The sequence below is a fragment of the uncultured Erythrobacter sp. genome (assembly GCF_947499705.1).
Lineage (GTDB): Bacteria > Pseudomonadota > Alphaproteobacteria > Sphingomonadales > Sphingomonadaceae > Erythrobacter.
Genome location: NZ_CANMPJ010000001.1, coordinates 1296839 through 1755367 on the forward strand (window position 1 = coordinate 1296839; position 458529 = coordinate 1755367).

Consider the following 458529-nt stretch of genomic DNA (forward strand, 5'->3'; position numbering starts at 1 on the left):
AGCCGCAGGGCTACCCACGCGCCTGAAATCGACGCAGTGCGCGTACCACCATCAGCCTGGATTACATCGCAATCGAGCGTGATCTGGCGTTCGCCGAGCCTCTTAAGATCGACGACTGCGCGCAAAGAACGCCCGATAAGGCGCTGAATTTCCTGCGTGCGCCCGGACTGCTTGCCGCGCGCCGCTTCGCGGCTGCCGCGCGTGTGCGTCGCACGGGGGAGCATGGAATACTCGCCGGTTACCCAGCCTTCGCCTTTGCCGCGCAACCATGGTGGAATCCGTTCTTCGACGCTGGCGGTGCAGAGCACACGCGTGTCGCCAAAACTGATGAGGCAAGAGCCCTCAGCATGCTTGGTGAAACCGGTTTCAATGGTGATTGCGCGCATCTCGTCGGGCGCGCGTCCTGAAGGGCGCATGTATGATCCTGTTCTAGTTGATTCGGTCTTGGGGGCGGTGTGGCTGGGAACATTCGTTCGGGCAAGACTTGGCGAACAATCTCCAGTCGCTAGATTAGGGCAATGACCTCGCAACCGATCTCCGAAATGACAGAGCGTGCGCGCGAGATTTTCCGGCGCGTTGTTGAGGGGTATATCGATAGCGGTCAGCCGGTCGGCTCGAAGACCTTGGCGTCTGATGGCACCCTAAATCTGTCGTCTGCCTCGATCAGATCGGTTCTTGCTGAGCTGGAAGGGCTTGGTTTGCTGGCCGCACCGCACACAAGCGCAGGCCGGATGCCGACGGATGCTGGTCTTCGCATTTTCGTCGACGGGATGATGCGCGTGGCCGAGCCTACCGAGGACGAGCGCGCTCAAATCGAAGCGCGGCTCAACGAGTCGGGACCTGTCGAGCAAGCGCTCCAGCAAGCGTCTGCAATTTTGTCCGATCTTTCTGGTGCGGCCGGGATGGTGATGGTCCCGACGCGCGAACAACGACTTGCGCAGTTCAACCTCGTTGATCTGGGACAGGGCAGGGCGCTCGCTGTCTTGGTCGGTGAAGATGGCGGCGTAGAGAACCGCGTCGTTGAACTGGGCGGCACCATTTCCTCCAGCGCGCTCGATCAGGCGAGCAATTACATCACTTCGCGGCTGTCTGGTCGGACTTTGGCAGAAGCCGCGCAGGCGATGCGTACTGAAATCAGTGCCGGGCAATCGCAGCTCGATGATGCCAGCCGGGATCTGGTTGAGCGCGGGCTTGCCGTCTGGAGTGAAGATGCCGATGAGCGCCCGGTCCTGATAGTGCGCGGTGCGGCTAACCTGCTGGATGAGACTGCGTTGGACGATATCGAACGCGTTCGCTCGCTGCTCGAGGACCTTGAGGACAAGCAATCGGTTTCTGCCTTGCTCGACAGCGCGCGTGACGCCGAAGCCGCCCGAATATTTATCGGCAGCGAGAACCGGCTGTTCGGACTATCCGGCTCATCAGTGATCGCCTCACCCTATCGCGACCGCGAAGGCCGAGTTGTGGGTGTGCTGGGCGTGATTGGCCCCACGCGGTTGAATTACGCCCGGGTTGTCCCCATGGTTGATCTGACAGCCCGGTCTCTGGGCAAACTTATCGCTTGAACGACCACCCAAGCTGGAACCAAACACATGATTGATAAAGATAAACCGCAAGACGAAGCGGTTGCTGAAGAATTGAAGGGCGTACCGGAAGAGTTCCTCGAAGACGGGGAAGCGGAAGACAACAGCGAAGAGGGTGCAGATGCAGTTGCAGAAGCGCTCGAAAACCTGCGCGGTGATCTCGAAACGGCAAAGCAGGAGGTTCTCTATGCGCAGGCGGAAACCCAGAATGTCCGTCGCCGAATGGAGAAAGACGTCGCTGACGCGCGCAATTATGCCGCGACTGGCTTTGCGCGCGATATCCTGAGCGTCGCTGACAACCTTACCCGCGCCATCGAAGCCATTCCCGACAGCCTGCGTGAAGACGACAAGATGAAGGGCCTGGTGGTTGGCATCGAAGCAACTCAGCGGGAGCTTGAGAAGGTCTTCAAGCAGCACGGCATCGAACGCATCGCTGCGCAGGGACTGCCGCTAGACCCGAACCAGCATCAGGCGATGATGGAAGTCCCGACAGACGAATACGAACCGGGCACCATCGTTCAGGAGATGCAGGCAGGCTGGATGATCAAAGACCGCCTGCTGCGTCCGGCAATGGTGGGTGTGGCGAAGAAGCCGGACTGACTTTTCAGACCATGCTGTGTGAGATGGGTACCGCCGCGTAATTGAGCGCAGTTCCCATCTCACTCGTCTCAACCAGCTAGATCACCTGATCGCGGTTCTCATCACGGTGCTTCTTGAGATACCGCATGAACGGGGTCCCGCCAGTGCCCACGTCCGGGTCGTTCCCAGCAATCGAACCTGCCTGCTTATTGATGTAGCTGGCCGCATATTCCAAGTGTCTGGTTCTGAATCTGGTTGTCTGCTCAAGGCATGCATTGAAGGCATCACGTAGATCGCGATTATCGCTCTCGGCAACATAGCTACGAAGTCGCGAATGTTTGGCAATATCCTCGATAAAGCGCCTGTGCTCGACAGGGCGATAGCTATGAAGCTCGTCCAGAAACGCCTTAAGCGGATCATCCGAATGTCTGACCTGAAACAGAGCATCCATGGCCGGAACAATGCTCGATTGCGAACCGGTTTGACCTCTGAACGCTTGAGGTTTGCCAGCAAATTTTTCGACACCCTCATAGATGAGACCGCCATCTAATGCTGGGTTGTTCGCCCAACCGTGAATATAGGGCCTGACCCGGTGGAAATAGACGTACGGATCGCACCGTTCCGGCATTCTTGCGAAATGCCCGTAAATCCTTTCCCAAGCCGCGTGCATTTCGAGCAAGAGATGCTCGGCATCGCTTGGCCCGCCATTACCATTGGCGATATTGACCAACCGGGCAGCGTTATCGAGCAACACCCCGGCCTCGGCTTCGATTGCTACGTGGACGAGCACGAACCAGTTTTCGTCATCGCCGCCGGAAAAATTCTGGACCATGTAGATGTTGTCGAGCGACAGCGGAGCCGTTTTGTCGAGCCTCGCCCAATTGTCGAGTACGTATCCGGAATAGGGCAGAAGCGGGGCCTGCCCTAGTCGATCGGCCAATGTCACAATCGGACGAGCCAGGTTTGCCGGCAAGCGCTCTGGAGGTTGTTCCTCACCCCAGGCATAGGCTTGAGTGAGGAAGCTGTAGCGAACCATCGCCGTGCGGATTTGTGGTTCTGGCGCAGTACGGATCCAGACCTCAATGCTCGGATCGGGTAACTGCTCCAGCCAATGTCGCGCTCGTCCGGATGACAGCAGTCCCGATAGATTCTGGGCTGCCTTGCAAATTTCGTCGAATTGCGCTGGCAATTGGATTTCGTCGATTTCGTAATGCGAAAGGAAGCCGCGCTCGCGCGACAAGCCGTAGTCTTTGATCTCCATGTTGGTTGCTCTGTGCCAAGCGCGGGTTTGGCCGCTTGGACCGGCAGAACGTATCAAGTGAAACCAGTGCGTTCAAGATTAGCCGAAATCGGGTAGCGGACTCGCTTCAATATCCGCAATCAGCTGCGCATTCATCGCCGATTTGTTGGCGTTGAAAGCGCCTGCATTCAGCGTTTTCATGTGGGTCAAGGCGGCTTCCATTGCTGTTTCCACGCCATCCGGTGCGACCACTTGATCGAAATATCCAACTTCGCGTGCTTCGTGCGGTGAAAACAATTGAGATGTCGCTACTGCCTTGCGGCCCAGAGGACTAAGCCGCGCCGCGCCCAGGATCATCGGGTAGATGGGTAGCGCCATGCCAATCGCGCTTTCATTCATGCCGGTGACGAATTCGCCCTCGGTTCCGATGGCCTTGTCCGCTGAGAGCATCAGGAATGCGCCCATGGGGTAAGCGTGGCCTTCGCAGACGGTCACAACTGGGGCCGGGTGGCGAAGAATTGCGAGAATTGCGTCCTTGCCAGCCTGAAGCTGCGCGGTTGCCACTTCGGGTCCGGCGGCGAACCCTTTAAGATCGAAACCGGCTGAGAAAATGCCTTTCCGACCGCGAATTGCGACTGGACCGAAATCTCCGGCGCATGCAGCCAAAGCAGTGACCAGCGCATTGAGTTTTTCCTTGTTTAGCGCGTTCACCTTGCCATCGTCCAAAGTGATAATATGCGCGCAATCGCGCTTTTCGGTCGTGATCATGGTGTGCTCCCGTCAAATTCTCTTCGCCAACGCGATATCGGCTGAGCCAATGGGATCAATAGCGATTTTGAGCATGCCGCTACGGCGCGCTACGGCGTTCCGCGAAGAAAATCTTGGGGAGAGCTAAACACTAGAGCGCCAACGTCATTTGAAGATTGCATCGGGCGTAGGGTGTTTGCCACGCTTCATCTGAGTTGAGGTGCACGAATCCTTTTCGCTCGTAGAGAGCGGTCGCGGCCTCAAGCTTGTCGTTGGTTTCGAGCCAGACATTGGTCGCGCCGCGGTCGCCAGCGACGTCGATCAGGCGGTCCAGAACGGCTGCGCCGATACCTTGCCCCTGTGCCGATGGATCGGTCGCCATCTTGACGATCTCCATCCAATTCTGGCCATCGTCGGGAGCCAATGCAGCGGGCAGGATCGCGCCGGTACCAACCACCCAACCATTGGCATCCGCCACGGCGATATAGCCGCCGGGATCAAGGATCGTCTGCTGCGGCCGATCGAGCTGATGCCGGTCTTTCTCTTCCATACCGAACATCTCATCAATCCAGCGCCGGTTCAGCGCCGCGAATGCAGGCGCGTCTGCCGGACCGAATTCGCGAATGTTCCAGTCGATCTTAGCCATGTGTTGCTCCCGGAAACCGTACTAGCACATCGTAGGCAGCCTTGTCGGCAATGCCGGCCACTTTCGCACCATGGCGGAGCCAGAAGGCGTGCTTCACAATCTCGGCCTGCTGCTCGATGCCATAGGCGGTGAAGGGCTGACCGGGCTTCAAACTATAGCCATAGCGGCAGAAGGGATGGCGGTGGAGCAGCAGATACCAGTCACCGCGTGTCTGCGTCTGCCAGACATGGGTAAGCTCGTGGATAAGAAGTCCCTGACGCACCATATCGGCGGACGAGAAATCATCGCAATACGCCGCGCCGTCCGGATGAAAATGCAAATGGCCTCGCGGGGCCATCGTTATTCTACGTGGCTGAAACGGGAAGAACTTCCGACGCCGAATTTGCACCGCGCCGTAGTCAATCGCGTCGCCAAAAACGGTGCGCGCGATGTCAACTTCGCCGGGCGTCAGCGACCGCTCACCGCCAACCGGGCAAGCCGGGACGGTGAGCGTGTCGCTCGATGCCGAAGAGATGTCGTTCAGCGCTCATCCCCGGCAGCGCGGATGTCGGCTTCGAACTTGTGCCGGTCGCCGCCCGATATCTTGAGAGTGACTTCAGCTTTGCCGCCGGGCTGCAGATCGGCGGATGGTTCGAAGGCCATGACGTGCAATGCGCCAGGCTCGAATGTAATTTCCGACCCGTTGGTGACGGCTATTGGTCCGGCTTCGGCCATCGTCATCTCGAAATTGTATTCCATCATGTCGTGAACGGTTGCGCTGGCAGCGCCTTCAACTTCGGCCCCACTGATCGAAATGCCGCGGTCGCCCTCATAGGCGACGTCGAAATAGACCGCTGCAGGATTGCCCTCGACCGGTGCCAACATCATCCGAGCGTTGGTCACGGTCAGGCCCGGCACGACGCCTTCAACCTGCTCGACCGGTGCTTCTGTTTCGCCGCACGCTCCGAGTGCCATTGTCGCGGCGAGCGCGCCCGCCAACATCAATCCGCGCATTTTCGACCCCATGTTTGTTGTAACTGTCATGTTGTTGTCCCCTCCTGAGATAGACGAAAAACTAGAGCGCCCGATCTCTTGTGCCAAGCAAAACCGCACCTATATCCCGGTCATATTCGAGCCGCCGAGGCGTTTCGCCATTTTCGGGAAACGCACGAAGGCGGTGTCCAACGACCTTAGATGGATGGGGAAATAATGGGTAAAGTAATCGGTATCGACCTCGGCACCACAAACAGCTGCGTTGCTGTCATGGATGGCGGTAAGCCCAAGGTTATCGAAAACTCCGAAGGTGCGCGTACGACGCCTTCGATTGTCGCTTTCACCAAGGATAGCGAGCGTCTTATCGGTCAGCCGGCCAAGCGCCAGGCGGTCACCAATCCGGACAACACTCTTTTCGCAATTAAGCGCCTGATTGGTCGCCGGTTCGAAGATCCGCTGACCAAGAAGGACATGGAAATTGTCCCTTACGACATCGTCAAGGGCAAGAATGGCGATGCATGGGTTGAAGCAGGCGGCGAAGAATATTCGCCCAGCCAGATTTCCGCTTTCATCCTGCAGAAGATGAAAGAAACCGCCGAGAGCTATCTTGGCGAAACCGTTGAGCAGGCGGTCATCACCGTTCCTGCATACTTCAATGACGCGCAGCGCCAGGCGACCAAGGACGCAGGCCAGATCGCCGGTCTTGAAGTTCTTCGTATTATCAACGAGCCGACTGCAGCCGCGCTCGCCTACGGCATGGACAAGGACGATGGTAAGACCATCGCAGTCTACGACCTTGGCGGCGGCACCTTCGATGTTTCGATCCTAGAAATCGGCGACGGCGTCTTCGAAGTGAAGTCGACCAATGGCGATACGTTCCTGGGCGGTGAAGACTTTGACAACGCGATTGTTGAGCACCTCGCTGAAGCCTTCCAGAAGAAGGAAAACATGGATCTGAAGACCGACAAGCTCGCTCTTCAGCGCCTGAAAGAAGCAGCCGAGAAGGCCAAGATCGAGCTTTCGAGCTCGGCCACAACCGAAGTGAACCTGCCGTTCATCACGGCGCGCATGGAAGGTGGCTCATCCACTCCGTTGCACCTTGTGGAAACGATCAGCCGTTCCGATCTCGAAAAGCTGGTTGGCAATTTGATCAACCGCACGCTTGATCCATGTAAGAAGGCTCTGGCCGACGCTGGCGTTTCCAAGGACGATATCGACGAAGTGATCCTGGTCGGCGGGATGACCCGCATGCCGAAGGTTCGCGAAGTCGTTGAAAAGTTCTTCGAAGCCAAGCCGCACACCGGTGTGAACCCGGACGAAGTCGTTGCCATGGGCGCTGCTATTCAGGCCGGCGTTCTGCAGGGCGACGTCAAAGACGTGCTGCTGCTCGACGTGACCCCGCTGTCGCTGGGTATCGAGACGCTGGGCGGTGTCTTCACCCGGATGATCGATCGTAACACGACGATCCCAACCAAGAAGACCCAGACCTATTCGACCGCCGAAGACAATCAGAACGCGGTGACGATCAAGGTCTTCCAGGGCGAGCGCGAAATGGCCGCCGACAACAAGCTGCTTGGCAATTTCGACCTTGTCGGAATCCCGCCGGCACCGCGCGGAGTACCGCAGATCGAGGTCACCTTCGACATCGACGCCAACGGCATTGTCAGTGTCGCTGCCAAGGACAAGGGCACCGGCAAGGAACAGACGATCAAGATCCAGGCATCTGGCGGTCTGTCCGATGGCGACATTGATCAGATGGTTCAGGATGCCGAGAAGTTCGCTGAAGAAGACAAGAAGCGCCGGGCCGCTGCCGAAGCGCGAAACCAGGCCGACAGCCTTGTTCACGCGACCGAGAAGCAGATCGAAGAGCACGGCGACAAGATCGATGCCGACACCAAGTCAGCAGTCGAAGAAGCACTCGCTGCAGCCAAGACTGCTCTGGAAGGCGACGACGCCGACGAGATCAACGCCAAGGCACAAGCCTTGACCGAAGCGGCCATGAAAATGGGCCAGCAGATCTACGAACAGGAGCAGGCAAACGCTCCGGAAGGCGGCGACGCTGATGCAGATACTGCTTCGGAAGAGACCCCACCTGAAGAGGAAGTGGTCGACGCCGAATTCTCCGAGGTCGACGAAGACAACAAGGGCTAAACCCCTGATGCAACCCATTTCGCTGTTCGAGAGCCCCGCGCAATGCGCAAGGTTCTCGGCAGCGATTGGTTTTGGGGACTAAGGCGCAATGTCTGCAACTCAGCTCGACTATTATCAAACGCTCGAAGTGTCGCGCGATGCCGATGGCTCAGCGCTCAAAAGCGCGTACCGCAAGCTCGCGATGAAGTACCATCCGGACCGCAATCCGGGTGACTCAGAGGCAGAGGCACGGTTCAAGGCCTGCAACGAGGCCTATGAATGTCTAAAAGACCCGCAGAAGCGCGCAGCTTACGACCGCTTCGGCCACGAAGCCTTTACACAAGGCATGAATGGCGGCGGTGGTGGTGGAGGTCGCGGACCGCAAGGCGACTTTGCCGATATCGGCGACATCTTTGAAACGATCTTCGGCAGTGCATTCGGCGGTGGCGGTGCAGCGCGTCAGCCAAACCGGCGCGGCGCGGATTTGCGCTTCGATATGCAGGTCAGCCTTGAAGAGGCATTCCACGGCAAATCGAGCGAAATCGAAATCGAGGTCTCGCAAAGCTGCGACACTTGCGACGGTTCAGGCGCAACGCCGGGTACCGGTGAGCGCCAGTGCAATCTCTGCCATGGACATGGAACTGTCCGAGCCAAGCAGGGCCTGTTCGTCGTCGAACGGTCTTGCCCGACCTGCAACGGTCGGGGGGCCGTAATCGAGGATCCTTGCGAAGAGTGTCGCGGGGAAGGGCGGGTCGACCGTGCACAGGCTCTTGAAGTCGAGATTCCGCCAGGCGTCGATACCGGCACGCGCATTCGCCTTTCGGGCAAAGGTGAAGCGGGGGCGCGCGGTGCGCCTCCAGGCGATCTCTATATCTTCATCCACGTGAAGCCGCATCCTCTGTTTGAGCGTGAAGGCACCACGCTTGCCACACGTGTGCCAGTGAGTTTCACCGCAGCGGCACTCGGCGGAAAGATCGACATTCCCGACCTCGATGGCAGTACCAACACGGTCGACATTCCTGTCGGCATCCAATCGGGCAAGCAATTGCGGGTTCGCGGTGCAGGTATGCCGGTTTTGCAAGGTCGCGGTCGCGGCGATCTGGTGGTTGAGATTATGGTCGAAACGCCGACCAAGCTCAGCCGAAAGCAGAAAGAAATTCTCGAACAGTTCCGGGAAACCGAAACTGGCGACGAATGCCCTGAAAGCCGCAGCTTCTTTTCGAAGCTGAAGGACGCTTTCGGAACCTGATCAGGTCCAGCGCAAATCGCGCTCGACACTCGCACCAAGCGGTCCTAACCCTCTCTCAAACCACGGGAGAGTCAAATGAACCGTTTTGCCGCATTCGCACTCGCATTCGCCAGTCCGCTTCTGGCTGTGCCTGCCTTCGCGCAGGGCAACATGGATGATGTGGAGATCACGACGGAGGAGATCGCTCCTGGCGTCGCGGTGCTTTTCGGTCGCGGTGGCAACATCGCGGTTGGACACGGCGAAGACGCAACCGTGATGATCGATGATCAATTTGCGCCTCTGAGCACAAAGATCGAGGCCGCAGTGGCAGCGTTGGGCGCCATGCCTGTGAAATATCTAGTCAACACGCATTGGCATTTCGACCACACCGGTGGAAACGAACATTTCGGTAAAGCCGGAGCGACGATCTTTGCGCATGACAATGTTCGGGTGCGGATGATCCCGGGCAATCCCGAAGGCAACTTTCCCGTCCCACCTGCGCCGAAGGAAGCCCTTCCGGTGGTCACTTACGGCCAAGGCCTGCGGTTCCACCTGAACGGCGACACGATCAATCTGATGTTCCTTGGCGGTGGTCACACTGATGGCGATACGGTGGTGCGATGGGAAGAGAAGAACATCGTCCATATGGGCGATCTCTATTTCAACATCCCGGGTTATCCCTTCGTCGACACCAATTCGGGCGGCAACGTGTACAACCTGCTGCGCTCGCTCGATCTCGTGACCAGCGCGATCGATACGGAGACAAAGGTCATTCCAGGCCACGGCCCGATGTCGAATCAGGCTGAATTGATCGCCTACCGTACGATGATTGGCCTAGCTGTCGGGCGCGTTGAAAAACTCCAAGCAGAGGGCAAATCGCTGGAAGAAGCGATTGCGGCCAAACCGCTTGAAGATTTCGACGTTGGTGAAGGTGGATTCATCGGCCCGGACGCTTTTGTCACGGCGATCTGGAACAGCATCGACGACTGATCTGGGTCAGTAGAACCGCTCGTGTATTTCGGCGCGGATGCCTTCCAGCAATCCGTGCTGGCACCGTCCGGCTGCCAGTTCCTCGTCAATGATTGCCAGGAATGCGGCGCGCTTGGCTTCGCGCACGTCTGCCTGCGGCACTCCGCTTTCAACGGTAGAGGTCACGAAATCGACCATACGTTCAGCGCCGTGCAGGCGTCCCCAAAGGTAGTCGTTCTCCCGGTAGTCGCGGCTGAAGAATGCGCCGAAGTTGTAGAACTCGACGCCGCGTAAGGTCGCTCGTGTGCCTCCTTCGCGGATTGAGCGAGCGTCCTCGGGCGAAATACGATCAATCTTGACCTGGTTGTACTCACCCAGGCCGTCCCGCTGGAGCAGTGGGAGAGTGGCGACATCGTAGAACGGAAAGCCCAGATAGGTCAGCAGCATGCGCCGCTTCAGGTTTTTGGGCATCTCCTCCAGCGCATCGGCGAGCATTTCCTCTGCCTTGAGGTCCGTTTCCGGCAACAAGCGTTTCGCCGCCAGAAAGTCGAGCGCCGCTCCCGGGTCTCTTACGGCATCGCGCGCCAGTGTTTGAAACTCGTCACCGAGCAGGGCCACATCGTCAGCTGCGAAGTAAAGTGCAAGAATTTCGTAGATTTTCTCGCGCGCAAGATCGAGCGCCGGATCGGGAATTTCGGGATCGGTCTCCCAATCGCGTGACAGCCGTCTTGCGAGCAATTGCAGTCGCCGAATGCGAAAGCCAATATCGTGCGCGCGGAAGAAAGCGATGGCTTCATCATTCGCGCCGCCTCCCTCATCGGCAAGCGACACCAAACCCCGGTTTGCGAGTTCGCGGCGGAGGGCATTTGCAATGGCGGTTGTGTCCGAAGTCGCCAGTTCCGGCGCGCCCGCATGAGTGACTGCAGCCAACCGCTCAATAATGCCGCTGAGCTTGGTCTGTGCGTAGGCTTGAAAAGCATAACCGGCGCGTTCGGCGGCCGCTTGCTGAGCCTTGGCGCGCCAATTGCCCAACCTCTTTGGGGTAGGGCGGTTCAGGAAAAGCGTCCGACCAAAAAGGCGCTCAACGGCGCGGTCGATCTCTGGTCTGAGGCCCATCACGATCTGGCGCAACCGTTCTGCATCTCGCGATTGGAGTTCAATCCGTTCCAGATCGTCGCGGATCGGTTGCTCGCGCGGAATGGTTGAAAGCGAGCCAAAGATCGCACCGAAGAAGCCAACTGGGCGTTCAAGGTCCTCATCAAAGGATGCGGCGCGATCAGGGCGCGGATCAATATAAACGAAGCGCCGGTCGACTTCTCGCTGCGCAGGTCTTCCTGCAAGGGCATTCAGAGCCGCCCCGAAAGGCGCGTTCACCAGCACTGCACCATCGATCAAGGCAGCATGTTCAAGCGTTCCATCGCGGACATGCCCCGGCATGATACGTTGGAGAAATGCGCCGCGCGAACCCCAATGATGGCCTTCGGCTGCGGATAGGCGGTCAATCTCATTGATCTGGAGCGGTGGGAACGCGCCTGGAAAACTGGCCGTTGCGCGCGCAGCGAGGACCAGTTCTAGTGGATCACCAAGCCGCCCTTTCCCGGGTTTGCCAACCACGTCGCTGAAACAGATTGGCAGGCGATGCTCAGTTTCGTGTACCAATGGCGGTGAATTGAGCCGCAACAGTTCTGCATGTCCTCGGAAATCCGTTGCGGTCACAAACAGATCGACTGGGTGGCCATCGGGAAGCAACGGATCACCACCCGCCTCAGTTTCCATGCTGTCCAATGCCTCATAGAGCATTGCCGAAAACCGCTCACCGGAGAAGGGCGGGCTGAACCAGCGCCCGCGAACGAGTCGTGAAACCTTGTGCCGCACTTCGCTGCGCGTTTCAGGCGAGACCGTCTCGCTCACCGCGTTGCCCGGGCGGCTAAGGAACCATTCGGCAATCGGTTGCGCCCAGAACTTCGCGTAACGCCACATTGGCTGCGCGTCTGGATCGGTCAGCTCGCTAACGTCCGCATTTTCCAGCCACAGGTCTGTAAGTGGTTCGAGCGAATGCCCCGAATGGATCGCTTGGGCGAGGAATACCGCATTGATCCCGCCCGCGCTCGCACCGGTCAAAATATCAGGAAGCACTCGCAGGCGCAGACTGTGCTCCTGTTCGATGCTGGCGATCAGTTCCTGATATACACGGGCGACCCCGGTGAGCGGCTCTTCATCCTTGGCATGATAGGCCCGGCTTGCCCGCGCCAGATGCCAAATCTCTTTGGTGACACCGTGCATGTACACGGCGAGGCTGACGCCGCCGTAGCAAACCAGAGCGAGACGCAATTCCTTCTGCCGCATGATGAATCTGATGGCGGGGATATTCAGGAAAGGCAATTGCGTTCTGCAAATGTTCTGGTTATTGCGCACAGCATGGCAAAGCCGAAGAAGCGATTTGTGTGTCAGGCATGCGGAGGTATTTCGTCCCGCTGGCAAGGACAGTGCGCCGACTGCGCGGAGTGGAACACGATAGTCGAAGACGCGCCTGCCACGGTGTTTTCGCAGAAGCACGATCTCTCCACCGGCGGGCGCGGAATCGAGTTTGTCCCGCTCAATCGCCCGACTGAGCTGCCCGTACGCAAGTCGACCGGACTTGCCGAGTTTGATCGGGCGTTGGGGGGAGGGCTGGTCCCAGGCTCTGCGGTGTTGATGGGCGGCGACCCCGGTATCGGAAAATCTACCCTGCTGCTGCAAACTGCGGCGACGATCGCGCGCGGCGGTAACGATGTAGTCTATGTCAGCGGTGAAGAAGCAGCGGGACAGGTCCGGCTGCGCGCATCGCGGCTCGGGATTGCCGATGCGCCAATCCGGCTCGCTTCCGAGACTTCGGTTCGCGACATTCTGACGACACTGGGGAAGGGTGATCCGCCCGCTCTGCTGGTGATCGATTCGATCCAGACCATGCATTCAGATACGATTGAAGGTGCCCCCGGAACTGTGAGTCAGGTGCGTGGGTGCGCACTTGAACTAATCCGCTACGCAAAGGAAAAGGGTACGGCATTGTTCCTGGTTGGCCACGTCACCAAAGACGGAAACATAGCTGGCCCCCGTGTTCTTGAGCACATGGTCGATGTGGTCATGAGCTTCGAAGGCGAGCGGAGCCATCAGTACCGGATCCTCCGCGCGTTGAAAAATCGCTTCGGCGCAGTTGACGAAATCGGCGTGTTTTCAATGGAGACCGAAGGGCTTGAGGAAGTTGCCAACCCTTCGATGTTGTTCCTTTCAGGCCGCGATCAGCCGCTCGCTGGCAGCGCAGTGTTTCCTGCTCTGGAGGGCACTCGTCCAGTTCTGGTCGAGATTCAGGCTCTGATTGTGCGCCTGCAGTCCGGCGCCACCCCACGTCGCGCGGTTGTCGGATGGGACAATGGACGACTCGCCATGCTGCTCGCAGTTCTAGAATCGCGTTGCGGGCTCAATTTCAGCTCAGCGGAGGTATATCTCAACATCGCTGGCGGTTACCGGCTGAGTGACCCCGCAGCCGATTTGGCGGTCGCGGCGGCGTTGATATCGGCATTGGCCGATCGTCCGCTACCAGACAAATCGGTGTTCTATGGTGAAGTCTCTTTGTCGGGGGAAATCCGGCCCGTAGCACATTCTGACCTTCGAATTCGCGAGTCGGCAAAGCTGGGATTCGTTAGCGGCTACGGCCCGTCCGATGCCAAGACCGGCTCATCGAAGCTCGATTATCGCGGTTTAGGACAACTCGCGAACCTCGTTGACCAGGTGATGGGCAGCGAATAATCGAACAACCCATGACAGGGTTCGACATCATCGTCCTCATCATCGTTGGCGTTGCCGCCATTGGCGGCTTTATGCGCGGGCTTGTGCAGGAGGTTCTTTCCCTCGCTGCTTGGATCCTTGCGGCCTTTGCAATCTATTATCTGCATTCGCCGCTGACCGATGCACTGCGCGAATTGTACGACGCCGATCCGGCGACATCGATCCTAGCCTTCGCATTGCTGCTGCTCATCCCCTACGCTGCGATGAAAGTGATCGCGTCCAATGTTGGGGAAGCGTCGCGCAACTCGATCCTCGGCCCGATTGACCGGGTCCTTGGATTTGGCTTTGGTGCGGTCAAGGGTGCGCTGATCGTGATCTTTGCTTTCTCGGTCCTGGTTCTAGGTTTCGATACGGTGTGGGGATACAAGGGGCGCCCGACCTGGATCACGACAGCGCGCACATATCCTGCTGCTGACGCATTCTCGCGCCAATTGGTCTCGCTCATCTCGGAGCGTCGCGCCCAGTTGCGCGGGGAGGCCGAAGCCGCCGAAGCGCGCGAAGCTGCGAACGAATGAGCACTGGCGAAGCGCGCAATTCCCCAAAACTGTATTCACCGCGCATGCTGGCTCTATCCGCAGAGCTGGCAAATTTCCCTTTCAATCCAGCGTCGCAATTGGTCGCCGAAGCGCGTTCAAGAACATGCGGGAGCACGATCAAGCTGGGTATCGATTACAATGTCACGAGCGGTGTTTCCAAGATTGGGATGCAGGTTGCCGCATGCGCTGTCGGACAAAGCTCTGCAGCGGTTCTTGCTCGCGCGATTTCCGGGAAAGACAAGCAAACGCTGACGGAGACGGTTGAACAGATCGAGGGATGGCTCGGGGGAGACTGCGCCGCTCCAGACTGGCCGGACTTCGACGTCTTGTCTGGTGCAAGATCGCATCCGGGACGCCACGGCGCTCTGCTGCTGCCGTGGAATGCTGCGCTAGAGGCGCTTTCCTCGCGCAACCCGGCGGGCTAGTAGGCGTTTTCCGACTAAGAGAGACTGCGTTTCCGCAGAAAGGGAACAGGGGCATATGGCCGAAGCACAAGCGCTCGCCGAGAGAGAACCGACCGATAAAGAGATCCGTTTGGTTATCGGCGCGAGCAGCGCCGGGACTATCTTCGAATGGTACGATTTCTTCATCTACGGAACGCTCGCCTACATTCTGAAGGACGCGTTTTACGACGTCGATAACGAGACCCTGGGACTGCTGCTGGTTTGGTCGACCTTTGCGGTTGGCTTTGCATTCAGGCCAATCGGCGCGATTCTGTTTGGTTTCCTTGGTGATCAGCTTGGGCGTAAATACACCTTCCTTGTCACAGTCACTCTGATGGGCATCGCGACCGCAGGCGTGGGCTTCATCCCCACGGTCGAAACGATAGGTATTGCAGCGCCCATAATCGTCATCTTGCTTAGAGTTATTCAGGGCCTCGCGCTTGGCGGGGAATATGGCGGCGCTGCGATTTACGTCGCAGAGCATGCCCCGCCTGAGAAGCGCGGCTTCTACACCAGCTTCATTCAGGCGAGCGTGGCGGGCGGCTTCGTGCTCTCGATCATCGTTGTGCTTTCTTGCCGGTTCCTGATCCCAGAGGACGATTTCGTCGCATGGGGCTGGCGCATTCCGTTTCTGCTTTCGATCCTGCTTCTGGTCATCTCACTGTGGATGCGGTTGATGTTATCGGAAAGTCCGGTCTTTCAGGCGATGAAAGAAGCCGGCGAGACGGCCAAGAATCCGTTCATTGAGAGCTTCACCTATCCCGGGAATAAGAAGCGCATCTTCGTAGCGCTGTTCGGTGTCACCGGCATCCTCACGACGATCTGGTACACCGCGTTTTTCTCCGGAATGAGCTTCTTGCGCGGTCCGATGCATGTCGACGATCTCACGGTCGAGTGGATTCTGCTGATAGCCGGATTGATAGCCATGAGCTTTTACCTTGTCGTCGGCAAATGGTCGGACAAGGTGGGGCGGAAAAAGCCGATCATCATCGGTGCGGTCGCGACGCTTTTCCTGCTGTTCCCGGCATTCTGGGGGTTGGGGACGCTGGCCAATCCGGGGCTAGAGAGAGCGGCTGCCGCGACGCCGATCACTGTCAGCGGACCGCAATGCGTCACCGATCCGTTTGCCGAGCTGTTCGACCGTGAGCAAACCGATTGCGGCAAGATCCTTGAAACACTCACGGCGTCTGGTGTGAACTACACTCTGGTGCCGGGCGAACAGCTTTCGCTGGCCGCCGGTGGAGAGCCGATCGCAATCAATCCGGAGTGGTTTGACAGTGGGTCGGAGCGCCGTGAAGGCATTCACTCAGCCCTCGGCGCATTTGGCTTCGATTTTTCCAAGCAGCAGCCTTCCATCGGCAACATCATTGGGATCATTGCAATTCTGCTCGGTCTCGGGTTCCTCTCGGCGCTGACATATGGATCGGTTGCGGCGCTCTTGTCCGAGATGTTCCCACCCAAGATCCGTTATTCCTCGATGTCGATCCCGTACCACATCGGGGCCGGCTATCTCGGTGGGTTCCTGCCGCTCATTGCAGGTGTGATTGTCGCGAGCACCGGCAACATCTATTCGGGGCTCTGGTACACTTGGGTGGTCGTCGCGTTCGGCATTGCGGTTGCATGGTGGGGTCTGCCCGATGGTCCGCCTCGGGACTTCTCAGATGAAGTCGCCAGCTGAGCCGGCGCCAACTCACCGGCTAAGAGTCGACACCGAAGCGCTGGCGCACAACTGGCTCGCGCTTGATGGACTGTCGCGATCGGCAAGGGCTGGTGCGGCTGTCAAAGCGGATTGCTACGGCCTTGGAGTAGATACGTGCTTGCCGGTTTTACGTGATGCCGGATGCCATCAGTTCTTCGTGGCGCACTGGTCGGAAGTAGATGCGGTCGCGCGGTATGTGCCCACGGATCAAATCGCGGTGCTGCACGGGCCGATGAGGGGCGGCGAAGTGGACTATGCGCGAGCCTGTGGTGCTGTCCCGGTTATCAATTCTCTCCGGCAAGCTGAATTGTGGTCGGACGCTGGCGGCGGACTCTGCCATCTGATGGTGGATACGGGGATGAACCGGCTCGGAGTGTCGGCCGCGGAGCTATCCGATGCTCGAGTGCAGGTGCTCGAGGTCGACATGCTGATGTCGCATTTGGCCTGCGCAGACGAAGACAGTGCAATGAATGCGCAGCAGCTTTCCGAATTCCGTGAGGCGATCGACCGTGTTGAGCATCGCAGGCTCAGCCTGGCCAACAGCGCCGGGATTGCGCTTGGTAGCGACTACGCGTTCGACGTGACGCGGCCCGGCCTGTCTTTGTATGGAGGTGTTCCGCGCCCAGAGCTGCACCAGCACATCCGGCAGGTCGCGTTCCTTGAGGCAGCGATCATCCAGTGCCGCGAGCTAAATCCCGGAGACAGGGTTGGCTACAACGCGACATTCACAGCGACGCAGCCAATGCGGATCGGGATTGTCACTCTGGGTTACGCAGACGGCTTCTTGCGGAGTTGGGCGGGCGTTGGCGCGTTAGTCCATGGCAGCAAACTACTGCCGCTGTTGGGCCGAGTCTCCATGGACATGGTTGCGGTCGATCTCGCAGCTGCACCCAGTTTGGGCGAGGGCGATTGGGTGCAAGTGCCCTACGATCTGCCTGTTGCTGCGCAGCAAAGCACTCTAAGTCAATACGAATTGCTAACAGTTCTCGGCAATAGACTGCGCCCGTGATTCAGCGATATTGCACTGCACATTGTGCAGGTGCTAAGCTAGAATTCAAATATGGGATCGAGAGTTCATGGCGAGAAAAACGAAAGCATCGCAACCCGAAAATGCGGGTGATGCAATCATCATCAAGAAGTACGCCAACCGGCGGCTCTATAACACCAGTTCTTCCAGTTATATCACTCTGGACGACCTGGCGGCGATGGTTCGCGACAATGTCGAATTTCTCGTCTTGGATGCCAAGTCCGGCGAAGACATCACTCACTCGATCCTGACACAGATCATCATGGACGAAGAAGCTGCCAGCGGCCAGCAGATGCTACCGGTCAGCTTTCTCCGCCAACTGATCGGCATGTACGGCAATTCGATGCAGGCCATGATGCCGTCCTATCTCGAAGCCAGCATGGCTAATTTTCGCGATAATCAGTCGAAGATCCGGGAAGCCTTTGAAAAGGGAATTTCCGGCAGCCCTCTGGCCGCGATTCATGAAACGAACATGGCCATGATGCGCGCTGCAGCCGACGTTTTCATTCCGGGTTCGTCAAACAAGGCTGCAGCGAAACGCCCAAGCGCTGCGAAAGAAACGAGCGATACTTCCTCGTCCGAGATTGCTGCTCTGCGAGAGCAGATGGCGGCAATGCAAAAGAAGCTCGACGATCTGGGTAACTGATACTCACGGCATTGCTATTGATCTAAACATCAGCGCGCGGCACTAACGCGCGCATGATCAAGCACTTTGCCTTCGTCGCAGCGATGTTCGCTGCACCACTCGCCGCCCGAGATGACCCAGCTGACAGCGTTTCCGAAGAGCGCCTGCGTGCTGACATGGACAAGATTGTCAGCTTTGGCACACGCCACACGCTGTCATCGCAGACCGATCCGGAGCGCGGTATTGGCGCGGCCGTCAATTGGGCGCTCGACGAATTCCGCCGGATCGGTTCGCGTTGCGGGGACTGTCTCGAAGTCGTTTCTCCTGGTGAAGTCATCACCGCACGCCGCATCCCCGAGCCTACTTTGGTGCGCAATGCGGTCGCGATTCAGCGTGGCACCGAGCGTCCCAGTGAAGTGATCATCGTTCAGGGGCATTACGACAGTCGCGTCACCGATCCGCTGAACTTCACCGATGATGCACCCGGCGCGAATGACGACGGTTCTGGCAGTGTAATGATCCTTGAAGCGTCGCGCATTCTTTCTCAGCGGCAATACCCATCGACCATCATCTACGCTCTCTTGACCGGAGAAGAGCAGGGCCTGCATGGCGCGCGCATCCTTGCCGATTGGGTCGAAGAGCAGGGCATGACAGTCAAAGCGGTGCTCAACAACGATATGATCGGCAATTCATGCGGGTCAGACGGGTACTGCGACGCCAAACATGTTCGAGTTTTTTCGGAAGGTCTTCGGGCGGACTCAACCGCCGAACTCCGTGCCCGCCAACGCCGGTTTGGTGGCGAGAATGACAGCCCCGGTCGCAATCTCTCGCGTTGGATTGACAGTCTCGCAGCCAGGTCGCCCGACGGCATGCAAGTGCGCCAGATCTGGCGTACCGACCGCATGGGGCGTGGCGGCGATCAGATCCCGTTCCTCGACAAGGGTTATCCCGCAGTCCGTATCACCGTGGCGGTCGAGGACTACGAGCATCAGCATCAGGATCTGCGCGCCGAAGACGGCATCACCTATGGCGATACCGTCGACGAGATCGATTTCGCCTATTTGACACGCGCTTCGAAGCTCAACGTTCGTGCACTCGACGCTTTGGCTAGTGTGCCGATGCCGCCGAAGGTTTCTGCTGACGCCGCGGTGAAAACCTACACCGAGTTGTCGTGGGCACCTGTGGACGGGGCCAACCACTATCTCATTTATATGCGTCCGACCGACGAAAGCCATTGGCCTGACCAATCCGTCGTTCTGGTATCTGGCAACCTGCAAAAGCCCGAAGCAAACTCGGAAACCTATCGCGTGCGCGGCCAAACCGTCTTCGAGGAAATCGTATCGTCGCTCGATGGAGACGTCTTTCGGTCACGTATGGAGCGCGTGCGGGGTGATGATTGGATCTTCGGTGTTGCGTCCTGCAATTCTGCGTGGGTTTGCTCCCCCGTTTCAAGCGCCGTCCCAGGCGGCGCGTTCGAGCCGGTGCCGCAGCCCGAGGGTGACAGCGACTAGCATCGCGTCCATAGGCCGCGCGTAATGGCAAAAAGACCAATCAAGCGCCCGGAAGGCATGCCTTCGCGCGAGCAGGTAATCCAATTCATTCAGTCCAGCGAGATCCCGGCAGGCAAGCGCGAAATCGCGAAAGCCTTCGGGCTCAAAGGTCAGGAAAAGATCGCCCTTAAACGCCTTCTCAAAGACATGGCCGAAGAAGGGCTGATCGACGGCAAGAAGACCGCCTATCACCGGATGGGCGGCGTGCCTAAGGTTACGGTCCTACGCGTGGTCGATATCGAGGATGGCGAGCCTGTCGCGGTGCCCGATAGCTGGTCGCCCGATGCGCCCGAGAAGCCACCACGCCTGACGCTCAAGGAGATGAAGGGACGCGGCGGCAAACGCGCGCCTGCGCTCAAGCCCGGGGACCGAGTGCTTGCGCGGACCGAAGAACGCGACAGTGGCTGGATCGCGCACCCCATGAAGAAGCTGCCCGCGCGTACGGACGGTCTTCTGGGTGTCGTGGAGATTGATGGCAGCGGCCAGGCCTGGCTCGCCCCTGTCGACAAGCGTATCCGCAATTCGGCGAAAATCAGCGATTTGGGTATGGCTGACGCGGGACAGCTTGTCCTTGCCGAGCGCATCGGGCGGAGCGAACGCTCAGGCGTGAAAGTGATCGAAATCTACGGCGATCCGCTTGCGCCCAAGAGTTTCAGTCTGATCGAGATCGCCAAGCACGGCATCCCGCATGTCTTTCCCGAAGACGTGATTGAGGACGCACGGCAAGCGGCCGAGCTTACGCCATCGGAAGAGAAGCGCGAGGATCTGCGGCATTTGCCCATCGTCGCAATCGACCCTGCTGATGCTCGCGACCATGATGATGCGATCTGGGCAGAGCCGGATGGGAAGGGCGGCTTCGACGCGCTGGTCGCGATCGCGGATGTCTCATTCTACGTTCGCCCAGGTTCAGCGCTCGACCGCGAGGCACGGAAGCGCGGCAACTCGGTCTATTTTCCCGACCGCGTTGTGCCGATGCTGCCCGAAGTGCTTTCCGCCGACGTCTGCTCCCTGCGTGAGAATGAAGACCGTGCCGCGATGGCGTGTCATCTCACCATCGACGCCGCCGGCAACGTCAGTGCGTTCCGCTTCACCAGAGCGATCGTCCGCATTCATCACAACATTGCTTACGAAGATGCGCAGTCCGCAGTCGATAGGGGTGACGCGCCCGAATATCTGCAAAACCTCTGGGCGGCATGGCGCTTGCTCGAGGCAGCGCGTCACAAGCGTGATCCGCTAGAACTGGAATTGCCCGAACGCCGCGTGGTTCTGAACGATCAAGGCCAGATCGCGGAAATTGCAGTGCGTGAACGCCTTGATGCGCACCGTGTGGTCGAAGATTTCATGATCGCAGCCAATGTAGCGGCGGCGAAGGCGCTTGAAGCGAAGACTGCGCCCGTGGTTTACCGCGTTCACGAGCCACCCGCGCGCGAGAAGCTGATCGCGCTGCGCGATTACATGGCCACGATGGGCAAGAAACTTGCTCTGGGTCAGGTTGTCACACCGAGCTTGTTCAACCGCATGCTCAAGGATGTGACGGAAGAAGCCGAAAAAGCACAGGTCATGGAGGCGGTTCTGCGCAGTCAGACACAGGCCTATTATGGTCCGGCCAATGCGGGACACTTTGGGCTGGCGCTTGGCTCCTATGCGCATTTCACATCGCCAATTCGTCGTTACGCTGACTTGCTGGTGCACCGCGCGTTGGTCGACGCCTACGCGTTAGAGCAACCCAAACCCTCTGGATCGATCCCGGTTTCGTCGGGCCTTTCGGACCGCGACCGAAGCAGCCTCCAGCAGATAACTGATGCAATCAGCCAGACCGAGCGACGCGCTATGCTGGCGGAGCGTGACACAATCGACCGCTATGTCGCGGCGTGGCTTTCGGGCCGGGTTGGAGAGACCTTTGAGACCCGGATCACGGGTGTTCAGGGGTTTGGGTTCTTCGCGACCATAGTTGGCCTCGGCGGTGATGGGCTTGTGCCCGTGTCCACGCTTGGGGCCGAGCATTTTCGTCACGACGAAGCTTCGCAGTCGCTCATTGGCGAGCAGAGCGGGACGACATACTCTCCGGGTGACCGGCTCAAACTGCAACTGGCAGAAGCGAACGCCCTGACTGGTGCACTGAAATTCGTTCCTGTCGATGCCGATGGCAACGCAATCGAGCCACGCGGCCAGCGCCTTTCACCGCGCCGGGGCGGACCGCGGAAGTCGGGCAAATTCAAGGCAGGCAAACGAGGGCGACCCGGCAATATCCGGCACCAGGGGCGAAAACGCTGATCAGACAGTGTGGTCGCTGCTCTTTTCGTCGTAGTCGGTTGGGATGACATAGAGCGGGCAGGGTAGTGTTCCCGCAGCTGACGAGAAGTGCGTGACCAGAGGGCCGGGATTGTTGCCCTTCGCCGCTCCCAGGACGAGCGCGGCAACTTCTGAGTGATTCTCAAGAAATTCGGTTACAATCTTCTGTCCATTGCCGATTTTTACGGAGATAGTCGGCATTATCCCGCTTTCAGCGAGTAGATTCCCTGCAATGCCATGGGCCAGCATTTCCGCACGGTCGCGCGCTTCCTGTTCGATTGTCGCCTGCACGCCGCCAAACGCGCTTACGTTTTGTTGAGCAACCAGGGCGAGGATGTGAACAGCCCCGTCGACCGACACTGCCCGCCGCGCTGCAAAGCGCAGGGCAGAGCGGGCTTCTTCGCTTTCGTCGATGACCACCAGAAAAGTTCGCATGGCACTGTTTCGTTATGAATAGGTATCCTGTCAAATCGTCCGGCCAACAAGGCCTTGCCCGCTCGACGGGAATTCGCCACATGAAATGGTGAATGCGGTGAAGGGAGTCTCAACGCGCAATGCCTATCGAACTCAAGATGCCCGCGCTTTCTCCGACAATGGAAGAAGGCACGCTGGCGAAGTGGCTGGTTAAGGTCGGTGATGAGATCCGATCCGGCGATATCATGGCCGAGATCGAGACTGACAAAGCAACAATGGAGTTCGAAGCGGTAGACGAAGGGACACTTGCCGCCGTTCTGGTCGAGGAAGGCACCGAGAACGTTGCGGTTGGCGCGGTCATCGCAATGCTCGCTGAAGACGGCGAAGACGTTGGTGATGTAAGTGCTCCGAGCGCGGAGAGTGCACCTGCGCCGACGCCAGCAACTTCCACTGCGGCAGAGAATGGTCCGGCTGCATCGCCGACAGCACGCAAGCTCGCCGAGGCGAACGGTGTCGATCTTTCACAGATTGACGGTTCGGGCCCCAAGGGGAAGATCACCAAAGGCGATGTTGAGGCCGCTATTGGAGGGGGTGGCGCTGCCTCTGTCGCTGGCGCATCACCAGCACCTGCTCCCGCGCCTGCACCCGTACCGAGTGCTCCGGGAGATCGTATTGTCGCCTCACCGCTGGCCAAGCGCATCGCCGAACAAAAGGGTGTCGATCTATCTGCTGTCACCGGCAGCGGTCCCAATGGCCGCATTGTCAAAGCCGATGTCGAGAATTTCGAACCCGGTTCCGCAGCCGCTCCTGCCCCGAGTCCCGCAGCAAGCGCGCCCGCTCCGGCGACGCAGCCTGCTACCGAGTACGATGCACCGTACGAAACACAAAAGCTCAACAATGTGCGCAAGGTCATTGCGCGCCGACTGACCGAGGCGAAGCAAACCGTTCCGCATATCTACCTCACGGTCGACGTGCGGCTCGACCCATTGCTCAAGTTGCGCAAGGAACTGAATTCCTCGCTCGAAGCCGACGGCGTGAAGCTTTCGGTGAATGACCTGATTATCAAGGCCTTGGCGCGGTCACTTCAGCGTGAACCGCAGTGCAATGTCAGCTTCCAGGGCGATGTCATGCATCAGTATTCGCGCCAGGATGTATCCGTTGCGGTTGCCGCACCCTCGGGCCTTATCACTCCGGTCATCCGCGACGCTGGGCGTAAGGGTCTTGCTGAAATCTCGACCGAGATGAAGGAACTCGCGGGCAAGGCACGCGACGGCAAGCTACAGCCGCACGAATATCAAGGCGGCACAGTATCACTTTCCAATCTTGGAATGTTCGGGACCAAGCAGTTCGATGCGGTCATCAATCCACCCCAAGGCATGATTCTGGCGGTTGGCGCGGGTGAACAGCGCCCTCATGTGGTCGATGGAGCGCTTCAAGTCGCGACAGTGATGAGCGTGACAGGAAGCTTCGATCACCGAGCTATTGACGGCGTGGATGGAGCGAAGCTGCTCGATCAGTTCCGGAACTTGATAGAGAACCCGATGGGTCTTGTCGTATGATCGCCTCGGCGCTGCTTTTAGTTGCGGCACCGGTCACATATGAACTCGAAGCCGGTGAGAAGTTGGTGATGGTCGGGCAAGATGGCACTGACTTGGACGCGTGTGGTGCGATGGGTCAGGTCCGCGGTTTGAAAAGAGGCGGCGACAATTTCCTCAGCGTGCGGATTGCACCCGCAAGCGAGGCGAGAGAACGCGATCAGTTGGGCAATGGCAACCGGGTGTTTCTGTGTGACCAATCAGGCGATTGGTACGGCGTCGTCTACCAACGCGCTGGCGACAGCTTGCAGGACTGCGGAACGGATTCACCATCGACGTATGTCGGTGCCTATCGCGGGCCTTGCAGATATGGCTGGGTGCACAAATATTTTGTCGAAATTTTAGCAGGTTAAGAGCGCTAGCTCAGCAGGGATATTTGCAATGGCTGACACTTCTTATGATGTAATCGTACTCGGTTCCGGTCCAGGCGGCTATGTCGCCTCAATCCGCTGTGCTCAGCTGGGATTGAAGACCGCGATCGTGGAGCGTGAGAATCTGGGAGGCATCTGCCTCAACTGGGGTTGCATCCCGACCAAGGCGATGCTTCGTTCGGCCGAGATCTACCATTACATGCAGAATGCCAAGGATTATGGGCTTGTTGCCAAAGGGATAGAGGCTGATCTTGAGGCGATTGTTAAGCGCAGCCGCGGCGTGGCCAAACAGTTGAGCCAGGGCATCAGCCACCTGATGAAAAAGAACAAGATCACAGTGCATATGGGAGAGGGCACCATGACCGGTGCGACCTCGATGACAGTGAAGGGCGACAAGGGCGAGGAAAAGCTCTCGGCCAAACATGTGATCGTAGCCACTGGAGCGAGGGCACGTGATCTGCCGTTTGCTCTTGCCGATGGCAAGCGTGTTTGGACCTACCGTCACGCTATGGTTCCGCCTGAGATGCCATCAAAGCTTTTGGTCATTGGTTCCGGGGCGATCGGGATCGAGTTCGCAAGCTTTTACAACGATATGGGCGTCGATGTAACGGTCGTAGAGATGCTGGATCGCATCGTGCCAGTGGAAGATCACGACGTATCAGCATTCCTTGAGAAGTCGCTGAAAAAGCAGGGTATCAACATCATGACCGGCGCCGGGGTCGATGACCTCAAGGTTGGCGCGAAGGGCGTGACCGCCAAGATCAAGGACAAGTCCGGGAAGGTCGCTACCACTGAGTTCAGCCACGTCATCGTCGCGATCGGCATCCTGCCCAACACCGAGAATATCGGGATCGACAATCTCGCCGATCTGGATCGTGGTTTCATTCAGATCGATCCGTTTGGACGGACGAAGACCAAGGGTTTGTGGGCCATTGGTGACTGTGTCCCTGGCCCTTGGCTTGCGCACAAAGCCAGCCATGAGGGCGTGAGCTGCGCCGAAGCTATAGCGCAAGAGCTTGGGAACAAAGACGTTCACCCTCATCCACTGGATCGCGGTGCGATCCCGGGCTGCACCTATTGTCATCCGCAGGTGGCTTCGGTTGGCATGACCGAGGCTGCAGCGAAAGAAGCAGGTCTCGACATCAAGGTCGGCAACTTCCCCTTCATCGGCAACGGCAAGGCGATAGCGCTCGGCGAGGCCGAGGGAATGATCAAGACGGTGTTCGACGCCAAGACCGGAGAGCTGCTGGGCGCGCATATGGTGGGTGCCGAAGTTACCGAGTTGATCCAGGGTTACACCGTGGGCAAGGTGCTGGAGACAACTGAGGCTGAATTGATGCAGACCGTGTTCCCGCATCCCACTCTGTCTGAGATGATGCACGAGAGCGTGCTCGACGCTTATGGCCGTGCGATCCACTTCTGATCGACTAACAAGGCCACGGATCCGGGCCTTTCCTTGATCGTTGGCTCGCGGATCGCGACGCATGGGAGTGGTCAGGACTTGGCCCTTTCAAGACTGTCCGCACGGATTGAGACACGGTAGGGGATGGCCTCGAACCCGCCGACCTTAATCGGTTTCTACTGAGGGTATCTGGGATGGTGACGTCACCCCTTTTTGTGACGTCAAAGTGATTCGCGTTTGTCAAAAATTCCGACGTTTGCCGATGGTCGAGAAATTAATTCCCGGAAATTCTTACGGAAAAAATCTCTCGGGCGGTTTTGGGGCGTTTACTTCGTCTTAACGCTCGTGATCAGCAGGCTGCGGACAATCCCGCATTTCAGCCCCCAATTTTTCGCCCTCAACGACGTCACTAGACTTCTTAAAATCTTAACCAACCGCATGAACCGGGCTCACATTGGCATGCGCGTAGAAGGTGCTCACTGAAAAGGCGCTTGGTGCGTCGAAACCGAAGTTAGGTGAGTTCATGTTGAAGAGTTTCGCAAACGGTACAGCTGGCATTGCCATCGCTGCGTCGCTCGTGGGAACTGCTCATGCGCAGGATATCTCGGTGGATCTTACGGCTGTCGCCGAAGAGCCCGAGATTGTCCTGGTTACGGCTAGCGCGCACGAAGACGCGCAGTCTGATGAGGAAGAGACCGTTACACCTGTATACGCGTATGCTGATGCGGAAGCTCCCGCGCTGGCAAATGCCGCGATGTACTATCCGACGGATCTGCTTGCATCAGATGCTGCGCTGGCTGCCGCGTCGGTTTCGATCAGTCCTGCCATGCAGGAAGCCATCTACGCCGTCGACTTCTTGAACGACACTCCAGTCGGTCCGACTGTCGCGCTGACCCCAGCTTCAACCGGTGTGGTCACCCCGCAGGGTGTCGATCCTCTCTACGGCCACATCAATCCATTCTACGGAAACATCCGGCCGTTCTACGGGGACATTGATGCCTTCTGGGGTAACATCAATCCGTTCTATGGCCACATCAATCCATTCTACGGGGACATCGATGCCTTCTGGGGCAACATCAATCCGTTCTATGGCCACATCAATCCATTCTATGGCGACATCGACGCTTTTTGGGGCAACATCCGCCCGTTTGATAGCGCTCAGCTTGAAGCGCTCGGCAAGTATGGCGAGCAATCCGCCGCTCAGATCAGCACGATTGAAAACAACTGGTCGAACCTGAAGTTCGGCATCAGCCTGCTTGGCACGGTGAGCATCACCTATGACGGCACACCCGACAAGATTCGCAACTCGCTTGAGACGCTGATTTCGGATGCCGAAGCCCAGTTTGGCGCGGCCTACACGGCAAAGACCGGCAAGAGCTTCCGCGATGGTTTCGTCGCCGAGGTGCTTGACCGCCATGGCCTGGACCTGACTAACAGCTCCAGCGCCAAGGAAACGCTCGCGAAGGACGAAGCCGAACGCGCTGCATTCTATCTCGATTGGCACGATAGCTTGATGCAGTATTCGGGTATCGATCAGGTCGATCACTGGATGGCCGCGATTAACTGGACGCCTTCTGTCACCGAAATTCAGGGTGAGGGTGCCGATACGATCATCGGGATCGTCGATGGCAGCTTCTCAGCTGATGCAGACCTGGGCAACAATGTTCTTTGGGCAGGCGGCCACACTTCGGAAGTTGGCGGCCACGGCGTAGGCGTTGCCAGCCTGATCGCAGGTGCGCATGACGGTGAAGGCATCATGGGCATTGCCCCTGAAGTTAACATCGCTGCTTACAACCCGTTCGGCGCCGATGGTACGTCATCGTGGGATGATGTTCGCGAAGGCATTGTTACGCTGATGTACCGCTACCTCGGCACCCGGAACGAGACCGGTTATGTCAGCATCGTCAACCTTTCGCTCGGCGAAAGCGGTTGGACGGCGTCGCAAGGTCTTGCTGATACGCTTGCGGACAACCGGATTTCTCCCTGGTTCGATGAGACAGTTTACGTTGTTGCCGCCGGTAATGACGGTGTCACCCAAACGGCGGACATCAACTGGGACTTCAACAACAACGCAGACCCATCGATCATCTTCGTCGGTTCGATCAATCCGCTCGGCGAAATCTCGGAATTCTCCAACCGTCCCGGCGATGCTTGCTTGCTGACCAATGGCGTCTGCCAAGCGGGCAATGAGCTTTACAATCGCTTCATCGTCGCACCGGGTGAATTGATCCTGGTTTCTGACGGGCAGGGCGGCGTTGTTCGCCGTTCGGGTACGTCGTTCGCGGCTCCTCTGGTATCGGGTGCGATCTCGCTGCTGCATGATCGCTGGCCTTGGCTGGTGCGTCACTCGGAAGAGACGACTGAGATCGTCTTCCGTTCGGCGCGCGATCTTGGCGCTCCCGGTGTGGATGCAGTCTACGGCCACGGCCTGCTGGACGTAACGGCGTCACAGTCGCCGCTCGACTTCAATTCGATGATGTTCAACTCGTATCAGAAGTCCAAGACGACGTCGGACAACCTCCCTGGCTATATGAAGAAGTCCGTTTCGGCGACTGAGCTTCTGGGTGGCATCCCGAGCTGGTGGGAGACCGAGGACGTCTTCTTCACCATGTTCGAAGAGATTGGTGACACCTATCGCGATTTCGCTGTCCCGGTATCGGCATTCCAATACGGACAGTCGACCAACGCACTGGGCCGTACGGAGCGTCTGCAAGACTTTGTCAGTCAGCGTTTCTTCAACTGGATCAATAGCGGTGGCACTGACAGTGATGGAGACGGCACAGCTGGCTTCTCTGAAGTTCGTTCAAATGGTTCTGAGCTGAATGGCGAATGGGCACTGCGTTACGACGCAATCATGCCGACCGTCACTCCGGAAGGCACCTGGCGGCCGACGCACAGCGCGGCAACGCTGACCAATCCGAATGGCAAGATGTCGTTCACGCTTGGTCACGGCGAAGGCGCGATGGCGCTTGGCGGATACCGTTTCGGTATCATGAGCGACCACGATCCATTCACCGGCGGTGTTAACCCGGTTCTGGGCTTCGCTTCGGGTGAAGTGTTCGCTGCGGCGAGCTATCAAATCGCGCCGGGCATGAACGTTAAAGTCGGCTACTCCGAAAACCGCGAAGAGTGGGACGAAGTCGGCGGCGTGACTGCTGAGCAGTTGATGACGCGCCGCGAGCTTGGTGATCGGCCAGCTAGCGCATTCACTCTCGATCTTGAACAGAAGGTTAGCGACCGCGTTTCGGTAGGTGTGAACTACACCAATCTGCGCGAAGTGAACGCTCTTCTCGGTACGCAGACTTCGGCCTCGGCCCTGCTTGGCAACGGATCGCGCACTGAAGCTATGACAGTGTCAGCCAGCTTCGATGCCGGTAACGGTCTGAGCTTCGATCTATCGGCAACCGGTGCGCGCACTGAGACCGCCGAAGGTCAGGTCTTCGCCAACTCTGGCGATATCCTGAGCACTGCCGGGCAGTTCACCGCAACGAAGCGCGGACTGTTCTCGGACAGAGACAGCCTTCGCTTGTCGGTCGCTCAGCCGCTGCAGGTCGAGCAAGGTTCGCTGTCGGTCACCTCGGATGTGATTGTTGATCGTGAGACTGGAGAGATCGGCCAGTTAACCCAAACATTCGGCATTGAGACCCGGCGCCGCGTCACTGGTGAGGCAGTTTATGCCATGCCGTTAACCAGATCTTCCGAGTTCGGTGTCTTTGGTAGATATGTCAGTGCCGGTGAAGTCAACGACGACCAAAGCTACGTCGTAGGCGGGAACTTCAGCCTCCGGTTCTGAACAAGTTGAACGCGTGGCGGATCGTTAGCCGGTCCGCCAAACGCACAAACGGGGGACTTGGACGTGTTGAAAGGAGCGACAAAGCTGGCCAGCTTGATGGCCGCAACACTTTCCTTGAGCCTGGCGTCCCCGGTTCTGGCCGATGGCCATCCCAAGTCTGCAGAGTTTGAAGAGACCATCAGTGAGGCGAAATCGCTGATGATGGCCGACTCCGCCGCAGCGCTAAACTTGGCGCGCGATGCTAAGGCACTCGTTACCGAAGACAGCAAAGCTGCCGCCAAAGACAGACTGACAGCACAATGGCTGGAAGGTGAGGCGCTCATGCGGCTCAACCGAGCTGACGAAGCTGGCAGCATCATCGAAGCCGCACTGAAAACGGCCGAAGAACGCTTCCCGGATGACAAGCTCCACGCCGACCTTTTGCGTTCGATGGCTTCCTTCAAAGCCGGCGCAGGAATGTATGGCGAAGCGCTAGACTACTATCTGTCTGCGCATAATCGTTACAAGGCTTTGGGCGAAGATCGCAGCCGCGCGATCGTGCTGCAGAATATTGGCTCGCTCTATTCCGATGCGCGCGACTATGAGCGCGTTCTGCGGTATTACCGCCAGGCGAACGATGCCTTTCCTGAAGACAGCGCGCTCGCGCTTTCGGCTCACAACAACACGGCGAATGCACTGAAGGAGTTGGATCGGCTTGAAGAGGCCGAGGATGAGTTTCGCAAGGCGTTGGCAGTGGCCGGCACGATGTCGAGCCCCATGCTCGAAGCCCGCATCCTGACCAATATTGCGTCGACGCAGTATCTTGAAGGTGAGTATTCAGCTGCAGAGGACACTGTCGTTCGGGGCCTTCAGATCGCTTACGATGGCGCACCTGAATGGCGTCCATTCCTATATGGCGTGCGAGCCCAGATTGAGCAGGCGCGCGGCAATCTTGGCCCGGCAGAAATGTACATCTCGCAGACCTTCGCCAATGAAGACCTCAGCCAGACGTCACCATTCTTCCGTGATTTCCACGACACGGCTTACAAAATCTACTCCGCACGCGGAGAGCACAAGCTGGCCGCTGATCACTTGGCCGCATTTCATCGCATTGACGGGCAGGCGCGCGATCTGTCTGCGACCGCCAACAACGCGCTTCTGGGCGCTAGGTTTGACGCGGCAAACCGCGAACTTCGCATTTCCAAGCTATCTGCAGAAAAGGCCGCCAACGAGGCGCGCCTGAGCAGCGCTCAGAACCAGGTCATTCTGCTGACGACCGGCATTGCGCTGGTTGTGGCGGCGTTCTTGATCGCTCTCTTGATCCTACGCACGGTAAGCCGCAGCCGGGCAGCCATTAAGAATGCCAACGAAAAGCTGACCTACGTGACGCAGCATGATGGCTTGACCGGTCTCTATTCGCGCGATCACTTCCGCACATTGCTCGAGCAGACCGCGAAGGTTTGCAGCGAGACTGGCAAGCAAGCGGTTCTGATGTTCATCGACCTGGACCGCTTCAAGCAAGTGAATGACCTCTATGGTCATGCCATCGGCGATCAACTGCTTGCCCGAGTGGCCGAGCGTTTTCGTATCGCTGCTGGCGAGAATGCCGAAATCGGCCGTTTGGGCGGTGACGAATTTGGACTGTTGCTCCCGCCAGAAACCGATGTTCAAGACGCCGCTGCAATTGCGGATGACATCATCGAGCGGGTCAGTGAGTTCTATCAGATCGAAGGCTACGAAATCTCGATTGGTGCCTCGATCGGTCTCACTCTGGTTTGCGGCGAAACCTCGACCAGCGTTCACATGACCAATGCCGACCTCGCGCTCTATGAAGCGAAACACCGGGGACGCGGCGTTTGTGTCACTTACGAACAATCGATGCGGAACAAGCTGGAGGATCGCTCCAGTCTTGAGAATGATCTTTCGGCGGCGCTTGAAAATGGTCAGATATCGATCTGCTATCAACCCATTGTGACCGGGGCCGACCGGGCGGTAATGGGCTATGAAGCCCTGATGCGCTGGAACCATCCGGAACGCGGCGTGGTACCGCCAAGCGTCTTTATTCCGATCGCTGAAGAAGCGTTGTTGATCGACACGCTCGGTGCGTGGATGCTGCGTTCAGCATGCAACGAAGCTGCACGCTGGCCTGAGCACATCAAGCTGACGGTCAACATTTCGACCCTCCAGCTTTCGAATTCGGCATTCCTGTCGACCGTGATGCAGTCGCTTTCTGCCAGCGGCCTCGCGCCGGAACGGTTGATCCTTGAACTGACGGAATCGCTGATCCTTGAAATGGATACTGAGCTCGAATCTTTGCTCAACAGTCTCAAGGCACTCGGTGTTTCCTTTGCCCTCGATGACTTTGGCCGCGGATATTCGTCGCTCAACTACATCGAGAAGATGCATTTCTCGATGATCAAGATCGACCGCGAATTCGTGCAAGCTGCCGCTGCTGGCTCTCGCCGGAGTCAGGCTGTCGTGACCGCAATCGTGTCACTCGCCCAATCGCTCGACATTGATGTGACTGCCGAAGGGATCGAACACGAATCTCAGGTTGAAGCAATGCGCTCGCTTGGCTGCTCGTGTTTCCAAGGATACCACTTCGGACACCCGAGCGCTCTGGTCGAGCAAAGCATCGAGTCGGAAAAACAAGCTGCGGCTTGATTGATGGCTTTGACCATTTCCTAAAGAAATCTGGTGGCGGACAGGGTGGGATTCGAACCCACGAAGGGCTTGCACCCTTGCCGGTTTTCAAGACCGGTGCATTCAACCGCTCTGCCACCTGTCCGCTCGCGGCGCGCGTTAGCGTGCTCGGCGATGCTTGTCACCAGAGTTCATCAGTGTAGACGCCAGAATATGGCTCAAGGAACGCATGATTTCGCTCACGATCCGCGAAACGACGCTATTTTGATCAATGTAAATGGCGACCTTGTGCCGAGGTCAGAGGCAACTGTTTCGGTCTTCGACAGCGGTTTCATGCTCGGCGATGGCGTGTGGGAGGGGCTGCGCGTCCACCGGGGAAAAGTCGCGTTTCTGGACGCTCATCTCGACCGATTGTTTGAGGGCGCAAAGGCCATCGCAATGGATATAGGGCTGACACGCGATGAGCTCATTGCAAGCATTAAAGCAACTATCGACGGAAACGATATGCGCGAACAGGAAGGTGTGCACATTCGGCTGATGGTTACGCGGGGCGTACGATCAACTCCGTATCAGGACCCGCGCGTCGTGATCTCGCCAGCCACGATTGTGATCATACCGGAATACAAAACGCCATTGCCGTCAACGATCGAAACGGGGATCAAGCTGTTTACCGTCCATGTCCGGCGCGGCGACCCGGCTGTTCAGGACCAGAAGCTCAATTCCCACTCCAAGCTGAATTGCATCACCGCCTGCATTCAGGCGACCCAAGCAGGTGCCGACGAAGCACTCATGCTGGATCCTCACGGATTCGTGGCGACCTGCAATTCGACCCACTTCTTTGTCGTCCGCAAAGGCGAAGTCTGGACCTCAAGCGGTGACTATTGCCTTGGCGGAATAACCCGCTCGAACGTAATCCAGGTGTGCCGCGAGCAAGGCATCCCCGTATTTGAGAAGAACTTTTCACTGACCGATGTTTACGGCGCGGACGAAGCCTTTGTGACCGGAACATTCGCCGGCGTCGTTCCGGTTACCGAGATTGATGGGCGAGTTTTGACCGAGGGTAGGGGGCCAATGGTGGAGCGCTTGCAGGGGCTTTACAAAGAACTGATGGATCGGGACGTCGCTGCATGAGTGAGCCGACTCGGATCGCAATGTGGTCGGGACCGCGCAATATTTCGACCGCGATGATGCGCAGCTTTGGTTCGCGGGCGGATTGCACAGTCAGCGATGAGCCCTTCTACGGCGCCTTTCTTAAGGCGAGCGGCGAACCCCATCCGATGGCAGCCGAGACGATTTCGGCGATGGATTGCAATTGGGAAAGCGTGCTCGAAACCCAATCCGGAACGATCCCGCACGGCAAGCCGGTTTGGTATCAGAAACACATGCCGCATCACATGATTGGCAGCGTGACGATCAGGGATATGCCGCACCATCACCACGCATTCCTTATCCGTGCACCTGAGCGGGTGGTTGCCAGTTATCGCGCGAAGAATGAGCTGCGCCGGGCAGAAATGCTCGGGTTCGCGCAACTACGTGAGTATTTTGACATCGCCGCCGACAAAGCCGGGACTGCGCCGCCAGTAATCGATTCCGATTCGATCCTTGCCAATCCGGAAGGTGCACTGAGAACGCTTTGCAAGCGGCTTGGTATCAAGTGGGATGCTGCCATGCTGACTTGGGAAAAAGGCCCTCACAAGGAGGACGGCGTTTGGGGCGAGCATTGGTATGACAAGGTCAACGCATCCACCGGTTTCGGCAAGGCTCCTGGACCGTTGCCCGAGCTTGATGGCGAATACCGCAAGGTGGCTGATCAATGCCGCGCGGACTACGAATATCTTGCTGCGCGCGCGATCAAGGCAGCCTGACGGCAAATCGCAATGATCTGTCGACTATCGATGACTTGATAATTGGCAATTCATACTGCGTGTGAGATTGATCCTCGAATGATCTCCAAAAAAGCCCTCACGCTCGCCGCTGCTCTGTTCGCCTTTTCGCTGGGCAGCGGGACCTCGGTTCCAGCGCACGCACAACAATATGCAGCCCGAGACGGTATCGCGTTTGATGCCTACCTCGAATTACTGAAGGCGCGCGCGCGTGCAGAAGGCGTCAGTGAGGCGACAATTCAGCGCATGACGTCGGGACTAACGCCCAATGATCGCGTGATCAGACTTGATCGCGGACAACCCGGTCGGCCCACGCGGCGCGGCTACCCAGACCTTGCACCTTACATCGCCAAGCACGTCAACTCGACACGGATTGCTGGCGGGAAGAGTGTCTACCGCAATTCGCGTACACAGCTGCTCTCGGCAGAGCGTACTTATGGAGTGCCATCGGAGATCATTGTCGCAATCTTCGGTCACGAGACAAGCTATGGCCGTATTCGTGGCAACTTCGATCTTTCGCGGAGTCTAGCGACACTTGCGTGGGAAGGGCGACGGCGCGAGTTGTTTGCGGGCGAGTTCATAGCGCTGCTCAAAGTCGCCGATCGAGGGTATTCGCGCCAGCAACTCGTAGGTAGCTATGCTGGCGCGTTCGGCAATCCGCAGTTCCTGCCTTCAGTTTATCTGCGGCTGGCAACCGATGGCGATGGTGATGGCCGCGCGAATATCTTCAGCAACCGGGCCGACACTTTCGCGTCGATTGCGAACTACTTCAAAGACGCCGGATGGCGCACCGGGCAGCCATGGGGCGTGCGTGCTTATGTACCGAGCGGCTTCAACGTTGATGCCTACAAGACCAAGCTTGTCTCGCCTGTCTGTTCGCGCGTTCACGAACGTCACAGCCAGTGGAAAACAGTGCGCGAATGGCGTGCGCTGGGTGTCCAACCTCAGCGTCCATTGGCGGAGGATACCTTGGTCTCGCTGTTCCAGCCCGATGGCCCCGGCAAGCCAGCCTGGTTGCTGACTGGCAATTACCGCGTGATTCTCGAATACAATTGCTCGAACTATTACGCGATGAGCGTTGGTTTGCTGGCCGATGAAATCGTGAACTAAGCGGCTCCTACGCCTCGCCTTTGCTGAAGGCGGAAGCTATGCCGAGCGAGTGATTGCTTCGTTCAGACTTTGGGTCTTCAGTCTCGCTCTTGTCGCCAACGTGAGTGCGTCTCCCGTTTCGGCGCTCGACAATGGTTCGAAACCTCCTGAAATCGTTGCTGATGCGCCAATTGTTCTGTTGGTGGACATCTCCAGCGGCCAGGTGCTGTTTGAACGAAACGCCGACCGCCGCTTCGTCCCGGCCTCGATAACAAAGGCGATGACAACCTTTGTTGCCTTTGAGCTCATGCAGGACGGCAGCCTCTCGCCCCGGCAAACCATGACAATCCGCCCCGAGACCTGGCGCGAATGGAACGGCAAGGGCTCGACGATGTGGCTGAGCGCGGAAAATCCGGTGCAAGTCGAAGATTTGCTAATCGGAATTGCCAATGTGTCCGCGAATGATGCCTCCATTGTACTCGCAGAGGGCGCAGCAGGTTCAGTTCCCGAATGGACGGCCTTGATGAACGAGAAGGCGCGCGAACTCGGGATGTCTCAAAGTCATTTCGCAACGCCGAATGGCTGGCCGGACGAAGGTTATACTTTCACCACCGCACGCGATCTTGTGAAGCTCGCCGAGGCACTGGTTTCTCGCCATCCCAAGAAGTTCGCGCGCTATGTTGGGCGGAAGGAATTCGATTGGAATGGCATCACACAGACGAACTATGATCCGCTGCTTGGCCGGGTGGATGGAGCCGACGGGATCAAGACCGGCTACACCAATGAAGCAGGCTTCGGTTTCCTCGGCACAGCGCGGCGCGGCGGTCAGCGTCTCGTCATCGTGGTTGCAGGTGCTGGCCGATTGGGAACAAGAGCGCGGCTGTCGCGAGAATTGATGGAGTGGGGCTTCGCAGCGTTCGATCGGGAGAAGCTCTTCGAAAGCGGTGCGACAGTGGGAACCGCACGCGTTCAGGGCGGCGCGTCTCGCAATATCGGCCTCACGGCTGACAAATCGGTGTATGTGAATGTGCCTAAAGGAAGATCTGCGGAAATGGATATGTCGATCCGCTATGACGGACCGTTGCGTGCGCCTATCTTGGCGGGGCAGAGGATCGCAATTCTTGAGGTGAAAGTGCCTGGAATGGAGGATGCCAGAATACCACTTGTTGCCGCCAATGATGTGGCCCGCGCCGGGTTCTTCGCACGCATCTGGAATGGGATCATGGGATGGTTCCCATGAAGGGGCGCTTCATCGCATTCGAAGGCGGCGAGGGCGCGGGCAAGTCCACGCAAGTGAGGCTACTTGCGGATGTTCTGCGCACGCGCGGCGTTGAAGTCGACGTTACCCGCGAGCCCGGAGGGACGCCCGGTGCCGAGGCAATCCGCTCGCTGCTGCTCGATCCTCCGGGCAAGGGTTGGGGCGCAAAGGCCGAAGCGTTGCTGTTTGCAGCAGCACGCGCCGACCATGTGGCAGAGCGAATCCGGCCTGCAATCGCCGCAGGCACCTGGGTGATTTGCGACCGCTTTGTCGACTCGAGCCGAGCCTATCAGGGCGGGGCAGGGGGGCTCGGTGATGAAGCGATCACCGCATTGCACGCGTTTGGCAGTGACAATCTGCGCCCGGATTTGACGATCTTGTTGGAAGCTGATGAGGACAAGGTTTCTCGCCGTTTGGCAGAGCGTGATGGCGAAGCCAGCGATGCAATCGGGGGCAGAGGTCCCGAGTATCATCGCGAGGTCGCAGCCTCATTCCGCCGATTGGCCGAAGCTGACCCCGAGGTCTTTGCGATCATCGACGGCAATGGCGATCCCAACGAGGTGCATTCACGTGTGCTGAAAGCGATTGCGTCGCTCATCCCGGAGAGCACGTGATGGAATGGCCCAATCACACAGGCCCGTGGCGCGAATGGCGCGAGGCGATGGCTGGCGAACGGATGCATCATGGTTGGATGCTGGCGGGGAAAAGCGGCCTTGGAAAACGCGCGTTCGCTTTGGCGTCGGCGCGTGAACTTGTCGCCGAAGATGGTGTGCATCAACCCGAGGGAGACCACCCGGATATCTTGGTGCTGACCCATCTTCCGAAAGACGAAAAGGAAGAGAAGAAGCGCGACGAGGGAAAACCTTACCAGACCAAGCGCAATATCTCGGTCGCGCAGATTCGCGGCATGCAGAGGCGGCTGAATACGCGGCCCACTCTAGGATCGCGCAGGGCGATCATTGTTGACCCGGCGGATGACATGGAAACGAGTGCGTCCAACGCGCTCCTCAAAAGCCTGGAAGAGCCGCCACAAGGCACGTTCTTCCTGCTGGTTACTCATCGTCCATCCCGTCTTCTGCCAACTATCCGTTCGCGGTGTCGGGTGCTGCGCTTCCCGCTTCTCGAAGATGCCCAATTGAGCGCCATGTTGAGCGACTCAGAAGTGGTGCACGACGCTGGTGCTCGTGAATCTGCATTGCATGCCGCGGGCGGGTCATTTGGTGCAGCTTTAGGGTTCATCGAGCAGGATCTGGGCCCGGTTTCCAAGCTGATCGGCCGCATGCTCGATAGCGGCGATGCCAATTTATCGGCCCGCGCTGAGCTCGCGAAGCTGATCGGTGCACGTGCCGATCGCCAGCGTTTGCAGGCGGTGCTCGAACTTGCTCAATCAATGGTTGCAGATGCCGCCAGACAGACAGATAGACCTTCGCACCGAGAGCGATTGATCGACGCGCATCAGGATTTGGTGAAGCTCGCCGGACAAGCGCCCAGCTACAATTTCGACACCGGTTTGCTGACGCTTGAAATCGGCACCTTGCTTGTGAATGCGAGCGCAGCTAGCGAACCGGCCCATGGCTGAGCCTTACTATATTACCACCGCGATCAGTTACCCGAACGGGCCGCCGCATATTGGCCATGCCTACGAGGCAATCGCTGCCGACGTGATTGCACGGTTCCAGCGGCTGCAAGGCCGCGACGTGCGGTTCCAGACCGGGACCGATGAGCACGGGCTTAAGATGGCGCGCAAGGCCGAGGAGCAGGGAAAGAGCGCGCGCGAGCTTGCCGACGAAATGTCGCGCTATTTCCGCGATATGTGTGATGCTTTGAATGTCAGCTATGACCGTTTCATACGCACAGTCGAGCCGGAGCATCACGCTGCCAGTCAAGCCATCTGGCAGCGGATGGAAGCGGCGGGCGATCTCTATCTCGACCGCTACGAAGGCTGGTACTCGGTCCGCGACGAAGCCTATTACGACGAAAGCGAACTGGTCGATGGGGAAGGGGAGGCAAAACTCTCCCCGCAAGGCACACCGGTTGAATGGACTGTCGAGGAAAGCTGGTTCTTCCGCCTGTCTAAGTATCAAGACCGGTTGCAGGAACTGCTGAAGACTCCAGGCTTTCTTGAGCCAGCAAGTCGCCGCAACGAGATGATCGCCTTCGTCGAGCAAGGCCTGCGCGATCTTTCGGTTAGCCGAACCAGTTTTGATTGGGGCGTGAAAGTACCCGGTAGCGACAACCACGTGATGTATGTCTGGGTCGATGCGTTGACCAACTATCTCACCGGGCTTGGTTTTCCCGATGAAGCCGACGATATGCAGAAATTCTGGCCCGCCGATCTGCACTTGATCGGCAAGGACATCGTGCGGTTCCACACGATCTACTGGCCTGCCTTCCTGATGAGCGCCGAATTGCCGCTGCCAAAGCAGGTGTTCGGCCATGGCTTCTTGCTCGCCCGTAGCGGTGAGAAAATGAGCAAAAGCGCCGGCGATGTGGTCGATCCACTTCAACTGGCCGAAACGTTCGGTGTTGATGCGCTGCGCTATTTCCTCCTGCGCGAAGTCGCGTTCGGCAAGGACGGCAGCTATTCGGCCGAGGCGATTGTCGAGCGAGCGAATGCAGAACTGGCAAACAGCTTCGGCAATCTGGCACAGCGGACTCTGTCGATGATCGCCAAGAATATGGATGGCGTGATCGAGTACTTCGAGCAAGCAGAGGCGGATTCCGCGTTGCTTGATACAGTCTTTGACGCTTGCGCAGTCGATCTGCCGCGAGAATTCCAGAACCTGTCGTTCTCGACCGGCATCGAGGCGTGGATCAAGGCGGTTTATGCCTGCAATCAGTATGTGGACGAGCAAGCGCCCTGGGCGCTGAAAAAGACCGATCCGGACCGCATGAAAGTCGTTCTTCAAACGCTCTTCCGGGCTATCCGGGACCTGGCGATTGCGATCGGGCCAGTGGTTCCGGACAAAGCGGCGGCGATGCTTGATCAATTGGGCGTCTCCGCCGAAGAGCGGCTTTACGAGAACCTCTGCGACAATTCCTGGTATAATCGTCTTGTCGCGAGCGGTTTCAAAGTCGGTAAGCCGACCCCAATCTTCCCAAGGCTTGAAATGCCCGAAGAAGAAAGCGTCGCGTGATGCTGGTCGATAGCCACTGTCACCTAGAATACAAAGGCTTGGTCGAAGATCAGCAGGGCGTGCTTACCCGCGCTCGTGAGGCGGGGGTGGGGGCGTTCCTCAACATCTCTACCAAGCAGAGCGAGTGGGAGCAGGTCGTCGGCACTGCAATCCGCGAGATCGACGTCTTCGCCAGCGTGGGCATTCACCCACATGAGGCCGATGGCCATGAAGACCTTGGGCGTGGCGTTCTGCTGGCAGCTACCGAAAACCCGCGTGTCATCGGGATTGGTGAGACGGGCCTCGACTATTATTACGAACACTCAGACCGAGCCACACAAGCGAAATTGTTTCGCATGCATATTGACGTGGCTCGCGAGACCGGTCTGCCGGTGATCATTCACACCCGTGATGCCGAAGACGACACATACCAAATCCTCTCGGAGGAGATGGAGAAGGGGGCGTTTCCTGCGCTGATCCATTGCTTCACGGCATCGGCAGAGTTTGGAAAAAAGGTGCTCGACTTGGGTCTCACCATTTCGATTTCAGGCATCGTTACGTTCAAGAACGCCAAAGACTTACAGGCGGTCGCGAAGGACGTTCCTGAAGATCGTTTGCTCGTCGAAACGGACAGCCCGTTCCTGGCACCTGTGCCGCATCGCGGACGTAAGTGCGAGCCGGCCTTTGTTGCAGACACTGCGCGGTTTGTTTCGGAACTGCGCGAAGTCGAACCGGCGCTGCTGGCGGAGCAGACGACAGCCAATTTCAGTCAATTGTTCAGCAAGGCGATGCTGTGAAGTTGATCATGCTCGGTTCCGGAACGTCGACGGGCGTTCCTCGAGTGGGTGGAGAAGATGGGACGGGCGATTGGGGGGATTGCGACCCCAATGAACCGCGGAACCGCCGAACTCGGGTGTCCATTCTGGTCGAAAGCGACGCCGGGGCGCGATTGCTTGTCGACACCTCATCAGATTGCCGGGCGCAGTTGCTTGCGAACCGAATTCCGTCGGTAGATGCTGTGTTCTGGACGCATGATCACGCTGATCATTGTCACGGGATCGATGATCTAAGAGTGATGCGCTATGGCCGTGGTGGCCCAATCCCTGGCTATGCGGCGACCGAGACAGTTCGGCGGCTAAGGCAGCGATTTGGCTATGTGTTTGCCGGACAGGATGGTTATCCGACGATTGTGAACCTCGATACGCTCGACCGCTTGAAGATTGTCTCCGGCTTTGGTGTCGAGTGGTGTCAGATGGAACACGGCACCGGTGAGACAACGGGTTTCCGCTTCGAATGTGATGGTAAGTCGATTGCCTATGCGACAGACTTTAGTGCGATTTCAGATGAGATGGTCGAACTGTTTGAAGATGTCGACATTCTGGTGAGCGACTGCCTTCGTCGTGATCCACATCCAACGCACGCGCATTTGGCTATGGCGATCGATTTGTCAGAGCGTTGCGGTGCAGAGCGACTGGTCCTGAGTCATCTTGATAAGAGTATGGATTACCAATCGCTGGTTGATGAAGTTCCTGAGCATGTTGTCGTGGGATATGATGGCTTGCAGATGGTGGCTTGAGGGCGGTCGGTCCACAAAGTACCAAATTTGATTTAACATAATATATATTATCATTCTCAAGGAACGCTATGAGCGCCAGCGCCCCTCCAGCTCAAATTGACCGCCTCGTCTCAATTATGGCGCGTTTGCGCGAACCGGACGGTGGCTGCGAATGGGATCTGGCGCAAAACTTTGAGACCATCGCGCCATACACAATAGAAGAAGCCTACGAAGTTGCAGATGCCATCGAACGATCAGACATGGCCGAGCTCAAGGACGAACTTGGCGATTTGCTTCTCCAGGTCGTGTTCCACGCACGGATGGCCCAGGAAGCCGGTGATTTCAGCTTCGAAGACGTCGCACGGTCGATCAGCGACAAGATGGAGGCCCGCCATCCACACATCTTCGGATCAGAACACGGCACAATGGGCGAAACCCGCTGGGAAAACCTGAAAGAGGCTGAGCGCGCCGAAAAAGGAGCCTTAAGCGCGATGGATGGCGTTGCGCTGGCATTGCCAGCACTCATGCGCGCGCAAAAGCTCCAGAAACGCGCGGCACGGACTGGGTTCGATTGGCCCGATCCAAGTGGTTCAGAGGCAAAGATCAGTGAAGAGATTGAGGAGCTTAAATCGGCAACTTCCGAAGCGCACAAGGCCGAAGAAGCCGGAGATCTTTTGTTCGCTGTGGTCAATTTCATCCGTGCACATGGCATAACGGCAGAAGATGCGTTGCGCGCAGCCAATGGAAAGTTTGAACGCCGCTTTCGGGCGATGGAACAACTCGCGGGCGGGGACTTTCCTGCGCTGTCGCTGGATGCTCAGGAACAACTTTGGCAGCGAGTAAAAGGTCAGGAATAATTCAAGAAAACAGCACTATAGCGTTTGGTATTGACCAAATTCCTTTGGATTGAGGCGCACCGTTAAACGCCGCAAGGGCCCCTGCTCCCCTTCCCCGGCATCATCATCTTCCAGAATATCGCCATGCGCATGCAGCCAAGCAATCCTGCGACCGTCGCTCACCGGCAGAGTCACTGTCAATTCCTTCGCCTTGGCAGTCAGCATTTCTGCAATACGCGCCGCGAAGTCATCAATTCCTAGACCGGTTGCGGCAGACAACAACACGGCATCCTGTCCGGCCGACGCTTCCCGCAGCTCCGCCATACGGTCTTCGCCGATCAAGTCGGCCTTGTTCCAGACCTCGAGAATTGGAATGTCGCTCTCGCCATTTTCCAGGTCCACGACACCGAGATCGGCGAGCACCTCGATAACCTGCTTCTTCTGCGCAGCGTGCGCAGGGTTTGCCATGTCGCGGACGTGGCAGATGATGTCGGCTCCGGTGACTTCTTCAAGGGTCGCTCGAAACGCCGCAACGAGCTGTGTGGGGAGATCGGAAATGAAGCCCACCGTGTCGGACAGGATCGCCTTCTCCACACCTGGCAGACTTATCGCCCGCATGGTCGGATCAAGCGTTGCGAAGAGCAGGTCCTCGGCCATCACCTCCGCACCGGTCAGTCGGTTGAACAAGGTCGATTTGCCTGCGTTGGTGTAGCCAACCAGCGCAATCACAGGCCAGGGTGCCCTTCCCCGTCGTTCACGATGGAGCGCGCGGGTCTTGCGCACCTGCTCCAATTCACGCCGCAGACGCGCCATCCGCTGCCGGATCATCCTGCGGTCGGCTTCGATCTGGGTTTCACCAGGGCCGCCAAGGAAGCCAAAACCGCCGCGCTGACGTTCCAGGTGCGTCCAACTGCGCACCAGACGGCTTTGTTGGTAATCGAGGTGCGCAAGTTCTACCTGCAGCCGTCCCTCGGCAGTTGCAGCACGCTCGCCGAAGATCTCGAGGATGAGACCGGTCCGGTCGATCACCTTCCGCTTCAGCGTTTCTTCGAGGTTGCGTTGCTGGATCGGGCTAAGCGCACCGTCGACGATCAACAGTTCTGCTTCGTATTGTTCGCACCAAGTGGCGATATTCTGAACTTGACCGGATCCAAACAGCGTGTTTGGCTGCATTTGCCGGATTGGAAGAACCGCAGAGTGTGCGATGACCACACCGATCGCGAGTGCAAGACCTTCGGCTTCCTCAAGCCTTTCGGTCGCGTCGAGATCGTAGCTGAAGCTCCTGATATCCGGGCATAGAACAAGGGCCCGCGCACCGCGGGTTACCTCGTCCATCAGATCATCATCAAAGCTCAGTCTGCCGGTCCTTCGCCATCATCCTCATCGTCGCTCAGGTCTACAGGAGTGGCCGGTTGGATGGTCGAAACGGCGTGCTTGTACGCCAATTGCACGGCGCCATCGCGTTCGAGCAGCATGCAGAAAAGGTCAAAGGCAGCAATCCGGCCTTGCAGCATCACGCCATTCACGAGGAACATCGTGACCTGGACATGCGCGTCGCTTACGCGGCCTAGGAACACGTCCTGCAACAGACGCTGCTTCTTGCTGCCAGCCCGGTTCTGGAATTGGCTCGCGTCGACCGGTTGGCCCGGCATGATTGTGGAGATCGCATGCTTATAGACAAGCTGTGACTGGCCGTCGCGGCGCAGCAGGATCGAGAAATTATCGAACCAGGTAACAATACCCTGCAGTTTCACCCCTTTGACGAGGAACATCGTCACTGGCGTCTTGTTCTTGCGCAGCAGATTGAGAAAAGCGTCTTGCAGGCTTCCCTGAGGGTTGCCTTTGCTGCCGCCACCACCGCCTGAGGTGTCATCATTAGGGGCGCTATTGGCGGGGCGCGGCGAGAGGGTCCGCCCATTGGACATGTGATATGCTCCTGTTTTTGGCGGTCGCCATTACGATCCGCATTTCTGGCGTATGCGACAGCCCACCCATCGCAAGTCCATTGCTGCATAATGACGCTTGCGACTCAATCGGGCAATGGCTGAGTTTTCCTCAACATTTGTGAGGTTTGTGCATGAGATCCAGAAAAGTGTCAGTCTTTGCGAGCTGTCTCACGCCGTTCCGCCATTCCAAGCAGCTTCAGTTTGCGGTGCAGTGCCGATCTTTCCATGCCGATAAATGTGGCGGTCTTGGAGATGTTGCCGGAAAAACGGCGTATCTGAATTGTGAGATATTCGCGTTCAAAGCTTTCGCGCGCTTCACGCAAAGGCACCCCCATCATTGCCGAGAGCCCCTGCCCCGAAGCCGCTAGCCGTCCGCCAGTGATCTCGCCCGGGAGCATATCAGTCTCAACCGTCTCCAACCGCTCGCGCGGCGTCATGATGATCGTGCGCTCCACCACGTTGCGCAGCTGGCGGACATTGCCGGGCCAATCGTAAGACTGCAGCGCGGCCATCGCTTCTTCCGAGATATCAGGTGGTGCAATGCCCTGATCGGTCGAATAGCGCGTGAAGAAGTGCTCGGCGAGCGAAGGGATATCGTCGCGCCGGTCAGCAAGAGAGGGAATCGAAACCGGTACAACATTGAGCCGGTAAAAAAGGTCTTCGCGAAAACGCTTTTCTTCCATCTCTTCGGCCAGGTCTCGCGAGGAGGAAGACACCACACGAACATCGACACCGATCTGCCGGGTGCCACCGACACGGACAAAGCTCTGCTCTGTCAGCACGCGAAGGATCCGTGCCTGTGTGTGGAGCGGCATATCCGCGACCTCGTCCAGATAGAGCGTCCCGCCATCGGCCATTTCAAGCAGTCCCGGCCGGACTTGCTTTCCGTCGGCTTCTTCGCCGAACAATTCCTGTTCAAATCGCTCAGGCGTGATGCGGGCAGAATTGACGGTTACGAAAGCGGCATCTGCGCGTGTGCTCCATGCGTGAAGCAACCGGGCCGCGACTTCTTTCCCAGCGCCTGGAGGCCCCGAGATCAGGACCCGACTGCCAGTGTTGGCCACGCGTTTCAGGGTCGCGCGTACGGCGTTGATTGCAGAGGAATTTCCGGTGAATTCGGTGCTTCCCCAATTGCCTTCGCGTAGTCGGGTGTTTTCGCGCCTAAGCCGTTCCGTCTCGGTCGCCCGTTCGACCAAAAGCAGAAGGCGCTCCGCTTCGAACGGTTTCTCGATGAAGTCCATCGCCCCGCGCCCAACGGCAGCAACGGCGGTATCGATATTTCCGTGCCCTGAGAAGATGATTACCGGGAGGTCGGGCTCGCGCACCTTGATTTCGTCAAGCAGCTCCAAGCCATCCATATCGCTGCCATGCAACCACACGTCGAGAAGGACGAGGCTCGGTCGTCGCTCGTCAATCGCCGCAAGTGCTCCAGTGCTGTCGGCTGCAGTCCGGCACTCGTAACCTTCATCACCAAGCACGCCAGAGACCAATTCGCGAATGTCGCGTTCATCATCGACTATGAGGATTTCAAGCGCCATGCGTGGCTCCTTCAGGGGACTTCAATGGGGGTGTCATGCTGATTCGCTTTCGGTGAGTTGGGGATCTCTAGCGAAGCGCAGAATTACTTTGGTGCCGCCGCTTTCACTGGCGGCAAAGCTCATGTCGCCACCGTGCTCGTCGACGATCTTGTTGACGATTGCGAGCCCCAGACCAGTGCCTTTGTCGCGGGTCGTCACATAGGGTTCGATCAAGCGTTCGCGATCCATTTGAAGGCCGATGCCGTTGTCTTCGATCGAGATGGTCATGAATTCGTCGTCAGGCTCCATTGTCACTCCGACGGCTCCAGCATACTCGCCTATCGCTTCCGAGGCGCGGGCCTCAACAGCTTCGACTGCGTTCTTGAGGACGTTGGTCATCGCCTGACCCAGCTGATGCCGGTCGCAATGAAGCATCCGGTTCTCAAGCGCGGTACTGGTCACATTGAACTCGATTCCGGAATGCGCAACTTCCTGCAGAAAGACTGACTGTCGGACCAGATCAACCGCATCTTCTGAGCGGAAGACAGGCTTGGGCAATCGCGCAAACGATGAGAACTCATCGACCATTTTTCGCAGATCGCCGACTTGCCGCACAATGGTGCTTGTCAGCTCATCGAACAGCTCGCCTTCTTCGGTTTCGATTTGTTTGCGGTAGCGACGCTTTAGCCGCTCTGTCGCAAGTTGAATCGGCGTGAGGGGGTTCTTGATTTCGTGCGCGATCCGGCGCGCGACATCCGACCAGGCTGCTTGGCGTTGATCGAGCAATTGGCGAGTGATGTCCTCAAACGTGATGACATGGCCGCTGCTTCCAGGCGCGACCTTCACCGCCAGCGTCAGCAATTCGGAGCCTTTCGCATGACTTACAATGGCGCTCTCCTGCTTCTCCGAGACCATTTGGCAAATCTCTGGAGACAGTTCATCGAGCGAATGGCCAACCAGATTGGTCGTGTCGCCATCGGCCAACAGGGCTAACGCAGACCCATTCATCAGGGTTACTCGGCTGTCTTCATCAACGGAGATGACCCCCGCGCTTACCGATTCCAGAATGGCCTCGGTGAATGCGCGTCGATCATCCAGTTGACGGTTGGCTGTGACCAGGTCGTCAGTCTGCTTCTCAAGCTGCGCGGTCATACGGTTGAAGGCACGATTGAGTAGACCGATTTCATCAGCTCCGGTCCGTCCTTCGACACGTAATGCGAAGTTCCCCTGCCCCACTTTCCGGGCAGCGCCGACGAGATCGGTCAACGGTTCAACCTGCCGATCCGCAAATCGAAGCGCGAACCAGATGGCGAGCCCGACGAGCAGAAGGCTGACCAGAACTAGCGCGATGTTGAATCGCAGCTGCAGTGTTCTGGCATCGTTTGTGAGCGAATCGTAAGCGCTCGCAATCGCCTGCGCGCGTGACCATGAATTGAACATGCTCGCTTCGGTGTTGCGCGCATTGTAAAGGTAGATGCCCGTCTCGGCGTCGACGGCAGCAACCGCAGAAATCCTCTCGGGGCTACCCTGAACGACAACTATTTCGCCCTCGTCGAGCTTCGGGATCGCGGTTGTGCTGAATTCGAGAGGACGATTGTCTTCCATCAGGTTCAGGACCGCCGCCGTCCGCAGGGATCCGTCATCGAGGCGTTGAATGATCAGGCTCTCGGAAATTTCGCGCGCCTGCGCTTGATAGAGGTAAAGGTCTGGAAAGTCGGGATCGACGATGGGCACCCGCAGAAGAATGTCACGCATGTCGGTCGCCATGGCGATCGTTTCGTCTTGCACATCGCGTTGATTGGAATCGTAATAACTCTGAGCGAGCTCGTTTGCGTTTTCCATCAAGCCGCGCGAGTCGTCCGAAAACCAGAAATCGACCCCGGTCTGGAACAGGAAGGCTGCAAATCCTGCGACCATGAGCGTCGGGATCGCTGCGACCAGAGAAAAGAAGAAAACCAGGCGAACGTGAAGTCGCGCGGTACTGCCCGAAGCACGTCGCAGAGCGAGCCTGCGCCCGATCAGCACCAGCAACGCCATGGCTGGCACCAACGTCGCCATTAGCAACAACGACACCTGCAAGGTCGGCAGCAATTCCTCGCCGGCAGGATCGCGCGAATAGGCAAAGTACGTCGCCGCGACGGCTGCGATGAGCGCAATTGCGGACAACAGCTCCAACCAGACGAAAATATTGGCGCGGCGCGATGCGACGATGAACTGACGCCACCATCGCGGGGAATGACGCGGCGATTGCCGTTGAGAATTGGCCACAGCCTCTGTCATCGTTGCTATATTACAACAATTGTGTTGCAGAGATGCAAGTCGAAACTGCGAGCGAGTGCGTCAGACCGGTCTTGCGAAGCGATCAGGTTCGATATCGAGTTCGCCGATGCGTTTGCGCAGCGTGTTCCGATTGATCCCCAGAAGCTGAGCCGCTCGCAATTGGTTGCCGCCTGTCTCGCCCAGAGCATGTTCGATCAGGGGTTTTTCGAAAGCGGCCAAGGCACTGTGATAGACCGAACCGGGTGCGGGTCTCTCGCTCGATAACCACTGGTCAAGAGAGGCACTGAACCCTCCCTGCTCTGCACCGTCTGCAATCATAGGCTGTTCTTCGCCGATGATGTCGACCAGACTTGAAGCATCGATGGTGTCTTCGCGCGCCATGAGCGCCAAACGATAGATCACGTTGCGGAGTTCGCGGACGTTGCCGCGCCAATTGCGCGCCTCTAGTCGCTCGATTGCACCCGCAGTCAGCATGCGGCGAGGCAACCCGTCCTCTGCGGCCTGTATCAGGAAGTGTTGGGACAGAACCTCGATATCTTCGCGACGTTCGCGAAGCGGCGGCAGTTCAATCGGAACGACGTTGAGCCGGTAGTACAGGTCCTCGCGGAAGAGATCGGCTGCTATCATCGGTTCTAAATCGCGATTGGTTGCAGCGACGATGCGGACATCCACCGCGATTTCCTGACGACCTCCGACCCTGCGGATGCGCCCGGACTGGAGTGCCCGCAAAAGCCGCGTTTGCGCTTCAGCAGGCATGTCGCCAATCTCATCAAGAAACAGCGTGCCGCCATTTGCCTGCTCAAACTTGCCGATGGCCTGCGCGATAGCCCCTGTGAACGCACCTTTTTCGTGTCCGAAAAGTTCGCTTTCTATCAGGTCGGCGGGGATCGCGGCCGTGTTGACAGCCACGAATGGCCCGGTCCTGCGGCTTCCGAGTTGGTGGATTGCTTCGGCGACGAGTTCCTTGCCAGTTCCGCTTTCCCCGGTGATCAACACGGTGAGGTCGTTGCGGAGCACGCGGGTGATCATCCGGTAAACGCCCTGCATCGCCGGACTACGCCCCACCAACGGCATGCCGTCGCCTTCCGCTTCGGCAGGTGCTTCGACGGCCTCCACCTTACCGCCGCACGACTGACGCACGGCTTGCACCAGCTCGTCGAGATCAAACGGTTTGGGAAAGTATTCGAAAGCGTCACTGTCGCTGGCGCGTACTGCGGTATCGAGCGTATTCTGGGCAGAGAGCACGATCACCGGCATTTCGGGCGCGGTTGTGCGTACCGCGTCCAAAGTCGACAGGCCGTCGCCGTCTTCGAGAATGACATCGGTCAGCATCACATCAAAGCGGCGGGCCAACAGCCGGGTGTCGCGCTCGGCCACGCTGCTGCAGTGCTCGATCATGAAGCCTTCGTCTTCAAGCGCGGCCGTAATCACAGTTGCGATGGCGCTGTCGTCTTCGACCAGCAGGACGGTGCTGCTCATCGGCTTTTGTCCTTCGTAGCTAGCGGCAGATGGACGCGAAAATGCGTCAGGTCTTTGCGGCTATCGCGTTCGTGGCTGACGCTGCCATTCATGTCGCGGACCAGCTTTCTGACCAGAGCCAATCCTAGCCCCTGCCCTGATTTCTTCGATGAAACGAAAGGCTCAAACACATGATCGCGCATTGATGGATCGACGCCTTCGCCATTGTCGCTGACAGTGATCTCGATTGGCAACCTGACCATTCGTCCCAGACGTATCGCGCTGAATGCGAGGCCACTCACAAACCGGGTTTGCACGGTAATCCGAGGCTTCGGACCTGAGCCTGCCGCGTCACGGGCATTGGAAATGAGGTTGATCAACACTTGTTCCAGCGCATCCCTGTTGGCCAGCACCGGCGGCAGAGAGGGATCGAACTCTTCGACGATTTCGACTCCTTCTGCCCCGGCAGCGCGCACGGTCGCAATCGCTGAGCGGATAGCTTCGTGCGGATTGCACGGAGCAACTGGATCGGACAGCTTGCTACCAAGCTGCTGCATGCGGTCGATCAAGCGAGCGATCCGGTCGACCTCGTCAGTGATCATCCGCGCGAGCTTTTTGTCTTTCAGAGGCAGCTTGCGCGCCACCAATTGACCTGCGCCGCGAATGGCCGAAAGCGGGTTCTTGATCTCGTGTGCGAGGATCGACGGGGCACCTAGAGCGGCTGAAGCCTCGTCTTCATCGACGTTCTCTTCGTGACCGATTTCCGAGAACGTCACGACGCGCCAACCGGGATAGCCCGACAGAGGTGAAACGGTCAGGTTGATGCGTTTCTCAACGCCCTGCGCCGTTATGACCTGCTCTCTCGCGACGAACGCCGCATCGGTTTCGGCCAAGCGCTGCTCAACGCGGCTGCCGAGCGCACCCGTCACTTCGATCAGTGATTTTCCGATGAAGCGCTTTGCGCTGGTTCCGAAAAGGTTTTCGGAGGCATGGTTGGCTTCGACCACCCGGAGATCGCCGTCGATGAGCACCATCGCGAAAATGAGACCACTTATCTGAGCCGCGGCATCAGGTCGATTGATCTCGTTTAGATCGTCTTCCACGAGTTCAATGCCGTGCTCCTGTGCCGCCCCACCCTGTTCCATTCTTACGCCGCCCGGCGGTGCAGGAACGGCTCATAGAATCGCTCGATTTCACCAAGAACTTCATCGGGATCGTCAATGAAGTTCGCCTTGTTTCGGAACTCGGCGGAACCATGCATTCCTTTGGTATACCAACCTAGATGCTTGCGCGCGATCTTGGTGCCGACATCGCGGCCGTAGTGATCGAGCATGCGGTGGTAGTGCTCAACCAGCACGGCGTATTGCTCGTCGAAGCTCGGCGTCGGGATATTCTCGCCAGTCCGCCACCAATGCATAATTTGGCCGAGCAACCACGGCTTGCCGTATGCGCCGCGCCCGATCATCAAACCGTCTGCGCCGGACTGTTCAAGCGCCTTGCTCGCATCGTCAATCGAACAGATATCGCCATTGACGATGACGGGGATCGAAACAGCTTCCTTCACCTTGCGGATGAAGGACCAGTCCGCACTCCCCTTGTACATTTGATTGCGCGTTCGACCGTGGACTGTGATCATCTTCACACCAAGATCTTCGGCAATTCGTGCCATTTCCGGGGCGTTGAGACTGGCATGATCCCATCCCATCCGCATCTTCACAGTCACGGGAACGTCAACGGCTTTGACGGTCGCTTCCATCAGCTTGGTCGCAAGCGGCACTTCCCGCATCAGCGCGCTGCCAGCGAGCTGGCCAACGACCTTTCGTACCGGGCAACCGAAATTGATGTCGATGATGGCGGCCCCATTGCCTTCCTGCAGTTTGGCCGCTTCGCCCATGCTGCCCGGGTCGCAGCCAACGAGTTGCATGGAGACCGGTTCTTCGGTTTTGTCCCATTCGGCCTTCTGGACTGACTGACGTGTTTCGCGGATTGCCGCCTCGCTAGCGATCATCTCGGTTACGTTAAGACCCGAGCCGTAGCGCCGCACCAGAGTGCGGAATGGCATATCGGTAACGCCCGTCATCGGCGCGAGCAGCACGGGTTCGTCGATCGTCACTGGACCGATTTGGATCGGCTTCAGGGCCGGAGGGGTTGGGAGTGTCGTCATGTCTGGGGATGCCTAAATATTGGGCAGCGCATAGTGGATTGCGCAAAATCCGTCCAGACCCTAAGCGCGAGCGCCTATGGCCCATTCGCCTCCCCTCCCCGACTTCGCCGCAATCATCGTTGCTGCCGGAAAAGGTCTGCGGGTTGGAGGCCACACGCCCAAACAGTTCCGAAGCTACAAGGGCAAACCTGTGTTGAGGCACTCGGTTGAGACATTGCTAAGCATTGGAGCTTCTCCTGTAGTTGTTGTCATCGGCGAAGATGGCCAATCGGCTGCCGAGGATGCCCTTGGGCGGTTGCCAGAAATTCAGTTCGTGACCGGCGGGGCAACTAGGCAGGATTCAGTCCGGAGTGGCTTGGAAGCGCTCGAAGAGTCAGCGCCGCGACGTGTCCTGATCCACGATGCCGCACGCCCTGATCTCCCGCGCGAGGTGATCGAGCGACTGCTCGCGGCGCTTACCGATCATCCCGGTGCGATCCCAACCCTCCCGGTTGTCGACAGTCTCGCAGTCTCGGGCGAAAGCGGTACGATGACGGGCGCGGCCGACCGTGAAAGCTTGCGAAGGGTTCAGACCCCGCAAGTCTTTAGATACGGCGATATCCTGACTGCCCACCGCGCGTGGCAAGGCGAGACCGATGCGGGCGACGATGCGCAGGTGCTGGCGGCCAGCAATCATTCAGTTGCGCTGGTCGATGGCGATGAGCGACTGAAGAAGATCACCTTCGCGGAGGATTTCTTGGAAACAGCAACATTGCCAGCATTTCGCATCGGACAGGGTTACGATGTCCACCGTCTCGTGGAAGGCGAAGAGTTATGGCTGTGCGGAGTGAAGCTGGAACATGACAAGGGATTGGCCGGGCACTCGGACGCAGATGTAGCGCTGCACGCCATCACCGACGCGGTGCTTGGTGCAATCGGCAATGGGGATATTGGCACGCATTTTCCGCCCAGCGATCCGCAATGGTCGGGCGCGCGTTCCGGTCAGTTTCTGGAACACGCAGCCAAGCTTGCTGGCGAAGCGGGATATGCGATCAGCAATGTCGACCTAACCATTATTTGCGAGGCACCGAAAATCGGCCCTCACCGTCCGGCGATGCGTGCAGAGGTCGCTCGGTTGACTGGCCTAGACCAGGCGGCCGTTAGCATCAAAGCAACCACGACGGAGAAACTCGGCTTTACCGGACGCGGCGAAGGTATAGCTGCGCAAGCTATCGTCGGGTTATCCAGCTCGAACTCAGTCAACAGCTAGACCAACAGGATCAACGCATGAAGGCTTTCAAAACACTCACCTCTGCCGCGCTCCTATTCGGAATTGCAGCGGCAACACCGGCAGCCGCCCAAGAACCGGAACTAGACCCTCAGGCGGTTTCTGCAGCAACGCGTTACGGTCTTCCGATTGCTTATGACGGCTTCCGCAGCGCCTGCAGAGATTTGCTTCCCGCCGACGGCTTCTTTGCGCGCAACGAAGAGCGCCTGGCAATTAAATTTGCAGAAGGGGCGGAGGGCTCGTGGCCAGAGGCAAAGGCGGCGCTAATGCAAATCGCTTCGAAGGAGGCAGACGGCGCAGATGCGATCCTCAGCGGTATGCCCGATGAAGCACTTAAGCCGTTTGTGGACAGCCTTTTCCAGAACATGCTGGCCCAAGAGATAAAGCCTGAAAACTGCGGCGACATCGAACGTGGTCTGGAACTTCTCGATCCGATGCCGGTCGAGAATATCGCCGAATTGCTTGGCTTTATCATTGAGCTCGACAATCGCGCCGAACGCAAGAAGCGTGCTGCAGCACTCGAACAGCAGAGCGGGAACCAATCGGAATGACCGATACGCTCCTCCCTGGAGATGTCTTTGAACTCGCAGCGCGCGTTATCAATGAGAACGCCGCATCCGGCCGCAAGGTTGCAGTGGCAGAAAGCTGCACCGGCGGCCTAGTCGCTGCAGCACTCACCGAGATTGCCGGTTCCTCCAGCGTGCTCGATCGCGGTTTTGTGACCTATTCCAACGAGTCCAAAATGGAAGCGCTCGACGTCCCGCAGGACATAATCGAAACCTTTGGCGCAGTTTCGATTGCGTGCGTTTGGGCGATGGCTCAAGGTGCGTTGAACAAGTCTGACGCCGATGTTGCTGTCGCGATCAGCGGCATCGCAGGTCCGGGCGGCGGAACTCAGCTAAAGCCTGTGGGGACCGTCGTTTTCGCTCGCTGCATCCGGAACGCTGAAGGTGAGCCCGAGGGTGAGCTCAAGCAATTCGGCGAAGGAACCCGCGCCGAGATCCGGCATCAGGCGACGATTTGCGCGCTTGAGCTGTTGCTGCCGTAAAGCTCCGCAGCGCGGCGCTCGAACGCTTCGACCATGCGGCGGAATGCTCGGTCGAAATACTGGCCGGCGATCCGTTCAAACATGCGGTTCTTGAACGTGAAGTCGACGACGAAATCAATTTCGCATGTGTTCTGGTCGATCTCTCGAAATGTCCAAATGTTGTCGAGATCGGTCAGCGGTCCGTCAACATAGTGCACGTCGATTTCGCGTGGGCGGTCCTTTTTTACGCGCGATGTGAAGCTTTCACGCAGGCTCTTGAACCCCACCACCATGTCGGCAACCATTTCGGTCTCGCTGTCAGAGCGCACGCGTGTTGCAATAACCCAGGGCAGAAACTCGCCATAGCGCGCCACGTCGGCGACCAGATCGAACATCTGCTCGGCGCTGTAAGGCAGCCTGCGGGTCTCGCGAATTCCGGGCACTACTTTGCGGCCTTGGCCAACTTTTCCTCCCGCGCGGCCTTCATGACAGCGAAGTCATCGCCAGCATGATAGCTGGAGCGCGTCAGCGGGCTTGAGGCGACTTGGAGGAAACCCTTGGCCCGAGCAATTGAGCCGAATGCGTCGAATCCCTTGGGCGTCACGAATTCCTCAACCTTCGCGTGCTTCGGCGTTGGCTGAAGATATTGCCCCATCGTGATGAAATCGACCTCGGCGCTGCGCATGTCATCCATCACCTGGTGAACTTCGAGCCGCTGTTCTCCGAGACCCAGCATGATGCCAGATTTAGTGAAGATCAGCGGATTGTGCGCCTTTACCTCTTCAAGCAGCCTTAGCGACGCGTAATAGCGCGCACCGGGCCGGATCGTCGGATACAGGCGCGGTACCGTTTCGAGATTGTGATTGTAGACGTCTGGGCCTGCCTCGCAGATCGCTTCGACAGCAGCGCGCATCTTGCCCCGGAAATCCGGCGTCAAAATTTCGATCGTTGTGTTGGGCGTGTTGCGGCGCAAAGCCTCGATTACTTTCACGAACTGCCCTGCCCCACCGTCGGGCAAATCGTCGCGGTCGACGCTTGTGATGACGATGTGCTCAAGGCCCATCTTCGCCGCTGCAATCGCGGTGTTCTCGGGCTCCATCGGATCGACGGCGCGCGGCATTCCGGTCTTCACATTGCAGAACGCACAGGCGCGCGTGCAAACATCGCCCAGGATCATGACCGTGGCGTGCTTCTTGGTCCAGCATTCGCCGATGTTCGGACACGCCGCCTCTTCGCACACCGTGTTGAGGTTGAGTTCACGCATCAACCGCCGCGTTTCATGATAGCCTTCGCTCACCGGAGCGCGGACACGAATCCAATCGGGCTTGCGCTGGCGCGGTGGCCGTTCATTCTCGGGCGCAGGCTGCGGCGTATTGGCGAGATCGTTCATGCGAGATCATCTAGGCTTCCGTAGCGCCCGCCGCAAGCCGAGCGCCCTATCGAATACGTCTGTGGAGGAACAAAAAGACCGCACAGTCTTTTGCTTTTCATGCAACAGCCGGATGGCTAACGGGGCACTTCATGTTCGATACCGCAATTCAGACGTTCACCTCCCCGGTGGTGCTGTTCTTTGTGCTTGGGCTGCTCGCCGCGTTTGCGCGGTCAGATCTCGCGATCCCGGAAGCCATTGCGAAAGCGATGTCGCTGTATCTGATGGCGGCAATCGGGATCAAAGGCGGCGTCGCCGTTGCGAAGTCCGGGATAGACGGAACTGTGATGTCCGCACTCGGGACGGGAATTGCAGCCGGGTTCCTCCTCCCTTTCTTCGCCTATGTTGTGCTCAAGACCTTCGGCAAGCTGGACCGGATCAATTCCGGTGCGGTGGCGGCGCATTATGGTTCGATCAGCGTGGTGACCTTCGTAACCGCCGTTGAAATCCTCACAGGTCAAGCACGCGAGCCCGGCGGCTATATGGTTGCTGTGATGGCTGCGATGGAAGCGCCTGCTATCCTCAGCGGTCTGCTGCTCGCGCGCGGACTGGGGAGCAAGGACGATGGTGCGCAGAGCACCGGGGAAATGTTCCACGAAGTCTTCACCAATTCTTCGATCGTCTTGTTGCTAGGCGCGTTTGCGATTGGAATGCTCGCCGGTGAAGCAGGTTTTTCCGAAGTTAGCCCGTTTTTCGAGGCGGGGTTCAAGGGCGTGTTGTGCCTCTTTCTCCTGGATATGGGACTGATTGCCGCCCGCAGGATGATGGATGCGCGAACGATGACCTGGCGACTGACGGCGATTGGGATATTCCTACCGGTCGTGAATGGAGCCGTCGGAACGGTTCTGGGGGTGGGTATCGGGCTCGATGCAGGCTCTGCCGCTACGCTGGGTGTATTATGTGCCAGCGCGAGTTACATCGCGGTGCCGGCAGCAATGCGGCTCGCCTTGCCAGAGGCGGATCCGGGTATCTATCTGACGATGTCACTCAGCATAACTTTCCCCTTTAACGTGCTTATAAATATCGGCATTATCAGCGCCTTCGCTGCCTATCTGACTGGTGGCACTGGAGTGGGACCATGATCGAAACAGTTGTCCGCAAGAGGATTGAGGTACTCGCCGACAAAGCTCTGCAAAGACGCGTGACCGATGCGATCGATGCAGCCGGTATCACCGGTTGGACAATCGTGCCCGTAACGGAGGGAAAAGGTCGAGACGGTAAATGGCGCGAAGAACGCGTAATGGGCACCGACAAGGTGTTCGTATTGACGATAGCTGCGGAAGACAGGGCTCAAGCGCTTGCCGAAGCGATTGCTCCCATGCTTACAAAATACGGGTTCATCTTCTCGATGTGGGACGTCGAGGTGATCCGAGGAGAGCGCTTCTGATCGTGGCGCCCTTCTGAATTGAGGGAGTGAAACGTGCCGGAATTCGCAGAATTGCTGCAAGGCTATCGCCGCTTTCGCAAGGAGACCTATCCGCGGCAGCGCGAGCGGTTTGAGGAAACTGCGGTCGAGGGACAGCATCCGAAACTGATGATCATCGGCTGTTCGGACAGTCGCGTTGATCCAGCGCAAATATTCGATGTAGATCCGGGCGATATTTTCGTAGTTCGAAATGTAGCCGCACTCGTACCGCCTTTTGAAACATCCCCGGGCCTTCACGGCGTTTCCGCAGCCGTCGAGTTTGCGGTGCAAATGCTCGAAGTCCGGCAAATTGTGGTGATGGGCCATGGTCGGTGCGGAGGCTGCAAAGCGGCGCTCACTCAGGATTACGATTCCAAGCAACCGGGCGAAGGTGGCTTTGTGGCAAATTGGATCAACCTGCTGAGCGAGGCGCGCAAGCCGGTGGCAGAGAAGCACGGCACTACTGGACGCAAGGCCGAGTTGGCGATGGAGTTCGCGGCCATTCGGCAAAGCCTCGCCAACCTACGGACTTTCCCTTGGCTTACCGACAAAGAGCGAGCGGGCTCTCTAAAGCTGCGCGGCGCGCATTTCTCGATCATGGAGGGCGTGCTCTACTCGCTCGACGAGGATACCGGCGAGTTTCTGCCGGAGGATTAATCGCTTGCCCTGCTCCGGCCTCGCGACCATCTAACGCCCCATGTCAGATACCGAACTCAAGAACATCGCCCTATTGATCGACGCCGACAACACCACGCCGGAAGGGATCGATCCCGTCCTGACCGTGATGGCCGAGTTGGGCCAGGTAAACATCCGCCGCGCCTACGGAAACTTCGCCAAGGACAACCTAAAGAAATGGGGCGATCTGACGAACAAGTTTGGCATCAGGCCGCAGCAGCAATTCGACGTGTCGAAGGGCAAGAACGCGACAGATATGGCGATGACGATTGATGCCATCGATTTGCTTTACCAAGGCAAAGTGGACGGATTTGGCGTCATGACGTCAGACAGTGATTTCACTCCGCTGGTCACGCGTCTGCGGCAGGACGGAATTGTGGTCTACGGTTTCGGAGAGGCGAAGACGCCGCAAGCGTTCAAATCAGTCTGCACGCGCTTCATCGACATCAAGCAACTGATCGCCAATTACGCAGCCGACAAAGCGGGCGATCGCAAGTCCGAAAAGCAGAATACGAGCAGCGCTGGTGCAGTTGACGAAGACTTGGTCGAACTGATCACCGCCGCGTATTCCGAGGCGAAGCGTGACGAGCAAGGATACGCGAAACTGCAGCAGGTCGGGCAAATCGCGGGCAATCGTTCCAGTTTCGATGTCCGGAACTATGGTTTCAAAAGCCTGTCAGATCTTTTCGGCACACTCGACAACTTCTCCGTCGATCGTCGCTCTGACAACCAAGTTTACGTCAAACGCCTTCGATGACGACCTAAGAAAAGGGCGCCGGAAATGATCCGACGCCCTCTTTCGTTCAAGATACCCGGAAACTTAGTTGCCGGTGGTGCTGGCCGAAGCAGTGCTTGCACTCGAAGCGCTGCCCTGCTGCATTTCCGAGAACGTGGTCCACAAGCGCGCGATTGGCCCGCGTTGACCACCAATTTGGGCAAACGTTGCCTTGGCAGCATTGTGATCCCCGAGCGCGACCTGAGCGATTCCGAGCCGCGTCATGACGCGTTCTTTCTCGACACCGGCAAGACCCAAGGCTTTCTCAAAGAACTGAGCAGCCTTGGCATAATCGCCGTAACTCAAAAACGCGTCACCTGCAGCCACGACGGTGCGCAGTCCGGCACCAGCAGCGCTGGCATCACGGTCTAGCGCAGGCAACTCTGCGCGGTCGCTTTGAATGCGGCCATTGGCAGTTTGCAGCGCTTCGGAGAGGTACAGATTGTCCTGACTGACTACACCAGCAGCCAATCCCTCTTCAATCACGTCCTTCACTTCTTTCGGAAGTCGGCGTGGGTCGGCCGATTCAACGTAGTAGTCGTAGTCAGATTGATCCTGCAGCGCACCGACTTTGCGTCCGAGACGGAACAGATCCAATAGTTCCTGACCTTCAAATTCGTTGAGGTTGCGCGTGAGGTTGATCGCGTCGCGCCAGTTCGCATCCGAAGGGTAATCCGCAATCCAACCCAAGGTCATGTCGTAAACTTCGGGAACAACCTTGTTGTTGTAGGCAACCGTCAAACCGCGGCGATACCACGCTTCATCAACGCGCTGCCCAGCATTCTTCTGTGACTCGATTGCCGCTTTGAGAACGCCAAGCCCTTCCTTGAACCGGTTTTCAGAGAAATAGCTTTCTGCGAGCGCAACCTGCATCGCTGGACCGTTGACCGATTCAGACGTGAAGTTGCGATTGATCGCTTCCTGCAAATAGCCACGCGCTTTGGCGAAGTCGCCCTGACCATTGGCGAGTTGGTACGCGATGAAATTGAAACGCCCGACATTTTCGAGCGGAACTTTGCCGCCAGCGAGCATGAGCTCCATGCCCTGCAGTTGCAGCGCCTGATCGTTCAGCTTGGCGCCTGCATTAAAGATCAGGCCACCAGCCGCATTCTTCTCGTCAGGAGAAATCGACAATGGGATCAAAGCCACCAATTGCGGCTTAATCGGAGCCAGGTCAGCGGCTTCGTCATTCACCGTCGTGTTCAGCGGCTGATACGCGGCAACGAACTCCTCAGAGTATTGCGCCTTGGCTTCTTGTTCTTTCTTCTTTTTCTTCTGCGCATGGGCTGGTTCAGCCACAAAAGCGCCGGTGGTGACAACTGCACCGGTCGCAAGTGCGATAGCCAGTGCCATGCCGGATGCGCGCTTGCGCAAGGTTAAACCTCTCATCGAATACCTCCTGAAATCGGGTTGAGCGTCGCGGGGTGTTGCTTCGCTTGATATCTCTGTGCCTGCGCAAATGAACGCACTGCGACAGATTTGCAATTCCATCTAGCCGAACTGGGCTGAATGGCCTTTGAATGGAACTCAGATGGGTCGTTAATTCTCAATTTTGGACGGTTCCTGTCAGCTTCCCGAGGTTGTTCGGGTGAGATGTGGAAAAAACGTCCGAAAGCACCGCTTTGTTCCGCCTTCGAGTGGCGAAAAGCTCACCGAGCGCCTATTTCAAGTGCATATTCAAAAGCGCAAAAGCGCAACCAGAATTGGCACTGAATTTTGAGCGACGACAGCGAAAATCCGATACCCCTGACACCGATGGGCGACTTTGAACGGGTCGACATCGTCGATGAGATGAAAACGAGCTATCTCGATTACGCCATGAGCGTGATCGTGGCTCGCGCCCTGCCCGATGTTCGTGATGGTCTGAAGCCCGTTCACCGCCGCATTCTTTACGCCAGTCAGGAAGGCGGCTTCGTTGCCGGGCGCCCCTATCGCAAAAGCGCCAAGATCGTTGGCGACGTGATGGGTAACTATCACCCGCACGGCGATTCCGCGATTTACGATGCACTGGCTCGTATGACGCAAGACTGGTCGATGCGCGTCCCATTGATCGATGGTCAGGGCAATTTCGGCTCGATGGATCCCGATCCGCCCGCCTCGATGCGGTATACCGAAGCGCGCCTTGCCCGTGTTGCGAACACGCTGCTCGACGATCTCGACAAAGACACCGTCAATTTCGTCGATAACTACGATGGCAGCACGCAGGAGCCTTCGGTTCTCCCTGCCCGTTTCCCCAACCTGCTTGTCAATGGTGCAGGCGGGATCGCCGTAGGCATGGCGACAAATGTCCCGCCGCACAATCTTGGCGAGGTGATCGACGGCTGTCTGGCATTTATTGAAAACCCGGCGATCACCACCGAGGAACTGATCGAATACATTCCCGGCCCTGACTTTCCGACTGCGCCGCTGATCCTTGGTTCGAGCGGTGCGAAGGCCGCCTACACCACCGGGCGTGGGTCGGTCCTCATGCGGTGCCGCCATGAAATAGAGACGCGGCGCGGTGACCGCGAGAGCATCATCTTTACATCAATTCCCTATCAGGTCGGTAAGTCAGGCCTGGTCGAAAAGATTGCTGAAGCCGCCAAGGACAAGCGGATCGAAGGCATTGCCGACATTCGCGACGAGAGTTCGCGTGAGGGTGTGCGGGTTGTGATCGACCTCAAGCGCGATGCTTCGTCAGACGTCGTGCTGAACCAATTGTGGCGCTACACGCCTGCGCAATCCTCGTTCCCGGCCAACATGCTGGCGATCCGCAACGGTCGACCCGAAACTCTGATGCTGCGGGACATCATCCAGAGCTTCATCAGCTTCCGTGAGGAAGTGATCACGCGCCGGACCAAGTTCGAGCTCAACAAAGCGCGCGAACGCGCGCACCTTTTGCTCGGCCTCGTGGTTGCTGTCTCGAACCTGGACGAAGTGGTCGCGATCATTCGCGGCGCTGCCAACCCAGCCGAGGCGCGCGCCAAGCTGCTCGTAAAAGAATGGCCGATTGGCGACATTGCGCAATATATCCGCCTCGTCGAAGCGCTTGAGCCCAATGCCGAGCAGGATGGCGGCACGTATCGTCTGTCCGAACGGCAGGTGAAGGCGATACTCGATCTGCGTCTGCACCGTCTGACCGCGCTAGGCCGCGATGAAATCGGCGATGAGCTCAAAGTGCTGGCGACGCAGATTGAAGAGCTGCTTTCCATTCTTGGCGATCGCGCGAAGCTCTATGGTGTCATGCGCGAAGAGCTTGAAGAAGTTCGCGCAACCTATGCGACCCCGCGCGTTTCCGAGATTGCCCCTGCTTGGGATGGGCTTGAGGACGAAGACCTGATCGAACGCGACGACATGGTCGTGACGGTCACAGTCGACGGCTACATCAAACGCACCCCACTTTCGACCTTCCGAGCCCAGAATCGTGGCGGCAAAGGGCGCGCTGGCATGTCCACGAAGGATGAGGACGCCATTGCTGAATTGTTCGTCACCTCGACGCACAATCCGGTCCTATTCTTCTCGACAGCGGGTAAAGTTTACCGGCTAAAGGTCTGGAAACTGCCAGAAGGCGGACCTGCAACACGCGGGCGTCCGATCGTCAATATGCTGCCTGCACTCGACGACGGTGAGACGATTCGGACGGTCCTTCCTCTCCCCGAGGATGAGGATGAATGGGGCGCGCTGTCAGTCGTGTTTGCGACGGCGAAGGGCAATGTCCGGCGCAATAGCATGGACGCTTTCACCAACATCCCGTCCAACGGCAAGTTTGCCATGAAATTCGATGCAGATAGCGAAGACAAGCTCATCGGTGTCGCGGTTCTCAGCTCCACTGACGATGTGCTGCTGGCCTCACGCCAGGGCAAGGCAATCCGCTTTGCCGCCGAAGCTGTGCGTGAATTCACGTCGCGCACCTCAACCGGTGTGCGCGGCATGAAACTGGCGGATGGCGACGAGGTCGTTTCGCTTTCGGTGCTGGGCGCAACCGGAACGACGCCAGAAGAGCGCGAGCAATATCTCAAATTTGCACCCTGGAAGGCGGACCGCGAAGGCGATCCAGACCTCTCGGCAGAGCGTTTCGATGCGCTTAAGGAGAATGAAGAATTCATCCTGACAGTCTGCTCAAACGGATACGGCAAGGTGTCCTCTGCCTTCGAATACCGACGCATTGGTCGCGGTGGTCAGGGCTTGATCAACATTGACAATATCGCCCGCAACGGTCCGGTTGTCGCGAGCTTCCCAGTCCAATCAGGGGAGCAGCTCATGTTGGTCACCGATCAGGCAAAGCTGATCCGGATTGGCTTGGAAAGTCTTCGTGTCCTGGGCCGCAACACTGCTGGCGTGAAGCTGTTCGACGTTTCCAAGGGTGAGACAGTGGTCAGCGCGGTCAAGATCGACGAAACCGAAGAGCCGGAAAACGAAATCGAGGAAGCGGTCGTAGAAGAAATGGTCGACCGCAAAGGCGGCGATGATGAAACAAGCCCGGACACTCCACCGCATTCGGACAAAGACATCGACGACACACCGGATACCTAGGCTTACAGCGTAGGTAGGACTTGCTTGCCCCACCCCTAGCGCTATCCCAGCAGGATAGTCTTGGGAGGGGCGACATGATCATCGAACCATCGGGAGCATCCTGCGGCGCTACGGTACGCGGGTTAGATCTGTGCCGAGATATTTCCCCGTCGCTCGCGGAGGAAATACGGAAGGCTTGGCTCAAACATCGAGTATTGGCCTTTGCAGATCAGAGCATGGACGATGATGCCCTTGAGCGCTTTACGCTCGCGATGGGTGGTTTCGGTGAAGATCCGTTCTTCGATCCGATCCCTGAGCGCGAGCACATTGCCGCAATCTTGCGCGAACCTGACGAAACGGCACCGCTTTTCGCCGAGAATTGGCATAGCGACTGGAGTTTTCTAGCGCGGCCGCCGTCAGGTACATGCCTCTTGGCGATTGAAATTCCGCCAGTCGGAGGCGACACACTTTTCGCCGATCAGATTGCTGCATTTGCTGCTTTGCCAGAGGAGCGCAAGTCGCACCTTCGAACTCTGACCGCCATCCATAGCGCGCAGCTCGCCTATGCGCCGGACGGCACTTATGGCGAAAAGGATTCTGGACGTTCAATGGCCATCCGTCCTGATGAGAGCGCCAGGGAAACCTACTCTCATCCTCTGATCCAGCGACACCCGGAAACCGGCGAAGAGGCGATTTATTCAACTCTTGGCTACATCATTGGCATCGAAGGAATGGAGCAGGTCGAGGCAATCCAGTTGTTGACCCAGTTGGCGCAGTGGCAGGCGCGGGATGAATTCGTTTACCGGCACAGATGGGAGCCGGATATGCTCGTCATGTGGGACAATCGCAGTGTCCTCCACAAGGCGACGGGCGGCTACGAAGGGCATCGCCGCGAGTTGCACCGCACGACCATCGCCGCGGCTGCCTAACGCGCCGCTGTCTCTCCCCGCAATGTCTGCACAATCCCGGTCGCGATCATGAGTTGGCCTGCGTAGTAGAGCGGCCAGACGAGGAGATCGGGCAATGGAGCGATGGCGAGCGGCCCCATGCGGCTGAAGATCAGCCAATCACTGATCACGAACAGCACCGCGCCCAGCCCAACCCTGTAGCGCGGGAAGCGGCTCATCCATGCCGCGGCTGCCATGGCTCCAAGGCCAACTGAATAAAGCGCGATGTCGACACGGTTCGTCAGAAGGTATGCAACCGCAGGCGTGCCGATCAGCAGTGCTAATGCCAAGAGTTTCTGACTTGGCGTGGTGTTTTCGCGCCGATTGCGAAAATAGAGCCCTATCGCCACGAGGTGCGATGCCAAGAACAGCCCTCCTCCCGCGGTGAAGTCCAGCTCAATCGCCATGTCTGCTGCAGCGGACAGAGCCAGCACGATCACCAAAATAGCGCCGTCTAAACCTGTAGTTCGACGTAGCGCGTAGACTGCCAGCAGGCCGACGGCCGTTCCCTTCAGCAGGATCAACCAAAGCTCACCAATGGGGTTGTTCCACAGGAAGTAATAGGCGGTGGCCGCCACAACACTGGCGAGCAACCACGGGCGGTGCTCAATCAACGCTCGTTTTGCCACAATCCCTCCCCTGACCGGACCATTTGCTTCGCCTCACGCAATCGACTGTTGGCGACTACGAGTATACGCCCGCGCGTTAAACCCCTGTCACCACAGTTTTGAGCCGATTGCATTCAGTTGAAGCGAGGAACCACAGCGCCTAGATGCTGCTTCCTATGACGCATGATGTACACATAATCGGCGGCGGGCTCGCCGGGAGCGAAGCCGCCTGGCAGCTGGCTCAGCGCGGCATAAAGGTGCGTCTTTCGGAGATGCGCGGTTCGGGCGAGATGACCCCGGCACACCAGACCGATGGCTTGGCCGAGCTGGTCTGCTCGAACAGCTTCCGTTCTGACGATGACACCAAGAACGCCGTCGGCCTGCTCCACCATGAAATGCGCGCACTGGACAGCATTGTCATGCGCGCCGGCGAAGTAGCGCGGGTCCCCGCTGGTAGCGCCATGGCTGTGGATCGCGACGTGTTCTCAGCCGAGGTTGAGAAGGCGCTGTCGCAGCACCCAAACATCACTGTAGCTCGCGAGCGTGTCGATAAGCTCCCCGAAGCAGGCCTCACCATTGTCGCCACTGGGCCGCTGACGGCGCAATCGCTGGCCGAAAGCATCGTCGGTGCCACGGGCGAAGAGCGGCTCGCATTCTTCGATGCCATTGCGCCCATCGTTCACCGAGACAGCATCGATATGTCGAAATGCTGGATCCAGTCGCGCTGGAACAAGCGCACCGAAGCCTCGAATGAGGACGGCGATTACATCAACTGCCCGATGACAAAGGAGCAGTATCTCGCCTTTCATCAGGGTTTGATCGATGGTGAGAAAGGCGAATTCAAGGACTGGGAGAAGGACACGCCCTACTTCGATGGCTGCATGCCAATCGAGGTGATGGCCGAGCGCGGCGTTGAAACGCTTCGCTACGGACCGATGAAAGGCGTCGGTCTCGACAACCCCTACGACACGAATGAGGAACACCCCCAGGGTCGTTGGCCCTATGCCGTGGTGCAGCTGCGTCAGGACAACAAACTGGGGACTCTGTGGAACATGGTCGGTTTCCAGACCAAGCTCAAATACGGCGCCCAGATCGCGCTCTTCCGAACTATTCCCGGCCTCGAGAATGCGGAGTTCGCCCGGCTTGGCGGGCTGCACCGCAATACATTTCTGAATTCTCCGCAGGTGCTCGACCGGCAGCTCCGCTTGAAGGCCGCACCGCATATCCGCTTTGCGGGACAGGTCACCGGATGCGAGGGCTATGTGGAAAGCGCCGCGATCGGCCTCGTCGCCGGGATGATGGCAGCAACCGAGCTGGCTGGACGCGACTGGGCTCCCCTACCCGCCTCCACAGCCATGGGCGCGTTGCTCAGTCACATCACCGGTGATGCCGATGCTGCGACGTTCCAACCGATGAACGTCAATTTTGGGCTGTTTCCGCCACTGCATGACATCAAAAAGAAGCAGCGCAAGGAAGCCTATACCAACCGGGCCAAGGCAGACCTGCAAGCCTGGCTTACTGCATCAGGTCAACTGGTTGCGGCCTGACTAGCAACGACAAGCAGGTTTTTTCGGCCTCCGCTTTGGAGCCGTGGTCGCGAACTCTGCAGGAGTTAGTTTCCCATTGCCGTTGGCGTCGGCGCTTTCGAAGCGATTGGCCGTGGTGACTGCCCATTCCTCGAATGTCAGCAGGTTGTTGCCATCGACATCGAGTTTGCGAAATGCATCCGAACGCGTCGAGAGCATTTCATTGCGGGTGATGATGCGGTCCCGGTCGCGGTCGTAGCGGAAGAAGCGCTTTTCCTCGCGGGTGAGCTCCGATGCTTCAGGCGGCGCCGGACCGGTCAAATCTCCCGGATCGACCTCTGGTAGTTCCGCAGGCGCTTCGGCTATTTCTTCCGGTTCAGGCGGCGGCGGAGCGTTGTTTTCCACCTGCGCCCGGCCTTGCCACCAGAATACGCCTACCCCCGCCAAGAAAAGCCCGACAAATACACCTAGAATTGTCTGACGCATTGCGTGCCCCTGCTTTGAATTCGTTAGGGGAATACACCTATTTAGCGCCCAAGGATAGCGGCTCTCATCGCGGTTAGGGCGGCTCGGCGCCCTTGCATCAATGGAGTTCCGCCGCGTTTAAGAGAACGAAGTGCCAGGGCCTGAAGGACAGACAGCCCGCGAAGCTCACCGGGCAAGCGGACAGTATCGGCGGACACTCTCAATGCCGCCTCTGTAAGGCGCGCCCGTTCGGCAGGATCGCTGACTCCCGATGCTGCATCGGCAAGCGACCAGCGTGATGCTGCAGCTGATACGCTTTCGACAATGTCCGTATACGAGCCATCAATGAGGCTAAGGAAAGGTGCGCCGCGACCGACTGCGAAGCTCTGAATCTCCTCCTCGCCCAATTGTTCGGCGACAACGAGGGCTTCCCATCCATCCACCAGTTTAGCGAGTGCGGGCTCCCTTCCCCTCCAATGCTCACCGATTGCTTCAAGCACAGCGTCGCCGCTCGGGCGCTTTTCTGGGTCCGAACCCAACATATCCCGCCACCAGGCCAGTCGCATCTGGCCCAGCATCGGCTCGGTCGTCGCGGCGACAATTCGTGCAAGGCGTTGATCTAAAGCAAAATACGTTCGCAGCCGGTCCCTCAGTGGCACGGGCGTGTAAGCTAGCGCCAGTTCAAGCTCAGCTGGCAGGGTTTCGGAAGTTTCTAGGTCCACGCTCGGCGCGTAGCCGGTTTTCGTCAGGATTTGTCAACCCGGATGTCCGATTGCGGGACATACGGTCCGATTCAGGCACCGACATCTGGCGTTTACTTTGGGTTAACCATGCGCCTTCGCATTCCGCTTACCAGACTGCGGTATGTGCAATCCATGCAATTGTTTTTTCGCAAATTTTTGCGCCCGAAGCCTAATAAGGACTCGAAGAGCATGGGTACGATGACCTTCTTCCGCAGACTTGCTGCGGACCCGACGGCCAATACGATCGTGATTTCTGCGGTGGCATTGGTCCCGCTGATCGGCATGGTTGGCGGCGCTGTTGACGCCAGTCGATACTACATGACAACAACGCGCCTGCAGGCCGCTTGCGACGCTGGCGCGCTAGCCGCACGCCGCGCAATGGACGATGGCGACTTCAGTGATGAAGACAAAGCTGTCGGCAACGCGTTCTTCGACCAGAACTATTACGATGGTCAGTTCGGTCTTGAGGGCAAGGCGCGCACCTACACGGCGGATAACGAAGGCGTTGTCACCGGAACGGCAACCGGAAAACTGCCGACAAGCCTGATGCATATCTTTGGGTACGATGAGTTCGACGTGCAGGTGACATGCTCGGCCGATATCAACATCGCCAACACCGACATCATGTTTGTAATGGACGTAACCGGTTCAATGAACTGTCCTGCAGACTCAGCGGTCAGTTGTACGAATGGCAACAACAACAATAGCGAGTACACGAACGGCGGATCGAACGGATCGCGGATTCAAGCATTGCGGGATGCTGTGCTCGATTTTTACGATGTGATCGAAGGATCGACTTCGCCGCAGGCACAGGTTCGCTATGGTTTCCTTCCCTACTCGCACGGCGTAAATGTCGGCGGGGACATCACCTCGTGGATGGCGGACACTGCGAGCTATGAATCGCGTACTTGGGTCGAAACGACTACCGAGGTCCCAGGCAACGGGGTGGAAATCGGAGACTGGATCCTCGATCGTCAATCCTACGAATACATGCCGCGCGACCCAAACAACCTTGGTGGCGGCATTTGGATTTCTCACTATCAGTGGCGCAACTACTGGTACAATGACAGTTACGCAGATTCCTCCGCGCGAGACAAATGTCTCCGGATGGAGGATGAGGAATACCTCGTCGGAAACGAGCTATGGCGCATTACACGGGCGCAATACTGGCTGAAGGTCTGGAATGGCTACGGCGCCTCCACACCTTGGCGTGCGGCCTGCGTAGGCAATATCGATAAGTTCCGCCAAGCTGACGAGGACGACGTTGAAGAAGGTGAAACCATCACCGTGGCCTCCTGGTCGTATCGTGAACGCGACTTTGACGTTTCGAACTTCTATTCTGGCGGCAACGTCATCACCGACACCGGTGCTGGCGGATCGAACGTCTCGCATACCTGGAGCGGTTGTATCGAAGAAGCCGATACAGTCGCCGAAGCGAACTTTGACCCCGTGCCCAACGGAGCCTTCGATCTCGACATCAATCTGGTTCCGTCGACAGATGATGAGCGCTGGAAACCAGCTCTGCCTGGCGCGGTCTACTATCGTCATGAAAACAACGACGCCGATGATGGCGTCTGGGACACTGGCTCGTGGCTCAGTGGCACGGTAGAAAGCACAGAAGATATGGACAACGTCGCCGCTGTCGGTGCCGATGTTTGTCCGGTGGCTGCTCGCAAGCTTGACGCAGGTATGACGAGAGGTGAGGTACAGTCCTACGTCAGCTCGCTGCGGGCTCAAGGTGCGACGTATCATGACTTCGGCATGATCTGGGGCGCCCGCTACATCTCGCCGAACGGCATTTTCGCCGGGCAAAATGCGACTGCTCCGAATGGCGATAGCATTGCCCGCCACATCGTCTTCATGACGGATGGCACGCAAGCGACCGAGCGCTGGATTTATGGCCTGTACGGAATCGAATTCTGGGATCGCCGGATTACGACTGATGGCAGTGAAGACCAGATGGCTGCTCGCCACGCCGCACGGTTCCAGGCTGCCTGTCGGGCCGCGCAGAACATGAATATTTCGGTTTGGGTGGTCGCATTCGGTACCGAATTGACCGACAATCTTACCGACTGTGCCACTGCTGGCCGGGCCTTTGAAGCGGACAATGCCGAGGAATTGGCGACGACCTTCAAGGATATCGCCGAACAGATCGCCGACCTGAGGTTGACGTCATGATCGGGCTGCGTTGGACCCAGCGCCTACGCCGTGATGAGAGCGGTGCGACCCTGACCGAATTCGGTCTGGTCGCGCCGATCCTCATACTCATGCTGATGGGTATTTTCGACATGGCGCACTCGCAATACACCGCTGCGCAAATCAATGGTGCGATGCAGAAGGCTGGGCGGGATCTCACTCTCGAATCCGCCGGCAGTCAGCAGGGAACCATCGACCAACGTGTGATCGATCAGGTCAAGACGGTGGTGCCAAACAACGCCACAGTCACCTTGGAAAAGCTGTCTCACTTCGACTTCAGCGATGTTGGTGAGGCGGAGGACTTTACGGACAACAACGGCGACTTGATCTGCAATGACGGCGAGCCTTTCGAGGATTCGAATGGCAATGGTCAGTGGGATGCTAACCGCGGCTCGTCCGGTGTCGGGGGCGCGCGCGATGCCGTTCTTTATAAAGCGACAGTGGAATGGCCTCGCCTATTTCCGGTGGCCGGCCTGATAGGCATGAGCGACAACATGACGCTCACGTCATCAACCGTGCTGCGAAACCAGCCTTACGACCAACAAAACCGCGTAATCGAAGTCGGGAATTGCCCATGATCACCGCATTTCAGAAGAAGTTCGCTCCGCTTGCGCGCAAGGCCCGGCGCCTGCGCGCTCTGCCGCGCGCAAAATCGGGTGTTGCGATGGTGGAATTCGCTTTCACCGCGCCGATCGTGCTGTCGCTTGGCATGCTCGGTTCGGAAACGGCCTACTATGCGACCACCCACATGCAGGTGAGCCAGATCGCCATGCAGGTGGCCGATAACGCTTCGCGCGTCGGCGAGCAGGATGTGCTCGTGGCCCGCCGTGTGTTCGAAGACGACATCAACGAGGTGCTTGTCGGTGCGGAGAAACTTGGTGAGCGGATCGACATCTTCGAGAACGGACGGGTAATCCTGTCCAGTCTCCAGCAGAATGCCGAAGGTGGACAGTGGATCCAGTGGCAGCGTTGCCGTGGTGCGAAGAACTATCCCTCTAGCTACGGCACCGAAGGCACTGGGGAATTCGGCACGAGCTTTCTGGGTATGGGCGAAGATGGTCGGCGCATTACGGCTAGCCCCGGCACAGCCGTGATGTTTGTCGAAATCGCCTATGACTATGAGGCTCTGACGCCGTTCGATTATCTCGATGGCGAAACGCTGACCTACACGGCCGCGTTCAATGTTCGCGATAGCCGCGATCTCACACAGCTCTATCCCTCGCAATCGGGGCAAAACACCGCAAGCTGCGCAAATTTCTCGGCAGATCGTCCATGATTTGAGGGCCGCATTGCGCGGCCCTCGATATCATTTTCAGACGTAGCAGACCTTTTTAGCCGCTTCGACGATGCGATCGACGTCGATCAATGCGAGCTGTTCAAGGTTTGCGGCGTAAGGCAGCGGAACATCCTCATTGCAGACCCGCAGAACGGGCGCATCGAGATCATCGAAGCCCTCTTCCATGCACAGCGCCTGTACCTCGCTAGCGATCGAGCATGTAGGCCAGCCCTCTTCGGCAATAACCAGACGATTGGTTTTGGCGAGGCTGGTCAGGATCGCTTCGCGGTCGAGTGGGCGAAGCGTACGCAAGTCGATGACTTCCGCGTCGATGCCCTCCCCGCTCAAGGTCTCAGCCGCTTCAAGCGCCATACCAACACCGATCGAATAGCTCACGATGGTCACATCAGAACCTTCTCGCATGATCCGCGCCTTACCGATCGGCAGAACGTGATCGTCGAGGTCGGGCACATCGAAGCTGCGGCCATAGACCAGTTCGTTTTCCAGGAAGACGACGGGGTCCTCACAACGAATTGCAGCTTTCATCAAGCCTTTGGCATCAGCGCTGTCATACGGCGCGATCACGATCAGGCCGGGGACGCTGGCGTACCAAGGTCCGTAATTCTGGCTGTGCTGCGCTCCGACGCGCGATGCCGCGCCATTGGGGCCGCGGAAGACAATCGGGCAGCGCATCTGGCCACCGCTCATGTAATTGGTCTTCGCCGCCGAATTGATGATGTGATCAATCGCCTGCATCGCAAAGTTGAAGGTCATGAATTCAACGATAGGGCGCAAACCGCCCATCGCTGCACCGGTGCCAACGCCGGCAAAGCCGTATTCCGTGATCGGTGTGTCGATCACTCGCTTCGGGCCGAATTCGTCGAGTAGCCCTTGGGTGACCTTATACGCCCCTTGATACTCGGCGACTTCCTCGCCCATCACGAACACGCGAGGATCGGCACGCATTTCCTCCGCCATCGCATCACGGAGCGCTTCGCGGACCGAAACCGGCGTGAAACTGGTGCCTTCCGGAATTTCGGGGTCTTGAACTGGTGCCGATAATGCCGGCTTCTCAGGTGCCGGGGCGGGTGCTGGCGTTGGCGCTGGCTCAGGTGTTGCAGTAGCAGCGGGAGCCGGGCTTTCGTCGCCCTCCCCCTCAAGCATTGCGATCACCGTCCCGACGGCAACATTCTCAGTGCCTTCGTCGATCAAAATCTTGCCAACGGTGCCTTCGTCGATGGCTTCGAACTCCATCGTCGCCTTGTCAGTTTCAATCTCGGCCAGGATATCACCTGGTGCGATTTCGTCGCCTTCCTTGACCAGCCATTTGGCGAGCGTGCCTTCTTCCATTGTGGGAGACAGCGCCGGCATTTTTAGTTCGATACCCATGGCTCAATACTCCTCCACCAGAACATCTGTGTAGAGTTCACTCGGACCCGGCTCGGGCGAGCTTTCGGCGAAGTCGGCCGCTTCGGCAACGCGTGCGCGGATCGCCTTGTCAATCGCCTTCAGGTCTTCTTCGGTCTTTCCGCTTTCAACCAATGCCTTCTTCAAGCCTTCAATTGGGTCATGGTGATCGCGTTGATCCTGAACCTCTTCGCGAGTCCGGTACTTGGCCGGGTCAGACATCGAGTGTCCGCGATAGCGATAGGTGTTGAGTTCCATCAGGACGGGTCCCTTGCCTTCGCGAACATGCCTGAACGCCACTTCGGCAGCGGCACGTACTTCGAGCACATCCATGCCGTTCACTTCCATACCTGGAATACGGAATGCGGTGCCACGGCGATAAAACCGCGTTTCCGCCGATGACCGCTTGGACGCGGTGCCCATGGCGTACTGGTTGTCCTCGACAACGAATACGATCGGCAGATTCCACAGCGCAGCCATGTTGAAGGTCTCGTAGACCTGCCCTTGGTTCGCAGCTCCGTCACCGAAATAGGCGAGACACAGCCCGCCATCGTCATTGTATTGGTGCGCAAGCGCGAGTCCGCCACCGAGGGCGACCTGCGCGCCAACAATGCCGTGTCCGCCATAGAATTTGTGCTCGGTGCTGAACATATGCATCGAGCCGCCCTTCCCCTTCGAGATACCAGCTTCGCGGCCCGTCAGTTCCGCCATGATGACCTTGGGGTCGATGCCATAGGCCAGCATGTGACCGTGGTCCCGGTAACCGGTGATCACGCTATCCTTGTCGCCATCCAGCGCAGACTGAAGTCCAATCGCAACGGCTTCCTGACCAATATAAAGGTGGCAAAACCCACCAATCAGGCCGAGGCCGTAAAGCTGACCGGCCTTTTCCTCGAACCTGCGGATCAGAAGCATCTGCTCGTAGAATTCGAGCATCTGTTCTGGCGATGCATTGAAGCGTTTCTGCGCCTCAAACTCTTCCTGCAGGGAATGCAGGATAAAGTCGGGATCGTCCGACGGAGCCGCGGTTGTTTGGGAGGCTGGCGCCTTCTTGGCGCGGGATTTGGCAGGCGCGTTGGTCGCCGTTTTCGCCTTACTGGGCTGTTTGGCCAAGGCTGATGTCCTTTGTTCTCATCACAGTGTGAATGCGCGTATTGGGGGAGGAGTGCGCGCTCAAATCCTATAGGCGCGTGAATTGCGATTACGCAACGTAAAGCGTTCTGTCAGAATTCGTATGCGAGTTGGAAGGGAGCGCGGTGCGCTTATTCTTCTTCGATCGTAACTACGAGCTCGTCGGCGTGAACAACGTTTTGTTCGCGAAGCAGCTCACCAATCAAATCTGGATCGGCGGCTTCGGGATCGAGCAATTCAACACGATTCTTCAGCGCGTCACGCTTCTCGGTCAGGGCGCTGATTTGAGCCTGCCTCTGCTCGAGCAGCTGGGAATTCTCGCTCCACGCAAGCAGGCCAGTGGGCCCGGCAATTGCCAAGCCAGTGAGCACCAACAGCAAAAGCAGTGCGCCGCCCTGCTTCAACTGGTCGGTGGGCAACCGCAATTGCTGACGCGTAGTGATCCGATTTCCCCTCATTATTCGGACAGAATCATAGTTAACCCGGCGGTTCAAGAGATATTCGTCAGTCAGGCCAAGAAAGTGCCCGAATCGCGGGAAATTCGCCAGATTTCTGTGCAATTCAATAAGACCTTGGCAAGCCAAGCACATGTTCAGCAAGGTATGACAAGATCAAATTCGTCGAGATCGGCGCGACCGTGTAGAGTCGCGCTTCGCGGAATTTCCGCTCCACGTCATATTCCTCGGCAAAGCCAAATCCGCCAAATGTCTGGACACACATGTCAGCGGCTGCCCAACTCGCTTCCGACGCGAGCAATTTCGCCATGTTCGCCTCCTCACCGGGATTGCCGCCTTCATCGTAAACCTGCGCTGCGTGGTGGACCATCAACTCCGCAGCGCGCATCTGTGCGTAACAGCGAGCAATCGGGAACTGGATACCCTGGTTCTGGCCGATCGGCCGAGCAAACACGTTGCGGTCGCTGGCATAGGTCTTGGCCTGATCAATGAACCATTTGGCATCGCCGATACACTCCGAGGCGATGAGGATACGTTCGGCATTCATGCCGGAAAGAATGTAGCGAAAGCCCTTCCCTTCTTCGCCGACAAGTGCGCTCGCCGGGATGCGCATATCGTCGAAGAACACCTCGCAGGATGAATGGTTCATCATTGTGCGGATCGGCTTGATCTCCATGCCCTTGCCGGTGACGGTTTGCATGTCGACGAGGAACATCGACAGGCCCTCTGTCTTCTTTTCTACTTGCTCTTTGGGAGTGGTCCTGGCGAGCAGGAGCATCAGATCCGAATGCTCGGCCCGGCTGGTCCAGATCTTCTGCCCATTGATCACATATTCATCGCCATCGCGAACCGCGCGGGTCTTCAAGCTCAGCGTGTCGGTTCCGCTGGTCGGTTCGGAAACGCCAAAGGCCTGCAGGCGCAAATCGCCGCTCGCGATCCTGGGAAGGTACTCGAACTTCTGCGCATCGCTGCCATACCGCAGCAGCGTATTCATGATGTACATTTGCGCGTGCGCCGCGCCGCCATTGCAGCCGCTCGCTTGAATTTCCTCCATGATCACGCACGCCGCATCGAGGCTCAGCCCGCTCCCGCCATATTCAGCCGGGATCAGAGCGGCGAGGAACCCTGCCTTGGTAAGCGCATCGACAAACTCGCCGGGATATTCGCGCGCAGCATCCTTTGTGCGCCAGTACTCGCCGGGGAAATCATCACACAGGCTGCGCACAGCGCGGCGAATCTCGGCAAGTTCTTCGGTCTCTTGAGGCATGTTCGATGGGTCCCTTGTTTGAGGCGTGATTGCCGCCGCGTGGCACCCAAGTCCACCTGCCTGTTTGGATAAGCGCCAGAAACAGGGGGGTGTCTTTCTCGGAACAATCGGAGGGGTTCACCCATTGGGTAACAAAAGGAGCTTTCTAAGAAACATTTATGCTTGAGACACTGCTAAACCAAATCAACTCCATGGCCGAGAGCCTCGTCGCCTCGCTTCCCGCGATGGTCATTGCCCTCATTATTATCGGCATCACGTGGGCGGTCGCCAAAGGTGCATCGCGGATCAGCGCGCGGATCATCGGCAAGACCGAACTCCGCCCTTCACTACGCAACCTCGTCGATACGCTTGTTCGCCTCGGCGTATGGCTCGGCGGCGCGATGATTGCCGCGATTGTCGTCTTTCCGGATTTCAGCCCGACCAGCCTGATAGCCGGACTTGGTATCGGAGCGGTCGCTATCGGTTTCGCATTTCAGGACTTCTTCGAGAATTTCCTCGCCGGCGTGATGATCATGCTGCGCGACAAGATGCAGATCGGCGACGTGATCAAATCGGGCGACATTCACGGCAAGGTTGAGTTTATCAGCCTGCGCGAATCTCACATCCGAGCCTTTTCGGGCGAGCTTCACGTTCTGCCGAACTCCATGCTGTTCAAGGACCCGGTCGAAGTCGTCACCGACCTCGAAGAGCGTCGTTTCGAAGTCGTGATCGGGGTATCTTACGATACCGACCTCGACGATGCGGATGCTGTTATTCGCAAAGCAGTCGGCAGCGTCGATCTCGTGAGCAAGGACAAGGACATTCAGGTCCTTGCCGACACGTTCAACTCCAGTTCGGTCGATTTTGTCGTGCGTTGGTGGGCAGCTTCGTCTGGTCCCGATGCAGTGATGAACCGCGATCAGGTTGTGCGCGCCATTAAGCGCGGATTGGATGAAGCGGGCATCGAAATCCCCTTCCCCTACATCACCCACACGTTCAAAGAGAGCGTACCGATGGCAGAGGGCATCCGAGAAGCGGCTTAACGGCTTTGCTCCTCTCCCTTGGCCAGTTCGAGGGAGAGGCCTTCTATGCAAATTCTAAAACACGACCCCGCACGCTTCGAAAACCTGCCGGATTATCCGTTCGCTGAAAACTGGATCGAGGTCGATCTAGGCGACGGGCATCGCGGACAAATGCACTATCTTGATGAGGGAGCCAAAGACGCCCCGCCGGTCTTACTGTTCCACGGCGAGCCGAGTTGGAACTTCCTCTATCGCAAAATGATAGCAGTGCTCGTCGAAGCGGGCTTCCGCTGCCTCGCGCCCGATCTGATTGGTTTCGGAAAGAGCGACAAGCCGGATGATATCGCGTTCTACACCTATGATCGGCACGTCAGCTGGCTGAAACAATGGCGAGAGTCTGTTGTCCCTCAACCCGCTGCGCTTTTCTGTCAGGACTGGGGCGGATTGCTCGGTCTGCGGATGGTTGGCGAGGAGCCAGAGAAGTTCTCTTGCGTTGTTGCCAGCAACACCTTCCTGCCGGTCGGCGGGACGCCGTCGCCGGCGTTTCTGGCTTGGCGTGAATTTGCCAAATCATCGCCCGAATTCCAGATCGGCGAGTTGTTGCAGCGTGCTACCGCTACAGAGCGCAGCGAGGCCGAAATTGCGGCCTATGACGCTCCGTTCCCCGATGAACCCAGCAAGGCTGGCGCACGGGCCTTCCCGCAGCTCGTGCCCGTCGAAGATGGCATGGACGGGATCGCTCAGAACAAGGCGGCTTGGGTGGGGCTCGCCGCATTCGACAAACCGTTTCTGACACTGTTCGGAGAAGATGATCCGGTCACCGGAGGCCTCGCCCAGCCATTGATTGATCGTATCGCCGGAGCGGAAGGCATGCCGCACGACATGCTCTCGACTTGCGGGCATTTCTGTCAGGAAGATCGTCCGGTCGAACTCGCGCAAGGTGTGGTCAATACCGCCAAGAAGGCGGGTTTTCTCGGTTGAACGATAACGGCGGCTACCTCAGCCGATCTCAGGAATTCGCATTGGCGGTGACGGTCGCGGTCGTCACCGCTAATGCCTATTACATCCATCCCATCATTGGCGAAGTCGCGCGTGATTTCGGAGTTGGCGAAGCGCAGATCGGCATTGTGCCAGCGCTAAACCAGCTCGCACTGGCGCTCGGCATCTTTTTGCTCCTGCCGCTCGGCGACCGTTACTCAAACAAGACATTGTGCCTGATCTTCGTCACCTCACAGGCGATCTTCATGCTAGGAATGGCTCTCGCTAAGAGCTTCGCGCTGTTCACGCTGGCGTCGACCCTGCTTGGCTTCGTCACCATCGCGCCCTACCTCATTCCCGCATTCGCATCGAAGCGTGTTGCACCTGAGCGATTAGGACAAGTCACGGCATCGCTGACTGCTGGGGTGATCTTCGGAATTCTCGTCGCACGCGTTGGTGCGGGCGTCTTGGCTGAGGAGTTCGGCTGGCGCATCGTGTATTGGTGTGCCTTCGCACTGATGGCGGGTGTCACCCTGTTATTGCCCATCACCATGCGCAGCGAAGCCCGCCAGCCAAAGAGACCGAGCGGCAGCTACACAGCTCTGTTGAAATCGGTCCTCACGCTGGCAGCACAGAACCGCGATATGCTGATCTCAGCGCTGATCCAGGGTCTGAACTTTGCGACCTTCACCGCAACTTGGCTCGCCTTGGCCTTGCATTTGACCGGCCCTGAGCTCGGTTACGGCGTCGACACAGTTGGTTACCTTGCCGGGATCGGTGCGATCAGCATCCTTTCCACGCCGCGCCTGGGGCGATTGGCAGACAAGATCGGTGCGCGCACAGCCAGGATTTCGGCGGCGGCCATACAATTGTTCGGAATTTCACTCCTTTACCCATGCGGGTTCAACGTTTGGATGCTGCTGGTTCCGATGGTGCTGGTCAATCTTGTGGGACCAACGATCGATGTCACTGGCAGAATGACTTTCCTCGCGCTCGAGCCTGAGATCCGCACCCGGTTAACTACCACCTATATCGTCTTCATGTTTCTCGGCGGCGCGCTCGGTAGTGTCCTCGGCACGGGCATTTACGATTGGGCAGGATGGGCCGGCACTTGCACTTTGCTGATCGCGATGTCTGGAACGGTGCTTGTTCTGTCGTTGTTCGCACAGCGCCGCTGGAGCGGCAGTTCAAGCGTCAACCGAGCCTGACGTCAGGGAAATCCACGTTTACCCTTTGTTAGCTATGTGCCCTTAGAAATGTCTCTCGAAGGCGCTACGGTCGCACCGAATGATGGTTCTTAACGAAGCGGTCACTCCGGTTAATCCGAAAGTCTTCGATCGTATCACCAGCCTCATCCCCAAGAGGTTGTGTAGAAGGCGCTACGGCTCTTCCGACCGGCCCCCATTGTGGGCGCTGCTACGGATATGCCGAGCGCCTTTTTACGTTGGCGCCTTATGAAAATGGCTGGATGGTGTCCCCGACAGGATTTGAACCTGTGGCCTTCGGATTAGGAATCCGACGCTCTATCCAACTGAGCTACGGGGACCCGAGATGCTCAATAGCATCAGCAAGTCACCGATCAATCCAGTCAGTTCAAATCTTCGGGCGGTGCGATTGGGAATGGCAGCGGCGCAACCGGTACACCTTCATCGACGAGTGCCTTGGCCTCTTCGAGACTAGCCTTGCCATGGATCGGTGCCTCGTCGCGCTCGCCATAGTGCATTTCACGAGACTGGTCGGCGAAACTGTCACCAACATAGGTGCTGTTTTCAAGCGCCTTGGATTGCGCCTTTGCCAGTGCTTTCATGGCCTCCTGCACTTCGGCAGGCATTGGCGTGTTGGTTACGGGCTTTGTTTCGCTCTCGGCAGCTGGAGCAGCGACCACGCGTCCAGTATTGCCCTTGACCGGGACAGCCGGAGCCATGGGCGCTTTGCCAACTTCAGGCGAACCGCATTCTGGGCACGACACCAGGCCGCGCTCGCGTTGCTCTTCGTAGTCGGTCGATGAGCCGAACCAGCCTTCAAAACGGTGGCCTTCGCTGCAGTGAAGATCGAAAACAATCATTGCCCGGCCTAATTGGGGATTTCCCGCTTGTTGGCAAGGCTGGGCAGCTGCGCGCGGACCTCTTCGATCCGGGAGAGATCGATGTCGCAGAAGCCCAGTCCGGGTTCGTCACCGCCCATGTCGAGCAGCACTTCGCCCCACGGATCGACCACAAGGCTGTGACCGTAGGTTTCGCGCCCATCTTCGTGCTTGCCGACCTGCGCGGCGGCTATGACGAAAGCGCTCGCCTCGATTGCGCGGGCGCGGAGCATGACGTGCCAGTGGGCTTTGCCGGTTGGCACCGTGAACGCGGCGGGGACGGCGATGGCGTCACATTTGCGCTGGCCGAGCTCCTCGAACAAAGCTGGGAAACGCAAATCATAGCAGATGGTCATGCCGAGCTTACCTACCGGCGTGTCTCTGACGCTGACCACATGCTGACCGGCTTCATAAGCATTGCTTTCGCGCCAAGTCTCGCCGTTCGCCAGATCGACGTCGAACATATGCATTTTATCATAGACGGCACAGCGCACCTGCCCCTCAAGACGCCGATCAAAATACATGGATCGATTGGCCCATTTGCCGGAAGGAGCCCGGACAGGCTGAGATCCCAAGGCTATGTCGATGCCGAACTCGCCTGCGTAGTTGAACATCCGCTCGGTGATTTCGCCGGGACCACTGCTTTCGATCCAATCCATTGCCCGCTTGCGATCCTTGTCGATCAGGATCGACATTTCCGGAGTAAACAGGACTTTTGCGCCCGCGTTCGATGCTTCTTGTGCGGCGTCCTCGATGGCGAACATATTCGCCTCGGGATCAATGCCCGAAGTCATTTGCAGGACAGCAATTTTCGGCAAAGGAGCGCCCTACCCTGCCAGCAGGCCGTCAAGCTCGCCGGCTGCTTCAAGCGCGGCGAGATCATCAGAGCCACCTACATGGATTTCGCCAATGAAGATCTGCGGCACCGTGCGGGCCTGCGGAGCACGCGAAAGCATCTCATCTCGTTTCGGCCCGCCCATCGTAATGTCGTATTCGTTGAATTCGGCACCTTTCGCTTTCAGCAAATGCTTCGCGCGAACACAGAATGGGCAGGCGAATTTGGTGTAGATGTCGATCGTTGGCGTAGTCATGTTATCAGTCCCGAAAGGTGATCCAGGGCCGATCTGCGCATCGCAGTCCGGGCCCCTTGAAAGGAAAATCTCCTGTCCCAAATAGGGTGTGTCGCAGCGTTCCGCCAGTCCTGGGGAATGCACATGCGGCAAAACCGCAGGCGCTGCATAAGGCAGGTCTGCACACGATGTTCAAATTGCTCAAACAAGAGGATTTGCCAATTATGTCACGTCTAGATTTTACCCCTTACCGCCGCAGTACCGTAGGCTTTGATCGCCTGTTCGACTTGCTTGAGAGTCAGGCTCGCAGCAATTCGGGCGACAATTATCCGCCCTTCAACATCGCGCGCAGTGGCGAAGACAATTATCGCATCACTCTGGCAGTCGCCGGCTTCCGTCCGGAAGATATCGACATCACCGCACAGCAGAACCTTCTTACCGTCCAAGGCAAGAAGCGCGACGAAGTCGAAGATGGCTCGGAACTGCTCCATATCGGAATTGCCAATCGCGGTTTTGAGCGCCGATTCGAACTGGCGGACTACGTTCGGGTCGAAAATGCCGATCTCGCCGATGGTCTTTTGGTGATCGATCTGGTGCGCGAAGTGCCCGAAGCGATGAAGCCGAAGAAGATCGCGGTGAACGGTGCACCAACCCTGACAGCTGTGCCCGATACCAGCGCTGACAAAGCTTCAGACGCGGCCTAACTGCCACATTTTCAATCTGTTGAGAAAAGTGGGGACGGATCGCATTGATCCGTCCCCGCGACCATGTAGCCGCCTCGACCGACGCTGATCGTCCGGGTCGCAGAAGACGATCAATACCGGTGCGAGCTCGAAACAGCGCGGCGCAGGTTGATCTACGCCAGCTTTATACGCTGCTATCACATGGGCGGGTTTATACCCTGCCCCCCTTTAGAAAACCTGTAGACCCGTGCCGCGTAGGGCGAGTTCGCCATTATGCGCAAGATTAATTTCAGGTGTTTGTAAAAACACGACAGCTTTTACACTGAATGAGCTTTGATTGCAAAAAATGCACTAGCGAGTCGGTCGTGAAGGTCAACGAACAAACGACGAGCGGTCATTCGGGCGCTTCAAACGACCTCAAACAAGCCTGGAATGTTCCAACGCGGCTGCGATAAAGCCAGCAAACAAGGGGTGTGGATCGAACGGCTTGGACTTCAACTCAGGGTGAAATTGCACCCCGACAAACCAAGGGTGATCGGGCCGCTCGACAATTTCCGGCAACAACCCATCGGGTGACATTCCCGAAAACACTAGGCCCTGTTTTTCAAGCGGATCAATGTAGGCGCTGTTGACCTCGTAGCGATGCCTGTGCCGTTCCGAAATAACCTCGGCTCCGTCATAGATGCGGGAAGTGTGGCTGTTGGCAGAGAGTTTGGCATCATAGGCGCCCAAGCGCATTGTACCGCCCAGATCACCTCCGGCCTCCCGCTGTTCGATGCCGTCTTCGCTCATCCATTCAGTGATGATCCCGACTACAGGTTCCTGCGTTTCACCGAATTCTGTCGAGGAAGCCGCATCCAGACCCGCCGTTCGCGCGCCTTCGATGCAGGCCATCTGCATTCCGAGACAGATCCCGAAGAACGGAACGCTGCGTTCTCGCGCGAAACGAACGCTGGCAATCTTCCCCTCGCTTCCGCGTTCACCGAAGCCACCAGGGACCAAAATACCGTGCAAAGGTTCGAGTTCAGAGACGATCTCGTCCTCGGAGCCTTCAAACAGTTCGGCGTCGATCCACTTGATGTTGACCTTCACCCGGTTGGCAAGGCCGCCATGGACAAGCGCTTCGTTGAGGCTCTTGTAAGCATCCGGAAGGCCGACATATTTGCCAACCACACCGATTGTGACCTCGCCTTCGGGATTGAAGTATCGGTCGGTCACGTCGTCCCACGCCGAAAGATCGGGTGGCGACGCATCGGTGATCCCGAACCCGCGCAGAACCTCTGCGTCGAGGCCTTCCTGATGGTATTGCAGTGGCACCGAATAGATCGACGGTGCGTCCAGCGCTGGGATCACCGATTCCTTACGAACATTGCAGAAATTGGCGATTTTCTGGCGCTCGCCATCGGGAATTGGATGCTCGGCGCGGCACAGAAGTACGTCAGGCTTGATGCCAAGGCTGGCGAGCTCTCGTACGGAGTGCTGTGTCGGCTTGGTCTTCAACTCGCCGGCGGCGGCGATGTAAGGGACCAGTGTCACGTGAACGCTCAGAGTCTGCTGCGGAGGAAGCTCGTTCCGCAGCTGCCGGATCGCCTCCATGAATGGCAGCGATTCGATATCGCCCACAGTCCCGCCAATTTCGCACAGGATGAAGTCATGATCGTCCTGATCCGCGAGAGCGAACTGTTTGATCGCGTCGGTCACATGCGGGATGACCTGAACTGTCGCGCCTAAATAGTCACCGCGACGCTCTCGCGCGATGATGTCGCGATAGACCCGGCCAGAGGTGATGTTGTCGCTCTGGCGTGCAGACACGCCGGTAAAGCGTTCGTAGTGGCCGAGATCGAGATCGGTCTCGGCACCATCATCGGTCACGTAGACTTCGCCGTGCTGATACGGGCTCATCGTGCCCGGATCGACATTGAGATAGGGGTCGAATTTGCGGATGCGCACCTTGTACCCGCGCGCCTGCAACAGGGCAGCAAGACTTGCTGCCATGAGACCTTTGCCGAGCGAGGAGACCACGCCGCCGGTGATAAAAATGTACCGCGCCATGGGAGGCGAGCCTTAAGCTCTGTTTTGGATTCGGGGCAAGCAAATAGGTGTTAAGCTGCTTGCCAATCCACAGGCTCGTTCGAATGAACGAGCGTTGCGCTTACTCGGCGAGCGGATCTTCGTCGCCAGTTGCTTCAGGCGCACCGGCAGGATCGGCCAAGGGATCTTCGCCTGTGGCCGGAACCGGATCAGCCAGCAGATCGCCGGACGCAGCAGGAGTGGTGCTGCGATCAAGCGTCGAAGAAATGTCGTCTGCGTTGGTCGTGTCGACCGCCACAGCAGCGAGCGCAATCGACAGCGTCACGAATGCGACAGCAAGCCACTTCGTCGAACGGGTAAGGAAATCTGCTGCACCGCGAGCACCCAAGGCACCGCCGGGACTACCGCCGATGCCGAGCCCCCCACCTTCAGAGCGCTGCATAAGCACCACGCCGACTAGAGCGGCGGCGACGATTGCCTGAATGACGGTAAGAAAAATGAAGAGCGACATGAATTGGGTTCTCAAACTGTGTTGGGTGCCATGTAGGCGCGAGGCCTTACGGGATCAACTGTCCTCGGTCTCAGCTGCAGCGAGCGCGATGCCCATGAAGCTGTCGGCAGTAAGGCTGGCTCCGCCAACAAGCGCCCCGCCCACCTCTGGTGTGGCGAAGATTTCTGCAGCATTCTCAGGCTTTACCGATCCGCCATAGAGGATGCGAATTTCGCTGCCTTGGTCTTCGCCATACAGCTCTACCAGCAATTCACGGATTTCGCCGTGCATCGCTGCGATATCGGCTCCAGTTGCGGTCTTTCCGGTACCAATGGCCCAGATCGGTTCATAGGCGATTGTCAGCTTTTCAGATGCGTCGCCCAATTCCTCGCCAGCTTTGGGCAGCGAAGATTTGAGCTGCTTTTTGACGAACTCAATCGCTTTACCAGCGTCGCGCGTCTTTTCGCTTTCGCCGCAGCACAGGATCACCCGCAGGCCCGATCCCAGCGCCGTCTCTGCCTTGGCGCGAACGACGGAATCTTTCTCACCGTGCGCCTGTCGGCGCTCGCTATGTCCAAGAATGACGAATTTTGCCCCGGCATCGGCCAGCATCGCTGCCGAGATATCCCCAGTGTGCGCGCCTTCCGATTCGTGGTGGCAATCCTGAGCCCCGACACCGATCTGTTCGGCTTCGCGGTGGATCGGGTGGATCAAAGTGTATGGCGGCGCGATTGCCACCTCCACTTTCATGTGACGTTGCGCCGCGCGGTCGATCGCGCGCGCTTCGGACAGCATGGCTCTGGTACCATGCATTTTCCAATTTCCGACAATGTAGGGCCGCTGGGCCATGCCAATTTCCTGCGAGGTAACGAATCTCGACCCGATGTAGGGTCAGGGGGCGGCGTCCGCTAGCCGAGGAAGCGCTTACAGTCAAAAGGCTTGGCTACCTGTTGCCGGGAGGTCGCAGGGCCGATAAAGCGCAATCACATTCCAAGGTTGGCTTTGCCACATATTGCGCAGGATTACGCACACCAATGATTTCGGGATTTCGCAAGTTCTTCCAGTCGAAAATCGGCTTGGCCATCACGTTTCTTTTTATCGGTCTGATCGCACTTGCGTTTGCAGCGAGTGATATCACCGGCAGCACGTTTGGCGGTGTCTCTGGTGGTGATCGCGTCGCCTTGGTCGGCGATGATCGCATCACCACGTCGGAGCTGACCAGCACAGCCAATTCGGCGTTGCAGCAAGTGCGCGGCGAGAACCCGACCATCACGATGCCTGCCTTCATCGAACAAGGCGGCTTCGAAGAAGTTCTGAACCAGCTGATCGATCGCTACGCCATCGGCGCTTACGCCGAAAAGTACGGCCTGCGCGCAGGCGAGAATCTGGTGAACAGCGAAATACTTCAAATCGCCGCGTTCCGCGGGATCGATGGGGAATTTGATCAGCGGACTTACCAGGCAGCGCTTAGCCGACAGGGTATTTCCGATGCCATCCTTCGCCGCGATCTTTCAGACGGCCTCCTCGCCCAGCAATTGCTGATTCCTGCCTTCGCCGTGCCGCAGATGCCGGGCAAGGTGGCTCAGCAATATGCGGCGCTAGTACTGGAACGCCGCAAAGGCGAGATTGCCTTGATCCCAAGCGAAGCTTTTGCTCCGGAAGGTGAGCCGACTGACGCACAACTTGAGGCGTTTTACTCGGAAAACCGCGATCGCTACGTGCTGCCGGAACGTCGGACGATCCGGTTCGCGACTTTTGGTGCAGACACGCTTGATGCAAGCGTCACGCCCACTCCCGCCGAGATCAAAGCCCGCTACGACGCCGAACCCACGCGCTTCGCTGCGCAAGAAACGCGCGATGTTTCGTCCTTCTTCGTGCCGACTGAAGATGCTGCAAACGCTATCGTGGCACGCATTCGGGGCGGTCAATCGCTTGAAGCCGCTGCGCAAGAGGCAGGGTTCAGCGTCACGAGTGTGGAAAACAACACGAAAGCCCAGCTCGCGTCATCAGCAAGTCTCGCCGTTGCGGAGTCGGTATTCAACACGGCACGAGGCCAAGTCGCCGATCCCGCACGCAGCGCGCTTGGCTTCTACATCGCCCGTGTGGATAACATCACGCGCACACCGGCTCGCACTCTTGAGCAAGCCACTGAAGAACTGAGCGAGCAAATCGAGGGCGAAAAGCGCGCTGCCGCCCTCGCCGATCTGAGCGCCCGGATCGAGGAAGAGGTCGATGGCGGCACCGCCTTGGCCGAGGTCGCGGATGCCTACAATCTCGAACTGACCACTACCGCACCATTGCTTGCTGATGGCCGAGTGTTCGGGGAACAGGGTGGACAGGCACCGCCTGTTTTGGCCGCGACAATCGCGACAGCTTTCCAGATGGAAGAAAGCGAACCTCAGCTAGCGGAACTGGTGCCCGGGACGCAGTTCATTGTGTTCGAAGTCGGGCAGATTACCGAATCTGCCGCTCCGCCGCTTGCTGAAATTCGCGATGAATTGGTCGTCGGATGGCGCTTCTTCGAAGGCAGCAAACTCGCCCGGGAGAGTGCAGACCGTGTGCTTGATGCAGTACGCGGCGACACCACGCTTAGTGCAGCCCTCGATGGCGAGGACAAACCGTTTCCCGGAATCGAGCGGATCGATCTCGAACGCCGTCAGCTCATGGCGCAGCAGAACCGCAACATTCCTGCACCGCTCGTGTTACTGTTCAGCATGGCCGAAGGCTCCACCAAGCTGCTGGAAGCACCGAACGATATTGGCTGGTACATTGTCGATCTCGACGAAATCTCCGCCGAGCCGCTTGCGGATGACAGCCCCATACTGGCTCAAACCCGCCAGCAGCTCGCACCGGCATTGATCAACGAATACACCGCCCAGCTGACCGCCGCGATCCGCGCAGAGATCGAGGTTGAAGAGAATGCCGCCGCAATCGAAGCGGTTCGCAAGCAGCTGTCCGGCGAGATCTGAACAGGAAAGCTCAACCCCGCGTATGACGGAGGCAAACCAAACCAGCGCGCTTCCGGATAATGCGGCAGGCGCAGCCGCTGCTCTGGCAGCGGGGCAGCCAGCATTGGTGTGGCGCAAAGCCATCGCCGATTGCGACACGCCGGTTGGTGCAGCGCGCCGATTGATCGAACCGGGCCGCGGCGACTTTTTGCTGGAATCGGTCGAGGGCGGAGAAGTTCGCGGACGCTACAGCCTGCTCGGCCTTGATCCCGACCTCGTGTTTCGTGGAAGCGAAGGGTCGGCAGAGATCAATCGCGAGTGGCAGCATGACGTCACCGCATTTCAACCATGCGAAGGCGACGCGCTCGCCGAACTGCGCTCCCTGGCTGCCGCCTGCCGGATCGATGTGCCCGATGCCTTGCCCCCTGCCCTGGCCTGTCTGGTCGGATACTTCGGCTATGAGACGATTGGTCTGGTCGAAACTCTACCTCGAGCAGAGCCGAGCGAGCTTGCACTGCCGGACCTTCTGTTCGTGCGCCCGACTATCATCCTCGTCTTCGATGGATTGAGTGATGAGCTGTTCTGCATCGCACCGATCTGGAACGCCGATGACCCCGCAGCGGCTATCGAACGCGCAGGAGAGCGCATCGATGAGACCTTGCGCACATTGTCGCAAAGACGTCCTGCTGAACCGAGACTTGCAGGCCAGGTGGCAGAGCCGGAACTCACGCCCGTTCTCGATGGAAACGATTACAAATCTTTGGTCGCCCGCGCGAAGGACTACATTCTTGCTGGCGACATTTTTCAGGTCGTTTTGGCGCAGCGTTTCACATGCCCGTTCGAACTGCCCCCGCTCGCGCTTTACCGTGCGTTGCGACGCGTGAACCCATCTCCGTTCCTCTATTTTCTAGATCTACCTGGCTTTGCCATCGTTGGCTCCAGTCCGGAAATCCTTGTCCGGGTGCGCGACGGCGAAGTGACAATCCGGCCAATCGCAGGGACGCGCCCACGCGGCTCCACATCGGCCGAAGACAGTGACAACGAAGCAAGCCTGCTCGCGGACCCGAAAGAACGCGCGGAGCATTTGATGCTGCTGGATCTTGGCCGCAACGATGTCGGGCGTGTCGCGGCACGTGGAAGCGTCGAAGTGACTGACAGCTTCACAATCGAACGGTACAGCCACGTGATGCATATCGTCAGCAATGTCGTGGGAGAACTAGCAAGCGGTCGCGACGCGCTCGACGCCCTGTTTGCAGGCTTCCCAGCTGGCACCGTTTCGGGCGCACCCAAGATCAGAGCCTGCGAGATCATAGCGGAATTGGAGCCTGAAACGCGCGGTGCCTATGCAGGCGGTGTCGGCTATTTCGCGCCAGATGGATCGGTCGATTCGTGCATCGTTTTGCGCACAGCCGTGGTGAAGGATGGAACGATGCATGTTCAGGCCGGCGCTGGCATTGTCGCTGATAGTGACCCCGATTACGAGTTGGCCGAATGCAAAGCCAAAGCGGGCGCCTTGATCGCAGCTGCTCGTGAGGCTGTCAGAGTCGCAAGCGAACCGGGATATGGACAATGAAGCGCGTCATCTTAACCGCCGCAGCGTTCACAGCGCTCGCTGCATGCAACGAGCAACCGGCAGGTGAGCCAATCGTCCGCGCCGAATTGGGCGAAGGGACTGCGAACGGAGAAGTTGTTCAAGCTCCGGACGCGGAAGCGACGTCTCAGGAGCCTGAAGTGGCGTCAGCTTGCCGCTCGGTTTCCTTCGAGAATGTGCCGCTCACGCATTGTGTCGCCGATCCCGCGGAGCACCGAGTTACAACGCGTCTTGGCCAATCTGGCAGCGGCCCGTTCCGATCTCTTTCCGCGTTTGCAGAGACGGTCGACGATCAGACGATCGCTTTCGCCATGAACGCGGGGATGTACGGCGATGATGGCGAACCGATTGGCTACTATGTTGAAAACGGCGACCGGCAAGAGGAGCTGAACCGCTCCGAAGGGCCTGGTAATTTCCACATGAAGCCCAACGGCGTATTCTTTGGCACCGGCGGAACCTGGCGCGTGTTGAGTGCGGACCGGTTCTATTCGACCGTACGCGATCGCCCTCGCTTTGGCACGCAGTCTGGCCCGATGTTGGTGATCGACGGCGAGCTTCATCCTGATATTCAGGACAACGGCCCTTCGCGCGCGATCCGCAACGGCGTTGGCGTGAGCGATGATGGCAAGGCGCATTTCGTGATTTCGAACGGAGCGCTATCGTTCGGGCAACTTGCCAGATTTTACCGTGACGAGCTGAAAGTGAAGAATGCCTTGTTCCTCGACGGCAACGTCTCTTCGCTGTGGGATCCTGCAACCGATCGTCTCGACCGAGGCGTGATCGGCCCGATGATCGTCGTGACCAAGCGGGAGGGTGCGGGCGGATGATCCTTGTCATCGACAATTACGACAGCTTCACCTTCAACCTCGTCCACTACCTGATGGAGCTAGGGGCCGAAGTGCGCGTGGAGCGCAACGATGCTCTGACCGCTTCCGATGCAATCGCGACGAACGCTTCAGGCTTCCTGATCTCGCCAGGGCCATGCACACCTGACGACGCGGGCATTAGCCTTGAATTGGTTGCAGCGTGTGCCGACGCAGAGAAACCGCTTCTGGGTGTGTGTCTGGGTCACCAGTCGATTGGCCAACATTTCGGCGCACGCGTCGTGAGAGGGGGCCTGATGCACGGCAAGACATCTCCGGTTTCGCATGACAGTACAGGCATGTTTGCGGGCCTGCCGTCACCCTTCACCGCGACCCGCTATCACAGCCTTGAAGTTGTCGATGCTCCCGAAAGCCTGATTGCAAACGCCCATGCCGAAACCCCAGGCGGCGATCATGCCAGCGTGATGGGGTATCGACACGAGAGCCTGCCGATCCACGGCGTGCAGTTCCACCCCGAAAGCATCGCCACCGAGCATGGCCATGCACTGCTCGCCAACTTCCTGAATATCTGCGGCATCGATGCGCAGTTGCCCGAAAGACTAACCGCATGAGCACCCTCCCCGACGTCACCACGCCGCTCAGCGAGACCGAAGCTGAAACCGCTTTCGGTTCGTTGCTGGACGGCAAGACCAGCGAGGATGAGATCGAGCGGTTTCTGGTCGCTCTCTCGGCGCGCGGTGAAACTTCGGATGAAATCGCAGGAGCAGCGCGGGCACTGCGTGCAAGGCTGATCCCTATCGAAGCACCGGAAGATGCGATCGACGTCTGCGGCACTGGAGGCGACGGACATCACACGCTGAATGTTTCGACTGCCGTCAGCCTCGTCGTCGCTGCCTGCGGAGTGCCCGTCGCCAAGCACGGCAACCGCGCAGCCTCATCCAAATCAGGCGCCGCAGACACTCTCGAGGCTCTCGGTCTCGACATGGATGCCGCCGGGCGCACAGCCGAGAAAACTCTGGCCGAGCTGGGCATCTGCTTTCTGTTCGCAAAGAACCATCACCCGGCGATGGGACGGATCCAGCCCATCAGATTGAAGATCGGCAAGCGTACGATCTTCAATCTGATGGGGCCGCTCTCCAACCCGGCCAAGGTCAAAAGCCAGCTGATCGGGATCGCGCGCCCGGCCTATGTCCCAATCTACGCGGGTGCCATGGCGAAACTTGGTACCGGACGATCGCTCATCGTGTCCGGCGATGAAGGGCTGGATGAACTCAGCCTCGCAGGCGGGAACGAAGTTGCAGTCGTGACGGGGAGCAGTTTCGAGATGCACCGGATGCATCCGTTCGATGCCGACATTGGCATTGCCCCCATCGAAGCCATTCGCGGCGATGATGCACGGCACAATGCGGCGGCGCTCAAGGCGCTGCTGATGGGCGCGCCAGGGCCCTATCGCGACGCGGTTCTTTTTAACGCTGCGGGAGCGCTAGCGGTTGCACGCAAGGGCACAGAATGGCCCGAGCGCGCAGCTATGGCTGCCGAAGCGATTGATTCCGGCAAAGCGATGAAGCTGCTCGAAAACTGGATCGAGTTGGCGGTCTGAACCGATGAACAAGCTTGAAGAGATATGCGCGAACAAGCGGCAGGAAGTGGCCGCACGCAAAGCCGCCACTACCCGTTCTGCGCTCACAGACATGGCGCGCGAACAATCCGAACCACGAGGCTTTGAAAGTGCGCTACGCATAGCAAGCAGAGACGGCTTTGGGTTGATCGCCGAAATCAAAAAGGCGAGCCCATCCAAGGGACTGATCCGCGAAGACTTCCGCCCGGCTGATCATGCGCGTGACTATGAGGCCGGCGGAGCGGCATGCCTTTCGGTGCTGACAGATGCACCCTATTTTCAGGGGCATGAGGATTATCTGATCGAGGCCCGCGCAGCGTGCGGTCTGCCTGTCCTGCGCAAAGACTTCATGGTCGATCCTTGGCAGTGTCTCGAGGCGCGCTCGATTGGTGCCGATGCGATCCTGATCATTGTTGCCGCGCTTGAGGACACCGCCATGCAAGAGATCGAAGCCGCTGCTCGCGAGCACGCAATGGATGTGCTTGTCGAAGTCCATGACGAAGCAGAGCTGGAACGCACGGTCACCCATCTCAATTCGCGACTGATCGGCGTCAACAACCGCGATCTGAAGACATTCACCACCTCGCTTGCGACCACGGAGCGTCTTGTTCCCCTCGCACCGCAGGATGCGCTGATTGTGGGAGAAAGCGGAATTGCGACCCATGCCGATTGCGAGAGGCTTAACACAGCAGGCGTCCGGACCTTCCTCGTTGGCGAAAGCCTGATGCGCGCTAGCGATATTACGCTTGCAACTCGCGAACTGCTCGGAGCACAATCCGACCCGCAATGAGTGGACTCACACATCTCGGCGAAGACGGCGCGGCGCGAATGGTCGATGTCGGCGGAAAGGCCGAAAGCCACCGTGTGGCCATAGCTTCAGGCCGGATCACGATGTCTGAAGAGTGCCTGACCGCGATCAAAGCAGGCGACGCCCCCAAAGGAGACGTGCTTGGAACTGCGCGCATCGCTGGAATTATGGCGGCCAAGCGAACTGGCGAATTGATCCCCCTCTGCCACCCGCTTGGGCTGGAAGCGGTGACGCTGGATTTTGCATTCGAGGATGACGGAATTCGCATAACAGCAACCGCATCTCTGACAGGCAAAACCGGCGTAGAGATGGAGGCCATGGTTGCCGTCTCTACCGCGCTGCTGACGATTTACGACATGGCAAAGGCCATCGACAAAGGCATGGTCATTGGCGACGTGCGATTGATCGAGAAACGTGGCGGAAAGTCCGGTGTGTGGAAAGCGCCCGCGGGATGACCGGTCTGCTTCCCTTGGAGGACGCGCAGAACAGGCTTTTCGAACTTGCACCGCGCATGCCAGCTTCGACTGTTGCCGTAGAGCAAGCAGTTGGTGGCTACCTCGCAAAGGACCTTATCGCTAGCCGAACCCAACCTCCCGCCAACCTCTCAGCAATGGATGGTTACGCACTTTGCGGAGCCGGCCCATGGAAAATTGTAGGCGAATCGCGCGCGGGTTGCAGTTTCGAAGGAGCGCTTTGTACGGGTCAGGCGGTCAAGATATCGACTGGCGCGAGAGTGCCCGAAGCTGGTGATAGCATTCTCCTGAAAGAAGATGCGCGCCTCGGCAGTGATACGTTGGCGATAAGCGATCAGGCGTCGCCCCGCCACATCCGGCCCCATGGATTCGATTTCAAGCTCGGCGATGTCGTCTTGGAAGCGGGCACCCGAATTGGTCCGGGGCAGTTGGCACTAGCCATTTCGGCAGGAAAGGCGGAACTGCAGGTCGCGCGCGCACCGAAGGTCGCGATCCTCGATAGCGGAGACGAATTGGGCGCAGACCCCTGCAATCTTGCGCCCCATCAGATTCCGGCAAGCAACGGCGCGATGATCGCGGCCATGCTGCATCAGGAAGGCTGTGAGACGCTGCGCCTTGGGCCCGTGCCGGATGACCACGATGCCTTGGCAAATGCGCTTTCGCAGGCGGAAAGCGCAGACATTGTCATTAGCTCGGGCGGTGCCTCGGTCGGTGACCATGACCTCATCCAAGAGGCGCTTGGCCGCTGGGGCGCGGAACTCACATTCTGGAAGGTGGCAATAAAGCCCGGCAAACCACTGATGGTGGCGAAGCGAGGGTCTCAGGTTGTGCTCGGCTTGCCCGGAAACCCAGTGTCGAGCTTCGTGACCTGTTTCCTGTTCGCTCTTCCCCTTGTTCGTGCAGCGATGGGAGCCCCTGCACCCTTCCCGCGCGCACAAACCCTAGTCGCTGCAGAAGGCTTCCCCACTGTCGGCAGACGCCGTGAATTCCTGCGCGGTGTCAGCGACGGCGTACAGGTCCGTCTTGCAGCATCGCAGGACTCGAGTGCGCTGCGTGCGTTGGCAGCGGCAAATTGCTTGATAGATCGGCCCGAGGGATCACCTGCGGTGCGTGCCGGGGAGGCGGTAATGGCTTACAACCTCCAGAATGGCTGAATTGCGGGCTTTGCGACGGCTTCTCCGGTTGACTCACTGAATCAAGTTGCCTACTTGTTCTTTATTCGTTCACCATATCGGCGGGCGGAACAGTGCAGACAACGCACCCTGCCAATAGTGGAATGGTGCCTCTTCAAGCACGCCAAATTGAACCTGCGCCTTTTGCGGGTGCCAGCGCGACCGTGCTGGTGTTCGATGATCGGCCCAAGGGAGGTTTTCCATGCTGACAGCCAAGCAGCACGAATTGATCCGATTTATCCAGCAACGTCTGGAAGAGACCGGGATCTCGCCCAGTTTCGAAGAAATGAAAGAAGCGCTCGATCTCAAGAGCAAATCAGGCGTTCACCGCCTGATTTCTGCGCTTGAAGAACGCGGCTTCATCCGCCGTCTGCCCAACCGTGCGCGAGCTCTCGAGGTCATCAAGATGCCCGAGGATGCGACCCCGACGCCTCGCGCCACGCTGGCTGCAAATGATCCGGTCGGCTCTGCGTCCGCGGTTATGCGGTCTGCTCCTGAACCGGCCAATGATGTGATCGAGATACCTCTTCACGGGCGGATTGCTGCTGGTGCTCCGATTGAAGCGCTTGAAGGGCAGAACTCCTTGCCTGTTCCGGCTGCCTTGCTCGGTCCCGGAGAGCACTACGCACTCGAGGTCTCAGGTGACTCCATGGTTGAGGCTGGCATCTTTGACGGCGACTTCGCACTCGTCCGCCGCACCGACACCGCCCGTGACGGCGAGATCGTCGTGGCGCTGGTTCGCGGCGAAGAGGCGACGCTCAAATATCTTCATAAGGATGGTGGCAATGTTCGGCTCGATCCGGCCAACGCCGCTTATGATCCGCAGGTCTATGGCTCGAATGAAGTTCAGGTTCAGGGCAAGCTGGCCGGCCTTCTGCGGCGCTACCACTGATTACGTGTGCGGGGAGTCGCTAGTCCGACTTCCCGCGCCACCAACCATGCTCACCCTGCCCGGCTGCGACTTCGATGATGGTCTCGTCGGTCAGGTTTAGCGCCAGACCGCCAGTACGATGGAGCAAACGGCGGTCGGCTTTCAGCCACAGCGGTTTGCAGGAATACGGCAGATAGCGGTCAGCAACGACGATGTCGGCACGTTCACAAGCGGCAGCCAAAGCTCGCTCCTCGACAAGATCACGGTTCCGGGCGAGCAGTAAAGTCCAGTTTCGGCCGCCGCGCTCAATGTCGACGAAGCAGAATTCGTTGGAGCATTCCGATCCAGCCCATCGCGCGATTGGAACGGGTTCACTGGTGACGCTTGCGAGTTCAAGCAGATTGTCCCGCGCATAATCTGAGCGTGTGTCTCGCAGTGAAAGCAACTGCTTTCCTCCGTTGCTATCCTCGATGGTGATTCCGACGTGGCGCCCTTCCCGCCCGATAAGAACATCAGGGATCGGTGTTGCGAGGAGCATCGCTGTTGCGACGAGCGCCGGAACGAAGCCAAGCATACGCGCTCGCCCGTTCCAAAGCGCCAGCCACAATCCCCCCGCTACGAACAGCGCAATCGTCAGCTTGCTCATCTGCGGCATCAGTTTGACCGCGCCCGGCTGAGCCGAAGTGAAATGCGCAATACCCAGCATCATGTCGAGTGATCGGCCGACAAGCCACCAAACCGGTCCACCCAGTCCCACCAGATCAAGGAAAAGAGCCACTGCGATGAGCGGCATGGAGATGAAAGTGACCAGCGGTATCGCGAAGACATTGGCGAATGCGCCGTAGACGCCGGCTCTGTGAAAGTGGAACAGGACCACCGGCATCAACGCGATTTCAATCACCAGCCCGGTCACAAACAGCATCAATACCCGCCGGCCAGTCTTAGCAAACCAGCTTTCCTCCCTCGCCGCGAGAAACGCCTTCACCGGAGCACTCGAATGCAAGGCGACAATCGCCAAGACGGCAGAAAAGCTCATCTGGAAGCTCGGCCCGACAATGCTTTCCGGCCATAGCAACAGGACAAACATCGCCGCTGCGGCGACCATTCGGAGAGACAGCGCATCGCGCCCCATCGCCAGTGCGATCAATACAAGCATAGCGGCCGCGCAGCTACGCACCGTCGGTACTTCAGCACCCGTCAGAAGCGTGTACCCAACCCCAGCCAGGGCGCCGACGGCAGCGGCAGCGATTGGTAGTCGGATGCGCAATGCAATGGGTGGGAACAACGCGAGCAGCTTGAGCGCCACGAGATACGCTGCCGCGATGACGGCGCTAACATGCAATCCGCTGATCGAAAGCAGGTGGGTCAGCCCCGCGTCCCGCATTGCATCTTCGTCCGCTTCAGCGATTCCGCCTCGGTCTCCGCTCGCGAATGCTGCCGCGATTGTGCCTGCTGATCCATCGACTCGCTCCCGCACATGAGCGGATAGAGAGCGTTGGATTGCCGGAATTCCGGACGCTTGCGGTGCAGCCTGAACAATCGAAACATCGCCGATCACGCTGCCGGTGGCCGCAAGTCCTTTGAACCACGCGGCTCGCGCAAAATCATAGGCTCCGGGCAACATTGGGCTCGCGGGCGGCATCAATCGCACTCTGGCGCGGACAATTGCGCCCTCGGCCAGCACTTGGCTCGTTTGCTCCAGCGGGACATTCAGCCGGATCTTGCGGCTTTCCCCGGTTGAAGCGTCGCGAACGGCGAGGGTTAGCCGGGTGCGATCCCGTGAGGGCTGGTCCTCACGGTCAAGAACATAGCCCTGAACACGCTCGACCACCGGCCGTTCGATTGGTTCTGCGCCCACCATCTCGGACCTCAGCCAGATCACAGCAATACCGGCTGCGAAGAGCAGGCTGCAAGCAATGGCGGCCTGTCGCAGGTGAACACGTCGATCATCCCCGCGCCAGAAGGCAACGGCGGCCAACGCCAGTACTATCGCAACGGTTATCGCGGCACCCCACTGCAGCGGGTTCTTCAGGGCGAACCATGTAAGTATCCCACTCGCAAACATGACCGCCAGCCACGGAGCACGGTCAAATCCGGCACCGACCAAGAACTGTTCAACACGGTGGGCCAGGCCGAGCGGACCATCGCCATCGACCCTCAGTTGCGGCACGCCCCATTGCCAAGAGCCGCTTGCAGAATTACGGGCGGCACCATCATTAGAGGCGGCGCCGTTTCCGGCCCCTTCCCCCATCGGTATGATCGGCGCATCGCGCATCGGCGTCCCCCTGGCTTCAGCACATGCGGCCAGAACCAAAGTGAAAAGGAATTAGCAGCTTATGGCAAGCGAAAGCCGCCCAAATTCATCCGGCGAGGCCCACTCGGTGGTTACGCGCTTTGCCCCCTCGCCAACCGGCTTCCTGCATATCGGTGGCGCGCGAACCGCCTTGTTCAACTGGCTCTATGCGAGGCATCACGGCGGAAAGGCGCTGCTTCGGATCGAGGACACCGACAAGAAGCGCTCAACCCAGGAAGCCATCGACGCCATTCTTGACGGGCTCGACTGGCTGGGTCTGGACTATGATGAGGAACCGACATTCCAGTCGCAACGGGCGGAACGTCATGCCGAGGTCGCGCACAAGATGCTTGAAGCGGGCCATGCGTATAAGTGCTTCGCCACACCCGAAGAACTCGAGGCGATGCGGGCGGAGCAGCGCGCGAACAAGCAACCGATGCGCTATGATGGCCGCTGGCGCGATCGCGATGCATCGGAAGCTCCAGCGGGTGCCCCTTATGTTGTCCGGCTGAAAACACCGACAGAGGGCGAAGCCACAATCCAGGATGAGGTCCAGGGCAGCGTGTCGGTCAAGAACGAAGAGATCGACGACTACATCATCCTGCGTGCTGATGGGTCACCGACCTATATGCTGGCAGTTGTGGTCGACGATCATGACATGGGCGTCACCCACGTCATCCGCGGCGACGATCACCTCAACAATGCCTTCCGCCAGTTGCCAATCTACCGCGCAATGGACGGGATCGAAGGTGGCTGGCCAGATCCTGTCTACGCGCACATCCCCCTGATCCATGGTTCGGACGGCGCGAAGCTCTCCAAACGACACGGCGCATTAGGTGTTGAAGCCTACCGAGACGAGATGGGCATTCTCTCCGATGCCTTGTTCAACTACCTGTTGAGGCTCGGCTGGGCCCACGGCGATCGCGAAGAGGTTGCCCGCGAAGAGGCGATCGAACTGTTCGATCTGGCGGGCGTCGGCAAAAGCCCATCACGTTTCGACCTCAAAAAGCTCGAAAACCTCAATGGCCACTACATCCGTGCTGCTGACGATCGGGTGCTGGCGGATCTGATGCTGCCAAGACTTCCGGATGGAGCCAATGCGGACATGCTGGTTCAGGCCATACCAGTGCTCAAAACACGAGCTAAGAATCTCGATGAACTGGTTGACGGTGCAGGATTTTTATTCGCTTCACGCCCGCTTTCAATGACTGAGAAGGCAGCCAAGTTGCTTGACGAAGACGGGCGCAAGCGTTTGAGGTTCGTTTCGGAACAATTAGCGCAGGAAAATAGCTGGACAATCGAAGCTCTCGAAGCCAGTACGAAGGCGCTCGCCGAAGACATGGGATTGGGTTTGGGCAAGCTCGCGCAGCCGATGCGCGCCGCACTCACCGGGACGACAACATCGCCTGGTATTTTCGATGTTCTGGTCCTTTTGGGACGGGAAGAAGCCCTTGCACGGCTCGACGCGCAGGTCGCAGAGAGCTGAGACGGGCAGGATTTGGACAGGAGACACCTAGTGGCAGACAAGCACGCCAAACTCGAGCTGGGCGGAGAAACGCATGAGTTTCCCGTACTCGAAGGCAGCACCGGCCCCGATGTCGTCGACATTCGCAAACTTTACGGCTCCACGGGAGCTTTCACCTTCGACCCCGGCTACAAGTCGACGGCCAGTTGCGAAAGCGCGCTGACCTATATCGACGGCAACGAAGGTGTATTGCTGCACCGCGGTTACCCGATTGGACAACTGGCAGAACATTCGAGCTTTATGGAGGTTTCCTACCTCCTGCTGAACGGCGAATTGCCAAGCGCCGACGAGCTCGACAATTTCAGCTACACCATCACCCGCCACACGATGCTGCACGATCAGTTGCGGCAGTTCGTCCAGGGCTTCCGCCGCGATGCGCACCCGATGGCGATTATGTGCGGCGTGGTTGGCGCCTTGTCCGCGTTCTATCACGACAGCACAGACATTGCCGATCCAGAGCACCGGAAGATCAGTTCGCATCGTCTGATCGCGAAAATGCCGACGATCGCGGCCATGGCGTACAAGTATGCCGTCGGTCAGCCGTTCATGCAGCCCAAGAATGATCTGAGCTACACCGGCAATTTCCTGCGCATGACGTTCGGTGTTCCGGCCGAGGAATATGAAGTTCATCCTGCCATCGAGAAAGCGATGGATCGGATCTTCATTTTGCACGCCGACCACGAACAAAACGCTTCGACGTCAACCGTGCGGCTCGCCGGTTCATCGGGCGCGAACCCGTTCGCCTGTATCGCCGCCGGCATCGCCTGTCTGTGGGGTCCTGCACATGGGGGTGCGAACGAAGCTGCGCTCAACATGCTTCAGGAAATCGGTTCGCCGGACAAGATCCCGCACTATATCGAGCGGGCCAAGGACAAGAACGATCCGTTCCGCCTTATGGGTTTCGGCCACCGGGTCTATAAGAACTACGATCCACGCGCGACCGTGATGCAGCAGACTTTGCGTGAAGTGTTTGAAGCGCTGAACGTCACTGACCCGGTCTTTGAGACCGCCCTGCAGCTTGAAGAGCTCGCGCTAAACGACGATTATTTCAAGGAAAAGAAGCTGTTCCCGAATGTGGACTTCTATTCCGGCATCATCCTGTCGTCGATCGGTTTCCCGACCACAATGTTCACTGCCTTGTTCGCCCTCGCCCGCACCGTGGGCTGGGTCGCGCAGTGGAACGAGATGATCTCCGATCCGGGTCAGGTCATCGGTCGTCCGCGTCAGCTTTACACAGGCCCAACGCAGCGTGACTACGTACCGGTCGGCCAACGCTAAGCCACGGTCTTACGGCACAGATTTATGGGGCGGTCCTTCACCAAGCTGTTGCTTCAGGTGATCGGGGCCGCCCTTTTCATTTCTGGAATCATGTGGGCGTTGCAAGGCGCAGGTATTCTGATGTGGCCTGCCAGCAGCTTCATGCTCGCTCAGAGGGAATGGGCCCTCTACGGCGCGATCGCCGCCTGTTTGGGGGCATTGCTATTCTGGGCATCGACGCGGATTGCTCAGCGGAAATAGGTGCGTTCAATCGACCTGACGCAGTGACAGGATAAACTCGGCGCCTTTGTCGCGGTCCGTGTTGAGAGACAATTCTCCGCTCATGGCACGCGCCAGTCGGCGTGAGATATAGAGCCCAAGGCCCGACCCACCATCATTGTCGCGCCCAAGGCGCTCGAACTTGTCGAACACCTTGCTGGCTTGCTCAGGGTCGACGCCTGGGCCCTGATCGATGACCTTCAAATCGACTGTCTGATCCAGCCTCGGCTCAACCAGCACCTCCACTGTGCTGCCGACGGGTGAATAGGCAATTGCGTTGCCAATCAGGTTGATCAGGATCTGGAGCACTCGGCGGAATTCTCCAATCACCTCCGCGGATGCATCCTTAGGCGGCAGCAAGATCGAGATGTTGCGGTCTTGCGAACGGACACCCAATATCCCCGCTGCACGCCGCGCGACATCGCTCAGATCGACCTTTTCCTCTGCCGTTTTGAAGTCAGGAGCCTCGACAACTTCCAAATCGCCAAGATCATCGAGCATCGCGGAGAGATGCTTGCCCGCGGAGGCGATGTTGCCAGCATACTCGCTGTATTCGGCGCGCAGCGGCCCTGCGAGACGCGATTGGATGGTTTCGGCATTGGCGATGATGCGAGCGATCGGCTGACGCAAGACCGGTGTGAGTGCGCTGCCGACTACCCGCGCATTGGCTTGCTCCGCTTCTGCATCCGCAAGATCCGCATCCGAATGCAGCATTGGTTCGTCTGCGACCAGCAACAGCTCAAATCCGCGCGGTGCGCCATTAACCGGTCCAGATGGCAGCAAGCGAACGCGCCAGCCCCGATCTGAACCGGGGATTTTGCAGTTCGCCCCGTCCAGCAATCGCCAATGAAGCGGCTGATGATGCGCTACGCCCACAAGCTCAACGTAGTTGGACCACGGCTTTCCCGGTTCTTGGGCAATCGCTGCTTCAAGTTCGGTGGCGTCGGCGCTCGATGTACTGAGGACCTGGACCCGCTGCTGGGAATCGAGACGCGCCGAGATTTCTGCGCTCGCCCGGTCGATCGCATCCAACCGTTCCGCCAACTCGTTCACGTTGCCCTGTGGCAGCGGGCTGCGCTGCCAATTGTCGACCATGATCTCACAGCCGCCGCCATCCTCTTCTCCCAGTGGATGGACACGGACAAAACCGGTGATGAGCGCCTCGCCATCGAACGCCGCAAATTCTCGCGCTACCCTCAAGCCGAGCTTTCGCGCCTGTTGAACCAGAGCGAGCATTTCAGGGACCGCCAGCGTGCCGGGTACCGTGCCGCCGCATCGCTCATGCAGGTCGACAATAGGCTCATCAGCTGTCAGCAGCCGGTCGCTGTCATCGGTAAGGCCTCTTGCGGCGAGCAAAGTCTGGGTCTGATCAGTGGACATGATTAGCCTGCAGCACTCGCATTGGACCGGCTCAGCATTGCTTGGGCGTCATGCGCCGCAATATCACCTATTCCAACAGGGAGGCCCTCTTCCGGTTCGATCAGCAGAAACTGTTGCTCGATTGCGTTTGCATCCAGACCCGCGGCCCGCAGAGACAAAGCAAGCCGGGCTGCCTGCCGCTCGTGACACGCGAGAACGGCGAGTTCTCTCGGCTGCTTGGTCTGCATCCCAAGCGACGTGACAAACAGCGCAAAACCCGCATGTTCAAGGTTGAGTGCAGCAGCCGAGCCGCCGCGCATCGCGGAAATCAATCGGGACAGCAGACCCACTCGGGTCGCTCCCTCATCATAGGAATGCTTGAGTTCTTGCGAAGCTGTTGCGCGTTGAAGAAGTTCAAGCCGCTCGCAGTGTTTGTCCCAGCTCCTGATCACCGCACCGAACAGTTCCGCCGGCAACTCGGCGAGCGGCAATTGCATGCGTCTTTGGTTTTGGACGAACCGCGATTGCGCGACCATCGCGCTCATGGCCAACTCGCCGACAGCTGGCTTCTCAGATGCGATCAATTCCTGAAGGAGCGGCGACAGAACCGGATCGACCATGGAGCGCTGTTCAAGCCGCTCAATCAGATGCCCTTCCATGGCAATGGCGTAGCAGTGGCTTAGGACCGCGCTGTCACCACTCAATTGGTCGGCGAACCGATCTACCTCTTCATCACGGAATGGATCGGCGCTGTCGAAGGACGCAAAGGCTAGCTGCCGAGCCAGATCGAACAGCATCCCGCGCAGCCTCGCAACAATTGCATCACTGACAAGTGAATGCCCTTCGCCGGCCAAGAGATGCGAGAGGACTGGCGTAACGCCGCTCAGGGCACGGTCACTGCGCGCAAGCTCGTCTTTGAGGACAGCTTCGATCGACGCAGCGCGCAAGGCTCCATCGGAACCTTCCTGGGAGGCCGGAGCCCTATCGTTTGCCAAATCGCGCATCGTGCCGCCGTACAGGGCCATAGTTAAAGCCGCGTTAGCTCAGTTTCTTCGCAAACGCAGCAGTTTGTGCGCGAGCGCGACAAGGCCAAGAGTGGCTAAGGTATCTTCAGGATATCCGAGCGCCGCAAAGCCCGCCAGAAGAGTGAGTTGTGTGGCATGGTCAGACCAGAACGCGCGCACTTGCGGACTGCCGTCCGCGCTGGCCAGAACGATCAGGCCGAAAGCGAACACCGGCAGAACAATGAGTTCCGTCTGACCAACCGCGGGGGACAGAGCACCGAGCGTCGCAGCTATGGCCCCAACGATAGTCGCAGTCTTGATTGTCAAAATGGCCCCGACTTTTCGGTCATGGCCGAAAAGCCGTGATCGAAGCTCTAGCAAGGCACTAGCGCAAGCCCCTGAGAACGCGCCCAAAGCTGATAAGGCAAGCCCCGCTACCCCGTACCCATTCCACGATAGGAGTATTCCTGTCAGAAAAAATAGCGCGCTTAAGGCCGCCGACAGGACAACAGCGCTTTTGACCCCAGCAAGTTCAAGCTGGCGCCCCACTAATACTGCCAGCGCTCCGGCTGGCCCATTCCATACCAGGGGTGGTGCGCTGGCTGTGATTATCTGCCGGTGCTTCTGCTCCACAGCTTCGGCTGACTCCGCGAGGAAAAGACGCCCATCTTCGAACGCTGGCTCGGGAATAGTCACCGCGCTTGAACCCGATTGCAGCGCGATCCGCAGCAGCAATGAGACCGCATCGCTGTCGCTAGGCATATCGCCTAGCTGCTGTGCCCGGTCGGCCCGCATCACCAGCATTCCTGCCCAGCGCCGTTCCGCATCGATACGTTCAAAATCCTCCGAGATGGATTCACGCGGGACAGACTCGTTTGGCTCGCGGCTGAACACCGTCTTGGGTAGCTTCTCGATGGATGGAAACAATTCGGCCGATGTGGCGCGATCTATGACCAAGCCGTCCATCAGGACGACCAACTCGTCCTCGGCCCGCAGCAGTGCCAAAAGCTGCGGGATGCCGCGCACCGCGTGAAACTCATTGCCGCGTGCTTCGCATTCTTGCTGCAAGCCAAGTATCTCGGGACCGGGTATGTCGCAAAGGCAGATGATCCGCTCACAGCCAAGATCCCTGACCAAATCCATCTGCCAGCCCAGCGCGGACCGCCCCGCCAAAGGCATCAGTGCGCGGATCTCGCCACTTTCCGTTCGTTTGAGCGCGGCCAGCAAAGCAGTTCGCAACGCGGTTCCTCCGTATTGCCGGGGAACCTAGTGTCAGCGCGTTGCTGGGTACAAGCTGCTGAGCCTGTATCTACCTCTCAATAACCGGATTTCGCCGCGCTTTTGCGGTCAGAAGGGACGCTTGCCCGAAAAGCCATCGAGCACATGCTCGATATTGCGTATTGCCGCTGGTTCGCCCGGAGCGGAATCCAGAGCGTTCTCGGCTGCGATCAAAAGATCTTCCGCGTGAAAGCTGGCAGCGAGGCCTTTGAGCCGCATCGCTGCGACGTTCCAATTGCCATCGCAGCGTGACCGCTTCAGCAGATCGAGCTGCTTCGCAGCGCTTTCCACAAAGGCGACGCGCAGCTCGCGCATCAGCGCAGCATCGTCGCCTGCAGCGGCAGCTAAAGTCGCGTCGAGTGCACCTGCTTCATAGACCATGCGTTCAGTTGTAGACACATCGGGGTTAAAGCGGGGTTTATCCTTTTCTCCGCTGTGGTATTTATTGTGTCATGACCGGAGGAAATCATATTCGCGCCATTGGCGACGAAACCGCCCAGGAAACGCACACCGACACGGCAGCCGAGGCCGACGTCTCGCCCGGAACGGAGCGGCCTGCTAGCAGCGATGCATCTCTTGCCGATGCTGTAGTTGGTTATGAAGAAGAGGAGCTAAATCTCGAAGAGTACGAGGAAACTCCAGCATCCGACAAAGCGTGGCTCGCACCCGCCATTGCGATCGGGGTCATTGTTCTTTGGACGGTCTTCTATGGCTGGGCGATGCAGGACCAACTGCTCGCCGCAAGCACCGCAGCACCCAGCGAATGGGCTCGCTGGATCATCGATTGGTCGGTGCCTGTCCTGCTTGTTGGGGTCGGCTACCTGTTGTTTCTGCGCAACTCTCGCGCCGAAGCGACCCGTTTTGCATCGACTGCGGCGCTGCTCAGCCAGGAAAGTGCGGAGTTAGAGAATCGGCTAACGATTGTTAACCGCGAGCTCAGTCTGGCCCGCGAATTTCTGGCGTCGCAGTCGCTTGAATTGGAGTCACTCGGCCGCATCGCGAGCGAGCGGATTTCTACTCACGCGGGTGAATTGCAGAAGCTGATCAAGGACAACGGCGCGCAAGTCGACAAGATCGGCACCACCAGCGAGACAGCGCTCGGCAACATGACAAAGCTGCGCGACGACCTGCCTGTGGTCGCGAACTCGGCACGCGATGTGTCAAACCAGATCGGCAATGCCGGACGAACCGCACAGGATCAGGTCGACAAATTGGTCGCTGGGTTCGAGCGCTTGAACGAGTTTGGCAGCGCCAGTGAGACGCAGGTTACTTCCCTGGGGCATCGCGTAGGCAACGTTCTGAGCGAGTTTGAGGGGCAGCTGGCCCGTATCGAGCAACTGGTTTCCGGGCGCTTCAAAGAGCTGTCGGAAAACGCGGATGAATACCGCTCGACAATCAATGATGCGGAAACCGAAGCACTCTCGGCCATGAATGAGCGCATCATCCTGCTCCAGAGCGAGACAAAGGCGATTTCCGCCAAGTTGCGCGAAGCCGAAGGTGAAGCCATGGAGCAGGTGCAGGCCCGCAAGACCAAGGTCCACGAAGGTGTGCTGGAAATGCTGCAGGGTCTGGACCGAGTGGACCGGGATGCCGTCGCAGCGACCAAAGAGCGCATTGCCCAAACCAATGAGCAGATCGATCACTTCGACGCCAAGCTTGCCCAGCGCGATATCAAATTCCAGGAAGAAATTGCCCGGCGTCAGGACGAGTTCGAAACGCGTGAAGCGCAATCGACCGAGGTGCTTGCTCAGCGCCTTGCCGAACTCGACGAGTCATTGGCCGAGCGCCGCGAAGCGCAGACCGCTGAAACGGAGAAACTTGTCTCTCACAGCAAAGCGATGGGCGAGCAGCTCGGCGAGCTCAATGAATTGATCGACCGGATCGCGGCAGCGAGCGAAACCACGCGGACCAGCCTTGGCGAAGGGCTTGGTTCTCTTGAAGAACAGCTTGCTTCCAAGCGCGAGGCACTAGCCCAGACCGAAACACAATTGGGGGATCTGACCGAAGCCAGCATCCGGCTGTTGGAGATCATCCAATCGGGCGCGAAGCAAAGCCGTGAGGACCTCCCGGAAGCCATCAAGACAGCGTCAACTGAGCTGGAAGGTGTCGAGGGCCGGGCGATCGAGCTTAAGGGCATGATGCTCCAGACAAGCGAGCACGGCGGCGAATTGAGCGAATACCTGATCAAAACCCGCGATGAGATCGATAGCACCGATACGTCGCTCCAAACCCTGCAGACGCAGCTTAGCGAGCAAGCGGAAGACACTCTGGCCAAGTTGCAAGGGCTCCGCGGTGGATTCGAGCGGCTGACTGGCGATAGCGAACGGTTTGCCAACGAAACGCAGGGTCAACTGCGCGAGGCCCTCTCAACGCTCGAGGCTGCGACAGAATCGGCCTTCCAAGCGCTCGACACGGGCGCGCGCGAGAAGGTCTCCGCGCTGGCCGGCTCCATTGGTGAAGAGGCCGTTGAGTCGCTTGAGCGCTCACTGCGGAACGAAACCGCCGAGACCATCGGTGCACTCGAACAAGCAGCCGCCCACGCTTCAGGCGTCGGACGGGAAGCTACAATCCAGCTGCGTGATCAACTTTCGATGGTGAATGAGTTGACGGGCAACCTAGAGCAACGCGTCGCCCGCGCCCGTGAACTCGCCGAAGAGCAGGTCAACAATGACTTCGCACGGCGGATGGCGCTGATCACAGACAGCCTAAACTCCAATGCGATCGACATCACAAATGCGCTCGCGACCGAAGTCAGCGACACCGCCTGGGATGCCTATCTCAAGGGGGATCGCGGTATCTTCACCCGCCGCGCAGTTCGCTTGATCGATAGCGGAGAATCGCGCGAAATTGCGGACCTCTATCAGAGCGACGAGAGCTTCAAGGCGAACGTCAGCCGCTACATCCACGACTTCGAAGCTATGCTGCGCTCGATGCTGTCCACCCGCGATGGCAATGCGCTCAGCGTGACCGTGCTCGGATCGGATATGGGCAAGCTCTATGTCGTGCTCGCGCAATCGATCGAGCGCTTCCGCAAGTAAGGCTCAGTCTCTGGGACCAATCTGCGGGTCAGGTTCGGGCAGGATGTCGATGTCGTCGACACCAACCCAACCATACTCGTAGTTGAGCACAAACAGCGTGGTCAGAACGGTCGCGATCAGTGTGGCGCGGATCATCAGCTTGCCTGGCTTGAAGCTTACAGGTGCGCTTTCCGCCTGCCCCGGCACTTTCTCGATCCCTGCTTCCTCCGCCGTGCGCACGCCGAATGGCAGCATCACAAACGCAGTCATCACCCAAATCAGAAAGTAGATCGCAATTATCGACGTGATCTGCATCAGTTTGCCGCTCCCGGCATGACCACGCGAACCTGAGGGCTCTTGCCCGCCCAGCGCCGAGCGGCGCGCCGTGCTGCTAGCCGTGCCGCTTCATGCACCGCTGCAGGATCGCGCGCGTCCTTGCCCTTGAGTTTGCCAATCGCCTTGAGGATGTCACCCTGCGTTTCCTCAATGAATTCGGGCATGTCTTCGTCCAGTGGCAAGCCCAGCGCTTCAATAAACGGCTGCTCTCCGCGTGCCAAAACCACGACCATCACGCCCTCGTGGGCAATACGTCGGCGCATGGCGATCGCTTCACCATCGGCGGGTGAGATTATGTCACCATCCAGGATCAGACGGCCACTGTGTATCTGCGCAATTCGCCCCGGATCACCGGGCGCGAGCCGCACGATATCGCCATTCCCCTGCACCACTGCATGGGGGATCTGGCATTCCTTACCAAGCCGCCCCTGCTCCAGCATGTGGCGCATTTCGCCATGGACCGGCACAAGCACTTCCGGCTTCAGCCAGCTATACAGCGCTTCTAGCTCAGGCCGTCCTGGATGCCCGGACACGTGGATCATGCTCTGGCGGTCGGTCACCATAGTAATGCCGCGCGCTGCAAGTGCATTCTGGACTTTGCCGATCGAGATTTCATTGCCCGGTATCTGGCGCGAGGAAAACAGCACCACATCGCCGCGCGTGAGCTCCAACGGGTGGTTCTCGTCCGCGATCCGTGACAGCGCCGCTCGGGGTTCGCCCTGCCCTCCTGTTGCAAGGATCAAAACTTCGCCGCGCGGCAGGCCCATTGCTGTGTCGAAATCCACTGGCTTCGGGAAGTCGGCGAGATATCCGTTGTCCTGCGCCACCTCGATAATGCGGTCGAGCGAGCGCCCCGCCACGCATAGCTGCCGGCCGGTTTCGCGTGCGACCTCGCCAAGCGTCTGAAGGCGCGCGACATTGCTGGCGAAGGTCGTGACGAGCACGCGCTTGCCAGAGTGTTTGGCGACCTCATCCATCAGCCCGCGATGCACGGCTCCCTCCGAGCCGGAAGGACTTGGATTGAACACATTGGTGGAATCGCACACCAGCGCGAGCACTCCGTCATCGCCAATCGCGCGCAATTCCTCTTCGGTGGTCGGTTCGCCAATAATCGGCTCTTCGTCGAGCTTCCAATCACCCGTGTGGAACACCTTGCCATACGGCGTTTCGATCAGCAGCGCGTTGCCCTCGGCAATCGAGTGCGCCAGCGGGAGATACGTGACCGTGAATGGCCCGATATCGATCTTGCCGTGATCTTCCTCGATGATGTTGATTTCAACCTCGCCGAGCAGCCCCGCTTCTTCCAGTTTGCGCGCGACCAAGTCAGCGGTGAACGGCGTCGCATAGAGTGGCACGCCGAGCTCACCTGCAAAGTATGGCACCGCGCCAATATGGTCCTCGTGTGCGTGGGTCAGCACGATACCGAGCAAGTCTTTGGTGCGTTCTTCGATGAATTCGAGGTCGGCAAAGACGAGGTCAACGCCGGGATATTCATTCCCGGAGAAAGTCATGCCGAGATCGACCATCAACCATTTGCCGTCGCAGCCATAGAGATTGACGTTCATGCCAATCTCCCCTGAACCGCCCAGCGCAAGGAAAAGCAGCTCGTTTTCAGGAGTGTAGTTCTTTTTCACATGTTCTCGATTGTGAGAGGAAAGGCTATCAACCCGCTGCTTGTGCAGCGAGAATACCAAGCCCTTTGATTGTCAGATCAGCATCGACATGGTCAAAAATGTCTGTCGCGTCATCGAACAATATGGCGAGCCCGCCGGTGGCTACAACCTTTGCGGGCCGACCAATTTCGGACTTCATCCGTTCGACGACCCCTTCCATCATTGCAACATAGCCCCAGAACACCCCGATCAGCATCTGGTCTTCGGTGTTTCGACCGATCACGCTTATGCTTTCGGGAGCGCGGATCGCGATGCGTGGCAGTTTTGCGGTTTTGCCCACCAGCGCATCAAGCGAGAGGTTAATGCCAGGCGCGATCGAGCCGCCTTTGTAAGTGCCGTTGAAATCGATCGCCTCGAACTTGGTCGCCGTGCCGAAGTCGATGACGATCAGGTCGCCGCCATATTTGTGATGTGCGGCGAGGATATTGAGCGCGCGGTCAGCGCCCAGCGAGCTGGGCTGATCGACATCGATCTCGAACTGCCAGGCCGCCTTGCCCTGTCCAGCAAACAGCGGGGTAATCCCGAAATACTTCTGCGACAGGACCGTCAGATTGTGATCAGCGCGCGGCACGACCGATGCGAAGATGAGTTGCTTGATATCCTCACGCTCGACCCCTTCGATCTTGAGCAATTGGAGCAGCCACACCGCATATTCATCACCTGTTCGGCGCGGGTCGGTCGCAATCCGCCAGCGTGCGCGGATGGTGTAGCCGCCCTCCCCGTCCGGTTCGAACAGCGCGAACACGACATTGGTGTTTCCGACATCAGCAGCAAGCAGCATGGGTTTTCCTAACCAAGAACAACATCACCGGCTTGAACCGAGCGCACCGAGCCGTCTGGCATTTGCAGCAGCAAAGCGCCAGTGGGTGCCAGGCCTTCGAACGTGCCTTCGACTATGGCTCCACCCTCATCATGCACGGCAAGTTGAGTTCCCTTGGGATGCGCATGGCCAAGCCAACGCGCGCGCATGGCAGGCTCGCCAAGGGTGCGCCATTTGCCGATTTCCTGGGCGACGTGATGGATCAGACGCGAGGCGAAACTATCTCGGGAGGGTGGTTCCTCTGACACATCAGCAACCGAAACAGTTGCGCGATCAGGCAAGTCTGGAGCGATGACAAGGTTCACACCGATGCCGACGACAACCTGAAACTCGAACAGTTCCATTAGAATGCCTGAGATTTTCGCTCCGCCCAGCAGCACATCGTTGGGCCATTTGAGCATCAGGTCGCTGGCGTTCGGGATGAATTCGGCAAGCGTCTCTCGTACCGCGAGGCTGATCGGCAAATTGAGCCAAGTGCCGGGATACTCACCGGATTGCAGGGTGACGATGGTCGAGCCCATGATGTTGCCGGCGCCGCCATGCCATTCGCGCCCTTGCCGCCCTCTTCCGGCTGTCTGGCGGTCGGCGATCAGCCAGTGCCCTTCTTCGAGTTTCTGGTGCGCCTGCAGCGCGGCCATTAGGTCGGCGTTGGTTGAACCTGTCTGCGCGATATACCTGATCATGCCACCCAGATTACACCGCCATAAACAAAGCGCCAGCTGCCTTGTCGGCGAGGTCGGTGAGCGACGGCGTCAGGAAGTATCCGAGCGGGGAGATGATCGTGACGGTCAGGATCAGAAGCACCCAATGCGCGACGCCGCTTTTGCCGGTGACGACGCCTGCTGGTTCGTCGAAGAACATCACCTTGACGAACTTGATGTAGTAGAACGCGCCGATCACACTGGCACCGATGGCAATGGCTGCGAAGGCGATCAGGCCCGCTTCAACCGTTGCCTGGAACACCACGAACTTGCTGTAGAAGCCAAGCAGCGGCGGGATGCCGGCAAGGCTGAACATCAGCAGCAACAGGCTCCAGGCGATTACTGGCCGGGTAACCGCAAGTCCCTTGATATCGGCGAAGGTCTCGTAGAGATCGCCGCTCTCGCTGCGCAGCATTAGCAGGGCGACAAAGCTGCCGAGGCTCATGGCGACATAGATGAACAGGTACACCAGCATCGCACTCGCGCCCGCTTCATTGGCGACGGCAAGGCCCAGCAGGATGAAGCCGACATTGTTGATCGAGGAATAGGCGAGCAGGCGTTTGAGATTTTCCTGCCCAATCGCGCCGAGTGCACCGAATACGATCGAAGCGAGCGCGGTGAACATCACGATCTGCTGCCACGCGAGAACCTGCTCGCCGAACACGTCGAACACGACACGTGCGGTTAGCGCGACGGCGGCCACTTTGGGAGCGGTCGAAAAGAATGCGGTCACGGGCGTGGGAGCGCCTTCGTAGACGTCCGGCGTCCACATATGGAACGGCACGGCAGCGATCTTGAACGCGAGGCCCGCCATCACGAAGATCAGACCGAACAATGCACCGGTTGCCAACTCACCGGTTAGCCCCTCACGAACAACGCCAAAATCGGTGCCGCCGGTAAAGCCGTAAAGCAGGCTCATCCCGTACAGCAGGATACCGGATGCGAGCGCACCGAGGACGAAATATTTCAGACCGGCTTCGGCCGAACGCGTGTCGCGCCGCAGGATTGATGCGAGGACATACGCCGCCAGACTGTTGAGTTCGAGCCCGAGATACAGCGCCATGAAGTCGTTTGCCGATACCATGATGCTCATGCCGACGATCGCGAACAAGACGAGCACCGGGTATTCTGCGCGCATCCCGCGCTCCACCCCGGCAGCCTCGCTGTCGAAAAATTGCGGTGCGACCAAAAGGCACGCGATCCCGGCGAGATAGATCAGAGCCTTGGCGAACAGAGCGAAGCTATCGACCTTGAGCAGCCCGCCAAATGCGAGCGTATCAGGACCGTCAACGCCGGTGTGCAATGCTGGAATCAGCGAAAGACCGGCGACGAACAGCACGGCCGCAGCGGCGGCTGTCAGGCCGCGTGCCGCCTTGTCTCCGGCCCAAGCGGCGATCAACAGGAAGACCAGAGCCGCAACGGTCAGTTGCAGTTCGGGCGCAATCAATACGAAACTGGCGACGAAATCCATTAGTGCTCGCCTCCTTCCGAATATTCTCGTTCGGCGGGCAAATCGTCTCCATGGTGGTCAGTGTGTTCGACGGCGTTGGCGATCTCTGCGCGAGGCGTGCCAACTTCAAGCTGGCTATCGCTCTGAGGAGCCGCCGAAGCGATCCGTGCATCGAGCGCCGCGATGTCGGAGCGCATTGGAGCCAGGAAACTCTCCGGATAAACGCCCATCCAGAGCACTACCGCAGCGATTGGCGCCATCATGGCCCACTCACGCGGGGAAATGTCGGCCATCGCCGCAGCATCCTCGTTCTTCTGACCGCCGAACGCGACACGGCGGTACAGATACAGCATGTAGGCCGCTCCTAGGATAATCCCGGTGGTGGAGATCAAAGCTACAAGGGTCGAGGTCTGATAGATGCCCGCCAGCGACAGGAACTCACCCACGAACCCGCTCGTCCCCGGCAAGCCGATGCTCGCCATGGTGAACAGCAGGAAGAACAGCGCGTAGTAAGGCATGTTGATGCTAAGCCCGCCATAGCGGTCGATCTCGCGCGTATGCAGGCGATCATAGATTACACCGACACACAGGAAGAGCGCGCCTGAAACCAGACCGTGCGAGAGCATGACGATCATCGCGCCCTCAAGACCCTGCACGTTGAAAGCGAACAGGCCCACGGTGACAATCGCCATGTGAGCGACGCTGGAATAGGCGATCAGCTTTTTCATATCGTGCTGAACCAGCGCGACGAGCGAGGTGTAGACCACCGCAATCATCGACAGGATGAAGACGAACCAGGCGAACTGCGCGCTCGCCTCGGGGAACATCGGCAGGCTGAAACGGATGAAACCGTAGCCGCCCAGTTTCAGCAGCACGCCAGCCAAGATCACGGACCCTGCAGTTGGTGCCTGAACGTGCGCATCGGGCAGCCAGGTGTGGAACGGCCACATCGGCACCTTCACCGCAAAACTCGCGAAGAACGCCAACCACAGCCAAGTCTGCGCGCCCGGCGGGAAGTTGTACTGCATAAGCGTCGGAATGTCGGACGTGCCCGCTTCGGCGACCATCCAGAACATTGCGATCAGCATAAGTACCGAGCCGAACAGCGTGTAGAGGAAGAACTTATAGCTCGCGTAGATACGATTATCCCCGCCCCACACACCGATGATCAGGTACATCGGGATCAGGCTAGCTTCGAAGAAGATGTAGAACAGAAAGATATCCTGCGCCGCGAAGATGCCGATCATCAGCACCTCCATCAGCAGGAACGCGCCCATATATTCGCCAACCCGCTTGGTGATCGAAGTCCAGCTGGCGAGAATGCAGATCGGCATAAGGAACACGCTCAGCATGATCAGCATCAGCGCGATCCCGTCGATGCCAAGAGCGTAGCTGAAGCCTGCGAATAGCTCGGCCCGCTCGGTGAATTGCCACTGTGCGCCGCCGATCTCGTAATTTGCCCAAAGCATGCAACCGAGCACGAAAGTGATCAGCGTCGCACCTAATGCAATTGGCCGCGCAGCGTTGCCTGCGAAGAGACATGCGAGCGCACCGACAAACGGCACGAGCATCATGATAGTGAGGATGGGGAAGCCTTCCATGTCCGCGCGTCCCCTAGAGCAACACGTAAGTGATGGCAGCGATCAGGCCGAGAAGCATGATCAGCGCGTATGTGTAGAGATAGCCCGACTGGATCGTCTTCGCGGCAATAGAGCCACGCTCAACTACCCATGCGACACCATTCGGTCCGAACCGGTCGATCGTGCCGATATCACCTAGTTTCCAGAATTGGCGTCCAATCCAGAATGCGGGCTTCACGAAGATCGCATCGTAGAGTTCATCGAAATACCATTTGTTGAAGACAAAGCGGTGCAGCCGCGGGAACGTGGCCACGAACTTCGCAGGAATGTCAGGCTTCGCGATGTAGGCAACATATGCGCCAGCTAGGCCCAAAAGCATCACCACGGTCGCCGTCAGTTTCACCCACAGTGGCACTGCGTGCAGCGCGTGGACAAGGTTCTCGTTGAAATAGATCGACGCGCCCCAGAAACCATTCGGATCGACCATTTCGCTCGAGCCATCGATGAAGGGGTATTTGAAGAAATAGCCGGCGAAAACCGCTCCAACCGTAAGCAATACGAGCGGAACAAGCATGGTCAGCGGGCTTTCATGCGGTTGATACCCGCCTGTCGTGTCATCGCCCGCTTCTTCAGGTGTTTTGTGAACGCTGTGCTGAATATGCTCGCTCTCAATCCAGCGCGGCTTGCCCCAGAATGTGAGGAACATCAGGCGCCAGCTGTAGAAGCTGGTCAGGAGAGCGGCAGTTGCACCGGCCCAGAAAGCCATCTGCGAAATGCCGGTACCGCGTGCCCATGCCGCTTCGAGGATCGCGTCTTTCGAGTAGAAGCCTGCAAATCCGAACACGCCCAAGATGCCGACACCAGTGATCGCCAGTGTGCCCGCCATCATCGCCCAGAATGTGATCGGGATCTTCTTACGAAGGCCGCCATAATAGCGCATGTCCTGTTCGTGATGCATGGAATGGATCACCGAGCCAGCGCCAAGGAACAGCAGTGCCTTGAAGAAAGCGTGCGTGAAAAGGTGGAACATCGCGACGCCATAGGCACCGACACCCGCCGCGAAGAACATGTAGCCGAGCTGCGAGCAGGTCGAATAAGCGATCACTCGCTTGATGTCCCACTGCGTCGTTCCGATGGTCGCGGCGAAGAAGCAGGTCGCGGCCCCAATGACGGTGACGATCGCGAGCGCGGTCGGCGCGGTCTCGAACATAGGTGAGAGGCGGCAGAGCATGAATACACCCGCCGTCACCATGGTCGCGGCATGGATCAGCGCGCTGACCGGTGTCGGGCCTTCCATCGCGTCTGGCAGCCAGGTGTGCAGGAACAGCTGCGCCGACTTGCCCATCGCTCCGATGAACAACAGGATGCACAGAATATCCATCGTGTAGAGGCGCATGCCGAGGAAGCCGATGCTCGCGCCCGACATGGCAGGAGCCGCATCGAGTATTTCGGTGATCGAGGTCGTCTGGAACACCAGATAAGTGCCGAAAATGCCGAGCATGAAGCCAAGGTCACCAACGCGGTTCACGACGAAAGCCTTGATCGCGGCAGCGCCCGCTGTCGGTTTCTTGAACCAGAAACCGATCAGCAAATAGGACGCCAGCCCCACGCCTTCCCAGCCAAAGAACATCTGGACGAGGTTGTCGGCAGTCACGAGCATCAGCATCGCGAAGGTGAAGAGCGACAGATACGCAAAGAAGCGTGGCTGATCCGGGTCTTCCTCCATGTACCCCCACGAATAGAGGTGCACTAGGGCCGAGACGCTGTTGATCACGACCAGCATGACAGCGGTTAGCGCATCGACGCGCAGCGCCCAATCAAAGGTCAGCGAGCCAGACTTCACCCATTGCAGCACGGGCACCACTTCGTCCGCCGAAGTGCCGCTCAGGAAGCCGAGAAAGATCGGCCAGCTCAGGATAGCGGAGACAAACAACGCGCCAGTCGTGATCGACTTGGCCGCGACATTGCCGATCATCCGGTTGCCCAGCCCCGCGACGATAGCCGCGATCAGTGGCAGGAAGACGATGATGAGGATCGAATTCATCGGGCCAGTTATCCCTTCATCCGATTGACGTCATCGACAGCAATCGTGCCGCGACCGCGATAGTAAATCACAAGAATGGCCAGCCCGATTGCCGCTTCGGCTGCAGCAACCGTCAGCACCAGCATTGCGAAGACCTGACCAATCAAGTTGTCCATGAACGCGCTGAACGCGACCAGATTGATGTTCACCGCGAGCAGGATCAGCTCAACCGACATCAGAATGACGATCACGTTCTTGCGGTTGATGAAGATGCCCAGCACGCCCAGCACGAACAGGATCGCGCCGACGACGAGGTAGTGTTCCACGCCGATCATAGCTCAACCCCCTGCCCGATGTCCGGGTTCTTCATAACGGTTGCTTCCTCGGGGCGACGCGCGATCTGCTTGCCGATGTCCTGACGTCCCCGCGCGCCCGGCTTGGGTTCGCGGTGGGTCAGCACAATCGCACCAATCATCGCCACCAGCAGGATGATCCCGGCGACTTCGAACAGGAAGATATACGGGCCGTAGAGCAACCGTCCGATGGCCTCGATGTTGCTCTCACCCGGTCCCTGAACAGCCACGGTTTCTGCCGAACCAAGCTCCAAGCCGCCCGCGCTGTAGGCTCCGATGCCAAGCACCAGCTCGGCAAGCAATATCGCCGCCACAGCCAGTCCCAGAGGGAAATTCTTCACAAACCCCGCGCGCATTGCTGCAAAGTCGATATCGAGCATCATCACGACGAACAGGAACAGCACGGCGACCGCCCCCACATAGACGATCACCAACAGCATCGCGATGAACTCCGCGCCGACGAGCACCATCAGGCCCGCCGCGTTGAAGAATGCGAGAATCAGCCACAGGACCGAATGCACCGGGTTGCGCGACATGATGACCATGACCGCGCTCGCGATGACCAGCCCTGCGAACAGGTAGAAGGCTATGGCTTGAATCATGATCCCTGTTTTTCCGTCCCCGGAGTCCGTCGCGCTGCGCCCTTAACGGTACGGTGCATCGGCTTCAAGATTGGCCGCGATGGCCCGTTCCCATTTGTCACCATTCGCGAGCAATTTGGCTTTGTCATAGAGCAATTCCTCGCGGGTTTCGGTGGCGTACTCAAAATTCGGGCCTTCAACCACGGCATCGACCGGGCAGGCTTCCTGACAGAAGCCGCAATAGATGCACTTGGTCATGTCGATGTCGTAGCGGGTGGTGCGGCGGCTGCCGTCTTCGCGCGGCTCACTCTCGATCGTGATCGCCTGCGCCGGGCAGACCGCTTCGCACAATTTGCACGCGATGCAACGCTCTTCGCCATTGGGGTAGCGGCGCAAAGCATGTTCACCGCGAAAGCGCGGGCTGAGAGCGTTCTTTTCGAACGGATAGTTGATCGTCACCTTGGGCTTGAAGAAATACTTCAAGGTTTTGGCGTGCGCCTTGAGGAATTCCCACAGGGTGAACGATTTGAGGAGCTGGGTTGCGGTGGTCATTTCGGCTGCTCGCTCGGTCCTTTGTCAAAGTACTCTACGGCGACCGCTCCTACTGCGACGTTGCAAAGCCCCGTGTAGGTTTCCCCGGTCGGAGTTGAAAGAGTCGAATTAATTGGTGGTTCGCCTTCGGGAACTGGCTGACCATCCGTCGTCAAGATGTACGCTTCGCTCGAACCGCCATCGGTCACAAAACCGATAACTCCAGGTTCTATCTCCAGCCAACGGACAAATTTGTTGCCCCCCATCAGGTCGCCGAAATCCTTGGTCCTCAGCGTCCCGGTCGAATCGTTCAATATCCAGAGTTGGCGGACTGCCATTCCAGGCTCAATCTTTTCGACCGAGCTGTCAAAGAGATTGCAGAACACAAGCTGAGGCGTGACGGACTTCTGAGCGACAACCCGTTCCGCCAAAAACACCGTCAGCAAGGCGCACAGCGAAAGCGCGAAAGGATACTTCAAAGCTCTCATCCGAAATGCCCCGTCGCCATCAGGTAGCCGCTAATTAGCGCTACAAACAGCAGGCTCATCGGTAGGAACACTTTCCAGCCCAACCGCATTAGCTGGTCATAGCGATACCGCGGCACGGTCGCCCAGATCCAGCTGAACAGAAAGAAGAAGAAGAACGTCTTGAGCAGGAACCACACGATCCCCGGCACATAATAGAGCGGCGCCCACTCAACAGGAGGCAGCCATCCGCCCATGAACAGCAGCGTGCACAGCGAGCACATCAGCAGGATGTTGGCATATTCACCGAGCCAGAACAGCGCGAAGGCCATGCTCGAATATTCGGTCTGATACCCGGCGACGAGCTCTGATTCCGCCTCGGTCAGGTCGAACGGCGCGCGCGCGGTTTCGGCCAGTGCGCTGATGAAGAACATGACGAAAACCGGGAACAGTAGCGGATTCACAAAGAACCCATTGATGACACCCAAGCCGTGCCCTTTCTGGGCCATGACGATTCCGGACATGTTGTATGTCTGGGTGTAAAGCGCGACGCAGACGAGGATGAAACCGATCGAAACCTCGTATGAGATCATCTGAGCGGCAGCGCGCATCGCGGAGAAAAACGGGTACTTTGAGTTCGACGCCCACCCGCTCATCACCACACCGTAAACACCAAGCGAGCTGATCGCGAGAATGTAGAGTAGGCCGAGATTGATGTCGGCCAGCAAAACACCTTCGTCAAACGGGATCACCGCCCAAGCCGCCAGCGCCACGGTGAATGTGATAATCGGCGCGAGCAGGAAAATGCCCTTGTTCGCCGCGCTGGGGATGATGGTTTCCTGCAGGAACACCTTCAGTCCGTCGGCAAAGCTTTGCAGCAGTCCGAATGGCCCGACAACGTTGGGCCCACGCCGCAGCATGATTGCGCCGAGAACCTTGCGGTCGACATAGATCACCATGGCGACAGCAAACATGACGAGCAGCGAGATCACGACGATCCCGGTCAGCGTCGCAACGGTCCACGCCCATTCATAGGGCATGCCAAGGGATTGGAAGAATTCGGTCATTTCACGCCTTCGATTTCGTGGGCGGAGATAAGGTTGCGCTGCCCTGTTAGGTCGCCCTTCATCCGAAGCGAAAAACCGTATTCTCGAATCAAGTACGAAGCCATTTCAAGAGTGCCGACAAAAACCGCATTCTTTTTGTGATGCATTTCCGAGCCCCGTTTGGGATCACCCAGCTCTAAAAGATTGCTGGCATCTGGGGCTGGCGTGTAGATTTCTACGCGACCGTCCTCAAGGTTTCGGTGCCTTTTCAATTGAAGAGTCACTCCGCCGCCTCCTTGATCTCGTCCGCGTGGAGCAGCTCGGCCGAGCATTGCTGCATCACAGCGCTTGCACGGGCGATCGGGTTGGTAAGGTAGAAATCGGCGATCGGATAGGCGTTGATGGAGCCTTCCGCCTTGGCCGAGCTGTCAGCCTTGGGCAGCGCGCCGTAGTCTGCGAGGCCTTCTTCGCCCAGCGCCGGAACAGCCGCAATCATCGCGCTTTGCAATTCGCCGAAGCTGTCGAACCCGACGTTCACGCCCAGAGCATCGGCCAGCGCGCGCAGGATCGTCCAGTCCTCGCGCGCATCACCCGGCGCGAACACGGCCTTTTCAGCGAACTGCACGCGGCCTTCGGTGTTGACGTAGGTTCCGTCTTTCTCGGCATAGCTCGCCGCCGGCAGGATGATATCCGCCATATGTGCGCCCTTGTCGCCGTGGTGGCCGATATAGACCTTCAGGCTGTCGGCGAACGGTTCGTAATCCATCTCGTCCGCGCCGAGGCTCAGCACCACTTTGGGAGTCGCCGCCGCGAGGTCAGCCATGCCGCCCTCAACCGTGAAATCAAGCATCAGCGAGCCCATCCGCGCCGCGCTCATATGCAGCACGTTGAAGCCGTTCCAATCGCTTTTCACGAGGCCGAATTTGTCGACCAGCTTGAGCGCCGCGCCGAGCGCACCCTTCGCCAAAGCCGCTCCGCCCAGGATCACCGCCGGGCGCTCCGCCGCCTTCATCGCATCGCCCAAAGCCTTGGGCACGCGGTTCAGAACCTTCAGGTCTTCGCCAAGGAATTCAGCCGGATAGGTCGTTTCCCATTCAGGTCCGACCACGAACACCTTCGCCCCGCCCTTCACCGCCTTGCGAATGCGCGCATTCACGAGCGCCGCTTCCCAGCGGACATGGCTGCCGACGATCAGGATCGCATCAGCGGTTTCGATACCGGCCAGCGTCGAGTTGAAATTGACCGCCGCGATGTTCGACACATCGTAGGTCATGCCGGTCTGGCGCGCTTCCACGAGGTCGCTGCCGCATGCTTTCAGCAAGGCCTTGGCGGCAAACATCGTTTCGCAGTCGACCATGTCCCCGGCGACCGCAGCAATGCTTGCTGTGTTGCCGTCAAGCTGCGCGGCAATAGCGCCGAAGGCTTCGTCCCATGACGCCGCCTGCAGCTTGCCGCCTTTGCGCATAAACACCTTGTCGAGGCGGCGCTTGGTCAGACCATCGACCTGATAGCGGCCCTTGTCCGAAAGCCATTCCTCATTGACGTCATCATTGATGCGCGGGAGTGCGCGCATGACTTCGCGCCCCTTGGAATGCAGCGAGATGTTGGTGCCAACCGCGTCGGATACGTCGATGCTCAGAGTGCGCTTCAATTCCCACGGACGCGCTTCGAACGCATAAGGCCGTGACGTCAGAGCGCCGACTGGGCACAGATCGATCACATTGGCGCTGAGTTCGTGCGCCGCAGCCTGTTCCAGATAGGTCGTGATCTGCATGTCCTCGCCGCGATAGAGCGCGCCGATTTCGTCCACGCCCGCGATCTCTTCTGAGAAGCGCACGCAGCGCGTGCAGTGGATGCAGCGGGTCATGATCGTCTTGATCAGCGGACCCATGTATTTCTCGGTCACCGCGCGCTTGTTCTCGCGCTCGTAGCGCGAACCGCCACGGCCATAGGCCACGGCCTGATCCTGCAAATCGCACTCGCCGCCCTGGTCGCAAATCGGGCAATCGAGCGGGTGGTTGATGAGCAGAAACTCCATCACCCCTTCGCGTGCCTTCTTGACCATCGGCGTGTCGGTGCGAATTTCCTGACCGTCGCCAGCGGGCAGTGCGCAAGAGGCCTGCGGCTTCGGCGGCCCAGGCTTCACTTCGACCAGACACATGCGGCAATTGCCGGCGATGGAGAGGCGCTCGTGATAGCAGAAACGCGGGATTTCCTTGCCCGCCTGCTCGCACGCCTGCAGCACAGTCGCGCCCGCCGGGACTTCGATCTCTTCGCCGTCTACGGTGACTTTAGGCATCGGTCTTGGCCTCTGAATCTCGGATTGCCTGAGCTTGCGCAGAACGGCGAAGGGCCGCCTCTGCAACGTACGACCGGAGCATGGCCGAGGTCAGGTTGACGTTCACTCCATCGTCGAGACACGGGGAGAGCAACTGGGCGACTTTCGCCAGTTCTGCGCTCTCCTCGTCGGACCCCACACGCGTCGCAAGCACCCTGTCGATCGCCTCGGGGGCGCCCGCGAGGGCGCATTCGGTCGCCCTGATGAACACGAAGTCGTAACGTTGCTCGTAAGAGCCATGGGCAACGTCGGCATTGGGGTCATAGATCGCGATCGGGTTCTCATCGCGATCATCGCGTTCATAGAGATGCTCTGCCATCGCGCCTCGGATTAGGGTATGGTCAAAGCGAAGCTCGATTGAGAATTTCGTCGCATACCGCAGGCAAGCAGGGCGCTGAAGTTCCTCGAGCATTCGGTTGCTCTCGCTCGATTGCGGCAATAGCCCAAAAACGGACCGCGCCTCGTCGGTGTTCCGACGCACGAGGCATTCGGCATAAGCCCACATGATGTAGTCGGCATTGTTGTCGACTCGGTCGACGCGATCTGCTGCGCTACCCCCATAGGGGAGAGCCGCCGCGAACAGGGCCGGAAACAGGAAGGCAGCGCGCAACCTCACTCCGCCGCCTCCGCAAACTGCGCATTATGCTCGTGGATGCGCTTTTCCAGCTCAGGGCGGAAATGGCGGATCAGGCCCTGGATCGGCCATGCCGCCGCATCGCCTAGCGCACAGATTGTGTGGCCTTCGACCTGCTTGGTCACTTCGTGCAGCATGTCGATTTCCTCGATCGCCGCATCACCCGTGCGCAGGCGCTCCATCACGCGCCACATCCACCCGGTGCCCTCGCGGCACGGCGTGCACTGACCGCATGATTCGTGCTTGTAGAAATAGCTTAGGCGAGAAATTGCGCGGACGATATCGGTGGACTTGTCCATCACGATCACTGCAGCTGTGCCGAGGCCGGAGCCGAGCTCCTTCAGCCCGTCGAAATCCATCGGCGCATCCATGATTTGCTTGGCAGGAACCAGCGGGACCGACGAACCGCCGGGGATCACCGCCAGCAAGTTATCCCACCCACCGCGAATGCCGCCGCAATGCTTCTCGATCAGTTCGCGGAACGGGATGCTCATCGCTTCCTCGACCACGCAAGGCTGTTCGACATGGCCGCTGATCTGGAACAGCTTAGTCCCGGCGTTGTTCTCACGACCGAAGCTGCTGAACCAAGCAGCGCCGCGCCGCAGGATCGTGGGCACGACCGCGATGCTCTCGACATTGTTGACGGTGGTCGGGCAGCCATAGAGCCCCGCGCCCGCCGGGAATGGTGGCTTTAGGCGTGGTTGGCCCTTTTTGCCCTCAAGGCTTTCAATCATCGCGGTTTCTTCGCCGCAGATGTAGGCGCCCGCGCCGCGGTGCATGAAGACGTCGAAATCGTAGCCCGAGCCGCTGGCGTTCTTGCCGATCAGTCCAGCGTCATAGGCCTCGTCGATGGCCGCCTGCAGCGTCTCGGCTTCGCGGATATATTCCCCGCGAATGTAAATATAGGCCGCGCGCGCGCGCATCGCGAAACCGGCCACCAATGCGCCCTCGATCAGCTTGTGCGGATCGTGGCGGATGATCTCGCGGTCTTTGCACGAACCGGGTTCGGATTCGTCAGCATTGATGACGAGGAAGCTTGGACGACCGTCTTTGCTTTCCTTCGGCATGAACGACCATTTCAGACCGGTCGGGAATCCTGCCCCACCCCGACCGCGCAGGCCCGATGCCTTCATCTCTTCGATGATTGCTTCATTGCCCCGCTCGATCAGCGCCTTGGTGCCATCCCAATCGCCGCGCGCCTGAGCAGCCTTCAGGCCCCAATCCTGGAAGCCATAGACGTTGGTGAAGATGCGGTCCTTGTCAGCCAGCATCGTCTTGATCCTTCTTAATCATCTTCAACTGACGCAAGGTCAGCACCTGGAAGATCAAACCCATTCCCATCAATGCGATGCCAATCGAGCGCTCACCGGTCGCAGCGAGGTATCCGCCGACGAGAAAGCTGACGAGGCCTGCGATCATCAAGGCAAGGATGCCGCCGTTCATCCTGTCGCTCCCGAAAAAGCGAGAAACGCGACGATGCATAGGACCGCGATCGGCAACACGATCTTGACCAAGAGCATGTCTTTCAAAATGCCGCTTGGGCTCCACCATTTCTCTTCGCCAGCCATCACCATTCACCCCGGTAATCGTGATTGGCATCGACCATTTCCTTGAGCGACGTCACGCCATCCTTCGGCTCGGAGGTGCGGCGTCCCGGCTCCTGTGTGCCGGCCTTGGGCGTCTCGCCAGCTGCGAGTGCATCGAGCACCGCGTCGAGCCGTTCTGGCGTCAGGTCTTCGTAATTGTCGTCGTTGATCTGGACCATCGGCGCGGTGGCGCAATTGCCCATGCATTCGACCTCGGTGAGGGTCCAGAGGCCGTCCTCGGAGACCTTGCCGAAATCCATCCCGCGCTTTTTGCAGGCGGAAATGATATCGTCCGATCCGCGCAGCATGCACGGCGTCGTGCCGCAGACCTGCACGTGGTACTTTCCGACCGGCTTCATGTTGTACATAAAATAGAAGGTCGCGACTTCGAGCACGCGGATCACCGGCACGTCGATATAGGCGGCGACATATTCGATCACCGGTAGCGGCAGCCAGCCCTGCGTTTCGGTCTCTTCACCGACCTGACGCTGCGCCAGATCGAGCAGCGGCATCACGGCCGATTTCTGCCGCCCTTCCGGGTACTTGGCGATGTGATAATCCGCCTTCGCCTTGTTAGCCTTTGTCCATTCGAACGAGTCCCAACGCGCACGCAGCTCGGGCGTATCGGGTGCGGGTGTGCGATCAGCCATCGAGCTGCTCCTCGTCCTGGTCCGCCGTGATAGCGCGATTGCCGATATAGAGAATGCCGACCCACAGAATGAGGATAAAGCCAAGACCAGAGCCAAAAAGCAGCCAGAAATTGTCGAGCGCGTTCTCAAACACGCCTGCATTTCCCATCGCCACAAGGCCGAAGAAAATCGCTGGCCCACCAGCAATGGCGAGTACAACGAGGCCAAGCACTACAAGCAATGAAGTATTGATCTTCACCGGTCGCACTCCCCAAACACCACGTCGATCGCGCCCAGAATGGCGGTCGCGTCTGGGAGCATGTGCCCCTTACTCATCATGTCCATCGCTTGCAGGTGCGAAAACGCCGTGGGGCGGATCTTGCAGCGGTATGGCTTGTTGGTGCCGTCGCTGACGAGATAGACGCCGAACTCACCCTTGGGGCTTTCTGTCGCCACGTAGACTTCGCCTTCGGGCACATGGAAGCCCTCGGTGTAGAGCTTGAAGTGGTGGATCAGGCTTTCCATCGATTGCTTCATCTCGCCGCGCTTGGGCGGGGAGACTTTGCCGTCGGTGCTGGCGACGGGGCCTTCGGGCATGTCACGCAGGCACTGGCGGATGATCTTCGCGCTCTCGCGCACTTCCTTCACCCGCACCATGAAACGATCGTAGCAATCAGAGTTGGTGCCGACCGGAATGTCGAATTCCATGCGGTCGTAGACATCATAGGGCTGCGATTTGCGCAGGTCCCACGGAATGCCCGCCGCACGGATCATCGGACCGCTGAAACCCCACGCAATCGCATCATCGCGGCTGACCACGGCTATATCGACATTGCGCTGTTTGAAGATGCGGTTGTCGATCACGAGGCTCATCGCGTCGTCGAACAGTTGGAAGAAACGGTTGTCGAGCCAGTCGCAGATATCGACGAGCAGCTTCTCAGGCACGTCCTGATGCACGCCGCCCGGACGGAACCATGCCGAGTGCATCCGCGCGCCGCTCGCTCGCTCGAAGAAGTTCATGCAATCTTCGCGCAGATCCATGATCCACAGGTTTGGCGTAAATGCCCCAACATCAAGCACATGCGCGCCCATGTTGAGCATGTGGTTGCAGATGCGGGTCAGCTCGGCGAACAGCACGCGCAGATACTGCGCACGCTCTGGCACTTCGAGATTGAGCAACTTCTCGATCGCGAGAACGTAGGAATGCTCCTGGCAAAGCGGCGAGCAGTAATCGAGCCGGTCGAAATACGGCAGCGCCTGCAAATAGGTCTTCTGCTCGATCAGCTTTTCGGTGCCGCGGTGTAGCAGGCCGACATGGGGATCGATCCGTTCGATCACTTCGCCGTCCAGCTCCATGATCATGCGCAGCACGCCGTGCGCCGCAGGGTGCTGGGGTCCGAAATTGATCGTGTAGTTGGTGATGACGTCGCCGTCAGTGGTTGGCGACTCTTCGACTTGTATGCCGCTCATGATTTCTTCTCCGGAGCTGCGTCTCCGTCTGCCTTCTCATCGCCGGGCAGCACGTAATCCGAGCCCTCCCATGGCGAAAGGAAGTCGAAGGTGCGCATATCCTGCGCCAATTCGACCGGTTCGTAGACTACGCGCTTTTCCTCTTCGGAGTACCGAAGCTCAGTATAGCCCGTCATCGGGAAATCCTTGCGGAAAGGATGCCCTTCAAAACCGTAATCAGTGAGGATGCGGCGCAGATCCTTGTTGCCCGCAAAGGTGACACCGTACATGTCGAACACTTCGCGTTCGAGCCAACCGGCATTGGGCCAAAGCGTCGTGACAGTCGGCACTGGTGTTGCTTCGTCGGTCGAGCACTTCACCATCACGCGGTGGTTCTTGGTCAGGCTGAGCAGCATGTAGACGACTTCGAAACGTTCGTGGCGATCCGGATAGTCAGCTCCGGCAATTTCCATCAATTGCTGGTATTCATGAGCTTCACGCAGGATGCTCAGCACCATCGCAATCGCTTCACGTTTGACGGTGAAGATCACTTCGCCATGGCGCTCTTCGGCACCAAGAAGCCACACACTGATGCTCTCGCTCAGCGCGTCGATTACGCCTTCGTTGGAGGCGAATTTAGGGGCGGAATGGAGGACGGTCATATGCGATCCTCAACGCTCAATCGTGCCGACGCGGCGGATCTTCCGCTGCAATTGCATCACGCCGTAAAGCAGGGCTTCGGCTGTGGGTGGGCATCCGGGTACATAGATGTCGACCGGAACAATCCGATCGCAGCCGCGCACGACGCTATAGGAATAGTGATAATAGCCGCCGCCATTCGCGCACGAACCCATGCTGATGACGTATTTCGGGTCCGACATCTGGTCATAAACCTTGCGCAGAGCCGGAGCCATCTTGTTGCACAAAGTACCCGCGACGATCATCAGGTCCGACTGGCGCGGGGACGCGCGCGGGGCCGCGCCGAACCGCTCCATATCATAGCGCGGCATGTTAACGTGGATCATCTCAACCGCGCAGCAGGCGAGGCCGAACGTCATCCACCACAGTGATCCGGTGCGCGCCCATTGGAACACATCCTCAGTCGAAGTGACCAGGAAACCCTTGTCATTCACTTCGGTCTGGAGCGCGTTGAAATAGTCCGCATTAGGCTGCTTGACCTCACCGCCCTGCGCAGTGGGCATGGTCGCAGCCGCCTCGGCCGCGTTCAAAGGCGCGGTCGGCGGTGTGATGATCGTATTGTTCGAAGGAGTGCTCATTCCCAGTCCAGAGCTCCCTTCTTCCATTCATATGTCAGGCCGACTGCGAGGATGAAGAGGAAGGTCATCATCCCGATCCAACCAACCCATTGCGTCTCACCCAGGCTTACCGCCCACGGGAACAGGAATGCGGCCTCAAGATCGAAGATAATGAAGCTGATCGCGACGAGATAGAATCGCACATCGAACTGACTGCGGGCATCTTCGAAGGCCGGAAAACCGCACTCATATTCGGACAGCTTTTCGGCATCCGGATTGTGCGCGCCTGTCAGCCGGGAAACACCCATCGGCAGGAACACGAACAGGACCGACAGGCCGAGTGCGATGAAGATAAATAACAGTATCGGCAGATACTGGCTGAGGTCGATCACGGCAATTTCCAAGCGAATTAATCCCAGGCGCGGCACTAGGCCCCTCGTCCGCCCCGCGCAAGACCGCGAATCGGGCAAAACTGCGTAGTCCTGTTGCGAAAAATCGAACGGAGCGCCAGCCCTGTGGGGCGCTATTTCATCTTTATCCCACGTGCTGCGCGAGATCGCTAACACTTCTGCGCTCTGCCCCCGCTCTCTCAAACGGGACAAACCGATCACCTGACATTTTATCGATTATTCATAAGTTTACCTTACTCCGATCTCGATTTGCAATAACGCGAGAGTTCAATGTTCGGAAGAAAAGGTCTCAAGCCAGAGCCAAAACCAGTCTCGACGCTGGCCGATTTCAATGAGGCTAAGGGCTTCGTCGCCACGCCGGAACACGCGCACGCGGCGGGGGAATTGTTCTTCGAGCTTTGTTACAACCAACTGGCACAGAATGGCGATGCCGTTGGTGTCGAGAATTTCATTGGGCTGCTTGCATCTGCCGGTGGAGTCACATGCATTGCGACGTCACTGATCGAGTGGGACTTCGTGAGGATGCAGCCGAACACCGGCGACCTGATCTTGGAGCAGCAAGTCGCCGGGAACAGCTATTATTGCGGCGAACTTCCAACCCGCTATCTCTATGAAAGCGAGCTTTCGCTGCTCAATATCGCGTTGCAATATGCCATGAAGCATGGCGCACCCATCCAGCATGACTTTCTTCACGAGCCCATCGGCCGTGCGATGGAAAGTGTGGGCACACCGCATTTCGGCATCCCGAGGCTTACGGCGGAGCACACACCCGACGCCTCACCATTGGATTTGGCAAAAATAGCCTGGCCCCAAGCAGAGCACACTTTTGACAGCGCAAACCTCGCCCTCGAATACCGTCCAGCGGCGATGGGCTACGCGATTGGCAAAGCCATTGATACCGCGGCGGGAACGCTTGATCCCTTGCTCCTGGCCCAGATCGCGGTCGAGCACGCTGTGCCGATGTCGATGGTCGACCCCGCGCAGTTCTGGGATGATCTGCAAACACTAAAAGCGAACGCTGCCTAAGCTCAAAACTACGCTGGGTTGAGCCTTACTTCATCATGTTTGCAGCGGCTTTCTCCGTTGCCTTGCCATATGGCGGCTTGAACCCACCGAGTTTGGCGATGTCGATTTTTGGCTGATGATAGACCGCGCGGGCGTGGCTGAACTCGCGGAATCCCTCGACCGCGTGGTAGCTGCCAATGCCGGATGGACCGACGCCGCCAAACGGAAGGTCTTCCATTGAGACATGGAAGATCACATCGTTCGTGGTGACACCGCCGGAAATGGTGCGGGTCAGCACACGCTCCTGCTCCTCCTTGTCCTCGCCAAAGTAATAGAGGCCAAGCGGGCGATCATGCTCGTTGACGTAGTCTACCGCCTGATCGACAGCCTTGTAGGTCTTCACCGGCAGCACCGGACCGAAGATTTCCTCCTGCATTGCCGTCATTTCTTCGGTGACATTCTTGAGGATGGTGAGCGGCATCTTGCGCTGGTTCGCATTGCCGAAATCTTCGTTTCCGGGATTGACCTCGACCACTTCCGCGCCCTTCTCACGGGCATCTTCGACAAGGCCCTGAAGCCGCTCGAAATGGCGGTCCGACACGATCGAGGCGTAATCGTCGTTCTCAAGCAGCGTCGGGTAGAGCGCTGATACGCCGTTAGAGACACCGGCGACCGCTTCGTCCTGCTTGTCCTCAGGCACATACATGTAGTCGGGGCTGAGGCAGATTTGCCCGGCATTCATCATCTTGCCCAGCGCGATCCGCTCCCCCGCCTTTTCGAAATCGGCGCTGCGTCCCATGATAACCGGCGATTTTCCGCCGAGTTCAAGCGTGACTGGTACAAGGTTTTCGGCGGCCGACTGCATCACGCGGCGCCCTGTGGCGGTCGATCCGGTGAAAACGAGGTGATCGAATGGTAGCGATGAGAACGCAGCTGCAACCTCAGGACCGCCTGTGACCACAGCAACTTCGTCTGGCGTGAAATATTCCTCCACCAGCTCGGCCATCAACTGACTTGTGCGTTCGGTGAACTCGCTCGGCTTGATCATCGCGCGGTTGCCCGCCGCGAGAACCTGCATAAGCGGCGCGAAGGCGAGATTGACCGGGAAATTCCACGGGCTGAGAATGCCAATCACACCCTTCGGTTCGTAACGCACTTCCGCCTTGGCACCGAGCAATCCAAGCGGAAACTGGACCGGGCGCTTCTCAGTCTTGGCCCATTTGTCCATGTTCTTCAGGGCATGCTTACCTGCACCAACCGTTCCGGCGATGTCTGTAATCATGCTCTGCTCCATGGCGCGGTTGCCGAAGTCGGAACTCATCGCCTTGCACAGGTTCTCACCATGCTCCTTAAGCAGCGCCATCGCGCGCTTGATCCGGTCCTTGCGCATAGACATCGATTCCGGTCTGGAAGCGGTGAAAGCATCGCGCTGCCGTCGCAGGATTGCTTCGAGTTCTTCGCGCCGATCGTCGGCCATAATTCTCTCCCAGTTGTGACCCGTTTTGATTTGCTATTGGTTCTTGCGCAAAGCCGGGGCGCTGACAAGTTAATACGAATTCGCTGCCTGGGCTCGATTGCGTTTGCCGCAATGCAGCATTACATCGCAATTCGAACACGTTCTCCCCCGACACAAAGGAACCCGACATGGCCCATTTCTCAGCCGCAGACCCGATCGTGATCCTCTCCTACGCCCGCACGCCAATGGGCGGCATGCAAGGCGCTCTGTCCGAAGTTTCGGCGACCGATCTCGGCGCGACTGCGGTGAAAGCGGCTGTAGAGCGCTCGGGCATCAGCGGTGAGAATATCGACCGCGCCTATATGGGCTGCGTCCTGCCAGCGGGCCTCGGGCAGGCCCCTGCCCGTCAAGCCGCGATCAAAGCCGGACTGCCAAAATCGGTCGAAGCAACGACCGTCAACAAAGTCTGCGGTAGCGGAATGCAAACCGTCATCATGGGCGCAGAGGCGCTCGCCAGCGGCACGGTAGACGTAGTCGTCGCGGGCGGCATGGAGAGCATGACCAACGCGCCTTACCTGCTCAAGAAGCACCGCTCGGGCGCACGCATCGGGCACGACACGACTTATGACCACATGTTCCTCGACGGGTTGGAAGACGCTTATGAAGAAGGCCGCGCGATGGGCACCTTCGCACAGGACACCGCCGACGAATACCAGCTGACCCGTGAGAATATGGACGAGTATTCAATCGAGTCCCTCCGCCGCGCCAATGCCGCCATCGAAAGCGGCGCGTTTGCCGATGAAGTGGTTTCAGTCACTTACGCGACCCGCAAGGGCGAAGTGACGGTCGATACCGACGAACAACCCGGCAAAGGCCGCCCCGACAAGATCCCGCAGCTACGCGCTGCCTTCGCCAAGGACGGCACAATTACCGCCGCGACATCGAGCTCAATCTCGGACGGCGCGGCAGCAGTCGTGCTGACCCGCGAAAGCATCGCCAAGGATCAAGGTACGGAGCCCGTTGCCAAAGTAGTCGCCATGGCCGCGCATGCTCGCGAACCAAAAGATTTCACCGTCGCTCCAGTCGGCGCGATCCAGAAGGTTCTCGAAAAGGCTGAATGGTCGATCGACGATGTCGACCTGTGGGAAGTCAACGAAGCTTTCGCTTGCGTCGCTATGTTCGCGATGCGCGACATCGGCATTCCCCATGACAAGGTGAACGTGAATGGCGGCGCGACAGCGCTCGGTCACCCAATCGGCGCAAGCGGCACACGGATTATCGTGACGCTCCTCAATGCGCTCAAATCGCAAGGCAAGACCAAGGGTGTCGCAAGCCTTTGCATCGGCGGCGGTGAGGCTACCGCTGTGGCGGTCGAACTGGTCTGATCCAAACGCGAGCTCCTGCCATCGCGGGAGCTCGCAGTTACTCAGGTGTCGTCCACACCCCAGAGCCGTTCCACAGCAATCCAACCGCTGCGCCCACCAATATCCACTTCGCAGAAGTTGGTGCGGCAGGCGCCCAAAGTGCCGACCACACCCGGTTCCGCACGCCAGCGCAGTGCAGAACTTGCGCTTGCTTCATCGCGGATATCGACCAGTCCTTCACCGATGACCAAGGCGGTGCGTTCTGGATTAAGCTGGCTTTGCGCCACCCAGCCCTGTGATCCGTCAGGATCCTGGATCAGGCGCCAGCCCTCACGCAGTCGGACCACCTTCACCGGCAACCCCTTGCGCTTGTAAACCCAGTCGATCTTGTATTCCTGACTTGGCCCGACGCGCATGTTTACCTCGTCGAACCGCATCGATGCCCAATACGGCACTTCGCGATCCTGAGCATGCGCTGCAGGCGTGCCGAAAACAGCCGCCGTGGCGGCCAGCAAGCACAAACCGGCCATGGAAAAGAAGCGCAGTGAAGTCATGAACATGGCGATAACCATAGTCTTAGGGCGCTTTCAACCCGTCGGAGCACTTGGCGTCTCAATGTGGGATTCGCGGCCTTGACCGCGTGCCCCCTGTGCCATTAGCGCCAAGCCATGGCTGAACTTCACGCTGCACCGCACTTCCCATCTGGCAAACCCAAAATTGTGGTGACACGCCATCTGATGCCGAGCGTCGAGGCGCGGATGAGCGAACTCTATGATGCCGCGTTGAACACAGATGACGAACCGATGAGCCGCGATGCCCTGATCGCAGCGATGCAGGATTGCGACGTTCTGGTCCCGACAGTCACCGACCGGGTCGATGCCGAAATGATCGCCGCCGCCGGAGATCGTTTGGGGCTGATCGCGAATTTCGGTGCGGGGACCGAGCATATCGACCTCGCCGCAGCCGCCGCGCGAAAGATCCTCGTCACCAACACGCCGGGCGTCTTCACCGACGACACCGCCGATATCGCCATGGCGGGTATCATCGGCGTCCCTCGCCGTATTCGCGAAGGCACCGGATTGGTCCGCAGCGGAAACTGGACGGGTTGGGCACCATCAGGGCTGCTGGGACGCAAACTTGGCGGCAAAGTGCTCGGCATCGTCGGCATGGGCCGCATTGGCCAGGCCGTGGCGCACCGCGCGCGGGCGTTCGGACTGGAAACCGCCTATTACAATCGGAAGCAATTGCCGGAAGCGGTGGAAAGCATGTTCGGCGCGCGCTTTGTGGGAGACATCGACCAGCTTGTTTCCGAAGCGGACATCCTCACCCTGCATTGCCCACTTACGGAGGAAACGCGCGGGCTGCTGGACGCGCGGCGGATCGGACTGATGAAGCCCGAAGCCAGCATCATCAACACCGCCCGCGGCGAACTGATCGACCAGGAAGCGCTGATCGCAGCGCTCGAAGAAGGACGGCTCGCGGGCGCAGGGCTGGACGTCTATCCGGATGAACCCAATGTCGATCGGCGCCTGATCAAACACCCCAATGTCATGACGCTGCCCCATATCGGCAGCGCGACCGTGGAAGGGCGCGAGGCGTCGGGTGAGAAAGTGATCGCCAATATCCGTTTCTGGGCGGACGGCCATCGTCCCCCTGATCAGGTGTTGACTGCGCTGATCAAATAACGGGGCTAGGCCCCCTCTCCCCTAACAATTCAGGCGTGGATGGCGGGTGGCGGAGCGCTTGCCGCAGAACCGCAATGGCTCTTACACCCCGCGCAAAAGATCGGGGGAATGCCACGTGACCAAATTGGGTTGGAAGTCAGGATTAGCGCTCAGCCTTGGGCTGCTCGGCGCATCGCCCCTATTGGCTCAGGCACCCACCCTGCCCCCAAGCGACACCGGCGATACTGGTTGGATCATTGCCGCGTCGGCTCTTGTTCTATTGATGACGCTTCCGGGCCTCGCGCTATTCTATGGCGGATTGGTTCGCGTGAAGAGCTTTCTGTCGGTCGTCCTGCAGTGCGCCAGCATCGCCGCCTTGGCTTCGCTCGTCTGGGTAGGGATCGGCTACACGCTGGCCTTCGGTCAGGTCACCAATGGCTGGATCGGCGGCGGCGATTTTCTAATGCTGAGCAATCTTGGCACGGTCCGCCCGGGTACTGCCGTCCCTGAAAGCACATTCGCGCTGTTTCAGATGACGTTTGCGGTGATCACGCCAGCTCTGATGGTAGGCGCATGGGTAGAACGCGCGCGCTTTCCATGGGTCCTGGGCTTTTGCGGGTTGTGGCTCCTGATCGTCTATGCCCCGGTTGCCCATTGGGTTTGGGGTGGCGGATGGCTCGCAACCCGGTTCGGAACGCTCGATTTCGCCGGAGGACTCGTGGTTCACACGACCGCCGCCGTGTCGGCGATAGTGGTGGTGCTGTTGCTTGGCCCGCGCAAAGGCTTCCCCGAAAAGCCGATGCTCCCGCATGCTCCCGCGCTTACCATGGTGGGCGCCGCACTTCTTTGGGTCGGATGGTTCGGCTTCAATGGTGGCTCAGCGCTCGGCGCGAACGACAACGCCTCGAGCGCAATCCTCTCGACTCATATCGCCGCCAGTGCTGCGGCGCTGACTTGGTTGCTCGCAGAACGCATTGCAGTCGGAAAGCCCACGAGTATCGGCTGGGCAACAGGCGCTATCGCCGGCCTCGCTACAATCACCCCTGCGGCTGTGTTCGTTTCACCTGGCGCGGCGATGCTGTTTGGAGCGCTGGCAGCGCTCGTTTGCTACGGCGCAATTCAGCAGATCAAGCTGCGCTGGAAGGTCGACGATTCGCTAGATGTCTTCGCCGTCCACGGCGTCGGCGGTATCCTTGGCACCCTGCTGCTCGCGGTCTTCATCTCGAAAGAACTCGGCGGCACTGGCTATTTCGGCGGGGCGACCATGGCGAGCCAGCTGGGCGCGCAGGCCATCGGCATCAGTGCAGTGATGGTCTGGAGCGCAGTGGGCAGCGCGATCATTGCCCTGATGGTCTCGGTCGTGTTCCCGATGAGGGTCAGCGAGGATGACGAACTCGAAGGGCTCGACATTTCCGCACATGGCGAGCGCGCATGGGACTTCGATTGATGCTATAGCGCTCTAATGACGAGCGAAATTGACGCATCCTCCAAGGCTAGCGATCTGTGCACAAGCTGCGGCCTGTGCTGCAATGGCGCATTGTTTGATTACGGCCCCTTGTCCGGCGAGGAGCTTGCACCTGCTCGCGAGGCCGGGATGGCAGTGGTTGAGGCCGAAGGAAAGGCGGGCTTCATGCTCCCCTGTCCTCAACTCGACTGCGCGGTCTGTCAGATATACGAGGTGCGCCCACGAACTTGCCGGGACTATCGCTGCGAGGTTCTGAAAGCGGTGCAAGCCGGCGAGATGGATTTCGCCGACGGTCTGGATCGGATTAAGGAAGGCCGCGCTGCTTTTGATCAGGTTAGTGCCCAATTGTCCCCGGGCATGACCGTGTCCGATGCTCGAAAGCTGCGGCGCGAAGCAGCAGCGGCAGAAGCGGCCCGGGAACTTAACGCCTCTCCGATGCTGATGATGGCGCTCAGCCTGCTCGATCTGGTGCTAGACCAGCATTTCCGCCGCCCCGATCAACGGCAGGTGATGGAGATGGAGTGACCGTGAGCTAAGTCGGAAGCTGCTCGGCCAGAATGGCCACAATCCGCTCGATCGCCCTCTTATCCGATCCCATCGCGAAATGCCGGAACGGCACTTCGATTTCGACATCGCGTTCGGTCTCCGAGCCTCGTGCGCATTCAGGTGCGATCACTCCGTCATTGGCCGACCAGACGGCGACAGTTTGAACCGCCGGTTTAATGCTCGGATCACCGGGCACCCTTGGGGCATCGACAGTGTGATCGTTAAGCGTGTTGTAGAGGCGCCAGGCGTTGTTCGCTTTGCGGTCACCTGAAAACGGTGTTCCCATTGTCACGACCGTTGAGACTTCTTGAGGATAGCGCTGAGCCAGCACGCGGGCGTAGATGCCACCAAGGCTCCACCCGAGCAGAACGACTTTCTTTCCGTACTTTGCGTAGGCCTCGTGCAACTCCGCTTCCGCCCGCGCGAAAGCTTCAGGAGTGACCCCGGTTACAAAGCCCAAATTGGAGGCGAGAGCCACATAGCCAGCCTTGTCGAGCGTCCGCCGCAACAGCGAAGTAGATTTGTCGCTCGACAAGATGCCCGGAAACACCATCACTGGCTCGCCATTGCCCTGTGTTCGAGTGAGAGCACTTACCCGGCGAAGAGGGCTCGCCGCGATCTGGACGGTGTGCAGTATTTCGCGCACCCAAAGCGATAGCGAAGGTGGTTTCGCCAATGTCAAAGATTGTCCAGTTGCGGCATGCCCAGGACATGGAAACCGCCGTCCACATGGATAATCTCTCCGGTGGTGCAGGCGCCAGCGTCACTGCACAAATACACTGCCGTACCACCCACCGCTTCCAAAGTGGCGTTGCTGCGTAGCGGGGCGTTGGTGTCGGTGTGCCTGTAGGTCCGGCGAACGCCGCCAATGGCGCTGGCGGCCAGCGTTTTCATTGGGCCGGGACTGATGGCGTTGACGCGAATTCCCTCGGGTCCAAGATCATTGGCGAGATAGCGTACCCCGGATTCCAGCGCCGCCTTGGCTATGCCCATGACATTGTAATTCGGGGTGACCCGGCTTGAGCCCAGATAGCTCAGCGTCAACAATGTACCGCCATGCTCGACCATCATAGGATGGGCGCGCCGCGCCACTTCGATCAGGCTGTAGGCGGAAATATCCATCGAGTTTTTGAAGTTCGCACGCGAGGTGTTGAGGACGCGCCCTGTCAGTTCCGATTTGTCGGAATAGGCAATCGCGTGGACCAGGAAATCGAGCCTGCCCCACCGATCCTGCAGCGCTTCAAACGCCGCGTCCAGCGAAGCGTCGTCGGTGACGTCCACGTCGACCATGAAGTCTGAGCAAACGCTTTGGGCAAGCGGCTCCAACCGTTTGCCAAAGGCATCACCCTGATAGGTGAAGGCCAGCTCCGCTCCGGCTTCGGCGCAGGCTTTGGCGATCCCCCAGGCGATCGACCGATCGTTGGCGACGCCCATCACAAGGCCGCGTTTTCCTGCAAGGACGCCCATTTTCTCCCACCCTTACCTAGCGGCGATGAAACCTCATCCGCGAAATTTCGACATCAGCATGGAGCCGTTGGTGCCGCCAAAACCAAAGGAGTTGGTCATCACCGTATCGAGCCCTGCATTTTCGACGAGGCTGGTGGCGATCTCTTCCGGTTTCAGCGCCGGATCGAGCGTCTCGACGTTGATCGAAGGAATGATGAAGTCATGCTCTAGCGCGAGCAGGCAGTAGACCGCCTCCTGCGCGCCCGTTGCGCCTTGGCTGTGCCCGGTCATTGATTTGGTGGAGCTGACCGGCGGGGTTGAGCCGTCACCGAACACCCGGCGCACCGCTTCAATCTCGCCTACGTCACCGACCGGCGTCGAAGTGCCGTGGGCATTGATATAACTGACCTTGCGATCCTCGCCGAGCGTCTTCACGGCTCCGCGCATCGCGCGCTCACCACCCTCGCCCGAAGGCGCAACCATGTCGGCACCGTCGGATGTGGCGCAGAACCCGGTGACTTCGGCGTAGATCTTCGCGCCGCGCGCCTGAGCGTGATCGAGACTTTCGAGCACCACGATGGCACCGCCGCCGCCGATCACAAATCCATCACGGTCCGCGTCGAAAGCGCGCGAAGCCCGTTCAGGCGTGTCGTTATACTTGCTAGACATGGCGCCCATGGCATCAAACAGGCACGAGAGCGTCCAATCCAGCTCTTCTCCGCCGCCGCCAAACATTACATCCTGCTGACCCAACGCAATCTGCTGCGCCGCCATGCCGATGCAATGCAGAGATGTGGAGCAGGCCGAGGTGATTGAGAAGTTCATCCCCTTGATCTGATAGGCCGTCGCAAGGTTGGCACTGATGGTGGAAGACATAGTTTTCGGAACCGCAAATGGCCCGATACGCTTGGTTGCGCCGGTTTTCAGCACTGTCTGATGCGCCGCGAGCATGGCCGAAGTTGACGGACCGCCCGATCCGGCAATCACCCCGGTCATCGGGTTGATGACATCCTTTTCCTCAAGTCCAGCATCCGCAATCGCCTGTCCCATCGCTATGTGCGCATAGGCCGCCCCCGGCCCCATGAAACGCAGCGTGCGCTTGTCCACATGCTCTTTGACATCAAGGTCCACCGCGCCCGCGATCTGCGAGCGAAAGCCATGCTCGGCCATGTCCTCATTGAAGGTGATGCCGGATTTGCCGGCCTTTAGTGAGGCAAGAACCTCGGCTGAATTGTTCCCAATCGAGGAAACGATCCCCAACCCTGTAATGACGACGCGACGCATGTTCCCCTTTTCCCGCATCTGACCCAATTAGGCCTCAGATAGAGCGACTTTCATGTCTTTGACTTGATAGATGACCTCACCGTCGGCCTCGACGCGGCCATCAGCCACGCCCATGGTCAAACGCCGGGTTTGTACGGCCTTGGTGAAATCCACGTAATAGGTGAGCATCTTGCGGTCCGGCCGCACCATGCCGGTCAGCTTCACTTCCCCAACGCCCAGAGCATAGCCGCGACCTTTCCAGTCACGCCAACCAAGGTTGAAACCGGTCAGCTGCCACAACCCATCCAGGCCAAGGCATCCAGGCATGATCGGATTGCCGGGAAAATGACAGTCGAAGAACCAGAGCTCAGGTTTGATGTCGAATTCTGCCACCACATGACCCTTGCCATGCTCGCCGCCATCGCCGGAAATGTCCGTGATCCGGTCCATCATCAGCATCGGCGGTTCTGGCAATTGCGCATTGCCCGGGCCGAACAATTCGCCCCGTGCGCATTTCAGCAGATCGTCACGATCAAAGCTGGTTGGGAAATCTGTCATCCCGGTTGATACTCCCCGTTTTCTGGTCTTTTTACCGCGGCAGCGCCTAGCACTGCGCATTGATGAGGAAAAGGGCGCGCGAACCGTTGTTCATCAGAAGTAACGGCGCCCACTGCGCTGACTGCTCTGATCCCGCTGCGCATAGCCGCTGCACACCGCCTGCTCTCTGTCGTCGAAAGCACGATCCGCGGCGCAACCAAACGCCCTCTCAAGGCCAGCGAGAAGCTCAGGAGCCTCCGTTGCTACAAACCTTTATCTCGCCCGGTTCCGTGCGCGCGTCTCCCCTCGCAAACCGCGCAAAATATCCCTTGATGTCCGGCCGCTCGATAAACTCGACCAGCTCGTATCCGATTGCATCGAATTCACAGAACAACAGTTTGGGCGGAATGCCATGCCGGTTCACAGGGCGATCGACATCAACGACAATGATCTGCCCTGTCTCGGTAAGTGCCGGCCACATCCTCCACAGGAAGGCGTAGGGCTCGGTTACCTCGTGATACATGTGGACGAGAAAGATGCGGTCGAAACTGTCGACCGGCAGCTGCGGGTCATCAGGCTCACCCAGTTTGATCGAGATGTTCTCAAGCCGTTCGCGGTCGATCCGCTGGCCTAGCCGCTGCAGTGCTTCCCGGTCGATATCCTGCGCGAGCACGCGGCCATCTTCCCCGACGCGCTCGGCCAGCCTGACCGTGTAGTAGCCTTCGCCCGCGCCGATATCGGCCACGGTGGTCCCGCTATCGATATTGGCGAGGTCCATGACGATCTGCGCTTCGTTGCGCTCGTCACGGGCGTCTTCATTTGAAAACTGGTTGGAGATGACGTCGGCAACCGGGCGGTCTGGCAGCGGAAATTCCAGCGCGCTTTCGGGGCGGTCGGTGGCTTCCTCAATCGCTTCGCACCCGCCTAGTGCGAGGGCAAACACTCCAAGAGACGCCAGTGCCCGCATTATTCCACGTCCTCCACCTCGACCTTTTCGCCTGTCACTTGCTGAGCAAGCGCGGCGGAGATGAAATCATCGATCTCACCGTCGAGCACCTTATCAGGTGAACTCGAAGTAACGCCGGTGCGCAAGTCTTTGACCATCTGATAGGGCTGCAGGACGTAGGATCGGATCTGGTGGCCCCAGCCAATGTCGCTCTTTTCCTGGTACTCACCTGAAGCCGCTGCTTCGCGTTCAGCCATTTCGCGTTCGAACAGGCGCGCCTTCAGCATGTTCATCGCGGTCGCGCGGTTCTTGTGCTGGCTGCGGTCGTTCTGGCTCGCGACCACAATGCCGGTTGGCTGGTGGGTGATGCGGACTGCGGAATCGGTCGTGTTGACGTGCTGACCGCCCGCTCCAGACGCGCGGTAAGTGTCGATCTTGAGGTCGGAGGGGTCGATTTCAATGTCGATATCATCGTCAATCACTGGATAGACCCAAACCGAGCTGAAGCTGGTATGGCGCTTGGCGGCGCTGTCATACGGGCTGATCCGCACAAGCCGGTGTACACCGCTTTCGGTCTTGGAATAACCGTAGGCACCATCGCCTTTCAGGAGCAGTGTGGCCGACTTGATCCCCGCCTGATCGCCCGCTTGATACTCAACCGTCTCGACCTTGAAACCGCGTCGCTCGGCCCAGCGGCCATACATGCGGAACAGCATCTCGGCCCAGTCCTGGGATTCGGTACCTCCAGCGCCTGCGTGGATCTCCAGATAGGTGTCGTTGCCGTCGGCCTCGCCCGATAGCAGCGCCTGCACCTTGTCGGCATCGGCGCGCTTGGCGAGCTTTTCGAGACTGGCGAGGCCATCGTTGACGATGCTCTCTTCACCTTCGGCCTCGCCCATTTCGATGAACTCCACCGCATCGGACATCTCTGCAGAGATTTCCTTCACGGTGTTGATCGCCGTTTCGAGCGTCTTTTGCTCGCGGCTGACGGCCTGCGCTTCCTTGGGGTTGTCCCACAGCGTCGGATCCTGCACGCGCGCATCTAGCTCATCGAGGCGCCGCAGTGCACGCTCCCAATCGAGTGATTGCCTGACCAGATCGAGCGCTGCTTCGATCCGGTCGATATGACCTTGGGCCTCGGCCCGCATAATTCTTCCTTCACACCGGTATGGTCGCCCCGCTTAGCGCGGAGGGCATGATTGTAAAGCGCGCGGAGGCGACTGCCCCCGACAGTCGGACTGCTTGGTCAGCTATTTGGAAAGCTTGCGCACGGCCGCAAGGGTTCGCTTCACATGGTCGCGGTAGTCGCTGTTGGAATAGACCATCGCAATCCGGCCATCCGGTGCGATGACATAAGACGTGCGGCTAGCGAGTTCGGAATTGGGCAGAGCGACGAAGTAGTCTGCGATCAGCTTTCTGGATGCGACACCTACGGGGAAGGCGTCGCGGCATTCTTCGCGGCTGAAACGCTTCAGCGTGTCGATGTCATCGTTCGACAGGCCGATTACGCTCGCCCCTGCGGCGCGGAATTGCGGCATCGCTTCGGCGAATGCATTTGCTTCGAGCGTGCACCCTTGTGTGAACGCCTTTGGATAGAAATAGAGTACGACCGGCCCTTGCCGCAGGGCATTGCGCAGGGAGAAACCCATCTCCTTGCCAGCGATGGCCGCCGACGTGGTAAAACCCGGTGCCTTGGTGCCTTCAGCCAGTTGAGCCTTGGCTGGAGCGGTCAAACCGATCGCCATCAGCGCGATGGCCATGAGTGTGCGGAGTAGCTTGGTCATGCGAATTGAACCTCCGAATGGCCGAACAGGTTCCAACCGATCCGATCAGTAAATGCCGCCCTGCTCTTCGACAAAGTCGCTGGGCTGGCCATCGCTGCTTTCAACCTGACGGCTCGATCCCTGATTGCGGCTGGCGCGGATCAGTTCGAGGATTTCATCACGCTTGGCGGCGATCTCATCCTGACGGGTCGACCGGTCAGGCTCGGTGTCCGGCTTGAATGCCTCCCAGATCACGTCACCCTTGGCATTGCCAGAAGGCCAACCGTTGAAGACACGCTTGCCGGTGCGACGATCCACCCGCACCATGCGTACGCCCGCAGGAGCAATAGCTGGCAGATCGACCCACTTGTCGCGTGATTTCCGGATCAGGCTCTTGATGATCGGTGCGACGATAGTGCCGCCGAAAGCATAGCCGCCCATATTGCGCGGCGTGTCGAACCCGACATAGGCGCCAGCCATCAGGTTCTGTGTTCCACCGATGAACCAGACATCTTTCGGCCCGGATGTCGTACCGGTCTTGCCGAACAGTGGCAGCCCAAGATCATTCAGAACGGTTGCGGTTCCGCGTGTCACCACGCCTTCGAGCATATGCATGGTCTGGAACGCCGTGCGGGCATCCATCGCCTGCTCGCCCTTGAGGCCAGGACGGGGCATCGCGCTGCCATCCCATTCTGGCATGTTGCAGTTGTTGCAGCCGCGCGTGTCGGCACGCCAAATCACCTGACCCCGGCGGTCCTGCACGTAGTCGATCACCGTTGGCTTGTTCAGACGGCCATGATTGGCGAGCGCCGAGTACGCCGCGACCATTTTCATCACCGTCGTTTCTTCTGATCCCAGAGCCGTCGCCGCGTAGGGATCAGCATCTTCGCTGATGTTCATGCGCTCGATCGTGTCGACGACATTTTCCATGCCGGCCTGCATGCCGATCTGCACAGTCATGATGTTCTGAGACTGCTCGAGCCCGTAACGCATCGGGAACTGGCCCGCGCGTCCGCCGCGAATGCACTTTTCGCCTAGCTGACGGCCCTGATAGTAGCAGAACCGCGTGTTATCGATCTCGGTCGACGGCGTCATGCCGTTGTCCAGACCGGTGGCGTAAACGAACGGTTTGATGGTCGATCCCGGCTGCCGCATTGCCTGCGTCGCGCGGTTGAAGTCGGAAAGGCGGTAATCAAAACCGCCTTGCATCGCGAGCACGCGCCCAGTCTGCGGATTCTGGACGACCAGGCCCCCTTGTGCAGACGGCGGCGTGCGCACTCGCCATCCGTTGCCGCTCGGGCTGACAGCGACAAGATCGCCAGCCTTCAGCGCATTTGGAAGACCGGAGAGCGGAGCCTCATCGCCGTTCGAAAAGCCAATGGTGGCCGACGAGCCACTCCGCTGCGTAACGACACCGACGCGCCAGTCTTCGTAATTGATGCCAATCGGCGAACTCGCCAGCTGGCTCGCCCAATTGCCTTCACTCAAATCAATCGTCGCAATTGGTCCGGACCACCCACGCCGTCCGTGATAGCGCAAGAGCCCTTCGCGCAAAGCTTCGCGGGCCGCTTCCTGCATTTCGGGATCGAGCGAGGTTCGCACCCACAGTCCGCCGGAATAGACACTGTTGGGGCTAACTTCGGCAGTTTCGCCAAATTGGTCGATCAGTTCCCTGCGCACTTCCTCAAGGAAATAGCCCGCATCTACGCTGCGCTGTGTTCGCTGCGTCACCAGTCCAAGCGGCATGGCCGCGGCAGTGCTTCGTTCGGCGGATGAGATGAAACCGTTATCTTCCATCTGTGCGAGGACGAAATCGCGGCGCTCCATCGCAGCATCTTCTTGGCCGCTGCGCCCATAACGCTCAGGAGCTTTTGGCAGGATCGCTAGGAACGCCATTTCATGCAATTCCAGATCGGCGACATCCTTGTCGAAATAGGCCCGCGCTGCCGCCTGCACGCCGAAAGAGCGGCGGCCCAGCGGGATCTCGTTCAGGTACAGCTCAAGGATCTCTTCCTTGCTCAGCACTTCTTCGATCCGGCTGGCGAGGATCATTTCCTTGAGCTTGCGGGTGACCGAATATTCGTCCCCTAACAAGCTGATCTTGGCGACCTGCTGTGTAATAGTCGAACCGCCAACCGCGCGCTCGCCGGAGCCGTATTTGCTAACGTAATCGAACACCGCATTCGCCGTACCGGTCACGTCCACACCGCCATGGCTGAAGAAAGTCTTGTCTTCTGCAGAAAGATAAGCGTTGACCAGTTGATCCGGGAAATCGGCATATTGTAGCTGCACCCGGCGTTCGCGGGCATAGGAGTGGACGATCTCACCATCGATGCCGCGCACCACGGTCGGCAAAGGTGTTTCGTAGTCGACCAGACTGTCCGCCTCGGGCAAATCGCTGGCGAGCCAGACCCAGGCCGCGATCCAGATCGCCGCAAGCAGAACGATCCCGAGCGCGCCGAGCTTGAAAAGCCAGCTCGACCGCCATTTTGCGGCGATCCAACCGAGCGCTCCGCTAAAGTCGCGGTTCAATCGGTAGCGGACATATTGCAGGGTAGATGTGGCGTTGGCTTCAGTCATTTGCGCGGCGGTTTACAATGCTCTTTGTGAGGTGGCTAGGCGCTTTGAGGCGGTTTCCGGCGAAATTATGGCGATTCCGCCGTTTCAGCCCGCCGCGCGAAGTAGACGCGAATGGCATTGGCAAGCACTTCTGCGTATTCCGCCCTGCCTTGCTCCGTAGTCAGTCGTGCGCGATCCTGGCTGTTTGTCACGAACCCACTTTCGAACAGCACGCCGGGCACATCCGGCGCGCGCAAAACCGCCAGAGCCGCCGAGCGCTGCGACTGTGAGTGGAACGCTAGCCGCGCTTGCCCTTCCCGCAGGATCAGGGATGAAAACTCGGTCGCGTCTTCCTGTGTGCGCTGCTGCGAAAGCTCCACTAGAATCGCGCTTACGGCTTCGCTCTGACCTTCGATCCCAAGCCCATTGACCACGTCAGCATTGTTCTCTCGCGCTGCAAAGCGCGCAGCGGCCTCGCTCGATGCCTCGGTGGACAAAGTATAGATGCTGGCGCCGCTTACATCGCTGCGCTCACCGCCCGAATCGGCGTGGATCGAAAGAAACAGATCTGCGGCGAGCTGACGCGCGATTTCGGGGCGATCGGATAATGGGACAAGTCGATCATCGTCACGAGTGAGCGCGACCCTGATCCCGCCCTGCTCCAGCAATTTGTCTCGCAGGGCTACCGCAATTGCCAATACGATGTCTTTTTCCTGCACCCGCTCGCCGCTGGCTGTCTCGCCGACAGATCCCGGGTCGCGGCCACCATGCCCTGCATCAATGACCACAAGCGGCCTGTCCGGATCGTCAGGTCCCAGAACGCCAGGAAGCTCAACTTTGCCGCCCTCTTCGCCCAATGCGAAGCTGAGAACGTATTCGCGCCCCCACTGCGGCAGCGGAATCGAAACGCCCAGCGCAATTGCGCCGCCTACCAGCAATGCCGGTATGCCGAAAATTAACAACAGGAGCGTACGGATGCTCATCGTGCCAGCGGGCCTACGATGTTGCCCGATAAGAGCGCAATAGAGTTGCGGCACGTAACCCACGGTGCTAGCGATGTTTCTAGCAGTTCGTTTGATCGCGCAAATGTTGCGCCCGATTGAACGGCTCTTTCACACGGCCTTCCGGCGACCCCCGCACAAGGCCACTTAACAGGTTGATGCAGTGACGAGACGCTTTGCCTCGCAGACAGTTTCACAGCGCCCATTCGGTGCAGGTGAATATGCGAGCCGATGCGCGGACATGATCCGCAACTCGATCACAGCAGACACGAATATCGCAGGCTCCTCGGTAACACGGCGAGATGCGAAGACAGCAATTGGCGCGCGTGCTTCGCGCGTTATTTCATCACACATGACACGTCCCCTTTGCGAGCTTCTGGCCCTTTGTGAGCCATTGATCGCGCGGTTGGACGTCTGGAGACAATTTAATGGCAACGCGCATGCTAATCGATGCGCGCCACTCGGAAGAGACCCGGGTGGCGGTACTCAAAGGCAACCGGATTGAGGAATTCGATTTCGAATCTGCCGAACACAAGCAGATCAAAGGCAATATCTATCTAGCAAAAGTTACCCGGGTCGAACCGTCGCTGCAGGCGGCGTTCGTCGACTTTGGCGGCAATCGCCACGGCTTCCTAGCCTTCAGCGAAATCCACCCTGACTACTACCAGATCCCGCAGGACGACCGCGAAAAGCTACTCGCCGAAGAGGCCGAAGCCGCTGAGGAAGAAGCTCGCCTGCGCGCAGAGGAAGAAGAAGAGGGCATCACACCCGGCGACGAATACGACGCCGAAGATGAAAGCGCCGAGGCGCTGGCAGAAGACCTCGCCGAAGACGGGCTCGAGGAAATCGACACCTCGGACAAGGACAAGGTTGCAACCATCGAAGACGGCGCATCGGATGACGATAGCGACGACGAAGATGATGAGGACGAAGACGAATCGGAGGAAGGCGAAGAAACCTCAGACGATTCCGACGACGACGGCGACAAGAAACCGCGCCGCGGGCGCGGTCGTCGTGGACGCGGTCGTCGTCAGGGTGGCGGCAAAGGTGGCAAGGGCCGCAGCCGCGCCAAGGAAGTCGACGAAGTTCGCGCCAAGCGTATGGCGCTGCGTCGTCGCTACAAAATCCAAGACGTCATCCAGCGTCGTCAGGTTGTGCTGGTTCAGGTCGTCAAGGAAGAGCGCGGCAACAAGGGCGCGGCGCTGACCACCTATCTCAGCCTTGCCGGTCGTTACACCGTGCTTATGCCGAACAGCTCGCATGGCGGCGGTATCAGCCGCAAGATCAGCTCGGCGAGCGATCGCAAGCGCTTGAAGCAGGTTGTTTCCGACCTGTCGCTGCCGAAGTCGATGGGTCTGATCGTCCGCACTGCGGGCCTCAGCCGGACCAAACCGGAGATCAAGCGTGACTTCGATTATCTTGCCCGGCTGTGGGACGATATTCGCCAGAATACACTGTCCTCAACCGCGCCTTCACTGGTGCACTCGGACAGCGATCTGATCAAACGCGCGATCCGCGACATCTACAATCGCGAGATCGAAGAAGTCATTGTCGAAGGCGAGGACGGCTATAAGCTAGCCAAGGGCTTCATGAAGATGCTGATGCCCAGTCATGCCCGGCGGGTGAAAGCCTATTCCGATCCCGTGCCGCTGTTCCAGCGCTATGGCGCGGAAGATCAGCTGCGCGCGATGTACGATCCGATGGTTCAGCTCAAATCGGGCGGCTATCTGATCATCAACCCGACCGAAGCGCTGGTTTCGATCGACATCAACTCGGGCCGCTCCACCAAGGAGCATGGTATCGAGCAAACCGCCCTCCACACCAACCTGGAAGCAGCGCGGGAGATTGCTCGCCAGTTGCGTTTGCGGGACATGGCGGGTCTCGTCGTGATCGACTTCATCGACATGGAATACAATTCCAACGTCCGCAAAGTCGAAAAGGCGATGAAGGAAGCGCTAAAGAGCGACCGCGCCCGCATTCAGGTCGGCCGCATTTCGGGCTTTGGCCTGATGGAAATGAGCCGCCAGCGCCTGCGTACCGGCGTGCTTGAAGCGACCACGCGCGAATGCCCGCACTGCGATGGCTCTGGTTTGGTCCGCACGGCGTCGTCGGCCGGTCTTTCCGCTCTGCGTCTGATCGAAGACGAAGCCGCCAAGGGCCGCGGCACGATCATCCGTCTCGCTGCCAGCACCGAAGCCGCGATCTACCTGCTCAACGAAAAGCGGCATGATCTGGTCGAGATCGAACAGCGCTACGGCGTCGCAGTCGAAGTGGCGCCCGAAGGTGAAGACGAAGGCGCCAAGATGGCCGTCGCGAGCGCGGGGCCGCGTCCTACAGAACGTCCAAAGTTCGAGCCGATTGTCGACGAAGACGATGATGATGACGAGGAGCTTCCCGAAGAAGATTTCGGCGATGACGAGGATGATGGCGGCCGCAAGAAGAAGCGTCGTCGGCGTCGTGGAGGCCGAGGCCGGAACAAGAAGCGTCAGGATGATGGCGCAGAGGAAAGTTCCGACGAGGCTTCGGACAGCGAATCCGAAAACACGTCGAGCGATGACAGCGATGACGATGCGCCGAAGAAGAAGCGCCGCCGGCGTGGAGGTCGCGGACGTCGCCGCAAGCAGACCGAAGGTGATGAAGCTGCGGTAAGCGAAGAAGGCACCGAAGCTGAAGCCCAGGAAGCTCCAGCGGAAGAGACCGCCGAAGCGCCTGTCGAAGAGCCCGCTCCTGCTGAAGCGGAAGCGCCCGCTGAGGAAGAAGCTCCCAAGCCGAAGCGCAAGCGTGCTCCTCGCAAGAAGAAGGTCGAAGAGCCGGAAGCTACTGAAGCTGCCGAAGCTGCGGCCTCTGCCGAAGAGGCGGCGACCGAAGAAGCACCGGCTGAAAAGCCGAAGCGCAAGCGTGCTCCGCGCAAAAAGAAGGTCGAGGCAGCCGAAGCTCCAGCAGAAGCACCAGAGGCCGAACCTGCGGCAGAACCGAAATCGGCAAATGACGATGCACCGGAGTCGGAAGAAGCCGCAGCAGAAGAGAAGCCGGCAGCCGACGGCAAACCGCGCCGTGGCTGGTGGCAGCGCACCTTCGGCGAATAATTAGAATGCTACGGGCTGGAGTGTCGCTGAGACCTCCGGCCCGTTACATGCCCGGTTTTCGCGCCACACCCCACTCGTTCCATCCAGCGAATTTGGGCGCTTTAGGCAGATAGCCCTGCCCTAGCGGCTCAACTTCAAATCCTGCCCCGCGAAATGCCGAACCAATGGGGCGCGTTAAATGGCACCCGCCTGCGATCGGCTTCCAGTATGGCTCGATCCGATCCTGCCAGCGCGCGATATTGGCGTCTGGTGCGCGGCCATGTTCGAGAAACAGCGCCTGCCCACCAGGCCTTAGGATGCGGCGCATTTCCGATAGGACCTTTGCCGGGTCCTCCACCGAGCACAGCGTGAAGGTGCAGACAACGGTATCGAAGAAGCGATCAGGGAAAGGAATCTCCTCTCCCACTCCTTCGCGAATATCGGCGGGCCAACCCTTGGCCTTTGCAGCGGCCTTTGTTCCTTCCAGCAGACCTTCATGCGGATCGATCCCGGCATAGCTGGTAATCGCCGAAGCATCGTAGAATTGCTGGTTGATACCGCCGCCGCAGCCGAGCTCGAACACATCGCCTTTGGCCAATGGGATAAGCTGCGAACGGCGTTTCAGCACCTGTCCCTGGCTGCAAGCGCAGGTTACGAGACGCGGCATCAGATGCGCGTCATACCATTGTTTCAGACCCATGAGCGGCCTCTCCCCGACCCGAACCCGGAGGGAGACTAGCCGCCCGCACTGCGATTGCTACGAATTTTTGAAATGGCGCTGCGTATTATGATGTTTTGACGAGCGAATGTTGCAACGCTGTCGCAATATTCGCCATATCCTGTGCCAGTTCGGCAGCGGGTTCATCGGAAGAAAGGCCAGCCCAGCGGCTCATCTGCGGCATGCTAAGGCCGACCCGGAGCGTCCCGCCCCACCCTTCTTCGATGCGCACGCATTTGACCGGCTGACCGAGCCGGATGCCGTCCAATGCCAGTGCTCTGTGAACTCTCTGAGCATCGTCAAATGTCCGCATCCCGGGAAGCGAACTCACGTCAAGCGTGGCCAAAGTGCGCATCTCGATCAGGCAGTCATCAATACAGGCCCCTTCGCCCGGCATCATTCGCTCTATGCAAAGCGGCGCGACTAGATGCTCCGTCAGCGCAGCTTCGAAAGCCAGAATCATTGCTTCGACACGCGGCAACGGGATGGCCTGGAAGCGCTCAAGTTCGAACACCGCCGCCTCCAGTCGCAGCGCGAGTGAACGGTTCGCACTGTCGGGCAAGCGCTCGCTGCCAGCCCACATCGCCGGAAATTCGGGGCGTCGGAAAATCGTTGCAAATCCGCTTGGCAAACTGTCGGCACGTTCGACCATTTCAGCGGGCAGCAAAGCCCAGCCATTGAATGGCGGCGCGCCCATGAACTTCGACCCAGTCATCAAGACGATGCAACCACGCGTGAGATATCCTTGAATCGCATCGCTGGTGATCCGCGCCTGACAGGCATCGACCACGAAGGTCGCCTCTTCTCCAAACTCAGCGATTAACGCGCCAAGATCCTCACTATCCGGTAGAACCAGACCGGTCTTTGACCCGTGCACACAATGAACCAGACTGTGCTGGCCAGCCTTGCGAGCCAATTCGATCTCAACCGCCATTGCTTCGGCGATCTCGCTACTGGTGCAGGCAAGCCCCAAAGCGCAGCGTACCGGAACGTCGACCAGACTAATCGGTCCCATACCTTCAACGTCTTGCGCGGGCATCACACCCGCTTGCACAGCTGTTTCCTGAGCGAAGTAGCGTCCATGGGCGGAGTGGATGCAACCGCTGCCGATCTCGTCCGCCCCGAGCAGTATGTTATGAACCCCGTTCTCTGCACGTCCACGAACCGCAGCCAGAGCGATGTATTCCAGATCGGTGCCGGACGGCGCAAAAGCGACAGCGGTATCGTCCCTGAGACCGTATGCCGCGAGCAATCGCGACTTCAGCCCTTCCAGCAGTTCGGAATAGGATTGCGCTTCACCCGCTCCTTCCACAGCCAGCAGATGTGCAAAAGCCTCCGATGAGATGTCACTAACTGTGGACGATGAATAGACCAGCAGATCGCGCGGGTGCGGAGCGGATAGGTATTTGTTGAGCCCGGTCGCGGGATCCAACGCAATCCGCGCATCACCGCCGGCAGCCAGCGCTTCGATCAGGCCCCGCACCCTTGCATCCTCGACGTCAATGCCGAGCGGACGATTGAGATGCGGGATTGAGATAGCGAGCCGTCCTGTCTTGAATAGATTGTTGCGGAAAGTCGGATTGCCGCGCCCCTAAACGAACTGTCTGTGCATTAAAATACATATTGCTGTCTGGCGCGCGCCTGCGCCTGCGCGTACATCGCGCGCATTCTCGAAACCTCCGCTTAACCGGTGCTCAATGATTCAAACTTCCACGCCGATGCGCATTCCCGATGCGGCGAAATCACGCCTCAACATCCTGTTCATCGCAAAAAACGCGCTGTGGGAGGGGGAAATTCACCCGGAGGACGGCAATCACGCACTCTATCACCGCGAGATGCGAGAGGTGCTTGAGGGGCTTGGACTGAAGCTTACTCTGGCCGAAACGCACGACATCCTGTTCGATCCGCCTGAGGGCATCGACTTTGTCTTTCCGCTGCTCAATCGTGCCGGGTTCTTCAACTCGGAGATGCTGGTGCCGCTGCTGTGCGAGCGCGCGGGCATTCCCTATCTCGGGGCAAATCCAATCCTGCGCGGGCTTTCGGATGACAAGCACCTCGCCAAGCGCGCTGCCGTCGACGCAGGCGTCCCTACTGCTCCGTGGGCGGTGTATCGCAAGGGCGCGCCGATCACCGAGGACAAATGCCCGAATGCGGATCGCTATGTGATCAAACCAAACAATTCCTCGGCAAGTTGGGGGGTTGAAGATGCATATGACTGGCAAGGCGTGAAGGCTGCCGTTCGGCGCATCCACGACGACGAAGCCAATGGCGGGCAAGACGCAATTGTAGAGCCGTTCCTGACTGGCAGCGATGTCGAAGTCCCGGTGGTGACAATCGACGGCGAGCCACAGGTCATGCCGATGCTGATATTCCGTCAGGCAGACCCATCGCATCTACGCACCTATTACGAGAAACGCGATCTGGTTGACCGCAGACAGAAATACTCACTCGACGCGTTCGAGAACGACACACTGGTTGCCCGCATCGACGAACTCACTCGCAAGGTTTGGGAAGAATATCGCCCGTTCGACTACGGTCGGTTCGAATTCCGCGTGAACGAGGAGACCGGCGATGTGCAGTTCCTCGAGCTGAACTTGAACTGCAATCTGTGGTCGCAGAAGGTCTTTGGGCGCTCCGCGGTCATGGCTGGCTGGACGCAGGCAGAGCTAATCGAAACGCTATTGGCCGAAGGGCTGCGGCGGCATGGGCTGCTTGGCTGAACCGGGAGGAGACGAAGCTGATGTTCAAAAAGCTGTTCGGTGCAGGAAAGCCGGAGCCGCTTCAAACCAGGCTCGACCCCCGATTTACCGATGGTTCGTTGTCAGAGTTTTTCATCAAAGTCAGTGCAGCTAAAATCGACGGCGTTATGGGCGATTGGGGTGACCTAAAGCCAGCGGGCACTGTCATTGCAGTCACAGCGTTTGGTGATCTGTTCGTTACGGATGCCGACGGCAATGTAGCAATGCTCGACACGATTGAGGGAAAACTCAATCCGGTTGCCGAAAGCCCCGAGCAATTGCTCGCACTGCTTGAAGACGAGCAGAAACAAGATGAGCTATTGCTGGCTGGCTTCGTGCTTGGCGCGAGATCGGATGGGAAAACGCTTGGCGAAGGTGAATGCTACGATTTCACTCCGCCACCCATTCTGGGCGGACCGATGACGCCGGAAAACTTTGAAGTCACTGATTTCGTCGTGAAAATGTCGATTGCCGGACAGATTTTTGTACAGGTCAAAGACTTGCCACCCGGCACCAAGATTGGCGAAATCAAGATCACAGACTGATTAGGCTGCCACCTCTTCACCTCTGAAATCAAACACTTTCCCGCTCTGCTCCGGACCTAAGCTCGATAGCACGCCCAGCAAGTTGTCCGCGGCGTCACCCGGCTCAGTCAACTGTCCATCGGGCAAATTCGACTGGAATGGCTCCGACAGCGCGCTGTCCACCGTCCCCGGATGCAAGCCAACGATCACGCCGTGCTTATGCGTCCGCCCGATCTCTAGCGCGAAGTTCTTGAGCAGCATATTCAGCGCTGCCTTTGACGCACGGTAGGAATGCCATCCCCCTAGGCCGTTGTCCGATATCGAGCCAACCCGCGCGCTGAGCGCTGCGAAGACGAACCGCTCATTGCGCGGCATCAGGGGCAACATATGCTTGGCGATGATCGCTGGGCCGATTGTGTTGAGCGCCAGAACCTGAGCCATCGCAGTGGGATCGAGGCGCTTGAACGTACGCTCTGGTCCCGTTCCATCCGGCAGGGTCAGCACGCCTGTAGCAACGATCACCCATTCCGGCGGTGCGTCTCGCATCGATGATGCCGCATCTTTGATCGATGCTTCATCGGTCAGATCGAATGCGAAAGGTGAGATTGCAGGACCAAAGGGCTCAACACCGCCGCGCGACCCTGCGTAGACCGTCTCGCACCCGCGCTCCGCCAAAGCATCGCACAATGCCTTGCCGATCCCGCCGCTACTGCCAAACACCGCCGCTCGGCTCGGCCATTTTCCTACATCCGTCATGAAGACTAAAGCGCGCAAATGGCGCATGGTTCCGAACGAGTGTTGGCAAAATGTCAACTTCGCATTTCAGCCGTAAGCTGCTGGGTGAACTGCAAAAATGGGGCAAGGTCGGGGGTGACACAGTGTCAATTGTGTCAACTTCACTCAATTAGATTCGCGCTACCGTCACCGGTGACTTGCCACTGGCACAACGGCGATGCCCAACTACTCAACACCACGCGGCTTGCCTCGTATGGCCAAGCCGTTAGATAGGTCTCAAACGAATACGGGATCATTCATCGATGGCGACTTTCACACTTCCTGCAAATTCCAAGATCCGTAATGACGGCAAGGTGCATAAGGCATCGGGCGGACGGGTGAAGAAGTTTAAGGTGTATCGCTACGATCCCGACAGCGGCAAAAATCCGAGCTACGACAAGTTTGAAATCGACCTAGACGAATGCGGGCCGATGGTTCTGGACGCTTTGTTCAAGATCAAGAACGAAGTCGACCCGACGCTGACGTTCCGCCGGTCCTGCCGCGAAGGAATTTGCGGTTCGTGCGCGATGAACATGAACGGCAAGAACGGTCTGGCCTGCACGACCTCGATCGAGGATCTCAAGGGCGAGATTCGCATTACGCCATTGCCGCATATGGAAGTGATCAAGGACTTGGTCCCTGATTTCACACACTTCTACGCCCAATACGCGTCGATCCGCCCTTGGCTGCAAACCGTTTCGACCACGCCATCGGGCAAGGAACGACTGCAATCTCCCGAGCAACGCGAGCAGCTTGACGGTCTGTATGAGTGCATCCTGTGCGCTTGCTGCTCGACTTCCTGCCCAAGTTATTGGTGGAATTCGGACAAGTTCCTCGGCCCGGCAATTCTGCTGCAGGCATACCGCTGGCTGGCCGACAGCCGCGATGAGATGACCGGTGAGCGGCTCGACGATCTCGAGGATCCGTTCCGCCTGTATCGCTGCCACACGATCATGAACTGCGCGAATGTCTGCCCGAAAGGTCTTTCTCCCGCCAAGGCGATTGCAGAAACCAAGAAGATGATGGCCGAACGCGCTATCTGATGGCGCTTAAGGACGACGTGTTCGACCACTTGCCGGACCCGGAGAATCCGGGCTGGCATCACTGGAATTTGAAAGACGACACGCTGTTTAACGGCGCGGTGATGGGCAAGCTCATCACGCGGCGTGAAGGTGACAAGTGCCGTCTGCGGATGTTCCCAGAACGACGACACGAGAACCTTCAGGGTATCATCCATGGTGCGGTTTCGCTTGGCCTGATCGACATCTCGATGTTCACCACCATGCATGTTGTCGGCACTGGCAATGCAGGTCCTTCGGTGACACTGGAGCTTTCGACGCAGTTTATCGGCGGTGGCGATCCCAAGCGTCCACTCGACGCGGTGACTGAGATCATGCGCGAGACTGGCAAGCTTGTGTTTGTGCGCGGCGAGGTCGTGCAGGATGATGATCGGGTCGCCGCCTATAGCGGGATCATTCGCAAGTTTGTCGCCCGCAAGGACGGTTGAATGACCGGGCTGCTGGCGCGCTACGAGCATTTGATCGATTGCGGACAGCTCCGCTCTGATCCTGACCAACGCAAAGCGGCTGCTCGGCTTGACGCCCTGCAAAAGGAACTCGAAGCGGATCGTCCCGGCGGTTTGTTGGCGCAGCTGTTCGCCAAGGGGCCTTCGCGGGCGCAAGGTGTCTACATGTGGGGCGGCGTCGGGCGCGGGAAATCGATGCTGATGGACCTGTTTCACGAGACGCTTGGCATACCCGAAAAACGCCGCGTCCATTTTCATGCCTTCATGCAAGAAGTCCACGCAATGATGCGCGCCTGGCGAAAAGCCGATCCGGGCGACCCGATCCCGAATGTTGCGCGCGATATCGCGCAGGATGTCCGTTGCCTGGCATTCGATGAAATGGTGGTGACCAATTCCGCCGACGCGATGATCATGAGCCGACTCTTCACGCAGCTCATCCGCGAACAGAATGTCACAATCGTAACAACCTCGAACCGCCCTCCCCGCGATCTTTACAAAGACGGGCTCAATCGCGAGCACTTCCTGCCGTTCATCGATCTGATCCAGACCGAGCTGGAAGTGGTCGGATTGAATGGTCCCACCGATTACCGGCTCGACCGGATTGGCGACCTTGCAACATGGCACACACCGCTCGGCGATGCCGCGACCGAGAAAGTGCGTGAGGCATTCTTCCGGCTGACCGACTTTGCACCTGAAGACGCCGCAAACGTGCCAAGCGAAGAGCTGTCCGTCGGAGGCAACCGCACGCTCCACGTGCCCAAGTCATTGAAAGGTGTCGGTGTCTTCAGCTTCAAGCGGCTGTGCGGAGAGCCGCGCGGTGCGCCCGACTACCTCGCAATAGCGCAGCATTTTCACACAGTGATTATCGTCGGCATTCCGGAGATGAGCCCGGAAAAGCGGAATGAAGCCGCGCGGTTCGTGACATTGATCGACGCACTGTATGAAAACCGGGTGAAGCTGTTTGCCACCGCGGCAGCTCATCCCGATGAACTGTACCAATCCGGAGATGGCAGCTTCGAATTCGAACGCACAACGAGCCGACTGAACGAAATGCAGAGCGACGACTATATGGCGCTAGGCCACGGTCAGGCGGATTAGGCCGCAGCGATCCGTTCTGCGACACGGGCCTGCGCAGCGACAAGGCGGCTCATGACTTTGAGATCCTGCTCGCGGAGTTGCAAGGCAGTGTCGGCCCACAACTCGGTGATGCGGTTAAGCTCCTCGACGTGGAGGTTCCACACCTGCTTGATCGCGCGCCGTGAGCCAACAAGCCCTGCATGTCGCCGGTCGGAACGCTTGATGAAATCGCGCACGGCATTCACGCCGTCGCCCGGTTCGGCAAGCGCATGCACGAGGCCCATCGCGTACATTTGCTCAGCCGTAAATGTCTCATTCGAAACAATAATCCGATCAGCCATTGCGCTTCCAAGCTTACGCGAAAGAAGCGCATGAGCGCCCATCCCAGGGAACAGCCCGAACATGACTTCGGGAAGGCCAAATGTCGCCTGCCGCTCGGCCACGATGTAATCGAAGGACAGCAGTGCCTCAAACCCACCGCCCAGCGCAGCTCCTTGGACGAGGCCGACAGTAAGCATCGGAATGTCAAGCGTACGGATGTTGCGGTCCAGGATTGCGCAGCAGCGATGTCCGTAATTTACCAGACCAACCCGGTCGCCTTCGCGGATCAGCCGCTGAAACAGGGCCAGATCCCCGCCATAGCAGAATACATCTGGAGACCGGCTGCCAAGCACCAGATAACGCAACGGAATGCGGCCAGGCCCGAACCCGCTGGAAATCAAAGACTGCCAGCTTTCGAAATCGTCCAGCATGGCGGGAGTGAAGCTTGGACGCCCGTCCGGACTCATAAAAGTCCAGAGGGTCGCGGAACGATCATCGTAAAGTACGTCTAGTTCTTGGAGAGATAAAAGCTCTTGGGGAATTGCGATGTGTAGCGCACTTTCCGCCACCAACTCATCATCGCTGGTCAAGGGGATTGCCTTGCTAGCTGAGCTATCCATTAATCTATTCTCCGATGCGACCCGAAGTCATCCGAGAAATATTGCCCCCGAATGATCAAACAGCCTTTTTGGCTCCGTTATGGAGGAAACTAGGCGACAGGGGCGCGGAATAGCAAATGTTAAATTTCCGTTATCATCCGACCTGAGTCTCATTTCGGGCCAACAGTGACGCCGTGACGTCACCCTCATGTTATCCGGTCAAGCGGACACGCCGAGACGTTCGAGAGACTTTTCAAGCATTATCAACTGCCAAAGCACTCGCGAGTGATCAAAACGACCAGTTATGTGATCATCCGCCATCTTGGAAAGAGCGCTCGGTTCGAAGAAACCCGTTTTTACAAGTTCATCGCTCTGCGAGATTTCACGCACTTGCTTTGAGAGCGGTCCGCGCATCCATTGGCCGATTGGTGTGACGAATCCCTGCTTCGGTCGATATAGGATGTCGCGGGGCAGATATCGCTCCATGCACTTCTTCAGCAGGTATTTGCCGGTACTGCCATGGACCCGCATGTTTTCGGGGAGAGTCGCCGCAAATTCGACAAGGCGATGGTCAAGCAACGGCTCGCGCGCTTCCAAGCTCACCGCCATACTGGTGCGATCGACCTTCGTCAGAATGTCGCCGGGCAGCCAGAATTTCAGGTCGGCATATTGCGCCCGGTCGAGCCCGCTGCGCGCAGGCGCACTGCGCATCAACCGGATCAGTTCATCTTCCGAACGGTGACCGCCCAAGTTCTTTGAGAAGGAATCGGAATAGAGCGCTGCACGCGCTTCAGGGGTCGTTACAGACAGGCCTCTCGCATACCCTTCCTCACCGCTTTCCGAGAGGGCTAGCAAGGTCGCCTTTGCCCGGAGCGGGCGCGGCGCCCAATCAGCCTTTGGCCAGAGCCTGCCAAGCGTGCCGAACAGAGAGCCGCGCAAACCGGAAGGAAGCAATGAACGCACCCGTTCTTCATTGTGGTGGAACACCTGCCGGCGATACCCGGCAAAGGCTTCGTCGGCACCATCGCCGGACAGTGCAACAGTTACCTTTTCCCGTGCGAGTTGACACACCCGCCATGTCGGTAGCGCCGAAGCATCGGCAAAGGGCTCATCGAACATGGCTGCGAGTTGGTTGATCGCGTGAAAATCATCCTGACCGACCGTGCGGGCTTGATGCGATGTGCCAAACTTTTCCGCGACTTGTTTGGCGTAGCTGGTTTCATCGAGCGCCTCGACATCGAAACCAATCGAGCACGTCTGCACCGGATTTGCGCTGGCTTCGCTCATCAATGCGACAACGCTGGACGAATCGACACCGCCGGAGAGAAACGCGCCGAGCGGCACGTCGGCGACCATTCGCGATTGCACTGCGTCGCGCATCAAATGGACGAGCTCGGCAGAAAGGTCCGCTTCGCCGCCCTTTGCGCGGTTGGAGAAATCGATGTCCCACCAACTTTTGGGACCGCCGGGCGCCTTGCCCTGCTCCAGCAGCATGAAATGGCCCGCCGGGAGCTTCTCGACCCCGCTCAGGATCGAATGCGTATCCGGCACATAGCCCCATGTAAGATACGCATCGAGCGCCTCCGGATTGACCCGGCGGCGCAGCAGCGGATGCGCGAGAAGCCCTTTGAGCTCGGATGCGAAGGCCAGGCTACCATCGGACAGTCGAGCCATGAAGAGCGGCTTCACCCCAAAGCGATCGCGAGCGAGCAGAAGCTGGCGTTTATCGAGATCGTATAGCGCGAAAGCGAACATGCCATGCAAGCGATCCAGGCAATTCACGCCCCAGCGCTGCCACGCGGCCAGAATAACCTCGGTGTCGCCCCCGGTCTTGAAACGCGCGCCAGCCTTTTCAAGCTCAGCACGCAGCTCGCGGAAGTTGTATATCTCACCATTGAAGACGATCACTGCCCGGCCATCGGCGGAGTGCATTGGCTGCGGTGATCCTTCGAGATCGATGACCGACAGGCGCCTGTGCCCCAGCCCGATGCCAAGGTCGGTCCACACCCCGGCCCCGTCCGGCCCGCGGTGCACCATCGCATCGCACATGCGTTCTACCCGGTTCGGATCAACCGGTTTGGGCGTTTCAGCATGAAAGAGTCCGGCAATCCCGCACATGGTGTCGGGCCGCTAGCCGATTGCAGCCGGGGCGACAATCGCGGCAGTGATCCCCGTTGCGATGGCTAGAGCGATGATTGCGGCAAGGATGGCGACCGGACTTGCGTTGCTCTTCGCTGTCGATAAGGCCAGTGGGAGGGTGTCGACCTGCTCGACTGCCCAGCCATATTCATCGGGTTCGCGCTCGAAGAAGCGCCACGCACCGGCGAGTACAAGCGCAACCACGATTGCGAAGAATATCCATCCGTAGAAGATGTGATCAAACCCAGCGGCGAACTCGACGCCCTGGCTTTGTGCGATGAAGATAGTGCCCCACGCCCGGATGCCATTGGCGATGATCGGGATGACGATGGCCGCCATCATGAAGATCGCGCGGCGTGTCCAGCTATCGAAACGGGTGAAACATACGAGCACTGCCAGCGTGACCATGGCGATCAGGAACTTCACGCCCGAACACGCTTCCGCGACGATGAACAGGCCGACGGGTGTGTTGATGTAGATCCCATCAATCTCCGCCGGGATCCCGCTCCAATGCGTGAGCGCGATGGCAATGTCGGCAGTGACCATCTGCAAGGGCGGGACGATCTCGTCACCGAACGGCACAAGCAAAGCGGCGAAGCACAGCGGCAAGGCCAAAAAGTAAGAGACTCGCAGGCCGAGGATTGCCACAACCGCGCCCTGCACCGCTCCCACTGCGCCTGCATGAGCGATCAGATTGATGTCGGTGATCCGTCCGATTAGCCAAAGGCCAAGCCCTGCTGCGACCAATCCGACGCCGGGCAACCATGGCTTTGGCGTGAGTTTGGCCAGCGCATCGAGCTTCATCGCCACCAGCCATCCGATGATGAAGGGGATCAGCAGAATGTGATTGTAGGTGTCGATGTTCCACCATTGATGGATCATCTCGCCCCATTCTCGCGCGGCCAGCACCACAAGCGCGAAAATTGAGGCCATGAGCGTCAACAAGGGCACACGCCAAGCTTCGGGCAGACGGTCGATAAGGCTGGTCTGCCTCAGTTGGTCGAGCGTCGATTCAGGCTGCATCGCGCGTTTCGTTGGGGGTGGCTGTCACCAATTGATCAAGCGGCGAAAGCATCGCGTCCCAGGCGTGATTGGTCAGCACGAATTCCCGGGCCGTCTCACCCATTCGCTCTGCGGAATTGCGATCCGTCCAAATCGCATCGAACCGCGCTAGCATGGCTTGAGCATCGGCGGTGCTGACCATCCAGTGCTCGTCATCGACAGCTGTTATGCCGGTCGCGGCTTCAGGCGTAAGCAGGACCGGACGGGCCATAGCCATCGCTTCGAGCACTTTGTTCTGAACGCCTCGAGCGATCAGCAGCGGTGCGAGCACACAATCTGCTCCAACAATGAACGGTCGGACGTCGGGAACTTCGCCCCAGATTGTAACGCCTTCCGTGTCTTTATGCGCTTTCAAGGCCGCTGTCGGATTGCGCCCCACGACGTGGAAATGCGCATCGGCGTAGCGCTCCCTCAGCGCAGGAAGCAGGTGCTCAATTGCCCACAACACCGCTTGCTCGTTTGGACGATAGTCCATCTGGCCGGTGAAGGTGAAATGCGGCCCCTCAGTTCCCGCAAGAACCGGATGCGGGACCACGGCATCGGGATCGAAAAAGGCAGCATCGATTCCGTTTCCGATCACCTGAACGTCGGCCATCGATGGTACTTGTAGCCGCTTCCGGAACAACGCTGCTTCGGCGTCGCTAATCAGGATCGTCGCATCGGCTCTCCGTGCGAGCCGTTCTTCCTCTTTCGCCAGCAAGCGCCCTTCCCGGCTATTGAGCCAGACGCGTTCTCCCCCTTCGGCGTAGTTCTCAAACTTGGCGCTATCGACGTCGCAAAGGTCGATTACCACGCACCCGGCGAAGTCTTCTGGGACATATTGCCCCATCTGGCCCGAGAAAATCACGATGGCGTCGATATTCTGGCGGACGAGCGTGTCACGGACCCATTTTTCAAGCCGAGCGCTATGGAAGGCTGTCAAACTGACAGGCTTGCCCGCGAGCACGGCCTCCACACCTGCAAGCACCAGGGGCTTGTTGCGATTGACGATACAATGGGTCGCAGCGATCTGAGATAATTCACTTTCGCCCGCCCGATCTTCATCGCTTTCAGCGAAGCACCCAACATGCACGCGGCCAATCTGAGCCAGCTTCTTCAGCAGATGATGCGCGCGAATCTTATCACCGCGGTTCGGCGGGAATGGGACGCGATGCGCAAAGAAAAGGATATCGCCCATCAGGCCAAACCGCGCGCAATCCATGGCCCGACCAAATTCGCGACGGGCAATGGCAGCTTCTTCCAGCGTTCGATCTTGGATTGATAGGCTTCACTGGTCGGATCGACGTCGCGCGCTTCGGCGCCTGGCGCGGTCCACTCACCATACGTAAGAGGCTCGGGATCGAAGCCCCAGTTCTTCTTGAAATTGTAAGGACCGCTTCCGGTCTTGGAACGCCCAAAGTCGAACCGTTCCATCCCCTTGCGCCGGGCATGGAGCATCAGTTCGTAATACATCAGCTCGTTGGCACGGGCACCGCGCGCAGCACAACTGCCTCCGCCCCAAAAGGGCATGACGGCGCCGTTGTGGTAGAAGGACAGCACGCTCGCGATCGGCTTGCCATCCTTGAACACGGTCAGGATGTCGCTGCTGTCCGGAAACGCATCGAGCATCGCCGCGAAAAGCTTCTTCGGGAATACCGGCGTGCCGAGATTGCGCACGCTCTCGCTGTAGACCGCGTAATGATCGGCGAGGTCTTGCGTTGACCGCCCTACCCGCACCGGCAACTCAAACTTCAACCCCTTGCGAACTTCTGCGCGAGCCTTGCGCGGGATTGCGAGCAGTTCAGCCTCGTCATCTGCGGCGAGTTCGCGTTCGAAGCCACAATGCTTTTCGTCCCATCGCTTCCAGTCAACCGGGATCGGTCCACCGCGCAGGTCCACGCTTGGGAAGCTGTTGCGGATGGCGAACTCTTCAGCGCCACGTCCAAGCAAATCTGCAGCTCTGTCGTTCACTGCACAAATCCCGCCGCCGACACCGAAGCCGCTGGAAACCAACGCTGGTGGAAATAGCAGGGACCGCGACTGAGTCAGCGGAAGCCAGCCCGTGATCACACCCAACTGCTCGCAAACTAGACCAGTCGCGCGTTGCCCTGTCCCCGCCTCGACACCCAGCAACCACGCTGGGCGATGGAACAGGCTCGCGCGCTGCTCGGCGACGAATCCCTCGATGCGCCGCACCTGCGCTGCATCACGCAGATCGACTTGCGAAACCTTCTGTGTCGTATCGACAGGCGCGTTCACGCGGCGATCTCCTCCGAAGAGGAGTCTTCGCCAAGTTCGATAGCCTTTGCTGCTTCGCGATGCGCAACCATGTCCATCCGGCCCCAGCGGAATTCGTGAACGAGATCGCGGAGCTTGCCTGCCATCTGTTCCAAGCCAGCGTAGTGCCGCAGCTTCGACCGCATTGGAGCATTGGGGACACGCGGTTGGTCGGGATCGACCTCCCACGGATGGAAATAGAACACCGCCGGACGCTCATCGCGGCGGTTCACTTGCCGGATCGCCCAGCGGGAGAACGCGTACGGAAGCACGCGGAAGAACCCGCCGCCACCTGCGGCAACACGGCGACCGCCTAGCATGGCTGTCGTGACCGGAAGCTCCACCAGATCGGACCAAGGAATGGGCCGGAATGAAAAGCGCGGAGCTTCCGGCCAACCATAGTGATCATGGGCTATCGGGGCGACGCTGGAGGAATAGACATAGCCCTGCTCCGCCAGTTCCATGAATGCCCACGGCGTGCGCTGATCGATAGAGAAACTCGGCGCGCGGTAGCCGGTTACCTTTTGGCCTGAGCAATCCTCGATGATCTCGCGTGCCTTGCGAATGTCCTCGGCAAAGGTCGCGCGGTCGAACGTGAAGACCCGAGCATGGTCATAGCCATGGCTGGCCAGTTCATGCCCCGCTTCGGCTATGCGCCGGATCATGGCGGGATGGCGCTTAGCAACCCAACCCAAGGTGAAAAACGTCGCGTGCACGTCGGCTTCGGCAAACAGATCGAGTATCCGATCGACGTTGCGTTCGACGCGCGTCTTGATCCCGTCCCAGTCGTCGCGCTCGATTACGTTCTCGAACGCGCCAACCTGAAACCAGTCTTCGACATCGACCGACAGGCCGTTGATGATCGCCGGGCTATCGCCGTCAGTCATTGTCAGGCGGCCTCGCGGGACGTGTCTTCCTCAAGCCATTCGATCAGCATCGTCAGCACATGACGGAAGCTCTGCTCCTGTTCTTCGAGACGCTGTTCGATGCGAACGAGAGCCTCGTTGACGTCGGCTTCGGATGCGCCCGCTGGCACGGCCTCAGGCGTATGGCCCTTGGGCGCTCCAGCAGCCTGAAGTTCGCTGATCGCTGCCTCCAACTCTGCAGTGCGTTCGTCACGCTGCGCAAGCAGTGCTGCGACTTCGCTCGCCGGGACGCTGTCGATATCGCTCTGAGTCGCTGGGCTTGCCGCTTCGGGTTCAAGGCTGAGCGGGCTCGCCTGCTTGTGCGCGCCGCGCGATTGGTCAGCACTCATCTCTTCGATGACCGCTTGCAGCATAGCAACGGTGAGCACGTCCTGCTCTTCGATTGCACCAAGCAGCAGCACCCGGTTCATCACCTGGTTCACCCGGCGAGGAATGCCATCAGTGGCCTCATAGAGCGCGGGAAGCAGACCCTCATCCAGTTCCGGACGTCCGCTCCACCCGACATGGGCGAGGCGGTGCCGGATGTAGTCTTCGACTTCATCGGCATCGAGCGCTTCAAGGTGGTGCGAAGCAATGATCCGCTGACGCAACTGGTCCAGATCAGGATGATTGGCGAGCGTGCGGCGGAACTCGGGCTGGCCTAGCAAAAGGCTTTGCAGCAGCGGGTGCGAACCGAGTTGAAAATTCGACAGCATCCGCAGCTCTTCAAGCGCGGTGAAGTCGAGGTTCTGACACTCGTCGACAACCAACAGGCAGCGGCGACCGGCGCGCGCTTCGTCCTGCAGAAAGCGTTCGATTGCCCCCAACGCGCCCGCTTTGTCGTGCCCTTCCACGATCAACCCAAAGCTCTGGGCGACCACGTGGATCAACTCTTCGCCGTCCAGGGCGGTTGTGACCACCTGGCCGACGGTCAGAGCATCTGGATCGACCTGCTCCATCAGATGCGCAACCAGCGTCGACTTACCCGCACCGACCTCGCCGGTGATGACGATGAAGCCCTCACCCTGATTCAGGCCGTATCCGAGATACGACATCGCCTTTTTGTGGCTTGCGCTCTCGAAATAGAATTGCGGGTCCGGCGTTAGCTGGAAAGGGCGTCCGCTGAAGCCGTAAAATTGATCGTACATGTCCTGTTGGGCTCCGTGGGTCAGAAATCGTAGCGCAGGCCGAGCAGCGCGGTGGCGAAAGCAAAGTCTTCTGCGCTGAACTCACTGTCGAAATAGTCGACGGCGAGTGCCGCGCGGGCGGATAGCTTGCTGGTGATCGAACGGTTGTAGGCTGCCGAAGCACCGACAGCCGTTACATCACCGTTGTCGCCGCCACTCTTGAACCAGTTGACGTAGGCGTTGGTGGCGAACGAAGCGCTGCGACCGATTGGGCGAGTCAGCGCTGCGTTGATGTAGTAGCTTTCGTCAGTGATCCCGTCGGCTGCGGCGAGCACCGTTCCGGCGGCGGCGATGAACTCGCGCTCATCATAGCCGGCACCGATTGCAGCGGTGGCCTGGCCAATCTGGCGTTGGTAGCTGGCATTGACACCGCGACCGCGGAACGCTGCCGAGCGGACGGAACCAATTGTACCAATCGAGGTCGAACCATCTTCGCCGGTGACAAGACCGCCGAAATCACCCGTTACCGGGTTCCGGACCGCATCGAAGTCGCTCGACAGGCCCGACAGCGAGTTATTGAGCACACCGCCAAAGCCGGTCAGGCCGTCATAGACCGAGATATTGAGCGCGCTGCGTTCGTTCGGGACGTAGGAAAAGCTGCCGTAATAGGTGGTAGAATCGTAGCGACGTCCGACCGTTGCGGCTAGGGACGTGCGCGAACTTGGGTTCCACACCACCCCGACATCCCAGATCAGGCCGTCGACATCGAAGGCGATCTGACGCGGAACCGAATCGTCGGTGACAAAACGGCCACTGTTGTCGAGGACAGGGTTGCCATCGACATCACGCAGCGCATCGCGGCTGGAAATCTCGACGTCTTCGTAACCTACTCCGCCGACCACCGCGAAGTTGTCGCTGAGCGGAACGGTGACATCACCGCGCACGTAAAGGTCACGCACGCGTTGATCTAGGTTGGAAATGTCTTCCTGGAACGCACCGGCTGTTACGCCGATGCCAACTGGCAGACCATCACCCGGGCGCGTGCCCGCGCGGATCTGACCGGTGTAGGTCACACTGTCATCGAACACATCGACGGGGTTGCCCTCGGTATCGATTATTGCGTTGTCGGTTTCGAACCGGTTGTACCCGACACGGGCAACGCCCGTAATGTCGACGGCACCTGCGCGTGTGGCGATGCTCGGTCCGGCATAGACGCTGTAAATCTGGCTTTCCGCATCTTCGGCCACCAGCGGATTGGTAGAAACTCCGCCGCCGCTATCAACCCGGGTACGCGCCGCAAGCGCGCCCGCCTCAAGCGTGAGCGCTTGCGGCACGATTGAGACATAGCCGCGGGCAACGCCGCTGATCGTGTCGCTATCGACCTGATCATCGCCGTAGCTGATGTTGCGTTCGTAGCGCAGCGAGACCGAGGCACCGCTGTTGCGCCCTTGCGCGTTCAGATCGACACCTGCGGCAACCTGAGTGAAGGTCACAACGTCATTGCCAGGCGAAAGCTCGGCGCTCAGCACCTGGCTCACTTCGATGTAAGGTTGCACGGCGACGGCAGGACCATCGCGCTCACCCTGATTTTGGGCAGCGGCAGGCGCCGCGACAACGACTGTCGCAAGGCCAACCAGCAAAGCTGCTTTAAGGACACGCATGATCATCACTCCCTCTCGCCATAGTCGCCAAACTGGCGACCTGACGGACTAAACCGTGTGGCGTTGAGCAGCAGCTTGATGTCGGGGCATGCCGACAAGAGCTGCTGCGCGTCTTCGAGCGCTGCACGGCTGGTTTCATCGGCACGCACGACCAGCAAAGCCTGCCCGACATGGGCGGCAAGCTCGGCTGCCGGTGAGGCAGCGAGCGCTGGTGGCGTGTCGAAGATTACGAAACGATTGGGCGCGCCGCGCGTGAGGCGATCGAGCACCTCTCCCGTGCGAGCGCTGGCAAGGTATTCTGCGTCTCGTGCGCTGCTGGAACCAGCAGGCAGGACGAACAGGCCGTCGATATCGGTTCCGATTGCGAGGCGCTCTGGATGCGCATTGTCATCGACGAGCGTATCCATCAGGCCCTTACCAGCATCGATCCCGAGGCGGCGAGCAACCGATGGGTTCAATACGTCTGCGTCTACCAAGACGACCTCGACATCGCGCTCTGCGGCGAGCGCAATTGCCAAGTTGATGGCGCAATAAGTTTTGCCTTCGCCAGGAAGTGGCGAGCAGACCAGGATGCGGCGAGCGGCTGCGTCCGAAGAAGCGCGCGCATCGGCAAGCAATTCGCGTTTAACGATGCGGAATTCTTCGAGCAGGCCAGTGACCTGATCTTCAGGCACAATCAGGCCTTCTTCGCGCAGGATTTCGCGATCGACCTTCTGATGTGGTCCACTGAGAACGACCTTGCGTTCCTGTGGCTTCACCGCGGGCTGAGGCGCAGCAGTTTGAGCTGGCTCTGGCATGACCGGTTCTGTGGGAACGGCATGCCGTTGTGAAACCTCGGTAGCATCGCGCACGGCGCGCGGCACGCGTGGTTCGACGTCGGGCAAGTTCGTTGGAACCGCTGCTGGTCCCATATTGTCGAGCCCGAACATCTGGTCGGCACGCTCGAACAGAGATGTCCGCTTCGAACCCTTCCGGTTGATTTTGCTTTGCTCGGTCATGTCCCTCTCCTCACGCAACCGTTCCGACAGAGACAATTTCGATGGTCAGCAGAATGCCGAACACAGCGACCAATCCGGCGCAGGCTCCCGCAAACTGTTTGAACCTGCGTCGTTCAATCACCCGTGCGGCGTCCGAGATAGTGAGTGAGATCGAGCCGATGACCGGCAGATCAAACCCGCGCTCCAGCTTTTGCGGCGTGGCAAAGGTCGAGCGCAGTTGGCTCATTGCATAAGCAACACCAGCTCCGATCCCGAGACCGACAAGCAACACGCCGAACAACAGCAGCGGCCGGTTTGGTGCAGCCGGGCTTTGAGGGACCACCGGCGGATCGATCAGATCGAACTTGAACTGGCTGGTTTCGTCTTCGACATTGCCGCGCGTGCGGATCGCTTCGCGGTCCTGCAGCAGCTTTTCGTAGTTCTGACGAAGTACGTCGTAATCGCGGCTGATACGATTGGCTTCGGCAGCAATTTCCGGTTCCGACGCCTGGCTGGCCATCAACGAAGCGGTCTGGGACTGGATCGCGGCGCGGCGTGCCTGAAGTGATTCAACCCCAGCCTGTCGGTCGGCCTTGATCGCCAGCAGCGAGGTGTAGGCAGGATTGGGCTGGCCATTGATACTTTCAGGACCGGCGGCAGCCACCTGACGCGTAAGAATTTCGACCTGCTTGGTCGTCGCAACGACGTCGGGATGCCCGTCCTTCAGTCCGCGTGAACGCAACTCAGCCAGTTGCGATTGCGCCTGAGCCAAAGCAGCACGAGGACCGACCGCATTCTGACCGCTGGACGCAATCGTACGCGGCGTGCCGGACAATTGCCCATCGATTGCAGCCAAAGCGCTTTGCGCCGCAGCGAGATCGGCATCGATATCACGCAGTTCAGTGCGAGCTTGCTGGATCTTGGTCGAAAGAGTCTGCGAACCACCGATCAGCTCGGGATACTGCGCTTCGAATGCGAGGCGGCGCTCTTCGGCGGCCTCAAGCTCTTGTTTGCGTTCTTCGAGTTGCTCGTCGAGTTCCGAGATTGCGCGCGTAACGCCTACCTTATTGCCGGCAATGTGCTCTTCGCGGAAGATATCGAGCATCTTCTGCACGACGTTGCGCGCAAGGACAGCGTTCTGTGCGTCGCTTAGGTCACCCTTGCCCACTTCGGCTGTGATTTCGAAGAGGTTGTCCTCTTCGCTCTTCACGGTGACTTTCTCGCTAAGCGCAGCAACGGCGGCGTTCATTTCGCCGCTGGTGTTGATGTTCTCGCCAAGCTTGGTCGATTTGATCACGCGTTCGAGATTGACGTTGCTCGCAAGCGTCTGACGGACGCGCTGGATCTCTTCCTTGCCGTCTCCAGCAATTCCGAGCTGTTCCGACAGCACATCATCAACATCGACATAGATACGCGCTTTGGATTCGTAGGAGTTGGGGATCATCGCGATCACCAGCCACCCTAGCAGGCACACGCCCCACGCGACCGCAATCGCGAGCCAGCGGCGGTGCCAGACCGAATAAAGCGCTGTGCGCAGTTCTTCGAAGATTTCGCTCATTTGTCAGGGCGGCCCTTAAAAACGGCTCTCAGGAATGGAGATTGTGTCGCCAGGCTTCAGCGCGACATTCGCGGTCGCGTCTCCCTTGTTGAGGAGATCTTTGAGGCGCAGGCGGTAGATCTTGTTCTCTTTGGCCTTGCCGTCGAAACGGGTCAGCGTCGCGCGGTTACCAGCGGCAAATTCGCCCAAACCGCCAACGGCGATCATCGCATCAAGCACTGTCATGTTGGCGCGGTAAGCAAGCGCGGCCGGCTCAGCGCCAGCGCCAGTTATCCGGATCTGCTGCGGCAGAGCGCCGTTAAACTCATTGACGATGACCGAGACGATCGGCTGCTCGATATACTCGCTCAGCTTCTCTTTGATGTCGTCCTGCAGCTCCGTAGGCGTCTTGCCAACGGCAACCATATCCCGGACCAGTGGGATCGTGATCCGGCCGTCAGGGCGGACCTGAATCTTTTCGGCGCTGAGTTCGGGATTACGCCAGACATGAATGGTGACTTCGTCCAGCGGGCCTAGAATGTAATCCTCGCTCGGCGCTTCAGCTTGAGTGCTGTTGAACGTTGCCGGGGGAAGCTGCGTGCTGGGGCCACCGCTACAGGCAGCTAGAAAAGCCGTTGCGAGAGCGGTTCCCGCGATAGGGGTTAATGACAGCGAGTTGAGCATCTATGCAAATCCTTGGTCTGACCAAGCGGAGCACAATGCTTAAGCGCAGGAGCGACCTGCAGCACCGGATCCGCGAATGACCCGATCTTTCTCGCTGATAATGGTGAACATAATGTTAGGAATAACCGGCGAAATCAGGCGCTATCCCGTTTCGGGACAGCGGTTTTGCGCAGGTTAACGAGACACTAAACCAGCATCTCTGCTGCTGGGCCATGGCCAAGGAATGCCGAGGGGCTGGAGGTCGCGCCGTAAGCGCCTGCGCAAAACACCGCGACGATGTCTCCAACGCCGGCACGCGGCATTATGGCCTGATCGGCGAGCCGATCGAGCGGAGTGCAAAGACACCCGACAATGTTAACCACATCGTCCGCTTCCGCGCCGAACTTCGAAGCAATCGCCACCGGGTAATTGCGGCGAACAACAGTGCCGAAATTGCCAGAAGCAGCGAGTTGGTGATGCAAGCCCCCGTCAGTCACGAGGTAAGTTGTACCGTGGCTCTCCTTACGGTCGATCACGCGGCAGAGATAAACCCCTGCTTCGCCTACGAGATAGCGCCCGAGCTCGAGGCACAACTCGGTATTGGTCAGCGCTTCTGGAAGGTCGGCGACGTATCCGTGAAGCGCCTGTCCGATAGCTTTGAGATCTAGCGGCTCGTCACCAGGGAAATAGGGAATTCCAAATCCGCCGCCCATATTGAGCTTGGGCAGCATGGTCCCGATCGAATCGGACAATTCCGCCGCCAGTTTCAGCACGTTACCTTGGGTTTCAATGATCGCATCTGCGCTCAAGGCCTGGCTGCCGGTGAAGATATGCAGTCCGCGCCATTCAGCACCTTCAGCAATGACCTGCTTGGCAAGAGAAGGCACCTTATCCGCGTCCACACCGAACTGCTTGGCTCCCCCGCCCATCTTCATGCCCGAGCCCTTTAGCTCAAAGGATGGATTGACCCGGATGGCGATGCGCGGCGCTTTGCCAATACGCTGCCCGATCGCGAGGGAACGCTCTGCCTCGCCCGCGGATTCGCAATTGAGCGTCACACCCCCGGCAATAGCCAATTCAAGTTCGTCATCGCGCTTGCCAGGCCCCGCAAAGCTAACTCGGGCCGGATCGATACCGGCAGCTTGTGTCATTGTGAACTCGCCGGAAGAGGCGATGTCGAAACCGTCGACAAGCGGCTCCATATGGGAGATCACATCAGGATGCGGGTTGGCTTTGATTGCGAAGTTCAGCCCAATCCGATCTGGCAAAGCCGCGCGCAGATCAGCGACACGAGCGCCAAGCAGATCGCGGGAATAGACGAAGAGAGGCGTACGGCCTGCCTCGGCCACAAGCTCGCTGGCACGCCGCCCACCGATAGCGAGTTCGCCGCCAATTGCCTCATATCCGGCTGGAATTGGACCGACAGGCTTTGTCTTCATTGACTCAATTCCCTGTAGAGTGCCGTGCGATCGATCTTGCCATTCGGATTCAGCGGCATGGCATCGCGCCAATGGATCACCCGAGGTTGCATGAAATTCGGCAATTCAGCCTTGAGCAGTTTCGCAAGTTCTGCACGCTCATTCTCGTTCTTAGTCCCACGAACCACCAGGTGCACCGAGTGACCCAGTCGTTCATCGGGAATGCCCAGCGCTACCGCTTCCTGAACTAGATCAGTCGCGATGGCGGCCTCTTCGACCTCCTGCGGGCTAATCCGGTTGCCAGCGCTCTTTATCATCGCGTCGCGCCTTCCGACGAAATACAGCAAGCCGTCTTCGTCTCGTTTGACCCGATCTCCAGACCATACAGCGGTGCCGCCATAGGTCGAATGAGGCGGAGCGGGTTTGAAACGTTCTGCAGTCCGCTCCTCGTCCTGCCAATATCCTTGGGCGACAAGGGGACCGCAATGCACCAACTCGCCCTCCTCGCCGGCTTCCGCCAGATCTCCGTCGTCGTTGATGACGAGAATCTCTGCGAAGGGGATAGCCTTACCCATTGAAGTTGGATGACTATCCACAAGGTTGGGATCAAGAAAAGTTGAACGAAATGCTTCGGTCAACCCGTACATCGGGTACAGGTCAGCTTGTGAGAATATGCCGCGAAGATCGCGTACCAGATCAATCGTAAGCGCACCGCCGCTATTGGTCAGGCGCCGCAGAGGAGAGCTCGCCTCCACCGACCAATCGAGTTCCGTAAGCTGGACCCAAAGTGGAGGGACCGCCGCAAGCGTTGTGACACCATGCTCGGCGCAGGCCTTCGCTACGTCCTTCGGAAAGAGAAAATCCAGTGGAACGACACTTCCGCCGGCATACCAGGTGGAGATCAGCTGATTCTGTCCGTAGTCAAAGGAAAGCGGCAAGACCGCCAAGGTAACGTCGTCAGACGCGAGCTTTAGGTAGTGGGCAACGCTGACAGCACCGAGCCAGAGGTTTGCATGACTGAGCATCACCCCTTTGGGCCGACCGGTCGAACCGCTAGTGTAGAGTATTGCCGTAAGCTCGTCGGGATCAGCTTTCGATGGCCCATGTGCCAAGCCCGCCTCTTTTGCCGCATCGAGCGCCGCCTGCTCTTCCAACAGGACACATTCGCCGGTCAAATCATCGACTTCAAGCGACCGAAGGCGCGAGGCAGTTCCGATCAGCATAACAGCGCCGCTATCGGCGAGAATATGCGTCGCTTGCGCGCGTTTCAGAAGCGGGTTGATTGGCACATGCACCAATCCGGCTCGTGCAGCTGCCAGCGGCATCAGGCAGGTCAATTCGCCCTTCGCGGCCCAGGTCGCAACCCGCGCACCCTTCTCCAGATTCTCGCGCGACAGCCAAGCGGCAAGTCGATCAACACGCAGTCTTAACTCATCGTGGTTAAACACCTCGCTGCGAAGCACCAATGCAGGCGCATCGCCATACCCGTTTTCACTCGCCAATTCGGCAAGGTGATCAAGCGGTCTAGGCGTTGAATCGATTGGGCTTTGCATGCGTATCCTAGGGAGCACTATTCGGTGATCGAAGCGCGGTATCACGATAGCGTTAACGTCTTGCAAGAGCTGTTTGCAGATCGCACGCCTGCGCCCTCACCATTCGATCGCGCCGAATGGTACGCATTGCTGGCACAAACGGGCCTTACACCTCTGATCGCTATCGCCACCGATTCCGACAGCAATGCGGCACTGGCGCTAACCGAGAATGAGGGACGGATCACGCCGCTGCGCAATTGGTACAGCTTCACCTGGCGGCAACTTGCGCCCGAAGGTCCGCAAGGCGACCGGTTGCTTGCCGAAATCGCGAGGCAGCTCAAATCACGGGGGCACCGCGTCACGCTGGAACCCGTGCCGAGCGAAGACGGGTCCGCTGAACGCTTGGCGTGTGCCTTCCGAACGGCTGGCTGGAGGGTCGAACTATCGCGCTGCGACCTGAACCATGTCCTGGATGTTCGGGGCCGGACTTTCGCGGAATACTGGGCATCGCGCCCGGGCCGCCTGCGCTCAACGCTCAAGCGCAAGGCGAAGAAGGTCGAAATCCACCTTCTGAATGAGTTTGATCCCGCAGCTTGGGAACACTACGAACGCATCTATGCGTCGAGCTGGAAGCCAGACGAAGACCATCCCCAAATGCTCCGCGAATTTGCGCAGCACGAATCCAGCGCTGGTCGATTGCGGTTTGGCTTGGCGTTGGCAGACGAAGGACCCATCGCTGCTCAATTCTGGACGGTCGACAATGGCATCGCCTACATCCACAAGCTCGCCCATCTTGAAAGCCATCAAAAACTGTCAGCCGGGACGACACTGACAGCTGCCTTGTTCGAGCATGTGATAGACCGCGACAAAGTCTGGCTGGTCGATTTCGGGACCGGAGACCAACCCTACAAGGCCGACTGGATGGACAGCGTCCGCCCCCGCTACCGGATCGACTGTCTTGATATGAAACAACCGCGCGCATGGATCGACCTGACAAAGCTCGCCTACCAGCGTCTGCGGTCGGACGATGCCATCCCCGAACTTGCACCCGCGCCGGGTGCTGGCTAAGGCCGCGCACCACGAAAGGGCGCGCCACCGTAAGGAGCCGTAGCCGCCCCAACAGGGATTGAAGCTTGATGAGCACCACTCCGGCAAGCAGCGAAGCAACCGATAAGTCGGGCCTTGGAATGAGCCGAGCGGAAATCGATCGCCGGCTCAAATCGGTCATTGCGGACGTGCTCGGCATCGATCCCGAGCAAGCCGACGCGTTTACGCCTGACACTGGTCTGTTCGGCCATCTTCCAGAATTGGATTCGATGGCTGTCGCTGGATTGCTGACTGAAATGGAAGATCGGCTCGACATCGTGATCGATGACGACGACGTCGATGGTGAAATGCTTGAAACCTACGGCGGGCTACTGTCCTTCGCCGAAGCCAAGATCATCGAAGGCTGAGCGTTGATCACCGGGACAGCTCGGTTGTGATTGGAACGTGGCAAGCGCCGCTACCAGACGGCAAATCTAGCGAGGAATTGCTGGTCTCTTTCGATGAGCAGCGCGCGGTGCGTGTGCTGGTTCTCCCGGCATGGTTCGATGAAGCCAACAAATTGCGGCGGTTGACGGTCGAAGTGATGCGGCGACTGGACGGCGCGGGCGTGGATAGTTTCCTGCCCGATCTTCCGGGCTGCAACGAAAGTCTCGTGCTTCTAAGTGAACAGACAATCGAAAGTTGGCGAGAGGCTGCATTGGCTGCAGCGGACGCCTTTGACGCCACTCATGTCCTTAGCTTGCGATCGGGTGCGCTGATCGCTCCAGCTGCATTGTCGGGCTGGCGCTACGCGCCTCAATCAGGACCCAAGCTCCTTCGCGGCATGATCAGAGCGCGAACCATTTCTGCCCGAGAACAAGGGCTTGAAGAGACCACTGACCAACTGATGCAAATGGGAAGAACCGTCGGTCTTACTCTAGGTGGATGGGATATCGGACCTGCCATGTTTCGTGAGTTGGAGGCAGCGGACGCCGACGACTCGGACACACAAGTCGAGATCGCTCAATCGACCGTCGGCGGTCCCGGCCTATGGCTTCGCGCCGAGCCTGACGAAAACGCGGCGCAGGCCGATGCCCTCGCCGCGATCATTGCGCTTGCCGTGGGTGAGAAGACATGACCCGCCTGAGCCTCGATTTCGGGTGCGGAAGGCTGAAACTTGCCGGCACCCTTGATACCGCTCCCGGCACCACCGGACTTTTGCTGGTGAGCGGCGGCAATGAAGTGCGTTCGGGCGCGTTCTCGGGCCAATCACTGCTCGCGGCCAAAATCGCACGGACAGGCTTTTCCGTCTTTCGTTTCGACCGGCGCGGTATCGGCGACAGCGAAGGCGAAAATCGCGGCTTTCGCAGCAGCGAAGGCGACATCACAGCGGCGCTCAAGGCGTTTCGCGCGATTGCCCCGCAGGTTGAGCGGGTGATCGGCTTTGGGAACTGCGATGCAGCCTCGGCGCTGATGTTGTCGAGTGGTGCCGGTTGCGATGGCTTGGTGCTGTCCAACCCATGGACCATTGAAGAAAGCGAAGACGGCGGAGAGGATGCATCCCCTCCCCCGGCGGCAATCCGTGCTCGCTACGCAGAAAAATTGAAAAATCCCAAAGAGATCGGTCGGTTGCTGCGCGGCGGCGTTGACCTTCGCAAACTTGCACGGGGACTGACCAAGTCTATTCGCTCTGACCCCGCCCCTTCGACCTTGGCCGATGAGATGCGCACCGGTCTGGACCAATTCTCTGGCCCTGCCAGAATTCTCCTCGCGACCGGTGATCGAACCGCACAAGTTTTTGAGCAGAGCTGGGACAAGTCCGACGCTCGGATAGCGCGCTGCGAAGGCGCTGGACATGCCTATGTCGAACCGGCGCATCGCGAATGGCTGGAAGCGCAGATCCTCTCCGCGTTGCGCAGCTAACGCACAAGCAAGCTGGTCAATTCCACATGTGTGGACCAGCGGAACTGGCCAATAGGCCGGAGCTTCGCGAGCTTGAAACCCGCTTCAACCAAAGTGGCCGCATCACGGGCCCAGCTTGAAGGATTGCAACTGACGTAGACAACCTTGCTCAAGGTGCTCGCCGCTATCTCGGCAATCTGCGCCTTCGCACCCGCACGTGGCGGATCGAGTAGAATGGCATCGAACCGGCTGAGCTCGCTTGTCTGGAGCGGATTTCGGAAGAGGTCGCGGTGAAGCGGATGGACAGCCCCCTCCGCACGCACTGATCCAGCTTTGCAGGCAAGATGCGCCGCCTGATCCGCCTCGGCAGCAAGCACCTTGCGGCCATCGCGTAAGGCGAATGCGAACGTTCCGAGGCCTGAGAAGAGATCCGCCACCAATCGCGACCCGTCCAACCAAGCCCGAGCATCCGCAATCATCAGCGCCTCGGCGTCAGCTGTCGCTTGCAGGAAAGAGCCAGATGGCATCGGCACCGGTACGCCTGACAAGGTCATCGTGACAGGCTCGGGCTCCCACTGCGTTTCCCCGCCATAACCCTGATCGATGGTCAGGCGTGCAAGCCCATGATCCTTCGCAAAATCGATCGCTGCTTCGGTCGCGGCCAAGCCTTCCAATGGAAAATTGCTCAATCCAATATCAACTCCCTGATTGGCGAGTGCCAGTTGAGCATCAACTGCATTCTTTGGGCCATGAGTCGCGATAAACCCGCGCAGTGGCTCCACCAATGCCGTAAGTTCAGGCGCAATGACCGCACACTCCGCCAGATCAACGATCCGATGTGCGCCGCCCTCCCGAAAACCGAGCACAGCCCCCTGTTGCGTTCGCAGGCCATGCAGCGTTGCCCGGCGACGCGCGGCAGGAGGAGACAGATGCGTCGGCAGCACTTCGCCGATGTCCAAGCCTTGACCCTGAGCCGCGTTTACGACTCGGTCTCGGACAAAGCTCTCGAGAGTGGCTTCGTCGGCATGCTGAAGCTGACAGCCGCCGCAAGTGCCGAAGTGGCGGCAAGCAGGCGCTACATGGTGCGGTCCACGTGCGGTGATCGCCTTGCCATCGACCAAGTCGCCAGGAAGCGAGCCACGCACATGCAGGCCATCGGTGGTGACGCCATCGCCTTTTGCTGCAAGGCGGATGATTTGCTGCATTTCACTCATAGACATTCTGCAAATGCGCGGGAGACCGATTGTGCCAGCTCGTCGGGAGTGAATGCCGCACCATACTGCCTTGCCGCCTCGCCATGGAGCCATACGGCCTCGCAAGCGGCAGTGAATGGATCGCGGCCCTTCGCCATGCGGCTCACGGCGATGCCAGCGAGCACATCGCCACTGCCTGCGACCGATAACCAGCTCGAAGCCGGCGGAGCCAATGCGAGCCTGCCGTCGGGCGCGGCGACGACCGTGTCCGGGCCCTTCGCGCAGATCACCATTCCCGAGGTCTTGGCCAGCGCGATCGCTCGCGCTCGGCGTCCCTCGGCAATGACCGAGAAGCTTCGGCAAAGCGTTCCAAGTTCGCCATCGTGAGGCGTGGCGAGGATCGGGATGTCTCGACCGAGATCAATCGGGGCGAGCAATTGCAATGCGTCGGCATCAAGCACAAGCGCGGGCGCAAGCTGCATCGCGGAGTTGACTGCATCCTTGGCGGCATCAGTTCGCCCAAGTCCAGGCCCGATCAACACGGCATTAATGCGTTCGTCGACGAGCGTTTGGGAGAGCGGTGCGCTTTCAGTGACCAATCCGGCTCCAGCATTGGGATAGTCCTGCTCGCCTAAGAGCTTCACGTAGCCCGCCCCGGCCCGCTGCGCCGCTTGAGCAGCCAAAACCGCCGCCCCGGGCATTTCGCCGCCAATGATAGCCGCAAGTCCGCGCCTATATTTGTGGCTCTCCAGACCAGGCGACGAAAGTCGCGGCCTGCCGATCAGTTCCGCCGCGCCTTCGACAGGTGCCACTCCGATTTGGACAAGCCGCTTGAAGCCCATCATTGCGCGCCCAGGCATTGAGAAATGCGCGTATTTCCAGGCCCCGAGTGCAAGGGTGAGATCGTACTGCGGCAGCCGATCATTGAGCAGCGCGCCGCTATCATTCTCAATTCCAGATGGCAGGTCGATCGCGACTTTGAGCGCATGCCTTTCAGCCAAATCTAGCAACAAGACTGCATGTTCCGGCGACAATGCACGGGTCAGGCCAGAGCCGAACAGGCAATCGACAAACACCTCTGCAGCTGATCCAGTTCCGGAAGTGAGAACTTCCGCGTTCCAAGCCTTCCTTGCAGCCTTTGCGGCATCGGTCTTCGGCTCCAACGGCGCGATGACCTGAACCGAGTTTCCGAATTCACGCAAACGCCGGGCGATCACATAGCCATCACCGCCATTGTTGCCTGGCCCGCAAAGCACCGTGACCGAGCGACCTGAAGCGACGCGCCTGATCCACTCAGCCGCACCGCCCGCGGCGATCTCCATGAGTTCCTCAACACTGGTCCCGGCATCGAAGATCGCCTGCTCGGCGGCTTGCATTTGGGCGACTGTAAAGATTCGAGTGTGAGTCACTCGCCATAACCGTCGGGCAGCGGCAGCTTGTAGCGGTCACCACCGACGGAAAACTCCCAAAAGGCATGAGAAATTGCTCTTATTGTTTCGGCTGGGTCTGCACCATCTGTGGTCACGATTTGATGCTCGCCATCGAAAGCAAATCTGCGAAAGCTTCCGTCTGGGTGGTGAATCAAAAATTCGCTATCGAGTTCATCTCCCAACCATTCGAGCGTGCAGACCTCCGAATACTCAGCACCCGGCCCGATGGCGCAGTCGATCATTTCACCTTCGGGAGCCGGACTTTCGGTCGTGCAAGCCGCTAGCAGTAGCGCCGAAGCGACAGCGCTAAATGTCCGCAAAAACATGCGTTTCGCTCTTTGCACCAGGATGAGTGAGCGCGCCCTTGCTGGCTGGACCCACCGTTTGCGAATAGCGCCACAAAGCACCCGACTGATAATCGTTAGTGCGCGGCTGCCACGCCTTGTGACGCTCTGCCAACACGGCTTGATCGACAAGGAGATCGATTGTCCCTGCCTCGGCATCAATGGAGATGGTGTCGCCATCCTCGACCAGCGCAATCGGCCCGCCATCGGCGGCTTCCGGCCCGACATGGCCGATGCAGAAGCCACGCGTCGCGCCTGAAAAGCGTCCGTCGGTGATAAGCGCAACTTTCTCACCCATGCCCTGCCCATAGAGTGCAGCGGTGGTGGAAAGCATTTCACGCATTCCGGGGCCGCCCTTAGGCCCCTCGTAGCGGATGATGATCACACTGCCTTCGTCAATATCGCGGCGCTCGACGGCGGCGAAGGCGTCTTCCTCGCAGTCAAATACGCGGGCGGTGCCAGTAAACTGCAGCCGTTCCATCCCCGCGACCTTCACGATGGCTCCATCGGGCGCGAGCGAGCCTTTCAGGCCGACAACACCGCCAGTGGGCGTGATCGGTTTGGCCACATCGTAGAACACCTTCTGATCGGGGTTCCACGTGATCTCTTCGAGGTTTTCGCCCAGTGTTTTTCCCGTCACTGTCATCGGGTTGGGATCGAGGAAACCGCCATCAAGCAGCGTCTTCATGCCCATATAGACGCCGCCGGCCTCGTGCATGTCCTTGGCGACGTACTTCCCGCCCGGTTTCAGGTCTGCGATGTAGGGTGTGGATTTGAAAATTTCGGCAACATCGAACAGATCGAAATCGATCCCGCATTCACTCGCCATGGCCGGTAGGTGAAGCGCGGCGTTAGTCGAACCGCCAGTTGCAGCGACAACCCGTGCGGCGTTCTCAAATGCTGCCTTGGTGCAGATATCGCGCGGACGCAGATTGATCTCGAGCAGCTTCATCACCTGCTCGCCAGCAGCGCGGGCGATCTCTTCGCGCGATTTGTACGGAGCAGGTGACATGTTGCTGTTTGGCAGCGACAATCCGATAGCCTCGCCGACGCACGCCATGGTGTTCGCAGTAAACTGACCTCCACACGCGCCGTGCCCCGGACAAGCCACCTTTTCGAGCGCGATCAGCTCTTGCAGCGGGCAATTGCCTGCCGCGTGCTGACCAACTTTCTCGAACACGTCGACGACCGTTACGTCTTCGCCTTTGTAGGTGCCCGGCAGGATCGACCCGCCATAGACGAAGATGCTCGGCACATTCAGCCGCAGCATCGACATCATCATGCCGGGCAGGCTCTTGTCGCACCCCGCAAAGCCGACCAGCGCATCATAGCAATGCCCGCGCACCGAAAGCTCAACCGAGTCCGCAATCACTTCGCGACTGATGAGCGAGCTTTTCATGCCCTGATGGCCCATCGCGATGCCATCGGTAACAGTGATGGTGTTGAAACGGCGCGGCGTCCCTCCCCCCGCAATCACGCCTTCGCGGCAGATATTGGCTTGGGGATCGAGCGTCGTGTTGCACGGAGCGGAATCGTTTCCGGCGCTGGCAACTGCGACGAAAGGACGCGCAATCTCCTCCTCGGTCATGCCCATCGCGTAGTAATAGGAACGATGCGGCGCACGCTCTGGACCGACCGAAACGTGGCGGCTGGGCAGCTTGGACTTATCGAACGACATTTTGTTTCCCGTCAAAAGGCAATTTCGACAGGACCAGTGCCTCTAGTCGAGCGCCAGCGCAACCCTTCCCGCGACATCGGATATCATCGCGGCCCAGCGCGACTGCTCTGCCCGCGTTGTGATCAGATCCTGTCGGACCTCGATCGCACAATAGTACCGTCCGTGCGCTTCGGCATGGCGGTTCATCGTGGCGTTGAGTTCGGTGCCAGAATACGGCTCGTTATCGCCGACATTCAGTCCAAGCTCGCTGAACAGGCGGATTGCGTGGCGCGCTGCGCGGTCATCCTCGTTGTAGAGCAAGGCGACCTGCCACGGACGGTCTTCATCGCTGGTCTCCAGCTTCGGCGTGAAGCTATGGAGCGAGATGATCAGTTCGGGTGCCGCTTCGTCGAGCCATTTCGCCAAGGCGCTGTGATAAGGCCTGTAATAGCTATCGAGCCTGCCTTGAACATCGGCACCGATATTGCCGGGGATCAGGTGCCCATCACTCTCGGTCGGAACGACATTTGGGTGATCTTCTTCGCGATGCAGGTCCACCACCAAGCGACTGACCGTCGCCAGATGCGCTGGCACGTCATGGCGACGCGCCATCCGCGCTGCGACGCCATTGACGCCAATATCGACCGCTATGTGCTGATCCAGGAGATTTCGCGGGATGCCGAGTGGAACATCGGGCGGCACAAAGTTCGACGCATGATCAGCGACACACACCAAACCGCCACGCTTGACCGTGCCGATTTGGCGATATGGGATACCATCGATCATCGAAGCTTTCCTGACATTTGCCACCATTCCGGTCGCGCCTTGGCGATCCGGCGCGCCGCGTCATCGCGCGCTTCGGTGCTGGGATAGAGTGCAAAACATGTGGCCCCTGATCCCGACATTTCAACCTTCCACGCGGTGTCGCGGCCCAATTCACCAAGTACATCAGCGATTTGCGGACATATCTTAATAGCGGGTTCACGCAGGTCATTGCGGCCCTGTTCGGCGATTTCGCACGCTGATCCTTGCGAGAGTGCGCCGCGATCCTTGCCATCCCATGCTTTGAACACCGGGCCGGTAGCCAGCGGTACGCGTGGATTGATGAGCAGTACGGGCGTCGCGGCCAATCCGGTGTCGGTTGGCTCAAGTTCGGTCCCGGTCCCGCGTCCGATCGCGGTTTCCCTCCGCACGCAAGATGGCACGTCGGCTCCGAGCCTCGTCGCGCGTTCAAGCCAATCGTCAGGCAAACCATACTGGCGCTCCACCAGCCGGAATACGGCACCCGCATCGGCCGATCCGCCGCCAAGACCCGCCGCAACGGGCAGGTTCTTTTCGAGCGTGATGTCGAGACCTTGAGACCGAGGCAGTGCGCCGAGCGCTCTGGCAACCAAATTGTCGAGAGGATCATCGATCCCGCCCGCAAACTCACCGAGCGTGGTCACCCGGTCTTCTTCGGCAATTCGCGCGGTCAGTGTGTCCCCCGCATCCACAAAGGCGAACAGCGTCTCAAGCTCGTGGTAGCCATCCTCCCGCCGCCTGCGGACATGCAGCGCGAGGTTAATCTTGGCGTAGGCGGTTTCGATCAACACAAAGAGATAAACATGGCTGGGTCAGTCATCCTGAACTCTTGTCCATGGAAGCCCCCGCCCTTTTCGCTCCGCCGTCCAACCTGGAGGAAGATCGGAAAGCTCGTGCAGTTCCGGATGAGCAGACAACACCGATGACATTGACACGAGAAGTGCCTCATCCATGTCCAATGGCTTTCCGTCGAGAAAGGCCCAGGAGTGGTCTTCTTCGTAGTGGGAAACCAAAAGCACTTCTGCCCCCGCAAGAATTGACTTGCAGGTGAAGCATGCCGTGTCAGGAGATTGGTCGAATTCCCAGCCCATCGAACCTCACATATTCGGATAGTTAGGCCCGCCGCCACCCTCTGGCGTGACCCAGTTGATGTTCTGGTTCGGGTCCTTGATGTCGCAAGTCTTGCAGTGGACGCAGTTTTGCGAGTTGATCTGGAACTTGGGCTCCTTGCCGTCTTCCAGGATCCACTCGTAGACGCCCGCTGGGCAATAGCGTGACGACGGCCCGCCAAAGACCTCGAATTCGCTCTCGCGCTGCAACTCGCGGTCTTCGACTTGCAAGTGGACCGGCTGGTCCTCTGCATGGTTGGTGAAGCTGTAGGCTACGTTGGTGAGGCGGTCGAAGCTGATTTCGCCATCAGGCTTGGGATAGTCGATCTTCGGATAAAGATCGGCACGGCCCGTCAGCGTGTAATCGGGGTGATGCTTCATGTTGATCGGGAGGCCAATCTTGAGCGTGCGCATCCACATGTCCACGCCCGCCAGCGCAGTGCCGATGTCGCCGCCATACTTCGCGACCGCCGGCTGTGCGTTCTTCACTACCTTCAGCTCATCTGCGATCCAGCTTGAGCGAACGGCGCTGTCATAGTCCATCAGCTCGGTCTTCTCTTGACCGGCCGCCACCGCCGCAGCGATGCTTTCTGCGGCCAGCATACCGCTCTTCATGGCTGTATGGCTGCCTTTGATCCGGGGCACGTTGACGAATCCAGCCGCGCAGCCGATCAGTGCGCCGCCGGGGAATGCGAGCTTCGGCACAGCCTGCCAGCCGCCTTCATTAATCGCCCGCGCGCCATAAGCCACCCGGGTGCCGCCTTCGAGATATTCGCGGATCGCCGGATGCTGCTTCCAGCGCTGGAATTCCTGATAGGGCGAGACCCATGGGTTTTTGTAATCGAGCGCCGTCACGAAACCGAGCGCGACCTGTCCGTTCGCCTGATGGTAGAGGAAGCCCCCGCCCCAGCTGTCGCTTTCGCTCAAAGGCCAACCCTGCGTATGGATCACCCGGCCCGGCACGTGTTTCTTGGGATCGATATCCCACAATTCCTTGATGCCGAGGCCATAGACCTGCGGCTGACAGTTCGCTTCGAGATCGAACTTCGCCTTCATCTGCTTGGTCAGCGAGCCGCGCGCACCTTCGGCAAACAGAGTGTACTTCGCCTCGATCTCCATGCCCGGCTGATAGTCGGGCTTGTGCGAGCCATCCTCGGCGATGCCCATGTCCTGTGTGATCACGCCGCGGACGTTGCCGTCATCGTCGAACATCACTTCGTTGGCGGGGAAGCCGGGGAACACCATCACGCCCAGCTCTTCGGCCTGCTCACCCAGCCACCGGCACATATTGCCGAGCGAGCCGGTGTAACAACCGTGATTGCTCATCAGCGGCGGCATGAACAGGTGCGGCAGCGAAGTCTTGCCGCCCTTTGACAGCACCCAGTGCCAGTTATCGGTTACCGGCGTCTCTGCCATCGGGCAGTCTTTGTCGCGCCAGTCAGGAATCAACTCATCAAGCGCCTTGGGATCGACCACCGCGCCCGAGAGGATATGCGCGCCGATTTCGGAGCCCTTCTCAAGCACCACGACTTCGAGTTCTTCGTTGATCTGTTTCAGCCGGATCGCTGCGGACAAGCCAGCTGGCCCGCCTCCAACGATCACAACATCACACGGCATCGATTCCCGTTCACTCATGCGCTTTTCCGGTTCCCATAGTTTTCGACCCGGCAGGGCCGCGTATTTCGTCTCAACTGCACTTGCTAACTGCGATTCGGACAGTCAAGGTTTGCATTCAATAGCATGACGGACTCTGCCCCCACCCTTGCACAGGAATTTGAGAGCGCGCTCGACTGGTGGAGTGCGGCTGGGGTCGATTCCGATTTCACCGATGACGCTACGGCTTGGTTGCTTGAAAAGCTGGAACAGGAGGGCAGTTCCGGGCAGTCAAAGGCAACTGCCGGTGTGGCCGCATCGGAAGGAATATCAGATTCCAAGTCAGCCGAACCAGCCCGCGCTCAACCGGCGCGCCTCAATCTGCTTGGCGATTCGCCGCCGGAGACGCTCAGCGAATTCCGCGAATTCTGGCTCACGGCGCCGGGACTTGATCCGATTGGACCTCGGGGTCGCGTTTCACCTCGGGGAGATGCCAACGCAAAACTGATGGTGCTGGCGGTCGAACCAGAGGAAGGCGACCGGGACAGGCTGTTCACCGGACCGCAAGGTCAATTGCTAGCACGTATGCTTAACGCGATGGGTCTGACGGAGGATGAGGTCTATTTCGCATCCGCGCTGCCAAGGCCCACTCCCATGGCCGATACCGCAAGCATCGCAGCCGCCGGAATGGATGCAATTACCGCGCATCACATCAAACTTGCGGCTCCGAAAAGCGTTCTTGCCCTCGGCGGCAACATTCTGCCGCTAATTGGCCACGAATTGCCGAAAGACCCATCATCTTTACGTGAAATCAACTTAGTTAATCCACCTACGCCGCTTCTGGTTAGTGAGGGGCTGGATAGCCTCATGACGATGCCCCGGCTGAAAGCCCGGTTCTGGCGGAGATGGATTGAATGGTCGGCCAAGCGATAATGAATACCTGCGTTCGGCCCGCTTTGGTCGCCTTAACTCTAGCAACTGCTCTTACCGTTCCCACGATAGCTTCGGCGCAAAGTCAGAGCATGGCTGCGCATTACGATCGGCAAGCGAACCAGAGCAATTCTTTGCCGAGCGTGTTGTCGAACCAGGAGCGCGACTTTTATCGGCACGTGTTCCGCTCGATCGACCGTCAGCAATGGCAAGAGGTCGAAAAGCTCCTCAAAGACCGTCAGGGCGGCATCCTGCATCAGATGGCGCTCGCCGAGTACTACACCCACGCCAAGAGTCCCAAAGTCAGCGCCGACGCGATCGGCACGTGGTTCAGCATGGGTGTCGAACTGCCGCAATCGCAGCAGCTTGGCCGCATGGGCGCAAAGCGCGGTCTGCAATGGACTCCGAGTTTTCCGAGCGCGCAGGGCTTCCGCCGCCAGCCCGCCGCATCGAAGCGTATCCGGCCTCGCCCGGTCAACGATGGTACACTTTCGGCAAGCGCCAAATCCGCGATCCTTGACGCGATCAAGAACGACAATCCGATGGGTGCCTACGAGAAGCTCGCGGAAGTCGATGGTCAGCTGAGCTCCGCTGCGCGCGCCGAATGGCGCCAACGCGTTGCTTGGAGTTTCTACATCGAGAATGACGATGAGAACGCATTGGCGCTTGCCGAAAAAGTTTCTGAAGGCAGCGGTGCCTGGGTTGCTGAAGGCGATTGGGTCGCCGGACTGTCTGCATGGCGCCTTGGCTATTGCGCGCTTTCTGCCGAAGCATTTGCGCGCGCCGCGCAAAACTCGACCAATGTCGAGCTGACGACTGCCGCGCATTATTGGGCGCACCGGTCCCTTGTCCGTTGCCGCGAACCGGGACAGGCGCAGCAGCACTTGCAAGCCGCATCGCAGCACAGTGAGACACTTTACGGAATGCTTGCGGCAGACCAACTGGGCATTGAGCTTCCAGCAGGAGCCGAGCCTTCTCCGTTCACCGACAACGATTGGCGTTCGATCAACGACCGCTCCAATGTTCGCGTTGCGACCGCGCTGGTTGAAATAGGCCGTCCCGGTCTCGCTGATGAAGTGCTTCGCCACGAGGCGCGGATTGGCCGGTCGCAGGATTACGCTTCGATCGCGCGCCTCGCTCGCGAGCTTGGCCTGCCATCGACCCAGCTCTTCCTCGCGCACAATGCGCCCTATGGCATGCGGAGCGAAAGCTCCCTGCGGTATCCGGTCGCGCGCTGGCAGCCAAAGACTGGCTGGAGCGTCGATCCGGCCCTCGCCTTTGCGCATGCCTTGCAGGAATCTAACTTCCGCGCTGGAGCGGTCAGCCCAGCCAATGCGCGCGGTCTGATGCAGATCATGCCGGGCACAGCGCGCGATCATAACCGCAGCCTCAATCTCGGCGCGAGTTATGCCGACCTCAACGACCCAGAGGTCAATCTCGCATACGGCCAGCAGCACCTTGAGATGCTTCGCGACAGCTATGCGACGCAGGGCCTGCTGCCGAAGATCATGGCGGCTTACAACGCCGGTCTCACGCCGGTCAGCCGCTGGAACAGCGAGATCAACGATCAGGGCGACGCTCTGCTCTGGATGGAATCGATCCCCTATTGGGAAACGCGCGGTTATGTCGCCATCGTGATGCGCAATTACTGGATGTATGAGCGCGCCGCGGGCGTCGATTCGCCAAGCCGCCGCGCGCTTGCACAAGGGCAGTGGCCAGTCTTCCCCGATATGGCTAGAGCCCGGTCAGCGAGGCGCTAACGGCAGGGAGAGGTAAGGTGGCGATTGATGAGGCGAAGACCTTTACCCCGATCAACATTGCCGTTCTGACCGTCTCAGACACACGCACCGAGGCTGACGACACCTCCGGCGATATCCTCGCTGCCCGCGTGACGAGTGCCGGTCATGCCTTGGCCTCGCGGAAGATCATCAAAGACGATGCCGAACTGCTGGCCCAGCAATTCGACGCCTGGATCGACAATCCCGAGATTGACGCGATTGTCAGTACGGGAGGTACCGGTCTGACCGGGCGCGATGTTACACCCGAAGCCCTGTCTCGCATCGAAGGCGGCCGCGACGTCCCCGGTTTTGGCGAGTTGTTCCGCTGGCTCAGCTACAAGACCATCGGCACCAGCACCGTGCAATCGCGCGCCTGCGCCGTCGTTGCACGCGGCACCTATATCTTCGCCCTCCCCGGTTCGAATGGCGCAGTGAAGGATGGATGGGATGGAATTTTGGCCGAGCAACTCGACAACCGAAACCGTCCCTGTAACTTCGTGGAGTTAATGCCACGCTTGAGAGAGAAATAGACCTTCTCAAGCCACGTCTTGTTCTTTATATGTTCTCATTATGGGAACACCTAAACCCAACCATCCGGAGTTCGAAGCCGGACGCGGAGCCGCCTCGGCGAATGCCCCGACCCGCTTTGGTCTCGCAAACCGTGAAACCGATGGCGACTGGCGCGATCATGTCGAGGCACTCGACGGTCCGCCGATCAAACTGCGCACCACGGTCACCGAAGAACATCCCAAAACGATCATCAGCTTCAACAAGTCTCCCGACATTCCTTTCGACCGGTCAATCAATACCTATCGCGGGTGCGAGCATGGCTGCGTCTATTGCTTCGCTCGTCCTACCCATGCTTATCACGACCTCTCTCCCGGCCTTGATTTCGAGACAAAGCTGTTCGCCAAACCGGGCGCCGCCGAACTGCTGCGCGCAACTTTGGCCAAGCGCAAATACCGCCCTCGCCCGATTGCGCTCGGCACCAACACCGATCCTTACCAACCGATCGAGCGCGACTACCGGATCACGCGCGATATCCTGAAAGTGTGCCTCGAAGCGCGCCATCCGGTGACGATCACCACCAAGTCTGACCGCGTGATACGCGACGCCGATCTGCTGGAGGAAATGGCGCGGGAGAAATTGGTAGCGGTGGCCATATCGGTCACAACGCTCGACCCGGTGCTCTCAGGCAAACTCGAACCGCGCTGCGCCGCGCCCGCCAAGCGTCTTGCGGCGCTTGGGAAACTGGTCGAAATCGGCGTGCCAACCCATTGCTCAGTCTCGCCGATTATCCCTGCAATCACAGACGAATTCATGGAAAGCATCGTCGCGCGGGCAGGCGAACTCGGTGTGATGAACGCAGGCTGGATACCGCTACGCCTTCCCCACGAAGTCGCGCCGCTCTTCCGCGAATGGCTCGACGTCCACTACCCCGAACGCGCAGGCAAGGTGATGAGCATTGTGCGCTCTATCAGAGGCGGGCGAGACAACGATCCCGACTTCTTCACCCGCATGAAGCCAAGCGGCGTATGGGCGGACTTATTCAGAGCGCGGTTCCGGGTGGCGTGCCGGAAAGCGGGAATTGGCAAAGCCAAGTTCGAGCTGGATTGCTCGCGCTTCAGACGACCAGAAGTGGGTGGTCAGATGCGATTGCTGTGATGCCTGGATAGCCGAACCGCTTTTCCACAGGACCAACCATCATTCGGTCCCGGAAAGCGTCGCAAGCTACTTCTCGCAGAATGCCTTTAGTCCGTCTCCGAACAACAACTTCCACCCACCCTCGGCGCTGCTTGCTGAACTCTCTGTGACGTTGCCCAAAAGCGCATCCGAGACAACCAAGGCTCCGCCCTCATCGCGTTCTTCGACTGCCAGTTTCAGCATGGAGGTGGTCGGACCACCCCAGTCGGGTGCCATATAGCCGACGAGATAGAGCACTTTTCCGGGCGTGACCATCTGCACTCGGTACCACTCAAGCGAGCTGCCATCGGCCCCTGTTTCGATCAACTGACCGCCCGTTTCCGCGCTCAAGGAGACCTTCGATCCTTCACCCAACGCCCGAAAGTCACTCATCCACCAATCGTCGATCTGGTCGATCATCAGTGACCAGATGTCGGAAGCGCTGCGTTTGATCGGCACTTCAAACTGATATTTCATGATCGTTACGTCGGTAAGGTCGCTCATGGTTCGGTTCCTTGTTCAGCGATTTGCTTGAGTTTGTCTGCTGATGCTTTCACCCCATCGATATGTCTGACGACCCAGCTGCTGCAGACGGCCTTGATCGGTTCCGGGTTGAGATAGTTCCACCGCGCGCGGCCTTCCCGACGCACGTGGATGATGTTGCCTTCAGTCAGTATTTCGATGTGTTTGAGGACGCCGGTGCGGCCTATGTCGTCAAACAAGTCGACCAGCTCGCCCGTCTGCTTCGGCCCGGTTGCCAAAGCCTCAACGATCATGCGTCGTCGCCCATCGCTGAGCGCCTTCCAGACCTGGTCATCTTGATGAAATTGATATGTCACTATTTAGTGACATATGAGGGAGAAGTGCGCTTGTCAATTACGACCCCGTCTCGAGATAATTGAGTCTTAATGCTGTCGGATTGGCCCACTGTGCCAAACGCAAGGGGCAAGGTGATCACCTTTCTCCATCCGCATTGAGCCAAGCGGAGTATTGCCGGACGTGTTCAGAGCACGATCCCAAGTGGCGTGCCAGAAGGCAGGGATCGAGAAGGTACAGTTCGAGCTGGATTGCTCGCGCTTCAGACCACCGGAAGTTGGTGGTCAGATGCGGTTGTTATGAGCGCCGTCGTCACCCAGGACCTGATCCGGCGATCCAACTTTTTGGCAAAGAAGATGTCTGCTGCATCCTTGCTCCACGGTCGAGATGATATGGCGCTCTCTTGCCCTGCCTCCAGATCTTACTCTCACTCTTTCGGTCCGTTATAGGCGCGCAATCAAATCGCAAGAATCTTCAAATCGACTTTCAGAGCGAAAAATGACCTACAAGTTTGACCGCTACCTGCTTTTTGGGGTGCTATTTGGCATGATGGTCACTCTACCTGGCATGTCGATAGTGGAATTGGTGACCACTGGAACTATCGATCTAGAAGCAGTTGGAAGAGGTAGACGCCAAATCCCAACCTGGGCTTCCTACTTGGTCGGTTGGATATGTTTCTTATTTTTCTTACCTTCACTTATTCTTGCTTTGAAATATGTCGCCAAAGGTGAAATATTCAGTCTGCAAGACGGGTTTCTGGAAATCGATGGAGTCTCAATCGCGCCTGACCAGATCAAATCTTGGCGGGAAAACTGGCGTGGCTTCTGTGTGAAAACTGACGATGGCATGCTGTGTTGCCACCCTCGACTAAGCAAGAATGGTAAGAAGGCTCTCGACGAGTTCTTAAGTCAAGTTGACATCGCTTAAGACGACTTCACCAGCACAGTATTGCTGAGCTCTCAGCCGACTCACCCGAAACCCCCGCCAACCTCACCCGGCGCAAACCGCATCAGCCGGCTGTCCACCAGCGCCGCCGTGCGGTTCACTACCGCCAGCTGGTAATCCGGATCTTTGATCATTTCGAAGAACGCACCCGAATTCGGGTATTGCGCGACGAAGCCGTCGTGCCAGACCTTGTCGTCCGGCTCCGGACCGGTGACCATCGTCTGGAATGCACCGCGCCAAACGATCTCACCGCCGACGCGTTTGAAGATCGGGCCTGATGTCTTGCCGTATTCCTCATAGGCACGCCGACCGCTCCAGCCATTGCCGTGATGCTCGTGTCCCTCGGGATATTCAGCCAAATCCCGGTAACGCAGCAGATTGAGCATGTGGATCGGCTCATCGCGCGGCAGATCCTTGAACGCCTGAAAGTTGGCCGGCGACGGGTCAATGTAAGAGCGAGCCATCGTCAGGCCTCCAGCTTGTAGTCGGCGAAGCGGTCGCGCAGGTCTTTCTTGCTGATCTTGCCGGTTGCGGTGTGCGGGATGTCATCGACGAATTCGACCGCGTCGGGCAGCCACCATTTCGCGATGAGGGGTTTGAGATGCTCGACGATATCCTCGCCGGTGCAATCCGCGCCTTCTTTCTTGACCACGAACAGCACCGGGCGTTCGTCCCATTTCGGGTGATACATCCCCACGCACGCTGCTTCGGCGACGGCAGGATGGCCTACAGCGGCGTTTTCAAGCTCGACCGAACTAATCCACTCACCGCCCGATTTGATCACATCCTTGGTGCGGTCAGTGAGTTGCAGCGTACCGTCCGGGTGGATGATCCCGACATCGCCGGTGTCGAACCAGCCTTCGGGGCTGGCTGCGTCTTCCTCCGCCTTGAAGTAACGCTTGATAATCCACGGACCGCGAATTTGCAGTGCGCCGCTAGACTTACCATCACGTGGCAGTTCGGTCGTGTTGTCGTCGAGATCGACGGTCCGCAGTTCGACGCCGAACACCGGACGCCCCTGCATCGCGGTAACATCGACCTTTTCCTCGAACGAAAGCTCGTCCCAGTTCCAGGTCGGGCCGCCGACCGTGCCGATGGGCGACGTTTCGGTCATGCCCCAGGCGTGCTGCACGCGGGTGCCGTTCTTCATCAGCCGCTCGATCATGAAGCGCGGGCAGGCCGATCCGCCAATGGTCGCGGCTTTCAGAGGCGGCAGGTCGAGTTTGTTTGCGTCGCAATACTGGAAATGCGCGAGCCATACGGTCGGCACACCGGCGCTGTCAGTCACCTTTTCGCGCAGCATCATTTCATGCAGCACGGCCGGGTCGTTGACCGCCGAGAACACGAATTTGATCCCTGCCATCGCACCCGCATAGGGCAGGCCCCAGCTGGCAGCGTGGAACATTGGCACGACGGGCAGCATCACCGAGGAACTGGAGAAGTTGAACGCCGCCGGTTGCAAGCCCGAAATCGCGTGCAGCATCGTTGAGCGGTGCTCGTATTGCACACCCTTGGGATTGCCCGTGGTCCCGCTGGTATAGCAGATCATGCACGGGTCCGTTTCGGCGCCGGTGACCCACTCAAACTCGCCATCCTGCGCGCCGATCCAGTCTTCGAATGTCGGGCTGTGTTCGCCGGAATCGTAGCAGATGTAATGCTCCACCGTTGGCCAGCGGTCTTTCATCTTGTCCACGATGGGCTGGAAGGCGGCATCGTAAAGCAGCACGCGGTCTTCGGCGTGGGTGACGATATATTCGAGCTGATCTTCGAACAGGCGCGGGTTCACTGTGTGGAGTACCCCGCCCATCCCCGCGACACCATACCAGCTGACCAGATGGCGCGAGTGGTTCATCGCCAGACTGGCAACACGATCACCCTTGTTGATGCCAAGCGCCTGCAGCGCCTGCGCCATCTTCAGCGCATCTCGGCGAATGCCAGACCAATCGGTGCGAGTCTCGCTGCCGTCGGCCCAATGGGTCACGATCTCACGGCTGCCCGCCTCGCGCGCCGCATGATCGATCACACTGGTGATCCGCATGGTCCAGTCTTGCATTGCTCCGAGCATTTTTGGTTCTCTCCCAATTTGATTTTGCCAGCATTCATGCCGACGGTTTAAGGGCTTGGCAATTGCAGAAAGAACGAGCGGGACCGGGATGTTTCAGGAACTCAAGACACTGATCGTCGAACATGTCGGGCTCGCGAAGGATGCGCTGCATGTCTATGTGGCGCTTATCGTGTTTCTGGTCGTGTGCCGTCTGGTCCGCTGGCCTGCATCAAGCTGGAAACCGTGGCTGGTGGTGCTGGCCGTGGCGGTGCTCGGCGAAGTGCTGGATCTGCGGCACACCTTGTCGATGGGCTACACGGTCCGGCTCGATTATCATTGGACCGATCTGTGGAATACGATGCTGGTCCCGACCGTGCTGGTCTTGGTTGCGCGCTATACGAATGTATTCGAACGCAGGCCGACCGCAGAGGCAGGCGATCCGAGCTAAGCGACCAGCTTCAAATTGGCTCTGGAACGCAGCGGCGCCAGTTCGACATTCTCGATACCCTCGATCGCTGCTAGCCGCTCGGCAAGCTGGCCATCGAGCACAAAGTTCTGACCAAGCCGCATCGAAGCCTCTCCGCCATCGCTTAGCGCAAGCCGCAAGATCACTTCTCCCGGCGCTTCCGAACCAGTCGCCAATTCGAGCTTGAGATCGTTGAACGCTTCGCGACTGAGAATGTCTGCCCGTAGCAGCATCGGCATCCGTCCGCTGATAGATTCCAGCGGCTTCGCGCCGCGCACGGTCAATCGCGGGGGTTCGCCGGGATTGGGCGAATCCAGTTCCACACTGAGCAGCAGGCAAGCGCCCTCTGCAGCCCATCGTTCGAATTCCGGCACCAGCGATTCCTCGAAACACGCCGCCGAAAATTGCCCTGAACTGTCAGAGAAATCCGCCCGGATAAACTCTGCGCCGCGCTTGGTGCGCCCCTTATTCACGCCTTCGACCATCGCAGCGACGGCTGCCGTACTGCGGCCTCCGACTGGCGCTCCCGCTTCCATCAGGCTCTGATAGGTCCGCGCGCCCTGCGCCGAGGCGACGTCGCGATATTGCTGCACCGGATGGGCCGAGAAATAGAACCCGAAATTCTCGCGCTCTTTCGCCATCCGATCCGCACGCGACCATTCCTCAGTCGGTGTGAGACGCAGTTCCTCCGGCGCGGCATTCTCACCGCCGAACAAGCCGCCCTGCCCGCTGGAGCGCTCGCGGATCGCTGCATCGGCTACAGCGAGCAGCATGTCGGCGTTCTCAAAGATCAGCGCCCGGTTTGGTTCGAGCCCATCGAGCGCGCCTGCGCAGGCCAACCCCTCAAGCTGACGCCGGTTCATGGACCCTTGCGGCAGTCGTTCGAAGAAGTCCTTGAGACTTTCGAACGGGCCATGGGCCTCGCGCTCGGCCACGATGGATTCCATTGCCTTTTCGCCGACATTGCGGATGCCAGCGAGTGCGTAGCGGACTCCATATCCATCATCGGTCTGTTGGACGGTGAACCGCGCTTCCGAGGTGTTGATGTCCGGCGCGAGCACTTCGACCCCGCCCTCAACCGGATAGCGCCGCGCATCGTCGACGAAGATGTTGAGCTTCTCCGATTGGTGCAGGTCGAAACACATCGATGCCGCATAAAATTCTTCGGGGTAATGCGCCTTCAGCCATGCGGTCTGGTACGCGAGCAATGCATAGGCGGCGGCGTGCGATTTGTTGAAACCGTAGCCTGCGAACTTGTCGATCAAGTCGAACAATTCGTTGGCCTGTTTCGCCTCGATATCGGAGACTTCCTTGCACCCCGCAACGAATACGCTGCGCTGCTTGTCCATCTCCGCCTGGACCTTTTTGCCCATCGCGCGGCGCAGCAGGTCGGCATCGCCGAGCGAGTATCCGGCAAGGATCTGCGCGGCCTGCATCACCTGCTCCTGATAGACGAAGATGCCGTAGGTCTCGGCGAGGATGCCTTCGAGCTTGGGATGCGGGTATTCGATTGCGACTTCGCCCGCCTTGCGCTGTCCGAACAGCGGAATGTTGTCCATCGGGCCGGGACGGTAGAGGGAGACGAGCGCGATAATGTCGCCGAAATTGCTGGGCTTCACCGCTTTCAGCGTGCGCCGCATCCCTTCAGATTCAAGCTGGAACACGCCGACCGTGTTACCATCCTGCATAAGGTCGTAGACGGCAGTGTCATCCAGGGGCAGCTCGCCAAGATCGATGGCGATCCCGCGCAGTTCCAGCAGATCGACTGCCTTGCGCAGCACCGACAGCGTTTTCAGCCCGAGAAAGTCGAACTTGACCAGGCCGGAGCTTTCGACGTGCTTCATGTCGAACTGCGTCACCGGCATGTCCGAGCGCGGATCGCGATACAGTGGCACCAATTGCGCCAATGGCCTGTCGCCGATCACCACACCGGCGGCATGGGTCGATGAATTACGCGGCAAGCCCTCCAGCTGCATCGCCAGATCGACGAGCCGCTTCACCTCGTTATCGTTGGTGTATTCACGCTTGAAATCCGCTGCACCATTAAGCGCGCGCGGCAGAGTCCACGGGTCGGTCGGGTGGTTGGGCACCATCTTGCACAGCCGGTCCACCTGACCATAGCTCATCTGAAGGATCCGACCGCAGTCGCGGAGCACCGCGCGGGCCTTCAGCTTACCGAATGTGATGATCTGCGCGACGTGGTCCTCGCCGTATTTCTGCTGCACATAGCGGATCACTTCGCCGCGCCGGGTTTCGCAGAAATCGATATCGAAGTCGGGCATCGACACACGTTCCGGGTTGAGGAAACGTTCGAACAGCAGGCCCAGCTTGATCGGATCGAGGTCGGTGATCGTCAGCGCCCAGGCGACAATCGATCCGGCCCCTGAACCGCGCCCCGGACCCACAGGAATGCCCTGATCCTTGGCCCATTTGATGAAATCGGCAACGATCAGGAAGTAGCCGGGGAAACCCATATTGACGATGATGCCGATCTCGTAATCGAGCCGGTCGTAATAGGTCTTGCGCTCTTCCTCGCTCATCTCGCCATAAGGCTCGAGCCGCGCCTCCAGACCGGCTTTCGACTCGTCAGCGAGCATCTTGGCCTCACCTTCGAGATCGCCCGCAAGGCTCGGCAGGATCGGATCGCGATAAGGCGGCGCGTAGGCGCATCTTTGAGCAATCACGAGGGTGTTTGCGGTCGCCTCAGGGATGTCGTCGAACAGCTCTTCCATCATCGGAGATGATTTGACGAAGCTCTCCGCATTCGAGCGCGGGCGGTCTTCATTCTCGACATAGGTCGAGTTGGCGATGCACAGCATGGCGTCGTGCGCCTTGTGCATATGAGGGTCAGCGAAGCTCGCCGGATTGCTCGCGACCAGCGGTAGGTCGCGCGCATACGCCAGGTCGATCAGTGCATCTTCCGCGCGCTCGCATGCGGCATCGCCGCCCCGTGCAAGTTCGATGTAGAGTCGGTCGGGAAACAGCGATTGCAGCCGGTCCAGCAGAGCCTCAGCTGCCGGCGTCTGGCCTTCGGCAAGCAACCGGGTCAGCGCGCCCTCGCCTGCACCGGTCAAGGCGATCAATCCGCCAGTTCGGCCTTCCAGATCGTCCAATCGCACATGCGGTTCAAACTCCAGCGGCCGGTCCAAATGCGCTTTCGAAACAAGGTGGCAGAGGTTGTCGTAGCCATCTTCGTCCTGTGCGTAGAGCGGCAGGTAATCGACCTGTTTGCCTTCTTCGTCGCGCGCCACACCGAGCAAGGTGCCGATGATCGGCTGAATGCCTTCGCTCTTGCACGCCCCCGCAAACATCACCGCGCCGTACAGGCCGTTGCGGTCACAAATCGCGATAGCCGGGAAACCGCGCTCCTTGGCGAGCTTCGCAATCGCCTTCGGGTCGGCCATGCTTTCCAGCATCGAATAGGACGAAAGAACGCGCAGTGGGACAAACGGAGCAAATCGCATCGCACCAATATGCTTTGGCCGCGCATGTTTTCCAACAGCTCGGTCTGCGACGCTGGGGAAAACGAGATTTGACGCCGCTGACATTTAGCGACCATCTTTGCGCGATATATGAGAACTATCGAGGGGGATCCGATATGACCGACAACAATGAACTCCAGCAGCGGGCTGAGGGCCTGATGAACCGCGCCAAGGCAATCACGCTGAAACCGGCAGAGACTTGGCCGGTCATCGCCAAGGAAACCGACGAGCCTATGCAGGTCTTCCTGCGCTATGTTGTGCCTCTGGCTGCGATTGGTCCGGTCGCGTCATTCATCGGCGGTCAGGTTTTCGGCTATGGGTTGTTCGGCATCAGCTGGAAGCCATCTCTGATGGGCGGTCTATCGCAGGCCATCACAAGCTACGTTCTCACGCTTGCCAGCATCTGGCTGATCGCGTGGGTTGCCAATTTTCTGAGTCCCAAGTTTGAGGGCAAGGATGACTACGCCAGCGCATTCCGTCTCGCAGCCTATTCGATGACGGCGGCATGGATCGTCGGCATTGTCGGGCTCATCCCGGCGCTCGGCATTCTCGGCCTCGCAGCGTTGTACAGCCTGTATCTGTTCTACAAGGGCGCTCCAGTCATGATGGAGGTTCCCGCGAAGAACGCGATTGTTTACACCGTGATCACTGTGATCGTGGCCGTACTGGCAAACTTCGTGATCGGCATGATCGCTGCGGCACTCACTGGGCCTGGACCGATGGCAGGCATCGGATCAGGCGACGGCACGATTGATGGCACGACGATCGACCTTGGCGAGTACGGCTCGATTGAGGTGGATGAAGACGGCGACACAACAACCGCCACGATCAATGTCGATGGCGAGGAAATGACCATCGAAGTGCCTAACGAGGACTGATCGGAGATCCGGCGCATGGCCGACATGATCGAGGTTGAAAACGTCAACACGCCGGGCCGTAAGTCGCGGGTGAACGCGGCGAAATATGCCGACATGCTGCAAGCGTTCGAGAAGGCCCTGCCAAGTGCGTCACCCGGTCTAACGCAGGATCAGACCCGCGAGGCAGTCAAACCGCATCTAAGCGAGGACCTGTTTCCAGGCGGAAATACCTGCGGATGGTGGGCAAAGACGGTGCAGCTCGACCTTGAGGCCAAAGGCAAGCTGCTACGCGAAGCCACCAAGCCGCTACGCTGGCATTGGAAGTGACTTTGGCGAGATAGCTACCGGGTCAGAGCAGCTTTTCGATATCCTTGGCGATCCGCTCTGGCGTGTCCTGGGGAGCGTAGCGCTTCACGACATTGCCTTCGCGATCGATCAGGAACTTCGTGAAGTTCCATTTGACCGATGTCGAGCCCATCAGGCCCTTCGCCTCACCCTTCATCCAGTCATAAAGCGGTGACGCGTCGGGGCCGTTCACATCTACCTTCTCCATCAGCGGGAAGGTGACGCCGAAATTGACCTTGCAGAATTCCTGAATTTCGTCCGCGTTGCCCGGCTCCTGCGCGCCGAATTGATTGCAGGGAAAGCCAAGGACTTCGAAATCTTTCTCCTTGAACTGCTGAAACAGCTTCTCCAGCCCGTCATATTGCGGGGTGAACCCGCATTTGCTGGCGGTATTCACCACGAGCAAGACCTTGCCCTTCTTCTCGGCAAGATCGAGCTCTTCGCCGCGATTTGTGGTGACGGTGAAATCGGCAATGGTGGTCATTCGGCGTCCTTCGACTCGGTCGCGCCCTTGGGGCGATAGATCAGATCGAAACTCGTTTGCCACGAAAGACCCTGATCGGTCGAGCCTTCGCCGAATTGCCTTACGCTGCCGTCATCCTGCACCGAATAAGTCATACGAACCATGACGTCTTCACCATTCGCTCCCGCGCCCGGCCAGAAACCGGTCAGCACCATTTTGTCATCGACTGTCCCGCCAGCGAATTCGACCCGCTTGCCATCGGCACCGACCCACAATTGCTCCCAGCGGCCATTTGCTGGATTGACGAACGACATGCTGGTCCCGTCGCGCCCCGAAAGCGGCTTCCAATGCTCACGGATCACACAGCCAGTCGAGACGCGCTCGATGGTGCTGTTCGCCGCTTTCTTATCCGAGCCGTTGGGGAATACCTCCCACTCACCGACCCAAAAATCGAACGCACCATGCGCTTCGGTCGCGCAAGCAGAAGGCGGTGGATATGGAGGTGCAGGTGGCGGTTGATCGGGCTGAGCGCTGACAGCTTGCAGCAGCAGAAACGCGGGTGTGAATGTGAGCATGGTTCCCTCCCCCAATTTGAGAGACGGTTTACCCTAGATACTCAATGGCGAAACGGGTTGATCTGCCAAACGCAGACTGCCCTCGGCAAAGTCGCTACTCAAGCACCCCGTCATGCAAACGCACCACGCGGTCCATCCGGCTCGCAAGTCTCTCGTTGTGCGTCGCGACCAATGCTGCGCTGCCCTCACCGCGCACCAGTTCAAGAAACTGCCCGAGCACGGCGTCGGAAGTGTGTTCGTCCAGATTCCCGGTTGGCTCATCTGCCAGAACCAGCGTCGGACGGTTGGCCAGCGCCCGCGCTACGGCAACACGCTGTTGTTCACCGCCGGAAAGTTGGCTCGGTCGGTGTGTGAGACGATGGCCCAAGCCGAGGCTCGAAAGCAGGCCCTGCGCCCGTTCCAGCGCCGCATCTCGCGGCGTTCCCGCAATCATCTGCGGCATCACCACATTCTCTGTCGCATCGAAATCTGGCAGCAGATGGTGGAACTGATAGACGAAACCGAGATGCTCGCGCCGCAACCGTGTGCGTTGGTCCGCCGGAAGCGACGCCGCCGCTTCTCCCGCAATTGCGATCGAACCATCGAAGCCGCCTTCGAGCAAGCCGACGGCCTGCAGCATTGTCGATTTGCCCGAACCGGAAGGCCCCAACAGAGCAACGATTTCGCCCGGTTGAATATCGAGATCGACACCGCGCAAGACTTCGATCGTCTCACCGCCTTGCTCAAAGCTGCGTGTCAGCCCGCGCAGCGCTACGATGGGAGCAGTCTCACTCATAGCGCAGCACCTGCACCGGATCGGTGCTCGCCGCTTTCAGTGCGGGGTAGAGCGTCGCGAGGAAGCTCAGGCCGAGCGCGAGCGCGGCGATGCCAATGATCTCCCATGGATCGACGCGAGCCGGGAGCGATGTGAGGAAGCGAACCTCAGGATCCCAGATCTGCACACCAGTCGCCCAAGCAATCCCGTCAACAATCGGATTGCGAAAATAGAGCACGATGAAGCCGAAGACCAAGCCGCTGATGGTGCCAATCGCACCCACTGTTGTCCCGGTCGTAACGAATATCTTCACCAGGCTTTTCCGCGTCGCACCCATTGTTCGCATGATCGCAATGTCGCGGGTTTTTGCACGCACCAGCATGACCAAGCTCGAAAGAATATTAAAAGTCGCGACCAGCACCATGAAACTGAGCACAAAGAACATCGCGACGCGTTCGACTTCAAGCGCTTCAAACAAGGTCGAATTGATGGTCTTCCAATCCGCGATTTGCGCGCGCCCGACCAGCGTATCTTCTACGGGGGCAAGTATCTCGCCCACATTGTCCGGGTCATCGACCTTAATCTCAATCAGCCCAACAGTGTCGCCCAGCAGCAGCAAAGTCTGGGCGTCCTCCATCGGCATGATCACGAATGTCTCGTCGAAATCGTAGAGCCCAATCTCGAAGATCGCTGCGACTTCATAAGCGACCTGTCGGATGGATGTCCCAAATGGTGTCGTGCGGCCTTGCGGGTTGATGATCGTGATCGTGTCGCCCACCCGCGCACCGATATTCGCAGCCAACCTCGCTCCAATGGCGACTTTGCGTTCGCCAGCTTGCAAGCGTGACAGATCACCGAACAGCAATTTGTCCTGAAGCTCACCGATATCCTGCTGTGTGTTCCCGCGCACAAAGATCGCTACAACGCGGCCATTGAAGCTCGTCAGCAGCGGTTGCTCGATCAAAGGCGATGCTTCCTGCACACCCTCAGTGCCTTGCACTTGCTCCAGCACGCTTTCCCAATTGTCGAGCTTGCCGCCATAGGCCTGGATCACCGCGTGACCGTTCAGTCCGGCGAACTTGTCCAGCATCTCACCGCGAAAGCCGTTCATCACGCTCATCACGACCACCAGCATCGCGACGCTCAGCATCACCACACCAACCGAGATGCCGGCGACCAGCGCGATAAACGCCTCGCCTTTGCCCGGCCAAAGGTAGCGCTTGGCGATCATTCTTTCGAAGGGAGTGAGCATGATGGTGACGGTGTGCTTGGCTACCTGAGACTGAACCTCGGCTGTAGGCGGACGGTTTCTCCCCCGCAATCCGAAGCTTGTGCCGGGCTGTGCGTAACGTGTTGCAACCGAGCGGAGAAAAAGGCGACAGGTGGCGGGCTTCCGCACTTGTAATTGATCCGTAACACGGTCATTGAGCGCGCACCGATCAGACAGCGCAGCGGGTCAACACGGCGATGGCTAAAACAGCTTCATTTTCACCGCCAGAGAACCTGACTCATCCGTTTCTCGACATCGATGGTGACAAACTGCGCGAGGAATGCGGCGTGTTCGGTGCGATCAACGCGGCCGACGCCTCTGCCGCCACCGCGCTCGGGTTGCATGCACTTCAGCACCGCGGACAGGAAGCCGTGGGCATCACCAGCTTCGATGGCAGCGAGTTCTTCTCACGACGTGGCCTCGGCCATGTGGCGGAAAACTTCTCCTCATCAGAAGCGATTGCCGAATTGCCCGGATCGATGGCGGCGGGCCATGTCCGCTATTCCACGACCGGCGGCGCCGGACTTCGCAACGTCCAACCGCTTTACGCCGAGCTAGCGAGCGGCGGATTCGCGGTCGCGCATAACGGCAATATTTCCAACGCGCAGATGCTGCGTTCCGACTTGGTCGGCAAGGGATCGATCTTTCAGTCGACATCCGACACCGAGGTGATCATCCACTTGGTCGCGACTTCGCGCTATCCGACCATCGCCGATCGCCTTGTCGATGCGCTGCGGCTTGTTGAAGGCGCCTATGCACTTATCGTGATGACGCCCGAAGGCATGATCGCGTGCCGCGACCCGCTTGGTATTCGTCCATTGGTGATGGGCAAATTGGGTGATGCGGTCCTGTTCGCCAGCGAAAGCGTAGCCTTCGACGTCGTCGGAGCCGAGTTGATCCGCGAAGTCGAGCCGGGCGAAATGCTGCAGGTCGATTTCTCCGGCGAAATCAAAAGCGTCCACCCATTTGGCCAAGCCAAACCGCGCCCCTGCATCTTCGAACATGTCTATTTCAGCAGGCCGGACAGCTTCTTCGCTGGGCAAAGCGTCTATGAAGCCCGCAAGGCCATTGGCGCAGAACTTGCGACCGAATCGCCCTGCGATGCCGACTTGATCGTACCAGTGCCCGACAGCGGTGTACCGGCTGCCATCGGTTACGCCCAGCAGTCTGGCCTGCCATTCGAACTCGGGATCATCCGGTCGCACTATGTCGGGCGCACGTTTATCCAGCCATCCGACAGCGCGCGCCATTCGGGCGTCAAGCGCAAGCACAACGCCAATCGCGGTCTCGTCGCGGGCAAACGGATTGTGCTCATCGACGATTCCATTGTGCGCGGCACCACCAGCTCGAAAATTGTCGAGATGATGCGCGAGGCAGGCGCGAGTGAGGTGCATTTCCGCGTGGCCAGCCCGCCGACAGCACATAGTTGTTTCTACGGCGTCGACACGCCTGAGCGTTCCAAGCTGCTCGCGGCGCAAATGGATCTCGAGCCGATGCGTGAATACATCAAGGCCGATAGCCTCGCTTTCATTTCGATCGACGGCCTTTACCGCGCGGTCGGTGCAAAGGGACGCAACAACAGCTGCCCGCAATTCTGCGATGCCTGCTTTACCGGCGACTATCCGACCTCGCTCACCGATCTGGCATTGAGCGAGCAGAAAGCCGCCCAGCTTCCCTTTGCCGACCCCAAGGCAGCCTGAGAAACCAACATGACCGATACGAAACCGCTCGAAGGGCGCACCGCGCTTGTCACCGGCGCAAGCCGCGGCATTGGCGCCGCCACTGCAAAGGCTCTCGCCGAAGCAGGAGCTCATGTCATCCTTGTCGCCCGCAAGGTGAAGGCGCTGGAAGTGATCGAGGACGCCATCCACGCGGCTGGCGGAACCTCGACCATCGCGCCGCTTGACCTGACAGAGGCTGACGCAGTTTCACGGCTTGCGGGAGCGATTGCCGGACGCTGGGAAACGCTCGATATTCTCTGTATTTCAGCGGCCTATTTGCCGGAATTGACACCGATTTCACAGGTCGATCCCAAGCAGTTCAACAAGGCCCTGCTGACCAATGTGGTGGCAACGCAAGCGCTGCTCGCAGGCTTTGACCCGCTGCTGCGGCGCGCAGAAGCCGGTCGTCTCATCGGTCTCACCAGCAGCGTCGGTGCCAGCCCTCGCGCGTTTTGGGGTGCTTACGGCTCGACCAAGGCTGCATTCGACAATCTGCTCGAAACCTACGGCGCCGAAGTCGAGAAGCTTAGTCCGTTGCGCGTAGCGATCATCGATCCGGGCGCGACCCGCACCGAAATGCGCGAGCGCGCCTATCCTGGCGAAGACCCGCAATCAGTCAAAGCCCCTGAAAAGGTGGCAGAACGTATCGTGCAGCTTCTGACGGACGATTTCGAAACCGGTCACCGCGAACGGATAGACTGAGCCGCACAAGCGACCAAAAAACGTCCCTACTCCACAATTAACCTTGTTCCTCAATCAGAGGGAAACCTCGCGCGATCAATCGTGCGGGCAACCAAACGGCCAAGAGACCAAAAGCTGATTGGACAAGGATTCCTACAATGCCGACGAAAAAGGACGTTTATCAAGTCGCGTCGCAGGAAGATCGCTGTGGACCGCGCACCAAGCTATCGATCCCCGCTACCTTGCGGGCATCAGGCGGGCGCGCATTCCAAAGCGTCGTACACGACCTGTCGATCTCCGGATTTTCCGCAGCATCGATCAACCGTATGCACGAAGGCCAGGTTTGCTGGCTATCGCTGCCCGGTCTTGAATCGCTTCAGGCCGAAGTGGTTTGGTGGGACAATTGCATTGTCGGGTGCGCGTTCAGCGAATTGCTGAGCCCGATCGTGCATGACAACATCCTGCAACGCTATAACAACAATGGCGTGATCCGCACGGCGATCTGACGCTGATGGCTAGGGACAACCCACGCACCAAGCTCTCGATCCCGGCAACGCTTCGGGCATCGGGCGGTGGTGACGTCAAAAGCGTGGTGCATGAACTTTCGATCTCGGGCTTCTCTGCCGCATCTACCAAGCGCATGCTCGAAGGACAGGTGTGCTGGCTATCGCTCCCCGATCTCGAACCGTGCGAGGCCGAGGTTGTGTGGTGGGAAAATTGCATCGTAGGATGCGAGTTCAGCGATTTGCTGAGCCCGATCGTGCATGACAACATCCTGCAGCGCTACAGCCACCTTGGCGTGGTTCGCACGGCAATCTAACGGTCAGGGCAGCGGGGTTCAGGCCCCGCCCCAGCCTTTTTATCGAACCTCGGGTTCCTTGAATTCTGTATTCTCTGCAATCTTGTTGACGACTGCACGCATTTGTCCGCGTGCCGTACCGCTGGTGGCTGTCGGCCAATTGCTGACCACGGCGACCACCAGCTGTTTCTCTGGTACCAAAGTGATCGACTGACCGAAGATTCCCTGAGCGCCGTAATTGCCGCCCGGATATGTCCACCACTGATAGCCATAACCAAAGCCGCCATCGCCGAAATCGACAAGCGAGTCGCCCGCTTCCGCGAACCACCCGTCAGGCACGATGCCCTCGCCGCCTTCCAGCGCAAACTGCCCCATCCGGGCGTAGTCCGAGAGGCGCAGTGAGAGGCAGCAGCCGCCGATATTGCCGCCGCGCGGATCGACCATCCAGAACATGTCGCCAGCGAAACCGGCAGGCTCGACGATCTTCTCCTGCGAATACTCCGCAAGCGATTGGCCAACCGCGTTCTCGACCAGCAATCCGATCAGGTTCGTCTCGCCGGTTTTGTAGACCCACTTCTCGCCCGGCTCCGCCTCACGCTTCAGCGTCTTCATCTGCGCAACAATGGCGTCGGGCCCATATTCGAGAACGAAGCGGTTCATCGCCGCGACGTCGCTGTTGGGGTCGGTATAATCTTCGTTCCAGGCTACACCGCTGGTCATGGTAGCGATGTGGCGAACGGAGACGCCGTCATAGGCCGAGCCGGTAAGCTCCGGGATATACTTGGTCACGGGGTCATCGAGGCTTTCGATAAACCCGTCGGCCACCGCCGCACCCAGCAGCGTTGAAGTAAAGCTCTTCGCGACGGAGAAACTGGTCCAGCGATCCTCGGCGCCCAGCCCCAGACCATATTCTTCAAACCGGATCTGTCCGCCTTGCAAGACCATGATCCCTGCTGCGTTGGTGTCTTTCAGGACCTTTCGCAAATCACTGACCAGATCAGGTGACAGCGGCGCCCCCGGTTGCAAGATACGCTGACGTGTTGCCGCAGGGACCTCATGGCCCGCGAACCAGCTTTCCATATCGCGGAACCGCGCCGAGCGGGTGGCATCGTCCCAGAACAACACTTGCAGCTCGGACTGATCAACAGCAGGTGGCGGGTTCAATTGAACCGGCGCCAGCGGCGCGTCAGCCACCGCTGCAGCGCTATCGACACCGCTGTATCCGGCCGAACATCCCGCAAGAGCCAGCGCGCCAAGCGCTCCCAACGTCAATTGTGCAAGTCTCATGCGGATTTGTCCTCTCAGTCTATTGTTTGACCAGCGTAACCTGGTGAACATCGATATTGCCTACGCGAAAGCCGGCCTCGCAATAGGCGAGGTAGTAACGCCAAAGTCGAACGAAGCGGTCGTCGAAGCCTTCCGGCAAGCGCTTGTGGGCAACGGCATCTTCGAACCGCTCACGCCAAATCCTGAGGGTTTCGGCATAGTCCGGGCCAAAACGCAACTCATCCTGCCAACCAAGACCACGCGCTTCTGCCAGTTGGCGAAACTCTGATGACTTGATCAGCAGCCCGCCGGGAAAGATGTACGCCTGAATGAAATCGGCTGTGCCCGTGTAGGTCTCAAACAGATCATCTTCGATTGAGATGTATTGTAGCGCGGCGCGGCCACCTGATTTCAGGTTGCGCGCGACGCAGTCCATGAATTCCGGCCAGTATTCGCGGCCCAAAGCCTCGACCATCTCGACGCTGACGATGGCATCGAACTGACCTGCGGCATCGCGGTAGTCCTGCTTGCGAAATTCGATCGAGCTGTCACGGCGCTGGCGGGCATAGGCGAGCTGCTCTTCAGACAGACTGATCGCGGCAACCTTCGCGCCCTGCTGTGCAAGGTGCTCGGCCATCGAGCCCCAACCGCAACCGATCTCAAGCACCGTTTTCGGCTCACCGATCCGCTCGGCCATCGCTTCAAGCTTTCGCTGTTGTGCAACTTCCAACCCATCTTCCCCGCATCCGAGCGCGCTGGAATAGGTCATGCTGGGATCGAGCCAGGCGGCGTAGAAATCGTTGCCGAGATCGTAGTGCGCCGCAATGTTGCGCTGCGATCCAGCCTTGTCATTACGATTGAACCGGTGCGCGAGCGCCGCAGCCCACCTGAACGGTCCAGAACTGCGCGCCGTGCCGCCGAGGGTTCTGACATTGTCGGACATCACTGCGAACGTCGCGGTCATGTCGTTGGTGTCCCACTCGCCTGCCTCGTACGCCTGATACCAGCCAATCGTACCATTGGTGGCCAGTCGCAGCAGCGCGCGCCAATCCTTTAGCCACACCTCTGCTTCAAATCCGGGAGCACGCCCGCCCAGCATCCGCGTTGTTCCGTCAGGCAAGTGGCCGATCAGAGAACCGCGCTCCAGTCCCGCATCGATACGGTCGAGTATGTTGGTGAAGCCAGGCGCGATCAGCTTGGCGAAAAATCCCGGCTCGGGGGCAAACCGCTCCCCGCCGCTGAGCAATTGCTCGCCTCTCACCCCTTGCGCCGTCATGGCGCTGCTTTAAGCGGCGCGGCGCGCATCGGGCAACCCGCCTGCGCCGCTGTTACCCTTCTTTCATCGACTTATAGGCTGAAAGCGCGCGCTCGCGGGCCTCCCTATGGCCGATGATCTTGGCCGGATAGCTCTGGGGCAGGCGGCCATATTCCTCCGGATCGTGGATATAGGGTTCGTCGAGATCCGCGAGTTCGGGGACGTATTTGCGGATATAGTCGGCACAGTCGAACTTTTCGCTCTGGCTGAGCGGCGCCATGATCCGCACGAACATATTGGAATCGACACCCGTCCCGGCGGTCCATTGCCAATTGGTCGAATTGGACGCGTAATCGGCATCGACCAAAGTGTCCCAGAACCATTGTTCGCCGTGACGCCAATCGATCAGCAGGTGCTTGATCAGGAAACTGGCGGTGATCATTCGCACGCGGTTGTGCATCCATCCGGTCTCGTAGAGTTGTCGCATCCCGGCATCGACCACAGGATAACCGGTCTTGCCCTGCTGCCACGCCTTCAGATCGCGCGCGGCCCGTTCGTCCGTTTCAGGGTCGCGCCATTTGAGCTGATCGAAGTCTTCGCGGTAGTTCTCGCGCGCATAGAGCGGGAACTGCGCAATTGCGGTCTGGGCATAGTCACGCCAGATCAATTCGCTTTCGTAGATCCTCCAACCATCGGACCGCTTTTGCTTGAAATGGTGCCAGATCTGCACCGGGCTGATCTCACCAAAATGCAAGTGCGGCGAGAGGCGCGATACTTTATCGACCGAGGGGAAGTTGCGCTTGTCCTCGTAGTCATCGACGTGGTCTTCCCACCATTCAAGCTGACTGTGCGCGGCTTGTTCACCAACCTCCCAAAATGCGTCGATCCCGCCCGACCAATCGGGCTTGGTCGGCAGCAGGTTCCAATTGTCCAGGTCATCGCTCGCGGGCCAAGTGTCCGGGGATGAGAGAGTTTCGGGCTCTGGCACCAAATCGCGCGGTGGGACCTGCGTGCGGACCGCGCGGCTGAACGGGGTATAGATCTTGTACTGTCCGCCCGATCCGGTGGTGACCGAACCAATCGGCAGCAGATAATTGCCGTCGTGAAGCTGAAGGTCGAATTTCTCCTCAAGCCTTCCCTGAGCGCGCCGCCACCATGGTTCGTAGTGGCGATTGGCGTGGATGGTAGTGGCACCGGTCTCTTCGGCGATGTTGGTCAATTCCTCGACCGCATCGCCGCGCCGCAGGATGATCTTGGCGTGTCTCTTGGCAAAGCTGTTCCGAAGGTTCTCAAGCGAGTGGTGCAGCCACCAGCGCGACGCGCCGCCATAGGCGTGGGTCTTGGCGCATTCATCGTCGAGCACATAGACTGCGATCACAGGGCCGAGTTTAGCGGCCTCGTAAAGGGCCGGATTATCGGCCACGCGCAGGTCACGCCTGAGCCATACGATTTGGGTCTTACTCATGGAATGAGAAGCGCGCTATTCCGACGGAAGTTCCGCGCAATCGACATTGGGCAATGCGACGGAGAAGCGGTCCCGCGCGAGCGGGTCATAAAAACGAGCGTCATGTAGTATGATCGAGCCGTCCTCAGCCCGGGTTGCGAAGGGCGCGCGGGACCAGAACAGGAAGGCATCGAGTGGGGAATTGGTCGATCGTTCTGCTTCAAGATTTGGTAAAACACATAGTTCGGTAGTCAGCGGCGTTTCTTCGAAAAGCGTGCCCAACGTATACACACCTCCGTTCCAACGACCTTTGGATGGGCTGCTCAGAACTTCCCGCTGCCAAAAGGCGAGCGGAACTGGACTCACTATAACGTCCTGGTCTTTGAACAGAGCATAAGGGTGAGATGCACTGGCATAGATCAGTGTGGAAAGCGCCCCGTTTAGCGCAATGTATCCGAGACTAAGGACTGCACCTACTAGGGCTGGGCGTCTCCAACTTCCCGCACGCTTTTCCGCTCGCATCGACCACCAAACACTGACCGCGAGTAATGCCCACAACCAAACGTCGATGATGAACAGGGTGTCACCATAGAACCATTGCGACGAGAACGGCTCAAGTAACCGAACTCCATAGACGTTAAGCCAATCGAGCGCCGGGTGGCTCAGACATCCGATGAAACCGAGAATGTAGAGCCACTTGAAGTCAACCGGAAGCCGTCCCTCTGGCCGCTTCCCGCGCTTCGTCTGCCATCGGTCAAACCACCATAACAGGCCCGCCAGAATCAGCGGCAGAAGCACCCATGCTGGCGGTCCGTGCGTAATTCCGCGCCGGAAACCGAGATGCTCGGTGCCCTCAAGCCAGAAAAAGCACGCTGCATCCACATCGGGCAGGTTTGCCCCGATGATCAGCGCGGGCATCGCAAGCCCGGTCTTCTTTTTGAGCCCGGTCTGCCCGATGAGCGCGCCGACAAGGCTGTGCGTGAGATTATCCATTAGTCATCAACTCTGTCTGGATCATAGCCTGATAGCTCGGAATCGCGGATCGGCGTGCCTGCAGTCGTCCCGACCAGGTAGCCGCCAAATGCTAGGAATACGGGCGCGAGCCAGTCCGCGAACAGCACCGCCGCCATCAGGATCAGCCCAAGCCCGAATACAAGCCGCGCCAGAGCAAATCCGACGACGACCTTGCGCTTGGCAGCGAGCGGCGCGTCCGCAGGTTCGAAGGTGCGCGCCACATGCCCCTTGGACAGGAACCCGGCGACAATGCCGATCGCTATTCCGAGCAAAGCCATTTGAACCCAGTTCTGCAATGGCAGCAGATAGACCGCCACCATCGCCGCGAACGGAAACAGGACCAGCGATATGGACCGCGTTCGAACCGAATATCTCACGTTGGATCACTGCGCGTCAGCATGAGAGCGAGCCATTCCCGACGCTTTGCGCTTTGTCGAGTGGAAAACCTCGTGGAATTTCAAGGTCGCCGCGCCTATCTCTACTCCCGACACAAACGAAAGAGACCGACGCAATGAGCGAAACGCCCTTTATCCGGCCCGACATGAAGGCCTTTCTCGATGCACTGGCAGCGATGGACGGGCCCAAGATTGCGGACATGACGTTGGAGGAAGCGCGCGCTGGTTATGGCGCACTGCATGCAATGGCGGACCGCCCGGCGCGCGAACTGGCGGTAATCCGCGATCTGAGCTGCCCCGGACCGGCGGGAGAGATTCCGCTGCGGCTTTACGATACACGCGAAAGTCGCGACCCTTCGCCAATCATCACCTTCTACCACGGTGGCGGTTTCGTGATCGGTGACCTCGACACCCACCACGCGCTTTGCACAGAGATCGCCGCACTGATAGATCTGCCCGTGGTGGCCGTAGATTACCGTTGCGCACCCGAAGCGCCCTTTCCCGCTGCCATCGAAGACTGCGAAGCGGCAACACGCTGGATTGCTTCGTCTCCAACCGAGCTAGGTCGCGAGGCGACTGGAATCATAACAATCGGCGACAGCGCAGGCGGGAATGCCACTATCGTTGTTGGACAGCAGCTCGCGGAACGGTCCGCCGATGTCCCAGTCGTATTACAGGTCCCCATCTTCCCACTCGCGAGCGATGCGATGGGGTCTGCCAGTCTCGAAGAATTCGCCGAGGGGTATGTCCTGACCAAGGCCGCGGTCGAGTTCTTCGACGCCGCGTACGCTCCGGATCGCACCGATCCGCGCGCCATGCCGATCCTCGGGGCTCATTCCAGTTCGCCGCCGACAATATTGGTCACAGCCAGTCTCGACCCGATCAGGGATTCAGGCCGCGACTATGCCAAGGCACTCGCCGATGCCGGGCGCAGCTTTACCTTCATCGAAGTGGAAGGCGTCACCCACAGCTTCACCAACCTGCGCGGCGCCGTCCCAAGCACGCAGGGCGACCTGGAGCGGATTGTCGCGGCGATGAAATTCACTTTGGGAGCCGATTGAAGTGAGCGACCTTCCCTATCGCCCTTGTGCCGGCTTCATGCTGGTGAATGCCGAGCGCCACGTCTTCGTCGGCGAGCGGATCAATCCGAGCGCGCACGGTTTCTGGCAAATGCCTCAGGGCGGGATCGACCCGGGCGAAGATGAGCGCACGGCTGCGCTACGCGAGCTTGAAGAGGAAACGGGCATTGCCCCCAACCTCGTCGACGTGATCGCGCCTGCGTCAAAGCCTATGCGCTATGACCTGCCGCCGGAGCTGCTCGGCAAGGTATGGAAGGGCAAATATCGCGGGCAAGTGCAGCACTGGTTCCTAGGGCGCTTCCGTGGAAGCGATGCCGACATCAATCTCGAAGCACACGATCCTGCGGAATTTCATGCCTATCGCTGGGTGGAACTGGATCAGCTCCCCGACCTAATCGTGCCGTTCAAGCGCCACGTATACGCCGCGCTCGTGGAGGAATTTCGCGATCTGATCTGAGCGTCAGAAGCGGAAGTCGATATGCGGCCGATCGTCTTTCGCTTGTGCCGCCTTGAAGGATGACAGCGCCTCGATCCGGTCGAACCATGCGGCGATATTGGGGAAGCCCTCAAATGTGCCTTTGGTGCGCGCAGCATACATCGGGTAGACCAGTGTGATGTCCGCTGTTGTCAGCGTTTCACCGCCAAAAAACGGTTTTTCGCCGAGGTCTTTTTCCATCAGGTCGACCAGCGCGCTCAGCCGAGGATTGATGAAGAGCTTGCGGACCTGCCCGAACACCGCCTTAAGCAGTGCGCTGATGGGCCATGGCGAACGGCTTTCGAGCAAGCCCAGGACCATCGCGACACTTTGAATCGACATCAGCGAACCGGGGCTGGCGTGATACCAAAACAGATGCCGCGCACGATCTGCGCTGCCCGGCTTGGGGTTCAGCGTGCTTTCGGGATAGGAATCGAGGATGTAGTCGATGATTGCATTGCTTTCCGCCAGCACCAAATCGCCCTCGATAACGACCGGCGCGGTGCCCAGCGGAGACAAAGCCTTGTAATCATCGGGGGCTAGGTTTGTGTCCGGATCGCGATTGTAGCTCTTGAGCTCATAGGGCGCGCCCAGCTCTTCAAGCAGCCACAAAACGCGGAAACTCTGCGAATACTCGAGATGGTGCAGCGTTAGCATCGTGGTCCCCTGCCAACAGAATCAAGCCGAAGCGGCCTGCCGCAGGCTTAGTTACTGGCCGGGGCCGTTTCGTCGGTTTCGGCTGCAAGGCGAGCTGGCGGGCCTGCGGCAATCGTGGTCTGAAGCGCGAGCGTCTCTGGACAGCTGCTGCCGCAAAGGCTCTCAAGCCGTGCCAGATTGCGTTTCGCTTTTTCCAGCGCGCCTTTCTCAACCAGAGCCGCGCCCTCGCCCGAGATCGCAGCGAAATTGCCCGGATCGCGGTTCAGCGCTTCGCGGTAGTAACGGATCGCTTTGCCCTGCAGTCCGTCCTGTCGCGCCGCTTCGGCTAGCTCGAGGAAAATCGGCGTGTAGCCCGGGTCAATTGCCAGCGCGGCTTCATAGGCATCGATCGCGCCCTGCGTATCACCTGCCTTCAGAGCTGCCTGACCCTGAATCACCAGAGCCTCTGCACGCGGATCGGGCGCCTTGTCCTGAGCGCTCGTCACACTGGCCGTGGTGGCAAGAAACAGTGACAGAGCAGCAGCAGCGGGCGCGAAACGCATGAAGACCTCCTTTAGATCAGCAAGCCTGGTTAATTGGGGCTTAGCCATAAGCGATATCGCTATCACGATGAACGCAGGATGGCGATAAAAAAGCCGTCCGTGCCGTCGTGGAACGGATCGAGGCGGATTCCTTGGCCGCGTGGCCGCCCCAGAGGCAGGTCGGGCTGTTCGGCTTGCCAACCGTCATGACGATCAAGAAATGCAGCAAGTCGGTCCGCTCCTTCCTGATCAAGCAACGAACAGGTGATGAAAGCGATCCGCCCTCCGGGCTTCACCAGCTTTGCAGCAATATCGAGAATGTGATCCTGCAGCGCGGCGAACTTCTCCAAGCGTTTGGGCGTCAATCGCCATTTCGCCTCGGGCTTGCGCCGCCACGTTCCAGTCCCTGAACACGGCGCATCGACCAGCACCAGATCGGCACTGCCCAAGAGATCATCGAGCGCTTCCAACTCGCGGTTGGGATTGAGTTCGCGTTGCTGGATCAGCCCGGCTCCAGCGCGTTCAGCACGCGGACGCTGCCTCGACAAGCGACCGCGATCCGTGTCCGCCGCGATCAATTGCCCTTTGTTCTGCATCGCAGCGGCGAGCGCGAGTGTCTTTCCCCCTGCCCCGGCGCATAGATCGATCACGGTCTCGCCCGGTTGTGCAGTTGCAGCGAGGCAAGCGATCTGGCTGCCGTGATCCTGCACCTCGATCTTGCCGTCGCGGAACGCTTCCCATTGCTCGACCTGTGTACCCGAAGGCAGTCGCAAGGCGTGCGGGGCAGCGAGCGGTTCGCCTGCTTCTGGCAGCTCCAACCCGTTACGGTCGGCCTTGAGAGAATTGACGCGGATGTCGAGCGAGCCTCTGCCCAGCATCGCCTCTGCAACATCACCTTTCACGCCCGATTTCGCGAGCCCTTCAACCAGCCATTGCGGTGCCAGTCCGGATTTCGCGGGTTCTTCGTGTTCACCAATCGGTTTGGGCGCGTGGGTGGAGCCGTCGAACATAGCCGCCAGCGCCTCGTCCTCAGTCGCCAAAGCCAACATCGCGGTTCGCCCGGTCTGCGGCACCGGCCCGCAATGGCGGATCGCCTGATAGGCCAGTTCTCGGACAGCGCGCCGATCTTTCGATCCAGCATAACGTCGCTCGCGGAAATAGGTCGCGATCAAGCGATCGGCCGGAGCGCCCTCACGCTCGGCGGCAGCGATGATCTGATCGAGCAGCTCAATTGCGGCCTGCACCCGCGCTGCGGGGGTCACGGAATGCGTCGCGCAGGGCGTAGGTTGAGCTCGTACCGAGGCTCTTCACAACGCCATGCGAAGGCCTTCGATTTCCCCCACCGGCTATCCGGTCTTTCGATCCTGTCGGCTGCCATTGCCTTACCTGCCTCTTCGCATCTTTCCTGAGACTCCATGAGGCGGAGTGTAACATCCATGCTTTCCTGCGCCGCCGACGGATCCCACATCATCACAATCAGCAGAAACGGTATAGGACCGTCCATCATCTCAAGACTCCTCAGCGCGTCGGGTAATTCGGTGCCTCACGTGTGATCGCAACATCGTGAACATGGCTTTCTGAAAGGCCAGCATTGGTTATGCGGACGAACTGTGCACGTTCTTTCAGATCAGCGATTGTAGGGGAACCGGTGTAACCCATCGCCGCCTTCACGCCCCCGACAAGCTGGTGGACCACATCCGAAGCCGGTCCCTTGAACGGCACCTGCCCCTCGATCCCTTCCGGAACCAGTTTCATGGCCGAGACGTCCTGCTGGAAATAGCGGTCGGCGCTGCCGCGCGCCATGGCTCCAACACTTCCCATTCCGCGATAGGCTTTGTAGCTGCGCCCTTGGTAGAGGAACACTTCGCCGGGGCTTTCGGCCGTGCCCGCCAACATTGATCCCACCATCACGCATGATGCGCCCGCTGCCAGCGCTTTAGCAACGTCGCCGCTGGTGCGCAGGCCGCCATCGGCAATCACCGGGACACCGGACTTGGCGGCTTCAGTAGCGCTCTCCATTACGGCAGTCAGCTGAGGAACGCCGACACCCGCCACCACGCGTGTGGTGCAGATTGAGCCCGGTCCGATGCCCACTTTAACCGCATCTGCTCCGGCATCGATCAAGGCGCGGGTCGCTTCGGCGGTCGCGACATTGCCGGCGATAACCTGCACCGAGTTGGATAGCTTCTTCGCACGCTCCACGGATCGCGCCACGTCGGTGTTATGGCCGTGTGCGGTGTCGATGATCACGACATCCACTTCGGCATCGACGAGCGCTTCGGTGCGAGCAAAACCCTTGTCGCCAACTGTCGTCGCCGCTGCGACACGTAGGCGACCCGCTTCATCCTTGGTCGCCTGCGGATAGGTGACCGCCTTTTCGATATCCTTGACTGTGATCAGCCCGATACACTTGTAGTCGTCATCGACGACCAGCAGCTTCTCGATCCGCCGCTGGTGTAGCATCCGCCGCGCTTCCTCTTGGCCCGTGCCAAGCGGCACGGTGGCCAGATTTTCGGTCGTCATCAGCTCGCGGACAGGCTGAGCCGGGTTTTCGGCAAAACGAACATCGCGATTGGTGAGAATGCCCAGCAACTTGCCCGCTTCGTCGGTGACAGGAATACCGCTGATCTTGTGCTGCGCCATCAGCTCTTCGGCATCGCCGAGCACAGCATCGGGGCCGATTGTGATCGGGTTGACCACCATGCCGCTTTCGTAGCGTTTGACCGCGCGCACAGCCGCGCATTGCTCATCAACTTCCAGATTGCGGTGCAGCACACCGATCCCGCCCATCTGCGCCATGACGATTGCCATGTCCGCCTCGGTCACGGTGTCCATCGCAGCGGAAAGTATTGGAATGTTCAGTCCGATCGAGCGCGTCAGCCGAGTTGAAGTGTCTGCCATCGAAGGCAGCACATTGCTTTCGGCGGGACGCAGCAATACGTCATCGAAGGTAAGGCCTAGAGGGATATCCATGTGCACGGGCGGCTTTCATTAGCAGGAGCGAATCGTGCACGCCCATGTAGGGCGGCTTGTCCCAGTGCGCTAGGGGAGGAATCCGAGCTATCCGCCGGTGGCTGGATAAGTCGCCGTATTGGCCACTCGCCGGACCAATTCTTCATGCAGCAGCAGATCGTCGATCGCACCGCCCAATTCCACCTTGTCGATGCTGTCGGTCGGGCCGTGATAGTCGTTTGATAGGTATGGACCGAGCACGATTTCCGAGCTGAATGCGGTGGAGAGCATGACGCTCGGTACGCCTTCTTGCAGCAACGCCCAACCGTCCTGTCGCTGGACGAAGCTTTCGGCGAATTCCCGGTCGCCGAGTTCGCGCGCTCCCTCGCTGATGACTTCGCGGATGATGGTGTCGAGCGGTGTCCGCCCTTCTCCTACGAAGCCGACAGCGCTTCCAGCTGGAGCCACTGCGACAGTATCGAAATTGAACGCCGCGACCACACTGTCGAGTGGAATTGCCGGTTCTGCAACGAAAGCCTTCGCACCGAGCAATCCAGCCTCTTCGGCGCTGGTCGCGAGCACGTAAATATCGCGGTCATAGGGTCCACTTGCGGCGAGGCGGCGCGCTAGTTCGAGCATCACAGCGACACCGCTGGCATTGTCGACCGCGCCATTGCAGATTGCAGCCGGGTCCGCTTCGGTTCCGCATTCTCCAAGGTGGTCCCAATGCGCGAGCAGCATGACCGCGCCGGATTGCGGCACCTGACCGCGCAGCATGCCGATGACATTGTAACTGGTAAACTCGCGCCGGATCGACGTTGCCTCGATACTGGCGGTCACATCCAGCGGTTGCGGGATGAAGCCTTCGTCTTCGGATTGCTGAAGCAGGTCCTCCCAAACCTCAGGCCGCAGCGTCTCTGAGAGTGTCTCTCTGGTTGTGAAAGCGCTGAGGTCCTGCGTCTCTTCGGATGCCAGCAGCATGCGCTCACTTCCGCGCGCGCTGCGGGTGCTGGCAATCGCCTCCGCATCTTCTACCACCGTGATGATCGCAACCGGGTTCTTCTCGAACAGGATGCGTCGGCGTTCTGGGCTGACCCCGGGTTCGCCGAGCATGACAATGACCCGGCCAGTTACGTCCTCTTCCGCGACTTCTTCCGCCAGCGTGCCGACGAAGACCATCTCGGCTTCTTCGATCAGAGCGCGGCGACCGGACGTATACGCTACAGAGAATTCCTCGGCGATCTCAACGATGTTCGATCCGCGCCGGAACGCCAAGCGGCTGCTGGCAGGCTGCGTCGCGATCAATTGCACCGGCGCGCGCCATGCGCTGCCCGGATCATTCGTGCCTGAATTGAAACCGGCGCGCCGAAGTTCCTCAGTTATGAAAGCCAGCGTTCGTTCTTCGCCCAGGGTACCCGGGCGGCGGCCGCCAAATTCATCGCTCGCGAGCACTCCAATATCGCGCATCAGGCTTGCTTCGATCACAGCCCGTTCTTCGGCAGGGATCGTAGCCAACGGAGCGCGCGCACAGCCAGCAAGCGCCAACAGCGCCGCGAGAATCAGCCCCGTTTGCGCCCCCAGTCTGGTCATTCGGCGGTCCAGCCTCCGTCGATGCTCCAGTTCGCTCCGGTCACGTTGCCTGCTTCTTCGCGGCAAAGAAACACGGCGAGCGCACCGATTTCATTCGGTTGGACAAATTTCTTGGTGGGCTGTTTGGCGAGCAGCACATCGTTGATGACCTCGTCGCGGCTCAAGCCCCGTGCAGCCATAGTGTCCGGAATTTGCCCTTCGATCAGAGGCGTCCAGACATAGCCGGGCGAAATGCAATTGGCCGTCACCCCGGTCTGCGCCAATTCAAGCGCGATCGTCTTGGTAAAGCCGTCTACCGCATGCTTGCTCGCATTGTAGGCGCTCTTGAAAGGGGAAGCAGTTTTCGAATGCGCCGATGCGGTGTTGATGATCCGGCCCCAGCCCGCGTCCTTCATACCCGGCACGGCAAGCCGCGTTGTGTGGAACGTGGCTGTCAGGTTGAGCGCAAGGATCGCGTCCCATTTGTCAGTCGGGAAGTCCTCGACCGGCGACACATGCTGCATGCCGGCATTGTTCACGAGGATGTCGACTGCGCCGATCTCGTCCATCATGGTTTCGATAGCGTCTGGATCGAGCAGGTTTGCGCCGTTGTAAGCCGCGCCCAAATCGGCTTCGAGTTTCGCGATCTCCTCGCGATCGCCTAGGCCATTGAGCACGACGTGCGCTCCCTCGGCGGCCAGCGCGCGAGCGATTGCGAGGCCGATCCCGGATGTCGATCCGGTCACCAATGCACGCTTTCCCTTGAGGAACATCGACAACTCCTGCACTTAAGTACTCAACACAAAGCTTTTGCCGCACGTTTCGCCGCTGTCCAGCAAATTGCGAACCAGTCGCGGTATTAAGCTCGGGTCATGGGAGGAACATAGCTTTGCGGCTCAATCGGTTCGATACGTCGAAGATCAAGGTTCGCGGTGGCGGTGGCAGAGGCCGCGCAGCAGGCGGCGTGGGTTGCGGTACAATTATCATCGCCATCATTGCTGCGGTGGTCTTCGGTGTCGATCCGATGCAGACCATCGGTGCAATCCAGGGCGGGCAACAGACAAGCGCTCCGCAGGCCCAACAGGGAGCACAATCTGAGGAAGCGCTTTGCACCACAGGACCGTTCGCGACAGAGGCATGCAATGCGCTGACCAGCCTCAATGAAACCTGGGCTCCGGTGTTCGCCAGCGCCAATGCCCGGTTCGAACAACCAACTCTCATTCTATACCCGTCGGGCCCGGTCAGCACACAAGGCTGCGGCAACGCGTCATCGGCAGCAGGTCCATTCTACTGCCCTGCCGATATGGGCATCTATCTCGACACCGCGTTCTACGACACGATGGCCCGCCAAATGGGCGCCGGCGGCGACTTCGCACGCTATTACGTGATCGCGCACGAATACGGGCACCACATCCAGAACCTACTCGGAACAGCCAGTCAGGTTCGCAGCATTCAGCAGCGCAATCCTTCGCAGTCGAACCAATTGCAGGTGCGCATGGAGTTGCAGGCTGATTGCTATGCCGGAGTCTGGGCAGGCAAGAACCGAAACCTGATCGAACCTGGTGATATGCAAGAGGGATTACGCGCAGCCAGCGCGATTGGAGATGACACTTTGCAACGCCGTGCAGGTCAGCGTATCAACCCCGAAAATTTCACCCACGGAACCAGCGAACAGCGCATGCAGGCACTGCGTCGCGGATTGGAGAGCGCCAATGGCTCAGCATGCGACGTATATTTCGATTTCAGCTAAAGGCGTTTTTCTGAGTACAGCGCTCGCGCTGTGCAGCACTGCGCCCCTGTTGGCGCAAGTGCAGCAGGATGAACCCGATGTCGAGGATGTCGCGCGCACGCCGCTCAATGATCTCAACATCGATTCGAAAGACATCCCGGCGGCTCTGCTTGTCGCTGCTGAGGATCCATACGCCAGGGATAGTCTGACTAGCTGCAACGCCATCGTCGCTCAAATCGCCGAGTTGGATGAAGCGCTTGGCCCGGACTACGACATCGCCGGCGAATCCGACAACAGCGTCAGCGAAGGTAAGGTTGCGCAAGGAGTGGTCGGATCTCTCATTCCGTTTCGCGGCATCGTGCGCGAAGTATCGGGCGCAGCGGGCGACCAGCGCAAAATGCGCGCCGCAATTGCCGCTGGCATGGTGAAGCGCGGTTTCCTTAAGGGCATCGGACTTGAGCGCGGCTGCAATTATCCCGCCCGCCCTCGCCCTGTGCCAGCAAGCTAATAGGCCACGAAAAAGGCCGGAGCAGTCCACCAACCGCCCCGGCCTCTTCATTTGCGAAGTCCCGCTCTATGCGGGGACCGAACCCACCTCCGGTTCTTCGCTGCCAGTTAAATCGACAGGCCCCTCGCCCATGGTCACTTTCGACCATTCGATGTTGCGCGTTCCGTACATCACGCCAGCCAGCGCGAAGAACAGCATCAACGAACCGATCACCAGCGACCATGCTTCAAGATTGAGCAGGACGTAGAGAACGGCATAGAGGCCCGCCAGCAGCGCCGCGATGAAGCCAGCCCGCCGCCAACCGCCCAGCACCGCTGCGCTGTAGCTGGTTAGCAGCCCAATGATCGCTGCACTTGCGACTATATAGGCCCACGCAAATCCGATCATCTCTGAAAACGCGAGCAGCATCACAAAGAACAGGATCAACCCTGCTCCGGTCAGCAAATACTCCGCCGAAGCCACACGCGCGCCTGCAACGATGTCGAACATCAGGAAGGCGAGGAATGTGAAGCCGATGAACAGGAACCCGTATTTCAGCGAGCGCTCAACCCGCTTGTAAAGGTCGACCGGCTCCATCAGCGCAATCGTGGCAATCTGATCACCTGAGCCGCTGGCTTCATCGATATAGCGTGGCTCTACCGGGTCTCCGTATGCAACTGGCAATGCCGGGGCAGACGTGCTCACCAAAGACTGCCCAAGCGCAAGGTTGGAGATTGACCAGCTCGCCGAGAATCCCTCGGCGGTTGCTTCACGGTCGCTTTCACCGGGCAGGAAATCGCCGGAAAAGCTCGGATGCGGCCAAGTCGATTTTACGTTGAAGTTCGATTCTTCTCCTCTTGGCACCATGCTGAACGCGCTACTGCCTCGAAGGCCATAGCCGAAGTCCAGCAGGATCTGCTCGCCATCAGACCAGTCGAGAAACGCGTGAACCCCCGTGCCAGACTGGCTGTTTCCCAATCCAGGCCGCAAGTCCAAACGTTCCCCACCGAGCAGAAGCGTCGCGTCGGTCTGGAGCCCGCGCGGGTCGGAGATCGCCAGCTGAAGAACCGCTTCGTCCAAAAGCAACTGGTCGGTCTCAATCCCTAGGCGGTCGAGGTCTTCCGGCATGTTGAACAGAGCCGATCCGGTAATCGCGGCATCGTAAACCACCGATTGATGGATAATCCCGCGCGAGCGAACTTCCGGGTCGATCTCGGTTTCGAGATTTTGCTCGCTCGGCGAAATGTAGAGCAATTGGCGACTTTCGGTTCGGCGTGTCACGGTCTTCCCGTCGACCACTTCGTTGGTGGTGCGCGTGACCATGTAGGGCACGACCAACATTGGTCCTGCCACCACCTGCGCCCCGGCCCATCCAGCGGTGATCGAATTTTGCGCGACGCGGGCCTGATGCTGGCGATCGCTCACCAACCAATAGACCATCGCGAGGGGAATGATCAGCAGCGCACCGATCATTCCGACGAGTAAGAGTTTTATTCCTGGGCTTCGCTCACCAGCCATTGTTCATCCTCCTGAATGTGAGACGAACCGTTCTCTGGGGGCGATGAAATGAATTCTATCTGAATTGTCCATACAGAAACGGCGGACACTCTAATCGTGCCCGCCGTCAAATCCTGGTGCCTATCGGAGGCTGGAGATCAGGTGTCGATATTGTCTTCCCAGTTTTCGATCTGCTCATCGAGCGTTTCGAGCAGGTCGCGGCGCATCTTGCCTTGAATCTCGCGGTTCTTGGCGATTGCGCTGCGTGCTTCTTTCAAACCTTCGAGCGCATGCGCCATCACACGCGCCTGGCACAGATAGACCTTGCGGACCTGCCCCTCGTGTTCCTCGACCGTGGCAACTTCGTCGTTGTCACCGCGGCATTCCATTTTGACGACCGTCTTGCCAACGGACTGCATGTCGGTTTCGACCTCGACCAATGCTTCCTGGATCAGAACCGGTACGTTCTCCAACTCCTTCTGGGCTTCGGCCAGACTCACATGAACTTCGGCGAGGATTTCATCCATCTCTGCTTGGCTCATCTTGCGACCGGAGTTTACGATCCGAATGTTCTGAGTCCGGTTGGTCATCTTCCGGTCTTCTTCGACGTCGACATCGCTCACAACAAACACATTGCTGCTGGTTTCGACTTTGACCTTTTCACTCGCGCCGGGATCAATCGTGATAATCTTGACGTCTTTCTCAACCTTCGGTGCTTCTGGCGGTGACGGCGGCGCAGGAGGTTTGGGCGCAGCCGGGGCAACCGCGCTGACCAGTGGCGCAGCAGGCGCTACGGGAGGTTCGGGTGCCTGACTCTCGGCGTAGCTGATCGAGGCGGTCAGCGGCAGAGCGAGCACTCCGAAGCCAAGAAGGGCGCGGCCGGCAATGCGGCGGCGGGGGGTTTGGTCGGACATGGTCAGGCTCCTTAAACGGTGAATAATCGATTTGTCGCCCAGCACCGGGCACGCCATCGGGGCGGCGAGCGCTACGTTCGGGCCGGCGGCAAAACTGGCAATGAGGTTGGCGTAGACGGCGCGGTCTTCGGCCGGTTTGGAAGCGACCACTCGGGCATCGCAGGCGGCTTCTTGGTCGCGGCGGAGTGCCAGCCAACCATAGCGGCCCAGCGGGTTCCACCAATGCAGCGCGAAGAGTGGCTGCACTGCGACATTGATCAGCAGATCGCGGCCTTCGTGATGCGCCATTTCATGCGCCAGAGCGAGGTCACGCGCTGTGCGGTCAGGCTGCGCCATGAAACCTTCCGGCATAGCGATCACAGGATCGAGCACACCGAAAGCTAGCGGGGCTTTCGTTCCAGGTGTTTCCACCAAGCGGATCTTACCCGCCTTGCCCACTTCACGCGCATCGGAGAGCAACTCACTCCGCAATTTGAAATAGGCGGAGAAACGCAGATACATAAAAATGGCGGCGCCGATAAGCCAGGCAACAAAACCGAGCTCTAGCCAAGGTGCGGCATCGAGCAAGGTCTGCGGGGTAATAGACATGGCATTATCGGTCGCCGCCTCCGTCGAGCCCGCAACAGCCTCTTGTGTCGCAACTGGAGTGGCAGGGCCGAGGATCAGGAAAGTCGAGGTGGTTTCTTGTGTTGGCGCGCTCTGGGCTGGCGCGAGCCAGTTGGGTAACTCGAGTGGCGGAAGGATCAGCCGCAGAGCCGGGATTGCCCACAGAGCATAGGCGGTCTGCGGACCAAGCCAGCGCGCGATTGGGCGGCGGATGAAGAGGACCAGCGCGATCAGTGCAGCGGTCCAAAGCAGCGTGTCGAAGAGCCAATCGGTCATTGCTTCAGCTCCTTCAACAAGGCTTCAATCTCTGTGAGGTCGTCCTCGCTCAGCGCTTCTGTCTCTGCGAGATGCGCGACCAGCGAAGCGGCCTTTCCGCCAAACAGTCGGTCAACGAGGCGGCGCGATTCACCGCCGACATAGTCAGAGCGGGCGATCACAGGACTGTAGAGAAACCGGCGACCATCGGGCCGCGTGGCAATGGCTTGTTTCTGGACAAGGCGCGAAAGCAGCGTCTTGACCGTAGCCAAACTCCAACCGCGATCTTCGCAAATTTCGTCGCACACCTCAGTGGCTGAGATAGTTCCGCGATCCCACAGCACTTCCATTACGGCGTGCTCGGCCTCGCTGATGCGTTCAGGCTTTACCTCTTCGGAATCGGACACCGGCTTCCTCCTCACCTGCTCACGATTACATCTGTAAGCACATCGACTACGGCTGTAAACATGAAGCCCACATGAATGATTGTTCAGGCAGCTTGTCCCTCGATAAATGCCCGATATGATGCGACGAATGACATTCAGAGCCTTCGTTCTTACCGCCCTCGCCTGTTTCATCGTAAGTCCCGCCATAGCGCAGGACGACGTTCTTCCGCTGACAGAGCCGGTGGAGCTCGACTCCGCAAATCCAGAAACCAGTGACTTGGGTGAACTGAGCTATCGCGGCGGGGTCGTGATCGAACCGGGCGAGTACGAGCTCGGCGGTATCTCCGGGCTCGAATGGCATGAGGACCGGCTCTATGCCGTTCTGGATGACGGGCGCTGGCTGACCATCACCCCGGACGAAATTCAGGGCCAACTGGTCGATGTCCTGACCGTTTCCGGCGGGCCATTGCTCGATCTCAAAGGCAAGAAGCTGAAACGCAAATCAGAGGCCGACGCAGAAGCGATCGCGCGCGCTCCGGATGGGTCGTGGTTGGTCGCGTTCGAGCGAGATCATCGTATTTGGCAGTACGGGTCAATCGACGGCCAAGCCTCAAGCGGTTCTTTTCAAGTCGATTTGACGAAACTTCCTCTGACAGAGAATGGCGGCATCGAAACGCTGGCCACCTATGAAGGCGGTGCTCTCATCTGCGCAGAGCAGGCCGATGCCGCGACGCAGAATTGCCTGCGGACCGATACAAGCGGCGCGGCGCAATTCACATTGACGCCACCACCAGCAGTGGCCGAGCATGGCGGCGTGCCGACCGACGCCACCTGTCTGGCAGATGGCACCTGCTATGTCCTGTTCCGCAGTTATCGCTCCGACTACGGCAACCGCGCCGGCGTGCTTGAACTGTCGTTGTCGGGCGAAACTCGGGTGCTCGCCGAAATAGCTCCGCCGCTCACGATCGACAATTTCGAAGGGATCGCGGTGCGCCAGCATCGGGGCAAAACCTTTCTCTACCTCGCTTCGGACAACAACTTCTCCAGCAATCAGCGCAACCTGCTGATGAAATTCGAAGTGCGCGGCGCGACTCCAGCGCCACTCGCTACTGCTCCAACCGGACCTATCGAGGAACCTGAACCTGTCACGGAATACGACACTGTAGACGTTGTGCTCGAAACCACATTGGGTGAGATCACCGTCAGGCTCGAAACCGAGCGCGCACCGATCACGGCTGCGAACTTCCTGCGCTACATCGAGGAGGACCGCTTCGATGGCACCGTCTTCTACCGCGCGATGCACATCGAATGGGGCCCGCAACCAAACGGGTTGATCCAAGGCGGAACGCAGTGGGACCCGAAACGCGTGCTCCCGGGCATCCAGCACGAGCCGACCAGTGAGACGGGCCTCAGCCATACACGCGGCGCGCTCTCCATGGCGATGGGCGAACCGGGCAGCGCCAATGGCGACTTTTCAATCATGGTGCAGGACCAGACCGGTCTGGACGCCAAACCGAACTCAGACGATCCGATATGGAAGAATGGCTATGCCGTCTTTGGATACGTGATTGAAGGAATGGCTGTGGTCGAGGCGATCCATGCTCAGCCGACCGATCCCGACGCGGGCGAAGGGTGGATGAAAGGCCAGATGCTGGCGGAGCCTGTGACGATCACAGAAGCGCGGCGGGCTGAGGCCGCTTCGGAATAAGTGCTATTCTCCGTTCGCCGGACGTCCAACCGGCTCAGTAGCCGTCTGCGGCATCCGGGCTTCAAGCTCGCTTAGCCATTCCGCCACGCCGTCCCCGATCACCATCTGCGGCAGGGAGGCAAGCAGACGTCGCTCGCTTTCCCATTTGGCAACTGACCGACCGGCAGCGCGCGCGGCATCGCCAAGGCTTTGAGGCTGGCGCAGCGCGCGATTGATCATTGCATCGCCGTAGAACGTCCAGTCGTTCTCAGCCTCGCACCCGAACGACGTGCGATTGCTCGCAGCGGCAGTCATGATCGCGGTGTCCGGACTGGCAACCTCCGGGATAAACACGCCTGAATAGCAGGCACTCAGGATCAGGATGCGCCGCTCGATCCCGAGTTCCTCCAGCACCGACTTGAAACGCTGCGGGCTGAGGATGCCATAGCCGGTGTCGCCGTAGTGATAAGCCAGACCCAGATCGAGGCCGTGGCTGGTTGAGTACATCACCAGAACGTCTTCTTCCGGGTCCATCACTTCAGCGATCTTAGCGAGGCTAACGATAAGCGCGTCGATTGATCCCTGTGGCAGATCGTTGCGCGTCCCGTCCGGCCCAGCGAGCGTAAGCGTGCGCCCTGCCCCGTCATAGCGCCGCGCGAGCACCCGACCGGCCTCTCGGACTTCGCGGGCAAACACCGGGTCGCTGTCGAGCGCGATAGTCAGCACATAGGCATCGACCGTGCCAGGACGCTGCGGCTGCAGCTGGGCGAGTTCGGCATCGAGCCGCTGCCGCTGATCGAGAATTTCCGCCGCACTTCGGCCTCGGTGCATTTGCGGTCCCAGCGCAAAGCTGGCGCGCGCTTCCTCGCGATTCTCGCCAGTGGCCAAGTTGGGAAACGGCAAAGTGTGCGGCGGCGGTTGGTTTGGATTGACCGAAGGCACCGCATCCTCAGCCGGGATTGGAGACGCAAGACAGGCCGCCATGCCGAGACAGATAAGTGCACGCTTGATCATCAGGGCAGGCTGCCTTTGATCGACACTTCGGTCAAGCAATCTGGTTGTGCAAGCAGCCCCAAATGCGCGGCCTCGGTCGAAAATAGCGCAACCACTGTAGCGGGCGTCCCAAGTAAGGCGGGATAAATCCACTCCACAAATAGCCTAGGAAAACGTTCGTCCTGAGCCTGTCGAAGGACGTGCTTCTAGGTGTCCGCGCTCCGAGACAGGAACTGAACCCGGTCCCAATCCCCGGCAATAGGCGCTTCCTTCTTGGCTCGGCTCCAGCCCTTGATCTGTCGTTCTGCGGCGAGCGCTTCATGCCTGGTCGGGAAGTCCTGCGACCATACGAGCTCGACTGGTTGCCTGCGAGCGGTGTAGTCGCTGCCTTTGCCTGACTGGTGCTGACCGATGCGGAATTCAAGTTGGTCGGTGTGGCCGCAATAGTATGAGCCATCCACGCATTTGAGCAGGTAAGTGTAGAACGCCATTGTCTAGCTCGGGCGGTTTTGCACGTCCTTCGACAGGCTCAGGACGAACGGGCTACTACATTCTAGAACGTTTCACGTCTGCGCGTGCATCCAATGGTTTTGGATTCACGTTTTTACTGCACGCCAAATTCCAAATGTCATCGATTGCAATAACCACTGGGCTCCCTTCGGACTGTCCCGAAGACGACTCAGAGGTATAGACGGTCATTCCTTCCGAGCTCACTAGAAGCTTGAATGCTGATCCATCACTCGCCTTCATCCTGAAACAGACTTCACCGATTGTGTAGTCGGTAAGCTCTACACAAGGTAGCTTTCCGATCTTGATGCCGTGGGCACTCAATAAACCCGCGCTTTAGGCTCGATATACTCCGCGTCGTCGGTCAGCGTGTACTCATGCACCGGACGGTAATCCAAGCGGATGTTTGAACCGCGTCCGCCCCAGCCTTCGAACCATGCGACGGTGTGCTTCATCCACTCTTTGTCGTTGCGATCCGGGAAATCTTCGTGTGCGTGCGCGCCTCGGCTTTCCTTGCGGTTCGCGGCCGATGCCATGGTGACGTTTGCCTGAGCCATCAGGTTGTCGAGTTCCAGCGTCTCGATCAGGTCGCTGTTCCAGATCAGCGATTTATCGGTGACGTGGATGTCTTCCATCCGCTTGTTCTGATCGGCGAGCTTTTGAACACCTTCATCCATCAGCGCGGTGTCGCGGAACACGGCGGCGTGCTGCTGCATCGCCTTTTGCATGTCCGAACGGATTGCTGCGGTGGGTGAGCCGCCTTCGGCATAACGGAAGTGATCGACGCGGGTGAGCGCAAAGTCAGCACTGTCGCCCGGAAGCTCTGGCTGGCTTGCACCTGCTTTGAGATTTTCCTTGAGATGCAGGCCGGTTGCGCGGCCAAACACAACGAGGTCGATCAGCGAGTTGGAGCCGAGACGGTTTGCCCCGTGGACCGACACACAGGCCGCTTCGCCAACAGCATAGAGGCCCGGCACAACCGTGTCCGGATTGCCGTCCGCGCCCAAAGTCACGACTTCGCCGTGATAATTACAGGGGATGCCGCCCATATTGTAATGCACCGTTGGCGTCACCGGCAGCGCTTCGCGGGTCAGATCGACGCCGGCGAAAATCTTGCCGCTTTCGGTGATACCCGGCAACCGCTCAGCCAGAACCTTGGGATCGATATGGTCGAGGTGCAGGTGGATGTGATCGCCATCAGGACCAACACCGCGCCCTTCACGCATTTCAAGCGCCATTGAGCGGCTGACGACGTCGCGCGATGCGAGATCCTTCGCCGATGGAGCATAGCGCTCCATAAAGCGTTCGCCTTCGGAATTGGTGAGGTATCCGCCCTCACCCCTCGCGCCTTCGGTAATGAGCACGCCCGCGCCGTAAATGCCGGTCGGGTGGAACTGGACGAACTCCATGTCCTGCAAAGGCAGGCCAGCGCGCAGCACCATGCCGCCGCCATCACCGGTGCAAGTGTGCGCCGATGTCGCGGTGTAGTAGCAGCGGCCATAACCACCGGTGGCGAGCACTACCGACTGCGCGCGGAAGCGGTGAATCGTGCCATCATCCAGGCACATCGCCATCACGCCGACGCACTTCTTCACGCCGTCCACGTCAGCCATGATCAGGTCGAGCGCGAAATATTCGATGAAGAAGTCGGCATCGTATTTCAGGCTCTGCTGGTACAGCGCGTGGAGCATCGCATGACCGGTCCGGTCAGCCGCTGCGCAAGTGCGCTGCACGGGCGGACCAGCGCCCATATTCTGCATGTGGCCGCCAAACGGACGCTGATAGATCGTGCCGTCTTCGTTCCGCGAGAACGGAACGCCAGCGTGCTCCAGCTCGTAAACCGCAGCCGGCGCTTCGCGCGCAAGATATTCGATCGCGTCTTGATCGCCCAGCCAGTCCGAACCCTTCACGGTGTCGTACATGTGCCAGGTCCAGTGATCGGGCGTGTTATTGCCAAGGCTCGCCGCGATGCCACCCTGCGCCGCAACCGTGTGCGAGCGGGTTGGGAAGACCTTGGAGATGTTCGCGGTGCGCAGGCCAGCTTCCGCTGCGCCCATTGTCGCGCGCAAGCCAGAGCCGCCAGCGCCGACCACAATCACATCGTAGGTGTGATCGATAATCTTGTACGCGCCCTTGAGATCCGGACCCTTATCGTTGTCCGCTGCAGTGGCCATTATGCTGAAACTCCGAGTGCGAGGCGGGCGACGTTGAAGATCGAGAACGCGCCTCCGCCGATAACTGCAATATTGAGCGCGGTCAGAGCCGCGAATTTCGATCCGCTTTCGTGGACATAATCCTCGATCAGCACCTGCAGACCCATGCGGGCATGCGCAAACAGGCTGATGATAAGCAAGATCATCGCGGTCGCCGGGATCGGTTGTGCGATCCAAGCGCTGACGGTGGAATAGCTGAGATCGCTGAGCATAACGAAGCTGATCAGCAGCCAGCTCATCAGCACCAGATTACCGATGGCTGTGAAGCGCTGCACCAGCCAGTGATGCGCGCCTTCCTGCGCCGAGCCGAGCCCGCGCACTTTCCCGATGGAAGTACCGTTACCCATTACGCCAGCGCTCCCTTGGGAAAGAGGATCAACATCCAGAACCCGCACGTGAGCAGCACGGCGATGATTGGCGAGGCAATCGACCACATCTTATTGGTGTCGAGCTCATAGCCCGCACCGATATCCAGAACGAAGTGGCGCAGCCCGCTCATCATGTGTGTGAAGAACGCCCAGCTCAGGCCGACCAGGACGACATAGCCCAGCGGCGATGTCATCAGATCGACGAACGTGGTGTAAGCTTCAGGACCACTCGCGAGCGCTCCGAGCCACCAGACCAATATGCCCAGCCCAACCAGTGCCATCCCATCACCGGTTGCCCGGTGAAGAATGGAAATGAACATGTGCGGCCCCCAGCGCCATATCTGGAGGTGCGGTGAAAGCGGTCTCTGGCTCATGGATATCCCGTCCAAACGTGTAAGTGCCTGCTTCACTTAGCGGACCGCGCGTGTGAGGCAAGCCGTGAGCGCTCGACTCCAGTTGCAAAGTTTTGGATAGGGTCTTGCATGAGCTACATTCTTGTCACGGGATCGAGCCGAGGGATTGGAGCGTCAGCGGCTGAAGCGCTGACCGAACGAGGCGTCCAAGTCCTCGGTCATTCAACCAAACCTACATCACTCGATATGATCGCAGCCGACTTCGCCAATCCGCTGTCGGTGCAGATGCTATGGGAAGAAGCGCTCGAGCGTAGCGATGGACAAATCGATGCGGTCGTCAGCAATGCGGGCGTGTTCGAAGCCAATAGGCTCGACCGCTCCGACATCGAATGGCTGGATGCTTGGGAAGACACGATGCGGATCAACCTGACGGCGGCCGCGCAACTCAGCCGGTTTGCGGTGCGGCACTGGCAGTCGCGTGGCGTCGGAGGACGCTTGATCCATGTTGCCAGCCGCGCAGCCTATCGCGGTGATTCTCCGGCGCACTGGCACTACGCCGCAGCCAAGGGCGGCATGGTGGCGATGCACAAGACAATCGCGCGTGCTTATGCCAGCGAAGGAATTCTCTCTTACGCCGTCACGCCCGGTTTTACCGATACTGCGATGGCGGGGGATTACCTCGAAAGCCGGGGCGGAGCCGGATTGCTTGCGGATATCCCGCTCGGAAAAGTGGCGCAGCCTGAAGAAATCGCCCGCATTATTGCGTTCTGTGCACTAGATGCTCCGCCTAGTATGACCGGCGCGGTGATCGACGCAAATGGAGCGAGCTTTGTTCGTTAGAATTCTGATTTTGGCCGCCGGGCTGACGCTGGCTTCTTGTGCAACCAGCGAGGCGCAAACTGCAAAAGTCCCGAAAACTGTAACGCCCGCTCAGTGGGCCGAGGGCTGCGAGCCTTGGGACGAGTGGGACAAGCCCGCCCCTCCGTTCCAAATTCACGGCAATACGTATTACGTCGGCACATGCGGAATATCCTCGATCCTGATTGTCGGAAAAGAGCAGCATTTCTTGCTCGATACAGGGACCGAAGCTGGATCTGAGGTTGTGCTTGGTAACATTCGCAAACTGGGCGTCGAACCATTCGAGATATTCGCCGTTGGATACAGCCACGAACATTTCGACCATGTCGGTGGAATGGCCAATGTGATCGAAGCAACCGGCGCAAATCTGGTCTCGTCACCGGCTGCCGAGACGGTCTTCAATACAGGCAAAGACAATCCGATCGACCCGCAATCTGGCATGCATGAGCCAATGGCACCCGTCGCTGTCGAGATGTTGATCGATAACGGCGAAACGATCATCGTCGACGACACCGTTTTCACGGCCATTTTCACCCCAGGCCACACGCCGGGCGCGCTTAGCTGGCACTGGGAGAGCTGCGTTGGAGAAGATTGCAAGTCAATCGTCTACGCCGACAGCCTCTCCCCCGTCAGCCGCGACGACTACAAGTTCTCCGACCATCCCGACTACATCGCCGACTATCGCGCAGGTCTTGAGAGGCTTCGCAAACTCGCATGCGATATCCTGCTAACTCCCCATCCTTCGGCCAGCCAGATGTTGAAACGCGCGACCAGCGGTACCTTCGAAGGCGGCATGACCTGCGAGCAATACGCCGATGCGGTGGAGAAACGCCTCGATGCGCGTCTCGCCCAGGAAGCCGCCGGAGAATGAGTGACAGTTGGAAGCTTACGACCCACGCAGCCAAGCAGGTCGTGCAGGCCGCTCTCTTGGTGCATGACGAAATCGAGGAATGGGACCCAAATCTCGTGATTGCTGGCCGGGAATTGTCCGAGGATCGTCCGGAAGACTGGGTACTGGAAGCGTGGTATCCCGAAAGGCCCGGCGCAAATCAGATCAGCGCCCTATCCAGCCTGTTTGCGGGCAATGCGCCCAGCTTCAAGCGCGAGAAGTTGCCCTCCTCCGATTGGGTTGAACTCAGCCAGCAAGGCGCCGAACCGATCCGCGCGGGACCATTCTATGTTCGCACGCCCGGACATGATCCTGATCCCGGCGCGCACAATTTTCTCATTCCCACCGCCCTCGCTTTCGGCACAGGCCAACACCAGACAACCGCCGGGTGTCTTGAGATGCTGGCGCGACTTAAGCGCGGGGGCATCCGGGCGCGCGACGTTGCCGATATTGGAACGGGGACAGGCTTGCTTGGTTTTGCAGCGCTGTCGCTGTGGCCCCGCGCTCGCATCACCGCATCCGATATCGATCCGGTCTGTGCGCCGGTGGTTGAGGAAAATGCCCGGCTGAATGGGATCCCGTTGGGCGCGAAGCCAGGTGCCATGACGATCGTCATCGCCGATGGCATGAACGATCCTCTGTTGCAGGTTCGCGGCCCCTACGACTTGCTCATCGCCAACATTCTGGCTGGTCCGCTGGTCGATCTCGCGCCCGACTTCGCGGCCTCAGTGCAACCCAGAGGCAGCATAGTGCTTTCCGGTCTGTTGGCGGGCGAGCAGGAGGAAAAAGTACGCCGAGCCTATCGCCGTGCCGGTTTCCGCCTCGTGGAGCGATTGCAACGCGGCGATTGGGCGATTCTGTGGCTGAAGCGGCGGTCCGGTGGCCGGTAAGGCTTTCCGAATCGCGCGGTGGATTGGGCTGGCACTGCTCGGACTGATCGCCGCCTTTCTGCTGTCGGCCTGGATCGGCTCATCGATACCCCGCAACAGCGAATGGGTGGAACCCGATGACGGGGTCACGATCTTGGTCGGACACAACGGGATCCATACAGAAATCATCATGCCGATCGCCACCGAAGCGGTAGATTGGCGCTCGCATTTTCCCCTCGGTGACATCGACAATCCGAACCGCGATTACACCCATGTCGGCGTGAGTTGGGGCGAGCGCAGTTTCTTCCTCGAAACCCCGACGTGGTCAGACTTGAATGTGTTCACGGCCATCGGTGCGCTGTTCGGCGGCGACGGGCTGATCCACGCAGCGTATTATGTCCGCCCTGCCCCAGCCGACGACTTTCGCGAGCTTCGCATCCGCCCAGAAGAGTACCGAGTGTTGATCGATCAGATCACTCGCGACCTCAGCCCAAGCGAAAGCCGTCAAACCTATGGCGGATATTCCAGCCATGACGTGTTCTACGACGCGCTCGGCACCTATCACCTTGGCAACACCTGCAATCAGTGGACCAGCGACCGGCTCGCCGCAGCGGGGATCGAAACCGGTCTTTGGACGCCGCTGCCCGGAGGCGTGATGAAATGGGTGCCGCGCCCCGGCGAGCGTTAAGCGCCGGTGAGTTCGATGCGCTTGCGCTCCAAGAACATCCGCTCCGCGCTCTGCGGTCCCAAACCAAGCGCCGTATCCAGCGCCTGCGCAGCACCCTCGCGGTCCCCCGTCTGGATCAGCAATTCTGCCTTCGCCGCGTAATACGGCCGCGCTGACTTCAGCCGATCGACGGGAAGTTCCTCGAGCGCGGTCAAACCAGCCTCCGCTCCCTCGATCTTGGCAACCACCATCGCCCGATTGAGCCAAACCATCGCGCTTGGACGAAGCGCCAACAACGCATCGTACAGAGCCAGCATCGCATACCAATCAGTCACGCCGTCAAATGCGCGACGCGCATGGGTCAGCTGGATCGCAGCCATGATCTGATATGGGCCTGACTGCGCATGAACCGCAGCATCGTCGAGCCAGATTCGTGCCCGCTCAATTGCGGCGCGATCCCACAAACTCGTGTCCTGTTTCGATAGCGGCACCATCGCGCCGATTGCGTCCACCCGCGCCGCTTCGCGCGAACGTGCCAGCCACACCAGCGCGGCGAGACCCAGAGCCTCGGGCTCCTGAGGCAGCAGGTCAGCGACCATTTGCGCCAGCCGGGCGATCTCCTCCGACAGCTCGGCATCAACCTCACCGCCTGCATCCTGATACGCCACCGTGTAAGCCAGTTCGAGCGTCAGGAGTACGGCATCCAGCCGTTCTCCCCACGCCTTGCGCGGAGGAAGTTCAAACGCGATCCCCGCATCGCGGATCTTCGCCTTGGCGCGGGTAATCCGCTGGAACATTGTCGCCTCGCCGGTGACGAAGACCTGTGCAATTGCGCTTACCGGCAGGCCGCAAATCACTTTCATCGCCAGCGCGGCGCGCGCTTCCAGCGCAAGCGCAGGATGACAGCAGATAAAGATCAGCCGCAGCCGTTCATCGGGAATCGCTTCGGGAAGTTGAATGATATCTGCCACATCGTTCACCAAACTGGCGCCGTCCGCCGCGCGTTCCTCTGCCTGACGTCGCCGGATCGCATCCACGGCCTTGCGTTTGGCCACTGTCAGCAGCCACGCCGGAGGATTATCGGGCGGAGTATCAAGCGTGAGGCAAGCCTCAGCAGCCTCGGCGAAGGCATCCTCCGCCGCATCAAGATCGCGCAAATGCGCGGCCAGGGCAGCAACCACCCTTGGCCGCGCATGGGCGATATCAGCAGCGAGGTTGCTCACTCTTCATCCGGCCAGATCGGGCGGATCTCGATCGCACCATTGCCGGGAACAGGGATCATGCGCGCCCATTCGATTGCACCGTCAAGATTGTCCGCTTCGACAACGTAATAGCCGCCAAGCTCCTCATGCGTTTCTGCAAATGGACCGTCGTGCAGCGTGCCCTCACCAGCTTTGTATTTGATCGTTGTGGCTGTTGAAGCTTCACGCAATCGGTTGCCGGACCATTCGGTGCCGCTCTCAGTGAGCTTTTCGATCAGCTTCATGTGGCCAGCAAGCGTTGCTTCCATAACCTTGGCAGCGTCTTCGCCGGTGTAGGCATCTTCACTTTCATTGATCAGCAGCATGTATTGCATGTCGTTTCTCCGTCATCAGCCGCACCACTTTGGCGAAGCTCCGACCTTGAGACGAATGGCGCAAGCCGGATTCGACAGACCTCGCAAAATTTCGTGTAATTATTTCTCGAGAGTTCCTTCAAGCAGGTTCAGCGTGTTGCGGGTGAACGCCCACATATTGGCGATCCGATCATCGCTTGAGGTCTCGACAATTGCCGTTCGCTCAAATCCATCCGGCCCGACAACCGCCGCAACGCTCTGCCCTGCGGGAGCGCCAGAGGGATGGCTCGATCCGCCCACGGAACCGCTTTCGGCAATCCCCCATTCGGCCCCGAAATTGTCGCGGATCGCGCGCGCCTGAAGCACTGCGTAGTCCTCAGTGGCCCCGCGCATTCCTTTGTAGGCTCCTCGTGGAAGAGCAAACAATACATCGCGAGCCCTGAACGAGTAAACAATCCCGCCGCCGACATAGAATTCGAGCGCGCCCGGAACGGTCAGCAAGCTCGCCGCGATCATTCCTCCGGTTGCGCCATCGGCGACCGCGATCTTCTCATCCCGCCCGCGCAGCAACGCTGCGATGCGCGACGCCTGTGGGTGCAGCTCATCCAGCATCGTTGGTCTTCTTGCCGATCCGAGTCCACGGATAGAGGAACTGACGGGCGTAACCCCGCGGCACGTCCTCGGGAATGCCATAATTTTTGGGCCAGCGATCTTTTGGCAGATGGAATGTGCCGAACAGCTTGTCGATCCACGGGAAATGGATGGCGAAGTTCACATCGAATGCTTCATCTTCGAGCCCATGATGCCAGTGGTGAAAGCGCGGTGTCGCGATCCAATGGCCAAGACGGTTCAGATTGCCACCGACGTTGGCGTGGAGCAGCGACGACCAGACATATACGAAGCCAAGATAGGCCTGCATTACCGACGGGCTGAAGCCGAGCGTGAACAGCGGTAACGAGGTGGTCGCGCGCAAAAGGATGATCTCGATGAAGTGCATCCGCGATCCCGCAAGCCAGTCCATCGACTTCGCACTGTGATGCACCGCGTGGAAGCCCCACAGGAACGGCACCTGATGGAACAGCCGGTGATACCAATATTGCGCCACATCCGAGGCGACCAGGACGATCACGAATTGAACTAGCCACGGGAGGCTCGCGACTCCTGCACGGAACGCATCCCAGCTGCTCGTATTCTCATTGATCATCGTCGACGGCGCGAGCGCCAGAAAGCCCAGCAATTGTACGAACATCGAACTGATCAGGAAGTAGAACAGGTCCTCGCGCCACTCTGCCCTGAACAGCCGCTGTTCTCGCTTGTGCGGCTTCAACCTTTCCAGCGGCGCGAACATGAAACCGGTGGCGAGCAGGTTCACCACAAAGAAGTCCAGACCGAAGAAGATTCCCCAAGATTGAGTCTCTTCCGGCTGCACATTGGAACCGCCCATCAGCGCGGCGGTCAGGCCGATCATCAATGCGAAAAAGCCAAGCGCTTTACGAGAGCGCAGCAGCAGGCTGAGCAAGGACAGCGCGTAGCTGGCCAGCAGAATAACGTGGATCGCCGCGCGAAAACCGCTCCAATCCTTTACGAGCGCGAGCTCCGGTGTCGCAAACCAATCCGGAAAGCGCAGCGCAACCACCATCAGCAGACCACTGATCGCGAGCAGCAAGGCGAAGAACCCTGAAAACCAACCGCTGCCGAAGCGCCGCACTTCGCGCCGCGCTTCGAGGTCGCGCATCAGTTGTTTGAAGAAGCCCGGCACTCGGGTATTCATTTCGTCTTCGAGTTTCATTTTACCCCGCCGCCGCGACAATGTCGGCCCAGCCTGCCTCATCGATCACTTCGATCCCAAGCGCTTCGGCTTTCTTCAGCTTCGAACCCGCACCCGGCCCGGCAACCAGCAAATCGGTTTTCGCGCTTACCGACCCTGAGGCTTTCGCGCCAAGCCGCTCGGCCTGAGCCTTCGCCTCATCGCGGCTCATGGTTTCGAGCTTGCCGGTGAACACCACCGTCTTGCCTGCAACCGGCGAGTCCAGTGTTTCAACTTCGTAGTGTGGCGGTCGGACCTGACTCATCAAATCCTGCCACACGGTAACATTGTGCGCTTCGTGGAAGAAGTCTGCCAACGAGTGGGCAGCAGTCGCGCCAAACCCATCGGTAACGCCGAAAATATCCTTGGCCGCCTGATCGACACGGGCTTTGAACGGAGAGGCTTTCTCGTCTTCACCTTGCGGATTTTCGGCGCGGTAAGTGAAGAACTTCTCCGCCGCGACGCGCAGCTCGCTGATATCGCCCAGCGCTTTCATGAGATCGCGCGATGTGGTTTCACCGACGTGCCGAATACCCAGCCCGAACAGCAGCCGCGCAGCATCCGGCGCGCGCTTTTCCTCCACAGCCACCAACAAGTTGTCCACAGACTTGTCCTGCCAGCCCTCGAGCGCAAGAATGTCCTCGCGGCGCTCCCTGAGCCGGAAGATGTCGGCCGGACTTTCAAGCCACCCGAGCGCGAAAAACTGTTCGATCGTCTTGGTGCCGAAGCCCTCGATATCGAGCGCTTTGCGGCTGACGAAATGTTCAAGGCGCTGAATGCGCTGCGCCGGGCAGATCAGTCCGCCTGTGCATCGCACATCGACTTCATCGTCTTCGGCGACCGCTTCGCTTTCGCACTCAGGACAATTGGCGGGAAAGAGGTAAGGCTCGCGCTCAATATCGCCGGTCAGGTTCTCGACCACCTGCGGGATCACATCGCCTGCGCGCTGGACCACGATGCGATCGCCTGGTCGTACGCCGAGACGCTCAATTTCGTCGCGATTGTGGAGCGTGACGTTGGTGACCGTCACGCCTCCGACCAGTACCGGAGCAAGCCTCCCGACAGGTGTCAGCTTGCCAGTGCGGCCCACCTGAATATCGATCGCCTCCAGCGTCGTCTCGGCCCGTTCCGCCGGGAATTTGTGCGCCAGCGCCCAACGCGGAGCCTTGCCGACTGAGCCAAGCCGTTGCTGCCAATCGAGCCGATCGACCTTGTAGACAACTCCGTCGATCTCGTAGCCAAGGTCCGGGCGCTGCCGACCGATCTCGTCATAGTGCGCAATCATCGCATCGACGCTGTCGGTGACGGTCAGGAAAGGGGAGACCGGGAAACCCCACGCCTCGATCAGCCGCATCATGTCGTGCTGGCTGGCATTCGGCACATCGCTCGCGGCGCCCCAACCATAGGCCCAGAATTTGAGCGGACGCTTGGCGGTGACACTCGCATCCTTTTGCCGCAGCGAACCCGCAGCCGCATTGCGAGGGTTTGCGAACTGGCGAACTCTTGCCGGATCGAAGTCCTCGCCCTTCTCTGCGGCATCCGTCTTTGCTGCATCCAAAAGTGCAACATTGAGCGCAGTAAAGTCCTGTTTAGACATGTAAACCTCACCGCGTACCTCGAACACGTCTGGCACGTTCGGATCGTCGATTTGCTGCGGAATATCAGCAATAAACGCAACATTCGGCGTTACGTCTTCGCCCACTTGACCATCCCCGCGCGTTGCTGCTCGAACCAGCTTGCCCTGCTCGTATCGGAGCGAACACGACAGCCCGTCGATCTTGTCCTCGGCGGTAATTGCGACCGTCTCGTTTTCGTCTAGGGACAAAAACCGTCGCACGCGCTGAGTCCACTCTTCGACCTCTTCGCGGTTGAAGCCATTGTCGAGGCTCATCATGCGAACTTCGTGCGCGACCTTGCTCAGTGGCGAGGCGGCGATTTCGTGACCGACCTTTTTGGAAGGGCTGTCATCGCGAACCAGACGCGGAAACGCCTCCTCCAGCTCGCGATTTCGGCGCACCAAAGCGTCGTATTCCTGGTCCGTAATCTCCGGCGCGTCATTCGCGTGATACAGCTTGTCATGCTTCGCAATCTCGCGCGCCAACCGCATCAGTTCATTGGCGGCGTCGGCTTCGGTAAGTTTTTCTGTGTCGCTCATCGAGAATCGCTGAAATCCATCGCTAGTCCTGTGGCAATCTCTTACATCAGCCGTCGCAGCAAAACAGGGACCCATATGAAAACGCCCGCAAAAGTTGGAATCGGTTGCCTCGTAATAGTCGTGGCGATCGTAGGCTTCGGGGCATGGAGCTTTTTCAACCGCGAGCCCCGCGCGATCATAGTCGCTAAAGCGGGCGATGGCGGAGAGCGAGTCATGCTCGGCGATGTCCCGGCAAATTTCTATCCTGGTGCGGGTGAAGGCCAGCGACCGGCCTTGCTCATGCTCGGTGGTTCTGAAGGCGGATTGAAGGACTACCGCAACGAGCTCGCCCGGCAGCTCGCCGCCGAAGGCTACAGCGTCCTTTACCCCGGCTATTTCGAAACGCGCGAGGACAACCGCCCGTTCAACATGGTGCCGATTGAGACTTTTGATAACGCTCTGGCCTGGTTGGCTTCGCGAGCGGATATAGACGCCGAGCGGATTGGCGTGCTCGGGCATTCCAAAGGTGCCGAAGGCGCGCTGGTGGTGGCAAGTCGTCATCCGGAGATCGCGGCGGTCGTCGCAGCGATGCCGAGCGATGTCGTGTGGGAAGGGTTCGACCTGTTCTCGCTCAGTACCCCGGTCGAGTCATCCTGGGCCGCCAACGGCGAACCGCTGCCTTACGTCGCTTACATTACGCCGGCCTGGTATGAATGGATAAGCGGCGGGCAAGGGACCCTCGCGAAAATGTACAAAACCAGTTGGGACGCACGCGGAGAATATCCGGATGCAGAAATCCCGGTCGAGCAGATCGATGCGCCTATCTTCATGGTCTGCGGCGAACAGGACACCATCTGGCACGGGTGCGACATGGCGCGCTCAATCGAAGCGCGTGCGCCGAATGCCCAGTTGTTGGGGTATGACAATGCCGGTCATTGGGCGTTCGGCGTGCCGACAGGATTGACGGAGAAGGATCGGGATTCGCTCGGAAAGATAGGCGGAACTGCCGAAGGCGACTTGGCCGCGCGTAAGGATCAATGGCCCAAAATGCTGGCGTTCCTGACGGAAGCGCTCAATCCGGAGCCAGAACAGTGACAATCATTGTGCGGGCTATCTTGAAACCAAGGCTTTCATAGAGTCCAATCGCCGCTGCGTTGCCTGCGTAGGAATGCAAGAACGGCGTGTCGCCGCGCGCGCGCTGGGCCTGCATGACATGCGCAATGAGCCGCCGCGCCATGCCCTGCCCGCGATATTCCGGCCATGTGCACACGCCGCTTACCTCGGCATATCCCGGCGCGGGCCGCATGCGTTCTCCGGCCATGGCCGCGAGCTTATCGCCATCGCGAATGCCGAAGAACTGACCGTATTTATGCGTGAGCTCGCCCCATGGCCCGGGTTCGGTTGCGAGCGCTAAGTCGGTCATTTCGGACACGTCGGCATCAGTGAGTGGGATGATTGAGGGATCGACATTCGTTGCATTTCCTTCACCGTCGGCGACCATTTGGACCAACGGCGCAGTTCGAACGACTCTTGTACCCCTGGGAGCAGGCCATTCCTCAGGTTCCACTAACCAGATTTCATGAGGAGAGGTCCGTACGATTTCGGCGAGGTCCGCTTGCGCAGCATCGCTTTGGTCGCGGGCCGCGCCAAAAGGTCCATAGCGTGGATCAATGCGGACTGCTGAGTTGTTGGCGAGTCCAAGATCAGACTGCTCGCCGTTTAGCATGGACCAGACCGGACGGGAGAGCGCGTTGTTCATCGTTCTTAAGCCCCCGCCTCTGAAGAGGATGGGGCTTCCTTCTCAATCATCTCTGCAAACCAACAAAAAAGAAACCTACTCGGTGGACGCACTTCATCTTGGAATCCGGTGCCTATCCGTATCGATCACGGTCCAGACTCCTTCGATTTCCTCGACTACATAAAGCTGACCTCTGTGCCAGTCGTCTAGTTTAACACTACACTGCTTTGAAGAGCGGCAATCGACTTGCGAAACAACTAGATGCCAAGCCCGTTCGCCACGTTGGTCGAACCAGTGAGTAAAGTGAGTGAACATCGGGGTTTCCGATTTCCCTCTCTCACTCCTGCAGGTCTGGACCGGCACAGAACGGACAACAGTGTCGGCAAACAGGTCATTTAGTCGTTCAAAGTCAATTGGTTCTGATGAACGCAAACACACAGAGAAATGCTCGATCCTGTCTTCTTCCCGGGCGACCGGATCGGCGTACGCCTCGATCAATATCGGCAGGTCTGAATGAACTCGCATTGCCGCAGCTACTGCAGCGGTCGTTCTCGGCATGCGATCAAGGTTAGAGGACAGCCAGACGCTCCCGCCGACGAGGATGACGATGATTGCGAGCGAAGCTGCAACATCGAAACGCATCAAACCCCCTCCAGCAACCGATCCGCCTGCGCTCTAGCTTCGCTGGTAATCTCCGCGCCCGAGAGCATCCGTGCGATCTCTTCCTGCCGCCCGGCCTCATCGAGCAGCGCCACGCTGGTTTTCGTCACTGTCCCGCTCGATGCCTTGGCGATCAGATAGTGCTGCGAGCCGCGCGCAGCGACCTGCGGGGAGTGCGTCACAGCCAGCAATTGTCCCTCTGCGCTTGCTAGCCGTGCCAGACGTTCGCCAATCGCCGACGCTACCGCCCCGCCGACACCGCGGTCGATCTCGTCGAAGATGATCGTCGCAGCCCCGCCCTTCTCCGCCAGTGCAACCTTCAGCGCGAGGATAAAGCGAGAAAGTTCGCCGCCTGATGCGATCTTGGCCAGCGGTGCGAAGTCGGCTCCGGGATTGGTCGCGATCAGGAATTCGGCACTGTCCATGCCGTTTGCGCCCCACTTTTCCTCAGTTAGCGTGCCGATGGAAGTTAGGAACCGAGCGGCATCGAGCTTCAGCGGAGCAAGCTCGGCAGCGACTGCTTTATCGAGCTTCTTCGCCGCCTTGATGCGCTGACCATGTGCTTTCTCAGCCGCCTTTACATAGGCTTCGCGGCCTTCACGGGCCGCCGCTTCCAGCGCATCCAGTTCGGCCTCACCGCCTTCGATCGCATCCAGCTTCGCGCGCATGTCGCGCATCAATTCGGGCAGTGCATCGACTTCGCAGCGGTGTTTCCGGGCGAGTGCGCGCAGTTCGAACAGCCGGGTCTCGGCCTCATCAAGCGCCTGCGGATCATGGACGAGCGCCCCGGCCGCCGCTTCGAGTTTCTCTTCCGCCTCGCCCGCTTCGATCACTGCGCGGTCAAGCGCCGCGAGTGCTTCGGTCAACAGTGGATGCTCCTCAGCAATCCGATCGAGCCGCCGTGCGGCTACACGCAGGCTTGCCAGTGGCGAGTCCGAACCTTCCCAGATATGCCGAAGTTCTTCGAGATCGCCGGCCAGCCGCTCGCCCTTCTGCATGCTGGCCCGAGTGTCAGCGAGCCGCGCTTCCTCGCCTGCCTGCGGTTCAAGCGCGGTGAGTTCGGCCAGATAGGCAATCAGCAGATCCTGATCCGCCTTCGCTTGTTCAACCTCGGCCCTCGCCTCAGCAAGCCGCGCCTCGGCCTTGGCCCAGCTCGCCCACCGACGCTCCAGCCCGGCAAGGTCCGTTCCGGCATAGCGATCCAGCAGCGCGCGGTGCCCGCGCGGATTGACCAACCCGCGATCATCGTGCTGCCCGTGCAGTTCGACCAATGCCGGTGCAAGCTCACGCAGCAACGCGACGCCAACAGGTTGGTCATTCACAAATGCCTTGGAGCCGCCATCGGCCTTAACCTGGCGCCTGATGATCAGCGGCTCGCCAGGCTCGATTTCGATGTCGGCGTCATCCAGCACGTCAACGATGCTCGAAGGCATGGATGCAAACTCGAAACTCGCAGTCACGCTCGCCTTTGGCTCGCCAGCGCGCACCAGAGCGGTTTCCGCCCGGTCGCCCAGCACCAAACCGAGCGCATCGAGCAGGATCGACTTCCCCGCCCCGGTCTCGCCCGTAAGCACGCCCAAACCCCGCGAAAAATCGAGGTCGAGCGCTTCGATAAGGACAATATTTCGGATCGAAAGCCGGGTCAGCATGACGCCGAAGCTTTAACCGAGTTGTGCGGACCCGTCACCCAATGTGGCGCGCAATCCCCAATCCACTTGGCCCCAATCCACTTGGCCCCGATCAGCTCGGCTGCACGCCCGTCGCGTGATCCTCGACCAGTTCGAACGCCTTCTCATACCACTCGGTGCCGGGATAGTTTGCACCCAGCACAGCGGCATACTTCACCGCTTCGTCCGGGATGCCGAGCGCGAGGCTGCTTTCGGTCAGGCGATAGAGCGCTTCGGGAGTGTGGCTGGTGGTCTGGTATTGCTCCACCACGTTGCGGAACCGCAATTGCGACGCGAGCCATTGGCCCGAGCGCTGGTAGAACCGCCCGATCTCCATTTCCTTGCCCGCTAGGTGATCGGCCACAAGGTCCAGCTTCAGCCGCGCATCGGCCGCATATTCGCTCTGCGGGAAGCGCCGGTTCACTTCGCGCAAAGCCGATTGCGCCTGCTCAGTGATCTTCTGATCGCGGTTCACATCGCTGATCTGCTCATAATAGCTGAGCGCGATCAGATAATACGCATACGGCGCATCCTTGTTACCCGGGTGGATCGAGAGGAAGCGCTGCGCGTTCTGGATCGACTTGTTGTAATCGCGCGCGATGTAATAGCTGAACGCGCTCATCAGCTGCGCCCGCCGCGCCCATGGCGAATAAGGGTGCTGACGCTCCACTTCGTCAAACAGAGCCGCCGCCAGCAAGGTGTTGCCGCGATCGAGCCGCCGCTGCGCCTCGGCATAGAGCGATTCCACATCGCGGGCGACATAGGCCACGTCTTCATTGGCAGAGCCGCCGCCGCAGGCGGTGAGAGTGGCAACGCTCGCGCCCAGAATGGCGGCGCGAGTCAGCGATTTGCGGAAAGTCGTGTTCATGGCTCGCCGTATAACCAGCGCGTCGCTGAACGCCAAGTGAAGTTGGGAGAGTTCCTCCCGGACAATTTTCCTGCGTGTTCGTTTGGCCTCAAGCGCCGGCGTTCGCATCCGCTCACTTGGCTATCCTCGCTCATGCGACCTCCGGTCGCGTCGCTGCGGGCGGGCGGTCGCCCTTGCGAGCCCTGCGGGCTCGAATTTCCTACTCGCGAGATTTGTGGTTCAAACTGATCGGTTGCGAAGCAACCGCAAGCCCGACCGGGCGCCCGCAGCGCCGAAGGCGCGAGGATATCGCGCGCCGGATGGCGTGCGGAAAACAAGGACTCCCCATGACCCGTAGATCGGACAACCGCACCACCCGCTCCCTCGTCCCCGCGAGCGAGATCCCCGACTTCACCCCCGTCCCCATCAAGCCGCGCTCCGATGGATGGACGCCCGAACGCCAGCAGGAGTTCATCGAAGCCCTCGCCGACACCGGCAGCGTCGAGGCGGCGTGCAAGCACGTCAACATGAGCACGGTCGGCGCCTACCGCATCCGCCGCCTGCCCGAAGGCAAGAGCTTCCGCGACGCCTGGGACGCCGCGCTCGATCTCGGCGTGCAGCGGCTCGAAGACGTCGCGATGGACCGCGCGCTCAACGGGGTGGACGAACCGGTCTATTCCTATGGCGAGCTTGTCGGCGTGCGCAAGAAGGTCAACGACCGGCTGCTGATGTTCATGCTCCGCAACCGCGCACCCGATCGCTTCGGCAATTCCGTCACGAAAGGCGGCGGCGACCTGAAAGGGCTCAACGCGGTCGGCAAGATGGAAAAGCGCCGCCTCAAGAAGAAGTGGCGCGCGCAATGGGAGAAAGAGCAGAGACAGGTCTCCCCCGCCGAGGTCCGCGCGAGCATCGACCGCAAGATCGAGGGCATCCGCCAAGAGGTCGCCATCGAGCGCCAGCGCGAATGGGAGCAGCTCTCTGAAGAGACCCGCGCCGCGTGGGAGCGGTTTGCGCAGCTACGCGACCGCGACTTGGACGCGCTGATGGTGGATGAGGATATGCGCAGACGGTTGGAGCGGAAGCCAAGGGTCCTGCAAAACGCGACCCCGCCGCCGAAGAAAGAGCCGCCGGAGCCGGAGGAGCGGAGGACAGTGCACTCTATCAAAGACGACAATTGGGATTAGTTGAGTCTTCGCCCTCCCGCTTGCGGGAGGGCAGCGAGACTTAGTGAGCGAAGCGAACTTAGTCGCAGCGGGGTGGGCCTGACCGGCCCAGCGCTCCGCGCGCCCAACCCCTCCCGTGAACGGGAAGGGAGTGATGGTTGTGAGGCCAGGGATTCGTTCGCAGGATCAATTTTGATGCGTTTTTGACAGCCAACTCACAAGTAAAGCGATCTCAAGGTCTTGAAATATGCAAATGTCCAACCCAACTTACTTTAGCTAACTTTGGCATTGATCGCGGCAGGCGGGTTTACCGCAGTGTCGATGACTCATTGCCACGGCGAGGCCAAGGCGAAAGTCGAAGCCACGTTCGTGCGGCACGGACCGTTAGGAACCGCTGCAGGGTTAAGCGCCGACCCGTCGGACGAACTTAAGCTAGCTGTAGCTGTTACATTCCAGGGTAACTGTCGGGCAGCTAGTCGCATTAATTTCGATGGCGGGCGGAGGACGGTCAAGCGCTTTCGCGCCTTGCCACGCGCCCGAAAAAGGGTAGCAATACGCAAGGAGGAAAGTCGTGAGACAGACATGCAAAAACGTGCCAACTTTTCGGCACGGACTAACGGGTTGGTTCGCGCACTTGGGCGGACTCTTGTTAGGCTAACTTTGGCATTGATCGCGGCAGGCGGGTTTACCGCAGTGTCGATGACTCATTGCCACGGCGAGGCCAAGGCGAAAGTCGAAGCCACGTTCGTGCGGCACGGACCGTTAGGAACCGCTGCAGGGTTAAGCGCTCCGTCAGACGGGTTCGGCTTACCGACAGGACCCACTAGACGTGAAATCAAATCTTGCCAAAAAGACACGCAGCTTCGACGTACTGGAGCGAGCATGGCGGACTATCCAGCGAAATGGAAAACACTCAAAATCCGACGAAATTCGTCACGATATTGAGCAATTCTCCGACGATGCATCACGTCAACTGAGATCAATTCAATACCGGTTAGCCCGAAAGCAGTTCGAATTTGGACAGGCAAAGGGTGTGCCGCTCCCGAAATTGGACGCGCTGGGGAACGAAACTGGCAAGTATCGTCCATTGGTTGTTGCACCGCTTGAAGCGCGAATTGTGCAACGAGCGATACTAGATGTTGTTTCTCAACAGCCGTCTTTACAGCGTTACATAAGAACACCTTACAGCTTTGGCGGTTTGAAAAAATCTGAGCTCAAGGAAGCTGACTCTAAGGCACCCTTATCCGCAGTTCCGGCGGCAATCGAATGCGTTCTTAAGGAGATACAGGCTGGCGCGACTTGGGTCGCCGCAGCGGATATATCCTCCTTCTTCACAAGGGTGTCGAAATCATCGGTTATCGAGATCATTGAAAGAGAATTGCCTCAACAAGGTGAGTTTATTGAGCTGCTCAAAGCTGCGGTGTCTGTGGAACTACGAAACCTTGAACAGCTGAGGAGCTTGAAGGACGAGTTTCCCATTGAAGATATCGGCGTTGCCCAAGGCAATTCATTGTCTCCCCTGCTCGGAAACATCGCGCTTGCAGAATTTGATATCGCAATGAACAGCAGTGACTGCCGATGCATAAGATACATCGATGACTTCATCATACTCGCACCCACCAAGAAGGCGACGAACGCAAAGCTCAAGCAAGCGAAACAGCTGCTCGGAGCACTCGAAATGGATCTGTCACCAGAGAAGTCAGCAAAGGATGCAATGCCGATTGAAGACGGATTTGAGTTTCTTGGCATCGAGATATCGCCCGGACTCATTAAACCTGCTGGCAAGGCCAGACAGAAGTTCGTTCGCAAAGTGATTGATGAGCTTGGTAAGAGCAGCAAGGCGTTATTTGGCCTGAAGCAAGGAAATGCTGTGCCCAAAGCAAATTCGGTGACCCAAACGCTGAAGCGCGTCGATGGAATAATCGACGGTTGGGGAAAGCACTATTGGTTTTGCAATGACGCTCAAACCTTCAGAGACCTTGACACGAAAATTCATAAGGAGGTTGCCGCCTACTTGGGTGCGTACGGTGCCATCCGCAGCGAACTGCCCGAAGGCCAGCGTCATCTACCTTTGGGATTCACGGACTTGTCAGAGCGGCCCAAAACTTCATTCGAATACCCTTCGCAGAATTCAAAGAACGGATAGCTGTTCTGCCACGCGCCGACCCGCTGTCCGGAGTTACAGCCTCTCGCATCTAAGCTTGCGGTCGCTTCACCTTCTCCGTCGATACGGCATAAAGCTCTTGATCAACACCAATCATTGGGCTCTACTAAAGCAAGAAGGGCAAGGGGACAGGAGGCATGGCAACATTAAGAAGTATTACACTACCGATGTATGGTGGCTTGGCTCTCGGTTCTCTTGTAGCACTTGCTTTGGTCGTCGAGAGCTTACGCTCAGGCGACGAACTACTGCGAATATACCTTTTGGTCGGTGCGGCAATCGGTTGGCTAGTTGGCATTCTCGCAGTTCCACTTAACGATGACGAGCAAAACCGATTTGGGCAATTCGCTAAGATAATCGCGGGTTTCCTAACCGGATATCTTTTTAGCAAAATTGACCCAGTGGTAATCTGGTTTGTGACCCCACCGGATGGTGGGCAATTCCCAATATTTGATCCGACAATCCAAAAGCGCGCGCTCTTCAGCTTCGCCGGATTTCTCGTATCATTGATTATGATCTTCAACGCGAGATCGTACTGGAGTCTCAAAGCAAGTTCGGCGACACCTAAACCAGCACCTCGAAAGCCAGGTGCGGTCTCCTAGATGCTCTCGTTGCCAGTGGACACGGCAGCTTTCGCCACCCGCCGTTCCGCGATTGCTGGCGCAATCGCTCCATGCGCCGCGTGACGTCGAACGGGTTGGCCTGCGGCCACCCGCCGGCCGGAATTACAGCCTCTCGCATCTAAGCCTGCGGTTGCTTCGCAATCCTCGGCTTTATCTGCGGGGCTTCATTCTTCCCCCATCCGCAGCGCAGCAATAAACGCTTCCTGCGGAATACTCACATTCCCATATTCCCGCATCTTCGCCTTGCCCTTCTTCTGCTTTTCCAGCAGCTTCTTCTTGCGCGAGATGTCGCCGCCGTAGCATTTGGCGGTCACGTCCTTGCGCATGGCTGCGATGGTTTCGCGGGCGATAATCTTGCCGCCGATGGCGGCCTGGACGGGGATTTTGAACAGGTGACGCGGGATCAGGTCTTTTAGCCGTTCGCACATGCCGCGGCCGCGCTCTTCAGCGACGCCCCGGTGCACGATCAGCGACAGCGCGTCGACCGGCTCGGCATTGACCAAGATGTTCATCTTCACAAGGTCGCCTTCGCGCAGGCCGATCTGTTCGTAGTCGAAGCTGGCATAGCCGCGTGAGATCGACTTCAGCCGGTCGTAGAAGTCGAACACCACTTCGTTTAGCGGCAATTCGTAGGTCACCTGCGCTCGGCCGCCCACGTAAGTGAGGTCGGTCTGGACGCCGCGCCGGTCCTGGCACAATTTCAGGATCGAGCCGAGATATTCGTCGGGAGTGTAGATCACCGCCTTGATCCACGGCTCCTCGATCATCTCGATGCGGTTCACATCCGGCCAGTCGGCGGGGTTGTGCAGCATCATTTCGCGCGCGTCCTCGTTCTTGGTCTTGCCGAGTTGCAGGCGGTAGACGACGCTGGGCGCGGTGGTGATCAGGTCGAGATCGTATTCGCGGCTGAGACGTTCCTGGATGATCTCGAGGTGGAGCAGGCCGAGGAAGCCGGCGCGGAAGCCGAAGCCGAGTGCGGCGGAGCTTTCCATTTCGAAGCTGAAGCTGGCATCGTTGAGGCGCAGTTTGCCGATGCTTTCGCGCAGTTTCTCAAAGTCCGCCGCGTCAACCGGGAACAGCCCGCAGAACACCACGGGCTGCACTTCCTTGTAGCCGGGGAGCGCTTCGGTGGCGCCGCCTTTGACGGTGGTGATCGTGTCGCCGACGCGGGCCTGTTCGACTTCCTTGATCTGCGCGGTGATGAAGCCGATTTCGCCGGGGCCGAGTTCGGCCAGATCGGTGCGCTTGGGGGTAAAGCAGCCGACGCGGTCGACCAGGTGCTCGGTGCCGCCCTGCATGAACTTGATGTTCTGGCCCTTGCTGAGCACGCCCTCGATCACACGGACGAGGATGACGACGCCGAGATACGGGTCGTACCAGCTGTCGACGAGCGAGGCCTTGAGCGGGACGTCGCGTTCGCCTTTGGGCGGGGGGATTTTGGCGACGACGGCTTCGAGCACGTCTTCGATCCCGATGCCGGTTTTGGCTGACGTCATGACGGCTTCGGATGCGTCGAGGCCGATGACTTCCTCGATTTCTTCCTGCACGCGTTCCGGTTCGGCGGCGGGGAGGTCGACCTTGTTGATGACGGGGACGATTTCGTGGTCGTGCTCGATCGACTGGTAGACGTTCGCAAGGGTCTGCGCCTCAACCCCCTGCGCGGCGTCGACGACCAGCAGCGCGCCTTCGCATGCGGCGAGGCTGCGGGAGACTTCGTAGGCGAAATCGACGTGGCCGGGCGTGTCCATCAGGTTGAGCTGATAGGTCACGCCGTCCTTGGCGGTGTAGTTGAGGCGGACGGTCTGCGCCTTGATCGTGATGCCGCGCTCTTTCTCAATGTCCATGTTATCAAGGACTTGCTCGGACATCTCACGCGCGGTCAGGCCGCCGGTGAACTGGATCAGCCGATCGGCAAGCGTGGACTTGCCGTGGTCAATGTGAGCGATGATGCTGAAATTGCGGATTTTGGAAAGGTCAGTCATTTGACCCGCGATTTAGCGATGCGTTGCAGCAATGTCATTCGCGAAAATCGCAACACCCACATCGCATCGATTCCGCGAGTAGGAAAGTCCGAAATCAGGCTGCTTCGGAGTTGACCGTGTTTGCGTAGCCGAACTGCGGGATGCTACCGCCCTGCCCCAGCATGCCGCCCGGCATCGCCTTGTAATCACCCTGTGAAAGCGCGGCGAGCGGAGCGCCAGCCGAAGCCAGCGCGTAGGGTGAAACGCGGTTGCGGGTGCAGAGACCTCCCGATCCATCGTCGATCAATTGCTGTTCGAATTCGAGGCCTTGCGTGTCGCCATTTGTACGGATCACGGTCGCTACAGCAAGCTGCCCTCCTCCGAGATCAACGACGAACTGCGTACCTTTCGGTACATCGGCGAGGCCCTGTATAAGAGCGCCGGTTTTGGACAGGTTGCGCAGCGTGACCTCATACGAGTGATCATCATGGATCACCTGGATCTTGCGGAACACGGTCCGGCGGCGGGCGCGCTTGGTGCGATCACCGCTTGGCTCGATTTTCCAGGCATCGCCAATCAGTTCCGTCTCGACGACGTCGCGCTTCATGGGCTCAGCAAAGAGCGGCCCCTGGACGAAGCGAACATGGCACTCCTCAAGGGAGGACAGCAACGCGCTACTCTCGATCCCGTTAGCGATCGTGTCCATTTCGAGCGCGCCAGCCAAGGCAACAATAGCCTTGATCAGGCCGAGTTCGTCGCCTTCCCGTCGCTCGGCTTCCTCGATCAGGTTTTCATCGATCTTGATCGAGTCAAAAGGTGCGCGGCGCAGGTAAGCGAGTGAAGAATAGCCGCTGCCGAACTCATCGAGAGTCAAGCGAACACCCAGCTTGAACAATTGAGCGAGCGTGCGGTCGACCGAGTTCGTGTCGCCAAAGAACACCGCCTCGCTGATTTCCAACTCGAGCCGGTTGGCTGCCATATCCGCATTCTGTAGGGCGGCAGCGACCTGGTCGACGAAGTCGCTGGAACCGAACAGTGGCACCGGTACATTAACCGCGACCCGCACACTTTCAGGCCAATCGGAGGCTTGACGGCACGCTTCCGCAATCGCCCAATTTCCGACTTCGATAACCTGGCTAGCGCCGTCGAGGATCGAAGCAAACTCCTGTTCATCAATCTCGCCGCGCTGCGAATGCATCCAGCAAATATGCGCTTCGAGTGCGCAAACCCCTTTGGTTTTGGCATCGACCATGGGCTGATACTTGAGGAACAGTTGATCCTCGCGCACGGCCTCGCCCAGGTCTTCTTCGAGCCTACGGCGGAAAATCGCTTCGTTCTCCAGTTCGCCCGAAAAGAAGCGGTACTGCCCGCGCCCGCCATTCTTTGCTGCATAAAGCGCGAGGTCCGCCGAACGCACGACTTCGTCACGGGTCACACCGTCATGGGGAGCAATCGCAATCCCAACCGACGCTCCGATTACGCAGCGCCCGTCGTCGAGCGAATATGGTTGTTTGAGCATGTCGATGATCTTCATCGCGATCTCACCGAGCTCGCCGCGATCGTCGAGGTCGGGGATCATCACCTGAAACTCATCACCGCCCAAACGGCCGATCTCACACTCGCGCTCAATCGAACGCTGCAGCCTGTCCGATACCTGTTTGAGAAGCTCATCGCCAGCCGCATGTCCAAGCGTGTCGTTGACCTGTTTGAACCGGTCCAGATCGAGCATCATGATCGCGCAGTTGCGCTTGGCCTGCTTGAAGGCCGTCAGTGTGCCGTCGATCATCTGCGCCATGCGATGGCGGTTCGAGAGGCCTGTCAAAGAGTCGAATTTCGCCAGCCGCGCCGTTTCTTCTTCGCGGTGATATTCATCGGTAATGTCAGCGCCCGTGCCTCGAAAGCCGGCAAACTTCTTGCCGTTGAAAGCCGGCTGTCCTGCGAGCCGCAGCACTGCGCCTTCAGGGCGCTTTGCCGCGCGCACTGCAAAGCCTGAGAACGCCTTGCGAGCGCCGAGCATGAGCGAGAGCGACTTGGTGCGGCCTTCGCCTTCAATCGGAGCAAACGTTGTCGAAAGCAGTTGTCCGATTAATTCGTCCAGAGGCACGTCGAGCCGTTCGGCAATCGCGGCGCTCAGATAGGTTAGGTTTCCGTCGGCGTCGCTCGCCCAGAACCAACCAAGACCGGACTGTTCGAGTTGATCGAGCATGGCGATTTTTTCACCATCGCTCATCGCCGAAGCAGCACTGCTACCTCGACCTTGCAGCAATCCGCTGCCATTTCTCGAAGACAAGAGAGCCTTGAGCGGCACCTTTGCCAATCCTCCACACGACGCCAAAACGATCAGGTTCGGCGGTTTTTCGAACCTGACCGATATGTAAACCCGGTTGGTTATTTTTTGCCTAATGCGGCATGCAAACAGCCGTTAAATGGCGCTTTGCCGTTCTACCCGTTTGAAAAGGCCATCTTCTCTGGATTGCCGCGAAGAACCGCGAAAGTGCCATCCGCCCGGCGTTTGAGAGGCATGGTGAACTCGACACCAGAGCGGTTTTCCCGCGACCAACGGACTTGAGCGGTCACACTCTTGCCCGCTGCGAATTCGATTTCGATCGTACTGCCCGGCGGAATATTCCAAAGCCCTTCGACCATGGAACCGCCTTCGGAAATGTTGCGCACCGTAGCGTTCAACCGGTTGCCAGCATAGACCACCATCACCCGGCGCAGGAGCACCTGACGAGGCGAACGAGCAGCCTTCGGACCGCTGGCTTCGGCAGCGAGGTCTCCCGCAACAACCGCGCTTGCGTCCTCTGCGGCCATCGGTTTGAAATAAATGTAGCCTTGGACGTGGCTGCAACCAAGCAGTCGGATCAGCTCGAGCTCATCGAGTGTTTCCACGCCTTCAGCGGTCGTATCCATGTTGAGCGCTTCGGCCAGACTGGTGATCGAGGAGATGATCGCTCCATTGCGGCTGCCATCTTCGGTCGCACCCCGAACGAAGCTCTGGTCGATCTTGATCTTGTCGAACGGCGCCTTTTTCAAATAGCCGAGCGAGGAATAGCCTGTACCGAAATCATCGAGCGCCAGGCGCACGCCAACGCGTTTCAGCGCCTTGAACATCGCATCTGTGCCCTGGCTGTCATTCAGGAACACACTTTCGGTGATTTCGAGCTCTAGTCGCTCAGGGCTGACACCAGCATGCGCGAGTGCATTTGCAACGATGGTGGGCAGTTCGGGGTTTGAGAACTGCAAAGGCGATACGTTGACCGCGCAGCGGATCGATTCCGGCCACGTCGCTAGGTCGGCGCATGCGGTGCGCAGTGCCCATTGACCCATTTGGTCGATCAGGCCTGCATCCTCGGCGATAGGGACGAATTTGCCTGGTGAAATCCACCCGCGCTTGTGGTGTTTCCAGCGCATCAGCGCTTCGAAGCCGACGATCTTCTCGGTCGCGGCGTAGACGACGGGTTGATAGTAGAGATGCAGGTCCCCGCGAACGATCGCTTCGCGCAGGTCCTGCTCCAGTTCCGCGCGCTCTTCTGCGGCGGAATGCAGGTCTTCCGCGTAGAACCGATGGCAACCGCGCCCGGCATCCTTGGCCGCGTAGAGTGCGAGGTCGACATTGCGGATCAGATCATCGGTTGTCGAACCGTGTTCCGGAGCGATCGCGACCCCTAATGAAGCGCCAATTACAACGCTTTGACCATCGATCGAGTATGGCTGCGAAAGCGAGGCGATAATTTCGTTGGCGAGGTTCGCGAGTTGCTCGCGCTTGACGTGGCCGGGCACAAGCACCTCGAACTCGTCACCGCCCAGTCGGCCACAGCGCCCCTGCCCGTTGACGGCAACTTCCAGTCGTTGGGCCACTTGCTTGAGCAAGGCGTCGCCCGCCGGATGGCCCAACGTATCGTTGACGTGTTTGAATCGGTCGAGATCCAGCAGTAGAACTGAACACACGCGATCACGATCACGCGGTGCCGCTAGGATCTGTTCCAGCGCCTGGCCCATCTGCACGCGGTTGGCGAGACCTGTAAGCGAGTCGAAGTGTGCAAGGCGAGAAACCTGCTGTTCGCTGCGGCGTTTTTCGGTCAGGTCGGAACCGTGTCCGCGAAAGCCGCAGAAGTTCTTGAAAGAGTCGTAGACCGGTCGCCCGGTTAGTGACCACCAGCGCTCTTGCTCACCAGACGCCGCGCGCAATTCCACATCGTGAAAAGCGGATCGAGCGGACAGGTGGAATGCAAGCGTCCGCTCGGCGTCGGCGGTGCCTTGATTGGGATCGACAATCTCGCTTAGCGGGTTGCCCAGCATTTCTTCTGGCGTGCGGCCCAACACTTCGGCTGCTGAGGGTGAGATGTAGCTGATCTGACCACGGCGATCGGTCTCCCAAAACCATCCCTGCCCAGTCTCTTCAAAGCTCCGCAGGATGTCTTCAGCGCGAGCCGCCACACGCTCGCGGGCTTCGGTTTGGATGCGCTTCTTCTCTGCGGCCTTCCATTCAATCCTAGCCACCAACATAAGGGTCAACGCAGCGCCTATTACGGCTGAGACAGTCAGCGGGCTGGGTAGGACCAAGGAGAACGCGGCCCAAACCGAGATCTTCGCGGTAAAGAGCGAAACAATTCGCATGCCGAACAAGGCGGCAGATGCGGCGTTGATGCAGATGATGGTGGCAACGGCCCACTGCCAGGCAAGTCCAGCCTGAACCCAGGCAGCAATCAAGTAACCTGCGCAGGCCATCGGCAGGATGATCCCGATGACCACCAAAATCTGTCGCACTATATCCGGCGTGCCAGCACGGCGTTCGATCTGGGCAAGCGTGGAACCAAGCGCCAGAATTACGACCGACGCGAGACCTGCGACACGCGCCAAGCCTAACGGAACAGTCTGCGAAACACCTGCCGCAAGGCCATACGCAACAAGGAGAAACAGCGCCATGGCACGCGGCTGACGCGGCAGGTAGAATTGGTACTCGGGGCGCAATCCGCCATCGGGCGGTGGCGCTATCGGCGCGGGGGAGTTCTCCAGGCGATTGGCGGCGCGGCGGTCATTGCTGGCGCGAGCATCAGACTTCGGGTCTGATTTGGCGGATTGACGAACAGGAACAACCGTCCGCTGTTCCGTTTCACCGGAACCGGAGTTCTCTTTTACCAATTTCCTGACTGCTCGACCGCTCATGGATGAGCAATGGCCTATCTCCGCCTGCAAAACGGTTAATCGCGTGGCTTAACAAATACCGAAGATGCGGGCGCATTGCGCCTTGACGCGGCGGTCAACTTGAAAACTGCCGACCTGACCGGCATGTGGAACCCAACCGAGTTTGAAAGCTTGGATAGAAAAAGGGGATGTTATGGCTGACGGCACCGTAAAGCTCGAGAACGAAGCGGCACAATCTACCAACGCACTGGGTCCATTAATCGGCGTGGCGCGTGAGGATTTCGTGAGCGCCGTTGCGCTGCTGTTGCGCGAGACGGCAAGTGACCCGAGCCGTGCGTTCCGCCACGCGCAATCTTTTGGCGAAGACATGGTCAAGATCATGACCGGCAAGAGCGAACTTGCGCCTGATCCCAAAGACAAACGTTTTCAGGATCCGGCCTGGCAATTCAACCCGTTTTTCCGCGCCGGTGCGCAGTATTATCTCGCCGTGCAGAAGGGTATGCGCAGCTGGCTCGAAGAGCTTGAACTGGACGAACTGGAACGCAATCGTGCGAACTTCATCGCCAATATCATCCTCGATGGCCTAGCCCCGACGAACACACTAGCGGGCAATCCGATTGCGCAGAAGCAGATCATTAATTCGGGTGGTCTTTCGCTGATCAAGGGCCTGCAAAACGCCTACAACGATCTGGTCCATAACAAGGGCATGGTTAGCCAGGTCGACAAGCGTCCGTTCAAGCTGGGCGAGAACATTGCGACGTCGAAAGGTTCCGTGGTCCACCGCACAGAAATGTACGAGTTGGTCCAGTACGCTCCGACGACCGATGATGTTTACGAAATCCCCCAACTGACGGTCCCGCCGCAGATCAACAAGATGTATATCAACGACCTCTCTCCGGAGAAGTCGATCATCAAATGGCAGGTCGACAACGGGCTGCAAACCTTCGTGATTTCCTGGCGCAATCCGTCGAAGGATCAGGGCCATTGGGACATGGCCGACTACATCGCATCGTGCGAGGATGCTCTCGAGGTTGTCTCTGAGATTACCGGCTCGAAAAAGGTTAATGTTTCAGCCGGTTGTTCGGGTGGGCAGACGGCGTCTGTGCTTGCATCGAAGCTCGCAGCGACAAACAATGACGTCCTGGGCACACTCACTTTGATGGTCTGCGTTCTGCACCCCAAACAGACCGATATCGAAGCCGCGTCTCTCGTCAGTGAAAACGGGACGCAGCTTGCACGTCAAAGGGCAGCCAAGGCCGGCGTGATCAAGGCCGACGATCTGGCGCGCGGCTTCGCATGGCTTCGCCCCAATGATCTGATCTGGAACTATGTGATCAACAATTACCTGCTCGGCATGGATCCGCCCGCGTTCGATGTGCTGTACTGGAATGCCGATGCGACCAACCTTTCGGCCAGTCTCATGGGTGACTTCCTGACACTGTTCGAAACGCTTGCCTTCACCAAACAGGGCGAAGTCGAGATGGCTGACCATATGGTCGATCTAAGCAAGATCACCTCGGACCTCTTCATCCTCGGCGGTGTCACCGACCACATCACGCCGTGGAAGGCGACTTATCGTTCGACCCAGCTATTTGGGTCGAAGGACGTCACCTATGTGCTCAGTCAATCCGGTCATATGCAGGCAATCCTGAACCCTCCGGGAAATCCCAAAGCCAAGTATTTCGTTCAGAAGAAGAAGGGTAAGCTCCCGGCAACCGCCGATGAGTGGCTGCAAGGCACCGAAGAGGTCAAAGGTAGCTGGTGGCCATACTGGATGGAGTGGATCCAAAAGCGTTCGGGCAACAAGCAGCCCGCGCCTGCCGAGCTGGGAAGCAAGGCGCATTCCCCAACAGACCCCGCCCCCGGACTCTACGTCGTTGAAGAAGTCTGATAGAGGCGCGCCACAACAATTGAACAAAAAGCTTATGGGAGGCAGCCCCGTTAGGGATCAACGAGGCTGCCTCCCACCCGCGCTTTGAGGGATCGTAGGCGCGTCGAAAGGACGGGAAATACATGGCGGATGCTATGAAAGACGCGGTCGTCACCATGGAAGAGGTGGGCGGCCGGACGCTACGGGTTGCTACATGGAGGCTCGATCAGCCCTCCGATCATTTGCCGGTTTTGTTCTTCAACGGCATTGGCGCGAATATCGAAGCCGTTGCTCCGTTGGCCGAGGCGCTTTCAGAGCGCCCCTTCATCATGTTCGACATGCCCGGTGTGGGCGAATCGCCCGAGCCGACCGTGCCTTACAACCCCTTCACGATGAGCTGGACCGCAGCACTGCTTCTCGACCGATTCGGCGTCGGCACTGTCGATGTCATGGGGATCAGCTGGGGCGGCGGCATGGCACAGCATTTCGCCATGCAACATGCAAACCGCACTCGCCGCGTAACGTTGATTGCGACCAGCGCAGGCATGCTGATGATGCCGGGCAGCCCCAAAGCGCTGACAAAGATGGCCAATCCGCGTCGCTACATCGATCCCGAATTCATGCAGAAGAATTTTGAAACGCTCTATGGCGAAGGGCTCGGCAAGAGTTCGGGCAAAGGCGGACATATGTCACGCCTGAAACCGCCGACGACGCGCGGTTACATGTACCAATTGCTGTGTATGCTCGGCTGGACGAGCGCACCCGCCCTACCCTTCCTGCTCAAGCAAAAGACGCTTATCATGATGGGCGATGACGATGCGATTGTGCCGCTAACCAACGGCAAATTCCTGTCGATGCTGATCCCCAACAACGAACTTGTCGTGATGGAAGGCGGCGGACACCTGTTCCTACTCAGCCACAAAGACGAAAGCGTCGCTGCGATCCGCAAACATCTTGATGCGCCGGAGACCGCGGACGAAGTTGGGGCCAAAGCCGCCTAGAGACATTCGAGCATTCCGCCCAGATGAGGCGGAAGCTCAGGGAGAGACGCGATAGCGACAGCCATTCCACCGGCGAAATCCGTGCCCCCGCGAGCCCATCACGGCAGTGGAGGCGCACTGAGCAAGACCGGGTTCGCTTGGGCTGTCTTCGAATGGGCGCGCAATCCCTATTACATTCTGATCGTTATCTACATTTTCGCGCCGTATTTCGCGCGCGACATTATCGGGGCAGACCTGCTGGCGAGCGGCGACTTGGCCGCGCTGGGGCCGGACGAAGCGCAGAAAACCGCCAATGCTCAGGGGCAAGCGACGATTGCTTCGGTCACAAAATGGGCGGGATTGATCGCGGCGCTCACTGCTCCATTCCTTGGCGCAGCTCTGGATCGTGGTGGGCGTTTGAAGCCACTCCTAGCTGTATTTCTGGGCGCGATCACAGCTTGTTCTGCCCTGCTTTGGTTCGCGCAGCCGGGCGGCGCTGGCCTGCCCGTGTGGGCGATCATGACGCTGCTCGTAATCGCCTATGTCTGCTACACCTATTCCGAGGTCACCCACAATGCGATGCTGTCTGTCGCAGGTGAACCGCAGCGGCTTTCGATGATTTCAGGCGTTGGCTTGGGCCTCGGCAATCTGGCTGCAGTTTTGATCTTTGTCGCGATTGCGGTTCTGTTCATCCTGCCGGGCGCGATCCAGTGGCCCTTTGCGAAGCCGCAATTCGGCTTCGACCTTGCCAGCTTTGATCATGCCCGGATAGCCGGCCCAATATGCGCGGTCTGGTTGGCTGCCTTTTCGATCCCTTTCTTCATGAACGCCAAAGACCCCGGTGTGCCGGGCGCAAGCTGGCGAACGGCTATTGTGGAAGGGTTTCAAGCGGTTCTGAAGACCGTGCGCGAAGCAACCAAATATCCCGACCTGATGAAATTCCTGATCGCACGCATGTTTTATCAGGATGGCATGGCGGCCTTGCTGGCATTGGCGGCCGTTTACGTCGCACTGTTCCTCGAATGGGGCTTCCTCAATATGCTCTGCTTTGCAATCTTCGCATCGGCGTGGGCCTTCCTAGGCGGCATTTTCGGCGGTTGGCTCGATGGCAAGGTCGGCGTGAAGAACGCTCTGATCATCGAGATCTTGGGCATGGTGATGGCCTTCACGCTTCAGCTATCCATCACCCAGGAAAGCCTGCTTTTTGGAGCGATTGAGAATTATCAGGTGTGGGATGGACTGGTCTTTCAGTCACTGTCCGACCTGTCCTACCTCGCTTTGGTCAGTTTCGTTGCTGTCACCGCGACAGCGAGTATCTCGTCAAGCCGAGCAATGCTTGTGACGCTTGCACCGCCGGGCCGCAGCGGTGAATTCTTCGGTCTCTATGCAATCGCCGGGACGATCACCGTTTGGATGGGTCCGCTGCTGGTCGAGATATTCACCACAGCCTTCAACGATCAACGGATCGGCATGGCGTCGATCTGCCTGCTGTTTTCCGCCGGTCTGGCGGTGCTGTTGTTCGTGAGGATGCCGCAGCGGGCCTAAGGCTCGATTCGGCACCAGTACTACTGGACACGGCACGGCACTTAGGACACCTTCTCTTTCAATTGAGGAGAGAGAACCATGCCAGCATTCGACCTGATCATTCGGGGCGGGACCATCGTCGATGGAACGGGTGCAGAGAGCTTTACCGGCGACGTTGCGATCAAGGACGGCATCATCGCTGCGGTTGGCGATATCGCAGGCGATGCGAGTGAAGAGATCGATGCGACCGACAAGGTGGTCGCGCCCGGCTTTGTCGACATTCACACGCATTACGATGGTCAGGCGACATGGGATCAGGAAATGGCCCCCTCAAGCTGGCACGGCGTCACGACAGTTGTGATGGGCAATTGCGGCGTTGGCTTTGCGCCCGCCAAACCCGACCGCCACGAATGGCTGATCAGCCTGATGGAAGGCGTTGAGGACATTCCCGGCACTGCACTCGCCGAAGGAATCACGTGGGATTGGGAAACATTCCCGGAATATCTCGACTCTCTGGAGAAGCTGCCCCGCACAGTCGATGTCGCGACCCATGTGCCGCACGGAGCGGTGCGCGCCTATGTGCTGGGCGACCGTGAACAACCGGGCGCCGTGCCGACCGAAGACGATATCAAGGCCATGTCCGACATCGTAGAGGAAGGCGTGCGCGCAGGCGCTCTCGGCTTTTCGACCTCTCGCACCGTGCTACACAAATCGGTCGATGGCGAACTCGTCCCCGGAACCACCGCCACGCCCGAAGAACTGGTGGCCATCGGCAAGGCCATGGGCCGCGCCAAGGATGCAGGCGGTTACGCGGTGTTCGAAATGGCCAGCGACCTCCAGCGCGACTGGAACGAGTTTGAATGGATGGGCAAGCTCAGCCGCGAGGCCGGCATTCCGGTGACTTTCGCCGCGCTGGAGAGCATCGCCAAGGAAATGCCGCTCAAAGAGCAGATCGAAACGATGCGCGCCGAGAACGACAATGGCGCGAATATCGTCGCCCAGATTGCTCTGCGCGGAAACGGCATCATTATGGCGTGGCAAGGCACCGTGAACCCCTTTGCCTTCCGCCCCAGCTGGCAGGAAATCAAGGACCTGCCGTGGGAGCAGCAGAAGGCGAAGCTGCTCGATCCCGCGTTCAAAAAGCAATTGCTGTCCGAAGCCAACGACTATTCCGAAGCGCCGATGGACATAATCGGCGTGGTGATGGTCATCACCCAAGGCTGGGCGCTGCAATATGAAATGGACCCGGAATTCGATTACGAGCCGGATGAAACCGCCAGCGTAAATGCGCGGGCCAATGCAGCGGGCGTCGATCCGCAGGAATACGCTTACGATATGCTGTGCCGCGAGGATGCGACCGGCTTTATCTACCTTCCGATCCTGAACTACGCGGACGGCAATCTCGATTTCCTCCATCCGCTCCAGCACGCTGACGACACGGTGAATTCTCTCTCTGATGGCGGCGCGCATTGCGGAACGATCTGCGATGCGGCTTCCCCAACATTCATGCTCGAACATTGGGTGAAGAACCGCAAGCGCGGGGACCGCATCACGCTAGAAAACGCGATCAAGCGCCAATGCCGCGATACCGCCATGCTCTACGGATTGGAGGATCGCGGCGTGATCGCCCCCGGCTATCTCGCCGATCTCAACGTGATCGACATGGAGCGCCTGAAGCTAGGTCGCCCATGGCTCGCTTTCGACCTGCCCGCTGGAGGCAAACGCCTGCTGCAAAAGGCCGATGGCTATGCCTGCACGATCAAGAACGGCGTTGTCACCTTTGAAGAAGGCAAATGGACCGGCGAGACCCCTGGTGGACTGATCCGTGGCCCGCAACGCGCCGAGCTTGCAGAAGCGGCTGAGTAGTGAGTCCGTTCGAGCCCAAACCCGGCGACTGGGCCGTCATAACCGGCGCAGGTCGAGGGATCGGTCGTTGGCTTGCTCAGCACTTTGCAGCCAAGGGCATGCGCATCTGCGCGCTCGATATTGACGCTTACGAAGCGGAGGAAACCGCGCGGCTGTGCGGGGCGGACTCGCGGGCGCATGGGTGCGACGTATCCGATGCGAAGGAGACCCAGCGCGTCGCCGAGAAGCTGATCGCGCAGGGTGTGGAGCCTTCACTGCTATGGATAAACGCCGGGGTCGGCAGCGCTGATACCGTAAGCGGCGCGAAGGCCCGGACGCTCGACTGGCTGATGGGTGTCAACGTGATGGGGCCGGTCCACACCGCGCAGGCATGGCTGCCCATGCTCAAGTCCCGCGAAGGATCGCGCCATGTCGGCATTACCGCCAGCTCGGCCTCGGTCGTGCCGGTCAGCGGCCCTTTCACGCTCTACGCCACCACTAAGCAGATGACCGCCGCCATCGGTGAAGCGCTGACAGCGGAACTGGCCGAGGACATTATCGGCGTCACGATCCTGTGTCCCGGCATCCTCAACACCCAGATCTGGAATGCGGCACAGGCGCGGCCCGACCGCTTTGGCGGCGCACGGCAGGCTCCTGATGAGCTAGGCGAACACTGGCGAGCCCAGCCCGGCCCCGAAGTGTTGGAGCAAGGCCTGGATGCAGCGCTGGCCAAAGGTGGCGGCTGGTGCATCGTCCCGACCGAGCAAAGCACGTCCGAGGCGATGGATGCGCGCCACAAAGCGCAGCGCGGCGGGCTTTACGACTACGCCGTGCCGAATGACTAAGCCCTAAGGCTCGATCACAATCCCCTTGGCCGGATTAACGCTGCCGCTTACCATTGTGAGATAGGTCTCGCGTGCGGCGTCGAGGCCTTGCAACTTCACGATCTCGACCGTTCCTTCAACCGCATCAAGGAAGCCATGCCACGTCTTGGCAATCATCCGACCGCCCTCGACAGGGCCGTGTTCCTTGAAAAACGCCACGAAGTGATCAGGCGCAAAGAATAAGGTCGGCTTTGGTCCGGGCAGCCCGCGCTCCGCGCGCATTCCGCCCTCACCGCGCTCTTCGATATGGGTCGCGCCCACGAGGCACGAGTATTTGAGGGTGTCGGCAAAGTGCTCATGCAGCTTCGCGAGCAGGCTGGCATTGCCGGCGAAATCAACTGTCACGGTCGGCGCGATCGGCACCATACCGACTTCTTCATATGTCAGCACTTGATCGTAAAGGCCTGTACTCTCGACAAAATCGACATTCCCTGACGATGTCAGTCCGATCCGCTTGATGCTCGGCGAGTTCTGTTTGGCCACGCTGGCTAGGCCCATCGCCGTCTTTGACGAAGCGCTGGTCAGGATCACCTGTTCGGCATCAAACCAGCTTTCCGAGCGCATAAAATAGTCGATGATGAAGCCGGTCTTGAACAGCGGACCATAGATCATCCGCTCGGCTTCGCGGCCCGGATCGTGTTCCGGATCAGCTGCGAGGCGAGAATACTGATTGTAGACCGGACTCATAGGCTGGCGATAATCGGTCCTGTCAGAGAAGCTCGCCTCCGAAATGTTCCCGGGCCGAACATCAAGCTGGGTGCCCATCGGCAGGTAGCCATAGACCCGCTCGCCAACGGCAATGTCAGAATGGTTGCTGTCGACTACTTTGGCATGACCCCACATCGGGACGATTCCGAGCCCCTCGGGGTCGTCGGCTTTCGGCGGGAAAAAGTTCCAGTACCCGAACCCGTCGCCGACCACTGCATAGGTAATGTTGTTTGCGGTAACCGAAAAGCTCTCAACCTTCAGGCGGACCGCGCCATCGGCGAGCTCACCGCTATCAGCTTCTACAACCGTTGCGTTGGTGAGTTCATCTTTGCGGACATGGACTTGCGAAAGGCTCATAGGGGTATCTCCTCTTTGCCAGCAGCTCTAACCGATCAAGGCTCGCTTTCCCACTGTGTTGCGACAATCGACGGTCGGTTCTCGGTGACCGCCAGCCACGCCGCAAGGTGATCGCACTGCGCGATGCCGACTTCGCCTTGCGGTGTCAGTTGAAGACCGCGCAGGACAGGATAGAGGAACACATCGGCCAGTGTGAAACCGGCGGTGGTCCAGGCTCCGTCTTTCTGGATTTCCGCTTCGAGGAAACCCAGCGCCCGGCTGATATTAGGCAGCGCGCGTTCGATCTTTTCCTGTTCGAGTGGAAAGCCCGCAACGCGGTGCATGATCCACGGCATGACGAGGCCGTTCTCAAACAGCGGGAACAGGTAATTGTTGGCGATGGCGATCCATTTGTCGGAAATGGCGCGCGCGGCAGGACCGGCAGGCTGGAGCGCGCCGTCATTGTGCGCATTGTCGAGATACTGCGCGATCGCGACGCTTTCGATCAGCTCCAGTCCATCGACCTCAACCACCGGCACCTTGCCGAAAGGATGGCGGTTCTCCGGCGACTGCGCAGGGGTGGGAATCGTTTCGTGGGAAAGCCCCGCTTCCTCGCAGGTAATCTGGATGATCCGGGTGTAAGTCGAAATGACCGTTCCGAAGATGCGGACCTGGCCCATCACTTAGACCCGAACATGGCCCCGTCCGGTGCCGACGCGGCAATCTTGTCGAACAAGCCATTTCGGAGGCGCAGAATTCCCACTTCGGGCTCACCAAGCACTAGACGTGTGTAGCCAAATGCCTTTTCCGGCTTGATGTCATTCCAAGGAATAATAACCGGGCGCGATAGCGGCGAGAGAAATCGTGAGGCTGACAGACGCATTCCGCGTTCACAAACGTCGATGGTCAATCCGAAGCCATATTGGACGCCCCCCGGTGGGAAACGGCCCATGCTGCCGGAAACGCTTCCAAATCTCTCGATTGCAGGCTCGTTCGGGTTATCGGCATAAGCCTCGCGCAAGCCGAGCCAGCCACTCATCACGCCGAGCAAACAGGTTATTACTAACCATAGGAGCGAGCCGAAGATCGCAAAACCAATGACAATGGAAACGATGGAAACGACGGAGATATCGCCCCCCATCGCGGGTTAAACCCGCATCGGCATCAGTACATACAACGCGGGGCTCTTATCGTCCTGCCGGATCAGCGTCGGTGCGCCAGCATCGGCGAGGTGCAATTCGACTGTGTCGTTGTCGATCTGATCAAGGATATCCTTGAGGTAGTTGGCGTTGAATCCAATCTCGAACCCGTCCGAGCTATATTCAGCTGCCAGTTCCTCGGTCGCGGTGCCGTTGTCGGGCGATGTGACCGACAGAGTGACCTTGTCCGCATCAAGGCCCATCTTCACTGCGCGCGTTTTCTCAGTGGCGATTGTTGCCACACGATCAACGCCTTGGAAGAAGCTCTTCGGATCGACTTTCAACAGTTTGTCGTTCCCGGTCGGGATCACACGACTGTAATCAGGGAAGGTTCCATCGATCAACTTGCTGGTCAGCACCACCCCGCCCTCACCGCCGAGCGTGAAGCGGATCTTGCTGGCTGACAGGTCGATCTGGACATTGCCGTCCATCGCCTCGTCGAGCAGCTTACGAAGCTCAGCGACTGCTTTGCGCGGCACGATGACGTCGGGCATGCCCTCAGCACCGTCTGGGCGAGCGAGCGTGAACCGCGCAAGTCGGTGACCGTCAGTTGCAGCGGCCTTCAGCACCGGTTCGTCTTCGTCGGTCACATGCAGGAAAATGCCATTGAGGTAGTAGCGGGTTTCCTCGGTCGAGATCGCAAACCGTGTGCGGTCGATCATCTCAGCCAATGTCTTGGCTGGCAGTTCGAATGAAGTCGGCAGATCGCCTTCGACGATCACCGGAAAATCATCACGCGGCAACGTAGGCAGCTTGAAACGGCTGCGCCCGGCCTTGATCTCCATCCGGTTCTCGGCGGTCTCCAAGCTCACTTGGCTGCCATCGGGCAATTTGCGGGCGATATCGAACAGCAAGTGTGCGGATACTGTGATCGCGCCCGCATCCTCGACCGAAGCCGCTGCCATCGTCTCGACCACCTGCAGATCAAGGTCGGTCGCCATCACCTTCACGCTGCCGCCATCGCTGGCGTCGATCAGCACGTTGGACAGGATCGGGATGGTGTTGCGGCGTTCGACCACCGACTGGACGTGAGAAAGACACCGCAGGAGCGTCGCGCGTTCGATGGTAGCCTTCATGTGCCTAGCCTATCACTTCTCGAATTGGTGCGAAGAAGGGCCGGAATCGCCCCTCTAGCGCCGGGAATTACGCGAAAACCTTAGCGCGGTGGAAAATACGGGCAAGTTCGGGTTCGCGCGAGTGCGCATTCCCTTGGGGATAAGGGCGCTTACAAGCAGCCTTTACTATCCCACCATCGCCATGCCGCCATTCACATGCAGCGTTTCGCCGGTGATGTAGCCTGCTTCGCGGCTCGCGAGATAGGCGCAGGCGGCGCCGATATCGCTGCCCTCGCCCATCTTGCTCATCGGGATGCGCGAATTGATGGCGTCCTGCTGCTTCTCGTCCAGCGCCGATGTCATGGCGGTGCGGATAAAGCCCGGCGCAACGCAATTGGCGGTTATCCCGCGCGAGGCGACTTCCTGCGCAAAGCTTTTGGTCATGCCGGTCAGGCCAGCCTTGGCAGCAGCATAGTTCATTTGGCCGGGATTCCCCGTCGCACCGACGACGCTGGTGATGTTGATGATCCGGCCAAACCGACCCTTCATCATCGGGCGAGCGCTGGCCCGCATCAGCCGGAAGGCGGCTTCGAGGTTGATCGAAATTACCTGATCCCACTCATCATCCTTCATCCGCATCGCGAGGTTGTCACGCGTGATCCCCGCGTTGTTGACCAGAATGTCGATTCCGCCGAGCGTATCGAGTGTCGCGGGGATCAGTTCCTCGACCTGCGTGGTGTCGGAAAGGTTGCAGGTGATCTCGACATGGTCGCCGCCGACTTCGCTCATCAATTGCTCGCGAAAGACCCGCAGCTTGTCGCCGTTTGAACCGGACAGCGCCACACGCGCACCCTGACTCGCCAGAGCAGTCGCGATCGCCGAACCGATACCGCCGCTCGCGCCGGTTACCAGCGCATTCATTCCCTCGAGTGAAAACATATCGGGCTCCTCACCACTCCAGATAATAGATCAGAGCCGCCTCTCCCTTCGCCCCCGTGCTCTCATACAGACCACGCGCGGGCAGATTATCGGGTTCGGTCCCCAGCCAGATCTCGTCAAATCCTTCGGCATCGGCGCGGTCGAACACCATTTGCATGAGCTGCCGTGCAATACCTTGTCTGCGCCAATCGTCGCCTGTGCCGATCTCGTCAAGGTATAGCTCGGTCGGCTTGTCGGGATGGAGGTGTACGACACACATCACCATGCCGACGACAAGGCCTTCATTCAGCGCCAGACACATCCAGTTTTGTGGAACCGCTAGGTAGGCTTTCAGATTCCTAGGATCGATGGCGTGGTCGAACACCCCATCTGCCACACGGTCCAGCAGATGCGCGTTTTCTGCGTCGACCCAGACGGTGTCGAACTCACGGAGCAAAGCTGACCCGCCGTTCTTCACGAATTCGGCCGCTCCGCATGCTCCCCTCGACCAGTTCGTAGCCCATCAGCGCAAAGACGCGGTCACCCATAAAGATCGGGCGAGCATTGCCGTACCAATCGACGCAGGAGGCAACGCAATTGTCATCGACAGCGTTTTCAGTTTGCGCGACAAGCTCACCAGCCGGTGAAAGCGAACGATTGTCACGCCGCAGGAAAGCGATCGATGAACCAGAGCCAAGGAATTCCGAACCCGTCTGTTCGATTTGGCGGCTGACTGGCAGGCCCAGAGTGCCGCTCAATCCGTCCGAACCACGGTCAGGGCGGTAGAAGAACGCCTGACTGCGTGTTTCGCCCTCATTGGCGGCAGGAAGCAGGTACGTATCCTCAACCTTCGCACGCCTGCCCAAGGCGAGCGATGAGAAGCCAAGCGCGCCGCCCTTAGATGGGCCGATGGCAACCCCATCATTCCCAAGCCTGTCGAAGCGGGTGATGCCGTGGGATAGGGGTATTTCCTGCACTGCGCGGCCATTGAGCGGGACGGCATAAACCATCGGGCTTTCGCCTTCGCGGCCATAGCTTCCCGCCGCGTAGAGCAGGTAGTCGCCGACATAACGGTTGTGTAGCCGCCAGCCATCAGGTTTGGGCAAGGACCGGTAGCCTGACTTCGGCAGCGCCCGCGCACCGTTGTCAAAGTCGTCTAGCCCGATACTTGCCATCGCAACTTCGCCGCCACTGAACTCGCTCGCCCACATACCGTCACCATTGCCGAGGTCGCGCAGAAGGACGCGTAGTACGCCGTCACCCGCATCCTCGGCGAAGGAGAACTGGTCGATCGGCGAACCGGCAACTTGCACCGCGCCGGGCTGCGAACCATCAAGCGGGATGCGATAGAGTTGGCCCGGCACGCGCCTGAAATTCTCTCGATCCCAGAAGGTCTGCGTGCCTCCGGTCCAGACATAGACCGCGCTGCGCGACACATAGAAGCTACGGCTCCATGTGCCTGCGATGGCGCGGGCGCTGCATTCAAGCTCCGGCGTCGAAAGATCGCACCGCGTGACGACGTGCAGCATGTTGAGATCGAATTCGCCATCGCGGTAGGGCTCTGCGATCAGGAAATCCTGCGGCTCTACCAGTGGTTTGGTATCAGCGTCTTCGCCATAGCCACGCAGCGCGGGAAGATTCTCGTAAAGATTGTCCCACCGCGCATAGACGGGCGCGTAGAGGATCAACTCATTGCCGATCAGGCGCGAGGCATAGTTGCTTGACGAATAGTAGTCCCCCGAACGCAGATAGTGCGTGTCGCGATAGGTCAGCTCGCCATCGTCGGAGAGGTCGAAGCGATTAAGCTCGGTTCCGAATTCGCTGTAGGAATAGCCGATCACTATGACCTGATTGCCGCTGACCAGCATCTCGTCATACCAAGTGCCGCCCGGATTGGACTTGCCCGGAGGGAAGGCGTTGGCCGAGCTGATTGGCCTCAGATCATCGTCGCCGTGGTTGATCGTGAACAATCGCCCGCGCCGCAGGACGATCAGATAGTCACCGGCGTTCTTGACGATCCCGCCTTCATCGACGCCCGCTTCCTGAGTGTTGGTGATGCTTTCGGGTTCGGCGGCATCGGCAGAGGCATCGGCGGCGGCTTCAACCCCAGCTGATTCGTAAACGGCGGCTTGCCGACGCTCTCGCTGCCGCTTCGACAATTTCTTGGCAAACGCTTCTAGCTCAGCCTTCGAAGCGAAGCCCCCAAGGCCTGCTGGTGCGTCATTGGAAGCAGAGCCCTCCGCCGGTGCGCATGCTGCAAAGCTGATAGAGGCCGCTGCGACGAAAGCCCCAAGAATTCTAAACCGCATCACCCTCTCCCCGTGCAATTCGAGGAGACACTATCGCATAGCAGGCGATTAACGCACGCTGGCTGCGCGATTAATCGATAGGTTCAGAGTGACTTGGCGAAGGCTTCCAGCTCTTCCATCGTGATCAGGCTGGCTGTCTCGGCTTCGCCTGCGATCTTACGGATCATAGGAGTAAGCACTTTACCGCCGAGCTCCACGAAGCTCCTGACACCATCGGCATGCATCGCGCCCACACTCTCACGCCAACGCACACGGCCTGTCACTTGCTGAACGAGCAATTCGCGTTCTTCATTGGCATCAGTGACTTCGCCTGCGGTGACATTCGCGTAAAGCGGCAATGCAAGCGTATCCGGTGATGTTTCTGCGAGCGCCTCGGCCATGCAGTCGGCAGCTGGCTGCATCAGTGAACAATGAAACGGCGCAGACACGGGCAGCAGAATGCCGCGCTTGATGCCGTGATCCTTTACCAGGCCAATCGCGCGTTCGATCGCCCCTTTGTGGCCAGAGATCACGACCTGCCCCGGATCGTTGTCATTTGCGACTTCGCACACCTCACCCTCAGCAGCGGCTTTGGCCAAAGCGGTCGCTTTCTCGATATCGGCACCAAGCAAGGCAGCCATTGCGCCAACGCCAACCGGCACCGCCGATTGCATCGCCTGCCCGCGCAGCTTCAGAAGCCGTGCGGTCGTTGCGAGATCAAACGCGCCAACTGCACACAGGGCGGTATACTCGCCGAGTGAGTGACCAGCGACACAATCGCCTGCATCAGCCAGCGAAACACCGAAGTCGGTCTCAAGCACGCGTAATGTCGCAATAGCATTGGCCATGATGGCAGGCTGTGCGTTTTCGGTCAGGGTCAGCTGATCTTCCGGTCCATCGCGCATGATCGAAGATAGCTTCTGGGAAAGAGCCTCGTCGACTTCCTCGAAGACGGCACGCGCCGCTGCGCTGGCTTCGGCGAGCTCAACGCCCATACCGACTTTCTGGCTGCCCTGTCCTGGAAAAACGAATGCGCGCATCTTGATCCTCCTCTTGGAGCAGCGCCGTTAGGAAGCGCTTGGCGGACTGGCAAGCCCGAACGGTACAACCCTGTTGGCAGCATTATGGCCTATCTCGGCGCGGCCGAGATAGGGAATCCCTCCCCGGGCGCACCAATATTGCGCGATCTCTTCCTCGGTCTGGCCGAATTCCACGTAGTTTTCCGGCACATCAGTTATCGCACCAAGCCGCAAGCCAGCAAGGCGCGGTAGGCTGTTCACAAGGTTGAAGAATATCCGGTCTATCGAATATAGGTGTTCACTCACTTCTTCGACCATCACAATGTGACCCGAAAGATCGGGCATGATTGGTGTGTTGGCGATCATCGCAAGCGTAATCAGGTTGAAAGCCGCAGCGGGCGTGGTGCCATCGAGACTTGGTTCGACCCCACTGACGTCACCTCCGAACCAACGAAGAACTCGGCGAACAGCCTCGCGCCCGCGCTCCGATCTTGCGCTAACGGGCATGGAACCGTGCACGCTCTGTCCAATCCCTGCTCGATACAGTGCCGCTAGAAGATACCCGCAATCGGAGAAGCCAACATATGTCTTGGCCCGCGCCGAGTGGTTCATCTGCGCAACGGCAGCTTCGGCAATCCGGTTGGAACCATACCCGCCCTTGGCAAACCATACCGCGTCGAATGCCGGATCATTGGCGCAATCCAGCAATGCCTCAAGCCGCCGCAGATCGTCGCCTGCAAAATGCCCTGCGCGCTCAAAGCATTGGTCGTGAAAGGTGACCTGGTGCTGCGGAAATTCGTCGGCAACCAAGGCCTCAAGCGCTGCCGCATGTTCGCGTGTGATCGGGGTGGCCGGTGCGCAGATAACAATATTTGTCATTGGCAATGATCTAAGTCGCTTGTCAGGTTAGGTGCAAGCCAATAACCATGATTCCCATGGCGGATGGGATCGATGGGCCGGACCTTACGGGTCGGCCATTCTTTTTTTGCGGGATCGGCGGATCGGGCATGCTCCCGCTGGCGCAGATCGTTCACGGTATCGGCCACGAGGTTGCGGGATCGGACCGCAGCCGCGATCAAGGGCGAACTCCTGAAAAGTTTCAATGGCTTGAAGGTAGCGGCTTCAACCTGTTCCCGCAGGATGGCAGCGGGTTGAACTCTACCGACCAAATCCTGGTGGCATCCGCCGCAGTCGAAGACACCGTGCCCGAAGTGATCCGTGCCAAGGAATTGGGCTGCGAACGCATGAGCCGGGCCGAGCTGAATTCGGCTTTGTTCAATCAGGCGGGATACTCAATCGCGATTGGCGGCACCTCCGGCAAATCGACCGTTACTGGCATGATTGCCTGGATACTAGCGGAGGCGAAATTCGACCCCACCGTCATGAACGGCGCGGTGATGAAGAATTTCGCCAGCGACGAAAACCCCTTCGCCAGTGCGCGGGTCGGAAGGCCTCAGATATTCGTAAGCGAGGTGGACGAAAGCGACGGGACTATCGCGCTCTATCGTTCGACCATTGGCGTGCTTCTCAACGTCAGCCTCGACCACAAAAGTATGGAAGAACTGCGGGTTCTGTTTGGCGATTACCTTGCGGCATCCGGCTGCGCGGTGGTCAATTTCGACAATGACGAAGCGCGGTTCCTCGCCGAACGCGCATCGCAATTGGTGAGTTACGGAGTTCGCAACACTGACGCCGACATCACCGTGGAACCTGACTCCATCGATCAAAGCGCGTTTGGTATTCGCGCGGCGGTGCTCGACAATCGCAGCCGCGAAGTCTTCCCGCTAATCCTGCCAATGCCCGGTATGCACAATCTCTCGAATGCACTGGCAGCCATCGCTGCCGTGAGCGCGGCCGGGATCGACGTGCGCAACGCCGCCTATGCTCTGCGCTCGTTCGAGGGGCTTGCCCGGCGCTTCGACGTTGTCGGCTCAACCGAGGGCGGCATCACCGTCATCGACGATTTCGGGCACAACCCGGAGAAATGCGCCGCTACCCTGCGCACGCTCAAAGCCACGCACGGACGCGTCATCGTCTTCTTCCAACCGCATGGCTATGGACCGCTTCGCCAGATGGGCGACGAACTCGCGGAGACTTTCGCAAAGGATTTGGATTCCGACGACATCACGATCATGTGCGATCCAGTCTACTTCGGCGGCACGGTAGATCGCAGCGAAGGAACCGAGCGGATTATCGATCTGATCAATGCTGCTGGCGGGAATGCGGAACACATTGCAGAGCGCGAAGATTGCGGAGACCGGATCGTCGAAATCGCTCAGCCGGGAGACCGCATCGTCATCATGGGCGCGCGCGATGACACACTGACGACCTTTGCCAAGGGCGTCTTCGAGCGGCTCGAATGAATGTCTATCGCCGAGCGGTATTGCACGGCTGGCGAATGCTGGCCGCGTTGATTCTATCCATCACGATCGTACTCGCTGTCGACCAATTCTACGGCCATTCGACCTTAGCCTTTGCCGCCGCGATCATTGGTCTGGTGATCGTCAATGCGCCGATGCTGCGCTTCAACTGCCCAACCTGCGGCAAAAACCTGTTCTTTCGCGGCGTGTTTGTGGTGCCATGGCCGAACAAGACCTGCGGCAAGTGCGGAACCCACCTCGACCAAGACGGTCCAGACCAGCTTCACCAAAATCGCTGATGGCGGGACGCGCATGCTCGGTCTAACTCCTTGAAAGAGGAGAGACCGAGCATGCCGCTACGCCCGCAATCGAACACCCGCGATTTTTCAATCGATACGCTGCTGCGGAACTGTGCAACCCAGCACGCAAGCCGCGAGGCTACGGTCGATGGCGCACAGCGGCTGACCTATGCGGAGCTCGACGAACGGGTCGAGCGAATGGCGCACTGGCTGTTCGCCAAGGGGATTGGCCCCGGCGACCGCGTGGCGATCCTGCTGACCGATGGCGCGCCGTATCTTACGATCCTACTGGCCAGCGGGCGGATCGGAGCGATTGCGGTGCTGCTGAATTGGCGGCTTGCTCCGAGTGAGATCGCATGGATCATCGGCAATGCCGAACCGACGATGACCTTCGTCAATCCGAGGTTTGTGGCGCTACTCGAAGAATCCGAGGCTGGCGACGTGATCGAAGTGGATGAATCGCACGCGCCCGATGGTACCTTCGAGAGCATTGTCGCGAACAACCAACCGGTCCAAACTTTGCCCGATCTCGCCGCCGAGCGCCCTCTTTACATGATGTATACCAGCGGCACGACGGGTAAGCCTAAAGGCTGTTTGCAGGCGGGGAGCGCAGTGGCGTCTTCAGCGATGGGGTTCTCGGTGCGGCGCGGGTTCACCCCCGAGGAACGGCTGCTCTCGATCAATCCGCTGTTTCACGTCGTCGGCATGCAGCAGGTCGCGGCGATGCTCGCCTGCGGCGGGTGCAGCGTCTTTGCCGGACGCGATGACGATAGCGCGGCCGTGCTCGATCTGGTCCACCGCGAAGCCAGCACCACGACCAGCGCCTTTCCTACGATCTGCTTCCCATGGGTCGCCATGGAGCCAGTCCGAGACGGAACGATGCCGCTCACCAACTACACCGGCGGAGCAGGCATGGGACGCCCGCAGATGTACGAATTCATCGAGCAGGACTGGGACGCTCGCGTGGTCGGCGGGTACGGGCAAACAGAAGTGTGCGGCTTTGCGACCTTCATCGACTATCCGGACATGCTCGAACACCCACGCTCGATTGGCTGGGCGATGCCACATGTCGAAATGACCATACTCGATCCGGATGGCAACCAATTGCCGCCCGGCGAAGAAGGCGAAATCTGTCTGCGCGGCCCCTCGGTGATGCTCGGCTACTGGCGCAATGAAGAAGCCACCGAAGCGGCGCTAGGCCATGGCTGGCTGCGCACCGGTGACCTTGGGACAATGGATGAGAACGGCCTCGGCTACCTGCTTGGCCGAGCGAAGGAGCTGATCAAAACCGGCGGCGAGAATGTCTACCCGGCGGAAGTCGACGCCGTCTTCGCCGAAATGCCCGAAGTCGCCGATGCCGGATGCGCGGGCGTGCCGGACAAGCAATGGGGCGAAGCGGTGAAAGCCTTCGTGGTGCTGAAACCCGGCGAGACCCTCAGCCGAGAAGAGATCACCGCGCGCTTCAAGGGCAAAATCGCCGGATACAAACGCCCGCGCTACATCGAATTCGTCGACGCCCTGCCCCGCGATCCGATTGGGAAGCTTCTTCGGAGGGAGTTGTCGACGCGACCAGTGAGCGAGGATCAGGCGGCTTAGTTCGCCGCTTCCAAAGCCTTGCGCCCCTCTTCCTCCCGCGCAAACGCCCGTTTGTAGGCGTCGCGTTCCGTCAGCCGTTCGCGGTACGCTTTCAGACTGTCCGGCACACGGTCGTCCAATCCGACATTTTGCGAAAGGATCAGAGCGTAGCCGACGCAAATATCGGCCACAGTAAAGCGGTCGGCGCACAGATATTCGCGCCCATCGAGCCGTTGCTCGACTTTCACGAGACGTTTTTCGAACCACTTGGCATAGGCCTCGCCAGCTTCGGCCCAGCCCTTGTCCTTCTCGAAGATCGCGAACCGCATATAGACCGTCTGAGGAAAGGTGATCGTTGCATCAGCGTGGTAGGTGTAATCGCAGTATTCCGCGTAATCCGGCTCGCCCGGCGCAATGGCAAGATCGGTGTAGCCCTCCCTGGTCGCAAGGTAGTGCGCAATCGCACAACTTTCGGTCAGCTTCGCATCACCATCGACGAGCATCGGAACGGTGCCGAGCGGATTGATCTCTTTGTACTCGGGTGCAAGGTAGCGCGGCGGAAATGGCAGGACTTTGAGATCGACCTCAACCCCCGCTTCCTCCGCGGCCCAGGTTGCACGCAGCCCGCGAGACCGGGCGCAGGTATAAAGAGTTGGCCGCGTCACGATCAGTGCGCTCCTTCCCAACCGATCACTTTGTGCAACACAAATGCGATCACCGCGCCTAGTGCCAATCCGATTACTCCGGAAATGGCCGCGTAGGTTAGCCAGCCCGCGATGCCCGAGAATGCTCCGCTAACTCCGGCAACCCATCCTTCCGCGCCGTGGGTGAAATCGTAGAGTAAGTGAAACCCAACCTCGTGCGTGCCGTGTACGATGATGCCCCCACCGACCCACAGCATGGCTACTGTTCCTATGACCGAAAGCGCGACCAGAAGTTTTGGCACTGAGTTCACGAGGAACCGGCCAAGCGCTCGAGCTGCGTCGCTGTCTTGTGTGGTGAGATGCAGTCCCACATCGTCCATTTTCACGATCAGTGCGACGACGCCATAGACAACAACTGTGACCACGAAGCCTACCAGGCCCAGCGCCAGACCGCGTTCCCACCACGTCGGCAGGTCAAGCTCGTTGAGGGTGATGGCCATGATCTCTGCCGACAGGATCAAGTCGGTGCGGACGGCCCCCGCGATGCGCTGTTTCTCGAATTCCAGCGGATCTTCGATCTCATCTTCGAGAGTCTTGCCGTGCTTCGCGCCGCCCAGCTTTTCCATCACCTTTTCCGCGCCCTCGTAACACAGGAAGGCGCCGCCGAGCATCAGAATCCAGATAATCAGCCACGGCAGGAATTCGGAGAGTAGAATTGCACCGGGCAACAATATGATCAGCTTGTTGAACAAGCTGCCTTTGGTGATAGCCCAGATGATCGGCAGTTCACGCGCAGGGCTTAAGCCTGTGACATAACTCGGCGTGACCGCCGCATCATCGATGACCACGCCAGCAGTCTTGGAACCCGCCCTGCCCGCAGCCACCGCAATATCGTCGGCCGAGGCCGCCGCAGTTCGGGCGATTACCGCCACATCATCCAGCAATGCTGCCAATCCTGAAGGCAATGCGATTCCCCTATTTGCCGACTGTGCTTTGTGCCGCGTGCCCGCACTGAGCGCCGCTGACAAGCCTTGCATTTGCCCGCAAAACCAGTATGTGCGCGCCTTCGCCTCGTTAGAGGTGGAGCAAGAAAGCCGGAGGGGCCCCGTCATCCGGACGGATCAGCCAGCGATCGGCAGCAATTGAAAGGAACGCGAGATGGCTCATTACGAGCATATCTTCCTCGCGCGTCAGGACCTCTCGCAGGCCCAGGTAGACGCGCTGGCGGCCACGGCGACCGAAATCGTCGAAGCGAACGAAGGCAAGGTCACCAAGACCGAAACCTGGGGCCTCAAATCCCTCGCTTACAAGATTGAGCGCAACCGCAAAGCACACTTCGTAATGCTCAACATCGACGGGCCCGGCTCGGTCGTCGCTGAGCTTGAGCGCCAGACGCGCATCAACGAAGACGTGATCCGCTACATGACCATCCGTGTCGAAGAGCACGAAGAAGGTCCAAGCGTAATGATGCGCAAGAACGAACGCGACCGTAAGCGTCGCTCTGACCGTGAGGACCGCGACTGATGGCACGCCCGTTTTTCCGCCGCCGCAAGTCTTGCCCGTTCTCCGGCAATGACGCCCCCAAGATCGATTACAAAGACGTACGTCTGCTTCAGGGCTTCATGTCCGAGCGTGGCAAGATCGTGCCTTCGCGCATCACCGCCGTTTCTGCCAAGAAGCAGCGTGAGCTCGCCAAGGCGATCAAGCGCGCCCGTCACATCGGCCTGCTGCCGTACATCGTGAAGTAAGGGAGAAAGAACATGGATATCATTCTCCTCGAACGCGTCGAGAAACTCGGCACCATCGGCGACATCGTCACCGTGAAAGATGGCTACGCCCGCAACTTCCTGCTTCCGCAGAAGAAGGCCCTGCGCGCGAATGACGCCAACAAAAAGGTGTTCGAAGCCAATCGTGAGCGTCTTGAAAAAGAAAACGCCGAGAAGCGTACCGGTGCAGAAGCAACTGGCGAAAAGGTTGCTGGTGCAGAGGTCATTCTGATCCGCGCTGCATCGAACACCGGCCAGCTTTACGGCTCGGTCAACGTTCGCGACATGGTCGCCGGTCTGGTCGAACAAGGCCACGACGTCGACAAGAAGCAGGTCATCATGGGCGCGCCGATCAAGACGATCGGCATGCACGATGTGACCGTAGCGCTGCACCCAGAGGTGCACGTGACCGTCAAAGCCAACGTGGCGCGTTCGGACGACGAAGCTGAATTGCAGTCGCAAGGCGTAGACGTTCTGGCGCAGATGTTCGAAGACGAGCAGAAACAAATCGAGGAACAGGCCGACGCCAACCGCATCGACCCTAACCTTGAGCCGGGTGAAATCCCCGCTGAATTGCTCGACGAAGGCGCTGCTCCGGCAGAAGAAGCTGCTTCGGACGACGCTTCGGCAGAGGAAGAAGCCAGCGAATAACTCGCACAGGGTTCTATCACACCAAACACAAAAGGGCGCGGCTGTGATGGCCGCGCCCTTTTTGTAAGGGACGCCGCATTCTTCGGAAACGCGAGTGTCTTTGAAACATTCGACTTCAATCGCTAGGTGAAATGCATGACCTCAATCCCCGACATCATCGAACAATTGCAACAGCACTATAGCGACGCGGTAACCGCCTTGCGCGACGACGTGATCGCCTTTGGCCGGAACGGTACGGTTCCTCCCAAGCGCAAACGCGAGGATGGCAGCTATGCCTACCCGCAGCTGACGTTGCATTATTCGGGTGTCGGAGAGCCGCTGGACCGCAGCCGCGCATTCGGGCGTCTTGAGATTCCAGGCACCTACACAACCACGATCACCCGGCCCGATCTGTTTGCGTCGTACCTCGCCGAACAGCTCGAACTGATCTCTGCCGAGTATGAGATTGATGTCACCGTTGGCCGGTCGCGGCAGGAAATCCCTTTTCCCTATGTGCTCGATGGCGAAGCCGGTGCAGCAATGGTCGGGATCGCCCCGACTGACATTGCTCAGCATTTCCCCTCAACCGACCTCGCCCTGATCGGAGACGAACTCGCAGACGGGATCGAGTTCGACGAGCATCAGGATATGCCGCTGTCGCTCTTCGACGGGCTGCGGACTGACTACTCATTGGCTCGTTTGGCACACTACACCGGAACCAAGGTCGAAGACTTTCAGGACTTCATCCTGTTCACCAACTATCACCGCTATGTCGATGAATTCGTGAACTGGGGTGCACAGCAGATCTGTGATGGCGGATATACCGGGCTGACCGGAGCGGGTGGCCTCAATATCAGCGAATGCGTCGACAATGCGCAGGAACAGCTCAGCGACACAGCTTGGCGCAAGCACCAAATGCCCGCTTACCACCTGATCCGCGAAGACGGCCGCGGGATTACCCTCGTCAACATCGGCGTCGGACCATCCAACGCCAAGACGATCTGCGACCACCTCGCCGTACTGCGCCCGCATGCATGGATGATGATCGGTCACTGCGGCGGTGTACGCTCCAGCCAGAAGATCGGCGATTTCGTGCTCGCGCACGCCTATCTGCGCGATGATCACGTGCTCGACGCCGTCCTCCCGCCTGAGATTCCGATCCCACCCATTGCGGAGGTCCAACAAGCGCTGGCTGTGGCGGCGGAAGAAGTGTCGGGCGTCCAGGGAGCAAACATCAAACAGCGCATGCGCACCGGTACGGTCGTGACCACCGACGACCGCAACTGGGAGCTGCACTATTCCAGCTCGGCCAAGCGTTTCTCGCAAAGCCGCGCGATCGCAGTCGAAATGGAAAGTGCCACCATCGCCGCACAGGGATACCGCTTCCGCGTTCCCTACGGCACGTTGCTATGCGTGTCGGACAAGCCGCTGCATGGCGAGATAAAATTGCCCGGTCAGGCAAACCAGTTCTACGAACAGGCGATCGCCGCGCACCTCCAGATTGGCTTGGAAGCCTGCACAAGACTACGGGACGAAGGCGACCGCCTGCACTCACGCAAACTGCGCGCGTTCAACGAGCCGCCGTTTAGATAAGGTCTAGCAACCTCAGGCGACCGCAGTCGCCTCCAGCTCGATCATGATGTCGGGATCGTACAGCCTTGAGACACCGAGCAGAGTCGCCGCAATCTGCGCACCAGCTTCACCGTGGATCGGCATGATCTGATCCGCTCCTGCCATGAAGGCATCTACATCGGTGGTGTAGAAGTTAAGCCGAACAAGATTGGCCGGCGTCATGCCCGCTGCCTTAAGCGCGTCTACTACATTGGCCCAAGCCGCCTTATACTGCGCGACAATATCGCCGGGATGCATAGGGGATCCATCGGCTGCTGAAGCCGTCTGGCCAGACAGATACAACGTGCGTGAACCGCCGGTTACTTCCACTGCATGGTGGAGACCGAAACCCTGTAGCCACGGCGTTGGATTATGCGTTTTCACATCCATCATACACTCCTCTTCGCGGTGCGAGGCGACCGCATGATTTCTAACGTCAGCGCCCGCTCTCACTGAACGCCGTCAGCTCATTGCGCAGCTTGCCTAACTCCTGACCGAACACCAGAATCTGCGCCTGCGCGTTGGCGTAACTGACGCCGTAGATCGCGTTGATGTAACCCTGCAGCACCACCGTGCCATCCTCGACGCGGTAGACTTTTCCATTGGGGTTCAGGTCATTGTAGCGGTTGAGCAGCTGGTCGAGCTCCCCGAGGCTGCGTTGATCGTTGCGGGTGAACACAGCGATCATCAGCAGGCCCGCGCATCCAGTTTCGGCTGCGCAGGCGCGGGGCGACAGAGTGAAATTGACCCCGCCGTCTGCGCTTACACGGTAGATTTTCTCGCCGTTCGGTCCGCCTTCAATATCCCAGCTCGTGCCTACATCGAGCAGCAGCCGCGAAATGGTGGAATCGTTGAACTGAGTGACAACCTGCTGCTGACTCTGCGCCTGAGCGGGCGCAGCGAGCAAACTCACCGCACACAGTAGTCCAAGCAAACCCCCGATAATCTTCATTCTTCCGTCCTTGATATGCGCTGCTCCACCCTTGCAGCTTCTTATCTCTTTCTGTCCGAAAACCGCTTAACGAGTTGGATCGGCCACGTCACGTTGCGCGGAGCTATTGTTCAGTCGTTACCGGAATGAAGCCATTGGCCAAGGCCATCTCTTCGAACAATCCATCACACAGCCGCTTCTCAGCTTCACAAAGCAGGCCCATCGACATTTCCGAAGTCTCGGGACCGGTCGATTCGACCCACCTCTTAAGAACGCTCGGATGGGTGGGGTCACCAAGAGGTGAGAACGACCAAACCGCGAGGTTGGTTTTGTCAGCAATGATCGTCCACCCCCGCTCTAGTTTGGTCTCCACGTCGCTCCGATTCACTAGACTCGCTTTGGCTTCGGCGAAGCTTGAAAATTCGATACCGTCTGAAATCGTATCGGGAAGCTCTGGTGGCTGATAGTTGGGGCAGCCACGAGCGACAATGCGCCAGACAAGCTCCATTTGCAGAGGCGAACTGGTCTGCGCGATTGATGCCGCCGTCTGATTTTCAAGAACCGATTGCTGAGTGCGAGCGATGACGAAGCTATCAGCATCGGGCGCCTTGTGCAGGATCATGTATCCGCAGTGACGATCAACCTTGGTAAAGCGCGCCGTCATATCGAGCGCAACGTAGATGCCCGGCTTGGGCGTGTTCGACGCATCCTTTGTCCAGGTGATTTTGGTGATCTCGCGTGAGACCGTGCGTCCCCAGTTTTGTCTTGCAGTGCGTTCCTGCTCCTCAAATCTATCCAATGGGAGCATTCCCTGTAGCCCCGAGCCCATCATTGAATGCGCTACGCCATAGTCTTGAGCATCGAGCAGTCGGAAATATCGTTCGAACGCTTCCTTTGCCTGATCCTCTAGTTCTTCACTCGGAATCCAGCCTGCTGTCGATCCAGCCGTGATATTTACCTCGCGAGAGGCATCCTGCGCGTACGAAGAGGCCGAAGAAAGAAGGGCCAGAAACCCAACACAAATTCCGATGAGCTTTCGCATCACCCCTTCCCCTTCGTCTTGGTCGCTCCCGGTTTGGCATTGCCTTCGATAAACTGGATGATTTGGCCAGCCACGTCTTTTCCGGTCGCGTTCTCGATGCCTTCGAGCCCCGGTGAGGAATTGACCTCCATGATGACCGGTCCGTGATTGCTGCGTAGCAGATCGACGCCGCAGACATTGAGGCCCATGGCTTTCGCCGCGCGCACTGCGGTCGAACGCTCCTCGGGCGTGATCTTGATCAGCTCGGCAGTGCCGCCGCGGTGGAGGTTGGAACGAAATTCGCCCTCTGCACCCTGGCGCTTCATTGCGGCAACCACCTTACCGCCCACTACGAGGCAGCGAATGTCGGACCCGCCTGCTTCCTTGATGAATTCCTGCACCATGATGTTTACATTGGCGCCGCGAAACGCCTCAATGATCGACGCTCCACCTTTCAACGTCTCTGCGAGCACCACGCCGATCCCCTGCGTTCCTTCGAGCAGTTTGATGACCACCGGCGGTCCGTTCACCGCCTTGATGATCTCCTCGGCCTGTTTCGGATCGTTGGCATAAGCAGTCAGCGGCAGGCCGAGACCGTACTTTGCCATGATCTGGGTTGAGCGCAGTTTGTCCCGGCTCCGGCCGATCGCGACACTCTCATTCAGCGACCAGACCCCGCCCATTTCGAACTGCCGCAGAACGGCGAGCCCGTAATTGGTGATCGACGCCCCGATCCGCGGAATGACCGCTTCGTAACCACTCAGCGTTTCGCCCCTATACATCACTGTCGGTCGGTGGCTGGCGATGTTCACGGTGCAGCGGGTGGTGTTGAGAATATCGAGTGTGTGCCCGCGTTCCTCCGCCGCTTCGACGAGGCGCTTGTGCGAATACAGGTTCGGATTGCGCGCCAGCATTGCGATTTTCATTTCGAGATCCTCATGATTTGTGGCTCTTCGCCGACTTTATGCCGGGCGTTTGAAGCCACGAATGTCCGCTATCGACGAGAAAACGGCGGCGTAGCGAGGACCGACCGATCAGCATGGGAAACTTCATCTCCGAACGATCTGCGAGGCTGATTTCGGCGCGGAATTGGGTTTGCCCTATCAGCAGCGGTGTCTTGATGACATAGCGTCGCTGGGTGTCGCCATTCGAGCTGGTGATGCCGCGTATGTCGACATGAACGGCTTCACAGACATGCCGTTCCCCATCCCAATCGACCGCAAAGCGCACAAAGCTCTGGCCATCGCGCCCAATCTCTTCAATCACTTCGCCGTGCAGCGAGGATGTGCGCGCACCGCTGTCGATCTTGGCGGGGATGCCCGACAGTCCAAGGTCAGGCAGGTCGACCAACTCGCGCCACCCAACACTCGGCAAATTGGCGGCGGCGCGAGCCGATTGGCTCATTCAGCACCAACCGGCTGCAGAATTGCTAGCCCGTCCCCACCTTCGCCAACTTCCAGACGGCGCAGCACCTCACCGCTTTGATAATCGACTTCAGCAACCGTATTGCTGGCTGTTTCAGCCACATAGATCCGTTCGCCATTGTCAGACCAAAGGATAGTGACCTGAAAACTCTGCTCTGCTTCGTCCGGACTGGAAACCGCAATGCTGCGAACGACTTTGGCCGTTTCCAGATCGATCACGGTAAGGCCGCCATCGCGAAGATCGGACGTGATGGCGACATCGCCCTGAGGGCGAACCAGAAGACGCAGCGGGAAGCGGCCTGTCTCAACCGTCTCGCGCACTTCCATCGTCGTTGGGTCAAGCGCGAATGCCTGATCGGAACCTCGGGCGGACACCCACAATGTCTTGCCGTCTGGAGTTAGAGAGATACCCTCCGGCTCCTCCCCGACCGTCACCGATAGTGGTTCTGCATCCCCTGTCAGATCGACGCGGGTGACTGTCTTCGATGATAGGTCAGTAGTCCACGCGGCGCTTTCGTCAGGGGCTACTGCGAGCATATGGCTGCCCTCTTTGCCGGTCTTGAACTCATCCTTGCGACCGATTGGCTCCTCGACATTCGACAAGCGAAAGATCGATTGGCGTCCCTCCGCCGTCACATAGAGATTGCCGCTCGGCATCCAGACAATGCCATGCGGCGCGGCGCGTTCGCCAAGCTCCACCGAGACGATTTTTTCGAGCCCGGCGGTTTGCAGTATATCGACTGTCGTGCTGCCATAGCAGGCGACTGCCAGCAGACTTCCATCCGGTGAAAGCGCCAGTTCGTGCGGCGTGTCGCATGTGGGGACGCGCTGGATCTCCGTACCAGTCTGGAGATCCACGACAGATAGATCGTTCCCGCGCTTATTGGTCACGTAGAGAGTTGACCGGGGCGGATTGGCGTCCGGATCTGGGAGTAGATCGTCCATGTCCTCTGCCGAGCATCCTGCGGATGCCATGAGCATGACGGGAGCCAATCCCAGCCCGATCCGACGTACAGCCATATTACCAGCCTGCTTCCTGGCCTTCGTTCTGCTCTTCAAGCCAGTCCATAAGCGGGGCGAAGTATTCGACCATCGCTTTGCCTGACATCTGCCGCTCACCGGTGAAGGCTTCGAGAGCATCGGGCCATGGCTTCGAGGCACCCATTTCGAGCATTGCGTTAAGGTTCGTACCGACTTCCTCGTTGCCGTAGATCGAGCAGCGGTGCAGCGGCCCTTCCCATCCGGCGGTATCGCACGCGGCCTTGAAGAACTGGAACTGCAGGATCCGCGCAAGGAAGTAGCGGGTGTAAGGAACATTGCCCGGAATGTGGTACTTCGCGCCCGCATCGAAGTTCTCTTCGCTGCGCTCGACCGGTGGGACGATGCCCTGATACTCTGTGCGCAGGTCTGTCCATGCGGCGTTGGCATTGGCCATATCGGTCGAGCCATCGAACAGGCTCCAGCGATAGCGATCGACCAGCAAGCCGAATGGCAGGAATGCAACCTTGTCCATCGCCTGACGCAGCAGCAGACCGATATCCTTGTCGGCGTTCGGCACCTGCTCCGGCTTAAGCATGTCGATCTGCACAAGGTATTCCGGCGTGATCGACAGCGCGATCATGTCGCCGATGGCTTCGTGAAAACCATCATTCGCACCGGTCAGGTGCAGCAGGTCCTGCTGGTTGTAGGCGCGCTGATAGTAATTGTGGCCAAGCTCGTGGTGGATGGTGATGAAATCATCCGCGTTCGGCTTGATGCACATCTTGATGCGCAGGTCGTCGATATTGTCGATGTTCCACGCGCTAGCATGGCACACCACTTCGCGGTCGCGCGGCTTCACGAACTGGCTGCGCTCCCAAAACGTTTCGGGCAGCGGCTCAAAGCCGAGCGAGGAGAAAAACTGCTCGCCGACCTTGGTCATTCCGATTGCGTCGAGTTCCTTCTCCGCGATCAGCTCGGTCAGGTCATAGCCGATATCGCCTGCGCCTTCCGGAGCGACCAACGGGTAGATATTGCCCCATTCCTGCGCCCACATATTGCCGAGCAGATCGGCGCGGATCGTGCCGGTGGCGGGCTGCACGTCGTCGCCATGCTTTTCATTGAGCTTGCGACGGACATAGGTGTGCAGCGCGACATAAAGCGGCTTCACTTCCTGCCACATACGCTCCGTTTCAGCGGCAAATGCATCAGGGTCCATATCATAGTTGGAGCGCCACATTGCACCGAGATCGTTGAAGCCAAGTTCCTTCGCGCCGTCATTCGCGATACCGACCATCTTGGCATAGTCGCCGCGCATCGGAGCGCCGACATTGTTGTGCCAGCTCTCCCACATTTCAGCGAGTTCGGCTGGTGTACGTTCGATGTTGCCCATTTCGGCTTCGATATCGGAGCCGTTGATTTCCTCACCATTGAGCGTACCCCGCCCCTGACCGTAATCGGAGCCAAGCTTGGTGGCGATTTCGGAAAGCTCGGCGGCTGCTCCGTCACGCGATGGCGCCGGCATCACAATCCCGTTGCGCAGCATATCGAGCTTGCGCGCGGTCTCCGCATCCAGCCCTTCGATCCGGGCGTATTTCGCAGCTTCGTTCGCGTAGTTCACCGTCTTGAGCGTGAATTCTGCGCCGAACTGCGCAGCTAGCGAGTTGCTGTCATGGTTGAGGTTGGTCTGGTTCAGCCATGAAACATGGCTGTAAGTCTTCGAAAATGAATTGAGATCGGCTTCGACCTCCTCGACCCAGGCTTTTGCATCTTCTGCCGTGAGCGCTTCGGCTTCGGTGGAACCATGGGCGCCATGTCCATCAGCGAAAGCGGGCGTTGGCGCGGCCGCGAGCGAAATGGCAAGCGCAGACAGCGCGGTTGTGGCGAATTTCATAGGAGCGATCCTCGATTATCGAACAGTGAATTTTGCGACAAATTAGATGTGTAGCGGATTGAACCTGCAACCGCGCTGAATCAAGCGTGCGGCCCGGAAATTCTACGAACGACAAGCGCGATGATCACGCCGAGAAAGCTCGCAACCCACGCGACAATCTTGATCGGTTGCATGAAGGCCGCCGTCCCGGCCATCCAGTTACTGCCCTGATCTTGGACCAGTTGAACGAATTGCAGACCGGTCTCGACATAGTCCGTGACGCAGAAGATCACGGCAGCGATCGCAATTTGATGTCCGATCAGAACAACCGCGAAATTGCCGATCCGGGCGAAACTACGTCCTGCACGCCAAGCACCCAGACTGTAGATGCCAATGAAGACCAGGTCGCCAGCCATCGCGATCATTGCAAGCCAGCGTAGACCCGCTTGCTTCCACGCCGCCTGGATCGTGTCTACTTGAGCAGCAGTTGCAGCAGCCTGATGGTCGACAATTCCGTAAGGTGTGTCGGCGTCCAAGGTTGCACCGAGCGCGATGACGATAGCAAAGGCCAGCAGACCCCAAAGCCAGATGCGAAGATCGACCTTTTCTGCCGTCATGGCACGCTCAGAAATTCGACGATGGCAGCACCCAGTTCCGGCTTGGTCGCGCTGTCGAGATGCGCGCCCGGAATCTCTTGATAGGTAGCATTGGGCAGCGTCTCGGCGAGGTCGGTGGCTGAGCCGTTGTCCTGATCATCCACACCGCATGCCACCAGTGTTGGCATGGTAACGTTCGCCAATGAAGCCAGATCGAGGTCACCCATCGCATCAAGCAGCAACCGTGCAGCCGTGCGATTCACGCCCTGCGATTTGAGGAATTGCCGTGAGTAATAGGCCGGATCGTCGCGCGTGATGGTGTCGAACTCGTCGATCACGCGCTTGAAGAATGCAGCGCGCTTTTGCCATTCGCTGAGCCCCGATACGCCCATCCCAGCAACCACCAGCTTGCGCGGTGTCAGCACCTGTGTCGCCACCGCATGGAGCGAAGTGCGCGCGCCAAGCGAGAAGCCGACCAAATCGAACTCTCCTTCACCCAGCCCGAGATAATCGACCAGAGCCGCCGTATCGCGAACCAAGACTCCTGCTGGATAAGATGCGGGATCAGTTGGCGAGGCGCTCCGCCCATGCACCCGAAAATCGAGCATCACCGCCTCAAACCCCGCTTCCGCGAGGCGCTCTGCATGGCCCCATTTGATCCAGTTCATATCGGCGTTGGAGAAGAGGCCGTGAAGCAGGATAACAGGCGGGCCCTCGCCCATGCGATGCAGAGCAAGTTCCGTGCCGTCGAAGCTCGTGAAGGTCTCGGTCTTCATTCCGGACCGCTCAACACTTGCACCCATTCCTCTTGGTTATCCGGCTGCGTCTCCAAGTGCGGCACACCTTTAGGCAGTACAACCCAATCTTGCCTGCTCTTGATCCAGATATGCGCGACCGGCGCGAGTTCGGATGCATTGTCGAGCGACCCGCCCTTAACCGTTACCAAGCCAGGCCGATTGGCACCTGCATGATAGAGTCGCGTCCCGCATTGAAGGCAGAAATGGCAGTCGGTGTGCGATCCGCTGTCGGTCGGACGGCGCCACATGCCCAGTTCGCCTTCAATCGCGAGGCTCGCAGCGAAAACGGGAACGGAAATGCCGAAGGCGCTGGCCGACTGTTTCTGACACTCGCGGCAATGGCAGGCGTAGCAGGTCAGCGTATCCGCCTCGATACGATACCGCACTGCGCCGCATTGGCATCCCCCGGTGAAACTCACTGTTTCACCATCCCTTTTTGCTCCATCCGCCACTTGGCCATTGCGACCCGGTCCTGTCCGAAGAAGGGTTCGCCTTCGAACACCAGTGTCGGCACGCCCCAATGGCCTGCCGCTTCGAGCGCCGCTTGATTTTCAGCGATCTCAGCATCGAGTGCATCGGCATCGGTTTCGACCTCCGCCTCTAATTCGGCGATATCCAACCCTGCGCGGTCTGCTGCCCCGGCGAGGTGATCGCCTTCGTTCCAGCCATCTACCTCGCCCGAGAAGATGATTTTCGAGGCCTCATCGGCGAACGCCAGACCTTTGCCGCGCCGAGTGGCTGCCTGCCCCATCCTGCCAATGCGATAGATGTGCGGCTGATCCTTGGCGATTTCTCGCGTCGTCAGGTCCTGCACCACTGGATCAGGTCGCGGCCAGCGAAACGGGATGCCCAGCATCTGCGCGGAGCGAAACGAATCCATCAGGATGTAGCGCGGAGCCGCAGGATTGCCTGTGAACAGAATATCGGGATCGCGAATGGCAATTGGCCAGACTGTGCGCAGTGCAATGTCGAGGTCGTATTCCTCGGCCATCGCGCGATATCGGCCCACAGCCAAATATGAATAAGGCGAACGAAAACTGAAATACAAATCGGCTTTGAGCGTCATTTTGTGGGCCTTGCTATCTGAAGAAACACTGCGTGCCGGCGTAGAGCATCGAGACCTGCTCGCTTTCGAGGAACCCGCCGATCTTGTCACCCAGGGAGAATTCGCCGTCGAGCGTGCTTTCCTCGATCAGGTCGAACCCATCCGCTGCCTCAGCTTCCGCCTGAGGTGCGCCCAGTTGAAGATCGCCAACCAACGAAATCTCTGCCTGGGCCGGTGGGTCACCATCCAATGGCAAGCGCCAGAACCATCCGACCATTGATCCTTCCATGAAACTGACCGTCAGACCCGCACCATAGTCGGTAAACTCGATGGCGCCCGCTCCGCACTCACGGTTGATCCCGCTGCCGGTTGGTTCTCCCAGAACGCTCTCCAGTGCGGTTTCGACCTCAATCTTGCCCGCAGCAAAGTAGAACGCCTCCGGCCCTGCGCTCAGCCCCTCTCCGTTCAGCGCCACAGCACCCGCCTCAGCTTCGGCGGATGGCGGCCGCAAGGTCTGTTGCTCGGTCGGTGTAGGAACGTTGCCGCTATCGCAGGCCGCGAGGCCGAGCATCGCCGCCAATATCAAACCCAAACGCATGCTGCTGCCCCTGTCATGCTCAATAACGAAATTCATTCTTGTCTAAGCCATGGCGTGCGCAAGCTCCAGAAAATGATGTCCACATTGAGCTTGGACACCGCGTAGTCTTCAAACTCGGCGCGAGTGAACTTCTTGCCAGTCTGCGGGTTGGTGTAAGTCAGCGTCGGTCCTTGAACCGCCATTGCAACGACCGGCAGTTCATCGCCTACACTCTCAAAGAACGGATAGGCGTTCTTCTCTTGCGCCCTTCGATAGGGAATGATGTCAGGCCCGCCCATGCCAACACCTTCGGCCTGTCCGAATTCGAACAGGCGGCTCATATATTCGCGGTCATTGTCCCATTCGCATGGCCAGAAGTTGACGTACTGAACCACAAGCGAGCGCTCGAAGGCCGCCTTCGCCGCTCGCAGATTGCCCATCTCGGCATCGAAGTAGGTATCGCAGGTGAACCCGTCTGGAGCGCCTTCTCCGGTTTGAACCTCGATTGCGGTCTCAGGCAAGTTCATGCCGTAAATGCGGCCGTCGAAGCGCTCACCAAGAGCCGCCAGCAGTGCCTGAAACCGCGCGCGCAGTTCAGGGTTCCATTGCGCCGCGACCCAACCGGAGCCCTTCGCTGCGCCTTCGCCCGCATTGTCTTCCTGTCGGACCAGACCGCCGCCATATTTCGGCTCTTCGAGGATGTAGTCGGGCAGGTAACGGCTCTCTGGCAGGAAAAACCGATCCTGGACTTGAACGAACAGCTTCTTGCCGAGCTTATCGGCCAGCGCCAGTTCGCGCTCGATCTTCTCGAATTGATACTCGCCCTCGCGCGGCTCGACCCTGCGCCAGTTGTAGATGACTTGTGCCCCGTCGATGTCTTCGCGCGAAAGCAGGTCTTCGTGCTTGGCAAGCTCTGCCCCGCCAATGAAGATGAATTGCTGGAGGCCGTCTTCGACAACCTGCTGCGAGCGCTCGGATTCTGGTATTGGCTCAGGGGCCTGTGCGCATGCCGCGGCGCTTTGAAGAAACAGGCCCGACAAAAGCAACCGGATCGATCCTGTCAGCAGCTTTGGCGGCATACATTATCCCTTTTTCAAATGCCTCCGCCCCAGAAGCTCTGCGATCTGCACCGCGTTGAGCGCTGCACCTTTTCGAAGATTGTCCGAAACGCACCACAATGTCAGCCCGTTTTCGACAGTCGGATCTTCACGCACGCGGCTGATGTATGTCGCGCCGTCGCCAGCACTCTCGACCGGGGTCACGTAGCCACCGTCTTCGCGCTTATCGACCAGCATGATGCCTGGCGCCTCGCGCAGAATTTCCATCGCCTGATCAGCGGATAGCTCACTCTCGAACTCGATATTCACCGCTTCGGCGTGTCCGACGAATACCGGCACCCGCACACATGTGGCGTTGAGCTTGATCTTGGGGTCGAGGATCTTCTTGGTCTCGACCATCATCTTCCATTCTTCCTTGGTCGAACCATCATCCAGGAAGACATCGATATGCGGGATCACGTTGAAGGCGATCTGCTTAGTGAACTTGGCCGGTTCTACGCTGTCGCCAACGAAAATCGCGCGGCTCTGTTCGAACAGCTCATCCATGCCGGCTTTGCCTGCGCCAGAGACCGACTGGTAGGTCGAGACCACAACACGTTTGATCGTCGCAGCATCGTGCAGCGGCTTAAGAGCCACTACGAGCTGTGCCGTCGAGCAGTTCGGGTTCGCGATGATGTTGCGCGCGGTGTAGCCGTCGATTGCATCCGGGTTCACCTCCGGTACGATCAAAGGAACGTCCGGCTCCATCCGGTAAAGCGATGAATTGTCGATCACCACGCAGCCTGCTGCTGCTGCCTTTGGCGCGTATTCCTTGGCCGGGCCGGAACCCGCCGAAAAGAGCGCAATGTCCCAGCCGGCCCAGTCGAAATGTTCGATATTCTGGCATTTGAGCATTTTGCCGGTGTCGCCGAATTCAACTTCGGTTCCTTGTGATCGGCTGCTCGCAACCGCTGCGATCTCGTCGCACGGGAACTCACGCTCGGCCAGAACCTGCATCATTTCGCGTCCGACATTGCCGGTCGCTCCGACAATCGCCACCCGGTAACCCACTTCACATTCTCCAACTCGAATTCAATTGCGCGCTTCGCTTACGGCACTAGCGTGGCTTGGCAAGCGGAAAGGCTGTTGGAATGGATACGCAGGATTGGCGGGCGAAAGCCAAGTATTTCGACTTTCAGGGGAACCAGATTGCCTATTGGACCGGCGAGAATACGAATGCGAAACCGCTATTGCTGGTTCATGGCTTTCCGACCTGCGCGTGGGACTGGGTGCCGGTGTGGGATACGTTGGGCGCGCAGTACCATTTGATCGCCTGCGATATGTTGGGATTTGGACTTTCGGACAAACCCCGCTCAGGATACTCGATCCATCGTCAGACCGATGTGCAAGAAGCCATGTTGGAGTATCTTGGCGTCACCAAATTCGATGCTCTTGTGCATGATTATGGCGTATCGGTCGGACAAGAACTGCTCGCGCGCCAGCAAGAGGGCCCAAGCGCATCCGACCTTGGCCAGATGGTGTTCCTAAACGGCGGCATCTTTCCCGACCAGCACCGCCCCGTTCTGATGCAAAAGGTCGGCGTTTCGCCCTTTGGCTTTCTCCTTGGGTTAGTGAACAATCGCAATCTTTTCGGCAAAAGTTTCTCACAAGTCTTCGGCCCTCAGACCAAACCCAGCGAGCGTGAGCTCGATCAGTTCTGGGAGTTCATCGCACATAATGGCGGCCACCGGATCATGCACAAGCTGCTTCACTACATCGCGGATCGCCGTAAACATGAGGCCCGCTGGGAAGCCGCTCTGGTCCGCACACAGGACAAGATCGGCCTGATCAACGGTGCGCTCGATCCGGTGTCAGGCAAGCACGCCTATGACAAATGGCGCGAGGTTGTGCCTACTGCACGGCATCACCTGATCGAAACCGTCGGTCATTACCCACAGGTCGAAGCGCCTGATGAGGTCGCGGCAAAGGCATTGGAGTGGCTTGCCAGCTAGCTCACTCCGGCGGTGTCACCCCATTCGCCTCCAGGAAGCGGAAGATCGTGTTCCACATATGCGGTGAGATGTTCTCGCCCGCTACGCGGTGCGTGTAGCCGGGGTAGAGCATCATTTCGAACGGCACATTGCCTTCCTGCAGAACGCTGATCAGCTCTGATGAGTTCTCGAACACCACATTGTCGTCCGCCATGCCGTGGATCAGCAACAATGGATCACTGATCTTGGTCGCATCGGGAATCGCGCTGGCTGCGTCATAAGCGTCCTGAACTTTGCGCGGGTCGCCCATGAAACGTTCGGTGTAGTGCGTGTCGTAGAGCTCCCACTTGGTCACCGGAGCGCCGGAAATCCCCGCCGCGTAAAGACCGGGATCGGCCTGCATCTGCTTCAGCGTCATATAGCCGCCATAGGACCAGCCATAGAGCGCGATCTTGTCCGGATCGACGAAATCGAGCGTCTTGAGGAACTCCGCGCCTTTCTTCTGATCTCGCACTTCTACCCCGCCCATGGCGCGGTAAAGTGGCTGCTCGAAATCGACGCCGCGATTGGCCGTCCCGCGATTGTCGAGCGCGAAGTAGATGTAGCCCTTGTCGACAATCGCCTGAGCCAGCGCACCATCCCATCCGCCATCAACGATCTGCGGACCGGGGCCGGAATAATGATAGTAGAACACCGGATACTTTTTGCCTGGTTCAATCTGCGGCTTGAGCATCATGTAATGTAGCTCGGTGCCGTCCTCGGCTTCGATCGTCCCATATTCGGGCGACACATGGCTGAGCAGGTACGGCGTGTAAGGGTGATCCTCGTCGAGCGCGTTCTCCTCGACCCAGGTGACCCGCTGGCCATTGCGCGCCGCGAGATAGCTTTGCGTCGGCTGATCGGGCTTGGAACGGCTGACGAGTAGCAGCTTGCCTGCGCCGTCCATCACTGCGCTGTTGGTGTAATCATCATCTGTGAGTTGGGCCGGCTCTGCAGAGCCATCGAGCATCCCACGATAAATCTGCTGGGTCAGGACGTCCTTGGTCGCGCGGTAGTAGAACTCACCTTCCGCCTCGTTCACGCCGACCAGCTCGGTCGTTGGAGAGGTGCCACTGGTGAGTGGAGTCCAACTCCACTCCATAATTTTGGAATCTGCCGGGACGTGCACCCCTCTCAATGGGCCCAGATCGTACTTGTAGAAATGGCCATAGCCATCGCGTTCCGACCACCACAGTAAGCTTCCATCTTTGAGGAACCTGTAATTGTCGGATAGATTGATCCAGTAGTCTTCACGTGCGGCGTTCTCGGTGAACCACACAAGGCTCTCACCTGTCGCCGGGTCGACGCGAAGCATATCCATAACAGTCTGCTCGCGATTCTGTCGCTGGACATAGATCGCACTGCCGTCTGGCGCCCAATCGACCCGAGCGATGTAGATATCGGTATCCAGACCGAGGTCGATCTGAACCTTGTTCGCGCCATCGGGGTCCATCACAATCAGTTCGACAATCGCGTTGTCACTGCCCGCGACCGGATAGCGCTGATCGAACACCTTAGTCCCGGTTGCACCGATCGCCGCACGGGTGACGATGCCGACCGGACTTTCATCGGTGCGCTGAACTACTAAGCGGCTGTCGTCGGGCGACCACCAATAACCGGTCAGCCTGCCCATTTCTTCCTGCGCAACGAACTCGGCCTCGCCCCAGCGGATTGTGTCCGCTTCCTTGGGAGTGATCGGAGCTGCTTCCGCCCCCACTTCGCCGACCCACAATTGCCAATCTCGAACAAAGGAAACATAGCGGCCCTTGCTCGACAGTTTGGGATTGAGCTCGCTTTCCTCAGTGTCGGTGAGGCGCGTGACCGCACCGTCCAACTTCGCGAGGTAGAGGTCACCATCCAGCGGCACGAGCACTCCGGTGCCATCGCTCAGCCACTGGTAGCTGATGATGCCTTTGAGGTTGCCGACACGCGCACGCTCGCGCTGCATCTTCTCGTCTTCGGAGAGCTCGCGTCCGCTGCCGAGTGCCTCGCTGTCGACCAGCATGCTCCAGCTCTGAGTCTCGATGTCGAAACCCCAGAGGTCGTACCGCTCGCGATCATCGTCGCGGTTGCGCAGCAGGGTCAGGTACCGGCCATCGGGCGACAGCTTGGCCTGGCGCGGCGCCGGGCCGTTCAGGGATGGCGAGGCAAAGACGCGCTCGAAGGTGAGTTCTGGTTCGCTGGTCACGGTGTGATCGTCCGCAAATGTTGGGCTGGATAGAAGAACCGCAGCGGCGGCAAACATGGCTAAGCGCATTTCAATGACGGCCCCTGAATTGTGGTCAGGACGCTCCTCGCAATGACGAGGGAGAATGGCAAGAGGCCAACGAAAAAGGGCGGCCCCGGAGGACCGCCCTTTCGAATTCGCTGACAAGAGCGCTTAGCTCTTTGGCGCGTTGTCCCGACGCTCGGCGATACGCGCACGCTTACCGGTGCGGCCACGCAGATAGTACAGCTTCGCGCGGCGCACGACACCGCGGCGAACCACGGTGATGCTGTCGACGATCGGCGCGTAAAGCGGGAACACACGTTCCACGCCTTCACCAAAGCTGATTTTGCGGACGGTGAAGTTGGAGCCCATGCCGCGGTTCGAACGCGCGATTACGACGCCTTCGAAGTTCTGGACACGCTCGCGGTTGCCTTCCTTCACCTTCACGCCGACGCGAACGGTGTCGCCCGCGCGGAATTCTGGAATCTCTTTTTCAACCTTGCCGATTTCTTCGGCTTCGATTTGCTGGATCAGGTTCACTGGTCCGTTTCCTTCGTTTCTCGCCGCGCGCCAGAGGCAGACTGGACCGGAGCGCCACTATAGCGTTCCCATAGATCCGGCCTGCGTAACCGAGTGTCGGTCTCCGCCTGAGCTTTTCGCCAAGCGGCTACCTTCGCATGATCCCCCGATCGCAGCACTTCAGGGATCGTGCGCCCTTCCCATTCTTGAGGTCGGGTATACTGCGGGTACTCGAGCAAGCCGTCTTCGAACGACTCTTCGTGCCCCGACAAGGCCGCGCCCATTACGCCGGGAAGCAGCCGAATGCAAGCATCAAGTATAGCCAGAGCCGCCGGTTCGCCGCCTGAAAGGACGATATCTGCGAGGCTTACCTGCTCAATCTCGGGCCGCGCTTCGAACAGGCGCTCGTCGAAGCCCTCGAACCGGCCGCAGATGAGGGTAACGCCGGGACCGGATGCGATTGCGCGGATACGCTCCTGAGTAATCGGCTTCCCGCGCGGGGTCATTGCTAACACTGGCACAACACCCGCTCGTCCTGAGCTTGTCGAAGGACTGTTTTGCTTTTCTGCACCCTCTGGTGAAGTGAAGGGCGATGCTTCGGAGTCGAAGACGGCGCGCGGCGCCACCGGCTCAGCATGAGCGGGGTGGACCGAGTCCAAAGCCGCCGCCAGCACATCGCACTTGAGCACCATCCCCGCCCCGCCCCCTGCGGGCGTGTCGTCAACCGTGCGATGCCTGTCAGTCGCAAACTCGCGCGGGTTTACGGTCGCACAAGACCAGTCCCCCCGCTCAAGCGCCTTGCCCGCCAGCGAAGCGCCCAGCGGCCCGGGAAACATCTCCGGGTAGAGCGTGAGGATGGTGGCGGCGAAGGTCATAGCTTAACTCAAAATTCCCGCTCGTCCTGAGCTTGTCGAAGGATCGTTCTTCCCCGAAGCACCGCCGAAAGAAGTGATGTGCAATCCTTCGACAAGCTCAGGATGAGCGGTTTTGTATTTGCGGCGAAGGTCATTGTGCGGACGTAACAAAACGGAGGTAAAGCCATTCAACCAATGCAAACGACCAATAACCAAACGTGGTGCCCCAACCAAAAATGACGAGTAACAATAGGCCAATCCCATCGACGATGCCATTTTCAAAAGTCGCATCATAAACAAATGGGATAAGAAGCGCTAAAGGCACAGCACCAACTGAACTAATGAGCATCCCTCGAAAAACACCATAAGCTTTCGTTCTTCCACGAAGAAGATAAGGTGCGCTCATCAAAGTGAAGCCGAACGGCGATAGAAAGATTGCCCACCAGACCCAGTTCGGAAGGTCTACCAATTCACACCATCCTTTGCTCGCGTATCAACACTAAGCTCAAACACATCAGGCCGCGAGTAGTGGCCATCGGTGTCGAGGCTTGCCAGGTTCTGCCCGATCTCGCTCAAATCTAACGCGGCGCGGAGAATTTCTTCATCCTCACCCGCTTGCGCGACCACCCGCGCATCCGGTGCTACGATCATTGAGCCTCCGCGGTTGAGCACATCGCTCTCGATGGCGTCAAATAGCTCCTTGGCCTCAGCCGAGCCGCCGACATTCTCCAGTCCCTCGAACAAGTCCGCCTTTGTCTGCACCAGCCCCGCCGCAAGCACAAAGCACCGCCCCTCCATCGCGTAATGCCGCGAGGCCAAAGCATATTCCTCGCGCACTGTCGGCCATGCCGCCACATGCACGCTCTCGCCGAGATTGTGCATCGCCGCGCGGGCAAGCGGCATCCAGTGTTCCCAGCAAATCAGGTTGCCTGCTCGGCCCCATTCGGCCTGATGCACGCCGAGGGTCGAGCCATCGCCGCGCATCCAGATCAGGCGCTCACCATGTGTCGGCACCAGCTTGCGGTGATCAAGCGGCGCTTCGCCCGGACGGAACAGCAACTGGTTGTTGTAAAGGCTCTGCCGCACCCGCTCATGCGCGCCGAGCGAGATGCATGCGCCGCTCTCGTCGCACAGCTCCTGCAAAGGCAGCAGCCGCTCGTCGCCGGGGACAATCGCATTATCGAGCATGATCTGGTGGCACGCTTTCGTGCCCGGATGGTCCCACAAGGCTGCTCCGGGCGACTCGTCGAGCCACAGCGGATAACCACCCAAGAAGGTCTCGCCAAAGGCAACAAACTGCGCACCGCCCTCAATAGCTTCGCGGGCAAGCCGAATGGCTTTTTCGATACCTCCGCTGAAGTCGAGCGGGATTGGAGCGGCTTGGCAGATTGCGACGTTGAGCTGGGTCATGCGCGCCGCTTAGGAGGCTTCGTTACCCCCCGCAACCTCCACAACCACCGCCACCGCACCCCCCGCCGCCGCAACCGCCATCGTTGCTGCCGGAGCCACCATTCCCACCGCTCTGCAGCTGTGTCATGGCGTGTACCGGCTCCCACGGTGTTCCGACCAGCACTCCGGTGCCAAATAGCGCGACAGCAAAGCCAACTTCACTTGCTGCAGGGGCGCGGCGCAAACGGCTCGACCGCTCTTCCAGCACCTTCAGCGCTTCGTTGCCCGCCCGTGTTCGCGGATTGAACTTGTAGAACCGCACGAGGGCGAAGACGGCAGTGGCCAGCAGCAACGCAACGAGGAAACCGGTTGGTTCGCCCAACGCAGAACCGGCCTGCACACGGTAGAGCCCCAGAACCACCAGCGCGATGTAAGGCAGGATCGAGAGAACCCGCAGTTCGAACCGCTGTCCCTGGTCGAGCAATAGCCCGCGCTCAGTCAACTGCGCTTCAACCCTGCGCGCATAGTTGTGGAGCGTGCTCTTGAAGTGCGAGAATCTGAGCGCGCCAATCTCTGCCAGAACCGCGCGACCAGCCTCTCCAACCTCAAAGTTCTTGCGCACAACCCGCAGCTTGCCGCGCTTCTCTTCCTCGAACGCGCCTTGTGCAAAGAGATCGGTCAGGATCGCGGTTGTGTGCCTAACCTTTCCGCCGGAGAGGAAGGCGGTTTCCTCCATTCCCTTCGGCTCGTCTGGGCGACCATCCCTGCGAAGCACTGCCGGCATCCAGATGCTGGCAAAGATGCTGGTGATCAGCATCACGAGATAGAACGCGACAAAATCGAATCCCGTGTAAGATGAGAATATCTGCACTATGCCATCCCTCCGAGCAGCCACCCGACAATAAACGCAGCCACCGTAATCGCCAAAGCGGTGAGCGCGGCCTGTCCCCGGGTGAGGATCATCGTGTCTTCAGGATTGACCCGAATTCCTTTCGGATCGGTCAAAAAGCGTCTGTTCGCGTCAGGCCAGATTTCGGTTGGCGGTGCCTCTCCGAACGCTTCCTCATAGGCTTTGAGGGTGGCAGCATACTGATCATAGTAGCGCTCCCGTTCGATTTGCCCGCCAGCGGTTGGGCCGTGATGCAAGTCTGACCCCAAAACTCTTGGGCAGAACACTTGCCAGTAATCACGGCTATAAGTGAGGTGCAGATGCCACGCCTGATCGACCGCATCAGACGGCGTGACTTCACTGCCAGCGGTGATCGCAAGGTAGCAGAAGCGCTTGTATTCGAGGATGATGCGCTGAGAGTGGTCGGCGCTCCAGCGGTTTTCGCGCGCGAGACGGTCTGCGAAAGTCAGGCTGGCATCGAGCGGACCGATTTCATGCTGCTGAAGCCGTTGCCAGAGGTCGTTCTGTAGAGCGCTCACGCACTATTGGTCGGCGAAATCGCCTGCGATCGCAAGTTTCTCGGTATCCCAGCTCAGCACCGCCGCCTTGGTCATCGGCACCATAAAGGTCTTCATGCCCTTCGCGGGTACAGGGTCTTTCGCGATCTCGAGAATGTCGGTCGCGCCGAAGTTTTCAACCGCAATCACTCGCCCGACAGTGGTTCCGGCATCGGTCTCCACCCGCAAGCCGATCAGGTCGGCGTGGTAGTACTCACCTTCTTCGAGCGCCGGGAGAGTGTCCTTCGAGACGGTGAGCAGCGTCCCGCGCAGCTTTTCTGCCGCGTTGCGATCGCTGCTTTCGGCAAACCGAGCGACCGCGCCGCCCTTGTTGTCGGAGCGGATCTTTTTGAGCGTCAGAGCGCCATCATTGAAGCTCTTGTGCTGGGAGAGCGCGTCCACGCCCTCCCCGAACAATTTGAGGCGAACCTCGCCTGAGACACCGTGCGCGCCGGAAATGGCTGCGAGTTCGATTTGATCCGCGCTCACTCAAATTCCCCGCTCGGGCTGAGCTTGTCGAAGCCCTGCACTTCTTCCTTTGCGCTAGAGCAAAAGAAAAGCAGTCCTTCGACGGGCTCAGGACGAACGGAGAGAGGCATAAAAGCGATTAGCCCTCAGACTTTTCTTCGCCAGCTTCTTCAGCAGGTGCTTCTTCGGCCGGAGCCTCTTCAGCAGCAGCTTCTTCCGCCGGTGCTTCCTCAGCGGCGGCTTCTTCAGCAGGCGCTTCTTCAGCGGCTGGCTCTTCCGCTGGGGCTTCCTCGGCAGGTGCTTCAGCAGCGGCCTTCGCCTCTTCTTCAGCAGCCTTCTTGGCTTCTTCTTCAGCTTCCTTGGCGGCTGCGGCCTTCTCGGCCTTCTCTTCGGCGCGCTCGGTTGCCTTCTCGCCCGGCTTGGCCTTGTTCGGGTTGTTGCGTGCTTCACGCTCCATGATGCCAGCAGCGTCGAGGAAACGCAGGACGCGATCACTTGGCTGGGCGCCAACGCCGAGCCAATAGCGCGCGCGATCTTCGTTCAGCTTGACGCGGCCTTCATCATCCTTGGCGAGCAGTGGGTTGTAGACACCGATCTGCTCGAGATACTTGCCGTCACGTGGTGCGCGGCTGTCCGCTGCGACGATGCGGTAATACGGACGCTTCTTTGCGCCGCCGCGCGAAAGACGAAGTGCAATTGCCATGAGTTAATACCTTTCGAATGTAATTGTATGAAAAACCATTATTCTTGAATTCACTTTTTCGACTTTGGGCCGCCCAGTCCGGGAAGTCCGGGAGGCATGCCGCCCGGTCCTCCGGGTCCGCCAAGTCCCGGCAGTCCGCCAGCACCGGGGCCGCCCAATCCGGGCATCCCGCCACCGGCTCCCCCGCCGCCAAACATCGATGCGAGGCCTTTCAGGCCGCCCATCTTCTTGATCTGCTTCATCGCGCGGCTCATTTCCTGATGCATCTTCAGCAGCTTGTTGACCCGCTGAACATCGGTGCCGCTGCCCGCGGCCACGCGCTTTTTGCGTTTTGCGTTCATCAGAGCGGGGTTCTTGCGCTCTTTCTCGGTCATCGAGCCGATGATCGCGTCCATATGGAGCAAGACCTTGTCGTCCATATCGGCCGCAGCCATCGCTGCCTTGGCCTTTTTCATGCCAGGCATCATGCCTGCGAGCATCCCGAGGCCGCCCATATTCTGCATCTGCTTGAGCTGCATGCGCAGGTCGTTGAGGTCGAATTTGCCCTTCTCGAAATTGGCGGCGAGTTGTTCGGCTTCTTCTTCCTTGATCGTCGCCGCGGCCTTTTCGACCAGACTGACGACATCGCCCATGCCAAGGATACGGTCTGCGACTGAGCCTGGGCGGAAAGTCTCGATCGCGTCGAGCTTCTCGCCCGTGCCAGCAAACTTGATCGGCTTGCCGGTGACAGCGCGCATCGAGAGCGCGGCACCGCCGCGTGCATCGCCGTCCATACGGGTCAACACCACGCCTGTGAGCGGGACTTCGCCGGAGAAGGACTGCGCAACGTTCACGGCATCCTGACCGGTCAGCGAGTCGACGACCAGCAGCACTTCAGTCGGTTCGGAGACGCTGGAAACAGCCTTCATCTCGGCCATCAGCGCTTCGTCGACATGCAGGCGGCCTGCGGTATCGAGCAGCAGCACGTCGAAGTTCTGAAGTCGCGCCGATTCCATCGCGCGCCGAGCGATATCGACTGGCTGCTGGCCTTCGACGATTGGAAGCGTCGTAATATCGACTTGCTCGCCGAGCACAGCGAGTTGCTCCTGCGCCGCGGGACGATTGACGTCGAGCGAGGCCATCATGGCCTTCTTGCCGTGCCTTTCGCGGATCAACTTACCGAGTTTGGCGGTCGTGGTCGTCTTACCCGAACCCTGCAGGCCGACCATCATGATCACAACTGGCGGCTTGGCTTCGAGGATCAGGCCCTCGACGTCATGCCCGCCTAGGGTTTCGATCAGTTCATCATGGACGATCTTGACGACTTGCTGACCCGGCGTGACCGATTTGAGCACGTCCTGGCCAACGGCTTTTTCCGTAACCGAGTCGATGAAACGACGCGCAACCGGCAGTGCGACATCGGCTTCGAGCAACGCAATCCGCACTTCGCGCATCGCATCGCGAACGTCTTGTTCCTTTAACGCCCCGCGTCCTTTGAGCTTGTCAAAGACGCCGCCAAGGCGGTCGGACAAATTGTCAAACATCGTCTTCAACTCCTCTCAAACGTCGCAACGCCTGATAAACGCGAAAAACGCCGGCGGACGAAACCTCGTCGGCCAGCGTGCGAAATTCTTCGATAGAACTTCGACTTATGTCGTTTGACTGGTGGAGCCTAGCGGGATCGAACCGCTGACCTCAACACTGCCAGTGTTGCGCTCTCCCAGCTGAGCTAAGGCCCCGTGCCAGTCAATGTGCGGGCTCGAGTTGCCTCGAACCTCGCGGGAAGCGCCCATTATAAGGCACTATCCCGCATTGCAACGTTTTTTTGTTTCGCCTCAAGCGCCGGCGCTCACGTACGTTCGCTTGGCTACGCGGCAGTAGCCGCCGCGCGCCTGCAGGTGACCTCCGGTCAGCTGCGTCTTCGACTTCGCTTCCGCCCTTTGACTACCGTGACCAGGTGCCCAACGGTTTCGAAGAAGCCGCAAGGGCGACTGCCCGCCCGCAGCGACGCGACCTTCAGGTCGCGTGAGCGAGGATTTCGCACGCCGGATGGCGTGCGGAACATCAAGAGTCGTCGTCGTTGTCGTCGTCGCCCTTGCCCTTGGTGACGCCGAGATCGTCGTCACCGCCAAGGTCCACATCGTTGTCCGGAGAGTTCTCGGTTTCGTCGATGTTCTCGATGTCCTTCAGTTCATCGTCATCATCACCCGACAGATCGCTATCGGCTTCACCGTCTTTCTTCTTCTTGTCAGCTTCATCGAACGGAATGGGCTGCTTGGTCTTAAGCACCGGTTCCGGGCTCCACTCTTCACCGCATTCGATGCAAGTCACCGGGTCATCTTTGCCGAGGTCGTAGAAGCGTTCTCCGCATTTGGGGCAGGTACGCTTAGTTCCCCATTCTGGCTTAGCCATCAGTAAATCCTTCGTCTTGCCCACCGAATGGGCGGGCACTGTAAAGTCGTGAGTTATTGGGACCGGCCTCGATCATATTCAAGGCCCGGAATCAAGATCGCGGCGCGCCTTGCCAGACGCGAAGGGCGCTGTCAAAGACCGCCGCGCTATGGCGAGCCACACCTTCACCACTTCGAACCCACTTCGCGGACGTATTAGAGTCCCCGGAGACAAATCAATCAGCCACCGGGCGCTGATGTTTTCCAGCCTCGCCGTCGGTGAAAGCACCATTGAAGGCTTGTTGGAAGGCGAAGACGTACTCGCCACCGCCGCAGCGATGCGCCAGCTCGGGGCGCAGATCGAACGTAGCAATGATGGTGTCTGGACCGTCCATGGCGCGGGGCTTGGCAGCTTGCTTGAGCCGCATCAGGCGCTGGATATGGGCAATAGCGGCACTTCGACGCGCCTTCTGATGGGGCTACTCGCCAGCCACGGTTTCACTGCGACATTCGTTGGGGATGCCAGTCTTTCCGGCCGGCCAATGAACCGCGTGATCGAGCCGCTTTCGCAAATGGGCGCGAGTTTCGAAGCATCGAGTGGTGGTACCCTTCCCCTGATGCTGCGCGGTGCGTTTGCCCCCGTGCCGATCCGTTACCGGCTTCCGGTGGCCAGTGCGCAGGTGAAGAGCGCCGTGCTTCTCGCTGGCCTCAACACGCCGGGCATCACTACTGTGATCGAGCCTGTTGCGACGCGCGATCATACGGAGCGAATGCTTGCCGGTTTCGGCGCGACGCTTGAGATTGGCGAGGACAACGGCGAAAGGGTCATTTCGATCCATGGCGAATCCGACCTGAAATCGCAGCATGTGGTGGTTCCCGGCGATCCATCCTCCGCAGCATTCTTCATGGTCGCCGCGCTGATTGTGCCCGGCAGCGATCTGGTGATCGAGAACGTCGGGCTAAACGCAACGCGTGCGGGACTGGTCGAAGCGCTTAGGCAAATGGGCGGATCAATCGAAGAACTGAACCCGCGCGAAGTTGGAGGCGAGCCTGTCGCTGACCTCAGGGTCAAGCACTCGGTCCTGAAAGGCGCAGAGATCGACCCTGCCTTTGCCCCGAGCATGATCGATGAGTTTCCCGTGCTTTTCGTTGCGGCTGCGGTTGCCGAAGGCGCCACGGTCACAACTGGCCTCGAAGAATTGCGCGTAAAGGAAAGTGACCGCCTTGCGACAATGGCAGCGGCACTGACCCTTGCCGGAGCTGATGTCGAAGAGAGTGATGACGGCCTGACCATCAACGGGACAGGTGGCGACTTACTCAAGGGAACTCCATCAGGTGCCAGCGTCGAGACCAAGCTCGATCACCGCATCGCGATGGCTATGGCGATTGCGGGTCTCGCGAGCCAAGACGGCGTGAGCATTGACGATACATCACCCATCGCAACCAGCTTTCCTACATTCACATCGTTGCTTGACCAGGCCTCATCGTGATGGAGACGCCGCTCGACGTTTACAGCTTCATCGGCTTCCTCGGCACCGCATGCATCATCGGTGCTTATGCGTATCTCACATGGCAGGACGAGCCAAACCCCTACATCCTGCACGGCACCAACCTTGCCGGAGCGGCACTTCTAACCGTGTCACTGTTGGTCCACACAAACTGGCCCAGCCTGGTTCTGGAGGGTTTCTGGGCACTTATCGCCATTGCAGGCCTGGCCAAGGCCCTGCGAAAGCAGGCGGAAAGAGCCGAAGTCGAGCCGTGATCCGCCGCCGCATCTTTGCAGCGATTTTGCTTTACGGCTTCGCGGTCGGCTCGGCGTTGTTCTGGAACCGCGGCGAGTTCGATTGGCTGACTTTCGGCGTAAATATTGTTGCGGCATCCCTCGGTTTGATCGTTTTGCACTTCCGCTGGCGCATCAAAGAGCGCCGAGCGTTCACGCCGAAAAGGGCAAAAGATGTCTTTTCTTGACCCGCGTTAGATGACAGGCATTTTCTTGCGATGTGGCTTTTTGAGACGGTGGAACTGCGCAATCTCTTTCGACTGTCAGGGAGGTCAACGCGGCGCGAATTTCTTACCTTCCTCGTTATTGGGTTGGCGATGGCAGTTTTCGGCATTGCCGATCTTGATGGCCCCTTTGGCTTGCCGATCACTCTCATGGCACTGACCCTTGTCGTCGCCGCTGCGGTCAGGCGCATCAATGACCATGGCGGGACCAAATGGGTCCTGCTAGCGATCTTTGTGCCTTACCTCGGCATTGGAATCGTCACCTACTTTCTGTTCATTCCAGGCGATCCTTTCGCAAACAACTCAGGAGCAAATCCCCGTGAACGGAACCAGTCATAAGCGAGTCGGCGCATGATTATCGCCGTCGATGGCCCCACTGCTTCAGGCAAAGGGACAATCGCAAAGCAACTCGCCGCGCACTTTGGCCTGCCCTGCCTCGACACGGGCCTGCTGTACCGCGCAGTCGGCTGGCAGGTTTCCGCCAATGATGGCGATCACGACAGCGAGGCAGACGCCGTCGCAGCCTGCGCTTTTCCCGATGAATTGCTCGAAAATCCGGAACTGCGCAGCGAGGAAGCGGGTGGGCGGGCGAGCCGTGTTTCGGTCCATCCGGGCGTGCGCAAGGCGTTGTTCGAGCGCCAGCGCGCGTTTGCCGAGCAGCCGGGCGGCGCAGTGCTCGATGGTCGCGATATTGGCACCGTCATCGCGCCAGATGCAGACGTAAAGCTGTTCATTACCGCCAGTGTGCAGGAACGCGCGCGGCGGCGCTGGCTCGAAATGACCGGGCGCGAAATCGAGATCCCTCTCGCTGAAATCGAAAAGGATATCGTCGCCCGCGACGCCCGCGACATCAATCGCAAGGATGCACCGCTCAAGGCTGCACCCGATGCGATGGTGATCGACACCACGGCGTTCGACAAGGATCAGGCATTCGAAGCCGTGCTGGAAGCCGTTCGCGATCACTTGGCCCAGAACCCCTAAATTCCTTGCTTTCCGCTGCGTCTTGCCTTAGGCGCGCCGCCGTTCTCGCAATCATTTTCGGTTGAAGGAACCTTCGCAGTGGCATTCGGCCTTGTGGAGACGTCGGCCTCTTGCCCCGCCAGCCTGCGCAATGGTGCGCCGGAAGCGGTGAAAGACCCCGGAAAAACCGGTGGCCGGTAGCTAACAAACTTGAGGAATACCTCACCTATGGCGACTTCGCCCAACCCTACGCGCGACGATTTCGAAGCGCTTCTCAATGAACAACTTGGTGGTGCCGGTGACGGCGGCTTTGAAGGCCGCGTCGTAAAAGGCACTGTGACCGCGATCGAAGCCGGTATGGCTGTGATCGACGTGGGCCTCAAATCCGAAGGCCGCGTGAACCTCAAAGAATTTACCCGCGGCGAAGACGACCACGGTCTGGCAGTCGGCAGCGAAGTCGAAGTTTATGTCGACCGCGTCGAAAACGCCGACGGTGAAGCAATGCTCAGCCGCGACCGCGCCCGCCGCGAAGCCGCTTGGGACAAGCTCGAAAACGAATTTGGCGAAGGCAAGCGCGTCGAAGGACGCATCTTCGGCCGGGTCAAAGGCGGCTTCACAGTCGACCTCGACGGCGCCGTGGCCTTCCTGCCCGGTTCGCAGGTCGATATCCGTCCGGTCCGCGACGTCACTCCGTTGATGGAAGTGCCGCAGCCGTTCCAGATCCTCAAGATGGATCGCCGCCGCGGCAATATCGTTGTCTCGCGCCGCGCCGTGCTTGAAGAAACCCGCGCAGAACAGCGCAGCGAACTGATCGACAAGCTGGCTGAAGGTCAGGTGATCGACGGCGTGGTCAAGAACATCACCGATTACGGTGCGTTCGTGGACCTCGGCGGCATCGACGGCCTGCTGCACGTCACCGATATGAGCTACAAGCGGGTCAACCACCCGAGCGAGATCATCGAGATCGGCCAGACTGTGACCGTACAGATCGTCCGCATCAACTCGGAAACACAGCGCATCAGCCTCGGCATGAAGCAGCTGGAAAGCGATCCATGGGATGGCGTGGCTGCGAAGTACCCAGTTGGCGCGAAGCTTTCGGGCACCGTCACCAACATCACCGAATACGGCGCATTCGTCGAACTGGAAGCTGGCATCGAAGGCCTCGTCCACGTTTCGGAAATGAGCTGGACCAAGAAGAACGTCCACCCGGGCAAGATCGTTTCGACCTCGCAGGAAGTCGATGTCCTGGTGCTCGAAGTCGACAGCGAAAAGCGCCGCATTTCGCTCGGCCTCAAGCAGGCTCAGCGCAACCCTTGGGACGAGTTTGCCGAGAAGTTCCCAGTCGGCGCCGAAGTCACTGGCGAAGTCAAGAATGCGACCGAATTCGGTCTGTTCATCGGCCTCGATGGCGATGTCGACGGCATGGTTCACATGTCGGATATCGCATGGGGCATCTCGGGCGAAGATGCATTGGCGCTCCACCGCAAGGGTGAAGAGGTCAAGGCTGTCGTTCTCGACGTTGATGTCGAGAAAGAACGCATCAGCCTCGGCATGAAGCAGCTCGAAAAGGGCGCTCCTACCGAAGCAGGCGCAGCAGCCGCTGGCTCGCTCCGCAAGAACCAGACTGTCACCGTCACTGTTCTCGAAGTTCGCGATGGCGGCCTCGAAGTGCAGGTTGGCGACGATGGCGCGACCGGCTTCATCAAGCGTTCGGATCTCGGCCGCGACCGCGACGAACAGCGTCCGGATCGCTTCCAGGTCGGCAGCAAGGTCGACGCGATGGTCATCGGCTTCGACCGCTCGAAAAAGCCGAACTTCTCGATCAAGGCGCGTCAGATCGCCGAAGAGAAGGAAGCGGTTCAGCAGTTCGGTTCTTCCGACAGCGGCGCATCGCTCGGCGACATCCTGGGCGAAGCGCTCAAGAAGAGCGACGATTGATTTTGTTGAGAGGCGTGGATCATCCGATCCACGCCTTTCGGCCTAACCGGCCGACGCGCGGTCGCGCTTTGACTACCGTGACCAGGAACCAAACGGCTGCGTAGCAGCCGCAAGGCCGACCGGCCGCCCGCAGCGATGCGATCTTTGATCGCATGAGCGAGGACACCGCGCGCCGGATGGCGCGCGAAACACAAAGACTCCGGGCCTTTTCTATTGTGCCCTGTAAGAGTAAGCTGACCCTCATGCTTACAGTTCACCAGTTCCCCTGCCTGTCTGACAATTACGGATTCCTGCTCCACAATTCGGTGACGGGTGAAACCGCTGCGATCGATACGCCTGATGCGAAGGAGTATCTGCGTCAGGCCGAGCTCAAGGGTTGGAAAATCACGCATATCTGGAACACGCATTGGCACCCGGACCATGCGGGCGGGAATGCCGAAATTGTTGAAGCGACCGGCGCGCGGGTGCTCGCGCCGAAGGAAGTCGAGAAGCTCTCCAAGATCGACCGGGTCGTTGGCCATCGTGACAGCGTCAATCTGGGCGAACATCAGGCACAGATCGTCGACGTCTCAGGCCACACCAACGGCCACATCGCCTATCACATCGTCGAGGAAGGCATCGCATTTGTCGGCGATGCCGTCTTCGCGCTCGGCTGCGGGCGGATGTTCGAAGGCCAGCCCAAGCAGTTCTGGAACAGCCTGGACAGGATACGACGAATGTCGACCGAGACCACGCTTTACTGCGCGCATGAATACACCGAAGCGAATGCGAAGTTCGCGGTGCATGCGGACCCGGACAATGCGGCGCTTCAAGCCTACGTAAGCGAGATCAAGGACAAGCGTTCGCGCGGTGAACCGACTGTCCCGACTGTGCTCAAACGCGAGTTGGAGACCAACCCGTTCCTGCGCGCAGACGATCCGGCAATGATGGCGAAATGGGGCGGCAGCGAACCACACGAAACCTTTGCCGCACTCCGAGCCGCGAAAGACAATTTCTAAGCCGCCAATGCAGGCTCTCAACGTTCAGCATCTGTCCGATGACTTGTCGGGCACGCAGCTTGTGGACCTGCCCGAGCCGTCCTGTACGGCTGGGGAAGTTCTCGTCCGCGTGCGTGCCGCCTCGCTGAACTATCCCGACCTGCTGATGACGCAGGGCAAGTACCAATTCAAACCCGAAACCCCCTTCATCAGCGGTCTCGAAATGGCCGGCGAAGTGATCGACGCTGATCCCGGCAGCGGTTTTGCCACCGGTGACTGCGTGATGGGCGGCAACAAGACGGGTGCCTTTGCCGAAGTGGCAAGCATCCCTGCCCGCAGCCTCTCACGCGTTCCAGAAGGTGTGAGCTTCGCCAGCGCCGCAGCTATGGGCGCGGCTTATTCGACAGCCTACACGGGGCTTGTGGAGCAGTGCGGGCTGTCAGCGGGACAATGGGTGCTGGTCCACGGTGCCAGCGGCGGCGTTGGTCTTGCAGCAGTTGACCTTGCCAAAGCGCTGGGTGCGAAAGTGATCGCGGCAACAGGGGTCGATTCCAAGCGCGAGCGGATCGCGAAACTTTACCAACCCGACGCAGTTATCTTGAGCGAAGGGCGCTTTCGCGAGCAAGTCTCTGAGCTCACTGGCGGAGCACTCTGCAATATCGTTTTCGATCCCGTTGGCGGGGATGTGTTCGACGAATCGACGCGCTGTGTGAGCTTTGCTGGAAAGCTCGTTGTCGTTGGCTTCACAAGCGGTCGGATTGCAGAGATCGCCATCAATATTCCGCTGATCAAAGGATTCTCGGTCGTTGGCCTGCGCGCGGGCGAATATGCGCGGCGTTTCCCCGTGCGCGGTGCAGCGATCAACGCAGAGATCGCGAAGCTCGCCGAAGGCGGACGTATAACACCTGCGATCGACCGTTTATTGCCGCTTTCGCGCTGGCGCGACGGCTTTGAGGCGATGGCAAACCGCGAACTAGTCGGCAAAGTCGTGTTTGAGCCGGGGGCATAGCGACGACGCATACGAAAAAGGCGGCCCGACTGGACCGCCCTTTCATTCGCTGAGCTGCGAAAGCCTCAAAGCGAGGCAATCACCTCATCTGCGAGTGTTTTGTCCGCAGCCTTGTCGTGCCGCTCTGCAATCAGTTTGCGCGATGCGGCGGCGGCAACTTCAGCCGCGACCGTACGCACTTCCTCGACAGCATCGCGCTCGGCAGCAGCGATCTTGTCTTCGGCCATACGCTGACGACGTGCGACCATATCCTTGCTGTCTGTCTTCGCCTTGGCGAGAATCGCATCGGCTTCGCGCTGCGCACCGTCCACCATCGCTTCGGCATCTTTCTCAGCGCCGGCGATCTTGGTGGCGTATTCGTCACGAAGCTTTTCGGCTTCGGCGCGGAGCGATTTTGCTTCGTCGAGCTGCTGCTTGATCTCGGCAATCTTGGCGTCGAGTCCACCCGTGATCAGACCGGGCACTTTCTTCCACAGAAACACGCCCAGCAGCACCATCATGGCCAGGGCGACCCACTGATACGAGTCTGCACCAAGAGCACTTGGTTCAGCCTTGTAGCCCGCTTCGGCGGCCCCAGCGAGGAAGGTAAGGACATTAGCCATTAGCGAGTGCCTCCTTCACAGCTGCGTTTGCAGCCGCTTCGTCAACTTCAGTGCCGGCGAGACGCGCGACGATATCGCGGGTTGCGTCGGCAGCGACGTTTTCGATCTCTGCCATTGCGCTGGTCCGCGCCGCAGCAATTTGCGCCTCGGCATCAGCCAGTTGGGCATCGAGCTTGGTCTGCGCCTTGGCAAGGGTCGCTTCGGTACTCGAAGCGGCCTTGGCCTTGGCCTCAGCGATAACGCCCTGTGCCGCAGCGCGGTTGGCGTTCTCGCGTTCGCGCCAGGCCTCTTCCTGCTCGTCGGCAGCGTCACGGGCGGCCTGAGCCGCCGCGAGATCGTCAGCGATCTGCTTGTCACGCAGTTCCACGGTCCCCATCACCTTCGGCACCATCCCGCGTCCGATGAGGAAGAAGGTGATGCCGAAGAACACCAGCAACCAGAAGACCTGGCTGGAGTATGTTTCGGCTAATTGGGCTATCTGAGGCATGAGCGCTTTGGCCTTTTGGGTCCGAGGCTAGCTGTTACTGGAGTGAATGTGGGAGCCGACACCGAAGCGGCGGCTCCCTTACATTCAAATTCGTTTAGGCAACGAAGATCAGGATCATCGCAACGACGAACGCCAGCAGGCCGAGAAGCTCGGCAGCGGCGAAGCCGATGAACAGGCGACCCTGCTGACCGTCAGCCGCACCAGGATTGCGCAGTGCGCTTTCGAGGAACGAACCGAACACGTTGCCCACACCGGTTGCGGCAAGGCCGGCACCGATTGCTGCAAGGCCTGCACCGATGAGCTTGGCTGCTTCAGGTTCCATTTTGAAAAACTCCTTTGAATTCAAATCTGTTGGATTGGTAAGATACGAAACTTAGTGAAGATGCTCGGCGTCGTTGATGTACAGCGACGTAAGCAGTGCAAAGACGTAGGCCTGGATGCCTGCGACTAGAATTTCGAGCGCGCTGATGGCGATCATCAGAGCGAAACTTGGGATACCGATCAGGCCACCGAAAATCGGCCCTGCATTGACCGCGTCGATCACGAAGCTCGACAGCACTTTAAGCAAGACGTGTCCCGCCATCATGGCAACGAACAGACGCAGCGCGAGGCTGAACGGGCGTACCATGAACGAAATCAGCTCGATCACCGGGATCAGCCACATCAGCCAGATCGGTGTGCCGTGTGGCACGAACAGGCTGAAGAATTTCAGGCCATGCTTCCAGAAGCCAACGATCAGCACGATCGAAAAGCTCATCACGGCGAGCACGCCGGTGACGGTGAAGTGGCTGGTGAATGTGAAAGGATGCACGCCGGGGATCAGACCCAGCGGGACGAGGCCCAGCAGGTTGGCGAACAGGATGAACATAAACAGGCTGAAGATGTAGGGCACATATTTGCGCCCCTCTTTGCCAACGTTTGCTTCGAGCATATCGTCGATAAAGCCGGTGAAGCTCTCAACGGCCATCTGCCAGCGACCCGGCACCAGTTCGCGCTTCATTCCGCCAAACACGAACGCCCACAGCAGAATGACCGTGATGGCCATCCACAATGCGGAATTGGTGAATGCGATGTTGAAGCCAGCGATTTCCCAGTTTGCCGAGCCAAAAAGAGGCTCGATCTGGAACTGCTTCATCGGATCGACTTTGCCTTGTTCGGCTGCCACGACCGTCTATATCCCTGATATCTTACAAAAAACGCGCCCTGATACTCGACCTATTCCTGGTCATCAGAGCGTGTGTTTGCCGCGCGAATAATGTTCCTGAAGGCGGCAGCTATTCCAAGGAACAGACCAACCAACAGACCCCAGGGCGTGGTCCCGACCAGCGCATCGAATGCGTAGCCGATCACACTACCGCCGAGAATCCCGCCGATCAGAACCGCCAGTACCGCGTTGCCGCTGCGATAGTTCGCATCGACACCCTGTACCTTTGGCCGGTTGCGCTCATCTTCGCGCTCGCGTGCAGCTTTCAGCCGCTCCTCGAGCGCGTCGATCCGCGCATCCTCGGCGATGGTTTCCCGTGCGGGCTTCTCTTCGCTCATGCCGGTCTCCGTAAGGTGGATTGCAAGCACGCGCAATGATGTGCCCGCCGAGGGCGCGGTCCCCTTAGAAGGGGGGTGATTCCAAGTCAATGGTAGGAGCGTGCAGTTTACGCGGAGAGTGTTTTGTTTTCCGCACCTGCATCCGGGGCTTTCTTGTTTGCGCCCTCAAGCGCCAGGCGCGGGCCATCCGGCCCGCTTGGCTACGCGGCACAAGCCGCGACGGGCAGTCGCCCTTGCGACGCCTGCGGCGTCGAACCAGTGCCACCTCGCTCTCGTTGTCATGAAGAACGGTCGCGCTAGCGACCGCAAGCGCGACTGCGCGCCCGCAGCGACGCGACCTTCAGGTCGCATGAGCGAGGAGATCGCATCGCGGATGCGATGCGGACAACAAGGACTCCGGCGTTTGAGGGCGCAAACAAAACTTCCCTACGGACAACGCGGATCGCGCACAGGCGCAGTGCCGTCGCGTGTCATCCATGTGCCGTCGGGTGCGCGATATTTTTCACCGGCTACAGTCCGCGCGATCGCCTGACAGCCCGCGGTCAGCGCATAAGCCTCCAGCGTAGCGTTGTTCTCTTGCGCCTTGCGCGAATAGACTGCGCGGCGTTTGATGTTGATGTCGTCTACCAAGCGCTGCAGCGTGGGCGTCGCTTGGCCGACAATGCCGAGATAGCCATCGGGCTGCTCGCCAATGGAGCCATTGGCGCGGGCAGCAGCATATGCTGGGTCACGCTGCGCCGTTGCGGGCACGGCAATTGCACCAAGTGTCGCGGCACCTGCTACGGCAACAAGCATGATTTGGCGCATCGTATTCATTTGCATTCCCCTTCGCGCGACTGGCGAGTGTGCGGATCAGAAGATATCCGCATTCTCGTCAATCGTGTTGGCCGCATCGTCAGCGAGCCGGTAAATCACTTCCTGCCGGATATTGATGTTGAGCTCGATCACTATCGGCTCTTCTGGCGCGCTTACATTGATGCAGCCTGTCAGCAGCATCGCCATTCCCGCACCCAATAATCCGGTTTTCTGCACCCTGCCCCCCGCGCGTTTTCCACGATTGCTTGTGGCAGCGCGCACGGAGTGGGTCAATTTCAGCTCTCTCATTGCATTTCCTCGCTTTCGGGAGGTTGAACGGGTGATTCATTTGGGCGCGTGGCTGCGCCCGCGTCGTCTTGGGTCGAGGGGGCGGGTTGCGGGGGGTTTGGTCCAGGATTGATGGGTACGAAACGGCCCGCTTCGTTGTTGAACAGGCCCCTATCGACGGGATTGCCGAGATATTCAGGGTCGAAGAACGACCGAACTACCGTCGACAGCTCGTAGAAATTCTCCGACCGCACATTCACCTTGAACCGGATCGGTAGACTTGCGAGCCGCCGCGTCACGAAATTCTGCGTCGTCCCCTCGCCCTGGCTAACGCCGTCGAACTGGAAATTTGTGACGATCTCTCCAGCGAGATCGCCATTCAAGCCAATGCTCATTTGAGAATAATCGAGCGAGCGCAGAGCCTGAAACGCATAATTGCCCATCGCACCGAGGTCTTCATAAGTCAGGTCGCCGATATAGGCGACATTGCCTCCGGGCTGACGCGAGATCAGCAGTCCGCCTTCGATCCGTCCATTGCCGATCGTGTCGAAGACGACGGGTACCGTGCCGTCGAAGGTCCCGGTCGCCCCGAGATTGGTCAGCTCCATCTGGCTTACAAAGGTCGCCGCATCGAGGCCGACGATCTCGAACACATAGCGCGCACCGCCAGATTCGCCGTAGTCGAGCGTCACCGGGCGCAGAATCAATTCGCCGCCCATAAATGGCCAGCGCGCGTCCTCGACATTGAGCACCTGCCCATCGCGAAGGCCATAGACCACGCGCCCGCTGAGCACTTCGATACCGGGATTGACCGAGCCGACTTCAAGCACCTGCCCGGGTTCCGTGGTGATCGCCAACAAGTCGGAGAACCGCATGGTGCCGCGCACCGAACTGACCGGTCCAAAGGCCGCCGCGAAATCGAATCGCTCGGTGGAGAATGCGCCGGTGCTGGTGAGATCATCGGCAGTCCAACGGATCAAACCGTCGCCAGCGATAGTCCCATCCGCGTCGGCAATCACACCGCTGGCGAGATAGCTCAGTTGGTCCGGCTGCAGGATACTGTCGAACACCACGCCTGGCACATTGAGCACCGCTTGCCCTGCCCCGCTTCCGAGGTCGTGCTGAATATCCGTCGTCACGATCAGGCGGTCTGTCTCAGGCTCGCGCATCCGGGCGTTTGCGGTGATCGAATTGCCATTCAGAGCGAGTGTCGCATCCCGCGCGAAAAGTGGTTCGAAACGGGGAAGAGCGTCCGCCTCGGTCCGTTCGGTCAATCGGAACGCTCCATCGCCGAGCAGAAAGACGCCGTCCTCGTATCTCCAACTGCCCGCGATTTGATCGAGATCGAGCGGCACAACATCGAGCTTTGCGGTGCCATCAGCGAATGTTCCACCGATGAGATCATCGAATGCACCCTGGAACTCCGCTGCAGTCAGCCGGACAGCATTGTCTTGCTCACCGATCACCGCTGATAGGCCGGCGAGCGCGAACTCGCCCGGATAGCTTAACCGGGTGTTCGCGGTGGTGATCATCAGCGGCGATCCGGCGATGTCTCCTTCGATGGCAAGCTCACCTGTTTGTGCACCGATCCGCAAAGTCTCATCGTAAGCAACGATCGGCTGACCAGCTTGCGGGCATACATTCACCGCCTGACCGTCGAGCGCTAAATCGAAATAGGACAATTGGGCAAACCGCACAGGCGTGCATTGTTGTCCGACAGCGATCTGCCCATTCGAAGACACCGCGCCCTTTAGAGGAACCGCAAGAGAATTGATCGTGCCACCGGGTATCGCACCGCTGGCAGTGACAAATCCATCGAAAGCAATGCTTCCATCGGCCTGACTGCGCACCAGCAATTGCGGAACGGCCAATCGGTCTGCGCCTGCGCTGTACTCTTCCATCTCGAGCCGAAGAGCCAAGGCGTCGCCGCCAACCTGCTCCATACGCCCGGTAATACGCGGCAGCCCCTCGCCGCCAGTCGCGAGGTTGGCCGATAAACGCCCGCCCGTGGTCCAGCTCAGCCTCGACACCGCCACCAGTGTTTCGCCAGAATTGGCTCGAAGCCGCGCTTCGGGAACGATAAGTGTCATTCCGTCTTCCGACTGGCGGATGGTCAGATCGGCGGCGATTCTCCCGCCATCGGCCGACCGCGCGAGGTTCGACTGAAGCTTGTCGAGCAGGGACGCCGCGAATGTTCCCTCTGCGGCAGTAATTGCATCAGAAAGTGCCGAGTTGTTCTCCAATGGAAGTGAAGCGCCCTCGCCTTCGAACCGCGCGCTCCAATCGCTGCGAAGCGGTTCTCCTGCCGAGCGGAGGATGCCGTCGGCAGTCAGTTGGGCAAGAGCGCCGTAGGGTGAGGCGAGTCCCTCCGCCGTTAAGTCATGCCGAAACGTCAGCTCACCGCCGCGCCAAGTAAGATCTGCAGTTCCGCTCAGCGTTTCACTCGAAAAATCGAAACCGCTCAGGCCAGAGGCTGCAAGGTCGAAATTGCCATCAAGCGCAGTGAACCCGGTATCGAGCGCGAGATCGGCAGCAACGTCTGCTCTGGACAATCGGGCCCCGCTACAACTGACGTCGCGGACACGGACAGGGCCGGAAAATCTGGGCACCCCGCCCGGCGTTGTCAGATCACCGTAGAGCGTGGCTGTGCGGGTCGAGCATTCATCCGTACCAATTCCGGGAGCCGTCGCGGCAAGCTTTCCGGCAAAGCCGTCGCTTAGCAGCCCTTCGCCATCGAGCTTCAGACCAACAACGCCGAAATCGGTCTCAATCCGTCCGCGCGCATCGACCAGTCTTACGTCGAATTCGGGCAGTCCGGCGGGTTCTTCGGTCTCCGCGAACAGCAGCGGATCAAGCGCGCCGAAGCTCACTTGCCCATCGCGGTAGCTACCAAACAGGCGGGCACCGGTGACTTCGATCCGTCCGATCCCGGCGCTAACGAAACCATATTCGATGTTGGCGACCACGCGCTCGGCGGTCAGATCCGGAGCAGCCGGATCGCCGATCACAAGGTTTTCGATCACTTGCTGCTGCGCGCCGATCGAAACGATATCGTAGGTAGCTTCGACTCCGGTTTGCGCCAGTTGGTCGTCGATCAGATTGCCGGCAATCCGCTCGCGGCTCAGCCAGCCGCCAATCACCGCCGTCAGCACCAGAATCAGCAGCGCAAGCGCGATCCGCCAAATCCCGCGTCTCAGCGAGAATTGCCTCGTTTGACCCGCATCGGGCATGTCAGTCGATCGATCCTGCTCGGCTGCTGCCATAGTTCCCCCCACTTGCGCGTATCGTCCTGTAAAGGCAATGAACGCCGGTAAGGAAATGCGTTTGTAGGGGATCGCGTGGCAGAGCCGGACGACACATTCGACTTTGGCTCGGGCGATCGCTCAAGCGAGCCTGCAAAGTCGGATTCGAGCAAAGCGGCAGGGATTGGCCACCGCGCGCGCCTTCGAAGACGACTGCTGAAAGGCGGTGCCGAAGCTCTCGCCGACTACGAAGTGCTCGAATACCTGCTGTTCGCCGCGATCAAGCAGGGCGATACCAAGCCGATTGCCAAACAACTGATCAAACAGTTCGGTTCACTTGCAGGTGTGCTGAACGCCGATCCTGCCGCACTTCAAAGGGTCAAAGGCGTCGGTGAAACCAGCGCGGCGGCTCTCAAGAGCGTTTCAGTCGCGGCGCGGCGCATGGCCCGCAGCGAAGTGATGAAGAAGCCCGTTCTGGGGTCTTGGCAATCACTGCTCGACTATCTCGCAATCGATATGGCGCATCTGACGGTCGAACGCGTGCGCGTGCTGTATCTCGACACCAAGAATCAACTTATCGACGACCATCATGTGGGCGACGGCTCAATCGACGAAGCCAGCATCCATCCGCGCGAGGTAATCCGCCGGGCACTGGACCTTGGCGCAAGTGCGCTAATCCTGGTCCACAACCATCCCAGCGGCAGTCCTGAGCCGAGCCGAGCCGATATCCAGATTACTCAGCGGATCGCCGAGGCTGGCCGTTTGCTGGGCGTGACTGTGCATGACCACGTCATCGTTGGACGCGAAGGCCACGTTAGCCTGCGCGCCAAGGGATTGATCTAAAGCTATACTCTCTCGGTAATGAGACGGACGCCAGAATGACGCGCGAAGAAGTTCCACGCCCAGTTGATCACCACCGTAACGCGGTTGCGCGTGCCGGTCAGGAAGCCAACATGGACGAGGCCCCACAGCCACCAGGCCACTGAACCCGACAGTTTGAACCGCCCGAAATCCGCAACCGCAGATTTGCGCCCGATCGTCGCGAGGCTGCCTTGATGTTTGTACACAAACGGACCGGGGCATTCCTTGTCGAGCAGCTCCGCCTCCACGACACGCGAGACATAGGCACCCGCCTGTTTCGCAGCCGGAGCGAGGCCCGGAACGGGATTGCCTTCCCATGCCGTGCTGCCAGCCGTGTCACCAATCGCGAACACGTTTTGAAGGCCCTTCACCCGCATTTGATCATCAACGAGGATGCGGCCTGAACGGTCAGCCTCAGCGTCCAGCCACCGGGCCGCTGGAGAAGCAGTCACGCCTGCCGCCCAAAGCACCGTTTCGGTCTCGATCAGCGTGTCCTCGCCGATCCGCACATACTCCTCGGCGATCTCGGTAACACGGCTACCTGTCCGGATTTCGACGCCGAGATTTTTGAGTGACGTCATGGCTTCATCCGAAAGCTCTTCGGGAAACGCCGGGAGAATGCGGTCGCCCGATTGCACCAAAATCACCCTCGCGCTGGCAGGGTCCACGGTGCGGAATTCGCGTTCGACATTGAGCTTCGCCAGTTCAGCAATTGCGCCAGCCAGCTCCACTCCGGTTGGCCCAGCCCCAACGATGACGAACGTCAAAAGCCGATTGATGCGTTCCTCATTGTCGCATGCCTCAGCCTGCTCGAACGCATTCAGTATGGAACCGCGCACGGCCACACCGTCTTCGATGGTTTTGAGACCGGGAGCGAATTCGCCCCATTCATCGCGGCCGAAATAGCTGTGGGTGGCTCCAGTCGCGAGCACGAGTTTGTCATAGTGAAGCAATTGATCGTCGCTGTGAGTGACGGTCTTCGCCGCGCTGTCGATAGCCTTCACTTCGCCTTTAAGCACCCGGACATTCCCATCGGGCCGGAACAGGCTACGGATCGGCGTTGCAATATCAGCCGGGTTCAACGTTGCGGTGGCGATTTGATAAAGCAGCGGCTGGAACAGGTGGTAATTGCGCTTGTCGATCAGGGTAATGCGCACAGGGAGGCGCTTCAATCGCTCGACCGCAGCGAGCCCGCCAAACCCGGCTCCAACAACCACAACATGCGGCCAACGGTCAGGAATTTCGGAATAATCGCGGTCAAACAGGATGTTCTTCTCCATCCACAGCGCGATCATCCGGTCGACTGAGAGCACCCCCGCCCCGCGCGCCTCGTAAAGCGCAAGGAACAAAAACGGGTACAACGTCACATTGGGATGAGCGCCCGCGATCATGAAGAAACCAATGAGAAAGAACAGCAGATACGAGACCACGCTTGCGGCAAAACCGAGGAAGAACAGCACCGCACAGACGACTGCGAGCCAGTCGGGAAAACCAGAGAAAATTGTTGTCGGAAGCCACGTCGCCAGTGCAATCGACGGTTCGAACACCTCGGCATAGGCGAGCAACGACACGCCCAGCCAAACGCGAGTGGTCGCCATCACTACGGGAGCCAGGTTTTCTCGCGCCCATTCCCAAACGATGATTGTAGGCCGAGCCAACGGGAGCGCGCTTTGCTTCATTCCCGCCGCCAGCACCCGGTCGAGCGAGAACGCACCCGATCCGTGAACAATGTACCAGATCAACATCGCTGAAATCAGCAGGTTGCTAGTCGTCGGGACATAGACTGCCTGGCTTATGATAGTCAGCGCCGCCATGGCGAGTGCAGCTGGGCGCGTGAAGAAGCCTAAGATCAACAAGACCGCGCCAACCAGCTCGATGGTCAGGCCCGTGGTCGCCGCGGTCGTAGGATCCATCCAGCTTACCGGATATTCGTTGGCGGCCAGATAGACCGCCGTTTCCCAGTCGAACGCCTTTACCATCCCAGAGCGCAAGAACGACAGCGCGATGAATATCCGAGTGACCAGGTCGGTAAACGGCCAGAACAGCTCGGTGCTGCCGGAATACCACTTCGCCCAGCGCCGCAGTGTCACCCTGACAAAGGGTGACAAACGTTCCTCTTGCAGCGGTGCATCCACCGTGTCCGCAGCGCTCGGCATCGAATTGTCCTCCTGCCCTACAATTCGCGGCTTAGCCGGTTCAGTTACAAGAAGACAATCGAATGCGTGGTTTAGGCCCGCTGGCAGAACCGCGAACGTCTTACCGTGTCGACTTCGCTCGCCGAAAGCTGCGGTGGATTATAGTTGATGCTGGCGGTCGGCGTGCTCATCAAATTTGAGGTGCCGTTGACATGTCGCAGACCAAGGACATGTCCAACCTCGTGCGCCAGCGTCCACGGTGAGCCCAAGGCTGACACAACGCAGGCCCCGCGATCGCGCGGATGTGATGCGCAACCGGCCAGTCTTCTCCCGGTCTCGGTTTCGACTTCATTGACCCAGAAACACAGAATATGGTTTTCCGGTACGCCCTGAAACGTGCCGATCCCAAACATCGCATCCTGTTGCTGTGTCATCGCCTGATTCATCGTGCAGGCCCCGACATCGACATTGCTCAGGCTTACGCATTGCCTGTCCGTGTTGGTGTGTGGCGGCATACTTTGACCGCTCGCAAAGGCTATACAGATGCCATACTGCCCATATGTCGCCTGCGCATTTCTCATCGCCGTGGCTTCAGATACGCGGGGTATTCCAAGACTGCGCAGATGCAGGCGGACAACGTGATCGCATTGATTTCCCAGCTCGTCACGAATTGGCATAGGTCGCTCCTCTCCCTGAATAGCGACCCTCAAGGATTGCCGATCTGTCCCGACCGGTTCGTTGCAAGCAGTGTGCCCGTTCGGCGCGCGATCACAATGTAGAAACGCGCCAATTTTCTCGCTTGTGGAAGGGCGATGCCAGCGTGAGTTGACACTCCCGGCGGCGAACCGTAGCCGCGCCTTTTCCAACACACGGAGACGCCCCAAAATGGTCCCGCGCTACGCACGCCCCGCCATGACCGCCATCTGGGAACCGGAGACGAAATTTCGCATCTGGTTTGAGATTGAAGCGCACGCTACCCAAAAGCTGGGTGAAATGGGCGTGGTGCCGCCTTCGGCTGGCAAGGCGCTGTGGGACTGGTGGGCAACCAATCCGAAAATCGACGTCGAAGCGATTGACGCCATCGAGGCGGTGACCAAGCATGACGTCATTGCATTTCTGACATGGGTCGCCGAGCAGGTCGGCGACGAGGCGCGCTTCATGCATCAGGGCATGACGTCATCGGACGTGCTCGACACCACGCTGTCGGTGCAGCTGGCGCAGGCTTCGGACCTACTGCTGGAAGATCTCGACGCGCTGCTTGCTGCGATCAAGACGCGCGCTGAGGAACACAAATACACGCCGACGATTGGCCGCAGTCATGGCATCCACGCCGAACCAGTGACTTTCGGGCTGAAGCTCGCGCAGGCCTACGCCGAGTTCGACCGTTGCCGTGATCGCCTGATCGCCGCACGCAAGGAGATCGCGACATGCGCTGTATCAGGCGCCGTCGGAACCTTTGCTAACATTGATCCCGAAGTTGAAGCCTATGTCGCGGAGAAACTGGGTCTGACCCCTGAGCCGGTCTCGACGCAGGTTATCCCGCGCGATCGCCACGCCATGTACTTCGCGACACTCGCAGTCATCGCAGGGTCGATTGAGCGGCTTGCGGTCGAAGTCCGCCATTTGCAGCGCACCGAAGTCCTTGAAGCCGAAGAATACTTCTCCCCAGGCCAGAAGGGTTCGTCGGCGATGCCGCACAAGCGTAACCCGATCCTGACCGAAAACCTGACCGGCCAAGCGCGCATGATCCGTTCCTACGCACTGCCGGCATTGGAGAACGTGGCGCTGTGGCATGAGCGCGATATTTCGCACTCCTCGGTCGAACGTTTCATCGGGCCGGATGCGACGATCACGCTCGACTTCTCGCTCGCGCGGCTGACCGGCGTGATTGAGAAACTGCTGATCTATCCTGAGCGCATGCAGGCCAATCTCGATGCAATGGGCGGGTTGGTTCACTCGCAGCGCGTGCTGCTTGCGCTCACCCAGGCAGGCGTGAGCCGCGAGGATGCCTACCGTCTGGTTCAGCGTAACGCGATGAAGGTGTGGGAATCGAATGGCGCGCAATCGTTGCTCGAATTGCTCAAGGCTGACGAGGAAGTCACCGCCGCGCTGAGTGACACCGAACTCGAAGAGAAATTCGACCTCGCCTACCACTTCAAGCATGTCGATACGGTCTTTGCCAGAGTCTTTGGCTAAGTCTTCGGCTGACCGCCAAAACCGCGCAATTGCTAGACTCACCGCGCAAAGTGCTTAAGTCTTTGGATCACGCGAGGGAATAAGAGGGGAACGGATCCCATGCAGATCGTGCGCACCATAATATGGGTTTTGATCCTTTTCGGGATCCTCGCCTTTTCGTTCTTCAACTGGGATACGGTCGAGGTCACGCTGTGGGACAATATGGTCCTTGAGACCAAGATCCCCGCCCTTGTGATCATCGCCTTCCTGCTCGGTTTGGTCCCGATGTGGCTATACCACCGCAGCGTCAAATGGAGCCTCAGCCGCCGCGTTCGCAGCCTGGAAAACGCAGCCAAGTCGAATGCGCTGGCGCAGCGGCACGATCCGGCTGTTGGCAAGCCTGTGGACAAACCTGCGGAAAAGACCGGTGAAAGCTCTGGAAGCGCTGGGGATACTCTTACTCCTGCAGCTGGTGACGCAGGCGGCGAATGAGCAATCCGATCTATCTCGCGCTCGACATTCCCCAGATTGAGCCTGCCAAGGCGCTGCTGGAAAAGGTCAAAGCGCATATCGGCGGCGTGAAGCTCGGTCTGGAGTTCTTCTGCGCCCATGGCGGGCACGGCGTCCACGAGATCGCACATATGGGCCTGCCGATCTTCCTCGACCTGAAATTTCACGACATTCCGAACACAGTCGCCGCCGCGATGCAGGCGATCCACGTCTACGAACCCACCATCGTCACAGTCCACGCCAGTGGAGGACGGGCGATGATGGAAGACGCCAAGGCTGCAGCGGCGGAAGGCTGCAAGGTTGTTGGCGTCACCACCCTGACCAGCCTCGACGCGGGAGACCTTACCAAGACGGGCGTGTATGGCAGCCCCGAAACGCAGGTGATGCGTCTGGCGGAACTGGCCCATGAAGCCGGACTCGATGGAATTGTGTGTTCCGGCAAAGAAGTCGGCCAGGTGCGTAAGCAATGGAAGGACGGCTATTTCGTCGTCCCCGGCTTGCGCCCGAACGGCAACGGCACCGGCGACCAGAAACGTGTCGTGACGCCCCGTTCAGCCCGCGACAGCGGCGCAAGTGTGCTCGTGATCGGACGGCCAATCAGCCGCGCCAACGATCCGGTCGCGGCAGCGCGGGCAATCGAAGCAACACTTTAGGGCGAAACCTTGCCTGATATTGCCACCCCCAACCTTCCATCCCGCAACTTCGATGCGACCGCAGCGTTCTATGCGCAATTAGGTTTTGAATGCGCGTACAAAGACGGCGGCTGGATGATCCTGCATCGCGGGCCTGCGGGCAGCCGGTTGGTGCTCGAATTCTTTCCCTATCCGGATCTCGACCCATACAGCAGCTCGTTCAGCGCCTGCCTTCGCCTTGATGATCTGCCTGCGATGATGGCTCAAATCGAAGCCAGCGACGTTCCGCAACGCCATAAGGACATGCCGCGATTTTCTGCGCCGAAAATGGAAGCAAGCGGGCTTACCATTGCCTACATGGTCGATATTGACGGAACCCTGATCCGCCTGATCCAGAACGATTGAGCATGACAACACAGATCAAGATTTGCGGGCTTTCGACGCCCGAGACCATCACCGCCGCTGTAGACGCAGGCGCGACGCATGTGGGCCTCGTCCATTTCGACAAGAGCCCTCGCCACGTGTCGCTGCGCAAAGCGATGGAACTGCGCAAGCTGGTTCCGTCTTCGGTCAAGGCAGTGGTTCTGTTGGTGAACGCCGACGTCAAAACGACCGGCGAAGTCATCGAAACCGTGAAGCCTGACGTGATCCAGTTTCACGGCAAGGAAACGCCCGAATGGATCGAACTGGTCCGCACCAAAACCGGCGTCGAAACGTGGCGCGCTCTGGGTGTGAAAGACCGCGACACCCTTTTCAAATCGCGCCGGTTCGAAGGCGCGGTTGACCGGCTGTTGTTCGATGCACCCGCAAAGGCGCTGCCGGGCGGCAACGGCGAGACATTCCGCTGGGATCTGCTCTCCGATTTCGAACACCGCATCCCATGGGGCCTAGCGGGTGGTCTGGAGCCCGGAAATGTGGCCGAAGCCATTCGCGCAACCGGCACCGAACTGGTTGACGCTTCATCAGGCCTGGAATCCTCTCCCGGCGTCAAGGACGTGGACAAGATCGCGGCCTTCTGCGAAGCCGCGCTCGAAGCTTAACCCCCACAAAGTTGCAGCAATGAACTCATCCAATTCCTTCCGTAACCAGCCCGACGAACGCGGGCATTTTGGCGAGTTCGGCGGACGTTATGTCGCCGAAACGCTGATGCCGCTCATCCTCGATCTGGAGCGAGAATATCGTGCGGCGCAGGCCGACCCTGCGTTTCAGGCCGAATTCGACGACCTGATGAAACACTACGTCGGACGCCCCTCCCCGCTCTATTTCGCCGAGCGGCTGACCGAAGCGCTTGGCGGCGCGCAAGTGTGGTTCAAACGCGACGAACTCAACCACACCGGCGCGCACAAGATTAACAATTGCATCGGGCAGATCCTGCTCGCCAAGCGGATGGGCAAGACCCGCATCATCGCCGAGACCGGCGCGGGCCAGCACGGCGTTGCCACCGCGACCGTATGCGCGCGCTTTGGCCTGCCCTGCGTGATCTATATGGGCGCCGAAGATGTGAAGCGGCAGTCGCCCAACGTCTTCCGCATGAAGCTCCTGGGCGCAGAGGTCATCCCCGTCACCAGCGGCGGCGCGACGCTCAAAGACGCGATGAACGAAGGGCTGCGCGATTGGGTCGCGAACGTCCACGACACGTTCTACATCATCGGCACCGCAGCCGGTCCGCACCCTTACCCGGAGATGGTGCGCAATTTCCAAAGCGTGATCGGCACGGAAGCGCGCGCGCAAATGCTCGACCGCGTGGGTCGCCTGCCCGACCTGCTGGTCGCCTGCATCGGCGGCGGATCGAACGCTTTGGGCCTGTTCCACCCGTTCCTCGACGATGCCGAGGTAAAAATGCTCGGCGTTGAAGCCGCTGGGCTCGGCCTTGATGGCGACGAACACGCCGCGAGCCTCCTCGGCGGAGCGCCGGGCGTGCTCCACGGCAACAAGACCTACCTACTGCAGGACGAGGACGGCCAGATCACCGAAGGCCACTCGATCAGCGCGGGACTCGACTATCCCGGCATCGGCCCAGAACATGCGTGGCTGAAGGAAAGCGGCCGCGTCGAATACACCGCCGTGACGGACAATGAGGCGCTGGACGGCTTCCAGCTGCTATGCCGCACCGAGGGGATTATCCCTGCACTAGAGCCGTCACACGCGATTGCGGCGGTGGCCGAACGCGCCAAAGCGATGAGCGAGGATCAGATCATACTGATGAATCTGTGCGGTCGCGGCGACAAGGACATCTTCACCGTAGCTGAGAAGCTGGGAGTGGAGATTTGAGGCTTCCATTCTTAGGCGCTTTGATGGCAGGATTGTCACTGAGTGTAGTAGCAAACGGAATAGCGCACCTAGTCGCTCCACACATTCTCGTACCTTTCTTTTTCGACGAGCTGGTAACGGCAAATGTCGGCTACTTCATTTGGCGCTGCGCCTATTGGACCGTATTCCTCACAGTCGCGTTCTGGCAGCCTTGGAGGCGCAAATGACCCGACTCTCCAATCACCGTCATGCTGAACTTGTTTGGCTGAAGCCGTCTTCGACTCCAGCAACCATCGCCCAGACCGAGCCTGTGATGCAGAGTTTGGGATGGACCCTGAAACAAGTGCAAGGTGACAATGAAGCTAAGGCGGGAGTAGATTGGTGACAAAGGCTCGTGCCAGGCTCCGCAAGACGCGGCGTCGCGAGCCAAAGGACGGCGACTCCAGAGTCCCAAAGTGGGGACGATGGCTAGTCGAGCTTGTCGTTCTGTTCCTTATATTGGCAGCTTTGCGTGGCTTCATTAGCGAGGACAGTTTCAGCGCGAGAACGCTTGTGTGGGCAGGCGTGGTCGCTATTGCACTAACCGCTTTCAATGAATGGCAACGACGACGCCGAAATTCCAAGAAGAACTCAACAAACTGATGACCCGCCTCCAATCCGCCTTTTCCAAACCTCACCCCGCATTCGTCGCCTTCATCACCGCTGGCGATGGCGACACGGCGGCCAATCTCGATGCGCTTGTTGCGGGCGGTGCCGATGTGATCGAACTGGGCATGCCCTTCACCGATCCAATGGCCGATGGCCCTGCGATCCAGGCAGCGAATCTGCGCAGCCTTGGTGCGGGCACGACCACGGAAGATGTATTCGCAATTGCGTCTGGCTTTCGCGAACGTCACCCGGACGTGCCGCTCATCCTCATGGGATACGCAAACCCGATGATCCGGCGCGGTGCTGGCTGGTTCGGCATCCGGTGCTTCAAGGCAGGTGTGGACGGCGTGATCTGCGTCGACATGCCGCCCGAAGAGAACGAAGATCTCAATTTCGAGTTGGAGTCGCACCGAGTGAGCTGGATCCCCCTCGCCACACCGACGACCGACGCTGCGAGACTGCCTGCAGTGCTCGAAAACGCCAGCGGGTTTCTCTACTACGTCTCGGTTGCCGGAATTACGGGACTGCAACAGGCCGCGCAAAGCTCGATCGAAACGGCCGTGAAGGCTCTGAAAGAACAGACGGATTTGCCGGTCGCAGTGGGCTTCGGCGTCCGCACACCCGAGCAAGCCGCCGAAATCGCAAAGGTTGCAGACGGCGTGGTTGTCGGCTCGGCGCTGGTCGATCTGGTCGGTGAATTTGGCAAGGATGCTCCCGCCAAGCTACAGGAGCTGACTTCCGCGATGGTCGGCGCAATGAAGGCCGCCACTGAAGGGACAAACGCATGAACTGGTTCACCCGCGTCCGCAATTCGCTTGGCTTTGGCGAAGAGAAGAAGAGCACCGAGAAGGATCTCTGGATCAAATGCAAATCCTGTCAGGAGATGCTGTTTGTTGCGGAGTTCGAAGAGAACCTGAACGTCTGCCCGCGCTGCGAGCATCATGGCCGGATCGGTGCGGATCGGCGGCTCGAGATCCTGCTCGATCCCGGTTTTGATCTGCTGCCGCAACCTCAGGTCACCGAAGACCCGCTGAAGTTCAAGGACAGCAAGAAATACACCGAGCGGTTGAAGGCTGCGCGTGCCAGCAACCCGCATGAAGATGCGTTTGTGGTTGGTTCGGGCACGATCAACAGCCACCCGGCGGTTGTTGGCGTGCAGGACTTTGGTTTCATGGGCGGATCGATGGGCATGGCGGTCGGCATGGCGTTCTGCGCCGGGGCTGAGCGCGCGCTGACCCGCAAGGCGGCCTATGTTGTCGTCACCGCTGCAGGCGGCGCGCGGATGCAGGAAGGCATTCTCAGCCTGATGCAGATGCCGCGCGCTACCGTGATGACACGGCGACTGAAGGCGGCTGGTCTGCCTTACATCGTAGTGCTGACCGACCCAACCACGGGCGGAGTCACAGCGAGTTATGCCATGCTGGGTGACATACACATTGCTGAACCGAATGCTCTGATCGGATTCGCGGGACAGCGCGTGATTCAAGACACTATTCGCGAGCAGCTGCCAGAAGGCTTCCAGCGCGCCGAGTACCTTCACAAGCACGGCATGGTCGACATGGTCGTGCCGCGTAAAGAGCTTAAGGCGACGCTGGCGAACGTGCTGGACTACCTGACGCCGCAGGCAGCGGCGTGATGACGTAACTCCCCTCCCGCCTGCGGGAGGGGCCGGGGGTGGGCGCGACATGCAGCAACCGTTTTTCCATACTCACCCACCCCTAACCCCTCCCGCAGGCGGGAGGGGAACCTAATGGACTTCGGCAAATCCGACCACCCGGGCGTTCAGGCGCAGCTTGACCGGCTGAGCGCGCTCAGCGTGCCGCAAGGGCGGCTCGGGCTGGAGACGATCCGCGCGCTGATGGAGCGGCTGGGAAACCCGCACCGCAAGCTGCCACCCGTGTTTCATGTGGCCGGGACCAACGGCAAAGGCTCGGTCTGCGCGTTCCTGCGCGCGATGCTGGAGGCCGATGGCAAAAGGGTACATGTCACCACCAGCCCGCATCTGGTGCGCTATAATGAGCGGATACGGATAGCAGGGAATTTGATCTCGGACGAGGCGCTGGCCGCGCTGTTGGACGAGGTTTTGGGCGCCGGCGACGACCTCGCACCCAGCTTCTTCGAAGTCACAATCGCCGCAGCTTTCCTGGCATTCTCGCGCACTCCAGCCGACGCCTGCGTGGTCGAAGTCGGTCTGGGCGGACGCTTCGACGCGACCAATGTACTGGAGCCTGAAGCGGTGGCAGCGTGCGGCATTGCAGCACTGGGGCTGGACCATGAGAAGTTCCTCCTCGCGCCGGAGGAAGGCGTGCCGACCGAGCCGATGGCACGGATTGCGTTCGAGAAAGCGGGGATCGCGAAGAGGGGCGTGCCGCTGGTGACGTCGGGTGACCTCTATCCAAAGGAGTCGCAGAACGCGATCAAGGACGTGTCTCGAGCGAAGGGCGCTCTCCTCCAAGAAGAATTCCTCAACTTCTATGTGTCGGAGGGCGAGGCAGACTATCTTCCGAATTGGGACGACACCGTTCAACTCCTACCGGCGCTTTCGGGCGAACATCAGCTGCCAAACTTGGGCGTGGCGATCACCATGTTGTTGGCACAAGACAAGCTGACCATTGAGCACGAGGCGATCATCGAAGGAGCGAAAAAAGCCACTTGGCCCGCGCGCATGCAGCTGCTGTCGGAGGGGCCGCTGACAGCACTCGCTCAAGAGCAAAAGGTCTGGCTCGATGGCGGCCACAATCCGAGCGCGGGCAAAGCAATCGCCGAGCACTTCGACGAGCCAATCCACCTCATCCTCGGCATGCTTGCCAACAAGAACCCGCGCGCGTTGCTCGATCCATTGGGCGATAAGGTGCGAAGCCTGACAGTTGTTCCGGTTCCAGATCACGACAGCCACCCGCCCGAAGCTTTCGGATCAGACGTCCGGGCCGCATCGAACCTGGAAGAAGCCTTGCTCAACTTGCCAAGCGACGGACGCCCCATCCTCATCGCAGGCTCGCTGTATCTCGCGGGCGAAGCGCTCAGGCTAAACGACGAGACCCCCGACTGATCAGCCGGACGCTGACTCTTCGGTTCCCGCCGTCCCTAGCGCCTGATCCACCAGTCCCGCTCGCATCATCCACGCGAACAGAACGATCCCCGGCACCGCCAGCACCGTGGTGAGCAGGTAGAAATTCACATACCCAGCCCATTCGATCAGGCCGCCAGCCGTCGTACCTGTCAGAAGGCGTCCAACAATGCTCGCCGCCGCGCTGATCATTGCATAGTGTGCGGCGGTGAAGCGCAGGTCGCACAGCGCCGAGAAGTAGGCGACGACCACCACACCACCATATCCGCTGGCGAAGTTTTCGAACCCGATGGCGGCGGCGAGGCCGAGATTGGTCTTCCCCGCTACCGCCAGAGCCGCGAAGCTCACATTGGAAACCGCCATCAACACAAGTGCGATCAGTACCGAACGTTTCAAGCCTAGCCGCGCATAGATGATCCCGCCCACGAATATGCCAATCAGATAGGCCCAGAACCCAACGCCGACATCGTAGATCGCGATTTCGTCATTGCTGAAGCCGAGGTCGTCGAACAGCAGGCGGAAAGTCAGGTTCGCCAGCGTGTCGCCGATTTTGTGGACGAGGATGAAGGCGAGGACGAGCCATGCGCCGTGTCGTTGGAAGAACTCCTTGAACGGTCCGGCGATGGACTGCCAGACCTCGCTTACGCCTTTGCGCGCGATGGTGATCTGCCGCCGTACAGGCTCGCCCATGATCAGCGCAGTCAGCATCGCCGGGAGCGCCAGCAAGGCGCATGACAGATACGCCGCGCTCCAGCCGTATCGCACGGCGACCACCAGCGCGATGGCCCCTGCCCCCGCCGATCCGACCCGCCAGCCATACTGGTTCATGCCCGACCCGGTGCCGAGCTGATACGGCTTCAACGTCTCGATCCGGTAGGCATCGATCACGATATCGAATGTCGCTCCGGCCACTCCGACCAGCACGGCGGCGATGATAGTTGCGGGCAGATTCTCGGACGGGTCGACCAACGCCAAGTTCACCACCGATGCCATGACCAACACCCCGGCAAGGATCATCCACGAGACCCGCTGTCCCAGCCGCCACAGTACCGGGATGCGGACGCCGTCGACGATCCACGCCCAGAAGACCTTGAAATTGTAGACTAGGAACGCCAGCGTGAAGGCCGTGACAGTGGCTTTGTCGATCCCGTCCTGTGCCAGACGCGTCGTCAGCGTCGCGCCGATCATTGCGTAGGGAAAGCCGGACGAAACGCCGACGAAGAAGGCGGCAAGCGACTCTTTCTCGAAATAGGGCCTCGCCGCGCTCCACCAATCGCGCTGCGCAGTGGCTCCTGTTTCGGCCAAGGAAGCCTACTCCGCCGGCTGCGCGGCCACTTCCGGTGTGACGATGCCTGCCGCTCGGCCCGCGCGCGCTTGGCGATACCATTCGGCGAGGCACAGGACAACCGCGACCAGACCGATCAGCGTGGTCAGCACGAACACGTCGAAATAGCCCTGATCCTCGATCATCTCGCCCAGCGCACCGCGCCCAAGCGTTCCGACCAGCAGTGTGAGCGAGGACAGCAACGCATATTGCACCGCGCTGTACTGCTTGGAGACGATGGATGAGAGCCACGCGATGTAGGCGGCCCCGGCGATACCGATGGCGAGGTTCTCGAACATGATCGTGAAGGTCAGCTTGGCCAGCGAAGCGCTGCCAATCGCGGGCACCTGCATGATCAGCCACGTAAAGCCGACCGCATCGCTCACCGCCTGCATATTCGCCCCACCCACTGCCAGATCGGCATAGAGCAGGTTGGTGAGCGCTGCGAGCAGCGCGCCGATGGTCAGCGTCAGCATACGCCCGATCACGGTTAGCATATAACCGCCCAAGGCAAGCCCGGCGATGATCGCACCGACGCCGAAGAACTTGGAAGCAAAGGCGACCTCGTCATTCGTATATTCAAGCTCGCCGAGATAGAATGGATAGGCGAACGTGCCCCAGATCGCATCGCAAATGCGGTAGGTCAGAACCAGCGCGAGGATCAGCACAAGCGACCAACCCATCCGGCCAACGAACTCGACCAGAGGCAGCACCAACGCGCGATAGAGGTGATCCATCGCGAATCCTCCACCAGCCGATGGCGCAGCGTCTTCGGTCAGCAGGTTCTTGCCATCGCGCTTTTGCGAGGAAAGCCAGCCTGCGATCAGAGCAGGCACAACCACCGTCGCAACGATGATCCACGGCCCCCAATTGAGCGTGAACTCTGTCGGATTGGGCCGGTCTTCCGGCGCGCTGGCCAGCGAAAGATACATGAAGGTCAGCAGCACACCGATCGATCCGGCCCACAGCAAACCGACGACACCTAGCGCGCGTGCGCGGATCTCAGGGCGCAGTTCCCCGGCCTTACGCAGGGCGAGCAACTGTTCATCGTCGGCCGCATTGTCTTCGACCGAATGCGTGTCGCTATCTGGCGCGAACAGCCCCAGCGCGCCGATAATCAGCAGCATCGCGCCGAACAGCATGTAGGTCTGCGGCCAGCCGATCCGTGCGGCGAGTATCAGGCCGAAAGCGCCGCCCGCCAGCGCGGCCAACCGGTATCCCATCTGATAGACGGTGGAGAGGATATCGAGCGTCGCCTTTTCATCGGCGTTATCGATCCGCCAGGCGTTGATTGCGATGTCCTGCGTCGCGCTGGCGAAGGCTCCGATCCCTGCGAGCAATGAGAACCATCCGAGCTGCGTTTTCGGCTCCAGAATGCTCAAGGTCACCAGGATCGCGCCGAGCAGCAATTGCGCCGGAACCATCCATTGTTTGCGCCTGCCCAGCCTGCGGAAGCCCGCGATGTTGACCTTGTCGATCAGCGGCGACCACATGAACTGGAACGCGTAAGCCAGCCCGATCAGCGAAAAAACGCCCATCGTTTCCAGATCGACTTCAGCTTCGGAAAGCCACGCGTACAGCGTGCCGAGAAACAGCGAAAACGGCAGCCCGCTGGCAAAGCCGAACAGCGCCATATAGCCGGTTTTCTTCTGGCCCATCGCGCGAAAGACCTCGGCCCAACCCGGCTTTTTCGCTTCTGCTGCGGCCATACCCTAGCGTCCTTCCGATCCCGTACGTGTTGTGTCACACTAAGCACGAGAGAGAGGAAATAGGAACGCTCCGATGAACAGCGTGACAACGCCATCAACATCTTTGCGCCCAACGGGCGGCCAACTCGCCCTCGCAGAGGCGATCCGCACGGGCGATACCCGCCGCACGGACCGTATAGGGACCGTGCCGGCCAGGCGCTACACCGACCCGGCGCATTTCACGCGAGAGAAGGTCGCGCTGTTCGACCGGTTGCCACAAGTGCTTGCGCCAAGCGCGTTACTGCCGGAGCCGGGCATGGCGGTGCCGCATGATGCAACTGGCCGTCCGCTGCTGATCACACGCGATGCCGAAGGCACGGCGCACGTATTCCTGAATGTCTGCCAGCATCGCGGCACGCGGCTGGTGGAAGGCAATGAGGTGCAGTGCGCCAAGCGGCTCGTCTGTCCCTATCACGCATGGACCTACAAGCTCGATGGGGCGCTTCTCGCCCTGCCTCGGCCTGAAACCTTCCCCGGCCTCGACAAGAGCGAATACGGATTGGTCGAACTGCCCAGCTGCGAGGCGGGCGGATTGATCTGGTTCTCACCGGCGGAGAAAGCGGACTTCGCCGATGCGCAGCTTTTGGGTGAAGACTTCAGCGCCTTCGGCATGGACCAATCCTACCTGTTCCGCCGCAAGACCCACACGGTCAAAGGCAATTGGAAGCTGATCATGGATGCCTTCCTTGAGAGCTATCACGTTACCCGGTTGCACTCCGAAACGATCGGGCCGTTCTTCAAGGATGGCGTGACGGCTGGCGACGAGGTCGGCCCGCATCTGCGATCTGCAGTTGGACGGCTGGAGGAGATGGAAAGCATCGACCTCACTGACATGGCGGCAATGCGCAAGGTCGTCACCTTCGCCTACCAATTGCTGACCGGAACAGTGATCGTGCCCAGCCCCGATTACATCAATGTCATGGTGCTGATGCCGCAGGCGCACAACTTAACGCTCGTCGAAGACTTCATGCTGATCCCAGAAGAGCCAGCGACCGACAAGGCGCGCGACCACTGGGAGCGCAGCTGGAAATTGCTCGATGGCGGGGTGTTTGCGAGCGAGGATTTCCGAGCTGCAGAACTCGGCCAGCAGGGTCTGGAATCGGGCGCAATCGAGCATCTCACGCTCGGCACGCTTGAAAGCGGGGTAGATCGTTTCGACGAGATTGTTCAGCACGCCCTGCGCGAGGTGAATTGATATGTGCGGCGCGAGGGCCTAGGCGCTCGCTCCATGCCGACCAACCCCTCCAAATCCGCTGATCGCCCTGAAGGCGACCGTATCGCAAAGCTGCTCGCACGCGCCGGCGTGGCCAGCCGCCGCGAGATCGAACGGATGATCGCCGACAAGCGCATCACGCTACACGGCAAACCTGTCGAGACACCTGCAACGTTCCTAACCAGCCTGCGCGGCGTCAGCGTGGATGGCAAACCGGTCGCGGGGCCGGAGCCCACACAGCTTTACGCCTTTCATAAGCCAACCGGTCTGATCACGGCCGAGCGCGATCCCAAAGGACGCGCGACCATCTATTCCGCTCTTGTGAACGCCCTTCCGAAAGACACGCCGCGGCTGATGCCCATTGGGCGGCTCGACATGAACACCGAAGGGCTGTTGCTGCTCACCAATGATGGCGGATTGAAGCGGTTGATGGAGCTGCCATCGTCCGGCGTCCCGCGCACCTATCGCGCCCGCGCGTTTGGCGACGTCACGCAGGCGCAGCTTGAGGCCCTCGCCGATGGCGTTGAAATCGAAGGCGTGCGCTACGGCTCGATCGACGCGAACCTTGAGCGCGGATCGGGACGCAACAACTGGATCGAGATTGTCATCACCGAAGGCAAGAACCGCGAAGTTCGCCGCGTGCTCGAATATCTCGGTCTCGAAGTAAACCGCCTTATCCGCACCGCCTATGGAGCATTTTCACTCGGCGATCTGCCGCGCGGACAGGCCGCCCGGATCCGAAAGGGCGATCTCGATCGCTTTGTCAGCACGCTGAAGAGAAGCAACCGGTCATGAGAGTGATCGCGGGGGAATGGCGTCGGCGAAACCTCGCCGCGCCCAAGGGTGATGCGACCCGGCCGACTGCTGATCGCACGCGCGAAACGTTGTTCAATATGCTTACCAGCCGTCTCGGCAGTTTCGAGGATTTGCGCGTCGCAGACTTGTTCGCAGGTTCGGGCGCGCTCGGGATTGAAGCCCTGTCGCGCGGTGCCGCGCATTGTCTGTTTGTCGAGCAGGACCGCGCAGCGCTGGATGCGATCCGCAGCAACATCGCCGCGTTCGATGCCCGCTCTCGCACGGCTGTGGAGGCAGGCTCCGTCATGCAATTGCGCGCCGCGCGCGAACCCTACGATCTTCTGTTGCTCGATCCGCCGTATCAGACCGGCGCAGGTGCGGTAGCGCTTGATCGGCTGCTGCGGCTTGGATGGATCGGCCCGGCAACCTGGATGGCGGTTGAAACCGCAGCCGATGAAGCCATTGATGTCGATGGCCTGGACATCGATGCCGAGCGCCGGATCGGCAAAGGCAAGCTTACGCTGTTGCGTTTGCAGCCTGACATTGCCGATCCGAACACCCTACCCGCGTGACCACCAGCGCAGGCAAAGTTGGCAGTCTTGCGACCCGTTACGGGCTCTTAGTTTAGCGGTTCTTCCGGTGCAGAACCGCCGGTTCCGGCGCTCGCCTCGATGCCCGACCACGCACTGTCGCGCTCCGGCCCGGTCATCGCGGTGATTGCCAGCTTGTCTTCGTCGGTAAGTCGCCAAAACAGATTCTGGCGCTCGGGAGAGAGAGTCCAGTAATACATCTTGGTTTCGTTCGGCCACGTTTCGTAGGCGGCCTGCATATCCGGCGCCCAGGCATCGTATACGGCCTGTTGTTCATCGGTGAGCGCTATGCCCTCATCCACCATTTCGTCTTGAGCAGCGATTGAAGCCGGCACAGTAACCGCAGTGGCGGCGAGGCTGGCTCCGATGAGGTACATTGTAGTCTTACGCATGGGAATCTCCTTTTGCATGGTCCCAAGCGCCAACGAACGCGACCAAAACTCGTGGTCATTCGAACAGGCTACCCCTCCGTTCGAACGACTATCCTTATGACGAGCCACAATGATTCCGCCCAGTGCCCGCGCGGACCTGCGCCTTGATCATCGCACGCCCCGGCGAGAGGTGTGGCGAAAGCGCGGCGAGGTGATTTTCGCAGGAATTTGTGGGCTTCGCAGTGGGCACAGCCACATATCAATCCTTGCGGGTCCGTGCTTCGTTCTCTACTTGTTCGCATCAGAACAATGAGCGAGTCCCTCCCCCTTCCCCGCGATTCCGGTCCGCCTGGCGATACGCCGCCGCCCTATGCTGCGCGCCTGAACGCGCCCCAGCGCGAAGCTGTGCTAACGACCGAGGGACCCGTGCTAATGCTTGCGGGCGCAGGCACAGGGAAGACGGCGGCGCTTACGTCGCGGCTGGCGCATCTGGTTGCCACGCGGCGCGCATGGCCCAGCCAGATCCTGTGCGTCACCTTCACCAACAAGGCCGCCCGCGAAATGCGCGAGCGTGTTGCCGGGCATTTGGGCGAAGCGGTCGAGGGGATGCCGTGGCTCGGCACATTCCATTCGATCTGCGCGAAGATGCTGCGTCGCCATGCCGAACTGGTCGGACTGGAAAACAACTACACGATCATCGACACTGACGATCAGCTGCGATTGCTCAAGCAGTTGATCAATGACAACGATCTAGACGAGAAGCGCTGGCCTGCACGCCAGCTCGCCGGGCTGATCGACCGGTGGAAGAACCGGGGCCTCAACCCCGACGATCTCGATGCGGTGGAGAACGAAAGTTACGGCAACGGGCGCGGTCAGGCGATGTACCGGCTGTATCAGGATCGTCTGAAGGCGCTCAACGCCTGCGATTTCGGCGACCTGATGCTGCATGTGCTGAACATCTTCCGAAAGCATCACGATGTGCTCGCCGACTACCAGCAGCGCTTCAAATACATCCTGGTTGATGAGTATCAGGACACCAACGCTGTTCAGTATCTCTGGCTGCGACTGCTCGCGCAGGAGCACAAGAACATCTGCGTGGTCGGTGACGATGACCAGTCGATCTATTCATGGCGCGGGGCCGAGGTCGCCAACATCCTGCGCTTCGAAAAGGACTTCCCGGGCGCGCACGTCGTCAAGCTGGAGCAGAATTATCGGTCGACCCCGCACATTCTTGGTGCGGCATCGGGGCTGATCCGGGCGAACTCCGAACGGCATGAGAAGACACTGTGGACCGAGGCCAATGGCGGCGACAAAGTTCGCGTGATCGGCGTTTGGGACGCGCCCGAGGAAGCGCGGCGGGTCGGCGAAGAGATCGAACGGCTCGAAGGCGAAGGCGCGCCGCTCGACAAGGTCGCGATCCTTGTGCGGGCGCAATATCAGACGCGAGAGTTCGAAGACCGGTTCATTCAGATCGGAGTGAACTACCGGATCATCGGCGGTTTCCGCTTCTATGAACGCGCCGAAATCCGCGATGCCCTCGCCTATCTGCGGGTAATCGCACAGCCGCAGGACGATCTCGCATTCGAGCGGATATACAATCAGCCTAAACGTGGTCTGGGCGCGAAGACGCTGGAGAAAATGCATCAGCATTCGCGGCGAACCGGCCTGCCACTGGCGGCGGCTTCGCTGGAACTTGCCGATAGCGACGAACTGCCCAAGCGCGCTGCGAACACGATTGGCGAATTGATGCGCCAGTTCCTAGCGTGGCGCGAGGCGGCGGAGACCATGACCCCGTCGGACTTGCTGCGGCTGGTCCTCGACGAGACCGGCTATAACGACATGCTGGCGAATGATCGTTCCGCCGAAAGCGCTGGCCGAGCCGAAAACCTTTCCGAACTCGCGCGGGCGATGGAGGAATACGAGACGCTCGGGGACTTCCTCCAACATGTGGCGCTGGTAATGGACAATGATCGCGGCGACGATGAGGACACCGTCACAATCATGACGATCCACGCGGCCAAGGGCCTCGAATTCGATCACGTCTTCTGCGTGGGTTGGGAAGAAGGCGTGTTCCCGAGCCAGCGCGCGATCGACGAAGGGGGGCTGGCGAGCCTCGAGGAAGAACGGCGCCTCGCCTATGTCGCAATTACCCGCGCTCGGCGGCGCTGCATCATCCTGCACGCCGCCAACCGCCGCATTTACGGCCAGTGGACCAGCTCGATCCCCTCGCGCTTCATTGAGGAATTGCCCGAGGAACATATCGAGCAGGAAAGCACTATGACCGGCGGTGCTTCTTTATGGCGCGCAAACTGGAGCGAGAACGAAGACCCCTTCGCCCATGTCGCCCGCGACCGCCCCGACCGCGCCCAAGCCCGAGGCCCCGGATGGCGGCGCGCGGTATCCTCAGGCTACGAGACCAAGCAGCAACGCCTAGCCGAACCTGGCCGCTCTGCCGCCAGCTTCGCCGCCAAACCCCGCAGCGACATCGTGATCGGCGCGATGGTCCACCACGACAAATTCGGCACCGGCTGTGTGGTCGATCAGGAAGGCAACAAGCTGGAGATCGAGTTCGAAGAGCACGGGACGAAGCGGGTGATCGACAGCTTTGTTAAGGTGGTGGGGTGAGCATGGTTGAGAGCTGCATGCTCTTTGGCTAGCCGCGGGCCGTTTCCTTCGAAAACCTCAGGATGAACGAGGTTGGCGAAGCTCTTCAAAGAGAATTTCCTACTCGCGATGCTCTGGCTACTATCTGGCCGCTCTTTGATATCATCCCTTTGCTCAATGCCTTTGCCTGCAAGCTGCGCCCACGAGTACGTTTGCAGTTGGAGAAGTGTCAACTTCGCCGAAACCACTAGTTCAGCATACTTATCAGGTGGTTATAGTTCGCGAACTCGCCTGACGCCATGTCAACTCTGTCAACTTTGTTCGCAGCTGCAACACAGCCTGTTCCCAAACCCTCTTCCGCCGCGAGCAGAAATGGGACAAGCTCCATCAAGGCCCAGGGAGAGAACCAGTTATGCATTTCAAATCCGCCGGCGCGGTCGCGCTCGCCATCGGCGCACTGCTCTTGCCAACAGCTGCCATGGCCCAGGACGCTGAAACTCCTCCCCCAGTCCAACTCGGCAATGGAGAGAAGAACTGGATCATCGTCGATGGCATCGAACGTTCAAACGCCTCGACCTACACCGAAGTGCGGGCCACCAACGATGCTCAAGCCCTTCGGCGTGGGGACGGCGTCACCCTCACAATTCCCGAGGTGCACATCGAAGGCGATGGCTGGCTGGTCATGCACCCCTTTGTCGGCGGCAAGCCAAGCGGCACCTATGTCGCCGGGTACACTTTCGTTGAGAGCGGCACCAACACTGACGTAGCGATCACGCTCAACCCGGCCCCGGCGTCAGGCGACATGTATGTCGTGATGCTGCACAAGGACGCAAACGAGGACCGCGTGTTCGATTTTGTGTTTGTGGCCGAGAACGTGGTCGAAGACGAAGCGGTGTTCGAAGGCACCACCATGATCGCCCATATCGTCGCTGTTCCCTGACGGGAAGACCGTCAGGCGTCAGCCCTTGAAACCGACGTCCAGAAATCCCGGCTTCGGGCCGTTCCACTCGCCAGCAGGAACCGGCTCATCATCTTCATCACGGCGGCGCGAGCGCGGCTTGCGTTCCGGCTTGTCATCGGAACGCGGCTCGCGGGCTTTGCGCGGTTTCTTGGGGCGTTCTTCGCGGGGCTCATCCGCATCGTCGGCCTTCTTGCGACGTGACCTCTTGGGCTTTTCATCGCGCGGCTCATCATCCGCTGCCGCGCAGTCTTCGCCGCCTTGCTTCGCGCCGGCTTCCGCAAGTTCGACGCGAACATCATCCTTGCCGAACACCTTGATCGCGCTGCCGGTCAGCTTCTCGACATTGCCGATTGCCTCAGCGTCTTCATCGGCGACGAAAGTGAAAGCCCGGCCAAGTGCTCCGGCCCGGCCTGTACGGCCTATACGGTGCACGTAGTCATCCGGGTGCCACGGCGTGTCGAAATTGAAAACGTGGGAAACGCCTTTGATATCAAGCCCGCGCGCGGCGACATCGGATGCGACAAGGATGTTCACATCGCCTGCTTTGAACCGGTCCAGCTCTTTCAAGCGGCTCGATTGGTCCATGTCGCCATGGATCTCGCTGCTGGCAAATCCGCGCTTTTGCAGATGCTTGTTGAGATCGCGCACCGTTGTCTTGCGGTTGGCAAATATGATCGCGGTCTCGACCTGATCGTTGGAAAGCAACCACTCGAGCGTCTCGCGTTTCTGACGGCTCTTCACCGGTACTTTGAAAGCGGTGATGTTCTCATTGGTCGAGGCGGCGCGGCTGACTTCGATCCGTTTCGGGTTCGACAGGAAAGTCTTGGCGAGCTTGGCGATCGGCGGCGGCATGGTCGCCGAAAACAGCATCGTCTGGCGGGTTTCGGGCAGCTTGGAGCAGATAAATTCGATATCCGGGATGAAGCCCATGTCGAGCATCCGGTCCGCTTCGTCGATCACCAGCAATTCGCAGCCGTTCAGCAGTATCTTGCCGCGCTCGAACAGGTCCATCAACCGGCCTGGCGTCGCGATCAGAACATCGACCCCTTCGTTCAGCGCCTTGATCTGATCACCCATCTGCACGCCGCCAATAAGCAGTGCCATTTTGAGATCGTGGTTCTTGCCGTACTTCTCAAAGTTCTCAGCAACCTGCGCAGCGAGTTCGCGGGTCGGCTCAAGGATCAGCGAGCGCGGCATCAGTGCGCGGCGGCGGCCGGACGCCATCACGTCGATCATCGGCAAAACAAAGCTGGCGGTCTTGCCCGTCCCGGTCTGCGCGATGCCGATGAGATCCTTCATCATCAGCACGGCAGGAATGGCCTCTGCCTGGATCGGGGTTGGCTCAGAATAGCCGGCGTCGTCGACGGCTTTGAGCAATTCGGGTGATAGGCCGAGATCGGCGAAAGTCATGCGGTTCAATATGTCCGGGTAGCGGGCACTGTGTGCGTGCCGTGTTTCAACGCTGTCAGGCCGCGCCTGAAGCTGGCGTGCGCCTAGTCTGAAAGCGCCTCAAAAGTCAAGAATTCCGGCGGTTGGCGCCGGGCGACAAAGTCAGTCTTTGACCGCGACCAATTGCCGCATACGCGCGACTTCGCATTTGGCACCGGTGCGAGACTGCAATTTGTCCCGCTTGATGCAAAGGTTCCCGTCCTTGTTCCGCTCTACGTAAAAGCCGGAGTAGAAATCCCGCGCGCGGCATGCCTTTTCAAGATTGACGGTGATGATCCGCCGGTCACGCAGGAACAGAAGCAGGCGGTTGCCACTCCCGGTTTGCACACCTGCAATGGATGAAACCGGCAGGCATTTGTCCGTCTTGCGCTCTTCGTAACGGGCGTTGAGCTCGCGTTGCGGTAGGCGAGAGAGAAGCTGATTGGCGTTCTGGCCGCGGGCCGGTGAAATCCGAACTGTCACTCGACGTTCGATGCGTACCTGACGGACGACCTGACTGTCACGCAGCGCGTTTAGAGGATTAGTGACCGCCGCTGCCGACGTGTTGGCACTTGTCCGAAGCACTGTCTTCGCACGAGCATCGCGTTTGCCCTTCTCATCCGAGGCAACCTGCGCAGCTTCGCCACCAGCCAATGCAACGGGCACAGCCGCGCTCTGCCCGAATAGAGGCAGGATAAGCGCCAAAGGCGCCGCGATGGCGTGAAAGCTCGGCATGATTGCCCGAAAGACCCTCCTAGGTATCGAAATTGCCGTTCGCGAGCGTCTGTGTCGGCAATCGTTGCGTAACGACTAGCCGAGGCGATTGAACGGTGGCTTAACCTTGGCCACATGTGAGGGCAAAGAACTGGCTCATTCAGGGCAAAGTGTGGCATAGCGGCAACAATGACGATCACGACAACACGCACCGATGAATTTCTGCGAGGCGCTGCGGAACTCCTGGGCCCCAAAGGCCTGAGCACTGATCCCGAGATGCTCGATCCCTGGCTAACCGACTGGCGCGGACGCTACACGGGCCGAGCGATTGGGTTGGCCTCGCCGGCTTCGACGGAAGAGGTCGCGAACCTTGTAAAATTGTGCGGCGAGTACCGTATCCCAATTGTCCCACAAGGCGGAAACAGCGGAATGGTCGGCGGTGCAACACCCGATGAGACCGGTTCAGCCCTAATCCTGTCGCTCCGCCGAATGAACCGCATACGCTCACTCGATCGCCAAGCTGGGCAAGCGGTGTGCGAGGCGGGAGTGATCCTGCAGACGTTCCACGAGGGCGCAGAGGCAGCGGACATGCGCTTCCCCTTGACCCTGGGAGGCAAAGGATCTGCGACCATAGGCGGCCTGGTCTCAACCAATGCCGGAGGCACGCAGGTGCTGCGCCACGGAACCATGCGCGCCCAGGTGCTGGGGATCGAGGCGGTACTGGCGAACGGTGAGGTATTCGACGGCCTGACCGCTCTCAAGAAAGACAATCGTGGGTTCGACCTGAAGCAATTGTTGATCGGATCAGAAGGGACGCTCGGGATTGTCACAGCAGCGACCCTCCGTATTCTCCCCGCGGCGACCGCGCGTGCGACCGCTTGGGTCGGGCTGTCGGGCATCAAGGAAGCGCGAACGCTGCTCAAGCATGTCGGCCAGAGAATGGGCGGCACTCTGGAAGGATTCGAGGTGGTGCCCGACCATTGCCTTGAAAACGTCATTGACCATCTGCCCGATGCGAGACAGCCATTGGCAGAAAACCATAGCTGGAACGCACTGATAGAATGTGTGTCGGACAGCGACGATCCTGCCGCGCTTCAAGGGCAAATGGAAGCGGTGCTTGCAGATGCGATGGAAGCGGGCTTGCTCGAAGACGCGGTACTTGCCGCCAATGACAAACAATCAGAAGATTTCTGGCTGCTGCGCGATTCCATTTCTGCGGCCGAACGCGCGCTCGGTCCAGCGATGCAGCACGACATATCCGTTCCCGTCGAACAGATGCCGGAATTCATCCTCGCAGCGATCCCAGCCATCGAGAATGAGTATCCTGGAACACGCGGTGTCGCTTTCGGCCATCTCGGCGATGGCAATGTCCATTTTCATATCATTGCACCCGCAGGAGCCATCCCGGGCAAGTGGGAAGATAGTGAGGGCAAACGTATCAGCGCGCGGGTCTATGATCTGGTGACCGACTGGGGCGGTTCGATCAGCGCTGAGCATGGCATCGGCCAGATGAAAGTGAGCGAGCTTGGAAGGCTCGGCGATCCAGTCGCCCTGTCGATGATGCGTGCCGTCAAACAGGCGCTGGACCCGGATGGACTGCTAAATCCTGGAAAACTGTTGCCGTCCGGCGCTTGAACTTGCGCCCGACGCCGCGACCGCCTAAAGCGCGGCGCGTTCGGTCAGCGGTGGGGTCGCAATCCATCCACGCCGTACCGAAAACCTATTCAGACTCTTTTGTTCGGAGAATATCCATGGCCAGCGCGCCGCAGCCGCAACTTCCGCTGTTTTACAAAGACCTTCTGCCGCTTAACAGCCGCGATCACGGCGACTGGAAAGTCGGCTCGTTCGATAGCGCATCGTTCGTTGCAGAGACTCACGCCATCCCGCTCACCGTCGACGAGTTCGTCGATGCACAGCGTAATTACCCTATCGTGTTCACTGCTGGTGAGAATCCGCTGCCAATCGCACTTTTCGGTCTCAATGAAGGCGTCAACACCTTCATCGGTGATGATGGCAAGATGGTCGCCGATGTATATGTGCCGGCCTATGTCCGCCGCTATCCCTTCATCCTCGCCAAGCTCCAGCAGGATTCGGAAGACATGTCGCTGTGCTTCGATCCGAGCGCGGGCGTGGTGAAGAAACAGAAGGATGGTCAGGAACTGTTCGGCGAAGACGGTCAACCTTCGGAATACACCAACAACGTCCTCGATTTCTGCAAGAAGTTCGAGGAATCGGGCCAGCGCACTCGTGCCTTCCTCGAAGAGCTTAAGAAGCTCGACATCCTGATGGACGGCGAGATCGCGATTACCCGCAACGACTATCCGGATAAGCCGTTTGTCTACCGCGGCTTCCAGATGGTTGATGAAAAGAAGCTGCGCGAACTCCCCTCGGAAACGGTTGAGTCGCTGAACAAGAACGGCATGAATATGCTGATCCATGCTCACCTTTTCTCGATGAACCTGATGCGCCGCGTTTTTGAACGCCAGTCCGCACAGGGCAAGGTTCCACTGCCGGATCAGGCAAACGGCGCCGCAAACTAAGCGAACATATTCTCGCATTTGTGAGCAATTTACGGGCGGGACTGCTCTTGAAGCGGTCCCGCCCGAATACTATATTTTGGGTGTCAGGCGGTACCCCCCTCATAACCGCCTGCACTCTGCGCCTTCGGGTGCAGACCTCCCTGAACCTTGGCCACCTCGCGCATTTTGCGCGGGGTGGTTTTTTCATGCCGGTCAGAAAGTTAAGCGCGCAATTTCAAGTAAACTATTCGGCAGCTTGAGCGAATTCGCTTCCTCTGCCCAAGCGCGCAGTTTCAGCGCCCAGCTCTCGGACCAGAGCAGCCAGCATTCTTGCAACACGCGGCAAGTTAGCACTCGGTTCTGCCAACCGATCATCAAGATAAGTTGCGCGGCAAACTTCAACTTGGATCGCGTGAATGCCTCTGCTCGGCGATGCGTGCCGATCAAGCACGTAACCACCCGAATATGGGCGATTGTGAGCGCAGGGACACGCTTCGGTTTCAAGATGGCGAAAAGCGCGGGCAATCAGGTTGCCGTGGCAGGATGCACCGAAGCGGTCCCCCAAAACGACTTGAGGCGCGCGCTCCTGCCCGCTCTGCGCCCGCAAAGGCGGCATCGAATGCAGATCGATCAACAACGCCGCACCCCATTCGCTGCGGATCCGCTCAAGCTCACGCCCCAGAAACGCGTGATAGGGGCGGTGTATGTTGTCGATCCTGGCATCAAGCTCTTCCTGCGAAAGCCGATTGCGCCATATCTCGCCGAATCCAGGCAGACGCCTAGGCACCAGCCCGAGTCCGCTGCGGGCGCGTCTGTTCGTGGCGGAATGGCGAGGCATATGCCGCTTTGCATCGGCGACCATGTCCCAATCCACGTCATCTTTTGACCGGTTGAGATCCAGCATTGCACGCGGCGCGTGAGCTACCAGAAGGCCCGTTCCCGTCTGTTTGGCGACTGCGACGCCTAGCTGGTCAACATGCCGATCTTCCAATCGCAGCTGACTCAGCTCCGGATCCCGCATGTTGGCCAACGCTTCACCTGGATAAATTCGCCCGGCATGCGGCACAGCGATCAACACTGGAAGTGGCATCGAGCGCGGCGAAACGTGGGTGAAAGCCGGGCCATGCTCGGGGCCGAATACAGAGCCACCCTTGGCGGATATGAGCCCCGCGCGCTCGGCGATATCGCTGCTCGCCCGATCTTCACCGGACCATTTTCGCAAGGGGTCTGAATTGGGGGGAGAATCCATCTCGGAAATTGCTGCCCGCATATCGTCATCGAGTCAAAGCCCAATCGAGCCCTTCATAATTCACTGGGGCGCGTCTCAAAGCAGGGCACCCTATTCGCTGGGAAAGATTTCTTAAGTGCCCGGTGCTATGCGCACATTCATGACAACAAGCTCCAATCCGCGAATCCTCCTGGCCGAGGATGAGGACGCAATGCGCACCTATCTCGACCGTGCGCTCACCAATGCCGGTTACGAAGTCGCCACCGTAGATCGCGGTACGGAGGCGATTCCACTGCTCGAATCGGAACATTTCGATCTGCTGCTTTCGGACATTGTGATGCCGGAGATGGACGGGATTGAACTCGCTCAGCGCTGCGCCGAAATCAGCCCGCGCACCAAGGTGATGTTCATCACCGGATTTGCCGCAGTTTCCTTGCGCGCAAGCCGTGAGCAACCGAATGCAAAGGTGCTCTCCAAGCCGTTCCACTTGCGCGATCTGGTGCTGGAAGTAGAGCGTGTATTCGAGGACCAGCGCGAGGCTTCGCTTTAGAAGAACCGCGATTCGGCAGCGCGTGCGCGAATCGCTTGCACCTTTTGCCAACCCGCGTTAATGCGCCGCTCCGCTCTCAACCGGGCGGCAAAATCGATGGTGCGGGCGTATAGCTCAGTGGTAGAGCACTGTATTGACATTGCAGGGGTCGGAAGTTCAACTCTTCCTACGCCCACCATCGGATCAAGTAACGATAGCCCGCCCTTATCCGGCGGGTTTTTCTTTGCGTTGATACGCTTCGGAACAGCCAATCAAGAATCCCTCGCAGCGCCGCTTGCACGGGGGATTTCCTCTGCTAAAGCCCCTCTCGGGATCTAAATCAGTACATCCTGTCGACATGTGTAATCCAGGAAGGATGAGGCGCTAGCCATGCAGAAAATCAAAGTTGCGAACCCAGTTGTCGAACTCGACGGCGACGAGATGACGAAAATCATCTGGCAATGGATTCGTGAGCGATTGATCCTGCCGTATCTCGATGTCGACCTGAAATATTATGACCTCTCAATCGAGAAGCGTGACGAGACTGACGATCAGATTACCATCGACGCTGCTAATGCGATCAAGGAACACGGCGTTGGCGTGAAGTGCGCCACCATCACACCTGATGAAGCGCGCGTTGAAGAGTTCGATCTCAAAAAGATGTGGCGCTCCCCTAACGGCACGATCCGCAATATCCTGGGCGGTGTGGTGTTCCGCGAACCGATCGTGATCGACAATGTCCCACGTCTGGTCCCCGGCTGGACTGACCCCATCGTGGTCGGCCGTCACGCATTTGGCGATCAATACCGCGCTACCGACACCCTGATCCCGGGCGCAGGCAAGCTGCGGCTCGTATTCGAAGGCGAAGATGGCGAGAAGATTGACCTCGATGTCTACGAATTCCAATCGTCGGGCGTCGCTATGGCGATGTACAACCTCGACGACAGCATCCGCGATTTCGCCCGCGCATGCATGAATTATGGTCTCGACCGCAAATGGCCGGTCTACCTCTCGACCAAGAACACCATCATGAAGAAGTATGATGGCCGTTTCAAAGACCTGTTCGAAGAAGTGTTCGAAGCTGAATTCAAGGCGAAGTTCGACGAAGCCGGTATCACCTACGAACACCGCCTGATCGACGACATGGTTGCATCGGCGCTCAAGTGGAGCGGCAAGTTCGTTTGGGCCTGTAAGAACTATGACGGTGATGTTCAGTCAGACACTGTCGCTCAGGGCTTCGGCTCGCTCGGCCTGATGACATCGGTTCTGATGACACCGGACGGCAAGACCGTCGAAGCCGAAGCCGCGCACGGCACTGTCACACGCCACTATCGCCAGCACCAGCAGGGCAAAGCGACCTCAACCAACCCGATTGCATCGATTTTCGCCTGGACACGCGGCCTGATGTATCGCGGCAAGTTCGATAACACCCCCGATGTGGTAAAGTTCGCCGAGACGCTCGAGCGGGTATGCATCGAGACGGTCGAAAACGGTCAGATGACCAAGGATTTGGCACTGCTTATCGGACCGGGGCAGAACTGGCAGACGACTGAGCAATTCTTCGAATCGATAGTCACCAACCTTGAAAAAGAGATGGCGAACTGGAGCTGATCAAGCTGGCACAGCATTGCTGTGTCGTTCGAGATTCAGAACTGGAAAATTTGATCTCCTTCATCGGGTTGCTGCGCGTGACAGCACCCCGGTGCTAGGATAGGTAGAGCGTCGGTGGCAGGCGAACTCTCTTTCTCTCCGATCATGTCGGACGCGCTGGTCATTCTCGGCGCCGCAGGGATTGTGATCCCGGTCTTCGCGCGCTTCCGGATCACACCGATTATCGGGTTTATTCTAATTGGCATCGCTGTTGGCCCTTACGGGCTCGGCACGCTGGTCGAAGAAATCCCCTGGCTCAGGCACATAACGATATCCGATCCCGAAGCGCTTGCGCCCTTTGCGGATTTCGGGATTATCCTGCTGCTGTTCGCGATCGGGCTTGAACTATCGTTTAACCGTCTGTGGCAATTGCGAAAATTCGTCTTCGGCCTTGGCTCGCTTGAATTGCTGATAATCGGCAGTTCCGGGGCCACATTCCTTTTCTACGTCAGCGGGATGGACCTAACCGGCGCGCTCGCGCTCGGCTTTGCCCTCGCCTTCTCATCAACCGCGATCGTGCTGCCGATATCAGGCACCCGTACCCCAGTGGGTCGCGCCGCGCTTTCAATGCTGCTGTTCGAGGACATCATGATCGTCCCGATCATCTTTATCCTCGGCGCGCTGTCGCCTTATGCGCAAGCGGAGGGCTGGACCGGCCTGACTGACACGTTGTGGCAAGGTGGCCTGGTCGTCTTGGTGCTGCTCGTACTAGGGCGCTTCGCCCTGCCCAGCCTGTTTTCGCAAGCCGCCCGCACCAAAAGTCCGGAACTGTTCCTCGCGGCCTCACTGTTGGTCGTGATCGGAGCAAGCCTCGCAACCGCAGCGACTGGGCTTTCGCCCATCGTGGGGGCTTTGATCGCTGGCCTGTTGATCGCCGAAACGGAGTATCACGGCGAGGTCGAGACTATCATGGAGCCGTTCAAGGGCCTTGCGCTCGGCGTCTTCCTGATCACGATCGGGATGAGCATCGACCTGATGACGATCTGGGCCAATCTAGGTCAAATCACGCTCGCAGTGGTCGGTGTGTTGGTGTTCAAAGCCATCGTCACCGGAACGCTGCTGCGTCTGATGGGCGCGCGCCGTAGTACCGCCGCAGAAACCGGCGTGCTGATGGCCAGCCCGAGCGAGACCACCTTGATCGTGCTTGCCGCAGCCACCAGCGCTTTGGTGGTCGACGTCGAGACGGCGCAATTTTGGCAGATCGTCACTGCAATCGGACTGACTGTCACTCCGCTATTGGCCAAACTCGGACGAGTAATCGCGCGGCGGATCGAAGACACACCGGAGCTTCCGGAAGAGGATGAACACGAGGCACGGACGATCATCATCGGCGGCGGCCGCGTTGGGCGCCTGATCGCCGACATGATGACCGCGCATGATCAGGCGTATGTGATTCTCGATTCCGATCCGGACTTGATCATTGCTGCCAAGCGCGATGGCTACCGCGCAACGTTTGGAGACGCTGCACGCGGCGATGCACTTTCTCGTCTTGGGATCGAGCTTGCACCCGCAGTGGTTCTAACCATGGACGAACCTGTTTTGGCTCAGCGGCTCGTTTCAAAGCTGCGCACCAACTATCCCGACTTGCTGATCGTCTCGCGTGCTCGCGACACAGATCACGCCGCGGCACTCTATCGCGCCGGAGCCAGCCACGCCGTCCCGGAAACACTCGAAAGCTCGCTCCAACTGTCAGAGGCAGTGCTCGTCGATATCGGCGTTGCGATGGGTCCGGTGATCGCATCGATTCACGAGAAACGCGACGAATACCGCGAGCGGTTGGAGCGTGATGGCGGCCTGACGAAGAAGCCGCAATTGCGGACGTCTTCGACCGAAGCCTAGACGCATAGGCTAGCCTGCAAGAGCAGCCTTCACCGCAGCCAGAGCTTCCTCGGCCTTGCTGCCGTCCGGACCGCCGCCTTGTGCCATATCGGGCCGACCGCCTCCGCCCTTCCCGCCAAGCACTTCGACGCCCTTGCGGACGAAGTCGACCGCGCTGAATTGCTCGGTGAGATCATCCGTCACAGCTGCCGCGATCGCCGCTTTGCCATCGTTGACAGCAATAATTGTCGCTACGCCCGACCCGAGGTTCTGCTTCGCTTCGTCAAGCAAAGGGCGAAGCTCTTTCGGATTGAGCCCTTCGAGAACCTGGCCGGAAAACTTCACACCGCCAATTTCCTCGTCGCTGCTGGCTGCACTGGATCCCGAGCCACCGCCCAGGGCCAACGCCTTTTTGGCCTCGGCTAGCTCTTTCTCAAGCCGCTTTCGCTCATCAAGCAATGCAGTGAGGCGCGCAGGCACTTCCTCCGGCGTCGCGCGGATTGCTCCTGCTGCCGCCTTAAGCGCTTCCTCGCGCTCGACGAGCCATTGCCGCGCGGCTTCTCCGGTTAGCGCTTCGATCCGGCGAACACCCGAAGAGACCGCGCTTTCCGAAATGATCCGGAACAGGCCGATATCGCCCGTCGCGTTCACATGGGTGCCACCGCATAGCTCGACCGAATAATTGCGGCCGCCTTCGCCTGTCCGGCCCATCGACAGGACACGGACTTCATCGCCATACTTTTCGCCGAACAGCGCCAAGGCGCCGGCGTCAACCGCGTCGTCGGGGCTCATCAGGCGCGTTGCGACCGGTTCATTGGCCCGGATTTCAGCGTTCACTTCGGCTTCGATCGCCACGATGTCGTTGATCGAAAGAGGTTTTGGCTGCGAGAAATCAAAGCGCAGTCGGTCTTCGGCAACCAATGATCCCTTTTGCGTCACGTGACCTCCCAGGCGATTGCGTAAGGCCGCGTGGACCAGGTGTGTCGCCGAGTGGTTGGCACGGATCTGCGTACGCCGGTCGGTATCAACGTCCAGTTGGACGTTGTCGCCGACTGCAATTTCACCAGAGTCAATCTTTGCATGGTGGGCGTGCAAGCGCCCGAGAGGCTTGCTCGTATCGGTTACCTGAGCGGAGAATCCAGCTGGCGTGGAAATGGTTCCGGTGTCGCCGGTCTGACCGCCGCTCTCGCCGTAGAAAGGCGTCTGGTTGGTGAGGATGACCACGTCGTCACCCGCACCTGCTCGCTCAACTTCCGCACCGTCTTTTACAATTGCAACAACAGTGCCCTCGCCGGATGTCGCAGCGTAGCCAGTGAACTCGCTGGCGCCTTCGCGTTCGGCAATGTCAAACCAAACCTCGCCCGAAGCAGCCTCGCCAGACCCCTTCCAGGCTGCTCGCGCCGCCTCTTTTTGCCGCGTCATCGCCGCATCGAAACCAGCGCGATCAACTGCAATCCCGCGAGCACGCAGAGCGTCTTCAGTCAGGTCGTATGGGAACCCATAGGTGTCATAGAGTTTGAACGCGGTTTCGCCGTCGAGTTCACCGCCCTCACCCATGTCGCCTGTCGCTTCGTCGAGCAACTTTAGACCCTTGTCGAGCGTCCTGCGAAACTGGGTTTCCTCACGCAGCAGAACCTCTTCGATCAACGCCTGTCCGCGCACGAGTTCCGGATAGGCCTGACCCATTTCAGTCACGAGACTGGGCACGAGGCGATGCATCAACGGCTCGCTTGCGCCGAGCAGATGCGCGTGCCGCATGGCGCGGCGCATGATCCGACGTAGGACGTAACCACGACCTTCATTCGAAGGCAGCACACCGTCAGCCATCAGGAAACTGGTCGAGCGCAGGTGATCGGCGATCACTCGGTGGCTCGCGGAATGATCACCGTCTGCCGCGACACTGGTGAGGTGCTCGGAAGCACCAATCAGCGCCTTGAACGTGTCGGTATCGTAATTGTTGTGAACGCCCTGAAGGACGGCGGCGATGCGCTCGAGACCCATGCCGGTGTCGATCGAGGGTTTGGGCAGATTGCTGCGCGTTCCATCGGCGCTTTGGTCAAACTGCATGAAGACCAAATTCCAGATCTCAACGAAGCGGTCGCCATCTTCATTGGGACTTCCGGGAGGGCCACCATCTATGTGGTCGCCGTGATCGTAGAATATCTCAGAGCAAGGGCCGCAAGGGCCCGTATCGCCCATCGACCAGAAGTTGTCATTGGTGGAGATTCGTATGATGCGATCTTCTGGAAGGCCCGAAATCTTTCGCCAAAGATCGAATGCCTCATCGTCGGTGTGGAAGACGGTCGCAGTCAAACGGTCAGGTGACAGCCCCCATTCGCGGGTCAGCAGCGTCCATGCGTGATGGATTGCCTCTTCCTTGAAATAGTCGCCAAACGAAAAATTGCCGAGCATCTCAAAGAAGGTGTGGTGCCGAGCCGTGTAGCCAACATTGTCGAGATCGTTGTGCTTGCCCCCTGCGCGCACGCATTTCTGCGACGAGGTTGCGCGCGGTGCAGGCGGTGTCTCGAGACCCGTAAAGGCATTCTTGAACGGCACCATGCCCGCATTCACGAACATCAGCGTAGGGTCGTTGTAGGGGACGAGCGGTGCGCTTTGCACAGGCTCATGTCCGGCACCCCCGAAATAGTCGAGGAAGGATCGGCGAAGATCATTGGTAGACGTCATGTTCTGGCAGTTAGGCAATGGAGCGCATGGCGACAAGTCACCGCGTGACCGCTCTGGCTACATAGTTGCGCAAACGCCAGACGCAGAAAAACCGGCGGCGCCTAAGGGGGCAAAGGCACACGCCGGTTTTCCGGTTTCTCGGGCGCGGGATCGATGCCCGCCTGGCCCGCTTGAGGATTAACTGTCGGTATCCGCGTCCGGGCCCGTCATCATCTCCTCGGCAACCTCATCGGTGCGGCCGCGAATAGCGGCTTCCAACTGGTCGCAAACTTCAGGATTTTCCTTAAGGTAATTCTTCGCATTCTCACGGCCCTGGCCAATCCGGATGCTGTCATAAGAGAACCAGCTCCCCGATTTCTCGACCAACCCGGCCTTGACGCCAAGATCGAGTATTTCGCCGCGCTTGGAAATGCCTTCGCCATACATGATGTCGAATTCGACCTGCTTGAACGGCGGTGCAACCTTGTTCTTGACCACTTTGACACGGGTCGAGTTGCCAACCACTTCGTCGCGGTCCTTGATCTGGCCGGTCCGGCGAATGTCGAGCCGCACAGAAGCGTAGAACTTGAGTGCGTTGCCACCCGTGGTTGTCTCAGGGTTGCCGTACATCACACCGATCTTCATCCGAAGCTGGTTGATGAAGATGACCATGCATTTCGAACGGTTGATCGACCCGGTCAGTTTGCGCAGCGATTGGGACATGAGCCGCGCTTGAAGGCCGACATGAGCATCGCCCATCTCGCCTTCGATTTCGGCGCGGGGGACAAGCGCCGCCACCGAGTCGACCACCAACACGTCGATTGCATTCGAGCGAACCAAGGTGTCAGTAATTTCGAGCGCCTGCTCGCCCGTATCGGGCTGCGAGACGACCAGTTCATCAATGTCTACGCCCAGCTTGCGAGCATAGACTGGATCAAGTGCGTGCTCGGCGTCGACAAACGCTGCCGTACCGCCCGCTTTTTGGGCTTCGGCAATCACATGCAAAGCCAAAGTGGTCTTGCCTGAGCTTTCCGGCCCGTAGACTTCGATAACCCGCCCTTTGGGCAAGCCACCAATGCCGAGTGCGATATCAAGACCCAGCGAACCGGAAGAAATCGATTCAACCTGCATCGCTTCCTTGGAGCCCAGCTTCATCGCCGAACCTTTGCCGAATGCACGATCAATCTGTGCAAGCGCGGCGTCGAGCGCCTTTTGACGGTCCACGTCTTTTTCCTTCTCTACGAGCTTAAGATTAGTAGCCATCGCATGACCTCCTTCGCTTGCCTAGAGCCGGTTACCGAGTTTTAACCGCCCCATTGGGGAGACTGTGTTGTCGCCCCCTGTTGGAGATCATGTATCGCATTTGTTCTCATAGAACAAGTAGGGAACGAAATTTATTTTGGGGTGTATCCCCTTGCCATACGTAACCTGATCGTGTATATAATGATGCATGACAACGAAGCCTCTGACTACCGCCGCTTTTTTCCGCATGTTCCCCGATGACGAAACGTGCCTGAAACACCTGTTTGACGTTCGCTTTGGCGATGGTTTCGAGTGTCCTAAGTGCGAGCGGGCCTCCAAGTGGTTCCGTATCAAGGCCGAGCGCGCCTATTCGTGCCAGTGGTGCGGCCACCACCTGCACCCGACCGTAGGCACTCCGTTTGAAAAGACCCGCACCCCGTTGCAGCTATGGTTCTACGCAATCCACCTGTTCACCACCACGCGGCACGGTGTCAGCGCGAAGGAATTGGAGCGCCAGTTAGGCGTTACCTACAAGACTGCTTGGCGCATGGCTAAGCTGATCCGCGAGCACATGGCAGATGTTGACGGTGACCGGCCCATTGGCGGGCCTTTCAAGACGGTCGAAATTGACGAGACATTTGTTGGGGGTCACCGCGAGAACGGACAAGGCGGCAAAGGCAAAGCGGTTGTGTTCGGTATGCTAGAAAGAGGCGGCGATGTGGTCACAGAGGTTGTTGCGGATCGCAAGAGCGGCACGCTGCTCCCTCACGTCATAAAGCACGTCCAGCCTCACACAGAGGTCCATACCGACGAATTGCGCTCATACGGCGGTCTCGGCACGCTCAAGGGCTACTGGCACAAGCAGGTCAATCACTCGGAAGGCGAATACGTTTCGGATACCGGAACAACCGTCAACGCGATTGAGAATTTCTGGCGTCACCTCAAATGCTCAATCACTGGCACTCACGTAAGCGTACGCCCCAAATATCTCGGCCTCTACGCCAAGGAATTTGAGTATCGGTTCAATCGTCGCAATCGTCCTGAGACGATGCTTCCGGAGCTTCTTTCGACTTTCCGGCCATTGCCTCAATCGTGCGATTGAAGGCGTCTAGGTCGCCAATCTCGCCTTCACGTTCGGCGATAAATTGGTCTAGCTTGCCCTGCTCGATAGCTTCCTTAAGTTTCATCATGTCGGCAAACCGAGACGAATGCTCATTGCGATTTCAGATACCTTAAACAGCCGCGCAAGGGCAGAAACACTAGTGGTTCCAGAGTCCATAGCATCAGAGATCAACCCCATCGGCATAAGCAGGTCAGCCGCGAATTGATTGGCCTGTGTCTCCTGCCAATTTGTCATGCCTTCGGCACGAAGCCGGTAGTTGTCCTGGTGAGTTGCCCCAATGCTGTCTTTATGAAGCACAAAGTGACCAAGTTCATGCGCCGCCGTGAACCTTTGGCGGACGCTAGGCTCGCTTTTGTCAACGTAACACTCGAACTGATCGCCGTTGACGCGCTTTAACATGCCGGAAACACCGTCCTGCAAGTCCACCGAAAATATCGGCAACCCAACCTCTTGCGCGCAAGCCGCGACATCAACTGACGGCTCCTGCATGTGCGGAGCGAAAAGCGTCAGATACTCAGAGGGTATCGTCGTCATTGTGCTGCCCCTTTCTCGTCAAACGGCGGCTCGTCTTCCTCCTCGTCACGCACAAGCTCGTCTAGCTTGCGAGTAATTGCATCGAGTTTTTGAGACTTTACAGCCTCATCGATGCGGGACTTAACCAATGCCTTAAATTCGTCACTCTCAATATAGCTATCCCAGCGCTTGTTCGCAATTTGTTTCGCTTGCGCCCTCGCAGTCCTTACAAGGGCACCAACACCCCAAATAGCCAAAATGGCGATCAAAACACCGAGAACGGTTAGAGTGTACGTCGAGATATCTACGACCGTTCCAATGGCATCCATAGCCGTCTGTGACGCTTCAATCGCGCGATCAATATGCTCTTGCTCTACCTCACTTGGCTCAGGTGCTAAGCTAGGGACAGTCGTTGGTGTCGGTTGAACAATTGGAGACTCGGCCATGAAATTTGGCTATTGCCTTTAATTTCACGAGTCAATTCAGAGGCCTAAAGTGACGCAAATCTGTGACGCTATTCGAGACCGCCAAGTTATCTCCTTTCTTTACAAAGGTAGGACTAGGACCGTGGAGCCTCATCTTGTTGGCTACGACAATGACGGCGACCTAACCCTAAGCGCTTGGCAGCTTTCTGGCGGTAGTGGTCAAGGCTTCCGCGATTTTCATGTAAGTAAACTATCCGGGCTGACCATAAGTCCACAAACCTTCGCAGGGCCGCGACCGGGCTATAATCCAAACGATAAGACCCTAAGCCGGATTGTCTGCCGCCTTTAGTGCAATCGCACACTTGCGGCCACCGAGCGGGACCGCTGTTCAGCGCACAATCTGACATATGATGGTGCAACATTGCGCTACCTACCTATGCGAAGGGGATACACCCCTTTATTTTCGCGAGCAGTTCAATCGCGTTCCGTGTCGCGCAGACGCCAGACAAATTTGCGCTCTGAATTGGCCGGGATCGTTACCTCGACGATCTCGTAGCCGTTCTTCACTTGAACTTTGTTGCGCGGGAAACGGATGTTCCAGTCACCTGACCACCCCAGCTCCAGCCGCATCTTAACCGGATGGGGATTGGCGTTGGTCAAATTCGCCTGCATCTTTGTCCACTTGCCGCCTTCAAGCCGGTCTTCGTCATCCTCTCCAAGCCGCGCGCACTTGGCAAAAACCTGAGCACTGTTTCCGATTTCAAGCTCGACATCCTGTCCGCGTGCGTAGTCGCGCAGCTCAGTGGTTGCAGCCAGCTGTGTACCGAATGACGTTGGCTCGAACAGGTTCAGCGCGCCTTGCGGGAGGGCAATGCCCAGCCCTTTCTTCTCTTCGTTCTTGGTGACCAAGAGCATCTCTGCCGATTCCGGCTCGCCGAGCTCACCGATCCAAGTCCATGGATCACAGCCGGCGGTGTAGAGGAAGCGCGCCTTGACCTCTTCCTTATTGATGAACGCGACCTGTTTAAGCCCCTTCGCGGAGACATCGACACGGTCGGGGACCCGGAATAGCTTAAGGTCGCCGAGGTTCTCTTCCTCTGCGGTCACGACGCTAACTGAGACTGGAGCCTCTTGCAGCGCTTCACGGCGCATACGGGAACCCGTTACCATGATCGCACCATCAGCCATCGCCATCATGGCCTTTGGAGTCGATCGACCCGGCGGCGGCGGGGGAGGAGGAATCGCCGATCCTGCCGCGGTGCTCCCAAACGGATAGCATGTCAGGCGCAATGGTCGCGCGACCGGGGGATCGGACAATTCCTGGTAGTCGCTGTCGACATTGAGGGTCCCGGCGATGATCTGAAGCTTGGCATTGTTGAAGCTCTGATCATTGTCATTGAGGAGAGTCAGCCAGCTGAGCAGGCTCAACTGGAATTCGTCGCCGTCCTTCTTCTCTCCCATGGTCGCGACATAATTCGCCTGCCAGTCAAATCCCCATGCAAGATAGGTGAGCGTGACTTCGTAGGTGCCGCCGCCCGGTGTGGCAGTGTCTATCGAGAATATCGGCTTGGCCGAAAGCCCATCGGACACGCCATCGAAGGTCAGCTTTTCGGGCAGGCCGGCACAGCGCACCGCTTCGAAACCTTGCGATGATTGCAACACGAGACCGCCATCGGCCCGTGTCCGCACGACTGCCTGCTCTGACTGCACGTCTCCCGTGGCGGGATTCGTACGGGTGATCGTGACGCGGTTACCCAGAGCGCCGTTGACAAGGGCGGCAGGCGACAACAGCTCGGCGTTGCGGTTCTTCTCGATTGTTCCACCCGGAAGGCCGGTGACGATCGCGCTTACGCCCACCATACCTTCGGCGACGCCTTCAAAACGGATCGTCGATTCGCCCTCTGGCAAGGTGACCGTGCGGACTTCGCTGATCATCGCAAAGCCCTTTGGCCAATTGCGATTCATCTCATCGCCAACGTCGCGATCCGGGTCGCGGTAGATCGTAACGGACATATCCTGCGGCGCGGATGCGTCGACAACGCTCCGGGCCTCCAGCGGCTGCCCCACAAGGGACGCCAAGGATAGGGAGAGGATTGCGGCCAACCGCATTGGCTTACCCCGCCCGCTTACCAGCGGGTTTCGTAAGTGACGCGCAACACGGTCTCACCTTCAGCAGGCACAGGCACCACATATTTGCGCCGCTGGTAATTCAGCTGCTCACCCTCGATGGTCTCGCTGACAATCCGGTAGTCATAACCCCACCAGTAGCGGCCAAGGCCATTTTGCGTCACTTCGACGTCAACCGGTTCATCTTTGGCGTTGGTGATCTTGTAGCGCATGGTGGTGCGATAATAGACGTTGTTCTTGAGCCGTTCGGCTTCGCCCCGACTGAGCAGTTCATCGTTCTCGTCATAGACCCGGAATCGCGCGCTTTTGACCCATTCACTTTGCGTGATGCGCTCGCGCTTCTCGACCTCCGCTTGAACGAAAATGTCGAAGGCCTGCCCGGTCGTAAGCGACAATTCACTGCCCATTGGGGTGTGCCCAATGCCATTCTCACCGATAAACTGCGGCGTACCCTGACTGTCGCGTTGGTAGAAACGGACGGTGCCCGCTGGGAGCGCGTCACCGAGGCCCTGATCGCGCGAAGATGAGAAGCTGATCGCGCTCGCGACGTTCACTGGATCGGTATCGTTCTGCGCCCAGCCGATGGTGCGCGAATAAACCTTGCGCGCAGGCACAGCCTGCACGTCAAGGAAACTGACCTGCTTGGTCTGCGCGTTGGCAATCGTTGTGCGCCCGCTAATCGGGTAGAGGTAGAAATCACCAAGCCGCTCGCGATCCGCGCTCTCAGTCCCGGCGCGGGTCATGCCGCGGCTGCCAAAACCGCGGCCACGCGAACCGTTGGGATTACCGGCAACCAGCAACGTGTTGGCCCGGTGGAAAGTGGTGCCGCTGTTGTTGGTCAGCGTCACCCAGCCCTGCATATCGATTGTATCTTCGCGCTCGTTGTAGAGCGCTACATAATCTGCGCTCCACCCGAGCCCGCCTGAGAGGTAGCGCAATGAAACCGGACGCGATCCTGCGCGGCTGCTGTCGAGGTTGACCGAGAGAGTCGGACGCGCTCGCAGATTGGGCGGCACGCGGTCGAAGATCACGCGGACCGGCAGGCCGTCATCGCGCAACACCTCGATCCGATTGCCGATCTGTACGACGACACCGCCAGCGGTAGAAAGGACCTTGGCCCGTTCGCGAGTCTCGATCCCGGTTGCCGGATTGGTGCGCAGCAGAGTGACGGTCTGGCCGATTGCCTTTTCCATCATCTTGGTCGGTGTCAGCAGGTCGAAATCGAAATTCTGCTCTACAATGGTGGTATTAGGCGCAAAAAAGCTGAGCGTTTGCGGGCGGATCTGTGCGGAAACGTCGGGAAATTCGACCCGGCTCCTGCCCTGCGCGATGTCGAGTTGCCGGACATCCTGCACCAGCGCGAGATTGCTATTGTAGATGGTGACCGACACTTCGCCCTGCGCGGTTTCGTCGGGATCGGGGACCGATTGAGATGATGCGGTACTCGTCATCAACGCAGCGCCGCCAAGCGCTGCAATCTTGATCACGCCGGCAAGTTTCCGTTGATGCATTTTCAGCCCCTATCAATAACCCACGGCAACTATGATGGAAGTTGGCGGTTTATCCAAGGTGAATGGTAATTCGTCCCGATATTCAAGAATGTTGGGCGTCCGAGCCGCGCACTACTGCGCTGATTCTATAGCCTCAGCTGCTCGCAAAACACTGGCGACCTTTTCACCGATCGCAGCGACGCTGAAAGGTTTGGCGATGAAGTGCATGTCCGGAATGTCGATGTCTTTGCGCAGGTGCTCTTCAGCATAGCCAGACATGAAAAGGATCGGGATTTCCGGGCGCAATTGACGGATCGCGCGAACCATCGCGGGGCCGTCCATTCCCGGCATCACCACATCGCTGACAACGAGGTCGAATTCTCCGCCTGTCGTGATGGCTTCGAGCCCTTCTTCTCCACCCGGACATGCGGTGATCTCGTATCCGGCTCTCGCAAGTGCCCGTTCGGCCACGGCGCGGACCATATCCTCATCTTCGACCAGCAGGATCTTGCCGCCTGCCGACCACTCGGAAGATTCGACGGGCTTGGGCGCTTCGCGCTTGCGAGGCGCTTCGCCATGGTGAACCGGGAAGTAGATTGTGAAGCGCGCGCCGACCTGCTTGCCGCTCTTGTCAGTCACATTGTCCGCAAAGATGAAGCCGCCTGATTGCTTTACGATCCCGTAGGCTGTCGACAGGCCGAGGCCTGTGCCTTTGCCCTGCTCCTTGGTCGTGAAGAAAGGCTCGAACAGCTTCGGTAGAACGTGGGCTGGTATGCCGCCGCCCGTGTCCTGAACAATCAGCACCGTATAATCTGCCGAAGGAAGTATCTCCGAGCCGAGCTGGATGACCTCTTTCGCCTGAAGGCTGCGGGTAAGCAGCGAGATCCGCCCCGCCCCGCCGCGTGCATTTGACTGAATCGCATCGCGCGCATTCACAGCGAGGTTCATGATGACTTGTTCGAGTTGCTGCGGATCGGCACGCACCGCGCCCAGATCGCGGTCATGCTGGACAAAGTAGCTGATCTTCTCACCTAGCAGCCGTTTGATCAGCGGATTGACCTCACTCACTACGTCGGGAAGCTGGAGAATCTCAGGTCGCAATGTCTGCTGGCGCGAAAAGGCGAGCAATTGCCGTGTCAGCGCTGCTGCCCGGTTCGAGTTGGCTCGGATTTGCTGGATGTCGTCATAGTCGCTGTCGCCGGGCGTATGGCGCAGCAGCATCAGATCGCAGGTCCCGATGATCGCGGTCAGCACATTGTTGAAGTCATGCGCAACGCCGCCCGCAAGCTGTCCAACCGCCTGCATCTTGGTCGCCTGGGCGACTTGGCGCTTGAGTTGGTTCTCCTCGCTTGAATCGGCGAGGCTGAGCAGCACCGCCGCTTCGCCTAGCCCGCGTACGCCCGCAAGGCCGAGCGAAACCGGTTCCTCGGGCTGCGACCCGAGGCGCACTGCCATATTGCCGCTGGTCGCCGGGCCGCGCCCGTGACGCCGCACTGCGTCTGACAGCGCAGCCTTGTCTTCATGCACCACAAGGTCGGTCGGGAATGCAGGCAAGCCCCGCCCTTCACGCTCGACCGAGCGGAGGAAGGCATCGTTTCCAAACAGGAACCGCCCGTCGCGGTCCGTCATCGCGAGCCCGAGCGGCAATTGCGCGAGCAAGGCGTCGAGCTGAGCCACACCAGCCTGCGAGGAACCGTCCCAGCCGCTGCCAATGCCCACACCGCTGTCGACCAGCAACATAAGCGACGTGCTCTCATCAGGCCCGATGATCGCATTCTCGGCACCCTCACGCAGGGGTACGTCGATCAAGGTTTGGGGCGTCCCTCCCCGGCCTTCGCGGGCGAAATAGATCCGGTCCCGCTCATCAGACCTGAGCACGGATACGAAGTCCTGACCGGCGAGTGTTGCGGACGCATCTCCTGAAGCACGTTCGGCAAATCCGGCGCTGACCTGCCGCACTACTCCGTCAGCCGTGGTTATCGCGGTTTCGATACCGGCACGGCTCAGCATCTGGCCAAACGGACCCGATAGGTCGAGGTCTTCGAGAGCTTCGGACGCCTCGACGATGATCCGACCGAATCGCCAGATCAAATGATCTTCGCCGCGGCCCGCCCTCTCGACCGCGACGCTCCAGCGCAGTGAGCCATTGTTGGCAGCAAATTCATCAAGTGTGCCCGCACCATCCCGCCAGGCTTCGCGCGCGAGCCGCGTCATCGCTTCCAGTTCTGGCCTGTCGAGCGGCAAGGAGGGCGGCGCACTGCCTACTCCGAACGCTTCGATAAACGCGGAATTGGCGCACACCAGTCGGTTGGCCCGGTCAGTGATCGCGACTGCCGAGCCGTCTTGCTCGATTGCGGCCACAGTTACAGACCAGTCGGTGGCAATCTCCGTTTCGGATGAGGAAGGCGAGCGCATTTGTTCAATGACGAATGCGCCCGTCAGGAGCACCGCCAATCCCACCGCGTATGCGGCGGCAAGCACCAGGTTCGATGTCGCGAAAAACACAACTGCGGCGCTCACGACAAGCACCGCGAGCAGCAACCCGATCATCAAGCGGTTATCGTAGGCCGAATTCGTTTCGAGTTCGCTGTCCAAGAGCGTGCCGCTTCCCTCAGTCCGCACCGTCCATCGGCGCGCAATTTGATCTTCAGAAGGCCTTAATTCGCATTGAGGCGCTGGTCGAGACGAGCTTCCATCTGCGCAAGGCGTTTTGCCCGCTTGCGTGCGACCAGCACCCGCCATGTCGCGCTCGCCACAAGATAGCCGACCGCCGCAGAAACAATTGCGAGAACCAGAAATCCGAACGCGGTAACGCCGGCGAGCTCAAACAGATCGACCAGCCATGTCAGGCTGCCGCTCTGGAGTTCCTCATTGGCCATCCCCCCAACCGCCGCATCGAAATTGAGCGTCAGCTGCCCAACCTTGTTGGCCACAACTACCCAGAACGGGAATGTGAACGGATTGGTGATGAACGTAACCAGCGCAGCGAGCGGCACGTTTGCGCGCGCCGGGAGCGCCAGAAACGCTGCCAGGAATATCTGACCAATAGGGATAATGAAGCCCGCAAACAGGCCCAAGGCGACCCCACGAGGTACAGAGCGCCGCGTAAACCGCCACAATTCAGGGGAAAGGAAGCGGTGCGCGATCGGAGCAAGATATTTGTTGCGCGCGAGTTCATCACGCGAAGGCATGTATTTGCGGATCGTATCTGCCGCCCAAGTATTGCTGCGCTTTGAACTCATGACTGAATAGCTGCCCTGCTCCGCGACTCGCGAGAACGCAAGCCTCGCTCGGTGAAGGGCAGTTGGGACGTCATGATCGACATATGGGTACTCGATCCGATCTGACCAGTCGGTGAATCGCGATCTCCGATTTCAAACTGGCTTAACCGCGTTCGCGCATCAACCGGGCCTTGTCGCGCTTCCAGTCGCGGTCTTTGATTGTCGCCCGCTTGTCGTGCGCCTGCTTGCCTTTGGCGAGCGCCAATTCGACCTTGGCCCGACCTTGCCCGTTGAAGTAAATCGACAGCGGGACCAGCGTCATACCTTTGCGCTCGACAGCGCCGAACAGGCGGCCGATCTCGCGGCTGCTCAGAAGTAGTTTTCTAGGGCGGCGTGGTTCGTGATTCTGCCGGTTTCCATGGCTGTATTCGGGGACGTTGGAGTTGATCAGCCAGACCTCTCCGTCCTTAACTTCGGCATAGCTCTCAGCAATGCTCGCATGTCCAGCGCGCAAGGCTTTCACTTCGGTGCCTTGCAAAGCCAGACCCGCTTCGAACTTATCTTCGATATGATAGTCGAAACGCGCGCGGCGGTTCTCCGCCACGGTTCTTTGCTTGTCGAAGACTGGTGGTTTCGGCCGTGCCATGATGCTGGCCAGATAGGCGCTTCATTGACGTTCGCAAAGCCCTCGGTTTCAGGAGGTCTTCTGAGATCGGAGCCATTCGCTATCCGCGCAGCAGCGACTCGCCTCTATGGCGCACTGAATTGGCGGGGCAGAATTTCATGTTGATCCAATACGCGAAATAGCGATGATAGCTGAGTCAGGGGTTATGTGAATGTTGGGGTCGTATCCAAATGCGTAAATTGATTGCCGCTGCACTTGCTGCAGTGACGTGCTTGCTCGTGCCAATCGCAGTATCCGCTCAGGAGCCATTGCCTATCGAAGAGTATGGCAAGCTGCCCGATGTCGAAGACGTGGCGATTTCACCTTCGGGCGATCGTATTGCGGTGTTGATGACCATTGGCGGCAAGCGCCTGATTGCCGGGATTGAAGACAAGGACACCGTGATTGGGCGGTTCGGGGTCGATGACCTGAAGATTCGCTACCTCGAGTGGGTCGGGGAAGACCGCCTGATGATGGTTTTCAGCCGGACACAGGATCTCGGCTACGGCTTCACCACCGACAAAGCCGAATTGTACATGGCTAGCATTCTCCCGATGGAAACGAACGTCGAGGCCGGAACCGTATTCGAAAAGCAGCGCGACTTAGTGAGCGCGATCATGGGCGATTACGGCGTTCGCCAGATTGACGGACGCTGGTACGGCTTTTTCGGTGCACTGAGGCTAAAACGGGGCGTCACCCAGAGCTACACTTTCGATCACGGGCGACCGTTCTTGTACCGCATTGATTTGGAGGACTTTTCCGTCAGGAAAGTCGCCAATGCAGCGCGCACCGAGCACGACAATGACTGGGTAATCAATGCTCGCGGTGAAGTTGCTGCAACCTTCGAGATTAGCGACCAAAGCGGCAAATGGACGCTGAAAGGGCCTCGTGGAGATCGGATTGCCCAAGGACAAAACACCACCGGGCGGATCGGGCTCGTAGGCCTTGGCAAAGATGGTACGACCGTAATCCTGTCCGAAAGCGGTCCCGAAAGCACGCGTTGGTTCGAAGTTCCCCTTGCCGGCGGAGAACAAAAGCCATTCCTGCCGGGCGTCGGCTTCGACCGGCTCTATTTCGATGATGTAACCGGGCATTTCGTTGGATATCTTAAGAAAGGTCCTGAGCCTGAACCTGTGTTTTTCGACGAGAACAAGAAGAAGTCGGCAAGCATGGTGCGCAAGGCGTTCGGCGATCTTCAGGTCCGGATGCTCGATTGGACGCAAGACCTCGACAAGGTGCTTGTCCGCACAAGCGGCAATCTTGACAGTGGAACAATCTTCCGCGTCGATGTCGGCAACCGCCGCGCTGAACCAGTCGCTTATGAACGCAACGCGATCGCGCCAGCCTATGTCGGGAAGATTTCGACCTTCGAATACACTGCCAGCGACGGGCTCGAGATGGACGGCATTCTGACACTACCGCCTGGCAAAGAGCCCAAGAACCTGCCGCTGGTTATGCTGCCGCATGGCGGTCCGCACAGCCATGACACGCCGTCATTTGACTGGTGGGCGCAGGCGTTCGCGTCGCGCGGCTATGCCGTGTTCCAGCCCAACTTTCGCGGTTCGACCAACCGGTCGGGCTCGTTCCGCCGTGCAGGTTACGGCGAATGGGGCCGGAAGATGCAGACCGACAAGTCGGACGGCCTCGCTGCACTGGCAGAAACGGGCATGATCGATGCCGACCGAGCCTGCATCGTCGGAGCGAGCTATGGCGGATATGCAGCACTTGCCGGCGTGACGATTCAACAAGGTATCTATCGCTGCGCTGTTGCCGTCGCACCGGTGAGCGACATCAAGGATATGTACCAGCAGGATTACCGTGCGACCGGCGGAGATCGTACAACCAAGAAATCGCTGCTCGAACAGCTCGGACCGCGCGATCGCTGGGACGCAGTTTCGCCGGTTCGTCTAGCCGAACGGGCTGACGCACCGATCATGCTGATCCACGGAAAAGACGATGTTGTGGTACCGTACAGCCACTCGACCAAAATGGCTGACAAGCTGAAAGACCATAAGAAGCCCTATGAGATGATCACGCTGGAAGGCGAAGATCACTGGCTCTCGCTCTCAGAGACCCGCAAGCAGATGCTCAATGAGGCGGTTCGATTTGTCGAACAACACAACCCCGCGAATTAGCGGCTCAAACCAACGCGGCTTCTAGCAGCATCTCTTCCCACCATGCATTGCGCCGACAATCCATGATCAAGTGCGCGCGCCACTGATCTGAGCGATTGTGGATTTCGTGTGGCAGGTCGAAATTCAAGTACCAGCATTCGCCAGCAGCCATTGTGACTTGGTCACCATTGTGGATGGACTCGACTCCTGGTCCGGTAGTGATCGGCACATGGACCCGGAAGACGCCATCTTCAAAACTGCGCCCGACATCGCGATGCGGCCGAATGGAGGCACCAGGAGCAAGCGTATGAACCCGCATCAACTCCATCGGTGATTTGATCGCGTTGAACACCGACAGGAAAGCGGGACAGGCTTTCAAACGCTCATTCGGAAAGAACTCGGGTGTCCGGTCCATTTCAGGCACGAACTCAGGCTCGATTAGCTCAACTTTGTAGAGCGTGTCCGGTTCAAGATACGGATTGTAGACGTCACCGTAGGCGTCTTGCGGGAGGCTCCGATAATCCGCCGCGAGCAATTCCGGATCGAATTGCAGCGGCAGCTTCTTTCGGACAATCGTCATAATCAGGCTTCGAGAATTCCAGCATGGACCAAGGCCGCATCAACCGATGCGCGAGAGGCTTCACTGGCATTGGTCAGCGGCAGCCGCACATCCGGCTCGACCCAGCCATGCACCTTAGACAGAGCGTATTTTACCGGCGCAGGGCTAGCGTCACTGAACATAGCATAGTGCAGCGGAAACAGGCGGTCGTTGAGTTCGCGCGCTTTTTGGAGTTCGTTGGCTGCAATCGCTGCCTGAAACTCTGCGCATAAAGCGGGCGCGACATTGGCCGTCACCGAAATCGCCCCTCGCCCGCCCGCTGCCGAGTGCGGGAGCCACAACTCGTCATTGCCCGAAAGCTGGCAGAATTCGCGGCCAATCCCCATCCGGTGATCGGCGACGCGCGACAGGTCGCCGCTGGCATCCTTGATCGCAACAATCTGCTCCGGGTACTTTTTGACCAGCGCCACCACGGTCTCGTCTTCTATATCGGTGACCGTCCGGCTCGGGACGTTGTATAGCACGATGGGCAGGTCGCTCTGCTCGGCAAGGTAGCTGAAATGCGCGATCAACCCATCCTGGCTTGGACGGTTGTAATATGGGGCAACGCACAACCCTGCCGCGGCTCCAGCCTTTTTTGCGAACGACATGTGCAGCAGCGCGTTCTTTGTGTCGTTGCTACCGCAGCCCGCTATGACCGGAACTCGTCCGGCGGCCTGCTCGATGCACACCTCGATGACCCGGTGGTGCTCGGCATTGGAGAGGGTGGATGCCTCTCCCGTTGTCCCGCAAGGAACCAGAGCCGAGCTGCCCTGCTCGATTTGATGATCGACCAGTTTGCGAAACGCGGCTTCGTCAAACGATCCGTCGCGAAAAGGAGTCACCAGAGCGGGAATTGATCCGCTAAACATTGCTTTATCCCTGATTGAGCCATCATTCAGACTAGCGCGCCGCGCATTCCTGCGGCAAACCAGCGTTCAGCGCCTGATAAGGAGCCGATTGCCATAATGTCCAGCATGGCCACTAATTTGACTTCCGAAAACATTTTCGCCCGCCCCATGGTTCTCGCTGCAGTTGCTGCAGCCTGCGTCACGGCTTTGGCGACGCCATCTTCTGCTCAGCTAAGCGGAGGTTCCGGCGGCAATACGATGGTTGCGCAGCAACCACGCGCCATCGGCTCGGCTATCAGCATGTGGGAGTATTTGCAGGAAACGCGGAACCTTGGATTCGCGGAGTACGCAAATTTTGCGTTGGCTCATCCCGAATTCCCGCGAACAGACATCATTCGTCTGCGGGCTGAGGGAGCGCTTGAGAACGAAGCCCCCTCCTCCGCGGCATTGATCCAGTATTTCAGCGCTCAACCTCCACTGACGAACACAGCGCGCGCGCGCTATGCTCTTTCATTGGCGTCCGAGCAGCGTTCAGAGGCATTTGATGTAGCTCTCCAGGCATGGCGCGGCGGCGAAATGAGCGGCCCTGCCGAGGCCTATCTATCTGGCCTGTACGGATCACGCTTCACAGCTGAGGATCATGCAGCGCGCATGGATGCGCTGTTATGGCAAGGCGAGCGAGAGGCGGCTGCCCGTCTCATGATGAAGGTCGATGGCGAAACGCGGCAGATCGCGATGGCGCGGCTATCGCTTCTCAACGGCACAATGCCGCGCGATGCGGGGCTGGCCATTCCCAACGCGGCAAATCGCGATGCGGGCTTTACGTTTAACCTCGTCAATCATCTTCGCTCCAAGCGCCGGACCGGCGAAGCGATCAGCCTGCTGGCCAACCGCCCACTTTTCAGCGCGCCTGCATTCGATGCGGAAGAGCTGGTGGGTGACATGCTCGATGTCGCTGAAGCGGCAAGCGTTTCCGACACGGTGCGTATTGCCAGCAAGATCGACGACCTGTTCGCGCCGGGCACTGACATTTCCAAAGGGTCCTTCAGGCTCCGCGACCGCTACACCGACTTGATGTGGAAGGGTGGCACCAACGCTTTGTGGCGCATGGGTGACGGCCGGAGCGCAGCCCCGCTATTCGCACGCTATGGCATGGCGGCACGCACGCCGCTGACGAAGTCGAAAGGCTTCTACTGGGCTGGCCGCGCTGCGCGTCAAGCCGGTATGGCAGACGAAGCCACGCGTTATTTCGAAATGGCGGCGGAATGGCCGCATTACTATTATGGTCAGCTTTCGATCAGCGCGCTTGGCCGCTCCATGCCGCAATTCGCGCCATTGCCGGCATTGGATATCGCCGCCGAGACACGCGCCGAATTCAACCGCCAACCTCTTACGCAAGCGATCCGCGCAATTGCTGCCAATCGCCGCGATTGGCGGACTGAGCGACGCTTCTTCCAGGCAATCGGCGAAGCAGCCACTACACCCGAAGAACTGGTGCTGGTCTCAGAACTCGCTCGCGACACCGGCCTGAATGAGATGGCTGTCGTTGTCGGCATGGAAGCGGGCGAAAACGGGATGAAGGGCTTCGAACGGGTCGGCTTTCCTACCGTGCGGACCCCGGTCGTGAATGACTGGACGATGGTCCACGCGATTACGCGCCAGGAAAGCGAGTTCGACCGCACGCGGAAGAGCCACGCGAATGCGATCGGCATGATGCAACTCCTTCCAAGCACTGCTCGTGAAGAGGCCGGAATTCTTGGCGTCCGCTATCTCAGCGCGAGCCTTACCGCCGACCCGCAATACAATATCAGGCTGGGTGATGCGCACTTTGCCCGGCGTATGGACCTTTATGGCGGCGCCTATCCGCTGGCCATTGCCTCTTACAATGCTGGTCCGGGACGGGTTCGCCAATGGCTCCGCCTGAATGGCGATCCACGCAGAGGCGACATCGATTGGGTCACTTGGATCGAGAAGATCCCGGCCAATTTTGAAACGCGCTATTATGTGATGCGCGTGATCGGAAATGCAGTCAGCTATTCGCATATGTATCCGGAGCAAGCGGGTCTGCCGCGGACGGTCGACACTTTCCTTCCCTGACGCGGAGCATGTCACAGCGACAGGGACCGCCGATCACGCCAAAGGGAATGGCTGCCCTTAAGGCGCGCTATGACCATTTGCTTGGCAAAGAGCGCCCTGAGATTGTCGAGATCGTCAGCTGGGCAGCAGGCAATGGCGACCGCAGCGAGAATGGCGACTATCTCTATGGCCGCAAGCGCATGCGAGAGATCGACCGCGAGCTAGGATACCTTTCACGAAGAATGAAAGCGCTGCGCGTCGTCGATCCGGCGAACCAGCCAGACCGCAACCGCGTATTCTTCGGCGCAACGGTCGAGCTCGCTGACGAGGACGATCAACGCCAGATCATCACCCTCGTCGGAGATGACGAGCAGGACGCGGGCGTTGGCCGTATCGGGTGGAGTTCACCAATGGCGAAGGCGCTTCGCGGCGCAGCGCTTGGAGACCTTCGAGTGGTGCGACTTCCTGGCGGTGCGAAGGAATGGGAAGTCATCGCAATCGACTACAACTAGTCGGCGTTCGGCATCCTCTTGAAATACCGCGGCGGCACTTCTTCGACGAGCCAGACATTGTTGCTGGATAAAGCGAATTCGACCCCATCCGCCGTCATCCGTTTGGCGTCGACTTCCAGGATCACCGGTTTCCCGCGCCTCTGACCAACCTTGGTCGCCGTTTCGAGATCAGGGGATAGATGGACGTGATGGCGGTTCTGTTTCGTCAATCCATCGCGCTCTATCGACGGCATGAATTTCTCGACCGTCCCGTGGAACAGCGTTTCGGGCGGAGTAGCGGTTTCCCAACTGCCCTCCACAGCAACGGAGTGCCCCTGGCGCGCCCGGATGCGCGTTCCATCGTCCGACAATTCAAAACGCTGCTTGTCGTTTTCAGCCACAACGCGTTCGAGCATGACGGCATCAGTGGACAATCCCTTCGCACTAAGCGCCTTCAATATGGCCTCAACGCTTGCCCAACCTGCTTCGTCCAGCTCCAGTCCAGCAACATCGGGTCGATGCCGGAGCCAATAGGATAGTGATTTCGATCTCTTCTTCAGTTCGTTTGACATGCGCGCGCCTGTTGCAAAACGACGTGCACTCCGCAATCACATCGCCATGCGGACCGCACTTCTCTTTTCTATTGTGGCATTTGCGCTTGCCCTGCCGCTCGCGGCCAAGGACAGCCTCGGCGTGTATTCAAGTTGGGCAGCGTTCCGCGATGGCGCGCAGCCGCGTTGCTACGCAATTGCCAAACCGCGCGGCAACCGGCCTGGGAGTTTCGCGAGTGTAGCCACCTGGCCCAAACAGGGACTGCGCAACCAGGTGCATTTGCGCTTGTCGCGAGTCGTCGGAGACAAAGGTGCAACCGTCAGGATCGGTGAACGCTCGTTCGTGCTCGCAACCCTTGGACGGGACGCGTGGGCGCAGGACAGCCGCATGGACGCAGCAATCGTTGCTGCCTCTCGATCCGCTACAAGGATGACGGTGACCGCGCGCGATTCAAGCGGACGCCGCTTCACAGACCGGTATAACCTCGCCGGAGCAGCCACGGCGATTGATGCGGCTGTCGTCGGCTGCGCCCAGCTGAGCTGACTGGCCAAACCGGGCCCGCGCACCTATATGCGCGCCAATCATGGCAGATACCGACCTCATGTCGATCCCCGGCCAGGTGGATCCCGTCCCCGTCGCGCGTGACATAACGCCGCGCGCTGATGGTCGTATCGATCTGATCGGCCTGCCAAAATCGCGCATTCGCGAACTGTTCGCCGAAGCGGGGCTGGATCAGAAGCAGGCGAAGCTGCGCTCCAAGCAGGTCTATCACTGGCTCTATCACCGCGGCGTGACCGAGTTCGATGACATGACCGATATCGCGAAGACGATGCGCCCATGGCTCACCGAACGCTTCGTGATCGGCCGGCCTGACATCGTCGAAGCGCAGCACAGTTCGGACGGCACCCGCAAATGGCTGCTCAAGACGTCGGATGGCCATGATTTTGAAATGGTCTTCATCCCTGACGCCGATCGCGGGACATTGTGCGTGTCCAGTCAGGTCGGTTGCACACTCAATTGCACGTTCTGCGCAACTGGCACGATGCGGCTGGTGCGCAACCTAACGCCCGGAGAAATCGTCGGCCAGGTCATGCTCGCACGTGACGCTCTGGGTGAATGGCCTAAAGGTGTGATGGACGGGCTCGATGATGCGGAGGATGCTGGTCATTACACTGCCGACGGACGCCTGCTCACCAACATCGTGATGATGGGCATGGGCGAGCCGCTGTACAATTTCGACAATGTCCGGGACGCTCTCAGTCTTGTGATGGATGGCGACGGGCTTGCGCTATCGAAACGGCGCATAACGCTATCAACCAGCGGCGTGATACCGATGATGGAGCGCTGCGGGGAAGAGATTGGCGTAAATCTGGCGGTGTCGCTGCATGCTGTGACCAAGCCGGTTCGCGACGAGATTGTTCCACTCAACAAAAAGTACGGGATCGAGGAGCTGCTTCAGGCCTGCGCCGATTATCCCGGAGCCTCGAACGCGCGGCGCATCACGTTTGAATACGTGATGCTGAAGGACAAAAACGACAGCGAAGACGATGCCCGCGAACTTGTCCGTTTGCTCAAGCAGTTCAACCTGCCCGCCAAGGTGAACCTGATTCCTTTCAACCCCTGGCCCGGTGCAGAATATGAATGCTCCGATCCGGCCAAGATCAGACGGTTTTCTGACATTGTGTTTGAGGGCGGCATCAGTGCCCCGGTCCGCACCCCGCGCGGGCGCGATATCGATGCCGCCTGCGGCCAGTTGAAGACGGCGGCGCAAAAGAAAAGTCGGGCACAAAGAGACCGTGAAGCCGCGCAATCAGGTTGAGATATAGCACGCGTTCTGGATGCAATTTTCGTAACAATTTCTATGAATTGCTTCAGCCAGAAAATCCTGAACCTGTGATTAACACATTGTTGTTATTGAACAATTTGTAACCTCCTTTCCTGCTGAGGCGTACTAGCCAGTGTTACGCACGGAACGATCCGTGCCACCGAGAAAAGGAACACTGGAAATGAAAACCGCACTACTTGCTCTGAGCGCAGCCGCCTTCGCACTAATCGCAACGCCTGCAACCGCCGCCGGCTCTGCCGCCCCAACCGCCAGCCATTCGATTACGCAATCGGTACCCGTCGTCGGCGCCAATCATTCCGTTGTCGAGAACGCCGAGCTTCGCGGCAAACGTCGCGGCTTTGCCCGGCACAAACGCTTCAGCAAGCACCATCACAAACGCACGTTCCGCAGCAAGCGGTTCAAGCATCGCGACAGCCGTTTTGTCCACCATGACAAGTTCCACAATACTCATCACCCTCACTACAAAGTCGACCGGAAATTTCATGATCGCAAGTTTCACGACCGACGGTTTCGGACGAAGAAGTTCAAGCATAAGAGCTTTCACCGTTTCCGGCATTGATGCCTAGAGACGCGTGACCGGTGCCTGGAGCTTTGCCTCCAGGCATCTTTGTCTTAGGGAAGTGCCCCTGCACCAATGGGGGCCTGACCATTGTCTATCGATCCTGCGACATATGAATTCTACCAACAACAGGCGCCGCATTACTCCTTGAGTTCCGCTTGTGGCCCAAGTCGCCATTTGGACCCGTTCCTCGACCGCCTTGAAGAAGCCGCATCCGTGCTTGATCTGGGATGTGGCACGGGCCGCGATTCCGCTCGCATTGCCGAACGAGGTTTCGCGGTGGACGCCACCGATGGCATTCCTGCAATGGTCGCCAAGGCAAACGAACGGCATAATGTCGGCGCGCGATTGATGCGGTTCGATGAATTGCACGCCGTAGCGGAGTATGATGCAGTGTGGGCGCATGCCTCCTTGTTGCATTGCCCGCGATCGGAGTTGCCCGGCATCCTTGCCCGCGTCCACCGGGCGCTACGTCCACGCGGGTGGCACTATGCCAGCTACAAGCTCGGCGACGGCGAAGGTCGCGACCTTCTCGGGCGGTTGCACAATTTCCCTACGGCAGCTTGGTTGATCCAGACCTATCGATCAGCCGATTTCGCAATTGAGAATAAAGTGATGTTCGCTGGCAATGGCAGCGATGGTACGATGCGGGATTGGCTAGCGATTACAGTGAGAAAAGCATGAAACGAACCGTCGAGGCGATCTGCACTGGCACGGCTAGGCCCTTCAACGGAGCGGAAACCAGCGCGATTGCCAAGCGGCCGCGCGAAGGTGTCGTTCAGATCCTCGAAGACGGGTTTGCCCCGGATGAGCAAGCGGATCGCCGCGTTCATGGCGGGCCAGACAAGGCTGTTCACCTTTACCCACTAGATCATCACGCGTTCTGGCGCAGCGAACTGTCCGATGAGGCGGCTCTAAGGCTGCTCGATGAGCCGGGAGCATTCGGATCGAACCTTGCTGTCAGCAATCTCTCCGAGGAAGACGTGCACATCGGTGATCGCTTCCGTCTCGGCGCAGCACTGCTTGAGATAAATCAGCCGCGCCAACCCTGCTGGAAGGTCGATCACCGCTTCGGCGTTAAGGGTATGACGGCAACGATCGTGAAAACCGGACGCTGCGGTTGGTACTTTCGCGTGCTTGAGATCGGTAACTGTCAGGCAGGCGACGTTTTCGAGCGAGTCGAGCTAGGCCATCAGTCTTGGACCGTGGCGCGCACTTTTGCTGCCATGATTGCCGGCAAAGCGAGTCGCGAAGACTATGCGCAGTTAGCAGAACTGGAGCTTCTGGCAGACGGAATGCGGGCGCGTGCAGCCAAGAAAACCGGCTGATCGAACGTTTCATCGCACGATCCGTTCGCTCTATCGCCCACACTCCAATCCCAACAAGGCGTTCATCTAGCGCTTATCTTATCTGAACGAATGTGCCCTCACCCCCGCAAGGGAAGCCGCCAGAGGGAAACGTCATGAAACAGCTTACTTTGATTGCCGCCGCAGGTTCACTCGCCGCCATTTCGGCCCCAGCTCAGGCTGCGGACCTGCCTGAAACCAGCCTTCCGTCGCTGACCGAGAACACTCTTCAAATCACGGATTTCGACGCGCCCTTTCGTCTGGGAGGCGATGATTGGGACGATGATGACGATTATCGCGATCGGCGCCGCTATCGCGGGGATCGCTATGGCCGTTACGACCGCCACGGACGCTATCGCGAGCCTCGGAAAATCCGCCGCGGTGACCGCGTATGGCGCGGACGCGATGGGCGCTATTATTGCAAGCGTGGCAACGGCACTACCGGCCTGATCATCGGTGCCGCAGGTGGTGCATTGCTCGGCCGGGCTATCGATACGCGCGGCGACCGCACTGTCGGTACGCTGCTGGGCGGCGCGCTGGGTGCAGTCCTTGGCCGCGAGATCGATCGCGGATCCGCTCGCTGCCGCTAGAACACCATCGTTTTTGCAGAGAGACGCCGCCGGACATGAGGTTCGGCGGCGTCTTTTTCTCATTCGTCAGTTGAAAGCAGTCACAGCGGCGCGGTTGGTGATCATTTGGCAGATGCCGCCAATCCAGATCCCGCCATCCTCGTGCTGCTCGCAATGGATCAATCCGTCACCGCCAATCTTCTGCCCCTGCCCTGCGCGATAGGCACCTTCGGCCAATCCAGTGCGGAAAAAATGCATTGCAACCCCAGCATTGAAGCTGCCCGTGACAGGGTCTTCCACGAACCGTCCGGCGGCGTCAGCGAAGAATGCGCGCAGTTCCCAATCTCGTCTCCCACCGCTCATATGTGGTCCGGCAAGACCGATATCGGTTCCCAGCGCTGCTTTGCTTGCTGGTTCCGCCGCAAGCACATCTTCAGCGCTCCGCAACCGCAGGAGTTGCCATTTCGGTCCGTTTGAAACGTGGACTGCCTCCACAAGGGCGGCCTCCTCAACGCCTGTCAGCTGCATCGCTTCTTCACGTTCCTTAGCGGAAAGCGGTTCGTAACGCAGCAGCTCGGGCGCCTTGAACGCCAACTGTCCGTCATTGTCGCGGATCTCAACCAGGCCGATCCCGCATTCCTGCACGATCACGCCGTCAGCCGCAGGCTCATGGCCCGCCTGCAACCACGAGAAGCACGATCCCAGCGTCGGGTGACCAGCGAATGGCAATTCACCTCCTGGATAAAAGATTCGAGCCCGGTAATCCGCAGCGGGATCAGTGGGAGGAAGGATAAATGTCGTCTCGGAAAAGCCCAGCCACTGCGTCAGCGCCAGCATCTGCTCAGCCGAAAGATCATCGGCTCCATGTACGACCGCGAGCGGATTGCCGCTCAGGGGGCCATCGCAAAAGACGTCAATCAGATCACATGTCATGGGCATCGGGACGGTTTCCTTTCCGGTCGCCTTTCAATTGATCACGCAAACTAGGCAAGTGCTCAGATTTCTGCTCCAGAGAAAATATGAACCAGCCGCAAGTTTTGGTTACCGGAGGTGCCACCCGGATTGGGGCCGAGATCGTGCGAGGATTCGCGAAGGCCGGATGGCATGTGGTGATCCACTACAACTCATCCGCAGCCCCGGCAGAAGCGCTCGCAAACACCCTGCCCTCCGCAGAAATTATAGAATGCGATGTCTCGGCTGCGGGCGCGGCTGCGGCGATGATCAAGGAACTGGCAGTGCGCCTGACCGATTGGCGATGCCTTATCAATTCAGCGTCGGTTTTTCACTACGACAATGCAACCAAACTCGATCTCGCGACGAACGAGCAAGCAATGCAGGTCAACGCGGTCAGTCCAGCGATCATGTCGCAGGCGTTCTTCGCCCATGCGCGCAGCGCGGCTTTGCGCTGTGTGATCAATGTGACCGATATGAAGCTGGAAAACCCGAACCCCGATTTCTTCAGCTACACAATGTCGAAACACGCGCTCGCCGCCACGATCCCGATGCTGGCCCAAGGCGCTGCCGGTGAAGACGACAGAGTATACGGCATCGCTCCCGGGGCGATCCTGGCCAGCCACGATCAGCAGGAAGATGAGACCGAAGTCTCGCACAGGCTGAACCTGCTGGAGCGCAAGACCGGCGCGGACGAGATCGTCGATGCTGCTCTCTTCCTCGCCAAAGGAAGCCTGAAGAGCGGCTCGACGCTCTTCATCGATAGCGGCCAACACCTACTGTCGCAGGATCGTGATGTGATCTATCTGGCGCGTGAAGGCGCAGAGCAATGAAGAAACGCCATGCGCTCTCAACACGGCTCTGGCACTGGATCAACGCGGCGGCATTGATCGTGCTGTTCATGTCCGGCCTCAACATCTCCAACGCCCATCGATACCTTTATTGGGGTGACTATGGGTACGATCCTGCAGACGCATGGACCGCCGTGACGCGCTTTCCCGGATGGGCGACACTTCCGGGATATTACGATCTCGCCGCAGCGCGCGATTGGCACAGCCTCGGGGCATGGGTCTTCGGTGTTGGGCTTCTGGCGATGTGGATCGCCATGCTGGTTAATCGGCATTTCAAACGTGACCTCATGACGTCACCGCGTGATTGGTCACCGGCTTCTCTGGCGAGCTCGATAAAGGATCATCTGAAGCGCGATTTCTCCACAGGCGGGAAAAAGTACAATCCGCTCCAGCGAATATCGTACGGCATCGTGCTTGGTGTGTTTCTGCCGATGATGATCTTTACCGGGCTGGCGATCAGTCCCGGAATTGAACCGGCTGCACCGTGGCTCGTGGACATGCTCGGCGGGCGACAAAGCGCGCGTTCACTGCACTTTCTGTTTGCCTGGGCGCTGTTTGGTTTCTTTGCGGTGCATATCGTTATGGTGTTGCTGTCGAACCCCATTCGCCAAATCTGGGCCATGATCGCAGGCGGGCGCGAGGAGCGAACCCATGACTGACATCAAACGTCGTACGCTGCTTGCAGGGGTCGCCGCTCTTGGCGCAGGCGCCTGCACGAAGATCGGCGAGTCTGAGACTGGAGCGAGCCTCTTCGACACGGCGGAGGATTGGCATCGGATGGCGCACCGTGCGCTTGCCGGACGACAGCGGCTCGCACCAGAATACGCGCCGGAAGACCGCTCGCCCGACGTCAAAGGCAATGGCAGCGTCACGGTGAACACACCCGAATACCGGCAAGCGCTGGGTGATGGTTTTGCCAACTGGCGGCTCACGGTGACAGGTCTCGTCGAATCCCCGCTTTCGCTGTCACTGGAGGAGCTACGGGCTCTACCCCAGCGCACACAGATCACTCGCCATGATTGTGTCGAGGGTTGGAGCGCGATTGCCGAGTGGAAGGGTCCGCAACTCGGGGCGCTTCTCGACCGCGCGAAGATCAAGCCGGAAGCCAATTTCATCGTCTTCCGCTGTGCCGACACGCTGTATGGCGAGGCCTACTACGAGAGCGTCGATCTGGTCGACGCCTATCACGAGCAGACGATCATCGCGCACGAGCTTAATGGCGAACCTCTACCAGAAAAGAACGGTGCACCTTTGCGCATGCGCATTGAGCGGCAGCTGGGCTACAAGCACGCGAAATACCTAACCGCGATCGAAGCGGTCGCCAGCTTTGACGATATCGGCAAAGGAAAAGGCGGCTTCTGGGAGGACGAGTACGATTATCAGTGGTATGCTGGCATCTGACTTCTAGGCTGGCGGATACTTCCGGTTCATCGCATCCCAGCAAATGCCGACAATCTCTTCGAGCACAGTCAAATCGATATCTGCGAGCTTGTTCACATAGACGCAGCTCGCCCCGGTCTTGTGCTTGCCCATCTTTTCGAGCAGCGCATCAACTTTCTTACCGGTTGCTTCGTCGCAATAGCGCCCCATCAGATAGAGCGAGTGTTTGGCTTTGCGCGGACTGAATCCCGACCGTGTGCTGTCGCCCTCGCGCCCACTCTCGTATTTGTAGTGGTAGCTGCCATAGCCGATGATCGTTGGCCCCCACATGCGAGGCACTTCGCCAGTCACCTTTCGGAACAGAGCATCTAGAACTTTCGCATCCTCCCGCTTCGATTCGGGTTCGACGGCTGCGATGAATTCCTCCACCGATGCGTCAGTCTGCTGTGTTTTCGCCTCTGCCATGTCCTTGAGTTTAGCCAATCATTGACAGGGGGCAAGCCCGCGTCATTGTGCGTCTCGGGGTCTGAAAAAAGCACAGGAATTTCATGAGCAAAACTCTACTTGATCGATTCTTGACCCGCGGCGTCAAGCACGGCCGCCTTGGCGTTGTGTTTGCAGATGGCAGCGCAAAGACCTTTGGCGAGCCTGCAGAGGGCTTTCCCGAGATCGTTCTTCGCTTCGCTGACGATGCAGTAGCCCGCGATATCATCACGGACCCACGACTCGGCGCAGCCGAAGCGTTCATGGATGGTCGTCTCATCATTGAAGAAGGCGACGTGATGGGTCTCGTCACCCTGCTCCGCGCCAACAATTCATGGGACAAGGGCGGCGATATCGGACCGCCGAAACTTCTGCGGCGTATCGTCAATCGCGCGACCTGGGCAGCGGAGAAGGTCAACAACCGCATCAGTTCCAAAAACAACGTCGCGCACCACTACGACATCGGCAACGATTTCTACGCGCTGATGCTCGATGAAGAGCACTGGCAATATAGCTGTGCCTATTGGCCCGAAGGCGTTGAAACGCTTGGCGAAGCGCAGACAGCCAAGCTCGCTCACATCGCCGCAAAGCTTGCAATCAATCCAGGCCAGAAGGTGCTCGATATCGGCTGCGGCTGGGGCGGCATGTCGATCTTCCTCGCCAAGCATTACGACGTTGAAGTCACTGGAATCACACTCTCCGAAGAGCAGATCGAGCTCGCGAAGCAGCGGGTGAAGGACGCAGGCGTTGCAGACCGCGTGAGCATCGAACTGGTCGACTACCGCGACTTCGCCGCCGCCGGACGCAAGTTCGACCGCATCGTATCGGTCGGTATGTTCGAGCATGTCGGTCAGCCGCAATTCGACGACTTCTTTCAGGCATGCGCCAACCTGCTGACCGACGACGGTACGATGCTGCTGCACACGATCGGCCGAATGGGATCGCCAGGATCGACCGACGCGTTCACGCGCAAGTACATATTCCCCGGCGGCTACATTCCGGCGCTGTCAGAGACTGTTGCAGCTTCTGAGAAATTTCGCTTGATCGCCACCGATGTCGAGACGCTGCGGCTCCACTACGGCAAGACCCTGCGCTGCTGGTACGCCAACTGCATGGCAAACAAAGATGCCATGGTCGCGATGTATGATGAGCGGTTCTTCCGAATGTGGACGTTCTATCTGGCCGGCGCTGCAACCGTCTTTGAATATGGCAGCATGTGCAATTACCAGATCCAGTATGCCCGCAACCGCCACGCGCTCCCCATTACGCGCGGCTATATTGAGGCTGAGGAAAAGCGGCTGCTCAAGGCTGCTGGCTAGCTTCGGCGGCCTTGGTTTCGGCGCTGGGACGGTAGACCGGCCCGAAACCAAGCAAAGCCGCACCGGCGAGCGGCAAAGCAATCACCCACCACCGGATGCCCGATATGCTGCTCGGGCTGGCAATCGTGACCGCTGCGGTTGCGCCGAGGCCGATGCAGATCATCAGAACGCCGAACACGGCCCTGACCTTCGGGACGGTACGCCCGCCTCTGATCGGGCCAAAGCTGCGCTCGTGGCGCGCGAAGATGACGATCATTGGTAAAAGGGCCAGGATGTAGATGCCCAGCCATAGCGGACGGGTTGCCCACCACTCTGCGGTGCCCGGGACCGAGTCCAAACCAGCCCCGCCTAAAGCGAGCCAGGCGATCGTCATCACCAGTACGAACGCCGTCAGGTGCCAGAGATAAACGGTCATGATCATGCCGTTCATCAGCACCGTGGCGGTCCAGATGCCGGTATTGTCCAGCACCTTGCGGCCCATCGGTTCGAGCGTAAGCACCAGCCCGACTTGCGCGACGCCCAGTGCGAACAACGCTAATGTCGGCGGCAGCGAATTGGAGAAGCCGCCCGGCGCGGACACCATCGAGACCGGGTAGAATCCATAAACGGTGATTGCGATCAAGATGCCCAGGCCGAAAACGAACGTCGCGAATGCCAGCAGACGCTTGTCGAACCGACCCTCTCGCCACGCAAAACCGAGCTGGTGGATCGCTAGAAACACCCACAGGAAGTTGGTGAAATTGATGTAGGGTACGCCAGCAGAGAAGGTCAGCCAGTCGGTCAGCACCGCCAGCGGAATGTAGATCGCAAAGCTGAGCCAGCCGAATCGCTCCCACGCCTTACGAGTCAAAGGGGTGCACGCGGTCACCAACAGGTACACAGCGAGAAACCACACGGGGATCAGCGCTGCCTCGGTTGCCATGCGGATCTGCTCGCGATCAAGACCAACCTGCGTCATGATCACGGCCAGCCCTGCCCAAAGCAGCAGAACCGGGAATGTTGGTGTAATCAGTCGCTGCACCCTGCTCGCAAGCCAATCGCGATACACGCCGGTCTGTCCCGGCTCAGCCTTTCGCAAGGTCGCGCCCCAACTCACTCCGTTGGAATAGCCTCCGACCAGGAAGAAGACGGGCATCACCTGAAAGCCCCAAGTCAACCAATGGGTCCAGCTGGCAACAGTCAACAGATCGCCGCGCTGCAACGCGCCTGCTTCGTCAACGTAGAGACCTGCCATCAGCCAGTGACCAAAGACGACAGCGAGAATCGACACTGCGCGCAGGAAATCGACCCAGCGATTGCGCTCTGGCGGGGCCATCTCGGCCAACTCGCGCGCCTTACTCCACATGGTAAGCATTCGATCCCTCCTGCCCGCTAATGCCCTGAAATGTTGGTGCTGCAGGCGAACATGGCAAGCAATTACGCCGAATTGCTGTCGAAATCGTTGCTGTTGCACACCGCTCCTGCTAGCCGCGCCGCGACTGTAAGGAAGCACCCAATGTCCGATATCAAAAAAGTCGTTCTCGCCTATTCCGGCGGCCTCGATACCTCCGTGATCGCGAAATGGCTCAGTGTTGAGCGCGGGCTGGAAGTCGTGACGTTCACCGCCGATCTTGGACAAGGCGAAGAGATCGAACCGGCGCGCGACAAGGCCCGGGCGATGGGCATTCCCGACGAGCACATCTTCATCGAAGACCTGCGAGAGGAATTCGTGCGCGACTATGTCTTCCCGATGATGCGGGCGAACGCTCGATACGAAGGCGACTATCTGCTCGGCACTTCTATTGCGCGCCCGCTGATCTCCAAGCGTCTAGTCGAGATTGCGCATGAAACCGGCGCTGACGCGATCGCTCATGGTGCCACCGGCAAAGGCAACGATCAGGTTCGCTTCGAACTCTCGGCCTATGCGCTCGATCCGACCATCGAGGTCATCGCCCCATGGCGCGAATGGGATCTGACGAGCCGCACTGCGCTGATCGCGTGGGCGGAGAAGCACCAGATCAAGGTTCCGACCGATAAGCGCGGCGAAAGCCCGTTCTCGACCGACGCCAACCTCTTGCACACATCGTCCGAAGGCAAAGTGCTTGAGGATCCGTGGGAAGAAACACCCGACTACGTCTATTCGCGCACCGACCATCCGGAGAGTGCTCCCGATACGCCAGAATACATCACCATCGACTTTGAACGCGGTGACGGTGTGGCGCTGAATGGCGAAACAATGAGCCCGGCGACACTCCTCACAGCCCTAAACGACCTCGGTCGCACGCACGGTATCGGCAGGCTCGATCTGGTCGAGAACCGCTTTGTCGGCATGAAGTCGCGCGGCATGTACGAAACACCCGGCGGTGAGATTTATGCCTGCGCGCATCGCGGGATCGAACAGATCACGCTCGATCGCGGCGCAGCGCATCTCAAGGATGAGCTGATGCCGAAATACGCGGAGCTGATCTATAACGGCTTCTGGTTCAGCCCCGAGCGCGAGATGTTGCAAGCGGCGATCGATCACAGCCAGGCCAAAGTGACCGGGACGGTTCGGCTGAAGCTCTACAAGGGCCTCGCCAGCGTGGTCGGGCGCAAGTCTGCGCTTTCACTCTACTCAGAGGCGCATGTGACTTTCGAAGACGATGCCGGTGCCTATGACCAGCACGATGCGGAAGGCTTCATCAAGCTCAACGCGCTGCGGCTCAAGCTTCTCGCTCAAAGAGATCGGAAGCGGGAACGATAAAGCGGGCTTCGAGTCTTATTGCCGTAGCATTTGCGTCCCATTGGCGTGGTGCGCAGCTCGCAGGCATCCTCAAACAGCCTCGCTGGCACCGCAAAAGCGGCATGTCGCCAAGCGATTTTCAACCTCAATATATCAAATGCGATGAACGGTTGAGTTGTCCACCGTCGTCCACAAGTGATCTGGGCAAAAGTGGATAAGTCGGCGTTGCAGACCTTGCGCGACTCGGTCTGCCGACGCAATCTCCACTTGTCTTCGGAACACGAAGGATTGAAAAAACAAAGCCGCAAGGTTCTGATTTTTCGGTGTTTTAAGTTTCAAGGATGCGATGGCGATTGTCCACGCGCACTTCGAGAGAAGGCATGACGAAGGTTTCGACTGGAAGCAAGTCAGCTCGTTTGAGAGGAACGCGAAGCGTAGCCATCGGAAAGACCACGGATCTGGTCAGCAATTGTAGGATGAAGGAGCTTCGGCTCAAGAAACCTGCGCTAAGGTTGCAGACCGCAAATGGTTCATGGTCTCAGCTCCGCCCAAGGGGCAGACCGTACGGAAAGGGCTTCGGCCTGGACTCAGCGGACTGTTCGCAAGTGAAGCTGGATGCCGGCGCGAGCGCCGGTGACAAACCCTGAAGCGCTTGCGTGGATGGATGAGACATCGGGTGCCAAGTGCGCACTGGAACAGCGAGATGGAAGGTTCGCCGGAAATCGCGCAGGGAAAGAGCGACCACGCGCTGGTGAGAGTGGGGTCGGCAGCAATGCCGGCCCCATTTGCTTTTAGCGAAGCTGAGCGTCCGTCGACAACTCACTTCCCCCAAGTCGACTCTGTAGAAGGCGCGCGCTCGGCTCGTCCCGTTTCGGGGGCGGATGGCGATGAACCGCTCCATTGGTCGGATGCTGAGAGGACCGCAAATTTGCGTTCTCGCCCCTTCAAGGCCTATATCGCTCCGCGATGAGAGGGGCAGATTCAACATGGCGCGCCATCCAAGGCGCGGGCGCACTGGTTGCGGTTGCAGCCATTATGCCCCTATCCGCGTCACAAGCTCGCCCGGACTCCCACGTTGTCGGTGACGTCGCCAGCGCCGTGCAAACAGCACCCGGCGATAGCGGTGCCACGTCTAGTTTTTCTGCGCAGTTCGAACCCTATTCTGGTCCACCGCGCCCAATCGAAGCGGCGCCCGGCGCGGTCGACCTGTCCGCATTCGATCCTCCGATTGAGAAGCCACCGGAACAGCAGGCAAATTTTGTGCGCTCGCTCGGCTCCGGTGTTGCCTCCTATTATGGGCGGCGCTTCCATGGACGCCGCACGGCCAATGGCGAGCGATTCAACATGCGCGCGATGACAGCCGCGCACCGTACCCTGCCCTTCGGCACCAAAGTCCGCGTCACCAACCCCCGCAATGGCCGCTCGGTCATAGTCCGAGTCAACGATCGCGGGCCCTTTATCCGAGGCCGCAGCATTGATCTGTCCCGCGCCGCTGCGGAGAAGATCGGGATGATCAGCCGCGGCCACGCGCGCGTCAAAATGGAAGTTGTCCGCTAGGCGACAGCCTGGCTCACCCTACTCCTCAACGCCCAACTGCCCCCGGATCGCGCCCGCTGGAAACGCTGCCGTGTGCACGTTGACGTAGTAGTCCGCCCGGTTCTTCGCCAAATCCTTTAGCAGCTCCGGATCGACCGCGACGCACACGTCCTCGCCATCCTCGCCGAGCAGCTCCAGCGTCACCACCGGCGGGCCGTTCTCGCCAGCCTTTGCCTTGTGAATATGCGCGGCGGCGAAATCGTCCAGCCCGTCCACTTCGAGCATGTAGCACATCTGCCCGGCCTTCATGTCCAACTCTGCCGAGAAGTCTCCGCTGGCATTGTCGCCAGCGCCTTCGTGGCCGACCTCCTGATTGCCGAACATCGATGTGCCGATAAAGGCGAGATCATCGCCCTGCGCCGTCGCAGCGCCCGCCGCCAACAGCGCTCCGCCTGCCAGCGCCAGCGCACCCATCCTGAATATGGTCATAAGTCCCTCTCCCATTTCCATGGGCCTCAGGACCGCCAGGGAGTTCGCGCATCACCGGCGGACCGGGCCCTAGAGCGCATAGACTAGTACCATCTGCCGAGTCGGAAAAGCCCCCTGCCCGGCGGCGCGAAATCGCGGGCGAAGTTGACACAATTGACACCGTGCTACCCACCGCATTCACGCATTTATCGCGATAAATCAGACACCTGATGCGAAAATGCGAAGTTGACACTTCTCCAACTCGAAACGGCAGCCTTCCTCACGCACAAGGAGCACTGTTCGCACACCGCGTCGCTGACAATGACGCACCATCACCTACCGATTTGAGCACCTGTAGGACAGCGCGCCCTCCAACTCGATTAGTCGATCTTGGTGTAATTCATCGTGATGGTCTCGGTCGGCAAAGGGTCTTTGGAGGCAGTGGTCGAGGGGCGCTGCTGCACCACATGGGTCAGCTCGATCACCGCCGTGTGCCCCCGGGCATCGCGCAGAGTGACCGCCGCAAGCCTTTGACCGACCCTGAACGTCCCGCGCGGCACATCGACCACCAGCGGTTTGGGCACCGACCCGCGGCGCGAAAGGTCGAGATGCGGCACATCGATCACCGGCCCTTTCGAGCGACCCTTGAACTGCGCCATACGGCCCGCGCCCGTGTTCAGCGTGCGACCGGGATCGCCGGCCGTCGGGTTGCTCCATTCGGGCGTATGCGTGGGTGTGCGTGGCATAAGTTCCTCCTCCTCCTGCTGCGGACCCTACTATGCGCACACGAGTCGGGCGAAATGCGCGCTCGGTGCGGTTTCAGAAACCCGCAAAAACCCCAGCGCAGCGCATCACTCCGCCGCATTGTCTCCCGCCCCGTCCTGCGCATCGAGCACCGTGTTCATGCACGCCTCCCCGATGGGCAGCATTGTGTCCGGATTGATCAGGTCGAGCGGCCCCAATCCCTGCTCCTCGATCCGCGCCGCCGAGCATTCGCAAAACGGCTCCGCCAATTCTTCCGCGCCGCCTTCCTGCAGGAATGTCGTCTGGCACTCGGCAGCAAAGCCCTCCAGCATGGGCGAGGAACTGGCCGGAGCCGAAGAGGGCAGCGGATCGACCGGTGTGATCGGATCGCTTGTATCGCATGCGGTGAGCAGAAGAGCAGCGGACAGCGCGGTCGGCAGCGCGATCGGTGTTTGACTGGGTTTCATGGCGTAGGCCCTCCCGGTGGTGGTCGACATGGATAGTGGTCGGCATGGACAGGGACGTCGCCCTGGCCGTCTCGGACGGTGCGCTAGAGGACGCGCTGGATTGCCTCGTAAGTGAGGGTCCACTCTTGCTGCATTACATCATTGCCGCCCGTCCGTGCGCGCGCTGGTCGCTGCTGGACGACATGCGCGAGTTCGACCGCGACAGTCTGCCCCTTGGTGTCTTGCAGCTTGAGCTTGGGGATACGCTGCCCCTGCTTAAAGGTCCCGCGCGGCGCGACCACAGCCAGCGTCTTGTCCGGCCGCGCTGAGGCTGCGGTGCCGTGAGTGGTGTAACTGGTGACGCGCACATTCTGCAGGTTGATCTTCATAGTGGTCCTCCCTGTGGGGGACCGTACACCGAATGGGCGCGTCGCGGGAATGGGTGCGACCACCCAATTTTCGCGCGTCCCCAGCCCCAAAAGTCATATGGCTCGCCGGGGGCCAGCTCACTTGTAGAGCAACGGGAAGAAGCGTGACACCGGATCAAGTGTGCTTTGCACAGCTGCGCTTCCCAGTGAGACGGGGACGCTAAAGCCCCAACTCCCACGCACAGCTTTTGATGACCTTCTCCAAGCCCGCCTCGTCATAACTGCCATAGCGCCCGGTGACGCCGCGCTCGACGGCTGTGTCAACGAGGCAATTGCACATGTCCGGTTGCTTGCTCGGCGGCACGCCGTAGGGGCCGATCTCTTGGATGCAAGTCTCAACCCGGCTGTTGCGCGAGCTGGCTTCGGTGTTCAGCGTGTTGAGTTCGTCACTCGTGCGCGAGGCATCCCACAGGACAAGGGGCACGCCCACCAGCATCATGCCAATCCCCAGCCCCTTGGGCACCTGCGTTCCCATATCCGTCCTCCATTTCGGGGGAGCGGTATGGCGGGGATTGGTTGAGGTTTGGTTTGTTGGGTGTGTGTTTTGGGTACGAGGCGAGAAGGCTCACCTGCAGTTCGCGCCCACCCCCAGCCCCTCCCGCAAGCGGGAGGGGAGCGAGACTTACTGAGCCGATGGCGAAGTTAGTCGCAGCGGGGTGGGCTTAAGTTCAGACCTAAAGCCTCAGCCCTGAGGATCAACGATCCCAGCTAAGCGATAGACTACCATCGCTGCGGCTACGGTTAGTGCAATAGAGTAAAAGAACAGCGACGTTCCCAAGAATCCAAGGAAGACGTTTGCACCAAGAAATAGGCCAGTTTCAGCGACAGCCCCCCCAAACAGGAATTCATCTGTCTCAAAAACAAAAGTGGCCTCACGGACATAGCTCAAAATCAGCGCAAGTACTTGGACAAATATGAAGTGAAAAAAGGTCGCATTCATCTCGTCGAGGTAGGGAATACCCCCATCATTCTCAGTCGCCTTCAATGCGCGCTTAATACGAGAACTGATAATCGAAAAGAGGATTGCGTAAGTTCCGAGACTGAACCCAAGAAGACTAGGAAGTATCTCGCGGCAGTAGCTGATCCAATCAATATGCCATAAGCGAAAATTGCCGATTGCCAAAAATAGCGCCACCCAAAAGAACGGTGAACGGAGGATCGCTTTTCGCCCGCCGTAATTGGAAAGGTAGCGTCTCAGAACCTTCCAAAGAGTGCGCCATTGTTCATCGCCGTCATCAACCATCACTCACCAGCAATATCTCGCATTGCCTGTGCTTCGGTCTGCTCATCGGTATCATATCGCATTTGCCGAAGCTCTGGATGTTCATTGGTTGAACGTTTCTCTTTTCCTTCGGCGGTTCTTCCCTCCACATCTATCTTCCCATTGGCGAGCGCAGGCTGACTGACCCTCCGAATCTCATCACTCACGTTTACGCTGCCGCCTCTTTCAGCGGTGTATGCGACTTCGAATTGACGACTGCCAGTTGCAGCGAGATGCTGTTGTATGCGCTCTTCAAAATCTCCATCGAAGATATCTGCGTTTGGTCGTTCTATCTTGATGCTAACCTTCGTGATCTTCTCCAATGCGAAGATTCGGTCCAGAGACTGGCGACTTTGAACCATAGTCACCTTAACGTCGCCAAACTCTCGCTGGATCTCCGACCGCTGTAGCAAGCGTTCGAACATGCGAGTGGCATCTCTTATCGAGAGAGTATCGCCTTTCGAATACGTTTGAAGAAACAGCTTGTGCGATTTCAGCTTGAAGACGAAATGAAAGGACTTTGGATTCGGATACAGGTTTTCCGGAATGGAAATCTCGGCAACTTTCTCGCCCGCTGCTTCTTGAAGATTCTCTAGATCAAACCACTCTGAGTCAGTATCAACCTTCGTAAAGGTCGTTAGAATTCCCTCGACGAATCCAGCTTCCAGAGTGTCGGTGTTCAAAAGTGAAATGACCCCGTATCGATCACCTCGAAGTTTGGTGCCAGCCTTCAATTGATAAGCACGCTGAATTAGACTTGCATAAACATATTCAGAATTCGGGTGCGCTCTAATGTTGATAACCCCACTACGCATTAGTGCTTTCTGACCCACGAAGTCCTCCCATTGAATTGAATACTTCGCCCAAGATAGGAACTATTAATACCCGATTCAATTCACCAAAATCATCTATTTGGTCCAGATCACTACTCCGCCGCCTCCCGCGCAGCGCTGCCCTTCTCCAACATCGGCTTCAGATATGCCCCCGTAAACGACCGCGGCTCCTCCGCCACCTCTTCCGGGGTGCCTTGCGCGACCACTTCACCGCCGCGCACACCTCCGTCCGGGCCGAGGTCGAGGATATGATCGGCCGTCTTGATCACGTCGAGATTGTGCTCGATCACCACCACCGAATTGCCTTGCTCCACCAGCCGGTGAAGCACTTCGAGCAGTTTGCGCACGTCCTCGAAATGCAGGCCGGTCGTCGGCTCGTCGAGGATGTAGAGCGTCTGCCCGGTTGAGCGTTTGGCCAGTTCCTTCGCCAGCTTCACCCGCTGCGCCTCGCCGCCCGACAGCGTCGTAGCCTGCTGGCCAACCTTGACGTAGCCGAGCCCCACTTCGTTCAGCATCCGCATCTTGTCGCGGATCGGGGGGACGGCCTTGAAGAACTCCTCCGCATCCTCGATCGTCATGTCGAGCACGTCGGCGATCGACAGCCCCTTGAACTTCACCTCCAGCGTTTCGCGGTTGTAGCGTTTGCCGCCGCATTCCTCACACGTGACGTAGACGTCGGGGAGGAAGTGCATCTCGATCTTGATCAGGCCGTCGCCGGTGCATTGCTCGCAGCGCCCGCCTTTGACGTTGAAGGAGAAGCGGCCGGGTTTGTAGCCCCGCGCCTGGCTTTCGGGCAGGCCCGCAAACCAGTCGCGGATCTGGGTGAAGGCGCCGGTGTAGGTCGCGGGGTTGGAGCGCGGGGTGCGGCCGATGGGCGACTGGTCGATCTCGATCACCTTGTCGCAATATTCGAGGCCGGTGATCGCCTCGTGCTTGCCCGCGATGATGCGCGCGCCGTTGAGCACGCGGGCGGCGGAGGCGTAGAGCGTGTCGATGGTGAAGGACGACTTGCCCGAGCCGGAGACGCCGGTGATGCAGGTGAAGGTGCCGAGCGGGATGGAGGCGGTGACGTCCTTGAGGTTGTTCGCCTGCGCGCCTTTGACAGTGAGCTGGTGGCCGTTGCCTGTGCGGCGGGTTTGCGGGACCGCGATTTCGCGCCGCCCTGTGAGGTAATCGGCGGTGAGACTCTTGCGGGACTTCATGATCTGCTTGAGCGTGCCCTGCGCGACCACTTCGCCGCCGCGCACGCCTGCGCCGGGGCCGAGATCGACGATATGGTCGGCCTGGCGGATCGCGTCCTCGTCATGCTCGACCACGATCACGGTGTTGCCGAGATCGCGCAGCCGCTTGAGCGTTTCCAGCAGCCGGTCATTGTCGCGCTGGTGCAGACCGATGCTGGGCTCGTCGAGCACGTAGAGCACGCCGCTCAGCCCTGAGCCGATCTGCGAGGCAAGGCGGATACGCTGGCTCTCTCCACCCGAAAGTGTTCCTGAAGTCCGGTCGAGATTGAGGTAGTCCAGCCCGACATTGTCGAGGAAGCCCAACCGCTCGTTGATCTCCTTGAGAATGGCGCGCGCGATCTGCGATTGCTGATCGGTCAGCTTGTCGTCGAGCGCGAGGAACCAGTCCTTCGCATCCGACACGCTCATGACGGTCGGCGCGGCTATATCGGTGCCCGCGACCTTCACCGCGAGTGACTTCTCATTGAGCCGCTTGCCGCCGCAGGTCTCGCATGGCTGCGCGGTCTGGAACTTCGACAGCTCCTCCTGCATCCAACTGCTCTCGGTCTGCATCATCCGGCGGTTGAGGTTGCCAATGACACCCTCGAACGGCTTGTTCACCGTGTATTGCTTGCGCCCATCCTTGAACGTCAGCGCGACCGGCATACCGCCCGTGCCGTGGAGGATGATGAGCTTCTGATCCGGTTCCAGCTCGTTCCAAGGCGTGGTGATCGTGAAGTCGTACGCTTTGGCGAGGCTGCTCAGCACCTGCATGTAGTAGGGCGACGGCGGGTTGGACTTAGCCCACGGAGCAATCGCCCCTTGCTTGAGCGTCAAAGCCTCGTTCGGCACCACCAGCTGCTCGTCGAACAGTTGTTTTTCACCGATCCCGTCGCAGGTCGGACACGCGCCCTGCGGCGAGTTGAACGAGAACAGGCGCGGCTCGATCTCCTCAATGGTGAAGCCGCTAACCGGGCAAGCGAACTTTTCGGAGAACACGATGCGGTTGGCGGGGATACCCGCGCCCTTCATCGCGCCGCCTGAAGCCTCTTCTTCCTCGCGTCCCGGGACCACACCATCGGCCAGGTCGATATATGCCAAGCCCTCTGCTAGCTTCAGCGCGGTCTCGAACGAGTCCGCCAGCCGCGTCTCCAGCCCTTCCTTCACCGCGAGGCGATCCACCACCACTTCAATGTCGTGCTTGAACTTCTTGTCGAGCGCTGGCGCTTCCTCGATGGGGTAAAGCTCCCCATCGATCCGTACGCGGGTGAAGCCTGCCTTCTGCCATTCGGCCAGCTCCTTGCGGTACTCGCCCTTGCGCCCGCGCACGACCGGCGCGAGCAGATAAAGGCGCGTGCCCTCAGGCAGTTCCATCACGCGGTCGACCATGTTGGAAACGGTTTGCGCTTCAATCGGCTTACCGGTTGCAGGCGAGTACGGCACCCCCACCCTCGCCCATAACAGCCGCATATAATCGTAAATCTCAGTCACCGTCGCCACCGTCGAGCGCGGATTGCGGCTCGTGGTCTTCTGCTCGATCGAGATCGCGGGTGAGAGCCCGTCAATATGCTCCACATCGGGCTTCTGCATCATCTCAAGGAACTGCCGCGCATAGGCGCTCAGGCTCTCAACATAACGCCGCTGCCCCTCGGCATAGATCGTGTCGAACGCAAGGCTCGACTTCCCGCTCCCGGACAGCCCGGTCACCACGATCAACGCATCGCGCGGTAGGTCGATATCGACACCCTTGAGATTATGCTCGCGGGCACCGCGGACGGAGATTTTGGTCAGGCTCATAGGTGATGTTTGTTCCGGAAATGTTCGCGTTGGTCAAGGGGTGGATTAGGTGTGGTCCACGGGGTCGAGATGAGTGGGTGCGAGATTGCCCCTAGGCGCTGCGGTTTCAACGGTCGGCAGTTCGGTTGGTTTCAACGGAGATCAGTTTTTTGCAGGGGCGTGATGGCGATCACAGTTCCCGTCGCTCAAGCGGCTTAAGAGGGCCTCGAAACCAGAAGGGGAATGTATGCGCAACCTGTATCGGACCACTATCGTCGCATTGGCGGCCACTGCGCTCTCGGGCTGTGCCGCTCTCAATTCAACTGCTTGGAAATTCAACGGGCCAAACACTCCCAAAAAGTCCCGCATCATCACGGTCGATGATGGCCAAAGGCACCTTGTGATGGTCGAAGACAAGGACGGCTACATCCGCGCTTGTGCCGAACCCGATCGCGACACGTTTAGTGCGCAAAGTGGTTCATTCGCAGCGTTGATCAACTTTGGCGGCGTCACAAATGAGGGACAAGCCGCAGGCGTCACAAGCGAGGCAGTGGCGACAATCGAGCGCACACAAACGGTGAACTTGCTGCGCGACTCTTTCTATCGAACCTGCGAGCGATGGCTTTCGGGAGCGATCGACAAGGAGCATTTCCTGACGCTGGCGGCGCGCGATCACCGATCGATGGTTGCTGTGCTGGCGGTTGAACAGCTCACCGGAGTAGTAAAAGCCCCAGCGACGATCATCAGCGGACCGGCCGTCAACGCCTCGATCGCGCGATCCGAAGAACTGGTCGAGCTGCTCAAGAGCTACAAGGCTGAGCGCGAAGAAGCTGAAAAGGCATTGAAGACTGCCGAAACCGAGTTTGCTGCAATCAACCAGCCGTTTCCCAAGCCTTCACCAACTCCAACCCCGGCGCCGACGCCTACTCCGGCACCGAGTCCGACACCATCGCCAACACCAAGCCCTTCTCCTGCGCCCAGTCCAACTCCCACACCAAGCCCTGCGCCAACTCCGGCACCCAAACCGCTTTGCGAACATGATGCTGCACCGGAAAGCGCGAAGGACGAATTCGCAAAATGCGGTCCGGCAAAGGCCAAGGTGGACGCCGCCAAGAGCAAATTCGATGCGGCGGTGAAGCGTGAAAACAGCGTTCTCGACCAACTCGAAAACCTCGCTTCAGGCCTCGGGGCTGCGAGTGGCGGAGGCAAGAACAAGCAAGGCGGATTCGATTCCCAAACCCACGGATTGAGCGATGTGCAGATGGCACTTATTGGTCCGACGATTGAGAGAATTGCGCTTCGAGCTGGCATCGATGAAGCGTTGATGTTCTGCATTTCTTACCTCAGCTCGAACAGATTCCTCGAGCAAGACACCACACGTAGAATGTGCAACAAAGTGGTGAGCTCGCGAGCCGCGCAAGACGAGAAGATTTCGGCCAAGCTTGCCAACGCCGACGAGGTGGAGAGACAATCGATCATCGATGGGGCGAATGAACCCCTCGCCCAAGCGCAAGCAGACGTCCGCTACGCTGAATACCAAATCTTCCTGATGAAGCTGAAGTTTGCAGTCGAGACCACGCCTGCGGAGAGATGGGAGGAACTGTGGTTACAGTTCACGAAGTCTACTGGAGCAATGGTGCCTGAATGCACCTCTCAAGTTCTCTGCCGCGCGTACCTGGCGTTGGACGATACAGACCCGTTGTACTTCGACTTCGTGACAAACAAGCAGATCACTTTGGCCGCTCTCGCAATCTGGCAAGATGCCCTGAAATCATCAAAAATGCAGGAGTAGAATAGCATGTCAACAAAAGCATATGCAGCACGAAATGCCAGAGAGGCACGTCAACTGATCAATGCAATGAGGGCTGCCGGGCACACCAACATTGCGCTGGTTGGACCAAGCACATCGGTGGACGCGCGTTCATTGCCGAATGCTCGCTGGCTGGTTGTGGGAAGCAATTCGGACATTCGCGTTGTCCCATGAATGCTTTGGTCCAGTTCTGAGAGAACAGGCCAAAACTACTTCGGTGATCGGGCGTCGCACTCTCCAGCGCTGTGACGCCCTCAAGCCGTGCAAATTAGACGTTCTCGACCCGCCAATGCCGAGCCCCAACCAAACGTGGAAGCCCGGAAAGCGGATGGCTAAGCAATACCACGCAAAGAGAATCCTTCAAAATCTTGATTGAGCAAATCACTGTTCCATATACAATTTTCGAGTTTCTCACCCCACCTACAGAAAATCTAAAGTCCCGCTTTGACCCGCGATCCTTCACATGGGACACCTCTTTGCAGGTCTTCCGCCTCGTCCTTTGGGTCGCACCATGGCCTTAGCGGGCTGTCAAAGAGAGGCACTCCGTGGGTGCCCTGCACCATGGGCAGTCCCATGGAGTGCCGCTTCTCTTCCCGAGCTATCGGGTTTGCGGCTTATGTGTCTCGCGTCACCAGTGCGCGCGAACCCTTTTCGCCGAGCCATTCGGTGGCGATGCCCCATCCGTTTGCGATGTTCTCTGGCGATAGTGCTTCGTCCGGTGCGCCATCGGCGACCAGACGTCCTTCTCGCAGCACAAGCACGCGATCCGCGTGGTTCATCGCCAGCGCCAGATCGTGCAGCACGATCACCACGCCCTGCCCAGCCTCGGCGCAGGTCTTGAAATGGGTGATCAGAGCCAGTTGATGCGCTAGATCAAGCGCAGCCAGCGGCTCATCGGCGAGGACCCAATGCGGGCTTCCGGCCAGCACGCGGGCCAGCAAGGCTCGAGCGCGTTCGCCGCCTGACAGCTTGCTTGCAGGACGGCGGCGCAAATCTTCGAGGTTCAGCGCGCTTATTGCGGCTTCGACTTCTGTCTCGCCCCGGTCACGATGCGGCAATCGGCCGAGTGCGACAAGGCTCTCTACCGAGACATCCCAAGCGACATCGGCGCTCTGGGGAAGGTAGCCGATCGCCTTGGCGCGCTCGCGTGCTTGTATCTCCAGCAAACTGTCATCGCCCAGTGACACTCTGCCCGATGCGGGTTCGAGTAATCCAGCGAGGCCCATCAGCAGGCTCGACTTGCCCGCGCCATTGGGGCCGCAAATCGCGGTGATCTCACCCGGGCGGAGGCTGGCTGTGACCTGTTGCAAGACCAGCCGGCCACCACGCCTCAGGGAGAGGTTCTCAGACGACAGGTTCATATCCGTCCGCTCCTCATGCGCAGCAGCAGCCAGAGGAAGAACGGCGCGCCGATCAGGCTTAGCGCGATGCCGAGGCGCAGCTCGGTCACGAATGGGAGGATGCGCACGGCGCTGTCGGCGATGAGCACCAGACAAGCCCCGGCGAGCGCACTTGGCAGGATCAGGCTCGACGGCAAGCGGTCGGTCAACGGGCGGACCAGATGCGGGACTATGAGCCCGACAAAACCGATTATTCCGGCGACAGCCACGCCTGCTCCGACGGTCAGGCCGATACCGATGACTAGCAGGAGCAGCAGGCGTTTGGGATCGATACCCATCGAGCGCGCAGCGTCCTCTCCCAAGGTCAATGCGTCGAGCGAGCGGGCGGCGAGGATCAGCACACCTATCCCGAACACGACCAGCGGCGCGGCGATCCAGACTTCGCGCCATGATCGATCGGTCAGCGCGCCATTGAGCCAGAGCACGATTTCGGACAGCGCGAACGGGTTTGGCGCGAGGGTGATGGCAAGCGCGGTGAGAGCACCGGCGAGACTTGCGATCATCAGTCCTGCCAAGGTGAAGAGCGCTATGCCTCCCCCTGCCCCGCCCGCTGCATCGGACGAGGTGCGTCCGGCGATCAGCGCGAGTAGCGTCATGGCGAGCGCCGCTCCGATCAACGCGAAGGCGGGGAGACTCCACTGGGCGATGGCAGGCGGGAGCAGCGCTCCGAACCAGAAACTCGCGACTGCGCCAAGTGCGGCCATCGGCGCGATACCGAAAAGGCCGGGATCGGCGAGCGGATTGCGCAAGTAACCTTGCATAGCGGCTCCTGCTGCTCCGAGCCCTGCGCCGATTACGACAGCCAGCACGGCGCGGGGTGCACGAAGCTCGGCCAGGATCATCCAGCCATTCGCGGTCACGTCCGGCACGACCCAAACGCGCCCGGCAAGCAGCGACAGCGGCAACAGCACGATCAATAACGCGGCAAAGACGAGGGTGGCCCGGTTCACAGGTTTGCCGCCCGTTTGCGAGTGCGCTCGAACTCTTCTCGGATCTCGAGCAGGCGCTGCCTCGCTTTGGGGATGGTGGGCCCTCCGCAATACAGCAGGCTTGTGTCGAATTCGGCGACCAGCATCCCGCGCTGACGTTCAAGCAATGGATGTGTCTGACCCGGCCGGTCTCCTGCGACCAGAAGGATATCAGGAGGGTTGGCGAGCAACCGCTCAAGCGAGACGAAATCGGCCTGCTCCAACCCGCGCTCGGAGGTGTTGTTGGCAAGGCCCGCCCAGCGCAAATGCTCGGCGACGAGCGTTGTCTCGCCTGGAACGATCTGACCGGGCTGCCAAATCAGAGCCGACCATTCGGCCTTGCTTCCGGTTGGCGCCGTGGCATCTATCTTATCAATCAACGCGTCTCCGGCTCGCGAATTACCAACCAGTTCGGCCATTCGCTGAACCTGCTCGATGCTCTGCTGGGCTGTGTTCGGGCTGCCAAAGGTTTCGACGCGCAGGCCCAGCTGTTCCAATGTGGCACGCGTATTTGGAGCGATAAAAGTGCTGGCGAGCACGATATCCGGATCGAGCGCGAGCACCTCTTCAGCCGTTCCGCCCGTAACACCGAACCGAAGCGCCGTGTCGACATCCATCGAGCTCGCAGAGGGATCGCGGCTGTAGTGGGACAGAGCCAAGATCTGCTCGGGCGCAGCAACTTCGACCAAGATAGCATCGAGGCACGGATTGAGGCTTACAAATGTCGGACCATCTTCGCTGATGCCAGTCGGTACCCGCTCCGGCGCGCAGGATGCCATCAACAGGGCCGCGCAATACGCAGCGAACCGGCGCACACTCTGCCTGATGAAAGGGTGATGATCGAGCGCCATAGTCCGGTGGCCAGCGATAGGCGCGCGGACACCGGCTCGCAAGCCACCTGAAAAGACGCCGTTAACGGGTTAGTCAAAGGTGTTTGCTTTCGGGACGGCGCCGGTTTCGCGCTCGAAACTCCCGCCCTCTCACGATACGCGCCAAGCGCGCCATGAGACGAGCTCAGATCCTCAAACAAAACGCGCCTGATGTGATCAGGTTGCCCGACCGTTCCAAGCGGTCCGAGACGCCGCGCGCTCCAAATGCAAACAAAGCAGAACGCAAGATCGAACCGCGCTTGTCGCTGCGCAAGCGGATTGCTGTGCTGGCCGCCGCGATCGCAGTGCCTGCCATGGCCGCTCCCGGTGATTTTGGAGCAGAGCCCGCCGCAGCGCCGATTTCCGACGTTCAGCTTTCGCACGAAGGGGCAATGCCCTTTGAAAAGCCCGGCATGAGCTTCCCCGGCTCGGCATTCTATTACCTCGCCGATCCGCCCGCCGAAACGTTGATCGCGCTCCCGACAACCGATCCTCTCGATACCGCCGCCGACGTGGCCGGGCTTGAAGTAGGCGAAGCCATCGACACTGGCCCAGCTGCAAGCGGTTTCTTCGTCTCCGGCAGCGGTGTTTCGAAAGCCCGTGCTCAGGAATGCCTGGCGCAGGCAGTCTGGTACGAAGCGGCAAGCGAAAGCAGCGCCGGACAGCGCGCGGTTGCACAAGTCGTGCTCAACCGCGTTTCGCATCCGAACTGGCCATCAAGCGTGTGCGGCGTGGTTTACCAAGGTTCAAACCGTTCAACCGGGTGCCAATTCAGCTTCACCTGCGATGGCAGCATGCGGCGCAAGGCCAGCGGCGCTAGCTGGGCGCGCGCGCAGCAGGTCGCCGCTTCGGCACTGGCGGGCGACGTTTACGCCCCGGTCGGTCACGCCACGCATTACCACACGCTCTGGGTCAATCCGTATTGGGCCGGGTCGTTGGACCACGTCGGGACGATCGGCGCGCACCGGTTCTACCGCAATCGCGGCAACGCCGGACGCAAGGGTGCGTTTACGGGCAATTATGCTGGGGCCGAGCCGAGCGTTCGCGGACGCACTTCACCCGTACCGGTTCCAACAGAAACGGTTGCGACCAGCGCCGCCCCACTGCCCGCTGCGGCAAGCGTTCCTGCCACCACGCGGTCTCGGAACGTTTCCGCGCGTCAGCCGCAAGAAACCGGTGCTCAACCCGCTGCAATTGCTGCGTCACCAGTGGCCGATCCTGCGCTGAGCGGTGCGGGTCAAGTCAAAGACACCTATGCCAATGCAGGCAAATGGAAGACCGACCCCAGCACGCTGGATCTGGACATAGGCCCGAGCGCCGGCAGCAACCAATAGCGACGGCGCAAAGCAACATTGCGAGCAAGGGTTAACGCCTTCGAAACCCTGTCCGGACACCGGACCTTAGCGACCCCCAGCGTACTCCAATCCAATCAAACGAGACGCCGCCATTGATGCGTGCAGTCCGATACAAAATTGGAAGTCGCACCCATGACCATTCATTTTGCTGCCGAACCATGCATGATCGGCACCCCGGTTTCTCGCGCTTTGTCCGCGCTTCGCATTCCGGAACCAGCAAATGACAACGGCGATGCTCATTCGGTCATGTTGCCGGACGACCAGATGCTTCGCGCGGCGCTGCGCCACTTCGCCGAACACGGCCTGGGAGCTGCTCGGGCTGCTCGGGGACGAGCCGAAGCAGCATTCTTCGCTGGTGACCGCCAAACCTACGAATGGTGGCTTGGAATTACTCGCACGCTCGATCGTCGACTCGCTGCACAAGCCGAGCAGTCGAAGTCAGCGCTTCAATTGCCTCTTTTGGCGGCAAACGAGTCCACATCCGAGAACGCGTGAAGCCCAAGAGAGTCTGCGGGAATTTTTAGTAAGCAGACCGTTAACTTTGGCTTGACCACTTTGCTCTAAGCCGGGTGTCATGTTGGGAACCGCGGGGCCACTTGAAAGGATGCGTGCATTCTGCGCGCAGCGTTTGAGACGCGACCGTTCGGACAAGCTTTCAGCGCGTGTCCGGCGGGTTCTCGTCAAATCTCTCTACACCCAGCCATCCAGCCTAGCGATTGGCGCAGTCACGACCGTTGCTGCTGGCTGTGCTGCGGCGTGGGTAGAGCAACTTCCCGAACTCTACATCGCCTGCGCCGTACTGACCGTGATTGCCACCGCGCGCGTCACTGCAGCGCTGGGGCTGTCTCCGGATTCCAACAGCACCAGCACCAACATGCTCGAACTCATCTACGAGGTCGGAGCATTCAGCTATGCTTTTGTGCTCGGTCTGATGGGAGCCATGACGATATGGCTTGGCGCCAGTGCCGAAGTCACCGTGCTTATGGTTGCCAACGCGCTCTGCTATGGTGTTGGCGTTGCGGCGCGCAATGCGGGCCGTCCTAGTATCGCCATTGGCCAGCTAACGCTGGTTTGTATTCCGATTATCTTCGCTTGTTTGTCTACCGGAAGCGTGGCGCTGATTGCTTTGGCGATCACCATCATGCTGCTGATCCCGGCGATGATGTCGATCGCACTCAACATCTTCAAAACCCTGCGCGAATCCATTGCGGCGGCAGAGACCAGCGCCCAGCTCGCCGACAAAATGCAGCATCTGGCGCGCACCGACGTTGTAACCGGCCTCGCCAACCGGGCCGGTCTCAATCACGCGATGGTCGAAACCATGATGGCGGTTGACGACGACAGTCGCCGCGCGTTGGTGTGGATCGATCTCGACCGGTTCAAGGAAGTCAACGATCTGCTCGGCCATCCGGTCGGCGACCGAGTTCTTAGCGAAGTGGCCAAGCGTCTTAAGGATGTCTGTCCCGAAGGTTCGACAGTTTCGCGCTTCGGCGGTGACGAATTCGTTCTATTCTGCCCGATTGAAAGCCGCAAGCAGGCGGAACTGATCGCCAGCGAAATCCATGCCGAGATCATGCGGCCGGTTCGGATTGAAGCCGACCGGCTGGAAGTCCGCGCTTCCCTGGGTGTCGCGCTGTTGCCGGAAGACGGCAAGGATGCCGATACGCTGATGCAGAGCGCTGACCTCGCGCTTTATCATGCCAAGGTCGGCGGACGCGCTCAGACTCGGTTCTTCGACAAGACCATGACCCGCGATCTGGTGCGTCGCCGCGAAATCGAAGATGAGCTTCGTGCAGCATTGCAGCGCGATGAGCTGTCGATTTTCTATCAACCGATCGTCGATCTCGAGACGGGCAAAATCCGCTGTTTCGAAGCGCTTATTCGCTGGTTCCACCCGGAAAAAGGCGAACTGCGCCCCGACGAATTCATCCCGGTAGCAGAAGAAACCGGCGTGATCGTCACCCTCGGCAACTGGATCACCGCACAGGCAGCCCGGACCGCGGCGAAGTGGCCCGAAGACGTCAGCGTCGCCGTGAACCTTTCCCCGCTTCAGATCCGCGCGCCCGGTGCAGCCTTGGGTATCCGCAACGCCTTGCGTGAGGCTGGCCTCGATCCGTCACGGCTCGAACTCGAAGTGACCGAAAGCCTGTTCATCGAAGACAACCACGCCACCGCCAATTTCATCCAGGAATTGTCGGCAATCGGCGTGAAATTTGCCCTCGATGATTTCGGGACCGGCTATTCCTCGCTGGGCTACATCAACACCTTCCCGCTTTCGAAGATTAAGGTCGACCGCAGTTTCGTCTCCGGCGCGCATGTCGGGCGCAAGAGCGAGGCGATCATTCGCGCCGTGGCCGAAATGGGCTCAACGCTGGGAATGGAGATCGTTGCCGAAGGGCTTGAGACGATCGAACAAGTGCAGACCGTGCGCGAGGCAGGCTGTACACTGGGGCAAGGATTCTATTTCAGCCGGGCAGTGCCGGATTACCTCGCCTCGATGCTGCTCGCGCAAGAGCGCGACGGCGATCTTCGCCAGATCACCGGCTGACTTCAAAAATCCCCTGACAGATAGGTGTTTTGCGTAAGTGGATGGCTGCGCAAATGCATAGTTAATGCAATTGCGAACTAGTTGCATAAATTGTTGTCATCTACCGCCTTTTGGCAGTTGCAATAGCCTATCCACCCGCCTAACTCCCAATCATACAAGACTGCAGTCGTTGCTTGGGACGAGCACGCTCAGTTGGCTTAGAAATCTCTCTCTTCGTCCCGCCGGATCAGGGAAGGAAGTCCAAAGAATGGCCCGCAAGAAGATCGCGCTTATCGGCTCAGGCATGATTGGCGGCACACTCGCCCACCTCGCTGCGAAAAAGGAAATGGGCGACATCGTCCTGTTCGACATCGCCGAGGGTATGCCGCAGGGCAAAGCGCTCGACCTGTCGCAATGCGGCCCGATCGAAGGTTTCGACGCCAAAGTGACCGGTTCGAATGACTACGCTGACATCGCTGGCGCGGATGTGATCATCGTGACAGCAGGCGTTCCGCGTAAGCCCGGCATGAGCCGCGACGATCTGCTCGGCATCAACCTGAAGGTGATGAAGGCCGTCGGCGAAGGCATCAAGAACAACGCGCCCGACGCATTCGTGATCTGCATCACCAACCCGCTCGACGCGATGGTCTGGGCCCTGCGTGAGTTCTCCGGCTTGCCCCACAACAAAGTGGTCGGCATGGCAGGCGTGCTCGACAGCGCGCGCTTCGCGACCTTCCTCGCATGGGAATTCGATTGCTCGGTCAAGGACGTGAATGCCTTCGTGCTTGGCGGCCACGGAGATACGATGGTTCCGGTCCTCAGCTACTCGACGATAAACGGCATTCCGGTGAAGGATATGGCGAAGATCAAGGGTGTGCCTGAAAGCCGTCTCGACGAAATCGTCCAACGCACCCGCGCAGGCGGCGGAGAAATCGTCAAGCTGCTCGGCAATGGCTCAGCCTATTACGCCCCAGCCACCAGCGCGATCAGCATGGCCGAGGCATATCTGGGCGATCAGAAGCGTATCCTCCCAAGCGCAAGCTATGTCGAAGGCAAATACGGCCTCGACGGACTTTACGTTGGCGTCCCCACCGTGATTGGCGCGGGCGGCACCGAGGATGTGATCGAGATCGAACTGTCCGACGAAGAGAAAGCAAACCTCGGCGTCAGCGTCGATGCGGTTAAGGAGCTGCTTGAAGCGTGCAAGGGGCTGGATAGCTCGCTGGCGTGACCTTTCGACTCCTCCCAGTTCTCCTGCTTATCGTAGCCTGTTCTAGCCACGGACCGAGTTCGTGGACTGAAGCCGAGAAAGAGGCCGTCGACACTTGCGTCAACGCTGCAATTGATATCGTTGGAGGTGAGGAGAACTGGGGCGACGTCGATCAGTCGGTCTTCGAGCGGCTCGGCGATGGAAAGTTTGAGTTCAAGTATCCCGCTTGGGACGACGAAAGCGATTTCGCTTGGGTCTGCGAAGGAAATATAGCCGAGAGACGCATTTCAGGCATCAGGTCTGGAGAGCCGAATTCAGTTGAAAGAATAGGCGCCAACAGGAGCTTTTGAATGCCCATCCTGATCAACATAGACACCAAGACCATCACCTGCGGGTAATGCGCACGTTGCTCGCCTCGATTGTGGGTCTGACCCTCGCCGTTCCAGCCGCGGCGCAGGATACCCCCTACCCGTCGCTCGAAATACTCGAGGCATTCCGCGATGGCTGCGGAACGATCGAGGATCAGTCAGCCGCGTCTGCTTCGATGACCGCTGCAGGCTGGCAAGTGGTCGATCTGGCAGCGGCTCCCGCGCCGCTAACGGAGTTCACCACCTTCGCGCGTGAAGCGGGCGGTCGTGCCGTCAAAGCGCAGGGTGGAACGATGAGTGAGATGGAAGTCTTCGAGAAGACTGTCGCCGGCGAGCGCCTCTTCTCGATCCTGTCCGAAGTTCGGATCGATGGTGCGCGCGTATCTGCCTGCAGACTGTTCGACTTTGGCGAAACGCGAAAGATCGACGTTGCGACCGCTCAGCAATGGCTGGGCCGCGAACCAGACAAAGTGATCGATCAGGAGGAAGTCTCCGTGGCCGATTGGGAGCCCGGCACCCTGCCCGGCCATGACAGTTTTCAGCTGTTCTTCGTCCCAACCGACAGCCCAATCAAACAGATTTTCAAGTTCGATGGCGTTGCGCTGAAGTCAGACACGCTGACGGTGGCAGAATGACGCGCGCGACCCGAATTGCCCAAACCCACCTTTTCGTGGTTTGATTATCAGATTTACCAAGACGGAGTTTTGAATGTCCATCCTCGTCAACAAAGACACCAAAGTCATCACCCAGGGAATGACCGGCAACACCGGCACGTTCCATACGCAGCAGGCGCTCGATTACGGATCGCAAATGGTGGCCGGTGTGACCCCGGGCAAAGGCGGCACCGAGCATATCGGGTTGCCGCAGTTCAACACCGTGCGCGAGGCCAAGGAAGCGACCGGCGCGACTGCTTCGTGCATCTACGTACCACCGCCTTTCGCCGCTGATGCGATCTGCGAGGCTATTGATGCCGAGATGGAACTGATCATCTGCATCACCGAAGGCATCCCAGTGCTCGATATGGTCAAGGCGAAAGCCGCGCTGACCGGCAGCAAATCGCGCCTGATCGGCCCGAACTGCCCCGGCGTGCTGACACCCGAAGAGTGCAAAATCGGCATCATGCCGGGCAGCATCTTCAAGAAGGGCAGCGTCGGTGTCGTCTCGCGCTCGGGCACGCTCACCTACGAAGCCGTTCACCAGACCACGCAGGTTGGTCTTGGCCAGACCACGGCGGTCGGGATTGGCGGAGACCCGGTCAACGGGACCAACTTCATCGACGTCCTCGACCTGTTCCTCGACGATCCAGACACCAAGAGCATGATCATGATCGGCGAGATCGGCGGCAGCGCCGAAGAAGAAGCGGCCGAGTTCCTCAAGCAGGAAGCCGCCAAGGGCCGTTCAAAGCCAACCGTCGGCTTTATCGCTGGCCGCACGGCGCCTCCGGGCCGCCGCATGGGCCATGCCGGTGCGATTGTTTCAGGCGGCAAAGGCGGCGCGGACGACAAGATTGCAGCCATGGAAGATGCGGGCATCCGCGTCTCCCCTTCCCCCAGCGAGCTCGGCACCACGCTCGACGCAATGCTGAAGGAAATGGCGTAACCCCGCCTCATATCCCTCCCCTCGGAGAACCCACATGGGTCAAGAACCGAACGAATTCATGCCGCAGATGACCGACCAGGAAGGTCCCCAGCCGGGACCGTCCTGGGGCAACCCCAAATGGCTGTCGGAAGTCGCTGACAGCGACGCGGACCTAACTACCGCGCTCGACCCGACGCAAATGCGTCTCGCGGTTGAGAAGGCAGCGAAGAAGGCTGGCAAGTCTACCGATCCAATGGCGATCGAGCTGGCCGCCAGCCTGTCGATTGCGGCTATGACTCTCGTTCGTCTCTACCGTGTGCGCGGGCACATGGCGGCGGATCTAGATCCTCTGGGTCTTTCGGCGAAGCGCAAAGCCCCAGAGGACCTTTCGCTCGAATTCCACGGCCTTGCTGGCAAGGAAGACGCAGAAGTGTTCGTGGGCGGCGTGCTTGGCTTGCATTGGACTACCGTGGGCGAGCTGCACCAGCGCTTGCTCGAGGTCTATTGCGGCAAGGTCGGCCTGGAATACATGCACATCGCCGACACCGAAGAGCGGCGGTTCCTGCAGGACAAATTCGAAAGCCCCGGCGACACGATTCAGTTTACGCCCGAGGGCAAGAAGGCCATTTTGGCCGCTGTTTTGCGCGGGGAACTCTACGAAGAATTCCTCGGCAAGAAATATGTCGGGACCAAGCGTTTCGGTCTTGATGGCGGGGAATCGATGATCCCGGCACTCGAAGCGGTGATCAAGCATGGCGGCAGCGACGGTGTGCGCGAGATCATCTACGGTATGGCGCACCGCGGGCGGTTGAACGTCCTCGCGAACGTGATGGCGAAGCCGTATAAGGTGATCTTCCATGAGTTCTCCGGTGGATCGGCAAACCCCGAAGATGTCGGCGGCTCAGGCGATGTGAAATACCACCTCGGCACCAGCACCGATCGCAGCTTCGACGATATCGAAGTGCACATGTCGCTCGTGCCCAACCCGTCGCACCTCGAAACGGTGGACCCGGTTGTACTCGGCAAGAGCCGAGCGCAGCAGGCGATCCGCGATGATCTCGACGACAAGCAGCAGGTACTGCCGGTTTTGATCCACGGCGATGCGGCCTTTGCAGGCCAGGGCGTCGTTTGGGAAAGTCTCAGCCTGTCAGGCGTCAACGGTTATGACACAGGCGGCTGCCTGCACTTCATCATCAACAACCAGATCGGCTTCACGACCAGCCCGCGTTTTGCGCGCAACTCGCCCTACCCCAGCGATGTAGCGAAGGGCGTGATGGCCCCGATCCTGCACGTCAATGGCGACGATCCCGAGGCCGTGACCTTCGCTTGCAAGCTCGCAGTCGAATACCGGCAAAGGTTCAGCCGCGACGTCGTGATCGACATGTGGTGCTACCGCCGCTTCGGCCATAACGAAGGCGACGAACCGAAGTTTACGCAGCCGCTGATGTATGAAGCCATCAGCAAGCACCCCAAGGTGTCGAAGCACTACGAGCAGCGCCTGATTTCAGAAGGCGTGATCGAAGAAGGTCACCGCGATAGCGTTGCGGCCGAATTTACCGACCTGCTCGAGGAAGAGTTTCAGGCAGCGAAAAGCTACAGCCCGAACGAAGCCGACTGGTTCGGTGGACGCTGGGCAGGTCTGAACAAGCCGGTCGATCCCGAAACTGCGCGGCGCAACGTGCACACAGCCATCGAACCGAAGATGTTCGACAGCCTGGGCCGCGCGCTGACCGAGGTTCCGGACGATCTGACGATCCACCGGACGCTGGGCCGCGTGCTCAAGGCCAAGCAGGAGATGTTCGACAAAGGCGAAGGGTTCGACTGGGCAACCGGTGAAGCGCTCGCATTCGGCAGCCTCGTGATGGAAGGCTATGGAGTGCGCCTCTCCGGTCAGGATTCCGGTCGCGGCACGTTCTCGCAGCGCCATGCCGTCTGGGTCGATCAGAAGGATGAGCGCAAATACATCCCGCTCACCACGCTGCCGCACGGCAAGTTCGAGGTCTATGACAGCACCCTGTCCGAATACGGTGTGCTCGGTTTCGAATACGGGTTCGCGATGGCCGATCCGAAGACGCTGGTTTTGTGGGAAGCGCAGTTTGGCGATTTCGCCAATGGCGCGCAGATCATGATCGATCAGTATATCGCGGCAGGCGAAGCCAAATGGCTGCGCGCCAACGGCCTCGTGATGCTGCTGCCCCACGGATATGAAGGCCAAGGTCCAGAGCACTCCTCCGCACGGCTTGAACGGTTCCTGCAATTGTGCGCGAACGACAATATCCAGGTCTGCAACATCACCACGCCGGCGAACTACTTCCACGTCCTGCGGCGGCAGATGCTGCGTTCGTTCCGCAAGCCAATGGTGATCATGTCGCCCAAGTCGTTGCTGCGGCATCCGATGGCGAAGAGCACCCGCGAGGAATTCCTCGGCGAAAACCACTTTATGCGGATCAAGTCCGACCTGACCCACATCGACGACACCAAGATCAAACGCCTTGTTCTGTGCTCGGGCAAGGTCGCCTACGATTTGATCGAAGCGCGCGACAAGGCTGGTCTGAAGGATGTGTCGATCGTGCGGATCGAGCAGCTTTATCCCTTCCCGGGCGAGCCGCTGGCGGTGCGTCTCAAGCGCATGACCAACCTCAAAGACGTCGTCTGGTGTCAGGAAGAGCCCAAGAACAACGGATCTTGGTTCTTTGTGGAATCGCACATTGAGCAGTCTCTGACCGACGCCGGACACGCAGGCATGCGGCCAAGCTATGCTGGCCGAGACGCCTCCGCTTCGCCCGCAACCGGCCTCGCCAAGCGCCACATCGAACAGCAGGAAAAGCTGGTCGCCGAAGCGCTTGGTATCTCCAAGTAATTTGAAAAGCACTCAGTAAGAGCCTGAAGGAAAACAATTATGGCCACTGAAATCACAGTCCCGGCTCTTGGCGAGTCAGTCACAGAAGGCAGCATCGGCGAATGGCTCAAGCAGCCAGGCGAAGCTGTCGCAGCCGATGAGCCGATTTGCAGCCTCGAAACCGACAAAGTCGCGGTCGACGTCCCCTCACCGATTGCGGGCGTCATGTCCGAACATCGTGCGGAAGTCGGCGACACCGTCGAAGTAGGCGCGGTAATTGCAATTGTTGAGGAAGGCGCGGCAGCCAGTGCTGCTCCGGCAGCCAAGGCTGATACCCCTGCCCCCGCTGCGACCAAGGAAGCGCCGAGCGAAGACCTGCAGGCTGCTGCGCAAACGCTCTCCCCAGCCGTGCGCCGCGCGGTGCTCGAACACGGGGTCGATCCATCGACCATCAAAGGCACAGGCAAAGATGGTCGGCTGACGAAGGAAGACGTTCTGGCCGCAGCGAAAGCCAAGGGCGACCCGGCCCCGGCAAGCACTCCGGCCCCCGCCCCTGCACCGGCGGCGTCAACTTCGTCCGGTGGTCGGACAGAAGAGCGCGTCAAGATGACCCGCATGCGCCAGACCATCGCCCGCCGCCTGAAAGGCGCGCAGGAAGAAGCCGCGCTGCTTACCACCTTCAACGATTGCGACATGAGCGCGGTCATCGAAGCGCGGACAAAGTACAAAGACCTTTTCGCCAAGAAGCACGACATCCGCCTCGGCTTTATGGGCTTCTTCGCCAAGGCTGCCTGCCTCGCGCTGAAAGACGTCCCGAGCGTCAACGCCTACATTCAGGGCGATGAGATCGTATATCACGACTATGTCGATATCTCGGTCGCGGTGTCTGCGCCCAACGGCCTCGTCGTACCCGTGATCCGCGATTGTCAGGACAAGGGCTTCGCTCAGATCGAGACAGATATCGCCGACTTTGGCGGGCGCGCCAAGGAAGGCACGCTGACCATGGCCGACATGACCGGCGGCACTTTCACAATTTCGAATGGCGGCGTGTTTGGATCGCTGATGTCGACCCCGATCATCAACCCGCCGCAAAGCGCCGTACTCGGCCTCCACCGCATCGAAGACCGCCCGGTCGCGGTGAATGGCGAAGTCGTAATCCGCCCGATGATGTATCTCGCGCTGAGCTACGACCACCGCCTGATCGACGGCCGCGAAGCGGTGACCGCGCTTAAGATCATCAAGGAAGCGATCGAAGATCCGACCCGGATGCTGATTGACCTATAGAGGAACGAACCGATGGGTATCGCATATTGCTTGATCCGGACGTCACCAGAGAACATCGAGGTTTTGCGCGATAGACCCAAAGCAGTCGCGGAGTTCGTCTATCAAGATCCGGATGTATACGAAGAGCCAAAGTCGAGCTTTCTATCAAAGCTCTTTGGGAACAAAGCTCAGACCGACGACGGTCCCGTACCAAAGCGGTTGGAAGGCGATGAAGAGGACATCGATAAGTCTTGGCACATTGTTCACTACCTCCTGTGTGGGGATGCAGGCCGGGGCGACGGGCCATTGGCGATAATCGGTGACGATTTGAATCCGCTTGCGGACATAAATCTTGGCTTGGGCAAACCAAACATCATTTCCGCCGATTGGGTGAAGGAGTTCGCAGAGCTTGCATCCCATATGACGGACGAGAGTTTCCTTGAACGCTATGTGCCAGAGGAAATGCCTCTAAACGAACTCTACATGGGCGATGTGGTTGCGCGTGGAGATGTCGGTGACATTCGTGAGTATGCGCTGGAAAACTTTCAGTTCCTTCGCGACTTTGCCAGTGAGGCCGCCGAAAACGGCCAAGCGATCATCACTTACTACACTTGAACGGAATATCTAATGTCCGACCAATCCTACGACTATGACGTCCTTGTTATCGGTGCCGGACCCGGCGGTTATGTCGCGGCCATCCGCGCAGCGCAGTTAGGCCTGAAGACCGCTTGCGTCGAAAGCCGGGAGACCCTCGGCGGGACTTGCCTCAATGTCGGGTGCATCCCGTCCAAGGCGCTGCTGCACGCGTCGGAGCTGTTCGAAGAGGCCGAAGGAGGCCACTTTGCAACATGGGGCATCGACGCCAAGGCGAGCTTCGACCTGTCCAAGATGATGGGCGAAAAGACCAAGGCGGTCGGCGAGCTGACCGGCGGGATCGAGTTCCTGTTCAAGAAGAACAAGGTCACCTGGCTCAAGGGCCACGCGGCATTTGAAGACGCTCACACGGTCAAGGTCGGCGATGCAACGCACACTGCAAAAGACATCGTCATCGCCACCGGCTCCAGCGTCACTCCCCTGCCCGGCGTCGAAGTCGACAATGCGGCCAAGCGGATCGTGGACAGCACCGGCGCGCTTGAACTGGAAGAAGTGCCAGAGCATCTCGTCGTGATCGGCGGCGGCGTGATCGGGCTGGAGCTTGGCAGTGTCTGGCGTCGTCTCGGTGCAAAGGTCACCGTGGTCGAATTTCTCGACCAGCTGCTGCCTGGAATGGATGCCGACGTCCGCAAGGAAGCGGGCAAGATCTTCAAAAAACAGGGCATGGACCTGAAGCTGGGTCACAAGGTCACCGGCGCATCCGTCAAGGGTAAGAAGGTCACGCTGACCGTTGAAAAATCAGCGGGCGGCGACGAGCAGACAATAGAAGCAAGCCATGTGCTGGTATCTATCGGCCGACGCCCCAACACCGATGGTCTCGCGCTCGACAAGGTTGGTTTGCAGGTCAACAATCGCGGCCAGATCGAGATCGACCATGAGTTCCGTACCAAGGTCGAAAGCATATGGGCCATCGGCGATGTCGTCCCTGGCCCGATGCTGGCGCACAAGGCCGAAGATGAAGGGATTGCCTGCGCAGAAAACATCGCTGGCGAAACCGGAATCGTGAACCACGATGTCATCCCCGGTGTGGTTTACACCATGCCTGAATTCGCGGACGTCGGATTGACCGAAGCCGAAGCGAAGGAAGCAGGTCATACGGTAAAGGTCGGAAAGTTCCCGATGATGGCAAACAGCCGTGCCAAGGCCAATCGCGACACAGATGGCTTTGTGAAAGTCGTCGCGGATGCAGAAACCGACCGCGTGCTCGGTGTCCACATCGTCGCAAGTCTGGCCGGGACAATGATCGCACAGGCCGCACAAGCCATGGAATTCGGAGCGACCTCCGAAGATATCGCCTACACCTGCCATGCCCACCCGACCCACGCCGAAGCCCTCAAGGAAGCGGCGATGGCCGTGCAAGGCAAGCCGATCCATATGTGACGACAATGTGAGTCCCCATGCAGACGGGGACCTCTCTCGACTTGCATGAGACCCCCGCTTACTCGGGTGATCACTGGAGCGTCGGGAGGAGATCATCATGGCCCGTTCAGTTGCTATTATCGGAGCGGGCCAGATAGGGTTTGCCGCAGCAGCGGCGTTTCTTTCCGATAGCTGGGACGTTCGAGTTTGCGCACGTTCACGCCCCGATTGGCTGCAAGCCGAAACATTCTTTCAGCGTTATCTCCTAGGCGAGGATCCTGCTCCGGACGCCGACCTTGTGTTGGACACGATCGCCTTCGATGCGGAGGACATCGCTCGATATAGTCCAGATGCCGTGAGCCACCTGATCGCTGTCTCTTCGGCCAGCGTCTATTGCGATGCGCAGGGCCGCTCGCTTGATGAGGCTGCGACGAACGGCTTTCCGGAGTTCGATGGTCCACTATCGGAAACGCAAAATACAGTCGCACCCGGTCCCGAAACCTATTCAACGCGCAAGGTCCGGATGGAAAAAAAGGCGCGCGAGTTGTTCGGCGATTGCGCGACAATTCTGCGCCCTTGCGCAATCCATGGACCGCATAGCCGCCACCCGCGCGAATGGTGGTTTGTCAAAAGGATACTCGATGGACGGCAGAGTATCCCTCTGGCGCATAATGGGAACAGCATGTTCCATACGACTTCAGCTGATACGATAGCCTCGTTCGCAGTCCACGTGGCCAACAACAAACTCGCGGGCGTGTTCAACGTCTGTGACGATTTCCCACCCACAGTTCTGCAGATTGGCGAAACCATCGCCCGGATACTGGAACGCGAAATCGAGTTCTTGCGGCTTGAAGGATCGCAGGGATTGATTGGCCGAACCCCTTGGTCAGTGCCACTGCCGTTTCTTGTTTCGGGCGAGCGGGCCGGTAGCACCGGCTTTGCCGACGCATTGCCATACGACGCCGAATCGGATGACGCGGTCCGATGGCTCGCCGACACTCCTCCAACCGACTGGCGCACCGCCTTCCCTCAGCTCGCCGCCTATCCGTGGGACCTGTTCGACTACGAAGCCGAAGATCGCTTTTTCGCCTCGCTGTGATCTCCCTAGCATTGCGGCTTGCAGCGCCGGGCGCATCCTGTATGTGTGTTATTCGAACAATACACCTAGGTGGAGACCCCGCATGAAATTCACTCGCCGCGCAGCACTTCTACTATCACCTGCTCTCGCCGCGTTCGCCGCCCTGCCCGCGACCGCGCAAGACGCAGAACGCATGGTCGAAGTGGTCGAGGAAGAAGTCGAAGCGGGAGCCTTCATGGGTGCGGTGCTTGTCGCGAAAGACGGGACTGTTCTGGTCGATCAGGCGTGGGGATCGGCCAACCTTGAATTGAGCGTCGACAACTCATCGCTCACCAAGTTTCGCATCGGGTCGGTCACCAAGCAGTTTACCGCCGCTTCGATCTTGCTGTTGCAGGAACAAGGCAAATTGACACTCGACGATCCGATCTCGCAACACATGGAGGGCACTCCGGAGGCATGGAGCGGGATTACACTGCGGCACCTTCTGCATCACACGGCGGGACTGCCAAATGTCACTTCGCTGGATGGGTTTGGCAGGCTCAAATATCTGCCGACCACCCAAGATGAGTTGATCGCAACCTTCTCCGAACTCCCGCTTGAATTTGAGCCGGGCAGCGACTGGAAATACTCCAACTCGGGCTATGTCCTGCTTTCACGAGTGGTCGAAACCGCCAGCGGCAAAAGCTATTCGGACTTTCTCAGCGCAAACCTGCTCGACCCGCTCGGCATGAAAGAGACCGGGCTCGATCGTAGTTCCACGATCCTGCCCAAGCGCGCCTCAGGCTATTCGCCGTCGAGCGAAGGCGTCGTCAACGCCGACTATGTCGACATGGGTATCCCGACCGGCGCGGGCGCGATGTACTCGACCACGGGGGACCTCCTCAAATGGCAGCGCGGGCTGTTTGGAGGGCAAGTCCTGTCGGCTGAGAGCCTTGCCGAATACACCACCCCCTCCCCGCTCGAAGCGATCGGCGATGATAAATACGCGCTCGGTGTGATCGTTGAGGATGACGAAGACGGCAAAGCCTATTGGCATGGCGGCGGGATCGAAGGTTTCAATGCGTGGCTTGGCTATGATCCGGACAACAAGGCGACCGTGGTCGTGCTAGCGAACCTCAATGGCGGAACGGCATCAAAGCTCGGCGGTCAATTGATGCAGCTTGCCAGAGGCGCGGAGATCACCTTGCCCGACGAACGCGTCGCAACCGAATTGGCTCCGGCAGACTTCGCCCAATACGAAGGCGTCTATGCCGTCGCTCCCACGTTCAAGATCACGGTCTTTCAAGACGACGGCAAGTTGATGGCACAAGCGACGGGTCAGGACGCGTTCCAGATCTTCGCCGAGGGACCCGATCGGTTCTTCCTGAAGGTCGTCGACGCGCAGGTTCGTTTTGAACGCGGGGAAGACGGCACAGTCAAATCCCTCACTCTGTTTCAGGGCGGTCAGGAATTGCCTGCTCCCAAGGAGTAGTGCGCGAAATTTGACCGCCGGATTGCCCCGCCCCGTGACCTCGCATAGGACACGGGGATTGAGGGGAGCGCTGGCGCATGGCTTACAAGCAATTGACCGATAAACCCGGCGCGCTGGAGACCGCCGCCGCAATCCGCGCGGGCGAGATAAGCGTGGTCGAAGCGGTCGATGCGGCGATTGTTCGGATCGAGCATCTCGACGCTGATATCGACGCGCTGGCCGTGCCGGACTTCGAACGCGCCTTCGATGCGGCTAAAGCGCTGGATGCAGCTGGTCCTCGCGATGATCAGCCGCTGTTCGGCGTGCCGATGACGATCAAGGAAAGCTTCGACATCGAGGGGCTGCAATCGTGCTGGGGGCATGAGCGGCTGACCGATTACATCGCCCCGCGCGATGCCGATCTGGTGCGGCGGTTGAAAGCTGCCGGTGCGATCATTGTCGGCAAGACCAATGTTCCGATCGATCTGAGCGACTGGCAAAGCTTTAACGCGGTGTATGGTCGCACCCGCAACCCGCACAATCTGGAACGCTCACCCGGCGGTTCCTCCGGCGGAAGTTCTGCTGCGGTCGCCAGCGGGATGGTGGCCTGTGACTATGGAACCGACATCGGCGGATCAGTGCGCGTGCCAGCGCATTTCTGCGGCGTCTGGGGGCACAAGACCAGCTGGGGCCTCGTAAGCAAGCAAGGCCACGACCATCCGCAAATGGCGCGGCGCAAGGGCTTCGTCACAGCGCATGATGGAGCTCTGTCGATTGCGGGGCCGCTGGCGCGGAATGCGGCCGATCTGGCTGTCCTAACCGAGATTGGCGCGACCATTCCGCTGCCTCGCAATCCAAAACCTCTGGCCGAATGCCGCCTGCTGGCCATTACCGAGCATCCAGATAGCGTACTGGACGTCGGTGTTTCCGAGCCGACAATCGCTGCACTCGCTGCTTTGGAAGCGGCAGGTGTTGCCCTCGAATACGACACCGATCTGATGCCCAATCTCGCGCGGCAGCAGGCCGATTATCTGCGGATGCTCAACACGGCGATGGCTCGCGGAGCGCCTGCACCCGATGGCAAGCGCGCCACTGCGACAGACTGGTTCGATCTGCTCGATGCGCAGGCCGTCAGCGAGTTTGAATGGGCGCGGCTGTTTGAACGATACGACTTCATTCTCGCCCCGCCCGCGCCCGTTCTCGCAGTCCCGCATCTCGATGACGCGGTTTTCAACTCGACTTTGCGTATCAACGGCGAAGACGTGCCTGCTGGCGGCGGCCTTGCGTGGTCCGGCCTCGCAACCTTCCCCAATCTGCCATCGACTGTGCTCCCGATTGGCGATGGGACGACCGAGGGCGTCACTCTGCCCTGCGGCATGCAGGTCATCGGACCGCGCTGGGCTGACCTCGATTGCATCCATGCCGCAGAAGAGATCGGGAAAATCTTGCACGGCTGATCAGCGTGTCCCATGGGCGGGCCATGGCAGCAAAACCGCTCATGCAGCACCTCGCAAAGTGGCACATCTGGCTTGGCTGGCTGGTTGGCGTGCCAATCGTGATGTGGACTGCGACCGGCCTGTTCATGGTCGCCAAGCCTATTCAGGAGGTGCGCGGTGAGCATTTGCGTGTCGTTTCGGAAGCGCAGCCGCTGATTTTGCCCGACAGCGATATCGCCAGTGCTGACGCGCAGCTGAAAGAGATGCGCGTAAAAATGCAGGATGGCCGCGCCGTGGCGATCCTGACGACGCTCGATGGCGTAACCAGCCGTGTGGATATGGCCAGCGGCGAACCCATCGCGCCCATCGATGCAGAGCGCGCACGCGCAATTGCAGCGGCACGGATCGTCGGCGGCGAGAACGTCCGCGCTGTGACATTCTTCGAGGCCAGAGATGTGCCCTTTGAATTCCGCCGCCCGATGGCCGTGTGGCAGGTCGCGCTGGACGATGGCACGCATGTCTATATCGGGCGCGACACCGGCGAAATCGAAGCGGTGCGCACCTCCTGGTGGCGCTGGTTCGATTTCATGTGGGGGCTGCACATCATGGACCTGAGTGAGCGTGAGGACACGAGCCATCCGATCCTGATTGCCTTTGCTGCCCTGTCGCTCACCGGCGCGCTGTTCGGCTGCATCCTGATGTTCCGCCGCCGCAAGACGCGGGCCGCAACAGAGACCACCGTCTGATGAACGAGGAAATCCTCACCCCGATTCTCGATGTCCTCGACATCGCTGGGATAGCCATCTTCGCGCTATCCGGCGCTGTGATCGCTGCGCGCGAGCAGCAAACTTTCGTGACGATGGGTTTCTTCGCGCTCGTCACGGGAGTCGGAGGCGGAACAGTGCGCGATCTCCTGATCGGTGCTCCGGTGTTCTGGATCACCGATGCGTGGGTTGCGGCGGTGTGCTTGGGCTGCGCCTTGATTGCGTGGTTCACGCCCGTCCGGCTTTGGCAGGGTAAGCTGTTCGACCTCGCTGACGGCGTTGGTCTGGCGGCTTATGCCGTGCTCGGCAGCGCGAAGGCGATGGCGTACGGAGTGCCGCCTGTTCCTGCGGTGTTGATGGGTATCATCACCGGCTGCGTCGGCGGGATCATCCGCGACGTAGTGGCCGGACGCCCGTCGATCATCATGCAGCCTGAGCTTTATGTGACTGCCGCAGCTCTGAGCTCCGCTTTCACGGTAATCGGGATGTTGCTCGCGCCTGTGCTGATGCTGCCGAATTTCGCCATCTGGATCGGTGCCTTCACAGCAGGCTTCGCCTTGCGTGCGGCCGCGATCCAGTGGGAGCTTGGTCTGCCGAGCTATCGCGGCCCTAAAAAGGAAGACGGGGCCGATCCCGTTTCCGGAACCGACCCCGCATCTCCCTCAACTCGCGATTAGTTCGGCAGGTCCGCGTCGACCTGTGCGAGTGTTTCAGGATATTCCTCACCTGGCACAGGTCCGCCGGGATAGGCGGGCGCACGCTCGGCGGAGAGCGCTACAAGCGGTTCCGCCGGACGTTCTTCAAAGCGCTCGGTCTCCGTGTTTGCGTCGGGACGCGGCTCAGGCTGCGCTGACACAGATCCGCGCGCGGCCAGATAGGTGCGATCATCGAGCTGTCCCTCGGCTCGGTCTGCACCTTCGAAGCGTTCGCTGGTGAAGTCACGGTCACCAGCGTCGCCGCTAGCTGCAAAGCCGCTGTAGTCGATGTCGGCGATCCGCCCGTCATTGCCAATCCTGCAAGCAAAGCCTGATCCGTTGAACAGAGCGCCGGTCACAAGCCAGCCTTCGCCGTTGCGATCTACGCTGTCGACGCTGTCGACACGAACGTCCCGCTCGATGCGATCGACACACTGCGAAACGGCATTCTCGAGGCCCGAAGCCCCGGTGCTACGCCGCGTGTTGCGGCGATCATCGCGGCGGTCATCACGCCGCTCATAATCACGATCACGATCGACGATGACAACATCGCGCTCACGGCGGCGATTGTTGTTGGCTGCGCTGGCCACGGCTGCAATCCCGCCCAGGATCAGTACCCCGGCAAGAATGTCGCCTCCGCGAACGCCTCGGCGATGCCGGCGCCAGCCTCTGCCTCGGCGCCATCCGCGACGCCATTCGGAGATGTCGGTATCGCCGTTATAGGTGCTGTTGTTGAACTGCACGAAGGCCGCGCTGCCTTCGGTCGGCTGAATGATCAGACCCGATGGCATGTCGGCGGCGAATGCTGGCGTGGTTGCCATGGAAGCGGCAGCGACCAGCCCCATGGCCGCTCCGAAACGAGATTGAAGAGCCATATGCTCCCTCCTGTTTGGTACGAGCGGCCACCAATCGCTCAAGTGTGTGTACACGCTTAGGCGGCCCAGGCTTACACTTGCCTGAACCGCCTAATGTGTTGGGAGTTTGGAAGACCCTTGGAGGCTGCGCGGCTTAGCGCTCAGGAGGAAAACCCCCAAGGGTCAGCTGGTGCAGGCTTTCTACCTGTGGTCGCGCGCCTTGTTCGAAAAACCGGTTTCCACTTTTTCGAGTCACGCTCAGGATTCAGAGCCCGCGAAGGTTGCGAAATTCGACCTGCGGACGGCCCCGGCCATCGAACCAGCAGGTGAAGCGACCGCGATCGAAGTCACGCCCACGGTATCCGCGGTTGCCCTCAACCTGGATCCGGCCCTTGACGCGGAAACCGTAGCGGGTCCGGTCAACATCGCGGATCTGCGTCACGTCGGCGTAGCGATAGCCTCCGAAGCGGCGCGCTTGACGCTCTGCCACGCGAACACAGCGTTCGACGGCGCGGCGGCTGTTAGTGCGGCCATTGTGGTATCCATGTCGGTTGCCGCGATAGCGATCGCCCCGGTAGCGGTCACCGCGATAACGGTCGCGTTTGTCGCCATCGAAGGCTCCGGCAAGAGCGGCAATGCCGCCGATAATCACAGCCCCGGCGATCACATCGCCAGCGTCGATGCGGTCCTTGCCGCGATAATTGTCTGCCATTGCGGGGGTGGCGGTCGCCAGGGCCATCGCGCCAGCCGCGACAGTCCCGAGCGTCCCTTTGGCGAGAGTCTTTTTCAGCTTCGTCATTGGTATCATCCTCGGGTTTCCAGTGGGCGGAACCATTTCCGTTCACTGTGAAGCCCTTTTAGATGAATGATTCTGAGTTGATTCTGAGCGGAACATGCAGTCAATGTTCAGATAGAAGGCTTTCTAGATGAACAGATGTATCACGCCACGTTGCGTAACGCTCGTGAACATCTCCCGATCTTGGGTTGAAATGGACCTAGGAGATAGCAGGGGAGGAAAATGAATCGCACCATCATCCAGTCGAGGCAATGGCGCCAAGAACGCCGCCTCGCCAGAGCCGAGGAAACCCGGCAGTTGGGCAAGGTCCGTTTCGGCTGGTCCCGGTTCCTGCGCGATAGGTGCGAGTCGGCATCCGCGCAGGAAGGACGCTTTAGCGCAACGCGGTTGCATGTCTTCAGCCCAGTCCACCTCGACATGGCTGATCGGTCCAAGCTTTGATCGCACAATCCGATGTTCCAGGGTCCGCACAATTGGATCGATCTTGGAATAGACGCCGCTGAATTCCCATTCCATCACGCTGGAGACCGGCCGGTTGGTCCCCGTTCGCTCTGCATTGGCGATCGCTCCACAGAGAAAAAGCGCCTTGTACCCAGCGGCCAGCGCGCGATCGTATCGCGCGTCAAGCCGTTCCTGTCCGGATTGGGCGGCGGCGGGTGAAGTGAGAGCGTGCACCGCGGTCGAAGCGGCGGCAAGAATGGGTTTGTGCAAGGCGCCTGAGACTAGCTTGAGCCGCAACGCTGGCAAGCACGCAGTTGCTGTTTTGATCGCTTACCTGCGCATGTTCACGCCACTTAGATCAACAAGGGGCCGCCAGTGCGGCGAGTAGTGACAGGCAAACTTGCCGCGATTGAAACCACCCAAACGAGCCATGCCGCGTGGGCCTTTGAGGCTGATCCGACCTTCAAAGCGAACACCCCAGCGCGTGCGTTTAACTTCATTGATTTCCAGCACCTTTGCATAGCGAAAGCCCGCACTTCGCCCGCGACTTTCAACCGCCAAGATACAGCGCTCAGCCGCGGGCATGTCTTTGTAACGCGCACTATCCGGGCCGCGCGGGTCACTGGCCAAGGCGGGGGTATCGGTTGCGAGGGCAATCGCGCCGACCGCGACAGTCCCGAGCGTGCCTTTGGCGAGAGTCTTTTTCAGCTTCGTCATGTGGTCTCATCCTCGGGTTTGACCGGAGCGGGATTGCCCGGCGTTGAGACCCTTATGGATGATTCGCTGTGCGCTGAGCCTGAAGCGGTCTAGCAGCCCTTGTTCAGGTTAAAGGCTATTTATATGAACAACAGAACGTGTGGTTGATTTACTTGGCAAAGGTCCAATTTGCGACCGCGCCATCGCCAAATTCGCGCGCAGGTATGTTGATCTGGCGAAACGCTACTCGGAACGAGTTGGCATCGCGGCAATAATCTTTAGCCAGGAGACCTTGTGGACCGTTAATGACATGACGAAACGAGATGGTGGGCCGATCCTTGATGCAGAATTTCTCATCTCCACCCTCACCACCCCATCTTGTCCCGCTGCCTATGATGACCGCACCGCCCAGCATGCGGGTCTGAAACGCATCGCGTGTTTGACCATAGATATAGGTTTCGAAGTTGATACCGATATAGCCATCTGGAGTTTGACCCAAATAGAGGGACTCTGCTTGCCAATATTGGGTCAGATCCCGAATGCGGCAGGCGTCCGGTTCAAGCGTGGTCCAACCTTGCGAGGTGCGGCCTCCCTTACCTGCGAAAAAAGTCTTCATCGCCAACGCGAAATAGACCGTCTCATCGGTCTTGTTGCACAAGTTCGCGAGCACGGCAGGCTTGAAAAAGCGCTCATCCATGGAGGGCCGAGTTGCGAATGCATCGAACACGGTAGCTGCCATATCGACCGCTTCCTTTCGGCCGCCGTCTTCATATTCCACCACAAGGGCGTTTGCATGCCTCCGGACAATTGTTGCGCGCTTCAACCCATCATGTTTGCGCACCAGCAATTTATCGCCCGGAATGATCGTATCGCGCGCAACGCGGTCGCGCGGCAATACCAATTCATCGCCATCAAGAAATGTGACCTCGTATCGGCCGTCCCTATAGGCGCGCTCGACCTTGCCCGGATACCATTTGCCATCTGACCATTGGGCAAGGACTCGCTCTTCCAATTCCAACGGTCGGGATTGAGCCGACAGCGGCGCGGCCATGAAGGAGATACCGACTGACAATAGAAGTGCGGATTTGCTTGCCAATTTGAACATCGTGATTTCCCCCGTCCGCCGCGTACCAGCCCACCCGGCAGCTTTGACCGTCCCCTAACTACGCCGAGCACGCTAGCCCGAAATTGAACAGTCTCGTTAGGCGTCGTTCATTTTCAAGGCTCGTTAGCTGAATGAAAGGCTATTTGTCGTTCAACACCGACAAGACATCGCGCGTGAAGGCCGCAATGTCGAACCTTGTCCCGACCATATCCTCCCCGCGTCGCACGATCACCACATTGCGGCTCGGCACGACGACGACATACTGCCCGCGGTTGCCGCGCGCAGCGAAGGCATCGTCGGGAATGCCTTCGAATGCGTTGCCTTCCGGTCGGCGGAAGGTCCACCAGCCCGCGCCATAGCCCCATTGCGTGCCCTCGGGCTGAGGTCCGGATGGGTCAGAGACATATTCGCGCCAACCTTCCGCGAGCAGACGTTCGCCGTTCCATACGCCATCATTGAGATAGAGCTGGCCGAGGTTCGCGAGGTCACGCGCGGTCGACCAGACCTGAGAGGACAGCACGTAGTTCCCACGAATATCGGTCTCCGCGACTGTGTGATCCATCCCGAGCTTCGCAAAGAACTCCTGCGGCGGGTAGTGAATCAGCCACTCTTCGATCCCCTTTACGGCCATCAGAGTGTCATTGTTGGCGTAGCGATAGACCGTCCCCGGCTTGTGAACGATCGGCCAATTGGTCGCGCGCTCATCCACCGTGGTCCCGCCCCAATAGAGCGGATCGGTGCGATTGCCCGGTGTGTCGGAATAGCGCCCCGTCGCCATCCGCAGCCCATGGTCGATAGTGATCGTGTTGCGCATGTCCGAGCGCCCACCGCTGCGCCAATAGTTGATCCCGACCGGATCCTGCACATCGTGCTCGCCCGACATAACCGCCGCACCGACCAGCGTGGCGGCGATACTCTTGGCAACCGACCAGGTGCGCTGGGGGGTATGGGCATCGTAACCTTCGGCATATCGCTCAACGACCGCACCTTCATGCACCACCAAAACAGCCGAAGTCCGTGTGCCCTCGCCATATGTGCCATCAAATGCCGGAGAGACCGTTCCGTTCAATTGGCGTGAGAGGTCACCGCCAGCTTTATCGTTTCCGATATTGGAAATGACTGCTTTTTCAACCGCTCCCTCCATCGGCGCTCCCGGATTGCTCATATCCTCCGGTGAACCGGGTGGCAGGACCGAACAGCCGGTATCGACCCCGTAATTGACCGCCACCGTGTGCGGCATGTCTTCGGCCCATGCCACCGCGACATGAGCGATCTGACCGCTGGGACGGCGGACGATTTCGTATTGGAGATCGCGGATGATCGGATCGAGCTTCGGATAGATTCCCGTCAGCTCCATCGCATGCACGCTTTCAGGAGTGCGGGTCGTCCCGTTGCGTTCGGCAATCGAGATTGCGCTACACAGCATCAAGGCCTTGTACCCGGCAGCGAGCGCGCGGTCGTATCGCGCGTCAAGGCGTTCCTGGGCGGACTGGGCGGTTGCGGGGGAAGCGATGAAGAGCGCGGCAGCGGCGCCAGCAATGAATGTTCGGATCATGCCGCGCAGGATTGGCGCGGAGTCTCTCGCGAGTCAAAATCAATCAGCGCTCCGGCTGCATCGAAGACGTCATGCTCCATACCGAGCCGCGCAAAATCGTCCTCGAAGTCGCTCAGCGCGAGGATGCCGGAGCATGCTCTCGCACCGACTTCCGGGGTCTGACCATCGCGGTAACGGCGGATCATCGCCAAAGCGGCCAGAACCGGCACATATGGCCCGCGATTGGCATCGGCTTTGAGCACCCAGCGCCTTGAAACGGATTTGCCATCGGCACCGATGCCGCGCGCTTGGATCGACATCGCCCCGCGATCCGAACCGAACGGCAGGAACCATTGGGCCATGGTAAGCATCGGCTTTGCGATCGGTCTAAGGCTCTTCACCCAGCCCCATCGCACTGGCAGGGAAAACGCCGCCAATCCCACATGCAGAAGCGACAGTTCCAACCCGGCAAAGAATTCGGCTCCTTCTTTGGGCGCATAGCGTTCGACCAACAGGTCCTGTTCGGGAGTGTCGCAAACGCTCGCCCAGCGAGGACCGATACCGGGAATGTCTTCGCGGTGAGTCATCCCCCAGCCCGGCACGTCCTGCCAGTGCCCCTCACGGAATACGCGAACAGGTTTGCCGACATAGGACAAGATCGCCTCAACCACCGAAAGGCCGCGCGGCGCGCGGTTGCCGGGGTAGATCCCGATCCGCAGGTGGTCGATCTGCTGCCAACCATCGGTGAGTTCGTCGATTACTGCGTGGCTAAGCGCAGGGATCGAACTGGCACCAGTGGTCAGCGCGACTTCAGCCCCCTTCGCAAATTCGTCGAAACGTGAGAACTCGCGCACAAAATCTCGTCCATCGGCAAGGTCAACATAGTCCACGTTCGCTGCGAGGGCAGATTCGACAACCCGCATATGCGACGCCTGAAACGGCCCCGCCGCATCAATCAGCAGATCGAACTCGGAAAGGTCCAGCGCGGTCATCTGGTCACGGTCCAGAGTGATACAACGCGCCTTTCCTGGCAGCCCCGCTGCTACCTCCTCCAACCGGCCGAGATTGCGCGCGGCCAAAGTGAGCGCGATGCCCTGCTCGCGGCTCGCCAGTTCCGCGAGACGCGAGCCAAACACGCCGCTGGCACCGAGGATCAAGACTTGGAATGGTTTGCGCTCAGGCATCTTCAAACAGCCCTTCCTGATAGACAAGTTCGCCCAGCCACGGGTGGCGTACATTGAGCGAGAACACGAATTGCCCCTCGCCCTGATCGATATGGCGGACCACAGTCTCACCCGGTTCCATCCAACGCGGCAGCTTCATCCGGTGCCCCAACGCTTCGACGAAGTAGTGATCGCTGCGGAATTCGAGGCCACCATCCACAGCCGAGACCTTTAGCGCCATGCCGATGCCGCGCCCGATATGCTCTTCGATCCCGGTGGGACCTGCGAAACGCTTGGCGCTGTGGATCACCTGAGGAAAGCCGGACTTTCGGCCATAGACGCGGGTCCAGCATTGCCCGCCGCCTGCGCAGTCTTCCGAAACCGACACAGCTGCGGGCACTCCGCAATCACTACCCAGCGGCAATGGGCCACCGATCAGGCGGCAAAGCTGCGCAAGGATGCGTCCTGCACGCGAGAACCGCGCCTGCTTGATCACACCGGGATAGATAACGACCCGCGCGCCCTCGACCCGCTTGGAGAATCGCCGCTGCACGGCCTCGGGCAAGCTTTCCCAAGCGTGCTTTCCGATCAGGCGACGAAACCGAGTATCGTAAGCCTTCCCAATTGCGGCATGTCGGCCCCCTGGCAGCGGTATTTCCTGCAGTGCGATACTGGCTAGTTCCGGTTTCATCTTTGCCCCCTTTCCTGGGGTGCTTATCCCACTTCAAATCGGCTCAATTGGCTCCCTTGCCGGGACGCCAGTTGATCAGGCGCGTGACGCCCGACCCCATCTTGATCAGCGCCGTGAGTGCGGGCTTCGGCACTTTCAGCATTTCGTCGTGCCAGCGCGACATGGTGGTGACAAAGTCGAGCATTGCGGCGAGCTTCTCTTTCGCTTCGGGGCTCACTTCCGCGTCAGTTTTGGCCTCTTGATTGCACAGTCGCAGAGCTTCCTCCGCCGGGTCGATCTCGCGAGCCTTGCGACCCTGCGCGATCCGCACCGCCATCTCCCAAATGTCGGCTTCCGCATCGAAATGATCGCGGCGGTCGCCCATCATCGGCACACGGTGGATAAGCCGCCAGCCAAGCAGTTCCTTGATTGAGTTGGAGACGTTGGAACGCGCCATACCTAGCTTCTCCGCAATCTCCTCCGCGGTCAGTGGCCGGTCAGAAATGAACAACAGCGCGTGAATCTGCGCCACTGAACGGTTCACACCCCACTGCCCTCCAAGATCGCCCCAATGCAGGACGAACTTCGCGATGGAAGGCGGGAGTTTCGAATCAACACTAATTTCTGTCATGACAGAAATATCAGACTGTTCCGCAGAAAAGTCAAGCGCGCAAAGCAAAGGGGCCAGCGGATCGCTCCGCCGGCCCCTTATGAGATATCGTGTAGAAGCGCGGCTTACGCGTCTTCGTATTCGTCCTGCTCGCTCAGATCCGGACCGCTGTCCTGACCCTTGGCGTCTTCGTCACGATCAACGAGCTCGATGATCGCCATCTGCGCGCTGTCGCTTTCGCGGTAGCCCGCCTTGATGATGCGGGTGTAGCCGCCATCACGATCTGAATAACGCTCAGCCAGAACGTCGAACAGCTTCTTGAGCTGCGTTTCGTCGAGCAAGCGCGCCTGTGCGAGGCGACGGTTCGAAAGACCACCACGCTTTGCGAGCGTGATCAGCTTTTCGATGTAAGGACGCAGTTCCTTCGCTTTGGGCAGCGTGGTCATGATCTGCTCGTGCTTGATCAGCGCGGCCGACATATTGCGGAACAGGGCCTTACGGTGGCCCGACTTACGGCTCAGCTTACGCTGTGAAATTCCGTGACGCATTGTATTTTCCTTCAGTTCGATGAGGGCCCGTATGAGGTAGCCCAAAGCTGGCGGCGCTTAAGGTGCGCCGCCGGAACCTGTTTAGCCAAGCAGTTCTTGTTCGAGCTTCTTGGCCATTTCCTCGATGTTCTCAGGCGGCCAGCCAGGAATGTCCATGCCGAGGCGCAGACCCATGCTGGAGAGCACTTCCTTGATCTCGTTGAGCGATTTGCGGCCGAAGTTCGGCGTGCGCAGCATCTCGGCTTCGGTTTTCTGAACCAGATCGCCGATATAGATGATGTTGTCGTTCTTGAGGCAGTTGGCAGAACGAACCGACAGTTCCAGCTCGTCGACCTTCTTGAGAAGGTAACGGTTGAGCTGGTTGGCGTCGTCTTCCTGCGGCTGAGCAGCGTGGCCGATCATGGCCGACTGCGGCTGCGGAATGCCGTCTTCGAAGTGAACGAACAGTGTCAGCTGATCCTGCAGAATGCGTGCGGCATAGGCCACGGCATCTTCTGGAGTGACAGTGCCATCGGTTTCGACGGTCAGAGAAAGCTTGTCGTAGTCCAGTTCTTGGCCAACACGTGCGTTCTCGACCTTGTAGCTCACCTGACGGACAGGCGAATACAGCGAGTCGACCGGGATCAGGCCGATCGGCGCGTCGGCCGGACGGTTCTGAACGGCGGGCGAGTAGCCTTTGCCTACGTCAGCGGTCAGCTCCATGTTGAGCGTCGCGCCTTCATCGAGGTGGCACAGGACGAGGTCCTTGTTCATCACTTCGATGTCGCCAGTTACGGCAATGTCGCCAGCCTTCACTTCAGCAGGGCCGGTCATGGAAAGCTGCAGGCGCTTGGCACCCTCACCTTCCATCTTGAGCGCGATCTGCTTCACATTCAGGACGATGTCGGTCACGTCTTCGCGCACGCCCGCGAGCGAGGAGAATTCGTGGAGCACATTCTCGATCTTGATCGAGGTGATAGCTGCGCCCTGAAGCGAGCTGAGCAGCACCCGGCGCAATGCGTTGCCGAGGGTCAGACCAAAGCCACGCTCGAGCGGCTCAGCAACGAAAGTCGCCTTGCGGGTCTTGTCGCCGCCTTCCTTGATTTCGAGAGTGTTGGGTTTCTTGAGTTCCTGCCAGTTCTTCGTGTTGACGGACATGGATTTCCCCTAATTCGCTCTTCAGCGGTTCAAAATGTCAGCGGACCGGTGCGCCTGCGATGCGCGTCCGGTCCGTTCAAGTCTCGGCGGCCAGAACGGCCGCCGGGCAGGTTCGGATCAGACGCGGCGACGTTTCGATGGACGGACCCCGTTATGCGGGATCGGCGTCACATCGCGGATCGACGTGATGTTGAAGCCGACAGCGGCGAGACCGCGCAATGCGCTCTCACGGCCCGAACCCGGGCCTTTCACTTCGACTTCCAAAGTGCGGACACCATGTTCAGCGGCCTTCTTGCCGGCATCGTCCGCTGCAACCTGTGCTGCATACGGTGTCGACTTACGGCTTCCTTTGAAGCCCATCATGCCGGCGCTGGACCAGCTGATCGCATTGCCCTGTGCATCGGTGATGGTGATCATGGTGTTGTTGAAGCTGGCGTTGATATGCGCAACGCCGCTGCTGATGTTCTTTCTGTCGCGGCGCCTTACTTTGCCGCCCGGTTCGCGTGCCATTGTCTCGTATTCCTTTTAACTGAGGACGAAGGAAAAAGCGTTCGAGGTTACCCTCTCGCTTACTTCTTCTTCCCTGCGATCGGCTTGGCCTTACCCTTGCGGGTGCGGGCGTTGGTGTGCGTGCGCTGACCGCGAACGGGCAGACCGTTACGGTGACGCAGACCGCGATAGGTACGCAGATCCATCAGGCGCTTGATGTTCATCGCAGTGTTGCGACGAAGGTCACCTTCGACCTGGTGATCGCTGTCGATGGTTTCACGAATGCGCAGGACTTCCTCATCGGTGAGGTCCTGAACACGTGCACTGTGCGGAATGCCAAGCTTGTCGGCGATTTGGACAGCCGTCGTGCGGCCAATCCCGTGAATGTAGGTAAGCGCGATGATTACACGCTTGTTTGTGGGGATGTTTACCCCGGCAATACGAGCCACTTAATTCTCCATGCTCCACAGGGGTTTGCGGGTTTGAAACCGGAGCCCCTATCTCAACGCTCAAACACTGACGCGCTCTATGCCGCGCTGTCCCTCGAACTAGCGAGGTATCAAGACGGCAAAAAGTCCGGTTGGCACGCGCAATTGCGTTGCCTGCCGGACTGGGTTCGAACGTGTCGAATGAGCGGCGCGCTTACGGTGATTCGAGCAATCCGTCAACAGCAAGCAGCGCATAATCGACCGAGCCGCCAATATGGGCCGCTCAGACGTTGTTTCAAGGGCCGGAATACACCCAAATGCCGACAGCGTCAAAACCGGCCAACATGCCTACCCGCAGTTCCAGTAATCTCGCTGAGGTGCACAGGATTTGGAAGTCGTCCCTCCATATTGGTTCTTGTAGACTACGCAGCGGTTGACCTCAGGGCATTGTTTGAAAATTGGCCTGCGCAGCTTGGCGCGATTTTCGCGTGTTTCCTGATACGATTGGCGCAGCCGTGGGCCAACCTGCTCGAGCAGTTCCGCAGCCTTCGTGTTGCCGGCATCAACTGCACGGTTCATCCAATAAAAGAACGCATCCTCGTGTTTGGAGTTGTCTTTGCCGCGGAGGAGATAGCTCGCATGCAGCACCATCATTTCGGTGTTTCCCGCTTCGGCGGCTATCCGTGAGTAGCGGCGGCCCAGCCCGATATTCCGTTTGATACCGAACACGTCGGTCATCTGGTCACCAGTGTATGCCTCTGCCAGAGTGACTACGGCATCCATGCTGCCATGTTCGGCCGCTTTTTGCAGCCAACGCTCATGCTCTTTCCATTTGCGGCTCTTGCCGTCCTGCTGGAAAAATTCGACACCCAGCCAGTACATCGATTTGTTTGAACCACGGTCAGCAGCCTGCAAGAACAGCTCACGCGCACGCACCGGATCCTTGGCAATGCCAAGTCCCCCATCGCGGTACAGACCGCCATATTCGTAAGTCGCATCGGGGATGCCAATCTCATGCGCGTACTTGATCCAATACAGCGCGAGATCATTGCGCGGCGTACCGAATTCCCCCTTCACCAAGGCAAAGGCCATCGGAACATAGACATCATATGGCAGTATTTTTTTGAGATATTCGTTGGCGTCGGAGACGATTGCTCGTTCAGCTTCGTTGGTGGGCCGCAATGTCGATAGCCCGATCAACAGCGCGCGATTTGGGACCGGATCACATTCTTCAACGCCATTCTGGACTACGTTCTCGTACCATTCCAACTCATCGTCTTTGACGGTGTTACCCGCCTCGTATTCCTGGACAATAATGGCGGCTGCCAATCGGCACACCATTTCGGGGACCGACACTTCATCAGCTACAGAATTGGTTGGCAGCGCCAGCCCAGTCAACGCAGCCATCAATACCAAAGTGGATCTTACGAGCTTCACAGTGCCCCTCCCCTGTTCGTTTGGGAAAGCCCATAACTCGCTGCGTTCTCTGAAACTTGGTAAGATACGACAGTAATTGACTTTTTAGGCGCGCGCCGCGCTGGACAGGATCAACCGTCGGCCAGATCGCCGAACGCTTCGTCAACGTTCGGCCCATCCGATTCGCCATCGTTCTCGACAGCCACTTCCTCTTTCTCCGGAGCCTCTTCAACTGCGGCAACGTCCACCCGCCCCAGCATCTTAGCGAGGCCGTTCAATTGCTGGCTCATCACGCCGTCAACCGCCTTGGAAATCTCCGGAACCTTGTAGCGCATCGAACCGCCAACATTGTATTCCCACACGATCCGCGTGCCTTCATCGATTTCAGACAGGACTACAGTGAGGATACCGGTTACCGGTTCGCTTTGCAGCGGTCCAAGAGCACCTTGCATCCGCAGTGCCTTTTCCGGGAAGGCGTGGATCACGCGCATGTGTTCCACGCTGCCCTCGAGCGAGATCTTGTCGGGATCGGGGTCTTCAGGAATTCGTTCACAGAAGCATCCTCCTGCCTGAGGACGCAGAGACAGGTTTTCGGAATCGCCTGACCAGGTGTGCGCCGCGTTCCACCAGCGCGCCGGGCTGATCAAAGCAAGCCAGGTTTCCTTGAGATTTGTTTCGACCACTGCCTCGTCGCGAGTGATAAAGCCGCGATCATCTGAGTCGGTAACTTCGGCGGCTAGCGGCGTCGCGGCCAGCGCGAGCGCCAGAGCAGCAACGCGAGTCATAAAGTGCGGCACGATCCAATTCTCCCTTTGCTCGTGCAATAAGGGAATGGCTTCGGCGGCGAAAGCCCCGGCGGGGCTCAACCCAGAATTGCGTCGATTGCCCCGGCCACTTCGTCGATGGCTGCCATGCCATCGACCCGCGTGACAATATTGCGGGCTTCATAGCCGGGCAGGATCGGCGCTGTCTTGGCACGGTATTCCTGCATCCGCTTGCGGACAGTTTCTTCATTGTCGTCGGGACGACGCTTGAATTCGGTGTTTCCGCAATTGTCGCACACGCCTTCTTTCGAAGTCGGGTTTGCAGTGTCGTGATAAAGCGCACCGCAATTTGCGCACGAAAAGCGCCCGGTGATGCGTTCGACCAATGCGTCTTCGTCCACCCCGAGCTCAATCACATGATCAAGCGAGCGCCCATGCTTGGCGAGGATTTCATCGAGGGAGTCGGCCTGTGCAGCGGTGCGCGGATAGCCATCGAAGATTGCGCCCGTCTCCGCGCCCATCGCCTCTAGCTCGGCATCGATCAGATCAGAGACAATCTCGTCCGAAACGAGCTCTCCGCGATCCATCACAGCTTTGGCCTTGATGCCAACAGGCGTCTGAGCCTTCACGGCCGCACGCAGCATATCTCCGGTGGAGAGCTGCTTCATGCCATGCCGTTCCACCAGGCCAGCACTTTGCGTACCCTTGCCTGCCCCGGGAGGGCCAAGAAGAATGATGTTCACCAGCAATCCCCCAATGTCGCGCGAACGGATGCCGCGTCTTGAATAGTCATCGACACGGCGCTTGTGCGTTAACGCATCCGGCCTTTCAACTTAGCCTTCTTGATTAGATCGCCGTACTGGTGCGCCAGCAGATGCGACTGCACCTGGCTAAGCGTATCGACCGTCACATTGACGACGATCAGCAGGCTAGTTCCGCCGAGGAACAATGGAATGCCCGTTTGAGCGATCATGTATTCCGGAACCACACAGACAAATGTCAGGTAGATCGCACCGACTACGGTGATGCGCGAGAGGACATATTCGAGATATTCGGCGGTGCGCTTGCCCGGACGGATGCCGGGAATGAACCCGCCATTCTTCTTGAGGTTGTCCGCAGTCTCTTCCGGATTGAAGACAACTGCGGTGTAGAAGAAGCAGAAGAAGATGATCCCAATCGCATAAAGCAGCATGTAGATTGGCTGACCGTGGGCGAGATACTGGTTCAGCGTAACGATCACGCTGCCAAAACCGCTTTCGGTATCAACCGAATTACCGGCGAACTGAGAAATTGTCAGCGGCAGCAGCAACAGCGAGCTGGCGAAGATCGGCGGGATCACACCAGCGGTGTTGAGCTTCAGCGGAAGGTGTGAACGGTCTGCCTGCATCATGCCCTGCTGGGTCGCACGCTTCGGATACTGGATCAGCAGTCGGCGCTGAGCACGCTCTACGAAAGAGATCAGCAAGATCAGGCCTATGACCATGAAAACGAAGAAGATGATGATGCTCGGCGCGATCGAACCGGTACGGCCCCCTTCGAACAGGTTGGTCGCAAATGTCGGGAACTGCGCGACAATACCCGCCATAATGATCAGCGAGACGCCGTTGCCGATGCCGCGCGATGTGATCTGCTCACCCAGCCACAGCAGGAACATGGTGCCACCGACGAGGCTGATAACAGCGCCGACCTTGAACATGTAGCCGGGGTTCACGACCGCCTGAATACCGTTTTGGTTGGCGAAGCTCTCTAGGCCCGAAGCAAGGAACCAACCCTGGATTGCGCACAGGAACACCGTTCCGTAACGCGTATATTGGTTGAGCTTCTGCCGCCCGGTCGCGCCCTCTTTCTTGAGCGCAGCCAGCGTCGGGTGGAGGGCTGCAGCCATCTGCACCACAATCGAGGCGGTAATATACGGCATCACACCAAGCGCGATGAGGCTCATGCGCTCCAGGCTGCCGCCGGAAAATGTGTTGAACAGGTCGAGGATACCGCCCCGGCCCAGATCAGCCAGATTCTGGAGCGCCGCTGGGTTGACACCCGGCAGCGGAATGAAGCTGAGGAAACGGAAAACAACGAGCGCACCAAGAGTGAACCAGATGCGCTGGCGCAGCTCGGTGGCCTTGGCAAAATTGCCAAGGTTCATGTTGCTGGCGATGTTATCGGCGCGTGATGCCATGTCGTATCGTCGATCCTAGTCAATTGCCGTTCGAAGCGGCTCAGAGACGATAAGTAGGGAGCGGACGGCCCGTTGTCGAACCCCCCGCATCCCATTTTGTCGCATTATTTGGCTTTGGCCGCCTTGGCTGCCTTGACCTCGGCGTTGATCGGCGCGGTCACTTCGACACTGCCGCCGGCTTTTTCAACCGCTGCAATCGCGCCCATGGTGGCACCGGCAACGACGAACTTGGCCTTGGCCTTGATCTCACCCTTACCGAGCAGACGGACACCGTCCTTGCCGCCGCGGACCAGGCCGCATTCGCGCAAGGCTTCTTCGGTGATGTCCTTCTTGCCGTCGAGCTTCTTGGCGTCGATCCATTTTTGGACCATGCCAATGTTCACTTCGGCGAAGTCCTTGCCAAACGGGTTGTTGAAGCCGCGCTTTGGCAGACGCATGTGAAGTGGCATCTGACCACCGGCGAAGCCATTGATGGCAACGCCCGAACGGCTCTTCTGGCCCTTCTGACCGCGTGCAGCGGTCTTGCCCTTGCCCGAACCGATACCACGGCCGACGCGCATGCGCCCCTTGCGGGCACCTGCATTGTCACGGATGTCATTGAGTTTCATAGTTGTGCACTCGCTTTCGCTTTTCTTCGCGCTTTAGAAAAGGAAACCCCGCATTTCGCGGGGTCACCTGAATTGGTTTAGTCGACCACTTGAACCAGATGCGGGATCTTGGCGACCGCGCCGCGAACTTCAGGAGTATCCTGCCGCTCGACGACCTTGTGCATCTTGTTGAGCCCAAGACCGATCAGGATCTTGCACTGGCTTTCGGGACGACGGATCGGCGAACCAATCTGCTTGATCTTGATGGTAGCCATTGTGCTTACTCCACAACCGCAGCAGCATCAGCCGCTGCTTCGGCTTCGCTCGCACCGCCGCGACCCAGCAGGTCGGCGACTTTCTTGCCGCGACGCTGAGCAACCGACTTCGGCGAAGTCTGGTCCTGCAGCGCCTCGAAAGTGGCGCGGATCATGTTGTACGGGTTGGACGTGCCGACCGACTTGGTCACAACGTCGGCAACGCCGAGGCTTTCGAAGACGGCACGCATTGGACCACCGGCGATGATGCCGGTACCCGGAGGCGCCGTGCGGATGGTCACCTTGCCGGCACCGAAACGGCCATTGCCATCATGGTGCAGCGTGCGGCCTTCCTTCAGCGCGACGCGGATCATCTTCTTGCGTGCAGCAGCGGTTGCCTTGGTAATAGCTTCCGGCACTTCGCGTGCCTTGCCGTGACCAAAGCCGACGCGGCCCTGACCGTCACCGACAACGACGAGCGCAGCAAAGCCAAAACGCTTACCACCCTTCACCGTCTTGGAGACGCGGTTGATGTGCACCAGCTTTTCGATGATGCCGTCATCTTCTTCTTCACGGCGTCCGCGACCGCGACCACCGTCTCGGCCACCACGACCACGGCCACCGCCGCGATTGTCGCCACCACGGCCACGACCGCCGCGGCCTTGCTTCGGCTGTTCAGCCGGAGCAGCAGGTGCAGCCTCAGCTGGTGCAGCTTCGGTAGCCGGAGGGGCTTCCGCTGGAGCTTCTTCAGCTGGAGCGGCTTCGGGAGCCGCTGCTTCGGCAGCAGGTGCTGCTTCAGGCGCTGCGGTTTCCGGAGTCGCTTCCGGTGCTGCGGTTTCTTCTGGTTTCTTTTCGTCAGCCATCATCAGAACTCCAGCCCGCCTTCGCGAGCGGCATCGGCCAGCGCCTTGACGCGGCCATGAAACAGGAACCCGCCGCGATCGAACACGACAGTGGTGACGCCAGCCTTCTTGGCAGCAGCGGCAATGTCCTTGCCGACCTGCTGGGCAGCATCGACATTGGCACCACTGGCCTTCGCACCAAGCGTCGAAGCAGCGGCCACAGTGCGGCCCTGCGCGTCGTCAATGATCTGCGCATAGATGTGGCGGCCGGTGCGGTGCACCGACAGACGCGGCTTATCGCCCGAGCGTGCGCGAAGCGCAGTACGGACGCGGCGGCGGCGGCGTTCAAACAGGGAAAGCTTAGCCATCTTACTTCTTCTTCCCTTCCTTGCGGAAGACATACTCGCCGCGATACTTGATACCCTTGCCCTTATACGGCTCAGGCTTACGGAATTCGCGGATCTCGGCGGCAAACTGGCCAACGGCCTGCTTGTCGATGCCGGAAATCTCGACCGTGGTTTGATCGGGCGTTTTCACTTCAAGGCCTTCTGGCACCTGGAGATCGACATCGTGGCTGAAACCAAGCTCAAGCTTCAGGGTCTTGCCCTGTGCCTTTGCACGGTAACCAACGCCTGAAATCTCAAGGGTCTTCGAAAAACCCTCTGTCACACCTTCAACCAGGTTCGACACCAGCGTGCGCTGCATACCCCAATAGGAACGCGCCTGCTTGCTGTCGTTGGCCGGGTTGACCTGAATCTCGTCGCCCTCAACCTTGTAGGAAATGAGATCGGAGAGACCCAGAGTGAGAGTGCCTTTCGGCCCTTTCACGCTCAGCGTGCCATTTTCGATATTGGCAGTGACGCCCGCAGGGATCGCCACGGCTTTCTTACCAATACGGCTCATTAGAATACCTCCGCCAGCACTTCGCCGCCGACCTTGTTCTCGCGCGCTTCGTTGTCCGAAAGCACGCCGCGCGGGGTCGAGACGATGGTGATGCCAAGGCCATTGCGCACAGTCGGAAGTTCTTTCGAACCCGAATAAACGCGGCGGCCCGGCTTGGAGACACGAGCAACATGCTTGATCGCAGGCTCGCCTTCGAAATACTTCAGTTCGATACGCAACGCTTTGTGCTTGCCGCTCTCGTCTTCGCTGTAACCACGGATGTAGCCTTCACGCTGAAGCACTTCGAGAACGTTCGCACGCAGCTTGGAAGCCGGCGAAAGGACGGAGTCCTTCTTCGCCTGCTGGCCGTTGCGGATACGGGTGAGCATATCACCCAGTGGATCGGTCATAGCCATTCGTCAGATCCTCACCAGCTCGACTTCGTCAGACCAGGGATCATGCCCCGGTTGCCGAGTTGACGCAGTTCGATACGGTTGATGCCGAACTTGCGGTAATAGCCGCGTGGGCGGCCGGTGGTTGCGCAGCGGTTACGCACCCGGGTCGGGTTCGCATTACGCGGAAGTTCAGCCATCTTGAGACGAGCGACGAGGCGCTCGGTTTCGTCAAGCGACTTGTCATTCGCGATCGCCTTCAGCTTCTCGTACTTCGCAGCATACTGCTTGACGAGCTTCTTGCGCTTTTCGTTCTTATTGATGGAACTCAGTTTCGCCATGGACTTAAGCTCTCTTGCTTTCTGTTTCTCTTAAGAGGACGGCTTACGCCGCCTCTTTCTGTTCTTCGTTAGCTTCGCCCTGGAATGGGAAGCCGAAGAGACGCAGCAATTCGCGCGCTTCTTCATCGGTTTTCGCGGTGGTGGTCACGATGATGTCCATGCCCCGCACCTTATCGATCTTGTCGTAGCTGATCTCCGGGAACACGATCTGCTCCTTGAGCCCCATCGCGTAGTTACCGCGACCATCGAACGACTTGGCATTCAGGCCGCGAAAGTCGCGAATACGCGGCATCGCGATCGTCACCAGACGATCAACAAATTCGTACATGCGTTCACGGCGCAAGGTGACCTTGCAACCGATCGGCATGCCTTCGCGCAGCTTGAACTGAGCGATCGACTTCTTGGCCTTGGTGATGACCGGCTTCTGACCAGCGATCAGAGCCATTTCCTCAGCAGCAGTCTGGACCTTCTTCTTGTCCTGACTGGCTTCGCCAACACCCATGTTGAGCGTGACTTTCGCGAGCTTCGGCACTTCAAGACGGTTCTTGTAGCCGAACTTTTCGGTCATCGCCTTGACGATTTCGTCTTCGAACTTCGTCTTCAGGCGTGGAGTGTAATCAGCCATCGATGGTCTCCCCACTCTTCACGGCAACACGCACCTTTTTACCGTCCTTTTCTTCGAAACGGACGCGGGTGGGCTTGCCATCCTTGGGATCGGCCAGCGCAACTTTCGCAATGTGCATCGGAGCCGGATACCGGTCGATGCCGCCTTGCGGGTTCTGCTGGCTCGGCTTGCGGTGACGGGCGATCACGTTGATGCCTTCGACAACGACCTTGCCATCTTTTGGCATGACCTGCTGGACAGTGCCGGTGCGGCCCTTGTCCTTGCCCGAAAGCACGACGACGCTGTCGCCCTTCTTGATCTTAGCGGATGCCATTTCAAAGCACCTCCGGCGCGAGGCTGATGATCTTCATGAAGCCACGGCCGCGAAGTTCACGAACCACTGGGCCAAAGATACGAGTGCCGATCGGCTCTTCGCTCTTGTTCACGAGAACAGCAGCGTTGCTGTCAAAACGGATCACGCTGCCATCGGGACGACGGACGTCCTTCTTGGTGCGAACGATCACGGCGCGGTGTACGTCGCCTTTTTTGACCTTCGCGCGTGGCTGCGCTTCCTTTACGGAAACCACGATCACGTCGCCAACGGAGGCAAACCGGCGCTTCGAGCCGCCCAGCACTTTAATGCACTGGACGCGCTTTGCGCCGCTATTGTCCGCGACGTCGAGATTGGACTGCATCTGGATCATTGATCCGGTTCCTTCTCTTGGCTTGCCGAGACACCCGAATTTGACCGGGGCCCGGCAGTTCCTACGTCAATTACTGACCTGCCGCCTCGACATCGAGATCGGCTTCGATCGCCTGCGTACCACCGGATACAACCTGGTCCTTCACGGCCCAGGTCTTGGTCTTGGAGATCGGTTTGGTCTCCTCGATCCGGACGATATCGCCTACGGAATATTCGTTCTTCTCATCGTGCGCGTGATATTTCTTCGAACGGCGGATGATCTTCCCGTAGAGCGGGTGCTTCACCTTGCGTTCGACCTTCACGGTCACGGTCTTGTCGGTCTTGTCGGAGGTGACAGTCCCGATCAGGATACGTTTCGGCATTGTCTACTCCTTACGCCTTAGCTTCAGCGGCCGACTTGGCGGCACGCTCGTTCTGCAGCGTTTTGATCTGCGCAATGGTGCGACGCACGCGGCGGATTTCCGCGGGCTTTTCGAGCTGGTTGGTCGCAGCCTGAAAGCGCAGGTTGTACTGCTCACGCTTGAGCTCGGTTAGCTCAGCGGACAGCTGGTCATCGGTCTTCGTACGAAGATCTTCGATATCGGCCATCAGTTGCCTCCCAGGTGGCTGGTGTCGCCCAGACGAGCAACAACCTTGGTCTTGATTGGAAGCTTCATCGCAGCGCGCTCGAAAGCCATCGCGGCGATGGGGCCGGGAACACCGTCGAGTTCGAACAGGATGCGGCCCGGCTTTACGCGAGCTGCCCAGTATTCGACCGAGCCCTTGCCCTTACCCTGACGAACTTCGGCAGGCTTCTTAGACACAGGCACGTCGGGGAAGACGCGGATCCACAGACGACCCTGACGCTTCATTGCACGAGTGATCGCACGGCGAGCCGCTTCGATCTGGCGCGCAGTCAGGCGCTCGGGTTCAAGAGCCTTGAGACCATAAGAGCCAAAGTTCAGCGTGGTGCCGCCCTTTGCATCGCCTTTGATCTTGCCCTTGAAGGCCTTGCGATATTTGGTTTTCTTCGGTTGTAGCATTGTCTCTAACCTATCTCAGCGGTCCTGCCTCAGCGGGCGGGACGCACTCCCGAAGTTTGCGATTCCATCATCAGGCGGTCCTGTGCGGTCGGATCGTGACCCAGGATTTCGCCTTTGAAGACCCACACCTTGATGCCGATGATGCCGTAAGCGGTCAGCGCTTCGGTTTCAGCGTAGTCGATGTTGGCACGCAGCGTGTGCAGCGGCACACGGCCTTCGCGGTACTGCTCGACACGGGCGATTTCAGCGCCGCCAAGACGGCCGCCGCAAACGATCTTGATGCCTTCAGCACCAAGACGCATGGCGGACTGCATGGCGCGCTTCATCGCACGGCGGAAAGCCACACGGCGAACCAGCTGATCGGCGATACCCTGAGCGACGAGCTTCGCGTCGATTTCCGGCTTGCGGATTTCAACGATGTTCAGCTTCACTTCGCTTTCGGTCATGGTCGACAGCTTGGTGCGCAGCTTTTCAATGTCTGCACCCTTCTTGCCGATGATCACGCCGGGGCGAGCCGCGTAGATCGAGATACGGCACAGCTTGGCTGGACGCTCAATCACCACCTTCGAGATCGCTGCCTGCGGCAGGTTCTTGACGATGTATTTGCGGATCTCGATGTCTTCCTTGAGCAGCGCAGCATAATCACGCCCTTCGGCGTACCACCGGCTGTCCCAGGTGCGGTTGATCTGCAGGCGCAGACCGATCGGATTGCTCTTCTGGCCCATCTTACGCCTCTTCCTCGTCGTGTTCGCGAACCACGATGCGCAGCTTGCTGAACGGCTTCAGGATGCGGGTCGACTTACCACGGCCACGTGTGTGGAACCGCTTCATGGTGATCGACTTACCGACCGAAGCCTCGGCAACGACAAGCGCGTCGACGTCGAGATCATGGTTGTTTTCCGCGTTGGCGATCGCAGATGCGAGCACCTTGCTGGCGTCTTTCGCCATCGCCTTCTTGGAGAAGGAGAGGATGTTCAAAGCCTCTTCGGCCTTCTTGCCGCGGATCAGCTGAGCCACGAGGTTCAGTTTCTGAGCCGAGCCGCGAATCTGCGTGCCGACTGCCAGAGCCTCGTTATCCGCTACGCGGCGGGGGGACTTTGCCTTACCCATTAGCGCTTACCCTTCTTGTCGGCAGCGTGACCGGGGAAGCTGCGTGTAGGCGCAAATTCACCGAGCTTGTGACCGACCATTTCTTCCGAAACCGAGACGGGAATGAATTTCTGTCCGTTATAAACGTTGAAGGTCAGCCCAACGAACTGCGGCAGAATAGTAGAGCGACGCGACCAGGTCTTGATCGGCTTATTGCCACCCGATTCCTGTGCGTCCTCTGCCTTCTTGAGCAGGCTGAGCTCGACAAACGGACCTTTCCAGACGGAACGTGCCATCGTGTCTTACCTCTTCTTCTTCGCGTGACGCGAACGGATGATCATTTTGTCCGTCTGCTTGTTCTTGCGGGTACGGGCGCCCTTGGTCGGCTTGCCCCATGGAGTAACCGGATGACGACCACCGCTGGTGCGGCCTTCACCACCACCGTGCGGGTGATCGACAGGGTTCTTGGCGACACCACGCGTCAGTGGGCGGCGGCCCTTCCAGCGGGTGCGACCGGCCTTGCCGAAATTCTGGTTCTGGTTGTCAGGGTTCGAAACCGCGCCAACCGTACCCATGCAATCGGAGCGCAGGTAACGCTGCTCGCCCGAGTTGAGACGCACAATGACCATACCGCGGTCACGACCGACGATCTGGACGTAAGTGCCTGCCGAACGAGCGATCTGCCCGCCCTTGCCCGGCTTCATCTCGACATTGTGACAGATTGTACCAACCGGCATCTGACCCATCAGCATGGCATTGCCAGGCTTGGTATCGGTCTTTTCAGCCGCCAGCACCGTGTCACCAACAGCGAGACGCTGCGGGCAGATGATGTAAGCAAGCTCGCCATCTTCGTACTTCAGCAGCGCAATGAAGGCGGTGCGGTTCGGATCGTATTCGATCCGCTCAACCGTCGCGGGAACATCCCACTTGCGACGCTTGAAGTCGATGTAGCGATACTTTTGCTTGTGACCGCCAGCAATGCCGCGCGATGTCACGTGGCCCTTGTTGTTGCGGCCGCCCGTCTTGCGCTTGCCTTCCGTCAACGACTTCACCGGACCGCCTTTATGCAGGCCCGATTTGTCGACGAGGATGAGGCCGCGGCGCGCGGGGCTCGTCGGTTTGTAGTTCTTGAGTGCCATGATCCGCCTCAGATACCGCTTGTGATGTCGATCATCTCGCCATCAGCGAGGGTTACGACAGCTTTCTTGAAGTCGGAGCGCTTGTAGGGCTTGCCTCGCCAGCGCTTCGTCTTGCCTTTGGTGACGATGGTGTTCACCGATGCGACTTTCTTGTCGTAGATCGCCTCAACGGCTTCCTTGATCTGCGGCTTGGTCGCGTCGTTGGACACCTTGAAGACCACCGCATTGTGCTCGGAAGCCAGCGTCGACTTCTCGGTGATGTGCGGAGCCAAAATCACGTCATAGTGACGCGCGTCTACTTCTTGCTTTTTAGCCATTGAAGCGCGCCTCCAGTTTCTCGACCGCATCCTTGGTCAGGACCAGCGTGTCGTGGTTGAGAATGTCGTAAACGTTGGCGCCGGCAGCCGGGAGCACGTTCACGCCGACGAGGTTTCCGGCAGCTTTCTTGAAGCTGTCGTTCACGCTTTCGCCGTCAATGAAGAGCACCTTGCCGTTGTAGCCAGCCTTGTCGAACTGACCCTTAAGAGCCTTCGTCTTCGCGTCTTTCACGTCAAGACTGTCGACAACAACCAGACCTTCAGCGGCCTTGCTCGAAAGCGCCATCTTCAGGCCGAGTGCACGAACTTTCTTGTTGAGAGACTGGTTGAAGTCACGCTTGCGCGCGCCGTGTGCCTTACCGCCACCGATAAAGATCGGAGCAGAACGAGCACCGTGACGTGCGCCGCCCGAACCCTTCTGAGCGCCAAACTTCTTACCGGTGCGAGCCACATCCGAACGCTCACGCGTTGGACGTGCGGTGGCACGGCGATTTTCCAGCTGCCAGGTCACAACCCGGTGCAGGATGTCGGCACGCGGGGTCACACCAAAGACAGCATCGTTCAGTTCGATGTCGCCGGATGCTTTCCCGTCGATTTTCTGGACCTTCACCTTCATGGATCAGCCCTCCTTGTTTTCGTCGCTGGCCGGAGCGTCAGCTGCGGGAGCCTCTGCCTCTGGCGCAGGAGTGTCTGCTGCAGGCGTTTCAGCTGCTGCTTCCACTGCGGTTTCTTCGACCGGAGTCTCAACCGGCGCAGCTTCTTCAGCTTGCGGGGCGGCGGTTTCGAGGATCGCGGCGGGGAATGGAAGATCGTCGGCAGCGGCGAGCTTCACAGCATCGCGAACCAGCAACCAGCCATTCTTCGAACCGGGGACCGATCCCTTGATGAAGAGCAAACCGCGTGTCGCGTCCGTACGGACAACTTCGAGGTTCTGCTGCGTACGCTGGCGATCACCCATGTGACCAGCCATCTTCTTGCCCTTGAACACACGCCCCGGATCCTGACGGTTACCCGTCGAACCGTGCGAACGGTGTGAGATCGAAACACCGTGGGTGGCGCGCAAACCGCCGAAGCCCCAACGCTTCATAGCGCCGGCAAAGCCTTTACCCTGGGTGTGACCGGTGATGTCGACCTTTTGACCGGCGACGAAGTGATCGGCGCTGATTTGCGCTCCGACAGGGGGGAGACCCTCTTCGCTTTCGACCCGGAATTCCGCGACGCGCTTCTTCAGCGCGACCTCGGCTTTGGCAAAATGCTCGCGTTGCGGCTTTGCCACGTTTTTCTGTTTCGCTTCGCCCGCGCCAAGCTGAACGGCGAAATAGCCGTCACGCTCTGCGGTGCGGTGGGAGACAACCTGACAGTCTTCCAATGCGAGAACGGTAACCGGCACGTGCCGTCCGTCCTCATGGAAGAGGCGGGTCATCCCAACCTTCTTTGCGATCACGCCAGTGCGCATCGTCATAACTCCTAACAGAGGCACCCCGGCCCATCCGAGGTGCTTGCGGACCCACCTTTCGAGGGATGGACCCATTCAACCCAAATTTCATGCATCGCCCCGTCCGGGCTGACTGCTCGTGCAGCCACATGGCCACTTGAGCTAGACGGGGGACGCAGCCCGGGGCTAGATGTTTCCGAAGAAACGCCCGGCGGTATCCCTATGTCTTGCCGATCCGCTTGGATCAGCGGGGTCATAAAGAACCCCGAAATTCTCGGCTCGCTTAAGGTCCTAGCCGAAGGACCGGATCAAATGGCTTAGGCCAGTTTGATCTCAACATTTACGCCAGCAGCCAGATCGAGCTTCATCAGCGCGTCGACCGTCTGGGCGTTTGGCTGAACAATGTCCAGCAATCGCTTGTAAGTGCGCACCTCGAACTGCTCTCGCGACTTCTTGTCGATGTGCGGGCCGCGGTTCACGGTGAACTTCTCAATACGCGTCGGCATGGGAATGGGGCCACGAATAAGAGCACCCGTACGACGCGCGGTGTCTGCAATCTCACCAGTTGCCTGATCAAGAACGCGATGGTCGAACGCCTTAAGGCGAATACGGATATTCTGTGCTTCCATTACCTACACCGATGCGAAAGAGCCAAGGAACGTTTTACCGCTCCCAAAAATAAAAGGCCCACCCTGTTTCCCCGGTTTCCCGGACGGGAGGCCCCATGAATTTCGTTGCAACTGAGACGAATCTCCGAAGCGATGGCGCGCGTATACGTTCGACTTGGGATTCTGGCAACCCCATACACTCACGAAATTACGCGTTTTGTCTGGAGCCGGCTTGACCACCCTCTCCCCCGCCCTTCGCACCCCCATGGTACATCCTCAGGGGTGCGAAGGGCGGAGGAGAGGGTGGCAAGGCAGCGAGGCTTGAATGGATATTCAAGCCGCACCGAACAAAATCACGCCTTACATAAATTGGGGCCCGGCTCTCATGTGAGAACCGGGCCCCGAATTTCGTTTCATCCCGAAGGATGAAAACCGCTTAGACAGTGATCTTCGAAACCACGCCCGAGCCGACGGTGCGGCCGCCTTCGCGGATCGCAAAGCGCAGACCTTCGTCCATAGCGATCGGAGCGATCAGCTTGACGTTGATCGTCACGTTGTCGCCAGGCATCACCATTTCGGTGCCTTCGGGAAGGATCACTTCGCCGGTGACGTCTGTGGTGCGGAAGTAGAACTGCGGACGGTAGTTCGCGAAGAATGGCGTGTGACGGCCGCCTTCGTCCTTCGACAGGACGTAGACCTCTGCGCTGAATTCCGTGTGCGGGCTAACCGAACCTGGCTTGCACAGCACCTGACCACGCTCAACATCTTCACGGCCAACGCCGCGGATCAGTGCGCCGATGTTGTCGCCAGCTTCGCCCGAGTCGAGCAGCTTGCGGAACATTTCAACGCCGGTCACAGTTGTCTTCGCAGTGTCCTTGATGCCGACGATTTCAACTTCGTCGCCAACGTTAACAACGCCGGTTTCAACACGGCCGGTAACAACCGTACCGCGACCCGAGATCGAGAACACGTCTTCGATCGGCATCAGGAAGTCCTTGTCGACCGGACGATCCGGCTGCGGGATGTGCTCATCGACAGCATCCATCAGAGCCTTGATCGAGTTCGCGCCGATTTCTTCGTCGCGACCTTCGAGTGCGGCCAGAGCCGAACCCTTGACGATTGGAATATCGTCGCCGTCAAAACCGTATTCGGTCAGCAGTTCACGAACTTCCAGTTCGACGAGCTCGAGGATTTCCTCATCGTCGACCTGATCAACCTTGTTCATGTACACCACCAGAGCCGGAACACCGACCTGACGTGCGAGCAGGATGTGCTCACGAGTCTGAGGCATAGGGCCGTCAGCAGCGTTCACAACCAGGATCGCGCCGTCCATCTGGGCAGCACCGGTGATCATGTTCTTCACGTAGTCAGCGTGACCTGGGCAATCGACGTGCGCGTAGTGGCGCGCAGCAGTTTCATACTCAACGTGTGCGGTCGAGATGGTGATCCCGCGCTCACGCTCTTCAGGAGCCTTGTCGATGTTCGCAAAGTCAACAGCTTCGCCGCCCGATGCCTCAGCCATCACCTTGGTGATCGCTGCGGTCAGCGTGGTCTTGCCGTGGTCAACGTGACCGATGGTGCCGACGTTTACGTGCGGCTTGTTCCGCTCAAATTTTTCCTTCGCCATTTCTCTAATATACCTTCTGTCTGAGATGATCGTATTGCGGGAGAAAAGGCGGCCCCGCTGAATCAGGCGCCGCCCCTAGCCTTGCTTGCCTAGTTAAGCAAGCTTCTCCTTAACCTCTTGCGCCACTGTCGAAGGCACTTCGTCGTAGTGGCTGAACTGCATCGTGTATTGCGCACGGCCTTGCGAGAAGGAGCGCAGTTCATTCACGTAACCGAACATATTCGCCAGCGGAACCATCGCTTCGACTGCCATGGCATTGCCACGCGAATCTTGACCCTGGACCTGACCACGACGCTTGTTGAGATCGCCAATAACGTCGCCGAGGTAATCCTCAGGAGTAACGACTTCAACCTTCATCACTGGCTCGAGCAGCTTGATGCCGGCCTTCTCAGCCGCTTCACGCATCGCACCGCGACCTGTGATCTCGAACGCAACAGTGCTCGAGTCAACGTCGTGGTACTTGCCGTCGATCAGACGGATGGTGAAGTCGATGATCGGGAAGCCGACAAGGTACCCGCTTTCAGCCTGCTCGCGCATGCCTTTTTCAACCGACGGGATGTATTCACGCGGAATGTTACCGCCCTTGATCTCATCTTCGAACACGACGCCTTGACCGCGCTCGCCAGGCGAAACGACGACCTTGGCTTCACCGAACTGACCCGAACCACCCGACTGCTTCTTGTGGGTGTAGGTCACTTCGACTTCGCGGCCGAGCGATTCACGATATGCCACCTGCGGCGCACCGACATTCGCTTCGACCTTGAACTCGCGCTTCATGCGATCAACGAGGATGTCGAGGTGAAGTTCACCCATGCCCTTGATGATCGTCTGGCCGCTTTCGTGGTCGGTCGTAACGCGGAAGCTTGGATCCTCGGCAGCCAGACGATTGAGCGCAACGCCCATCTTTTCCTGGTCGGCCTTGGTCTTTGGTTCCACCGAAAGCTCGATAACCGGATCGGGGAATTCCATCCGCTCAAGCACGATCGGATGCGCCGGATCGCACAGCGTGTCACCGGTCGTCGTTTCCTTCAGACCCGCAATCGCGACGATATCGCCAGCAAATGCCTCATCGATATCTTCGCGGTTGTTGGAGTGCATCAGCAACATGCGGCCGATCTTTTCCTTCTTGTCCTTGACCGAGTTCAGAACTCCGCCCTTGGCCAATTGACCCGAATAAATGCGGGTGAAGGTGAGCGAGCCGACGAACGGATCGTTCATGATCTTGAACGCGAGCGCGCTGAACGGTGCATCGTCGCTTGATGGACGCTCGTCTTCCTCGTCGCTGTCAGGCTTGACGCCCTTAATCGCAGGAACATCGAGCGGCGACGGCATGTAGTCGACCACTGCGTCGAGCAGCGGCTGAACGCCCTTGTTCTTGAACGCCGAGCCACACAGCACAGGCACAAAATCGCGCGCCATGGTGCCCTTGCGGATCAAACGCTTGAGCGTTGCGACGTCAGGAACTTCACCTTCGAGATACTGTTCCATCACGTCATCGTCTTGCTCGACAACGGTCTCGATCAGTTGTTCGCGATATTCCGCTGCCTTGTCGGCAAGGTCAGCCGGAATTTCGACATGCTTGTACGAAGCGCCGAGGCCTTCCGATTCCCAGACGATTGCCCGGTTGCCTACGAGGTCGACAACGCCCTGAAGATCACTCTCGGCACCGATCGGAATGTACAGCACCAGCGGCGTCGCGCCGAGGCGGTCAACGATCGACTGAACGCAGTAATAGAAGTCAGCACCAGTACGGTCGAGCTTGTTGATGAAGCACATGCGGGGAACGCCGTACTTGTCGGCCTGGCGCCATACGGTTTCGGATTGCGGCTCAACTCCGGCCACGCCGTCGAACACGGCAACCGCGCCGTCGAGCACGCGCAGCGAACGTTCGACTTCAATGGTGAAGTCAACGTGGCCCGGCGTGTCGATGATGTTGATGCGGTGCTTTTCCGAGTTCGCGCGCAGATCGTCGGGCGAGGACATCGGGTCCATCGTCGGATCTTCGGCGGTCCAGAAAGTCGTCGTCGCAGCAGACGTGATCGTGATCCCGCGCTCCTGCTCCTGCTCCATCCAGTCCATGGTGGCCGCACCATCGTGCACCTCACCAATCTTGTAGGACTTTCCGGTGTAGTACAGAATACGCTCGGTCGTCGTAGTCTTGCCGGCATCGATGTGAGCCATGATGCCGATATTGCGATAGCGCTCCAGCGGATACTCGCGGGCCATATGCAAATTCCTTAACGTGTAGTGGGAGCCGCCGTTCGCGGCTGCGCTCCCATATAGTTACGATTGTGACAGGCGAAAGACGGACGCCCGCGCCTGTCCACAATCAACAAGTTACCAGCGGCGTTTCATATCGCCCCGCTGTTACCAGCGGTAGTGCGAGAACGCGCGGTTCGCATCCGCCATGCGGTGCGTATCTTCGCGCTTCTTCACCGCGTTGCCGCGATTGTTGGCCGCATCCATGAGCTCACCCGAGAGGCGTGCCGACATGGTGGTTTCCGGACGGCCGCGCGCCGCGCCGATCATCCAGCGGATCGCAAGTGCCTGAGCACGCTCGGGGCGCACTTCGACCGGCACCTGGTACGTTGCACCACCGACACGGCGGCTACGCACTTCGACCTGCGGCTTCACATTGTTGAGCGCTTCGTGGAACAGCTGCACCGGATCGGTCTTGGCCTTGGTCTCGACCGTATCGAGGGCACTGTACACGATACCTTCTGCAACGGCCTTCTTACCGTCCAGCATCAGGTTGTTCATGAATTTCGACAGCACCTGATCACCGAACTTGGGATCAGGCAGGATTTCCCGCTTAGGCGGCTGACGACGACGTGACATTCTTCTACTCCTTCGGAGTGCTTCGGTGCCGGCCCACTCCCCCACCCGACCACCCAATGACTTTACCCTGTTTGGGTGGTCGGGTGGGGGAGTGGGCTGGTGCCGCAAGGGTCGGACGGATGTCCGACCCGCACCAAACAAAAACTAAAACCGTGCCGCCAGCTTAGCGCCAGTGGCACGCACCCATCATTTAGGCCGCTTAGCGCCGTACTTCGAACGCGATTGCTTGCGGTCCTTGACCCCTTGCGTATCGAGCACGCCGCGCAGGACGTGGTAGCGAACGCCGGGAAGGTCGCGAACACGGCCGCCGCGGATCAGCACAACGGAGTGCTCCTGCAGGTTGTGGCCCTCGCCCGGAATGTAGGAGATGACTTCGCGCTGGTTCGTCAGGCGCACCTTGGCGACCTTACGCAGAGCGGAGTTCGGCTTCTTTGGCGTCGTGGTATAGACGCGGGTGCAAACGCCGCGCTTCTGCGGGTTCTGCTCCATCGCAGGGACCTTTGACTTGGCCTTCTGCGGAACGCGGCCCTTGCGGACCAGCTGGTTAATCGTCGGCATATGAGTCTTTCTCTTCACCGTTATTATCGACCCTTCCGGGCGGGAAACCGGTTCCCACTTTCCCTGAAGGGATCGACGTGAAGGTGGAACCCAGACCGTTTTGTGAGGAGTGAGGGGTTCGCCGCTTCGCCAACGTGATCTCCTGCGAAAGCAGGAGTCCAGTCCCGGAGGACTAAGGCATTCTGGGCTCCTGTTTTCACAGGAGCTCACCAAGCAAGCGAGCCTGAAACACTCCACCCAAATCGGCCCTTCGGCCACCGGGTTACTTTGACGGATGCCTCGCTAAGCGAACCTTCGTGAGAAGGATCGCCCCAATAGAAAAGGCCTTACTCATGTGAGCAAGACCTGCGGGACAGGACCGGCAATGTTCAGCTCTATTGTCTGAGGGAGCAGCACGCTGGACGCGAACCCTACCCTCGAATGGCGCGGCACTTAGGGGGAAACCACGGAGGGGTCAAGCCGGAAGAGAGTCTTCGGCACCCTCAATCTCGGGGTCAGTGAATCTCGACAGTCTTTGGATGACTAGGTGATACGATTCCGCCCCTGGCTGCCCGTTAACTCCGAAGAAGTCGCAAAAAACTCTATCAAGGGTGGCATCGCTGTTCATTGTCTTCCTTCTAGAAACAGTTCCACCTTCAAACGCGCCTTTCGCCTTGTTGAAGAATGCGGCTCCATGATGATCGGTAGGTGCCTCGCGCATTCCTCCTCCAATTCGAAAACTCCAAGGCCGGCCAGTTTCTTCCTGACCGCTCCCCAGGTCGATCGCTATCAATTCGCAAAGGTAAGTCATGAATACTGGGCCAGGTCCAATAAGGGCCAACGAGGTTTGGAGGCGATCAAAAAACTTGAATACGCCACGTGGAGAAATTGCATAGTGCTTCAGCAACAACGCAATCCAATCTGATTCTCGTACAGAAATCCGGTCGTTCTCGACCAATGCCGAATTCGCGTACCAAATCTCCCGGTTATCGCCTTTTGTGACCCTATCGAGCAAGGATCGACACAACGATGAAAGATCAGGAAACGGTAGGGTGAGTTTACGGTCGATAAACCGGTCGAGATATGCATTACCGTTGAACTTCGATCCGTATTCGTGAGAGATAGAGTTTGCTAGCTGATCGGAGTTCATTCCGAGCAGAAAACAAACACCGGGGACATTGAAGAGGTGCTTGATCTGCTCCAACATTTTCAACGCATAGTCAGGACGACATCGATCCAATTCGTCGATAATGACATAGATCGGTCCTGGACGACCAGCCTCAATGGTAGCTGCGGACAACTCCGCTAGCGCCTTTCTGAGTTGGTTCACGGCGGATTTTGCCGCCTCATGCTCCAATATTTGCTTTTCAAGATAAGCTCTATGCTCACTTTCGCGTTCCATCGCAGACGCGAAATCATCCTCCGAAAGTCCATCCTTTATGGCGTCCTCAACATCATTCTCATCGAGTATGTCCTCGCCGATCACTCCTTCAATTGCTGAGACCGCACCGCCAGAAAGAGCAACTTTAGCCGCTTGAACACCGACTCCTTTGGCAGCAATGAGCGCGACTTGCCCAGCCTTTGACGCAACCTTTTTCCAGTTGGTCGCGACTTTTTCCTCACCAAAAGAATTCTCAACTGCACGCTTCAAAGTTGTGGCAATGGAGATTAGCGGCTGACCAACAAAGTCATCTGACCAAGCATCAACATATGCAACCGCATGCTCAGCGGACAATTGCCTTGCCAGACGCGTCAAAAAGAAGGTTTTACCAATGCCATACTCGGCATCTACCGCAATCACTTGCGAATTCTCTTGGTCCGAAAGACTGCCAGAAGACTTTCTACTTCTGACATACTCTATCAAGTCGTATGCGTCTTGCTCACGATCAAAGAGATCATCTTCCCAAATTGTTGCAATGTCGGACAATTTCGGCCACCACTAAGTAATATTCGATCTACACATCAACAATGATGTTAGACTCATTTTTTCGGTTTCATACCCCGAATATCTGTATTCTTCCCTTGGCAATAGCCATGGCATGCACCCCTACCCCACCATCCGCTCCAGCACCCGCCCCACGCCGATCACGCCCTGCTTGGTCAGGCTGTAGAGCGTCACCCGCGCGTCGTGGCGGGAGGGTTCGCGTTTCACCAGCCCCGCTTCCTCCAGCCGAGCAAGGTGGCACGGGGGTGTGCCTTCGCCCAAAGCTCGTCATCGCGAGGCGGCCCGGAGGGCCAACGCGGCGATCCATGGACCATCGCTGCGCCTAGATGAGAGGGTGGACCATGGATTGCTTCGCCTACGGCTCGCAATGACGAATGGGTAAGTTGCGGACCAAGCCAGAAACCATTTTCCTACTCAGAGGGAATGTGCATTTTGGGGACGGTCATGGATGACCCTTCCGAACAGCGCGACCAAACTTCTCCCCTCCCGCTTGCGGGAGGGGTCGGGGGTGGGCCTCCGACGCCGGACGATACGCGCCCACCCCTAACCCCTCCCGCAAGCGGGAGGGGAACGCTCACCAACCACCGCGCCATCGCCCGCCAAGCCACCTCCGCGGTGGCACTTCGTGCCGTCTCCGCTTTCGCTCCGACTCCGCCTACTCACTATGACTAAGAATCTGCGCAAAACGCCGCGTCAGGCAACATCGGCGGTTGCGTGGGTAGATGAGCCTCCCGCGCCTGACGATCCGTTGCTCGACTTTGCGCCGGTTCCGCATGCGCGGCCGCGGCGCAACTCGATCACGCCCGATCTCCAGCGCAAGTTCATCGCGCATCTCGCCGCTACCGGGATCGTCACCGCTGCCGCGCGGCATATCGGCAAGAGCATGGAGGCGCTTTACAAGCTGCGCCAGCGGCCCGGTGCGGAGGGCTTTCGTAGCGCGTGGGACGCAGCGATTGATCGCGGGGTCTCGCGGCTGGAGGCCACTGCCCTCACCCGTGCGATCGAAGGCGAGGAGCGCATGGTCGTCTCCTCCGGCAAGGTGCTCGGCACCGAGACCCGCCACAACGAAGCGCTGGTCATGTTCTTCCTGCGCAACCGCCTGCCCGATCGCTACAACCCGACGAAGGATATCGGCCCCGGCCATCCGCTCTACGAACGCATCCGCCGCGAGGTCGAGGAAGAGCGGCTCCGCATCGCCAACCACCCCGACACGATCCGCCGCGTGCGCGAGAGCATCGACCGCAAGGTTGAGGGGATCAGGCGGCAGGTCGAATGGGAGAAGAAGCTGGCGGATCAGAAGGACGGAGAATGAGCGCGAGAGAATTCAACAAATCACAGCCGCTCGGCCCCGGGCGCTCCACCTACGGCGTGGCCGCCCCACCGGGTGACGGCGAGGCAATCCGGCACGCCCGAGAATGGCTCGCCCATGTGGAAGCGGGAAGGATCGGAAAGCGCATTCCCACCGACCCGGAAATCATAGCAAGACGCGAGCGGAATGAGCGGATTGTGCTGGGGAAATGAGATTGTTTCCTTACGCCCTCAGGCGCCGGGCGCGGGCGGTGTCCTCGCTTCGCTCGTTCAGCTTCGCTTCCCGGCCCGCTTGGCTACGCCGCATAAGCGGCGGCGCGCAGTCGCGCTTGCGACGCCTGCTGCGTCGAACCAGTCCTACTTAGCTGGCTTGGCCGCGGAGGACGGGCCGAAGGCCCGCAAGCCCGACCGGGCGCCCGCAGGCCCGATAGGGCCGAGGAAATCGCACCCCGGACGGGGTGCGGAACACAAAAAACGCGCGAAACAAAAAACCCTCAGCTCCCCTCATACTCCGCCGGGGGCACGGGCTCCTCGCCGAGCTCGCGCAGGCGCTCGTACACCTTCACCTTCGCCGGGTAGAGCGGGCTATCGGGGAGCGTCGCGCCGGGGACCTTGAACGCCTCGACCAGCCCTTCGCGCGCCTTGGGATCGGTCAGGTCCGCGCCGAGCGTGATCAGGTGCCACACAACGTCCCAATCGGTGCCGTACGCGGCGAATACGACCAGCGGCTGCTGATTGGCGATCGCGCTCATATCCGCCCCCTTGCTTTGCATCAGCGTAATCGCATCGAGATTGGCGCCGTTGATGAAGCGCACGATCACCGGGTCGCCATCGGGACGCAGCTGGTTGGGATTGCCGCCCGCGTCGAGGATCATGGGCAGCAGGTCGGGCTGCCGGGCGTAGGTGTTGACCGCGAGCGTGACTGCGGTGTCGCCTTCGTCATCCTCGATATTGGGATTGGCCCCGCTGGCTATCAGTGCGCGGGCGGCGGCCTGCTTGCCCGTGCCGACCGCGAAGGCAAGCGGGGTAACCCCCACTGCGCCGCGCGCGTTCACGTTTGCGCCGCCCGCCAAAGCGGAATTTACCGCAGCAGGATCGTCGGCGACGATGGCTTCTTCGAGCACGGCATCCTGTCCACTAAACTGCATCACGCTCTTCCTGTTTCCATTCCACTGCACCCAAAGCGCGACCACGACCGTCAACATTACGGCGGCGATCAGCGCTCCGACTACGAACCGCATGACCTCAGAAACCCTTGCAAGGTCTCCCGGTCTTCTTCGTGTTGCTTTTCCATCGGTCCCAATACCTGTGACATCTTGTGCTGGACAAGTTTTCCGAAGCGCGCCTCATCGCCACTTGCGCCTGTTGAGCCAGCCACGCTCGACATCACACCCCAGCGACCTGGAACCGTATCGTGCGACATCGATCTGACCGGCGGGAAAAGCCTATCGTAGCCCGGTGTTTCTTCTGCACCGGCAATCATATCGTCAACCGATTGCAGGAACCGCGCGCGATCGGCCTGAAACACTTCGTTGGCGGCGTGCTGGGCTGCAGCAACTTCGGGCCGGTTCCGAGTTCTTTGACCAGCCAGTATTCGGTGAGCGGGGTTGCTGTACTTCATCTCCATAGGATTCATTGAGCCCGACATTTCACCGGCAAGGTGCGTCCGCAGGAACTGCGCGTTGCGCACCTCACGATCGGCATCTGTGGTGTTGTTCATGAATGTCAGAAAGTCGTTTTCTGCGCTGAACGAGCGGGTGCGGTTTTGGAGCGACTGAAAGTTTGCTTGCCCTGTACGCGCCAGCGATGCTTCGTGGAGACCCGCGCTGTTGAACACATAAACGTTGGAGTTAGGCGAAAGCAGACCGGCTTCCTGCGCGAGGCCTCCTCCTTTCGAGTACCCTGAGATATCGAAGTTCTGGCCCGACGCGTTAAGCTTGGTCGCAAGTCTGCGGGTCGACGCATACTGATCAGTATCGAAGCCCTGACCATTCTCAATATTGGTCTTCCAGTCGACAAGTGAATCCGGCTGCGTGTCGCGAGAAACCATGATCAACCGCCCGTCAGTCTGTGAACGGTAGATTGCCGCACGGTGACCGGTCGTATCGTTGCGCAAATCGTTGGGAGTTATCGCATTCGGACTGCCCGGCGGGATGCCAAGTTCGCGATTGAGTGCATCGGCATCCAACGGCAGGCGTTCGAGACAGGGCGCGCTCGCATTGTTCGTATTGGCATCGCCCAACACATTGAGGTCGTTTGCCGCCCGGGCGCTGGGTAAGGCTTCTCCATAGCGATCAAATCGATCGGCCACTGCTTTCATGCCCGGCGCGCGTTGCGCACAGGTACGCCCCTGATGCCCGCCACGGCTGACGGCCCCGGATTCGTACCCGTCCGACAGGTCCCGCGCTCCGTTCGCGAGCGCGATGTCATCCTGACGGCCCTGCGCGCAAGGATCGTTGCAGGGTTGAACCGGGCTCGTGCCGCCCCCCATGCCGACCATCAATCATCCCTCCGATCGAACGAAGAAAACGGAACAAAACCGTTGCTGTCCAGCAGTGCTTTCATCTGCATGTCCGAGATGTCCCCAGCAATCGATCCGTTCAGCGGTTCGCCCAGCAATTTACAGCCAAGAGCGTAGGCGTGCCGCAATGCCATTTCCATCCTGTCGCCCTCCGGATCGAAATAGGGCTGCCAAAAACTGCGCATCCGGCCTTTATCGGCGAGCGCATCGCGAAACGCCGAATTCCCCGATTTCTCCTGAAGAAACTCGAACAGGAAGGTGTAGAAATCGCTTTCCTGATAGCTCGCATACAGATCGTCGGAGACCGTGATCACTGCATGGACCTTTCCGAGGATGCTCCTGAGAAACTGACGATACGCACGCATTGGTGCGGTCGCCAGCTTACTCTGTCTGCCGAAGATCACAAGAGATGCCGCAAGCTCGGAATGCGGGCCACACGTTCCGCATTGCGCTCATGCAGCGAGCGCAGCACAGAGCATCCTTCAACCGGTTTTTGTTCAAAGGTTAGACGAACACTCGCGCCATGAAATGGCGGCAGGTTGCAGCAAAAGTCATCTTCCGGTTTTTAGTTTACCAGTAAATGTGATAGCGCGCTGCAATACGCGCAGAGAACTGCCGAATTCGGGTGATCGCATTCTAATTGGAGTTGGAGCCAGAGGCTCAGTTCCAAACAAGACTGGGGGCCCGCTTTGATCATCATCAGTGATCAGACCATGGATGCTTTCGCGGATAAAGCGATTGAGCAGACATTCAACGATGTTGCCGGCGAACTTGAAGCGAAGGGCGCGGATCAAGAAACTGCCAAACTTTGTGCGAACCGCGCTGTCGATTTAGGGATCGAGTACGACATTCAAGATGTACCTTCGCTGGTCGGCATAGGTGAGCTACTCGGTCGCTACGATGCCAAGTTTTATGAAGCGCCATCGATCGATGCGGCGCTATTGAATAGCAAAGTGAGCACCCAACAGCGTGTGGGGCGCATCCTCAATTCTTCGGTGTTGATGAAACGCATAGTCGACAACATTCCCGCTGGCGTCGATCGTCGCCTGCGCGCCCGTTCGTCTGGCTCGATCTGACGTGGAACCCCCGTCTCCGCCTCCGCCTCCGCCTCCACAGGGCGAGAAGCGCGACCGTGACGATTCCGATCCCCAAAAGGATTTCGACACGTCAAATCTCCGAGAAACAAAAGGCCTAAAGCTTCGAGACACCGATAGCCGAAAAGAGCGCAGGCAACGCGAGGAAAGAAGGCAGAAATTTACCTCAGAGTATTGCCCGCTCGCCAAGGTTGCGACAAAAAATTCGTTGAGTGAGATCGAAGGCGGTTACGCTCAACGATCTGATAAGAAACAGCTTTTTCTACATATGATGAAGGCACATGAACGAAGGAACAAGTTTACTGCCCGCGTCAAACAAAAAGAAGACGACAGAAAGCAAAAAGAATTAGATCAAAAATTCGACAAGCATAACGATGGATTATCTCAAGATAGAGGTAAATTAACCGAGACCTATGGAGAAGAAGCAGCCGCGATCTACATGGCAAATAAATACAAGAATACACAATTGTTCACTGGGTTTGCATCCGGGCCCGGATTCGATCAAGTCTGGATCGAAAGAGCCGATAACCAGCAGATCATCAAGATCTTCATAGTGGAAGCGAAGGGGAAAAATGCCACTTTGAGCAAGAAGAAAACAGAAACCAAAGGGTATCAAATGGACTGTGAATGGGTGGCAAAGACAGTGCTTGAGCTCGAAGCCAATAACAATCGAAGGCCCGGTGGCGATGATAATACAGCGGATAGTTTGGTGCCTATTTCTCAAAAAGACAACAATATCAGCTATGAAGATTACAAACTGACAGAAGAAGGAACCAAAAGCGCATTCTATAGATCGAAAAGTGATAGAACTATCGTGATCGATCATATGAAAAAGGCACTTCTGAGCGACCCGCCACCATCACTTGTCGGATTGGTCATAGGCATTGATGGTGATAATATAGTCGGAGAGCACGCTTTGCCTCTAGGCGGTACCTATCCAAAACGAAATAATGATGGCGAATATTGTTACAATAGTAGCGGTGAGCCCTATGGGATAGTCAACAATGAATGAGGAATTTGAATTCTGGGTAGCTCAGGAACGGCTCCTGCCTGTTACCGCATTCGAAGACGACACCGAGAAACGCATAGGCGCGGTCGTTGGCTCACTTAACGCTCTGGGAACCCACGTGGGCGTGTGCGCCATGTCCATCGGCGCTTTCGCGGAAGCTTTTGAAAGGCTTGGTGAAACAATGGGGGTGGGAGACAGTTTGGCACAGAGTGCGATTGCGGATTCCCCACATGGGATACTTCCAGATGACGACCTAAGCTGGAGCATGGGATTCTTCTCGGCCGAAACCGTCGAACTTGTTCAGAATGTAATCAACGGCGAGCGCGATCAGCTCATCGCGCTGGGCAAATCATCGCTGGACATCGAAGCCGTGCGCAATCTCTTCATGGATGCCTGCGAAGAGGCAAGCGCATCCGGTCAGGCGATCGTAATCATTCACAAGGGTGAGTAAGTTCACGCACGTTCGCTGGCCAGCGCACCATACCAATACACATCGCATAGGCCGGCATGTGTCGTCTCGTGTTCGCGGAAGTGGCCCTCACGGACAAAGCCGAGGGTTTCCAGGAGCTTCACCGACGCGGCATTGCGGGTGTCGACCTCGGCTGTGAGCTTGCGAGCGCCTTCATCAAACAGGAACTCCACCAGCGCAGCGGCACACTCGCGCGCCACACCTTCGCGTTGGCGATGCTTGCAGGTGATGTAGCCGATTTCCTCGACGCCTTCCTCATGCGCGGGGACTGCGACAAACCGCCCGGCTACATCGCCGTCTTTATCCTCTGCGATCCAGGTGCGCCCATTCCAATCGCGCTGGCTCAACCAGCCCCACAGCTCCTCCTCGTTCGCGAAGGCCGGGCGGGTAAGATACCGGCACTGCGAAGGATCGGAGAGGGTCGGAAACAACGCCGCTGCATCTGTCGGCAGCAACTTGCGCATGGTGAACCGGTCGGTGGTAATCGACATGATCTTACGCACCGGTGAGATGCGCGACCAGCGCCTTCACTTTCTTGCTGCGCCATTGCGGCAGCGGTGCTACCAGCCAATAGGCGCGGCGGCTGTCTTCAGGGTCGCCTTGCTTCACAAGCGCGCCGCTTCCGACTGCGCCTGAAACCAACGGTAGCGGCAGCACCGTGCGCCCCATGCCCGCCAGCGCAGAAGACAAAGCCTGCCCAGCGCTGCCAGCCTTGATGCACGCCTTGGTGCCATCGGGCAGAGCCGCGCCGGGCCAATCGATCCACGCATCGCGCGCATCGGGAGCCGCCACGGTCACTCGCTCAGCCGGAGCGAGTTGAACCCCCTCAAGTTCACCCGGGCCATCAACCAGCCGGATCGCGAGATCGAGGTTTGCCTCGGTGAAATCCGCATTCTCATCGGCGATGATCGAATAGAGCACACCGGGGGTCCCCGCCTGAAACTCGGCAAGGCGCGGCGCGAGCCATTCGGCGTAGAATTCGCGCGGAGCGGCGATCGTGTAGCGGTCGGACGCCTGCCCGGCCTGCATCGCCTGCACGCTTTCCTCGAACCGCAGGAACCCTTCGCGCAAAGCGTCCAGCCCGGCCTCCCCTTCAGGTGTCAGCTCCAGCCCTTTGCTGGTGCGACGGAACAGCACCACGCCGAGGTGATCTTCCAGCGCGCGGATCTGTTGGCCGACTGCAGCAGGCGTCACCGCAAGCTCATCCGCTGCACGGGTGAAGGAGAGATGCCGAGCCGCCGCGTCATAGACGCGCAGCGCATTGAGGGGGAGATGCGTGCGTTTCACAACAGCGCGCTTATCCCTGCGCGCGCGATGCTGCAAGCACCCGCGCGCCAAGCTCTTCTACTGGAATGCAAACGTAGGTTTAGGAGCGCCCGTCAGCTGTTTCCGGAGCCGCGAGCGGGAAGAACGGGATGCGCACTTCGATCGGCGAACCGTCGGACCGCAGGAACGTGTAAAACCCTTCCATCGAACCATGCGGCGTCGTCAGCGGACAGCCGGAGACGTAATCATGGCTTTCGCCCGGCGCGAGATGCGGCTGTTCGCCGACCACACCTTCGCCGTCGACATGGTTCACCATGCCGCGTGCGTCGGTGATCCGCCAATGCCGGGTGCGCAGCTGCAGCGCCTCATGCGAGCCGTTCTCGATCCGGATGTGATACACCCAGAACCACTTGCCAGCCTCGGGATGCGATTGCTCCGGCAGGAAATTGACGGCAACCCGGACGGTGACCCCGTCGGTAACAGCAGCGTGTTGAAACAGCTCTTTCATACGATTCTCAACGTAGCAATTCTGGGCTTCGTCACAAGAGGCCCAACGGTCTTAATCCACCCTGTATCCCGAAGAACACAGATTCACGCACCGCCAGAACTTGTAGGCAATTCGATCTTGCGAAAGATCGAAGATCCCTCTGGCGCCGCAATCGGCTTCAATTCGCCGTTTTCGTCGACCTGATCTGCAGGATTGTGTTCGGCAAGAAACTGATCGAGCGCATCATACCATTTCTGCTCATTCGCAGCGGTCGAAAAGCTGTGTCCCTCCCCTTCGATGACCAGCGTCGTTAGCTGCGAAGGTGCCTTTTTCGCCGCCTTGGTCATCTGTTCGAATTGCTTGAAGGGAACGTTGTCATCCAACGTGCCGTGCGCCAGCAGCACCGGTCGATTGAGATTCTTCGCCAGCCGATAGGGTGAGACATCTTTGAGATTGAGATCCTCATCTCCTTCGATCTTGGCAGTCCAACGCTTTCCGGCCTTTCGCGTCAGCACGCGGCGATCATATTTGAGCATCCGGGTCCAGTCGGTCACACCTGCCCAGCTTGCCGCACACCGGTAACGGTCGGGGTTGCGCAGAACTCCCCAAAGCGCCGCGTATCCGCCGTAGGACCCGCCGACCAGACAAACCCGTGCCGGGTCGGCTATGCCTTCAGCAACCGCCCAGTCCATCGCGTCGTCGAGATCGTCCTGCATGCCCCGACCAACTTGTCCGACACCAAGATCGTAGAAGTCAGTGCCATAGCCGCCGGATCCGCGAAAATTGGGTTGCAGCACGGCATAACCGCGATTGGCCAACAACTGGACCTCGTCATTGTAGCTCAATTGGTCGCGAATGCCGAAAGGCCCACCATGCGGAAGAATGATCAGCGGCAGCTTGGTTGGCTCGCGTCCCTTGGGCAGAGTTAGGTAAGCCCGAATGTCAGTGCCGTCGCGCGCCGTGTAACTGATCGCCTTGGGCTTTGCGAGCTTGCGAAAATCGATCTTCGGTCGGTATTGGGCCAGTTCTTTGAGTGATTTGGCATCTTCGTCGTAGAAATAGAGCACGCCGGGATCGGCTTCATTGCCAGCCCAAACCAGCATCTGCTTGCCGTTCTCGGATCGCGATACGATCCACAGATCACGATCACCTAGAGCAGTTTGCAGTTTCTCGTACGCTTGTTTGTATTCGTCATCAAACCAGACGATCTGAGACCGGTCGTCGGTGTAGAACGCGGCCAGAGGCTTACCATCTTCGATCCAGACATCTTCGATGTCCCAGTTCGGATGTTCGTAGAAGGTTTCGACAACTTCGCGCGTGGCATAATCGAACACCCGCAGACCAACCCGGCCTTCGTCGTTTTCGTCGAGAACATAGCCGCGGTTAGAACCGCTGATGATCTGGATCGCATCGAAATAGCTTTCCTGATCCCCGGGCTTGATCCTCGCGACCCGCTTGAAGTCGTCTCCATCATTCTCGCGATAGAAAATAAGCAGGCGCCGACCGCGCCATCCCATGCCCAACCTCACGACGCCGTTATCATCTGCAATCCACGTCGAAACATCGTATTTCGGCTCGAGGACCTTGGTTACCTCCCCGCCCTTTTTCAGCTCGTAGCGAAACACGCTTGGCTGCCACATGCGGCCATCGCCGCGATGCGCAATCAGCGCATGTTCCCCATCTTCGGAAACGTGCAGAACATTGCCGCCATTGAATCCCCGCTGATCTTCAACGAGAAAATCAAATGTCCCCTCTTTGGGGTAAGCGATAAGCAAGCGGGTGACGCGAACATAATAGTTCCCGCGGATGGCAATGGCGGACGTCTTGATGAGCATCTTGTCGTCGCTGACCCATCGCGTCCAATCGACTAGCGTCCCGCGAGCAAACCTGATTCCGTCGATCGGCTCACCCGTTTGCGGAGAAGCTACCTGCATACGAACGCCGTCATTGGTCCGTTCGAAATACGACATGGTCTGTCCGTCGGGGGACAACTGAGAATTCCAAAGCGCATTGCGCCCGGCAAAGTACTGGGTCGGAATGAGCGGCGGAACATCACTCGCGGACACAGCTTCCGCGCTTTCAGACGACGATGGTTCCTGCGCAAAGGCGACAGAGCTGGCCAAAGCCAAGGCCAACACGAAAATGGTTCGAAAAAACATAGGCCCCCATTGCGTCCGTCTGCATCGAATCGCAGAGGCAAACCTATGAATACGGCAGGCAAACGCAAGCCTAACCGGCGGCGAGCAATTCCTCGATCTGGCCAAGGCGTTCCTTGCCGAAGAACATCTCGAATGTGTCCGGCGCTGCGCCGTGTGATCCGACATACATGGTCGGAATGCCGAACGCGCCGCGTTCTACCGCTTGGTCGGTGTTGGCGACGAGGCCCTGTTTGATCTCGTCGGTCTGGCTCCGCTTGAACAGGTCGGCCGCGTCAAAGCCTGCATTTCCAACTGCCGCACCCAGTTCGCCCGGATCGTTGATATCGATTCCATCTTCCCAGATGGCGGGCAGCAGCGCTTCAACGAATTGCACCCCGCGCCCGTCTTGATCTGCCGCAAGCAGCATCCGCTGAAGCGTGATCGAGTTGAACGGAAATTGCGGGTGGAGCTTGTATTTGGACAGCTGGTGCTTCTCGATAAAGCGGCGCATCTCGAGCATCGAATATTCGACCTTGCCCTTCACATCCGCGTCACGGATCATCGGTGGAGCATTGCCGGTGAGCTTGTGCATACCGCCGAGGAATACCGGAATGACGTCAAGCTCTGCTCCAGTCCGTTTGATGATCTCACGCAGCGGCCACCACACCAGATAGGCGTTGGGGCTGACAAAATCGAAGATGAGTTCAACGCGATTGGCCATGTGGTTTCTCCCTTATGGTGGTGGGTCGCATGGAGACTATTGTGAGGCAAGGCCAATCGCCAGAGCACCCTGCAAGGGTACAAATCGACCAGATAGCCCAACTCTGTGCAGGGCTGCACACAGACCTATTCCGAAACGAGCTGCGCTCCAAAATCAGGAGGCCCACCCGGCCCCGGATCCACACCCAGTACCCAGTGAAGCATGGCAGTTTTGAACGCCTCTTTCTGCGCTTCTGGCAGTTTGCCCGCGCCGTGCCCCATCCCCGGCACTTCCCAATAGGTATAGGACGAGTTGCCGCTTTCCTTGAGAAGCTCGACCAGCTTGCGTGCGCTTTGAACCGGAGTGGAATCGAAGTCCTTTTCACCATGGACGATGAGTATCGGAACCTGATTGTCCTTAAGCACTTGCGAGTGGCGCGCGAAGAGGCGCGTGGGCCACACTTTCCAACTGTTATCCTTTCCTGACCAGGTCTTGGTCCAGGTCGGGTTGTCGACCATCTGCTGAAACTGTTCGTTGAGCGACGCCAGACAGTCTTCGCGTTTCTCTTTCAAGCGGTCCTCGGGGCAAATCCAGAAATCCTGAAAGTGTTCCGCCATCGTGTAACCACCGCCCATCGCACCTAGTACTGCGCGTGTGACGTTTGGGTAATAGGCAGTCAGCTGCACCGCGATGTCACCACCATCCGACCAACCCCAAATCATCACTTCGCCGTTCCACCAGTCTGCACCGGTCTTGCGAAGGTGTTGCAACACGCGCAAATGGTCGATGACCCTCTGGTCCATCGTGTAATGTTTGAGAAATTCCTCGCTGCACTCGGACGGATAGCCGGCATCATGAGCAACGCCGGGTTTTTCCACCATGACCCGTGCATATTTGATCGGGCGATCGTTGCCGGGCCGATAGCTATAACGGATGGTCGGACGCAGTTGGCCAATGCAACTTGATCCGTCGACCATGATCAATAGCGGGACCTTCTCATCCGTTTCGGGACGGTCGAGAAAGTAGACCAGTTCACGTTCGTCGATGGTCTTTATCGCTACGCGTTGTTCATAAATGTAATTGGTCTGAGCACTCACCTCGCCGCGCTCGACGTCTTGAGCAACAGCAGCGGAAATATTCAGGGATGCGGCCAACAGGTTCAGGAAAATGGCTCCCGACAGCCTCTGGAATCTCTTCATCATCTCAAATTACCCCATCCACGATTCACGGCGAAGAATGAGGTCCAACTTGCCAAGTTGCAAGCTGGTTGAATGATGGCGAAAGCCACCGCTGATCGTCCTTTTGGGACTTAATGCGGAGCCAGCCCCAGCTCGATCCCGGTGCGGTCTTCCAGTGCGAACTTGTCGAACAGGTCAGCGCTCGCCGAATTCAACCCGACAACCCGCGTATGCCGCCCGTTGCGACGCATGCGGTCAATGACCTTTTCCAGCGCACCAATTGCCGAAATGTCCCAGAAATGCGCCTTCGACACGTCGATCACCACATTGTGTGCAGCGTCTTCGTACTGGCTTTCCGGGCCGAGCATTTCCATGAACTTGTCGACGCTGGCGAAGAAGATTTCACCTGTCACTACATAGACCGCGCTGTGCGGACGGCGCACGCGCTCGACCGTGAACAAGTTGCGGACCTTGTTGGCGAAGAAGATGCCCGAAAGCAGCACGCCTACAAGCACGCCCAGCGCCAGATCATGCGTCCAGACAACCACCACGACGGTCGCGATCATAACCAGCGAGCTAGTGGGTGGATGGCGGCGCAGGTTCGGGATCGAGTTCCAGCTGAACGTCCCGATCGATACCATGATCATCACTGCGACCAATGCCGGCATCGGGACCTGCCCAACGTATGAGCCAAGCACAGTAAGCAAGAACAACAGGAACGCGCCTGCGGTAAATGTCGAAAGACGACCACGGCCGCCCGAGGCCACGTTGATAACTGACTGACCAATCATCGCGCAGCCGCCCATTCCTCCGAAGAACGCAGCCGCAATGTTGGCAACGCCCTGGCCCGCGCTCTCGCGTTGTTTGTTGCTGTCCGTGTGGGTCATGTCATCGACGATCTGCGCCGTCAGCAGGCTTTCCAGCAGGCCGACAGCCGCCATCGTCAGCGAGTATGGCGCAATGATTTTCAGCGTTTCCCAGGTCAGCGGCACGTCGGGGATCGCGAAGAATGGCGGTCCATCGGGAAGTTTACCCTCGCCCGCGACGTTATTGACCGGCAGGCCCCAGAACACCGCCGCCGCTGTCAGCAGGACGATGGCCACCAGCGGGCTTGGCACAGCCTTGCTGATGCGCGGAAAGCCGTAAATGATCGCCAGACCCGCCGCGACCATGGCGTAGGTCCACCAGGTCACTCCGTCATTTCCGGGCAGCAATTGCGGGATTTGCGCCATGAAGATCAGGATCGCGAGTGCGTTGACGAAGCCTGTAATAACCGAGCGGCTGACGAATTGCATCAGCAGGTCGAGCCTGAGCAGCGCAGCGATGCCCTGGAAAATGCCCATCAGGATTGTCGCAGCGAAGAGGTAATCGACCCCCCATTCGTCGACCAGCGGGATCACCACCACGGCAACCGCAGCGGTCGCCGCCGAGATCATGCCGGGCCGCCCGCCGGTCAGCGCGATTACCATCGCGATCACAACCGAGGCATAAAGGCCAACGCTCGGATCTACGCCCGCGATCAGGGCGAAACCAATCGCTTCCGGAATCAGCGCCAGAGCGACGACGATACCGGCAAGGATGTCAGCGCGCGGCTGAGCCAGCCAGTCACGGCGGAATGTTGCCGCGAAGGAGCGGTCTACAGTCATGGGAATTTCCAGAATTCGAGTAGATCGAGAGCTGTGCCCCGATGCGTTCGGTGCTGTTCTATGCGCTTATGCTGCATTGCACAATGGTGAAGTCAGTTTCGCCCCTGCCTTTCGCCCCATCATGGTTAATTTCGCGTTTCCTCAAAATCTGGGAGGTTTGTTAGGCGCTGTCAGCCAAAAGGAACACGCCCCCGCTGTCCGGCGGAAGGCAGGTGACCCGATCACGTGTCGTTTCAAGCGATCCCGCAAGGGACCAATGTGCATCAGGCCGGTGCGGAATGTGTGAGGCACATCCGCCCGGCCTTTTGGGTTTCAGGACAGGAGCCTAATTCACGCACCCTCATTCGATTGCAGCCGCAATTGTGCATTCTCTTTTTCAAGTTCTGCTACACGAGTCTCGAGATTTGAGACTGCCTCCTTCACTTCTGCTGCGTCGAACTTTTTAGTGATATGTTGAGGACAATTCCAATCGTAGGCCTCTAACGTCAGGACCACAGCGCGCTCAGCAACTCCACCATAATCAGGCAATTGCAGCGCGGCCGCCAATTCAGGCTCACTTGTCAGGTCATGATAGGAGGCGCGAGCGAACATCTTCATGCGGCGGCGGCGCTTGTAGTCCATCAAGAACAGCGCCACCCGATTGTCTGCGGAAAGGTTACCAAGCGAGATATATTGCCGGTTCCCGCGAAAATCGAGAAAGCCAATTCTGCGTTCATCGAGCAATTTGAGGAACCCCGTCGGGCCGCCGCGATGCTGGACATAGGGCCAACCAGTCTCCGAAACGCTCGCCATATAGAAAGAGTTTCGTTCAGCTATGAACGCAGCCGCGTTGTCATCGAAGTGATCAAACGCGCGGTCGCCCTCAAAATTCTCGAACAATCCCGCCGCATCGTTTTCAGCTTGCGCTGCGCGAACTGAAGGCGTCAGGGCGATATCCATAAATCCGTAAGGCATGATGTAACCTTTCCGTCGATCGACCCCGCTTCAATTCATAAAGTCGCTGCTACCAACGCCCTATCCATATCTTCTTTCAGGTCGGCGATATCTTCTAGTCCGACATTGATCCGCAGCAGCCCCTCGGTCACGCCCATATCCATGCGGGCGTCCTCGCTCAGACTGGCATGCGTGGTCGAGGCCGGGTGGCACATTAGGCTGCGCGCGTCGCCGATATTGTTCGAGATATCGATCAGTTCTAGCGCATCGAGGATAGCAAAGGCCCGTTCGCGGGTTCCAACGTCGAAGGCGAAGATCGGTCCCGTCATGTCCATTTGAGCGAGCGCGAGATCATGGCGGGGATGGCTGGGCAGGCCGGGATGCAGCATTTGACCGCCCGCCTTCTCCAGACGCGGTTCGAGGAATTGACCCAGCGCTACGGCTTGCTCGCTCTGACGCTTGGCTCGCAGATCGAGCGTTTCAAGTCCCTTGTGCACCACCCACGCGTTGAATGGGGAGAGGTTCGGCCCTGTGTTGCGCTGGAACGGCAGAAGCGTCTCGTTGATCCATTCTTCGCTGCCGCAAATGGCACCGGCGAGCACCCTGCCCTGACCGTCCATCAACTTGGTTGCGCTATAAGCGACCACGTCCGCGCCGAATTCCATCGGGCGCTGGAGCGCAGGGCTGGCGAAAGCATTGTCGACCACCGTTGTGATTCCATGCGCCTTCGCTAGGTCGCAGACGAATTGCAGGTCTACGATATCGAGCGTCGGATTGGCCGGAGTCTCGAAAAAGAATACCTTGGTGTTGGGCTGGATTGCCGCCTCCCATGCAGCATCCTCGGCGCTGTCGATCACCGTCGTTTCGATCCCGAACCTGGGCAAGAGACTGTCGACCAGCCAGCGACAAGAACCGAAAGCCGCGCGCGCGGCAACACAGTGATCGCCAACAGAAAGCTGACACAAAAGCGCAGCGGTCATTGCCGCCATTCCGCTGGCCTGCGCGCGGCAAGCCTCGGCCCCTTCCAACAGCGCGATCCGCTCCTCAAGCATCGCGACGGTCGGGTTTTGTAGGCGCGAATAGGTCATGCCATCCGCATCACCAGCGAAACGATCCGCAACGGTCTGCGCATCGTCGTAAGCGTAGCCCGAAGTGAGGAACAAGGCCTCGCTGGTCTCGCCATGCTCGCTGCGCCAGGTCCCGCCGCGCACGGCGCGGGTGGCAGGTCGCCAATTGCGCGTTGCCGCGCGGTCCATTCCGGTGGTCTTCTTCATGGCAGGGACGATTAGGGGCGCGTGCGGAGCCTTACAACCCGCTTGCGTCCAGACCGTCGCTTGCGGTGCGTTCATGCCCGACCACGCCAAGCATCAACGTCCCTTCAAGCAGCGTCATCAGATAACGAGCGCCGCCTGCAGGGTCTGGATCGCCTTCGGGCATTTGCGTTTCGAGCCAGGCAAGTTGCTTGGTCATCATCGCATCGGCAGCTTCACGATAGCCCGCAATCCCGCGCGCTGATCCGGCGACAATCTCCCACCACAGCACCATGAAGGGCTGCATCATCGGGTGTCGGCCCTGCTCCAGAATGCGCTCGAAACATTCATTGCGAGTCTTGGGACGATCAGCTCCCATCGCCGCATCGAGCGCTGTGGAGTAGATGCCGGCAATATGTTCGAGCAAGTCGGCGACCAGCTGCTCCTTGTTCCCGAAATGATAGATCAGCATCCGGTCGCTGGTCCCCGCTGCCTTCGCAAGAGGCCGCAGACTCGCCCCGCCCAGCCCATTGTTGAGCACATGCGCAGCAAGTTTGGGCAGCAGCGTTTCGCGGGAAAGTGGTGGGTTCGCCATTTTGCGCTTGTAGCGATTGCTACATTCGGTTACCAGTCTTTGTAGCACTCGCTACATAACGACTCGGAGATTGACCGATGGACACGCTGCAAATCACCTTTTGGGCCATAATCATCTTTGGGGCGGCGGCGTGGGCCTACATCGTCTTCGCCAAACCAGCACATGGCAATTCCACTCTTGCCGCGATGCTTTCCGGCGGCTTCGGTGCCTACACGGCAGTGCAGATCTGGCAGGAAGGCGTGGTGATGTTCTTCACCAACCACTCCGTCAATCTGACCGGAATTCAAGTGTGGTGGGATTTGGTGATGTGCGTAATGATCGCGCTGTTCTTCATCGCCCCGCGCGCCCGCAAGGTCGGAATGAACGTCCCGCTGTGGGCGCTGTTGTGCGGATGCACGGCCAGCATTGGCTTGCTCGCGATGATTGCGCGCCTGTTCTGGTTGGAAAATCAAACTGAAACACCCTCTGTCGCGAACCCCGCCAAAGCGTAAATACTCTTGTCCGCTGCCAAGCGCTTACCTAAGCGCTTGGCAACCATGTCAGCGGTCGCCACACCCTCTGTCTCCGAACAAGAACTAGCGGGGCCACCTGAATTGCCGCGCGATCCGTGGCTGTGGTGCTTGCTGATACCAGCCATATTTGCGGCACTGGCAAGCATCCGCCTGACCATACCGAGTGCGCCGTATTTCGACGAAGTGCACTATCTGCCCGCCGCGCGCGAGATGCTGGCGATCCTCGAAGGGCGCGGCGAATACCTCAATCGCGAGCATCCGCTGCTCGGCAAACAGCTGATTGCGCTGGGCATATACCTGTTCGGCGATACCCCGCTTGGCTGGAGGATCGTACCACTGATCGCAGGGACAATCGCGGTCTGCGCGAGCATGCGCGCGCTGTGGCAGGCAAGCCAGGATCACTTCGCCACGATTGCTTTCGGTGTTCTGCTGGCGACGGGGTTCCACCTGTTCGTTCACGCCCGGATCGCGATGCTCGACATCTTTATGGCGATGTTTCTGAGCCTTGCTGCGTGGTTCTTCGCCGCCGCCATCCGCAAGCCCGAAACCGGGCGCTGGCGACTGGCCATTGCAGGTGTCGCGCTCGGCTGCGCCTTGGGATCGAAGTGGAACGCGGTGCCACTCGCAATGGTGCCCGGCATCACGTTCTTCGCCGCGCGCCTGTCAGCCGGGCGGCGGCGGTTGCTGACCAGCCGCCGCGGCGTTCCGGTGCCGGGCATTTCACTGCTCGAAGCGTTCGTATGGCTCGGGATCGTGCCGTTGTTGATCTATGCCCTGACATTCGCGCCGGGTTACTGGCTCAGCGACTATCTGCGCCCCTCCCCGCTCGCCGAAAAGGGGATTATCGGGCTGCACCGCGAGATGCTGGACATGCAAGCGTCTGTCGTCAGCCCGCATTCCTATCAGAGCACATGGCAGCAATGGGTGCTGAACAAGCGCGGCATTTGGTATCTCTACGAATTCACCGACAGTGCGCAGCGCGGGGTGCTGCTGATTGGCAACCCGCTTACGATGCTGCTGGGCCTCCCGGCTCTGTTCTGGTGTCTCATCTGGGGCCTGTATCGCAGCGACTGGGCGAAGGTCGCGACGGTCGTGGGCTTTGGCGTGAGTCTTGGCCTGTGGCTGATCGCGAACAAGCCAGTACAGTTCTACTACCACTACATGATGCCGAGCTGCTTCCTGCTTGCAGCACTGGCGTTGGTCCTCGGCGATATCCACCGCAGCGCGCAATATCGCTGGGTGAGCTATGTCGTGCTGGCGGGAAGTGCGGCGTTCTTCGCGCTGTTCTTCAAGATCCTGACGGCGGGCGAATTGGAAGGGCCAATGAGCTTCGCCAAATGGGCGTGGCTGGAGGGCTGGAGATGAGGATGAGGAGGCTGGTGGCTTCGCTTCTATTGCTGGCAACTCCAGCAAACGCCGATGATCGGTTCAACTGCCCTAAGCCGAAAGGTGATCTCAGGCCCGACCGCGATGCAATCGCGAACGCTTGGCCATCGCACATCGACAGAATTCTGCCCGAACTTGTGGAGGTCGATTTCCGTTGCAGGGTCGATGGCAATGGCAGTTTTGTCGACTGCATATTCGTGACCCGGCAAGCGCTGAAAGAAAATCAAGAACGCATCGTACAACGAGCTGCGTCAAGAATTATGCGCGCCACGAAAACGGACGTTCCCAACCAACCGTGTGTCGCCAACAAAATTGCGTTTAAGCAGGGCGATACGGCTCGTGACTCAATACCGTCCCCAGACGAAACGGCTGCTCAGAGCGAAGTTCCAAACTGAGCCGATAAGTATGCCGCACAAGGCTGAGAGCATCCAGAATACGCCGCTTGATTCGAGGAACGTCGCGACGGCAACATTCGCGAAGCCGCCGACGGCACAGGTTAGGCAGAACCCTGCCCAGCCTCGCAGAACTTCGCCCCAGCCAGTCAGGCGCTTGTCGCGGTAAGTCAGCCAATTGTTGAGCCAGAAATTGAAGCTCATCGCTGTCAGAACAGCGACCAATTGCGCGCGCCAAAACGCATCGAGCAGATGCGGAAACAGCGCGAACAAGACCGCGTAATGCACGATCACACCCAGCCCACCGACGGTCCCGAACAGCGCAAACCGCGTCGGGATCACTCGGCCCAATGTCTTGTCGTAAAGCCCGGCGAGAAAATCGAACAGGATTGCGCGGTCAAGCTTGCTTTCGCCTTCGCGGCGTTTGGCAAAGTTGAGCGGAAATTCCTTCACTTTGATGGGCTCGTCGGAGGTCGCGAGCAGATCGAGCAGTATTTTGAACCCAATCCCCGACAAACGCGGCACCAATTCCCGCGCGGTTGCGGTAGGCAGCATGAAATAACCGCTCATCGGGTCGGTCAACTCGACGCCGGTCAGCCTGCGCGCCATCGCATTGGCCATACCGGATAGTTTTTCGCGTTCCGGCTCAGCCCAATCGGCAGTGCTGGCCCCTTCGGCGAAGCGCGAGGCGACACAGATATCGGCCTCACCTGCCTTGAGGCTAGCGAGCATTTTGGGGAGCAACGCCGGGTCATGTTGGTGGTCAGCATCCATTACCGCGCTGTAGGGAGCAGCGGTTGCGCAAAACCCTTCGATTGCGGCACTTGCCAACCCGCGCCGTCCGATCCGCTGGATTACCCGGACACGCCGATCGGACTGCGCCAGTGCGCGCGCTTCGTCCGCCGTGCCATCCTTGCTGTCATCGTCGACAATCAGGACTTCCCAACCCTCAGCGCCAAGCGCACCCTCAATCCGTTCGACCAACGGCGCGAGGTTCCCGCGCTCATTCAGTGTCGGAAGGATAATGGCCAGATCGAGCATGTCCGCCAATCGGCGTCAGAGGCGCTCACGCACGGCCGCGCCAATTTCCTCGCAGCCATGCTCGCCGCCCAGATCACCGCCGCGAATGCCGTCAGCCAGAGCTTTCGAAACTGCCGTCTCGATCTGCACGGCCTCAGCTTCGCGACCAAACGAGTGCCGCAGCATCATTGCCGCCGACAGGATCGTCGCCATCGGGTTGGCCTTGCCCTGACCGGCAATATCGGGCGCGCTGCCGTGGATCGGTTCGTAAAGGCCGAAAACGCCATGATCGGTCTCGCGCTCACCCACCGAGGCACTGGGAAGCAGGCCAATGGAGCCAACCGCCGCGCTTGCCAGATCGGAGAGGATATCGCCGAACAGATTGCCGGTCAGGATCACGCCGAACTGCGCAGGATTGCTGATGATCTGCATCGCGGCGTTGTCGACATACATGTGACTGAGATCGATATCAGGATGGGACTTCGCCGCGTGCTTCACCGTGTCACGCCAAACCTGACTGGTTTCGAGCACATTGGCTTTGTCGACGCTACAAAGTCTTTGTTTTCTTGGGCAATCGCCAGCCCGAGCCGTGCGGAATGCGACCTGTGCGATGCGCGAGACCTCTGGTTCGGAGTAGGACATCATGTCCCATCCCTCGCGGCTGCCATCATTCGCCACCCGCTCGCCCTTGTCGCCGAAATAGACGTCGCCGGTCAGCTCGCGCACGATCATCATGTCGAGCTCGCCCGCAATCTCCGGCTTGAGCGGTGAAAGATGCTCCAGCCCCGCAAACACCTTGGCCGGGCGCAGATTGGCGAACAGGTCCAGCTCCTTGCGCAGGCCCAGGATCGCCTGTTCGGGCCGAAGGTGCCGTTCCAACCCGTCGCAGTCCGGATCACCCACCGCGCCGAACAGCACGGCGTCGCAGGATTTGGCGATAGTCAGCGTCTCTTGCGGCAAGGGGTGGCCGTGGCGCTTGTATGCAACGCCGCCGACATCGCCGTCGAACATCGTCAGCCCCGGCAGGTCCAGCGTTTCGAGAACGCGCACCGCTTCGCGTGTGACTTCCGGGCCAATTCCGTCGCCGGGCAGGACTGCAATCTTCATTTTGAAACGCTCACTTCAGCATGCGGCCAAGCCGCTCCCCCAAGGCTATCCGCGCGGCCATAACATCGCTTTTGCTGTCGGCAAGCACATAGCGGCCCAGCGGCCTATGCAGCGCCCGGAAGGTGTCGAACTGCGCTTCGAAATCGCCCTCCATATCGGGGCGCTGACCGCCGTAGCCCATCTCGCGCAGCAGCATCGTCTCATACGCAACCATCGCCGCCAACCACCCGCTCGCGGAAGGGGCATGGCAAACCGCGTCCAAGAGCGCTGAGAGCGCCTGGTAGAGCGAGGGATAAGGATTGCGTTCCGGCAGGGCGCTCGCAGTCAGCACGCAAGCCCAATTGATCGCGGCGGCGGGCAGCGGCTCGGTCATCCACGGCCCGCGACTTTCCTCCAGTTCCAGCCGAGCAAACGGCAATTGGCTGTCGGACTTTGAGCGCAACTCCAGTGCGACAGCATTGCCCGGGATCATGACGGGACGAAGCTGCCGCCCGCGCCCGCCCGCAACATAGCCCGCGACCAGACCGTATTCCTCAGTCAGCAGCCGAGCGATTGCCGCGGTTTCGCCATGCGGACGCGAGGCGACCAGAATGGCGGGCGCGCTGACAATCATTCAGCTTCGGTCAGCCCCAGCTGCTTCTCGATAAATTCGGCCTGTTTGCGGTAATAGAACAGCTGGTTGGAGAGCTTGCGCCAGCCATGCCCTTCATCCGGAATACGCACGAAGGGTGCTTCTATCCCGTTGGCGCGCAGTGTTTTTACCATCACTTCGGTTTCATAGATGTCGATGCGCGGGTCCATCACACCGTGCGAATACAGCACCGGCACGTTGATCTGATCGGCTTTGCGGATCGGCGAATTGACCGTGTAATATTCCTTCCAGCGTTCCTCAGTGATGTCGCCATATTCGATCCGATCCGAGGCTTTGAGCGCGGGCGAGGCGATCTCCAGCGCGGTGACCCAATCGGCGACGCCGAACAGCGAGACGCCA

General features: G+C 59.1%; 449 protein-coding genes, 4 tRNA genes and 1 pseudogene (2 of these 454 only partly in view). 177 read left to right on the plus strand and 277 right to left on the minus strand.

What is annotated here, in order from left to right; all coding sequences use genetic code 11:
* Positions 1-416, minus strand: partial view of a ribonuclease PH gene (rph, locus tag Q0837_RS06080; protein WP_298466445.1) — the 5' portion only. It extends 298 nt beyond the left edge of the window; the window shows 416 of its 714 coding nt (coding positions 1-416); it begins with the start codon at positions 414-416; its stop codon lies beyond the left edge, outside the window.
* A 102-nt stretch (positions 417-518) separates the two neighbouring features.
* Between rph and hrcA the strand changes: the two genes are divergently transcribed.
* Both hrcA and grpE read left to right on the plus strand, forming a co-directional pair.
* Entirely contained in the window at positions 519-1562 is a 1044-nt protein-coding gene (hrcA, locus tag Q0837_RS06085; protein ID WP_298466447.1) for a heat-inducible transcriptional repressor HrcA, read from the plus strand.
* Positions 1563-1589: 27 nt separating this feature from the next.
* Positions 1590-2180: a nucleotide exchange factor GrpE gene (gene grpE, locus Q0837_RS06090; protein WP_298466449.1), complete on the plus strand. Its 591-nt coding sequence runs from the start codon at positions 1590-1592 to the stop codon at positions 2178-2180.
* A gap of 76 nt (positions 2181-2256) precedes the next feature.
* On the opposite strand, the gene Q0837_RS06095 is transcribed toward grpE, so the two are convergent.
* The 5 genes from Q0837_RS06095 to Q0837_RS06115 form a co-directional block, all read right to left on the minus strand.
* Positions 2257-3420 carry an indoleamine 2,3-dioxygenase gene (locus Q0837_RS06095; protein WP_298466451.1) on the minus strand — a complete coding sequence of 388 codons (1164 nt, stop codon included), beginning with the start codon at positions 3418-3420 and terminating at the stop codon, positions 2257-2259.
* Positions 3421-3498: 78 nt separating this feature from the next.
* A complete protein-coding gene (locus tag Q0837_RS06100) occupies positions 3499-4167 on the minus strand; it encodes a crotonase/enoyl-CoA hydratase family protein (RefSeq protein ID WP_298466452.1) in 669 nt (222 codons plus the stop codon).
* A gap of 130 nt (positions 4168-4297) precedes the next feature.
* Positions 4298-4792: a GNAT family N-acetyltransferase gene (locus tag Q0837_RS06105; protein WP_298466454.1), complete on the minus strand. Its 495-nt coding sequence runs from the start codon at positions 4790-4792 to the stop codon at positions 4298-4300.
* Complete coding sequence (locus tag Q0837_RS06110; protein WP_298469810.1) at positions 4785-5306, minus strand: vgr related protein; 522 nt, start codon at positions 5304-5306, stop codon at positions 4785-4787. Before Q0837_RS06110 ends, Q0837_RS06105 begins: the two co-directional genes overlap by 8 nt.
* A 5-nt stretch (positions 5307-5311) precedes the next feature.
* Complete coding sequence (locus Q0837_RS06115) at positions 5312-5815, minus strand: copper chaperone PCu(A)C (RefSeq protein WP_298466456.1); 504 nt, start codon at positions 5813-5815, stop codon at positions 5312-5314.
* Between the two features lie 165 nt (positions 5816-5980).
* Here Q0837_RS06115 and dnaK point away from each other — a divergent pair, with 165 nt between their 5' ends.
* The 3 genes from dnaK (at position 5981) to Q0837_RS06130 (ending at position 10112) form a co-directional block, all read left to right on the plus strand.
* Positions 5981-7915, plus strand: coding sequence for a molecular chaperone DnaK (gene dnaK / locus Q0837_RS06120; protein WP_298466457.1), 1935 nt, complete (start codon positions 5981-5983; stop codon positions 7913-7915).
* An 88-nt stretch (positions 7916-8003) separates the two neighbouring features.
* Positions 8004-9143 (plus strand): molecular chaperone DnaJ, encoded by a 1140-nt coding sequence (gene dnaJ / locus Q0837_RS06125; protein ID WP_298466458.1) that lies wholly within the window; start codon positions 8004-8006, stop codon positions 9141-9143.
* A gap of 75 nt (positions 9144-9218) precedes the next feature.
* Positions 9219-10112 (plus strand): MBL fold metallo-hydrolase, encoded by an 894-nt coding sequence (locus Q0837_RS06130; protein ID WP_298466460.1) that lies wholly within the window; start codon positions 9219-9221, stop codon positions 10110-10112.
* 6 nt (positions 10113-10118) lie between these two features.
* Here the strand turns inward: Q0837_RS06130 and Q0837_RS06135 are convergent, their stop codons facing one another.
* Positions 10119-12437 carry a patatin-like protein gene (locus Q0837_RS06135; RefSeq protein ID WP_298466462.1) on the minus strand — a complete coding sequence of 773 codons (2319 nt, stop codon included), beginning with the start codon at positions 12435-12437 and terminating at the stop codon, positions 10119-10121.
* 72 nt (positions 12438-12509) lie between these two features.
* Here Q0837_RS06135 and radA point away from each other — a divergent pair, with 72 nt between their 5' ends.
* The 8 genes from radA to Q0837_RS06175 all read left to right on the plus strand — a co-directional run bounded on the left by radA (position 12510) and on the right by Q0837_RS06175 (position 22070).
* Positions 12510-13877, plus strand: coding sequence for a DNA repair protein RadA (gene radA / locus Q0837_RS06140; protein ID WP_298466464.1), 1368 nt, complete (start codon positions 12510-12512; stop codon positions 13875-13877).
* Between the two features lie 11 nt (positions 13878-13888).
* Positions 13889-14431 (plus strand): CvpA family protein, encoded by a 543-nt coding sequence (locus Q0837_RS06145; protein ID WP_298466466.1) that lies wholly within the window; start codon positions 13889-13891, stop codon positions 14429-14431.
* Positions 14428-14877, plus strand: coding sequence for an iron-sulfur cluster assembly scaffold protein (locus Q0837_RS06150; RefSeq protein WP_298466468.1), 450 nt, complete (start codon positions 14428-14430; stop codon positions 14875-14877). Before Q0837_RS06145 ends, Q0837_RS06150 begins: the two co-directional genes overlap by 4 nt.
* Before the next feature lie 55 nt (positions 14878-14932).
* A complete protein-coding gene (locus Q0837_RS06155) occupies positions 14933-16573 on the plus strand; it encodes an MFS transporter (RefSeq protein WP_298466470.1) in 1641 nt (546 codons plus the stop codon).
* Entirely contained in the window at positions 16557-17603 is a 1047-nt protein-coding gene (gene alr / locus Q0837_RS06160) for an alanine racemase (RefSeq protein WP_298466472.1), read from the plus strand. The genes Q0837_RS06155 and alr overlap by 17 nt, the downstream gene beginning before the upstream one ends.
* Positions 17604-17670: 67 nt before the next feature.
* Positions 17671-18267 carry a polyhydroxyalkanoate synthesis repressor PhaR gene (phaR, locus tag Q0837_RS06165; RefSeq protein ID WP_298466474.1) on the plus strand — a complete coding sequence of 199 codons (597 nt, stop codon included), beginning with the start codon at positions 17671-17673 and terminating at the stop codon, positions 18265-18267.
* A gap of 53 nt (positions 18268-18320) precedes the next feature.
* The gene (locus Q0837_RS06170) at positions 18321-19757 is read left to right on the plus strand and encodes a M28 family peptidase (RefSeq protein WP_298466476.1); all 1437 of its coding nucleotides are present in this window, start codon (positions 18321-18323) and stop codon (positions 19755-19757) included.
* Between the two features lie 24 nt (positions 19758-19781).
* On the plus strand, positions 19782-22070 hold the full coding sequence (locus Q0837_RS06175) for a ribonuclease R family protein (protein WP_298466478.1): 2289 nt from the start codon (positions 19782-19784) through the stop codon (positions 22068-22070).
* On the opposite strand, the gene Q0837_RS06180 is transcribed toward Q0837_RS06175, so the two are convergent.
* Positions 22071-22523 (minus strand): universal stress protein, encoded by a 453-nt coding sequence (locus Q0837_RS06180; protein ID WP_298466480.1) that lies wholly within the window; start codon positions 22521-22523, stop codon positions 22071-22073.
* A 119-nt stretch (positions 22524-22642) separates the two neighbouring features.
* Between Q0837_RS06180 and Q0837_RS06185 the strand changes: the two genes are divergently transcribed.
* From Q0837_RS06185 to Q0837_RS06205, 5 genes are all read left to right on the plus strand, one after another.
* On the plus strand, positions 22643-24061 hold the full coding sequence (locus Q0837_RS06185) for a 2-oxo acid dehydrogenase subunit E2 (RefSeq protein ID WP_298466482.1): 1419 nt from the start codon (positions 22643-22645) through the stop codon (positions 24059-24061).
* A complete protein-coding gene (locus Q0837_RS06190) occupies positions 24058-24450 on the plus strand; it encodes a hypothetical protein (protein ID WP_298466484.1) in 393 nt (130 codons plus the stop codon). Before Q0837_RS06185 ends, Q0837_RS06190 begins: the two co-directional genes overlap by 4 nt.
* Positions 24451-24478: 28 nt before the next feature.
* Positions 24479-25891, plus strand: a complete 1413-nt coding sequence (gene lpdA, locus Q0837_RS06195) for a dihydrolipoyl dehydrogenase (RefSeq protein ID WP_298466486.1) — start codon at positions 24479-24481, stop codon at positions 25889-25891.
* A gap of 502 nt (positions 25892-26393) precedes the next feature.
* Positions 26394-29663, plus strand: coding sequence for a S8 family serine peptidase (locus tag Q0837_RS06200; protein ID WP_298466488.1), 3270 nt, complete (start codon positions 26394-26396; stop codon positions 29661-29663).
* A 96-nt stretch (positions 29664-29759) separates the two neighbouring features.
* Positions 29760-32306, plus strand: a complete 2547-nt coding sequence (locus Q0837_RS06205) for an EAL domain-containing protein (protein ID WP_298466490.1) — start codon at positions 29760-29762, stop codon at positions 32304-32306.
* A 34-nt stretch (positions 32307-32340) separates the two neighbouring features.
* Here Q0837_RS06205 and Q0837_RS06210 read toward each other — a convergent pair.
* A tRNA-Ser gene (locus Q0837_RS06210) sits at positions 32341-32430 on the minus strand.
* Positions 32431-32498: 68 nt separating this feature from the next.
* Here Q0837_RS06210 and Q0837_RS06215 point away from each other — a divergent pair.
* The 10 genes from Q0837_RS06215 to mazG all read left to right on the plus strand — a co-directional run bounded on the left by Q0837_RS06215 (position 32499) and on the right by mazG (position 42043).
* Positions 32499-33416 carry an aminotransferase class IV gene (locus Q0837_RS06215; RefSeq protein ID WP_298466492.1) on the plus strand — a complete coding sequence of 306 codons (918 nt, stop codon included), beginning with the start codon at positions 32499-32501 and terminating at the stop codon, positions 33414-33416.
* A complete protein-coding gene (locus tag Q0837_RS06220; protein WP_298466494.1) occupies positions 33413-34150 on the plus strand; it encodes an HAD family hydrolase in 738 nt (245 codons plus the stop codon). Before Q0837_RS06215 ends, Q0837_RS06220 begins: the two co-directional genes overlap by 4 nt.
* 78 nt (positions 34151-34228) lie before the next feature.
* The gene (locus Q0837_RS06225) at positions 34229-35278 is read left to right on the plus strand and encodes a lytic transglycosylase domain-containing protein (protein WP_298466496.1); all 1050 of its coding nucleotides are present in this window, start codon (positions 34229-34231) and stop codon (positions 35276-35278) included.
* Between the two features lie 49 nt (positions 35279-35327).
* Positions 35328-36497 (plus strand): D-alanyl-D-alanine carboxypeptidase family protein, encoded by a 1170-nt coding sequence (locus Q0837_RS06230; protein ID WP_298466498.1) that lies wholly within the window; start codon positions 35328-35330, stop codon positions 36495-36497.
* Entirely contained in the window at positions 36494-37129 is a 636-nt protein-coding gene (tmk, locus tag Q0837_RS06235; RefSeq protein ID WP_298466501.1) for a dTMP kinase, read from the plus strand. Before Q0837_RS06230 ends, tmk begins: the two co-directional genes overlap by 4 nt.
* Positions 37129-38094 carry a DNA polymerase III subunit delta' gene (locus Q0837_RS06240; protein ID WP_298466503.1) on the plus strand — a complete coding sequence of 322 codons (966 nt, stop codon included), beginning with the start codon at positions 37129-37131 and terminating at the stop codon, positions 38092-38094. Before tmk ends, Q0837_RS06240 begins: the two co-directional genes overlap by 1 nt.
* Positions 38087-39652 (plus strand): methionine--tRNA ligase, encoded by a 1566-nt coding sequence (gene metG, locus Q0837_RS06245; RefSeq protein ID WP_298466505.1) that lies wholly within the window; start codon positions 38087-38089, stop codon positions 39650-39652. The genes Q0837_RS06240 and metG overlap by 8 nt, the downstream gene beginning before the upstream one ends.
* Positions 39652-40428 carry a TatD family hydrolase gene (locus tag Q0837_RS06250; protein WP_298466507.1) on the plus strand — a complete coding sequence of 259 codons (777 nt, stop codon included), beginning with the start codon at positions 39652-39654 and terminating at the stop codon, positions 40426-40428. The genes metG and Q0837_RS06250 overlap by 1 nt, the downstream gene beginning before the upstream one ends.
* Positions 40425-41207 carry an MBL fold metallo-hydrolase gene (locus tag Q0837_RS06255; RefSeq protein ID WP_298466509.1) on the plus strand — a complete coding sequence of 261 codons (783 nt, stop codon included), beginning with the start codon at positions 40425-40427 and terminating at the stop codon, positions 41205-41207. Before Q0837_RS06250 ends, Q0837_RS06255 begins: the two co-directional genes overlap by 4 nt.
* Positions 41208-41275: 68 nt before the next feature.
* Positions 41276-42043, plus strand: a complete 768-nt coding sequence (gene mazG, locus Q0837_RS06260) for a nucleoside triphosphate pyrophosphohydrolase (protein WP_298466511.1) — start codon at positions 41276-41278, stop codon at positions 42041-42043.
* Between the two features lie 15 nt (positions 42044-42058).
* Here mazG and hflX read toward each other — a convergent pair whose 3' ends face one another.
* The 7 genes from hflX to dusB all read right to left on the minus strand — a co-directional run bounded on the left by hflX (position 42059) and on the right by dusB (position 51387).
* The gene (gene hflX / locus Q0837_RS06265) at positions 42059-43357 is read right to left on the minus strand and encodes a GTPase HflX (RefSeq protein WP_298466513.1); all 1299 of its coding nucleotides are present in this window, start codon (positions 43355-43357) and stop codon (positions 42059-42061) included.
* Between the two features lie 17 nt (positions 43358-43374).
* Positions 43375-43947 (minus strand): RNA chaperone Hfq, encoded by a 573-nt coding sequence (hfq, locus tag Q0837_RS06270; protein WP_298466515.1) that lies wholly within the window; start codon positions 43945-43947, stop codon positions 43375-43377.
* 170 nt (positions 43948-44117) lie between these two features.
* The gene (locus Q0837_RS06275; RefSeq protein ID WP_298466517.1) at positions 44118-45506 is read right to left on the minus strand and encodes a sigma-54 dependent transcriptional regulator; all 1389 of its coding nucleotides are present in this window, start codon (positions 45504-45506) and stop codon (positions 44118-44120) included.
* 33 nt (positions 45507-45539) lie between these two features.
* Positions 45540-47765, minus strand: a complete 2226-nt coding sequence (locus Q0837_RS06280; RefSeq protein WP_298466518.1) for an ATP-binding protein — start codon at positions 47763-47765, stop codon at positions 45540-45542.
* 60 nt (positions 47766-47825) lie between these two features.
* Entirely contained in the window at positions 47826-49244 is a 1419-nt protein-coding gene (locus Q0837_RS06285; RefSeq protein ID WP_298466520.1) for a sigma-54 dependent transcriptional regulator, read from the minus strand.
* The gene (locus tag Q0837_RS06290; RefSeq protein WP_298466522.1) at positions 49241-50368 is read right to left on the minus strand and encodes an ATP-binding protein; all 1128 of its coding nucleotides are present in this window, start codon (positions 50366-50368) and stop codon (positions 49241-49243) included. Before Q0837_RS06290 ends, Q0837_RS06285 begins: the two co-directional genes overlap by 4 nt.
* A 2-nt stretch (positions 50369-50370) precedes the next feature.
* On the minus strand, positions 50371-51387 hold the full coding sequence (gene dusB, locus Q0837_RS06295; protein WP_298466524.1) for a tRNA dihydrouridine synthase DusB: 1017 nt from the start codon (positions 51385-51387) through the stop codon (positions 50371-50373).
* Positions 51388-51463: 76 nt separating this feature from the next.
* Here dusB and Q0837_RS06300 point away from each other — a divergent pair, with 76 nt between their 5' ends.
* The 3 genes from Q0837_RS06300 to Q0837_RS06310 are packed head-to-tail and all read left to right on the plus strand — an operon-like array spanning position 51464 to position 53702.
* Positions 51464-52636: a bifunctional 2-C-methyl-D-erythritol 4-phosphate cytidylyltransferase/2-C-methyl-D-erythritol 2,4-cyclodiphosphate synthase gene (locus Q0837_RS06300; RefSeq protein WP_298466527.1), complete on the plus strand. Its 1173-nt coding sequence runs from the start codon at positions 51464-51466 to the stop codon at positions 52634-52636.
* A gap of 17 nt (positions 52637-52653) precedes the next feature.
* Positions 52654-53205, plus strand: a complete 552-nt coding sequence (locus Q0837_RS06305) for a hypothetical protein (RefSeq protein ID WP_298466529.1) — start codon at positions 52654-52656, stop codon at positions 53203-53205.
* Positions 53202-53702: a CinA family protein gene (locus tag Q0837_RS06310; RefSeq protein WP_298466531.1), complete on the plus strand. Its 501-nt coding sequence runs from the start codon at positions 53202-53204 to the stop codon at positions 53700-53702. Before Q0837_RS06305 ends, Q0837_RS06310 begins: the two co-directional genes overlap by 4 nt.
* On the opposite strand, the gene Q0837_RS06315 is transcribed toward Q0837_RS06310, so the two are convergent.
* Entirely contained in the window at positions 53663-54124 is a 462-nt protein-coding gene (locus tag Q0837_RS06315; RefSeq protein WP_298466533.1) for a type II toxin-antitoxin system RatA family toxin, read from the minus strand. The two genes, Q0837_RS06310 and Q0837_RS06315, sit on opposite strands and share 40 nt — an antisense overlap.
* Complete coding sequence (gene lipA, locus Q0837_RS06320; protein ID WP_298466535.1) at positions 54124-55071, minus strand: lipoyl synthase; 948 nt, start codon at positions 55069-55071, stop codon at positions 54124-54126. Before lipA ends, Q0837_RS06315 begins: the two co-directional genes overlap by 1 nt.
* Before the next feature lie 131 nt (positions 55072-55202).
* Here lipA and Q0837_RS06325 point away from each other — a divergent pair, with 131 nt between their 5' ends.
* The 4 genes from Q0837_RS06325 to Q0837_RS06340 are packed head-to-tail and all read left to right on the plus strand — an operon-like array spanning position 55203 to position 57947.
* Complete coding sequence (locus Q0837_RS06325; RefSeq protein ID WP_298466537.1) at positions 55203-56192, plus strand: sodium-dependent bicarbonate transport family permease; 990 nt, start codon at positions 55203-55205, stop codon at positions 56190-56192.
* Complete coding sequence (locus Q0837_RS06330; protein WP_298466539.1) at positions 56189-56497, plus strand: transcriptional regulator; 309 nt, start codon at positions 56189-56191, stop codon at positions 56495-56497. The genes Q0837_RS06325 and Q0837_RS06330 overlap by 4 nt, the downstream gene beginning before the upstream one ends.
* Before the next feature lie 33 nt (positions 56498-56530).
* A complete protein-coding gene (locus tag Q0837_RS06335) occupies positions 56531-57172 on the plus strand; it encodes a carbonic anhydrase (protein WP_298466541.1) in 642 nt (213 codons plus the stop codon).
* A gap of 40 nt (positions 57173-57212) precedes the next feature.
* A complete protein-coding gene (locus tag Q0837_RS06340; protein ID WP_298466543.1) occupies positions 57213-57947 on the plus strand; it encodes an NYN domain-containing protein in 735 nt (244 codons plus the stop codon).
* Between the two features lie 63 nt (positions 57948-58010).
* Here Q0837_RS06340 and Q0837_RS06345 read toward each other — a convergent pair whose 3' ends face one another.
* On the minus strand, positions 58011-59354 hold the full coding sequence (locus Q0837_RS06345) for a hypothetical protein (protein WP_298466546.1): 1344 nt from the start codon (positions 59352-59354) through the stop codon (positions 58011-58013).
* Between the two features lie 366 nt (positions 59355-59720).
* On the opposite strand from Q0837_RS06345, the gene gyrA reads away from it, so the two are divergent.
* Positions 59721-62477 (plus strand): DNA gyrase subunit A, encoded by a 2757-nt coding sequence (gyrA, locus tag Q0837_RS06350; protein ID WP_298466549.1) that lies wholly within the window; start codon positions 59721-59723, stop codon positions 62475-62477.
* Between the two features lie 74 nt (positions 62478-62551).
* Entirely contained in the window at positions 62552-63385 is an 834-nt protein-coding gene (locus tag Q0837_RS06355; protein WP_298466551.1) for a TauD/TfdA family dioxygenase, read from the plus strand.
* Here Q0837_RS06355 and Q0837_RS06360 read toward each other — a convergent pair.
* Positions 63382-64032: a lysoplasmalogenase family protein gene (locus tag Q0837_RS06360; RefSeq protein ID WP_298466553.1), complete on the minus strand. Its 651-nt coding sequence runs from the start codon at positions 64030-64032 to the stop codon at positions 63382-63384. The two genes, Q0837_RS06355 and Q0837_RS06360, sit on opposite strands and share 4 nt — an antisense overlap.
* A gap of 155 nt (positions 64033-64187) precedes the next feature.
* On the opposite strand from Q0837_RS06360, the gene trmFO reads away from it, so the two are divergent.
* Complete coding sequence (gene trmFO / locus Q0837_RS06365; RefSeq protein ID WP_298469813.1) at positions 64188-65558, plus strand: methylenetetrahydrofolate--tRNA-(uracil(54)-C(5))-methyltransferase (FADH(2)-oxidizing) TrmFO; 1371 nt, start codon at positions 64188-64190, stop codon at positions 65556-65558.
* Here the strand turns inward: trmFO and Q0837_RS06370 are convergent, their stop codons facing one another.
* Positions 65559-66023, minus strand: a complete 465-nt coding sequence (locus Q0837_RS06370) for a hypothetical protein (RefSeq protein WP_298466556.1) — start codon at positions 66021-66023, stop codon at positions 65559-65561. It abuts the gene before it with no gap.
* 41 nt (positions 66024-66064) lie between these two features.
* Entirely contained in the window at positions 66065-66724 is a 660-nt protein-coding gene (locus Q0837_RS06375; RefSeq protein WP_298466558.1) for a hypothetical protein, read from the minus strand.
* Between the two features lie 210 nt (positions 66725-66934).
* Here Q0837_RS06375 and Q0837_RS06380 point away from each other — a divergent pair, with 210 nt between their 5' ends.
* From Q0837_RS06380 to Q0837_RS06390, 3 genes are read left to right on the plus strand one after another with little or no spacing between them, the layout of a single operon-like run.
* Entirely contained in the window at positions 66935-68923 is a 1989-nt protein-coding gene (locus Q0837_RS06380) for a pilus assembly protein TadG-related protein (RefSeq protein WP_298466561.1), read from the plus strand.
* Complete coding sequence (locus tag Q0837_RS06385) at positions 68920-69519, plus strand: TadE/TadG family type IV pilus assembly protein (protein ID WP_298466564.1); 600 nt, start codon at positions 68920-68922, stop codon at positions 69517-69519. Before Q0837_RS06380 ends, Q0837_RS06385 begins: the two co-directional genes overlap by 4 nt.
* Positions 69516-70217: a TadE/TadG family type IV pilus assembly protein gene (locus tag Q0837_RS06390; protein ID WP_298466566.1), complete on the plus strand. Its 702-nt coding sequence runs from the start codon at positions 69516-69518 to the stop codon at positions 70215-70217. Before Q0837_RS06385 ends, Q0837_RS06390 begins: the two co-directional genes overlap by 4 nt.
* Before the next feature lie 36 nt (positions 70218-70253).
* On the opposite strand, the gene Q0837_RS06395 is transcribed toward Q0837_RS06390, so the two are convergent.
* The 4 genes from Q0837_RS06395 to Q0837_RS06410 all read right to left on the minus strand — a co-directional run bounded on the left by Q0837_RS06395 (position 70254) and on the right by Q0837_RS06410 (position 74477).
* On the minus strand, positions 70254-71606 hold the full coding sequence (locus Q0837_RS06395; RefSeq protein WP_298466567.1) for a pyruvate dehydrogenase complex E1 component subunit beta: 1353 nt from the start codon (positions 71604-71606) through the stop codon (positions 70254-70256).
* A 3-nt stretch (positions 71607-71609) separates the two neighbouring features.
* Positions 71610-72737 carry a pyruvate dehydrogenase (acetyl-transferring) E1 component subunit alpha gene (gene pdhA, locus Q0837_RS06400; RefSeq protein WP_298466570.1) on the minus strand — a complete coding sequence of 376 codons (1128 nt, stop codon included), beginning with the start codon at positions 72735-72737 and terminating at the stop codon, positions 71610-71612.
* A 149-nt stretch (positions 72738-72886) separates the two neighbouring features.
* Entirely contained in the window at positions 72887-73213 is a 327-nt protein-coding gene (locus tag Q0837_RS06405) for a septum formation initiator family protein (protein WP_298466573.1), read from the minus strand.
* A 103-nt stretch (positions 73214-73316) separates the two neighbouring features.
* The gene (locus Q0837_RS06410; protein ID WP_298466577.1) at positions 73317-74477 is read right to left on the minus strand and encodes an acyl-CoA dehydrogenase family protein; all 1161 of its coding nucleotides are present in this window, start codon (positions 74475-74477) and stop codon (positions 73317-73319) included.
* Between the two features lie 158 nt (positions 74478-74635).
* Between Q0837_RS06410 and Q0837_RS06415 the strand changes: the two genes are divergently transcribed.
* Genes Q0837_RS06415 through Q0837_RS06425 form a run of 3 tightly spaced genes read left to right on the plus strand, consistent with a single transcriptional unit; the run spans position 74636 to position 77664 of the window.
* Positions 74636-75499 carry a mechanosensitive ion channel family protein gene (locus tag Q0837_RS06415; RefSeq protein ID WP_298466579.1) on the plus strand — a complete coding sequence of 288 codons (864 nt, stop codon included), beginning with the start codon at positions 74636-74638 and terminating at the stop codon, positions 75497-75499.
* 45 nt (positions 75500-75544) lie between these two features.
* On the plus strand, positions 75545-76459 hold the full coding sequence (locus tag Q0837_RS06420) for a haloalkane dehalogenase (RefSeq protein ID WP_298466582.1): 915 nt from the start codon (positions 75545-75547) through the stop codon (positions 76457-76459).
* Entirely contained in the window at positions 76456-77664 is a 1209-nt protein-coding gene (locus Q0837_RS06425) for an MFS transporter (RefSeq protein ID WP_298466585.1), read from the plus strand. Before Q0837_RS06420 ends, Q0837_RS06425 begins: the two co-directional genes overlap by 4 nt.
* Before the next feature lie 261 nt (positions 77665-77925).
* Here the strand turns inward: Q0837_RS06425 and Q0837_RS06430 are convergent.
* The 4 genes from Q0837_RS06430 to grxC all read right to left on the minus strand — a co-directional run bounded on the left by Q0837_RS06430 (position 77926) and on the right by grxC (position 79630).
* A tRNA-Arg gene (locus tag Q0837_RS06430) sits at positions 77926-78002 on the minus strand.
* Positions 78003-78044: 42 nt separating this feature from the next.
* Positions 78045-78521, minus strand: coding sequence for a DUF1178 family protein (locus Q0837_RS06435; RefSeq protein WP_298466588.1), 477 nt, complete (start codon positions 78519-78521; stop codon positions 78045-78047).
* An 8-nt stretch (positions 78522-78529) separates the two neighbouring features.
* Positions 78530-79357: a carbon-nitrogen hydrolase family protein gene (locus Q0837_RS06440; protein WP_298466590.1), complete on the minus strand. Its 828-nt coding sequence runs from the start codon at positions 79355-79357 to the stop codon at positions 78530-78532.
* Between the two features lie 9 nt (positions 79358-79366).
* The gene (gene grxC / locus Q0837_RS06445) at positions 79367-79630 is read right to left on the minus strand and encodes a glutaredoxin 3 (protein ID WP_298466591.1); all 264 of its coding nucleotides are present in this window, start codon (positions 79628-79630) and stop codon (positions 79367-79369) included.
* Positions 79631-79833: 203 nt separating this feature from the next.
* On the opposite strand from grxC, the gene Q0837_RS06450 reads away from it, so the two are divergent.
* Positions 79834-80313 (plus strand): Hsp20 family protein, encoded by a 480-nt coding sequence (locus Q0837_RS06450; RefSeq protein ID WP_298466594.1) that lies wholly within the window; start codon positions 79834-79836, stop codon positions 80311-80313.
* 396 nt (positions 80314-80709) lie between these two features.
* On the opposite strand, the gene Q0837_RS06455 is transcribed toward Q0837_RS06450, so the two are convergent.
* From Q0837_RS06455 to tpiA, 3 genes are all read right to left on the minus strand, one after another.
* Positions 80710-82344, minus strand: coding sequence for a CTP synthase (locus Q0837_RS06455; protein WP_298466597.1), 1635 nt, complete (start codon positions 82342-82344; stop codon positions 80710-80712).
* Positions 82345-82444: 100 nt separating this feature from the next.
* Positions 82445-82834: a preprotein translocase subunit SecG gene (gene secG / locus Q0837_RS06460; protein ID WP_298466599.1), complete on the minus strand. Its 390-nt coding sequence runs from the start codon at positions 82832-82834 to the stop codon at positions 82445-82447.
* A gap of 54 nt (positions 82835-82888) precedes the next feature.
* Positions 82889-83662 (minus strand): triose-phosphate isomerase, encoded by a 774-nt coding sequence (gene tpiA / locus Q0837_RS06465; RefSeq protein WP_298466601.1) that lies wholly within the window; start codon positions 83660-83662, stop codon positions 82889-82891.
* Positions 83663-83847: 185 nt separating this feature from the next.
* Between tpiA and Q0837_RS06470 the strand changes: the two genes are divergently transcribed.
* The 9 genes from Q0837_RS06470 (at position 83848) to lexA (ending at position 93139) form a co-directional block, all read left to right on the plus strand.
* The gene (locus tag Q0837_RS06470; protein ID WP_298466604.1) at positions 83848-85782 is read left to right on the plus strand and encodes a SurA N-terminal domain-containing protein; all 1935 of its coding nucleotides are present in this window, start codon (positions 83848-83850) and stop codon (positions 85780-85782) included.
* Between the two features lie 22 nt (positions 85783-85804).
* On the plus strand, positions 85805-87334 hold the full coding sequence (trpE, locus tag Q0837_RS06475) for an anthranilate synthase component I (protein WP_298466606.1): 1530 nt from the start codon (positions 85805-85807) through the stop codon (positions 87332-87334).
* Positions 87331-88179 carry a phosphodiester glycosidase family protein gene (locus Q0837_RS06480; protein WP_298466609.1) on the plus strand — a complete coding sequence of 283 codons (849 nt, stop codon included), beginning with the start codon at positions 87331-87333 and terminating at the stop codon, positions 88177-88179. Before trpE ends, Q0837_RS06480 begins: the two co-directional genes overlap by 4 nt.
* Entirely contained in the window at positions 88176-88787 is a 612-nt protein-coding gene (locus tag Q0837_RS06485; RefSeq protein WP_298466612.1) for an aminodeoxychorismate/anthranilate synthase component II, read from the plus strand. The genes Q0837_RS06480 and Q0837_RS06485 overlap by 4 nt, the downstream gene beginning before the upstream one ends.
* Complete coding sequence (gene trpD, locus Q0837_RS06490) at positions 88784-89776, plus strand: anthranilate phosphoribosyltransferase (RefSeq protein ID WP_298466615.1); 993 nt, start codon at positions 88784-88786, stop codon at positions 89774-89776. Before Q0837_RS06485 ends, trpD begins: the two co-directional genes overlap by 4 nt.
* Positions 89777-89780: 4 nt before the next feature.
* Positions 89781-90584 carry an indole-3-glycerol phosphate synthase TrpC gene (trpC, locus tag Q0837_RS06495; protein ID WP_298466618.1) on the plus strand — a complete coding sequence of 268 codons (804 nt, stop codon included), beginning with the start codon at positions 89781-89783 and terminating at the stop codon, positions 90582-90584.
* Complete coding sequence (moaC, locus tag Q0837_RS06500; RefSeq protein ID WP_298466622.1) at positions 90581-91057, plus strand: cyclic pyranopterin monophosphate synthase MoaC; 477 nt, start codon at positions 90581-90583, stop codon at positions 91055-91057. Before trpC ends, moaC begins: the two co-directional genes overlap by 4 nt.
* On the plus strand, positions 91054-92229 hold the full coding sequence (locus Q0837_RS06505) for a molybdopterin molybdotransferase MoeA (RefSeq protein WP_298466624.1): 1176 nt from the start codon (positions 91054-91056) through the stop codon (positions 92227-92229). The genes moaC and Q0837_RS06505 overlap by 4 nt, the downstream gene beginning before the upstream one ends.
* A 220-nt stretch (positions 92230-92449) precedes the next feature.
* Complete coding sequence (lexA, locus tag Q0837_RS06510) at positions 92450-93139, plus strand: transcriptional repressor LexA (protein ID WP_298466627.1); 690 nt, start codon at positions 92450-92452, stop codon at positions 93137-93139.
* Between the two features lie 19 nt (positions 93140-93158).
* On the opposite strand, the gene Q0837_RS06515 is transcribed toward lexA, so the two are convergent.
* The gene (locus tag Q0837_RS06515; RefSeq protein ID WP_298466629.1) at positions 93159-95393 is read right to left on the minus strand and encodes a ComEC/Rec2 family competence protein; all 2235 of its coding nucleotides are present in this window, start codon (positions 95391-95393) and stop codon (positions 93159-93161) included.
* A 61-nt stretch (positions 95394-95454) separates the two neighbouring features.
* Here Q0837_RS06515 and gltX point away from each other — a divergent pair, with 61 nt between their 5' ends.
* The gene (gene gltX, locus Q0837_RS06520) at positions 95455-96897 is read left to right on the plus strand and encodes a glutamate--tRNA ligase (protein WP_298466631.1); all 1443 of its coding nucleotides are present in this window, start codon (positions 95455-95457) and stop codon (positions 96895-96897) included.
* Between the two features lie 30 nt (positions 96898-96927).
* Positions 96928-98214, plus strand: coding sequence for a citrate synthase (locus Q0837_RS06525; RefSeq protein ID WP_298466634.1), 1287 nt, complete (start codon positions 96928-96930; stop codon positions 98212-98214).
* A 246-nt stretch (positions 98215-98460) separates the two neighbouring features.
* On the opposite strand, the gene Q0837_RS06530 is transcribed toward Q0837_RS06525, so the two are convergent.
* From Q0837_RS06530 to Q0837_RS06545, 4 genes are all read right to left on the minus strand, one after another.
* Complete coding sequence (locus tag Q0837_RS06530; RefSeq protein WP_298466636.1) at positions 98461-99852, minus strand: HAMP domain-containing sensor histidine kinase; 1392 nt, start codon at positions 99850-99852, stop codon at positions 98461-98463.
* 2 nt (positions 99853-99854) lie between these two features.
* Positions 99855-100856 carry a hypothetical protein gene (locus tag Q0837_RS06535; protein WP_298466638.1) on the minus strand — a complete coding sequence of 334 codons (1002 nt, stop codon included), beginning with the start codon at positions 100854-100856 and terminating at the stop codon, positions 99855-99857.
* Positions 100857-100874: 18 nt separating this feature from the next.
* Positions 100875-102074, minus strand: a complete 1200-nt coding sequence (locus Q0837_RS06540; protein ID WP_298466641.1) for a hypothetical protein — start codon at positions 102072-102074, stop codon at positions 100875-100877.
* A 108-nt stretch (positions 102075-102182) separates the two neighbouring features.
* The gene (locus tag Q0837_RS06545; protein ID WP_298469815.1) at positions 102183-102494 is read right to left on the minus strand and encodes an Hpt domain-containing protein; all 312 of its coding nucleotides are present in this window, start codon (positions 102492-102494) and stop codon (positions 102183-102185) included.
* A 71-nt stretch (positions 102495-102565) separates the two neighbouring features.
* Here Q0837_RS06545 and Q0837_RS06550 point away from each other — a divergent pair, with 71 nt between their 5' ends.
* Positions 102566-105151: an ATPase gene (locus tag Q0837_RS06550; protein WP_298466644.1), complete on the plus strand. Its 2586-nt coding sequence runs from the start codon at positions 102566-102568 to the stop codon at positions 105149-105151.
* A gap of 3 nt (positions 105152-105154) precedes the next feature.
* On the opposite strand, the gene Q0837_RS06555 is transcribed toward Q0837_RS06550, so the two are convergent.
* The 23 genes and pseudogenes from Q0837_RS06555 to Q0837_RS06665 all read right to left on the minus strand — a co-directional run bounded on the left by Q0837_RS06555 (position 105155) and on the right by Q0837_RS06665 (position 124972).
* Positions 105155-105445 (minus strand): DUF1467 family protein, encoded by a 291-nt coding sequence (locus tag Q0837_RS06555; protein ID WP_298466646.1) that lies wholly within the window; start codon positions 105443-105445, stop codon positions 105155-105157.
* Positions 105445-107100, minus strand: coding sequence for a ribonuclease J (locus Q0837_RS06560; RefSeq protein WP_298466648.1), 1656 nt, complete (start codon positions 107098-107100; stop codon positions 105445-105447). Before Q0837_RS06560 ends, Q0837_RS06555 begins: the two co-directional genes overlap by 1 nt.
* 28 nt (positions 107101-107128) lie before the next feature.
* On the minus strand, positions 107129-107920 hold the full coding sequence (locus tag Q0837_RS06565) for a type III pantothenate kinase (RefSeq protein ID WP_298466650.1): 792 nt from the start codon (positions 107918-107920) through the stop codon (positions 107129-107131).
* Between the two features lie 8 nt (positions 107921-107928).
* Positions 107929-108642, minus strand: coding sequence for a biotin--[acetyl-CoA-carboxylase] ligase (locus Q0837_RS06570; protein WP_298466653.1), 714 nt, complete (start codon positions 108640-108642; stop codon positions 107929-107931).
* 10 nt (positions 108643-108652) lie between these two features.
* Positions 108653-110131 carry an NADH-quinone oxidoreductase subunit NuoN gene (gene nuoN / locus Q0837_RS06575; RefSeq protein WP_298466656.1) on the minus strand — a complete coding sequence of 493 codons (1479 nt, stop codon included), beginning with the start codon at positions 110129-110131 and terminating at the stop codon, positions 108653-108655.
* A complete protein-coding gene (locus Q0837_RS06580; RefSeq protein WP_298466659.1) occupies positions 110131-111711 on the minus strand; it encodes an NADH-quinone oxidoreductase subunit M in 1581 nt (526 codons plus the stop codon). Before Q0837_RS06580 ends, nuoN begins: the two co-directional genes overlap by 1 nt.
* Before the next feature lie 13 nt (positions 111712-111724).
* Positions 111725-113734 (minus strand): NADH-quinone oxidoreductase subunit L, encoded by a 2010-nt coding sequence (gene nuoL, locus Q0837_RS06585; RefSeq protein WP_298466662.1) that lies wholly within the window; start codon positions 113732-113734, stop codon positions 111725-111727.
* An 8-nt stretch (positions 113735-113742) separates the two neighbouring features.
* Positions 113743-114048: an NADH-quinone oxidoreductase subunit NuoK gene (gene nuoK, locus Q0837_RS06590; protein WP_298466664.1), complete on the minus strand. Its 306-nt coding sequence runs from the start codon at positions 114046-114048 to the stop codon at positions 113743-113745.
* The gene (locus tag Q0837_RS06595; RefSeq protein ID WP_298466666.1) at positions 114045-114668 is read right to left on the minus strand and encodes an NADH-quinone oxidoreductase subunit J; all 624 of its coding nucleotides are present in this window, start codon (positions 114666-114668) and stop codon (positions 114045-114047) included. Before Q0837_RS06595 ends, nuoK begins: the two co-directional genes overlap by 4 nt.
* Positions 114669-114710: 42 nt before the next feature.
* Positions 114711-115199 (minus strand): NADH-quinone oxidoreductase subunit NuoI, encoded by a 489-nt coding sequence (gene nuoI / locus Q0837_RS06600; protein ID WP_298466668.1) that lies wholly within the window; start codon positions 115197-115199, stop codon positions 114711-114713.
* Entirely contained in the window at positions 115196-115666 is a 471-nt protein-coding gene (locus tag Q0837_RS06605; protein WP_298466670.1) for a hypothetical protein, read from the minus strand. The genes nuoI and Q0837_RS06605 overlap by 4 nt, the downstream gene beginning before the upstream one ends.
* Entirely contained in the window at positions 115663-116709 is a 1047-nt protein-coding gene (gene nuoH / locus Q0837_RS06610; RefSeq protein ID WP_298466671.1) for an NADH-quinone oxidoreductase subunit NuoH, read from the minus strand. The genes Q0837_RS06605 and nuoH overlap by 4 nt, the downstream gene beginning before the upstream one ends.
* A complete protein-coding gene (locus Q0837_RS06615; RefSeq protein WP_298466673.1) occupies positions 116706-116972 on the minus strand; it encodes a hypothetical protein in 267 nt (88 codons plus the stop codon). Before Q0837_RS06615 ends, nuoH begins: the two co-directional genes overlap by 4 nt.
* Positions 116969-118987, minus strand: coding sequence for an NADH-quinone oxidoreductase subunit NuoG (nuoG, locus tag Q0837_RS06620; protein WP_298466675.1), 2019 nt, complete (start codon positions 118985-118987; stop codon positions 116969-116971). Before nuoG ends, Q0837_RS06615 begins: the two co-directional genes overlap by 4 nt.
* The gene (locus tag Q0837_RS06625) at positions 118980-119642 is read right to left on the minus strand and encodes a hypothetical protein (RefSeq protein ID WP_298466677.1); all 663 of its coding nucleotides are present in this window, start codon (positions 119640-119642) and stop codon (positions 118980-118982) included. The genes nuoG and Q0837_RS06625 overlap by 8 nt, the downstream gene beginning before the upstream one ends.
* Positions 119639-120931: an NADH-quinone oxidoreductase subunit NuoF gene (gene nuoF / locus Q0837_RS06630; protein WP_298466679.1), complete on the minus strand. Its 1293-nt coding sequence runs from the start codon at positions 120929-120931 to the stop codon at positions 119639-119641. The genes Q0837_RS06625 and nuoF overlap by 4 nt, the downstream gene beginning before the upstream one ends.
* Positions 120921-121103, minus strand: coding sequence for a hypothetical protein (locus Q0837_RS06635; RefSeq protein WP_298466681.1), 183 nt, complete (start codon positions 121101-121103; stop codon positions 120921-120923). The genes nuoF and Q0837_RS06635 overlap by 11 nt, the downstream gene beginning before the upstream one ends.
* A gap of 124 nt (positions 121104-121227) precedes the next feature.
* On the minus strand, positions 121228-121896 hold the full coding sequence (locus tag Q0837_RS06640; RefSeq protein WP_298466683.1) for an NAD(P)H-dependent oxidoreductase subunit E: 669 nt from the start codon (positions 121894-121896) through the stop codon (positions 121228-121230).
* Positions 121889-122134 (minus strand): hypothetical protein, encoded by a 246-nt coding sequence (locus Q0837_RS06645; protein WP_298466685.1) that lies wholly within the window; start codon positions 122132-122134, stop codon positions 121889-121891. The genes Q0837_RS06640 and Q0837_RS06645 overlap by 8 nt, the downstream gene beginning before the upstream one ends.
* Positions 122131-123345, minus strand: a complete 1215-nt coding sequence (locus Q0837_RS06650) for an NADH-quinone oxidoreductase subunit D (protein ID WP_298466687.1) — start codon at positions 123343-123345, stop codon at positions 122131-122133. Before Q0837_RS06650 ends, Q0837_RS06645 begins: the two co-directional genes overlap by 4 nt.
* 29 nt (positions 123346-123374) lie before the next feature.
* Positions 123375-123986, minus strand: a pseudogene (locus Q0837_RS06655) (NADH-quinone oxidoreductase subunit C); the annotation flags it as partial.
* Between the two features lie 9 nt (positions 123987-123995).
* Entirely contained in the window at positions 123996-124526 is a 531-nt protein-coding gene (locus tag Q0837_RS06660; protein WP_298469818.1) for an NADH-quinone oxidoreductase subunit B family protein, read from the minus strand.
* 71 nt (positions 124527-124597) lie between these two features.
* Entirely contained in the window at positions 124598-124972 is a 375-nt protein-coding gene (locus Q0837_RS06665) for an NADH-quinone oxidoreductase subunit A (protein ID WP_298469821.1), read from the minus strand.
* Between the two features lie 288 nt (positions 124973-125260).
* Here Q0837_RS06665 and Q0837_RS06670 point away from each other — a divergent pair, with 288 nt between their 5' ends.
* Complete coding sequence (locus tag Q0837_RS06670; protein ID WP_298466689.1) at positions 125261-126016, plus strand: hypothetical protein; 756 nt, start codon at positions 125261-125263, stop codon at positions 126014-126016.
* A gap of 25 nt (positions 126017-126041) precedes the next feature.
* On the opposite strand, the gene Q0837_RS06675 is transcribed toward Q0837_RS06670, so the two are convergent.
* The gene (locus tag Q0837_RS06675) at positions 126042-127472 is read right to left on the minus strand and encodes a coniferyl aldehyde dehydrogenase (protein WP_298466691.1); all 1431 of its coding nucleotides are present in this window, start codon (positions 127470-127472) and stop codon (positions 126042-126044) included.
* Positions 127473-127639: 167 nt separating this feature from the next.
* Here Q0837_RS06675 and Q0837_RS06680 point away from each other — a divergent pair, with 167 nt between their 5' ends.
* Positions 127640-128836 carry an acetyl-CoA C-acyltransferase gene (locus Q0837_RS06680; RefSeq protein WP_298466693.1) on the plus strand — a complete coding sequence of 399 codons (1197 nt, stop codon included), beginning with the start codon at positions 127640-127642 and terminating at the stop codon, positions 128834-128836.
* Between the two features lie 41 nt (positions 128837-128877).
* On the opposite strand, the gene Q0837_RS06685 is transcribed toward Q0837_RS06680, so the two are convergent.
* Positions 128878-129369 carry an SH3 domain-containing protein gene (locus Q0837_RS06685; RefSeq protein ID WP_298466695.1) on the minus strand — a complete coding sequence of 164 codons (492 nt, stop codon included), beginning with the start codon at positions 129367-129369 and terminating at the stop codon, positions 128878-128880.
* A 114-nt stretch (positions 129370-129483) separates the two neighbouring features.
* Between Q0837_RS06685 and Q0837_RS06690 the strand changes: the two genes are divergently transcribed.
* From Q0837_RS06690 to Q0837_RS06700, 3 genes are all read left to right on the plus strand, one after another.
* Positions 129484-130500, plus strand: a complete 1017-nt coding sequence (locus Q0837_RS06690) for a D-glycerate dehydrogenase (RefSeq protein WP_298466697.1) — start codon at positions 129484-129486, stop codon at positions 130498-130500.
* 115 nt (positions 130501-130615) lie between these two features.
* Positions 130616-131926, plus strand: a complete 1311-nt coding sequence (locus Q0837_RS06695) for an ammonium transporter (protein ID WP_366519654.1) — start codon at positions 130616-130618, stop codon at positions 131924-131926.
* A 15-nt stretch (positions 131927-131941) separates the two neighbouring features.
* Positions 131942-132469: a YkgJ family cysteine cluster protein gene (locus Q0837_RS06700; RefSeq protein WP_298466699.1), complete on the plus strand. Its 528-nt coding sequence runs from the start codon at positions 131942-131944 to the stop codon at positions 132467-132469.
* Positions 132470-132476: 7 nt separating this feature from the next.
* On the opposite strand, the gene Q0837_RS06705 is transcribed toward Q0837_RS06700, so the two are convergent.
* From Q0837_RS06705 to Q0837_RS06745, 9 genes are all read right to left on the minus strand, one after another.
* Entirely contained in the window at positions 132477-133136 is a 660-nt protein-coding gene (locus Q0837_RS06705; RefSeq protein WP_298466701.1) for an alpha/beta fold hydrolase, read from the minus strand.
* 32 nt (positions 133137-133168) lie between these two features.
* Entirely contained in the window at positions 133169-133957 is a 789-nt protein-coding gene (locus Q0837_RS06710; protein WP_298466703.1) for an enoyl-ACP reductase, read from the minus strand.
* Between the two features lie 33 nt (positions 133958-133990).
* Positions 133991-135220: a beta-ketoacyl synthase N-terminal-like domain-containing protein gene (locus Q0837_RS06715; RefSeq protein ID WP_298466705.1), complete on the minus strand. Its 1230-nt coding sequence runs from the start codon at positions 135218-135220 to the stop codon at positions 133991-133993.
* Positions 135221-135247: 27 nt separating this feature from the next.
* Positions 135248-135757 carry a bifunctional 3-hydroxydecanoyl-ACP dehydratase/trans-2-decenoyl-ACP isomerase gene (fabA, locus tag Q0837_RS06720; RefSeq protein ID WP_298466707.1) on the minus strand — a complete coding sequence of 170 codons (510 nt, stop codon included), beginning with the start codon at positions 135755-135757 and terminating at the stop codon, positions 135248-135250.
* Positions 135758-135983: 226 nt separating this feature from the next.
* Complete coding sequence (locus tag Q0837_RS06725) at positions 135984-136703, minus strand: methyltransferase domain-containing protein (protein WP_298466709.1); 720 nt, start codon at positions 136701-136703, stop codon at positions 135984-135986.
* The gene (gene prfB, locus Q0837_RS06730) at positions 136703-137830 is read right to left on the minus strand and encodes a peptide chain release factor 2 (protein WP_298466711.1); all 1128 of its coding nucleotides are present in this window, start codon (positions 137828-137830) and stop codon (positions 136703-136705) included. Before prfB ends, Q0837_RS06725 begins: the two co-directional genes overlap by 1 nt.
* Positions 137831-137932: 102 nt before the next feature.
* Complete coding sequence (locus Q0837_RS06735) at positions 137933-138466, minus strand: peroxiredoxin (RefSeq protein ID WP_298466713.1); 534 nt, start codon at positions 138464-138466, stop codon at positions 137933-137935.
* A 45-nt stretch (positions 138467-138511) separates the two neighbouring features.
* Positions 138512-141025, minus strand: a complete 2514-nt coding sequence (locus tag Q0837_RS06740; RefSeq protein WP_298466715.1) for a transglycosylase domain-containing protein — start codon at positions 141023-141025, stop codon at positions 138512-138514.
* Positions 141026-141090: 65 nt separating this feature from the next.
* A complete protein-coding gene (locus tag Q0837_RS06745) occupies positions 141091-141987 on the minus strand; it encodes an N-acetylmuramoyl-L-alanine amidase (RefSeq protein WP_298466716.1) in 897 nt (298 codons plus the stop codon).
* Between the two features lie 446 nt (positions 141988-142433).
* Between Q0837_RS06745 and Q0837_RS06750 the strand changes: the two genes are divergently transcribed.
* Positions 142434-145091, plus strand: a complete 2658-nt coding sequence (locus Q0837_RS06750) for a ribonuclease E/G (protein ID WP_298466719.1) — start codon at positions 142434-142436, stop codon at positions 145089-145091.
* A 43-nt stretch (positions 145092-145134) separates the two neighbouring features.
* On the opposite strand, the gene Q0837_RS06755 is transcribed toward Q0837_RS06750, so the two are convergent.
* Both Q0837_RS06755 and Q0837_RS06760 read right to left on the minus strand, forming a co-directional pair.
* Complete coding sequence (locus Q0837_RS06755) at positions 145135-145770, minus strand: class I SAM-dependent methyltransferase (protein ID WP_298466721.1); 636 nt, start codon at positions 145768-145770, stop codon at positions 145135-145137.
* Positions 145771-145855: 85 nt separating this feature from the next.
* Positions 145856-147271 carry a hypothetical protein gene (locus Q0837_RS06760; RefSeq protein ID WP_298466723.1) on the minus strand — a complete coding sequence of 472 codons (1416 nt, stop codon included), beginning with the start codon at positions 147269-147271 and terminating at the stop codon, positions 145856-145858.
* 214 nt (positions 147272-147485) lie between these two features.
* On the opposite strand from Q0837_RS06760, the gene Q0837_RS06765 reads away from it, so the two are divergent.
* Together Q0837_RS06765 and Q0837_RS06770 are read left to right on the plus strand one after the other, a co-directional pair.
* Positions 147486-148508 carry a phosphoribosylglycinamide synthetase gene (locus tag Q0837_RS06765; RefSeq protein WP_298466725.1) on the plus strand — a complete coding sequence of 341 codons (1023 nt, stop codon included), beginning with the start codon at positions 147486-147488 and terminating at the stop codon, positions 148506-148508.
* A gap of 20 nt (positions 148509-148528) precedes the next feature.
* Positions 148529-149071, plus strand: a complete 543-nt coding sequence (locus tag Q0837_RS06770; RefSeq protein WP_298466727.1) for a T6SS immunity protein Tdi1 domain-containing protein — start codon at positions 148529-148531, stop codon at positions 149069-149071.
* Here Q0837_RS06770 and Q0837_RS06775 read toward each other — a convergent pair whose 3' ends face one another.
* On the minus strand, positions 149072-149806 hold the full coding sequence (locus Q0837_RS06775) for an SDR family NAD(P)-dependent oxidoreductase (protein ID WP_298466728.1): 735 nt from the start codon (positions 149804-149806) through the stop codon (positions 149072-149074). It abuts the gene before it with no gap.
* 281 nt (positions 149807-150087) lie between these two features.
* Between Q0837_RS06775 and Q0837_RS06780 the strand changes: the two genes are divergently transcribed.
* From Q0837_RS06780 to zapE, 3 genes are read left to right on the plus strand one after another with little or no spacing between them, the layout of a single operon-like run.
* Positions 150088-150867 carry a succinate dehydrogenase iron-sulfur subunit gene (locus tag Q0837_RS06780; RefSeq protein WP_298466730.1) on the plus strand — a complete coding sequence of 260 codons (780 nt, stop codon included), beginning with the start codon at positions 150088-150090 and terminating at the stop codon, positions 150865-150867.
* A complete protein-coding gene (locus Q0837_RS06785) occupies positions 150867-151331 on the plus strand; it encodes a PaaI family thioesterase (protein WP_298466732.1) in 465 nt (154 codons plus the stop codon). The genes Q0837_RS06780 and Q0837_RS06785 overlap by 1 nt, the downstream gene beginning before the upstream one ends.
* The gene (zapE, locus tag Q0837_RS06790; RefSeq protein WP_298466734.1) at positions 151332-152447 is read left to right on the plus strand and encodes a cell division protein ZapE; all 1116 of its coding nucleotides are present in this window, start codon (positions 151332-151334) and stop codon (positions 152445-152447) included. It abuts the gene before it with no gap.
* Here zapE and Q0837_RS06795 read toward each other — a convergent pair.
* From Q0837_RS06795 to Q0837_RS06855, 13 genes are all read right to left on the minus strand, one after another.
* Entirely contained in the window at positions 152444-153367 is a 924-nt protein-coding gene (locus tag Q0837_RS06795; protein ID WP_298466737.1) for a crotonase/enoyl-CoA hydratase family protein, read from the minus strand. The genes zapE and Q0837_RS06795 overlap by 4 nt on opposite strands.
* Positions 153368-153565: 198 nt before the next feature.
* Positions 153566-155464 carry an XrtA/PEP-CTERM system amidotransferase gene (locus Q0837_RS06800; RefSeq protein ID WP_298466739.1) on the minus strand — a complete coding sequence of 633 codons (1899 nt, stop codon included), beginning with the start codon at positions 155462-155464 and terminating at the stop codon, positions 153566-153568.
* A gap of 12 nt (positions 155465-155476) precedes the next feature.
* Positions 155477-156508 carry an exosortase A gene (gene xrtA, locus Q0837_RS06805; protein WP_298466741.1) on the minus strand — a complete coding sequence of 344 codons (1032 nt, stop codon included), beginning with the start codon at positions 156506-156508 and terminating at the stop codon, positions 155477-155479.
* On the minus strand, positions 156498-157724 hold the full coding sequence (locus Q0837_RS06810) for a TIGR03087 family PEP-CTERM/XrtA system glycosyltransferase (protein WP_298466743.1): 1227 nt from the start codon (positions 157722-157724) through the stop codon (positions 156498-156500). Before Q0837_RS06810 ends, xrtA begins: the two co-directional genes overlap by 11 nt.
* Complete coding sequence (locus tag Q0837_RS06815) at positions 157724-158785, minus strand: FemAB family XrtA/PEP-CTERM system-associated protein (RefSeq protein ID WP_298466745.1); 1062 nt, start codon at positions 158783-158785, stop codon at positions 157724-157726. Before Q0837_RS06815 ends, Q0837_RS06810 begins: the two co-directional genes overlap by 1 nt.
* Positions 158782-159690 carry an XrtA system polysaccharide deacetylase gene (locus Q0837_RS06820; RefSeq protein ID WP_298466748.1) on the minus strand — a complete coding sequence of 303 codons (909 nt, stop codon included), beginning with the start codon at positions 159688-159690 and terminating at the stop codon, positions 158782-158784. Before Q0837_RS06820 ends, Q0837_RS06815 begins: the two co-directional genes overlap by 4 nt.
* 2 nt (positions 159691-159692) lie before the next feature.
* Positions 159693-160856, minus strand: coding sequence for an XrtA/PEP-CTERM system-associated ATPase (locus Q0837_RS06825; protein WP_298466751.1), 1164 nt, complete (start codon positions 160854-160856; stop codon positions 159693-159695).
* Positions 160857-160876: 20 nt separating this feature from the next.
* Positions 160877-162496 (minus strand): preprotein translocase subunit YajC, encoded by a 1620-nt coding sequence (locus tag Q0837_RS06830; RefSeq protein ID WP_298466754.1) that lies wholly within the window; start codon positions 162494-162496, stop codon positions 160877-160879.
* 5 nt (positions 162497-162501) lie between these two features.
* Positions 162502-163494, minus strand: coding sequence for an AAA family ATPase (locus Q0837_RS06835; protein WP_298466757.1), 993 nt, complete (start codon positions 163492-163494; stop codon positions 162502-162504).
* A 10-nt stretch (positions 163495-163504) separates the two neighbouring features.
* Positions 163505-165031, minus strand: coding sequence for an XrtA system polysaccharide chain length determinant (locus Q0837_RS06840; RefSeq protein ID WP_298466760.1), 1527 nt, complete (start codon positions 165029-165031; stop codon positions 163505-163507).
* A gap of 15 nt (positions 165032-165046) precedes the next feature.
* Positions 165047-165694, minus strand: a complete 648-nt coding sequence (locus tag Q0837_RS06845) for an XrtA/PEP-CTERM system exopolysaccharide export protein (protein WP_298466762.1) — start codon at positions 165692-165694, stop codon at positions 165047-165049.
* Positions 165695-165879: 185 nt separating this feature from the next.
* Positions 165880-167112: a pyridoxal-dependent decarboxylase, exosortase A system-associated gene (locus Q0837_RS06850; RefSeq protein ID WP_298466764.1), complete on the minus strand. Its 1233-nt coding sequence runs from the start codon at positions 167110-167112 to the stop codon at positions 165880-165882.
* Positions 167109-168644 carry an acyl-CoA ligase (AMP-forming), exosortase A system-associated gene (locus Q0837_RS06855; RefSeq protein WP_298466765.1) on the minus strand — a complete coding sequence of 512 codons (1536 nt, stop codon included), beginning with the start codon at positions 168642-168644 and terminating at the stop codon, positions 167109-167111. Before Q0837_RS06855 ends, Q0837_RS06850 begins: the two co-directional genes overlap by 4 nt.
* Positions 168645-168668: 24 nt before the next feature.
* Between Q0837_RS06855 and Q0837_RS06860 the strand changes: the two genes are divergently transcribed.
* The 4 genes from Q0837_RS06860 (at position 168669) to Q0837_RS06875 (ending at position 171572) form a co-directional block, all read left to right on the plus strand.
* Positions 168669-169691, plus strand: coding sequence for a GNAT family N-acetyltransferase (locus Q0837_RS06860; protein WP_298466768.1), 1023 nt, complete (start codon positions 168669-168671; stop codon positions 169689-169691).
* 119 nt (positions 169692-169810) lie between these two features.
* Positions 169811-170077 (plus strand): acyl carrier protein, encoded by a 267-nt coding sequence (locus Q0837_RS06865; protein WP_298469827.1) that lies wholly within the window; start codon positions 169811-169813, stop codon positions 170075-170077.
* A 26-nt stretch (positions 170078-170103) separates the two neighbouring features.
* Complete coding sequence (locus Q0837_RS06870; protein WP_298466771.1) at positions 170104-170787, plus strand: hypothetical protein; 684 nt, start codon at positions 170104-170106, stop codon at positions 170785-170787.
* Positions 170784-171572, plus strand: coding sequence for a hydrolase 1, exosortase A system-associated (locus Q0837_RS06875; protein ID WP_298466774.1), 789 nt, complete (start codon positions 170784-170786; stop codon positions 171570-171572). The genes Q0837_RS06870 and Q0837_RS06875 overlap by 4 nt, the downstream gene beginning before the upstream one ends.
* On the opposite strand, the gene Q0837_RS06880 is transcribed toward Q0837_RS06875, so the two are convergent.
* From Q0837_RS06880 to Q0837_RS06915, 8 genes are all read right to left on the minus strand, one after another.
* Positions 171569-172765, minus strand: coding sequence for a class I SAM-dependent RNA methyltransferase (locus Q0837_RS06880; protein WP_298466777.1), 1197 nt, complete (start codon positions 172763-172765; stop codon positions 171569-171571). The genes Q0837_RS06875 and Q0837_RS06880 overlap by 4 nt on opposite strands.
* The gene (locus Q0837_RS06885) at positions 172762-174153 is read right to left on the minus strand and encodes an NAD(P)H-hydrate dehydratase (RefSeq protein WP_298466779.1); all 1392 of its coding nucleotides are present in this window, start codon (positions 174151-174153) and stop codon (positions 172762-172764) included. Before Q0837_RS06885 ends, Q0837_RS06880 begins: the two co-directional genes overlap by 4 nt.
* On the minus strand, positions 174150-174416 hold the full coding sequence (locus tag Q0837_RS06890) for a hypothetical protein (RefSeq protein WP_298466782.1): 267 nt from the start codon (positions 174414-174416) through the stop codon (positions 174150-174152). Before Q0837_RS06890 ends, Q0837_RS06885 begins: the two co-directional genes overlap by 4 nt.
* Before the next feature lie 64 nt (positions 174417-174480).
* Positions 174481-176196, minus strand: a complete 1716-nt coding sequence (gene ilvD, locus Q0837_RS06895) for a dihydroxy-acid dehydratase (RefSeq protein ID WP_298466785.1) — start codon at positions 176194-176196, stop codon at positions 174481-174483.
* Between the two features lie 42 nt (positions 176197-176238).
* Complete coding sequence (locus tag Q0837_RS06900; RefSeq protein WP_298466788.1) at positions 176239-176961, minus strand: N-formylglutamate amidohydrolase; 723 nt, start codon at positions 176959-176961, stop codon at positions 176239-176241.
* Positions 176958-177767 carry a 4-(cytidine 5'-diphospho)-2-C-methyl-D-erythritol kinase gene (locus tag Q0837_RS06905; RefSeq protein ID WP_298466790.1) on the minus strand — a complete coding sequence of 270 codons (810 nt, stop codon included), beginning with the start codon at positions 177765-177767 and terminating at the stop codon, positions 176958-176960. The genes Q0837_RS06900 and Q0837_RS06905 overlap by 4 nt, the downstream gene beginning before the upstream one ends.
* Positions 177768-177788: 21 nt before the next feature.
* Positions 177789-178067 (minus strand): hypothetical protein, encoded by a 279-nt coding sequence (locus tag Q0837_RS06910; protein ID WP_298466793.1) that lies wholly within the window; start codon positions 178065-178067, stop codon positions 177789-177791.
* 6 nt (positions 178068-178073) lie between these two features.
* Positions 178074-179720: an electron transfer flavoprotein-ubiquinone oxidoreductase gene (locus tag Q0837_RS06915; RefSeq protein ID WP_298466796.1), complete on the minus strand. Its 1647-nt coding sequence runs from the start codon at positions 179718-179720 to the stop codon at positions 178074-178076.
* Between the two features lie 105 nt (positions 179721-179825).
* Between Q0837_RS06915 and Q0837_RS06920 the strand changes: the two genes are divergently transcribed.
* The 4 genes from Q0837_RS06920 (at position 179826) to Q0837_RS06935 (ending at position 184051) form a co-directional block, all read left to right on the plus strand.
* Positions 179826-180611, plus strand: a complete 786-nt coding sequence (locus Q0837_RS06920; protein WP_298466799.1) for a uracil-DNA glycosylase family protein — start codon at positions 179826-179828, stop codon at positions 180609-180611.
* Positions 180612-180700: 89 nt separating this feature from the next.
* On the plus strand, positions 180701-182368 hold the full coding sequence (locus Q0837_RS06925) for a lytic transglycosylase domain-containing protein (protein WP_298466802.1): 1668 nt from the start codon (positions 180701-180703) through the stop codon (positions 182366-182368).
* A gap of 17 nt (positions 182369-182385) precedes the next feature.
* Positions 182386-182916 (plus strand): molybdenum cofactor biosynthesis protein B, encoded by a 531-nt coding sequence (gene moaB / locus Q0837_RS06930; RefSeq protein WP_298466805.1) that lies wholly within the window; start codon positions 182386-182388, stop codon positions 182914-182916.
* A 40-nt stretch (positions 182917-182956) separates the two neighbouring features.
* Positions 182957-184051, plus strand: a complete 1095-nt coding sequence (locus tag Q0837_RS06935) for a PA0069 family radical SAM protein (RefSeq protein ID WP_298466806.1) — start codon at positions 182957-182959, stop codon at positions 184049-184051.
* Between the two features lie 66 nt (positions 184052-184117).
* On the opposite strand, the gene Q0837_RS06940 is transcribed toward Q0837_RS06935, so the two are convergent.
* Together Q0837_RS06940 and Q0837_RS06945 are read right to left on the minus strand one after the other, a co-directional pair.
* On the minus strand, positions 184118-184573 hold the full coding sequence (locus Q0837_RS06940) for a hypothetical protein (RefSeq protein WP_298466807.1): 456 nt from the start codon (positions 184571-184573) through the stop codon (positions 184118-184120).
* Complete coding sequence (locus tag Q0837_RS06945) at positions 184570-184908, minus strand: helix-turn-helix transcriptional regulator (protein WP_298466808.1); 339 nt, start codon at positions 184906-184908, stop codon at positions 184570-184572. The genes Q0837_RS06940 and Q0837_RS06945 overlap by 4 nt, the downstream gene beginning before the upstream one ends.
* A 475-nt stretch (positions 184909-185383) precedes the next feature.
* On the opposite strand from Q0837_RS06945, the gene Q0837_RS06950 reads away from it, so the two are divergent.
* The gene (locus Q0837_RS06950) at positions 185384-185812 is read left to right on the plus strand and encodes a hypothetical protein (RefSeq protein WP_298466809.1); all 429 of its coding nucleotides are present in this window, start codon (positions 185384-185386) and stop codon (positions 185810-185812) included.
* Between the two features lie 41 nt (positions 185813-185853).
* Here the strand turns inward: Q0837_RS06950 and Q0837_RS06955 are convergent, their stop codons facing one another.
* Together Q0837_RS06955 and Q0837_RS06960 are read right to left on the minus strand one after the other, a co-directional pair.
* The gene (locus tag Q0837_RS06955; protein ID WP_298466810.1) at positions 185854-186294 is read right to left on the minus strand and encodes a DUF1330 domain-containing protein; all 441 of its coding nucleotides are present in this window, start codon (positions 186292-186294) and stop codon (positions 185854-185856) included.
* Between the two features lie 2 nt (positions 186295-186296).
* Positions 186297-187895, minus strand: a complete 1599-nt coding sequence (locus Q0837_RS06960; protein WP_298466811.1) for a long-chain fatty acid--CoA ligase — start codon at positions 187893-187895, stop codon at positions 186297-186299.
* A gap of 88 nt (positions 187896-187983) precedes the next feature.
* On the opposite strand from Q0837_RS06960, the gene Q0837_RS06965 reads away from it, so the two are divergent.
* The gene (locus tag Q0837_RS06965; RefSeq protein WP_298466812.1) at positions 187984-188322 is read left to right on the plus strand and encodes a hypothetical protein; all 339 of its coding nucleotides are present in this window, start codon (positions 187984-187986) and stop codon (positions 188320-188322) included.
* On the opposite strand, the gene dnaE is transcribed toward Q0837_RS06965, so the two are convergent.
* Complete coding sequence (gene dnaE / locus Q0837_RS06970; RefSeq protein ID WP_298466813.1) at positions 188319-191804, minus strand: DNA polymerase III subunit alpha; 3486 nt, start codon at positions 191802-191804, stop codon at positions 188319-188321. The genes Q0837_RS06965 and dnaE overlap by 4 nt on opposite strands.
* Positions 191805-191938: 134 nt before the next feature.
* Here dnaE and Q0837_RS06975 point away from each other — a divergent pair, with 134 nt between their 5' ends.
* On the plus strand, positions 191939-192700 hold the full coding sequence (locus Q0837_RS06975) for a YIP1 family protein (RefSeq protein WP_298466814.1): 762 nt from the start codon (positions 191939-191941) through the stop codon (positions 192698-192700).
* A gap of 15 nt (positions 192701-192715) precedes the next feature.
* Positions 192716-193006 (plus strand): hypothetical protein, encoded by a 291-nt coding sequence (locus tag Q0837_RS06980; protein ID WP_298466815.1) that lies wholly within the window; start codon positions 192716-192718, stop codon positions 193004-193006.
* A gap of 22 nt (positions 193007-193028) precedes the next feature.
* On the opposite strand, the gene Q0837_RS06985 is transcribed toward Q0837_RS06980, so the two are convergent.
* From Q0837_RS06985 to Q0837_RS07000, 4 genes are all read right to left on the minus strand, one after another.
* Positions 193029-193508 carry a glutathione peroxidase gene (locus Q0837_RS06985; protein ID WP_298466816.1) on the minus strand — a complete coding sequence of 160 codons (480 nt, stop codon included), beginning with the start codon at positions 193506-193508 and terminating at the stop codon, positions 193029-193031.
* Positions 193505-194062: a hypothetical protein gene (locus tag Q0837_RS06990; RefSeq protein WP_298466817.1), complete on the minus strand. Its 558-nt coding sequence runs from the start codon at positions 194060-194062 to the stop codon at positions 193505-193507. The genes Q0837_RS06985 and Q0837_RS06990 overlap by 4 nt, the downstream gene beginning before the upstream one ends.
* 94 nt (positions 194063-194156) lie before the next feature.
* Positions 194157-194837: an ABC transporter ATP-binding protein gene (locus tag Q0837_RS06995; protein ID WP_298466818.1), complete on the minus strand. Its 681-nt coding sequence runs from the start codon at positions 194835-194837 to the stop codon at positions 194157-194159.
* Complete coding sequence (locus Q0837_RS07000) at positions 194830-196071, minus strand: lipoprotein-releasing ABC transporter permease subunit (protein WP_298469830.1); 1242 nt, start codon at positions 196069-196071, stop codon at positions 194830-194832. Before Q0837_RS07000 ends, Q0837_RS06995 begins: the two co-directional genes overlap by 8 nt.
* A 212-nt stretch (positions 196072-196283) precedes the next feature.
* On the opposite strand from Q0837_RS07000, the gene purF reads away from it, so the two are divergent.
* The 4 genes from purF (at position 196284) to Q0837_RS07020 (ending at position 199308) form a co-directional block, all read left to right on the plus strand.
* Positions 196284-197786: an amidophosphoribosyltransferase gene (gene purF / locus Q0837_RS07005; RefSeq protein WP_298466819.1), complete on the plus strand. Its 1503-nt coding sequence runs from the start codon at positions 196284-196286 to the stop codon at positions 197784-197786.
* A 9-nt stretch (positions 197787-197795) separates the two neighbouring features.
* Positions 197796-198509 (plus strand): SDR family NAD(P)-dependent oxidoreductase, encoded by a 714-nt coding sequence (locus Q0837_RS07010; RefSeq protein WP_298466820.1) that lies wholly within the window; start codon positions 197796-197798, stop codon positions 198507-198509.
* A 137-nt stretch (positions 198510-198646) separates the two neighbouring features.
* Positions 198647-198994, plus strand: a complete 348-nt coding sequence (locus tag Q0837_RS07015) for a PilZ domain-containing protein (RefSeq protein ID WP_298466821.1) — start codon at positions 198647-198649, stop codon at positions 198992-198994.
* Positions 198995-198999: 5 nt separating this feature from the next.
* The gene (locus Q0837_RS07020) at positions 199000-199308 is read left to right on the plus strand and encodes a PilZ domain-containing protein (RefSeq protein WP_298466823.1); all 309 of its coding nucleotides are present in this window, start codon (positions 199000-199002) and stop codon (positions 199306-199308) included.
* Positions 199309-199347: 39 nt separating this feature from the next.
* On the opposite strand, the gene Q0837_RS07025 is transcribed toward Q0837_RS07020, so the two are convergent.
* The 5 genes from Q0837_RS07025 to Q0837_RS07045 are packed head-to-tail and all read right to left on the minus strand — an operon-like array spanning position 199348 to position 204643.
* Positions 199348-200574, minus strand: a complete 1227-nt coding sequence (locus tag Q0837_RS07025) for a serine hydrolase (RefSeq protein ID WP_298466825.1) — start codon at positions 200572-200574, stop codon at positions 199348-199350.
* Positions 200575-200593: 19 nt separating this feature from the next.
* A complete protein-coding gene (locus Q0837_RS07030) occupies positions 200594-201829 on the minus strand; it encodes a cyclopropane-fatty-acyl-phospholipid synthase family protein (RefSeq protein WP_298466827.1) in 1236 nt (411 codons plus the stop codon).
* Between the two features lie 52 nt (positions 201830-201881).
* On the minus strand, positions 201882-203273 hold the full coding sequence (locus Q0837_RS07035) for a deoxyribodipyrimidine photo-lyase (protein WP_298466828.1): 1392 nt from the start codon (positions 203271-203273) through the stop codon (positions 201882-201884).
* A 15-nt stretch (positions 203274-203288) separates the two neighbouring features.
* Entirely contained in the window at positions 203289-204245 is a 957-nt protein-coding gene (locus Q0837_RS07040) for a metal-dependent hydrolase (protein ID WP_298466829.1), read from the minus strand.
* The gene (locus Q0837_RS07045; protein WP_298466831.1) at positions 204245-204643 is read right to left on the minus strand and encodes a hypothetical protein; all 399 of its coding nucleotides are present in this window, start codon (positions 204641-204643) and stop codon (positions 204245-204247) included. Before Q0837_RS07045 ends, Q0837_RS07040 begins: the two co-directional genes overlap by 1 nt.
* A 134-nt stretch (positions 204644-204777) precedes the next feature.
* On the opposite strand from Q0837_RS07045, the gene Q0837_RS07050 reads away from it, so the two are divergent.
* Positions 204778-205722, plus strand: a complete 945-nt coding sequence (locus Q0837_RS07050) for an alpha/beta hydrolase (protein ID WP_298466833.1) — start codon at positions 204778-204780, stop codon at positions 205720-205722.
* A gap of 1 nt (position 205723) precedes the next feature.
* The gene (locus Q0837_RS07055; protein WP_298466836.1) at positions 205724-206197 is read left to right on the plus strand and encodes an RNA pyrophosphohydrolase; all 474 of its coding nucleotides are present in this window, start codon (positions 205724-205726) and stop codon (positions 206195-206197) included.
* Positions 206198-206200: 3 nt separating this feature from the next.
* Here the strand turns inward: Q0837_RS07055 and Q0837_RS07060 are convergent, their stop codons facing one another.
* From Q0837_RS07060 to Q0837_RS07085, 6 genes are all read right to left on the minus strand, one after another.
* Positions 206201-206872, minus strand: coding sequence for a glutathione S-transferase family protein (locus tag Q0837_RS07060; protein ID WP_298466839.1), 672 nt, complete (start codon positions 206870-206872; stop codon positions 206201-206203).
* A gap of 47 nt (positions 206873-206919) precedes the next feature.
* Entirely contained in the window at positions 206920-207414 is a 495-nt protein-coding gene (locus Q0837_RS07065) for a tetratricopeptide repeat protein (protein ID WP_298466842.1), read from the minus strand.
* Positions 207415-207476: 62 nt separating this feature from the next.
* Entirely contained in the window at positions 207477-208655 is a 1179-nt protein-coding gene (locus Q0837_RS07070) for an RsmB/NOP family class I SAM-dependent RNA methyltransferase (RefSeq protein ID WP_298466845.1), read from the minus strand.
* Between the two features lie 256 nt (positions 208656-208911).
* On the minus strand, positions 208912-210366 hold the full coding sequence (gene guaB / locus Q0837_RS07075; protein WP_298466847.1) for an IMP dehydrogenase: 1455 nt from the start codon (positions 210364-210366) through the stop codon (positions 208912-208914).
* 87 nt (positions 210367-210453) lie between these two features.
* Positions 210454-211935, minus strand: coding sequence for a M20/M25/M40 family metallo-hydrolase (locus Q0837_RS07080; RefSeq protein WP_298466849.1), 1482 nt, complete (start codon positions 211933-211935; stop codon positions 210454-210456).
* Complete coding sequence (locus tag Q0837_RS07085; RefSeq protein WP_298466851.1) at positions 211932-212687, minus strand: 3-hydroxybutyrate dehydrogenase; 756 nt, start codon at positions 212685-212687, stop codon at positions 211932-211934. The genes Q0837_RS07080 and Q0837_RS07085 overlap by 4 nt, the downstream gene beginning before the upstream one ends.
* Positions 212688-212803: 116 nt before the next feature.
* On the opposite strand from Q0837_RS07085, the gene Q0837_RS07090 reads away from it, so the two are divergent.
* The gene (locus Q0837_RS07090) at positions 212804-213664 is read left to right on the plus strand and encodes a neutral zinc metallopeptidase (protein ID WP_298466853.1); all 861 of its coding nucleotides are present in this window, start codon (positions 212804-212806) and stop codon (positions 213662-213664) included.
* 58 nt (positions 213665-213722) lie between these two features.
* A complete protein-coding gene (locus Q0837_RS07095) occupies positions 213723-214151 on the plus strand; it encodes a hypothetical protein (protein ID WP_298466856.1) in 429 nt (142 codons plus the stop codon).
* 66 nt (positions 214152-214217) lie between these two features.
* Here Q0837_RS07095 and creD read toward each other — a convergent pair whose 3' ends face one another.
* The 3 genes from creD to Q0837_RS07110 form a co-directional block, all read right to left on the minus strand.
* Positions 214218-215648 (minus strand): cell envelope integrity protein CreD, encoded by a 1431-nt coding sequence (gene creD, locus Q0837_RS07100; protein WP_298466860.1) that lies wholly within the window; start codon positions 215646-215648, stop codon positions 214218-214220.
* A 137-nt stretch (positions 215649-215785) separates the two neighbouring features.
* A complete protein-coding gene (locus Q0837_RS07105) occupies positions 215786-217423 on the minus strand; it encodes a M56 family metallopeptidase (protein ID WP_298466862.1) in 1638 nt (545 codons plus the stop codon).
* Positions 217420-217809 carry a BlaI/MecI/CopY family transcriptional regulator gene (locus Q0837_RS07110; protein ID WP_298466865.1) on the minus strand — a complete coding sequence of 130 codons (390 nt, stop codon included), beginning with the start codon at positions 217807-217809 and terminating at the stop codon, positions 217420-217422. The genes Q0837_RS07105 and Q0837_RS07110 overlap by 4 nt, the downstream gene beginning before the upstream one ends.
* A 127-nt stretch (positions 217810-217936) precedes the next feature.
* Between Q0837_RS07110 and Q0837_RS07115 the strand changes: the two genes are divergently transcribed.
* Positions 217937-219496, plus strand: coding sequence for an esterase-like activity of phytase family protein (locus Q0837_RS07115; protein WP_298466868.1), 1560 nt, complete (start codon positions 217937-217939; stop codon positions 219494-219496).
* A gap of 3 nt (positions 219497-219499) precedes the next feature.
* Here the strand turns inward: Q0837_RS07115 and Q0837_RS07120 are convergent, their stop codons facing one another.
* The 5 genes from Q0837_RS07120 to sdhC all read right to left on the minus strand — a co-directional run bounded on the left by Q0837_RS07120 (position 219500) and on the right by sdhC (position 223930).
* Positions 219500-220489 carry a C13 family peptidase gene (locus tag Q0837_RS07120; RefSeq protein ID WP_298466871.1) on the minus strand — a complete coding sequence of 330 codons (990 nt, stop codon included), beginning with the start codon at positions 220487-220489 and terminating at the stop codon, positions 219500-219502.
* 185 nt (positions 220490-220674) lie between these two features.
* Positions 220675-220959 carry a GIY-YIG nuclease family protein gene (locus Q0837_RS07125; protein WP_298466874.1) on the minus strand — a complete coding sequence of 95 codons (285 nt, stop codon included), beginning with the start codon at positions 220957-220959 and terminating at the stop codon, positions 220675-220677.
* Positions 220960-221295: 336 nt separating this feature from the next.
* A complete protein-coding gene (gene sdhA / locus Q0837_RS07130; protein WP_298466877.1) occupies positions 221296-223149 on the minus strand; it encodes a succinate dehydrogenase flavoprotein subunit in 1854 nt (617 codons plus the stop codon).
* Positions 223149-223535, minus strand: coding sequence for a succinate dehydrogenase, hydrophobic membrane anchor protein (gene sdhD, locus Q0837_RS07135; protein ID WP_298466880.1), 387 nt, complete (start codon positions 223533-223535; stop codon positions 223149-223151). Before sdhD ends, sdhA begins: the two co-directional genes overlap by 1 nt.
* On the minus strand, positions 223535-223930 hold the full coding sequence (gene sdhC, locus Q0837_RS07140; protein ID WP_298466883.1) for a succinate dehydrogenase, cytochrome b556 subunit: 396 nt from the start codon (positions 223928-223930) through the stop codon (positions 223535-223537). Before sdhC ends, sdhD begins: the two co-directional genes overlap by 1 nt.
* A 108-nt stretch (positions 223931-224038) precedes the next feature.
* Between sdhC and Q0837_RS07145 the strand changes: the two genes are divergently transcribed.
* Genes Q0837_RS07145 through Q0837_RS07160 form a run of 4 tightly spaced genes read left to right on the plus strand, consistent with a single transcriptional unit; the run spans position 224039 to position 227213 of the window.
* A complete protein-coding gene (locus Q0837_RS07145) occupies positions 224039-224749 on the plus strand; it encodes an SDR family NAD(P)-dependent oxidoreductase (RefSeq protein ID WP_298466886.1) in 711 nt (236 codons plus the stop codon).
* Positions 224739-225638, plus strand: coding sequence for a subclass B3 metallo-beta-lactamase (bla, locus tag Q0837_RS07150; RefSeq protein WP_298466889.1), 900 nt, complete (start codon positions 224739-224741; stop codon positions 225636-225638). Before Q0837_RS07145 ends, bla begins: the two co-directional genes overlap by 11 nt.
* Positions 225635-226546, plus strand: coding sequence for a 50S ribosomal protein L11 methyltransferase (locus tag Q0837_RS07155; protein WP_298466892.1), 912 nt, complete (start codon positions 225635-225637; stop codon positions 226544-226546). The genes bla and Q0837_RS07155 overlap by 4 nt, the downstream gene beginning before the upstream one ends.
* Entirely contained in the window at positions 226536-227213 is a 678-nt protein-coding gene (locus tag Q0837_RS07160; RefSeq protein ID WP_298466894.1) for a DUF2459 domain-containing protein, read from the plus strand. Before Q0837_RS07155 ends, Q0837_RS07160 begins: the two co-directional genes overlap by 11 nt.
* On the opposite strand, the gene Q0837_RS07165 is transcribed toward Q0837_RS07160, so the two are convergent.
* The 5 genes from Q0837_RS07165 to ligA all read right to left on the minus strand — a co-directional run bounded on the left by Q0837_RS07165 (position 227210) and on the right by ligA (position 232709).
* Positions 227210-228415 (minus strand): DUF6596 domain-containing protein, encoded by a 1206-nt coding sequence (locus tag Q0837_RS07165; RefSeq protein WP_298466897.1) that lies wholly within the window; start codon positions 228413-228415, stop codon positions 227210-227212. The genes Q0837_RS07160 and Q0837_RS07165 overlap by 4 nt on opposite strands.
* On the minus strand, positions 228412-228768 hold the full coding sequence (locus tag Q0837_RS07170) for a YciI family protein (protein WP_298466900.1): 357 nt from the start codon (positions 228766-228768) through the stop codon (positions 228412-228414). Before Q0837_RS07170 ends, Q0837_RS07165 begins: the two co-directional genes overlap by 4 nt.
* Before the next feature lie 99 nt (positions 228769-228867).
* Positions 228868-229359, minus strand: coding sequence for a CinA family protein (locus Q0837_RS07175; protein ID WP_298466903.1), 492 nt, complete (start codon positions 229357-229359; stop codon positions 228868-228870).
* Positions 229349-230536, minus strand: coding sequence for a sterol desaturase family protein (locus Q0837_RS07180; RefSeq protein ID WP_298466905.1), 1188 nt, complete (start codon positions 230534-230536; stop codon positions 229349-229351). Before Q0837_RS07180 ends, Q0837_RS07175 begins: the two co-directional genes overlap by 11 nt.
* A gap of 1 nt (position 230537) precedes the next feature.
* Entirely contained in the window at positions 230538-232709 is a 2172-nt protein-coding gene (gene ligA, locus Q0837_RS07185) for an NAD-dependent DNA ligase LigA (RefSeq protein WP_298466908.1), read from the minus strand.
* A gap of 75 nt (positions 232710-232784) precedes the next feature.
* Between ligA and Q0837_RS07190 the strand changes: the two genes are divergently transcribed.
* A complete protein-coding gene (locus Q0837_RS07190) occupies positions 232785-233783 on the plus strand; it encodes an acyl-CoA thioester hydrolase/BAAT C-terminal domain-containing protein (RefSeq protein WP_298466911.1) in 999 nt (332 codons plus the stop codon).
* On the opposite strand, the gene Q0837_RS07195 is transcribed toward Q0837_RS07190, so the two are convergent.
* The 4 genes from Q0837_RS07195 to Q0837_RS07210 all read right to left on the minus strand — a co-directional run bounded on the left by Q0837_RS07195 (position 233761) and on the right by Q0837_RS07210 (position 237621).
* A complete protein-coding gene (locus tag Q0837_RS07195) occupies positions 233761-234447 on the minus strand; it encodes a GNAT family N-acetyltransferase (protein ID WP_298466914.1) in 687 nt (228 codons plus the stop codon). The two genes, Q0837_RS07190 and Q0837_RS07195, sit on opposite strands and share 23 nt — an antisense overlap.
* Positions 234448-234540: 93 nt before the next feature.
* A complete protein-coding gene (locus Q0837_RS07200) occupies positions 234541-235068 on the minus strand; it encodes a hypothetical protein (RefSeq protein ID WP_298466916.1) in 528 nt (175 codons plus the stop codon).
* Positions 235068-236735, minus strand: coding sequence for a DNA repair protein RecN (gene recN / locus Q0837_RS07205; RefSeq protein WP_298466919.1), 1668 nt, complete (start codon positions 236733-236735; stop codon positions 235068-235070). The genes Q0837_RS07200 and recN overlap by 1 nt, the downstream gene beginning before the upstream one ends.
* Before the next feature lie 91 nt (positions 236736-236826).
* The gene (locus Q0837_RS07210; RefSeq protein ID WP_298466922.1) at positions 236827-237621 is read right to left on the minus strand and encodes an outer membrane protein assembly factor BamD; all 795 of its coding nucleotides are present in this window, start codon (positions 237619-237621) and stop codon (positions 236827-236829) included.
* A gap of 326 nt (positions 237622-237947) precedes the next feature.
* On the opposite strand from Q0837_RS07210, the gene Q0837_RS07215 reads away from it, so the two are divergent.
* On the plus strand, positions 237948-238784 hold the full coding sequence (locus Q0837_RS07215) for a hypothetical protein (protein ID WP_298466925.1): 837 nt from the start codon (positions 237948-237950) through the stop codon (positions 238782-238784).
* An 808-nt stretch (positions 238785-239592) separates the two neighbouring features.
* On the plus strand, positions 239593-240909 hold the full coding sequence (locus Q0837_RS07220; RefSeq protein ID WP_298466929.1) for a reverse transcriptase domain-containing protein: 1317 nt from the start codon (positions 239593-239595) through the stop codon (positions 240907-240909).
* An 802-nt stretch (positions 240910-241711) separates the two neighbouring features.
* Here Q0837_RS07220 and lepA read toward each other — a convergent pair.
* The 3 genes from lepA to Q0837_RS07235 all read right to left on the minus strand — a co-directional run bounded on the left by lepA (position 241712) and on the right by Q0837_RS07235 (position 248677).
* Positions 241712-243529: a translation elongation factor 4 gene (gene lepA, locus Q0837_RS07225; protein ID WP_298466932.1), complete on the minus strand. Its 1818-nt coding sequence runs from the start codon at positions 243527-243529 to the stop codon at positions 241712-241714.
* A gap of 94 nt (positions 243530-243623) precedes the next feature.
* Positions 243624-245738: an EAL domain-containing protein gene (locus tag Q0837_RS07230; protein ID WP_298466935.1), complete on the minus strand. Its 2115-nt coding sequence runs from the start codon at positions 245736-245738 to the stop codon at positions 243624-243626.
* A gap of 212 nt (positions 245739-245950) precedes the next feature.
* The gene (locus Q0837_RS07235) at positions 245951-248677 is read right to left on the minus strand and encodes an EAL domain-containing protein (protein ID WP_298466937.1); all 2727 of its coding nucleotides are present in this window, start codon (positions 248675-248677) and stop codon (positions 245951-245953) included.
* Positions 248678-248849: 172 nt separating this feature from the next.
* Here Q0837_RS07235 and Q0837_RS07240 point away from each other — a divergent pair, with 172 nt between their 5' ends.
* The 5 genes from Q0837_RS07240 to Q0837_RS07260 all read left to right on the plus strand — a co-directional run bounded on the left by Q0837_RS07240 (position 248850) and on the right by Q0837_RS07260 (position 255720).
* Positions 248850-250547 carry an alpha/beta fold hydrolase gene (locus Q0837_RS07240; protein WP_298466939.1) on the plus strand — a complete coding sequence of 566 codons (1698 nt, stop codon included), beginning with the start codon at positions 248850-248852 and terminating at the stop codon, positions 250545-250547.
* 122 nt (positions 250548-250669) lie between these two features.
* Positions 250670-251527 carry an alpha/beta fold hydrolase gene (locus tag Q0837_RS07245; protein ID WP_298466942.1) on the plus strand — a complete coding sequence of 286 codons (858 nt, stop codon included), beginning with the start codon at positions 250670-250672 and terminating at the stop codon, positions 251525-251527.
* A gap of 81 nt (positions 251528-251608) precedes the next feature.
* The gene (locus Q0837_RS07250; RefSeq protein ID WP_298466946.1) at positions 251609-253051 is read left to right on the plus strand and encodes an MFS transporter; all 1443 of its coding nucleotides are present in this window, start codon (positions 251609-251611) and stop codon (positions 253049-253051) included.
* A 78-nt stretch (positions 253052-253129) separates the two neighbouring features.
* A complete protein-coding gene (locus Q0837_RS07255; protein ID WP_298466949.1) occupies positions 253130-254896 on the plus strand; it encodes an amidohydrolase family protein in 1767 nt (588 codons plus the stop codon).
* Complete coding sequence (locus tag Q0837_RS07260; RefSeq protein ID WP_298466952.1) at positions 254896-255720, plus strand: SDR family oxidoreductase; 825 nt, start codon at positions 254896-254898, stop codon at positions 255718-255720. Before Q0837_RS07255 ends, Q0837_RS07260 begins: the two co-directional genes overlap by 1 nt.
* 3 nt (positions 255721-255723) lie before the next feature.
* Here Q0837_RS07260 and Q0837_RS07265 read toward each other — a convergent pair whose 3' ends face one another.
* From Q0837_RS07265 to Q0837_RS07305, 9 genes are all read right to left on the minus strand, one after another.
* Positions 255724-256824: a DUF2855 family protein gene (locus tag Q0837_RS07265; RefSeq protein ID WP_298466955.1), complete on the minus strand. Its 1101-nt coding sequence runs from the start codon at positions 256822-256824 to the stop codon at positions 255724-255726.
* 35 nt (positions 256825-256859) lie between these two features.
* The gene (locus tag Q0837_RS07270) at positions 256860-257483 is read right to left on the minus strand and encodes a glutathione S-transferase family protein (RefSeq protein WP_298466958.1); all 624 of its coding nucleotides are present in this window, start codon (positions 257481-257483) and stop codon (positions 256860-256862) included.
* Positions 257483-257944: a hypothetical protein gene (locus Q0837_RS07275; protein ID WP_298466961.1), complete on the minus strand. Its 462-nt coding sequence runs from the start codon at positions 257942-257944 to the stop codon at positions 257483-257485. Before Q0837_RS07275 ends, Q0837_RS07270 begins: the two co-directional genes overlap by 1 nt.
* A 6-nt stretch (positions 257945-257950) precedes the next feature.
* On the minus strand, positions 257951-259078 hold the full coding sequence (dnaN, locus tag Q0837_RS07280) for a DNA polymerase III subunit beta (RefSeq protein ID WP_298466964.1): 1128 nt from the start codon (positions 259076-259078) through the stop codon (positions 257951-257953).
* Positions 259079-259243: 165 nt separating this feature from the next.
* A complete protein-coding gene (gene fabG, locus Q0837_RS07285; protein ID WP_298466967.1) occupies positions 259244-259996 on the minus strand; it encodes a 3-oxoacyl-[acyl-carrier-protein] reductase in 753 nt (250 codons plus the stop codon).
* A gap of 10 nt (positions 259997-260006) precedes the next feature.
* On the minus strand, positions 260007-260432 hold the full coding sequence (locus Q0837_RS07290; protein ID WP_298466970.1) for an N-acetyltransferase: 426 nt from the start codon (positions 260430-260432) through the stop codon (positions 260007-260009).
* Positions 260422-262284, minus strand: coding sequence for a beta-propeller domain-containing protein (locus Q0837_RS07295; RefSeq protein WP_298466973.1), 1863 nt, complete (start codon positions 262282-262284; stop codon positions 260422-260424). Before Q0837_RS07295 ends, Q0837_RS07290 begins: the two co-directional genes overlap by 11 nt.
* An 83-nt stretch (positions 262285-262367) precedes the next feature.
* A complete protein-coding gene (gene fabD, locus Q0837_RS07300; RefSeq protein ID WP_298466976.1) occupies positions 262368-263303 on the minus strand; it encodes an ACP S-malonyltransferase in 936 nt (311 codons plus the stop codon).
* Positions 263304-263330: 27 nt separating this feature from the next.
* The gene (locus Q0837_RS07305) at positions 263331-264161 is read right to left on the minus strand and encodes an LD-carboxypeptidase (RefSeq protein ID WP_298466979.1); all 831 of its coding nucleotides are present in this window, start codon (positions 264159-264161) and stop codon (positions 263331-263333) included.
* Between the two features lie 56 nt (positions 264162-264217).
* Between Q0837_RS07305 and Q0837_RS07310 the strand changes: the two genes are divergently transcribed.
* The 3 genes from Q0837_RS07310 to Q0837_RS07320 are packed head-to-tail and all read left to right on the plus strand — an operon-like array spanning position 264218 to position 267537.
* Complete coding sequence (locus tag Q0837_RS07310; RefSeq protein WP_298466982.1) at positions 264218-265645, plus strand: Mur ligase family protein; 1428 nt, start codon at positions 264218-264220, stop codon at positions 265643-265645.
* Positions 265642-265941: a hypothetical protein gene (locus tag Q0837_RS07315; RefSeq protein ID WP_298466985.1), complete on the plus strand. Its 300-nt coding sequence runs from the start codon at positions 265642-265644 to the stop codon at positions 265939-265941. Before Q0837_RS07310 ends, Q0837_RS07315 begins: the two co-directional genes overlap by 4 nt.
* Before the next feature lie 51 nt (positions 265942-265992).
* Complete coding sequence (locus Q0837_RS07320; RefSeq protein ID WP_298466987.1) at positions 265993-267537, plus strand: class I adenylate-forming enzyme family protein; 1545 nt, start codon at positions 265993-265995, stop codon at positions 267535-267537.
* Here Q0837_RS07320 and Q0837_RS07325 read toward each other — a convergent pair.
* Entirely contained in the window at positions 267534-268181 is a 648-nt protein-coding gene (locus tag Q0837_RS07325) for a glutathione S-transferase family protein (protein WP_298466990.1), read from the minus strand. The genes Q0837_RS07320 and Q0837_RS07325 overlap by 4 nt on opposite strands.
* Before the next feature lie 2 nt (positions 268182-268183).
* Positions 268184-269125 (minus strand): DUF808 domain-containing protein, encoded by a 942-nt coding sequence (locus Q0837_RS07330; RefSeq protein ID WP_298469833.1) that lies wholly within the window; start codon positions 269123-269125, stop codon positions 268184-268186.
* A gap of 193 nt (positions 269126-269318) precedes the next feature.
* On the opposite strand from Q0837_RS07330, the gene rpsF reads away from it, so the two are divergent.
* The 4 genes from rpsF (at position 269319) to Q0837_RS07350 (ending at position 272149) form a co-directional block, all read left to right on the plus strand.
* Complete coding sequence (gene rpsF, locus Q0837_RS07335) at positions 269319-269684, plus strand: 30S ribosomal protein S6 (protein ID WP_298466994.1); 366 nt, start codon at positions 269319-269321, stop codon at positions 269682-269684.
* Positions 269684-269908, plus strand: a complete 225-nt coding sequence (gene rpsR / locus Q0837_RS07340; RefSeq protein WP_034904833.1) for a 30S ribosomal protein S18 — start codon at positions 269684-269686, stop codon at positions 269906-269908. The genes rpsF and rpsR overlap by 1 nt, the downstream gene beginning before the upstream one ends.
* Before the next feature lie 12 nt (positions 269909-269920).
* Complete coding sequence (gene rplI, locus Q0837_RS07345; RefSeq protein ID WP_298467003.1) at positions 269921-270577, plus strand: 50S ribosomal protein L9; 657 nt, start codon at positions 269921-269923, stop codon at positions 270575-270577.
* Positions 270578-270712: 135 nt separating this feature from the next.
* A complete protein-coding gene (locus tag Q0837_RS07350) occupies positions 270713-272149 on the plus strand; it encodes an AMP nucleosidase (protein WP_298467005.1) in 1437 nt (478 codons plus the stop codon).
* 12 nt (positions 272150-272161) lie between these two features.
* Here the strand turns inward: Q0837_RS07350 and Q0837_RS07355 are convergent, their stop codons facing one another.
* The 14 genes from Q0837_RS07355 to Q0837_RS07420 all read right to left on the minus strand — a co-directional run bounded on the left by Q0837_RS07355 (position 272162) and on the right by Q0837_RS07420 (position 283517).
* A complete protein-coding gene (locus tag Q0837_RS07355) occupies positions 272162-272560 on the minus strand; it encodes a RidA family protein (protein WP_298467007.1) in 399 nt (132 codons plus the stop codon).
* Between the two features lie 43 nt (positions 272561-272603).
* A complete protein-coding gene (locus Q0837_RS07360) occupies positions 272604-273119 on the minus strand; it encodes a hypothetical protein (RefSeq protein WP_298467010.1) in 516 nt (171 codons plus the stop codon).
* A gap of 103 nt (positions 273120-273222) precedes the next feature.
* Positions 273223-274140, minus strand: coding sequence for a DUF4019 domain-containing protein (locus Q0837_RS07365; protein ID WP_298467013.1), 918 nt, complete (start codon positions 274138-274140; stop codon positions 273223-273225).
* Complete coding sequence (gene rimK, locus Q0837_RS07370) at positions 274140-275045, minus strand: 30S ribosomal protein S6--L-glutamate ligase (RefSeq protein WP_298467015.1); 906 nt, start codon at positions 275043-275045, stop codon at positions 274140-274142. Before rimK ends, Q0837_RS07365 begins: the two co-directional genes overlap by 1 nt.
* A 10-nt stretch (positions 275046-275055) precedes the next feature.
* Complete coding sequence (locus tag Q0837_RS07375; protein ID WP_298467018.1) at positions 275056-275523, minus strand: RimK/LysX family protein; 468 nt, start codon at positions 275521-275523, stop codon at positions 275056-275058.
* The gene (locus Q0837_RS07380) at positions 275520-276563 is read right to left on the minus strand and encodes a YncE family protein (RefSeq protein ID WP_298467021.1); all 1044 of its coding nucleotides are present in this window, start codon (positions 276561-276563) and stop codon (positions 275520-275522) included. The genes Q0837_RS07375 and Q0837_RS07380 overlap by 4 nt, the downstream gene beginning before the upstream one ends.
* A 1-nt stretch (position 276564) precedes the next feature.
* The gene (locus Q0837_RS07385) at positions 276565-278415 is read right to left on the minus strand and encodes a M2 family metallopeptidase (protein ID WP_298467023.1); all 1851 of its coding nucleotides are present in this window, start codon (positions 278413-278415) and stop codon (positions 276565-276567) included.
* An 80-nt stretch (positions 278416-278495) separates the two neighbouring features.
* Positions 278496-279011, minus strand: coding sequence for a hypothetical protein (locus Q0837_RS07390; protein WP_298467026.1), 516 nt, complete (start codon positions 279009-279011; stop codon positions 278496-278498).
* Positions 279008-279766: an alpha/beta fold hydrolase gene (locus Q0837_RS07395; RefSeq protein WP_298467028.1), complete on the minus strand. Its 759-nt coding sequence runs from the start codon at positions 279764-279766 to the stop codon at positions 279008-279010. The genes Q0837_RS07390 and Q0837_RS07395 overlap by 4 nt, the downstream gene beginning before the upstream one ends.
* Positions 279763-280206, minus strand: coding sequence for a GFA family protein (locus tag Q0837_RS07400; protein ID WP_298467031.1), 444 nt, complete (start codon positions 280204-280206; stop codon positions 279763-279765). The genes Q0837_RS07395 and Q0837_RS07400 overlap by 4 nt, the downstream gene beginning before the upstream one ends.
* Complete coding sequence (locus Q0837_RS07405) at positions 280203-280853, minus strand: 2-hydroxychromene-2-carboxylate isomerase (protein ID WP_298467033.1); 651 nt, start codon at positions 280851-280853, stop codon at positions 280203-280205. The genes Q0837_RS07400 and Q0837_RS07405 overlap by 4 nt, the downstream gene beginning before the upstream one ends.
* A 13-nt stretch (positions 280854-280866) precedes the next feature.
* Positions 280867-281466 carry an aspartate-semialdehyde dehydrogenase gene (locus Q0837_RS07410; protein WP_298467036.1) on the minus strand — a complete coding sequence of 200 codons (600 nt, stop codon included), beginning with the start codon at positions 281464-281466 and terminating at the stop codon, positions 280867-280869.
* The gene (locus Q0837_RS07415) at positions 281463-282488 is read right to left on the minus strand and encodes a hypothetical protein (RefSeq protein ID WP_298467038.1); all 1026 of its coding nucleotides are present in this window, start codon (positions 282486-282488) and stop codon (positions 281463-281465) included. The genes Q0837_RS07410 and Q0837_RS07415 overlap by 4 nt, the downstream gene beginning before the upstream one ends.
* Positions 282489-282491: 3 nt before the next feature.
* Positions 282492-283517, minus strand: a complete 1026-nt coding sequence (locus tag Q0837_RS07420; RefSeq protein WP_298467040.1) for an aspartate-semialdehyde dehydrogenase — start codon at positions 283515-283517, stop codon at positions 282492-282494.
* A gap of 80 nt (positions 283518-283597) precedes the next feature.
* Between Q0837_RS07420 and Q0837_RS07425 the strand changes: the two genes are divergently transcribed.
* Entirely contained in the window at positions 283598-284458 is an 861-nt protein-coding gene (locus Q0837_RS07425) for an alpha/beta hydrolase (RefSeq protein WP_298467043.1), read from the plus strand.
* Between the two features lies 1 nt (position 284459).
* Here Q0837_RS07425 and Q0837_RS07430 read toward each other — a convergent pair whose 3' ends face one another.
* The 12 genes from Q0837_RS07430 to Q0837_RS07485 form a co-directional block, all read right to left on the minus strand.
* Complete coding sequence (locus tag Q0837_RS07430) at positions 284460-286733, minus strand: DPP IV N-terminal domain-containing protein (protein ID WP_298467045.1); 2274 nt, start codon at positions 286731-286733, stop codon at positions 284460-284462.
* A gap of 123 nt (positions 286734-286856) precedes the next feature.
* Entirely contained in the window at positions 286857-287225 is a 369-nt protein-coding gene (gene rplS, locus Q0837_RS07435; RefSeq protein WP_298467048.1) for a 50S ribosomal protein L19, read from the minus strand.
* Positions 287222-288079 (minus strand): tRNA (guanosine(37)-N1)-methyltransferase TrmD, encoded by an 858-nt coding sequence (trmD, locus tag Q0837_RS07440; protein WP_298467051.1) that lies wholly within the window; start codon positions 288077-288079, stop codon positions 287222-287224. The genes rplS and trmD overlap by 4 nt, the downstream gene beginning before the upstream one ends.
* 130 nt (positions 288080-288209) lie before the next feature.
* Positions 288210-288527 carry a hypothetical protein gene (locus tag Q0837_RS07445; RefSeq protein ID WP_298467054.1) on the minus strand — a complete coding sequence of 106 codons (318 nt, stop codon included), beginning with the start codon at positions 288525-288527 and terminating at the stop codon, positions 288210-288212.
* On the minus strand, positions 288521-289468 hold the full coding sequence (locus tag Q0837_RS07450; protein WP_298467057.1) for a carbon-nitrogen hydrolase family protein: 948 nt from the start codon (positions 289466-289468) through the stop codon (positions 288521-288523). The genes Q0837_RS07445 and Q0837_RS07450 overlap by 7 nt, the downstream gene beginning before the upstream one ends.
* A gap of 22 nt (positions 289469-289490) precedes the next feature.
* Complete coding sequence (locus Q0837_RS07455) at positions 289491-290318, minus strand: TIGR04222 domain-containing membrane protein (RefSeq protein ID WP_298467060.1); 828 nt, start codon at positions 290316-290318, stop codon at positions 289491-289493.
* On the minus strand, positions 290318-290875 hold the full coding sequence (locus Q0837_RS07460) for a hypothetical protein (protein ID WP_298467063.1): 558 nt from the start codon (positions 290873-290875) through the stop codon (positions 290318-290320). Before Q0837_RS07460 ends, Q0837_RS07455 begins: the two co-directional genes overlap by 1 nt.
* A gap of 3 nt (positions 290876-290878) precedes the next feature.
* Positions 290879-291382 carry a ribosome maturation factor RimM gene (rimM, locus tag Q0837_RS07465; protein ID WP_298467066.1) on the minus strand — a complete coding sequence of 168 codons (504 nt, stop codon included), beginning with the start codon at positions 291380-291382 and terminating at the stop codon, positions 290879-290881.
* 118 nt (positions 291383-291500) lie between these two features.
* Positions 291501-292064: a 30S ribosomal protein S16 gene (gene rpsP / locus Q0837_RS07470; RefSeq protein WP_298467069.1), complete on the minus strand. Its 564-nt coding sequence runs from the start codon at positions 292062-292064 to the stop codon at positions 291501-291503.
* A gap of 50 nt (positions 292065-292114) precedes the next feature.
* A complete protein-coding gene (gene ffh / locus Q0837_RS07475; protein ID WP_298467072.1) occupies positions 292115-293587 on the minus strand; it encodes a signal recognition particle protein in 1473 nt (490 codons plus the stop codon).
* A 119-nt stretch (positions 293588-293706) separates the two neighbouring features.
* A tRNA-Ala gene (locus Q0837_RS07480) sits at positions 293707-293782 on the minus strand.
* A gap of 325 nt (positions 293783-294107) precedes the next feature.
* Positions 294108-294455 (minus strand): TIGR02300 family protein, encoded by a 348-nt coding sequence (locus Q0837_RS07485; protein WP_298467075.1) that lies wholly within the window; start codon positions 294453-294455, stop codon positions 294108-294110.
* A gap of 148 nt (positions 294456-294603) precedes the next feature.
* Here Q0837_RS07485 and aroA point away from each other — a divergent pair, with 148 nt between their 5' ends.
* From aroA to Q0837_RS07525, 8 genes are all read left to right on the plus strand, one after another.
* Positions 294604-295923, plus strand: a complete 1320-nt coding sequence (aroA, locus tag Q0837_RS07490) for a 3-phosphoshikimate 1-carboxyvinyltransferase (protein WP_298467077.1) — start codon at positions 294604-294606, stop codon at positions 295921-295923.
* A complete protein-coding gene (locus Q0837_RS07495) occupies positions 295923-296195 on the plus strand; it encodes a permease (protein WP_298467079.1) in 273 nt (90 codons plus the stop codon). The genes aroA and Q0837_RS07495 overlap by 1 nt, the downstream gene beginning before the upstream one ends.
* Positions 296192-296401: a hypothetical protein gene (locus tag Q0837_RS07500; RefSeq protein ID WP_298467081.1), complete on the plus strand. Its 210-nt coding sequence runs from the start codon at positions 296192-296194 to the stop codon at positions 296399-296401. Before Q0837_RS07495 ends, Q0837_RS07500 begins: the two co-directional genes overlap by 4 nt.
* Positions 296402-296431: 30 nt before the next feature.
* Positions 296432-296776: a DUF805 domain-containing protein gene (locus tag Q0837_RS07505; RefSeq protein ID WP_298467083.1), complete on the plus strand. Its 345-nt coding sequence runs from the start codon at positions 296432-296434 to the stop codon at positions 296774-296776.
* Positions 296777-296788: 12 nt separating this feature from the next.
* Positions 296789-297418, plus strand: coding sequence for a (d)CMP kinase (gene cmk, locus Q0837_RS07510; protein WP_298467086.1), 630 nt, complete (start codon positions 296789-296791; stop codon positions 297416-297418).
* 207 nt (positions 297419-297625) lie between these two features.
* Positions 297626-299335: a 30S ribosomal protein S1 gene (gene rpsA / locus Q0837_RS07515; protein WP_298467090.1), complete on the plus strand. Its 1710-nt coding sequence runs from the start codon at positions 297626-297628 to the stop codon at positions 299333-299335.
* Between the two features lie 242 nt (positions 299336-299577).
* Positions 299578-300333: a hydroxyacylglutathione hydrolase gene (gloB, locus tag Q0837_RS07520; protein WP_298467093.1), complete on the plus strand. Its 756-nt coding sequence runs from the start codon at positions 299578-299580 to the stop codon at positions 300331-300333.
* A gap of 7 nt (positions 300334-300340) precedes the next feature.
* A complete protein-coding gene (locus tag Q0837_RS07525; protein WP_298467096.1) occupies positions 300341-301321 on the plus strand; it encodes an NADPH:quinone oxidoreductase family protein in 981 nt (326 codons plus the stop codon).
* Between the two features lie 65 nt (positions 301322-301386).
* Here Q0837_RS07525 and Q0837_RS07530 read toward each other — a convergent pair whose 3' ends face one another.
* From Q0837_RS07530 to Q0837_RS07565, 8 genes are all read right to left on the minus strand, one after another.
* Positions 301387-301923 carry a hypothetical protein gene (locus Q0837_RS07530; protein ID WP_298467099.1) on the minus strand — a complete coding sequence of 179 codons (537 nt, stop codon included), beginning with the start codon at positions 301921-301923 and terminating at the stop codon, positions 301387-301389.
* Positions 301916-302410: an ATPase gene (locus Q0837_RS07535; RefSeq protein WP_298467102.1), complete on the minus strand. Its 495-nt coding sequence runs from the start codon at positions 302408-302410 to the stop codon at positions 301916-301918. Before Q0837_RS07535 ends, Q0837_RS07530 begins: the two co-directional genes overlap by 8 nt.
* 94 nt (positions 302411-302504) lie before the next feature.
* Complete coding sequence (locus Q0837_RS07540) at positions 302505-302732, minus strand: F0F1 ATP synthase subunit C (RefSeq protein ID WP_212450741.1); 228 nt, start codon at positions 302730-302732, stop codon at positions 302505-302507.
* A gap of 51 nt (positions 302733-302783) precedes the next feature.
* On the minus strand, positions 302784-303545 hold the full coding sequence (locus tag Q0837_RS07545) for a F0F1 ATP synthase subunit A (RefSeq protein WP_298469836.1): 762 nt from the start codon (positions 303543-303545) through the stop codon (positions 302784-302786).
* 80 nt (positions 303546-303625) lie between these two features.
* The gene (locus Q0837_RS07550) at positions 303626-303952 is read right to left on the minus strand and encodes an AtpZ/AtpI family protein (protein WP_298467105.1); all 327 of its coding nucleotides are present in this window, start codon (positions 303950-303952) and stop codon (positions 303626-303628) included.
* A gap of 426 nt (positions 303953-304378) precedes the next feature.
* Entirely contained in the window at positions 304379-304768 is a 390-nt protein-coding gene (locus Q0837_RS07555) for a YdbL family protein (protein WP_298467107.1), read from the minus strand.
* A gap of 36 nt (positions 304769-304804) precedes the next feature.
* Complete coding sequence (locus Q0837_RS07560; RefSeq protein WP_298467109.1) at positions 304805-305056, minus strand: YnbE family lipoprotein; 252 nt, start codon at positions 305054-305056, stop codon at positions 304805-304807.
* Positions 305053-308298 (minus strand): YdbH domain-containing protein, encoded by a 3246-nt coding sequence (locus tag Q0837_RS07565; protein ID WP_298467111.1) that lies wholly within the window; start codon positions 308296-308298, stop codon positions 305053-305055. Before Q0837_RS07565 ends, Q0837_RS07560 begins: the two co-directional genes overlap by 4 nt.
* Positions 308299-308460: 162 nt before the next feature.
* On the opposite strand from Q0837_RS07565, the gene radC reads away from it, so the two are divergent.
* Positions 308461-309120, plus strand: a complete 660-nt coding sequence (gene radC / locus Q0837_RS07570; RefSeq protein WP_298469838.1) for a DNA repair protein RadC — start codon at positions 308461-308463, stop codon at positions 309118-309120.
* Positions 309121-309122: 2 nt separating this feature from the next.
* On the opposite strand, the gene Q0837_RS07575 is transcribed toward radC, so the two are convergent.
* Both Q0837_RS07575 and Q0837_RS07580 read right to left on the minus strand, forming a co-directional pair.
* Positions 309123-311294 carry an FAD-dependent oxidoreductase gene (locus tag Q0837_RS07575; RefSeq protein WP_298467114.1) on the minus strand — a complete coding sequence of 724 codons (2172 nt, stop codon included), beginning with the start codon at positions 311292-311294 and terminating at the stop codon, positions 309123-309125.
* 71 nt (positions 311295-311365) lie between these two features.
* Positions 311366-311788: a hypothetical protein gene (locus tag Q0837_RS07580; protein WP_298467117.1), complete on the minus strand. Its 423-nt coding sequence runs from the start codon at positions 311786-311788 to the stop codon at positions 311366-311368.
* Between the two features lie 370 nt (positions 311789-312158).
* Between Q0837_RS07580 and purB the strand changes: the two genes are divergently transcribed.
* The 9 genes from purB (at position 312159) to Q0837_RS07625 (ending at position 320537) form a co-directional block, all read left to right on the plus strand.
* Positions 312159-313469: an adenylosuccinate lyase gene (gene purB, locus Q0837_RS07585; protein WP_298467120.1), complete on the plus strand. Its 1311-nt coding sequence runs from the start codon at positions 312159-312161 to the stop codon at positions 313467-313469.
* Positions 313470-313809: 340 nt separating this feature from the next.
* Positions 313810-313980: a hypothetical protein gene (locus Q0837_RS17575; protein WP_366519692.1), complete on the plus strand. Its 171-nt coding sequence runs from the start codon at positions 313810-313812 to the stop codon at positions 313978-313980.
* Positions 313937-314611 (plus strand): orotidine-5'-phosphate decarboxylase, encoded by a 675-nt coding sequence (gene pyrF, locus Q0837_RS07595; RefSeq protein WP_298467126.1) that lies wholly within the window; start codon positions 313937-313939, stop codon positions 314609-314611. Before Q0837_RS17575 ends, pyrF begins: the two co-directional genes overlap by 44 nt.
* A gap of 9 nt (positions 314612-314620) precedes the next feature.
* Positions 314621-314995: a bleomycin resistance protein gene (locus tag Q0837_RS07600; RefSeq protein ID WP_298467129.1), complete on the plus strand. Its 375-nt coding sequence runs from the start codon at positions 314621-314623 to the stop codon at positions 314993-314995.
* 2 nt (positions 314996-314997) lie between these two features.
* Positions 314998-315630, plus strand: a complete 633-nt coding sequence (locus Q0837_RS07605) for a phosphoribosylanthranilate isomerase (protein ID WP_298467130.1) — start codon at positions 314998-315000, stop codon at positions 315628-315630.
* Between the two features lie 19 nt (positions 315631-315649).
* Positions 315650-316861 carry a tryptophan synthase subunit beta gene (trpB, locus tag Q0837_RS07610; RefSeq protein ID WP_298467132.1) on the plus strand — a complete coding sequence of 404 codons (1212 nt, stop codon included), beginning with the start codon at positions 315650-315652 and terminating at the stop codon, positions 316859-316861.
* A 620-nt stretch (positions 316862-317481) separates the two neighbouring features.
* Complete coding sequence (gene trpA / locus Q0837_RS07615) at positions 317482-318276, plus strand: tryptophan synthase subunit alpha (protein ID WP_298469840.1); 795 nt, start codon at positions 317482-317484, stop codon at positions 318274-318276.
* Positions 318273-319124 (plus strand): acetyl-CoA carboxylase, carboxyltransferase subunit beta, encoded by an 852-nt coding sequence (gene accD / locus Q0837_RS07620; RefSeq protein ID WP_298467134.1) that lies wholly within the window; start codon positions 318273-318275, stop codon positions 319122-319124. The genes trpA and accD overlap by 4 nt, the downstream gene beginning before the upstream one ends.
* Before the next feature lie 114 nt (positions 319125-319238).
* Entirely contained in the window at positions 319239-320537 is a 1299-nt protein-coding gene (locus Q0837_RS07625; RefSeq protein ID WP_298467137.1) for a folylpolyglutamate synthase/dihydrofolate synthase family protein, read from the plus strand.
* On the opposite strand, the gene Q0837_RS07630 is transcribed toward Q0837_RS07625, so the two are convergent.
* Together Q0837_RS07630 and Q0837_RS07635 are read right to left on the minus strand one after the other, a co-directional pair.
* Positions 320538-321860 carry an MFS transporter gene (locus Q0837_RS07630; protein ID WP_298467140.1) on the minus strand — a complete coding sequence of 441 codons (1323 nt, stop codon included), beginning with the start codon at positions 321858-321860 and terminating at the stop codon, positions 320538-320540.
* A 6-nt stretch (positions 321861-321866) separates the two neighbouring features.
* Positions 321867-323588, minus strand: a complete 1722-nt coding sequence (locus tag Q0837_RS07635) for an MFS transporter (protein WP_298467143.1) — start codon at positions 323586-323588, stop codon at positions 321867-321869.
* 73 nt (positions 323589-323661) lie between these two features.
* On the opposite strand from Q0837_RS07635, the gene Q0837_RS07640 reads away from it, so the two are divergent.
* Genes Q0837_RS07640 through rsmD form a run of 3 tightly spaced genes read left to right on the plus strand, consistent with a single transcriptional unit; the run spans position 323662 to position 326207 of the window.
* Complete coding sequence (locus Q0837_RS07640) at positions 323662-324822, plus strand: aromatic ring-hydroxylating dioxygenase subunit alpha (protein WP_298467145.1); 1161 nt, start codon at positions 323662-323664, stop codon at positions 324820-324822.
* Between the two features lie 33 nt (positions 324823-324855).
* The gene (locus tag Q0837_RS07645; RefSeq protein WP_298467148.1) at positions 324856-325635 is read left to right on the plus strand and encodes a pseudouridine synthase; all 780 of its coding nucleotides are present in this window, start codon (positions 324856-324858) and stop codon (positions 325633-325635) included.
* On the plus strand, positions 325632-326207 hold the full coding sequence (rsmD, locus tag Q0837_RS07650) for a 16S rRNA (guanine(966)-N(2))-methyltransferase RsmD (RefSeq protein WP_298467151.1): 576 nt from the start codon (positions 325632-325634) through the stop codon (positions 326205-326207). Before Q0837_RS07645 ends, rsmD begins: the two co-directional genes overlap by 4 nt.
* 47 nt (positions 326208-326254) lie before the next feature.
* On the opposite strand, the gene Q0837_RS07655 is transcribed toward rsmD, so the two are convergent.
* Positions 326255-326617, minus strand: coding sequence for a hypothetical protein (locus Q0837_RS07655; RefSeq protein ID WP_298467154.1), 363 nt, complete (start codon positions 326615-326617; stop codon positions 326255-326257).
* A gap of 288 nt (positions 326618-326905) precedes the next feature.
* Between Q0837_RS07655 and Q0837_RS07660 the strand changes: the two genes are divergently transcribed.
* Together Q0837_RS07660 and Q0837_RS07665 are read left to right on the plus strand one after the other, a co-directional pair.
* Positions 326906-329221, plus strand: a complete 2316-nt coding sequence (locus Q0837_RS07660; protein ID WP_298467157.1) for an ATP-dependent helicase — start codon at positions 326906-326908, stop codon at positions 329219-329221.
* Between the two features lie 391 nt (positions 329222-329612).
* Positions 329613-330140 (plus strand): hypothetical protein, encoded by a 528-nt coding sequence (locus Q0837_RS07665; protein ID WP_298467159.1) that lies wholly within the window; start codon positions 329613-329615, stop codon positions 330138-330140.
* Between the two features lie 18 nt (positions 330141-330158).
* Here Q0837_RS07665 and Q0837_RS07670 read toward each other — a convergent pair whose 3' ends face one another.
* Both Q0837_RS07670 and Q0837_RS07675 read right to left on the minus strand, forming a co-directional pair.
* Entirely contained in the window at positions 330159-331571 is a 1413-nt protein-coding gene (locus Q0837_RS07670; protein ID WP_298467163.1) for a DEAD/DEAH box helicase, read from the minus strand.
* A gap of 141 nt (positions 331572-331712) precedes the next feature.
* On the minus strand, positions 331713-332324 hold the full coding sequence (locus tag Q0837_RS07675; RefSeq protein WP_298467165.1) for a hypothetical protein: 612 nt from the start codon (positions 332322-332324) through the stop codon (positions 331713-331715).
* Between the two features lie 168 nt (positions 332325-332492).
* Here Q0837_RS07675 and Q0837_RS07680 point away from each other — a divergent pair, with 168 nt between their 5' ends.
* Both Q0837_RS07680 and Q0837_RS07685 read left to right on the plus strand, forming a co-directional pair.
* Positions 332493-333938 (plus strand): FAD-binding oxidoreductase, encoded by a 1446-nt coding sequence (locus Q0837_RS07680; RefSeq protein WP_298467167.1) that lies wholly within the window; start codon positions 332493-332495, stop codon positions 333936-333938.
* Between the two features lie 116 nt (positions 333939-334054).
* Positions 334055-334843 carry a SapC family protein gene (locus tag Q0837_RS07685; RefSeq protein ID WP_298467170.1) on the plus strand — a complete coding sequence of 263 codons (789 nt, stop codon included), beginning with the start codon at positions 334055-334057 and terminating at the stop codon, positions 334841-334843.
* 223 nt (positions 334844-335066) lie between these two features.
* Here the strand turns inward: Q0837_RS07685 and Q0837_RS07690 are convergent, their stop codons facing one another.
* A complete protein-coding gene (locus Q0837_RS07690) occupies positions 335067-336071 on the minus strand; it encodes an N-formylglutamate amidohydrolase (protein ID WP_298467173.1) in 1005 nt (334 codons plus the stop codon).
* A 139-nt stretch (positions 336072-336210) separates the two neighbouring features.
* Between Q0837_RS07690 and cpdR the strand changes: the two genes are divergently transcribed.
* From cpdR to Q0837_RS07710, 4 genes are all read left to right on the plus strand, one after another.
* Positions 336211-336600 (plus strand): cell cycle two-component system response regulator CpdR, encoded by a 390-nt coding sequence (cpdR, locus tag Q0837_RS07695; RefSeq protein WP_298467177.1) that lies wholly within the window; start codon positions 336211-336213, stop codon positions 336598-336600.
* Between the two features lie 103 nt (positions 336601-336703).
* A tRNA-Val gene (locus tag Q0837_RS07700) sits at positions 336704-336778 on the plus strand.
* A 191-nt stretch (positions 336779-336969) separates the two neighbouring features.
* The gene (locus Q0837_RS07705; RefSeq protein ID WP_298467180.1) at positions 336970-338190 is read left to right on the plus strand and encodes an NADP-dependent isocitrate dehydrogenase; all 1221 of its coding nucleotides are present in this window, start codon (positions 336970-336972) and stop codon (positions 338188-338190) included.
* 114 nt (positions 338191-338304) lie between these two features.
* A complete protein-coding gene (locus Q0837_RS07710; RefSeq protein WP_298467183.1) occupies positions 338305-340068 on the plus strand; it encodes a cation:proton antiporter in 1764 nt (587 codons plus the stop codon).
* Between the two features lie 9 nt (positions 340069-340077).
* Here the strand turns inward: Q0837_RS07710 and alaS are convergent, their stop codons facing one another.
* Together alaS and recA are read right to left on the minus strand one after the other, a co-directional pair.
* Entirely contained in the window at positions 340078-342732 is a 2655-nt protein-coding gene (alaS, locus tag Q0837_RS07715; RefSeq protein ID WP_298467185.1) for an alanine--tRNA ligase, read from the minus strand.
* A 177-nt stretch (positions 342733-342909) separates the two neighbouring features.
* Positions 342910-343974, minus strand: a complete 1065-nt coding sequence (gene recA, locus Q0837_RS07720) for a recombinase RecA (protein ID WP_298467188.1) — start codon at positions 343972-343974, stop codon at positions 342910-342912.
* A gap of 187 nt (positions 343975-344161) precedes the next feature.
* Here recA and Q0837_RS07725 point away from each other — a divergent pair, with 187 nt between their 5' ends.
* Positions 344162-345055, plus strand: a complete 894-nt coding sequence (locus Q0837_RS07725) for an IS1595 family transposase (RefSeq protein ID WP_298467191.1) — start codon at positions 344162-344164, stop codon at positions 345053-345055.
* Between the two features lie 84 nt (positions 345056-345139).
* Here the strand turns inward: Q0837_RS07725 and Q0837_RS07730 are convergent, their stop codons facing one another.
* Positions 345140-345610: an ImmA/IrrE family metallo-endopeptidase gene (locus Q0837_RS07730; protein WP_298467194.1), complete on the minus strand. Its 471-nt coding sequence runs from the start codon at positions 345608-345610 to the stop codon at positions 345140-345142.
* On the minus strand, positions 345607-346035 hold the full coding sequence (locus tag Q0837_RS07735; RefSeq protein WP_298467196.1) for a hypothetical protein: 429 nt from the start codon (positions 346033-346035) through the stop codon (positions 345607-345609). The genes Q0837_RS07730 and Q0837_RS07735 overlap by 4 nt, the downstream gene beginning before the upstream one ends.
* A gap of 49 nt (positions 346036-346084) precedes the next feature.
* On the opposite strand from Q0837_RS07735, the gene Q0837_RS17580 reads away from it, so the two are divergent.
* Positions 346085-346363: a WYL domain-containing protein gene (locus tag Q0837_RS17580; protein WP_367275167.1), complete on the plus strand. Its 279-nt coding sequence runs from the start codon at positions 346085-346087 to the stop codon at positions 346361-346363.
* A gap of 125 nt (positions 346364-346488) precedes the next feature.
* Here Q0837_RS17580 and Q0837_RS07740 read toward each other — a convergent pair whose 3' ends face one another.
* From Q0837_RS07740 to smpB, 5 genes are all read right to left on the minus strand, one after another.
* Positions 346489-348081: a hypothetical protein gene (locus Q0837_RS07740; RefSeq protein ID WP_298467199.1), complete on the minus strand. Its 1593-nt coding sequence runs from the start codon at positions 348079-348081 to the stop codon at positions 346489-346491.
* 59 nt (positions 348082-348140) lie between these two features.
* Positions 348141-349652 (minus strand): DUF4139 domain-containing protein, encoded by a 1512-nt coding sequence (locus Q0837_RS07745; RefSeq protein WP_298467202.1) that lies wholly within the window; start codon positions 349650-349652, stop codon positions 348141-348143.
* Positions 349653-349763: 111 nt separating this feature from the next.
* Positions 349764-352181: a response regulator gene (locus Q0837_RS07750; protein ID WP_298469843.1), complete on the minus strand. Its 2418-nt coding sequence runs from the start codon at positions 352179-352181 to the stop codon at positions 349764-349766.
* Positions 352182-352288: 107 nt separating this feature from the next.
* A complete protein-coding gene (locus Q0837_RS07755) occupies positions 352289-352873 on the minus strand; it encodes a DUF2062 domain-containing protein (RefSeq protein WP_298467204.1) in 585 nt (194 codons plus the stop codon).
* A 142-nt stretch (positions 352874-353015) separates the two neighbouring features.
* Positions 353016-353498, minus strand: a complete 483-nt coding sequence (gene smpB, locus Q0837_RS07760) for an SsrA-binding protein SmpB (protein ID WP_298467207.1) — start codon at positions 353496-353498, stop codon at positions 353016-353018.
* Between the two features lie 209 nt (positions 353499-353707).
* Here smpB and Q0837_RS07765 point away from each other — a divergent pair, with 209 nt between their 5' ends.
* Entirely contained in the window at positions 353708-355651 is a 1944-nt protein-coding gene (locus tag Q0837_RS07765) for a S9 family peptidase (RefSeq protein WP_298467210.1), read from the plus strand.
* Positions 355652-355655: 4 nt separating this feature from the next.
* On the opposite strand, the gene Q0837_RS07770 is transcribed toward Q0837_RS07765, so the two are convergent.
* Both Q0837_RS07770 and dapA read right to left on the minus strand, forming a co-directional pair.
* On the minus strand, positions 355656-356210 hold the full coding sequence (locus Q0837_RS07770; protein WP_298467213.1) for an aspartyl/asparaginyl beta-hydroxylase domain-containing protein: 555 nt from the start codon (positions 356208-356210) through the stop codon (positions 355656-355658).
* 2 nt (positions 356211-356212) lie between these two features.
* Positions 356213-357100, minus strand: a complete 888-nt coding sequence (dapA, locus tag Q0837_RS07775) for a 4-hydroxy-tetrahydrodipicolinate synthase (protein ID WP_298467215.1) — start codon at positions 357098-357100, stop codon at positions 356213-356215.
* Between the two features lie 105 nt (positions 357101-357205).
* On the opposite strand from dapA, the gene Q0837_RS07780 reads away from it, so the two are divergent.
* Entirely contained in the window at positions 357206-359176 is a 1971-nt protein-coding gene (locus Q0837_RS07780) for a lytic transglycosylase domain-containing protein (protein ID WP_298467218.1), read from the plus strand.
* 8 nt (positions 359177-359184) lie between these two features.
* The gene (gene greB / locus Q0837_RS07785; protein WP_298467222.1) at positions 359185-359667 is read left to right on the plus strand and encodes a transcription elongation factor GreB; all 483 of its coding nucleotides are present in this window, start codon (positions 359185-359187) and stop codon (positions 359665-359667) included.
* Here the strand turns inward: greB and Q0837_RS07790 are convergent.
* Complete coding sequence (locus Q0837_RS07790) at positions 359664-360218, minus strand: RNA 2'-phosphotransferase (protein WP_298467224.1); 555 nt, start codon at positions 360216-360218, stop codon at positions 359664-359666. The genes greB and Q0837_RS07790 overlap by 4 nt on opposite strands.
* 46 nt (positions 360219-360264) lie before the next feature.
* Here Q0837_RS07790 and Q0837_RS07795 point away from each other — a divergent pair, with 46 nt between their 5' ends.
* Both Q0837_RS07795 and rlmN read left to right on the plus strand, forming a co-directional pair.
* Positions 360265-360741 carry an invasion associated locus B family protein gene (locus Q0837_RS07795; RefSeq protein WP_298467227.1) on the plus strand — a complete coding sequence of 159 codons (477 nt, stop codon included), beginning with the start codon at positions 360265-360267 and terminating at the stop codon, positions 360739-360741.
* A 40-nt stretch (positions 360742-360781) separates the two neighbouring features.
* Positions 360782-362017 carry a 23S rRNA (adenine(2503)-C(2))-methyltransferase RlmN gene (gene rlmN / locus Q0837_RS07800; RefSeq protein ID WP_298467229.1) on the plus strand — a complete coding sequence of 412 codons (1236 nt, stop codon included), beginning with the start codon at positions 360782-360784 and terminating at the stop codon, positions 362015-362017.
* A gap of 229 nt (positions 362018-362246) precedes the next feature.
* Here the strand turns inward: rlmN and Q0837_RS07805 are convergent, their stop codons facing one another.
* Positions 362247-362600 (minus strand): hypothetical protein, encoded by a 354-nt coding sequence (locus Q0837_RS07805; protein WP_298467231.1) that lies wholly within the window; start codon positions 362598-362600, stop codon positions 362247-362249.
* Between the two features lie 180 nt (positions 362601-362780).
* Here Q0837_RS07805 and Q0837_RS07810 point away from each other — a divergent pair, with 180 nt between their 5' ends.
* The 3 genes from Q0837_RS07810 (at position 362781) to Q0837_RS07820 (ending at position 364539) form a co-directional block, all read left to right on the plus strand.
* Positions 362781-363287 (plus strand): trans-aconitate 2-methyltransferase, encoded by a 507-nt coding sequence (locus tag Q0837_RS07810; protein WP_298467233.1) that lies wholly within the window; start codon positions 362781-362783, stop codon positions 363285-363287.
* Entirely contained in the window at positions 363284-363931 is a 648-nt protein-coding gene (locus Q0837_RS07815; RefSeq protein WP_298467236.1) for an MOSC domain-containing protein, read from the plus strand. The genes Q0837_RS07810 and Q0837_RS07815 overlap by 4 nt, the downstream gene beginning before the upstream one ends.
* 134 nt (positions 363932-364065) lie before the next feature.
* The gene (locus Q0837_RS07820; RefSeq protein WP_298467240.1) at positions 364066-364539 is read left to right on the plus strand and encodes a glycine zipper 2TM domain-containing protein; all 474 of its coding nucleotides are present in this window, start codon (positions 364066-364068) and stop codon (positions 364537-364539) included.
* A 66-nt stretch (positions 364540-364605) separates the two neighbouring features.
* Here the strand turns inward: Q0837_RS07820 and Q0837_RS07825 are convergent, their stop codons facing one another.
* On the minus strand, positions 364606-365451 hold the full coding sequence (locus Q0837_RS07825; protein ID WP_298467243.1) for a PhzF family phenazine biosynthesis protein: 846 nt from the start codon (positions 365449-365451) through the stop codon (positions 364606-364608).
* A gap of 86 nt (positions 365452-365537) precedes the next feature.
* Between Q0837_RS07825 and Q0837_RS07830 the strand changes: the two genes are divergently transcribed.
* Genes Q0837_RS07830 through Q0837_RS07840 form a run of 3 tightly spaced genes read left to right on the plus strand, consistent with a single transcriptional unit; the run spans position 365538 to position 367721 of the window.
* Positions 365538-366302, plus strand: a complete 765-nt coding sequence (locus Q0837_RS07830; protein ID WP_298467246.1) for an SDR family oxidoreductase — start codon at positions 365538-365540, stop codon at positions 366300-366302.
* The gene (locus Q0837_RS07835) at positions 366299-366979 is read left to right on the plus strand and encodes a cytochrome b/b6 domain-containing protein (protein ID WP_298467249.1); all 681 of its coding nucleotides are present in this window, start codon (positions 366299-366301) and stop codon (positions 366977-366979) included. The genes Q0837_RS07830 and Q0837_RS07835 overlap by 4 nt, the downstream gene beginning before the upstream one ends.
* Positions 366972-367721: a molybdopterin-dependent oxidoreductase gene (locus Q0837_RS07840; protein WP_298467251.1), complete on the plus strand. Its 750-nt coding sequence runs from the start codon at positions 366972-366974 to the stop codon at positions 367719-367721. The genes Q0837_RS07835 and Q0837_RS07840 overlap by 8 nt, the downstream gene beginning before the upstream one ends.
* 3 nt (positions 367722-367724) lie before the next feature.
* Here Q0837_RS07840 and Q0837_RS07845 read toward each other — a convergent pair whose 3' ends face one another.
* On the minus strand, positions 367725-368165 hold the full coding sequence (locus Q0837_RS07845) for a DUF1801 domain-containing protein (protein WP_298467254.1): 441 nt from the start codon (positions 368163-368165) through the stop codon (positions 367725-367727).
* 83 nt (positions 368166-368248) lie between these two features.
* On the opposite strand from Q0837_RS07845, the gene Q0837_RS07850 reads away from it, so the two are divergent.
* The gene (locus Q0837_RS07850; protein WP_298467256.1) at positions 368249-369502 is read left to right on the plus strand and encodes a cyclopropane-fatty-acyl-phospholipid synthase family protein; all 1254 of its coding nucleotides are present in this window, start codon (positions 368249-368251) and stop codon (positions 369500-369502) included.
* Here the strand turns inward: Q0837_RS07850 and Q0837_RS07855 are convergent.
* Positions 369486-370856 carry an acyltransferase gene (locus Q0837_RS07855; protein WP_298467259.1) on the minus strand — a complete coding sequence of 457 codons (1371 nt, stop codon included), beginning with the start codon at positions 370854-370856 and terminating at the stop codon, positions 369486-369488. The genes Q0837_RS07850 and Q0837_RS07855 overlap by 17 nt on opposite strands.
* 141 nt (positions 370857-370997) lie before the next feature.
* On the opposite strand from Q0837_RS07855, the gene Q0837_RS07860 reads away from it, so the two are divergent.
* Together Q0837_RS07860 and Q0837_RS07865 are read left to right on the plus strand one after the other, a co-directional pair.
* Positions 370998-372224: an argininosuccinate synthase gene (locus Q0837_RS07860; protein ID WP_298467262.1), complete on the plus strand. Its 1227-nt coding sequence runs from the start codon at positions 370998-371000 to the stop codon at positions 372222-372224.
* Between the two features lie 945 nt (positions 372225-373169).
* Positions 373170-373760, plus strand: a complete 591-nt coding sequence (locus Q0837_RS07865; RefSeq protein ID WP_298467265.1) for a septal ring lytic transglycosylase RlpA family protein — start codon at positions 373170-373172, stop codon at positions 373758-373760.
* Between the two features lie 18 nt (positions 373761-373778).
* Here Q0837_RS07865 and Q0837_RS07870 read toward each other — a convergent pair whose 3' ends face one another.
* The 8 genes from Q0837_RS07870 to uvrA all read right to left on the minus strand — a co-directional run bounded on the left by Q0837_RS07870 (position 373779) and on the right by uvrA (position 380936).
* Positions 373779-374228, minus strand: a complete 450-nt coding sequence (locus Q0837_RS07870) for a CHRD domain-containing protein (RefSeq protein ID WP_298467267.1) — start codon at positions 374226-374228, stop codon at positions 373779-373781.
* A 359-nt stretch (positions 374229-374587) separates the two neighbouring features.
* Positions 374588-374953: a hypothetical protein gene (locus tag Q0837_RS07875; protein ID WP_298467269.1), complete on the minus strand. Its 366-nt coding sequence runs from the start codon at positions 374951-374953 to the stop codon at positions 374588-374590.
* A gap of 105 nt (positions 374954-375058) precedes the next feature.
* The gene (locus tag Q0837_RS07880; protein ID WP_298467271.1) at positions 375059-375418 is read right to left on the minus strand and encodes a hypothetical protein; all 360 of its coding nucleotides are present in this window, start codon (positions 375416-375418) and stop codon (positions 375059-375061) included.
* Between the two features lie 83 nt (positions 375419-375501).
* Positions 375502-375786 (minus strand): hypothetical protein, encoded by a 285-nt coding sequence (locus Q0837_RS07885; RefSeq protein WP_298467273.1) that lies wholly within the window; start codon positions 375784-375786, stop codon positions 375502-375504.
* 199 nt (positions 375787-375985) lie between these two features.
* Positions 375986-376300, minus strand: coding sequence for a hypothetical protein (locus tag Q0837_RS07890; RefSeq protein ID WP_298467276.1), 315 nt, complete (start codon positions 376298-376300; stop codon positions 375986-375988).
* A 207-nt stretch (positions 376301-376507) separates the two neighbouring features.
* Entirely contained in the window at positions 376508-377068 is a 561-nt protein-coding gene (locus tag Q0837_RS07895; RefSeq protein ID WP_298467278.1) for a hypothetical protein, read from the minus strand.
* On the minus strand, positions 377068-377919 hold the full coding sequence (locus Q0837_RS07900) for a DUF4747 family protein (RefSeq protein WP_298467281.1): 852 nt from the start codon (positions 377917-377919) through the stop codon (positions 377068-377070). The genes Q0837_RS07895 and Q0837_RS07900 overlap by 1 nt, the downstream gene beginning before the upstream one ends.
* A gap of 92 nt (positions 377920-378011) precedes the next feature.
* Positions 378012-380936 (minus strand): excinuclease ABC subunit UvrA, encoded by a 2925-nt coding sequence (uvrA, locus tag Q0837_RS07905; protein ID WP_298467283.1) that lies wholly within the window; start codon positions 380934-380936, stop codon positions 378012-378014.
* Between the two features lie 226 nt (positions 380937-381162).
* On the opposite strand from uvrA, the gene Q0837_RS07910 reads away from it, so the two are divergent.
* The gene (locus Q0837_RS07910) at positions 381163-382707 is read left to right on the plus strand and encodes a hypothetical protein (protein WP_298467286.1); all 1545 of its coding nucleotides are present in this window, start codon (positions 381163-381165) and stop codon (positions 382705-382707) included.
* 632 nt (positions 382708-383339) lie between these two features.
* Here Q0837_RS07910 and Q0837_RS07915 read toward each other — a convergent pair.
* From Q0837_RS07915 to Q0837_RS07925, 3 genes are read right to left on the minus strand one after another with little or no spacing between them, the layout of a single operon-like run.
* On the minus strand, positions 383340-384086 hold the full coding sequence (locus tag Q0837_RS07915; RefSeq protein WP_298467289.1) for an ABC transporter ATP-binding protein: 747 nt from the start codon (positions 384084-384086) through the stop codon (positions 383340-383342).
* The gene (locus tag Q0837_RS07920) at positions 384083-385075 is read right to left on the minus strand and encodes an iron ABC transporter permease (RefSeq protein WP_298467291.1); all 993 of its coding nucleotides are present in this window, start codon (positions 385073-385075) and stop codon (positions 384083-384085) included. The genes Q0837_RS07915 and Q0837_RS07920 overlap by 4 nt, the downstream gene beginning before the upstream one ends.
* Entirely contained in the window at positions 385072-385872 is an 801-nt protein-coding gene (locus Q0837_RS07925) for an ABC transporter substrate-binding protein (RefSeq protein WP_298467294.1), read from the minus strand. The genes Q0837_RS07920 and Q0837_RS07925 overlap by 4 nt, the downstream gene beginning before the upstream one ends.
* A gap of 224 nt (positions 385873-386096) precedes the next feature.
* Between Q0837_RS07925 and Q0837_RS07930 the strand changes: the two genes are divergently transcribed.
* From Q0837_RS07930 to Q0837_RS08000, 15 genes are all read left to right on the plus strand, one after another.
* Positions 386097-387296 carry a cell wall hydrolase gene (locus Q0837_RS07930; RefSeq protein WP_298467297.1) on the plus strand — a complete coding sequence of 400 codons (1200 nt, stop codon included), beginning with the start codon at positions 386097-386099 and terminating at the stop codon, positions 387294-387296.
* A gap of 153 nt (positions 387297-387449) precedes the next feature.
* On the plus strand, positions 387450-387812 hold the full coding sequence (locus Q0837_RS07935) for a hypothetical protein (RefSeq protein ID WP_298467300.1): 363 nt from the start codon (positions 387450-387452) through the stop codon (positions 387810-387812).
* A gap of 109 nt (positions 387813-387921) precedes the next feature.
* On the plus strand, positions 387922-389865 hold the full coding sequence (locus Q0837_RS07940; RefSeq protein ID WP_298467302.1) for an EAL domain-containing protein: 1944 nt from the start codon (positions 387922-387924) through the stop codon (positions 389863-389865).
* 247 nt (positions 389866-390112) lie between these two features.
* Positions 390113-391075 carry a malate dehydrogenase gene (gene mdh, locus Q0837_RS07945; RefSeq protein ID WP_298467305.1) on the plus strand — a complete coding sequence of 321 codons (963 nt, stop codon included), beginning with the start codon at positions 390113-390115 and terminating at the stop codon, positions 391073-391075.
* Between the two features lie 376 nt (positions 391076-391451).
* Positions 391452-392057 (plus strand): hypothetical protein, encoded by a 606-nt coding sequence (locus Q0837_RS07950; protein ID WP_298467308.1) that lies wholly within the window; start codon positions 391452-391454, stop codon positions 392055-392057.
* A 73-nt stretch (positions 392058-392130) separates the two neighbouring features.
* Complete coding sequence (gene sucD, locus Q0837_RS07955; protein WP_298467311.1) at positions 392131-393021, plus strand: succinate--CoA ligase subunit alpha; 891 nt, start codon at positions 392131-392133, stop codon at positions 393019-393021.
* A 34-nt stretch (positions 393022-393055) separates the two neighbouring features.
* Positions 393056-395860 (plus strand): 2-oxoglutarate dehydrogenase E1 component, encoded by a 2805-nt coding sequence (locus Q0837_RS07960; protein ID WP_298467313.1) that lies wholly within the window; start codon positions 393056-393058, stop codon positions 395858-395860.
* A 39-nt stretch (positions 395861-395899) separates the two neighbouring features.
* The gene (odhB, locus tag Q0837_RS07965) at positions 395900-397123 is read left to right on the plus strand and encodes a 2-oxoglutarate dehydrogenase complex dihydrolipoyllysine-residue succinyltransferase (RefSeq protein WP_298467315.1); all 1224 of its coding nucleotides are present in this window, start codon (positions 395900-395902) and stop codon (positions 397121-397123) included.
* A 12-nt stretch (positions 397124-397135) separates the two neighbouring features.
* Entirely contained in the window at positions 397136-397717 is a 582-nt protein-coding gene (locus Q0837_RS07970; RefSeq protein WP_298467317.1) for a YfbM family protein, read from the plus strand.
* A 12-nt stretch (positions 397718-397729) separates the two neighbouring features.
* The gene (gene lpdA, locus Q0837_RS07975; RefSeq protein ID WP_298467320.1) at positions 397730-399136 is read left to right on the plus strand and encodes a dihydrolipoyl dehydrogenase; all 1407 of its coding nucleotides are present in this window, start codon (positions 397730-397732) and stop codon (positions 399134-399136) included.
* 97 nt (positions 399137-399233) lie between these two features.
* Positions 399234-400214, plus strand: coding sequence for a hypothetical protein (locus tag Q0837_RS07980; RefSeq protein WP_298467323.1), 981 nt, complete (start codon positions 399234-399236; stop codon positions 400212-400214).
* Between the two features lie 82 nt (positions 400215-400296).
* Entirely contained in the window at positions 400297-401664 is a 1368-nt protein-coding gene (locus Q0837_RS07985; protein WP_298467326.1) for a serine hydrolase, read from the plus strand.
* A 77-nt stretch (positions 401665-401741) separates the two neighbouring features.
* Complete coding sequence (locus tag Q0837_RS07990) at positions 401742-403100, plus strand: amidase family protein (RefSeq protein ID WP_298467329.1); 1359 nt, start codon at positions 401742-401744, stop codon at positions 403098-403100.
* 23 nt (positions 403101-403123) lie between these two features.
* Positions 403124-403825 carry a PepSY domain-containing protein gene (locus Q0837_RS07995; RefSeq protein WP_298467332.1) on the plus strand — a complete coding sequence of 234 codons (702 nt, stop codon included), beginning with the start codon at positions 403124-403126 and terminating at the stop codon, positions 403823-403825.
* Positions 403825-404520, plus strand: coding sequence for a trimeric intracellular cation channel family protein (locus Q0837_RS08000; protein WP_298467335.1), 696 nt, complete (start codon positions 403825-403827; stop codon positions 404518-404520). The genes Q0837_RS07995 and Q0837_RS08000 overlap by 1 nt, the downstream gene beginning before the upstream one ends.
* On the opposite strand, the gene Q0837_RS08005 is transcribed toward Q0837_RS08000, so the two are convergent.
* From Q0837_RS08005 to Q0837_RS08220, 44 genes are all read right to left on the minus strand, one after another.
* On the minus strand, positions 404517-405413 hold the full coding sequence (locus Q0837_RS08005) for a hypothetical protein (RefSeq protein WP_298467338.1): 897 nt from the start codon (positions 405411-405413) through the stop codon (positions 404517-404519). The two genes, Q0837_RS08000 and Q0837_RS08005, sit on opposite strands and share 4 nt — an antisense overlap.
* 244 nt (positions 405414-405657) lie before the next feature.
* A complete protein-coding gene (locus Q0837_RS08010; RefSeq protein ID WP_298467340.1) occupies positions 405658-406191 on the minus strand; it encodes a hypothetical protein in 534 nt (177 codons plus the stop codon).
* Between the two features lie 123 nt (positions 406192-406314).
* Complete coding sequence (locus Q0837_RS08015; protein ID WP_298467343.1) at positions 406315-406899, minus strand: hypothetical protein; 585 nt, start codon at positions 406897-406899, stop codon at positions 406315-406317.
* Positions 406900-406959: 60 nt separating this feature from the next.
* The gene (locus tag Q0837_RS08020) at positions 406960-407346 is read right to left on the minus strand and encodes a hypothetical protein (RefSeq protein ID WP_298467346.1); all 387 of its coding nucleotides are present in this window, start codon (positions 407344-407346) and stop codon (positions 406960-406962) included.
* A 148-nt stretch (positions 407347-407494) separates the two neighbouring features.
* Positions 407495-408430 carry a DUF1036 domain-containing protein gene (locus Q0837_RS08025; protein ID WP_298467349.1) on the minus strand — a complete coding sequence of 312 codons (936 nt, stop codon included), beginning with the start codon at positions 408428-408430 and terminating at the stop codon, positions 407495-407497.
* Positions 408431-408569: 139 nt separating this feature from the next.
* Positions 408570-409985 (minus strand): serine hydrolase, encoded by a 1416-nt coding sequence (locus Q0837_RS08030; RefSeq protein WP_298467351.1) that lies wholly within the window; start codon positions 409983-409985, stop codon positions 408570-408572.
* Positions 409982-411148: a saccharopine dehydrogenase family protein gene (locus tag Q0837_RS08035; RefSeq protein ID WP_298467354.1), complete on the minus strand. Its 1167-nt coding sequence runs from the start codon at positions 411146-411148 to the stop codon at positions 409982-409984. The genes Q0837_RS08030 and Q0837_RS08035 overlap by 4 nt, the downstream gene beginning before the upstream one ends.
* Entirely contained in the window at positions 411141-411818 is a 678-nt protein-coding gene (locus Q0837_RS08040; protein WP_298467357.1) for a DUF4166 domain-containing protein, read from the minus strand. Before Q0837_RS08040 ends, Q0837_RS08035 begins: the two co-directional genes overlap by 8 nt.
* A 43-nt stretch (positions 411819-411861) precedes the next feature.
* The gene (locus Q0837_RS08045) at positions 411862-412428 is read right to left on the minus strand and encodes a MarR family transcriptional regulator (protein WP_298467360.1); all 567 of its coding nucleotides are present in this window, start codon (positions 412426-412428) and stop codon (positions 411862-411864) included.
* Positions 412429-412532: 104 nt separating this feature from the next.
* Positions 412533-412955: a 50S ribosomal protein L17 gene (rplQ, locus tag Q0837_RS08050; protein ID WP_298467363.1), complete on the minus strand. Its 423-nt coding sequence runs from the start codon at positions 412953-412955 to the stop codon at positions 412533-412535.
* An 81-nt stretch (positions 412956-413036) separates the two neighbouring features.
* Positions 413037-414092, minus strand: a complete 1056-nt coding sequence (locus Q0837_RS08055) for a DNA-directed RNA polymerase subunit alpha (RefSeq protein ID WP_298467366.1) — start codon at positions 414090-414092, stop codon at positions 413037-413039.
* 117 nt (positions 414093-414209) lie between these two features.
* Entirely contained in the window at positions 414210-414602 is a 393-nt protein-coding gene (rpsK, locus tag Q0837_RS08060; RefSeq protein ID WP_298467369.1) for a 30S ribosomal protein S11, read from the minus strand.
* A gap of 59 nt (positions 414603-414661) precedes the next feature.
* Positions 414662-415030 (minus strand): 30S ribosomal protein S13, encoded by a 369-nt coding sequence (rpsM, locus tag Q0837_RS08065; RefSeq protein ID WP_298467371.1) that lies wholly within the window; start codon positions 415028-415030, stop codon positions 414662-414664.
* 327 nt (positions 415031-415357) lie between these two features.
* Positions 415358-416446, minus strand: a complete 1089-nt coding sequence (locus Q0837_RS08070) for a tetratricopeptide repeat protein (protein ID WP_298467375.1) — start codon at positions 416444-416446, stop codon at positions 415358-415360.
* Positions 416447-416556: 110 nt separating this feature from the next.
* Positions 416557-417210 carry an SRPBCC family protein gene (locus Q0837_RS08075; protein WP_298467378.1) on the minus strand — a complete coding sequence of 218 codons (654 nt, stop codon included), beginning with the start codon at positions 417208-417210 and terminating at the stop codon, positions 416557-416559.
* 77 nt (positions 417211-417287) lie between these two features.
* Entirely contained in the window at positions 417288-417932 is a 645-nt protein-coding gene (locus tag Q0837_RS08080) for an adenylate kinase (protein WP_298467381.1), read from the minus strand.
* A gap of 68 nt (positions 417933-418000) precedes the next feature.
* Positions 418001-419365 carry a preprotein translocase subunit SecY gene (gene secY / locus Q0837_RS08085; RefSeq protein WP_298467384.1) on the minus strand — a complete coding sequence of 455 codons (1365 nt, stop codon included), beginning with the start codon at positions 419363-419365 and terminating at the stop codon, positions 418001-418003.
* 104 nt (positions 419366-419469) lie between these two features.
* On the minus strand, positions 419470-419973 hold the full coding sequence (gene rplO / locus Q0837_RS08090) for a 50S ribosomal protein L15 (RefSeq protein ID WP_298467386.1): 504 nt from the start codon (positions 419971-419973) through the stop codon (positions 419470-419472).
* Positions 419974-420050: 77 nt separating this feature from the next.
* Positions 420051-420227, minus strand: coding sequence for a 50S ribosomal protein L30 (rpmD, locus tag Q0837_RS08095; protein WP_298467389.1), 177 nt, complete (start codon positions 420225-420227; stop codon positions 420051-420053).
* A gap of 5 nt (positions 420228-420232) precedes the next feature.
* Positions 420233-421072 (minus strand): 30S ribosomal protein S5, encoded by an 840-nt coding sequence (gene rpsE / locus Q0837_RS08100; protein ID WP_298467392.1) that lies wholly within the window; start codon positions 421070-421072, stop codon positions 420233-420235.
* Positions 421072-421416 (minus strand): 50S ribosomal protein L18, encoded by a 345-nt coding sequence (gene rplR / locus Q0837_RS08105; RefSeq protein WP_298467394.1) that lies wholly within the window; start codon positions 421414-421416, stop codon positions 421072-421074. Before rplR ends, rpsE begins: the two co-directional genes overlap by 1 nt.
* 1 nt (position 421417) lies before the next feature.
* A complete protein-coding gene (gene rplF, locus Q0837_RS08110) occupies positions 421418-421951 on the minus strand; it encodes a 50S ribosomal protein L6 (protein WP_298467396.1) in 534 nt (177 codons plus the stop codon).
* Positions 421951-422346: a 30S ribosomal protein S8 gene (rpsH, locus tag Q0837_RS08115; RefSeq protein WP_298467400.1), complete on the minus strand. Its 396-nt coding sequence runs from the start codon at positions 422344-422346 to the stop codon at positions 421951-421953. The genes rplF and rpsH overlap by 1 nt, the downstream gene beginning before the upstream one ends.
* 11 nt (positions 422347-422357) lie before the next feature.
* Entirely contained in the window at positions 422358-422663 is a 306-nt protein-coding gene (gene rpsN / locus Q0837_RS08120; RefSeq protein WP_298467403.1) for a 30S ribosomal protein S14, read from the minus strand.
* A 43-nt stretch (positions 422664-422706) separates the two neighbouring features.
* The gene (rplE, locus tag Q0837_RS08125) at positions 422707-423288 is read right to left on the minus strand and encodes a 50S ribosomal protein L5 (RefSeq protein ID WP_298467406.1); all 582 of its coding nucleotides are present in this window, start codon (positions 423286-423288) and stop codon (positions 422707-422709) included.
* On the minus strand, positions 423281-423601 hold the full coding sequence (rplX, locus tag Q0837_RS08130; protein ID WP_298467409.1) for a 50S ribosomal protein L24: 321 nt from the start codon (positions 423599-423601) through the stop codon (positions 423281-423283). The genes rplE and rplX overlap by 8 nt, the downstream gene beginning before the upstream one ends.
* A 1-nt stretch (position 423602) precedes the next feature.
* Positions 423603-423971, minus strand: a complete 369-nt coding sequence (gene rplN / locus Q0837_RS08135) for a 50S ribosomal protein L14 (protein WP_010411138.1) — start codon at positions 423969-423971, stop codon at positions 423603-423605.
* Between the two features lie 70 nt (positions 423972-424041).
* Complete coding sequence (gene rpsQ / locus Q0837_RS08140) at positions 424042-424332, minus strand: 30S ribosomal protein S17 (RefSeq protein WP_298467418.1); 291 nt, start codon at positions 424330-424332, stop codon at positions 424042-424044.
* Between the two features lie 10 nt (positions 424333-424342).
* Entirely contained in the window at positions 424343-424558 is a 216-nt protein-coding gene (rpmC, locus tag Q0837_RS08145) for a 50S ribosomal protein L29 (RefSeq protein WP_298467419.1), read from the minus strand.
* Entirely contained in the window at positions 424558-424992 is a 435-nt protein-coding gene (gene rplP / locus Q0837_RS08150; RefSeq protein ID WP_298467421.1) for a 50S ribosomal protein L16, read from the minus strand. The genes rpmC and rplP overlap by 1 nt, the downstream gene beginning before the upstream one ends.
* A 29-nt stretch (positions 424993-425021) precedes the next feature.
* Positions 425022-425717: a 30S ribosomal protein S3 gene (gene rpsC, locus Q0837_RS08155; protein WP_298467423.1), complete on the minus strand. Its 696-nt coding sequence runs from the start codon at positions 425715-425717 to the stop codon at positions 425022-425024.
* A gap of 1 nt (position 425718) precedes the next feature.
* The gene (gene rplV, locus Q0837_RS08160) at positions 425719-426102 is read right to left on the minus strand and encodes a 50S ribosomal protein L22 (protein ID WP_298467427.1); all 384 of its coding nucleotides are present in this window, start codon (positions 426100-426102) and stop codon (positions 425719-425721) included.
* Positions 426102-426377: a 30S ribosomal protein S19 gene (rpsS, locus tag Q0837_RS08165; protein WP_298467431.1), complete on the minus strand. Its 276-nt coding sequence runs from the start codon at positions 426375-426377 to the stop codon at positions 426102-426104. The genes rplV and rpsS overlap by 1 nt, the downstream gene beginning before the upstream one ends.
* 6 nt (positions 426378-426383) lie before the next feature.
* Entirely contained in the window at positions 426384-427220 is an 837-nt protein-coding gene (gene rplB / locus Q0837_RS08170) for a 50S ribosomal protein L2 (RefSeq protein ID WP_298467434.1), read from the minus strand.
* An 8-nt stretch (positions 427221-427228) separates the two neighbouring features.
* Entirely contained in the window at positions 427229-427537 is a 309-nt protein-coding gene (locus tag Q0837_RS08175; protein WP_298467437.1) for a 50S ribosomal protein L23, read from the minus strand.
* A complete protein-coding gene (rplD, locus tag Q0837_RS08180; protein WP_298467440.1) occupies positions 427530-428153 on the minus strand; it encodes a 50S ribosomal protein L4 in 624 nt (207 codons plus the stop codon). The genes Q0837_RS08175 and rplD overlap by 8 nt, the downstream gene beginning before the upstream one ends.
* 3 nt (positions 428154-428156) lie before the next feature.
* On the minus strand, positions 428157-428993 hold the full coding sequence (gene rplC, locus Q0837_RS08185) for a 50S ribosomal protein L3 (protein WP_298469845.1): 837 nt from the start codon (positions 428991-428993) through the stop codon (positions 428157-428159).
* A gap of 296 nt (positions 428994-429289) precedes the next feature.
* Positions 429290-429601 carry a 30S ribosomal protein S10 gene (gene rpsJ, locus Q0837_RS08190; RefSeq protein ID WP_006831877.1) on the minus strand — a complete coding sequence of 104 codons (312 nt, stop codon included), beginning with the start codon at positions 429599-429601 and terminating at the stop codon, positions 429290-429292.
* Positions 429602-430016: 415 nt separating this feature from the next.
* Entirely contained in the window at positions 430017-431207 is a 1191-nt protein-coding gene (gene tuf / locus Q0837_RS08195; protein WP_298467441.1) for an elongation factor Tu, read from the minus strand.
* A 93-nt stretch (positions 431208-431300) separates the two neighbouring features.
* The gene (fusA, locus tag Q0837_RS08200) at positions 431301-433433 is read right to left on the minus strand and encodes an elongation factor G (protein WP_298467443.1); all 2133 of its coding nucleotides are present in this window, start codon (positions 433431-433433) and stop codon (positions 431301-431303) included.
* Between the two features lie 141 nt (positions 433434-433574).
* Positions 433575-434045, minus strand: coding sequence for a 30S ribosomal protein S7 (gene rpsG, locus Q0837_RS08205; protein WP_298467446.1), 471 nt, complete (start codon positions 434043-434045; stop codon positions 433575-433577).
* 186 nt (positions 434046-434231) lie between these two features.
* A complete protein-coding gene (gene rpsL, locus Q0837_RS08210; RefSeq protein ID WP_006831873.1) occupies positions 434232-434603 on the minus strand; it encodes a 30S ribosomal protein S12 in 372 nt (123 codons plus the stop codon).
* Positions 434604-435057: 454 nt separating this feature from the next.
* Complete coding sequence (locus tag Q0837_RS08215; protein WP_298467448.1) at positions 435058-436509, minus strand: P-loop NTPase fold protein; 1452 nt, start codon at positions 436507-436509, stop codon at positions 435058-435060.
* Positions 436510-436629: 120 nt separating this feature from the next.
* Positions 436630-436788: a winged helix DNA-binding protein gene (locus Q0837_RS08220; protein WP_298467450.1), complete on the minus strand. Its 159-nt coding sequence runs from the start codon at positions 436786-436788 to the stop codon at positions 436630-436632.
* Positions 436789-437191: 403 nt separating this feature from the next.
* Between Q0837_RS08220 and Q0837_RS08225 the strand changes: the two genes are divergently transcribed.
* Positions 437192-437839 (plus strand): hypothetical protein, encoded by a 648-nt coding sequence (locus Q0837_RS08225; protein ID WP_298467453.1) that lies wholly within the window; start codon positions 437192-437194, stop codon positions 437837-437839.
* A complete protein-coding gene (locus tag Q0837_RS08230; RefSeq protein ID WP_298467456.1) occupies positions 437836-438048 on the plus strand; it encodes a hypothetical protein in 213 nt (70 codons plus the stop codon). The genes Q0837_RS08225 and Q0837_RS08230 overlap by 4 nt, the downstream gene beginning before the upstream one ends.
* Before the next feature lie 281 nt (positions 438049-438329).
* On the opposite strand, the gene Q0837_RS08235 is transcribed toward Q0837_RS08230, so the two are convergent.
* Genes Q0837_RS08235 through Q0837_RS08245 form a run of 3 tightly spaced genes read right to left on the minus strand, consistent with a single transcriptional unit; the run spans position 438330 to position 440721 of the window.
* Positions 438330-439076, minus strand: a complete 747-nt coding sequence (locus Q0837_RS08235; RefSeq protein ID WP_298467458.1) for an ankyrin repeat domain-containing protein — start codon at positions 439074-439076, stop codon at positions 438330-438332.
* Positions 439064-440335 carry a hypothetical protein gene (locus Q0837_RS08240; protein WP_298467460.1) on the minus strand — a complete coding sequence of 424 codons (1272 nt, stop codon included), beginning with the start codon at positions 440333-440335 and terminating at the stop codon, positions 439064-439066. Before Q0837_RS08240 ends, Q0837_RS08235 begins: the two co-directional genes overlap by 13 nt.
* Positions 440335-440721 (minus strand): hypothetical protein, encoded by a 387-nt coding sequence (locus Q0837_RS08245; protein ID WP_298467462.1) that lies wholly within the window; start codon positions 440719-440721, stop codon positions 440335-440337. The genes Q0837_RS08240 and Q0837_RS08245 overlap by 1 nt, the downstream gene beginning before the upstream one ends.
* A 324-nt stretch (positions 440722-441045) precedes the next feature.
* On the opposite strand from Q0837_RS08245, the gene Q0837_RS08250 reads away from it, so the two are divergent.
* The 3 genes from Q0837_RS08250 to Q0837_RS08260 all read left to right on the plus strand — a co-directional run bounded on the left by Q0837_RS08250 (position 441046) and on the right by Q0837_RS08260 (position 442910).
* Positions 441046-441432: a hypothetical protein gene (locus tag Q0837_RS08250; RefSeq protein WP_298467463.1), complete on the plus strand. Its 387-nt coding sequence runs from the start codon at positions 441046-441048 to the stop codon at positions 441430-441432.
* 226 nt (positions 441433-441658) lie between these two features.
* Complete coding sequence (locus Q0837_RS08255) at positions 441659-442462, plus strand: hypothetical protein (RefSeq protein ID WP_298467464.1); 804 nt, start codon at positions 441659-441661, stop codon at positions 442460-442462.
* Positions 442455-442910 (plus strand): hypothetical protein, encoded by a 456-nt coding sequence (locus Q0837_RS08260; protein ID WP_298467466.1) that lies wholly within the window; start codon positions 442455-442457, stop codon positions 442908-442910. Before Q0837_RS08255 ends, Q0837_RS08260 begins: the two co-directional genes overlap by 8 nt.
* Positions 442911-442912: 2 nt before the next feature.
* Here Q0837_RS08260 and Q0837_RS08265 read toward each other — a convergent pair whose 3' ends face one another.
* The 10 genes from Q0837_RS08265 to Q0837_RS08310 form a co-directional block, all read right to left on the minus strand.
* Positions 442913-443419 (minus strand): GNAT family protein, encoded by a 507-nt coding sequence (locus Q0837_RS08265; protein WP_298467467.1) that lies wholly within the window; start codon positions 443417-443419, stop codon positions 442913-442915.
* 4 nt (positions 443420-443423) lie between these two features.
* Positions 443424-444215, minus strand: a complete 792-nt coding sequence (locus Q0837_RS08270) for a LysR family transcriptional regulator (RefSeq protein WP_298467469.1) — start codon at positions 444213-444215, stop codon at positions 443424-443426.
* Positions 444216-444294: 79 nt separating this feature from the next.
* Positions 444295-444702, minus strand: a complete 408-nt coding sequence (gene apaG / locus Q0837_RS08275) for a Co2+/Mg2+ efflux protein ApaG (RefSeq protein ID WP_298467471.1) — start codon at positions 444700-444702, stop codon at positions 444295-444297.
* Positions 444703-444785: 83 nt separating this feature from the next.
* Entirely contained in the window at positions 444786-446840 is a 2055-nt protein-coding gene (locus tag Q0837_RS08280; RefSeq protein ID WP_298467473.1) for a S9 family peptidase, read from the minus strand.
* A 70-nt stretch (positions 446841-446910) separates the two neighbouring features.
* Positions 446911-447540: a 2-hydroxychromene-2-carboxylate isomerase gene (locus tag Q0837_RS08285; protein WP_298467475.1), complete on the minus strand. Its 630-nt coding sequence runs from the start codon at positions 447538-447540 to the stop codon at positions 446911-446913.
* Between the two features lie 125 nt (positions 447541-447665).
* Positions 447666-448721 (minus strand): alpha/beta hydrolase, encoded by a 1056-nt coding sequence (locus Q0837_RS08290; RefSeq protein WP_298467477.1) that lies wholly within the window; start codon positions 448719-448721, stop codon positions 447666-447668.
* A gap of 107 nt (positions 448722-448828) precedes the next feature.
* Positions 448829-450343, minus strand: a complete 1515-nt coding sequence (locus tag Q0837_RS08295) for a SulP family inorganic anion transporter (protein WP_298467479.1) — start codon at positions 450341-450343, stop codon at positions 448829-448831.
* A gap of 330 nt (positions 450344-450673) precedes the next feature.
* Positions 450674-451297 (minus strand): pyridoxamine 5'-phosphate oxidase family protein, encoded by a 624-nt coding sequence (locus Q0837_RS08300; protein ID WP_298467481.1) that lies wholly within the window; start codon positions 451295-451297, stop codon positions 450674-450676.
* A 35-nt stretch (positions 451298-451332) separates the two neighbouring features.
* The gene (locus Q0837_RS08305; protein WP_298467483.1) at positions 451333-452550 is read right to left on the minus strand and encodes an aminotransferase class I/II-fold pyridoxal phosphate-dependent enzyme; all 1218 of its coding nucleotides are present in this window, start codon (positions 452548-452550) and stop codon (positions 451333-451335) included.
* 31 nt (positions 452551-452581) lie between these two features.
* Positions 452582-453121 (minus strand): TetR/AcrR family transcriptional regulator, encoded by a 540-nt coding sequence (locus Q0837_RS08310; protein WP_298467486.1) that lies wholly within the window; start codon positions 453119-453121, stop codon positions 452582-452584.
* A gap of 77 nt (positions 453122-453198) precedes the next feature.
* On the opposite strand from Q0837_RS08310, the gene Q0837_RS08315 reads away from it, so the two are divergent.
* Together Q0837_RS08315 and Q0837_RS08320 are read left to right on the plus strand one after the other, a co-directional pair.
* On the plus strand, positions 453199-453612 hold the full coding sequence (locus tag Q0837_RS08315) for a hypothetical protein (RefSeq protein WP_298467489.1): 414 nt from the start codon (positions 453199-453201) through the stop codon (positions 453610-453612).
* Positions 453613-453657: 45 nt separating this feature from the next.
* A complete protein-coding gene (locus tag Q0837_RS08320) occupies positions 453658-454998 on the plus strand; it encodes a phospholipid carrier-dependent glycosyltransferase (protein ID WP_298467494.1) in 1341 nt (446 codons plus the stop codon).
* 365 nt (positions 454999-455363) lie between these two features.
* Here the strand turns inward: Q0837_RS08320 and Q0837_RS08325 are convergent, their stop codons facing one another.
* The 4 genes in view from Q0837_RS08325 to Q0837_RS08340 are tightly spaced (at most 15 nt apart) and all read right to left on the minus strand, a layout consistent with a single transcriptional unit that may run on beyond the window.
* Positions 455364-456452 carry a glycosyltransferase family 2 protein gene (locus Q0837_RS08325; protein ID WP_298469848.1) on the minus strand — a complete coding sequence of 363 codons (1089 nt, stop codon included), beginning with the start codon at positions 456450-456452 and terminating at the stop codon, positions 455364-455366.
* A 15-nt stretch (positions 456453-456467) separates the two neighbouring features.
* A complete protein-coding gene (gene leuB, locus Q0837_RS08330; protein WP_298467496.1) occupies positions 456468-457538 on the minus strand; it encodes a 3-isopropylmalate dehydrogenase in 1071 nt (356 codons plus the stop codon).
* Between the two features lie 10 nt (positions 457539-457548).
* Positions 457549-458151, minus strand: a complete 603-nt coding sequence (locus Q0837_RS08335) for a recombination protein O N-terminal domain-containing protein (protein ID WP_298467498.1) — start codon at positions 458149-458151, stop codon at positions 457549-457551.
* Positions 458148-458529: the end of a prolyl oligopeptidase family serine peptidase gene (locus Q0837_RS08340; RefSeq protein WP_298467502.1), read on the minus strand. Its footprint extends 1610 nt past the window's final position; only the last 382 of its 1992 coding nucleotides appear in the window; the start codon falls outside the window, past its right edge; it ends in the stop codon at positions 458148-458150. The genes Q0837_RS08335 and Q0837_RS08340 overlap by 4 nt, the downstream gene beginning before the upstream one ends.

Bases quoted from the DNA above. Each gene is read 5' to 3' on its own strand.
- Q0837_RS07735 (WP_298467196.1), bottom strand. From the start codon at position 346,035: ATGGCCGAGTCTCCAATTGTTCAACCGACACCAACGACTGTCCCTAGC.
- Q0837_RS07565 (WP_298467111.1), bottom strand. From the start codon at position 308,298: ATGGCAGCAGCCGAGCAGGATCGATCGACTGACATGCCCGATGCGGGT.
- Q0837_RS07840 (WP_298467251.1), top strand. From the start codon at position 366,972: ATGACTGACATCAAACGTCGTACGCTGCTTGCAGGGGTCGCCGCTCTT.
- Q0837_RS07575 (WP_298467114.1), bottom strand. From the start codon at position 311,294: ATGCCGAGCGCTGCGGACACGGTGGATGCACCGCTGCAAGAGGAACGT.
- Q0837_RS07020 (WP_298466823.1), top strand. From the start codon at position 199,000: ATGGCTAGGGACAACCCACGCACCAAGCTCTCGATCCCGGCAACGCTT.
- Q0837_RS06570 (WP_298466653.1), bottom strand. From the start codon at position 108,642: ATGATCAGGTATATCGCGCAGACAGGTTCAACCAACGCCGACCTAATG.
- Q0837_RS06105 (WP_298466454.1), bottom strand. From the start codon at position 4,792: ATGGCTAAGATCGACTGGAACATTCGCGAATTCGGTCCGGCAGACGCG.
- Q0837_RS07680 (WP_298467167.1), top strand. From the start codon at position 332,493: ATGACGATCACGACAACACGCACCGATGAATTTCTGCGAGGCGCTGCG.
- Q0837_RS07805 (WP_298467231.1), bottom strand. From the start codon at position 362,600: ATGCCGGAAACGGTGAAAGCTCTTATGCTTGAACTTCTTCGTCCGAAA.
- grxC (WP_298466591.1), bottom strand. From the start codon at position 79,630: ATGACTACGCCAACGATCGACATCTACACCAAATTCGCCTGCCCATTC.
- aroA (WP_298467077.1), top strand. From the start codon at position 294,604: ATGGCGAGCCACACCTTCACCACTTCGAACCCACTTCGCGGACGTATT.
- nuoG (WP_298466675.1), bottom strand. From the start codon at position 118,987: ATGCCTAAAGTCACCGTAGACGGCGAAGAGATCGAAGTCCCGGCGGGC.
- gyrA (WP_298466549.1), top strand. From the start codon at position 59,721: ATGGGCGACTTTGAACGGGTCGACATCGTCGATGAGATGAAAACGAGC.
- Q0837_RS07305 (WP_298466979.1), bottom strand. From the start codon at position 264,161: ATGACAAATATTGTTATCTGCGCACCGGCCACCCCGATCACACGCGAA.
- Q0837_RS07505 (WP_298467083.1), top strand. From the start codon at position 296,432: ATGTGGCTTTTTGAGACGGTGGAACTGCGCAATCTCTTTCGACTGTCA.
- Q0837_RS06950 (WP_298466809.1), top strand. From the start codon at position 185,384: ATGACCTACAAGTTTGACCGCTACCTGCTTTTTGGGGTGCTATTTGGC.
- Q0837_RS07835 (WP_298467249.1), top strand. From the start codon at position 366,299: ATGAAGAAACGCCATGCGCTCTCAACACGGCTCTGGCACTGGATCAAC.
- rplN (WP_010411138.1), bottom strand. From the start codon at position 423,971: ATGATCCAGATGCAGTCCAATCTCGACGTCGCGGACAATAGCGGCGCA.
- Q0837_RS06845 (WP_298466762.1), bottom strand. From the start codon at position 165,694: ATGCTCAACTCGCTGTCATTAACCCCTATCGCGGGAACCGCTCTCGCA.
- Q0837_RS07665 (WP_298467159.1), top strand. From the start codon at position 329,613: ATGCATTTCAAATCCGCCGGCGCGGTCGCGCTCGCCATCGGCGCACTG.
- Q0837_RS06785 (WP_298466732.1), top strand. From the start codon at position 150,867: ATGGCGCTTAAGGACGACGTGTTCGACCACTTGCCGGACCCGGAGAAT.
- Q0837_RS06820 (WP_298466748.1), bottom strand. From the start codon at position 159,690: ATGACTGACGGCGATAGCCCGGCGATCATCAACGGCCTGTCGGTCGAT.
- Q0837_RS06880 (WP_298466777.1), bottom strand. From the start codon at position 172,765: ATGAGTGAAATGCAGCAAATCATCCGCCTTGCAGCAAAAGGCGATGGC.
- Q0837_RS06565 (WP_298466650.1), bottom strand. From the start codon at position 107,920: ATGCTGCTTGCTGCTGATGTCGGAAACACCAATGTCGTGTTCGCGCTG.
- Q0837_RS07450 (WP_298467057.1), bottom strand. From the start codon at position 289,468: ATGACCCAGCTCAACGTCGCAATCTGCCAAGCCGCTCCAATCCCGCTC.
- Q0837_RS08175 (WP_298467437.1), bottom strand. From the start codon at position 427,537: ATGGCTAAAAAGCAAGAAGTAGACGCGCGTCACTATGACGTGATTTTG.
- Q0837_RS06595 (WP_298466666.1), bottom strand. From the start codon at position 114,668: ATGATTCAAGCCATAGCCTTCTACCTGTTCGCAGGGCTGGTCATCGCG.
- grpE (WP_298466449.1), top strand. From the start codon at position 1,590: ATGATTGATAAAGATAAACCGCAAGACGAAGCGGTTGCTGAAGAATTG.
- Q0837_RS07850 (WP_298467256.1), top strand. From the start codon at position 368,249: ATGAGCAAAACTCTACTTGATCGATTCTTGACCCGCGGCGTCAAGCAC.
- Q0837_RS07765 (WP_298467210.1), top strand. From the start codon at position 353,708: ATGCGTAAATTGATTGCCGCTGCACTTGCTGCAGTGACGTGCTTGCTC.
- alr (WP_298466472.1), top strand. From the start codon at position 16,557: ATGAAGTCGCCAGCTGAGCCGGCGCCAACTCACCGGCTAAGAGTCGAC.
- Q0837_RS06640 (WP_298466683.1), bottom strand. From the start codon at position 121,896: ATGGCTGATCGCACACCCGCACCCGATACGCCCGAGCTGCGTGCGCGT.
- lpdA (WP_298467320.1), top strand. From the start codon at position 397,730: ATGTCCGACCAATCCTACGACTATGACGTCCTTGTTATCGGTGCCGGA.
- pyrF (WP_298467126.1), top strand. From the start codon at position 313,937: ATGAGCAATCCGATCTATCTCGCGCTCGACATTCCCCAGATTGAGCCT.
- hfq (WP_298466515.1), bottom strand. From the start codon at position 43,947: ATGTCCAATGGGCGGACCCTCTCGCCGCGCCCCGCCAATAGCGCCCCT.
- Q0837_RS06850 (WP_298466764.1), bottom strand. From the start codon at position 167,112: ATGAAGACAAAGCCTGTCGGTCCAATTCCAGCCGGATATGAGGCAATT.
- tmk (WP_298466501.1), top strand. From the start codon at position 36,494: ATGAAGGGGCGCTTCATCGCATTCGAAGGCGGCGAGGGCGCGGGCAAG.
- Q0837_RS07915 (WP_298467289.1), bottom strand. From the start codon at position 384,086: ATGAACCTGTCGTCTGAGAACCTCTCCCTGAGGCGTGGTGGCCGGCTG.
- rplI (WP_298467003.1), top strand. From the start codon at position 269,921: ATGGATATCATTCTCCTCGAACGCGTCGAGAAACTCGGCACCATCGGC.
- Q0837_RS06980 (WP_298466815.1), top strand. From the start codon at position 192,716: ATGGCCGACATGATCGAGGTTGAAAACGTCAACACGCCGGGCCGTAAG.
- Q0837_RS07690 (WP_298467173.1), bottom strand. From the start codon at position 336,071: ATGGATTCTCCCCCCAATTCAGACCCCTTGCGAAAATGGTCCGGTGAA.
- Q0837_RS06240 (WP_298466503.1), top strand. From the start codon at position 37,129: ATGGAATGGCCCAATCACACAGGCCCGTGGCGCGAATGGCGCGAGGCG.
- Q0837_RS07970 (WP_298467317.1), top strand. From the start codon at position 397,136: ATGGGTATCGCATATTGCTTGATCCGGACGTCACCAGAGAACATCGAG.
- Q0837_RS07375 (WP_298467018.1), bottom strand. From the start codon at position 275,523: ATGAGCCAATCGGCTCGCGCCGCCGCCAATTTGCCGAGTGTTGGGTGG.
- Q0837_RS07910 (WP_298467286.1), top strand. From the start codon at position 381,163: ATGCGCAACCTGTATCGGACCACTATCGTCGCATTGGCGGCCACTGCG.
- tpiA (WP_298466601.1), bottom strand. From the start codon at position 83,662: ATGGCCCAGCGGCCCTACATTGTCGGAAATTGGAAAATGCATGGTACC.
- Q0837_RS08020 (WP_298467346.1), bottom strand. From the start codon at position 407,346: ATGACGAAGCTGAAAAAGACTCTCGCCAAAGGCACGCTCGGGACTGTC.
- sucD (WP_298467311.1), top strand. From the start codon at position 392,131: ATGTCCATCCTCGTCAACAAAGACACCAAAGTCATCACCCAGGGAATG.
- Q0837_RS07035 (WP_298466828.1), bottom strand. From the start codon at position 203,273: ATGAGTAAGACCCAAATCGTATGGCTCAGGCGTGACCTGCGCGTGGCC.
- Q0837_RS07215 (WP_298466925.1), top strand. From the start codon at position 237,948: ATGACCCGTAGATCGGACAACCGCACCACCCGCTCCCTCGTCCCCGCG.
- cmk (WP_298467086.1), top strand. From the start codon at position 296,789: ATGATTATCGCCGTCGATGGCCCCACTGCTTCAGGCAAAGGGACAATC.
- Q0837_RS07865 (WP_298467265.1), top strand. From the start codon at position 373,170: ATGAGAGGGGCAGATTCAACATGGCGCGCCATCCAAGGCGCGGGCGCA.
- Q0837_RS07275 (WP_298466961.1), bottom strand. From the start codon at position 257,944: ATGGGGGGCGATATCTCCGTCGTTTCCATCGTTTCCATTGTCATTGGT.
- rlmN (WP_298467229.1), top strand. From the start codon at position 360,782: ATGGCAGATACCGACCTCATGTCGATCCCCGGCCAGGTGGATCCCGTC.
- Q0837_RS06180 (WP_298466480.1), bottom strand. From the start codon at position 22,523: ATGCGAACTTTTCTGGTGGTCATCGACGAAAGCGAAGAAGCCCGCTCT.
- Q0837_RS07860 (WP_298467262.1), top strand. From the start codon at position 370,998: ATGTCCGATATCAAAAAAGTCGTTCTCGCCTATTCCGGCGGCCTCGAT.
- lipA (WP_298466535.1), bottom strand. From the start codon at position 55,071: ATGAACGATCTCGCCAATACGCCGCAGCCTGCGCCCGAGAATGAACGG.
- Q0837_RS07825 (WP_298467243.1), bottom strand. From the start codon at position 365,451: ATGACATGTGATCTGATTGACGTCTTTTGCGATGGCCCCCTGAGCGGC.
- Q0837_RS06095 (WP_298466451.1), bottom strand. From the start codon at position 3,420: ATGGAGATCAAAGACTACGGCTTGTCGCGCGAGCGCGGCTTCCTTTCG.
- Q0837_RS07755 (WP_298467204.1), bottom strand. From the start codon at position 352,873: ATGAGTTCAAAGCGCAGCAATACTTGGGCGGCAGATACGATCCGCAAA.
- rpmC (WP_298467419.1), bottom strand. From the start codon at position 424,558: ATGGCCGATATCGAAGATCTTCGTACGAAGACCGATGACCAGCTGTCC.
- Q0837_RS07030 (WP_298466827.1), bottom strand. From the start codon at position 201,829: ATGACGGCGCAAGGGGTGAGAGGCGAGCAATTGCTCAGCGGCGGGGAG.
- Q0837_RS06715 (WP_298466705.1), bottom strand. From the start codon at position 135,220: ATGCGTCGCGTCGTCATTACAGGGTTGGGGATCGTTTCCTCGATTGGG.
- Q0837_RS06275 (WP_298466517.1), bottom strand. From the start codon at position 45,506: ATGGCGCTTGAAATCCTCATAGTCGATGATGAACGCGACATTCGCGAA.
- metG (WP_298466505.1), top strand. From the start codon at position 38,087: ATGGCTGAGCCTTACTATATTACCACCGCGATCAGTTACCCGAACGGG.
- Q0837_RS08230 (WP_298467456.1), top strand. From the start codon at position 437,836: ATGAGCGCGAGAGAATTCAACAAATCACAGCCGCTCGGCCCCGGGCGC.
- Q0837_RS06750 (WP_298466719.1), top strand. From the start codon at position 142,434: ATGGCAACGCGCATGCTAATCGATGCGCGCCACTCGGAAGAGACCCGG.
- purB (WP_298467120.1), top strand. From the start codon at position 312,159: ATGGTCCCGCGCTACGCACGCCCCGCCATGACCGCCATCTGGGAACCG.
- Q0837_RS06100 (WP_298466452.1), bottom strand. From the start codon at position 4,167: ATGATCACGACCGAAAAGCGCGATTGCGCGCATATTATCACTTTGGAC.
- Q0837_RS07360 (WP_298467010.1), bottom strand. From the start codon at position 273,119: ATGAAGATTATCGGGGGTTTGCTTGGACTACTGTGTGCGGTGAGTTTG.
- Q0837_RS08260 (WP_298467466.1), top strand. From the start codon at position 442,455: ATGAATGAGGAATTTGAATTCTGGGTAGCTCAGGAACGGCTCCTGCCT.
- Q0837_RS07705 (WP_298467180.1), top strand. From the start codon at position 336,970: ATGCAGAAAATCAAAGTTGCGAACCCAGTTGTCGAACTCGACGGCGAC.
- rpsS (WP_298467431.1), bottom strand. From the start codon at position 426,377: ATGGCACGTTCCGTCTGGAAAGGTCCGTTTGTCGAGCTCAGCCTGCTC.
- Q0837_RS06795 (WP_298466737.1), bottom strand. From the start codon at position 153,367: ATGGATAGCTCAGCTAGCAAGGCAATCCCCTTGACCAGCGATGATGAG.
- Q0837_RS06145 (WP_298466466.1), top strand. From the start codon at position 13,889: ATGACAGGGTTCGACATCATCGTCCTCATCATCGTTGGCGTTGCCGCC.
- Q0837_RS06915 (WP_298466796.1), bottom strand. From the start codon at position 179,720: ATGAGTGAACGGGAATCGATGCCGTGTGATGTTGTGATCGTTGGAGGC.
- Q0837_RS06800 (WP_298466739.1), bottom strand. From the start codon at position 155,464: ATGTGCGGGATTGCCGGACTCTTTCATGCTGAAACGCCCAAACCGGTT.
- Q0837_RS07980 (WP_298467323.1), top strand. From the start codon at position 399,234: ATGGCCCGTTCAGTTGCTATTATCGGAGCGGGCCAGATAGGGTTTGCC.
- Q0837_RS06910 (WP_298466793.1), bottom strand. From the start codon at position 178,067: ATGGGCTGGGAATTCGACCAATCTCCTGACACGGCATGCTTCACCTGC.
- Q0837_RS17575 (WP_366519692.1), top strand. From the start codon at position 313,810: ATGCGCTGGCGCAGCGGCACGATCCGGCTGTTGGCAAGCCTGTGGACA.
- Q0837_RS08265 (WP_298467467.1), bottom strand. From the start codon at position 443,419: ATGTCGATTACCACCGACCGGTTCACCATGCGCAAGTTGCTGCCGACA.
- trpC (WP_298466618.1), top strand. From the start codon at position 89,781: ATGAACAAGCTTGAAGAGATATGCGCGAACAAGCGGCAGGAAGTGGCC.
- Q0837_RS06925 (WP_298466802.1), top strand. From the start codon at position 180,701: ATGGCTGCGCATTACGATCGGCAAGCGAACCAGAGCAATTCTTTGCCG.
- Q0837_RS07425 (WP_298467043.1), top strand. From the start codon at position 283,598: ATGGATACGCAGGATTGGCGGGCGAAAGCCAAGTATTTCGACTTTCAG.
- Q0837_RS07675 (WP_298467165.1), bottom strand. From the start codon at position 332,324: ATGCCGAGCTTTCACGCCATCGCGGCGCCTTTGGCGCTTATCCTGCCT.
- Q0837_RS07685 (WP_298467170.1), top strand. From the start codon at position 334,055: ATGGCCAGCGCGCCGCAGCCGCAACTTCCGCTGTTTTACAAAGACCTT.
- nuoI (WP_298466668.1), bottom strand. From the start codon at position 115,199: ATGACCACCGCAACCCAGCTCCTCAAATCGTTCACCCTGTGGGAATTC.
- Q0837_RS06775 (WP_298466728.1), bottom strand. From the start codon at position 149,806: ATGACGGATGTAGGAAAATGGCCGAGCCGAGCGGCGGTGTTTGGCAGT.
- Q0837_RS06960 (WP_298466811.1), bottom strand. From the start codon at position 187,895: ATGCTCGGAGCAATGCAAGACTGGACCATGCGGATCACCAGTGTGATC.
- sdhA (WP_298466877.1), bottom strand. From the start codon at position 223,149: ATGGCCACTGCAGCGGACAACGATAAGGGTCCGGATCTCAAGGGCGCG.
- Q0837_RS07365 (WP_298467013.1), bottom strand. From the start codon at position 274,140: ATGCGAAAGCTCATCGGAATTTGTGTTGGGTTTCTGGCCCTTCTTTCT.
- rpsP (WP_298467069.1), bottom strand. From the start codon at position 292,064: ATGGCAATTGCACTTCGTCTTTCGCGCGGCGGCGCAAAGAAGCGTCCG.
- cpdR (WP_298467177.1), top strand. From the start codon at position 336,211: ATGACAACAAGCTCCAATCCGCGAATCCTCCTGGCCGAGGATGAGGAC.
- trmD (WP_298467051.1), bottom strand. From the start codon at position 288,079: ATGACCTTCGCCGCCACCATCCTCACGCTCTACCCGGAGATGTTTCCC.
- Q0837_RS07645 (WP_298467148.1), top strand. From the start codon at position 324,856: ATGCCGACCAACCCCTCCAAATCCGCTGATCGCCCTGAAGGCGACCGT.
- Q0837_RS06310 (WP_298466531.1), top strand. From the start codon at position 53,202: ATGACCGATACGCTCCTCCCTGGAGATGTCTTTGAACTCGCAGCGCGC.
- Q0837_RS07065 (WP_298466842.1), bottom strand. From the start codon at position 207,414: ATGCGTTTCGCGCCCGCTGCTGCTGCTCTGTCACTGTTTCTTGCCACC.
- Q0837_RS07060 (WP_298466839.1), bottom strand. From the start codon at position 206,872: ATGCTAACGCTGCACCATCTCGAGTATTCGCAGAGTTTCCGCGTTTTG.
- recA (WP_298467188.1), bottom strand. From the start codon at position 343,974: ATGGCTACTAATCTTAAGCTCGTAGAGAAGGAAAAAGACGTGGACCGT.
- Q0837_RS06745 (WP_298466716.1), bottom strand. From the start codon at position 141,987: ATGAGCATCCGTACGCTCCTGTTGTTAATTTTCGGCATACCGGCATTG.
- rplX (WP_298467409.1), bottom strand. From the start codon at position 423,601: ATGGCATCCGCTAAGATCAAGAAGGGCGACAGCGTCGTCGTGCTTTCG.
- dnaJ (WP_298466458.1), top strand. From the start codon at position 8,004: ATGTCTGCAACTCAGCTCGACTATTATCAAACGCTCGAAGTGTCGCGC.
- Q0837_RS07355 (WP_298467007.1), bottom strand. From the start codon at position 272,560: ATGATGGATGTGAAAACGCATAATCCAACGCCGTGGCTACAGGGTTTC.
- fusA (WP_298467443.1), bottom strand. From the start codon at position 433,433: ATGGCCCGCGAGTATCCGCTGGAGCGCTATCGCAATATCGGCATCATG.
- accD (WP_298467134.1), top strand. From the start codon at position 318,273: ATGAACTGGTTCACCCGCGTCCGCAATTCGCTTGGCTTTGGCGAAGAG.
- Q0837_RS07295 (WP_298466973.1), bottom strand. From the start codon at position 262,284: ATGCGGTTTAGAATTCTTGGGGCTTTCGTCGCAGCGGCCTCTATCAGC.
- Q0837_RS06420 (WP_298466582.1), top strand. From the start codon at position 75,545: ATGCAAATTCTAAAACACGACCCCGCACGCTTCGAAAACCTGCCGGAT.
- Q0837_RS07880 (WP_298467271.1), bottom strand. From the start codon at position 375,418: ATGAAACCCAGTCAAACACCGATCGCGCTGCCGACCGCGCTGTCCGCT.
- trpA (WP_298469840.1), top strand. From the start codon at position 317,482: ATGACCCGCCTCCAATCCGCCTTTTCCAAACCTCACCCCGCATTCGTC.
- mdh (WP_298467305.1), top strand. From the start codon at position 390,113: ATGGCCCGCAAGAAGATCGCGCTTATCGGCTCAGGCATGATTGGCGGC.
- recN (WP_298466919.1), bottom strand. From the start codon at position 236,735: ATGCTGACCCGGCTTTCGATCCGAAATATTGTCCTTATCGAAGCGCTC.
- Q0837_RS06770 (WP_298466727.1), top strand. From the start codon at position 148,529: ATGTTCAAAAAGCTGTTCGGTGCAGGAAAGCCGGAGCCGCTTCAAACC.
- Q0837_RS06220 (WP_298466494.1), top strand. From the start codon at position 33,413: ATGAGTGAGCCGACTCGGATCGCAATGTGGTCGGGACCGCGCAATATT.
- Q0837_RS08035 (WP_298467354.1), bottom strand. From the start codon at position 411,148: ATGCCTGAGCGCAAACCATTCCAAGTCTTGATCCTCGGTGCCAGCGGC.
- Q0837_RS07820 (WP_298467240.1), top strand. From the start codon at position 364,066: ATGAAACAGCTTACTTTGATTGCCGCCGCAGGTTCACTCGCCGCCATT.
- lpdA (WP_298466486.1), top strand. From the start codon at position 24,479: ATGGCTGACACTTCTTATGATGTAATCGTACTCGGTTCCGGTCCAGGC.
- Q0837_RS08285 (WP_298467475.1), bottom strand. From the start codon at position 447,540: ATGGCCAATCGCGTTGAACTCATCTTCGATTTTGTCAGCCCCAACGCC.
- Q0837_RS06215 (WP_298466492.1), top strand. From the start codon at position 32,499: ATGGCTCAAGGAACGCATGATTTCGCTCACGATCCGCGAAACGACGCT.
- Q0837_RS07890 (WP_298467276.1), bottom strand. From the start codon at position 376,300: ATGGGAACGCAGGTGCCCAAGGGGCTGGGGATTGGCATGATGCTGGTG.
- Q0837_RS06130 (WP_298466460.1), top strand. From the start codon at position 9,219: ATGAACCGTTTTGCCGCATTCGCACTCGCATTCGCCAGTCCGCTTCTG.
- Q0837_RS06205 (WP_298466490.1), top strand. From the start codon at position 29,760: ATGGCCGCAACACTTTCCTTGAGCCTGGCGTCCCCGGTTCTGGCCGAT.
- dusB (WP_298466524.1), bottom strand. From the start codon at position 51,387: ATGACGACACTCCCAACCCCTCCGGCCCTGAAGCCGATCCAAATCGGT.
- Q0837_RS07200 (WP_298466916.1), bottom strand. From the start codon at position 235,068: ATGCGTTTCGATGTTGCAGCTTCGCTCGCAATCATCGTCATCCTCGTC.
- Q0837_RS07555 (WP_298467107.1), bottom strand. From the start codon at position 304,768: ATGAATACGATGCGCCAAATCATGCTTGTTGCCGTAGCAGGTGCCGCG.
- rpsN (WP_298467403.1), bottom strand. From the start codon at position 422,663: ATGGCGAAACTGAGTTCCATCAATAAGAACGAAAAGCGCAAGAAGCTC.
- Q0837_RS06385 (WP_298466564.1), top strand. From the start codon at position 68,920: ATGATCGGGCTGCGTTGGACCCAGCGCCTACGCCGTGATGAGAGCGGT.
- Q0837_RS07640 (WP_298467145.1), top strand. From the start codon at position 323,662: ATGAACAGCGTGACAACGCCATCAACATCTTTGCGCCCAACGGGCGGC.
- Q0837_RS07040 (WP_298466829.1), bottom strand. From the start codon at position 204,245: ATGGATAATCTCACGCACAGCCTTGTCGGCGCGCTCATCGGGCAGACC.
- Q0837_RS07145 (WP_298466886.1), top strand. From the start codon at position 224,039: ATGAGCTACATTCTTGTCACGGGATCGAGCCGAGGGATTGGAGCGTCA.
- Q0837_RS07580 (WP_298467117.1), bottom strand. From the start codon at position 311,788: ATGCCGCCACACACCAACACGGACAGGCAATGCGTAAGCCTGAGCAAT.
- Q0837_RS06545 (WP_298469815.1), bottom strand. From the start codon at position 102,494: ATGGTCTATGAAGCAGGTGCACTCGACGCGACTTTAGCTGCCGCTGCA.
- Q0837_RS06840 (WP_298466760.1), bottom strand. From the start codon at position 165,031: ATGAGCGAAATCTTCGAAGAACTGCGCACAGCGCTTTATTCGGTCTGG.
- Q0837_RS07170 (WP_298466900.1), bottom strand. From the start codon at position 228,768: ATGCAATACATGCTGCTGATCAATGAAAGTGAAGATGCCTACACCGGC.
- Q0837_RS06985 (WP_298466816.1), bottom strand. From the start codon at position 193,508: ATGACCACCATTGCCGATTTCACCGTCACCACAAATCGCGGCGAAGAG.
- Q0837_RS06830 (WP_298466754.1), bottom strand. From the start codon at position 162,496: ATGCGTGTCCTTAAAGCAGCTTTGCTGGTTGGCCTTGCGACAGTCGTT.
- Q0837_RS06765 (WP_298466725.1), top strand. From the start codon at position 147,486: ATGATTCAAACTTCCACGCCGATGCGCATTCCCGATGCGGCGAAATCA.
- Q0837_RS06390 (WP_298466566.1), top strand. From the start codon at position 69,516: ATGATCACCGCATTTCAGAAGAAGTTCGCTCCGCTTGCGCGCAAGGCC.
- lepA (WP_298466932.1), bottom strand. From the start codon at position 243,529: ATGACTGACCTTTCCAAAATCCGCAATTTCAGCATCATCGCTCACATT.
- Q0837_RS07390 (WP_298467026.1), bottom strand. From the start codon at position 279,011: ATGACGGCAGAAAAGGTCGATCTTCGCATCTGGCTTTGGGGTCTGCTG.
- Q0837_RS06485 (WP_298466612.1), top strand. From the start codon at position 88,176: ATGATCCTTGTCATCGACAATTACGACAGCTTCACCTTCAACCTCGTC.
- Q0837_RS07025 (WP_298466825.1), bottom strand. From the start codon at position 200,574: ATGAGACTTGCACAATTGACGTTGGGAGCGCTTGGCGCGCTGGCTCTT.
- Q0837_RS06340 (WP_298466543.1), top strand. From the start codon at position 57,213: ATGTCAGATACCGAACTCAAGAACATCGCCCTATTGATCGACGCCGAC.
- hflX (WP_298466513.1), bottom strand. From the start codon at position 43,357: ATGGACGAGGTAACCCGCGGTGCGCGGGCCCTTGTTCTATGCCCGGAT.
- Q0837_RS06325 (WP_298466537.1), top strand. From the start codon at position 55,203: ATGTTCGATACCGCAATTCAGACGTTCACCTCCCCGGTGGTGCTGTTC.
- Q0837_RS07255 (WP_298466949.1), top strand. From the start codon at position 253,130: ATGCCAGCATTCGACCTGATCATTCGGGGCGGGACCATCGTCGATGGA.
- Q0837_RS06280 (WP_298466518.1), bottom strand. From the start codon at position 47,765: ATGACAGAGGCTGTGGCCAATTCTCAACGGCAATCGCCGCGTCATTCC.
- nuoH (WP_298466671.1), bottom strand. From the start codon at position 116,709: ATGACCGAATTCTTCCAATCCCTTGGCATGCCCTATGAATGGGCGTGG.
- tuf (WP_298467441.1), bottom strand. From the start codon at position 431,207: ATGGCGAAGGAAAAATTTGAGCGGAACAAGCCGCACGTAAACGTCGGC.
- Q0837_RS07745 (WP_298467202.1), bottom strand. From the start codon at position 349,652: ATGCATCAACGGAAACTTGCCGGCGTGATCAAGATTGCAGCGCTTGGC.
- Q0837_RS06550 (WP_298466644.1), top strand. From the start codon at position 102,566: ATGACCGGAGGAAATCATATTCGCGCCATTGGCGACGAAACCGCCCAG.
- Q0837_RS06710 (WP_298466703.1), bottom strand. From the start codon at position 133,957: ATGGGCGTCCTTGCAGGAAAACGCGGCCTTGTGATGGGCGTCGCCAAC.
- fabA (WP_298466707.1), bottom strand. From the start codon at position 135,757: ATGACAGATTTCCCAACCAGCTTTGATCGTGACGATCTGCTGAAATGC.
- Q0837_RS07385 (WP_298467023.1), bottom strand. From the start codon at position 278,415: ATGAAATTCGCCACAACCGCGCTGTCTGCGCTTGCCATTTCGCTCGCG.
- Q0837_RS06300 (WP_298466527.1), top strand. From the start codon at position 51,464: ATGGCCCATTCGCCTCCCCTCCCCGACTTCGCCGCAATCATCGTTGCT.
- Q0837_RS07265 (WP_298466955.1), bottom strand. From the start codon at position 256,824: ATGAGCCTTTCGCAAGTCCATGTCCGCAAAGATGAACTCACCAACGCA.
- rplD (WP_298467440.1), bottom strand. From the start codon at position 428,153: ATGAAGGTGAAGGTCCAGAAAATCGACGGGAAAGCATCCGGCGACATC.
- Q0837_RS07395 (WP_298467028.1), bottom strand. From the start codon at position 279,766: ATGAAGACCGAGACCTTCACGAGCTTCGACGGCACGGAACTTGCTCTG.
- Q0837_RS06380 (WP_298466561.1), top strand. From the start codon at position 66,935: ATGGGTACGATGACCTTCTTCCGCAGACTTGCTGCGGACCCGACGGCC.
- prfB (WP_298466711.1), bottom strand. From the start codon at position 137,830: ATGCGGGCCGAGGCCCAAGGTCATATCGACCGGATCGAAGCAGCGCTC.
- Q0837_RS07780 (WP_298467218.1), top strand. From the start codon at position 357,206: ATGGCCACTAATTTGACTTCCGAAAACATTTTCGCCCGCCCCATGGTT.
- Q0837_RS06370 (WP_298466556.1), bottom strand. From the start codon at position 66,023: ATGCGTCAGACAATTCTAGGTGTATTTGTCGGGCTTTTCTTGGCGGGG.
- Q0837_RS07545 (WP_298469836.1), bottom strand. From the start codon at position 303,545: ATGAAGCAGTTCCAGATCGAGCCTCTTTTTGGCTCGGCAAACTGGGAA.
- rimK (WP_298467015.1), bottom strand. From the start codon at position 275,045: ATGAAAATCGCAATGCTGGCGCGCAATCCGAACCTGTATTCGCACAAG.
- Q0837_RS08335 (WP_298467498.1), bottom strand. From the start codon at position 458,151: ATGATTGTCAGCGCGCCCGCCATTCTGGTCGCCTCGCGTCCGCATGGC.
- Q0837_RS08245 (WP_298467462.1), bottom strand. From the start codon at position 440,721: ATGCGTGCGTATCGTCAGTTTCTCAGGAGCATCCTCGGAAAGGTCCAT.
- Q0837_RS07210 (WP_298466922.1), bottom strand. From the start codon at position 237,621: ATGAACACGACTTTCCGCAAATCGCTGACTCGCGCCGCCATTCTGGGC.
- Q0837_RS07080 (WP_298466849.1), bottom strand. From the start codon at position 211,935: ATGACCAGACTGGGGGCGCAAACGGGGCTGATTCTCGCGGCGCTGTTG.
- gltX (WP_298466631.1), top strand. From the start codon at position 95,455: ATGGCAAGCGAAAGCCGCCCAAATTCATCCGGCGAGGCCCACTCGGTG.
- Q0837_RS07125 (WP_298466874.1), bottom strand. From the start codon at position 220,959: ATGGCGTTCTACACTTACCTGCTCAAATGCGTGGATGGCTCATACTAT.
- Q0837_RS06685 (WP_298466695.1), bottom strand. From the start codon at position 129,369: ATGACTTCACTGCGCTTCTTTTCCATGGCCGGTTTGTGCTTGCTGGCC.
- Q0837_RS06185 (WP_298466482.1), top strand. From the start codon at position 22,643: ATGCCTATCGAACTCAAGATGCCCGCGCTTTCTCCGACAATGGAAGAA.
- Q0837_RS07430 (WP_298467045.1), bottom strand. From the start codon at position 286,733: ATGCGCTTAGCCATGTTTGCCGCCGCTGCGGTTCTTCTATCCAGCCCA.
- Q0837_RS07725 (WP_298467191.1), top strand. From the start codon at position 344,162: ATGACAACGAAGCCTCTGACTACCGCCGCTTTTTTCCGCATGTTCCCC.
- Q0837_RS06290 (WP_298466522.1), bottom strand. From the start codon at position 50,368: ATGGAACAGGGTGGGGCGGCACAGGAGCACGGCATTGAACTCGTGGAA.
- Q0837_RS07550 (WP_298467105.1), bottom strand. From the start codon at position 303,952: ATGAGCGAAGAGAAGCCCGCACGGGAAACCATCGCCGAGGATGCGCGG.
- Q0837_RS06740 (WP_298466715.1), bottom strand. From the start codon at position 141,025: ATGACTGAAGCCAACGCCACATCTACCCTGCAATATGTCCGCTACCGA.
- nuoN (WP_298466656.1), bottom strand. From the start codon at position 110,131: ATGGATTTCGTCGCCAGTTTCGTATTGATTGCGCCCGAACTGCAACTG.
- rplB (WP_298467434.1), bottom strand. From the start codon at position 427,220: ATGGCACTCAAGAACTACAAACCGACGAGCCCCGCGCGCCGCGGCCTC.
- Q0837_RS07195 (WP_298466914.1), bottom strand. From the start codon at position 234,447: ATGAACAACGCGCTCTCCCGTCCGGTCTGGTCCATGCTAAACGGCGAG.
- Q0837_RS08235 (WP_298467458.1), bottom strand. From the start codon at position 439,076: ATGCGGTTCGTAGTCGGAGCGCTGATCGCCGCCGTAATGTTGACGGTC.
- secY (WP_298467384.1), bottom strand. From the start codon at position 419,365: ATGGCATCACGCGCCGATAACATCGCCAGCAACATGAACCTTGGCAAT.
- rpsQ (WP_298467418.1), bottom strand. From the start codon at position 424,332: ATGCCGAAACGTATCCTGATCGGGACTGTCACCTCCGACAAGACCGAC.
- Q0837_RS06580 (WP_298466659.1), bottom strand. From the start codon at position 111,711: ATGGAAGGCTTCCCCATCCTCACTATCATGATGCTCGTGCCGTTTGTC.
- Q0837_RS08325 (WP_298469848.1), bottom strand. From the start codon at position 456,452: ATGCTCGATCTGGCCATTATCCTTCCGACACTGAATGAGCGCGGGAAC.
- Q0837_RS07950 (WP_298467308.1), top strand. From the start codon at position 391,452: ATGCGCACGTTGCTCGCCTCGATTGTGGGTCTGACCCTCGCCGTTCCA.
- Q0837_RS07990 (WP_298467329.1), top strand. From the start codon at position 401,742: ATGGCTTACAAGCAATTGACCGATAAACCCGGCGCGCTGGAGACCGCC.
- trmFO (WP_298469813.1), top strand. From the start codon at position 64,188: ATGACGCATGATGTACACATAATCGGCGGCGGGCTCGCCGGGAGCGAA.
- Q0837_RS06115 (WP_298466456.1), bottom strand. From the start codon at position 5,815: ATGACAGTTACAACAAACATGGGGTCGAAAATGCGCGGATTGATGTTG.
- Q0837_RS06455 (WP_298466597.1), bottom strand. From the start codon at position 82,344: ATGGCGCGGTACATTTTTATCACCGGCGGCGTGGTCTCCTCGCTCGGC.
- Q0837_RS06505 (WP_298466624.1), top strand. From the start codon at position 91,054: ATGACCGGTCTGCTTCCCTTGGAGGACGCGCAGAACAGGCTTTTCGAA.
- Q0837_RS06675 (WP_298466691.1), bottom strand. From the start codon at position 127,472: ATGGCCGACGATCGGCGCGAAGAACTCGAAGCAATCCTGCGACGGCAG.
- Q0837_RS07730 (WP_298467194.1), bottom strand. From the start codon at position 345,610: ATGACGACGATACCCTCTGAGTATCTGACGCTTTTCGCTCCGCACATG.
- Q0837_RS07855 (WP_298467259.1), bottom strand. From the start codon at position 370,856: ATGCTTACCATGTGGAGTAAGGCGCGCGAGTTGGCCGAGATGGCCCCG.
- rpsJ (WP_006831877.1), bottom strand. From the start codon at position 429,601: ATGGAAGCACAGAATATCCGTATTCGCCTTAAGGCGTTCGACCATCGC.
- Q0837_RS06200 (WP_298466488.1), top strand. From the start codon at position 26,394: ATGTTGAAGAGTTTCGCAAACGGTACAGCTGGCATTGCCATCGCTGCG.
- Q0837_RS07230 (WP_298466935.1), bottom strand. From the start codon at position 245,738: ATGAGCGATGGTGAAAAAATCGCCATGCTCGATCAACTCGAACAGTCC.
- Q0837_RS06660 (WP_298469818.1), bottom strand. From the start codon at position 124,526: ATGCCCACTGCGCAGGGCGGTGAGGTCAAGCAGCCTAATGCGGACTAT.
- Q0837_RS08010 (WP_298467340.1), bottom strand. From the start codon at position 406,191: ATGACGAAGCTGAAAAAGACTCTCGCCAAAGGGACGCTCGGGACTGTC.
- Q0837_RS07535 (WP_298467102.1), bottom strand. From the start codon at position 302,410: ATGCCTCAGATAGCCCAATTAGCCGAAACATACTCCAGCCAGGTCTTC.
- Q0837_RS06535 (WP_298466638.1), bottom strand. From the start codon at position 100,856: ATGGCCCTGTACGGCGGCACGATGCGCGATTTGGCAAACGATAGGGCT.
- Q0837_RS06650 (WP_298466687.1), bottom strand. From the start codon at position 123,345: ATGAGCGGCATACAAGTCGAAGAGTCGCCAACCACTGACGGCGACGTC.
- Q0837_RS06530 (WP_298466636.1), bottom strand. From the start codon at position 99,852: ATGTCCACTGATCAGACCCAGACTTTGCTCGCCGCAAGAGGCCTTACC.
- greB (WP_298467222.1), top strand. From the start codon at position 359,185: ATGTCACAGCGACAGGGACCGCCGATCACGCCAAAGGGAATGGCTGCC.
- Q0837_RS07635 (WP_298467143.1), bottom strand. From the start codon at position 323,588: ATGGCCGCAGCAGAAGCGAAAAAGCCGGGTTGGGCCGAGGTCTTTCGC.
- Q0837_RS07015 (WP_298466821.1), top strand. From the start codon at position 198,647: ATGCCGACGAAAAAGGACGTTTATCAAGTCGCGTCGCAGGAAGATCGC.
- Q0837_RS06670 (WP_298466689.1), top strand. From the start codon at position 125,261: ATGTTCGGAAGAAAAGGTCTCAAGCCAGAGCCAAAACCAGTCTCGACG.
- rplP (WP_298467421.1), bottom strand. From the start codon at position 424,992: ATGCTACAACCGAAGAAAACCAAATATCGCAAGGCCTTCAAGGGCAAG.
- rpsA (WP_298467090.1), top strand. From the start codon at position 297,626: ATGGCGACTTCGCCCAACCCTACGCGCGACGATTTCGAAGCGCTTCTC.
- Q0837_RS07985 (WP_298467326.1), top strand. From the start codon at position 400,297: ATGAAATTCACTCGCCGCGCAGCACTTCTACTATCACCTGCTCTCGCC.
- trpB (WP_298467132.1), top strand. From the start codon at position 315,650: ATGAACTCATCCAATTCCTTCCGTAACCAGCCCGACGAACGCGGGCAT.
- Q0837_RS06555 (WP_298466646.1), bottom strand. From the start codon at position 105,445: ATGCAGATCACGTCGATAATTGCGATCTACTTTCTGATTTGGGTGATG.
- Q0837_RS08030 (WP_298467351.1), bottom strand. From the start codon at position 409,985: ATGATCCGAACATTCATTGCTGGCGCCGCTGCCGCGCTCTTCATCGCT.
- Q0837_RS06780 (WP_298466730.1), top strand. From the start codon at position 150,088: ATGGCGACTTTCACACTTCCTGCAAATTCCAAGATCCGTAATGACGGC.
- Q0837_RS06835 (WP_298466757.1), bottom strand. From the start codon at position 163,494: ATGACCGAGCAAAGCAAAATCAACCGGAAGGGTTCGAAGCGGACATCT.
- Q0837_RS06435 (WP_298466588.1), bottom strand. From the start codon at position 78,521: ATGATTGTTTTCGATCTTCACTGCAGCGAAGGCCACCGTTTTGAAGGC.
- Q0837_RS06865 (WP_298469827.1), top strand. From the start codon at position 169,811: ATGAGCCGAGCGGAAATCGATCGCCGGCTCAAATCGGTCATTGCGGAC.
- rpsH (WP_298467400.1), bottom strand. From the start codon at position 422,346: ATGGCTATGACCGATCCACTGGGTGATATGCTCACCCGTATCCGCAAC.
- trpE (WP_298466606.1), top strand. From the start codon at position 85,805: ATGACGGAGGCAAACCAAACCAGCGCGCTTCCGGATAATGCGGCAGGC.
- Q0837_RS07315 (WP_298466985.1), top strand. From the start codon at position 265,642: ATGAATGTCTATCGCCGAGCGGTATTGCACGGCTGGCGAATGCTGGCC.
- Q0837_RS07240 (WP_298466939.1), top strand. From the start codon at position 248,850: ATGGCTGACGGCACCGTAAAGCTCGAGAACGAAGCGGCACAATCTACC.
- rplV (WP_298467427.1), bottom strand. From the start codon at position 426,102: ATGGGTAAGGCAAAGTCCCCCCGCCGCGTAGCGGATAACGAGGCTCTG.
- Q0837_RS07795 (WP_298467227.1), top strand. From the start codon at position 360,265: ATGCGGACCGCACTTCTCTTTTCTATTGTGGCATTTGCGCTTGCCCTG.
- Q0837_RS06395 (WP_298466567.1), bottom strand. From the start codon at position 71,606: ATGGGTATCGAACTAAAAATGCCGGCGCTGTCTCCCACAATGGAAGAA.
- zapE (WP_298466734.1), top strand. From the start codon at position 151,332: ATGACCGGGCTGCTGGCGCGCTACGAGCATTTGATCGATTGCGGACAG.
- Q0837_RS06755 (WP_298466721.1), bottom strand. From the start codon at position 145,770: ATGGGTCTGAAACAATGGTATGACGCGCATCTGATGCCGCGTCTCGTA.
- Q0837_RS06135 (WP_298466462.1), bottom strand. From the start codon at position 12,437: ATGCGGCAGAAGGAATTGCGTCTCGCTCTGGTTTGCTACGGCGGCGTC.
- rpsR (WP_034904833.1), top strand. From the start codon at position 269,684: ATGGCACGCCCGTTTTTCCGCCGCCGCAAGTCTTGCCCGTTCTCCGGC.
- Q0837_RS06700 (WP_298466699.1), top strand. From the start codon at position 131,942: ATGACGAGCGAAATTGACGCATCCTCCAAGGCTAGCGATCTGTGCACA.
- Q0837_RS07105 (WP_298466862.1), bottom strand. From the start codon at position 217,423: ATGACCGATTGGCTCTTCGACACGCTGCTTTGGACCGCTGCACTGATC.
- Q0837_RS07530 (WP_298467099.1), bottom strand. From the start codon at position 301,923: ATGGCTAATGTCCTTACCTTCCTCGCTGGGGCCGCCGAAGCGGGCTAC.
- lexA (WP_298466627.1), top strand. From the start codon at position 92,450: ATGCTGACAGCCAAGCAGCACGAATTGATCCGATTTATCCAGCAACGT.
- Q0837_RS07010 (WP_298466820.1), top strand. From the start codon at position 197,796: ATGACCGATACGAAACCGCTCGAAGGGCGCACCGCGCTTGTCACCGGC.
- xrtA (WP_298466741.1), bottom strand. From the start codon at position 156,508: ATGCAGCCTGAATCGACGCTCGACCAACTGAGGCAGACCAGCCTTATC.
- Q0837_RS07995 (WP_298467332.1), top strand. From the start codon at position 403,124: ATGGCAGCAAAACCGCTCATGCAGCACCTCGCAAAGTGGCACATCTGG.
- rpsL (WP_006831873.1), bottom strand. From the start codon at position 434,603: ATGCCGACGATTAACCAGCTGGTCCGCAAGGGCCGCGTTCCGCAGAAG.
- Q0837_RS08240 (WP_298467460.1), bottom strand. From the start codon at position 440,335: ATGGTCGGCATGGGGGGCGGCACGAGCCCGGTTCAACCCTGCAACGAT.
- gloB (WP_298467093.1), top strand. From the start codon at position 299,578: ATGCTTACAGTTCACCAGTTCCCCTGCCTGTCTGACAATTACGGATTC.
- Q0837_RS07815 (WP_298467236.1), top strand. From the start codon at position 363,284: ATGAAACGAACCGTCGAGGCGATCTGCACTGGCACGGCTAGGCCCTTC.
- sdhC (WP_298466883.1), bottom strand. From the start codon at position 223,930: ATGAGCCAGAGACCGCTTTCACCGCACCTCCAGATATGGCGCTGGGGG.
- Q0837_RS06175 (WP_298466478.1), top strand. From the start codon at position 19,782: ATGGCAAAAAGACCAATCAAGCGCCCGGAAGGCATGCCTTCGCGCGAG.
- Q0837_RS07660 (WP_298467157.1), top strand. From the start codon at position 326,906: ATGAGCGAGTCCCTCCCCCTTCCCCGCGATTCCGGTCCGCCTGGCGAT.
- rpsF (WP_298466994.1), top strand. From the start codon at position 269,319: ATGGCTCATTACGAGCATATCTTCCTCGCGCGTCAGGACCTCTCGCAG.
- Q0837_RS06450 (WP_298466594.1), top strand. From the start codon at position 79,834: ATGTCACGTCTAGATTTTACCCCTTACCGCCGCAGTACCGTAGGCTTT.
- Q0837_RS07940 (WP_298467302.1), top strand. From the start codon at position 387,922: ATGCGTGCATTCTGCGCGCAGCGTTTGAGACGCGACCGTTCGGACAAG.
- rpsK (WP_298467369.1), bottom strand. From the start codon at position 414,602: ATGGCACGCGAACCGGGCGGCAAAGTAAGGCGCCGCGACAGAAAGAAC.
- Q0837_RS06680 (WP_298466693.1), top strand. From the start codon at position 127,640: ATGGCCCATTTCTCAGCCGCAGACCCGATCGTGATCCTCTCCTACGCC.
- Q0837_RS07525 (WP_298467096.1), top strand. From the start codon at position 300,341: ATGCAGGCTCTCAACGTTCAGCATCTGTCCGATGACTTGTCGGGCACG.
- Q0837_RS08075 (WP_298467378.1), bottom strand. From the start codon at position 417,210: ATGACTCGCGTTGCTGCTCTGGCGCTCGCGCTGGCCGCGACGCCGCTA.
- leuB (WP_298467496.1), bottom strand. From the start codon at position 457,538: ATGAAGATTGCAGTCCTGCCCGGCGACGGAATTGGCCCGGAAGTCACA.
- Q0837_RS07885 (WP_298467273.1), bottom strand. From the start codon at position 375,786: ATGAAGATCAACCTGCAGAATGTGCGCGTCACCAGTTACACCACTCAC.
- Q0837_RS06345 (WP_298466546.1), bottom strand. From the start codon at position 59,354: ATGAGAGGTTTAACCTTGCGCAAGCGCGCATCCGGCATGGCACTGGCT.
- Q0837_RS07870 (WP_298467267.1), bottom strand. From the start codon at position 374,228: ATGACCATATTCAGGATGGGTGCGCTGGCGCTGGCAGGCGGAGCGCTG.
- uvrA (WP_298467283.1), bottom strand. From the start codon at position 380,936: ATGAGCCTGACCAAAATCTCCGTCCGCGGTGCCCGCGAGCATAATCTC.
- rpmD (WP_298467389.1), bottom strand. From the start codon at position 420,227: ATGGCTACCATCAAGATCAAGCAGATTGGTTCGCCGATCCGTCGTCCC.
- Q0837_RS07605 (WP_298467130.1), top strand. From the start codon at position 314,998: ATGACAACACAGATCAAGATTTGCGGGCTTTCGACGCCCGAGACCATC.
- Q0837_RS06605 (WP_298466670.1), bottom strand. From the start codon at position 115,666: ATGAGAGCTTTGAAGTATCCTTTCGCGCTTTCGCTGTGCGCCTTGCTG.
- mazG (WP_298466511.1), top strand. From the start codon at position 41,276: ATGAGCGCCAGCGCCCCTCCAGCTCAAATTGACCGCCTCGTCTCAATT.
- Q0837_RS07050 (WP_298466833.1), top strand. From the start codon at position 204,778: ATGAGCGAAACGCCCTTTATCCGGCCCGACATGAAGGCCTTTCTCGAT.
- Q0837_RS08225 (WP_298467453.1), top strand. From the start codon at position 437,192: ATGACTAAGAATCTGCGCAAAACGCCGCGTCAGGCAACATCGGCGGTT.
- Q0837_RS07625 (WP_298467137.1), top strand. From the start codon at position 319,239: ATGGACTTCGGCAAATCCGACCACCCGGGCGTTCAGGCGCAGCTTGAC.
- Q0837_RS07895 (WP_298467278.1), bottom strand. From the start codon at position 377,068: ATGGTTGATGACGGCGATGAACAATGGCGCACTCTTTGGAAGGTTCTG.
- Q0837_RS07320 (WP_298466987.1), top strand. From the start codon at position 265,993: ATGCCGCTACGCCCGCAATCGAACACCCGCGATTTTTCAATCGATACG.
- Q0837_RS06890 (WP_298466782.1), bottom strand. From the start codon at position 174,416: ATGATCGACTGCGCCATCGGGCCGGGTGCTGAGTATTCGGAGGTCTGC.
- Q0837_RS06935 (WP_298466806.1), top strand. From the start codon at position 182,957: ATGGGAACACCTAAACCCAACCATCCGGAGTTCGAAGCCGGACGCGGA.
- hrcA (WP_298466447.1), top strand. From the start codon at position 519: ATGACCTCGCAACCGATCTCCGAAATGACAGAGCGTGCGCGCGAGATT.
- Q0837_RS06900 (WP_298466788.1), bottom strand. From the start codon at position 176,961: ATGATCGATGGTATCCCATATCGCCAAATCGGCACGGTCAAGCGTGGC.
- dnaN (WP_298466964.1), bottom strand. From the start codon at position 259,078: ATGAAGGCTACCATCGAACGCGCGACGCTCCTGCGGTGTCTTTCTCAC.
- dnaK (WP_298466457.1), top strand. From the start codon at position 5,981: ATGGGTAAAGTAATCGGTATCGACCTCGGCACCACAAACAGCTGCGTT.
- Q0837_RS07485 (WP_298467075.1), bottom strand. From the start codon at position 294,455: ATGGCTAAGCCAGAATGGGGAACTAAGCGTACCTGCCCCAAATGCGGA.
- Q0837_RS08310 (WP_298467486.1), bottom strand. From the start codon at position 453,121: ATGGCGAACCCACCACTTTCCCGCGAAACGCTGCTGCCCAAACTTGCT.
- rplQ (WP_298467363.1), bottom strand. From the start codon at position 412,955: ATGCGTCACGGAATTTCACAGCGTAAGCTGAGCCGTAAGTCGGGCCAC.
- Q0837_RS06410 (WP_298466577.1), bottom strand. From the start codon at position 74,477: ATGCCTCAAGAGACCGAAGAACTTGCCGAGATTCGCCGCGCTGTGCGC.
- Q0837_RS06635 (WP_298466681.1), bottom strand. From the start codon at position 121,103: ATGAACGGCGGCATCCTTGCCTTGATGATCGCAGGCCTCGTCAGCTTT.
- Q0837_RS06725 (WP_298466709.1), bottom strand. From the start codon at position 136,703: ATGCGGGCACTGGCGTCTCTTGGAGTGTTTGCCCTCGCACTAGGCGGG.
- dapA (WP_298467215.1), bottom strand. From the start codon at position 357,100: ATGTTTAGCGGATCAATTCCCGCTCTGGTGACTCCTTTTCGCGACGGA.
- Q0837_RS07925 (WP_298467294.1), bottom strand. From the start codon at position 385,872: ATGGCATCCTGCGCGCCGGAGCGGGTACCGACTGGCATCAGCGAAGAT.
- Q0837_RS07670 (WP_298467163.1), bottom strand. From the start codon at position 331,571: ATGACTTTCGCCGATCTCGGCCTATCACCCGAATTGCTCAAAGCCGTC.
- Q0837_RS07270 (WP_298466958.1), bottom strand. From the start codon at position 257,483: ATGGGCCAGGTCCGCATCTTCGGAACGGTCATTTCGACTTACACCCGG.
- Q0837_RS07405 (WP_298467033.1), bottom strand. From the start codon at position 280,853: ATGACGCTCAAAGCCGATTTGTATTTCAGTTTTCGTTCGCCTTATTCA.
- Q0837_RS07935 (WP_298467300.1), top strand. From the start codon at position 387,450: ATGACCATTCATTTTGCTGCCGAACCATGCATGATCGGCACCCCGGTT.
- nuoL (WP_298466662.1), bottom strand. From the start codon at position 113,734: ATGAATTCGATCCTCATCATCGTCTTCCTGCCACTGATCGCGGCTATC.
- Q0837_RS07845 (WP_298467254.1), bottom strand. From the start codon at position 368,165: ATGGCAGAGGCGAAAACACAGCAGACTGACGCATCGGTGGAGGAATTC.
- Q0837_RS06155 (WP_298466470.1), top strand. From the start codon at position 14,933: ATGGCCGAAGCACAAGCGCTCGCCGAGAGAGAACCGACCGATAAAGAG.
- sdhD (WP_298466880.1), bottom strand. From the start codon at position 223,535: ATGGGTAACGGTACTTCCATCGGGAAAGTGCGCGGGCTCGGCTCGGCG.
- Q0837_RS08025 (WP_298467349.1), bottom strand. From the start codon at position 408,430: ATGTTCAAATTGGCAAGCAAATCCGCACTTCTATTGTCAGTCGGTATC.
- rpsE (WP_298467392.1), bottom strand. From the start codon at position 421,072: ATGATGGCTGACGAAAAGAAACCAGAAGAAACCGCAGCACCGGAAGCG.
- fabD (WP_298466976.1), bottom strand. From the start codon at position 263,303: ATGCGCGCATTCGTTTTTCCAGGACAGGGCAGCCAGAAAGTCGGTATG.
- rsmD (WP_298467151.1), top strand. From the start codon at position 325,632: ATGAGAGTGATCGCGGGGGAATGGCGTCGGCGAAACCTCGCCGCGCCC.
- Q0837_RS06330 (WP_298466539.1), top strand. From the start codon at position 56,189: ATGATCGAAACAGTTGTCCGCAAGAGGATTGAGGTACTCGCCGACAAA.
- Q0837_RS08300 (WP_298467481.1), bottom strand. From the start codon at position 451,297: ATGCCTTACGGATTTATGGATATCGCCCTGACGCCTTCAGTTCGCGCA.
- rpsG (WP_298467446.1), bottom strand. From the start codon at position 434,045: ATGTCACGTCGTCGTCAGCCGCCTAAGCGGGAAATCCTGCCTGATCCC.
- Q0837_RS08320 (WP_298467494.1), top strand. From the start codon at position 453,658: ATGTCAGCGGTCGCCACACCCTCTGTCTCCGAACAAGAACTAGCGGGG.
- Q0837_RS07235 (WP_298466937.1), bottom strand. From the start codon at position 248,677: ATGAGCGGTCGAGCAGTCAGGAAATTGGTAAAAGAGAACTCCGGTTCC.
- Q0837_RS06515 (WP_298466629.1), bottom strand. From the start codon at position 95,393: ATGCGCGATGCGCCGATCATACCGATGGGGGAAGGGGCCGGAAACGGC.
- Q0837_RS08055 (WP_298467366.1), bottom strand. From the start codon at position 414,092: ATGTCCGTCAACACGAAGAACTGGCAGGAACTCAAGAAACCCAACACT.
- Q0837_RS06855 (WP_298466765.1), bottom strand. From the start codon at position 168,644: ATGCAAAGCCCAATCGATTCAACGCCTAGACCGCTTGATCACCTTGCC.
- Q0837_RS07830 (WP_298467246.1), top strand. From the start codon at position 365,538: ATGAACCAGCCGCAAGTTTTGGTTACCGGAGGTGCCACCCGGATTGGG.
- Q0837_RS06690 (WP_298466697.1), top strand. From the start codon at position 129,484: ATGGCTGAACTTCACGCTGCACCGCACTTCCCATCTGGCAAACCCAAA.
- Q0837_RS08040 (WP_298467357.1), bottom strand. From the start codon at position 411,818: ATGAAACCGGAACTAGCCAGTATCGCACTGCAGGAAATACCGCTGCCA.
- Q0837_RS07245 (WP_298466942.1), top strand. From the start codon at position 250,670: ATGGCGGATGCTATGAAAGACGCGGTCGTCACCATGGAAGAGGTGGGC.
- Q0837_RS06170 (WP_298466476.1), top strand. From the start codon at position 18,321: ATGATCAAGCACTTTGCCTTCGTCGCAGCGATGTTCGCTGCACCACTC.
- ilvD (WP_298466785.1), bottom strand. From the start codon at position 176,196: ATGTCGTTCGATAAGTCCAAGCTGCCCAGCCGCCACGTTTCGGTCGGT.
- Q0837_RS07790 (WP_298467224.1), bottom strand. From the start codon at position 360,218: ATGTCAAACGAACTGAAGAAGAGATCGAAATCACTATCCTATTGGCTC.
- Q0837_RS06990 (WP_298466817.1), bottom strand. From the start codon at position 194,062: ATGCTCACATTCACACCCGCGTTTCTGCTGCTGCAAGCTGTCAGCGCT.
- Q0837_RS07175 (WP_298466903.1), bottom strand. From the start codon at position 229,359: ATGCTGGATGAGCTGCACCCACAGGCGTCGCGCATCGCAGCGTTGCTG.
- rplE (WP_298467406.1), bottom strand. From the start codon at position 423,288: ATGGCTGATTACACTCCACGCCTGAAGACGAAGTTCGAAGACGAAATC.
- radA (WP_298466464.1), top strand. From the start codon at position 12,510: ATGGCAAAGCCGAAGAAGCGATTTGTGTGTCAGGCATGCGGAGGTATT.
- Q0837_RS07350 (WP_298467005.1), top strand. From the start codon at position 270,713: ATGACCTCAATCCCCGACATCATCGAACAATTGCAACAGCACTATAGC.
- smpB (WP_298467207.1), bottom strand. From the start codon at position 353,498: ATGGCACGGCCGAAACCACCAGTCTTCGACAAGCAAAGAACCGTGGCG.
- Q0837_RS07770 (WP_298467213.1), bottom strand. From the start codon at position 356,210: ATGACGATTGTCCGAAAGAAGCTGCCGCTGCAATTCGATCCGGAATTG.
- rplF (WP_298467396.1), bottom strand. From the start codon at position 421,951: ATGAGCCGTATTGGTAAGAAAGCCGTGGCGATCCCTGCGGGCGTCACT.
- Q0837_RS06825 (WP_298466751.1), bottom strand. From the start codon at position 160,856: ATGTACGATCAATTTTACGGCTTCAGCGGACGCCCTTTCCAGCTAACG.
- secG (WP_298466599.1), bottom strand. From the start codon at position 82,834: ATGTCGCTCTTCATTTTTCTTACCGTCATTCAGGCAATCGTCGCCGCC.
- Q0837_RS06735 (WP_298466713.1), bottom strand. From the start codon at position 138,466: ATGACCAAGCTACTCCGCACACTCATGGCCATCGCGCTGATGGCGATC.
- Q0837_RS07085 (WP_298466851.1), bottom strand. From the start codon at position 212,687: ATGTTCCTCAAGGGAAAGCGTGCATTGGTGACCGGATCGACATCCGGG.
- Q0837_RS06405 (WP_298466573.1), bottom strand. From the start codon at position 73,213: ATGAGGGGAAATCGGATCACTACGCGTCAGCAATTGCGGTTGCCCACC.
- nuoK (WP_298466664.1), bottom strand. From the start codon at position 114,048: ATGATCGGCGTGGAACACTACCTCGTCGTCGGCGCGATCCTGTTCGTG.
- rplR (WP_298467394.1), bottom strand. From the start codon at position 421,416: ATGGCTAAGCTTTCCCTGTTTGAACGCCGCCGCCGCCGCGTCCGTACT.
- Q0837_RS06480 (WP_298466609.1), top strand. From the start codon at position 87,331: ATGAAGCGCGTCATCTTAACCGCCGCAGCGTTCACAGCGCTCGCTGCA.
- Q0837_RS06955 (WP_298466810.1), bottom strand. From the start codon at position 186,294: ATGGCTCGCTCTTACATTGACCCGTCGCCGGCCAACTTTCAGGCGTTC.
- Q0837_RS08005 (WP_298467338.1), bottom strand. From the start codon at position 405,413: ATGGCTCTTCAATCTCGTTTCGGAGCGGCCATGGGGCTGGTCGCTGCC.
- Q0837_RS07540 (WP_212450741.1), bottom strand. From the start codon at position 302,732: ATGGAACCTGAAGCAGCCAAGCTCATCGGTGCAGGCCTTGCAGCAATC.
- Q0837_RS06940 (WP_298466807.1), bottom strand. From the start codon at position 184,573: ATGAGCGACCTTACCGACGTAACGATCATGAAATATCAGTTTGAAGTG.
- phaR (WP_298466474.1), top strand. From the start codon at position 17,671: ATGGCGAGAAAAACGAAAGCATCGCAACCCGAAAATGCGGGTGATGCA.
- odhB (WP_298467315.1), top strand. From the start codon at position 395,900: ATGGCCACTGAAATCACAGTCCCGGCTCTTGGCGAGTCAGTCACAGAA.
- Q0837_RS06250 (WP_298466507.1), top strand. From the start codon at position 39,652: ATGCTGGTCGATAGCCACTGTCACCTAGAATACAAAGGCTTGGTCGAA.
- ffh (WP_298467072.1), bottom strand. From the start codon at position 293,587: ATGTTTGACAATTTGTCCGACCGCCTTGGCGGCGTCTTTGACAAGCTC.
- Q0837_RS08290 (WP_298467477.1), bottom strand. From the start codon at position 448,721: ATGATGAAGAGATTCCAGAGGCTGTCGGGAGCCATTTTCCTGAACCTG.
- Q0837_RS07190 (WP_298466911.1), top strand. From the start codon at position 232,785: ATGAAAACGCCCGCAAAAGTTGGAATCGGTTGCCTCGTAATAGTCGTG.
- Q0837_RS08305 (WP_298467483.1), bottom strand. From the start codon at position 452,550: ATGAAGAAGACCACCGGAATGGACCGCGCGGCAACGCGCAATTGGCGA.
- alaS (WP_298467185.1), bottom strand. From the start codon at position 342,732: ATGACGTCTACCAATGATCTTCGCCGATCCTTCCTCGACTATTTCGGG.
- rplO (WP_298467386.1), bottom strand. From the start codon at position 419,973: ATGAAACTCAATGACATCCGTGACAATGCAGGTGCCCGCAAGGGGCGC.
- Q0837_RS07960 (WP_298467313.1), top strand. From the start codon at position 393,056: ATGGGTCAAGAACCGAACGAATTCATGCCGCAGATGACCGACCAGGAA.
- Q0837_RS07155 (WP_298466892.1), top strand. From the start codon at position 225,635: ATGAGTGACAGTTGGAAGCTTACGACCCACGCAGCCAAGCAGGTCGTG.
- dnaE (WP_298466813.1), bottom strand. From the start codon at position 191,804: ATGCGATTTGCTCCGTTTGTCCCACTGCGCGTTCTTTCGTCCTATTCG.
- Q0837_RS07310 (WP_298466982.1), top strand. From the start codon at position 264,218: ATGGCGGATGGGATCGATGGGCCGGACCTTACGGGTCGGCCATTCTTT.
- Q0837_RS07560 (WP_298467109.1), bottom strand. From the start codon at position 305,056: ATGAGAGAGCTGAAATTGACCCACTCCGTGCGCGCTGCCACAAGCAAT.
- Q0837_RS06305 (WP_298466529.1), top strand. From the start codon at position 52,654: ATGAAGGCTTTCAAAACACTCACCTCTGCCGCGCTCCTATTCGGAATT.
- Q0837_RS07495 (WP_298467079.1), top strand. From the start codon at position 295,923: ATGGAGACGCCGCTCGACGTTTACAGCTTCATCGGCTTCCTCGGCACC.
- Q0837_RS08295 (WP_298467479.1), bottom strand. From the start codon at position 450,343: ATGACTGTAGACCGCTCCTTCGCGGCAACATTCCGCCGTGACTGGCTG.
- Q0837_RS07930 (WP_298467297.1), top strand. From the start codon at position 386,097: ATGAGACGAGCTCAGATCCTCAAACAAAACGCGCCTGATGTGATCAGG.
- Q0837_RS07875 (WP_298467269.1), bottom strand. From the start codon at position 374,953: ATGCCACGCACACCCACGCATACGCCCGAATGGAGCAACCCGACGGCC.
- Q0837_RS07380 (WP_298467021.1), bottom strand. From the start codon at position 276,563: ATGGCTGTACGTCGGATCGGGCTGGGATTGGCTCCCGTCATGCTCATG.
- Q0837_RS07750 (WP_298469843.1), bottom strand. From the start codon at position 352,181: ATGATCGGGTTGCTGCTCGCGGTGCTTGTCGTGAGCGCCGCAGTTGTG.
- Q0837_RS06975 (WP_298466814.1), top strand. From the start codon at position 191,939: ATGACCGACAACAATGAACTCCAGCAGCGGGCTGAGGGCCTGATGAAC.
- Q0837_RS07415 (WP_298467038.1), bottom strand. From the start codon at position 282,488: ATGCCGCCAAAGCTGCTGACAGGATCGATCCGGTTGCTTTTGTCGGGC.
- Q0837_RS07115 (WP_298466868.1), top strand. From the start codon at position 217,937: ATGACATTCAGAGCCTTCGTTCTTACCGCCCTCGCCTGTTTCATCGTA.
- fabG (WP_298466967.1), bottom strand. From the start codon at position 259,996: ATGTTTTCACTCGAGGGAATGAATGCGCTGGTAACCGGCGCGAGCGGC.
- Q0837_RS07410 (WP_298467036.1), bottom strand. From the start codon at position 281,466: ATGAATTTCGTTATTGAGCATGACAGGGGCAGCAGCATGCGTTTGGGT.
- Q0837_RS06150 (WP_298466468.1), top strand. From the start codon at position 14,428: ATGAGCACTGGCGAAGCGCGCAATTCCCCAAAACTGTATTCACCGCGC.
- creD (WP_298466860.1), bottom strand. From the start codon at position 215,648: ATGGCTGGTGAGCGAAGCCCAGGAATAAAACTCTTACTCGTCGGAATG.
- Q0837_RS08045 (WP_298467360.1), bottom strand. From the start codon at position 412,428: ATGACAGAAATTAGTGTTGATTCGAAACTCCCGCCTTCCATCGCGAAG.
- Q0837_RS06285 (WP_298466520.1), bottom strand. From the start codon at position 49,244: ATGAGCAGCACCGTCCTGCTGGTCGAAGACGACAGCGCCATCGCAACT.
- Q0837_RS06355 (WP_298466551.1), top strand. From the start codon at position 62,552: ATGATCATCGAACCATCGGGAGCATCCTGCGGCGCTACGGTACGCGGG.
- Q0837_RS06415 (WP_298466579.1), top strand. From the start codon at position 74,636: ATGCTTGAGACACTGCTAAACCAAATCAACTCCATGGCCGAGAGCCTC.
- apaG (WP_298467471.1), bottom strand. From the start codon at position 444,702: ATGAAAGAGCTGTTTCAACACGCTGCTGTTACCGACGGGGTCACCGTC.
- Q0837_RS08000 (WP_298467335.1), top strand. From the start codon at position 403,825: ATGAACGAGGAAATCCTCACCCCGATTCTCGATGTCCTCGACATCGCT.
- ligA (WP_298466908.1), bottom strand. From the start codon at position 232,709: ATGAGCGACACAGAAAAACTTACCGAAGCCGACGCCGCCAATGAACTG.
- rplC (WP_298469845.1), bottom strand. From the start codon at position 428,993: ATGCGCACTGGCGTGATCGCAAAGAAGGTTGGGATGACCCGCCTCTTC.
- Q0837_RS07655 (WP_298467154.1), bottom strand. From the start codon at position 326,617: ATGCGTAAGACTACAATGTACCTCATCGGAGCCAGCCTCGCCGCCACT.
- Q0837_RS06875 (WP_298466774.1), top strand. From the start codon at position 170,784: ATGACCCGCCTGAGCCTCGATTTCGGGTGCGGAAGGCTGAAACTTGCC.
- guaB (WP_298466847.1), bottom strand. From the start codon at position 210,366: ATGGATATCCCTCTAGGCCTTACCTTCGATGACGTATTGCTGCGTCCC.
- nuoF (WP_298466679.1), bottom strand. From the start codon at position 120,931: ATGCTGGCTGACAAGGACCGCATCTTCACCAACGTCTATGGCTTCCAG.
- Q0837_RS06995 (WP_298466818.1), bottom strand. From the start codon at position 194,837: ATGAGTGAGACTGCTCCCATCGTAGCGCTGCGCGGGCTGACACGCAGC.
- Q0837_RS08280 (WP_298467473.1), bottom strand. From the start codon at position 446,840: ATGTTTTTTCGAACCATTTTCGTGTTGGCCTTGGCTTTGGCCAGCTCT.
- Q0837_RS07180 (WP_298466905.1), bottom strand. From the start codon at position 230,536: ATGAAACTCGAAGACGAAATGAATACCCGAGTGCCGGGCTTCTTCAAA.
- Q0837_RS06920 (WP_298466799.1), top strand. From the start codon at position 179,826: ATGACGGACTCTGCCCCCACCCTTGCACAGGAATTTGAGAGCGCGCTC.
- moaC (WP_298466622.1), top strand. From the start codon at position 90,581: ATGAGTGGACTCACACATCTCGGCGAAGACGGCGCGGCGCGAATGGTC.
- purF (WP_298466819.1), top strand. From the start codon at position 196,284: ATGGCTAAAACAGCTTCATTTTCACCGCCAGAGAACCTGACTCATCCG.
- Q0837_RS08315 (WP_298467489.1), top strand. From the start codon at position 453,199: ATGGACACGCTGCAAATCACCTTTTGGGCCATAATCATCTTTGGGGCG.
- Q0837_RS06965 (WP_298466812.1), top strand. From the start codon at position 187,984: ATGTTTCAGGAACTCAAGACACTGATCGTCGAACATGTCGGGCTCGCG.
- Q0837_RS07120 (WP_298466871.1), bottom strand. From the start codon at position 220,489: ATGATCAAGCGTGCACTTATCTGTCTCGGCATGGCGGCCTGTCTTGCG.
- Q0837_RS06225 (WP_298466496.1), top strand. From the start codon at position 34,229: ATGATCTCCAAAAAAGCCCTCACGCTCGCCGCTGCTCTGTTCGCCTTT.
- Q0837_RS06810 (WP_298466743.1), bottom strand. From the start codon at position 157,724: ATGGGCGATATCCTTTTCTTTGCGCATCGCGTCCCATTCCCGCCGAAC.
- Q0837_RS06470 (WP_298466604.1), top strand. From the start codon at position 83,848: ATGATTTCGGGATTTCGCAAGTTCTTCCAGTCGAAAATCGGCTTGGCC.
- trpD (WP_298466615.1), top strand. From the start codon at position 88,784: ATGAGCACCCTCCCCGACGTCACCACGCCGCTCAGCGAGACCGAAGCT.
- Q0837_RS06190 (WP_298466484.1), top strand. From the start codon at position 24,058: ATGATCGCCTCGGCGCTGCTTTTAGTTGCGGCACCGGTCACATATGAA.
- rpsC (WP_298467423.1), bottom strand. From the start codon at position 425,717: ATGGGCCAGAAGAGCAATCCGATCGGTCTGCGCCTGCAGATCAACCGC.